The 406353-nt window shown below is 52.9% G+C and carries 362 protein-coding genes, 4 tRNA genes and 1 riboswitch; of the genes, 190 read left to right on the forward strand and 176 right to left on the reverse strand.

Going from position 1 to position 406353, the window contains the following annotated elements; all coding sequences use genetic code 11:
* Nucleotides 1–318: 318 nt before the first annotated feature.
* Nucleotides 319–645, reverse strand: coding sequence for a cupin domain-containing protein (locus ACFQ1Z_RS12380; RefSeq protein WP_379058024.1), 327 nt, complete (start codon nt 643–645; stop codon nt 319–321).
* Between the two features lie 116 nt (nt 646–761).
* Here ACFQ1Z_RS12380 and ACFQ1Z_RS12385 point away from each other — a divergent pair, with 116 nt between their 5' ends.
* On the forward strand, nt 762–1709 hold the full coding sequence (locus ACFQ1Z_RS12385) for an L-threonylcarbamoyladenylate synthase (RefSeq protein ID WP_379058027.1): 948 nt from the start codon (nt 762–764) through the stop codon (nt 1707–1709).
* Nucleotides 1710–1860: 151 nt separating this feature from the next.
* Entirely contained in the window at nt 1861–2148 is a 288-nt protein-coding gene (locus ACFQ1Z_RS12390; protein WP_379058030.1) for a hypothetical protein, read from the forward strand.
* 29 nt (nt 2149–2177) lie between these two features.
* On the opposite strand, the gene ACFQ1Z_RS12395 is transcribed toward ACFQ1Z_RS12390, so the two are convergent.
* The 3 genes from ACFQ1Z_RS12395 to ACFQ1Z_RS12405 all read right to left on the reverse strand — a co-directional run bounded on the left by ACFQ1Z_RS12395 (nt 2178) and on the right by ACFQ1Z_RS12405 (nt 4831).
* Nucleotides 2178–2822 (reverse strand): hypothetical protein, encoded by a 645-nt coding sequence (locus tag ACFQ1Z_RS12395; RefSeq protein ID WP_379058032.1) that lies wholly within the window; start codon nt 2820–2822, stop codon nt 2178–2180.
* Nucleotides 2823–2903: 81 nt separating this feature from the next.
* Nucleotides 2904–3425: a single-stranded DNA-binding protein gene (ssb, locus tag ACFQ1Z_RS12400; protein ID WP_379058035.1), complete on the reverse strand. Its 522-nt coding sequence runs from the start codon at nt 3423–3425 to the stop codon at nt 2904–2906.
* A gap of 5 nt (nt 3426–3430) precedes the next feature.
* On the reverse strand, nt 3431–4831 hold the full coding sequence (locus tag ACFQ1Z_RS12405; protein ID WP_379058037.1) for an MFS transporter: 1401 nt from the start codon (nt 4829–4831) through the stop codon (nt 3431–3433).
* Between the two features lie 99 nt (nt 4832–4930).
* On the opposite strand from ACFQ1Z_RS12405, the gene uvrA reads away from it, so the two are divergent.
* On the forward strand, nt 4931–7765 hold the full coding sequence (gene uvrA, locus ACFQ1Z_RS12410; RefSeq protein WP_379058039.1) for an excinuclease ABC subunit UvrA: 2835 nt from the start codon (nt 4931–4933) through the stop codon (nt 7763–7765).
* Nucleotides 7766–7913: 148 nt separating this feature from the next.
* Here the strand turns inward: uvrA and mtgA are convergent, their stop codons facing one another.
* Genes mtgA through ACFQ1Z_RS12425 form a run of 3 tightly spaced genes read right to left on the reverse strand, consistent with a single transcriptional unit; the run spans nt 7914 to nt 9931 of the window.
* The gene (gene mtgA, locus ACFQ1Z_RS12415) at nt 7914–8600 is read right to left on the reverse strand and encodes a monofunctional biosynthetic peptidoglycan transglycosylase (RefSeq protein WP_379058042.1); all 687 of its coding nucleotides are present in this window, start codon (nt 8598–8600) and stop codon (nt 7914–7916) included.
* 28 nt (nt 8601–8628) lie between these two features.
* Nucleotides 8629–9453, reverse strand: a complete 825-nt coding sequence (gene aroE / locus ACFQ1Z_RS12420) for a shikimate dehydrogenase (RefSeq protein ID WP_379058044.1) — start codon at nt 9451–9453, stop codon at nt 8629–8631.
* 28 nt (nt 9454–9481) lie between these two features.
* Complete coding sequence (locus ACFQ1Z_RS12425) at nt 9482–9931, reverse strand: rhodanese-like domain-containing protein (protein WP_379058046.1); 450 nt, start codon at nt 9929–9931, stop codon at nt 9482–9484.
* Nucleotides 9932–10277: 346 nt separating this feature from the next.
* On the opposite strand from ACFQ1Z_RS12425, the gene glnA reads away from it, so the two are divergent.
* The 4 genes from glnA (at nt 10278) to ntrC (ending at nt 15008) form a co-directional block, all read left to right on the forward strand.
* Nucleotides 10278–11687, forward strand: a complete 1410-nt coding sequence (gene glnA / locus ACFQ1Z_RS12430) for a type I glutamate--ammonia ligase (RefSeq protein ID WP_379058049.1) — start codon at nt 10278–10280, stop codon at nt 11685–11687.
* 139 nt (nt 11688–11826) lie between these two features.
* Complete coding sequence (locus tag ACFQ1Z_RS12435) at nt 11827–12318, forward strand: DUF4124 domain-containing protein (RefSeq protein WP_379058051.1); 492 nt, start codon at nt 11827–11829, stop codon at nt 12316–12318.
* 108 nt (nt 12319–12426) lie between these two features.
* Nucleotides 12427–13518 (forward strand): nitrogen regulation protein NR(II), encoded by a 1092-nt coding sequence (gene glnL / locus ACFQ1Z_RS12440; protein ID WP_379058054.1) that lies wholly within the window; start codon nt 12427–12429, stop codon nt 13516–13518.
* Nucleotides 13519–13616: 98 nt separating this feature from the next.
* Entirely contained in the window at nt 13617–15008 is a 1392-nt protein-coding gene (ntrC, locus tag ACFQ1Z_RS12445; RefSeq protein ID WP_379058057.1) for a nitrogen regulation protein NR(I), read from the forward strand.
* 3 nt (nt 15009–15011) lie between these two features.
* Here the strand turns inward: ntrC and ACFQ1Z_RS12450 are convergent, their stop codons facing one another.
* Both ACFQ1Z_RS12450 and ACFQ1Z_RS12455 read right to left on the reverse strand, forming a co-directional pair.
* Nucleotides 15012–15686 carry a DUF6445 family protein gene (locus ACFQ1Z_RS12450; RefSeq protein WP_379058059.1) on the reverse strand — a complete coding sequence of 225 codons (675 nt, stop codon included), beginning with the start codon at nt 15684–15686 and terminating at the stop codon, nt 15012–15014.
* 102 nt (nt 15687–15788) lie between these two features.
* A complete protein-coding gene (locus ACFQ1Z_RS12455; RefSeq protein ID WP_379058062.1) occupies nt 15789–17042 on the reverse strand; it encodes a porin in 1254 nt (417 codons plus the stop codon).
* Between the two features lie 372 nt (nt 17043–17414).
* Between ACFQ1Z_RS12455 and ACFQ1Z_RS12460 the strand changes: the two genes are divergently transcribed.
* Nucleotides 17415–17903 carry a hypothetical protein gene (locus ACFQ1Z_RS12460; protein ID WP_379058065.1) on the forward strand — a complete coding sequence of 163 codons (489 nt, stop codon included), beginning with the start codon at nt 17415–17417 and terminating at the stop codon, nt 17901–17903.
* Between the two features lie 13 nt (nt 17904–17916).
* On the opposite strand, the gene mutY is transcribed toward ACFQ1Z_RS12460, so the two are convergent.
* From mutY to ACFQ1Z_RS12485, 5 genes are all read right to left on the reverse strand, one after another.
* Nucleotides 17917–18960, reverse strand: coding sequence for an A/G-specific adenine glycosylase (mutY, locus tag ACFQ1Z_RS12465; protein WP_379058067.1), 1044 nt, complete (start codon nt 18958–18960; stop codon nt 17917–17919).
* Between the two features lies 1 nt (nt 18961).
* Nucleotides 18962–21718 (reverse strand): AsmA family protein, encoded by a 2757-nt coding sequence (locus ACFQ1Z_RS12470; protein WP_379058070.1) that lies wholly within the window; start codon nt 21716–21718, stop codon nt 18962–18964.
* 31 nt (nt 21719–21749) lie between these two features.
* A complete protein-coding gene (locus tag ACFQ1Z_RS12475; protein WP_379058072.1) occupies nt 21750–22553 on the reverse strand; it encodes an undecaprenyl-diphosphate phosphatase in 804 nt (267 codons plus the stop codon).
* 1100 nt (nt 22554–23653) lie between these two features.
* Nucleotides 23654–24664 (reverse strand): CDP-6-deoxy-delta-3,4-glucoseen reductase, encoded by a 1011-nt coding sequence (locus ACFQ1Z_RS12480; protein ID WP_379058074.1) that lies wholly within the window; start codon nt 24662–24664, stop codon nt 23654–23656.
* Between the two features lie 37 nt (nt 24665–24701).
* Nucleotides 24702–25166, reverse strand: coding sequence for an FxsA family protein (locus ACFQ1Z_RS12485; RefSeq protein ID WP_379058077.1), 465 nt, complete (start codon nt 25164–25166; stop codon nt 24702–24704).
* A 57-nt stretch (nt 25167–25223) separates the two neighbouring features.
* Between ACFQ1Z_RS12485 and cutA the strand changes: the two genes are divergently transcribed.
* From cutA to ACFQ1Z_RS12525, 8 genes are all read left to right on the forward strand, one after another.
* Nucleotides 25224–25526: a divalent-cation tolerance protein CutA gene (gene cutA, locus ACFQ1Z_RS12490; RefSeq protein ID WP_379058078.1), complete on the forward strand. Its 303-nt coding sequence runs from the start codon at nt 25224–25226 to the stop codon at nt 25524–25526.
* 30 nt (nt 25527–25556) lie between these two features.
* Complete coding sequence (dsbD, locus tag ACFQ1Z_RS12495) at nt 25557–27365, forward strand: protein-disulfide reductase DsbD (protein ID WP_449288892.1); 1809 nt, start codon at nt 25557–25559, stop codon at nt 27363–27365.
* Nucleotides 27358–27891 carry a TlpA family protein disulfide reductase gene (locus ACFQ1Z_RS12500; RefSeq protein WP_379058080.1) on the forward strand — a complete coding sequence of 178 codons (534 nt, stop codon included), beginning with the start codon at nt 27358–27360 and terminating at the stop codon, nt 27889–27891. The genes dsbD and ACFQ1Z_RS12500 overlap by 8 nt, the downstream gene beginning before the upstream one ends.
* A 194-nt stretch (nt 27892–28085) precedes the next feature.
* A complete protein-coding gene (gene aroQ / locus ACFQ1Z_RS12505) occupies nt 28086–28523 on the forward strand; it encodes a type II 3-dehydroquinate dehydratase (protein WP_379058083.1) in 438 nt (145 codons plus the stop codon).
* Between the two features lie 26 nt (nt 28524–28549).
* On the forward strand, nt 28550–29002 hold the full coding sequence (gene accB / locus ACFQ1Z_RS12510; RefSeq protein WP_379058086.1) for an acetyl-CoA carboxylase biotin carboxyl carrier protein: 453 nt from the start codon (nt 28550–28552) through the stop codon (nt 29000–29002).
* Nucleotides 29003–29127: 125 nt separating this feature from the next.
* Nucleotides 29128–30477, forward strand: a complete 1350-nt coding sequence (accC, locus tag ACFQ1Z_RS12515) for an acetyl-CoA carboxylase biotin carboxylase subunit (protein ID WP_379033769.1) — start codon at nt 29128–29130, stop codon at nt 30475–30477.
* 2 nt (nt 30478–30479) lie between these two features.
* Nucleotides 30480–31382, forward strand: a complete 903-nt coding sequence (prmA, locus tag ACFQ1Z_RS12520) for a 50S ribosomal protein L11 methyltransferase (RefSeq protein WP_379058089.1) — start codon at nt 30480–30482, stop codon at nt 31380–31382.
* Nucleotides 31373–32383: a DUF3426 domain-containing protein gene (locus ACFQ1Z_RS12525; RefSeq protein WP_379058092.1), complete on the forward strand. Its 1011-nt coding sequence runs from the start codon at nt 31373–31375 to the stop codon at nt 32381–32383. The genes prmA and ACFQ1Z_RS12525 overlap by 10 nt, the downstream gene beginning before the upstream one ends.
* Nucleotides 32384–32394: 11 nt before the next feature.
* On the opposite strand, the gene ACFQ1Z_RS12530 is transcribed toward ACFQ1Z_RS12525, so the two are convergent.
* Nucleotides 32395–33300, reverse strand: coding sequence for a hydrogen peroxide-inducible genes activator (locus tag ACFQ1Z_RS12530; protein ID WP_379058095.1), 906 nt, complete (start codon nt 33298–33300; stop codon nt 32395–32397).
* A 286-nt stretch (nt 33301–33586) separates the two neighbouring features.
* On the opposite strand from ACFQ1Z_RS12530, the gene katG reads away from it, so the two are divergent.
* Nucleotides 33587–35794 carry a catalase/peroxidase HPI gene (gene katG / locus ACFQ1Z_RS12535; protein ID WP_379058098.1) on the forward strand — a complete coding sequence of 736 codons (2208 nt, stop codon included), beginning with the start codon at nt 33587–33589 and terminating at the stop codon, nt 35792–35794.
* 103 nt (nt 35795–35897) lie between these two features.
* Here katG and ACFQ1Z_RS12540 read toward each other — a convergent pair whose 3' ends face one another.
* The 3 genes from ACFQ1Z_RS12540 to ACFQ1Z_RS12550 form a co-directional block, all read right to left on the reverse strand.
* Nucleotides 35898–37142: an AmpG family muropeptide MFS transporter gene (locus ACFQ1Z_RS12540; RefSeq protein WP_379058100.1), complete on the reverse strand. Its 1245-nt coding sequence runs from the start codon at nt 37140–37142 to the stop codon at nt 35898–35900.
* A gap of 107 nt (nt 37143–37249) precedes the next feature.
* Nucleotides 37250–37510 carry a c-type cytochrome gene (locus ACFQ1Z_RS12545; RefSeq protein WP_379058898.1) on the reverse strand — a complete coding sequence of 87 codons (261 nt, stop codon included), beginning with the start codon at nt 37508–37510 and terminating at the stop codon, nt 37250–37252.
* Between the two features lie 92 nt (nt 37511–37602).
* A complete protein-coding gene (locus ACFQ1Z_RS12550; RefSeq protein ID WP_379058102.1) occupies nt 37603–39471 on the reverse strand; it encodes a methanol/ethanol family PQQ-dependent dehydrogenase in 1869 nt (622 codons plus the stop codon).
* A 268-nt stretch (nt 39472–39739) separates the two neighbouring features.
* Between ACFQ1Z_RS12550 and ACFQ1Z_RS12555 the strand changes: the two genes are divergently transcribed.
* Entirely contained in the window at nt 39740–41635 is a 1896-nt protein-coding gene (locus ACFQ1Z_RS12555; protein ID WP_379058105.1) for a sigma-54-dependent Fis family transcriptional regulator, read from the forward strand.
* A 96-nt stretch (nt 41636–41731) separates the two neighbouring features.
* Here the strand turns inward: ACFQ1Z_RS12555 and ACFQ1Z_RS12560 are convergent, their stop codons facing one another.
* The 11 genes from ACFQ1Z_RS12560 to hemA form a co-directional block, all read right to left on the reverse strand.
* Complete coding sequence (locus ACFQ1Z_RS12560) at nt 41732–42418, reverse strand: PEP-CTERM sorting domain-containing protein (RefSeq protein WP_379058107.1); 687 nt, start codon at nt 42416–42418, stop codon at nt 41732–41734.
* A gap of 292 nt (nt 42419–42710) precedes the next feature.
* Nucleotides 42711–43319 (reverse strand): methionine biosynthesis protein MetW, encoded by a 609-nt coding sequence (metW, locus tag ACFQ1Z_RS12565; protein ID WP_379058109.1) that lies wholly within the window; start codon nt 43317–43319, stop codon nt 42711–42713.
* The gene (gene metX, locus ACFQ1Z_RS12570; RefSeq protein WP_379058112.1) at nt 43316–44443 is read right to left on the reverse strand and encodes a homoserine O-succinyltransferase MetX; all 1128 of its coding nucleotides are present in this window, start codon (nt 44441–44443) and stop codon (nt 43316–43318) included. Before metX ends, metW begins: the two co-directional genes overlap by 4 nt.
* A 54-nt stretch (nt 44444–44497) precedes the next feature.
* Nucleotides 44498–45295 (reverse strand): TIGR01458 family HAD-type hydrolase, encoded by a 798-nt coding sequence (locus ACFQ1Z_RS12575; protein WP_379058115.1) that lies wholly within the window; start codon nt 45293–45295, stop codon nt 44498–44500.
* 63 nt (nt 45296–45358) lie between these two features.
* On the reverse strand, nt 45359–46492 hold the full coding sequence (locus tag ACFQ1Z_RS12580; protein ID WP_379058118.1) for a sterol desaturase family protein: 1134 nt from the start codon (nt 46490–46492) through the stop codon (nt 45359–45361).
* A 36-nt stretch (nt 46493–46528) separates the two neighbouring features.
* Nucleotides 46529–47377 (reverse strand): peptide chain release factor N(5)-glutamine methyltransferase, encoded by an 849-nt coding sequence (gene prmC / locus ACFQ1Z_RS12585; RefSeq protein ID WP_379058120.1) that lies wholly within the window; start codon nt 47375–47377, stop codon nt 46529–46531.
* A 2-nt stretch (nt 47378–47379) separates the two neighbouring features.
* Nucleotides 47380–48228: a DNA alkylation repair protein gene (locus ACFQ1Z_RS12590; RefSeq protein ID WP_379058124.1), complete on the reverse strand. Its 849-nt coding sequence runs from the start codon at nt 48226–48228 to the stop codon at nt 47380–47382.
* Between the two features lie 20 nt (nt 48229–48248).
* Nucleotides 48249–48590: an HVO_A0114 family putative DNA-binding protein gene (locus tag ACFQ1Z_RS12595; protein ID WP_379058127.1), complete on the reverse strand. Its 342-nt coding sequence runs from the start codon at nt 48588–48590 to the stop codon at nt 48249–48251.
* On the reverse strand, nt 48587–48898 hold the full coding sequence (locus ACFQ1Z_RS12600; protein ID WP_379058129.1) for a toxin-antitoxin system TumE family protein: 312 nt from the start codon (nt 48896–48898) through the stop codon (nt 48587–48589). Before ACFQ1Z_RS12600 ends, ACFQ1Z_RS12595 begins: the two co-directional genes overlap by 4 nt.
* 58 nt (nt 48899–48956) lie before the next feature.
* A complete protein-coding gene (gene prfA, locus ACFQ1Z_RS12605) occupies nt 48957–50039 on the reverse strand; it encodes a peptide chain release factor 1 (RefSeq protein WP_379058132.1) in 1083 nt (360 codons plus the stop codon).
* A 113-nt stretch (nt 50040–50152) separates the two neighbouring features.
* Nucleotides 50153–51412: a glutamyl-tRNA reductase gene (hemA, locus tag ACFQ1Z_RS12610; RefSeq protein WP_379058135.1), complete on the reverse strand. Its 1260-nt coding sequence runs from the start codon at nt 51410–51412 to the stop codon at nt 50153–50155.
* Between the two features lie 234 nt (nt 51413–51646).
* Between hemA and rpe the strand changes: the two genes are divergently transcribed.
* The 9 genes from rpe (at nt 51647) to ACFQ1Z_RS12655 (ending at nt 60039) form a co-directional block, all read left to right on the forward strand.
* Nucleotides 51647–52354: a ribulose-phosphate 3-epimerase gene (gene rpe, locus ACFQ1Z_RS12615; RefSeq protein WP_379058138.1), complete on the forward strand. Its 708-nt coding sequence runs from the start codon at nt 51647–51649 to the stop codon at nt 52352–52354.
* A 126-nt stretch (nt 52355–52480) separates the two neighbouring features.
* On the forward strand, nt 52481–53194 hold the full coding sequence (locus ACFQ1Z_RS12620) for a phosphoglycolate phosphatase (RefSeq protein WP_379058141.1): 714 nt from the start codon (nt 52481–52483) through the stop codon (nt 53192–53194).
* Between the two features lie 169 nt (nt 53195–53363).
* On the forward strand, nt 53364–54872 hold the full coding sequence (gene trpE / locus ACFQ1Z_RS12625; protein ID WP_379058143.1) for an anthranilate synthase component I: 1509 nt from the start codon (nt 53364–53366) through the stop codon (nt 54870–54872).
* Nucleotide 54873: 1 nt separating this feature from the next.
* Nucleotides 54874–55440 carry an aminodeoxychorismate/anthranilate synthase component II gene (locus ACFQ1Z_RS12630; RefSeq protein ID WP_379058146.1) on the forward strand — a complete coding sequence of 189 codons (567 nt, stop codon included), beginning with the start codon at nt 54874–54876 and terminating at the stop codon, nt 55438–55440.
* Complete coding sequence (trpD, locus tag ACFQ1Z_RS12635) at nt 55440–56465, forward strand: anthranilate phosphoribosyltransferase (RefSeq protein ID WP_379058148.1); 1026 nt, start codon at nt 55440–55442, stop codon at nt 56463–56465. The genes ACFQ1Z_RS12630 and trpD overlap by 1 nt, the downstream gene beginning before the upstream one ends.
* Nucleotides 56466–56485: 20 nt before the next feature.
* Nucleotides 56486–56962, forward strand: coding sequence for a DUF3465 domain-containing protein (locus ACFQ1Z_RS12640; protein WP_379058151.1), 477 nt, complete (start codon nt 56486–56488; stop codon nt 56960–56962).
* Nucleotides 56955–57743 carry an indole-3-glycerol phosphate synthase TrpC gene (gene trpC / locus ACFQ1Z_RS12645; protein WP_379058154.1) on the forward strand — a complete coding sequence of 263 codons (789 nt, stop codon included), beginning with the start codon at nt 56955–56957 and terminating at the stop codon, nt 57741–57743. Before ACFQ1Z_RS12640 ends, trpC begins: the two co-directional genes overlap by 8 nt.
* A 54-nt stretch (nt 57744–57797) precedes the next feature.
* Entirely contained in the window at nt 57798–58793 is a 996-nt protein-coding gene (gene hemB, locus ACFQ1Z_RS12650) for a porphobilinogen synthase (protein WP_379058901.1), read from the forward strand.
* Between the two features lie 856 nt (nt 58794–59649).
* Entirely contained in the window at nt 59650–60039 is a 390-nt protein-coding gene (locus ACFQ1Z_RS12655) for a YidB family protein (protein ID WP_379058156.1), read from the forward strand.
* Between the two features lie 44 nt (nt 60040–60083).
* Here the strand turns inward: ACFQ1Z_RS12655 and pyrE are convergent, their stop codons facing one another.
* The gene (gene pyrE / locus ACFQ1Z_RS12660) at nt 60084–60731 is read right to left on the reverse strand and encodes an orotate phosphoribosyltransferase (protein ID WP_379058159.1); all 648 of its coding nucleotides are present in this window, start codon (nt 60729–60731) and stop codon (nt 60084–60086) included.
* A gap of 27 nt (nt 60732–60758) precedes the next feature.
* Here pyrE and ACFQ1Z_RS12665 point away from each other — a divergent pair, with 27 nt between their 5' ends.
* Nucleotides 60759–61532, forward strand: a complete 774-nt coding sequence (locus ACFQ1Z_RS12665) for an exodeoxyribonuclease III (protein WP_379058162.1) — start codon at nt 60759–60761, stop codon at nt 61530–61532.
* Between the two features lie 43 nt (nt 61533–61575).
* Complete coding sequence (locus tag ACFQ1Z_RS12670) at nt 61576–62772, forward strand: MFS transporter (protein WP_379058165.1); 1197 nt, start codon at nt 61576–61578, stop codon at nt 62770–62772.
* Between the two features lie 989 nt (nt 62773–63761).
* Here ACFQ1Z_RS12670 and ACFQ1Z_RS12675 read toward each other — a convergent pair.
* From ACFQ1Z_RS12675 to ACFQ1Z_RS12710, 8 genes are all read right to left on the reverse strand, one after another.
* On the reverse strand, nt 63762–64880 hold the full coding sequence (locus ACFQ1Z_RS12675; RefSeq protein ID WP_379058168.1) for a pseudouridine synthase: 1119 nt from the start codon (nt 64878–64880) through the stop codon (nt 63762–63764).
* Between the two features lie 44 nt (nt 64881–64924).
* Complete coding sequence (locus ACFQ1Z_RS12680; RefSeq protein ID WP_379058170.1) at nt 64925–66181, reverse strand: biosynthetic peptidoglycan transglycosylase; 1257 nt, start codon at nt 66179–66181, stop codon at nt 64925–64927.
* 9 nt (nt 66182–66190) lie between these two features.
* On the reverse strand, nt 66191–66505 hold the full coding sequence (locus ACFQ1Z_RS12685) for a (2Fe-2S) ferredoxin domain-containing protein (protein WP_379058172.1): 315 nt from the start codon (nt 66503–66505) through the stop codon (nt 66191–66193).
* Between the two features lie 84 nt (nt 66506–66589).
* A complete protein-coding gene (locus tag ACFQ1Z_RS12690; protein WP_379058174.1) occupies nt 66590–67534 on the reverse strand; it encodes an energy transducer TonB in 945 nt (314 codons plus the stop codon).
* Nucleotides 67535–67552: 18 nt separating this feature from the next.
* Nucleotides 67553–68923 (reverse strand): UDP-N-acetylmuramate:L-alanyl-gamma-D-glutamyl-meso-diaminopimelate ligase, encoded by a 1371-nt coding sequence (mpl, locus tag ACFQ1Z_RS12695; RefSeq protein WP_379058177.1) that lies wholly within the window; start codon nt 68921–68923, stop codon nt 67553–67555.
* A gap of 86 nt (nt 68924–69009) precedes the next feature.
* The gene (thiE, locus tag ACFQ1Z_RS12700; RefSeq protein WP_379058180.1) at nt 69010–69651 is read right to left on the reverse strand and encodes a thiamine phosphate synthase; all 642 of its coding nucleotides are present in this window, start codon (nt 69649–69651) and stop codon (nt 69010–69012) included.
* A complete protein-coding gene (gene thiD / locus ACFQ1Z_RS12705; RefSeq protein ID WP_379058183.1) occupies nt 69635–70495 on the reverse strand; it encodes a bifunctional hydroxymethylpyrimidine kinase/phosphomethylpyrimidine kinase in 861 nt (286 codons plus the stop codon). Before thiD ends, thiE begins: the two co-directional genes overlap by 17 nt.
* An 11-nt stretch (nt 70496–70506) precedes the next feature.
* Nucleotides 70507–70580 (reverse strand) — tRNA-Gly (locus ACFQ1Z_RS12710).
* A 403-nt stretch (nt 70581–70983) separates the two neighbouring features.
* Here ACFQ1Z_RS12710 and ACFQ1Z_RS12715 point away from each other — a divergent pair.
* A complete protein-coding gene (locus ACFQ1Z_RS12715) occupies nt 70984–71850 on the forward strand; it encodes a beta-1,6-N-acetylglucosaminyltransferase (protein WP_379058186.1) in 867 nt (288 codons plus the stop codon).
* Nucleotides 71851–71928: 78 nt separating this feature from the next.
* Here ACFQ1Z_RS12715 and ACFQ1Z_RS12720 read toward each other — a convergent pair whose 3' ends face one another.
* The 3 genes from ACFQ1Z_RS12720 to ACFQ1Z_RS12730 all read right to left on the reverse strand — a co-directional run bounded on the left by ACFQ1Z_RS12720 (nt 71929) and on the right by ACFQ1Z_RS12730 (nt 80680).
* Complete coding sequence (locus ACFQ1Z_RS12720) at nt 71929–76356, reverse strand: two-partner secretion domain-containing protein (protein ID WP_379058189.1); 4428 nt, start codon at nt 76354–76356, stop codon at nt 71929–71931.
* Nucleotides 76357–76546: 190 nt separating this feature from the next.
* Complete coding sequence (locus ACFQ1Z_RS12725; RefSeq protein WP_379058191.1) at nt 76547–78262, reverse strand: ShlB/FhaC/HecB family hemolysin secretion/activation protein; 1716 nt, start codon at nt 78260–78262, stop codon at nt 76547–76549.
* Nucleotides 78263–78406: 144 nt separating this feature from the next.
* Nucleotides 78407–80680 carry a primosomal protein N' gene (locus tag ACFQ1Z_RS12730; RefSeq protein ID WP_379058194.1) on the reverse strand — a complete coding sequence of 758 codons (2274 nt, stop codon included), beginning with the start codon at nt 80678–80680 and terminating at the stop codon, nt 78407–78409.
* Between the two features lie 59 nt (nt 80681–80739).
* On the opposite strand from ACFQ1Z_RS12730, the gene argS reads away from it, so the two are divergent.
* The 3 genes from argS (at nt 80740) to ACFQ1Z_RS12745 (ending at nt 83839) form a co-directional block, all read left to right on the forward strand.
* Nucleotides 80740–82398: an arginine--tRNA ligase gene (gene argS / locus ACFQ1Z_RS12735; RefSeq protein WP_379058197.1), complete on the forward strand. Its 1659-nt coding sequence runs from the start codon at nt 80740–80742 to the stop codon at nt 82396–82398.
* 82 nt (nt 82399–82480) lie between these two features.
* On the forward strand, nt 82481–83071 hold the full coding sequence (locus tag ACFQ1Z_RS12740; protein WP_379058200.1) for an SPOR domain-containing protein: 591 nt from the start codon (nt 82481–82483) through the stop codon (nt 83069–83071).
* Nucleotides 83072–83200: 129 nt separating this feature from the next.
* Nucleotides 83201–83839 carry a thiol:disulfide interchange protein DsbA/DsbL gene (locus tag ACFQ1Z_RS12745; protein ID WP_379058203.1) on the forward strand — a complete coding sequence of 213 codons (639 nt, stop codon included), beginning with the start codon at nt 83201–83203 and terminating at the stop codon, nt 83837–83839.
* A gap of 82 nt (nt 83840–83921) precedes the next feature.
* Here the strand turns inward: ACFQ1Z_RS12745 and ACFQ1Z_RS12750 are convergent, their stop codons facing one another.
* The 4 genes from ACFQ1Z_RS12750 to ACFQ1Z_RS12765 form a co-directional block, all read right to left on the reverse strand.
* Entirely contained in the window at nt 83922–84296 is a 375-nt protein-coding gene (locus ACFQ1Z_RS12750; protein WP_379058206.1) for a hypothetical protein, read from the reverse strand.
* Between the two features lie 17 nt (nt 84297–84313).
* On the reverse strand, nt 84314–84889 hold the full coding sequence (locus ACFQ1Z_RS12755) for a hypothetical protein (RefSeq protein WP_379058208.1): 576 nt from the start codon (nt 84887–84889) through the stop codon (nt 84314–84316).
* Nucleotides 84890–85042: 153 nt separating this feature from the next.
* Nucleotides 85043–86731 carry a potassium channel family protein gene (locus ACFQ1Z_RS12760; protein WP_379058211.1) on the reverse strand — a complete coding sequence of 563 codons (1689 nt, stop codon included), beginning with the start codon at nt 86729–86731 and terminating at the stop codon, nt 85043–85045.
* A gap of 13 nt (nt 86732–86744) precedes the next feature.
* A complete protein-coding gene (locus tag ACFQ1Z_RS12765) occupies nt 86745–87119 on the reverse strand; it encodes a DUF6394 family protein (protein WP_379058213.1) in 375 nt (124 codons plus the stop codon).
* A 60-nt stretch (nt 87120–87179) separates the two neighbouring features.
* Between ACFQ1Z_RS12765 and ACFQ1Z_RS12770 the strand changes: the two genes are divergently transcribed.
* Nucleotides 87180–88004, forward strand: a complete 825-nt coding sequence (locus tag ACFQ1Z_RS12770; protein ID WP_379058216.1) for an SDR family oxidoreductase — start codon at nt 87180–87182, stop codon at nt 88002–88004.
* Nucleotides 88005–88090: 86 nt separating this feature from the next.
* On the opposite strand, the gene ACFQ1Z_RS12775 is transcribed toward ACFQ1Z_RS12770, so the two are convergent.
* The 19 genes from ACFQ1Z_RS12775 to mnmG all read right to left on the reverse strand — a co-directional run bounded on the left by ACFQ1Z_RS12775 (nt 88091) and on the right by mnmG (nt 107632).
* On the reverse strand, nt 88091–88864 hold the full coding sequence (locus ACFQ1Z_RS12775) for an arylamine N-acetyltransferase family protein (protein ID WP_379058219.1): 774 nt from the start codon (nt 88862–88864) through the stop codon (nt 88091–88093).
* 168 nt (nt 88865–89032) lie between these two features.
* The gene (gene ettA / locus ACFQ1Z_RS12780; RefSeq protein ID WP_379058222.1) at nt 89033–90697 is read right to left on the reverse strand and encodes an energy-dependent translational throttle protein EttA; all 1665 of its coding nucleotides are present in this window, start codon (nt 90695–90697) and stop codon (nt 89033–89035) included.
* 155 nt (nt 90698–90852) lie between these two features.
* Nucleotides 90853–91317, reverse strand: a complete 465-nt coding sequence (locus tag ACFQ1Z_RS12785; protein WP_379058224.1) for an Hsp20 family protein — start codon at nt 91315–91317, stop codon at nt 90853–90855.
* Between the two features lie 121 nt (nt 91318–91438).
* Nucleotides 91439–92659 (reverse strand): EAL and HDOD domain-containing protein, encoded by a 1221-nt coding sequence (locus ACFQ1Z_RS12790; protein ID WP_379058227.1) that lies wholly within the window; start codon nt 92657–92659, stop codon nt 91439–91441.
* Between the two features lie 133 nt (nt 92660–92792).
* Nucleotides 92793–94628 carry a glutamine--fructose-6-phosphate transaminase (isomerizing) gene (glmS, locus tag ACFQ1Z_RS12795; RefSeq protein ID WP_379058229.1) on the reverse strand — a complete coding sequence of 612 codons (1836 nt, stop codon included), beginning with the start codon at nt 94626–94628 and terminating at the stop codon, nt 92793–92795.
* A gap of 4 nt (nt 94629–94632) precedes the next feature.
* Nucleotides 94633–96003 carry a bifunctional UDP-N-acetylglucosamine diphosphorylase/glucosamine-1-phosphate N-acetyltransferase GlmU gene (glmU, locus tag ACFQ1Z_RS12800; RefSeq protein ID WP_379058231.1) on the reverse strand — a complete coding sequence of 457 codons (1371 nt, stop codon included), beginning with the start codon at nt 96001–96003 and terminating at the stop codon, nt 94633–94635.
* A gap of 78 nt (nt 96004–96081) precedes the next feature.
* Nucleotides 96082–96507 carry a F0F1 ATP synthase subunit epsilon gene (locus ACFQ1Z_RS12805; protein WP_379058233.1) on the reverse strand — a complete coding sequence of 142 codons (426 nt, stop codon included), beginning with the start codon at nt 96505–96507 and terminating at the stop codon, nt 96082–96084.
* Nucleotides 96508–96579: 72 nt separating this feature from the next.
* A complete protein-coding gene (gene atpD, locus ACFQ1Z_RS12810; RefSeq protein WP_379058235.1) occupies nt 96580–98016 on the reverse strand; it encodes a F0F1 ATP synthase subunit beta in 1437 nt (478 codons plus the stop codon).
* A 66-nt stretch (nt 98017–98082) separates the two neighbouring features.
* On the reverse strand, nt 98083–98952 hold the full coding sequence (atpG, locus tag ACFQ1Z_RS12815) for a F0F1 ATP synthase subunit gamma (protein WP_379058238.1): 870 nt from the start codon (nt 98950–98952) through the stop codon (nt 98083–98085).
* A gap of 29 nt (nt 98953–98981) precedes the next feature.
* A complete protein-coding gene (gene atpA / locus ACFQ1Z_RS12820; RefSeq protein WP_055830703.1) occupies nt 98982–100523 on the reverse strand; it encodes a F0F1 ATP synthase subunit alpha in 1542 nt (513 codons plus the stop codon).
* Between the two features lie 16 nt (nt 100524–100539).
* Nucleotides 100540–101076, reverse strand: coding sequence for a F0F1 ATP synthase subunit delta (locus ACFQ1Z_RS12825; protein WP_379058241.1), 537 nt, complete (start codon nt 101074–101076; stop codon nt 100540–100542).
* Nucleotides 101077–101085: 9 nt separating this feature from the next.
* Complete coding sequence (locus tag ACFQ1Z_RS12830; RefSeq protein WP_379058244.1) at nt 101086–101556, reverse strand: F0F1 ATP synthase subunit B; 471 nt, start codon at nt 101554–101556, stop codon at nt 101086–101088.
* A gap of 65 nt (nt 101557–101621) precedes the next feature.
* On the reverse strand, nt 101622–101888 hold the full coding sequence (gene atpE, locus ACFQ1Z_RS12835) for a F0F1 ATP synthase subunit C (protein ID WP_055830697.1): 267 nt from the start codon (nt 101886–101888) through the stop codon (nt 101622–101624).
* A 60-nt stretch (nt 101889–101948) separates the two neighbouring features.
* Entirely contained in the window at nt 101949–102836 is an 888-nt protein-coding gene (gene atpB, locus ACFQ1Z_RS12840; protein ID WP_379058247.1) for a F0F1 ATP synthase subunit A, read from the reverse strand.
* A 28-nt stretch (nt 102837–102864) separates the two neighbouring features.
* Nucleotides 102865–103257: an ATP synthase subunit I gene (locus ACFQ1Z_RS12845; protein WP_379058250.1), complete on the reverse strand. Its 393-nt coding sequence runs from the start codon at nt 103255–103257 to the stop codon at nt 102865–102867.
* A gap of 159 nt (nt 103258–103416) precedes the next feature.
* A complete protein-coding gene (locus ACFQ1Z_RS12850; RefSeq protein WP_379058252.1) occupies nt 103417–104265 on the reverse strand; it encodes a ParB/RepB/Spo0J family partition protein in 849 nt (282 codons plus the stop codon).
* 48 nt (nt 104266–104313) lie between these two features.
* Nucleotides 104314–105072 carry a ParA family protein gene (locus tag ACFQ1Z_RS12855; RefSeq protein ID WP_379058254.1) on the reverse strand — a complete coding sequence of 253 codons (759 nt, stop codon included), beginning with the start codon at nt 105070–105072 and terminating at the stop codon, nt 104314–104316.
* A complete protein-coding gene (rsmG, locus tag ACFQ1Z_RS12860; RefSeq protein WP_379058256.1) occupies nt 105072–105698 on the reverse strand; it encodes a 16S rRNA (guanine(527)-N(7))-methyltransferase RsmG in 627 nt (208 codons plus the stop codon). Before rsmG ends, ACFQ1Z_RS12855 begins: the two co-directional genes overlap by 1 nt.
* A complete protein-coding gene (gene mnmG / locus ACFQ1Z_RS12865) occupies nt 105695–107632 on the reverse strand; it encodes a tRNA uridine-5-carboxymethylaminomethyl(34) synthesis enzyme MnmG (RefSeq protein WP_379058903.1) in 1938 nt (645 codons plus the stop codon). Before mnmG ends, rsmG begins: the two co-directional genes overlap by 4 nt.
* 212 nt (nt 107633–107844) lie before the next feature.
* Here mnmG and ACFQ1Z_RS12870 point away from each other — a divergent pair, with 212 nt between their 5' ends.
* Both ACFQ1Z_RS12870 and ACFQ1Z_RS12875 read left to right on the forward strand, forming a co-directional pair.
* Nucleotides 107845–108279 (forward strand): DUF1924 domain-containing protein, encoded by a 435-nt coding sequence (locus ACFQ1Z_RS12870; RefSeq protein ID WP_379058258.1) that lies wholly within the window; start codon nt 107845–107847, stop codon nt 108277–108279.
* Nucleotides 108280–108286: 7 nt separating this feature from the next.
* Entirely contained in the window at nt 108287–108874 is a 588-nt protein-coding gene (locus ACFQ1Z_RS12875) for a cytochrome b/b6 domain-containing protein (RefSeq protein ID WP_379058260.1), read from the forward strand.
* A 9-nt stretch (nt 108875–108883) separates the two neighbouring features.
* Here ACFQ1Z_RS12875 and mnmE read toward each other — a convergent pair whose 3' ends face one another.
* The 5 genes from mnmE to rpmH are packed head-to-tail and all read right to left on the reverse strand — an operon-like array spanning nt 108884 to nt 112647.
* Nucleotides 108884–110317: a tRNA uridine-5-carboxymethylaminomethyl(34) synthesis GTPase MnmE gene (gene mnmE / locus ACFQ1Z_RS12880; protein ID WP_379058262.1), complete on the reverse strand. Its 1434-nt coding sequence runs from the start codon at nt 110315–110317 to the stop codon at nt 108884–108886.
* Nucleotides 110280–111887, reverse strand: a complete 1608-nt coding sequence (yidC, locus tag ACFQ1Z_RS12885; RefSeq protein ID WP_379058264.1) for a membrane protein insertase YidC — start codon at nt 111885–111887, stop codon at nt 110280–110282. Before yidC ends, mnmE begins: the two co-directional genes overlap by 38 nt.
* Before the next feature lie 19 nt (nt 111888–111906).
* Complete coding sequence (yidD, locus tag ACFQ1Z_RS12890; RefSeq protein ID WP_379058266.1) at nt 111907–112116, reverse strand: membrane protein insertion efficiency factor YidD; 210 nt, start codon at nt 112114–112116, stop codon at nt 111907–111909.
* A gap of 5 nt (nt 112117–112121) precedes the next feature.
* Nucleotides 112122–112487, reverse strand: a complete 366-nt coding sequence (gene rnpA / locus ACFQ1Z_RS12895) for a ribonuclease P protein component (protein ID WP_379058268.1) — start codon at nt 112485–112487, stop codon at nt 112122–112124.
* Nucleotides 112488–112512: 25 nt separating this feature from the next.
* Nucleotides 112513–112647 (reverse strand): 50S ribosomal protein L34, encoded by a 135-nt coding sequence (gene rpmH / locus ACFQ1Z_RS12900; protein ID WP_018987191.1) that lies wholly within the window; start codon nt 112645–112647, stop codon nt 112513–112515.
* Between the two features lie 340 nt (nt 112648–112987).
* On the opposite strand from rpmH, the gene dnaA reads away from it, so the two are divergent.
* The 5 genes from dnaA (at nt 112988) to dapA (ending at nt 119759) form a co-directional block, all read left to right on the forward strand.
* Entirely contained in the window at nt 112988–114412 is a 1425-nt protein-coding gene (dnaA, locus tag ACFQ1Z_RS12905) for a chromosomal replication initiator protein DnaA (protein ID WP_379058270.1), read from the forward strand.
* A gap of 257 nt (nt 114413–114669) precedes the next feature.
* Nucleotides 114670–115773 carry a DNA polymerase III subunit beta gene (gene dnaN, locus ACFQ1Z_RS12910; protein WP_379058272.1) on the forward strand — a complete coding sequence of 368 codons (1104 nt, stop codon included), beginning with the start codon at nt 114670–114672 and terminating at the stop codon, nt 115771–115773.
* A gap of 81 nt (nt 115774–115854) precedes the next feature.
* Nucleotides 115855–118260, forward strand: a complete 2406-nt coding sequence (gene gyrB, locus ACFQ1Z_RS12915) for a DNA topoisomerase (ATP-hydrolyzing) subunit B (RefSeq protein WP_379058275.1) — start codon at nt 115855–115857, stop codon at nt 118258–118260.
* A 163-nt stretch (nt 118261–118423) separates the two neighbouring features.
* A complete protein-coding gene (locus tag ACFQ1Z_RS12920; protein ID WP_379058277.1) occupies nt 118424–118771 on the forward strand; it encodes a hypothetical protein in 348 nt (115 codons plus the stop codon).
* 1 nt (nt 118772) lies between these two features.
* Nucleotides 118773–119759, forward strand: coding sequence for a 4-hydroxy-tetrahydrodipicolinate synthase (gene dapA, locus ACFQ1Z_RS12925; protein WP_379058280.1), 987 nt, complete (start codon nt 118773–118775; stop codon nt 119757–119759).
* Here the strand turns inward: dapA and ACFQ1Z_RS12930 are convergent.
* From ACFQ1Z_RS12930 to ACFQ1Z_RS12970, 9 genes are all read right to left on the reverse strand, one after another.
* Nucleotides 119735–120436 carry a response regulator gene (locus tag ACFQ1Z_RS12930; RefSeq protein WP_379058283.1) on the reverse strand — a complete coding sequence of 234 codons (702 nt, stop codon included), beginning with the start codon at nt 120434–120436 and terminating at the stop codon, nt 119735–119737. The two genes, dapA and ACFQ1Z_RS12930, sit on opposite strands and share 25 nt — an antisense overlap.
* 103 nt (nt 120437–120539) lie before the next feature.
* A complete protein-coding gene (locus ACFQ1Z_RS12935; RefSeq protein WP_379058286.1) occupies nt 120540–123269 on the reverse strand; it encodes a DUF4118 domain-containing protein in 2730 nt (909 codons plus the stop codon).
* A 123-nt stretch (nt 123270–123392) separates the two neighbouring features.
* Nucleotides 123393–123974 (reverse strand): potassium-transporting ATPase subunit KdpC, encoded by a 582-nt coding sequence (gene kdpC, locus ACFQ1Z_RS12940; protein WP_379058288.1) that lies wholly within the window; start codon nt 123972–123974, stop codon nt 123393–123395.
* A gap of 19 nt (nt 123975–123993) precedes the next feature.
* On the reverse strand, nt 123994–126048 hold the full coding sequence (gene kdpB / locus ACFQ1Z_RS12945) for a potassium-transporting ATPase subunit KdpB (RefSeq protein WP_379058905.1): 2055 nt from the start codon (nt 126046–126048) through the stop codon (nt 123994–123996).
* A gap of 52 nt (nt 126049–126100) precedes the next feature.
* Nucleotides 126101–127909, reverse strand: a complete 1809-nt coding sequence (gene kdpA / locus ACFQ1Z_RS12950; RefSeq protein WP_379058290.1) for a potassium-transporting ATPase subunit KdpA — start codon at nt 127907–127909, stop codon at nt 126101–126103.
* 1 nt (nt 127910) lies between these two features.
* The gene (gene kdpF, locus ACFQ1Z_RS12955; protein ID WP_379058907.1) at nt 127911–127994 is read right to left on the reverse strand and encodes a K(+)-transporting ATPase subunit F; all 84 of its coding nucleotides are present in this window, start codon (nt 127992–127994) and stop codon (nt 127911–127913) included.
* A gap of 170 nt (nt 127995–128164) precedes the next feature.
* Complete coding sequence (locus tag ACFQ1Z_RS12960; RefSeq protein ID WP_379058293.1) at nt 128165–129262, reverse strand: porin; 1098 nt, start codon at nt 129260–129262, stop codon at nt 128165–128167.
* A 257-nt stretch (nt 129263–129519) separates the two neighbouring features.
* Nucleotides 129520–130398, reverse strand: coding sequence for an alpha/beta fold hydrolase (locus ACFQ1Z_RS12965; protein WP_379058295.1), 879 nt, complete (start codon nt 130396–130398; stop codon nt 129520–129522).
* Nucleotides 130399–130400: 2 nt separating this feature from the next.
* Nucleotides 130401–131021: a LexA family protein gene (locus ACFQ1Z_RS12970; RefSeq protein ID WP_379058298.1), complete on the reverse strand. Its 621-nt coding sequence runs from the start codon at nt 131019–131021 to the stop codon at nt 130401–130403.
* Nucleotides 131022–131195: 174 nt separating this feature from the next.
* Between ACFQ1Z_RS12970 and ACFQ1Z_RS12975 the strand changes: the two genes are divergently transcribed.
* On the forward strand, nt 131196–132452 hold the full coding sequence (locus ACFQ1Z_RS12975; RefSeq protein ID WP_379058300.1) for a putative DNA modification/repair radical SAM protein: 1257 nt from the start codon (nt 131196–131198) through the stop codon (nt 132450–132452).
* Nucleotides 132453–132454: 2 nt separating this feature from the next.
* Complete coding sequence (locus ACFQ1Z_RS12980) at nt 132455–133354, forward strand: TIGR03915 family putative DNA repair protein (protein ID WP_379058302.1); 900 nt, start codon at nt 132455–132457, stop codon at nt 133352–133354.
* A 44-nt stretch (nt 133355–133398) separates the two neighbouring features.
* On the opposite strand, the gene ACFQ1Z_RS12985 is transcribed toward ACFQ1Z_RS12980, so the two are convergent.
* Both ACFQ1Z_RS12985 and ACFQ1Z_RS12990 read right to left on the reverse strand, forming a co-directional pair.
* The gene (locus ACFQ1Z_RS12985) at nt 133399–133629 is read right to left on the reverse strand and encodes a hypothetical protein (RefSeq protein WP_379058304.1); all 231 of its coding nucleotides are present in this window, start codon (nt 133627–133629) and stop codon (nt 133399–133401) included.
* 176 nt (nt 133630–133805) lie between these two features.
* Nucleotides 133806–135572 (reverse strand): monovalent cation:proton antiporter-2 (CPA2) family protein, encoded by a 1767-nt coding sequence (locus ACFQ1Z_RS12990; RefSeq protein ID WP_379058307.1) that lies wholly within the window; start codon nt 135570–135572, stop codon nt 133806–133808.
* Between the two features lie 362 nt (nt 135573–135934).
* Here ACFQ1Z_RS12990 and ACFQ1Z_RS12995 point away from each other — a divergent pair, with 362 nt between their 5' ends.
* From ACFQ1Z_RS12995 to ACFQ1Z_RS13035, 9 genes are all read left to right on the forward strand, one after another.
* Nucleotides 135935–139399 carry a response regulator gene (locus ACFQ1Z_RS12995; RefSeq protein ID WP_379058310.1) on the forward strand — a complete coding sequence of 1155 codons (3465 nt, stop codon included), beginning with the start codon at nt 135935–135937 and terminating at the stop codon, nt 139397–139399.
* Between the two features lie 2 nt (nt 139400–139401).
* The gene (locus ACFQ1Z_RS13000; protein ID WP_379058312.1) at nt 139402–140220 is read left to right on the forward strand and encodes a CheR family methyltransferase; all 819 of its coding nucleotides are present in this window, start codon (nt 139402–139404) and stop codon (nt 140218–140220) included.
* On the forward strand, nt 140221–140832 hold the full coding sequence (locus ACFQ1Z_RS13005; RefSeq protein WP_379058315.1) for a chemotaxis protein CheB: 612 nt from the start codon (nt 140221–140223) through the stop codon (nt 140830–140832).
* Nucleotides 140819–142018: a hybrid sensor histidine kinase/response regulator gene (locus ACFQ1Z_RS13010; protein WP_379058318.1), complete on the forward strand. Its 1200-nt coding sequence runs from the start codon at nt 140819–140821 to the stop codon at nt 142016–142018. Before ACFQ1Z_RS13005 ends, ACFQ1Z_RS13010 begins: the two co-directional genes overlap by 14 nt.
* Complete coding sequence (locus ACFQ1Z_RS13015) at nt 142015–142371, forward strand: response regulator (protein ID WP_379058321.1); 357 nt, start codon at nt 142015–142017, stop codon at nt 142369–142371. Before ACFQ1Z_RS13010 ends, ACFQ1Z_RS13015 begins: the two co-directional genes overlap by 4 nt.
* Nucleotides 142368–142994 carry a hypothetical protein gene (locus ACFQ1Z_RS13020; RefSeq protein WP_379058323.1) on the forward strand — a complete coding sequence of 209 codons (627 nt, stop codon included), beginning with the start codon at nt 142368–142370 and terminating at the stop codon, nt 142992–142994. The genes ACFQ1Z_RS13015 and ACFQ1Z_RS13020 overlap by 4 nt, the downstream gene beginning before the upstream one ends.
* A gap of 27 nt (nt 142995–143021) precedes the next feature.
* Entirely contained in the window at nt 143022–143345 is a 324-nt protein-coding gene (locus tag ACFQ1Z_RS13025) for a thioredoxin family protein (RefSeq protein WP_379058325.1), read from the forward strand.
* Between the two features lie 157 nt (nt 143346–143502).
* Nucleotides 143503–143874, forward strand: a complete 372-nt coding sequence (locus tag ACFQ1Z_RS13030) for a hypothetical protein (protein ID WP_379058328.1) — start codon at nt 143503–143505, stop codon at nt 143872–143874.
* A gap of 82 nt (nt 143875–143956) precedes the next feature.
* Nucleotides 143957–144529: a hypothetical protein gene (locus ACFQ1Z_RS13035; protein ID WP_379058330.1), complete on the forward strand. Its 573-nt coding sequence runs from the start codon at nt 143957–143959 to the stop codon at nt 144527–144529.
* Nucleotides 144530–144558: 29 nt separating this feature from the next.
* Here the strand turns inward: ACFQ1Z_RS13035 and ACFQ1Z_RS13040 are convergent, their stop codons facing one another.
* Nucleotides 144559–145461 carry a DNA-3-methyladenine glycosylase family protein gene (locus ACFQ1Z_RS13040; protein ID WP_379058333.1) on the reverse strand — a complete coding sequence of 301 codons (903 nt, stop codon included), beginning with the start codon at nt 145459–145461 and terminating at the stop codon, nt 144559–144561.
* Between the two features lie 146 nt (nt 145462–145607).
* Between ACFQ1Z_RS13040 and ACFQ1Z_RS13045 the strand changes: the two genes are divergently transcribed.
* The 6 genes from ACFQ1Z_RS13045 (at nt 145608) to ACFQ1Z_RS13070 (ending at nt 152860) form a co-directional block, all read left to right on the forward strand.
* A complete protein-coding gene (locus ACFQ1Z_RS13045; RefSeq protein WP_379058335.1) occupies nt 145608–145796 on the forward strand; it encodes a hypothetical protein in 189 nt (62 codons plus the stop codon).
* A 97-nt stretch (nt 145797–145893) separates the two neighbouring features.
* Entirely contained in the window at nt 145894–146340 is a 447-nt protein-coding gene (locus tag ACFQ1Z_RS13050; protein WP_379058338.1) for a YiiD C-terminal domain-containing protein, read from the forward strand.
* 90 nt (nt 146341–146430) lie between these two features.
* Nucleotides 146431–149181 carry a class I SAM-dependent DNA methyltransferase gene (locus ACFQ1Z_RS13055; protein WP_379058341.1) on the forward strand — a complete coding sequence of 917 codons (2751 nt, stop codon included), beginning with the start codon at nt 146431–146433 and terminating at the stop codon, nt 149179–149181.
* Between the two features lie 14 nt (nt 149182–149195).
* Nucleotides 149196–149498: a BrnT family toxin gene (locus ACFQ1Z_RS13060; protein WP_379058344.1), complete on the forward strand. Its 303-nt coding sequence runs from the start codon at nt 149196–149198 to the stop codon at nt 149496–149498.
* A gap of 25 nt (nt 149499–149523) precedes the next feature.
* On the forward strand, nt 149524–151671 hold the full coding sequence (locus tag ACFQ1Z_RS13065) for a DEAD/DEAH box helicase (RefSeq protein ID WP_379058347.1): 2148 nt from the start codon (nt 149524–149526) through the stop codon (nt 151669–151671).
* Nucleotides 151664–152860 (forward strand): GIY-YIG nuclease family protein, encoded by a 1197-nt coding sequence (locus tag ACFQ1Z_RS13070; protein WP_379058350.1) that lies wholly within the window; start codon nt 151664–151666, stop codon nt 152858–152860. The genes ACFQ1Z_RS13065 and ACFQ1Z_RS13070 overlap by 8 nt, the downstream gene beginning before the upstream one ends.
* Nucleotides 152861–153208: 348 nt before the next feature.
* Here ACFQ1Z_RS13070 and ACFQ1Z_RS13075 read toward each other — a convergent pair whose 3' ends face one another.
* Nucleotides 153209–155242: a sensor domain-containing protein gene (locus tag ACFQ1Z_RS13075; RefSeq protein WP_379058353.1), complete on the reverse strand. Its 2034-nt coding sequence runs from the start codon at nt 155240–155242 to the stop codon at nt 153209–153211.
* Nucleotides 155243–155481: 239 nt separating this feature from the next.
* Here ACFQ1Z_RS13075 and ACFQ1Z_RS13080 point away from each other — a divergent pair, with 239 nt between their 5' ends.
* From ACFQ1Z_RS13080 to ACFQ1Z_RS13095, 4 genes are all read left to right on the forward strand, one after another.
* On the forward strand, nt 155482–156345 hold the full coding sequence (locus ACFQ1Z_RS13080) for a DUF3800 domain-containing protein (protein WP_379058356.1): 864 nt from the start codon (nt 155482–155484) through the stop codon (nt 156343–156345).
* 379 nt (nt 156346–156724) lie between these two features.
* Nucleotides 156725–159049 (forward strand): FdhF/YdeP family oxidoreductase, encoded by a 2325-nt coding sequence (locus ACFQ1Z_RS13085; protein WP_379058358.1) that lies wholly within the window; start codon nt 156725–156727, stop codon nt 159047–159049.
* Nucleotides 159039–159362 carry a hypothetical protein gene (locus ACFQ1Z_RS13090; protein ID WP_379058361.1) on the forward strand — a complete coding sequence of 108 codons (324 nt, stop codon included), beginning with the start codon at nt 159039–159041 and terminating at the stop codon, nt 159360–159362. The genes ACFQ1Z_RS13085 and ACFQ1Z_RS13090 overlap by 11 nt, the downstream gene beginning before the upstream one ends.
* Before the next feature lie 91 nt (nt 159363–159453).
* Nucleotides 159454–160887: an aminotransferase-like domain-containing protein gene (locus ACFQ1Z_RS13095; RefSeq protein ID WP_379058363.1), complete on the forward strand. Its 1434-nt coding sequence runs from the start codon at nt 159454–159456 to the stop codon at nt 160885–160887.
* A 44-nt stretch (nt 160888–160931) separates the two neighbouring features.
* Here the strand turns inward: ACFQ1Z_RS13095 and ACFQ1Z_RS13100 are convergent, their stop codons facing one another.
* The 3 genes from ACFQ1Z_RS13100 to pdxR all read right to left on the reverse strand — a co-directional run bounded on the left by ACFQ1Z_RS13100 (nt 160932) and on the right by pdxR (nt 163052).
* Nucleotides 160932–161222 (reverse strand): type II toxin-antitoxin system RelE/ParE family toxin, encoded by a 291-nt coding sequence (locus ACFQ1Z_RS13100; protein WP_379058365.1) that lies wholly within the window; start codon nt 161220–161222, stop codon nt 160932–160934.
* Nucleotides 161215–161460 carry a type II toxin-antitoxin system ParD family antitoxin gene (locus ACFQ1Z_RS13105; protein ID WP_379058367.1) on the reverse strand — a complete coding sequence of 82 codons (246 nt, stop codon included), beginning with the start codon at nt 161458–161460 and terminating at the stop codon, nt 161215–161217. The genes ACFQ1Z_RS13100 and ACFQ1Z_RS13105 overlap by 8 nt, the downstream gene beginning before the upstream one ends.
* A 113-nt stretch (nt 161461–161573) precedes the next feature.
* The gene (gene pdxR / locus ACFQ1Z_RS13110) at nt 161574–163052 is read right to left on the reverse strand and encodes a MocR-like pyridoxine biosynthesis transcription factor PdxR (protein WP_379058369.1); all 1479 of its coding nucleotides are present in this window, start codon (nt 163050–163052) and stop codon (nt 161574–161576) included.
* Between the two features lie 205 nt (nt 163053–163257).
* On the opposite strand from pdxR, the gene ACFQ1Z_RS13115 reads away from it, so the two are divergent.
* Genes ACFQ1Z_RS13115 through ACFQ1Z_RS13140 form a run of 6 tightly spaced genes read left to right on the forward strand, consistent with a single transcriptional unit; the run spans nt 163258 to nt 168750 of the window.
* A complete protein-coding gene (locus ACFQ1Z_RS13115) occupies nt 163258–164307 on the forward strand; it encodes an AAA family ATPase (RefSeq protein ID WP_379058371.1) in 1050 nt (349 codons plus the stop codon).
* Nucleotides 164308–164316: 9 nt separating this feature from the next.
* On the forward strand, nt 164317–165225 hold the full coding sequence (locus ACFQ1Z_RS13120; RefSeq protein ID WP_379058373.1) for a DUF58 domain-containing protein: 909 nt from the start codon (nt 164317–164319) through the stop codon (nt 165223–165225).
* A gap of 60 nt (nt 165226–165285) precedes the next feature.
* A complete protein-coding gene (locus tag ACFQ1Z_RS13125; protein WP_379058375.1) occupies nt 165286–166263 on the forward strand; it encodes a hypothetical protein in 978 nt (325 codons plus the stop codon).
* On the forward strand, nt 166260–167225 hold the full coding sequence (locus tag ACFQ1Z_RS13130; protein ID WP_379058377.1) for a vWA domain-containing protein: 966 nt from the start codon (nt 166260–166262) through the stop codon (nt 167223–167225). Before ACFQ1Z_RS13125 ends, ACFQ1Z_RS13130 begins: the two co-directional genes overlap by 4 nt.
* Nucleotides 167222–167785, forward strand: coding sequence for a hypothetical protein (locus tag ACFQ1Z_RS13135; RefSeq protein WP_379058379.1), 564 nt, complete (start codon nt 167222–167224; stop codon nt 167783–167785). Before ACFQ1Z_RS13130 ends, ACFQ1Z_RS13135 begins: the two co-directional genes overlap by 4 nt.
* Entirely contained in the window at nt 167782–168750 is a 969-nt protein-coding gene (locus ACFQ1Z_RS13140; protein ID WP_379058381.1) for a vWA domain-containing protein, read from the forward strand. The genes ACFQ1Z_RS13135 and ACFQ1Z_RS13140 overlap by 4 nt, the downstream gene beginning before the upstream one ends.
* 95 nt (nt 168751–168845) lie before the next feature.
* Here the strand turns inward: ACFQ1Z_RS13140 and ACFQ1Z_RS13145 are convergent, their stop codons facing one another.
* The 4 genes from ACFQ1Z_RS13145 to ACFQ1Z_RS13160 all read right to left on the reverse strand — a co-directional run bounded on the left by ACFQ1Z_RS13145 (nt 168846) and on the right by ACFQ1Z_RS13160 (nt 172252).
* Complete coding sequence (locus tag ACFQ1Z_RS13145) at nt 168846–169982, reverse strand: catalase family protein (protein ID WP_379058384.1); 1137 nt, start codon at nt 169980–169982, stop codon at nt 168846–168848.
* A gap of 178 nt (nt 169983–170160) precedes the next feature.
* Nucleotides 170161–170304 (reverse strand): hypothetical protein, encoded by a 144-nt coding sequence (locus ACFQ1Z_RS13150; RefSeq protein ID WP_379058387.1) that lies wholly within the window; start codon nt 170302–170304, stop codon nt 170161–170163.
* Between the two features lie 403 nt (nt 170305–170707).
* Nucleotides 170708–171334, reverse strand: a complete 627-nt coding sequence (gene ycaC / locus ACFQ1Z_RS13155) for an isochorismate family cysteine hydrolase YcaC (RefSeq protein ID WP_379058389.1) — start codon at nt 171332–171334, stop codon at nt 170708–170710.
* Nucleotides 171335–171391: 57 nt separating this feature from the next.
* Nucleotides 171392–172252, reverse strand: coding sequence for a pirin family protein (locus ACFQ1Z_RS13160; RefSeq protein ID WP_379058392.1), 861 nt, complete (start codon nt 172250–172252; stop codon nt 171392–171394).
* A gap of 113 nt (nt 172253–172365) precedes the next feature.
* On the opposite strand from ACFQ1Z_RS13160, the gene ACFQ1Z_RS13165 reads away from it, so the two are divergent.
* The 3 genes from ACFQ1Z_RS13165 to ACFQ1Z_RS13175 all read left to right on the forward strand — a co-directional run bounded on the left by ACFQ1Z_RS13165 (nt 172366) and on the right by ACFQ1Z_RS13175 (nt 176091).
* Complete coding sequence (locus tag ACFQ1Z_RS13165) at nt 172366–173262, forward strand: LysR family transcriptional regulator (protein ID WP_379058395.1); 897 nt, start codon at nt 172366–172368, stop codon at nt 173260–173262.
* Between the two features lie 93 nt (nt 173263–173355).
* On the forward strand, nt 173356–173931 hold the full coding sequence (locus ACFQ1Z_RS13170; RefSeq protein ID WP_379058397.1) for an antibiotic biosynthesis monooxygenase: 576 nt from the start codon (nt 173356–173358) through the stop codon (nt 173929–173931).
* Between the two features lie 222 nt (nt 173932–174153).
* Nucleotides 174154–176091 (forward strand): putative bifunctional diguanylate cyclase/phosphodiesterase, encoded by a 1938-nt coding sequence (locus tag ACFQ1Z_RS13175; protein ID WP_379058400.1) that lies wholly within the window; start codon nt 174154–174156, stop codon nt 176089–176091.
* Between the two features lie 80 nt (nt 176092–176171).
* Here ACFQ1Z_RS13175 and recG read toward each other — a convergent pair whose 3' ends face one another.
* The 10 genes from recG to ACFQ1Z_RS13225 form a co-directional block, all read right to left on the reverse strand.
* On the reverse strand, nt 176172–178223 hold the full coding sequence (gene recG / locus ACFQ1Z_RS13180) for an ATP-dependent DNA helicase RecG (protein ID WP_379058403.1): 2052 nt from the start codon (nt 178221–178223) through the stop codon (nt 176172–176174).
* A gap of 20 nt (nt 178224–178243) precedes the next feature.
* Entirely contained in the window at nt 178244–180460 is a 2217-nt protein-coding gene (locus ACFQ1Z_RS13185) for a RelA/SpoT family protein (protein ID WP_379058406.1), read from the reverse strand.
* Nucleotides 180461–180466: 6 nt separating this feature from the next.
* The gene (gene rpoZ / locus ACFQ1Z_RS13190; protein WP_055830603.1) at nt 180467–180682 is read right to left on the reverse strand and encodes a DNA-directed RNA polymerase subunit omega; all 216 of its coding nucleotides are present in this window, start codon (nt 180680–180682) and stop codon (nt 180467–180469) included.
* 48 nt (nt 180683–180730) lie between these two features.
* Entirely contained in the window at nt 180731–181342 is a 612-nt protein-coding gene (gene gmk / locus ACFQ1Z_RS13195; RefSeq protein ID WP_379058909.1) for a guanylate kinase, read from the reverse strand.
* Nucleotides 181342–182079, reverse strand: coding sequence for a peptidase (locus ACFQ1Z_RS13200; protein ID WP_379058409.1), 738 nt, complete (start codon nt 182077–182079; stop codon nt 181342–181344). Before ACFQ1Z_RS13200 ends, gmk begins: the two co-directional genes overlap by 1 nt.
* Before the next feature lie 83 nt (nt 182080–182162).
* Nucleotides 182163–183020 (reverse strand): transglutaminase family protein, encoded by an 858-nt coding sequence (locus tag ACFQ1Z_RS13205; RefSeq protein WP_379058411.1) that lies wholly within the window; start codon nt 183018–183020, stop codon nt 182163–182165.
* Between the two features lie 90 nt (nt 183021–183110).
* The gene (locus ACFQ1Z_RS13210) at nt 183111–184055 is read right to left on the reverse strand and encodes an alpha-E domain-containing protein (protein WP_379058414.1); all 945 of its coding nucleotides are present in this window, start codon (nt 184053–184055) and stop codon (nt 183111–183113) included.
* Complete coding sequence (locus tag ACFQ1Z_RS13215; protein ID WP_379058416.1) at nt 184049–185542, reverse strand: circularly permuted type 2 ATP-grasp protein; 1494 nt, start codon at nt 185540–185542, stop codon at nt 184049–184051. Before ACFQ1Z_RS13215 ends, ACFQ1Z_RS13210 begins: the two co-directional genes overlap by 7 nt.
* A 182-nt stretch (nt 185543–185724) precedes the next feature.
* Entirely contained in the window at nt 185725–186243 is a 519-nt protein-coding gene (locus tag ACFQ1Z_RS13220) for a hypothetical protein (RefSeq protein WP_379058419.1), read from the reverse strand.
* A gap of 107 nt (nt 186244–186350) precedes the next feature.
* On the reverse strand, nt 186351–187244 hold the full coding sequence (locus ACFQ1Z_RS13225; RefSeq protein WP_379058422.1) for a YicC/YloC family endoribonuclease: 894 nt from the start codon (nt 187242–187244) through the stop codon (nt 186351–186353).
* Nucleotides 187245–187514: 270 nt separating this feature from the next.
* Here ACFQ1Z_RS13225 and ACFQ1Z_RS13230 point away from each other — a divergent pair, with 270 nt between their 5' ends.
* The 9 genes from ACFQ1Z_RS13230 (at nt 187515) to ACFQ1Z_RS13270 (ending at nt 195574) form a co-directional block, all read left to right on the forward strand.
* Entirely contained in the window at nt 187515–188450 is a 936-nt protein-coding gene (locus ACFQ1Z_RS13230; protein ID WP_379058425.1) for a serine/threonine protein kinase, read from the forward strand.
* Nucleotides 188451–188475: 25 nt separating this feature from the next.
* The gene (locus ACFQ1Z_RS13235; RefSeq protein ID WP_379058428.1) at nt 188476–189405 is read left to right on the forward strand and encodes a PP2C family protein-serine/threonine phosphatase; all 930 of its coding nucleotides are present in this window, start codon (nt 188476–188478) and stop codon (nt 189403–189405) included.
* Between the two features lie 3 nt (nt 189406–189408).
* On the forward strand, nt 189409–190128 hold the full coding sequence (gene rph / locus ACFQ1Z_RS13240) for a ribonuclease PH (protein WP_379058431.1): 720 nt from the start codon (nt 189409–189411) through the stop codon (nt 190126–190128).
* A gap of 1 nt (nt 190129) precedes the next feature.
* Nucleotides 190130–190750, forward strand: a complete 621-nt coding sequence (gene rdgB, locus ACFQ1Z_RS13245) for an RdgB/HAM1 family non-canonical purine NTP pyrophosphatase (RefSeq protein ID WP_379058434.1) — start codon at nt 190130–190132, stop codon at nt 190748–190750.
* Between the two features lie 26 nt (nt 190751–190776).
* Nucleotides 190777–190992 carry a hypothetical protein gene (locus ACFQ1Z_RS13250; protein ID WP_379058436.1) on the forward strand — a complete coding sequence of 72 codons (216 nt, stop codon included), beginning with the start codon at nt 190777–190779 and terminating at the stop codon, nt 190990–190992.
* Between the two features lie 14 nt (nt 190993–191006).
* On the forward strand, nt 191007–192827 hold the full coding sequence (gene recQ, locus ACFQ1Z_RS13255; protein WP_379058439.1) for a DNA helicase RecQ: 1821 nt from the start codon (nt 191007–191009) through the stop codon (nt 192825–192827).
* Nucleotides 192828–192927: 100 nt separating this feature from the next.
* Nucleotides 192928–193401 carry a hypothetical protein gene (locus ACFQ1Z_RS13260; RefSeq protein ID WP_379058441.1) on the forward strand — a complete coding sequence of 158 codons (474 nt, stop codon included), beginning with the start codon at nt 192928–192930 and terminating at the stop codon, nt 193399–193401.
* A 40-nt stretch (nt 193402–193441) separates the two neighbouring features.
* Nucleotides 193442–193750 carry an XRE family transcriptional regulator gene (locus ACFQ1Z_RS13265; RefSeq protein ID WP_379058444.1) on the forward strand — a complete coding sequence of 103 codons (309 nt, stop codon included), beginning with the start codon at nt 193442–193444 and terminating at the stop codon, nt 193748–193750.
* Between the two features lie 165 nt (nt 193751–193915).
* The gene (locus tag ACFQ1Z_RS13270) at nt 193916–195574 is read left to right on the forward strand and encodes a rhomboid family intramembrane serine protease (RefSeq protein WP_379058447.1); all 1659 of its coding nucleotides are present in this window, start codon (nt 193916–193918) and stop codon (nt 195572–195574) included.
* A 7-nt stretch (nt 195575–195581) separates the two neighbouring features.
* On the opposite strand, the gene ACFQ1Z_RS13275 is transcribed toward ACFQ1Z_RS13270, so the two are convergent.
* Nucleotides 195582–196163 (reverse strand): arylesterase, encoded by a 582-nt coding sequence (locus ACFQ1Z_RS13275; protein WP_379058450.1) that lies wholly within the window; start codon nt 196161–196163, stop codon nt 195582–195584.
* A 65-nt stretch (nt 196164–196228) separates the two neighbouring features.
* Here ACFQ1Z_RS13275 and ACFQ1Z_RS13280 point away from each other — a divergent pair, with 65 nt between their 5' ends.
* From ACFQ1Z_RS13280 to hemW, 3 genes are read left to right on the forward strand one after another with little or no spacing between them, the layout of a single operon-like run.
* A complete protein-coding gene (locus ACFQ1Z_RS13280; protein WP_379058453.1) occupies nt 196229–196936 on the forward strand; it encodes an ABC transporter ATP-binding protein in 708 nt (235 codons plus the stop codon).
* Nucleotides 196936–199446 carry an ABC transporter permease gene (locus ACFQ1Z_RS13285; RefSeq protein WP_379058456.1) on the forward strand — a complete coding sequence of 837 codons (2511 nt, stop codon included), beginning with the start codon at nt 196936–196938 and terminating at the stop codon, nt 199444–199446. The genes ACFQ1Z_RS13280 and ACFQ1Z_RS13285 overlap by 1 nt, the downstream gene beginning before the upstream one ends.
* Nucleotides 199447–199484: 38 nt before the next feature.
* Nucleotides 199485–200696 (forward strand): radical SAM family heme chaperone HemW, encoded by a 1212-nt coding sequence (gene hemW / locus ACFQ1Z_RS13290; protein WP_379058459.1) that lies wholly within the window; start codon nt 199485–199487, stop codon nt 200694–200696.
* Nucleotides 200697–201547: 851 nt separating this feature from the next.
* Here the strand turns inward: hemW and ACFQ1Z_RS13295 are convergent.
* Together ACFQ1Z_RS13295 and argH are read right to left on the reverse strand one after the other, a co-directional pair.
* Nucleotides 201548–202261: a hypothetical protein gene (locus ACFQ1Z_RS13295; RefSeq protein WP_379058461.1), complete on the reverse strand. Its 714-nt coding sequence runs from the start codon at nt 202259–202261 to the stop codon at nt 201548–201550.
* Entirely contained in the window at nt 202261–203679 is a 1419-nt protein-coding gene (gene argH / locus ACFQ1Z_RS13300; RefSeq protein ID WP_379058463.1) for an argininosuccinate lyase, read from the reverse strand. Before argH ends, ACFQ1Z_RS13295 begins: the two co-directional genes overlap by 1 nt.
* A 267-nt stretch (nt 203680–203946) precedes the next feature.
* On the opposite strand from argH, the gene ACFQ1Z_RS13305 reads away from it, so the two are divergent.
* Both ACFQ1Z_RS13305 and ACFQ1Z_RS13310 read left to right on the forward strand, forming a co-directional pair.
* The gene (locus ACFQ1Z_RS13305; protein ID WP_379058465.1) at nt 203947–204966 is read left to right on the forward strand and encodes a sensor histidine kinase; all 1020 of its coding nucleotides are present in this window, start codon (nt 203947–203949) and stop codon (nt 204964–204966) included.
* On the forward strand, nt 204959–205774 hold the full coding sequence (locus ACFQ1Z_RS13310) for a LytR/AlgR family response regulator transcription factor (protein WP_379058467.1): 816 nt from the start codon (nt 204959–204961) through the stop codon (nt 205772–205774). The genes ACFQ1Z_RS13305 and ACFQ1Z_RS13310 overlap by 8 nt, the downstream gene beginning before the upstream one ends.
* 52 nt (nt 205775–205826) lie before the next feature.
* Here ACFQ1Z_RS13310 and ACFQ1Z_RS13315 read toward each other — a convergent pair whose 3' ends face one another.
* On the reverse strand, nt 205827–206501 hold the full coding sequence (locus tag ACFQ1Z_RS13315; RefSeq protein ID WP_379058470.1) for a mechanosensitive ion channel family protein: 675 nt from the start codon (nt 206499–206501) through the stop codon (nt 205827–205829).
* A 168-nt stretch (nt 206502–206669) separates the two neighbouring features.
* Here ACFQ1Z_RS13315 and hemC point away from each other — a divergent pair, with 168 nt between their 5' ends.
* The 9 genes from hemC (at nt 206670) to ACFQ1Z_RS13360 (ending at nt 215883) form a co-directional block, all read left to right on the forward strand.
* Nucleotides 206670–207614: a hydroxymethylbilane synthase gene (hemC, locus tag ACFQ1Z_RS13320; RefSeq protein ID WP_379058473.1), complete on the forward strand. Its 945-nt coding sequence runs from the start codon at nt 206670–206672 to the stop codon at nt 207612–207614.
* Complete coding sequence (locus tag ACFQ1Z_RS13325; RefSeq protein WP_379058476.1) at nt 207611–208375, forward strand: uroporphyrinogen-III synthase; 765 nt, start codon at nt 207611–207613, stop codon at nt 208373–208375. The genes hemC and ACFQ1Z_RS13325 overlap by 4 nt, the downstream gene beginning before the upstream one ends.
* A 75-nt stretch (nt 208376–208450) precedes the next feature.
* Nucleotides 208451–208756, forward strand: a complete 306-nt coding sequence (locus tag ACFQ1Z_RS13330) for an ArsR/SmtB family transcription factor (protein WP_379058478.1) — start codon at nt 208451–208453, stop codon at nt 208754–208756.
* Nucleotides 208757–208767: 11 nt separating this feature from the next.
* On the forward strand, nt 208768–210900 hold the full coding sequence (gene aas, locus ACFQ1Z_RS13335) for a bifunctional acyl-ACP--phospholipid O-acyltransferase/long-chain-fatty-acid--ACP ligase (RefSeq protein WP_379058481.1): 2133 nt from the start codon (nt 208768–208770) through the stop codon (nt 210898–210900).
* Nucleotides 210897–212120 (forward strand): amidohydrolase family protein, encoded by a 1224-nt coding sequence (locus ACFQ1Z_RS13340; RefSeq protein WP_379058482.1) that lies wholly within the window; start codon nt 210897–210899, stop codon nt 212118–212120. Before aas ends, ACFQ1Z_RS13340 begins: the two co-directional genes overlap by 4 nt.
* Before the next feature lie 5 nt (nt 212121–212125).
* Nucleotides 212126–213454: an MFS transporter gene (locus tag ACFQ1Z_RS13345; RefSeq protein ID WP_379058484.1), complete on the forward strand. Its 1329-nt coding sequence runs from the start codon at nt 212126–212128 to the stop codon at nt 213452–213454.
* A gap of 104 nt (nt 213455–213558) precedes the next feature.
* The gene (locus ACFQ1Z_RS13350) at nt 213559–215130 is read left to right on the forward strand and encodes a hypothetical protein (protein WP_379058486.1); all 1572 of its coding nucleotides are present in this window, start codon (nt 213559–213561) and stop codon (nt 215128–215130) included.
* A gap of 7 nt (nt 215131–215137) precedes the next feature.
* The gene (locus tag ACFQ1Z_RS13355; RefSeq protein WP_379058489.1) at nt 215138–215647 is read left to right on the forward strand and encodes a hypothetical protein; all 510 of its coding nucleotides are present in this window, start codon (nt 215138–215140) and stop codon (nt 215645–215647) included.
* Between the two features lie 77 nt (nt 215648–215724).
* Nucleotides 215725–215883, forward strand: coding sequence for an addiction module protein (locus ACFQ1Z_RS13360; RefSeq protein ID WP_379058912.1), 159 nt, complete (start codon nt 215725–215727; stop codon nt 215881–215883).
* A gap of 27 nt (nt 215884–215910) precedes the next feature.
* Here ACFQ1Z_RS13360 and ACFQ1Z_RS13365 read toward each other — a convergent pair whose 3' ends face one another.
* Together ACFQ1Z_RS13365 and ACFQ1Z_RS13370 are read right to left on the reverse strand one after the other, a co-directional pair.
* Nucleotides 215911–216303, reverse strand: coding sequence for a HigA family addiction module antitoxin (locus tag ACFQ1Z_RS13365; protein WP_379058491.1), 393 nt, complete (start codon nt 216301–216303; stop codon nt 215911–215913).
* The gene (locus ACFQ1Z_RS13370) at nt 216230–216508 is read right to left on the reverse strand and encodes a type II toxin-antitoxin system RelE/ParE family toxin (protein ID WP_379058494.1); all 279 of its coding nucleotides are present in this window, start codon (nt 216506–216508) and stop codon (nt 216230–216232) included. The genes ACFQ1Z_RS13365 and ACFQ1Z_RS13370 overlap by 74 nt, the downstream gene beginning before the upstream one ends.
* 225 nt (nt 216509–216733) lie before the next feature.
* Here ACFQ1Z_RS13370 and ACFQ1Z_RS13375 point away from each other — a divergent pair, with 225 nt between their 5' ends.
* The 4 genes from ACFQ1Z_RS13375 to pqqA all read left to right on the forward strand — a co-directional run bounded on the left by ACFQ1Z_RS13375 (nt 216734) and on the right by pqqA (nt 221695).
* Nucleotides 216734–217114 (forward strand): hypothetical protein, encoded by a 381-nt coding sequence (locus ACFQ1Z_RS13375; RefSeq protein WP_379058497.1) that lies wholly within the window; start codon nt 216734–216736, stop codon nt 217112–217114.
* 106 nt (nt 217115–217220) lie between these two features.
* The gene (locus ACFQ1Z_RS13380; protein ID WP_379058499.1) at nt 217221–219209 is read left to right on the forward strand and encodes an LTA synthase family protein; all 1989 of its coding nucleotides are present in this window, start codon (nt 217221–217223) and stop codon (nt 219207–219209) included.
* 3 nt (nt 219210–219212) lie between these two features.
* On the forward strand, nt 219213–221471 hold the full coding sequence (locus ACFQ1Z_RS13385; RefSeq protein ID WP_379058501.1) for a lipopolysaccharide kinase InaA family protein: 2259 nt from the start codon (nt 219213–219215) through the stop codon (nt 221469–221471).
* A gap of 152 nt (nt 221472–221623) precedes the next feature.
* Nucleotides 221624–221695, forward strand: a complete 72-nt coding sequence (gene pqqA / locus ACFQ1Z_RS13390; RefSeq protein ID WP_081624291.1) for a pyrroloquinoline quinone precursor peptide PqqA — start codon at nt 221624–221626, stop codon at nt 221693–221695.
* 73 nt (nt 221696–221768) lie between these two features.
* On the opposite strand, the gene ACFQ1Z_RS13395 is transcribed toward pqqA, so the two are convergent.
* A complete protein-coding gene (locus tag ACFQ1Z_RS13395) occupies nt 221769–222575 on the reverse strand; it encodes a DUF3034 family protein (protein ID WP_379058915.1) in 807 nt (268 codons plus the stop codon).
* Between the two features lie 224 nt (nt 222576–222799).
* On the opposite strand from ACFQ1Z_RS13395, the gene ACFQ1Z_RS13400 reads away from it, so the two are divergent.
* The 5 genes from ACFQ1Z_RS13400 (at nt 222800) to ACFQ1Z_RS13420 (ending at nt 228087) form a co-directional block, all read left to right on the forward strand.
* Nucleotides 222800–223222, forward strand: a complete 423-nt coding sequence (locus ACFQ1Z_RS13400) for a group I truncated hemoglobin (protein ID WP_379058503.1) — start codon at nt 222800–222802, stop codon at nt 223220–223222.
* Nucleotides 223223–223241: 19 nt separating this feature from the next.
* On the forward strand, nt 223242–223826 hold the full coding sequence (locus tag ACFQ1Z_RS13405) for a methylamine utilization protein (protein WP_379058505.1): 585 nt from the start codon (nt 223242–223244) through the stop codon (nt 223824–223826).
* A 12-nt stretch (nt 223827–223838) separates the two neighbouring features.
* Nucleotides 223839–226250, forward strand: a complete 2412-nt coding sequence (locus tag ACFQ1Z_RS13410; protein WP_379058508.1) for an EAL domain-containing protein — start codon at nt 223839–223841, stop codon at nt 226248–226250.
* Between the two features lie 252 nt (nt 226251–226502).
* Nucleotides 226503–226955 (forward strand): MarR family winged helix-turn-helix transcriptional regulator, encoded by a 453-nt coding sequence (locus tag ACFQ1Z_RS13415; protein WP_379058511.1) that lies wholly within the window; start codon nt 226503–226505, stop codon nt 226953–226955.
* Nucleotides 226956–227076: 121 nt separating this feature from the next.
* Complete coding sequence (locus tag ACFQ1Z_RS13420; RefSeq protein WP_379058514.1) at nt 227077–228087, forward strand: catalase family peroxidase; 1011 nt, start codon at nt 227077–227079, stop codon at nt 228085–228087.
* 157 nt (nt 228088–228244) lie between these two features.
* Here the strand turns inward: ACFQ1Z_RS13420 and msrB are convergent, their stop codons facing one another.
* Nucleotides 228245–228691 (reverse strand): peptide-methionine (R)-S-oxide reductase MsrB, encoded by a 447-nt coding sequence (gene msrB / locus ACFQ1Z_RS13425; protein WP_449288893.1) that lies wholly within the window; start codon nt 228689–228691, stop codon nt 228245–228247.
* Nucleotides 228692–228852: 161 nt separating this feature from the next.
* Between msrB and ACFQ1Z_RS13430 the strand changes: the two genes are divergently transcribed.
* Nucleotides 228853–229776 carry a bestrophin family protein gene (locus tag ACFQ1Z_RS13430; protein WP_379058519.1) on the forward strand — a complete coding sequence of 308 codons (924 nt, stop codon included), beginning with the start codon at nt 228853–228855 and terminating at the stop codon, nt 229774–229776.
* A gap of 427 nt (nt 229777–230203) precedes the next feature.
* Nucleotides 230204–231400 carry a M48 family metalloprotease gene (locus ACFQ1Z_RS13435; RefSeq protein WP_379058521.1) on the forward strand — a complete coding sequence of 399 codons (1197 nt, stop codon included), beginning with the start codon at nt 230204–230206 and terminating at the stop codon, nt 231398–231400.
* Between the two features lie 96 nt (nt 231401–231496).
* Here the strand turns inward: ACFQ1Z_RS13435 and ACFQ1Z_RS13440 are convergent, their stop codons facing one another.
* The 13 genes from ACFQ1Z_RS13440 to ACFQ1Z_RS13500 form a co-directional block, all read right to left on the reverse strand.
* Nucleotides 231497–232771: a D-amino acid dehydrogenase gene (locus ACFQ1Z_RS13440; protein ID WP_379058523.1), complete on the reverse strand. Its 1275-nt coding sequence runs from the start codon at nt 232769–232771 to the stop codon at nt 231497–231499.
* A gap of 245 nt (nt 232772–233016) precedes the next feature.
* A complete protein-coding gene (gshB, locus tag ACFQ1Z_RS13445; protein ID WP_379058526.1) occupies nt 233017–233967 on the reverse strand; it encodes a glutathione synthase in 951 nt (316 codons plus the stop codon).
* A gap of 18 nt (nt 233968–233985) precedes the next feature.
* A complete protein-coding gene (gene gshA, locus ACFQ1Z_RS13450) occupies nt 233986–235296 on the reverse strand; it encodes a glutamate--cysteine ligase (RefSeq protein ID WP_379058528.1) in 1311 nt (436 codons plus the stop codon).
* A 62-nt stretch (nt 235297–235358) separates the two neighbouring features.
* The gene (lipA, locus tag ACFQ1Z_RS13455; RefSeq protein WP_379058531.1) at nt 235359–236336 is read right to left on the reverse strand and encodes a lipoyl synthase; all 978 of its coding nucleotides are present in this window, start codon (nt 236334–236336) and stop codon (nt 235359–235361) included.
* On the reverse strand, nt 236326–236940 hold the full coding sequence (lipB, locus tag ACFQ1Z_RS13460) for a lipoyl(octanoyl) transferase LipB (RefSeq protein WP_379058533.1): 615 nt from the start codon (nt 236938–236940) through the stop codon (nt 236326–236328). The genes lipA and lipB overlap by 11 nt, the downstream gene beginning before the upstream one ends.
* A 17-nt stretch (nt 236941–236957) precedes the next feature.
* Nucleotides 236958–237260: an HP0495 family protein gene (locus ACFQ1Z_RS13465; protein WP_379058535.1), complete on the reverse strand. Its 303-nt coding sequence runs from the start codon at nt 237258–237260 to the stop codon at nt 236958–236960.
* A 23-nt stretch (nt 237261–237283) separates the two neighbouring features.
* Complete coding sequence (locus ACFQ1Z_RS13470; protein ID WP_379058917.1) at nt 237284–238381, reverse strand: D-alanyl-D-alanine carboxypeptidase family protein; 1098 nt, start codon at nt 238379–238381, stop codon at nt 237284–237286.
* Between the two features lie 150 nt (nt 238382–238531).
* Entirely contained in the window at nt 238532–239599 is a 1068-nt protein-coding gene (locus ACFQ1Z_RS13475; protein WP_379058538.1) for a septal ring lytic transglycosylase RlpA family protein, read from the reverse strand.
* Nucleotides 239600–239652: 53 nt separating this feature from the next.
* Nucleotides 239653–240750 (reverse strand): rod shape-determining protein RodA, encoded by a 1098-nt coding sequence (gene rodA / locus ACFQ1Z_RS13480; protein WP_379058540.1) that lies wholly within the window; start codon nt 240748–240750, stop codon nt 239653–239655.
* A complete protein-coding gene (mrdA, locus tag ACFQ1Z_RS13485; RefSeq protein WP_379058542.1) occupies nt 240743–242674 on the reverse strand; it encodes a penicillin-binding protein 2 in 1932 nt (643 codons plus the stop codon). Before mrdA ends, rodA begins: the two co-directional genes overlap by 8 nt.
* Nucleotides 242675–242678: 4 nt before the next feature.
* Nucleotides 242679–243155, reverse strand: a complete 477-nt coding sequence (mreD, locus tag ACFQ1Z_RS13490; protein ID WP_379058545.1) for a rod shape-determining protein MreD — start codon at nt 243153–243155, stop codon at nt 242679–242681.
* Entirely contained in the window at nt 243152–244276 is a 1125-nt protein-coding gene (gene mreC / locus ACFQ1Z_RS13495) for a rod shape-determining protein MreC (protein ID WP_379058548.1), read from the reverse strand. Before mreC ends, mreD begins: the two co-directional genes overlap by 4 nt.
* 29 nt (nt 244277–244305) lie before the next feature.
* Nucleotides 244306–245349, reverse strand: a complete 1044-nt coding sequence (locus ACFQ1Z_RS13500) for a rod shape-determining protein (protein WP_055830500.1) — start codon at nt 245347–245349, stop codon at nt 244306–244308.
* Between the two features lie 124 nt (nt 245350–245473).
* Here ACFQ1Z_RS13500 and gatC point away from each other — a divergent pair, with 124 nt between their 5' ends.
* Genes gatC through gatB form a run of 3 tightly spaced genes read left to right on the forward strand, consistent with a single transcriptional unit; the run spans nt 245474 to nt 248754 of the window.
* Nucleotides 245474–245761, forward strand: a complete 288-nt coding sequence (gene gatC, locus ACFQ1Z_RS13505; protein WP_379058550.1) for an Asp-tRNA(Asn)/Glu-tRNA(Gln) amidotransferase subunit GatC — start codon at nt 245474–245476, stop codon at nt 245759–245761.
* A gap of 56 nt (nt 245762–245817) precedes the next feature.
* A complete protein-coding gene (gene gatA, locus ACFQ1Z_RS13510; RefSeq protein WP_379058553.1) occupies nt 245818–247308 on the forward strand; it encodes an Asp-tRNA(Asn)/Glu-tRNA(Gln) amidotransferase subunit GatA in 1491 nt (496 codons plus the stop codon).
* Nucleotides 247309–248754 (forward strand): Asp-tRNA(Asn)/Glu-tRNA(Gln) amidotransferase subunit GatB, encoded by a 1446-nt coding sequence (gene gatB / locus ACFQ1Z_RS13515; protein WP_379058556.1) that lies wholly within the window; start codon nt 247309–247311, stop codon nt 248752–248754. It abuts the gene before it with no gap.
* Between the two features lie 72 nt (nt 248755–248826).
* Here gatB and ACFQ1Z_RS13520 read toward each other — a convergent pair whose 3' ends face one another.
* The 3 genes from ACFQ1Z_RS13520 to ACFQ1Z_RS13530 all read right to left on the reverse strand — a co-directional run bounded on the left by ACFQ1Z_RS13520 (nt 248827) and on the right by ACFQ1Z_RS13530 (nt 254139).
* Nucleotides 248827–249822: a response regulator gene (locus ACFQ1Z_RS13520; RefSeq protein ID WP_379058559.1), complete on the reverse strand. Its 996-nt coding sequence runs from the start codon at nt 249820–249822 to the stop codon at nt 248827–248829.
* Nucleotides 249819–253523 (reverse strand): PAS domain S-box protein, encoded by a 3705-nt coding sequence (locus ACFQ1Z_RS13525; protein ID WP_379058561.1) that lies wholly within the window; start codon nt 253521–253523, stop codon nt 249819–249821. Before ACFQ1Z_RS13525 ends, ACFQ1Z_RS13520 begins: the two co-directional genes overlap by 4 nt.
* A 208-nt stretch (nt 253524–253731) precedes the next feature.
* A complete protein-coding gene (locus ACFQ1Z_RS13530; RefSeq protein ID WP_379058563.1) occupies nt 253732–254139 on the reverse strand; it encodes a hypothetical protein in 408 nt (135 codons plus the stop codon).
* A 143-nt stretch (nt 254140–254282) separates the two neighbouring features.
* Nucleotides 254283–254393, forward strand: a riboswitch (TPP riboswitch).
* Nucleotides 254394–254420: 27 nt separating this feature from the next.
* Here ACFQ1Z_RS13530 and thiC point away from each other — a divergent pair.
* Nucleotides 254421–256331, forward strand: coding sequence for a phosphomethylpyrimidine synthase ThiC (thiC, locus tag ACFQ1Z_RS13535; RefSeq protein ID WP_379058566.1), 1911 nt, complete (start codon nt 254421–254423; stop codon nt 256329–256331).
* A gap of 153 nt (nt 256332–256484) precedes the next feature.
* On the forward strand, nt 256485–257000 hold the full coding sequence (locus ACFQ1Z_RS13540) for a hypothetical protein (protein ID WP_379058568.1): 516 nt from the start codon (nt 256485–256487) through the stop codon (nt 256998–257000).
* Between the two features lie 48 nt (nt 257001–257048).
* Here the strand turns inward: ACFQ1Z_RS13540 and ACFQ1Z_RS13545 are convergent, their stop codons facing one another.
* Nucleotides 257049–257588 (reverse strand): YaeQ family protein, encoded by a 540-nt coding sequence (locus ACFQ1Z_RS13545; RefSeq protein ID WP_379058571.1) that lies wholly within the window; start codon nt 257586–257588, stop codon nt 257049–257051.
* A gap of 205 nt (nt 257589–257793) precedes the next feature.
* Between ACFQ1Z_RS13545 and ACFQ1Z_RS13550 the strand changes: the two genes are divergently transcribed.
* The 4 genes from ACFQ1Z_RS13550 to ACFQ1Z_RS13565 are packed head-to-tail and all read left to right on the forward strand — an operon-like array spanning nt 257794 to nt 264156.
* The gene (locus tag ACFQ1Z_RS13550; RefSeq protein WP_379058574.1) at nt 257794–258456 is read left to right on the forward strand and encodes a TetR/AcrR family transcriptional regulator; all 663 of its coding nucleotides are present in this window, start codon (nt 257794–257796) and stop codon (nt 258454–258456) included.
* Nucleotides 258443–259915 carry an efflux transporter outer membrane subunit gene (locus tag ACFQ1Z_RS13555; RefSeq protein ID WP_379058577.1) on the forward strand — a complete coding sequence of 491 codons (1473 nt, stop codon included), beginning with the start codon at nt 258443–258445 and terminating at the stop codon, nt 259913–259915. Before ACFQ1Z_RS13550 ends, ACFQ1Z_RS13555 begins: the two co-directional genes overlap by 14 nt.
* A gap of 2 nt (nt 259916–259917) precedes the next feature.
* Nucleotides 259918–261081 (forward strand): efflux RND transporter periplasmic adaptor subunit, encoded by a 1164-nt coding sequence (locus tag ACFQ1Z_RS13560; protein WP_379058579.1) that lies wholly within the window; start codon nt 259918–259920, stop codon nt 261079–261081.
* Between the two features lie 3 nt (nt 261082–261084).
* Complete coding sequence (locus ACFQ1Z_RS13565) at nt 261085–264156, forward strand: efflux RND transporter permease subunit (protein WP_379058582.1); 3072 nt, start codon at nt 261085–261087, stop codon at nt 264154–264156.
* 999 nt (nt 264157–265155) lie between these two features.
* On the opposite strand, the gene ACFQ1Z_RS13570 is transcribed toward ACFQ1Z_RS13565, so the two are convergent.
* The 3 genes from ACFQ1Z_RS13570 to nudB form a co-directional block, all read right to left on the reverse strand.
* Nucleotides 265156–265584: an HIT family protein gene (locus tag ACFQ1Z_RS13570; RefSeq protein WP_379058584.1), complete on the reverse strand. Its 429-nt coding sequence runs from the start codon at nt 265582–265584 to the stop codon at nt 265156–265158.
* Nucleotides 265584–266681 (reverse strand): quinolinate synthase NadA, encoded by a 1098-nt coding sequence (gene nadA / locus ACFQ1Z_RS13575; protein ID WP_379058586.1) that lies wholly within the window; start codon nt 266679–266681, stop codon nt 265584–265586. The genes ACFQ1Z_RS13570 and nadA overlap by 1 nt, the downstream gene beginning before the upstream one ends.
* 100 nt (nt 266682–266781) lie before the next feature.
* Nucleotides 266782–267237 (reverse strand): dihydroneopterin triphosphate diphosphatase, encoded by a 456-nt coding sequence (nudB, locus tag ACFQ1Z_RS13580; protein ID WP_379058920.1) that lies wholly within the window; start codon nt 267235–267237, stop codon nt 266782–266784.
* A 201-nt stretch (nt 267238–267438) separates the two neighbouring features.
* On the opposite strand from nudB, the gene ACFQ1Z_RS13585 reads away from it, so the two are divergent.
* The 3 genes from ACFQ1Z_RS13585 to ACFQ1Z_RS13595 all read left to right on the forward strand — a co-directional run bounded on the left by ACFQ1Z_RS13585 (nt 267439) and on the right by ACFQ1Z_RS13595 (nt 273045).
* On the forward strand, nt 267439–268716 hold the full coding sequence (locus ACFQ1Z_RS13585; protein ID WP_379058588.1) for a TolC family protein: 1278 nt from the start codon (nt 267439–267441) through the stop codon (nt 268714–268716).
* Nucleotides 268713–269885 (forward strand): efflux RND transporter periplasmic adaptor subunit, encoded by a 1173-nt coding sequence (locus ACFQ1Z_RS13590; protein ID WP_379058590.1) that lies wholly within the window; start codon nt 268713–268715, stop codon nt 269883–269885. Before ACFQ1Z_RS13585 ends, ACFQ1Z_RS13590 begins: the two co-directional genes overlap by 4 nt.
* A 67-nt stretch (nt 269886–269952) precedes the next feature.
* Entirely contained in the window at nt 269953–273045 is a 3093-nt protein-coding gene (locus ACFQ1Z_RS13595; RefSeq protein ID WP_379058593.1) for an efflux RND transporter permease subunit, read from the forward strand.
* Between the two features lie 380 nt (nt 273046–273425).
* Here the strand turns inward: ACFQ1Z_RS13595 and ispH are convergent, their stop codons facing one another.
* On the reverse strand, nt 273426–274403 hold the full coding sequence (gene ispH, locus ACFQ1Z_RS13600; protein WP_379058596.1) for a 4-hydroxy-3-methylbut-2-enyl diphosphate reductase: 978 nt from the start codon (nt 274401–274403) through the stop codon (nt 273426–273428).
* Nucleotides 274404–274509: 106 nt separating this feature from the next.
* Here ispH and purU point away from each other — a divergent pair, with 106 nt between their 5' ends.
* Nucleotides 274510–275364, forward strand: a complete 855-nt coding sequence (purU, locus tag ACFQ1Z_RS13605; protein WP_379058599.1) for a formyltetrahydrofolate deformylase — start codon at nt 274510–274512, stop codon at nt 275362–275364.
* Between the two features lie 72 nt (nt 275365–275436).
* On the opposite strand, the gene lysA is transcribed toward purU, so the two are convergent.
* Nucleotides 275437–276681: a diaminopimelate decarboxylase gene (lysA, locus tag ACFQ1Z_RS13610; RefSeq protein ID WP_379058601.1), complete on the reverse strand. Its 1245-nt coding sequence runs from the start codon at nt 276679–276681 to the stop codon at nt 275437–275439.
* On the reverse strand, nt 276678–276812 hold the full coding sequence (lptM, locus tag ACFQ1Z_RS13615; protein WP_379058604.1) for an LPS translocon maturation chaperone LptM: 135 nt from the start codon (nt 276810–276812) through the stop codon (nt 276678–276680). The genes lysA and lptM overlap by 4 nt, the downstream gene beginning before the upstream one ends.
* A 167-nt stretch (nt 276813–276979) precedes the next feature.
* On the opposite strand from lptM, the gene ACFQ1Z_RS13620 reads away from it, so the two are divergent.
* From ACFQ1Z_RS13620 to ACFQ1Z_RS13645, 6 genes are read left to right on the forward strand one after another with little or no spacing between them, the layout of a single operon-like run.
* The gene (locus ACFQ1Z_RS13620; protein ID WP_379058606.1) at nt 276980–277393 is read left to right on the forward strand and encodes a type IV pilin protein; all 414 of its coding nucleotides are present in this window, start codon (nt 276980–276982) and stop codon (nt 277391–277393) included.
* A 2-nt stretch (nt 277394–277395) separates the two neighbouring features.
* On the forward strand, nt 277396–277905 hold the full coding sequence (locus tag ACFQ1Z_RS13625; protein ID WP_379058609.1) for a GspH/FimT family pseudopilin: 510 nt from the start codon (nt 277396–277398) through the stop codon (nt 277903–277905).
* Nucleotides 277899–278309 carry a type IV pilus modification PilV family protein gene (locus ACFQ1Z_RS13630; protein ID WP_379058612.1) on the forward strand — a complete coding sequence of 137 codons (411 nt, stop codon included), beginning with the start codon at nt 277899–277901 and terminating at the stop codon, nt 278307–278309. The genes ACFQ1Z_RS13625 and ACFQ1Z_RS13630 overlap by 7 nt, the downstream gene beginning before the upstream one ends.
* Nucleotides 278306–279445 (forward strand): PilW family protein, encoded by a 1140-nt coding sequence (locus ACFQ1Z_RS13635; protein WP_379058615.1) that lies wholly within the window; start codon nt 278306–278308, stop codon nt 279443–279445. Before ACFQ1Z_RS13630 ends, ACFQ1Z_RS13635 begins: the two co-directional genes overlap by 4 nt.
* Nucleotides 279435–280124 carry a hypothetical protein gene (locus ACFQ1Z_RS13640; RefSeq protein WP_379058618.1) on the forward strand — a complete coding sequence of 230 codons (690 nt, stop codon included), beginning with the start codon at nt 279435–279437 and terminating at the stop codon, nt 280122–280124. Before ACFQ1Z_RS13635 ends, ACFQ1Z_RS13640 begins: the two co-directional genes overlap by 11 nt.
* Before the next feature lie 12 nt (nt 280125–280136).
* Entirely contained in the window at nt 280137–284171 is a 4035-nt protein-coding gene (locus ACFQ1Z_RS13645; protein ID WP_379058621.1) for a pilus assembly protein, read from the forward strand.
* A gap of 450 nt (nt 284172–284621) precedes the next feature.
* Here the strand turns inward: ACFQ1Z_RS13645 and ACFQ1Z_RS13650 are convergent, their stop codons facing one another.
* Entirely contained in the window at nt 284622–284777 is a 156-nt protein-coding gene (locus tag ACFQ1Z_RS13650; protein ID WP_379058624.1) for a hypothetical protein, read from the reverse strand.
* Nucleotides 284778–285113: 336 nt separating this feature from the next.
* Here ACFQ1Z_RS13650 and ACFQ1Z_RS13655 point away from each other — a divergent pair, with 336 nt between their 5' ends.
* Complete coding sequence (locus ACFQ1Z_RS13655; protein ID WP_379058627.1) at nt 285114–285524, forward strand: hypothetical protein; 411 nt, start codon at nt 285114–285116, stop codon at nt 285522–285524.
* Nucleotides 285525–285528: 4 nt separating this feature from the next.
* Here the strand turns inward: ACFQ1Z_RS13655 and ACFQ1Z_RS13660 are convergent, their stop codons facing one another.
* Genes ACFQ1Z_RS13660 through ACFQ1Z_RS13670 form a run of 3 tightly spaced genes read right to left on the reverse strand, consistent with a single transcriptional unit; the run spans nt 285529 to nt 287881 of the window.
* Entirely contained in the window at nt 285529–286032 is a 504-nt protein-coding gene (locus ACFQ1Z_RS13660) for a DUF1993 domain-containing protein (protein ID WP_379058630.1), read from the reverse strand.
* A gap of 11 nt (nt 286033–286043) precedes the next feature.
* Nucleotides 286044–287543: a YifB family Mg chelatase-like AAA ATPase gene (locus ACFQ1Z_RS13665; protein WP_379058632.1), complete on the reverse strand. Its 1500-nt coding sequence runs from the start codon at nt 287541–287543 to the stop codon at nt 286044–286046.
* Between the two features lie 38 nt (nt 287544–287581).
* Nucleotides 287582–287881, reverse strand: a complete 300-nt coding sequence (locus ACFQ1Z_RS13670; RefSeq protein ID WP_379058634.1) for an accessory factor UbiK family protein — start codon at nt 287879–287881, stop codon at nt 287582–287584.
* 224 nt (nt 287882–288105) lie between these two features.
* On the opposite strand from ACFQ1Z_RS13670, the gene ACFQ1Z_RS13675 reads away from it, so the two are divergent.
* From ACFQ1Z_RS13675 to ACFQ1Z_RS13700, 6 genes are all read left to right on the forward strand, one after another.
* Nucleotides 288106–289077: a TorF family putative porin gene (locus ACFQ1Z_RS13675; RefSeq protein ID WP_379058636.1), complete on the forward strand. Its 972-nt coding sequence runs from the start codon at nt 288106–288108 to the stop codon at nt 289075–289077.
* A gap of 76 nt (nt 289078–289153) precedes the next feature.
* Nucleotides 289154–289492: a P-II family nitrogen regulator gene (gene glnK, locus ACFQ1Z_RS13680; RefSeq protein WP_018986930.1), complete on the forward strand. Its 339-nt coding sequence runs from the start codon at nt 289154–289156 to the stop codon at nt 289490–289492.
* A 15-nt stretch (nt 289493–289507) separates the two neighbouring features.
* Nucleotides 289508–290908, forward strand: a complete 1401-nt coding sequence (locus ACFQ1Z_RS13685) for an ammonium transporter (RefSeq protein WP_379058640.1) — start codon at nt 289508–289510, stop codon at nt 290906–290908.
* Nucleotides 290909–291036: 128 nt separating this feature from the next.
* Nucleotides 291037–292710, forward strand: a complete 1674-nt coding sequence (locus tag ACFQ1Z_RS13690) for a peptidase domain-containing ABC transporter (protein ID WP_379058643.1) — start codon at nt 291037–291039, stop codon at nt 292708–292710.
* Entirely contained in the window at nt 292703–294010 is a 1308-nt protein-coding gene (locus ACFQ1Z_RS13695) for an HlyD family secretion protein (RefSeq protein WP_379058646.1), read from the forward strand. The genes ACFQ1Z_RS13690 and ACFQ1Z_RS13695 overlap by 8 nt, the downstream gene beginning before the upstream one ends.
* Entirely contained in the window at nt 294007–295749 is a 1743-nt protein-coding gene (locus ACFQ1Z_RS13700; RefSeq protein WP_379058648.1) for a TolC family protein, read from the forward strand. Before ACFQ1Z_RS13695 ends, ACFQ1Z_RS13700 begins: the two co-directional genes overlap by 4 nt.
* A 56-nt stretch (nt 295750–295805) precedes the next feature.
* Here the strand turns inward: ACFQ1Z_RS13700 and ACFQ1Z_RS13705 are convergent, their stop codons facing one another.
* Nucleotides 295806–296450: a hypothetical protein gene (locus ACFQ1Z_RS13705; protein ID WP_379058650.1), complete on the reverse strand. Its 645-nt coding sequence runs from the start codon at nt 296448–296450 to the stop codon at nt 295806–295808.
* Nucleotides 296451–296471: 21 nt separating this feature from the next.
* Entirely contained in the window at nt 296472–298895 is a 2424-nt protein-coding gene (locus ACFQ1Z_RS13710; protein WP_379058653.1) for a penicillin-binding protein 1A, read from the reverse strand.
* Between the two features lie 210 nt (nt 298896–299105).
* Here ACFQ1Z_RS13710 and ACFQ1Z_RS13715 point away from each other — a divergent pair, with 210 nt between their 5' ends.
* The 8 genes from ACFQ1Z_RS13715 (at nt 299106) to ACFQ1Z_RS13750 (ending at nt 307014) form a co-directional block, all read left to right on the forward strand.
* Nucleotides 299106–300179, forward strand: a complete 1074-nt coding sequence (locus ACFQ1Z_RS13715) for a pilus assembly protein PilM (protein WP_379058656.1) — start codon at nt 299106–299108, stop codon at nt 300177–300179.
* Complete coding sequence (locus ACFQ1Z_RS13720; protein ID WP_379058658.1) at nt 300176–300769, forward strand: PilN domain-containing protein; 594 nt, start codon at nt 300176–300178, stop codon at nt 300767–300769. The genes ACFQ1Z_RS13715 and ACFQ1Z_RS13720 overlap by 4 nt, the downstream gene beginning before the upstream one ends.
* Before the next feature lie 8 nt (nt 300770–300777).
* Nucleotides 300778–301425: a type IV pilus inner membrane component PilO gene (gene pilO / locus ACFQ1Z_RS13725; RefSeq protein WP_379058661.1), complete on the forward strand. Its 648-nt coding sequence runs from the start codon at nt 300778–300780 to the stop codon at nt 301423–301425.
* Nucleotides 301422–301952: a pilus assembly protein PilP gene (locus tag ACFQ1Z_RS13730; RefSeq protein ID WP_379058664.1), complete on the forward strand. Its 531-nt coding sequence runs from the start codon at nt 301422–301424 to the stop codon at nt 301950–301952. Before pilO ends, ACFQ1Z_RS13730 begins: the two co-directional genes overlap by 4 nt.
* Entirely contained in the window at nt 301949–304183 is a 2235-nt protein-coding gene (gene pilQ, locus ACFQ1Z_RS13735; protein WP_379058666.1) for a type IV pilus secretin PilQ, read from the forward strand. The genes ACFQ1Z_RS13730 and pilQ overlap by 4 nt, the downstream gene beginning before the upstream one ends.
* 82 nt (nt 304184–304265) lie before the next feature.
* A complete protein-coding gene (locus ACFQ1Z_RS13740) occupies nt 304266–304808 on the forward strand; it encodes a shikimate kinase (RefSeq protein ID WP_379058669.1) in 543 nt (180 codons plus the stop codon).
* Nucleotides 304796–305875, forward strand: coding sequence for a 3-dehydroquinate synthase (gene aroB, locus ACFQ1Z_RS13745; protein ID WP_379058671.1), 1080 nt, complete (start codon nt 304796–304798; stop codon nt 305873–305875). Before ACFQ1Z_RS13740 ends, aroB begins: the two co-directional genes overlap by 13 nt.
* A 17-nt stretch (nt 305876–305892) precedes the next feature.
* Nucleotides 305893–307014 carry a deoxyguanosinetriphosphate triphosphohydrolase gene (locus ACFQ1Z_RS13750; protein WP_379058674.1) on the forward strand — a complete coding sequence of 374 codons (1122 nt, stop codon included), beginning with the start codon at nt 305893–305895 and terminating at the stop codon, nt 307012–307014.
* 157 nt (nt 307015–307171) lie between these two features.
* Here ACFQ1Z_RS13750 and dksA read toward each other — a convergent pair whose 3' ends face one another.
* Nucleotides 307172–307594, reverse strand: a complete 423-nt coding sequence (gene dksA / locus ACFQ1Z_RS13755) for an RNA polymerase-binding protein DksA (protein WP_379058677.1) — start codon at nt 307592–307594, stop codon at nt 307172–307174.
* Nucleotides 307595–307733: 139 nt separating this feature from the next.
* The gene (folD, locus tag ACFQ1Z_RS13760) at nt 307734–308591 is read right to left on the reverse strand and encodes a bifunctional methylenetetrahydrofolate dehydrogenase/methenyltetrahydrofolate cyclohydrolase FolD (protein WP_379058679.1); all 858 of its coding nucleotides are present in this window, start codon (nt 308589–308591) and stop codon (nt 307734–307736) included.
* Between the two features lie 82 nt (nt 308592–308673).
* On the opposite strand from folD, the gene ACFQ1Z_RS13765 reads away from it, so the two are divergent.
* From ACFQ1Z_RS13765 to ACFQ1Z_RS13825, 13 genes are all read left to right on the forward strand, one after another.
* A tRNA-Pro gene (locus ACFQ1Z_RS13765) sits at nt 308674–308750 on the forward strand.
* A 37-nt stretch (nt 308751–308787) separates the two neighbouring features.
* Nucleotides 308788–308864 (forward strand) — tRNA-Arg (locus tag ACFQ1Z_RS13770).
* 17 nt (nt 308865–308881) lie between these two features.
* Nucleotides 308882–308957, forward strand: a tRNA-His gene (locus ACFQ1Z_RS13775).
* Between the two features lie 143 nt (nt 308958–309100).
* Nucleotides 309101–310114, forward strand: a complete 1014-nt coding sequence (locus ACFQ1Z_RS13780) for a GGDEF domain-containing protein (RefSeq protein ID WP_379058681.1) — start codon at nt 309101–309103, stop codon at nt 310112–310114.
* Between the two features lie 124 nt (nt 310115–310238).
* Nucleotides 310239–312167: a hypothetical protein gene (locus ACFQ1Z_RS13785; protein WP_379058683.1), complete on the forward strand. Its 1929-nt coding sequence runs from the start codon at nt 310239–310241 to the stop codon at nt 312165–312167.
* A gap of 80 nt (nt 312168–312247) precedes the next feature.
* On the forward strand, nt 312248–312847 hold the full coding sequence (locus ACFQ1Z_RS13790) for a hypothetical protein (protein ID WP_379058686.1): 600 nt from the start codon (nt 312248–312250) through the stop codon (nt 312845–312847).
* 2 nt (nt 312848–312849) lie between these two features.
* On the forward strand, nt 312850–314568 hold the full coding sequence (locus tag ACFQ1Z_RS13795; protein WP_379058689.1) for a GspE/PulE family protein: 1719 nt from the start codon (nt 312850–312852) through the stop codon (nt 314566–314568).
* Nucleotides 314565–315761 (forward strand): type II secretion system F family protein, encoded by a 1197-nt coding sequence (locus ACFQ1Z_RS13800; protein ID WP_379058692.1) that lies wholly within the window; start codon nt 314565–314567, stop codon nt 315759–315761. Before ACFQ1Z_RS13795 ends, ACFQ1Z_RS13800 begins: the two co-directional genes overlap by 4 nt.
* Nucleotides 315762–315765: 4 nt before the next feature.
* Entirely contained in the window at nt 315766–317295 is a 1530-nt protein-coding gene (locus tag ACFQ1Z_RS13805) for a hypothetical protein (RefSeq protein WP_379058695.1), read from the forward strand.
* Nucleotides 317292–317918, forward strand: coding sequence for a hypothetical protein (locus tag ACFQ1Z_RS13810; RefSeq protein WP_379058697.1), 627 nt, complete (start codon nt 317292–317294; stop codon nt 317916–317918). The genes ACFQ1Z_RS13805 and ACFQ1Z_RS13810 overlap by 4 nt, the downstream gene beginning before the upstream one ends.
* On the forward strand, nt 317906–319081 hold the full coding sequence (locus ACFQ1Z_RS13815) for a hypothetical protein (protein ID WP_379058699.1): 1176 nt from the start codon (nt 317906–317908) through the stop codon (nt 319079–319081). The genes ACFQ1Z_RS13810 and ACFQ1Z_RS13815 overlap by 13 nt, the downstream gene beginning before the upstream one ends.
* Nucleotides 319078–319824, forward strand: coding sequence for a PilW family protein (locus ACFQ1Z_RS13820; RefSeq protein WP_379058700.1), 747 nt, complete (start codon nt 319078–319080; stop codon nt 319822–319824). Before ACFQ1Z_RS13815 ends, ACFQ1Z_RS13820 begins: the two co-directional genes overlap by 4 nt.
* Before the next feature lie 19 nt (nt 319825–319843).
* Nucleotides 319844–320596 carry a HesA/MoeB/ThiF family protein gene (locus ACFQ1Z_RS13825; RefSeq protein ID WP_379058702.1) on the forward strand — a complete coding sequence of 251 codons (753 nt, stop codon included), beginning with the start codon at nt 319844–319846 and terminating at the stop codon, nt 320594–320596.
* On the opposite strand, the gene ACFQ1Z_RS13830 is transcribed toward ACFQ1Z_RS13825, so the two are convergent.
* Nucleotides 320584–320817 (reverse strand): (2Fe-2S)-binding protein, encoded by a 234-nt coding sequence (locus ACFQ1Z_RS13830; RefSeq protein ID WP_379058705.1) that lies wholly within the window; start codon nt 320815–320817, stop codon nt 320584–320586. The genes ACFQ1Z_RS13825 and ACFQ1Z_RS13830 overlap by 13 nt on opposite strands.
* A 132-nt stretch (nt 320818–320949) precedes the next feature.
* Here ACFQ1Z_RS13830 and ACFQ1Z_RS13835 point away from each other — a divergent pair, with 132 nt between their 5' ends.
* Nucleotides 320950–321972 carry a serine endopeptidase gene (locus tag ACFQ1Z_RS13835; protein WP_379058708.1) on the forward strand — a complete coding sequence of 341 codons (1023 nt, stop codon included), beginning with the start codon at nt 320950–320952 and terminating at the stop codon, nt 321970–321972.
* 77 nt (nt 321973–322049) lie between these two features.
* Here ACFQ1Z_RS13835 and ACFQ1Z_RS13840 read toward each other — a convergent pair whose 3' ends face one another.
* On the reverse strand, nt 322050–324947 hold the full coding sequence (locus tag ACFQ1Z_RS13840; protein ID WP_379058711.1) for a valine--tRNA ligase: 2898 nt from the start codon (nt 324945–324947) through the stop codon (nt 322050–322052).
* Between the two features lie 141 nt (nt 324948–325088).
* On the opposite strand from ACFQ1Z_RS13840, the gene ACFQ1Z_RS13845 reads away from it, so the two are divergent.
* From ACFQ1Z_RS13845 to ACFQ1Z_RS13870, 6 genes are all read left to right on the forward strand, one after another.
* The gene (locus ACFQ1Z_RS13845; RefSeq protein ID WP_379058714.1) at nt 325089–325562 is read left to right on the forward strand and encodes an NfeD family protein; all 474 of its coding nucleotides are present in this window, start codon (nt 325089–325091) and stop codon (nt 325560–325562) included.
* A gap of 74 nt (nt 325563–325636) precedes the next feature.
* Entirely contained in the window at nt 325637–326476 is an 840-nt protein-coding gene (locus ACFQ1Z_RS13850; RefSeq protein WP_379058717.1) for an SPFH domain-containing protein, read from the forward strand.
* A 197-nt stretch (nt 326477–326673) separates the two neighbouring features.
* Nucleotides 326674–329961 carry a transglutaminase family protein gene (locus ACFQ1Z_RS13855; RefSeq protein ID WP_379058719.1) on the forward strand — a complete coding sequence of 1096 codons (3288 nt, stop codon included), beginning with the start codon at nt 326674–326676 and terminating at the stop codon, nt 329959–329961.
* 83 nt (nt 329962–330044) lie between these two features.
* Complete coding sequence (locus ACFQ1Z_RS13860) at nt 330045–332582, forward strand: circularly permuted type 2 ATP-grasp protein (RefSeq protein ID WP_379058722.1); 2538 nt, start codon at nt 330045–330047, stop codon at nt 332580–332582.
* 9 nt (nt 332583–332591) lie between these two features.
* Nucleotides 332592–333479, forward strand: a complete 888-nt coding sequence (locus ACFQ1Z_RS13865) for a transglutaminase family protein (protein ID WP_379058725.1) — start codon at nt 332592–332594, stop codon at nt 333477–333479.
* 186 nt (nt 333480–333665) lie between these two features.
* On the forward strand, nt 333666–334325 hold the full coding sequence (locus ACFQ1Z_RS13870; protein ID WP_379058728.1) for an HAD family hydrolase: 660 nt from the start codon (nt 333666–333668) through the stop codon (nt 334323–334325).
* Here the strand turns inward: ACFQ1Z_RS13870 and tmpT are convergent.
* The 3 genes from tmpT to ACFQ1Z_RS13885 form a co-directional block, all read right to left on the reverse strand.
* Nucleotides 334318–334992, reverse strand: coding sequence for a thiopurine S-methyltransferase (gene tmpT / locus ACFQ1Z_RS13875; protein WP_379058732.1), 675 nt, complete (start codon nt 334990–334992; stop codon nt 334318–334320). The genes ACFQ1Z_RS13870 and tmpT overlap by 8 nt on opposite strands.
* Nucleotides 334993–335066: 74 nt before the next feature.
* Entirely contained in the window at nt 335067–336329 is a 1263-nt protein-coding gene (locus ACFQ1Z_RS13880) for a hypothetical protein (RefSeq protein ID WP_379058736.1), read from the reverse strand.
* A gap of 204 nt (nt 336330–336533) precedes the next feature.
* Nucleotides 336534–336839 carry a hypothetical protein gene (locus tag ACFQ1Z_RS13885; protein ID WP_379058739.1) on the reverse strand — a complete coding sequence of 102 codons (306 nt, stop codon included), beginning with the start codon at nt 336837–336839 and terminating at the stop codon, nt 336534–336536.
* A gap of 120 nt (nt 336840–336959) precedes the next feature.
* Here ACFQ1Z_RS13885 and ACFQ1Z_RS13890 point away from each other — a divergent pair, with 120 nt between their 5' ends.
* Nucleotides 336960–337211: a type II toxin-antitoxin system Phd/YefM family antitoxin gene (locus ACFQ1Z_RS13890; protein ID WP_379058742.1), complete on the forward strand. Its 252-nt coding sequence runs from the start codon at nt 336960–336962 to the stop codon at nt 337209–337211.
* Nucleotides 337212–337218: 7 nt separating this feature from the next.
* Nucleotides 337219–337473: a Txe/YoeB family addiction module toxin gene (locus ACFQ1Z_RS13895; RefSeq protein ID WP_379058745.1), complete on the forward strand. Its 255-nt coding sequence runs from the start codon at nt 337219–337221 to the stop codon at nt 337471–337473.
* A gap of 152 nt (nt 337474–337625) precedes the next feature.
* On the opposite strand, the gene ACFQ1Z_RS13900 is transcribed toward ACFQ1Z_RS13895, so the two are convergent.
* From ACFQ1Z_RS13900 to hpf, 7 genes are all read right to left on the reverse strand, one after another.
* Nucleotides 337626–339656 (reverse strand): M3 family metallopeptidase, encoded by a 2031-nt coding sequence (locus tag ACFQ1Z_RS13900; protein WP_379058747.1) that lies wholly within the window; start codon nt 339654–339656, stop codon nt 337626–337628.
* A 141-nt stretch (nt 339657–339797) separates the two neighbouring features.
* A complete protein-coding gene (gene ptsP, locus ACFQ1Z_RS13905) occupies nt 339798–341549 on the reverse strand; it encodes a phosphoenolpyruvate--protein phosphotransferase (RefSeq protein ID WP_379058750.1) in 1752 nt (583 codons plus the stop codon).
* Nucleotides 341550–341819, reverse strand: coding sequence for an HPr family phosphocarrier protein (locus tag ACFQ1Z_RS13910; RefSeq protein ID WP_379058752.1), 270 nt, complete (start codon nt 341817–341819; stop codon nt 341550–341552). It abuts the gene before it with no gap.
* Between the two features lie 12 nt (nt 341820–341831).
* Entirely contained in the window at nt 341832–342239 is a 408-nt protein-coding gene (locus ACFQ1Z_RS13915) for a PTS sugar transporter subunit IIA (RefSeq protein ID WP_379033058.1), read from the reverse strand.
* 23 nt (nt 342240–342262) lie between these two features.
* The gene (gene rapZ / locus ACFQ1Z_RS13920; RefSeq protein WP_379058755.1) at nt 342263–343144 is read right to left on the reverse strand and encodes an RNase adapter RapZ; all 882 of its coding nucleotides are present in this window, start codon (nt 343142–343144) and stop codon (nt 342263–342265) included.
* A 19-nt stretch (nt 343145–343163) separates the two neighbouring features.
* On the reverse strand, nt 343164–344114 hold the full coding sequence (gene hprK, locus ACFQ1Z_RS13925) for an HPr(Ser) kinase/phosphatase (RefSeq protein WP_379058758.1): 951 nt from the start codon (nt 344112–344114) through the stop codon (nt 343164–343166).
* A gap of 138 nt (nt 344115–344252) precedes the next feature.
* Nucleotides 344253–344579: a ribosome hibernation-promoting factor, HPF/YfiA family gene (gene hpf, locus ACFQ1Z_RS13930; RefSeq protein WP_379058759.1), complete on the reverse strand. Its 327-nt coding sequence runs from the start codon at nt 344577–344579 to the stop codon at nt 344253–344255.
* A gap of 293 nt (nt 344580–344872) precedes the next feature.
* Here hpf and ACFQ1Z_RS13935 point away from each other — a divergent pair, with 293 nt between their 5' ends.
* Complete coding sequence (locus ACFQ1Z_RS13935; protein ID WP_379058762.1) at nt 344873–345502, forward strand: PEP-CTERM sorting domain-containing protein; 630 nt, start codon at nt 344873–344875, stop codon at nt 345500–345502.
* 109 nt (nt 345503–345611) lie between these two features.
* Here the strand turns inward: ACFQ1Z_RS13935 and alkB are convergent, their stop codons facing one another.
* The 6 genes from alkB to ACFQ1Z_RS13965 all read right to left on the reverse strand — a co-directional run bounded on the left by alkB (nt 345612) and on the right by ACFQ1Z_RS13965 (nt 349700).
* Nucleotides 345612–346247: a DNA oxidative demethylase AlkB gene (gene alkB / locus ACFQ1Z_RS13940; RefSeq protein WP_379058764.1), complete on the reverse strand. Its 636-nt coding sequence runs from the start codon at nt 346245–346247 to the stop codon at nt 345612–345614.
* Nucleotides 346248–346352: 105 nt separating this feature from the next.
* Complete coding sequence (locus ACFQ1Z_RS13945; RefSeq protein WP_379058766.1) at nt 346353–347264, reverse strand: hypothetical protein; 912 nt, start codon at nt 347262–347264, stop codon at nt 346353–346355.
* Nucleotides 347248–347607 carry a hypothetical protein gene (locus ACFQ1Z_RS13950; RefSeq protein ID WP_379058769.1) on the reverse strand — a complete coding sequence of 120 codons (360 nt, stop codon included), beginning with the start codon at nt 347605–347607 and terminating at the stop codon, nt 347248–347250. Before ACFQ1Z_RS13950 ends, ACFQ1Z_RS13945 begins: the two co-directional genes overlap by 17 nt.
* A gap of 153 nt (nt 347608–347760) precedes the next feature.
* Nucleotides 347761–348387 carry a hypothetical protein gene (locus ACFQ1Z_RS13955; RefSeq protein WP_379058772.1) on the reverse strand — a complete coding sequence of 209 codons (627 nt, stop codon included), beginning with the start codon at nt 348385–348387 and terminating at the stop codon, nt 347761–347763.
* Nucleotides 348388–348446: 59 nt separating this feature from the next.
* Complete coding sequence (locus tag ACFQ1Z_RS13960) at nt 348447–349043, reverse strand: hypothetical protein (protein WP_379058774.1); 597 nt, start codon at nt 349041–349043, stop codon at nt 348447–348449.
* A 279-nt stretch (nt 349044–349322) separates the two neighbouring features.
* A complete protein-coding gene (locus tag ACFQ1Z_RS13965; protein WP_379058777.1) occupies nt 349323–349700 on the reverse strand; it encodes a DUF6232 family protein in 378 nt (125 codons plus the stop codon).
* A 188-nt stretch (nt 349701–349888) separates the two neighbouring features.
* Between ACFQ1Z_RS13965 and ACFQ1Z_RS13970 the strand changes: the two genes are divergently transcribed.
* Complete coding sequence (locus ACFQ1Z_RS13970) at nt 349889–350044, forward strand: PEP-CTERM sorting domain-containing protein (RefSeq protein WP_379058780.1); 156 nt, start codon at nt 349889–349891, stop codon at nt 350042–350044.
* 26 nt (nt 350045–350070) lie between these two features.
* On the opposite strand, the gene ACFQ1Z_RS13975 is transcribed toward ACFQ1Z_RS13970, so the two are convergent.
* Nucleotides 350071–350205, reverse strand: a complete 135-nt coding sequence (locus tag ACFQ1Z_RS13975; RefSeq protein WP_379058783.1) for a hypothetical protein — start codon at nt 350203–350205, stop codon at nt 350071–350073.
* A 298-nt stretch (nt 350206–350503) separates the two neighbouring features.
* On the opposite strand from ACFQ1Z_RS13975, the gene ACFQ1Z_RS13980 reads away from it, so the two are divergent.
* The 6 genes from ACFQ1Z_RS13980 to ACFQ1Z_RS14005 all read left to right on the forward strand — a co-directional run bounded on the left by ACFQ1Z_RS13980 (nt 350504) and on the right by ACFQ1Z_RS14005 (nt 358775).
* Entirely contained in the window at nt 350504–351736 is a 1233-nt protein-coding gene (locus ACFQ1Z_RS13980; RefSeq protein WP_379058786.1) for an MFS transporter, read from the forward strand.
* 31 nt (nt 351737–351767) lie between these two features.
* The gene (locus ACFQ1Z_RS13985) at nt 351768–352124 is read left to right on the forward strand and encodes a DUF4186 domain-containing protein (protein ID WP_379058789.1); all 357 of its coding nucleotides are present in this window, start codon (nt 351768–351770) and stop codon (nt 352122–352124) included.
* A gap of 264 nt (nt 352125–352388) precedes the next feature.
* Nucleotides 352389–352724, forward strand: coding sequence for a hypothetical protein (locus ACFQ1Z_RS13990; RefSeq protein ID WP_379058792.1), 336 nt, complete (start codon nt 352389–352391; stop codon nt 352722–352724).
* A gap of 289 nt (nt 352725–353013) precedes the next feature.
* The gene (locus ACFQ1Z_RS13995) at nt 353014–354093 is read left to right on the forward strand and encodes an efflux RND transporter periplasmic adaptor subunit (protein WP_379058795.1); all 1080 of its coding nucleotides are present in this window, start codon (nt 353014–353016) and stop codon (nt 354091–354093) included.
* Nucleotides 354094–354115: 22 nt separating this feature from the next.
* Complete coding sequence (locus ACFQ1Z_RS14000) at nt 354116–357307, forward strand: efflux RND transporter permease subunit (RefSeq protein ID WP_379058797.1); 3192 nt, start codon at nt 354116–354118, stop codon at nt 357305–357307.
* Between the two features lie 61 nt (nt 357308–357368).
* The gene (locus ACFQ1Z_RS14005; RefSeq protein ID WP_379058922.1) at nt 357369–358775 is read left to right on the forward strand and encodes a TolC family protein; all 1407 of its coding nucleotides are present in this window, start codon (nt 357369–357371) and stop codon (nt 358773–358775) included.
* A 116-nt stretch (nt 358776–358891) separates the two neighbouring features.
* On the opposite strand, the gene waaA is transcribed toward ACFQ1Z_RS14005, so the two are convergent.
* Nucleotides 358892–360157 (reverse strand): lipid IV(A) 3-deoxy-D-manno-octulosonic acid transferase, encoded by a 1266-nt coding sequence (gene waaA, locus ACFQ1Z_RS14010; protein ID WP_379058800.1) that lies wholly within the window; start codon nt 360155–360157, stop codon nt 358892–358894.
* On the opposite strand from waaA, the gene ACFQ1Z_RS14015 reads away from it, so the two are divergent.
* The 4 genes from ACFQ1Z_RS14015 (at nt 360156) to ACFQ1Z_RS14030 (ending at nt 365544) form a co-directional block, all read left to right on the forward strand.
* Nucleotides 360156–360284, forward strand: coding sequence for a hypothetical protein (locus ACFQ1Z_RS14015; protein ID WP_379058803.1), 129 nt, complete (start codon nt 360156–360158; stop codon nt 360282–360284). The genes waaA and ACFQ1Z_RS14015 overlap by 2 nt on opposite strands.
* Nucleotides 360285–360552: 268 nt before the next feature.
* Entirely contained in the window at nt 360553–362721 is a 2169-nt protein-coding gene (locus tag ACFQ1Z_RS14020) for an adenosylcobalamin-dependent ribonucleoside-diphosphate reductase (protein ID WP_379058805.1), read from the forward strand.
* Nucleotides 362722–362913: 192 nt separating this feature from the next.
* Entirely contained in the window at nt 362914–363606 is a 693-nt protein-coding gene (locus tag ACFQ1Z_RS14025; protein ID WP_379058807.1) for a TSCPD domain-containing protein, read from the forward strand.
* Nucleotides 363607–363687: 81 nt separating this feature from the next.
* Nucleotides 363688–365544, forward strand: coding sequence for an ATP-dependent nuclease (locus ACFQ1Z_RS14030; protein ID WP_379058809.1), 1857 nt, complete (start codon nt 363688–363690; stop codon nt 365542–365544).
* A gap of 263 nt (nt 365545–365807) precedes the next feature.
* Here ACFQ1Z_RS14030 and ACFQ1Z_RS14035 read toward each other — a convergent pair whose 3' ends face one another.
* Nucleotides 365808–368117 carry a hybrid sensor histidine kinase/response regulator gene (locus tag ACFQ1Z_RS14035; protein WP_379058812.1) on the reverse strand — a complete coding sequence of 770 codons (2310 nt, stop codon included), beginning with the start codon at nt 368115–368117 and terminating at the stop codon, nt 365808–365810.
* Between the two features lie 240 nt (nt 368118–368357).
* On the opposite strand from ACFQ1Z_RS14035, the gene ACFQ1Z_RS14040 reads away from it, so the two are divergent.
* Entirely contained in the window at nt 368358–369002 is a 645-nt protein-coding gene (locus tag ACFQ1Z_RS14040; protein WP_379058814.1) for a hypothetical protein, read from the forward strand.
* A 56-nt stretch (nt 369003–369058) separates the two neighbouring features.
* Here the strand turns inward: ACFQ1Z_RS14040 and ACFQ1Z_RS14045 are convergent, their stop codons facing one another.
* The 4 genes from ACFQ1Z_RS14045 to ACFQ1Z_RS14060 all read right to left on the reverse strand — a co-directional run bounded on the left by ACFQ1Z_RS14045 (nt 369059) and on the right by ACFQ1Z_RS14060 (nt 372018).
* Entirely contained in the window at nt 369059–369460 is a 402-nt protein-coding gene (locus tag ACFQ1Z_RS14045) for a J domain-containing protein (protein WP_379058817.1), read from the reverse strand.
* Nucleotides 369457–370176 (reverse strand): hypothetical protein, encoded by a 720-nt coding sequence (locus ACFQ1Z_RS14050; protein ID WP_379058820.1) that lies wholly within the window; start codon nt 370174–370176, stop codon nt 369457–369459. Before ACFQ1Z_RS14050 ends, ACFQ1Z_RS14045 begins: the two co-directional genes overlap by 4 nt.
* Nucleotides 370176–371009, reverse strand: a complete 834-nt coding sequence (locus ACFQ1Z_RS14055; RefSeq protein WP_379058823.1) for a DUF2167 domain-containing protein — start codon at nt 371007–371009, stop codon at nt 370176–370178. Before ACFQ1Z_RS14055 ends, ACFQ1Z_RS14050 begins: the two co-directional genes overlap by 1 nt.
* Before the next feature lie 169 nt (nt 371010–371178).
* Nucleotides 371179–372018, reverse strand: a complete 840-nt coding sequence (locus ACFQ1Z_RS14060; RefSeq protein ID WP_379058826.1) for a hypothetical protein — start codon at nt 372016–372018, stop codon at nt 371179–371181.
* A 151-nt stretch (nt 372019–372169) separates the two neighbouring features.
* Here ACFQ1Z_RS14060 and ACFQ1Z_RS14065 point away from each other — a divergent pair, with 151 nt between their 5' ends.
* Nucleotides 372170–372592, forward strand: a complete 423-nt coding sequence (locus ACFQ1Z_RS14065) for an RDD family protein (protein WP_379058828.1) — start codon at nt 372170–372172, stop codon at nt 372590–372592.
* Nucleotides 372593–372667: 75 nt separating this feature from the next.
* Here the strand turns inward: ACFQ1Z_RS14065 and ACFQ1Z_RS14070 are convergent, their stop codons facing one another.
* Genes ACFQ1Z_RS14070 through ovoA form a run of 3 tightly spaced genes read right to left on the reverse strand, consistent with a single transcriptional unit; the run spans nt 372668 to nt 376724 of the window.
* Nucleotides 372668–373372, reverse strand: a complete 705-nt coding sequence (locus ACFQ1Z_RS14070; RefSeq protein WP_379058831.1) for a tetratricopeptide repeat protein — start codon at nt 373370–373372, stop codon at nt 372668–372670.
* A 53-nt stretch (nt 373373–373425) separates the two neighbouring features.
* Nucleotides 373426–374640 (reverse strand): MalY/PatB family protein, encoded by a 1215-nt coding sequence (locus ACFQ1Z_RS14075; protein WP_379058835.1) that lies wholly within the window; start codon nt 374638–374640, stop codon nt 373426–373428.
* Nucleotides 374622–376724, reverse strand: a complete 2103-nt coding sequence (ovoA, locus tag ACFQ1Z_RS14080) for a 5-histidylcysteine sulfoxide synthase (RefSeq protein ID WP_379058838.1) — start codon at nt 376722–376724, stop codon at nt 374622–374624. The genes ACFQ1Z_RS14075 and ovoA overlap by 19 nt, the downstream gene beginning before the upstream one ends.
* Before the next feature lie 333 nt (nt 376725–377057).
* Between ovoA and ACFQ1Z_RS14085 the strand changes: the two genes are divergently transcribed.
* Both ACFQ1Z_RS14085 and ACFQ1Z_RS14090 read left to right on the forward strand, forming a co-directional pair.
* The gene (locus ACFQ1Z_RS14085) at nt 377058–377210 is read left to right on the forward strand and encodes a hypothetical protein (RefSeq protein ID WP_379058841.1); all 153 of its coding nucleotides are present in this window, start codon (nt 377058–377060) and stop codon (nt 377208–377210) included.
* A 90-nt stretch (nt 377211–377300) separates the two neighbouring features.
* Nucleotides 377301–377504, forward strand: coding sequence for a hypothetical protein (locus ACFQ1Z_RS14090; RefSeq protein ID WP_379058844.1), 204 nt, complete (start codon nt 377301–377303; stop codon nt 377502–377504).
* Nucleotides 377505–377551: 47 nt separating this feature from the next.
* On the opposite strand, the gene ACFQ1Z_RS14095 is transcribed toward ACFQ1Z_RS14090, so the two are convergent.
* Nucleotides 377552–377788, reverse strand: coding sequence for a DUF2789 domain-containing protein (locus ACFQ1Z_RS14095; protein ID WP_379058847.1), 237 nt, complete (start codon nt 377786–377788; stop codon nt 377552–377554).
* 158 nt (nt 377789–377946) lie between these two features.
* Between ACFQ1Z_RS14095 and ACFQ1Z_RS14100 the strand changes: the two genes are divergently transcribed.
* The 5 genes from ACFQ1Z_RS14100 (at nt 377947) to ACFQ1Z_RS14120 (ending at nt 380094) form a co-directional block, all read left to right on the forward strand.
* Nucleotides 377947–378411, forward strand: a complete 465-nt coding sequence (locus ACFQ1Z_RS14100) for a PA2169 family four-helix-bundle protein (RefSeq protein WP_379058850.1) — start codon at nt 377947–377949, stop codon at nt 378409–378411.
* Between the two features lie 33 nt (nt 378412–378444).
* On the forward strand, nt 378445–378678 hold the full coding sequence (locus ACFQ1Z_RS14105; RefSeq protein ID WP_379058852.1) for a DUF2171 domain-containing protein: 234 nt from the start codon (nt 378445–378447) through the stop codon (nt 378676–378678).
* A 207-nt stretch (nt 378679–378885) separates the two neighbouring features.
* Entirely contained in the window at nt 378886–379350 is a 465-nt protein-coding gene (locus ACFQ1Z_RS14110; RefSeq protein ID WP_379058854.1) for a PA2169 family four-helix-bundle protein, read from the forward strand.
* A 72-nt stretch (nt 379351–379422) separates the two neighbouring features.
* Nucleotides 379423–379863: an OB-fold protein gene (locus ACFQ1Z_RS14115; protein ID WP_379058857.1), complete on the forward strand. Its 441-nt coding sequence runs from the start codon at nt 379423–379425 to the stop codon at nt 379861–379863.
* Nucleotides 379864–379926: 63 nt separating this feature from the next.
* A complete protein-coding gene (locus ACFQ1Z_RS14120) occupies nt 379927–380094 on the forward strand; it encodes a hypothetical protein (protein WP_379058859.1) in 168 nt (55 codons plus the stop codon).
* A 166-nt stretch (nt 380095–380260) separates the two neighbouring features.
* Here ACFQ1Z_RS14120 and ACFQ1Z_RS14125 read toward each other — a convergent pair whose 3' ends face one another.
* Nucleotides 380261–381124 (reverse strand): bestrophin family protein, encoded by an 864-nt coding sequence (locus tag ACFQ1Z_RS14125; RefSeq protein ID WP_379058860.1) that lies wholly within the window; start codon nt 381122–381124, stop codon nt 380261–380263.
* A gap of 222 nt (nt 381125–381346) precedes the next feature.
* Here ACFQ1Z_RS14125 and ACFQ1Z_RS14130 point away from each other — a divergent pair, with 222 nt between their 5' ends.
* On the forward strand, nt 381347–381874 hold the full coding sequence (locus ACFQ1Z_RS14130; protein WP_379058862.1) for a hypothetical protein: 528 nt from the start codon (nt 381347–381349) through the stop codon (nt 381872–381874).
* A 158-nt stretch (nt 381875–382032) separates the two neighbouring features.
* Here the strand turns inward: ACFQ1Z_RS14130 and ACFQ1Z_RS14135 are convergent, their stop codons facing one another.
* The gene (locus ACFQ1Z_RS14135; RefSeq protein ID WP_379058864.1) at nt 382033–382212 is read right to left on the reverse strand and encodes a hypothetical protein; all 180 of its coding nucleotides are present in this window, start codon (nt 382210–382212) and stop codon (nt 382033–382035) included.
* 220 nt (nt 382213–382432) lie between these two features.
* Between ACFQ1Z_RS14135 and ACFQ1Z_RS14140 the strand changes: the two genes are divergently transcribed.
* Nucleotides 382433–384205, forward strand: coding sequence for a hypothetical protein (locus tag ACFQ1Z_RS14140; RefSeq protein WP_379058866.1), 1773 nt, complete (start codon nt 382433–382435; stop codon nt 384203–384205).
* Nucleotides 384206–384331: 126 nt separating this feature from the next.
* Here the strand turns inward: ACFQ1Z_RS14140 and katE are convergent, their stop codons facing one another.
* Both katE and ACFQ1Z_RS14150 read right to left on the reverse strand, forming a co-directional pair.
* Nucleotides 384332–386470 carry a catalase HPII gene (katE, locus tag ACFQ1Z_RS14145; RefSeq protein ID WP_379058867.1) on the reverse strand — a complete coding sequence of 713 codons (2139 nt, stop codon included), beginning with the start codon at nt 386468–386470 and terminating at the stop codon, nt 384332–384334.
* Between the two features lie 135 nt (nt 386471–386605).
* The gene (locus ACFQ1Z_RS14150) at nt 386606–388420 is read right to left on the reverse strand and encodes an alpha-amylase family glycosyl hydrolase (protein ID WP_379058870.1); all 1815 of its coding nucleotides are present in this window, start codon (nt 388418–388420) and stop codon (nt 386606–386608) included.
* 243 nt (nt 388421–388663) lie between these two features.
* Between ACFQ1Z_RS14150 and ACFQ1Z_RS14155 the strand changes: the two genes are divergently transcribed.
* Nucleotides 388664–389038, forward strand: coding sequence for a hypothetical protein (locus ACFQ1Z_RS14155; protein WP_379058872.1), 375 nt, complete (start codon nt 388664–388666; stop codon nt 389036–389038).
* 96 nt (nt 389039–389134) lie between these two features.
* On the opposite strand, the gene ACFQ1Z_RS14160 is transcribed toward ACFQ1Z_RS14155, so the two are convergent.
* Entirely contained in the window at nt 389135–390301 is a 1167-nt protein-coding gene (locus ACFQ1Z_RS14160) for a catalase family protein (RefSeq protein WP_379058874.1), read from the reverse strand.
* A gap of 366 nt (nt 390302–390667) precedes the next feature.
* Here ACFQ1Z_RS14160 and ACFQ1Z_RS14165 point away from each other — a divergent pair, with 366 nt between their 5' ends.
* From ACFQ1Z_RS14165 to ACFQ1Z_RS14175, 3 genes are all read left to right on the forward strand, one after another.
* A complete protein-coding gene (locus ACFQ1Z_RS14165; RefSeq protein ID WP_379058875.1) occupies nt 390668–392629 on the forward strand; it encodes a putative bifunctional diguanylate cyclase/phosphodiesterase in 1962 nt (653 codons plus the stop codon).
* Between the two features lie 93 nt (nt 392630–392722).
* Nucleotides 392723–392980 carry a hypothetical protein gene (locus tag ACFQ1Z_RS14170; RefSeq protein ID WP_379058878.1) on the forward strand — a complete coding sequence of 86 codons (258 nt, stop codon included), beginning with the start codon at nt 392723–392725 and terminating at the stop codon, nt 392978–392980.
* A 59-nt stretch (nt 392981–393039) separates the two neighbouring features.
* Entirely contained in the window at nt 393040–393585 is a 546-nt protein-coding gene (locus ACFQ1Z_RS14175; protein ID WP_379058880.1) for a YgjP-like metallopeptidase domain-containing protein, read from the forward strand.
* Nucleotides 393586–393611: 26 nt separating this feature from the next.
* Here the strand turns inward: ACFQ1Z_RS14175 and ACFQ1Z_RS14180 are convergent, their stop codons facing one another.
* Nucleotides 393612–394613, reverse strand: a complete 1002-nt coding sequence (locus ACFQ1Z_RS14180; protein WP_379058882.1) for a methyltransferase — start codon at nt 394611–394613, stop codon at nt 393612–393614.
* A gap of 165 nt (nt 394614–394778) precedes the next feature.
* Here ACFQ1Z_RS14180 and ACFQ1Z_RS14185 point away from each other — a divergent pair, with 165 nt between their 5' ends.
* Entirely contained in the window at nt 394779–396248 is a 1470-nt protein-coding gene (locus ACFQ1Z_RS14185; protein ID WP_379058884.1) for an iron-containing redox enzyme family protein, read from the forward strand.
* Nucleotides 396249–396370: 122 nt separating this feature from the next.
* Here ACFQ1Z_RS14185 and ACFQ1Z_RS14190 read toward each other — a convergent pair whose 3' ends face one another.
* From ACFQ1Z_RS14190 to ACFQ1Z_RS14200, 3 genes are all read right to left on the reverse strand, one after another.
* Nucleotides 396371–396610, reverse strand: a complete 240-nt coding sequence (locus tag ACFQ1Z_RS14190) for a hypothetical protein (protein ID WP_379058885.1) — start codon at nt 396608–396610, stop codon at nt 396371–396373.
* Between the two features lie 143 nt (nt 396611–396753).
* Entirely contained in the window at nt 396754–398991 is a 2238-nt protein-coding gene (gene pbpC / locus ACFQ1Z_RS14195; protein WP_379058887.1) for a penicillin-binding protein 1C, read from the reverse strand.
* Entirely contained in the window at nt 398988–404975 is a 5988-nt protein-coding gene (locus ACFQ1Z_RS14200) for an alpha-2-macroglobulin family protein (protein WP_379058889.1), read from the reverse strand. The genes pbpC and ACFQ1Z_RS14200 overlap by 4 nt, the downstream gene beginning before the upstream one ends.
* 279 nt (nt 404976–405254) lie before the next feature.
* Here ACFQ1Z_RS14200 and ACFQ1Z_RS14205 point away from each other — a divergent pair.
* Nucleotides 405255–406353: AIDA repeat-containing protein (locus tag ACFQ1Z_RS14205; RefSeq protein WP_379058892.1), on the forward strand; the 1099-nt coding region annotated here is incomplete at its 3' end.

Below are 406353 nucleotides of genomic sequence, written 5' to 3' on the forward strand. Positions count from 1 at the left end.
TCGTTTCGCTTAATTCCTCAAATTCATTTCAAGGTATGTGTGTCTAAAACACTGTACATACTTGTCATAAATCTAAGTGTAAAGCATTTGTATTTTCTGAGGCTTCTACGCATCAAATGCGCTTCACTCAACTACAAACACCCACACTTATCAGTCATCCTAATTTTTAAAGAACAGTCAGCTTCTAAGCCGTTTCGTTAACGTTGTTTCGTAACGAGGTGCGCATTATATAGGGCTGAGCCTTGCGGTCAACCCTTATTTTTCCATTTTTACAATTTTGTTACAAATTACTAGAATCAGGCTTTAAAGTGCCTGCTATCAAGCCAGTTTCAATGCGGCTTTCAGACGCTTCCATGCCTGGGTCAGCGCATTGCCATCCAGGCGGTAATGTTTGTGCAGCGGCTGTTTGACTTCCCACTTCACTTTTAATCCGGCAGGGAATATGACGAAATCGCCTTTGCCAAAAGACACCGGGGTACCGCCTATGGGGGTCACTACGCATTCACCTTCTAATATATAAGCCTGCTCTTCTTCATGAAATACCCAGTCAAAGATGGAGACTTCTTTTTGCCAGGTGGGCCATTTGGAAACACCAAGGCTGTTTAATTGTGTTTCGGCAGGATTATGTTGAACTTGAATTTGCATGATGAAATCCCATGATTATGTATCGTTAGCGAAAACGCGCATTTTATAGGAAGCCGCTATGCAGCTGTGAAGTTGTTCAGTAGTAAAATAGCTTTTTTGTATTTTTAGAGTGTGTGATGCGCATATCCCTGGCCAAGGCGATTGAACTGTTAAAGCAGGGCGAAGTGGTCGCTATCCCGACCGAAACGGTCTATGGGCTGGCGGCGGACGCGCGCAATGCACAGGCGATCGCCAGCATCTATGCCACTAAAGAACGGCCTGCGAATAATCCACTGATCGTGCATATTGCCGACGCTGAGCAGGTGGCAGACTGGGCGAGTGAGTTTTCGCCTTTGGCGCAAAAGCTGGCACAGGCATTCTGGCCGGGGCCTTTTACTTTGGTGCTGCCTGCACTGGCAAATGTCAGCACGGCCGTGCGTGCAGGAGAGCCTACGGTAGCCTTGCGCGTGCCGGCTCACCCGCTGACACGGCAATTATTGCGTGAGAGCGGATTAGGGCTGGCCGCACCATCTGCCAATAAGTACACGCAATTGAGCCCGACCACGGCGGCGCATGTAGAGTCCGGACTGGGCAGTGACATTGCCGTCCTGGACGGCGGCGCTTGCCAGGTGGGCATAGAATCCACCATCGTTAGTGTCTCTGGTGATCGCTGGCAATTACTACGCCCCGGCATGATCTCTGCAGCGGACATTACATTAGTTGCAGGTTCACCGGCCAGCCAGGCAACGCCGGCAGAAACACCCAAGGCGCCAGGGCAGCATCTGTTACATTATTCACCGCGCACCCGCTGCCTGCTGTTCGATACCCGCCAGGCACTTTATGACTATGCAGCCAAGGCAGATGGTGCCGTAGCCTTATTGCTAGGCGACCAAGACCTGACTGGCATGCGCAATATCACCTTGCCAGCCGACCCGGCACTGGCCGCCGAACAGTTGTATGCCGCATTGCACACATTAGATGCATGGCAGGCGGCAGTCATACTGATCGAGTCGACCCCGGAAAGTGCGGACTGGGCTGCAGTGAAAGACAGGCTACAGCGCGCTGCCTACCAGCCCACGGCGTAAAAAGATTGAGTCTGCCAAACATGACTGGCACAATGCTAGCCATTCACCCTTTTCAATGACATCAGAACACCCATACATCATGAAGAACGCTTATCACTTTTTAATCCTGGCTGCAGTTTCAGCTTTATTGTTTGGCTGCAAAAGTTTTGAAATGCCACGCGTATTTGAAAAAGGCACCCGGGAAACGCCACGCTACGGCAAAGACGCCGTTCATTACCAATGCGAAAACTTTCAGTCGTTTGGCCTGAAGCTTTCGGAAAACAAGGAAGATGCCTGGGTGATGCTGCCTGACCACGAAGTAGGGCTGGTCAGGGACGCGAATGACAAGCAGCTATATCATTACGGCACCATGGATCTGCGCCTGAACGGCGACCAGACCACGCTGGATGATAGCGACCACTTACACCTGAAAGGCTGCAAGCCACCTGCTACAAACTAGCAGGCTTTTCATTTAAGCAGCTATAACGGTCAGCAGTTGAAGTTTGCAGATTGCTGACTCGCGTATTTGCCGCTGCTGCGCTGGATAATGGTTTGCAAGGTCTGCTGTATCAGCTGTTGTGAAGCTGCCTGATTGAATACCCCCGCCTGTGCTGCATCATCTTGCAGTCGCTTCTGCAAGCCTTGCATCTGACACACCGCTTGCGCCACTGCTTGCTCATCCATCTGCGCCGGAATCTCGTATTCATTTTTGCCGCCATAGGCATGAAACAACAAGGTTTCCAGCCCCACCACCAGCGCCAGAATATGATCGCCGGTATACTCCGGGTCGAAGATCAGTGCGATGGCCTGGTCTTGCTGGGTGCGCCGGATGGCATCGAATCTCCAGCCAGCTTTGCCATCAAACACCCATTCTGTCATTTCGCGCGCACCCACTTGAGTACTTTTGGCAAGCTCTTCAGGGTGTAACTCGTAGAGCGCCTGCATCAATGTGCGCAAATCATCCGTATGCTGGCTCATCACCTGTTTTGGCGTGTGCGGCTGGCTAAGCGGTGTGACTGCCTGCCCCCTCTTTGCAGGTTGCGCCTGCGCATGACTGACCAGCACAGCGCACATTACCAGCACACTTGCTGATAGCAACATCCCCCATTTATGCATGCCACGATTATGTTTCATACCCAGCCAGCCTCCAACATCAGTCAACAATAAAAAAGCCCGAAGATTCGGGCTTTAGATGCTAACGCGGAATTGACTTGATTAGAATGGGATATCGTCATCAAAATCGTCAAAATTGCCTGCCGGCTTGCTGGCTGCAGGTTGGCTAAAGGCATTACGGTTGCCGCCAGCGTTCGCGCCAGCTGCCGGTTGACGGGCAGGGGCCTGGTTGTAATTATCCGCGCCACTGCTTTGGTCCATGTCACCACCATCATAAGAGGTGCTGCCACCATCGCGGCCTGAGCCCAGCATTTGCATCTGGTCAGCGACGATTTCAGTGGTGTAGCGGGTGACGCCATCTTTTTCCCACTTGCGGGTTTGCAGGCGGCCTTCAATGTAGACCGGGCGGCCTTTTTTCAGGTATTCACCAGCGATCTCGGCCAGTTTGCGATATATCACAATGTTGTGCCATTCGGTTTTTTCCTGCTTGACGCCGGATTTGTCTTTCCAGTTTTCAGTCGTTGCGATACTGAAGTTGGCGACGGCTTCGCCATTCGGCATAAAGCGCACCTCGGGGTCGCGCCCCAGATTGCCCATCAAAATAACCTTGTTTACTGACGCCATAATGACTAGCTCCCTATCCTGTTCATGATTGCTTGCGACAATGTCGCCTGAAATTCTTTACTGCGCTGATTCTCTAACTTTACCATGAGCATGGTTTCAGATGGAATCGCCACCACTTCATAGACGCCTTCCATAGCACGCACATCGTGCGCCAACTGCGCGGCCTGCTCGTCATTATACCCTTGAATATTGAACATTTTGGTCTTCACACTTGGCGGTGGCTGCATGCCTAGCGCCAGGCCCAGCCAGACCAGCATGGCGATCGCGCAGATCAAAAACACGGCAGCGCCGGCGTTGCTGCCAAAATAATTGGATAAGCAGCCACCCATGGCGGCGCCGAGGAACATGCCGAACGATTGTGCAGTATTGTGTACGCCCATGGCTGTGCCTTTGGCGGCGACCGGGGCCATTTTCGAGATCAACGAGGGCAGGGTGGCTTCCAGGATATTGAACGCCAGGAAATAACTGAATAAGGCGAGAACGATGCCGGTCAGCGAATCCAGACTGAATATAAAAGCAATCTGCGTGAGCATCATCAGGCCAACCGCACTGACGAATACCGGTTTGAGCTTGGCTTTTTTTTCTGCGTAGATAATCACCGGCACCATGAGCAGAAAAGACACCAGCAACACCGGCAGGTAGATCTTCCAATGCAGGTTCTCATTGAGCCCGGTGCTGTGCTTGATGGCGAACGGCACCACCATGAACATGGCCATCTGCGCCCCGTGCAAACAGAAAGTACCAAAGTTCAGGCGTAACAATTGCGCGTCTTTCAGCACTTCCCGCATCCTGGCGGGCACGGCTTGCGCGTCGGAATGCACATGCACATTGACTGGTGGCGGCACGCCGAATTTCACCACGGCGATGGCGACTATCGACAACCCTGCCATCAGCCAGAACATGCCTGGCACACCGATATACTGGTTGAGCACCGGCCCCAGCACCAGCGAAACGGCAAAGGTCAGGCCTATGGTCGCGCCTATCATGGCCATGGCTTGCGTGCGGTGTTCTTCACGCGTGGAGTCAGCCACCAGCGCGGTAATGACGGCGGAGATCGCCCCGGCACCCTGGATGGCACGGCCAAAAATCACCATATAGATATCAGTGGCGGTGGCGGCGAACAGGCTGCCCATCGCAAATAGTATCAGGCCGACGTAAATCAGTTTTTTGCGGCCAAGACGGTCAGAGGCAATACCAAACGGCAATTGAAAGATCACCTGCATAAAACCATAGGCACCCAGCGCCAGGCCGATCAGGGTATGGTTGCTGCCGCCTTCGAGTTTTTCGGCGTAGATGGCAAAGATAGGCAGAATTAAAAACATGCCCAGCATGCGCAAGCCGTAGATGGAAGCGAGTGCGACGGTCGCACGTGTTTCCAGTCGGGTCATTTTTTCAGAGAACTGCATGGCTATAGTGATAAGAAACGTTGAGGCCGGAAGAAACTTTGGCTTAATTCAGAATAATTGCGTATATTATCAGGTTGGCTGTCTGTTCGTGAAAGTATCATGGAATTTATCAAAATTCGCGGGGCGCGCACCCACAATCTGAAGAACATCAATCTGGATATTCCACGCAACCAGTTAGTGGTTGTCACTGGCCTTTCTGGTTCAGGAAAATCCTCACTTGCCTTCGATACCCTGTATGCAGAAGGGCAGCGCCGTTACGTCGAAAGTTTATCTGCCTATGCCCGCCAGTTTCTGGCGCGCATGGACAAGCCGGATGTAGACTTGATCGAAGGCTTGTCGCCGGCGATCTCCATAGAACAAAAGTCCACTTCGCATAACCCGCGCTCTACCGTAGGCACCGTCACCGAAATCCATGATTATCTGCGCCTGTTGTTTGCGCGCGCCGGTGATCCGGAATGCCCTGACCACGGCATCAAACTGGAAGCGCAAACTGTCAGCCAGATGGTGGACAGTATCCTCAAATTGCCGGAAGACACCAAGCTGATGATACTGGCGCCTGTGGTTTCCAACCGCAAGGGCGAACAGCTGGATCTGTTTGATACGCTGAAGGCGCAAGGTTTTGTGCGCCTGCGCATAGATGGCAAAGTCTATGAGATGGATGAGTTGCCGCAGCTGGCCAAAACCACCAAACACAGTGTAGATGTGGTGGTTGACCGCCTGAAAGTGCGCGAAGACATGAAGCAGCGCATTGCCGAGTCACTGGAAACGGCTTTGCGACTGGCCGACGGCAAAGTCATTGCCCAGGAGATGGACGACGAAAAAGAACATTTATTCTCAGCCAAATTCTCCTGCCCGGTATGTGATTACTCGCTGGCAGAGCTGGAACCACGCCTGTTCAGCTTTAACAACCCTATGGGCGCCTGCCCCAAATGCGATGGCCTGGGTAACGTCACTTTTTTTGACCCCAAACGCGTCGTTGCTTTCCCGCACTTGTCTTTAGCCAGTGGCGCGATCAAAGGCTGGGATAAACGTAACCAATTTTATTTCCAGATGCTCGCCAGCCTGAGCCAGCATTATGCTTTTGACCTGGAAGCACCGTTTGAGAGTTTGACAGAAGAAGTGCAGCAGACCCTGTTATTCGGCTCTGGCCGCGAGCAGGTGACATTCAAATACCTGAATGAACGCGGCACTTTCTTTAGCAAATCGCATACTTTTGAAGGCATTATCAACAACCTGCAGCGCCGTTATCGCGAGAGCGATTCCAGCGCCGTGCGTGATGAGCTGGCTAAATACATCAATGCCACCACCTGCCCGGAATGTGCCGGCACGCGCTTGCGTAAAGAAGCGCGCCACGTCAAAGTAGGTGACAGGAATATCCACCAGATCTGTGAAGTACCGCTTAAACAGGCGCTCAACTTTTTTGAAAGCCTGCAGCTCAGCGGCCAGAAACTGGCGATTGCAGAGAAGATCGTCAAAGAGATCGAAAACCGCCTTAAATTCCTCACCAATGTCGGCCTGGATTACCTGTCACTGTCACGCTCGGCTGAAACCCTGTCTGGTGGTGAAGCGCAACGTATACGGCTGGCTTCGCAGATAGGCAGTGGCCTGACTGGCGTGATGTATGTGCTGGATGAACCCTCTATCGGCCTGCACCAGCGCGACAATGACCGCCTGCTGGAAACGCTGAAGCGCTTGCGTGACCTGGGCAATAGCGTGATCGTGGTTGAGCATGATCAGGACGCTATCCTGCTGGCAGATTTTATTGTAGATATCGGCCCCGGCGCCGGCGAACATGGCGGCAGGATAGTGTCGTCTGGCACCGCAGCCGAGATACAAGCCGACCCCAATTCATTGACCGGGCAATATATCAGCGGCAAAAAACAGATCACCTTCAAGTTGCCACGCACGCAGCCTGATCCTGCCCGTATGGTGAAGCTGCATGGCACCAGCGGTAATAACCTGAAAAATGTCAGTATCGAGATCCCGGTGGGCCTGCTCACCTGCGTGACCGGCGTTTCCGGTAGCGGTAAATCTACCCTGATCAACGATACGCTTTACCGTGCGGTCGCGGCCCATTTATATGGCAGCAGTACCGAACCCGCGCCTTATCAGGGCATTGAAGGCATGGAGTTCTTTGACAAAGTGGTGGATGTAGACCAGAGCCCTATCGGCCGTACGCCGCGCTCTAATCCGGCGACTTATACCGGCTTGTTCACGCCTATCCGTGATTTATTTGCCAGCGTGCCGGACAGCCGTGCGCGTGGCTATGGCCCGGGCCGTTATTCTTTCAACGTCAAGGGCGGCCGCTGCGAAGCCTGCCAGGGTGACGGCGTGCTGCGCGTAGAAATGCACTTTTTGCCGGATGTCTATGTGCCGTGCGATGTATGTAAAGGCCATCGTTACAACCGCGAGACACTGGAAATCCAGTTCAAGGGCAAAAATATCCGAGAAGTGCTGGAGATGACGGTAGAACAGGCGCACCAGTTCTTTAATGCGCAACCGGTGATAGAGCGCAAACTCAAAACCCTGCTCGATGTGGGCCTGGGTTATATCACCCTGGGCCAATCGGCGACCACGCTCTCCGGTGGTGAAGCACAGCGCGTAAAACTGTCACTCGAATTAAGCAAACGCGACACCGGCCGCACCCTGTATATTCTGGACGAACCCACCACCGGCCTGCACTTTGCTGATATTCAGCTGTTGCTGGACGTGATCCATAGACTGCGTGATGCGGGTAACACGGTGGTGATCATCGAGCATAACCTCGACGTGATCAAAACGGCAGACTGGCTGATAGACATGGGGCCGGAAGGCGGCGATGGTGGCGGTATGGTGGTCGGGGTAGGCACGCCTGAGACACTGGCAAAAAATACGGCCAGTTATACCGGCCGTTACCTTACACCCTTGTTAAAACATCTCGCTGTAAAGGGCTAAGGTCAACATGCAACCTTTCCCGCTTGTGCGTCGTTGCGTCTGATAAAGGGCGCAATCGGTGCAGCCTGCTTGTGGCCACATACAAAGATTCAGACCCCCATTGTAGGCACGCCCGCCTGGCGTTGATCGCTGGAACAAAGGCTTAAAATCAGGGTACTTTGACCAATCGCATGCGTGCTTGAATAGTAGCCGCATGCCGGTTTAAAAAGCGCGTGCTGCGGTGTTTGTCATAAAAGCGGGGGTTAGGGATCATGGCAGCCAGGCGCGCTGCCTCTGCTGGGCCAAGCGCGCGGGCCTTGCTATGAAAGTAATGCTTGGCCGCTGCCTCGGCACCAAACACGCCATCACCCCACTCGATCACGTTCAGGTAGATTTCCAGTATCCGGCGCTTGCTCATCATGCTTTCCAGCATAAAGGTGATAATCGCCTCCTGCACTTTACGCCACGGCGTGCGCTGCCCTGACAGAAACAGGTTCTTGGCCAGCTGCTGGCTGATGGTAGAACCACCGGCCACTATCCTGCCTTTTTTCAGGTTTTTTTCAAACGCATTTTCTATACCGTCCCAGTCAAAGCCACGGTGCTCTACAAATCTGCTGTCTTCGGCTGCAATGACTGCGCGCTTTAAATGTGGACTGATGCGCGCATAAGCTACCCACTGCTGCTGCAAGCTGGCGTCGGGCTTAGACTCCTGCATAGATTCCAGCCTGGCTTCCATAAACGCGCTTGCATCAGGGTTATGATCTATCCACCACAATATATGTAGCAATACCCAGACCTGGTAAAGGCATATCCACAACAACAGAAAGCCGAACAGCAGTTTGATGGTGCGTTTCATGAGCTGGATGCCGGGTCGTTGTAAGGGATCAGGATAGGCGTAACGACTGGATCACGGGTGCAGTCTCGGGGCGCACGCCATGCCACAGGTAAAAAGCTTCTGCCGCCTGCTCGACCAGCATGCCCAGGCCATCGGCCACTTGCGCACCGGCCGCATGTGCCTGCTGCATAAACAGTGTTTCACGCCCATACATCATGTCATAGGCCAGGCTGTGGGCATAAAAAATCGTGTCGCTGACAGGCAAGGCCTCAGCCTGCAAGCCGGCAGAAGTGGCGTTGATGACCACGTCATAACCTTCTGATAATTCATCAAAGGTTTGGACTGTTAAGCTGACCTGGTGCAACTGTGCATCTGCCTTAAAGCAATCAACCATCGCTTGTGCTTTGTCCAGGCTGCGATTTGCCACCGTCAGCACCGCGGGCTGTTGGGCCAATAGCGGCAATATCACGCCTTGTGCGGCACCGCCTGCGCCCAGCAATAATACTTTCTGGCCATCAATGGTGCGCTGCCAGTGCTTGAGGATATCATTGACCAGACCGCAGCCATCGGTGTTATCGCCGCTGATATGCCCGCCCTGAAAACTCAAGGTATTGACTGCACCAGCGGCAGTTGCGCGCTCTGAAAGCGTCTGGCTGACCTCAAATGCTTCAAATTTGAATGGCACGGTCACATTCACTCCCCGGTAGCCCTCTAGCTGCAACTGTTTAATCGTTGCGGCAAAGCCATCCAGCGGTGCCAGCAGCTTTTCGTAGGTCATTGTTTTGCCAAACTGCCGGGCAAATGCCTGATGTATCAAAGGCGATTTGCTGTGTTCGATTGGATGCCCAATCACTGCGAATTTTTCAGTGGTCATGTGCGGCTGTCAGTTGGCGAGTTGCCAGTTAATTAGTCCACGGCAATCCGGCGTGTTTCCAGCCGTTGATCAGCGTGCGCTGCTTGTGCTCGTTGGCGTCGCCTTCAAAGCCTTGCAGCATATTGTAAGCTTTGCCGTAGCCTAGCTGTTGTGCCAGCAGGGCAGCATTGTGGCTGCGGCCACCGGTACGGCACATGAACACGATGGTGCTCTGTTTATCGACCTGCGCTTGTAACTGCGCGGCAAAATCAGGGTTAGCCACCATGCCCGGGTAAAAGGCCCATTCGATATGTGTCGCTAGCGGCACCCGACCCACCAGTTCCAGTTCTGCACGCGAGCGTACATCCACCAGTACCACGGACTGACCTTCATTCACCAGTTGATAGGTTTCTTCTGGCGTGAGCGCTCCGGCGTAGGGCAGGTTATTTTGCGTGCCGCGTGCCTGGGCACTGCCTAAAATATTTTCTACATTACTCAATATGACACCTTTAGTATTGATCAGACTTGATAAAGTAGCGAGTATACCTTTGAATGCTAAGGCTAGCGTGAATGCACTATTTTTGTGCCTTATTTGTTGCAATGCACACAAATGGTGCTATCCGTTTTTACTATTTTATGCAGGTTACCTGTAAACCACGTAAAATGCATATTTTTGGGTGGCATGCTTCCTGCTAATATTACACTCTGAGATTTAGCGGGATTGAGTGTGAACCATAATCCCGAATCATTATTTGTATTTGCCCACGTTCCGGGACATCCGCAACATGTCCCGTTTTTTGTGTGTGCAACTTAAAATTTAGACCTTGCTCATTGAGGAGAATGTAATGTCCGTTGCAAACGTAATGAAATTGGTTGCCGAAAATGACATCAAATTTGTCGATTTCCGTTTTACCGACACCAGAGGTAAAGAGCAGCACGTGACTGTGCCAGTTTCTCACTTCGACGAAGATAAATTTACCGAAGGTCATGCATTTGACGGTTCCTCCATCGCAGGCTGGAAAGGCATTCAGGCATCTGACATGCAACTGATGCCTGATGCAAACACTGCTTTCATAGACCCGTTTTTTGACGAGCCGACACTGGTGCTGACTTGTGATGTGGTTGACCCTACCGATGGTAAAGGTTATGACCGCGACCCGCGCAGCCTGGCTAAACGTGCAGAAGCCTACCTGAAATCCAGCGGCCTGGGCGACACTGCCTACTTTGGCCCAGAGCCAGAGTTCTTCATTTTTGACAGCGTGCAATGGGATGCCACCATGGGTGGTAGTTTCGTTAAGATCAACTCCGAAGAAGCTGCCTGGTCATCAGGTGAAAAATTCGAAGGCGGCAATACCGGCCACCGTCCAGGCGTTAAAGGCGGTTATTTCCCGGTACCTCCAGTCGATTCATTGCACGACATCCGTTCTGCCATGGTATTGACCCTGGAAGAGCTGGGCGTGCCTGTTGAAGTGCACCACCATGAAGTGGCGACTGCTGGCCAATGTGAGATCGGTACCAAATTTGCAACCTTGACACAACGTGCTGACTGGACGCAGATCCTTAAGTACGTAGTGCACAACACTGCACATGCTTACGGCAAAACTGCAACGTTTATGCCTAAGCCTATGTTTGGCGATAACGGTTCTGGCATGCACGTACACCAATCAGTATGGAAAGATGGCAAGAACCTGTTTGCAGGTAACGGCTATGCTGGCCTGAGCGATTTCGCCCTTTACTACATCGGCGGCATCATCAAACATGCGCGCGCATTGAATGCGATCACCAACCCAGGCACCAACTCATACAAGCGCCTGGTACCGCATTACGAAGCACCAGTTAAACTGGCTTACTCTGCTAAAAACCGTTCTGCTGCTATCCGTATCCCGTTTGTGCATTCAGATAAAGCCCGCCGTGTTGAAGCGCGTTTCCCTGACCCTATCGCTAACCCATACCTGGCGTTTTCAGCCTTGCTGATGGCTGGCCTTGATGGTGTTCAGAACAAGATCCACCCAGGTGAGCCTGCGACTAAAGACTTGTACCATCTGCCACCAGAAGAAGATGCACTGATCCCAACTGTGTGTTCATCACTGGAACAGGCACTTGAGTATCTGGATAAAGACCGTGAGTTCCTGACACGCGGTGGAGTTTTCACTGACGACTGGATTGATTCTTACATTGCATTGAAAATGGAAGAAGTCACCAAATTGCGTCAGACACCTCATCCGGTTGAGTTTGGCTTGTACTACTCATGCTAATTTACTCCTGCTAACCGCAAGAGTGCGCACCAAAACAGGGCAGCTTCGGCTGCCCTGTTTTTTTATCGCCGTCGCCAGGGTCAACCATTTAGATTTTAGGCACGTTGATAAGCTTCACAATCTACTCTAAACTGTTGCCATGAAAAGACTTTTTTACTTTATTGCCACACTGCTGGCAGCTAGCCCAAGTCTTGCGGATATTTATAAATATACCGACAGCAATGGTGTCACCACTTATACCAACATCAGGCCAGATGGCAAACAGAAACCCGAATTGATCATCAGCGGACCCAGGGAAACCGAAGCGCCGCCCGCCGCGCGCGAAAAAAAGCCAAGCGCAAAAGCGCCTAGCCCCAGCAACTTCCCCAAAGTGGATAATCAGGTGCAGACGCAACGCGACAACAAACGGCGTGAAATACTGATGACTGAATTAGATCAAGAAAAACAAGCACTTGAGAACGCTCACCTGCTCTATGAAGAAGCAAAAAACACCCCTGAAGTCTACAGAGCTGCCAATGGGAAAACCTTCAGGAATGTGGCCAAATACGAAGAAAAACTACGCATTATTGAAGCTGAGATCCAGGCGCACGAACGTAATATCCAGCTGCTGAACAAAGAGTTAAATCACTAAATGCACCATTTTGGGAATTTTTAATTTGCAATGGGATAAATAATATAGAATTGGCTTGGCTTTTGCTTTAAAACAGGGCGTCATCACTTATTTTAACAAGCTAAGGATATGGTTCAGATTTCTCCCCAAGGGTTTAACGGTTTAGAGCATATTGCCACTGCGGTGATATTGCTGAATAACCAGCTCGAAGTCACCTATGCCAATTCGAGCGCTGAGATTTTATTCGCCTTTAGCGCCAACCAGATCCACGGCCTGCACATCCATGATGTGTTTGTGAATTGCGAGATCCTGCAAATGGCGGTGACCAATGCCATTCAAACCCAGGGGCCTTTCCGCGAACACGAATTCACATTGACCACCCAGCGCGGACATACCACCGCGGTCACTTGCACGGTAACGCCGATTTCAACCAGCTTTAACCAGACAGCTGAAGACATGCTGATTCTGGAGTTTGTACAAATGGATCAGCAATTGCGTATCGCCAGGGAAGAGCGCATGCTGATCCAGCAACAGGCCAATTCCGAGCTTTTACGCAACCTGGCACATGAGATCCGTAATCCTTTAGGCGGCCTGCGCGGCGCGGCGCAGTTACTTGAATTTGAATTGCCGCAACCCAGCCTCAAAGAATATACCCAGGTCATCATCAAAGAAGCTGACCGCCTGCATAGCCTGATGGACCGCTTGCTGGTGCCGCATCGCGTGCCCAAATACGAGCCGACCAATATTCACGAGGTGCTGGAGCGCGTGCGCAGCTTGCTGCTGGCGGAATCGCCCAACAATATCAGAGTGATACGCGACTATGACACCAGCCTGCCTGAGCTGATAGGTGACCGCGAAAAGCTGATACAGGCGGTGCTGAATATCGCCCGCAATGCGGCGCAAGCCATGCAGCAGAACCACACTAAAGATGCCAGCATCACCTTCCGCACACGTGCGGAACGTCAGATCACCCTGGCCAGAAAACGTTACCGGGTCGGCATCCATCTGGAAATCATAGATAACGGCCCCGGTATTCCGGCCGATATCAAAGAGCGCATTTTTTACCCGCTGGTTTCCGGCAGAGAAGGTGGCACCGGCCTGGGGCTGGCACTTGCCCAAACCTTTATCACCCAGCACCACGGCATGATCGATTGTGACTCACAGCCGGGTAAAACTATCTTTCATATTTTATTGCCTATTGAAAGCACCTTATTTAAATAAAAAAACATGAGGTTTTTGCCGGCAAAGTGGATACCACGCTTTTCAGCAGCTAACTCACATAATATTAATCAAACAGCAGCAATTCAAAGAGAAATGCCATGAAGCCAATCTGGATCTTAGATGACGACAAATCAATCCGCTGGGTATTTGAAAAAGCCCTTGCCCGCACCGATTTTGAGTTTAAAACCTTCTCCTCACCTGCAGAGGCACTCAACGCCCTCAACCGTGAACAACCACAGGTGATCGTCAGCGATATCCGCATGCCTAATGGCTCAGGGCTGGACTTTTTATCCGAAGTGAAACAGCGCTACCCTGAAATCCCGGTCATCATCATGACCGCATATTCAGACCTGGAAAGCGCGGTCGCAGCGTTCCAGGGCGGCGCATTCGAGTATTTGGCCAAGCCTTTTGATGTAGACCAGGCGATTGAAATTATCAAACGCGCTGTCGATGAAAGCATGCGGCAAGCAGTGGAGAAAGTGGAAGACAACGAACCCACGCCTGAAATTATCGGCCAGGCCCCCGCCATGCAGGAAGTATTCCGCGCCATTGGCCGCCTGAGCCGCTCACACTCTACCGTGTTGATTAACGGTGAGTCCGGCAGTGGTAAAGAGCTGGTGGCCAGTGCGCTGCACAGGCATAGCCCGCGTGCCGACAAACCCTTTATCGCCATCAATACCGCAGCCATCCCCAAAGACTTGCTGGAATCAGAACTGTTCGGCCATGAACGTGGCGCGTTTACCGGCGCTGCCGCCGCAAGGAGAGGGCGTTTTGAACAAGCTGATACCGGCACCCTGTTTCTGGACGAGATCGGCGATATGCCGGCAGACTTGCAAACCCGGCTGTTGCGCGTGCTTTCGGATGGCCAGTTTTACCGGGTTGGTGGCCACCAGCCGATCAAGGTCAATGTGCGCGTCATTGCCGCGACCCACCAGGACCTGGAAGAGCGTGTCAAACAAGGCTTGTTCCGCGAAGACCTGTTCCATAGGCTGAATGTCATACGCCTGCGTTTGCCACCTTTACGCGAGCGCAGGGAGGATATTCCTTTCCTGACCAAACACTTTTTGGTACACAGCGCGCAACAACTAGGCGTCGAGCCCAAACAACTTTCTCCTGCAGCCCTCAAGTACCTAATGTCGGTGAACTGGAGCGGCAACGTCCGCCAGCTTGAAAACGTCTGTCACTGGCTGACAGTGATGGCGCCCGGGCAGAACGTCGACGTGAATGATTTACCACCAGAATTAAAAGAAGACTCGAGCAAGCATAGCAGTGGCGGCTCCTGGCAAGAAGCACTGGCCCAGGAAGTCACCGACGCCCTCAACCGTGGCGAAACCAATATCCTGGACAGCAAGACCAAAGAGTTTGAGCGTATCTTGATCACGCGCGCCCTGGCACATACCGATGGCCGCCGTATCGAAGCAGCCAATCAGCTGGGCATGGGCCGCAATACGCTTACACGGAAGATACAGGAATTGGGGATTGATGATTAGCCATTAAATTTTGATCTGCTGGCTACGCCAGATAGGGAAAGAACTGTGCTTTTGTGCATCTATGCTGCTGACAAAAAATACTTGTGCCAACCTCGAATCTTTTAAGGTTTTGCCAAAGAAGTTGTTGGCAGCATGAAAATGCCGGCCTTCATATAAAATCAAAGTATTGTAGACGTTATTGATACGTACGATTTCATCAAACATTGAGTGATACCCAGTATCCATGGCAATAGTACCCGCTGCAAACCTTTTATCGTTTTCTTTTAGTGCCTTTTCATAAGCGGCCTGATCAAATTTTTTATTTTTTCTATATAAAGATGTTCCAGAGTCTAATGGAGCATCAGGACTAAGGTATAACACTGCAGCAAATACCGCATTTCCATCCGTATGAATAACACCTCTACCATAATCCTCACTCACACTTTGAAAGTTAGTCGAAACTCCCCATCGCATAAGTTCGTATTCGGAATTATGAAATAACGAAATAATTTTATTACTAACTTTTTCAAATAAAGGTTTATTAATCACGGACAAATCTTTAGTTCGTGCTCCAGGAAATACATACGGCACATCTTTTAATTGATGACGATACTGGTATTTCTGATTCAGTGCGAAAGTACGCACAGCATCTGGATCCTCATAAAAATTTTCTACTATTGTCACCGGATACAAATTCATAGCTTTATCACTAAATTAATTTAACAAATGTAGATAAAAAAACGGCAACCGAAGTTGCCGTTTTACTGAACTCTTAATTAAGCAGAATACTCTGCTATTAAATTAGAAGAACAGGATAGCACCTAAAGAAACAGTTTTCGCTTTGAAATCTGTATCAACAGCAGCACCACGGTTATCTGTATCATCTTTAGCTTGAGAGTATTCAGCAACCAGGTTCAAGTGCTTGGTCAATGGATGATAAGCACCAACTACCCACAGGCTTTGTTTCAGTTCATCCAACGCTTCACTGGAGTTACCTTCCAATGTAGAACGGCCATAAGAAGCAGCCAGTTTAGTACCTACACCTGGCAATACATATGAACCTTGAACATACCACTGATCAGAATCACGACGCTTACCAGTTGCATCAAAGCCATTCAATAATTGAACAGTTTGGCCAATGCCTTTACCTTGACCGTAGTAACCAACCAGACCGAAACCAGCCAAGTTTACGCTAGTACCGATATCCCATGCATTTGCACGGTCACTTGTACTTGTTACTGTGCTTGCAGCACCTGCAGTTACAGCGCCAGTAATTGGGTCAACTGTGAAACCAGTTGCACTTGTCAAACCTTCAACTTTTTGGCTAATTGCAGAAACCCATACTTTACCAGCAACATCACCAGTCCACTCGTAAGATGCTTTAGCTTCAAATGCTGGCTGTGAGCCTGAACGCTCTGTAGATCCAGCTGAACCAGCTGTTGCTAATGCATTCCAACCTTGTGTTACACCGGCTGTGAATTGGAAACCGTTCCAGTTTGGTGAAGTGTAAGCAACTTGTGATTTCCAGTCAGCATACATGAAACCACGACCGATACGGCCCAAAGTAGTTGTGTTACCAGCCAAGGAACCAGCAGCAGAACCAACGCCCAACAATGTTTGGTCGTTCAAGATAGCGTCAGAAGCGTAGATGCCCAGATCTTTACCCAGTTTGATAGAACCCCAAGAAGCATCACCGAATGTCAAGAATGCTTGACGGTTTTCTTGATGCGCACCTTGAATACCAGCGTTTTGTGTTGAAGCACCTGGGTTAATGCTGATTGTGAAACCAACATCCAGATCGTTCTGACGTGTTTTACCAGAAACGCTCAGGTAGTTTGGCAGCAGACCAGTAGTAATGTTGTTTACGCTGTCGCCGTTACCAAATTCACCTTCACCTGCGTCATCGCCGCTGAAGCTAGTGTGTGTGTAGTAAGCGTTAACCACGCCACCGATGTCCAGAGTCCAGTCACCAGCTGGGATAATGATACCAGCTTGAGCGCCAGTAGCTGCAGCGAACAGAGCTGCTGCAACTGCAACGTTTAATTTTGTATTCATACGAATCTCCAAAAATGTTGTTTTTACAACTTGTGTAAGGATATTGCTTTTGGCCGGATTATTTAAAAAACACCCTGACCTCCAGTAACTCCCTCGGAATCGCTATGCATTTCCAAGAAGGTCAGTGCAATTTTTGCAAAATGCGCCTGTGTGGCGCAAGTGAATACGTCAAATTGCTTAGTCCAACTTTAGATTGTTGTAGATTTGCAACATTTTCGCGTCATATGTTGAAGAGGATGCGTAGGCAGCATGCATTTGTTCACGTTTTTCACACTGCCTTTATTAGATAGTTTCTGCTAGCATAGCGGTGGCTTTCCTGATTCATTGCACTTCTAAGCCATATTCAATCATTATAAATATATAGAGGCCCTCATGATTTCCGATATTCAGTTATGTAGTCGATTTATAGATACATTAGACTGGATCTGCCAGGTGCTGGTCAGGCACGCCGATGACTTTAATATTGCGCTGGTAAAAATCGCCTATGGTGATGACAATAGCCTGGGAGAGGCTTACGGTGCGCCTGAGGCATTGCGCCAGCTTTCATCGTTGACGCATGACTTGCAGAATTCATTCAGGAAATCTGACCTGGTTGGACGCGAGGGCACGGATTTCTGGATTCTTTTTCCGTATACCCGCGTCACAGATAATGTTTACGATAAGTTGATGGATGTATTGCAAGGCTCTGCGCACAACAACCTGAACATTGTCGAACGTGAAATTGCGATTTTTGAATTACCTGTGATCTATCAAAAGGCCACAGTAAAGCCTGAGGATGGACTGGCATTATTGCATTACGCAAAAGCCAATCAGGCAGAATTAGCCAGCCATATTTTCCGCTTGGCCAATGCTGAGTCTTAAATAAGGCTGAATATCAATAACGGGTTTGCTGTAGTGTTTTAAGCAATGTCCGCACCGGGGTAGGCAGCGCTGCCGCCATGGCATCAGCCAGCGGCAACCATTGCAAATGCGCTGGCAACACAGGGCGTTCGCCCACCAGTTGTAGCGGCTGTGGTGTGATTTCCAGTTTAAAGTGAGTAAAGGTATGCCACAACACCGGCAAACCTTCCAGCGATTCGGCCTGCATGCCATACCGTTCTTGTGCCTGCTGCACCGAGATCTGGTCTGGCTGACATTCAGGAAAGCTCCACAAACCACCCCATATGCCTTTATCAGGCCGTTTTTCTAGCAGTATCTCTCCGCCATCCATAATCATCAGCATGGTGGTTTGTTTTTCGGGGATAGCCTTGCGCGGTTTGGAGACCGGCAGTTGCGCGACGCGCTGTTGCTGAAAAGCCTGGCACTCGGCCTGCATAGGGCAATCGTGGCAGCGCGGCTTGCTGCGGGTACATAATGTGGCACCGAAATCCATCAGCCCCTGGATATAGGCTGGCAGATTTTTTGCGGGCAGCAGGCTTTCTGCCAATGACCACAAGCGCTTTTCTATCACCGGCAGCCCGGGCCAGCCATCCACTGCATGCAACCGTGCCAGCACCCGTTTCACATTGCCATCCAGAATGGTATGCGGCTGCTGAAAAGAAAATACCGAGATCGCAGCGGCGGTAGAACGGCCTATGCCTTTGAGGGTTTGAATCTGGGTAAAGTCTTGCGGAAAGATACCGTCATGCTCACGCATAATGGTTTGTGCGGCGAGGTGCAGATTGCGGGCGCGGGAATAATAACCCAGGCCACTCCAGTGTTGCATCACCTCATCCTGGCTGGCCGCTGCCAGACTGGCAATGGTAGGGAAGCGCGCCATAAAGCGGCCGTAATAGCCTAGCACGGCACTCACCTGCGTTTGCTGCAACATGATCTCTGACACCCACACCGCATACGGGTCGCGTGTTTGCTGCCACGGCAGGTCATGCCTGCCATGCACTTGCTGCCAGGCGATCAGTTTTTCTGCAAAAACACTCACTTTAAAAATTGAGCAGCTTTTTCAAAGCCTTTTGCTTTAATTGATCTGCAGGCTTTTCTTCTGTGGGCTTGGCCTCTTCAGCACCTTTTTCAGCTTCGGATTTCGCGGCTTCGCCTTCTTTATTTTTTGTAGAAGACTTGCCATTCAACAGGCCCTTCAAAGCGTCAGCCTTGTTTTCACCATTGATTAAAGATTTCACCGCGCCGGCCTTATCGCCACCCAGCTTGTCGGTCAACGCATCCAGGGCGGCAGATTTGGCCAAGGCCTGGCCTAAGGCGGCCATATCTATGCCAAACTTGGGCGCAGCGAAGGTGCCGGTGACTTTGATCGGCACGCCGACGCCGGCAAGTTGCTCGGCGTCTTTACCGCCTTGCCCTTTCAGGGTGTTGACCAATGTCGGCTTGGCAAGATAGTTGATTTGTTCTTTGCCGATATCGATATCGCCCTTGCTCTCGCCTTTAGGCAGACGGAAGATAGGCGCTTTCATCGCCAGATCATCATTATGGGCAACGCCATTCTTAATATTGAAAGTAGCGGTCAGCTCACTGAAATCTGTTTTTTTAGTCTGGTCTGCTGCTGTGTTAGCCTGGCCTTTTAACAGACTGAGTTTAGCTTTGGCGTCACGGATAGTTCCCGCCAGATCAAAGCCCTTAACGGCGCCATCGGCCATGCGCAAATCAACCGAGCCGCCCAGTGACTTTTTTAGTGCTGTCACCGTATTACCCTGTGCAGTGACATCCAGTGTGACATTACCGGTGCCAGAAAGCATATCGTTATTAATGGTATCCACCAGCAATGGGCCAACCGCGATATTCTGCAGTGACTGTTTGATGGTGAAAGCCGGGTTAGCGCGCGCGTCTACTGTCACCGCACCTCGCACCGTCCCCTGGTAGACATCGACATTCAGTGGCTGCAGGCTCGCCAGCCCATCCTGCGCTTTTAGGCCGATATTGAGGTTTTTGGCTTCAGTCTTGCCATATTTCAACCAGCCGATGCGGATGTTACCTTGCGCATTCAGGGCTTTTAATGCGGACAAGTCTAATGGTTGCTCTTCAGCAGTCGCCACTTTCGCCACCGTTTTATTTTCCGTCGCCCCCGCCGGTTTTGGCTGCTCCGGTAAATAGCGGTTCAGATCCAGCTTGTCTATATTCAGATCAAACGTATACAGTGGCTTGTTAAACTGGCTGATGCCTACATTGCCATGAATCCGCGATTCATCCAGTTTGACATCCAGCCCCTGCAGCGCCAGCTTCTGCCCATCAGCCTTGATACCCACATTTAATCCGGTCAGCGTATACGGGCTATACAGTATCTTGCCGATATTGATACTGCCATCCAGGAACAAGGTTTTTAATGCGCTCAAATCAGCAGCTTTTGCCGGTTTTGTGTCAGCTTTGGCGGTGCTGTTAGCTGCAGGTGCGCTGCTTTTAGCCTTGCCAGTCCCCAGCAACGCGTTCAGGTTCAGGGTATCTGCATGGACTTTAAAGCCTATATGCGGCGTTTTAAAGCCAGCCACACTCACATCGCCGTTCAACCTGGTTTCTGCCAGATTCAGATCAAAACTGGTTTTCACTTTTTCCTGCTTGACGTCGGCATTGGCGGAGAGTTTGAACTGGCCTTGCATAGCGCCGTTAGGCAATGCCGGGTCTTTGATATCAAACTTGCCGGCCAGCGCTGGCACATCAAAAATCATATCCGCCAGGTTGGCTTTCACCGGCGATTCAAAGTGGCCATCTACCTTGCGTGCGCCGGCATTGACTTTCACATCGGCAGTGATGCCCTTGCTTTCAACTGCCTGCTGATTGCCTTTCAGTTCAGCCAGCACCACATCAAGGTTGAAATCACCTTGTGCATCCTGCTGTTTAAGTGCCAATATGACTTTTTCGCTGGCAATCTGCTTGGGGTTCACCGCCAAAGCCGGCGCCTGCAAACTGACATCACGCTTGGCACCATTAAACTCACCTTGCATGGCGAGTTTCAAACCGGAGACGTTGAGCGCCGTTTGTGCGGCATCGATATCCACCGCACCCAGTGCGGTCACATTCACGTCCTTGCCATCCAGCAATGCGCCTTTCAGGCTGGCATCCAGGCCTTTGACCACAAAGTGTTTGCCTTCCGGGTCTACCATCACATTAGCTTTGATCTTAGCCAAGGCATCCACCACCGGCTGATTCGCCACCAGATGAAAATCGGCCGCCAGGTCAAACGGTGTCTTCAGCGCCACTTGCCCGGTGGTCAGGTTAAACTGGTCTACGCTATATTTCGCGCCGCTGGCTTCGTTGATAAAACTGGCCTGGGTGTTGGTGATCTTGACGCCCTGCACATCAAAATTGATCTGCTGTGACTCTTCCTCTTCTTTGCTCAGCAGGTCATCAAAGTTAAAACTGCCATCGGCATGCTGTATCACATTGACCTGCGCACCATCCAGGTAAACAGTATCGACCACGATCTCTTTTCTCAGCAGCGGCAACACTGCCAACGCTACTTTTGCGCCCTTGATAGCGGCAAACTGTTTATCCGACTGGTGCTCAGACAAAGTGATCTCACCGAGGTCGGCGCCTATCTTGGGCCAGAAACTGAGCTTGATATCGCCCTTGATATCCAGCGTGCGCTGTTTTTTGTCTTTGACTAACTGGATCACGGTAGCCTTGTAATCGTTAGGGTCAAAAGTCACGGCCAGATAAACCACCAACAGCAAAACCAGACCAATGACGGCAGCCACTGCATAGAGGATCTTCTTCAGAAGTGTATTTTTCATTCATTACACCTTTAAGTGGACACTAAACAAGTTAATGCGCAAAAAACAACAGAATCAGGATGCCGAACACAATGCGATACCAGGCAAATACAGCGAAAGAATGCTGGCCGACAAATTTGATCAATGCACGTATGACCACCAGCGCAGACAAAAATGCCGTCACAAAGCCAATCAGAAAAATAAATGCATCATCCAGAGACAACAGATCACGCGCCTTGAGCAGGTCATAGCCTGTCGCCGCAAACATGATAGGCAAGGCCAGAAAGAAAGAAAACTCAGTAGCTGTTTGCCGGCCAAGGCCAAAACACATGCCGCCCAGAATCGTCGCGCCGGAACGCGACACACCAGGAATCAGCGCCAGTGACTGCGCAAAACCGATCTGCAAGGCCTGCTTGGCACTGATATGGTCGATATCCTGCACCTTGCCCGCCGGAACGAATTTCTCTATCAGCAAAATCAATATGCCGCCGACGATCAGCGCTATACCAACGGTGAAAGATGAAAACAGGAATTCTTTGATTTCGTGATGAAAAGCCAGGCCAAGGATAGCCGCAGGCAGAAAAGCGATAAACAGGTTACGCACCAGGTGTTGTGCATTAGGGTCGGTTTGAATACGTTGCACCGTGTGCACCAGCCGCTGCCTGAATTCAACGCAGACTGCCAGTACTGCGCCCAGCTGTATCATGATTTCAAACACATCACGTTTATCTTTATCCAGAAAATTCAGCCATTCACCTGCAATAATCAAATGTCCGGTACTGCTTACGGGTATAAATTCGGTCGCGCCTTCGACCAGGCCCATGATGACGGCCTTCAGCATTAAGTAAATATCCATGCTTGTATTCTAGCAGACACTGCAAAGCAGATTAGGGGGTGTTGGTAAAATTAGAGTAATCAGTTGCTGATCAGTACCTGGAATTGATGTGTGTGTGTAGAGTTACTTAATTTCTGTGGAGGCGGAATTTTTTTGAATGGTTCAGTGATCTGTTTGTGCTCTGATTCAGCATTTTCTTTCGCCTAGGCGAGTTACTCTTCAAACTGTCTAGAGTTATTGATGCATTGTGTGAAGTTGTAATTGGTATTTCTTTGGATGGTTTAGAGCTGCATTTGTGATTCATTTCACTATTTTCTTTCGCCTGTAGGCGAGTTACTTTTCTTTGCTTGCCCAAAGAAAACGTAACCAAAAGAAATGCACCCTAGCTTCCGCTTGTTTCCTGCGTTGCTCATCAAAATAAGCGGTCGCGAAACTCGCCCTAGCGGCCTGCACAGGACGCAGGCCACCGCGGAGCTCAGACAGTCGCTCCCTTCCTCCTTATTTTGACTCCGCTACTCGGCGCGTCAGATAGGGGCCCGAAGTCAACACCACCACGTTGAAACGATAGTTAAACAGTTGGGGATTGAGGGCGCTTAGCAATTGTGTAAAAGACCAACCCGCCAACTATCTTTCTGCTTTGCTTTTAATTTGCTTGGGTTATTTTGCGCTGGTCGAGCGGGATACGATTCGAGAAATACCCGCCTCATTCACCGCGTAGTGCTTTTCAGGGTCCCCTATCTGACGCGCCGAGTAGCGCAGGCAGCGTGGGAGGGGTCGGCCAGCGTCTGTTCGAGTTCCGCGGTGGCTTGCGGTTTGTGCAAGCCGCTAGGGCGAGTTTCGTTGGACGCCCACGTTGACGAGCAACGCAGGAAACAAGCGGATGCTAGGGTGCCCTTTCTTTTGGTGCCTTTTCTTTGGGCACTCAAAGAAAAGGCACTCGCCGAGGGGGGAAAAAGAACGCTGAAATAGAACACTGAACTATCCAAAGAAATACCTAATCACATCTTCCAGCAAGTACAGCACTCCCTCTGCACGAGACCGCCAGTTTGCAAAGTAACTCGCCTAGTGGCGAAGAAACAGTTCTTAGGGAAAAATCTTAATTCTTAGCAATTAAAAGCAACTTACTTCGGCGCAAACGTAAACGCATCACTATAAAACTCCTGCTCCGGCAAGCCCCGTGCAACAAAAGTTTCTTTCGCAATATCCACCATCCCCGGTGCGCCACACACATACACCTCAAAACCGCTTAGATCAGCATGGTCTTCAAGCACCGCCTGGTGCACCAGGCCACGACGTCCACTCCACTCATGCTGTGCCTGCTCCCCTGAAATCACCGGGATATAACTGATATCCGGCATAAACTCCGCCCAGCGCTGGCAAAGCTCATCCATATACAGGTCGCTTACCTGACGGGCACCACGGTATAGCAGCACTGGCCGCTGGATATTCTGGTAAATCATATGTTCCAGCATGCCCTTGATAGGCGCAAAACCGGTGCCGCCGGCGACCATGATGATAGGCTTGTCGTTTTGCTCGCGCAGGAAAAAGCTGCCCAGCGGTGCTTCTACCCGCAGTATGGTTTTCAAGGGCATCTCGTTGAACACTTGCTCGGTAAAGTGCCCACCTGCGATCTTGCGGATATGCAGTTCGATAAAACCAGTTTCATGCGGGGCGTTGGCGATTGAAAACGCGCGACGGCGGCCATCCTTAAGCAAGAATTCAATATATTGCCCGGCCATGAATATAAGTGGCTCTGTGCCTGGCAATTGCAGGTGCAGCACCATGACATCGTCACTGACCTGCTCTTTTTTCTGCACGCGCACCGGGAGTATGCGTGGCTTGATGCCTTGCACCATATCGATCTGGCGGCATTCGATCACCAGATCTTCCAGCGGTCTGGCGCAACAGAACAGTGCTTGCCCGCTGGCCAGTTCTGCATCGCTCATGGCACTGCCCTGATAATCGTCATGGTAGACCTTGCCGGTGAGTACTTTGCCCTTGCAGGCACCACAGGCGCCATTGCGACAGCCATAAGGCATGTTAATGCCAGCCTCTATCGCCGCTTCCAGCACGGTCTGGCTGGGGCGCACATCAAAAGTGTGGCCGCTGTTTTCTATCAATACACGGTTCATGGCTTCAGGGTCGGGGAATTGTCCACAGAGCGGGATTTTAATTAGACTGATCTTTGCCTGGCAGGTGCACTACCTTGTCGTTAGGCTTGGTTTCATTGACTTCAGTATATTCGCCTTCTATCACTTCGTCATTGGCACTGGCCCTATGATCAAAATTGGACTGGTTGGAAGCTTTGCCGGAAGTGGGGCTATTACTGGGGATCAACAGCAACACCACCGCGATCACATCACTGATGACGCCAGGGATCAGCAGCAATACCCCGGCGAACATATTGCGTGCCGTTGAGAACATGGCAGAGATAGGGTTACCGCCAGCGCCTAATTGCTGGAATATGCGCGCGGCGATCAGGTCTTTTTCACTGCGTATCAGCTGCAGACCAAGGTAGCCTATGATCAGCAGGTAAGCGAGCACCCACCAACCATAGCGCTGGCTGAGTTCGATCAAGATCGCTATCTCCAAAAACGGAAAAGCCAGTAAAATAGCAAAGATGATAAAACGCATGTCAGTGATCCTGTTGATGAGTCAGCGCGCATGACGCCGGAAAAGGAAATTATAATCGTGTTTACCCATGTGCCGGATATGGCGTGTGCAGAAAGCATGGCTCACACGCTGGTTAATGAACAGTTGGCGGCATGTGTGAATATTTCAAGCCCTGTGCGATCGGTTTATCGCTGGCAAGGGCAGGTAGAGACCGCGCATGAGATCGCGCTGAGCATCAAAACCCCGCGCCAGGGCTATGCCAGACTGGCTGAAAGAATACGCGCTTTGCATCCTTATGAACTTCCCGAGATTGTAGCTATCCATGTCAACGAGGGTTTGCCGGAATACCTGCGTTGGGTAGCGGCTGAAACGCTGGCATAAGACTGGTGGCTAGATAAAGGTGCAGCAAACATGATGACTAAGTGGATCAGAGCGTGGGTGACCTTGGCGGTGCTGCTGGCAACGGCGGTGCCGGTGCAGGCAGATTCAGGCTTCTCGCAGCTGTTCACCAATGATGACACGCAAGAGTTCTTGCCGGTGGATAAAGCGTTCAAGGTGGAAGCTGCGCTGGTGGACCAGACGCATGCGCAGGTCAGATTCGTGATTGCGCCCGGCCATTATTTATACCGGGAGCGCATACAGCTAATATCGCCTGCAGGTGAAACTGCGCAAATCACCTTGCCGCCTGGCGAAGCCAAGAACGACCCCAATTTCGGTCAGCAGCAAGTGTTTCACCATGACACCGCCGCTGACATTGCTTTTGCAGGTGCTGCACCTGCCGTGCTGCAGATCCGCTATCAGGGCTGCAGCGAAAAAGGCCTTTGTTACCCGCCGCAAACCAAATCACTGACGCTAGCCCCGCTAGCAGCCGCTGCCACGCCGGCAGCCCCGGGCAATGCAGTCACGCCGCCTGCGCTGGATGACGAGGACGGTGTTTCCGAGAAATTGCTGTCTTCCGGCCACTGGTGGCAGATCGTCGCCGGTTTCTTTGGCGCCGGCCTGCTGCTGGCTTTCACGCCGTGCGTATTCCCCATGATCCCTATCCTGTCAGGCATCATAGTCGGTAAAAACGCGCAATCTTCGCGTGCTAAAGCATTTACTTTATCGCTGGCCTATACCCTGGGCATGTGCCTGACTTACACCCTGGCCGGAGTGGCGGCCGGGCTATCCGGCCAGCTGTTGAGCAATGCCCTGCAAACGCCGCTGGCGTTAACGGCGGGCGCGCTGATCTTTGTCGCCTTGTCTTTTTCCATGTTTGGTTTTTATGAGCTGAAACTGCCAAGCGTGGTAGAAAATGCTTTTTTTAACTGGAGCCACCGTTTCAAGGGCGGGCATCTGCTCAGTGATTTCCTGATGGGCGCCATTTCCGCGCTGATCATCAGCCCCTGCGTAGCTGCGCCACTGGCGGGCGCCTTGCTCTATATCAGCCAGACACATGATGTGGTGCTGGGTGCTGTGGCGCTGTTTTCACTGTCGTTAGGCATGGGCGTGCCCTTATTATTGATCGGTGCCTCTGCCGGTTCTGTGTTGCCCAAAGCCGGTGAATGGATGAATAGCATACGCCGCTTGTTCGGGGTGTTGATGCTGGGTGTCGCCATCTGGGTCATCAGCCCCATATTGCCGGTGACATTACAATTGTTGTTGTGGGCGCTGCTGTGCATAGTGCCGGCGATTTATTTACGCGCCATAGACCCGCTACCCGCGACTGCTGGCACCGCACAAAGATTAAGCAAAGGCGCAGCGGTGTTTTTGCTGCTGTATGGCGTTGCCCTGCTGATAGGCGCATGGTCTGGCGCCAGTTCGCCGTTAAAGCCATTGCAGAATCTCGCCTCTGCCAGCCACACCAGCAGCCAGGCGCTACGTTTCCAGCGCGTGCATAGCGTGCAGGAGCTGGAGCAGGCAGTGCGGGCCGCGCAAGGCAAGCGGGTGATGCTGGATTTCTACGCAGACTGGTGTGTTTCCTGCAAGGAATACGAGCAGTTCGTTTTCAGCCAGCCCAAGGTGCAGGCCGAGTTGAATCAGACTGTGCTGTTGCAGGCAGATGTCACGGCTAATAATGCGCAGGATGCGGCATTACTGAAAAAATTCGATCTGTTCGGCCCGCCAGGCATCGTGTTTTTCAATGCGCAGGGCCAGCCCATGCAGCCTGTGATCAAAGGCTATCATGATGCTGACCGTTTCCTGAATATATTGCGCGCACTGGGAGCAGCCCATGCGTAACGTGGCCCGCGTGGTGATGACACTGTTGCTGGTGGTGGTGCTGGGCAGCGGTTTCCGCTGGTTCTATCTGAACCGGCACCAGTTTCTGGCTACAGACAGCTCCCTGCCGGATCAATCGGCAGTCGCCACGCTGTGGAACACCAGCTTGAGCGACCAAAAGGGCAAGGCTTATGCACTGTCACAATTTAAAGGCAAACCGCTGATCCTGAATTTCTGGGCGACCTGGTGCGAACCATGCCGTGATGAAATGCCGGAGATCTCTGAACTTGCCAGCGCAAACCCGCAGATCGCCGTGCTGGGGCTGGCGATAGATGAAGCGGCGGCCGTCCATGAGTTTGTAGCAAGCACGCCGGTTTCTTATCCGCTGTTGATCGCAGAGAACGAAGGCATGCCACTGGCAGAGGTTTTGGGTAACAATAAAGGTGTGTTGCCTTATACAGTGGTGGTTTCTGCGCAAGGTGAGATCACCCACGTTTTCTTTGGTCGCGTCACGCGCGACATGCTGCAAAAAGCGCTCAAGTTGTAGCCTATCGCCACCCTGTTTGCACAAAAGGCAGTGCTTTGATGGCTGCATGTTAGATGCAGAAATACCACACTTAACAGCAGAATTAGCGATTTTTCACTTTTGCCTTAAACAAGAATTCTACTGGACAAAATACAATAACTTCGGCAAACTTCGCGCCATGAAGGTTGTATCTTTCTCTTTAAAAGGCATGTGAAATGGGCACCAAATCTATCCTGGTGATTCATGGACCCAATCTCAATATGCTTGGCACACGTGAGCCGCAGCATTACGGCAACCAGACCCTGGCAGATATAGACCAGGGCTTGCATGCACTTGCTCGCGCCGATCAGGCGCGGCTTGAAACCTTTCAGAGCAATTCTGAAGCGGAGATTATTGAGAAGATACACGCATTGTCTGTTAACCGCGTCGATTACCTGATTATTAATCCTGCGGCTTTCACACATACTTCGGTGGCTATCCGTGATGCAATTTCAGCGGTCAAAGTGCCGTTTATTGAAGTACACCTTTCAAATGTACATGCACGGGAGCCATTTCGGCATCACTCCTATTTCAGCGATATTGCGACGGCCGTGATCTGCGGTTTGGGCGCAGAAGGCTATTACGCCGCTTATCGCCATATCCAACAACTATAATTAAAACATTCTAAATCGAGGTTTCTATGGATTTACGCAAACTCAAAAAATTGATTGATCTGGTCGAGGAATCGGGAATTTCCGAACTGGAACTGACCGAAGGTGAAGAAAAAGTACGTATCAGCCGCACCATTACTGGCGTTGCGCCAGTGACACAATATGTGGCTGCCCCGGCGCCGGTTGCAGCCCCTGCTGCAGCGCCTGCCGCCGCACCGGCTGCCAGTGCTCCAGCCCCTGAAGCAGAAGGTAAAATCGTGAAATCACCTATGGTGGGCACTTTCTACCGTGCTTCGTCGCCTGATGCGAAAGCGTTTGTAGACGTAGGCAGCAGCATCAGCGCCGGTGAGACCGTATGTATCATCGAGGCGATGAAACTGCTCAATGAAATTGAGAGTGAATACGCTGGTGTGGTTAAAAAGATTTTCGTTGAAAACGGTCAGCCTGTGGAATACGGCGAACCATTATTCCTGATTGGTTAAGCCGCCTATGTTTGAAAAAATTCTGATTGCCAACCGCGGAGACCAGCTACCGACAGGTAGCGCAGCAACGAAGTTAAATTGCCTGGTGGCTGCAAGCCACGGGACTATTGAGACGCGGAGTAAAAATGTTTGAGAAAATCCTTATCGCTAACCGCGGCGAAATAGCCCTGCGCGTGCAGCGTGCCTGCCGTGAATTGGGGATTAAAACCGTTGCCGTGCACTCCGAGGCTGATCGCGATGCCAAGTACGTCAAACTGGCTGATGAGTCTGTCTGTATCGGCCCGGCGCCTTCCGCTAAAAGTTACCTGAATATTCCGGCGGTGATCAGCGCTGCCGAAGTCACAGATGCACAGGCGATACACCCGGGTTATGGCTTCTTGTCCGAAAACGCCGATTTTGCCGAACGTGTGGAGCAAAGCGGGTTTGTATTTATCGGGCCGCGTGCTGACACTATCCGCCTGATGGGCGACAAAGTCTCAGCCAAGGATGCGATGAAAAAAGCCGGTGTGCCTTGTGTACCTGGTTCTGACGGCGCCTTGCCTGATGACCCGGCTGAAATCATCAGAACCGCCAAACGTGTGGGTTACCCGGTGATCATCAAAGCCGCTGGCGGTGGTGGTGGTCGTGGCATGCGCGTGGTGCATACTGAAGCGGCATTGTTGAATGCGGTCAATATGACTAAAGCCGAGGCGCAAAGTGCGTTTGGCAACCCGGTGGTTTACATGGAAAAATTCCTGGAAAACCCGCGCCATATCGAGATCCAGATCCTGGCCGATGAGCATGGCAATGCAGTTTTCCTGGGTGACCGCGACTGCTCCATGCAGCGTCGCCATCAGAAAATCATTGAAGAAGCGCCTTCGCCTTTATTGCCGGCAAGATTACGCGACAAGATAGGCGAACGTTGTGCCGAAGCCTGTCGCAAGATCAAATACCGTGGTGCCGGCACTTTCGAGTTCCTGTACGAGAACGGCGAGTTCTATTTTATTGAGATGAACACGCGTTTGCAGGTCGAGCATACCGTGACAGAAATGATCACCGGCATAGACCTGGTGCAACAGCAGATCTTTATTGCCGCTGGTGAAAAACTGCCGTTCCGTCAGCGTGACATCGTGCTGAATGGCCACGCCATTGAGTGCCGTATCAACGCAGAAGACCCGTATACCTTTGTGCCATCCCCTGGTTTCATTAACCGTTTCCATATGCCGGGCGGCCCTGGTGTGCGCATGGATACCCATGTGTATGGCGGTTATACCGTGCCTCCGCACTACGATTCCATGATAGGCAAGCTGATCACACATGGCGCAACGCGCGAGCAGGCGATCGCCAGGATGCGTGTGGCTTTGTCCGAAATGAATGTAGAAGGTATTAAGACCAATACTGCATTGCACTCTGACCTGATGGCTGACCTGGCCTTTCAACAGGGCGGCACCAGCATTCATTACCTGGAGCAGAAGCTGGGTATCAGCTCTAAGTAATCGTGCATTGGCTGTTACTTAAAATTCAGTCGACCGAGCCGCAGGCGGAGTCGCTCAGCGATGTGCTGATGGAGCATGGCGCATTATCGGTCAGTATTGAAGATGCGCATGCCGACACCATGGCCGAACAGGCTATTTTCGGCGAGCCGGGTGACCCGCCGCCCGGTATCTGGCAACAGAATATCGTGACTGCCATGCTGGATGATGAAGCCGACGTGCAGGCGCTATTGGCGACTGTGCAGGCAGAATTACAGCTGGACGGCCTGAAATATCAGCTGGAGCAGATCGAGGAGCAGGATTGGGTGCGTGCCACCCAGGCGCAATTCGACCCTATCCGGGTGACGGATGATCTGTGGATAGTGCCATCTTGGCACCAGGCACCGAATGCCGAGGCGATCAATATCGTGCTCGACCCCGGGCTGGCATTCGGCACCGGCAGCCACCCGACCACGCATTTGTGCCTGAGCTGGCTAGCGCAGTTACCCAAAAGCGAGTTACAACAGGCGAATGTACTGGATTACGGCTGCGGGTCAGGCATTCTCGCCATTGCTGCCAGCAAACTTGGCGCCGCCCAGGTGATAGGTGTGGATATCGATACGCAGGCAGTGATCGCCAGCCGTGACAATGCCGCCAACAACCAGGTCAGCGCGGTGTTTTATGATTCGGCCGATTACCTACACGAACCGTTTGACATTGTGGTCGCCAATATTCTCTCCAGTGCCTTGATGGTATTGGCACCGGTGATCGCTAAATCTTGCAAAAATGGCGGCAAAGTTGCATTATCCGGCATATTGGATAGCCAGCAGGAAATGTTGCTGACACGTTACTCAGAATGGTTTGAAATGGATGCCCCCATCCAGCAAGATGGATGGGTCTTGCTGACGGGAAGCAGAAAATGTCTCTAATCACCGAATGCCCTGCCTGCTTTACACAATTTGAAGTCAACGACGAGCAACTGCAAGCCTATGCCGGCAAAGTGCGTTGTGGCGAATGCAACCATGTGTTTGATGCGCGATCTGCACTGCTCGCAACGACTGAGCCAGACCAACCAGTGGCGGCAACCGTTGTAGAAGCCAGCCCTGCAGACGCCGAACCTATCGCGCCTGAAACTTTAGCATCTGACTCTTTTGAAACCCGGGCCGCAGAGACCGAAACCTCAGAAACCGGCATCGCAGACCAGAGCCACGCAGAATTCCAGCCAGCGCCTATAGCCACCCTGGATAGTCCCATCCTGGATAGTCCCACCCTGGACAGCCCCACGCAAGTATTGGAATCCGCCACTGCGGCAGAGCTGGACCAGCCTGAGATTACAGAACCAGCGCCGACCCTGGCCTGGAACATCGGTAATGAAACAGAAAACGATGCCGCCATCCCGGCATTTTTACGCAATATCCCTTTCGACCAGGATAGACAGCCGCTGCCAGAAAAAGCCACACTGCCCTGGGTTTACCCGCTGCTGTCTGGTCTGTTGCTAGTCGCCATTTTGCTGCAACTGGTGTATTTCACGCGTACCAGCCTGGCGGCCAATTACCCTTCCAGCAAACCCTGGTTGCAGGCAGCCTGCAAGGCGCTGCATTGTGTGGTGGCCCTACCTAGCGACATCACCCAGTTGACCATAGATGACGCCGATATTCAGGAGCACCGCGAGCGCGAAGGCGTATTGGTGTTTTCCAGCGTGTTGATCAATCACGGCGCGGTCGCGCAAGCTTATCCTATGATAGAGCTGACCCTGACCAATATGGCGGATGAGCCGGTATTGCGCAAAACACTTAAACCCGCTGAATATTTACCGGCCTCGGCTACAGCCGCCTCAGGCCTGGCCGCGCAACAGGAGCAAGCGGTGAAAACCACCCTGGGTATTGAAGAAAAAACCGTGACCGGCTTCCGTGTCGCAATCGCCTACTGATCACCCCTCAATCAGGCTGCGCTGCCCAGTTTTGCCTGCGCCCCTATGTCTGACATCACCTTGCCCAATACTTCTATCGCAGCGGTACGCACAAAGCTTTTACGCCAGGCCAGAGCGATACGGCGGCTGGGAACCGGCTTGGTGAAAGGGATCACCCGTATCAGCGGGTTCTGGTAACGCTCTACCGTGGCCATGGCCGGCAACACCGTGATGCCCAGGTTAGAAGCCACCATATTGCGTATGGTTTCCAGCGAATTACCTTGCAATACTTCGCCCTTGCGGCCCAGCTCAGGGCAGGCCTGCGTGACCTGGTTGCTAAAGCAATGGCCACTATTGAGCAGCAACACTTTCTCATTGCTGAGTTCATCCGGACTGACTGTTTTACGCTGCGCCCAGGGGTGATTGGCCGGCACTACGACATTGAAATCTTCGTCATAGAGCGGGGTGATCTCAATGCCAGGCACATTAAATGGCAAAGCCACCACCGCCGCATCGATCACGCCATTCCTTAACTGTTGCTCCAGCGTCGCGGTGATGTTTTCTTCTACTTCCAGCGGCATATTGGGCGCTGTTCTCACCAGCGGCGGAATCATCTCCGGCAGCAGATAAGGCCCGACCGAATGTATCATGCCCAGTTTGAACGGGCCATTGAGCGGGTCATTGCCGTGCTTGGCCATTTCCTTGATCTTGGCTGCCTGTTCCAGCACGATATTGGCCTGGTCTATGATCTGCTCGCCTATAGGCGTTGGCGTCACGTCGTTACGATTGCGCTCAAAGATCAGCAAGCCCAATTCTTCTTCCAGCTTTTTGATGCCCAGGCTCAAGGCCGGCTGCGTGACAAAACATTTTTCTGCTGCGCGGCGGAAGTTGCGTTCCTGCGCGACTGCCAGCACAAATTTCAATTCAATCAAGGTCATGACTGCTCCTAATCTTAGGGATAGCAGGAATTCTATATTGATTAATTTAACTAATCAATAAAATAAAAACTCACAATTATACAAATGATTATTAGTTGCCTAGAATGGTCGCTGTGCTAGGGGAAAACCCAGCGCAGAAAACTATATTCAAACACACGCGCCAAGCAAGCTCAGCCCGCAATGGCTGGCTGGCATGACAGATTTTACTGATGGTATATTTCAAATGTGGGCAGCTGGGGAAACAGGCCCACCACCCTTTGAAATATAAAAATATAAAGGAGCAATCATGGGTACTCAGAACACTACTACCAATACTCAGAACAATTCTGGCGGAAAATGTCCGTTTCATCATGGCGCGAATACCGCCAGCAGCAGTTCAAATACTGATTGGTGGCCGAATGCCCTCAATCTGGATATCCTGCATCAGCAGGACAGCAAAACCAACCCGCTGGGCGAGCAGTTTGATTACGCAGAGGCGTTCAAGCAACTGGATCTGCCCGCAGTAAAAGCCGATCTGCACGCGCTGATGACCGATAGCCAGGCGTGGTGGCCGGCCGACTGGGGCCATTATGGTGGTTTGATGATACGCCTGGCCTGGCATGCGGCCGGCACTTATCGCGTGGCGGATGGCCGTGGCGGTGCCGGCACCGGCAACCAGCGCTTCGCGCCACTGAACAGCTGGCCGGATAACGTCAACCTGGATAAAGCGCGCCGCCTGCTGTGGCCGATCAAGAAAAAATACGGCAACCGGCTATCGTGGGCTGACCTGATCGTGTTATCCGGCACCATCGCCTATGAATCCATGGGCTTGAAGATCTTTGGATTTGCCGGTGGCCGCGCCGATATCTGGCATCCGGAAAAAGATATTTACTGGGGCAATGAGAAAGAATGGCTGGCCAAGACCGGTGCCGAAGGCAGCCGTTATTCCGGTGAGCGTGAACTGGAAAACCCGCTGGCGGCGGTGATGATGGGGCTGATCTACGTCAACCCTGAAGGTGTGGATGGCAACCCCGACCCGTTACGCACGGCAAAAGATATCCGCGAGACATTTGCCCGCATGGCGATGAACGATGAAGAAACGGTGGCCTTGACCGCCGGTGGCCATACCGTGGGTAAAGCACATGGCAATGGCGCAGCGACTGATCTGGGGCCTAACCCGGAAGCAGCAGCTCTCGAAGAACAAGGCATGGGCTGGAATAACCATAGCAGCCGTGGCATAGGCAGGGACTCGGTCACCAGCGGTATCGAAGGTGCCTGGACCACGCACCCCACCCGTTGGGATAATGGCTACTTCAAGATGCTGTTTGAGCACGAATGGGCGCTGAGCAAGAGCCCGGCAGGGGCATGGCAATGGGAGCCGGTGAGCATCAGGGAGGAAGACAAACCGGTGGATGTGGAAGACCCCAGCATACGTTATAACCCTATCATGACCGATGCCGATATGGCGATGATCAAGGACCCGGTCTACCGCGAGATCTCCGAACGTTTTTACCGTGACCAGGCCTATTTCTCCGAAGTATTCGCGCGCGCCTGGTTCAAGCTGACGCACCGCGATCTGGGCCCTAAAGCACGTTACCTGGGGCCGGATGTACCGCAGGAAGACCTGATCTGGCAGGACCCGACACCCGCTGGCAATCGCAACCTGAGTGCGGCGGATATTGCGGCCCTGAAAGCACAGATCCTGGCGAGCGGCTTAAGCACAGCCGAACTGGTAGCCACCGCCTGGGACAGTGCCCGCACTTTCCGGGCGTCGGATTATCGCGGCGGTGCCAATGGTGCACGCATACGGCTAGCACCGCAAAAAGACTGGCAGGGCAACGAGCCAGCCAGGTTGCAGAAAGTACTGGCAGTACTTGCAGGCATACAGTCAGCGTTCGGCCAGACTGTCAGCCTGGCAGACCTGATCGTGCTGGGCGGTGGTGCTGCCATAGAGCAGGCAGCCAGCGCAGCAGGGGTGAGCATCACAGTGTCTTTCGCACCAGGCAGGGGCGATGCCACAGACGAGATGACCGATGCTGATTCTTTTGCGGTGCTGGAACCTGTGCATGATGGTTTCCGCAATTGGCAAAAGGCCGACTTTGTGCCTACGCCGGAAGAACTGCTGCTGGACCGCAGCCAGCTGATGGGACTGACCGCGCCAGAAATGACCGTGCTGATCGGCGGCATGCGCGTGCTGGATACCAATTATGGCGCCAGCAGACACGGCGTATTTACCGACAGGCCGGGAGTGCTCAGCAACGATTTCTTTGTCAATCTGACCGATATGCAATACAGCTGGAAACCGGTAGGCAACAACTTGTATGAAGTGCGCGACCGCACTAGCGGTGCACTGAAATGGACCGCGACCCGTGTCGATCTGGTGTTTGGTTCTAACTCTATTCTGCGCGCTTATGCAGAGCTGTATGCGCAGGATGATGCCAGAGAGAAATTCGTGCAGGACTTTGTGCAGGCCTGGACTAAGGTGATGAATGCAGACAGATTCGATCTGAAGTAAGCCTGATGTAGCGAAAGAGCAGTGTCGCAAGCGAAAGCGCCCTGAGTGATCAGGGCGCTTTTTTTATTCGGTTGCAGGGCCAAGCTTAAAAGGTCGGCAGCAATTAGCGCTGCCGCCATGGTGCGACCCTGAACAGCAGCAGCATGCCCGGGATAGCCAACAACGTACACACATAAAAAAACTGTTCCCAGCCCAGGCTCTCTACCATGCCACCGGTCAGCGCATTGAATATAGAGCGTGGCACCGCAGATAAGCTGGTAAATAATGCCAGTTGCGTCGCGGTATAAGCCGGGTTGGTCTCACGCGCCATATAGGCCACATAAGCAGCCGTGCCCAAGCCTATGCCAAAGGCCTCGGCGCCGATCACGATAGCCAGCATGCTGCGCTCAGCAGCACCTATCTCTATAAATGGGCCACTGTGCGCCAGCCAGGCAAAGCCGAGTATGGATAATGCCTGCACCACGCCAAATATCCACAAACCGCGGTTGATGCCCAGCTTGAGCATCCATAAGCCGCCGACAAAAGCGCCGGCGATCTGCATCACCAGACCACTGCCTTTGGCGATGGCGCCGATATCGGTCTTGCTAAAGCCCATGTCTATATAAAACGGCGTGGCCAGGGCGGTGGCCATGCTGTCGCCCAGTTTGTAAAGCAGGATAAACAGCAATACCCATAGCGCGTACTGCCAGCCATTGCGCTGCGTGAATTCTTTAAACGGTTCTACCACCGATGCCAGCAGGGTTTTCGGCATCAGGGTGGCGACAGGTTCTTGCGACCATAAGGTAAAGCCTATCCCTGGCAGCATGAATAAGCCGACGATCAGAAATACCTGCGACCAGGCCATATGATCAGCCAGTATCAGGGCCAGTGAGCCTGGCACCAGGCCGGCGATGCGGTAAGCGTTGACGTGTATGCTGTTGCCCAGGCCCAGCTCCTGGTCACTAAGGATCTCACGTCTATAGGCATCAATCACTATGTCCTGGCTGGCGGAGAACAAGGCCACCAGCGTAGCCAGCAGTGCCACGGTAGAAATATCCAGTTGCGGCTGGCACATGCCCAGGCCTATGATGCTGGCGAATAAAGCCAGTTGGGTGGCCAGTATCCAGCTACGCCTGCGGCCAAGGCGGGCGAGCAGGGTGTATCTGTCCATCAGCGGCGCCCACAAAAACTTCCAGGTATACGGCAGTTGCATAAAGGCAAAGGCGGCGATGGTTTTAAGATTGAGCCCCTCGCTGCGCAACCAGGCGGGTAATAATTGCAATAACAGATATAGCGGCAAGCCAGAACTGAAGCCCAGCGCCACACACATCAGCATGCGGCGGTTAAACAGAGTGTTTGTGATGGTCATGCCAGCATTGTAATCGCTTTTATTTGGCCGCCACGGGCCGGGCAAAAAAAAGCCAACCCTTGCGGGTTGGCACACTCGGAGATCAAACCGTGTCAATAACAGGGGTACTACAAACTTAAAATCCACTGGACCAGGGTTTTAATGTCCTCGTCCTTCACTTGCGGGCTATTCGGTGGCATGGGCATATCACCCCAGGCCCCGCTACCGCCAGCCTTCACTTTCTGGATCAGCCTGGCTTCAGCCGCTTTGTCGCCTTTGTATTTCGCAGCCACCTCTTTATAAGCAGGCCCCAGGATTTTTTTATCTACACTGTGGCACATCAAACAATTACTTTTTTGTGCCAGTGCTTCTGCGTTTGGCGCTGCCATGGCTGTGGTTGCTGCCACCAGTAAAGCGCCGGTGATTAAGATTTCTAATTTGGTCATAGAGGTTCCTTGATAATCTATGCTTGATGATCTATTTATAGGCTGAACACGTTCATGCCACCGCCACCAGGGGCCGCGTTGTACTTGGTCAGCTCCTTGTAGCCGCCGGCAGCCCCCAGGCCATCGGTTTCATTGGTCAGGCCGAGGTTCATGGCTACCCCTGCCCAGCCACCGATGCCAGACAATACCCCCACGTACTGTTTGCCTTTGTGGCCATAGGTGATCACGTTGCCTACCACGCCGGAACCTACCTGGAATTTCCACAGTTCTTTACCGGTTTTGGCGTCCAGTGCTTTTACCCAGCGGTCCAGCGTACCGTAGAACACCAGGTCAGACGCCGTCACCAGCGCACCGCCCCAGGCAGAGAATTTCTCTTTGTTGTACCACTGTGATTTGCCTTTTAACGCATCCCAAGCCATAAAACCGCCCATCACGCCGTCAGGCCCGGCAAACATGGTCAGGGTCGCCCCTACCCATGGCTGGCCCGCCACATATTTGGATTCGACCGGTTCATAAGTCATGCAAACGTGGTTGAGTGGCACATAGAACATCTTGTTCTTGGGTGAGTAAGCAGCTGGCTGCTCATCCTTCACACCCAATGCTGATGGGCAAATACCTTTAGCGTTGTAATCCTGGTGTGTGGAGTATCTGGCATCTTTAACCGGAATGCCGGTCTTCAGGTCTATCTTGCTGGCCCAGTTGACGAAAGGATGCATTTTTTCTGCCACCAGCAAGCTGCCGTTGGTACGGTCAAAGGTATAGCCAAAACCGTTGCGGTCAAAATGTGAGGCCAGTTGTTTGCCGTTGGCTTCCCAGAGGATGATTTCGTTCATACCGTCGTAATCCCACTCGTCATGCGGAGTCATCTGGTAGGCCCAACGCGCCATGCCGGTATCGAGGTCGCGCGCAAATATCGTCATCGCCCACTTGTTATCGCCGGGGCGCACGTCCGGGTTCCAGGTGCCGGGGTTGCCGGTGCCGTAGTACATCAGGTTGAGTTTAGGGTCATAGGAGTACCAGCCCCAGGTCGGGCCGCCGCCGTTCTGCCAGCCATCTTTTTGCTGTTGTGGTTTCAGCCAGGTTCGCACGCCGAGGTCAGCTTCAGGGTATTTCAGTTGCGATTTTTCCAGTGGCTTGAACGAACCGCCCTCTTTGTTACCGCCGTTCACATCCTGATAAACCGATAAAGCGCTGTAATGCGGGTTGTTCTTGTTAAAGTCTTTGCCTATCAGCATCTCGCTATCCGGTCCGGTGCTATAGGCTTTCCATAACAGGCTGCCGTCTTTAATGCTGTAAGCAGAGATATGGCAACGCACGCCGAATTCACCGCCTGAACAGCCGGTGATTACTTTGTCTTTAAATACGTGTGGCACATTGGTATTGGCCGCGCCGGTTTTCGGATCGTTGACTTTCACGTCCCATAATTTGGCCCCGGTTTTAGCATCCAGCGCCACCAGCACCCCGTTATTCTGCTGCAGGAAGATCTTGCCATCGCCATAACCCAGGCCTTTGTTGACGTTGTCACAACACAATACCGACTGCACATCCGGGTCCTGCTTGGGGAAATAAGACCACAGTATCTTCTGGTTGTCGTCCAGATTCAGCGCATACACATTGTTAGGAAAAGCAGTGTGGATAAACATGGTGTTGCCTATGACCAGTGGCGCACCCTCATGGCCACGGTTAACGCCGGTGGCGAACGACCAGGCCAGTTTGACGTTCTTGACATTGCTTTTGTTGATTTGTGACAGTTTGCTGTAACCCTGGTTGGCGTAATCTTTACGCGCCATGGCCCATTGGTTGTCATCTTTCATTAAAGCGTCCAGTTCGGCATTGGCCCATACACTGGTGCTGATACCGGCTAGCATCATTGCAGTGATGGCAAGCTTGATTTGGTGTTGCATACATACCTCCAAAATGGTGTGTTTGAAGCTGGAATAAGTGATTTGCACGCCAGTAGACAAAAGCTTCTTTTGCTACCTGCAGGGCAATGTTTGCAACGCCTGTGCCAACAATGTGTTTTATTTGGGTTTATGAAAAAAATGAATTAAAATCAAACGGTTATTTATTGGTATCAGTGCTGGCACTGGCCGTTGCCACAGTGAAAACTGTGCAAGGGTGTGTCAGATTGGTACAGTTGTTCAACCACGTGATACAGGTGTGCCAACGCTCATGTCCCAGCTTTCTCCAGCCTCAGCTCAAACAGCATTGCCAGCCATGCGCGACGATCAATTGGCGATTGCCGAAGCGATAGAACGCTCCTGGCGTCGCTGCATGGTCAAAGGCGTGGATGAGCAAGCGCCCGCGCACGACCAGATCATTACCGCACAAGAGTTGAGCCAGCGGCTGGAAAAAAACCGTTTATTGCTCACCCATGCCGAGCCAGAGATGCTGACCCTGAGCGGGCAGATCGCGCATACGCGCAGCCTGGTGATACTGACCGATAGCGATGGCGTGATCTTGCGCACCATGGGTGAAGGCGTAGAGCAGGGTGACATACGCGCCTCGCTGTTACCCGGTGCCTCATGGAGTGAGGAGCACCGGGGTACCAATGCCATAGGCACGGCTCTGGTGGAGCGGGCGCCTATCAGCGTGCAGGGTGCCGAACATTTTATGGCTTATCACCATTCGCTGAGTTGCTCGGCGGTGCCTATCTTTGCCGCGAATAACCAACTGGTGGCGACGCTGGATGTTTCCAATGACCTCAACCAGCCGCAGCAGCACACGCTGGCGCTGGTCAAAATGGCGGCGCAAATGGTGGAGAACCGCTTGTTCCACGCCACGGCACAAGGCGAGATCGGCGTGCATTTTCATGCGCGCGCCGAGTTCATCGGCACCTTGTGGGAAGGCCTGGCATTATTTGATGATGACGGCCAGTTGCGCGCCATCAACCGCAGCGGCCAGTTCCAGTTCGGCTTGCCGCTGGATGAGGACGTGCTGGCTAACCGCCGCGTGCCTTTTGCTGATGTGTTTGATGAATCGTGGGCCGCATTCAGGCAGCGCTGCCAGGGCAGTGACCTGCTTTTTCCTCTGCAACTGCGTAACGGTGCCCGCCTGTTTGCCCGCACATCGCTACAAAATACTGCACGTGCACGGCCGGTTGTAGTGCAAGCGCGTGAGTCAGCCGCCAGCCTGGAAATGCTGGATACCGGCGACCCGCAGCTGAAACTGGCCATCAGCCAGGTAAAACAGGTGCTGAATCGCGATATTCCGCTACTGGTGCTGGGCGACACCGGCGCCGGTAAAGAATTGTTCTCGCGTGCCATACACGATGCCAGCAACCGTCGTGAGCGGCCGTTTGTGGCAGTCAACTGCGCTGCGCTGCCCGAGGGCCTGATAGAAGCTGAATTATTCGGCTACGAAGAGGGTGCCTATACCGGCGCAAAACGCAAAGGCAACCACGGCAAGATCCAGCAGGCAGATGGCGGCACTTTGTTCCTGGATGAGATAGGCGATATGCCACTGTCTTTGCAGGCGCGCCTGTTACGCGTGCTGCAAGAACGCTGCGTGACGCCGCTAGGCTCCAGCAAGTCGATACCGGTTAATTTTATGCTGATCAGTGCCACCAACCAGAAACTGAAAGATAAGGTGGCGGCCGGTGAGTTCCGCAGCGATCTGTACTACCGTATCAATGGCCTGGCGCTGCAGTTACCTGCATTACGCCAGCGCCACGATCTGCAGCGCCTGATCAGTTTGATCCTGCAGGTAGAGCAGTCGCCGCACACCGAGATCAACAGCGAAGTGATGGCATTGTTTGCCCGCCACCCATGGCCAGGCAACGTCAGGCAGCTGCATAATGTATTGCGTACCGCCATTGCGCTGGCAGATGGCGGCGAGATCAGCTTGCTGCACCTGACGCAGGATTTTCTTGAAGAACTGCAGGCAGCAGGCCAAGCAGCAGGTAATGACCAGCCGCCGCGACCTGCATTGACTTTAAAAGCACAATCCGATGCCGCGATAACTGCGGCCATGCAGCAGCATGCAGGGAATGTTTCTGCGGTGGCGCGCCAGTTGGGTATGAGCAGGAATACGCTTTACCGGCGCTTGAAAGCACTGGCGCTGAGCTGAGCCACCAGCAAATAAAAAGCCCCGGTCAGGCCGGGGCTTTTTTTCATGGCTTTATTGAGTGCACATGGCTTTACTTAGAGCAATCGTGCCAGGCAATCACTTGCTGCGGCGGCGTGCTACAGCGCCCATCACGCCCAGACCCAGCAACATCATGGCATAGCTGTCAGCTTCAGGGACTGAAGAGACTGCTGCCACCTGATCTACCTGGAATGCCAGCGCCTGTGAGAAACCGGCGCTGAAATTCAAAGTGTAAGAAGTGATAGGAGTGGTCACACCGCTCAGATCCCAGGAATAACGGTAATAATCGTCCACCGTGTTGGTGCTGGTGAAGTTAAGCAATGAACCTGCGATCGCCTGGCTACCACCGTTGTAGCTAAGGGTAATGGTATATGCCTCGCCGCCGAATGAAGCATTGAAGTCATTCACTATGCCCTGGAATACCAGTGAGCCGATATTGCTGGCAACAGTATTGTCAGTGAAGGTCAGGTTGCCATCACCGTATAAACCAAAACCGGCCGGGTAGTAGCTGCCAGTCACCAGTTTCAATAATGCATCACCAGAGCCAGCAACGTTACCAGCGGTACCTGCAGCCAACTGTTCAGCAGTCAATGGATTAGGGACATTGTTGCTATCAACGCGGCTGCGGTTCAGCTGGTTCCAGCCGTCAAAAGAAACAGAGTTTGCAACATCTGCAAAACTGCTGTAAGTGGAGTTCGCTTGTGCCAGACCAGCGATTGCGAACAGGCTTGCACCGATAACGATGCTCAGATATTTAGCTTTCATTTTACTAACTTCCTTTGAGTAATTATTAATGACTGGCATCTTTAATAAGTGCCAGAATTTTTTAACTGGCCGCGTTACTCACAAACGTCTTTACCATGTATTCCCAGCACATATCGTAATGGGAATGATTATCATTATGAATAAATAAAAAAATATGTCAATGATTGCAGATATGCGCAAAGCTAAAACTGAGATAGAGATAGTGGCAGATGCTGGCCTGAAATAAGGCGCAGCCAGGCGGCAGGCTCAGGCATGCCCGAGCCTGAGGTGTTCGGGGTGGGGGGATTACAACTTAATTGCCGGCAGTCTTCAGGCGGTACATGGCCAGGTTACCCATCAGGTTAGGTAACACATGCACATCTTCACCATCGGTGATCACTTTGCGTTCTATCACCTGAATATGATGGTTGATGCAAAACTGGTCAAAATCATGAATGGTGCATAAGTGCACATTAGGGGTGTCGTACCACTGATAAGGCAGAGTTTTGGATACCGGCATATTGCCAGTGGCGATCTGCAGGCGATTGCGCCAGTAGCCAAAGTTGGGAAAAGTAACGATAGCCTCGCGGCCTACCCGCAACATTTCTTCTACTATGGTTTCGGTGTTGTGCATGGCCTGCAGGGTTTGCGACAAGATCACAGTATCGAACGACTGGTCTTCAAAGCCGGACAGGCCGTCTTCCAGGTTCATCTGGATCACATCTACGCCATTTTTCAGCGCTGCCAGCCAATTGGCATCATCTTTTTCCACGCCATAACCGGTGGTGTCCAGCGTCTCGTGCAAATGGGTAAGCAAGGTGCCATCACCGCAACCCAGATCCAAAACCTTGGTTTTTGCCCGCACCCAGTTTGTGATTAATGCAAAGTCTGGGCGAATATTTGTAATATTTGCATTTTTCATACTTTGACCTGCTCTAGATAGGCGCGCATGATGTCGTGGTAATGCGGGTCGGGCATCAGGAATGCGTCATGCCCATGTGCAGAGGTGACCTCGGCATATTTGACCGGCAAGGCGTTATCCAGCAATGCCTGCACGATCTCACGCGAACGGCTCGGCGAAAAACGCCAGTCGGTAGTGAAAGAGATGACGATGAACTTGGCGGTTGCCTTGCGCAGCGCCTGGCTTAAATCACCAGCATAGGCTTTGGCCGGGTCAAAATAATCCAGCGCGCGTGTCATGCGTAAATAGGTGTTGGCATCAAACTCACCGGCGAATTTATCGCCCTGGTAACGCAGGTAGGACTCCATCTCGAACTCAACATCAAAACCATATTTGAGTTCGCCATGGCGTAATTTGCGGCCGAATTTCTCACCCATCACATCATCAGACAGATAGGTGATATGACCCAGCATGCGCGCGATGCGCAACCCGCGGCGTGGCACGGTGCCGTGATTGTAATAATCGCCATCGTAAAATTCGGGGTCGGTGATGATCGCCTGACGCGCGACTTCATTAAAAGCCATATTCTGCGCCGTCAGATTGGGGGCGGATGCGATAACGAACGCATGCCGCACGCGCTCGGGGAAGGCGATATTCCATTGCAGGGCCTGCATGCCGCCCAGGCTGCCGCCTATGACGGCAGCTAACTGTTCTATGCCCAGGTAATCGAGCAGGCGCGCCTGCGATTCTACCCAGTCTTCGACTGTCACTACCGGAAATGTCGCGCTGTAGGGCCGGTCTGTGAGCGGGTCTACACTGGAGGGCCCGCTACTGCCATGACAGCCGCCCAGGTTGTTGAGTCCGATCACAAAAAACTTGTTGGTATCCAGCGGTCTGCCGGGGCCTATCAGGTTATCCCACCAGCCCGGGTATTTGTCGTCTTCAGCATAACGCCCGGCGACGTGGTGATTGCCGGACAAGGCGTGACAGATCAGCACCGCATTGGATTTGCTGGCATTGAGCTCGCCGTAGGTTTCGTAGGCAAGATGGTATTGTGGCAACACGGCGCCACTTTGCAGGGTGAGTGGCTTGTTGAAATGCGCCACCTGCGCTTTAACAATACCAACGGAATTCGATTCAGACATGCCGCGATTATACTATGTGGCATGGATAAACGGCGAGTGCAGGCTGTGCCGCTTTTATTGCGGTGCCACTGACAGGCATCCGAGCAGGGCTGGCAGGTCGGCCACCGAGTTGATCACCGCATCCGGGTCTACCGCCGAAAGCCGGGTGTAGGTTTCACGGTATTTGCCGGTTTTGACCAGAATGCCATGCAGGCCGGCATCCTGCGCGCCGCCGACATCGGCATCAATATCGTCGCCCACCATCAGCACTTGTGAAGGTTTCAGGCGCAAGGCATCGACCGCGATATTGAAAAAATGCCGTGAAGGTTTACCCATAAGCATGGCTTTGGTATTGCTGGCGTATTCCAGGCCGGTGACAAAGGCACCTATATCCATCTGCAGGCCGGTTTCGGTCTGCCAGAAACGGTTTTTATGGATAGCGATCAGTTGCGCGCCATTCACCAGGCAGTGGAACACCTCATTCAGCAACTGATACGACCACTGGTCACCTATATCGCCTATCACCACATAGTTGGCTGCGGTATCCGATTGGTCAAAAGCGGCGAAATCCTTCTTCACGTCTTCGGCCAGCAGCAGTTTGCACACCGGATTAGGCTGATTGTTCAAATGCTGTATGGTCGCTTGTGGTGCACTCATGATTTCTTCAGGCACCGTATTGAAGCCTAGCCGGTTGAGTTTTTGTTGCAATGAATCCAGCGACAGCGTGCTGGTGTTGGTGACAAAACGCACGGCGATACCGGCCTTGCGTAGCTGGGCGACCGCCGCCAGCGCCCCAGGGATCAGCTGGTTGCCTATATACAAGACCCCATCCAGGTCAAACAGCACGGCTTTGATCGCGTTGAAATTAAACATAAACAGCCTTTCTTGCTACAAACAGATAGACCTGTTGCAGCAAGAATCGTGCACAACCGGGAATTACTTTTTAAACGGATACAGCAATTGCTTCCAGTAACCATTAGGCACCGGGTGTCCGCCTATGCCATAGCCACTCGGCCACTGGTTCTTGGGCATGTAATAAGTGCCGAACAATTTATCGAACAGCGGAAAGTGGATGGCAAAATTCACATCTATCGCTTCTTTTTCTATGCCGTGGTGCCAGTGGTGAAAACGTGGCGTAACGATGAACGGTTTCAGCCATTCGACATTAAAGCGCACATTGGCATGCACAAAGGTGGCGTTGAGGTAGACCAGCAGAATATAGATATGCAAAGCCGCTTCGGCAAAGCCGAGCACATACATGGGGATCACGGTCATGCTGCGCAAACCTATGATCTCGACGATGTGCATGCGCGAACCAGCCAGCCAGTCCATCTTTTTGGCGGAATGATGCACGGCGTGAAAGCCCCACAAAAACGGCAGCTGGTGAAACGCGCGATGAAACCAGTATTGAACGAAATCGGTCAGGAACATGATCTCTATCACCTGCAGCCACAGCGGCTGACTGGCGACTGCCTCTCTGAAGGTTGCCCAGTCACCGGTGTAATGCAACACCGTCATCGCCGGCGCCAGGGTAAACAGCGTCAGCGTCTGCACAAACACACTGCTGATTAAAAAATAAAACAGATCCTCACGCCACTCATCCCTGAATAATGCCTGCTGGGTCAAACGGCCGAACAACTTTTCCAGCGGGATGAACAGGAAGCCGGTCAGCAGTATATTCAGTACGAACCAGTCCAGGCTGAGTGCCAGGCTGTTGCTACGCGCCGCCTGGGCCGCCAGTGTTTGTGCAATGGTCATGGTGAGCAGCACCAGCACGATAGCGCTAAAGCCGAGTATGCGGTTACGGCGCAGGATCAGGTTGGTGCAGGCCAGTAAAAAACTGCCGACTATCAAGCCCTGAATGATCAGCGTGAATTGCGGCAAGGCATACAGCGGTGCCAGCATCTGCGTAGAGAACACACCTTGCAGGCGTTCGCCCAGCAGCAGGCACAGGCTGGCAATGCCCAGCACCAGTGCGGCAACGCCACTTAACCAGCCCGAGCCAAAGCGCCTTGATTCTTCCGGTGCTTCCAGATCATTGCGTATCGCCAGCCGTAGTTTTTGTATCATGATTCCCCCTTTTTTATTGATTGTTTTTAGTATTTGCTAAGCTGCCAGCCACTGCGCCAAGGTGACTCTGGGATTGTCGCCTAAATCGCGTAAAGTTTGAATATGCGCAAAGCCGGCGGTTTGATAAAGGTTTTGCACAGCCTCTGCCTGGTTGTAGCCATGTTCCAGCATCAGCCAGCCGCCCTGATTCAAATAGCCAGGCGCCTGCGCTATGATCTGCCGTATATCCGCCAGGCCATCTTCGCCGGCAGCCAGCGCTGAGAGCGGCTCAAAACGCAGGTCGCCCTGACTTAAATGCTGATCGGCAGCTTCAATATACGGCGGATTGCTGACGATGAGGTCGAAGGTCTGCTGGGCGAGCGCAGTGTACCAGTGGCTATGCAGCAAGCTGACGTTGGCAAGCTGCAAGCTATGCCGGTTTGTTTCAGCCACCTTTAATGCCCGCTCTGAAGCGTCGACTGCTGTCACCTGCGATTGCGGCGCGTGGCTGGCAATCGCCAGGGCGATAGCGCCGGTGCCTGTCCCTAGATCCAGCACCCGCATGGGGCCGGCTATTTTTTGCAAGGCCGCTTCAACCAGGGTCTCGGTATCCGGGCGCGGGATCAGCGTGTCAGAAGTGACGGTGAGTTTAAGGCCAAAGAATTCGCGATAGCCGAGAATATAGGCGACCGGTTCACCCTGTAAACGGCGCTGCACTAAATGCGCGTAGTCCTGCACAGAGTTTTCAGGCATAAGGTCAGTGGCATGCGCCAGTAACCAGGCACGGTTCACACCCAGTATATGCATCAGTAATATCTGCGCTTCTATGGATGCTTCGCTGGTTGGAACCAGTTGCGCCAGTTGTTGCCGCGCGCTTTGCAATGATTGTTGCACCGTTTGTGACATGACTATCTGCCGCCGGCAGCTTTGCGCAAGGCGATCGCGGTTGCATTGCCCTGCCTGGCCGGGTGGCGCACCGCGTGGCGTATCACCCATTTCAGCTCTTTGTCGGCATGGCTCAGCCAGCGGTCACACAGGTCAAACGCAAGCTCAGGATGGTCTTTGGCGATGTCGCCGACATGGTTAGCCACACTGCGCCGCACATAAAGGCTAGGGTCGCTTTTCAGCGCATCGAGAATAGGCAGGGTAGGCGTAGGGTCTTTGATCAGTTGCGGGATACGTGCGCCCCAGGGCAAACGCGAGCGGGTACCTTCAGAACACAAACGCCGCACATGCGGATCGGGGTCGTCCAGCCACTGCATGAGCTGCTTGAGCGTGCGTTCAAAATCATGCATCAGGAAAGGGCGGATGGAAAATTCAGCGGTAAAGCGGCGCGTCAGTTCATATTGCGCGCGCATGGCGGCATCAAACGGATCTTCACCGGCGTTATGCTTATGGTCGCGGCCATATTCCGCCACAAAGCGGGTATGCGGCAAATAGAAAAACACGCCCAGTCCCAGGCGCTCGGTATGTGCATTCGGCGGCGTCAGCGTGTTGATCAGCACTTCGGTAGCGTCGGCAAATTTGGCCGGCAAGGTGGCCTTGAGTGCTGCGGCAATATGCGCTGACCTGTCCATAAAACCAAGGGCTGCAATGTCAGTAAGCGCCAACTGCCTGAAGGCCTGTACATCAAAAACGGGATGCACCAGCGCAATATTGTGCGCCAGACAATCTATGGCTTCGCTATCCAGAATAAACTTGATAGGCTGGTCTTTTTGCAGGCTGCGTGGGGCTGTAGGCAGGCGGAAAATGGTCATGCGTTTTCGGGTTTAAATATTCAGGCTGCCTGCAACATAAAATCCACATGCACGGCCTCATAGTCAAATAACAATTGTCCGGAAGCCGTTTTTTCCAGCACTCCGGTTTTGAGTAATAGTTGTACATCCGTGTGCACAGCTTTCACATCGCGTCCCAGGCGTCTGGCAATCTCGCGCAATGCCAGCGGGCCACTGCCAGCCATGGTTTTTAGTATAGCCATACGGTTAGGGGCAAGCACTTTCCACAACAAGTCCAGAGTGCTAAAACTGATATGGGCCTTTTGCGGAATAGCTTGCATTGCCTGTTTTGCACGCTCGGCTACGCTTGCGGGTGATTCAACTGACAATAAAACTGTTTTCATCGTGAAGACTCCATTTCATTTACCATCGCAAAAAAATCATCAATCAACTGGTCAGTACTCACAAAGTCGTAGTGAAACTCTTGCTGACCGCGATGGTAGTGGTTGCCCTTACCAACTTCATTGTCAAAACGCAGCACACATTCCGAGTCGACCACATATGCAAAGCGGAATTTGAAAGCGTGTACAGAGCCTGCGAGTGGTTCTGGCAACTGCCAGATCACCATCTCTACAAAGCTGGATTCAGATAAGATTAACTTTTGCTTGAGTAATAACTCTGCTCGCATGTTGTCAGTATAAACAACGAGCATGTGTTGTCAATAATTACAACAACACTGCTTTTACTATGCCTGCTTATGGCTAAAGATTTTAGTTTTCCTCACCCAGACTCGCCAGCAGATCCGCCTGGTACTCGTTGGAGAGGGCGCCTATCAACTCGTCCATATCGCCTTCGGTGATCGCTTCTATCTTGTACAAGGTCAGGTTGATGCGATGGTCGGTAATACGGCCTTGCGGGTAATTGTAGGTGCGTATGCGTTCTGAACGGTCACCCGAGCCTATCAGGTTGCGACGTTCCGAGGCGATCTTGCTCTGCTGCTCGTCGACTTGCTTGGCTTTGATACGTGCGGCCAGTACCTGCATGGCTTGTGCCTTGTTGGCGTGCTGGCTGCGGCCATCCTGGCACTCCACCACAATGCCGGTAGGTGCATGGGTGATGCGCACGGCAGAATCGGTTTTGTTGATGTGCTGACCACCGGCGCCACTGGCGCGGAAAGTATCTATGCGTATATCTGCCGGGTTGATCTCCACATCACCGACTTCTTCTACCTCAGGCAAAATCGCGACGGTACAGGCAGAGGTATGGATACGGCCCTGGGTTTCGGTATCCGGCACGCGCTGTACCCGGTGGCCACCAGACTCGAATTTGAGTTTTGAGTAAGCGCCGTAGCCATTGATCTTGGCGATGATCTCTTTGTAGCCGCCGACTTCACCTTCGTTGGCAGACACGATCTCGACTTTCCAGCCCTGGCGGTCAGCATAACGCGAATACATACGGAACAAGTCACCGGCAAACAGGCCGGATTCATCACCGCCGGTACCGGCACGCACTTCCAGAAAGATACTTTTATCGTCGTTGGGGTCTTTAGGCAGCAACAGTTTCTGCAATGCTAGCTCGACTTCTTCCAGACGCTGCTTGCCGCTGTCTATCTCTTCCTGGGCAAACTCTTTCATCTCCGGGTCTGAGAGCATGGCATGCGCTTCTTTCAGGTCAGACTCGGTTTGTACATAAATGTGATATTGCTCAACAATAGGTGTGATCTCGGTATGCTCCTGCATGATCTTGCGGTAATTATCCATATTGTCAGTCACGCCTTCACTGCTGAGCAGGCGGTTGATCTCTTCCAGGCGCTCGCTCAAATTGGCGAGCTTTTGCAACATACTTGGTTTCATTGGTTACCCTAAATGCTGGCGAAATCGTTCCGCCAATTTATTTCCTGCCACGCTTTTGCCGGCCTAGCTCGCTGCAGATGCAGCTTGGACTGTGCAAAGGTGATGTTAAAAACTTATTCTTTCAGCTGAAACAGCTGTTTTACCAGATGCTCCATATGCGCATGGGCATCGCCTTGAGCATTGTTGAGCACATGGCTGGGGCTATGTAAAAACTTATTGGTCAGCGCGTTACTTAAATGTTCTAGCGCTTTTTCAGGCGCTTCGCCTTTTTGCAGCAGCTTGAGCGCTTTTTCCAGCTCGGCCTGCCGCACGGCATCTATCTGGTCGCGCAGCGCTTTGATAGTGGGCACGGCTTCGCGCTGTTTGAGCCACTGCATAAAATGCTCAACCCTGGCGTTGACGATCAGTTCGGCATTCACGGCTGCTTCCTGGCGGTTGCCTATGCCTTCGGAGACCACTTGTGCCAGGTCATCCACCGTGTATAAAAACACATCGTCCAGCGCCGAGACTTCAGGCTCTATATCGCGCGGCACCGCCAGATCGACCATAAACATGGGCCGGTGTTTACGCAGCTTAATGGCGCGCTCCACCATCCCCAGACCCACCATGGGCAACTGGCTGGCTGTGCTGGTGATCACAATATCAAACTCATGAAAACGTTCAGGCAGGTCATTGAGCAAGATCGCCTGCATATTCAGGCCCTGGCTGCGTATCTTTTCTGCTAGTTGTTCGCCACGCTCCAGGGTGCGGTTGGCAACTGTGATTTTTTTCGGCTTTTGCGCGGCAAAGTGGTCGGCACACAGCTCTATCATTTCACCCGCGCCTATGAATAGCACGCTTTGCGCGCTCAGGTCGCCAAAGATACGCTGCGCCAGTTTGACAGCGGCAGCGGCCATAGAGATAGAGCTGCCGCCGATATCGGTATTGGTGCGTACTTCTTTCGCTACTTCAAAGGTGCGCTGGAACAATTTGTGCAACATGGTGCCCAAAGTACCGACATCCTGTGCGATTTTGACCGATTGTTTGAACTGGCCCAGTATCTGCGCTTCACCCAGCACCATGCTATCCAGCCCGCTGGCCACGCGGAAAGCATGCTTGACCGCCTCATGGCTGCTCAGGGTGTAGGTATAAGGCAGCAGCTTGTTGGCTTCAAGCTTGTGGTAATTGGCCAGCCAGTCGATCACGATCTCCGGCCGTATCGATTGCACATAGATCTCGGTACGGTTACAGGTGGAGAGTATGGCTACTTCGCTCACATTGTGGCGCGTCAGGTCTTCCAGCGCTTGCGGCAGATTTTCGTTGTTAAACGCAACGTTCTCGCGGATAGCGATAGGGGCGGTGGTGTGATTGACACCAATGGTAAACAGCTGCATGACGCTATTTTACCTTTGAGCTCAGGCAAAAGGATAAATTAACTAGCGCTTGCAAGTCGTTCATGGTGGATTTGAGTAGTGCCTGTAGCAAAGGTGCCGACATTTTCTTACATTAGTGCTCAGCAATCAAGAATACTGACAATTTGGTTCAGAATGGCAATTTGCAGCAGAATGGCGTTAAAATATTGGTTTTACAATAAAAAATTCATTGAACTTCAGATACGGAACACCAGCATGGACAAAACTTTTCGCATTGCCCCCAGTATTCTTTCTGCCAATTTTGCCAAATTAGGCCAGGAAATTGAAAACGTCATCAAATCCGGTACCGATATCGTCCACTTTGACGTGATGGACAACCACTATGTACCTAACCTGACCATAGGCCCTTTGGTATGCGACGCCATTCGCGACCTGTCACATAATGTGGGCGCGCTGATAGACGTGCACCTGATGGTAAAACCGGTAGACCGCATTATTCCCGACTTTGCCAAAGCCGGTGCCGATATCATCACTTTCCACCCGGAAGCGTCTGACCATATAGACCGTAGCCTTGCACTGGTGCGCGACAGCGGCTGTAAGTCTGGCCTGGTATTCAACCCGGCAACGCCTTTGCATTACCTGGACCATGTGATGGACAAAGTCGACATGATCTTGCTGATGTCGGTGAACCCGGGTTTTGGCGGCCAGAAATTCATTCCGGAAACATTGAATAAATTAAAAGCAGCGCGTGCACGTATTGACGCCTACTATGAAAAAACCGGCCGTCAGATCTGGCTGGAAGTCGATGGCGGCGTCAACGCGAACAACATCGCCGAGATCGCCAAAGCCGGTGCCGATACTTTTGTCGCCGGTAGCGCCATCTTTGGTGCACCTAACGAAGCAGACCCTAACCGTTACGACACCGTTGTAGCGGCCATGCGCGCTTCACTGGCGACTGTGTAAAAACATTCGTTGTTCACTATGCACGCGAGCTGCATAAAAATCCGGGGCTTGGGCTATGTTGAATAGGCCAAGCCCTGTTTTTTATGCAGGCCTAGCGATAAGATCATGTTGCTTTAAGGTGGATAGATGCGCTTTCAAGTCAAGCTGGTGATGTTCGACCTGGATGGCACCTTGCTGGATACTGCCCCGCAGATCGCAGAGGCCGCTAACCGTATGCTGGTGGCTTTGGGCAAACCCATGTTGCCGCAGGCGCAGATCAGCAGCTATATCGGCGAAGGCGTGCACAAGCTGATCAAGCGCTGCCTGACCGGCGATATGGAACAAGAACCCGAACTTGCTTTATTCGATAAGGCGCAGCCTTTGTATCATGACTTTTATGTCGCCCATGCCAATGACAGCCAGCCGTTTGCCGGCGTGGTGCCGGCATTGCAGCAATTAAAAAAGCAGGGTTATCTGCTGGCCTGTGTCACCAACAAGCCCGAGGCATTTACGCTACCGCTACTGCAAAAAGCCGGATTAGCCGGCTTTTTTGAGATGGTAGTCTCTGGCGATAGTTTGCCGAAAAAGAAACCAGACCCCATGCAACTGTTGCATATTTGCCAAAAACTAGCTGTGCTGCCTGCCGAAGCCATGCTGGTCGGTGACTCGGAAACCGATATTCAGGCCGCACATGCTGCAGGGTGCTTTGTCGTGACCGTGCCTTATGGGTATAATCAGGGGCGCGCCATTGATGTGGCAACCGTGGATGCCACGGTGCAGCAGTTGACCGAACTGGTCAGGCTGCTTGAGCCACCTGCTCTCTTAAAGCAGGGTTTAGAAAAAACTATTCAAATATCATGATGTTTTGTACTGATCATTCTTCCAGTTGGCCGGTTTTAAGCTGGCGTCGTTCGTGGCGGGGCTAACTCAGCCTGCAAGCGCGCTAGCGTAAAAAGTCGCATACGCGCACTGATCTGTCGTGCTGTATATCTGCGACACACTCAACGAATCAAACTGGAAAAAAAGCATCATGTTAAGCACATTAAGCAAGACTGAATTTGACGCGCTGGCGGCGCAAGGTTATAACCGTATCCCGCTGGTGCTTGAAACCTTTGCCGATCTGGATACGCCGCTGTCGCTGTATCTCAAGCTGGCTAACCAACCCTACTCATATCTGCTAGAAAGCGTACAAGGCGGCGAGCGCTTTGGCCGTTATTCCATCATAGGCCTGCCTGCCACCACCCGTATCGAGGTGCGCGACCAGCAGTTGCAGGTGATAGAAGACGGTGCCGTCATAGAGTCACACAACGACCAGAACCCTTTGGACTTTATCAAAGCCTACCAGGCGCGCTTTAAAACACCGCCTTACGAAGGCTTGCCACGTTTTACCGGTGGCCTGGCCGGTTATTTTGGCTACGAGACCATACAATATATCGAAAAACGTCTGGGCAAACAGAAAAAGCCGGATGCGATAGGCACCCCGGATATCCTGTTAATGGTTTCAGAGCAGATCGCCGTTATCGATAACCTGTCCGGCAAATTATATTTTATCGTCTATGCCGACCCGGCACAGGCGCATGCCTATGAAGCCGCGCGTGAGCGCATGCAGACACTGCTGGCAAAACTGCGTACGCAAGTTGAGATCCCCACCGCTTTAGCCACCAGCAAGACCACCGCCGTCTCAGAGTTTGGCGAAGACAATTTCAAGGCGGCAGTGCAAAAAGGCCAGCAATATATCCTCGAAGGCGACATCATGCAGGTGGTGCTCAGCCAGCGCCTGTCACAGGATTTTGAAGCCTCGCCATTAAGCCTCTACCGCGCCTTGCGTAGCCTCAACCCTTCACCCTATATGTTTTATTACGATATGGGTGACCACCATGTAGTGGGCGCGTCGCCAGAGATTCTGGTGCGGCTGGACAATACCACAGTGACTTCACGCCCTATCGCCGGCACCCGCCCGCGCGGCAAAAACCGCGACCATGACCTGGCGCTTGAAGCCGAGTTGCTGGCTGACCCCAAAGAGCGCGCCGAGCATGTGCAGCTGATGGATCTGGGCCGTAACGATGTGGGCCGCGTGGCGCTCACCGGCACCGTGAAAGTCACCGACAATATGACCATAGAACGTTATTCACACGTCATGCATATCGTCAGCAATGTAGAAGGCCAGCTCAAACCCGGCCTGGATGCCATTGATGTGCTGAAAGCGACGTTCACGGCGGGCACGGTTTCCGGCGCGCCTAAAGTCCGTGCCATGGAGATCATAGAAGAGCTGGAGCCTAGCAAACGCGGCATTTACGCGGGTGCGGTCGGCTACCTGGGCTTTAACGGCGATATGGATGTGGCGATCGCCATACGCACCGCCGTGATCAAAGACAAAAAACTGTATGTGCAGGCCGGTGCTGGCATAGTGGCAGATTCTATCCCACAGAATGAATGGGACGAGACGCAGAATAAAGCCAAAGCCGTGATCCGTGCTGCCGAACTGGTGCAGGCCGGGCTGGACAATGCCGCCCAATTAACCGCAGCAAAAGGAGCCTGATATGTTGTTAATGATAGATAACTACGACTCTTTTACCTACAACCTGGTGCAATACCTGGGCGAGCTGGGGCAAGACGTGCATGTGCACAGAAACGATGAGATCACGCTGCAACAGATCAAGGACATGCAGCCGGAAAAGATCGTGATCTCTCCCGGCCCGTGTACGCCGAATGAAGCCGGTATCTCGGTGCCGCTGATCCATGAATTCGCCGGCAAGATCCCGCTGCTGGGCGTGTGCCTGGGTCACCAGAGCATAGGCCAGGCCTTTGGCGGCAATATCATCAAGGCCAAAACGCTGATGCATGGCAAGACTTCGCTGATACACCATACCGATAGCGGCGTATTCAGAAACCTGCCTAACCCTTACACCGCCACGCGTTATCACTCGCTGGTGATAGAGCGTGCAACCCTGCCCGATTGCCTGGAGATCACCGCCTGGACGGATGATGGCGAGATCATGGGCGTCAAGCACAAGACCCTGGCGGTGGAAGGCGTGCAATTTCACCCGGAGTCTATCCTGACTGAACACGGGCATGCGTTGCTGGATAACTTCCTGAAGGGTTATTGATGAGCATCACGCCTAAAATCGCAATACAGCGGCTGATAGACCACACCGATTTCACGCATGAAGAAATGCTGGAGATCATGCGCCAGATCATGAGTGGCGAATTCACCCAGATCCAGATTGCAGGATTTTTATCTGCCTTGCGCGTCAAGGGCGAAACCGTGACCGAGATCGCCGCAGCGGCGCAAATGATGCGCGAGCTTTCCAGCAAGGTAGAAATAAGCGATACCCGGCATCTGATAGATACCTGTGGTACCGGCGGCGCCCCGAACAAGGCATTCAATGTTTCCACTGCATCTGCCTTTGTCGCTGCAGGCGCAGGCGCAAAGATCGCCAAGCATGGCGGCCGCGCGGCCTCTTCAAAAAGTGGTTCGGCTGATGTGCTGGAAGCGCTGGGTGTGAATATCACATTGACGCCTGAGCAAGTGGTGCGTTGCGTCAATGAAGCAGGCATAGGCTTTATGTTTGCACCAAATCATCATTCTGCGATGAAATATGCTGCACCGGTCCGTCGTGAACTGGGTGTGCGCACCATGTTTAATTTACTGGGCCCGATGACTAATCCGGCTGGTGCCAAGCGACAGGTGATGGGTGTGTTTCACCGCGATCTAGTCCCGTTGCTCGCTCAAACTTTGAAACAGTTAGGTAGCGAACATGTGATGGTGGTACATAGCGCCGATGAGATGGATGAGATCTCTTTTTCTGCCGACACTTATGTCGCTGAACTGAAAAATGGCAACATCACTGAATACACCGTGAACCCAGCCCAGTTCGGCATTCCATTGCATGACATCAACAGCATACGCGTCGAAAGCGCCCAGCATTCCAGCGAGATCATCCTTGGCCTGCTAGCTGGCGAAAAAGGCCCGGCGCGCGATATCGTATTGTTAAACGCAGGCGCTGCCATTTATGTCTCCGGCCTTGCCGATGATTTAACATCAGGAATCGCACAAGCGGCAGCATCGATTGATTCTGGTAACGCATTAAATAAATTGCAGCAGTTAAAGGCGTTGAGCCAGGTCGCATGAAGCACACTCGGCTGATTGCAATGTTATGTTTACTGGCAGCCTGCCAGCAAGCGTCACAGCAAACTGCGACCAACAATTCAGGCAATCAGGCGCAATCGACCGTAGAAGTCAGGTCGCAGAGCCAAACGCTTAACCTGCAATCGCTATCTTCCGGGCTGACAAGTGAAGAAAATGCCGGACTTAAGCAAGCCTTTGCAAAAAAGCAAAGCCATCTCTGGCTGCAAGGCAGTGGCGAGGTGAAAAAACTGCTGGCGGACGATACTAAAGGCGCAAGACATCAGCGCTTTCTGGTGACTATCTCGCCTGAACAGACATTGCTGTTTGCACATAATATCGATCTGGCACCACGCGTGGCTGACTTAAACCCAGGCGACCAGATTCAGTTTAAAGGTGAATATATTTACAACCCCAAGGGTGGCATCATGCATTGGACGCATCATGATCCACAGGGCCGCCAGGGTGGCTGGATAAAGGTAAACGGAAAAATCTATGAGTGATATTTTAAACAAGATCCTGGCCACCAAAGCCGAAGAAATCGCAGCCGCGCAAGCCAGGCTGCCGTTGGCCCAGGTGCAGGCGCTGGCCGCACAGCAGGCACCGGCCCGTGATTTTACCGCTGCCATCCGCAGCAAGATCGCTGCCGGCAAAGCCGCCGTGATTGCAGAGATCAAAAAAGCCAGCCCTTCCAAAGGGGTGATACGCGCAGATTTCAAACCGGCCGAAATCGCTGCCAGCTATGAGCAGGGTGGCGCAGCCTGCCTGTCAGTGTTAACCGACGAACAGTATTTCCAGGGCTCGGCCGATTACCTGAAGCAGGCGCGTGCCGCCTGCCAGCTGCCGGTGCTGCGTAAAGACTTTATGATAGATGCCTATCAGGTCTACGAAGCACGCGCCATGGGTGCAGATTGTATCTTGCTGATCGCCGCCGCACTGACGCTGGCGCAGATGCAACAACTAGAAAGCGTCGCTCATAGCCTGGGCATGGCGGTGCTGGTCGAAGTGCACAATGGTGAAGAGCTGGCGCAAGCGCTGCAGCTGAGCACGCCATTGCTGGGCATCAACAACCGCAACCTGCGTACCTTTGAAGTGACGCTGGATACCACCCTGGGTCTGCTAGGCAACATCGCCAGCGACAAGATCGTGGTCACCGAGAGCGGAATCTTCAGCGCTGACGATGTCAAACTGATGCGCGATCATGCGGTACACACCTTCCTGGTCGGTGAAGCATTTATGCGCCAGGAAAACCCAGGCGCCGAACTCGCAAAAGTATTTGCCTAAGCACTGCCTTTAACCCTTACTGCCTGTCACATCCGCCCAGGCAAACAGGAGATTATTTTGAGCCAATTTCTAGCTATCCGCCCCCGCCGCATGCGTAAGGACGACTTTTCACGCCGCCTGATGCGTGAGAACGTCGTCACCGTGAACGACCTGATCTACCCGGTATTCGTGCTGGAAGGCGAAGGCAAGGTCGAGGAGGTCAAGTCCATGCCCGGCGTGCAGCGCCAGAGCCTGGATCAACTGCTGAAAACCGCCAAAGAATGCGTGAAACTGGGCATTCCTGCCCTGGCGCTGTTCCCGGTCGTGCCACAATCAGACAAAAGCCTGGACGCCAAAGAAGCCTACAACCCGGAAGGCCTGGTACCGCGCACCGTCAGGGCACTGAAAAAAGCTTACCCTGAACTGGGCGTGATCACCGACGTCGCCCTAGACCCCTATACCACCCATGGCCAGGACGGCCTGATAGATGACAGCGGCTATGTGCTGAACGACGAAACAGTAGCAGTGCTGGTGAAACAGGCTTTATGTCATGCCGAAGCCGGTGCCGATGTCGTCGCCCCTTCCGACATGATGGATGGCCGTATCGGTGCCATCCGCGATGCACTTGAAGACAGTCGTTATATCTATACGCGCATCATGGCTTACTCGGCTAAATACGCCTCTGCCTTTTATGGCCCGTTCCGTGATGCGGTCGGCTCTGCCGGCAACCTGGGCAAAAGCAATAAATACAATTACCAGATGGACCCCGCCAACTCTGACGAGGCCTTGAAAGAAGTCGCGCTGGATATTGAAGAAGGCGCCGATATGGTGATGGTGAAACCAGGCATGCCCTACCTGGATATTGTGCGCCGCGTCAAAGACGAGTTTGGCGTCCCTACATATGCGTATCACGTGAGTGGTGAATATGCCATGCTCAAAGCCGCAGCGCAGAATGGCTGGCTGGATGAGAAAGCCTGTGTGCTGGAAGCGATGCTGGGTTTCAAACGCGCAGGGGCGGATGGGGTATTGACCTATTATGCGATGGATATCGCGAGATGGTTAAAAGAGTAACGACTCTTTAGCCTTAGACAGCAAATACTACTTATTGCGGTGTTATTTTTCTCGTGAAGGTGAGTAATTTGCTCTTCTGTTGGACAGATGCTTTTCGCCTTTAGGCGAGTGTCTTTTCTTTGCGTGCCCAAAGAAAAGACACCAAAAGAAAGGGCACCCTAGCATCCGCTTGTTTCCTGCGTTGCTCAGCTCAGGACTTTCGTCCGTTGCTTTGCCGGACTTAGGCATAAGCGGTCGTGAAACTCGCCCTGACAAGCCACACACACCGTGGCTTGTTGCGGAGCTCAGACAGTCGCTCCCTTGTTTCTTATTTTGACTGCGCTACTCGGCGCGTCAGATATGGGACCCGGAAAGACACTAAGCGGTAAGTTGAGTGGGTCTTTCTCGCATAGCATCCCGCTCTACCAGCGCAATAAAATCAAAGCAAAGCAAAAGCAAAAGCAAATCAGTAAGATGGTTGGCGGGTTGGTTTTAGATTACACAGGCGCTTAGCGCCCTCAGCCCGTTGAGTTCTACGCTTGTGTCATCGTGGTGGTTTTAAAACGGGCCCCTATCTGACGCGCCGAGTAGCGCAGTCAGCGTGGGAGGGGTCGGCCAGCGTCTGTTCGAGTTCCGCGGTGGCTTGCGTTTTTTGCAAGCCGCTAGGGCGAGTTTCGTTGGACGCCCACGTTGACGAGCAACGCAGGGAAAAAGCGGAAGCTAGGGTGCATTTCTTTTGGTTACGTTTTCTTTGGGCAAGCAAAGAAAAGTAACTCGCCGAGGGGCGAAAAAGGGCGTACCTTAAACCGCGCAGCGTCAACAAACAAAAGAAACTGCCGCCAGGCAAATAAGAGATTAATTAAAAATAGGAAACGAAATGGGATTATTCGACAATCTAGCCACTAGCATGATGAACAAGGTCATGGGCGATAAAGCCCCCATGGCAAAACTGGCCATGGAGTTATTTCAGCAATACGGCGGTTTACCCGGCATCCTGCAAACCCTTAAAGCTGGCGGTTTGAGCGAACAAGTCGATTCCTGGGTCGGTACTGGCGCTAATCTGGATGTCTCCCCGCAGCAGATAGGCGCGGCACTAGGTGCTAGTGTGCTGACCGGCATTGCCAGCAAGCTGGATATCAGCAGCGAAGAACTCACGGCGAAGATCGCGGAATACATCCCGGATGTGGTCGATCAACTGACGCCTAACGGCGCGGTGGAGAATAACCCGGCCTTGATCATGTCGCGCTTGATGGGCATGCTTAAATAAAAATAGCGCGTTAGATACGCGCTATTTTTAAACAGAATGCTTTTTTAAACGATGCAGTACTGGGCGCGATAGGCCTGAATAGCTGGGAAGTATTGCGCCAGGCTATCGTTGCCTTGCAAATAAGCAAATAGATCCGCCAGTTTGGCTATGCTCACCACCGGCATCTGGTTGGTTTGTTCTACTTCCTGCACTGCCGAAAGCTCACCCAGGCCTTTTTCCTGCCTGTCTAATGCGATACTCACACCACAAGGGATGGCACCGGCCTGGCGTATCATGTCTACCGATTCGCGGATAGAAGTGCCGGCAGAGATCACATCATCTATGATCAGCACGCGGCCCTTGAGTGGCGCACCGACCAGGGTGCCGCCTTCGCCGTGGTCTTTGGCTTCTTTGCGGTTATAGGCATAGGGCAGGTTTTGCCCCATGCGCGCAAAGGCGATGCTGATCGCCGACACCAGCGGAATACCTTTATAGGCCGGGCCAAACAGCATGTCGAATTGCAAGCCAGACTGTAGAATGCTGTGTGCGTAAAATTCGCCCAGTTTGAGCAGGCTTTCACCATCGTCAAACAGGCCGGCGTTAAAAAAATACGGGCTTAAACGCCCGGCTTTGGTTTTGAATTCGCCAAAACGTAACACCTGTTTCTGGATGGAAAAAGTAATAAAATCGGCACTGAGTGGTTTTGCAGTCATTTGAGAAAAACAGAAAGAATTTGAACAATGCGTATTATAACCTTGAACCTGAATGGCATACGGTCAGCCTGCAACAAAGGCTTTCTGCCCTGGCTGGCTGGCACTGGCGCCGATATCGTCTGCTTGCAGGAGCTGAAAGCCCAGGCGGCCGATATGCAGCCGGAAATGTTGCAACCGCCCGGCTATCACGGCTATTTTCACTATGCTGAAAAAAAGGGTTATAGCGGCGTCGGCATTTACAGCAAACAGCCTGCCGACAAAGTCATTATCGGCCTGGGGCATGCCGCTATCGACGCTGAGGGCCGTTACCTGGAATGCCAGTATGGCAACCTGAGCGTCGTGTCTTTATACCTGCCCAGCGGTTCCAGCGGTGAAGAACGTCAGCAATTCAAGTTTCAGGTACTGGCCTTGTTTCTGCCGCATCTTGAGCAACTGATCGCCGGTGGCCGTGAGGTGGTGATCTGTGGTGACTGGAATATCGCCCACCAGGAGATAGACCTTAAAAACTACAAAGGCAATCGCAAAAACTCCGGCTTTTTGCCTGAAGAGCGTGCCTGGATGACAGATATCCTCGGGCGGGTCGGCTGGGTCGATGTTTACCGCACCTTGCACCCGGAAACCACAGATGAATGCTATACCTGGTGGAGCAACCGAGGTCAGGCCTGGGCAAAGAATGTGGGCTGGCGCATAGATTACCAGCTTGCCACGCAGGCTTTGGCACAGCGGGCCACTGCGGTCAGTGTCTATAAAGCTGAGCGCTTTAGTGACCATGCGCCACTGATCGTGGATTACAGCGATTAACAAATCCTGTTCGCTTAGCGACCGCATATCAAGGAGCGCGCCTGTGCATAAACAGCAAAGCATGTGGACCATAGTCATCGCCGCAGCGGCCATCCTGGCGGTGACCATGGGTATACGCCAATCGCTGGGCCTGTTTGTGTCGCCGCTCAACACCAGCACCGGCCTGGGCATAGTCACCATCAGTTTTGCCATGGCCATCGCCCAGTTCGCCTGGGGCCTGGCGCAACCCTTGTTCGGCATGCTGGCTGACCGCGCCGGTTCCTTCAAGGTAATAGTGTTGGGCACCCTGCTGATGGCAGCCGGGCTGGCCATAACGCCGTTTGCCGACTCCGAGTTTGCGCTGGTGTTCTCTCTGGGCATCATGACCGCCATGGGCGCAGGTGCCGGGAGCTTTTCCATCCTGATCGGTGCCGTCGCCGCCCGCCTGCCCGCCGAACGGCGTTCTTTTGCGGCCGGGTTCATTAACGCCGGCGGTTCATTCGGGCAATTTATATTCGCACCGCTGGCACAAGCATTGATCCACTCTTTCAACTGGATCAATGCATTGCTGATGCTGGCGCTCACCTCATTAGGCAGTATTTTCCTGGCACTGCCCTTACGCGAAAACAAGGTTGCCCTCACCCAGAATGTGGCCCCAGCAGAGGAAACCCTGACCCTCAGGCAGCAGGTAGGCATCGCTTTTAAAGACCGCAGCTATCTTTGCCTGCATGCCGGGTTTTTCACCTGTGGTTTCCATATTGCCTTCCTGGTCACCCACCTGCCAGGCGAGGTCAATGTGTGTGGGTTGCCAGCAGTCGTGAGTGCTACCTCACTGGCAATCATAGGTCTGGCCAATGTGCTGGGTAGTTTATATGCTGGCTGGCTGGGCCAACACCAGCGCATGAAAATGATCCTGTTCTGGATGTATGCTTCGCGGGCAGTAGCGGTCGCCGTCTATCTGGCAGCGCCAAAAACCGAGCTCACCTTTTATATATTTGCGGCCGTACTTGGCTTCACCTGGCTTTCCACCGTGCCTCCCACGGCCGGGCTGGTGGGTAAATTGTTTGGTGCGCGATATCTGGCGACCCTGTTTGGCTTCACTTTGCTCAGCCACCAGATCGGGGGATTTTTCGGGGCATGGCTGGGTGGGCTGGTGTTTTATGCTAATGGCGATTATCAGTGGATGTGGCTGGGGGATATCGTGCTTGCCACATTGGCGGCGCTGGTGAATTTGCCGATCAGAGAGGCTAAACCTGAATAGGGTTGCGCGCAACAGCTATGTGCGGCGCTACTGCTGGCTTATGCAGAAGCCAATGCGCCATGCAAGGGAGAATCCAGGCAAGGTTAATGTTTTGCTTAGTTGCAATAGGGTACAGATATTGCGCTTGCTGGAGGTTTTAGTAGGTATTTCTTTGGATGGTTTTGTGTTCTGTTGCAGCGTTTTATTTCGCCTCTAGGCGAGTTACTTTTCGTTGCTTGCCCAAAGAAAACGTAACCAAAAGAAATGCACCCTAGCTTCCGCTTTTTCCCTGCGTTGCTCATCAAAATAAGCGGTCGCGAAACTCGCCCTAGCGGCCTGCAAACTACGCAGGCCACCGCGGAACTCAGACAGTCGCTCCCTTTCTCCTTATTTTGACTCCGCTACTCGGCGCGTCAGATAGGGGCCCAAAGTCAACACCACCACGATGTGACTTCTGTTAACTGCATTGGGCTGAGGGCGCTTAGCGCCTATGTAATCTAAAACCAACCCGCCAACCCTCTTGCTGTTTTACTTTTGCTTTGTTTTTGGTTTTATTGCGCTAGTCGAGCGGGATACGATGTGAGAACGACCTACCACACTAGCCGCGTAGTGCCTTTCAGGGTCCCCTATCTGACGCGCCGAGTAGCGCAGGCAGCGTGGGAGTTGTCGGCCAGCGTCTGTTCGAGTTCCGCGGTGGCTTGCGCTTTGTGCAAGCCGCTAGGGCGAGTTTCGTTGGACGCCCACGTTGACGAGCAACGCAGGGAAAAAGCGGATGCTAGGGTGCCCTTTCTTTTGGTGCCTTTTCTTTGGGCACGCAAAGAAAAGACACTCGCCTAGGGGCGAAAAAGAACGTTCCAATCATCCAAAGAAATACCAACTACAACTTCCAACAAATGCATCTCTCGCTCTGCGGGGTCCGCTAGTTTAAATAAGCAAAGAAAGGCGCATCGCGAGTAGCGAAATAAATTGCCGCACAAAACCCTCTACCGCGTCACCCGTTACATAAACCCTTAAAACTTCTCATTCGCCGCTAAATACCGCCACTGCCCCGCCGGTAATTTCCCCAAACTCACCCTGCCTATGCGTATCCGCTTCAAGCCCACCACCTTCAACCCCACCAGCTCACACATGCGGCGGATCTGCCGTTTGCGCCCTTCGCGCAATACAAAGCGCAACTGATCCTCGTTCTGCCACGAAACCTTGGCTGGCTTGAGCTGCACGCCATCCAGGCTCAAGCCATGATTCAATTTTGCCATGCCATTGGCACTCAACTCGCCCTCTACCCTCACCAGGTATTCTTTTTCTACGCTGGAATCATCGCCTATCAATACCCGCGCAATGCGCCCGTCCTGCGTCAGCACCAGCAAACCGGTGGAGTCGATATCCAGGCGTCCGGCCGGTGCCAGGCCGTGATAAATGCCGCGGTGGAAGGTTTTCTGTGTAGGGTCTTCTGACCACTGATTTTCGGGCTTGACCAGAACCACGGCCGGTTCATAGCCATCTTCTGCCTGACCGCTGACATAGCCGACTGGTTTGTGCAGCAGGATGGTGACATTTTCGGCCTGATATTCTTGGGCGTAGGTACTGATGATGATCTCGGCATCGGCGTCTATGCGGGTACCCAGGGTTTCTATGATCTCGCCATTGACCTTGACCCAGCCATTGACTATCCAGTCGTCGGCTTCACGGCGGGAACACAGGCCGCGGTCTGCCATCACTTTGGATAAACGCGGTTGCGCATCCGGGTCGGTGGGGGCGATCGCGCGTCTGGGTGCGGCGTCATCGCGACGCACAGGCCGGTCTGAGCTGTATGGCTTGCGGGTATCCTGCTGTGCGCCGTACCTGGAGTCGTTGCGTGACTCGCGGCGTGGTTCGTTGCGTGCATCTTTGCGCGCATAGGGTTTATCACCGGGTTTACCCTCATGCCGGCTGCGGTCCTGGCGCACTGGTTTTTCTGCCCTAGTGTTTTGCCTGTCAGCAGCGGCCGTTTTTTCAACGACTTTAGGCGCAGGTTTAGGTGGCGGTTGCGTGCGGTCACGCAGGGTGGATGAAACGCGACGCACCGGTTTGCTGCGCTTGGGCGCTTGCTCACTTTCGGCAGCGGGTTTATTCAGTTTGATTGTACTCAAAATACGGGTCCCGGCTTGGTTGGGAAATAAAGTGCTATTGTAAGTTATCCGGCGGCTTTCACCGGCCTAAAATTCAGATTGCCGGGTTCTTTACGTGCACTGCGCGGCATAAAATGCAGTATATCTTGCGCGCGCTTCAGGTCTGGCTGTTGCTGGATATACTGTTTTTTCCAGGCGCGGTGCGGATTGCTGATAATGCCAGCCAGCCACGCGGCTTGTATCGGGTTCAATTTATCCGGGGTCAGATCGAAATAATAGCGCGCGGCAGCATGTGCGCCGCAAAGACTAGGGCCCAGATCCACCGTGTTCAGGTAAAGCTCGAGGATATCAGTTTTGGTCAGTGCGGATTCCAGTTGCACGGCATAGAGCAATTCCTCTATTTTGCGCTTCCAGGTGCGCTCGCCGTTAGTGAACATGTATTTCGCCAATTGCTGGGTAATGGTACTGCCACCCACCTGTTTATCGGCGCTTTCCTTGCCTAGCAAATGTTGCATCTGTGCGATCACATAACCGGGGTGGTGCTTGAATTCGGCATCCTCGGCGATGATGGCCGCCACCGGCAGCCAGCGCCCCAGCTTGTCGTAGGCCACCCATTGCATGTTTTCCGGGTGCTTGTGTTCATCCAGCAGCGGGCAGTCATACTGTATAGGCAGCGTGGTTGCAGCGCTGATATTGAGGCCGGAAACCGCCATGGTATTCAGGTGCGGTTGCGCGCTCCATTCCTGCTTGGGCCAGCGCAGGGTGCCCGATGCATTCAGGGAGCCGGTCACCACAGCCTGGCGTATCACCGCAGAATGCGACTGCAAAGGTTTAAGCAACGCCTGCAGCGGCGTTTGCGGCAGTTGCCAGGTCAGCTTGAGGTTGCGCATGCTGACTTTGCCGGTGAAATCTATTTTAAACAGCGGCTGCGTTTCGCCCACTGCGAGGTAACCATGGATATGCTGCTGGTCCATTTGCAGCCACAGTTCTACCATGGGGATGACTATGGGCTGGTCGCTGATCGACTTTGCTTCTATCCAGCAATCCCGGCAGCGGGCACGCAAACCATCTTCGTCATAGAGCTGGATATCACCGTGGTGCAGATTAAAAGCCCGTCTGTCCAGCAGCCAGCGCCCGGGGGCGGAAGTCGCCAGCATCAACAGCGGCAGCACCCGCACTTGCACCCCGCCAGCCACCGGCAGCCTGACGCGCCAGGCCTGCTTGTCATAGGGTTGCCAGATCCAGCCGGCCAATGCCAGCAGCGTCAGCACGGTGACGGCCAGCAAGGTGAGCAGCAGCCTTTTAAACCACAGTAACAGCATGCGCTCGCCCTATACCAGCAGGCGCTCCACTACTTTGCCGTGCTGCAGATGGCTGGTGATGATCTCGTCGATATCGTCATTATCGACAAAGGTATACCACACCGCTTGCGGGTAAATGACCATCACCGGCCCTTCACTACAACGGTCCAGGCAACCGGCGCGGTTGATGCGGACTTTGCCGGCACCCGCCAGGCCATGTTTTTTGACGCTTTTTTTCATATAGTCAAAGGCCGCTTCTGCCCCCAGATTCATGCAGCAGTCCTCGCCTTTTTCGCGCTGGTTAAGACAGAAAAACACATGATATTGAAAGTGACTTTGATTCATAAGGTTGCTTTCCGGTGCCGCTTAAACAAAATGATCATGGAAAAATACCACAGAAAAACCCGTGCCAGAAAAAGATTGGACGCCTTATTCTGTTGAAAGTTGGTGTTCTTTGCTAAATGTCCAGGTGCGGGTGATGCTCAGCACATCGTGATCGCGGCGTATATCTTCAGGAAACGGCGGGAATGGCGCCGCCAGTTGCAGGATGCGGCGCGCAGATTCATCGAGCAGGCGCTTGCCCGAGCTTTGCACGATCTTGATGTTTTCTATGCTGCCATCGGCGCGTATAGACACCGTCAGCAGCAATTGTCCATACAGCTTTTGCGTGCGCGCCGCTTCAGGGTAATTGAGGTTACCCACTTGCTCTATCTTTTGCCGCCATTGATCCACATAGTTGGCAAAGCGGTATTCACGCGTGCGCGCGCCTATGAACTGACGCTTGGGACGCTTTTCATAAGCGTCCTGCTGCTTGGCGATCAGGGCTTCCAGCTTGGCCATCTCTTGCAGGGCCATGATCTCCTGCTGCGTTTGCACCGGCTGATTCAGCGCTTGCGGCGTCGGCTTTCTGGCAGCAGCCTGGGTTTGTGACAGCGGCGGGGCCTGCACGCTGCTCACTGTCTGGCTGGCTTTGAGTTGCGTCATCAGCGCCTGCGCTTCTTGCTCCAGTTGTGCCACGCGTTGTTGATGGCGCTGCAATTCTGCGTCCTGCGGGGTGGCTGGCACCGCAGGCTGCATGGTCGCTTCAGTCGCTTGCGGGGTAGTGGCAGGCATTTTCTGCACACTGGGCAGCGGGCTTTTCATCTGGCGTTTTTCGTCGGTGTTGCCGCCACGATCGAGGTTGGCTTGCGCCAGCGCATCGGCATCTTTAGGGGCTTGCTGGGTCTTGCTGTTCACCAGCATCACTTTCAGTGCCGGGATCTGGTCTTTGAGCGCTTTTAATTCAGGCTGGAAATGCAGCGTCAATAACACTGCATGCGCGATCAGCGAAAACCAGACAGCCCATACCAGTGGCGAACGTTCACGAAAGCGCATAGGGCATCTGCCGCCTGTTTAGCCCTGCAAAGCCTGTAATAATTGCTGGTGCACGCCGCCAAAACCGCCGTTACTCATCACCAGCACATGGTCGCCGGGTTGGGCCAGGCGGCTGACTGCTTGCACCAGCGCAGAGAGATCTTCAAACGTTTGCGCTTTGTCTTGCATGGGGGCGAGGGCAGCGGCTGCATCCCAGCCCAGGTTGTTGGCGTAGCAGAATACGGCGTCGGCATCGCGCAGGCTTGCCGGCAATGCGTCTTTCATCACGCCCAGCTTCATGGTGTTGGAGCGGGGCTCAAGCACCGCCAGGATGCGTGCTTGACCAACTTTGGCGCGCAGGCCTGCCACGGTGGTGGCGATGGCGGTAGGGTGGTGGGCAAAGTCATCGTACACGGTGATGTCGTTGACTACGCCTTTGACTTCCATGCGGCGTTTGACGTTTTTAAACTCGTTTAATGCTTCTATCGCGATACAGGGCGCGACACCGACATGGCGGGCAGCGGCGATCACCGCCAGCGCATTGCTGCGGTTATGCTCGCCCATCAACGCCCAGCTGACATTGCCCTGGCGCTCGCCGTTAAAGTACACATCGAAGCGGCCTTGCGCGTCTACATTCTGCACTTGCCAGCCGGCAGCACTGTCTATGCGCTCAACGCCACTCCAGCAGCCCCGGGCCAGCACGCGGTCCAGGCTTTGCTGCTGATTGGCGACCACCAGGCCTTGTTGCGGCACGGTGCGCACCAGGTGATGAAATTGTTTTTCTATCGCCGCCAGGTCTTCAAAGATATCGGCATGGTCAAATTCCAGGTTATTCAGCACGGCGGTGCGTGGACGGTAATGCACGAACTTGGAACGTTTGTCGAAAAAGGCGGTGTCGTATTCGTCGGCTTCGATCACAAAGAACGGCGAGATCGATTTGGGGTCTTGCCTGGGCGTTTGCGGCAAACGGGCAGACACACCGAAATTCTCCGGCACACCACCGATCAGGAAACCCGGCGCCAGGCCGGCATATTCCAGCACCCAGGCCAGCATGGAAGAAGTGCTGGTTTTACCATGGGTACCGGCAACCGCCAATACCCATTTACCTTGCAGCACATGCTCGGCCAGCCATTGCGGGCCAGAGATATACGGCAGGCCCTGGTTGAGGATCTCCTCCATCAGTGGATTGCCGCGGGTGACCACATTGCCTATCACATACATATCTGGCTTGAAAGCGGTCTGGCCAGGGTCAAAGCCTTCTATCAGTTCTATGCCTTGTGCCTGCAGCTGGGTACTCATGGGCGGGTAGACGTTATCATCACAGCCGGTGACACGGTGCCCGGCCGCTTTTGCCAGCACGGCGATACCGCCCATAAACGTGCCGCAGATACCAAGGATGTGAATGTGCATAGAATTTACCGTTTCAATTTAAGCTATGCATTTTACCAAACAAGTTTTGATAAAACGGTCGCCTGAAAACGCAATCGTAAGAAAACTCAATTTTTCGCAAACAATGGCAGATACTGGCGACAACGTGCCGAAATATCGCTGGCCTGGAAAATATCCGTGATCACCGCCAGCGCATCGGCACCGGCAGCGATCAGCGGCGGCGCATTATCCAGAGTGATCCCACCTATGCCGACCACCGGCACTGACAATGCTTGTTTGGCCTGGGTGAACAGGGCCGCATTTGCGCGTGGCGCATCTGGTTTGGTAGGCGAGGGGTAGCAGGCGCCGAATGCAATGTAATCTGCCCCTGCCGCTTGCGCCTGCTCTGCCAGCTCAAAACGGTTGTAACAGGAGGCACCTATGATTTTGCCTGGCCCCAGCAATGCTCTCGCCTGCGTGATGGCGGCATCGTGCTGGCCGACATGCACGCCATCGGCATCCAGCGTCTGCGCCAGGGTGATATGGTCGTTGATCAATAAAGGCACGGCGGCCTGACGGCAGATAGTTAACAGCGCAGCGGCCTGCTCCAGGCGCAATGCCGCACTGGCGGTTTTGTGGCGGTATTGCACCATGGCGACGCCGCCTTGCACGGCCTGTTTCACCTGCTGGCACAACAATGCGGTGTCATCGCAGTCTGGCGTGACCAGGTACAACCCATTAAGGTACAGCCCTTTAATGCTGTAGCTCACTGGCTTTTTCCTGCACCTCGGTTTCGCGCGCCCAGAAGAAACGGTCCGGGATAAACTGCCCCATGCCGGGACGGAAAGCGTGGCGCAGCGTCTGCCAGGTGAATTCCTGCGCTTCATGCACCGCTTCTTCTATGGTCAGCCCATGCGCCAGGCAGGCGGTGATCGCGCTGGTGAGGGTACAGCCAGAGCCATGATAGCTACCTGGCAGGCGTTCCCAGTGATAATCCTTGATCAGGCCAGGCATATTGCTCAGCTGCATGCCGTACAAGCTATTCACCACATCGATAGAGCGCTCATGCGTGCCGGTGATCATGACATATTCGCTGCCCATTTCCAGCAGGCGCAGCGCGCATTCTTCCAGTGAGCTGTGCTTGACCTCATCGCCCTCGTCGTAATAGGCCAGGCGGCGTGCTTCCAGGCTGTTAGGCGTGATCAGTGTCGCCTGCGGGAAAAGTAATTCACACATGGCAGCCTGCATTTCTTCATTGGAAAGCTCGTCACCCCGGCCTGAAGTGAGTATAGGGTCAATGATCAGCGGCACATCCGGGTAATCGGCCACGATCTCGGCGATGACGGCCACATTTTCCACGCTGCCCAGCAAACCCAGTTTGAAGGCGCTGACGGAAACATCTTCAAGTATGGTACGCGCCTGGTCATTGATCCAGTCGGCATCCAGCGGCATGACACTCTCTACACCCACCGTATCTTGTACCGTAATGCCAGTGATGACCGAAAGCGGGTAGCAGCCTATGCTGGCGAGCGCCATGATATCCGCCTGAACACCGGCCCCACTACTGGGGTCTGTTGCTGCAAATGTAAGAACGGTCGGGGGAGTGATAGCCATGAAAATTCCTTTGGAGCGGCTGACGGGAATCGAACCCGCGTATCAAGCTTGGGAAGCTGGCGTTCTACCATTGAACTACAGCCGCAATGTAACATATTGAATTGTATAGTGTTTTTTATTAACTAGTTTTCAATATTGTCATGAATAGCCGTCATTTTACCATTAAGTAGAGATGACATTATCAATCTGTATCCAGAAAAACGTGCACAGGGGCCTGGCTACTTCAGGCAAGCTAAACGATTGAATAAAAAGCAGGTTTTAAGGGTTGCTGGGCTGGGTATGCACGCCAAGTTGCGCCCTGAGAGTAACAATGGCCGATATTTATTTGCATCAGCCCTGCTATGTTCCAACTAAAAAAGCTCATTACCTTGCAATCCAGTCATTTAGCCCCATCTAAGGAAAGGCAAGAATGCGCCTTACCGATTCCCTTCAAACAATAAGAACTCAGGAGCGCAACAGTCATATCCTGTTTTAACCAAGGGACAAATATGATTGCGTACCTCATTCTGGTGCATAGATACCCAGAACAATTCAAGCGTATGTTCAAGGCAATTCACCATCCTCTCAACCATTATTTAATTCACGTAGATAAAACTTCAGATCCACAGATATTTAAGAACATTCAACTGTTTTTAAGTGATTATCCAAATGCAGAACTGCTTAAGCCGGAAAAAGCATTGTGGGGAGGCTATAGCCTGGTCAATATAGAGTTGCGAGGAATGGCCAGGCTGTTAGAAACGAATAAGGACTGGACGCATTTTATTAATCTTAGTGGGCAGGACTTCCCATTAAAAACGCAAAAATTCATTCGTAATTTCTTAACTGAAAATCCGAATAAAGAATATATCCGCGCGCTTGATCAGCTCGAACACCGTCCGGACACCATGCACAGGATATTAGATTTCTGTTATGAGTTTGGCAGCCATATTTTCAGGCCTAATATTTCACGAAAATTCTTAAAAGGCGTCACGCCTTATATCGGCACGCAATGGATGATAGTGAGCCGCAGATTTTGTGAATTTGCCGTCACTTCAAAAGAATCTGAGCGCTATAAAAGCTTTTATAAAAACAGTTTTATCGCAGACGAAGGGTTCTTTCAGACTGTCATGATGAATAACGACTGTCATGGGGAAGTGATCCAGGATGATTTGCGCTTTATAGATTGGATACCTGATGGAGACATCAAATTAAGGCCTCGCACCTTCACCCATGCTGATGCCAGACAATTAACATCCAGTCATCATCTATTTGCACGTAAATTTGATTCTACTGAGGATGATGCCGTATTAGATGCCATAGAACTTCATCTTGGCAGCACGCAGAATAAACTGAGTAATATTCCAGCTTATTCATAACAAAATCTGATGCAGCAAAAAAGAAAAAGCCGGGCGATCGCCCGGCTTTTTCTCAGCTGATTAAGCTTAAGCGCTATATTAGATACAATTAGAACTTACGCCATCCGGCAATTTCACGCCTGAATTCAGGATAGGCGTGCTACCCAGACTATCTTCGTTGACCGGACAAGCGACTGCGTCCAAATCTTCCTCATCACCCGCAGCAGGGTTCAGAGAAACGATGGTCATGGTGTTCAATGCCGGGTTATTAGGGATCAGACCACCTAGACCTGCGTCATCCCGCGGCGAGGCAAAGCCCAGCGCGGTTGCTGCGCCAGGCACAGCCAGTATGCTACCGGTTGCGGTTGAGTTGGTGACTACGGTGTAGCCATCAAATGAACCTGCGGTCGGGTTGAAGATCTGTTTGCCTTCATTGGTGGTGATGCTGACCACATTGTAGACACTGTTTATCGGTTTACCTGCGCCAACCGCTGCATTATCGTAAGTGGCAGCAGTGATAGGGCTAGGGCTGATGATGACTTTGTCGCCATCAAGCGCACCGCTGGTGGTGATGCTCAAACCACTCAGGTCAGTCACTACATTGGTACCATCAAACGCTTTGGTCGCGGTGCCATTCAGTGTGGCAGTCACAGTCGGGCTCACTGCATGGACAAAACCATTACCAGTGCCTAACAGCGCGCCGCCGAAGGTAGTGCCGTATTGCTTGTAATCATAATCAGCAAGCAGATTGCTACCTTTGACATCGCCGGTCGGGTCATTGCTGTAAACCGTCCAACGCCCAGTGGCACCGGTGGTGATGCTGGAATTGCTGTTATTGAGGAAATTACGGCCTGCGACCAACTGCACTGCAGTAGCAGCATTGCTATCACTGTCAATATTAGCATTCAGGATCAGATCACGGCCAGCCTGTGCCAGGATATCAGCGCTATTACCTACCGTACCTGCACCGTTTTTAGTACCAGCTTTCACAGTGACAGGGCCCAGCGCGATATCGCCAGCGGTGGTTTTCAAGGTGACAGCACCGGCATTACCACCAGACCTGTTGGCGCCAACACCATTGGCACCATTGGCGGTGATTGCCAGAGTGGTGATGCCGGTTCCGGCGTTGATGTCTACCTTGCCGGCGCTCTTGCCGTTGGTATTGTTATTGCCTGTACCGGCACTGGTGTCTATGTTGCCGGCATTCACCGCACCATTGGCAGCTGCCAGCAGCACATTAGCGCCTTTGGCGTTGACGCCGCCTTTGACATTGATATTGCCTACCGTCACATTGCCTGCATTGCTGGTCACGCTGACATCACCAGAGAAGGTTGAAATCGTTGTTCCGCTACCTGCACTGCCAGCGCCTGTGGTGATATTGCCTAGTTTGGCATCACCGGTAGTGGCAAGCACAGTGACTGCGCCGCCCTGACCACCTTCGCTACCGGCCACGCCAGCAGAGCCGGAAGTGTTGATAGTGCCAGTCATATCCACGCTACCGGCAGTGATATTGACTATGCCGCCATTGTAGCCAGCCCCAGTAGACGTGCCACCCTGGGCAGTGATGTTAGCCGTGCCCAGCGTTGCCAGACCGGCCACCGTGATACTCACGGCACCTGCATTACCTCCAGTCAGGTTGTTGCCGTTGGCATTGATATTACCAGCAGTACGGGTAAGGGTTGCGCCAGTCAGGACGACGTTACCAGGGCCAGTGATATTGGCACCTATGGCTAAATTACCAGCGCCACTGTTATCGTTATCCGCGTTCAGGGTCACGCTGCCTCTATTGGTAGACAGATTGCCGTTGACATTGATGTCATCGCCGGCCTGGGCCAGGATATTAGCGGCGTTGCCTACAGTGCCGGCACCTGTTTTAGTACCGGAATTCACTGTCACAGCACCCAGAGTGATGTCGCCGGCGGTGGTCTTCAATGTCACAGCACCGGCATTACCGCCAGATTTGTTAGACCCCACGCCGTTAGCACCATTGGCGACTATGGCTTGGGTGGTGATGCCGCTACCGGCAGTGATATCTACCTTGCCGGCGCTCTTGCCGTTGGTATTGTTACGGCCAGTGCCAGCACTGGCGTCGATATTACCTACAGTCACTTCGCCATTGGCCGCTGTCAGGGCCACGTTGGCGCCTTTGGCGTTAAAGCCACCTTTGACATTGACATTGCCTACATTCACATCACCAGCGCTGCTGGTCACACTGACCTCACCTGATGAGACTGAAAGGGTAGAGCCGCTGCTCGCACTGCCAGCGCCTGTGGTGATATTGCCAACCTTGGCATCGCCAGTGGTGGCAAGGATAGTGACTTTACCGCCCTGACCACCTTCGCCACCGAGCAAACCTGCAGCAGAGCCGGAAGTATTGATATTGCCAGTCATATCCAGGCTACCGGCTGTGATATTGACGTCGCCGCCATTCATGCCAGCGCCGAGCGCAGTGCCACCCTGGGCAGTGATATTGGCAGTGCCCAATGTTGCCACACCGGCAATATTGATAGTCACGCCACCCGCCTGGCCAAGGAAGCCATTTGAACTGATGTTACCAGCGGTGTGCGAAAGTGTAGCGCCAGTCAGCACTACGCCACTAGTACCAGTGATATCTGCACCCTGGGCGATATTACCCGCGCCACTGTTATCGTCATCGGCTTTGATAGTCACGCTGCCCAGGGCTGCGGTCACTGCAGAACCCACATTGACATTGTTATCGGCTGCCAGAGTCACATTGCCTGTGCCTGAGGTGACAAAAGAATTCACGTTGACATTGTTACCCGCGTCAAGATTGATGTTGCCTGTGCCCGCAGTGACCAGCGCATTCACGTTGACGTCGTTACCAGCGGTCAGATCGATGTTGCCGCCAATGGTAGTGGTCAGTGCAGCATTGATATTGATATTGTTATCAGCGACAAAACGCACGCTGCCACCTGTCATGGTCAGCGCACTGTCAACATTGATATTATTGGTAGCTTGCAGGTACAGCTCGCTATAACCAATCACATCAGAGATTTGCACTGTGGTGTCGCCCAGCGCATTGTCAGCAAAGGCGATATCCGGTGTGCCATTCGGGTTATCAGTCGGGGCAGGCTGAGGGCTGTTGTTAAGGAAGATATTTTGCGGATCAAGCAACAGGATACCGCCCACGCCATTGGCAGCGCTGACATTGACCTTGCCGTGAAAATCCAGATTCTGCTTGCCGGAAACCTCAACAAAGCCACCGTTACCGCGCAATGCAGCGGCCTGGGCCGAGATCGCACCGTAGTAACGCGTCAGATCATTCGCCCAAACGATGACTTTACCGCCGTTGCCTTCTTTGATGGCATCGGCTTTGATAGTCACACCCTGATCAACATAGGTTGTCCTGGCGTTATAGACATTGTCGCCCTTACCCTGGTAATCGCCACCAACCAGCACGGTACCGCCGCCTTTATCACCCGAAGCATCCAGTACAGCACCTTTTAGCAATGCGACCTGCTCGCCGGTCACGGCTATGGTGCCGCCTGTGGTATTTTCACCAGTGGCCAGCAATTGGCCTGAAACCTGTACCTTGGAGTTATCGCCACCTTCAAGGCGGATCACGCCTTCGCGCTCTACCAGCTGGTTGGCTTCTACGATACCGGTGATGTTAATTGCAGCTGAACGGGCATTGGTAGCTAATTGCACCAAACCGCCATTGGCCTGGATCAGGCCGCTGTTTTTAACGATACCTTCAACCGCTTGTGCAGTCAGGTTGGCTCTCACCAGCCCATTGCCATAAAAATCCAGCACTGCCTCTTTGGCTGCTGCCAGCACTACGCTACCGTTATTGGCAACCAGTTTGCCGGCGTTTTCTACTGATTTACCCAGCATGACGATATAGCCTTCGTCCTGGGCTTTGATCGCACCTTTGTTAATCACGCTGCCACTGATATCGCCACCAGAAAAATGGTAGCGGCCAGACAGGAAGTCGTCATTGGAGATATTCAGTGTAGAAGCCACGATATTGCCGACGTTGACTTGGGAATTCGGGCCAAACAGTATGCCGTTCTGGTTGATCAGAAACAGGCTGCCGTTAGAATTCAGTTTACCCATGATCTCAGAAGCGCTGTTGCCAAGCACACGGTAGAGTGCGCGGCCGGCATCTGGCATCACTACATCCAGCTGGTGGCCTTCGAGCACGCCGAACTTGTAGAAATTCACAATATTGACGTTGGCGGTATGGGTATATTGGGTATGCGTTGCACTGATATCTTTGATCGCCAGGTCACCCGCCACCACGCCAGCCACTACATTGGTATCGGCAAAGGCAGAGAATGGCAGCAAGGTCGCGGCGAACGCACTCGCGATCACAGCACGCCATTTGGTACCTGAGGTGAAAGCCGCGCGTAAAGCGCTGCGACTGCCAGACTCTTTAGAGTCATGCACCTGGCCATTCAAAGAAGATTTACCGCTGGTGCGCGTGCCTTCGGCTACGGCCACCCATGCTTGCTGGACCTTGCTCCAGATCAAACGATAAACGTGGTTTAGGGATGCTGCTTTCATGACATTCTCCTCTAAGGGGGTACACCGATCCTCCAAGATCGGTGGTCTTCCATAACTTCTTCTCAATTCCTGATAATCGCTAGTTTGATTCAGGAAGTTTTTTTTGTATGTAGCCCAGTATGACTAATGGGCTACTTTATATATTTATTATTTAGTGCTTTTTTATGACCTTGCCTTAGTTTGCAATGATCTAAAAGTTTTTACGCAGTTGTGCCCATAACTGATATTCAGTATCGCTGGCAGCACCATCCAGATCACGTTTTTGCTGTGAGTAGGTAGTGGTCAATATCCACTGCGCCGGGAACTGGATATCAGTACCGATACCGATATGATTTGAGCGCACATGGTTATTGCTGCCAGATGGGTCATGGTTCAGCTTGCCGCGGCCTGCGTCATAAAATGCAAACGGCGTCACCGATTGGATATAAGGCGTGACATCGGCTGCGGTGGAAACGAAAGTCCTGCGGATATCAGTGCCTACCATCCAGCCCTGGTCAGCCTGGCTAGGGATCTCGGAGTACTGGCGCCAGCGGTTGATGGCACCGATACCAAAGCGTTCGGCAATATCAAGGTTGCTGTCTGTGCCCTGATAATCGGCACGCACTATCCAGTTGATGCCATTTTCAAAGATCTGCGTGCGGCTGGAGGTCCAGTTCCACTTCAGGAAGCTACCCTGGGTATCTAACTGCGCCCTGTCATTGGCCTTGGCCACGTTGTCTTTGTAAGAAACACGCCCCTGGGTCGCCATCAGGCTCCACTGGTAAGCCACACTGCCGCTCTCGTCTATCCAGTCACCGACCAGACCCACCTCCAGGCTGGCGATATCCCTGCGGTTATTGATCAGGAAGAGATCCACATCATCATCCAGGATCTTGTAGTTGCTACCGACCTTGAAAGCGATGCCTTTTTTGGTTTCACGCAGCAATGGATGCTCCAGAGAACCATAGAAATAATGCGCATCACCGGAAGCATCGAATACCTTGAATTCTTTGCCCAGTTTGTAATCAACATAGCTGTAGGCGACGTTCAAAATGGTGCCGGCATCACCCACCGGGGTGAAGTACAAGCTGCTCAGCGAGCGCTGGCCGCCATCGTTGGAGAATTTACCCACCACCGCCAGCTGGTCACCGCGACCGTTGATGTTATTCACCGCCAGACCAAAACCCACCATCTCGCGATTGGTGAAACGGTTGCCGTAGTTGCTGGCGCTGATAAAACCGCTGTACTTGGTTCTCGGTTCTACAGACACTGCCACATCTGAACTACCGACTGCCTCACCCGGGTTAAGCTGCGAAGTCACCTGTATGCCAGGCAGACCGTTCATCACCATTAGGTTACGCACCAGGTTGCGCTCATTGAGCACTTCGCCCTTATCCAGGCCGTATTCAGAAAGCGACTGGAAATAAGGCTGGTTCAGCCCGGCACCGACTTCGGCCTTGACATCACCCAATGTGCCTTCAAGGATAGAAAGCTCGACCACTGAATCGGTTTCTGTGGTTTTTTGCAGATCCTGGGTAGGCAGATAGACTTGCGTCAGCAGAAAGCCGCGCTGACGGTAAAAATTACGGATAGTACCCACCGCTTCATTGAGCTCTTTCATACCGATCTCATGACCGGTCAGATGCTCGACCTGGGCGGCTAGCTCTTCACTGCTGAATTGTTTGTTGCCGGAGAATTTGAACGCTTTGACGACGATCTTGAGACCGGATTTTTTTTGCTTTTTCTCAGGCGCTGGCGTCTCTTCCGGCACTTGAATGATAGGCGTAGGCTGGGGCAGGATAGGTCTAGGTAAATTCTGCTGTATGTTTTGTACATCAGGTAGTTGCACACCGCCAGCGAACGCCTGCACTGTGTAACCTAGCGCCAGTAAATTAACTACACTCCAACGGGTTATTTGTTTTTTCAAGATTACTCCCTTATTGCACCCTTACATTTAAGCCCATATGATATAACACTAGCAATTTTCATTCCGGTCTTAACAGTCCAGGCTACAATGTTTTACAATCTTTAAAAGCCCAGCGGCCCGATTGTTGTAAAAAAACCTGCAAAATCAATATTCCAGCGCATCTACATCCACCACCCAGCGTATCTTGGCCTGCATGGGATGCTGCCTTGCCCAGGCGACTGCCGCCTGTAACAGTTGCTGCAATGCGCCGCGTTGCCCACATTGCAACATCACGTAGCCGCGCTCCATGCGGTTTAACCTGGCAATACCGGGACGCACCGGGTCATAAATCATGGGTTTTTCAGCGAAAGCATCTGCATGTTGCGCGACGAATTCGCGGGCAGATTGCGTCAGATCAGTTAAAAACTGCTCCACCAGCGCATAGTCAGCGGCTTCAGCTTTCATCACCGCAATATAGGCGGCCGGCGGGAACTGCAGCGTGATGCGTTCCTGCAGCAGGCTGTTGGCGAATTCGGCATAGTTCTGCTGTTGCAAGGCGGCGAATAAAGCATGCTGCGGAAACGCCGTCTGTATCAACACTTCACCCGGCTTGTCACCGCGTCCGGCGCGGCCCGCCACCTGCATCAGCTGAGCGAACAGGCGTTCACTGGCGCGGTAATCCGGGCTATGCAGCGCACTGTCGGTATCCAGCACCCCCACCAGTGTCAGATTGGCAAAGTCATGGCCTTTGGCCAGCATCTGCGTGCCGATCAGGATATCGACTTTGCCGGCATGCACGGCGGAGAGCAGCTCAGTGAGCGCATCCTTGCCCTGTATGGTATCCCTATCCACCCGCGCCACCCGTGCCTGCGGAAACAGTTGCTGCAAGGTTTCTTCCACGCGCTGGGTGGCCTGGCCCACCGGGCGCAAATCGGCATTGCCGCAGCTGGGGCATTGCAGGGGAACCGGCTGTTCGTCACCACAGTGGTGGCAGCGCAATAGCCGTTGCCGCAGGTGCAGCACCACTTTGGCAGAGCAGCGGCGGCAATCTGCCAGCCACTGGCAGGCGGAGCAATGCAATACCGGCGCATAACCGCGGCGATTGATAAACAGCAGACTCTGTTCGCCGCGTTGCAGGCGTAGTGTGAGCGCCTGTTTCAACTGTGGCGTCAATCCGGCTTCGGGTGGCGAGTGCGTGGTATCCACACAAAATATGCGTGGCAATTGCGCCTGTGCCGCGGCACGATTTTTCAGAGTCAGCAGGCGGTAACTTGGGTTTTTTTGGCTGGCCGCAGGGCCGGCTGCCTGCCCCAGCGCGTTGTACCAGCTTTCCAGCGAAGGCGTGGCACTGCCCAGCACCACCGGGATCCCGCATTGTTTGGCCCGCACCAGAGCCACATCGCGCGCGTGATAACGCATGCCATCCTGCTGCTTGTAGGAGCTGTCATGCTCTTCATCGAGTATCATCAGCTTGAGGTGCGGCATGGGGGTGAATACACTCAGGCGTGTGCCTATGACTATGCGTGCTTCACCAGACTGCGCCGCCTGCCAGTGTTGCAAGCGCTCACTTTCGCTTAAGTGGCTGTGCAGGGTGACCAGCGAAAACTGGCTCAGGCGGCTGCGAAAACGCCCTTCCAGCTGCGGCGTGAGGTTGATCTCAGGCACCATGATCAGCGCCTGTGACTGCGGCTCAGCGAGCACCGCCTGCAGCAGGCGGATATAGACTTCGGTTTTGCCGGAGCCGGTCACACCGAACAGCAGCCAGGGCTGAAACCGGCCAGCCTTATCCAGAATAGCTTTAACCGCGTGCGCCTGCTCATCGTTGAGCGTAGGTTCATGGTCTGAGGCCGCCAGCGAGGGACGTATCGCCACCACTTCACGCCGGCTCACCAGCCCGCTGTCGAGTAAGGGTTGTATGGTTTTACGCCAGCTGGATGACACGTCACCCAGCTGCGCCTCGCTGCATTCACTGTGCTGCTGCAACAGCGCCAGCAGTCTGGCCAGCACCAGCTGACGCTTGCCTGCCAGACCTTCCGGCACCACTTGCGCCAATGCATACATCCACATTTTGCGCGACACGGCCGGCTTGATCTGCCGCAGGCGCAACGGCAGGCTGGCGAGCACCGTCTGCCCGAACGGATAGTGATAATAATCTGCGCAAAAACGCAGCAGCTTGAGCGTGGTGTCATCAAACGGCACATCGTCAAACACCTGCAGCACCGCCTTCAACTTATTGGCCGGCACTTCACTTTCTTCTGGCAGCGCCATCACGATAGCGATCAGCTGGCGGCCGGCAAACGGCACGACCACCCGATTGCCCAGGCGTATATCCAGGCCGGGGTTCAGGTAATCGAACTGTCTGTCCAATGGCACATCCAGCACCACGCGGACTATGCCGGTAGTAGCGGTGGGCTGAGAGGAAAGGGCTGCTGAACACATGGGTGAAAGTGGTTTATTAGGTTAAAATGGCGGTTTGATTATTCAGCCCCATTTTAACCTTGAAACAAACGATCACAGAATTGATTCTGCAGGCGGTCACTCCGCTGGTTGCAGACACCTCCAGCCTGAATATCATTCTTGAGCGGCCCAAGTCTGCCGAGCATGGTGATTTTGCCAGCAATATCGCCATGCAACTGGCCAAACCGCTCAAGCAGAACCCGCGCGCGATCGCGCAGACCATCATTGATGGCTTGCCTGCCAATGAGGTGATCAGCAAGGTTGAGATCGCCGGTGCCGGCTTTATTAATTTCTTCCTCTCTGCACAAAGCAAGCAGGACATCGTCAAAAGCATTTTTGAGGCCGGTGACACCTTTGGCCGCAACGATTCCGGCCGCCATGAAAAAGTGCAGGTGGAGTTCGTCTCGGCCAACCCGACCGGCCCGCTGCATGTGGGCCACGGCCGTGGTGCAGCAGTAGGTGACTGTTTATGCCGTTTGCTGGATGCGAACGGATGGGATGTCACGCGCGAGTTTTACTATAACGACGCCGGCGCCCAGATCGACAACCTGAGCAAATCGGTGCATGCACGGGCGCAGGATATAGCGCCTGACGATGCGCGCTTTCCTGAAGATGGCTACCGCGGTGAATATATCGCCGATATCGCCCAGGCTTATCTGGCCAAAGAAACCGTGACCGCAGACGATATGGCGGTGACCGCCAGCGGCGATATCAATGACGCCGAAGCGATACGCAAATTTGCCGTGGCTTATCTGCGCCATGAGCAAGACCTGGATCTACAGGCTTTCCAGATCAAATTCGATGTGTTTTCACTGGAAAGCGCACTGTATACCGAAGGCAAGGTTGAGAACGCCGTGCAAGCCCTGATCAGCAGCGGCCATACCTACGAGCAGGATGATGCACTCTGGCTGCGCACCACCGACTTTGGCGACGATAAAGACCGCGTCATGCGCAAAAAAGAGGGCGGCTACACCTATTTTGTGCCCGATGTGGCCTACCACAGAGAAAAATGGAACCGCGGCTTTAAGCGCGTGATCAACGAGCAGGGCGCAGACCACCACAGCACCATCACCCGCGTGCGCGCTGGCTTGCAGGCCTTGAATACCGGCATTCCGCAAGGCTGGCCGGAATACGTGCTGCACCAGATGGTGACCGTGATGCGCGGTGGCGAAGAAGTCAAACTGTCTAAGCGGGCTGGCAGCTATGTCACCCTGCGCGACCTGATAGAAGAAGTCGGCTGCGACGCGACGCGTTATTTCCTGGCCGCGCGCAGTGCAGATTCACAACTGGTGTTTGACATAGACCTGGCCCGCGCGCAGACCAATGACAACCCGGTTTACTACATCCAGTACGCGCATGCGCGTATCTGCAGCGTGCTCAACCAATGGGGCGGTGATAGCAGCAGCCTGGCCACGGCTGACCTGTCACCGCTGTCATCAGCGGCAGAAACCGCCCTGATGCAGGCACTTAGCCAGTATCCGGAAGTAGTCAGCACCGCTTGCCAGGCATTGGCGCCACATATGGTGGCCAATTACCTGAAAGAACTAGCCAGTGCCTTGCATAGTTATTACAATGACACCAAATTTTTGGTGGATGACGCGCAGATCAAACAGGCCCGCCTGGCGCTGATCACCGCCACCCGGTCAGTACTACGCAACGGTTTGCATCTGCTAGGTGTGAGCGCACCGGAAAAAATGTAAGCGTATTTAAATGCGTTATCACTTGCGCTGTCGCATAACGAGTTAGAAATACCTCACAGAAATGAATGGTTGAACACTACACATGAGTCGCGATTACAAACCCTCGCAAACTAAAGCCAAAGCCAAAAGCAGTGGCAGCTCGTTTTTTAACGGCCTGCTGGTAGGACTTTTTTTGGGGGTCGCCCTGACAGTGGCCCTGATCATTTATATCAAAGGCGACCATAGCCCGTTCTCCAGCGCTTTCAAAAAAGATGAAGGCCAGCAGGAGCTACCGATTAAAAACACGGTGACTGAAGAAGAAGTCAAACCCGGCAGCGCGTCTATTGAGGACCCGAACAAGTTTGATTTCTACACTATCCTGCCCGATACCGAGAGCAAGATCAGTGAAGAGCAAGTGAAAAAGAACCCCACCATCAAGCAGGAAAGCTATTTTGTGCAGGTGGGTGCTTTCGCCAAAGAGGATGACGCCAATAACCTGAAAACCAGGCTGGCCCTGGTCGGTTTTGAGGCGTTCGTGCAAACAGCGGATATCCCCAACAAAGGCACCATGCACCGGGTACGCATAGGCCCGCTGCGCGACCTGGCCAAGATCAGCAAAATCAGCCACGACCTGGAAACCAATGGCTTCCAGGCCAATCTGATCAAGGTCAATGTTGAATCCTCTGCCCATTAAAGGCGTGGACTCAGACGGCTGTCATCGTGCTGTCACCCTGAGACGTTAAACCACGGGTACGTCACAGATGTATTAAAGATCATCAATACGTTTAATCATTACTTTCCACCGAACAAGGAAACAAACTCTATGAAAAAAATGTTGTTAAGCCTGATGCTGCTGGCCGGGCTCACCTCTACTGCGGCTTGGGCAGACCCACAAGCCGGTGTACAGTTTGACCAGGTCACGCAACAGATCAGCACCGACCAGCCGGCCAAGATCGAAGTCATGGAGATCTTCTGGTATGGCTGTCCGCATTGTTACCATATGGAACAGCCGCTGGACGCCTGGGTGAAAAAATTACCTGCCGACGTTTATTTCAAACGTGTGCCAGCCCTGCCAAATGCAGGCTGGGCACCGATGGCGAAAACCTTTTACGCCATGCAGGAGCTGGGCGTACTCGACAAATTGCACAGCCAGTTGTTTGACGCTATCCACAAAAGCAAGACCCTGAATCCGGCGGATGAAGCGGCAGCGATGGACTGGGTGGTCAAGCAGGGCGGCCTGGACAAAGTGAAAGTAGAAAAAGCCTTTAAATCTTTTGCCACCACCATGCAAATGAACAAAGCCATGCAAGTGTTCAAGGCTTCTGGCGCGACCGGTGTGCCCAGCCTGATCATAGATGGCAAATACATTACCGGTAGTTCTATGGCCGGTGGTAATGATGCGGCCCTGCAAACAGCCGATTTCATCATCAACAATGTACGCAAAGACAAAGCCAAGAAATAAGTTTTGCTCTGTAATAAGAAAGCCCTGCATTGCAGGGCTTTTTTTATTGCAGCCAGGTTTAAAGCAAGGCATCTCTACAGCATCATTTCTCTAGCTCTTTACCATCGGCGGGCTGGTCTTGCTCAGCCTGGTTTTTGTTCCAGCGCTTGCCGGTAAACACCCAGCCTGCCAAGAGCATTTCTATCACTACCCTGAACATCCTTGTGATAGAGCCGCTAGTGTCCGCTGGGTGTTGCTGCGGTTGCGGCTGGATAAAATCGCGCAATAACTCGCGCGCCAGCTCTAAAAACGCGCTAGGCACCATAAAGGTCTGCGTGTTGTAGTCCTTGATCTGCAGGCCGGGGTAGAGTCGGCTGAAAGCGGCGCCGCGTATGAAATAGGGTACTTCATATGCTTGCAGCATGGCTGAAATGACGGCGACTTCAGACTCACTCTGTGCGGTATAGATAGGAATCATCGCTAGGCCTTAAATCGTCATTTGAATAGTTGTTTAATAAAATGATCGCCATTTTTCTCTAATGGCGGCTTGGCAAAATGGTAGCCGACAAAGCCCAGGTTCTGCACCGGGATAAAATTAGCCACGCTGCTGACCAACTGCCTGGCGTCAGGATGCTCGGTTTCGACTTGCACCGACCAGAATTTTTTACCACCCTCGGGCATAAAGCTGGATAGATGCAGACTGCCCTGACCATCATTGGTGATCAGCTCGACTACATTCCTGCAGCCATGGCCTGATGAAATATAAGAGCGGATAGCGCCGAAATACATCACCGGATAACTCTGCTGTTGCCGGCTGCCAAAAAAAGTATAGCTGGTGACTTCTATCTGCTTGCTGGCTTTATTGATCAGGACCTGCCTTTTTGAAGCAATGTAATTGCGCCAGCCGGCATAAGCACTGAGCAGCACGGTCAGCCATAACAGGGCTAGCGTCAGCGCGTTGAGTCCTTTAGCAAGATAACTTGTAACAGTGGAACACAAAAATATGGCAAGCAATAAAACAGGTTTGGTTTTAAGCGTACCCTTGGCAGGGGTAATCAATAATTCGTTCATACAGCCTTAAAAAAATCTCAACAACAAAAGCTACCCGGTGCAAATGTGAACGCGTTACATTCGACCGAGTGGTAGTGCGATACGTGTTTTAGCACGCATAGGAAAGTGGCAAAAGTTTAACTCTGACAGCAGTTGCCCGCTGATAAATCCGCTTCACGATTTCAACCAGCGCCCTATCCAGGTTTCAGGCATTTCAGTGCCGGTGACTATGTAATGCAGGGTTTTAATGTCATGCATGACATAGCGCTGTATGGATTTTGCCTGATCCATGCCGCAGCACAAGATCTGATCGCCTATCTGCAACGGCGTAGAAAGCTCGGGCAGCATGGATTTTTGTTCGCCGCGCAGCAGCATCAAGGGCACCACCGGCATCTCGTGCCGGTTGCCGGCATAGCTGGTGACCAGATGTTTGAGCGTGGGTTGCAAGCCTTGCTCCAGCAGTGCACACACGGCAAAAGCCATTTCGCCATCGATGATGATATCCCAGGTATCCGGCACCTGCTCTCCCAGTTTGGACACCAGTTGCGCAATCACCGCATTGGCCCAGGCATTGCTCTGGTGCCTGGCGGTGGTCAGAAACTCCGCCAGCATGGGCGACACCATATACGCCAGACAGGTATGCGCGATCACATCGCTGGGCTGCATGGTGATATCTGCATTAAAGTGGTCGAACAGCGGATCGTTATGGCGCTTGTTTTTGCGTATGATCACAAACAGCTCTGGGTTCACCTCCAGCGCCGTCATCACGATAGACAGGTTGTTAATATCGTTATCAGTCCCTGCCACTATGCCGGTGGCTTGTTGTATACCGGCTTGCTGCAGTATATGTGACTCCACGCCGCTACCGACGATACAGTTTTCACACTGCGTGCCTTTGGGGTCTGCTTCTATGATGGTCACATCCATGGCGCCATTTTGCAGGCTGCTCACTACCGACTTGCCAAAGCGGCCAAAGCCACAGGCTATCCACTTGCCTTTGGGGATAGCCGCCGGTGGCGCGATCGCATCACCAGGTGCCCTGGTCAGCCATTCGTGCAACAGGTAAGTGCCCAGGGCATTGAGCCGCATGGCCAGATGTTCGCCAAAGATCTTGTACGGGTTGATGATATGGTCGGTGCCGAAGGAGGCCATATTGGCGGCCACCACATCATTTTCTACCCTGGCCAGCACCGGCAGTTGCGGTTTGATCAGTTTGATGGCGACTGAGATCGCCAGGTTGGCATGGTCATCATCGGTGAGCGCTGCCACGCCGCGGCACATGGGATTTTTAATGCCGGCAAACAACAATACTTCAGACAGCTTGGCATCGGCACACAAATGCGGCACATAAAACTGGTAATCGGTCATTTCCAGCTCGCTCACGCGTTCCGGCGAGATCTCCAGCACCACCACGCGCAATTCATTTTTATCCAGCGCCCGCACCAGTTCGCTACCGGTTTCTCCATAACCGCAGATCAGGTAAAACGGCTCCATCAGGTTACACACATCGCGCTTGAACCTGGCGGTTTTGATCGCCTGCTTGAGCGATGCCTCCTGAAACAGCGCAATGATCGCCCCTATGGCATAGAACCAGGCGATCACCGTGAAATAGATCGAGAAGGTCATCCACATGCGCTGATGGCCGGTGAACGGGTAGGGGATCTCGCCAAAGCCTATGGTGGTGGCGGTATAACTCAGGATATAAAAGGCGTCGAAAAAGCTCAGTCTATAAGCCTGGCCATGATCATCCACGCCGGGGATCAGCACAAAACCGATCAGCGCGATGGCATAGCTGATGATCACCATCAGCAACGGCGCGCGCATGCGCCGCAGAATCAGGAAGATGATCTGGTTGAGGTTCATTACTGCACTATCACTAGCGACGCAGGGTGACGGTTTCGTAAATCAGCAATATCACTGAAGTCACATTGGCCAGAAAGGCACCGCCAGACAGCGAGACGATACCCACTATCACTTCCGCCTCGGTAGATTGCGGGCCGGCGGCGGTCCAGATAATGGCGGCGGCGATCAACTGCAGGTCGGCGACCAGGCTGGTGGCCAGATGGATGGCACCTATCTGGGTGCGATCGCCAAATTTCAACACCGTGGCAATCAGATTGACCACGATCGCGGTATACAACTCATAATGCAAATGGTGTTTGGGATTATCAATCTGGCCGACAAAAAAGCCAAAATTGAGTGTCATGGCCAAAATAATAAAAAAGCCAAAGATCACTTTTTCCAGATTCATGATTGTTCCCTCGTGATGTTTTATGGCATTCTAACCCAACCATTTTCTCCTGTACCATTTATGCAACAAGCGACTCCCCCTCATCTACACATCGTCATCACCGGTGCCTCCAGCGGCATAGGCCAGGCATTGGCCCGGGCTTATGCCCGCCGCTATGGCGCGCATTGCACCCTGGGCCTGATAGGGCGCAAGCAGGCTGCGCTGCAAACCCTGCAAAGCGAAATCCGCACTGCCCATGGCAGCCAGGTGCATTGCTATACGGCTGATGTGCGCGATGCCGAGCGCATGCAGGCCATCGCGCAAACCTGGCTGGCCGAAGTCGGCACCCCGCATATCGTCATCGCCAACGCCGGGGTCAGCCGTGGCACGCTCACCGAATACCACGAGGATATCGCCGCCTTCCAGGCGGTGTTCGATACCAATGTCATGGGCCTGGTGCACACCTTCCAGCCCTTTATTACCGCCATGAAAACAGCCGCCGGCCAGGGCCAGCCCGCGCAACTGGTAGGTATCGCCAGTGTGGCCGGCATACGCGGCCTGCCTGGTTCTGCGGCTTACAGCGCCAGCAAGGCCGCCGCCATCACCTACCTGGAAAGCCTGCGCGTTGAGATGCAGTTGCATGCGATAGGCGTCACTACCATCTCGCCTGGCTATATACGCACGCCTATGACCGATATCAACACCTATACCATGCCATTCCTGATGGATGCAGACCTGTTCGCCGAAAAGGCAGTCAAGACCATCGCCAACGGCAGGCGCTATACCGTCATTCCCTGGCAGATGGCTATCGTGGCGCGTTTGCTACGCCTGCTCCCACCCATCTTGTGGGACACTATTATGAAAAAAGCCCCGCACAAGGCGAGGCTTTCCGATCACAATGAATAAAAACACCGGGTGAGTTTTACTTTACGGCAAACAAAACACCATTCGCCCAATCACAATCGCCCAGCCAATCAAATCAGTTCAGGCATTTACCCCTGGTCGACGGTCAGGCCAAATACTGTTTTAAGCGTAGCTGTGCACTGTTCGGCAGACAGAAATCGTTTTTCGACCACGCCATTGGTGATGGTTTTCAGGGTATTACCCAACAGGATATGCCTTCCGCTGGGAGTATGTAACACGACCAGCAGCTTCTGCACAAAAATCGCATCGGGATGCGTGGAGTTCATATAGTTGGCCGGATAAAAGTCTAAAAACTCCCACGGATTTAAATCAAACTCAAACTGCTGTTGCCAGTGTTGTTCTACCTTGGCCTGGAGTAAAAAAGTACCCGGGCCGTTTGCGCTCAACTTAAAGCAGTCGTTATCCTGTGTGACTTCCTGGTCCAGCAATTGCAGTGCCATCGGTGCACGTATGCCATAACTGCCAAACCCCAGGTCACACAACCAGGCTTGTTGCTCTGACTGCACCACAATCGCCATATGTGTTTTTGGCCGCCTGACCGGATAAAACATGGGCCGGGCGGCCACCAGTTGATATTCAAATCCCAACGCCTGCAAGGCCATGGCAAACAGGCCATTCACCTCGTAACAATAGCCGCCGCGCTGACGGTAAACCAGTTTCTCGACAATCTCCTCAGGCACCATGGAAACCACCTTTCCTGCCTGTACGTCGAGATTCTCAAACGGCACGCTAAATAACTGGCAGCGCATGATTGATTTCAGCGTCTCGGTATTGTTGCCAGGGTTGCCGCTATAGCCTATGCGCTTAAAGTAATCTTGCAGGTTGAAGTTAGTAGCTTGCATAAAATATATCCAGTCGGTATGCAACGGTATATAAGCCCAGGCGGATCACATGCAAAACGTCCCGGCAAAGCGAACATGGGCAAGGCGAGTGTTTAACAGCCCATCCATACGCATATGATCGAATGGATGGGCGAATTTAAAATAAAACCCTTTAAAAATGGTTTTATCTTAGCGTGCAATTGGCTTGTAACGGATACGCTTGGGTTTGGCGCCTTCTTCACCCAGGCGTTTTTTCTTGTCGGCTTCGTATTCCTGGTAGTTGCCGTTGAAGAATGTCCATTGCGACTCACCTTCTGCCGCCAGGATGTGTGTCGCGATACGATCGAGGAACCAGCGGTCATGCGAGGTCACCAGTACGCAGCCGGAGAACTCCAGCAAGGCGTCTTCCAGCGCGCGCAGGGTTTCCACGTCAAGGTCGTTTGAGGGTTCATCGAGCAGCAACACGTTGGCGCCGGAGATCAGGGTTTTCGCCAGGTGCAGGCGGCCACGCTCACCACCGGAGAGCTGACCGACTATCTTCTGCTGGTCACCTCCCTTAAAGTTAAAGCGGCCTATATAGGCACGGCTAGGCATTTCGAATTTGCCCACCGTCAAGATATCCAGGCCACCGGAGATAGCTTCGAATACCGTTTTGTCGTTATCCAGCCCCTCACGGCTCTGGTCGACGGCGGCCAGCTGCACGGTCGGGCCGGTGATGATCTCACCGCTATCAGGCTGTTCTTTGCCTTGCAGCATGCGGAACAGGGTCGATTTACCGGCACCGTTAGGGCCGATGACGCCTACGATCGCGCCGGGCGGGATGCTCAAGGACAAATTATCGATCAGCAGGCGGTCACCAAAGCCTTTGGAGACATTGTTGAATTCTATGACCTGGTTGCCCAGGCGCTCGCCTGGCGGAATAAAGATCTCCTGGGTTTCATTGCGGCGCTGGTATTCGACGCCGGACATTTCTTCATAGCGGGCCAGACGTGCCTTGCTCTTGGACTGGCGTGCTTTGGCGCCCTGGCGTACCCACTCCAGCTCTTGCTTCATGGCTTTGCGGTGGGCATCTTCCTGCTTGTGTTCCTGGGCCAGGCGTTCCTCTTTCTGTTCCAGCCAGTTGGAGTAATTGCCTTTCCATGGAATGCCTTCGCCGCGGTCCAGCTCCAGTATCCACTCGGCGGCATTATCCAGGAAGTATCTATCATGCGTAACGGCGACCACGGTGCCGGGGAAACGCACCAGGAACTGCTCTAGCCAATCGACAGACTCAGCATCCAGGTGGTTGGTCGGTTCGTCCAGCAACAGCATATCCGGCCTGGATAACAGCAATTTGCACAAGGCGACGCGGCGCTTCTCACCACCAGACAGCGGGCCTATCTTGGCATCCCACGGTGGCAGGCGCAGGGCATCGGCGGCGATCTCCAGCTGTTGCTCTACATCACTGCCGCTGGCAGTCAGGATATTTTCATATTTGGCCTGCTCTTCGGCCAGCTTGTCAAAATCGGCATCCGGCTCGGCATAGGCGGCGTAAATCTCTTCCAGTTTTTGCTTGGCTTCCATCACGGCGCCCAGGCCGGCTTCGACTTCCTGGCGCACGGTCTTTTCCGCATCCAGCTCTGGCTCCTGTGGCAGGTAGCCTATGGAGATATTCGGCTGCCACTGCACTTCGCCTTCGTAATCTTTATCGGCGCCGGCCATGATACGCAATACGGTCGATTTACCGGAACCGTTCAGGCCGAGCAAGCCTATCTTGGCCCCAGGGAAGAACGATAGCGAAATGTTTTTAATGATCTGCCGTTTGGGCGGGACGATTTTGCTCACGCGGAGCATGGACATGACATATTGGGCCATAGGATGGACTAGCCTTGAAAAATTCTAAAAACGTATTTTAATACGCATCACCCAACTGCGCTTGCTTAAACGCAAGCGAATCAGGCTATTCGGCAGGCAAGCATGCAAAAAGGGCCCAGCGGGCCCTTTCTGAAGCAGGTGACTTATCAAGTCAATTAGGCAGCTTTTTGTTCCAGCAAGCTAGAAACACTGGCTGCTGCCTGGCTGTTTATCTCTATCTTGCGCGGTTTAAGCGCTTCCGGGATCTCGCGCACCAGGGCGATACTCAGTAAACCGTTTTCCAGGTTGGCGCCGGTGACTTTCACGTGGTCGGCCAGCTGGAATTTATGTTCGAAATCGCGGTTGGCGATGCCACGGTGCAGAAAAGTGGTTTCCTGCTCTTTTTTGGCTTTGCGGCCTGTCACGCGCAAGGTCTGGTGTTCGGTCTCGATTTCCAGTTCGTTTAACTGGAAGCCGGCGATGGCCATGACGATCTTGTAGGCATTTTCATCGACCAGTTCGATGTTGTAAGGTGGGTAGCTGATCTCGTTTTCACTGCGCTGGCCGTCGTTGAGCATTTTTGCCAGACGATCAAAACCAATGGCGGTGCGGTAGAGTGGGGTTAAGTCATAAGTACGCATACGTTTATCCTTTTAAAAATTAAGCGATTAACATGATTCACAGACCTCAAACTGCAAGCATCTGTGATTTCAATATGGGAATGCGCCTGATTTTTTCAAGAGGATTAAAGTATGCGTGTGCTTAAACGCCCAGTTTTTCGGTCCAGGCCAACGCTTGCATATGGCACTCGTTGACCTTCTCCGGGTTGAGTTGCAACATTTCAGCCAGATGCAGGATCTGATCACTGTTGGCGTCTTCGCAGGCTTCAGTCAGCTTGAGGAAAGGGCCAAAAATACCCGAGCGCTGGGTCAGCGCATCGACTATGGGTTCTGGCAACTGCAGTTTTTCCAGGATATCTTCCATAGGCACTTTCAGCATCACATCCAGCAGCGAAAACACGCCGACCACAAACAGGTTGTCGCGGTCTTTTTTGTCAAAGAAAGGCTCACCCAGTAGCTCGGTCAGGCGGCCACGCGTGATAGAGGTTTTCATCAGGGCAGGCGAGGTGCTGTTATTGCCGGCGGTGACCATCAGCAGTGTCAGCCAGCGGTAGAGCTGGTTACGCCCGAGTATGGTGAGGGCATGCCCTATGGATTGCACCTCGCACGACAAGCCAAAGCCTACCGAGTTGATGTAACGCAGTAATTTGTAGCTCAGGGTGGTATCGCGCTTGAAACCGTTTTCAATGTCGCGGTTGTCTGCTTCCTGACTGACCAGATTTAATAAATTCAGTACCCCTTCAAAACTGGGGTTGATGACTTTGGCATTCAGGTTTTCTGGCCTGGCGTAGAAAAAACCCTGAAATTGCTGGTAGCCTGCCTCTTGCAGACTTTTGAACTGGGCGTTTTGCTCCACCTTTTCGGCGATCAGTCTGCAACCTGGTTTCTGGTACTTTTTCAGCCAGGCACTGGCGGTGGCAATATCGACTTCGCGCATATCCAGCTTGACGTAATCTGCTAGCGGCAGCAGGGCTTCCAGATGCGTATGCCGTTGCGGGTTGTCCAGTGCGATCCTGAATTTGGCAGCTTTCAGTGCCTGGCAACGCGCAATGATCTCTGGCGTGACATCGACCTGATGCACGATCTCCAGCACGGTTTTTTCGGCTGGCATCAGTTCCAGGAATTCGCTGTTGAGCATGACCTGATCGACATTGATGAAAGCCAGTTGCTGACCCAGCAGCCAGTTTTCATGCATTTCATCCATGGTGGTGGAAAGGATCCTGGCGCAGGTCTGTATATCTTCTGCAAACGGCGTATCACTGCCAGCGGATTCTTTTCTGAAAAAGAATTCGTAGCCTATGATCTCCTGCTTGTCATTAACGACAGGCTGGCGCCCGATAATACTCTGATGTGATGTGGTCATGACTACATTTTTCCCTAATTAGCTCCGGTTACGAGTGACCGGTGACTAGTGCTCAACCACTAGTATAGGTGAAAGCAATCTGCTTCTTAATGACAAAAAGGCGCTAATTGCCGGGGCATTTCCAGGTTTGTGCTTATTCTACGGTGACACTCTTGGCCAAGTTACGTGGTTTGTCGACATCGGTGCCTTTGAGCAGGGCGGCATGATAGGCGAGCAATTGCACCGGGATCACGTGCAGGATAGGGGAGAGCACACCTACATGCCTTGGGGTGCGGATGACATGCACACCTTCAGACGCATTAAAGTGGCTGTCAGCGTCGGCAAACACGAACAATTCACCGCCGCGTGCTTTCACTTCCTGCATATTCGATTTCACTTTTTCCAGCAGCGCATCGTTAGGGGCGATCACCACTACCGGCATATTGCTGTCTACCAGTGCCAGTGGGCCATGTTTCAGCTCACCGGCCGGGTAGGCTTCGGCATGGATATAGGAGATCTCCTTGAGCTTGAGTGCCCCTTCCATCGCGATAGGGAAATGCACGCCACGGCCCAGGAATAAGGCATGTTCTTTATCGCCGAAGCGGGCTGCCCATTCGCGGATCTGCGGTTCAAGATTGAGGGCGATCTGTACGCTGCTGGTGAGCTGGCGCAAGTCGGTCAGGTAAGCTTGTTCCTGCGCTGGCGCTAATAAGCCGCGCTCTTTTGCCAGTGTCACCGAGAGCACGAACAGTGCGATCAATTGCGTGGTGAAAGCCTTGGTGCTGGCAACACCGATCTCAGCCCCGGCGCGGGTGTAGAAGATCAGGGTAGAGGCACGCGGGATGGCGCTTTCCTGCACATTGCAGATCGCCAGGCTATAGCCATGGCCCAGTTTCTGCGCATGCTTGAGCGCTTCCATGGTATCCAGCGTTTCGCCAGATTGCGAGATAGTGACCACTAACTGTTTTGGATTAGGCACCGAATCCCGATAGCGGTATTCACTGGCTATTTCGACTGATGTAGGGATACGGGCGATGCTTTCCAGCCAGTATTTGGCGGTGAGGCCGGCATAATAGCTGGTGCCTGCCGCCAGGATAAGCACGCTATCGATCTGGCGGAAGATATCTGCGGCAGCGGTGCCGAACAGCTCGCTTCTAAACGCGCCATCATCTATCAGCGCTTCTATGGTGTCGCTGATGGCGCGTGGCTGTTCGTGTATCTCTTTTTGCATGAAGTGGCTGTAAGGGCCAAGCTCCAGCGAGGCCAGTGAAACATCACTCATATGCACTTTGCGTTGCACGGTTTCGCCTTGCCTGTCATAAATGACCACGGCATCGGTACTGAGTGTGGCGACATCGCCATCTTCCAGATAAATCACTTTGCGCGTGGCAGACAGCACTGCAGATACATCGGAAGCGACAAAGTTCTCGTGCTCGCCCAGGCCTATCAGCAATGGGCATCCAAGGCGGGCAACCACTAATTGTGCTGGATTATCCAGTGCCACCGCGCTGATGGCATAAGCGCCGGTCAGCTCAGAGATAGACTGTTGCACCGCTTGCAGCAGATCTTTGCTCTGCTGGTAATAATAGTGCACCAGATGGGCGATCACTTCGGTGTCAGTCTGAGAGTAGAACTGGTAGCCCAGGGCCGTCAGGCGCTCACGCTGTTGATCGTGGTTCTCTATGATACCGTTATGGACGACGGCGATCTGTGCATTATCCTGCGCTGGCGACACATGCGGGTGTGCATTCTGCTCGGTGACACCGCCATGGGTCGCCCAGCGGGTGTGGCCGATGCCGATATGGCTTTGCAGGCCTTGCGCCTTGTTCTCCAGCTCAGCCACACGGCCGACTGAACGCACGCGCTCTATCTGCTGGTTGAGCACGGCGATGCCGGCTGAGTCATAACCCCGGTACTCAAGGCGGCTCAGGCCCTCTATGAGTAATGGAACGATATTTCTGTTTGCTACCGCACCGACTATGCCACACATACGCTTATTTTCTCACCTTTTGCGGACGTTTCCATCCTTGAATTGAACGTTGCTCACGCGCCCTGCACAGGGTCAGTGAGTCAGCCGGGACATTTTTAGTAATGGTTGAGCCTGCCGCAATAGTAGCACCCTTGCCAACGGTGACCGGCGCCACCAGTTGCGTGTCAGAGCCGACAAACACATCATCTTCAATCATAGTCTTATGTTTGTTCGCACCATCATAATTGCAAGTGATGACGCCGGCACCGACATTCACATTGGCGCCTATGCTGGCATCGCCGACATAGCTCAAATGGTTGACCTTGCTGCCCACGCCTATGGTTGCATTCTTGATCTCGACAAAGTTACCGACATGCGTGTGCGCAGCCAGCTGTGTGCCGGGACGTAAACGCGCAAATGGGCCTACTTTACTATCTTCACCTATAGTTGCATCGTCTATATGCGTGAACGCCGCCAGCTTGGTGCCTTTGGCAATAGTTGCATTCTTGATGACACAGTTAGGGCCGATTTCAACGCCATCTTCCAAGGTAACCAAACCCTCGAAAACACAGTTCACATCAATGACAACATCACGACCACAGTTTAGTTTTCCACGAATATCAATGCGGCTAGCATCGAATAAAGTCACGCCCTGGGTCATCAAATCAATAGTCTGACGAGATTGATATTCGCGCTCTATTTGCTGTAGATCCAGTTTGGAATTAATGCCAGTGACTGACCATGCATCTGCTACCACCAGTGGCAACACCGCGCGGCCTTCTTTCACTGATAAGGCAATGATATCGGTTAAATAATATTCTTTTTGTGCATTGTGATTAGAGATTTGTGACAGCCAGTTTTTAAGTTGCGCATTCGGCATGGCCATAATGCCGGTATTCACTTCTTGGATAGCACGCTGCGCCTCACTGGCATCTTTGTGCTCAACAATCTCAAGCACTTGCTGCTCTGCATTGCGCACAATACGACCATAGCCGCTTGGATCATCCTTGATAAAGGTCTGTACCACAAGATGCTGGTCTGCCTGCTTCAGCATTTCTTTGCATGCTTGCACATCAACCAGTGGCACATCACCCAATAGAATCAATGTATAGCCATCATCTGTCAGCAAGGGTAGGGCTTGTTGTACTGCGTGGCCTGTTCCAAGCTGCTCTGCCTGCAATACCCAATGCAGATCATCGCCTGGCGTCTGTAGCTGAACCAGCTCACCACCAAAACCGTAGACGACAATCACTTTCTGCGGATCAAGTTGCCGAGCTGCAGCTATCACGTGATGCAAAATTGGTTTACCACCCACGGCATGCAGCACCTTGGGCAGGTCAGAGCGCATACGTGTGCCTTTGCCGGCTGCAAGGATAATAATGTTCAAGTCAGTCATAGCGCTATTTTATCTCAGAAACAAAAAAGGCGGCTCGAAAGCCACCTTGTTTTGTAATTTGCCTCTAGTACGCAATGTCTAGTGTACAGATTTGCGCAATTTCTGGATTGCCTGGATCTGTGCCACTGCTTCGGCCAGTTCAGCTTGCGCTGCCGCATAGTCGATCTCAGAAGAACGATTTTTCAAGGCTTCTTCTGCGGCTTCTTTTGCAGCAAGGGCTTTGGCTTCGTCCAGGTCCTGGCCGCGGATGGCAGTATCAGCCAACACAGTGATCACACCTGGTTGCACTTCCAGCATGCCGCCAGAAATGTAAATCAGGGTCTCATCTTTGTCAGCCGCCTGCTTGATACGCAAAGCACCTGGCTTGATGGTCGTGATCATAGGCGCATGGTTAGGGTAGATACCTACTTCACCGCCGCCTGCTGGTGCCACGACAAATTCAGCTTCGCCGGAGAAGATTGATTCTTCCGCGCTTACTACATCGATATGCACAGTATTTGCCATAATGTTCTCTTTTCTATTTCACTGAAAGAAACAAGCAGGGATAAACATCACCTGCTTGTATCCACAAACACATTAGTTCAGTGTTTTAGCTTTCTCAACTGCTTCTTCGATACCACCCACCATGTAGAACGCTTGCTCTGGCAAGTGATCGTATTCGCCGGCAACAATCGCTTTGAAGCCTTTGATGGTTTCTTTCAATGGTACGTATTTGCCTGGCGCGCCAGTAAATACTTCAGCCACGTGGAAAGGTTGTGACAGGAAACGCTGGATCTTACGTGCACGGCCTACAGACAGTTTGTCTTCTGGAGACAGTTCGTCCATACCCAGAATCGCGATGATGTCACGCAGCTCTTTGTAGCGTTGCAATGTAGACTGTACTGAACGCGCTACGTTGTAGTGCTCTTCGCCAACCACCAGTGGGTCCAGCTGACGTGAAGTTGAATCCAGTGGGTCAACCGCAGGGTAGATACCCAGAGATGCGATGTCACGTGACAACACAACTGTAGAATCCAAATGCTGGAAAGTCGTCGCTGGTGATGGGTCGGTCAAGTCATCCGCAGGCACGTAAACCGCTTGGATAGAAGTAATAGAACCCACTTTGGTAGAAGTAATACGCTCTTGCAAACGGCCCATTTCGTCAGCCAGGGTAGGTTGGTAACCTACCGCTGAAGGCATACGGCCCAGCAGCGCGGATACTTCAGTACCGGCCAGTGTGTAACGGTAGATGTTATCCACGAAGAACAATACGTCACGGCCTTCGTCACGGAATTTTTCAGCCATGGTCAAACCAGACAGCGCTACGCGCAGACGGTTGCCTGGAGGCTCGTTCATCTGACCGAACACCATGGCTACTTTTGATTCTTTCATGTTATCCAGTTTGATAACGCCAGCATCTGCCATCTCGTGGTAGAAGTCGTTACCTTCACGGGTACGCTCACCTACACCGGCAAACACGGATAAACCGGAGTGCTGTTTGGCGATGTTGTTGATCAGTTCCAGCATGTTCACGGTCTTACCTACACCAGCACCGCCGAACAGGCCAACTTTACCGCCTTTAGCGAACGGGCACACCAGGTCGATCACCTTGATGCCGGTTTCCAGCAGGTCCACTGAAGGAGACAGTTCTTCGAAAGCCGGGGCTTTCTGGTGGATAGAACGGAATTCTGTAGAGTCGATAGGGCCGACTTCGTCGATAGGGCGACCCAATACGTCCATGATACGGCCCAAAGTGCCTTCACCAACTGGCACAGAGATCGCTGAACCAGTATTCTTGAATGCGGTACCGCGTGCCAGACCGTCAGATGAACCCATGGCAATGGTACGTACCACGCCGTCACCCAGCTGTTGTTGCACTTCCAGTGTCAAACCGGCTTCTGCATTGGAGTTTTTGTCATCAATGATCAATGCATCGAATACTTTAGGCATTTGGTCACGTGGAAACTCCACGTCAACCACAGCGCCAATACACTGCACTACTTTACCTGTTACTACTTGATTTGCCTTTGCCATTTTCTTTTCCTAACTGTATGAGTCAGATCTAATTGAATTCTTTCACTTGCGCTTAAAGCGCGCGCCTTAGGACGAAACTGCCGCCGCACCGCCGACGATTTCTGAAATCTCTTTGGTGATCGCAGCCTGACGGGCTTTGTTGTACACCAGTTTCAGTTCGCCGATCACGCTCTTCGCGTTATCGGATGCAGACTTCATCGCCACCATACGTGCAGACTGTTCTGATGCCATGTTTTCGGCCACTGCGTTGTAGATCAGTGATTCGATATAACGCGTCATCAACTCATCCACCACTGGTTTAGCTTCAGGCTCATAGATGTAATCCCAATGGCCGTTAGGGCTGCCCAGTTGCTCGCCGGACAATGGCAGCAGTTGCTGCATGGTCGGCTCTTGCTTCATGGTATTGATGAATTTGGTATAGCAGATATAAAGCTGATCGATTTCACCGGCAATATAAGCATCCAGCATCACTTTGATGCTGCCTATCAGTTTTTCCAGATGCGGTGTATCGCCCAGGCCTGTGATATGTGATTTCACCTGTGCGCCTATGCGGTTCATAAAGCCATAGCCTTTGTTACCGATCGCGCTGACGCTGATGCCTTTGCCTTCAGCTTCCCAGGCTTTCATCTGGTTCAGCGACAAACGCAATACGTTGGTATTCAAACCACCGCACAAACCTTTGTCTGAGCTGACCACGATCAGGCCGATATTTTTCACCACATCACGCTTGATCAGAAACGGATGCCTGTACTCGGATTGTGCAAAGGAGAGGTGAGCAGCCACATTACGGATTTTTTCCGCATATGGGCGCGAAGCACGCATTCTGTCCTGCGCTTTGCGCATTTTAGAAGCGGCTACCATCTCCATCGCCTTGGTGATCTTGCGTGTATTTTCTACACTCTTGATCTTGGTTCTAATCTCTTTACTACCTGCCATATTAGGTTCCTAAGTCGAAGTGTCAGAGATTAATAAGCGTTAGTTGCTTTGAAATCTTGAATCGCAGCTTCCAATGCTTTCTCGTTGTCGCCACTCAGATCTTTACTGGAATCGATCGCGTCTATGATGTTCTTGTACTTGGAGTTCAAGAAACCATGCAATGCGTTTTCAAATGCCAGTACCTTGTTGGTCGGTACATCGTCAAAGTAACCTTTGTTTGCTGCAAACAGGCTCACGCCCATCGCGGCAACGCTCAGTGGTGAGTATTGCGCCTGTTTCATCAACTCGGTAAACATACGACCGCGGTCCAGCTGTTTACGGGTTGCTTCATCCAGGTCAGACGCAAACTGCGCAAACGCAGCCAGTTCACGATACTGCGCCAGTGCCAGACGCACACCGCCACCCAGTTTCTTGATGATCTTGGTTTGTGCAGCACCACCCACGCGCGATACGGAGATACCGGCGTTGATCGCTGGACGCACACCGGCGTTGAACAAGTCAGTTTCCAGGAAGATCTGGCCATCGGTGATCGAGATCACGTTGGTAGGCACGAATGCAGACACGTCACCGGCTTGTGTTTCAATCACTGGCAATGCTGTCAATGAACCTGTTTTGCCTTTGACTTTGCCTTCAGTGAATTTTTCCACGTACTCTTCGTTGACACGAGCAGCGCGCTCCAGCAAACGTGAGTGGATGTAGAACACGTCGCCCGGGTAAGCTTCACGGCCTGGTGGGCGGCGCAGCAACAGGGAGATCTGGCGGTAAGCAACCGCTTGTTTGGACAAGTCATCGTAAACGATCAGTGCATCTTCACCGCGGTCACGGAAGTATTCGCCCATGGTACAACCGGCATATGGTGCCAAGAATTGCAAGGCAGCAGAGTCAGATGCTGAAGCAGCCACGATGATGGTGTAAGCCATCGCGCCGTGCTCTTCCAGTTTACGTACCACGTTAGCAATGGTAGAAGCTTTCTGGCCGATCGCAACGTAGATACAGGTCATGTTCTGACCCTTCTGGTTGATGATCGCATCAACAGCAACAGCTGTTTTACCAGTCTGACGGTCACCAATGATCAATTCACGCTGGCCACGACCTACCGGCACCATGGAGTCGATAGACTTCAGGCCAGTTTGTACTGGTTGTGAAACTGATTTACGCGCAATCACGCCTGGTGCGATCTTTTCAATCTTGTCAGTCAGTTTGGTTTTAACCGGGCCTTTGCCGTCGATAGGCTGACCCAGTGAGTTCACTACACGGCCTATCAGTTCCGGGCCGACTGGCACTTCCAGAATACGACCGGTACATTTACATACGTCGCCTTCGGTGATGTGCTCGTAATCACCCAGCACCACCGCACCCACGGAGTCACGCTCCAGGTTCAGTGCCAGACCGAATGTGTTGCCTGGAAACTCAATCATCTCGCCAGCCATGACATTGGACAAACCGTGAATACGCACAATGCCGTCTGTCACAGAAATCACCGTACCTTGGGTACGCGCTTCAGCGGTAGTAGAGAAGTTTTCCAAACGGCTCTTGATGAGCTCGCTAATCTCTGATGTTGATAACTGCATTTAAATCTCCTATGCCTTATGCTGTTAGCGTATAGGCTAAATTTTGTAACTGACCTTGGACAGACGCGTCGATGACGGTGTCGCCAACAATAATTTTGATGCCGCCGATGATTTCCGGATCTACCGAAACGCTTGCTTCAATTTTCTTGCCGAACTTGGCTTCCAGACGTTTGACTAAATCTTTAGTCTGCGCCGCTGTCAGTTTTGCAGCAGCGATGATTTGAGCGTCCAGCGTGCCTTCATCTTGCGCTTTCAAAGCCTCAAAAGCTTCAGCAATGGCAGGCAATAAGGATAAACGGCCGTATTCAACCAAGATCTTGATTAAATTCTGCCCATGAGCATCCAGATTGTCGCTGCCCACTTTGAGGAAGGCCGCTTCAACATCAGCAGCATCCAGTTTCGGGCTATCAATCAGGGTTTTCATGTGCGCATCGGTAGCAACTGCCGCAGCAAATGCCAGCATTTCGGACCATTTTGCCAATGCCTTTTTTTCTTTGCCCAATTTGTAGGCGGCAACGGCATAAGGCCTTGCAATGGTTGAGAGTTCAGCCATGTTTTATCCTTATAGTTCCGCAGCAAGTTTAGACAACATCTCGCTATGTGCTTTGGCGTCGATCTCTTTACGCAGGATTTTTTCCGCACCGGCCACAGCCAGCGTAGAAACTTGAGCGCGCAGGCCTTCTTTAGCGCGGTTCACTTCCTGATCGATTTCGGCTTTGGCACCAGCAATAATGCGATCACCTTCAGCTTTGGCATTACCCTTAGCTTCATCGATGATTTGCGCAGCGCGTTTTTCAGCTTGCCCAATGATCTCACTTGCTTTTTGTTTTGCTTCATTCAGTGTCGCGTCAGATTTTTTAGCCGCTACTTCCAAGGCACTTCTACCTTCTTGTGCAGCAGCCAAACCATCGGCGATCTCCTTTTGACGCGTTTCTATCGCTTTTAACAGCGGCGGCCAAACGAATTTCACTGTGAACCAAATCAACACTGCAAATGCGATAGCTTGCGCGATGAGTGTGAAATTAATATTCATTTTTGATCCATCTTACTGGGTTGTTGAAAGGTTTAAGCCACTGCTTAAACCCTACCTGGCGTTAATTACTGTGCAACAACGCTCAACAATGGGTTTGCGAATGCAAACATCATGGCCAAACCAACACCGATAATGAAGGACGCGTCGATCAAACCCAACAGCAGGAATACTTTACCTTGCAAAGCTGGGATCATTTCTGGTTGACGTGCAGCACCTTCCAGGAAACTTGCACACATAATACCAATACCGATACAGGCACCTGCAGCACCCAAACCGATGATCAAACCGATGCCAATGCCTGTGTAGGCCTGAATCAATGCTAAAGCTTCCATTATGTATTACCCTCTCTTATGTAAAGAAATAAAAACAACTACAAACTAAAAAATTTAAAACTAGTGCGATTCATGCGCCATGGCCAGGTACACCACAGTCAGCATCATGAAAATAAAGGCTTGCAAGGCGACGATCAGAATGTGGAAGATAGACCAGCCAGCACCCAATACTGCACCTGCGATGGTGCCGGTGATGCCGGTGGCTGCCCACAGACCCAGCAACAAGAAGATCACTTCACCGGCATACATGTTGCCGAACAGACGCAATGAATGTGAAAGTGGTTTTGAAACATATTCGATAAGGTTAAAAGCGAAGTTTGCAACAAACAGCAAAGGGCTTAAAACGAGACCAACAAAGCCAAGCGCGCTTTTAGGTTTGAAGAATTTGGCAGAACCGAACGGGGCACAGAACAATTCGTGTATCCAGCCGCCCAGGCCTTTGGCCTTGATAGAGAAGAAAATCATCAGCAACCAGACTGCCAGCGCCAATGCGAATGTGGTGTTGATATCTGAGGTTGGTACTATGCGCCATTTAGCATGCTCACCACCAAAAAAGCTAACGATAGCGGCTACCCAGTCAACCGGCAAAAAGTCCATCGAGTTCATTGCCAGCACCCACATAAACACCGTTAAGGCTGTTGGGGCAATAAAACTATGCCTATCACCGTGGAAGATATTCTTGACTTGATCATCAATGAAACCGAACACTAACTCTACAAAAGCCTGGCGCTTGGTCGGTACACCGGCAGTAGCGCCACGTGCGACCCACCAGATCAGACCCATCACCAGCAAACCCAGCACCACCGAAGTCAACAAGGTATCGTAATGCAGCACCCAAAAACCCTCGGACGCCGTATTACCGTTAACACCCTGCGCATTAAAGCTCAAATGGTGGCCAATATAATCTGCAGGTGTGCGCTCTGCTTGCTGTACGTGTTCGGTTGTCATAATCTCAAACTATTTTAAATAAACGTGTCTACACAGGGGTTTGCGATTTTGCCAGGGCAGCACCCGAGAACAGGGCAGCGGCCGCCAGACCGGCAATCAGCGCAAACGGCACCAACGATTGATACAACTTGAATACCGCCAATAAAATGATCGCGATAATCAGAATTTTTACTGCTTCAGCCTTGAGCAGATTCAACAACACATCTGTTGCCTGCGTTTTTGACCTGCTTCGTGCTGCTATTCTTGCGGCGAACCATGCACCCACGATGACCGCTGTGCCACCTAACAAGGCTGAAACACCTGCGGGAAAGCCGGAGATCAGAGCCGCTGCCACGGTGACCACTGCTGTTGCCACCACTTGCCAGCGCAGCATGTTGCGATACATTTGTGCGTCGGAGAGGCTTGTTTCCAGTGTGGTCATGGGGTTTAACTGCAAAAAATCAAGGCAAATTGCTACAAAGACGCGAGATTTTGAATTATTCACCGTGTGAAGTCAAGCTTTCAACGCGACATAACTGCCTGAATGTGCTGGAAAAATCCTACCTCATGCCATTTTTTTGCATTTTGCCGGAACTTTTGCTTATTTGCCTGTGAGTTTTGCTATCCATTCATCCAGCTGGTCTAAATTGGCATAGCTCAGTTTCAACACGCCGGAACCATTGGTTTTTGCACTGATATTCACGCCCGCACCCAATTGCTCGCTCAATTGTGTCTGCAGGGAAGCAATATCCGGCTGCTCGATTTCCCTGGCTTTCTTTTTGCTACCGGGGGCCTGTTGCATCAGGCGCTCCACCTCTCGCACCGATAAGCCGTCCTGCACCACTTTATTAGCCAACAAAATTTGCTTCGCCGGCTCTACGCCTACCAATGCCCGGGCATGGCCCATATCGATCTGGTTATCCAGCAGCATATCCTGCACCATAGGCGTCAGCGTCAGCAGACGTAACAAGTTTGAGACCGCCACCCGTGAACGGCCTACGGCTTCGGCGGCTTTTTCATGCGTCATGTCGAATTCGTCTATCAGGCGCTTGATGCCCATGGCTTCTTCCAGCGGGTTGAGGTTCTCGCGCTGTATGTTCTCTATCAGGGCCATCGCCAGGGCGGCTTCATCGGCGATCTCGCGCACCAGCACCGGCACTTCGGTCAGGCCGGCTTTCTGCGACGCACGCCAGCGGCGTTCACCGGCGATGATCTCAAATTTGTCCTCTGCGATCTCGCGCACCAGGATAGGTTGCATGATGCCTTGCGCACGTATGGAATCGGCCAGTGTTTGCAGGGCCTCCTCATTCATATATGAACGCGGCTGATATTTGCCCGGCTGCAGCTGACTCACATGCAGCGTACGTAGCGTGTCCGATTGCGCGATGGTTTCCACATCACCGGATAACAATGCATCAAGTCCGCGTCCTAATCCTTTGAGCTTAACCATACTGCTGATTCCTTGTGTTGAATGTCTGTAAATAGTGGGTATGAAAGATCAGTTCTTTTGTATCAGTTCCTGCGCCAGCTCCAGGTATGCCTGCGCACCTTTGGAGGCACGGTCATATAGCAGCACCGGCATGCCATAGCTGGGCGCTTCCGCCAGCCGCACATTGCGCGGAATGATGGTCTGGTAGACCTTTTTGCCAAAATGGCTGACCAGTTGTGCCGACACCTGTTGCGCCAGCATATTGCGGTTATCAAACATGGTACGCAACAGGCCTTCGATCTCCAACACAGGATTTAAGTGAGCGCGCACTTTCTTGATGGTGTTGACCAGATCTGACAAACCTTCCAGCGCATAGTACTCGCACTGCATGGGGATCATCACCGAATCTGCGGCGGTCAGGGCATTCACCGTCACCAGGTTGAGCGAAGGCGGGCAGTCCAGCAATGCATAATCATAGCTGTCACCGAGTTTTAGAAGGGCATTTTTCAAACGTGTCTCACGCGCCATTTCGTTGACCAGCTCGACCTCAGCGCCGGCCAGGTCGCGATTGGATGGCGCGACATCGAATTTGGCCGCTTCCGCATGCACGATCACTTCCTGCAAGGTCTTATTACCTATCAGCACCTGATAGATACTATCCTTGAGATGGGCTTTATCTACGCCGCTACCGGTACTGGCATTGCCTTGCGGATCCAGATCGACCAACAACACTTTTTTCCCCTGCTCGGCCAGGCTGGCAGCCAGATTGACGCAGGTAGTGGTTTTGCCCACTCCGCCTTTTTGATTGGTGATCGCGATTATTTTCATTATGAATTCTCAAACACGATTAAATGTCTTTCCGCCTGCAGGCTAGGCACTTGCAAGCGAATAATTTCTGTAGGGATGACACTCGCCAGTTGCAATTCGTCCGCTGGCACCACACCTTTCATGGCCAGCCAACGGCCATGATCTATGATCAGATGCATGGTCAGACGCCTGAATAAAGCGATATCTGAAAATGCCCGGGAAATGACCTGGTCAAAAGGCGAGGGCGGCTGGTAGGCTTCGACCCGTCCGTGTACCACTTCAACATTACTCAAACCCAGTTCCGCTTTCACCTGGCGCATAAAAATGGTTTTTTTCTGCACCGTATCTATGGTGGTCACCTGCACATCGGGGCGGGTGATGGCGATGATCAGCCCCGGCAAGCCGCCGCCGCTGCCTACATCGAGCAAGCGGCCGGACTGTATATGCGGCAATACACTCAGGCTATCCAGTATATGCAGGCTCAGCATTTCCTGCGGGTCGCGCACCGCGGTCAGGTTGTATACCTTGTTCCATTTTTGCAGCAGGGCGATATACGCCAGGCATTTCTCCTGCATCTCTGCTGAAACGACTGCTGCCAAACCTAGTGCCTCAACACCGGCGGCTAATTGTGCTGCCAATCCCGTCATGCTGCTGCGATATCGCCCGAGTGACTTTGTTTTTTCTGTTTACGCTTGAGATACACCAGCAATAAAGAAATGGTGGCTGGCGTAATGCCCTGGATGCGACTGGCCTGGCCTATGGTCTCCGGTTGTTGCTGCAGCAGTTTCTGGCGCGCCTCATTACTCAGACCATGCACATCATTATAATCAATCAGAGCGCCGAGCTTGATATGCTCACTGTTTTTCTGGCGTGCGATCTCTTCATTCTGCCTGTCTATATAACCCTGGTATTTGGCTGCAATCTCCACCTGTTCTAGCGCATCATCAGCCAGCGTATCCGGTGAGGGGACTATCTCCAACAGTGACTGATAACTGATTTCCGGTCTACGCAATAATTCAAACAGGGAATACTCATGCTCCAGCGCTTTGCCAAAAACAGCCAGTTGTGTTTCACGTGAAACAATCTTGTTTTGACTACTGCTGTTCACTTGACCGCCCTCAGGCTGTAAATAGGTGCTCTTGAGCCTTGCCTGCTCGCGCGCGACCATTTCCTGCTTCTTGCTGAATGCTTCCCAACGGGCATCATCTACCAGGCCTAATTTACGGCCGATCTCGGTCAGCCGCATATCGGCATTGTCTTCACGCAACTGCAGGCGGTATTCGGCGCGGCTGGTAAACATACGGTAAGGCTCATTGACACCGGTGGTGATCAGGTCATCCACCAGCACCCCCAGATAGGCTTGTTCGCGGGAAGGGCACCAGCCTTCTTTATCCCGTGCATACAGAGCTGCATTTGCCCCTGCCAGCAGGCCTTGTGCAGCAGCTTCTTCGTAGCCGGTAGTGCCATTGATCTGCCCGGCAAAAAACAGCCCTTGCACGGCCTTGGTTTCCAGAGTCGACTTTAAGCCTCTGGGGTCATAGTAGTCATATTCTATGGCGTATCCGGGGCGCAAGATGTGTGCATTCTCCAGACCACGGATAGAACGCACCAGCGCCAGCTGGATATCAAAGGGTAGACTGGTTGAGATACCGTTGGGGTAGATCTCATGCGTGGTAAGGCCTTCAGGCTCTAGAAATACCTGGTGAGATTCTTTATCGGCAAAGCGGTGTATCTTGTCTTCAACCGACGGGCAGTAACGTGGGCCCACACCTTCAATTACGCCGGTATACATGGGTGAGCGATCCAGGCCGCTGCGTATGATGTCATGGGTTTGCTGGTTGGTATGCGTGATCCAGCAAGGCAGTTGTTGCGGATGTTGTGCCGCATTGCCCAAAAATGAGAATACCGGCACCGGTGTATCACCAGGCTGTACCGTCATCACACTGTAGTCTATGCTGCGGCCATCGATGCGAGGCGGAGTGCCGGTTTTAAGACGCCCGGCCGGGAGACCTATCTCACGCAATCTGGCAGCCAGTGAAATAGCTGGCGGGTCGCCGGCGCGCCCGGCACTATAATTCTGCAAACCCACATGCACCAGGCCACCGAGAAAAGTACCCGCAGTCAGCACGACAGACCTGGAGTAAAAGCGCAGCCCTATCTGGGTCACTACGCCAGTGGCTTTTTCACCTTCGAGGATGATATCGTCCACCGCTTGCTGGAACAGCCACAGATTGGCCTGGTTCTCCAGGCGATGGCGTATGGCAGCTTTATACAGAATACGATCAGCCTGGGCACGCGTCGCACGCACTGCCGGGCCCTTGCTTGAATTCAGGATACGAAACTGGATACCACCTTCATCGGTGGCTGCAGCCATGGCGCCACCGAGTGCATCCACCTCTTTCACCAGGTGACCCTTGCCTATGCCACCGATAGAAGGGTTACACGACATTTGCCCCAATGTTTCGATGTTATGGGTCAGCAACAGAGTTTTTTGCCCCATGCGCGCAGCCGCCAGCGCCGCTTCGGTACCGGCATGGCCGCCACCGACAACGATGACATCGAATTTATCAGGGAAATTCATCATAAAGTGATTGAACTGTTTGATTTTAAAAAGAGTTGTGATTTTAGCGTAAACTAGGCAGATGGTCATGCTTAATCACATTTTAGTTACACCTGAAGCGTGTTTTAATACAAATTGATAACGGTTTAATACAAATCAATTACACCAAGGCCATATTTATTTAACATAAAAATACTAAAATTTGACTCAATAATAACCAAGGAGCTCTTACCATGAGAATGAAAACAATGATTGCTGTATTCGGGGTACTTTTTTCTGCACACGTATTGGCAGACGTTACCAATGCTGAAAAACTGGTGTACAAATATACCAATATCGCCCAGTCAGTTAACCCATCTTTTAAAGCACCATCCATCACTGACGGCAAGATTTTCTTTAACCGCAAGTTTCAAACACCTAGCGGTAAAGAAGCGGCTTGCGCATCCTGCCACACCAACAACCCGGCTAACACTGGCAAGAACATCGTGACCAACAAGGAAATCCCACCGTTGGCACCGCGTGTGAATACCAAGCGCTTTACCGACCTGGATAAAGTAGAAGAAGAGTTCACCAAACACTGCAACGATATTTTGGGTGCTGATTGTGCACCTGCAGAAAAAGCTAACTTTATCGCCTATCTGTTAACCGAAACCAAGCCTAGCAAATAAGCACAGCATGCTGCGCTACGTTTGGGACCCGTTTATCAGGATCTTCCACTGGTCACTGGTGGCAGCATTCAGCTACGCTTTTTATACCCATAGTTCCATGTGGGACCGCCTGCACCATGCTTATGCAGGCTACATAGCGGGCACACTGATCGTAGCGCGCATCATCTGGGGCATAGTGGCAACCGGTTACGCCAATTTTCAGCGCTTTCCGTTAAACCCTATCTGGGCTTTCAAGTATTTTTTCAAACTACTGAAAGGTACGGCCAGGCATTATATAGGCCACAACCCGATAGGCTCACTGGCGATCTACGCCATGCTGGGTCTAGGCATTATCGCGGTAGGTTCAGGCTGCATTGTTTATAACAGCGGCTGGGGCTTTATTGATGCCGACATGAGCCAGGTCATACATCATTATGTGACCTGGGGATGGCTGGCGGTAGTGGTAGTGCATGTGCTAGGGGTGCTGTTTGAAAGTTTTATCCACCACGACAACCTGATCTGGGCCATGATCACCGGTAGCAAACGCGTGTGTAGCATTGATGAACGCTTCAGCCAACGCAACACACCTTTTCCCAGACGAAAAAAAGCCCGCTGATGCGGGTTTTTATTTGCCTATGCAAAAATGGCTGAAGATCTCGCCCAGTAAATCGTCTGGTGTGAACTCACCAGTGATAGAGGCCAGCGCCTCCTGAGCACTGCGTAACTCTTCGGCAATCAATTCGGCGGCATGCATCTGCATGGTAGCATTCTGCAAATGTGAGTCCACTTGTTGCAATGCCTGCAGGTGACGGGCTCGCGCCATAAAAACACCCTCGTTACCCGGCTGATAACCTACAATTTGCAGAAGCGTTTTTTGTAGGGCGTCTATACCTAGGCCTGTCTTGGCTGATAAAAACAGGTGTGTCTCTTTTTCGCGAATTTCGATACGCGATGTTTCACGTGAAACATCTATCTTGTTATGCACCCAGATTTTTTCTATCTGAGCCGGCAAATACTGCAGAATCCCTGTTTCATAAGGCCCTATGCCATGCTGGCTATCCACCAGCAATAAAGCCACCTGGGCGGTTTCTATGGCCTTCCAGGTACGTGCTATCCCGACTTGCTCAACCACATCGTCAGTCTCACGCAAACCAGCTGTATCAATAATATGTAGAGGCACACCTTCGATCTGAATCACGCTTTTAATGGTATCGCGGGTAGTGCCTGCAATCGGCGTCACGATAGCCACATCTTCACCTGACAGCGCATTCAGCAAACTGGATTTGCCGACATTGGGCTGGCCAATCAGAACGACATTCATACCCTCACGCAGCAGGGCTCCCTGTTTTGCGCGCTGGTAAATAGTCTGCAGCGTTTGCTGATTGGCTTGCAGCTTTTCCAGCACCCGACCCTGACTGATAAAATCAATGTCTTCTTCAGGAAAGTCCAGGCAGGCTTCCACATACATGCGCAAATCTATCAACTGCTGTAACAAAGTCTGGATAGCGTGGGAGAACTCGCCGGACAAGGATCTAACCGCACTGCGCGCAGCTTCAGCGGTAGAGGCATTAATCAGGTCAGCGACTGCTTCAGCCTGCGCCAGGTCCAGTTTATCGTTCAGGTAGGCACGTTGAGTGAACTCACCGGCGACTGCGTGGCGGGCGCCAGCTTCAATACAGCGCGCCAGCAGTATCTGCATCAGCGCCGTACCACCATGCGCCTGCAACTCAAGTACATCTTCCCCGGTATAAGAGTGCGGATTGGGAAAGTATATGGCGATGCCGGTATCTATCAGGCTGCCATCTGCCTGAAAGAAAGGCAGGTAAGCCGCGTGGCGTGGGGCAGGGCAGTGGCCTAGCAACTGCGCAGCGATCTGTGGCACTAGCGGGCCGGATACCCTGACTACACCTATGCCACCGGCACCAGGTGCGGTGGCGATCGCTGCTATGGTCTCAACAGGCACATGGCCAGTCGCTGCCTGACCATGTGCTGGATCAAACGGACTGACGCCGGATTGCTGATTATTTGCCATTCCCTTTTTTCGCGACAGTCTCGGCATGTATCATGCGGTTGATCGCCCATTGTTGCCAGATAGAAAGAATATTGTTCACCAGCCAGTACAGCACCAGACCAGCCGGGAAGAAGAAGAAGAACACACTGAACAGCACCGGCATGATCTTCATGACCTTGGCCTGAATCGGGTCGGTAGGCGGCGGATTCAAGGTGGTTTGAATGATCATGGTGGCGCCCATCAGGATAGGCAGAATAAAGTAAGGGTCTGTGGCAGACAAGTCCTGGATCCAGCCAAAGAATGGTGCGTGGCGCAGTTCAACTGAACCCAGCAACACCCAGTACAGGGAGATAAACACTGGGATCTGCACCAGTATAGGCAGGCAGCCGCCCATAGGGTTGATCTTCTCGGTACGGTACATCTCCATCATGGCTTGCTGAAGTTTTTGCTTGTCGTCGCCAAACTTGTCTTTCAGCGCTTGCATACGTGGTGCCATCTCGCGCAAATGCGCCATATTGCGGTAGCCGGAAGCAGACAGCTTGAAGAAAGCAGCCTTGATCAGTATGGTCAGCACAATGATCGCGATACCCCAGTTTTTCACCAGGTCATGGATATGCGTCAGCAACCACATCAACGGTTTAGCGATCACCGTCAAAATGCCATAATCCACCACCAGGTCCAGACCAGGCGCTGCGGCTTCCAGTTCGGCCGGGATCTGTGGGCCGCTGAATAATTTGGCATCTACAGTTTTAGTAGTACCAGGGGCAATCTCACCGACAGGCACCATGGTGCCTACCGAGAAATCCTGCTCGGTCAGTTTGGTGGTATAAAATTTACGCTCTGCATTACCTGCCGGAATCCAGGCACTGACAAAATAATGCTGCACCAGGCCTATCCAGCCGTCTTTAGAAGTGATGGATACATCTTTCTTCGCCATCTCATCAAATTTGATCTTGGTGAAATGGTCAGTCTCGTTGTAATAAGCGCCGCCGGTGAATGTCGGCATCATTTTAGAGCCTTGGTTAGACTCTTTATCATGAATGATCTGATAGTAGACAGAGGGAGAAATAGATTTGTCGCTATTGTTCTTAATCTCGTAGCGGACATCGATCACATACTGGCCACGGTGGAACACATAGACCTTATCTACGCTGAAACCTTTTTCCTCAGGCGCGGATAAACGCACTTCCAAAGTATCCTGTCCATCCTGCAATGCATAGCTGGTCTGTGTAGCGGTAAAGGTCTGGTAATGGTTAGGCAGGCCATCACCCTTAAGGCCAGTCTGCGCCACATACAGTTTATCTGCACTGGCATCGCTCATCAGCTCATACGGGCCTGAGCTATCGTCGGCTTTATGCTCCAGCAGGGATAACTGGCGCAGGTCGCCACCTATGGTATCGATAACAGCCGCATAGCGGTCTGTTTTGACAGAGATACGCTCACCTTTTTTCAGGCTGAAACCGTCGCTTTCCTGTGGCTTATCCGCAGGCGCGCCTGTTGTTGCAGGCGCAGTCTGCGCTACTGGCGTTTCAGGTGCATGTTCTTTTTGCCAGGCATCCCATAGCAACATGATGGAAAAAGAAAAAATGACGAACAGAATTAAACGGCGAGTATCCATAAGGTTTCGTTTTTACAAGTCAAGGAAGAGGATCCACACCACCAGGATGCCAGGGATGACAGCGGCCGATACGGGCCACAGCCAGCCACGAGCCTTTGATAGCGCCATAGCGCTGCAAAGCTTCGATCGCATAGTGTGAACAGGTAGGATGAAAACGGCATTGACGGCCCAGCCAGGGACTCAAGCCCCACTGGTAACACTTTATCAAAGTAATCAGTACCATTTTCATCAGCGTTAGGAAACTGTAGAGGTTTTTTTAAGCTTGCTCAGCAATAGCGATAAATCACGTTGTACTGCCTGAAAATCTGCCTGCTGAAAAGCCTTGCGAACCTGAAGCACAACATCATAACCGCTTGCGGTTGAAGATGGTTGATTTCTTAGCAATTCACGCAGTACACGCTTCATATAATTACGGCTGACCGCCAGTTTGGCGATTTTTTTGGGCACCACCAGACCATAACGATTGAGCGCTTGCTGGTTAGGTTTGATATTGGCAAGCAACCACTCGCCATATAAGCGTTTCCTGAAAGTAAAAACGGATGAAAATTCATCCGTTTTTCTAAGCTTATACAATGTCATGGCTGCTGCAATGTCATGCATAGACTCAAGCCATGCAGCACCGGGATTACAGACCCAGGCGTTTACGGCCTTTAGCGCGACGGGCAGCGATCACTGCACGGCCACCTTTGGTTTTCATACGAACAAGAAAGCCATGGGTACGCGCACGACGGGTTTTAGATGGTTGGTAGGTACGTTTCATTATTTAGCTCCTGCGCCAAGTAGGGAGTCAATCCCGACAATTAAAATCTGTTTCGGCACCGCTGATTTCGCAGCTGAAATTTGCCGATTTCAAAAACCCTTAATTAAACATGAATTCAGCCGGGTATGTCAATGATTTTTTTTATATTTTTATAGTCCAGGGCTGTGGATAACTCCGGTCAAAACGTTTAGAATGTCCCCAGTGAATCATTCTCAATAAACAGTTTTGATTCTCTCTTCTGCCACTCTTTCCTGGCACATAACGAATAAACAACAGCAAACGACTCTCAGGCGCATACGCCGGGCTAAGCTTTTTGCAAAAATTGAAAAACACTGGAGCAATGGAAAACTTTTGGGCGCATTGTCTGCTGAAGTTCGAACAGGAACTATCCGCACAACAATACAATACCTGGATCAAACCGCTGCGTGCACGCGTGAATGGTCAGGCTGTGCAAATCGTCGCGCCTAACAAGTTTGTCATGCAATGGGTAAAAAGCAAGTTTTTTAACCGTATTGAATCCATTGCTCATGAATTGTCCCACAGCGTAGTGGTCGAGCTGATCGTAGACAGCAGCATACTGCAAACAGAACCTGCTTTAGTGAATACTGCCCTGGCCAGCAATGGTGCCGCCGCAACCGCGGGTGAAGCGCCAGCGGCCAAGAGCCAGCCCAGGCAGATCGAAAAGCCAGCTGAAAAGAAACTTTTTACTAGCCGGGCGCCGGTTAAAAATATCAAAGCTGAAAAAAGCAGCGGTCTCAATAACAGTTTTCTTTTCGATAATTATGTCACTGGTCGCGCCAACCAGCTGGCGCGCGCTGCAGCGATACAGGTTGCCGGTAATCCCGGCCAGGCCTATAACCCTTTGTTTATCTATGGTGGCGTGGGGCTGGGCAAAACGCATCTGCTGCAGGCGATAGGCAATGAGCTGAAAAAAATCAAGCCGGAAGCCAATATCCGCTACCTGCATGCCGAACGTTATGTATCTGACGTGGTGAAAGCCTACGAGAACAAGGCGTTTGACGAGTTCAAACAGCAATACCACTCATTAGATCTGCTGTTGATCGATGATATTCAATTCTTTGCCAAGAAGACGCGTACCCAGGAAGAGTTCTTCTATGCTTTTAATACACTGATAGAAGAGAAAAAGCAGATCGTCATCACTTGCGATACCTATCCTAAAGAGATCGTGGATATGGATGAGCGCTTGCGTACGCGCTTTAGCTGGGGGCTGACGGTTGCCGTTGAGCCGCCGGAACTGGAGATGCGCGTCGCCATTCTGCGTAAAAAGGCCGAGACCCTGAAGATCAACCTGCATGAAGATGTGGCGTTTTTTGTTGCCAAGCAGATCCGTTCCAGTGTGCGCGAGCTTGAAGGCGCACTCAACCGTATCATCGCCATGGCCAACTTTACCGGCCATGCCATCGATGTGCATCTGGCCAAAGATGCCTTGCGTGACCTGATCGCCGTGCGCGGCCGCCAGATCACCATAGAGAATATCCAGAAAACCGTCGCTGATTATTACAAGATAAAAGTCAGCGATATGTTCAGTAAAAAGCGTTCACGCAATGTCGCCAGGCCGCGCCAGGTGGCGATGTCACTGGCCAGGGAATTAACCAATCACAGCTTTCCTGAGATAGGCGAAGCCTTTGGCGGACGTCACCATACCACCGTGATGCATGCCTGCGATGAAATCGAGCAGCTGCGCCTGAACGACCAGACACTGGCCCGCGATATTGGTTTTTTAACGCAGGTGATCAGAGATTAAGGCAACAGATTACAAAAACAAAAGCTGTGGATAAGGTGCGAATGAAGTGTGTTTAAATATTGCGTATAGACAGGATAAAATCGGTTTACAATATCAGCCACAAACTATGCATGTTTAAACCGCAATTTATACACAAGCTTAATTGGTAACAAGCTATTGAATTTAAATGGTTTTTAGAGTTACCCACAAATAAATGCAACATTACTATTAATCTTATCTTTTATATATTGAAATAAAGTTATTAATCAGGTCAGGCCATGCAAATCAAAATCAGTCGTGAAGTATTGCTTAAACCACTTAACAATGTCACCGGCATCGTAGAACGCAGACATACGTTACCTATTCTTTCCAATCTGTTGATAAACATCAGGCAGCAGGAAATGCATCTGACTGCTACCGATCTGGAAATGCAGATTTCGCTGAAAGTGAACAGTGGCGTAGAAGGTGAACTGAGCACGACGATTTCTGCCAAAAAGTTACTGGATATCTGTAGGTCATTGCCGGAAAACACGGCCATAGAAATGAACAACCAGGATAACCGGATCACGCTGAAAGCAGGTAAGAGCCGTTTCAACCTGCAAACTCTGCCGGCTGCCGATTACCCGTTAATGAGCAAAGCCAGCGGCCAGAATATCAGTTTCAGCCTGTCACAATCCGAGTTGAAACGCCTGCTGAAACAGGTTGAATTCGCCATGGCGCAACAGGATATCCGCTACTACCTGAATGGCCTGTTGCTGGAAGTACAAGGCAACCAGATGCACGTAGTTGGCACAGATGGCCACCGGTTGAGCTATACCAACACCACGCTGGATCAGGAGTTTGAAAAAACAGAGGTGATACTGCCACGCAAAACGGTGCTGGAATTGACCAAGTTGCTGGATGATCAGTCTGACTCACCGGTGGTGATAGATTTATTGAATGGCCAGATCAGTTTTGAATTCGGTGATATTCAGCTGATCAGCAAAGTGATAGATGGCAAATTCCCGGATTACAACCGCGTGATTCCAAACGGCCACCAGAATACGTTCGAAGTGAACCGCCAGCAGATACTGAGTGCATTGCAACGTGCTTCTATCTTATCCAACGAGAAATATCGCAGTATCCGCATGGTGATCACTGATGGTCAGCTCAAACTGATCAGTACCAATACCGAGCAGGAAGAAGCTGAAGAAGAACTGGATATCAATTACAGCAAAGCCGCGCTGGATATAGGCTTTAATGTCACCTACCTGATCGATGTACTCAATAACCTGGGCGATGAAAACATCCAGTTTGCTTTTGCCGATGCCAACAGTAGTTGCCTGATCACTACCGCCAGCGATATCAACTATAAATACGTTGTGATGCCAATGCGCATATAATGCAGGGTTACCGTGTTTCACGTGAAACACGGGCGCTGTTGGTTGCAATCGTCTTTTAATCTCATTAAAGAAACTTTCGTTATGGCACAGCCACAAGAATATAACTCAGACAGTATCAAGATTTTAGAAGGTTTGGACGCGGTTCGTAAGCGTCCAGGCATGTATATCGGTGACACGTCAGACGGTTCCGGCTTGCACCACATGGTGTTCGAAGTACTGGATAATGCGATCGACGAAGCGCTGGCAGGGCATTGTGATGACATTAAAGTGATCATCCACCCGGATAACTCCATCAGCATTTCCGATAACGGCCGCGGCATTCCTACCGATATCAAAGACGACGACAAACACGAGCCCAAGCGTTCAGCCGCTGAGATCGTGATGACAGAACTGCATGCCGGCGGCAAGTTCGATCAGAACTCCTACAAGGTGTCTGGCGGTCTGCATGGTGTGGGTGTGTCTGTGGTGAATGCCTTGTCTGACTGGTTGCGCCTGAAGATCTACCGTAAAGGCCAGGTACACCAGATGGAATTCCACCGTGGTGTACCACAAGCGCCGTTAGCGGTGACTGGCACCACGGATAAAAAGGGCACTGAAGTGCACTTCCTGGCTTCTGTGGACACTTTTGTGCTGGTTGAATACCACTTTGAACTGCTGGCCAAACGTATCCGTGAGCTGTCTTTCCTGAACAACGGCGTCAAGATCGAGTTGATAGACCAGCGCACCGGCAAATCTGAAAACTTTGCTTTCAGCGGTGGTATCAAAGGTTTTGTTGAATACATGAACCGCAGCAAAACCGTTCTGCACCCGAAAGTGTTTTACGCAGTCAGCGAAAAAGACAATATGACGGTCGAAGTCGCCATGCAATGGAACGACAGTTATTCAGAAACGGTACAGTGTTTCACCAACAATATCCCGCAACGTGATGGCGGTACGCATTTAACCGGTTTGCGCACGGCCATGACACGCACGCTTAACCAGTACATAGAACAGAACGAATTTGCCAAAAAAGCCAAAGTGGAAACCACAGGCGACGACATGCGCGAAGGCATCACCTGTGTATTGTCAGTCAAGGTGCCAGATCCAAAATTCTCTTCACAGACCAAAGACAAACTGGTTTCCAGTGAAGTACAACCAGTGGTGTCAGAGATAGTATCGGCAAAACTGGCCGAGTTTCTCGCTGAAAACCCGATAGACGCCAAAATCGTCTGTGGCAAGATCGTAGAAGCTGCGCGTGCGCGTGAAGCCGCCCGCAAGGCGCGTGAGATCACTCGTCGTAAAGGCGTGATGGACACCATGGGCCTGCCAGGCAAGCTGGCCGATTGCCAGGAAAAAGATCCGTCACTGTGTGAGATCTACCTGGTCGAGGGTGACTCCGCCGGCGGTTCAGCCAAACAGGGCCGTGACCGTAAAAACCAGGCTATCCTGCCGCTCAAAGGTAAGATCCTGAACGTGGAAAAAGCGCGTTTTGACAAACTGCTGGGCTCGCAGGAGATCGCCACCCTGATCACCGCACTGGGCACCGGCATAGGCAAAGCTGATTTCAACGTTGAGAAACTGCGTTATCACCGCATCATCATCATGACCGATGCTGACGTCGATGGCGCCCACATCCGGACTTTGCTGCTGACCTTCTTCTACCGCCAGATGCCTGAGCTGGTCGAACGTGGCCATATCTACATTGCGCAACCACCGCTGTACAAAGTCAAACAGGGCCGTGACGAGCGTTACCTGAAAGATGAGCACGAGCTGGATGAGTACTTGCTCAACTCTGCGCTGAAAGGTGCCGAGCTGCTCACCAGCGAGGGCGGAGAAACGCTGAAAGATGATGCCTTAACCAGCATCGCCAAACAAATGGTGCTGACTGAAGCAGTGATACGCCGTATCGCCAACCTGTATGACGAAAGCGTGTTGCGTGCGATCCAGGACCTGGGCGACCTAGACCTGAGCACAGAAGCCGCCGCCAACGAGGCAGCCGGAAAACTGCGTCCTATCCTGGGTGCCATAGGTTCTGAAGTGATAGTGGCGCAAGATACCGAAACCAGCGCCTATCGCCTGGAAGTGAATAAATACGTGCATGGCAACCTGCAAAGCTGCGTCATCGATGCCGAATTCCTCAGCAGCGGTGATTACCGCCAGATCAATCGCACTTCGCAGATGGTCAACAACCTGCTGGGCGCAGGCGCATTGATCAAACGCGGCGAAAAAGAACAAAAAGTCAGCACCTTTAAACAGGCGCTGGACTGGTTGTTGGGCGAAGCCAGACATAACCTGAACATTCAGCGTTACAAAGGCCTGGGCGAGATGAACCCGGAACAGTTGTGGGAAACCACCATGGACCCGACCGTGCGCCGCCTGCTGAAAGTGCAGATCGAAGACGCCATCGGTGCCGATGAGATCTTCACCACCCTGATGGGCGACAACGTAGAACCACGCCGCGCCTTTATTGAAAGCAATGCACTGAGTGTGAGTTCGCTGGATATTTAAACAGTGTGAGCTGAACACCAGCTTGCAATACTGCTTTGCTAAAACAGGGGCCCAGGCCCCTGTTTTTTTATATTGTTTTTATTCTGCAGACTATTGAATTTATGCGGTTTTAACAAGCATACAACTACACTTTGCCTATCTCAACAACACGAAAGAGTGGGGTATGCAGGCAACCATCATCGCCTTTGAACAAGGCTTGCGCAACACAGCTCCGGTATTACCAGTTAAACGAGCCGTCCCTTTCTCCCGCCAGTTCAGACAGCCGCCCAAACCGGTACTGTTTGAAAAAATACCTATCATCATTGAAGCAAACCTCATCAGTCAGCTTCGCTATTTAATTGCAACAAAGCTCTGTCGAATGGTGGATTCATATACCGTCAAACCGGTGGCTCACTCGAAACGACTAAAAGTGCATTTGAAGATACCGGTGGGGAAAAGTTTAAGCATCATGCAAGAGGTGATGAAAACACTTGATGCCGCCGAGTTTGGCCGTATAAAAAGGGAAAGCTGATATGCTGGATCATCCTGTTATGTTAGAAGCCAGTAGCGCTGTATCGCAGTTAGCAACATCATCATCCCCAGGACCACATGTAGAGGCAATCACGGCGGAGAAACAGCGGCTGCGCGGCATTTGGGTGCCAGTGGTGACACCGTTTAAAGACGGATCATTAGACGTAACAGCATTACGCCATCTGGCGCAGCAACTCGTCAACTCTGGCGTACATGGCTTGGTGGCCTGTAGTACCACCGGTGAATTCGGATCACTGAGCACCACTGAGAAATTAACCATCATTGAAGTGTTACTGGAAATCACAGATACGCAGATCCCCGTATTAATGGGCCTGAATGGTTTTGGCACAGCAGACCTCATTCAACAGGCAAACATGTTGCAGCAATACGATATATTCGGATTCCTGATGGCGCCGCCACCGTTTGTGAAACCATCGCAAACTGGATTGATCAGGCACTTCAATCTAGTTGCCGACTCGGTCAATAAACCTATCGTGCTGTATAACGTGCCTTCCCGGTGTGGTGTTGCACTCGAATTAGACACCTTGAAGGCGCTCGCAGGTCATCCGCACATTATCGGGCTGAAAGAATCCAGTGGCAGCCTGCACAATTTAGTGCAAGCCATTGCGCACACCCCTTTAAATGTCATGTGTGGCGACGACGCACTGCTACTCAGCGCTATGCAGTATGGTGCCAGTGGCGCTATTTCAGCCGCAGCCCATATCAACACCGATGTCTTTGTCAGCATTTATGAGTTAATGCATACCGGCCAGCTGGCCGCCGCAAAAAAGCATTTCACACCTTATGAGCAGCTGATCGCATTGCTTTTCAGGGAAACAAACCCGGCGCCGCTTAAAGCATTGCTGGCTCACCAGCGCCTGGTTGAGGCGGAATTGAGATTGCCACTAAGCAACGTTTCTGTTGCGCTTGAAAAAGAGCTAGTCAGCACGTTTGAACAGCTCGCTCAGGGTTCCAGCACTATGCGGTAGCCCACCGCGATCTCGGTGAGCAAGTGTCGCGGTTGCGCCGGGTCACGTTCCAGCTTGTTACGCAGGTGGCCCATATAAATGCGCAGGTAGTGCGCATGTTCGACGTAGGAGGGGCCCCACACTTCTTTGAGCAGGGTGCGTTGCGTGAGTACACAGCCGGCTGATCTCAATAGAGCAGTTAATAAACGGTATTCTATAGGCGTCAGTGACACCGGCACGTCATTACGCAACACCTGGCGTTTGATAAAGTCTACTTTGACTTCGCCGAAGCTGATCTGGCTTTGCTGCCCGTTAGGGTTGTTGTTGCGCCTTCTTAAATGCGCCCTTACCCTGGCTAGCAACTCGGCCGAGCCGAATGGTTTGGTGATGTAGTCATCCGCCCCGGCATCCAGCGCGCGCACTTTCTCCACCTCGTTAGTCCTGGCTGAAAGCACTATGATAGGCAGGCTGCCCCAGACGCGGATTTCCTGGATCAGCTCTACACCGTCCATATCTGGCAACCCCAGGTCTATGATGGCGATATCGGGCTTGCGCGTGCCGACCTCGATCAGGCCGCGCTTGCCAGTATCTGCGGTGTAGACGATAAAGTCCTCCGCTTCGAGGATCATGGAGATCAGCCGGCGTATCTGCTCCTCATCCTCCACCACTACGATACAGAATTTTGCGCTTTCACTCATGATCAGGTTTCCAGTTCATCTATTCCAGGTCTTCTATTCCAGGTCTTCTATTCCAGGTCTTCTATTCCAGCTCTACTATTCCAGTTCTACTATTCCAGTTCTACTATTCCAGGTCATCCAGCATTGGTTGTGGTTTGAGCGGCAGGCTAAACATAAAGGTGGCTCCTTGTTGCTGATTTTTCTCTGCCCATATCCTGCCGCCATGCGCCTCTATGATGGATTTGCAGATGGACAGGCCTAGGCCTACACCAGGGGTAGCCGATTCACTGCGCCCGCGCGTGAATTTCTGAAAAATACTGTCCTGCATGCCTGGCGGCAGGCCCTGGCCTTCATCGGCCACCGAGATAAACACCTGGCTGTTATCGCAATTGGCAGCAATCATGATTGTGCTGCCGGGCTCACTGTATTTACAGGCATTATCCAGCAAGTTACTGAACACACGTTCTATCAGCACTGCATCCACAAATAACAGCGGGATAGCTTCCATGGGCCTGACGATGATGTGGTGCTGCTGCAACGCTATGCGCAAGCCATTGATGGCAGAACCGACGATCTCTTCCAGCACATGCCAGTCGCTGTTGAGTTTGACCGTGCCGGACTGCAGCCTGGCCATATCCAACAGATTGAGCACCAGGCTCTGCATGCGGTAAGCCTGCTCATGTAAAGCGCTGACTAACGCATATTCATCAGAGCCAGGCTTGATGCCGTCTTTCAATTGTGAGGTGGTCCCTATGATACTGGTCAGTGGCGTCCTGAGGTCGTGAGAGATCGCACTGAGCAGGGAGTTTCTAAGATGTTCGGTCTCCATTGAAATCAATGCGTCTCTGGCCACCTCTACGTAATGTTTGCGTTCTAGTGCCAGTCCTATCTGCGCAGCAAAAGTATCCAGCAACTGCCGGTGTTCAGGCATGAAAATGTCTTGCACACTACCGGGCGAAATCGCCAATACCCCTCTGGTACGCATAGGCGCTTTCAAAGGGATATAAAGGATCTTGCTCGAAGGCAGGGTATCAGTGCCCAGCCCTGCCTGCTGCTGGTGGTCATAAGTCCATTGTGCAATCCCCAGATCCACCCCGTGCAGTTGTACCTGAGACAGATCCGGATATTTACGGGTGCCTGTCATATGCACCACTTGCAATTGTTCGTCAGCGCCTGGGGTGAGTATGGCGACACTTGAATTAAACATTCTGGAGACATGATGGATACTGACTTCCACGATATGCGAAGTGGTCATCGCCGAAGCTAACTCTTTACCGATCTCATATAAGGCAAAACTACGTTTTTCGCGATAATTGGCAATGATGGCCTGTTTTCTTAAGATAGAAGTCAGGTTGCTGATCACCAAAGCGACCGAAAGCATGATGGCAAACGTCATCAAGTACTGCGTATCTGTCACCGAGAATGAAAGTCTGGGCGGCACAAAAAAGAAATCAAAAGTAGAGACGCTGAGCAATGAAGCCACGATGCCCGGGCCTTTGCCATAACGCATGGAGATCAGCATGACACCCAGCAGATAGAGCATGATGATGTTGGCCAACTCAAAATAGGGCAGCAAGACACTGGCGACAGCTGAAGTGATGGCACTGATCACCAGCGCCCATAAATAGCCACGTTGCTTTTGCGGCGTGAAATGCGAAGAGAGCTCACTGGAAGTTAGTACTGACTTTTTTACCTTCTCGGTCCGGTATTGGCTTTTCATGACTATATGCACATCAATATCGCTTTTAGCCTTGGCGATCTGATCACTGACACTGGGTTTAAAAAACCTGGAAAGTAATGAGCGTGTGGGTTTTCCTATCACTATCCTTGAAACATTGTGGCTTAGCGCGTATTCAAGCAAGGTGTCAGTCACCGAGTCACCGTTCAGATTTGCAGTCACTGCCCCAAGGCTCTGCGCGAGTCGCAGCAGCTCGGTGATCTGCTTGCGTTCTTCTACGCCGATTTCATGAGCGGCAGCTGTGTCAATAAACACGGCAAGCCATTCGGCTTTCAAGCTATAGGCTAGCCTTGCTGCAGTGCGGATCAGATTCTCAGAATCTCTGCCAGGGCCTATGCCTACCAGTATCCTTTCATGGGCTTGCCAGACCTGATCAATAGATTGATTCTGCCTGTACTCCTGCATCTGCGCATCGACACGATCAGCGGTTCTTCTGAGGGCTAATTCCCTGAGCGCGATCAGATTGCCTTTACGGAAGAAATTCTTGGTCGCTTGTTTAGCTTGTTCCGCAATATAAATGCGACCTTCTTCCAGTCGTTGCAATAGTTCTTCCGGCGGCAGGTCTATCAGTAATACTTCGTCGGCCAGGTCAAACACGCGGTCGGGTATGGTTTCGTGTACTTTGATACCGGTGATCTGCGCCACGATATCGTTCAGGCTCTCTATGTGCTGCACGTTCACTGTGGTGTAAACGTCAATGCCGGAAGAAAGTAATTCTTCTACATCCTGCCAGCGTTTTTTGTGCCTGCAACCTTCCACATTGGAGTGCGCCAACTCATCCACCAGGATCACGCTAGGGTGTATGCGCAAGGCTGCATCAATATCGAATTCGGTGAGTGATTTATCCCGGTAGCTGATCTGTTTGAGCGGCAGCACCGGCAACCCTTGCAGCATGGACTCAGTATCAGATCTGCCATGTGTTTCTATCACACCTACCAGTACGTGTACATGTTCGCGCTTTAAAGCGTGTGCCGCCTGTAACATCGCATAGGTTTTGCCTACGCCGGCCGAGCTGCCAAAAAAGACTTTTAATTTACCCCTGAGGCTCTTTTTATCTTCCAGATGCAACTGCATAAGCAACTGATCAGGATTGGGGCGTTGAGTATTTTGACTCATTCAATGATCGATTCTGGTCACAAGAGACAATAAACGAAACTAATGTAGCTTATTAAGACCTTATAGACTGTTATTTGCAAGGGCAAGAATAATCTTCACCGTCACTCTATCTGCAACACTCGCTTATTTCTTGCTCGCTGCCATTTCATCCAATGCCAGATTCAAAGCCAACACATTCAATCTGGGCTCACCCAATATTCCGAATTGTCTGGGGATAGTGTTTTTAGCTATCAATGCTTTCAATTGATCGATATCCAACTGCCTGGCTTTCGCCACTCTATCGGCCTGGTATAAAGCTGCAGCTGGACTGATATCAGGGTCCAATCCGCTGGCCGAGGCGGTCAGTAATTCGACCGGAACCGGCTTTGCTGATGCGCCTGCTGACTGATATTGCTGATATCTGGCAGTTACCGCATCTGCCAAAGCCGGGTTTAACGGACCCTGATTTGAGCCCGCAGAGGCGGCAGCATTGTTAGGGTATGGGCTGGTCGCAGATGGCCTGCCCCAGAAATACTGCGGGCTATGAAAGTTTTGCCCTATCAATGCCGAACCTATGATCACGCCATCTTTTTTAATTAACGAACCCGCGACTTGTGTAGCAAAGAACGTCTCGCCTATGCCGGTGACCAGCAATGGATACAACACACCTGTCACCAATGTCAGGCTGGCAAACATCAATAATGAAGCTCTGAGAATCTGTTTCATATAGCCTTCTTTCATTACATTAAGCGACAGCAACTGCCACTAAAATCAAATCAATCGCCTTGATGCCTATAAACGGAACAATGATGCCGCCCAGGCCGTAAACCAGCATATTCCGTCTCAGCAAGGCAGCCGCGCCTATGGCGCGGTAGGCTACGCCTTTGAGCGCTAGCGGGATCAGCACAATGATGATCAGGGCATTAAAGATCACCGCTGACAGGATGGCTGATTGCGGCGTCGCCAGTTGCATGATGTTCAGGGCCGCCAGTGCCGGATAGGTGCTGGCGAACGCAGCCGGGATAATGGCGAAGTACTTGGCGATATCATTGGCTATGCTGAAGGTGGTCAGCGAGCCGCGTGTCATCAGCATCTGCTTGCCTATCTCGACGATCTCAATCAACTTGGTCGGGTTGGAGTCCAGGTCCACCATATTGCCGGCTTCTTTGGCGGCTTGCGTGCCGGTGTTCATGGCCACCGCCACATCGGCCTGCGCCAGGGCAGGGGCGTCGTTGGTGCCATCACCGGTCATGGCGACCAGTTTGCCTTCGGCCTGGTACGAGCGGATCAGGCTTAACTTGGCTTCGGGCGTGGCTTCTGCCAGAAAGTCATCCACCCCGGCTTCGGCAGCGATGGAGGCGGCAGTGAGCCGGTTGTCACCGGTGATCATGATGGTTTTGATGCCCATATTGCGTAACTCGGCAAAGCGCTCTTTGATGCCACCTTTGACGATGTCTTTGAGCTCGATAGCGCCCAGTACCTTTGCCTGATCCGCGACCACCAGCGGTGTGCTGCCACGCCTGGATATATCATCGACGATGCGATTGAGTTCTTCGGGGAAGAGACCGCCCAGGCTCTGTATATGTTGCTTGATGGCACTGGCAGCGCCTTTACGGATTACTCTGTCCTGCAAGTTGATACCACTCATTTTGCTGTGCGCCGAGAAAGGCACGAACACGGCACCCAGCGATTGCATATCGCGTTCACGGATAGAGAATCTGTTTTTTGCCAGCACCACTATGCTACGGCCTTCCGGCGTCTCATCCGCCAGTGAAGACAGTTGCGCCACATCTGCCAATGCCTCCTCGCTGATACCGGTGACCGGGTAGAAGGCGGAAGCCTGTCTATTACCGAGGGTGATGGTGCCGGTTTTATCCAGCAACAGCACATCTACATCGCCGGCGGCTTCTACCGCTCTGCCGGAAACCGCGATCACATTGGCCTGCATCATGCGGCTCATGCCAGCCACGCCTATGGCGGACAATAAGCCGGCAATGGTGGTGGGGATCAGGCACACCAGTAGCGCGACCAGCACCACTACCGAGACAGGCTCGCCTGCACCGCTGGCATTGACGCTGAATAGTGAGAAGGGCAGCAGGGTGACAGTGGCCAGCAAAAATACGATAGTCAGTGACACCAGCAATATGGTGAGCGCGATCTCGTTAGGCGTTTTCTGCCGTTTTGCACCTTCTACCATGGCGATCATGCGGTCCAGAAATGCTTCGCCCGGATTGACGCTGATGCGTACCACTATCCAGTCTGACAACACCTGGGTACCGCCGGTGACGGCACTGAAATCACCGCCAGACTCGCGGATCACAGGCGCGGATTCACCGGTGATGGCCGCCTCATTGACGGAGGCGATGCCTTCAATGACTTCACCATCTGCCGGGATCACATCGCTTGCTTCAACCAGCACAACATCGCCTTTGCGTAATGAAAGACTGTCTACAACACTTACGCTAGATGATTTGCTGGCTCCGTTTAACTTCTTTGCCGGCACATTCTTTTTAGAGCTGCGCAAACTGGCCGCCTGCGCCTTGCTCCTGCCTTCGGCCACCGCCTCGGAAAAGTTGGCAAAAACCACGGTAGACCACAGCCACAACGTGATCATGCCTATGAATTTGATGTGCTCTGCCCCTTGCGCAACACAGGCATAAGCAAATAATAGCGAGGTCAGTATGCTGCCCAGATACACCACAAACATCACCGGATTGCGCCATTGTGCCTGCGGTGCCAATCTCTTGATGGACTGGATAAAAGCTGCTTTAACCTGGTCAACCGGCAGTAAAGCAGCCATAGCTTTCTTAACCATAAATATACTCTCCAATAATCTTCTGTTTAGCCTGATATCAATGCGCTGCGGTCATGGTGAGCTGTTCAATACCAGGCCCCAGTGCTAATGCCGGTATGTAGGTCAATGCGCCAACCAGAATGACGGTGCCTATCAATAAGCCAACGAACAGCGGGCCATGGGTGGGTAAAGTCCCCAAGCCGGGCGTGATCCTCTTTTTGCTTGCCAGGGAGCCGGCAATGGCCAGGATAGGAATGATGATGCCGAAGCGACCGAACCACATGGCAGCGGATAGCATGTAGTTATAGAAAGGCGTGTTGGCGGATAAGCCGGCAAACGCACTACCGTTGTTGTTGGCTGCTGATGAATAGGCATACAAGATCTCGCTCAGGCCGTGCGCACCGGGGTTGGCGATACCCGCTAAGCCAGGCGTGACCAGCACTGAAATTGCGCTACCTGCCAGCACCAGTACCGGTGTCACCAGAATGATCAGTGCAGACATTTTCATTTCGAAGATCTCGATCTTTTTGCCCAGATATTCAGGCGTGCGGCCTATCATCAAACCGGCGACAAAAACGGCGATCACGGCGTAGACCAGCATGCTATATAAGCCAGTACCGACGCCACCGAACACTACTTCACCCAGTTGCATCAGCCACATCGCGATCATGCCGCCCACCGGAGTGAGCGAATCGTGCATGGCATTCACTGCGCCACATGAAGCTGCGGTGGTGATCGTAGCGAACAAGGCCGAGCTGTTGATACCAAAGCGCGTTTCCTTACCTTCCATATTGCCGCCAGCCTGCAAGGTGGATGCAGCAGTATCTGCCCCCAGCTGCGACAGCATGGGATTACCAGCCTGTTCTGCCCACATCACCACCGTAGCCAGCACGACAAACAGGATGGCCATTGCGCTGAATATGGCCCAGCCTTGCCTGCGGTCGCCCACCATTAAACCGAAGGCATAACAAAGTGCCGCCGGGATCAGGAAAATAGCCAGCATCTGCAAAAAGTTGGTGAACGGCGTGGGGTTTTCAAACGGATGGGCAGAGTTGGCATTAAAGAAACCACCGCCATTGGTGCCCAGCATTTTGATGGCTTCCTGCGATGCGACTGCACCCATCGCGATATGTTGTGTTTGTGTGGTCGCAGTGCTTAGTAAAGGCTGGCCTTGTTGATTAAGCTTTGCTAGACCTTGCTCATCTTTGACTGGCGCTGAATACTCGGTGCTCTCCAGCGTATGCGCATCTACATAAGGGTTTAAATTCTGGATCACGCCTTGTTGCATAAACAAAGTGGCAAAGATCAGTGACCCAGGGAGCAGCAGATACAAAGTGCTACGTGTCAGGTCCACCCAGAAATTACCCAGGCCAGTGCTGGAGTGACGGGCGAACCCACGGATCAACGCCATCACAACCGCAATACCGGTGGCTGCCGATACAAAGTTCTGCACCGACAAGCCCAGCATCTGGGTGAGGTAACTCATAGTGGATTCACCGGCATAGCCCTGCCAGTTAGTATTGGTTACAAAACTCACCGCGGTATTGAATGCGGAGTCAAAGCTGAGGTTAGAGAATTGTTCCGGGTTGAGTGGCAGCCACAATTGCAGCAGTTGCAATAGCAACAGAAAGAAAAAGCCGATCACATTAAAAGCCAATAATGCGATGGCATAGGCTTTCCAGCCCATTTCCTTTTTAGCGTCTACCCCAGATAAGCGGTAGATCAGCCGTTCAGGCGCGCCCAACCATTTACGCTGAGATAGCCAGTCGGTTTCCATCACTTTATAGATCAAGTAACCCACTGGTTTGGTCAGTAACACCAGGGCCAGCATATACAAACCTAATTGAATAAATCCATCTGCAGTCATGTTAAAAATGCTCCGGTCTGAAAAGGGCATACACCAGATATACAAACAGAAATGCTGCAATTGCTCCGCTGATCAAATAAATCATGTTCAGTGCCTCTGAAATGCCATAGAAAGTAAAAATGCGCCATACAACACACTTTTCACGAGCACTCAGCTTACGCCTGGAGAAATAAAGAAGTCGTAATGAAAAAAAGCTGACGTATAAAAAAGTTATAAATACGTCAGCTGCAAAACAGCGGGGGAGGGAAGGTTTGCCTAGAAACTGATAGCCAGGGCAGTGGTGGCCATCAGGCTACGGCTGGAAAAGTCATTATCATCTTTGAGAAAAATGCGGTCTTTGCTGATGAACTGGCGTAGCTCCGCCCGCAGCAGCACTGCAGGATGCAGCTGATAATCCATATTCACTGAATAGCCCTGGGTCTTAAAGCCATTAGGCGTCTCTGTGCTGACTATGACGCCTTGCTTGTCCTGGTAGTACTCGGCGCGGGCCGCAAAACTCACACTATCTGAATACCTATACCTGAAGATCAGATTAGGCGTATACCAGACATTGTAGCGGCCCCTGTCATCCAGTCTTTGTTCCGCGCCTACATCGAGGGCGGCCAGCATGGACCAGCGATCATCCAGTTGTAGTTGCGCATATAGATTATGAAAGTAACGCATCTGGCGGTCAGCATCTGATTTGTCATTACCTATGAATGAGCTGCTATTGAGAGTCAGCCTGTCATTGGGCTTATAAGTGATCTGATGCCCTAAGGAGGGCGTGCTATTGCCATCTGGCCTGTGTATCCGTTGCCAGCCATTCAGCAGCAGGCCGCTGACGTACCATTTGCCATCTGTACTGGTATATGAAAGCCTGGCACCGGTCTCAAAGTAGGGCGAGTTATCTGCCATCATGCTACGGGTCAGGGTCCAGTTTTCGGCACCGATAGCACTCTCAAAACCGATATGCGCAGGCATCACCCCTACATCCAGCCACAGATCATGCTGGTCTGAAAGTTTAATGCCTGCATTGGCTTCATACAGATGCTGCAAAGTGCGGTTCTCGGCCGCATAGTTAGCCTTCATATAAGTGCCGGAGGCGACACCCAGGTGTGCCCTGAAATGGCTGGAGCTGATGTCGGCCCTGATCAGCGCGAGGTTGATCTGCAGGCTGTCATCCTGGTTATAGCTATACATGAATGCCGGCCTTTTTTGCTGGCCAGGATCATTGAAGTCCTTGCTGTAATAAGACTCAAGATAGCCACTGAGCTTGAAGCTGGCGGCGCTCAAATCTTGCACCTCTTCTGCGTAGCCTTCACCCGCTAGCAATGGCAGGGCTAATACACAACAATGCAGCATGGATTTATTCACTCTATATCCTTAAACATATGAATCACTTTTTGAAGTGTGCATTGTTCAGGAAAAAAGGTAAATTTTTTGTATAGATTTAATCCGCCCTGTGTAAATGAAATATAAAAACGGGCCTATTGATAGCTTGTTTGGCGGGGCGAGCAGAGCAGGCTAGGCCTTGATATAGGCCAGCCAGCTTATTTAGCAAGATTCAGGCTGCTACTGACAGCGCAGCCTCTCTGGCAGCAGTTGCGCGCGCTGCCAGCTCAAGGTTTGCACTAATAGGAATAAGAAGCTGAAAAGCTGCTTACGTAGCGGCGGTTGCTGTAGCGTTGCGCAGACGACGCCACCGGCCGCAGAAAAGCATCCACAGCGGTAGCCAGGCGTGCCGGTTCATCATAGGGCAGCCCGTGGCCGGCATCGGGGATCAATTTATACTGCAGCTCGGGGTTGAGTTTATGTAAAGCCAGCGCGGTATCGGTAGAGACTATGCCTTCGCTGCCCAGCACCAGTAAGGTAGGTACATAGATATTGCGGATCAACTCATCAAACTCAGGGTTAGGCGGGATCAGCACATCAAACGCCTTGAGGCTGGTTTGTAGCCTTGCCTGTATGATATGTTCCAGCAGCTCGGACGAGCGATAACGATATTTGGCTTTGGCTTCTTTAAACAAGGCTTCCTTGGTCGAGCTCAAGATCTGCTGGTGTTGTTCAACCACACCACTTTCATACACACCCTCCTGCCATTCGGCGCTGATAAAGGTCGGGTCTGCCAGGATGATGCCGCTGATGGCGAAACCCAGACGGCTCGCCACCATGGCTGCAGTCATGCCACCCATGGAGTGCCCGAGCAGATAGGGCGATTTAATGCCCAGGGTACGTATCAGTTCGATCACATCATTGGCGTGGTCCTGATAGGTATAACCATGCGCTGGCGCGCTGGATAAGCCATGGCCCCTGGCGTCCGGCATGATGACGTCATAGTCTTTTTCCAGTGCGCGTGCCAGTTGTGACCAGCAGGCACCACTGCCTGCCAGGCCATGCAGGGCGATCAGCGGAGGCTTGTTGCCGCCTGTCCTCAGGTAGTTGATGTTGATATCGTTGGCCCGGCAAACGCCATTGGCCCAGCTGGTCGAGATGATGTTTTTACGTGTCATGATCAAAATTTCCTGAAAGAGCCTGTCACTACACCCCAGATCTGAAACTCCATCCTGCTCTGAATGAGGATGGGGCTGTATCTGCCGGAAGAGTTTGCAGGTAATAGTTTGGGCAGGCCGTTTGATTGTCTGGCCAGGGTTTTCACGGTGAATTCGCCATCTATCATGGCCAGCACGATATCGCCCAGCGCCGGCTGTTTGCGTTTTTGTACGATGGCTTTATCGCCTGGCATCAGGCCGACTTCTATCATGGACTCACCCTGTATGGTGATGAAAAAAGTGTCATCGGTATTGGCGATCAGGTATTGGTAGAGGTCCAGCTGCTCTTCGATATCACTGTCCGCAGGTGACGGTAAACCAGCCGGCACTTTGGACTCATACAAGGGCAGGCTGATGCTTTCAGCGGCTAATATAGGTTGGGCAAATGCATCCACCGCATCCAGATCATCTTTCAGCTCATGCAGGCGCTGTTTCCTGGCATAGGCTTCAAGAAAGTCGGCGATCACCGGTTTCTGGCTATTAGGCACGCGCATCACAGAGGTTTCCTCGCGGAAAGTACCTGAACCGGGTTTGCGTCCTGAACCTGGTTTTCTACCGGCTATTTTCAATTCGTCTTTTTTCATGATTTTTATTGTAACAAAAATAATAATTTTATTGTTACAATAAATAAATATTTTTTGAGATACTAAATTTAAGTGCTCTTAACTTATCAAGATTCAGGTTGAGACTATGTTCCAGCCTTTGCATAGGCGATAGGCCTGTGCAAGTTGTCCTTACCCTCTATATAAAGACACTACATGCAACTCAAGCAGAAACTCGAAATACTGGCTGATGCCGCCAAATATGATGCTTCATGTGCCTCCAGCGGTAGCGACCAGCGTACTTCCAAAGACGGCAAGGGCATAGGCTCGACCACCGGCATGGGCATATGCCACAGCTATGCGCCGGACGGGCGCTGTATCTCGCTGCTGAAGATACTACTGACCAATTTCTGCGTCTATGACTGCATTTATTGTGTCAACCGTGTCAGCAGCAATGTGGCGCGGGCACGCTTCAATGTGCAGGAGGTGGTCGACCTTACTTTGAGTTTTTACCGCCGCAATTATATTGAAGGGCTGTTCCTGAGCTCGGGCATCATACGCAACCCTGACTACACCATGGAGCAGGTGGTGGAAGTCGCGCGCGTGCTGCGCGAAGTGCACGATTTCCGTGGCTACATCCATCTCAAGACCATACCCGACGCCAGCCCGGAACTGATGGCGCGTGCCGGCCTGTATGCCGACCGCCTCAGTATCAATGTCGAGTTGCCAACCATAGCCAGCCTGCACACGCTGGCCCCGGAGAAGGACGGTCAGGCCATACGCCGTTCCATGGGCCATCTGCGGCTCAAAATAGACGAAAGCAAAGACAAGACGCTGACCGGCAAAAAGCCGCCGCGTTTTGCGCCTGGCGGCCAGAGCACGCAGATGATAGTGGGGGCCGATACCACCGATGACCGCGCCATTCTGGATACCAGCGCCAACCTCTACGGTGCTTACCGTTTGCGCCGCGTTTATTACTCTGCTTTCAGCCCTATCCCCGATGCCAGCAAGATGCTGCCACTGAAAGCGCCGCCGCTGGTGCGCGAGCACCGGCTATATCAGGCCGACTGGCTGTTGCGCTTTTACGGCTTTAACACCGAAGAGATAGTCACCGGGCAGGATGGCATGCTGGATCTAGACGTTGACCCTAAAATGGCCTGGGCGCTACAACACAGAGAGCAGTTTCCGGTGGACCTCAACCGTGCACCCAAAGCCATGTTGTTGCGGGTGCCGGGGCTGGGGGTGACCAGTGTGGCCCGTATACTTTCTGCGCGCCGGGTGCGCGCCATACGGCACGACGACCTGGCCCGCTTGCGTGTGTCGCTGAAAAAGATACTGCCGTTCGTAGTCCTGCCTGACTATCATCCCGGACATAGACTGGACCAGCACGATCTGCAACAGCAAATGCAGCAGGTGCAGAAAGTCCAGCAAGTGATGCCACCACAACAATTCGGCTTGTTTGAGCCGGTGTGACCATGTACACAGTCAGACTGGCGCATGAAATCGATTTTGAAGGCTGGCGCGGCGCGGCGCGGGCTTTGCTGATGCAAGGCGTCGCGCCTGAAAATCTGGCATGGCGGGTGGGCGAAGCAGGCAAGGACTTATTTGATCTGCCGGATTTTGTGCCAGCGCCGCCACAGAACCAGCTATCTGAGCAAGGCCAGGCGAAACCTGTAGCGTCCAAAGAGTTTAAGGTACCGCGCGATTTTATCGCGCTGTGCAGCAAGGCTATCCTGCATAGCGACCCGGCGCGGTTTGCTTTGTTGTACCGTCTGTTATGGCGCTTGCAACACACGCCTAAATTGCTGCAGCTCGCCTTCGATCCCGATGTGGCAAAAGCTCAAGCCCTGGTTAAAGCCGTCAGGCGTGACCTGCACAAAATGAAAGCATTCGTGCGCTTTCGCGAGATAGAAATGCAAAATGGGGACGCCGAATTCATAGCCTGGTTCGAGCCTGACCATCATATAGCCCAGGCTGCGGCACCATTTTTCAGCGCGCGTTTTACCAATATGCGCTGGTCCATACTGACACCAGCAATCTGCATGCACTGGGACGGCCAAACGTTGAGCTACAGTGCGGGTGCCAGCAAGGCGGATGCACCGACTGAGGATGCAGGTGAGGATTTATGGCGGTCCTATTACCGCAGCATTTTTAACCCGGCACGGCTCAAGGTCTCAGCCATGCTGGCGCAGATGCCGAAGAAATACTGGCGCAATCTGCCGGAGGCGCCGCTGATCGCCGGGCTGATCGCGGATTCGTCGCAGCGCATGCAGAGTATGATCAGTGCCCAGCCCACGACACCGAAACGCAAAATCGTGAAATATGTAGCGAACAAAACCAGCTCGGTATCGGACGCGGATATGGGCAAGGGATAGGGGATAGGTATGCGCAGTGCTTGCTCTACCCTGCTGCAGCAGGTTTAAGCAGCCAGCGCGCCACGATATTTATACATTTGTGACAATTCACCGCGCAAAAGCTTGCAGGCTTCGTCGTAAGCGATGCGGGAAAGCAGTATGCGGTCGCCCTCGGCTGGCACAAACAGAAACGATGCATTGTCTTCATCCGAAATAAATTCGCCTGCGTATACATTGTTAATATAGACAAGATCCAGGCTGGATTGCGCTTCTGATTTTTTGAATTCTATTTTCATGCTCAGACCTAACTTCGGGATAGCAGACAAAAGGGCTGGCTGCCACAGCAGCCACTGTTGTTTTGCGGCACACCAAAACCGGAACAGCAGTTTTGGCTATGCGCTATATACGAAGGTTAACGGCAATAAATGAATAAATTTATAGGGCGGATTCGATTTAATCTGTAGGAATATTCTTACGCATCGGGGTTGGGGCTTTCCAGCTCGAGCAAGGTTTTCAGGTCCTGGCGGCCCTGCTCCATCAAACTGGAGATGGCTTTGCGGTCGTGGCGTATCTTCAGCGTAGCTTCCAGTTGATCCAGATCGTGCTTTTCAAATTGCGCGATGATGTTGGCCGCCGAACTGGCGCTTTCACCTATGGCCAGCAATGACTGCCTGGCCGCTTCCAGTGAAGAATAAAAGGTTTCCCGTATCGGGTTCAGATCCAGCTCGCGCAAGTCAAAGGCATCGGTCCTGCTCCTGGCGCGTGCGACCATGGCCACGCCGGGCCAGCGTTCTTTGACCAGTTTTGCCATTTCCAGCGCGGCGGCGGAGTCATTGACGGCGATCACCAGCAGTTTGGCCTCGGCAATGCCGGCTTCTTCGAGCAGGTCCAGCCGTGACGCATCACCGTAATAACAACGCCAGCCAAACTCGCGCATGAGGTCGACCTGATTAGGGTCGTTATCGATTAGGGTAGGCGTGATGCCTTTGGCGATCAGCACCCGGCCAACGATCTGGCCAAAACGGCCAAAGCCGGCAATGATGACGGCATTATTTTCCGGGATGGCATCTTTGGGCCGTTCACTGCATTGCAGGCTCAGAAAACGGTCATACAGCAACAGCAGTACCGGCGTGGTCAGCATGGAGACAGCGACGATGGCGTTGAGGATATTGTAGGTTTCGCGCGAGATAGAGTCTTGCGCCAGCGCCAGGCCAAAGATGACAAAAGCGAATTCGCCTATCTGCGAGATAGCAACGCCGAATAACAGTTTGTCACGCAACGGGTATTTGAACAGCGAGCCCAGGCCCATCAGCACCCCGATCTTGATGGCGACGATCAGCAGGGCAAAGCCGAAGATCAGCAGCGGCTGGTTAGCGACCAGGTTCAGGTCTACCGTCATGCCGACGGCGATAAAAAACAGCCCCAATAACAGGCCTTTGACCGGCTCTATGTCCAGGCGCAATTCATAGCGGTATTCCGAATCGGCTAACAGTACGCCAGCGAGAAAAGTACCTAGTGCCATGGATAAACCCACAGCTTCCATGGCCAGCGAGATGCCTATCACCAGCAACAGTGAAAAAGCGACAAAGATCTCGCGCACGCCGGTCTGCGCGATCATGCGCATGATAGGCCGCAGTATGGTGCGGCTGGCCAGCACAATGGCAACGATCACGGCGACCGCCTCAGCCACAGCCAGCAGGTCAAAGCTGGAAGCGGAACGGTTGGGCGCCAGAAAAGCCAGCAGCATGAACAGCGGGATCACCGATAGGTCCTGGAACAGCAGGGTGGCGAATGCCGCCTGCCCGCCAGCAGTATGCAACTGCTTTTTCTCTATTAACGCGGTCAGGCCGATCGCGGTGGATGACATGGCGACACCCATGCCTATGATAATCGCCTCGCTCCAGCTGAAAGTCAGGGTGTGAGCGATCACTGTCATCAGCAGTATGGTCAGCGTTACCTGTGTGCCACCGAGGCCAAATAACAGCTTGCGTAACTCCCATACTTTTTGTGACTCCAGCTCCAGGCCAATCAGGAACAGCATCAGCACCACGCCAAACTCGGCAAAATGCAGCACATGCTCAGGGTCAGCGATCAGTTTTAAGGCTGAAGGGCCTATCAATATGCCGGCGATTAGGTAGCCCAGCACCGAACCCAGGCCCAGCCGCTTGAACAACGGCACCAGGATAATGGCGGCAGACAGGTAGATGGCGGCCTGGAAAAGAAAGTGCGAGGTGTTCATAAGGTCTTTATCTATAGATTTGTTAATCTTGGGTTTGTAAATCTGGGGTTACTTAATCTGTGGCTAGGTGCCTGGCTGCCGCTCACCCGCTGGCAGCCAGCAGCACTGTTGTATGGCAGCAGTGGCTAGGCGGAAATTACCATAGATAGCGTTGCCGTCAAAATCTTCAATCTATCGCCGCAAAAACGGCAAGCTTGCGTCGGCTGGTGTATCCGCTGTTTTGTAGGAGAATCTTACCATTCAACCCTTGCTTAACAGGCCACAAACCAATCTTTACCCGCCAAATGCTGGCTTAGTCTAGCCATCCCCGGTTATCTACGGTATCTTTATCAGGTTTAGCAGACAAATTTTCAGGGATAGTAATGACTGGCCAGCAGCAAGTAGATCAAATCGGTTTTCGCAGGATACTTACCCGTAACGTCACCTTACCCTTGGCACTGGGTGTGCTGAGCGCGCTGATCTTTGTGGCGTTGATCTACAACCTGCTGGCTGCGTTGAACTGGGTGGAACACACGCAGAAAGTCATAGGCAAGCTCAATGAATCGGCCAAGCTGTCTACCGATATGGAATCCGGCATGCGCGGCTACCTGCTCACTGGCGATGAGAGTTTTCTGACGCCCTACCAGGTAGCGCGGCCACTGGTTCAGGCGGAGCTGGATAGCCTGATCGCGCTGGTGGCGGATAATGATTACCAGGTCAATCGCATCCGCAAGGTCAAGAGCCAGATCACGCAATGGGACGAATATGCGCAAGCCATGATAGAGCTGCGCCAGCAGAACCAGGATTATTTATCGGTGGTCAGGTCGCAACGCGGCAAGATGCAGTTTGACGAATTAAGGAAAGAGCTGAGCCTGGCGCTGGAAGCCGAGCAACGCCTGCTCAAGGACAGGAACGACAACGCCATCAGCACCACGACCACCAGTGTGATCGCCTTCCTGGTGGTCAGCCTGCTGGTGAGTGCGATCTTGGCATTGCTGGGGCGCAGAGACCTGCTGGGGCTTTCCAGCAACTATAACGCTATCCTGAAAAAGCAGGAGGAGCACGGCAACTATCTGCAGGAACAGGCGCGCATGCGCGAAGGGCAGGCAGAGATCGTGCAAAGCGGACTCGGCCAGCTGGCCCTGCCTGAGCTGGGCAACGCTGCGCTGGCTATCTTGTCCAGATATGTGAATATGCAGGTCGGCGCCATTTACGAATACAAAGAAGATGGCACGCTGAGCCTGTTCGCCAGCTATGGCTATAAAGATCACCCCGATCACCCGCAGCGCCACCTTCCCAAGCACGAAGGCCTGGCCGGCCAGGCAGCACTGACCGGCAATATCATGCAGCTGGCCGACCTGCCGGAAACTTACCTAAGTATCAATTCTGCGCTCGGTTCGGCACGCGCCAACGGTGTGGTGATTATTCCGCTCAAGAGCGAAGGGCATGTCAACTCGGTGCTGGAACTGGGCTTTATCAACGCTATCCCGGCCAAAGACATGGCCTTGCTGGAGTTTATTGCCGGCAACCTGGGCTCGGCGATAGAAGCCACCATCGCCAAACAGAAACTGCAAAGTGCCTATGCCGAAGTGCAGCAACTCAACGAAGAGTTGCAGGTGCAGCAAGAAGAACTCAAAACCGCGAATGAGGAACTGGAAGAACAGTCCACCATACTCGAAGAATCGCACTCCATGCTGGAAAACCAGAAAGCCGAACTGGAGCAGACCAATGAGCAACTGGCGCATCAGGCGACGCTGATAGACCAGCGCAATGATTCGCTGATGCAGGCGCAGCTGGCACTGGAGAAAAAAGCGCAGGAGTTGCAGAAATCCAGCCAGTATAAATCCGAGTTCCTGGCCAATATGTCGCACGAGCTGCGCACGCCATTGAACAGCGCGCTCATACTTTCCAAGCTGCTGGCGGATAACGCGCAGGGTAACCTTGATCAGGAGCAGGTCTCGTTTGCCGAAACCATATATGCGTCCGGCAATGACCTGCTCAACCTGATCAACGATATCCTGGATATCTCCAAGGTCGAGGCAGGCAAGCTCGAGCTCAACCTGTTGCCGGTCAGTGTGCAGAGCATCGCTGACGCCATGAAAATGAGTTTTGACGCCCAGGCCAGGGAAAAGAAATTGCTGTTCAACATCGCCGTCAGCAAGCAGGCACCTGCGCATATCACCACCGATAAATTCAGGCTGGAGCAGATATTGAAAAACCTGCTTTCCAATGCTTTCAAATTCACCCAGGCGGGCGAGGTCGCGTTTACTATCAACGCCGCCGCCAACGGCCAGATCGCTTTCAGCGTGCAGGACAGCGGCATAGGCATAGACAGCGATCAGCTGGAAAACATCTTTGAAGCCTTCCACCAGGCCGATGGCTCCATCAGCCGCAAATACGGCGGTACCGGGCTGGGCCTGTCTATCTCGCGTGACCTGGCCAGGTTGCTGGGCGGTGAGCTGACAGTGGAAAGCACGCCAGGCAGCGGTAGCATATTCACCCTGACCTGCCCGCTGGAGGTCATTGCAGCGGTAGAAACTCAGCTGCCGATCGTCGACATCCAGCAAGCTGTCATGCCGGTGGCCGCGCCGACTAAACTGCCGGAACAGGAGCCTATGGCGACGCCGGCTTTTGCTGATGACAGGGACAATATCCAGCATGCCAACCGGCTGGTGCTTATCATAGAGGACGAGACCGATTTCGCCAGGATACTGTATGACATCTCGCATGAGATGCAATATAGCTGTCTGGTGGCGCATAGCGCCGCGCAGGGCTTGCGCCTGGCAAAAGCGTTCAAGCCACAGGCTATACTGCTGGATATCCGCCTGCCGGATGCCTCGGGGCTGACTGTGTTGCAGCAGCTCAAAGAAGACCCTGAAACCAGGCATATCCCCGTGCATGCGCTGTCGGCGACCGAGCAGCAGGATGCCGCGCTGCAACTCGGTGCCATAGGCTATGCAGTCAAACCGAAATCGCGCGAGGAGTTAAAAGAAGTCTTCCTCAAGCTGGAAGAAAAATATACCCAGCAGATCAAACGCGTGCTGGTGGTAGAAGATGATGCCAGACAGCGGCAGAGCGTGATCCAGTTGCTATCTGATGAAGATATAGAGATCGTCGCCGTCGAGCTCGGTGAACAGGCCTTGCAGCAACTGCACCAGCAGGTATTCGACTGCATGATCATAGACCTCAAGCTGCCGGACATGAAAGGCAACGAGCTGTTACAGCGCATGTCCAGCGAGAACATCCTTTCTTTCCCGCCTGTCATCGTTTACACCGGCCGCAACCTGACCCGCGAAGAAGAGATGGAGTTGCGCAAATATTCCAACTCCATCATCATCAAAGGTGCCAGGTCGCCGGAACGCCTGCTCGACGAAGTCACGCTGTTCCTGCACAAGGTCGAATCGCAACTGTCGGCCGAGCACCAGTCCATGCTCAAAACCATACGCAGCCGCGACCGCGTGTTTGAAGGCCGCAAGATACTGCTGGTGGATGATGATGTACGCAATATCTTTGCCCTGACCAAAGTGCTGGAACACAAAGGCCTTAATGTCGATATCGCGCGTAACGGCCGTGAAGCGATAGAAAAATTGCAGGCGCTGGATGATATAGACCTGGTACTGATGGATATCATGATGCCGGAAATGGATGGCTACGAAGCCATGCGCGAGATCAGGAAAGATGCCAGATTCACGCGTTTGCCTATCATCGCGCTCACCGCCAAAGCCATGAAAGACGACCAGGAACTGTGCATGAAAGCCGGCGCCAGTGACTACCTGGCCAAACCGGTGGATATAGACCGCCTGCAATCGCTGTTGCGCATCTGGATGCCTAACCTGGAGCGCCTGTAAACATGCAGTTGAAAGACGCCGACATAGAGATCAAGTTGCTGATAGATGCCATCTATCTCAAATACAACTACGATTTCAGGGATTATTCCAAGGCCTCGCAAAAACGCAGGATAGAGCAGGGCATCACCGCGCTCAAATGCCAGACTATTTCCGAGTTGCAGTCGCAGGTGCTGCATGACCCGGCCGTGTTCACCCAGTTGCTGCAATATCTCACTATCCCGGTCAGTGAAATGTTCCGTGACCCTTCCTACTTCCTGTCCGTACGCGAGCAGGTGGTGCCGGTGCTCAAGACTTATCCTTCGCTGAAAATCTGGGTGGCAGGCTGCAGCACCGGCGAAGAAGCCTATTCGCTGGCGATATTGCTGCACGAAGAAGGCCTGCTCGAGCGCAGTATTATTTACGCCACCGACATCAACCCGGTGTCACTGGAAAAAGCCAAAAAAGGCGTGTTCCCGCTGGAGCGCATGGCGCTGTACGCCGACAACTACCAGGCAGCAGGCGGTAAACTCTCGCTGGAACATTATTACACCGGCGCTTATGGTGGCGCGCTGTTCGATAAAGGCCTGGCCGAAAAGATTACCTTCTCCGACCACAGTCTGGCCACAGATTCGGTGTTTTCCGAAACGCATTTTATCTCCTGCCGCAATGTGGTGATCTATTTCAACAAGGCTTTGCAGGGTCGCGCCTACCACTTGTTCAACGAGTCTTTGTGCAGACGCGGTTTTCTCGGCCTGGGGCATAAGGAAAGCCTGGATTTTTCTACCTGTTCACACCTGTTTGAAGCAGTGGTGAAAAAAGACAGATTGTTCAGGAAACTGTGAATGATGAACCAGCCACTGGCAGATGCAAGGTTACAGGCTATCCAGGCCATAGTCGTGGGCGCCTCTGCCGGCGGCATAGAAGCCATGATGCAGATATTCTCCCCCTTGCCGCTCAACTACCCGTTACCTATTATTTCGGTGATCCATATGCCGGATAACCATGACAGCCACCTGGCAGAAGTGTTTCAGCAATGGACGCGCATCAAGGTGCAGGACGCCGAAGACAAAGCGGCCATACAGCAGGGCCGCCTGTATTTTGCCCCGGCCGGCTACCACCTGCTGGTTGAACAGGACGCGACGTTCTCGCTCAGTTGCGAGATGCCGGTCAACTACTCGCGGCCATCGATAGACCTGATGATGCAAACCGCCGCCCAGGCTTATGGCAGCGGCTTGCTCGGCATATTGCTGACCGGGGCCAACCTGGATGGTGCGCTGGGTATGCAAAGCATCAAGCAGCATGGCGGCGTCACCATAGTGCAAGCGCCGCTGGAAGCAAAATCGGGTACTATGCCGAAGGAAGCCATAAAATTACAAACGCCGGACTTGATTCAAGGATTGACCGAAATTAAGAACATGTTGCTGCGACTTGGGGATATGCATGCCGTACAGTAACGATAAGATCAAAGTGTTGATCGTTGATGACCTGAGCGAGAACCTGCGGGCGCTGGATGCCATCCTGCGCGCGCCGGACCGGGTGATCATACAGGCGCGCTCAGGCCTGGAGGCACTGGAACTGTTGCTGGAACATGACTTTGCCCTGGCGATGGTCGATGTCGAAATGCCGGAGATGGACGGCTTTCAGCTGGCAGAACTGATGCGCGGCACCGAAAAAACCAAGCATGTCCCCATCGTGTTTGTCACCGCGGCGGGCATGGAGCTCAACTACGCGTTCAAGGGCTATGGCGCTGGCGCGGTCGATGTCTTGTACAAACCTCTGGATATCAATGCGGTCAAAAGTAAGGCCAATGTGTTTGTCGAGCTGTTCCGCCATCGCACCGCATTTGAAAATCAGGTCAGGGCGCTGGAAGAAAGCCGCAAGGAGCAGGAATGCCTGCTACAGCAACTACAGGCGACGCAGGCAGAATTGCAACATTCACTGAATATGCGTGAGGAGTTTATGTCGCTGGTGGCGCACGAGATGAGGACACCCTTGAACACCCTGTTCCTCGAGGTGCAGGTCAGGCTGTCGCAGCTGGCCAAAAATAATCTTTCCATCTTTACTCCCGAGCATTTGCAAAAAATGCTGGACCGTAGCGAGCGCCAGCTCAAAAGCATGATGCGCCTGATAGAGGATATGCTGGATGTTTCGCGTATCAAGAATGGCAAACTTTCCATACAGCCGCAGGGTGCCAATCTGTCGCTGCTGGTCAGGCAGCTGGCTGAAGACCTGACGCCGTTAGCCAAAGAGTCTGAGGTGGAGTTCGTGCTGCAGATAGACAGCGAGATCGAAGGTCACTGGGATGCTTTCCGCATAGAACAGATCATCATCAACCTGCTCACCAACGCGGTGCGTTACGGCAAGGGCAAGCCTGTGCATGTCTCGCTGGCAATGGAAGGCGAGCATGCCGTGATCAAGGTAGCTGACCAGGGCGTAGGCATCGCCGAACATGAGCAGAAAAAAATATTCGAAGCCTTTGAACGCAGCGGCGACAACGAAGTGAAAGCCGGGTTGGGCCTGGGCCTGTATATTTCCAGAAAACTGGCCGAAGCACATGCCGGCGAGATCAGCGTCGTCAGCCAGAAAAACCATGGCAGCACTTTTATATTGCGCCTGCCGCTCAAGAGTGTCGCTGCATGAAGATCCTGGTGGTAGAAGATGATAGCGATACGCGCGAGATCCTCAGCGAAATGCTGCAGATGCACGGCCATGCCATCGTCACTGCCTGCGAGGCACAACAGGCGCTGGCGGCGATGCGCCAGCAAGCCGATATCGAGCTGCTGATCACCGATATCAGCCTGCCGGGCATGTCTGGCATTGAGCTGGCCCGCGCGGCCAATGCGGCGCATCCTGCCATCGCTATCCTCATTTGCTCCGGCTACGGCGAGCAACAGTTCGAAACCCTGCCTTTCGCTGTCACCTGGATACAAAAACCGCTGGAAATGGATGTTTTTTTGCAGGTGATCGAGCGCTTTTCCGGAGTGCAACTATGAGCGTGCCGGCGCACTCAGAGGCATTTGAAAAATTACGCGGCGAAGTGCTTAACCGCGTGATGCCTGGCCTGCGCCACAAGATGCTCGGAAAATTGCAGCCGGTGACTTTGCTGTCACAGGTGCTGAGCAGAAAGTTGTCTTTGGGCAGTGCCGATCAGGCCTATGTACAAACCCAGGTCGATGAGATCAAACTCAATGCCCGCCTGGTCACTGCCGCCACGCAAAACCTGTTTACCTGGGTGGCACTCGATGCACCGGTGCAACTGCCGGCGGATGAGCTGTTGAGCGAATGCGTAGACCTGCTCAAGATGGAGTGTTACAGCAATCATCTCATCATCAGCAACCATGTCACCTCAACGCAAGCACTGCCCGCGCTCGAAGCCAGGGTGCTGATCTGTGCCGGCATCATACTGCTGGCAGACAAACAGGCCGAGGAGAAAACGCTGGAGATCAGGGCCACCGGCAACCAGATCCAGTTCAAATGGAACAAAGCCTGCACCAGCGCCGCCTCTAATAATCCCGGCATGTTGAGCAACTGGGATTGGATCACGGATATTTCGCCGCTATGCCAGATAGCACAGATCACTTCCGGCATGCAGTTCAATTTCCAGACTGCCAGTTGAGTTTGGCGGGCATACGCGCACATTCCAATGACAGATATATCGCCCAGCGCAGAACCTACCCGTGCAGAAGTCGATAGCCTCGCAGGCGCAACTATGCTCGAGTTCGGTGCCAGCTGGTGCGGCCACTGCCAGGCAGCGCAAGCCACCATTACCTCTGCCATGCAGCAGTTCCCGCAAGTCCGCCATATTAAGATCGAAGACGGCAAAGGCCGCCTGCTGGGCAGGTCTTTCCAGGTCAAATTATGGCCAACCCTGATCTTCCTCAAAAACGGTGTCGAACTCAAACGCCTGGTCCGCCAGATCCAGACGCAAGAACTTAGCGATTGCTTGCAAGCAATCACCGCACCGTGAATTGCTAAGCGGCTTTGCCAAACTTTCTTGCCAGATTAATCTGACAAGAAAATCAGATTTTCGCCAGTATTCCACCTACATGTTTCACCCTAAACTGACGCCATTCTTACTCAGCGCCATTTTTACTCAGTGCATAATTAATAATAGGTTGAACGACATGCGTACCCCCAAAGAATTTGCAGAACAGATTTTTGAAGTATTGAGTTTCTCTATTAATCAAGCATGCCATGAGCAAGACTGGTTCAATGTTAAACGCGATGCGCTGGCGTATGGCTTCAAGCAGACCGATGTCTCCACCAATTCTGCCTACGGCCAGAGATTCGACCTGTTGATCGAGCCTGGTATCTATCTGTGCCTGAACTACCGCTCGTTCGATCCTTCGGGCCCGTTCCAGACTCTGCCTGTCATCAACCGCTTCGAGCTGACTTACTCGTTAGAAAACGATAAGATCAAGTCGCACCAGAATGGCTACGATGAACCGGTCGCCGCCAACGATAAATCTATCTGGCACGAGCTTTCATTTGCCTGATGTTTTAAAAAAGGCCTGACAGAAATGTCAGGCCTTTGCACGAGTACGCTGCTGATATTTCAACTGGCTAGGAGAAGACTGTATGTACCGCCCAAAAAACAACAACTTATGGTCCGGACTCCTGGTTGTGTACAGCGCCCTATATGCTGCCGCGGTGATCGGTGCCGAGCCGGCACAACTGTTTGAACCGATACGCTCGGTGCTGCAACATCCGCGTTGCCAGAACTGCCATATCCCCGGCGACCAGCCGCTGCAATATGACCAGGGCAAACCACATGCCATGCTGGTGCAACGCGGCATCGCCGGCAAAGGCATGCCAGCCATGGAATGCAGCTCCTGTCACCAGGAGAAGAACTCACCGCCGGTGATGGGCATGCACGCACCCCCTGGCGCGCCGCACTGGCAATTGCCGCCGCCAGAAAACAAAATGGTGTTTATCGGCCTCTCGCCCAAAGACCTGTGCATGGTGCTGAAAGACCCGGCCCGCAATGGTGGCCGCGACGGCCAAAAACTGATCAGTCACTTTGCCGACGACAAACTGGTCGCCTGGGGCTGGAATCCGGGTGGCAACCGCACTTTACCGCCACTCACCAAAGCGCAGACAGTCACCGCCGTCAAACAATGGGTAGACGCAGGTATGCCGTGCCCGGCCTAGCGCTTACTCCTAGCCCCTAGCCTCAGCATTTAACCATCCTGCTGCTGCGTAGATTGCCAGGCCCATAAATGCGCCGCCAGCAACGCGCGCCACGGTGTGAATGCCTGCAACCACTGTTGCGCTTCTTTCTCGCTCACCTGTTCAACCGCCATCAGCGATTTAATCACCCGCCTTACCGCCGCGTCGCCATGCAAAGAGCCATCCAGCCAGCCATAGCCGCGCAGCAAGGTATAACTGATGGTCCACGGCCCTATGCCTTTAATAGCAGCCAGTGCCGCTGCAATCACCTCAGTCTCCACCTGGTGCTGCAGCCAGTCATCCATAGGCAACTCGCCGGAAAGCACCAGTTCGCTCACCTTGAGCAGCGTATTAGCCTTGTTCAGTGACAGGCCGGCCTGGCGTAATGACTCTGCCGGTAATCGCAGTACCTGCGCTGGTGAGGGGTAACAATAAAAGCCGGAAGAATGCCGGATATCCGCCAGCTGAATGAATTTACGCCGCATAGAAATCGCCGCGCTCAGGCTGACCTGCTGGCCTATCACCGCCCAGGTCAGCGCCTCAAATGGGCTCATGCTCACCGGCACACGCAAACCTGCCTGCCGCGTGATCATCACGCCGAGCAAGGGGTGGTCGGCATAAGCCTGCTCAAAACCGGCGATCGCCTGCGTCAAACCCAGCATATGGTGCACGCTACGCATCAGCGCATCGTCACTCACAGCATGCTCACCGCCATCCACCGCCAGGCTATATTCAACCTCACCTTCAGCAAAAGTCAGCGTCAGCAGGGCAGGTTGACCTTGCCACACGATGGCCTTTTCCAACACATTAGCCGTGACTTTTTCAGCAACCGCCAGCTTGTCCCGGCCATGAAAAGTCAGAAAATCCTGCGGCCGGAAACCGGTAGGTAATGCAATAATTTGTTGAGTGCTCAAAACAGATTCACTTTCAAACAGCCGTTCAGCGTAATGCGCCAAACATGGCAGGGTTTTAATAGACTATACTTTCATTGAAACACATACGCTGCAGCATTGTCAGACTATCAGTAAACCAACTGTTTCAATATTTGATGGAGATACCCATGTCAGATGCATCTAAAAACAATGCAAACCCGCCTGCAACACCAGTCTATGACGAAACCTCACTGCTGCCACCCATACACCCGCACAGCAAAGACCAACCAGCCGGCTCACACTCGGCCGAGATCGCCGTAGAAGTTGAAGATGGTAAAGTTTCACCCGGCGAGTTAAGCAGCGAGAATGACATCTAACCCCTGAACTGCTTCTACGCTCAGACAAATTAAAAAGCTCCTGCGGGAGCTTTTTTTGTTAAGGTAACGCGTGATTATTTCTTTAAAGGCAAAACGCATGAGCCAGCTAGAACAAAACTTCCAGAACACCCTGTTCAAACTCATCCCGCAAACCAAAAACTTAGGGATAAAGATCACCAAAATCGATGAACACCAGATCACCGTACATGGCGATTATGCGCTGAACAAAAACCATCTGAATATCGTATTTGGCGGCAGCATCGCCGCAATTTCGATTACAACAGCCTGGTCACTAGTGCAGTCAAAAATTGAACAAGCAGGCTTGAAAGGTAACCTGGTGATCAAGCGCCAGGAGATTGATTACCTATTGCCGGTGAAAACAGACTTTGAATGTGTGGCGAGTTTTCACTCAGCGGATGATTGGGAGAGGTTTGAAAAGACTTATCAGGAAAAGGGCAGGGCAAAAATTGTAGTGACTGCCCAAATTATCAGCGAAGCCAGAGCGACATCAAAATTTCAGGGTGTGTTTGTGCTGTACCAATAAAATGGAATTAATTTAACTCTTTCGTTATTAGTTGCGAGACCATAAAATCACACCCTAAATAAATATTTAAAGATTTGCGGGATAAAAGTCTTGAACGCAGTTGAAATTGAAGAAGCCATCAGTAACCTTGCCGAGCAGCCGTTCGATGCAACGGATTTTCCATATGCTTTTTTAGAAGCTTTTGGTAACAAAGAAACTACTATTAAGCGCCTCAAAACAGGGGGTGAAAACAAATCAGATGTTTGTAGTGATTCAATTCTTGGAGTTCTCCAACGAAACAATATTCACATAGCGGTTTGTCGCACTGGTGAAACCAATGCCACATTACATAAGCTACGCGTCAGCCCTGCAACTGAGAAATTTAAATCTAAATTTATACTTGCTACCGATGGCAATGACTTTGAAGCGGAAGACCTTCTCACAGGAGAAACCGTTGCTTGTAGATATAGCGACTTCCCCAATCAATTTGGTTTTTTCCTTGCGCTGGCTGGTATTTCCACCGTCAAGCAAATCCGGGAAAGCTCATTTGATATACGCGCTACTAGCCGTTTGAATCGGCTGTACGTCGAGTTACTCAAAAACAATCCGGATTGGAGCACTGCCGAACGTCGCCACGACATGAACCATTTTATGGCACGATTAATTTTTTGCTTTTTTGCCGAAGATACAGATATTTTTAACGGTAACGATCTCTTTACCGCAACCATTGAGCAAATGAGTGCTAAAGATTCTTCGGATATTGATTGGGTGATTAGCGAGATCTTTAGGGCTATGGATACGCCTATTAAAGAACGTGCAAAAAGCAATTTTAGACCTTGGGCAGATGCCTTCCCATACGTAAATGGTGGATTGTTTGGTGGGAGTACCGAGACGCCAAAATTTACCAAAATTGCACGAAGTTATTTACTGCATGTTGGTAGTCTGGATTGGACGAAAATCAACCCTGATATTTTTGGCAGCATGATTCAAGCCATAACTGATGATGAGGAACGAGGTGCGCTTGGTATGCATTACACAAGCGTGCCAAACATTCTTAAAGTTCTTAATCCGCTTTTTTTGGATGACCTTCGCGATGAACTCGAAGCCGCAAATGATAATCCACGTAAACTCCTTAATCTGCGTAGGCGTATGTCGCATATACGTATATTCGATCCTGCTTGCGGTAGTGGCAACTTCCTGGTCATTGCTTACAAACAAATGCGGGAAATTGAGGCAGACATTAACAAGAGGCGTGGAGAGCAGCACCTTAAATCAGAAATTCCCCTTACTAATTTTAGAGGCATAGAACTCAGAGACTTTTCTGCAGAAATCGCCCGCTTGGCATTAATCATAGCTGAGTATCAATGCGATGTAATTTACATTGGGCAAAAAGAGGCGCTACAAGCATTTTTACCTTTGAATTCACAAAATTGGATAACCTCTGGCAACGCACTTAGATTGGATTGGCTCACAATTTGTCCTCCTACGGGTACAGGAGTAAAGTTGGTCGCAGATGATCTCTTTAGCATACCTCTCAACCAAGCTGAAATTGATTTTGAAAACGAAGGTGGAGAAACCTACATTTGTGGTAACCCTCCATATCTCGGAAGTAAAAGACAAGAACAACTTCAAAAATTAGATTTAGAAACAACTTTTCAAAAATATACATCTAGTTGGAAAGTGCTTGATTATGTTGCTGGCTGGTTTCTTAAAGCTGCTGAGTATGGTTCCAAAACCCCAACTAGAACTGCATTTGTAGCAACAAATTCTGTATGTCAAGGCCAGCAAGTCTCTGTTCTCTGGCCATTAATATTTGGTTTAAAACATCAAATTTCGTTTGCGCATACTTCTTTTAATTGGACAAATCTTGCAAGTAATAATGCGGGGGTAACAGTAGTTATTGTTGGAATCGCGGCCGAATCTGAACGCAAATCCATTTATTCTGAAGATGAAAATCGCAATACGATATTAAGGCAAGTTGATAATATAAATCCGTACTTGGTTCCAGGACCAAATATCATTGTGGAGGGTTCGCGTCACCAAATTAGTAAGTTACCAGAATTTGACCGGGGGAATTCCCCTACCGATGGTGGTCATCTTCTTTTAGAGAGTTTTGAAATTGATCAACTTAAACTTACTAAAGATCAGAGGGAAAAGTTTATAAGGCAATTTGTTGGTTCTTTAGAGCTCATTCGTGGTGAAAAAAGATACTGTATTTGGATTGAAGATAATTCTGTTGATGAAGCAATGCTTATCCCCAGCATTAGAAACAGGGTGGAACAAGTTAAGAATTTCCGCTTACAAAGCTCCAAAACTGCCACAGTGAAAGCTGCGAATTGGGCTTATAGATTTGATGAACGTAAACCTATACCAAGCGAATCAATAATTTGTGTCCCAGTTACTAGCTCGCAAAATAGACCCTATTTACCAGTTGGTCTATTAGAATCGGGTTCTGTGATTTCAAACTCTTCCTTTGGAATGTCCTGTAGAGAACTCTGGGTTCTGGCATTAATCGCTTCTAAATTAAGCTTGATTTGGGTTGCAACAGTTTGTTCACGAATGAGAACGGATTATAGGTTTACTAATACATTAGCCTGGAATACTTTTCCATTACCTAAGCTCACTGAAAAAAACAAAGTTGACTTAACACGTTGTGCTGAAGAGATATTACTTGCTAGAGAGAGTCATTTTCCAGCAAGTATTGCTGATCTCTACGAGTTGGGCAAAATGCCAGAAAATCTACATAGAGCCCACGAGCGCAATGACGAGGTACTAGAGCGGATTTATGTAGGAAGACGATTTAAAAACGATACCGAGCGGCTGGAGAAGCTTTTTGAGCTGTACACAAAAATGAAAAAATAATAAGGATATATTAAATGGTATCTGTAAATAAGTTTGACTGTGACAAAACAAAAGCCAGATCCAACTTTGCTAAACATGGTTTGCGATTTACAGAAGGTTGTAGAATTTTTGATGGCCTTACCTTAACTGCTGAAAGTAAGCATAATCAAGATATTAAAGAACGGCGATTTGTAACAATTGGTGCATTAGATGATCAAAGTGCTGCAGTCCTAGTATGGACAGAGCGTAAAGGAAATATACGCGTCATTAGTTTAAGGAAAGCCAGTCAAAAAGAAAGAGAAGCATATTATGTCCACATCAAAAAAACGATTAACTGAGATTAGGCGAATGAGTGGAATAGATATGTCTGATATTGATGAGCTTGGAGATGAGTTCTTTAAGAGCGCTATCCTCGGTAAACCAGGAGAGAATGTAGTTGCGTCAGTAAAAGGTATTTTCAGGGCAATTCCGTCTGTTTCCGTCAATTATTCTTCCAATGGAAAATCCACTAAAGCAAATGAGTTAGGTATGCGTGTCATGCAGGAGCGTGCGTACGAAAAACGTGGTGAGCAATATTTACTTATTAAGTCTCCTCCCGCCTCTGGTAAGAGCAGGGCATTAATGTTTATTGCGCTAGATAAATTAAATAATCAAGATATTAAAAAAGCCATTATCGTAGTCCCTGAAAAATCTATTGGGGCCAGTTTTAACGATGAGCTTTTAACAGAATATGGATTCTACTGGGATTGGGTGGTGGCGCCAAAATGGAATCTGTGTAATTCGCCAGGAGAAGATGGTGGCAAGGTCAACTCTGTAAAAGCGTTTTTAGAAAGTTACGATAAAACACTAGTGTGTACTCATGCAACATTTCGATTTGCAGTAGACAAATTTGGATTGGAATTATTTGATGATTGCTTAATTGCTGTGGATGAATTTCACCATGTAAGTGCAAACCCTGATAATAAACTTGGGCTGCATTTGGGCGAGTTTATTAAGCGAGATAAAGTTCATATTGTGGCAATGACAGGCTCATATTTTAGGGGTGATGCAGAGGCGGTGCTATCTCCGCATGATGAGGCAAAGTTTGAAACAGTTACTTACACGTACTATGAACAGCTAAATGGGTATGATTATCTTAAAACGCTGGATTTAGGGTATTACTTTTATTCGGGTTCGTATATTGATGAAATCAGCGAGGTATTGGACACGACGCTTAAGACGATCATTCATATACCTAGCGTGAACTCTCGTGAAAGTACTCAGCGTGGGAAAACTACCGAGGTGAGTGAAATTCTGGGTGCTATGGGAGAATGGAAAGGCAAAGACCCTGCTACGGGATTTGATATTGTAGTCACCGCAGATAATCGCACTTTAAAAGTAGCGGATTTAGTAGACGATGGCCCAGACAGGCATGCCAAAGTGCTCACAGCATTAAAAGATCCATCTCAAAAAAACAATCGTGACCATGTAGATGTGATTATTGCTTTAGGTATGGCAAAAGAAGGCTTTGACTGGATATGGTGCGAGCATGCATTAACAATTGGTTACCGCTCAAGCTTGACTGAAATTATTCAGATCATTGGTCGTGCAACACGCGATGCAAAAGGTAAAACACGCTCACGATTTACAAACCTTATTGCAGAACCGGATGCCTCACAAGATAAAGTAACGGACGCAGTTAACGATACTCTTAAAGCGATTGCTGCTAGTTTGCTGATGGAGCAGGTGCTGACTCCAAAATTTAATTTCACGCCAAAAAACCCACAAGCTGCGCCTATGGAAGGATTTGATTATGGTGAAAATGGTTATCAACCTGGCGGCAACAATGTTGGTTTTAATGAAAATACAGGCCAGTTCCATATCGAAATAAAAAGTTTAGTTGAACCAAAAAGCAAAGATGCAAAACGTATTTGCCAGGAAGATTTAAACGAGGTTATTACCGCATTTGTGCAAGACAAAACCAGTGTTGAACGTGGCTTGTTTGATGACGAAATGGTGCCTGAAGAGTTAACACAAATTCGCATGGGGAAAATTGTGCGTGACAGGTATCCTGAATTGGATGATGGTGATCAGGAAGCTGTTCGTCAACATGCGATTGCAGCTATGAATATGACTCAACAAGCTAAACAATTTATCAATGAACATCCTGATGTAATCGAAAATGAACGTGTTGGAAGTACGGCTTTTATTCAAGGGGTGAGAAAGTATGTGACGGATGTACGCGATTTGGATATTGATTTAATTGACCATATCAATCCATTTAGTGAGGCATATGCGATTTTATCCAAAGCAATGACCGAGGAAAGTTTGAAGCAGGTGCAGGCAATTATCACCGGAAAAAAATTGAGTATGTCACCGGCAGAGGCGCGTGATTTGGCAAAGCGTGCAGTTATCTTTAGAAATGAACATGGACGATTGCCCTCCCTGATGGCAGCTGATCCTTGGGAAAAGAAAATGGCCGAGGGGATCGCTTATCTTGCGCGAATGAAAGCAGAGGCAGGTCGTGGCTAAGTCTGATTTTACGGATGAAGATGACGCTTTACTGGCTGAACTGGGCGTTGAAGTAGAAATTAAAGTTACAAGCAGCTATACCCCGCGCGAAGAACGCATTATTGCTGGGTTCGAAGAGATTGAGCGCTTCATTGAGGCGAATGGTCGATTACCGCAACACGGTGAAGGTAATGATGTATTTGAGCGCTTGTATGCTGTTAGATTGGATCAGATTCGTGCATCGACTGAGTGCAAAAGTTTGTTAGAGAATAAAGATAAACATGGGCTACTTACTAATACTCCAAATATTACCAATGCAGATTTAGATGCCTTAGATGATGATGCTCTTCTTGCTGAGCTTGGTATTTCAGAACCCACTTCTGATGACATAAGACAGCTCAAACATGTGAAATCACGCGCTGAAAGAAAGGCTGCAGAGGACGTTGCTCAGCGCTTATTCTGTGAAGATTTTGAGAGTTTTAAGCCTTTGTTTGATCAAGTACAGGATGAGATCAAAGCGGGTGTGCGTAAAACAATGCGATTTAAAGAGGATGCTAGCATTAATCCAGGGGAATTTTTTATCCTGAATGGGCAATTAGCCTATGTCGCTGAAAGTGGAGAGCCTATTAAAGCACCGAATGGTGAGGCTGATGCTCGTATGCGCGTCATTTATGACAATCAAACTGAAAGTAATATTTTGCGCCGCTCCTTTCAACGAGCGTTGTACAAGGATGAAGCCGGCCGGAGAGTATCTGATCCAAACGCAGGTCCTTTATTTGATAGCATCGTTACTGATGATGATTTTGGGAGTGGAATCATTTATGTCCTTAGAAGTAAATCAGATCATCCTGAAATTTCGTCTCGCGTAAGCATTCTTCATAAAATTGGTGTAACGGGAGGGAATATTGGAACCCGTATTGCTAATGCCAAGTTAGATCCTACATTTTTAATGGCCGATGTTGAAGTTGTTGCCACATATGATTTATACAACATTAATAGAATTAAACTTGAAAACCTGATCCACCGCTTTTTACATTCAGCTAGGTTAGATATTCACATTAAAGATAGATTCGGAAATCCTATATATCCTCGCGAATGGTTTCTTGTGCCACTTTTTATAATTGATGAAATGGTGGAAAAAATAAAAAATGGGACTTTGACTAACTACGAATATAACGTGACAAAAGCGAAGTTAGAGTTATATTCCTAAGTTAGTTAAATTTGCTTTGTTTCTCCTGTAATTTAGATTGATTACCCAACCAAATTGAAAATTTCTAGAAAAGGATTATATTTTTTCTAGAAATGTAAATCGCCTTAATCTGTAAATTACATAAATTAATCAATATCTTAGTCTATATAAAATAATTGTAGGGATATGCTTCCTCTTCCATTGTTTGGACTCACATTTATTCATTACACTCGGTAACGCTCCTTGTTTTTAACCGCTAATCGAACGTCATAAAGAAATATTTCAAAAGATAAGATTTTGCTGAAATCTATACACATTTATTTTATATGTATAGAAAACTAAGATTTTTATACACATCTCCCTTTTGGCTTACATATCAATCTCATCAAACGGCTTAGGTTTACTAAAGTAAAACCCTTGCACCACTTTGCAGTCACAATCCAGTAAATACTTAGCCTGTTCCGCCGTCTCCACTCCTTCAGCCACCAACTCTTTCCCCAAGCTTTTAGCCATTGAAATAATGGCTTGTACGATCAGCCTGTGATCATTGTTATCGGCAATGCCTTGCACAAATGACTGGTCGATTTTGATTTCGCTGACGGGGAATTTGTTCAGGTAGCTGAGCGCGGAATAGCCGGTGCCGAAATCATCCAGCGAGATTCTGAAGCCCAGGCTATCCAGACTTTTCAGGGTTTTTCTGATGTGCAGGTTGTCGTTCAGCAGCAGGCTTTCGGTGATTTCCAGGGTGATCCAGGCCGGGTTGCAGTGAGTTTTCTTTAACAGGTGCTTGATGGAGTTGAGCAGGTTGTTGTGGATAAACTGGCGGCTGGATAGGTTGATGGCGACGCTGATCGGTTGTGCGCGGCCGGTGTTCCAGCGGACTGCGTCTTTAAACGCGGTTTGCATGATCCACTCGCCGATCTCGATGATGAAGCCGGAATCTTCGGCGATGCCGATAAAGCGGTTGGGTGGAATCATTTCGCTGTGGTTGCGGTTCCACCTGAGCAGGGCTTCTACGCCGACGATCTTTTCGGTTTTTAGATCGATTTGCGGCTGGTAGTGCAGCAGGAACTCGTCGTTTTGTAGGGCGGTGCGTAATGCCCGTTCTATGTCTATGCGCTCTATCGTGGTTTGTGACAGGTCGGATGAATAAAACTGGTAGTTGTTTCTGCCGTGTTTTTTAGCTTTATACATGGCGATATCTGAATACTTCACGATATCGCTGACATCGTTACTATGGTCAGGGCACACCACTATGCCTATGCTGGCCGAAATAAACAGTTCGGTGCCGCGTATCAGTATCGGTTGCTTGATCGCTTCAAGGATCTTTTTGGATACAGTGCCAGCATTTTTGGCATCTTGGACGCCGGTCAGCACAATGGCGAACTCGTCTCCGCCCAGACGGGCGACCGTGTCGGTAGGGCGCACTGAGCGTTCGATACGCCTGGCCATTTCATAGAGCAGCAAGTCGCCTTCGGCGTGCCCTAGCAGGTCATTCACCGCTTTAAAGCCATCCAGGTCCAGCATTAAAAACGCAAACGAAGAGTCTGACTGTTGCGATTGCTGTATGCAGCGCTCCAGTACTTCCAGCAATGAGATGCGATTGGGCAGCTTGGTGATGGAATCAAAATAGGCCAGGTTATTGATGCGGTCCAGGTTTTCATAAGCCTGCGTCATGTCCTGGCCGATGGCGATCACGGCTTTTACTTCGTGGATGGCATTGAATTCGGCGGTTAATACCGTATCCATGATCTTGTGCTTGCCGTTTTTTGTGGTCAGCCTGAAGGCGACATGCTGATTCTCGCCGCTTTCAAACACCTGGCGTATGCTTTCTTCCAGCGCCAGTGCGCTGACACCGCCGGGATATTGCGAGGGCGTTTTGCCTATCAGGCTGCTGGCAGGCACCTCATAAAATGAGGAGTTGGCATTATTGAGAAAGATACGCTGGCAGTCGCTATTGTATTTGGCGATGCAGTTAGACGAGTTTTCTACAATCGAGCGGTACTCATGCTCTTTCTGGATATTGGCCGTGACATCCCTGGCGTAACCCAGCGAGCCGGCCACTTTACCGTTGACCACCACGGCAGACTTATAAGACTCTATCCAGTAATACTCACCATCCGAATTTTTAATCGGCACGGTGACCGCGCTAGGTGAGGTGCTGAGCATGGCTTTTTTATCACCATCTACATACTCCTGCGCCAGGTCAGGCGGAAAAAAATCAAAATCAGTCTTGCCTATCAGCTCGGCACTTGAAGCGACCCCCACCATATTGGCATACGCCGAATTCGCCACCAGGATGCGGCTGTTCACATCTTTCAGCCAGACCATGAATGGGAAATTATCAATCAGTGTCTGGATGTATTGATTACTTTCGATATTTTGATTTTTAATATTTTTCATAAACTGAACGAATATTTCTAATCTGACGAATACCTATCTTCCCACAATAAATTAAGTTGACTGCTAATAAATTGTTTTCGGTAATATTTAATTTTTCTTCAATATCAATATGTTGCTTATTAGCATCGTCGACTTAGTTGCAATGGCAGCTAAATCGTAATCCTGCTTTTATTAAAAGCAAAAATCCGCCGTGCGGTTTATCATGGATGTTTAGACACACTTAAAATTTAATTTGGGTCATGCAAAAACCTCAGCATTCTCCACAACAATTTTCTCTTTTTGAGATGGAAGGATCTAACCCAGCTGAAGAGGTGATCTCGACTGAATCGCCTTTTAGTAACTACATTGTTTACGTTGATGAAAGCGGAGATCATGGCCTGCAAACAATCGATCCTAACTATCCTGTTTTTGTGCTGGCTTTCTGTATATTCCATAAGCGCTATTACAGTGAAAAGGTTGTCCCTGCGCTAGAAAAGTTTAAATTTAACCATTTTGGCCATGATCACGTGGTTTTACATGAAAACGAAATTCGCAAAGAAAAAGGATTCTTCACTTTTTTCAAAGATCGCGAACACAAATCAGCATTTCTGAACGAGCTGACTTCAATTATAGAAGAGAGCAATTTCATTCTCGTTAGCTGTGTCATTGATAAAGAAGCCTTGATAGCCAAGAACGGAGATGCTTCCAACCCTTATCATCTGGCATTGGGATTTTGTCTGGAGACACTCTTTGAGTTCCTAAAGGAAAAAAAGCAGGAGCAAAAATTGACACATGTTGTTGTGGAGTGCCGCGGCGATAAAGAGGATAAAGAGTTAGAACTGGAATTCAGGCGTATATGTGATGGTGAGAATCAGCCAGGTGCAACTTTGCCATTCAACATTGTTTTTGCAAAGAAACTCGTCAATTCAAGTGGCTTACAGCTAGCGGATTTAGTGGCTAGACCTATCGGGTTAAGCGTCATTCGGCCTGAGCAGGATAATAGAGCTTATGACATTTTAAAGCGTAAATTTTACTGTGAAGGAGGTAGAGATAGGGTAGGCGAGCAGTATGAAAACTGGGGGTTAAAGATTTATCCATCCCCAGAAAGCGAAAAGCCCCGATGATCTCACCGAGGCATAAACGCCGACCGGGCACTCCCAGTCCATTTAGGCCGAATCATAAGTTAGTGGTTACTTATCTGTCAACAAAATTTACAAACAGTCAATCCGGATTTATTAGTATGACGCATTTAGATGAGAAAAGTTTTGGAATAACAATGTCTTGATTATCTTAATTAAAATCTTTCACATATATTGCGATTTTGTTGCCTCCATTATCAGTCTCAACAAAAAAACTGCAATAACTGTACCCTAAAAATTCCGCGTTTCTGTATCTGGTTTGCTTGCGCTGGCAGGCTTACCATGGCTGCAATCCTCATTCCGTATTCATTCGCTGTTCTGCTTTAACCAGCCCCCAGCCTTTATTAGCCAGCAAGTAGGAAAAATGTCGCAACCAAAAGCTTCCATCAAGCCTTATCACCACCCTGCCGCCGGTTGGGGTGCGTTAAAGCAAGTGGCCGCGCAACTCGCGCTGCAGAAGATCCCTGTCAAGGGCATCATGACTTTGCTGGCACAGAATCAGCCGGATGGCTTTGATTGCCCGGGTTGTGCATGGCCGGACAAGGAACACACTTCTACGTTTGAGTTTTGTGAGAACGGCGTAAAAGCGGTAGCGGCTGAGGCGACTGCCAAGCGGGTGCCACCTGCATTTTTTGCCAGACACACGGTGACCGAGTTGATGGGCTGGAGTGATTTTGACCTGGAGAATGAAGGCAGGCTGACGCACCCTATGCGCTATAACGCGGCTACGGATAAGTATGAAGAAGTGTCATGGGATGGCGCTTTTGAGCTGCTGGCCAGCCACCTGAACGGCCTGGCTGACCCGAATGAAGCGATTTTTTATACCTCTGGCCGCGCGCCGAATGAGGCGGCTTTTCTCTACCAGTTATTCGTGCGTGAATTCGGCACCAATAATTTTCCCGATTGTTCCAATCTTTGCCATGAATCCACCAGTATGGCCTTACCGCCTACCGTGGGCATAGGCAAGGGCTCGGTGACTTTGCATGATTTTGAGCATGCCGACACCATTCTGATCTTTGGCCAGAACCCGGCCACCAACCACCCGCGCATGCTGGGCGAGTTGCGCGAAGCGGCCAAACGCGGCGCGCGCATCGTTGCTATCAACCCATTGAAAGAGCGTGGCCTTGAGCGCTTTGCCGACCCGCAAAGCCCGTTTGATATGTTGTCTTTCAAGGGCAGCAAGATCAGTGACCTGTTTATCCAGCCCAAGCTGGGGGGTGACCTGGCGCTGGTCAAAGGCATGATCAAGTTCGTGATCCAGTGGGATGACGAAGCGATCAAACAGGGCACAGAGCGTGTGGTAGACCTGGAATTCATCGCGCAGCACACAAACAACTTTGAAGCCATTGCGCAGGATGCGCGCGAGGAAAGCTGGGATCTGATCGTTGAAGAATCCGGCGTGCCTTTGGCGCAGATCGAGGAGATCGCCCGCGTTTATGCGACTGGTGACCGCGTGATCGCCACCTGGGGCATGGGGATCACCCAGCACAAGCATGGCGTGGCTACCATTAAAACGCTGGTCAACCTGATGTTGCTGCGTGGCAATATCGGCAAAGAGGGCGCAGGCCTGTGCCCGGTGCGCGGCCATAGCAATGTGCAGGGCAACCGCACGGTGGGGATCTATGAAAAGATGCCTATCGAGTTTCTCGAAAGCCTGGAGCGCGTGTTTGATATCAAGGTGCCAAAAACGCCGGGCTACGATGCGGTAGCGGCCATTCAGGCCATGATAGATGGTAAAGGTAAAGTATTCTTTGGCTTGGGCGGCAATTTTTCAATCGCCACGCCGGATACCGACCGCACCTGGGAAGGCATGCGTAAATGTGACCTGACCGCGCATGTGACCACCAAGCTGAATCGCAGCCATCTGGTGCATGGCAAGGATGCTTTGATACTGCCATGCCTGGGCCGCACCGAGATCGATACCCAGGAAACCGGCCCGCAAGGCGTGACGGTGGAAGACTCCATGAGCATGGTGCATGTCTCTTATGGTATCAACAAGCCGGCGTCACCCATGCTGCTCTCCGAGCCGGCGATCGTGGCGCGTTTGGCGCATGCCACGCTCAAGCACAGCAAAACACCGTGGCTGGAAGCGATCAAAGATTACAGCAAGATCCGCGACATGATAGAGCGCACCATGCCGGTGGCCTTCAGGGATTATAACGAGCGTATCAAGATACCAGGCGGCTTCCGCATGCCGGTGCCTTCCAGCGAGCGTATCTGGAACACGCCATCGGGCAAGGCCGAATTCACTGTGCAGGCCATCCCGGTCCAGTCGCCTATCCACCTGGCGCGTGAGCAATATGGCGACCGCTTGTTCGTGCTGATGACCACCCGCTCGCACGACCAGTACAACACCACTATTTATGGCATGGATGACCGCTACCGTGGCGTGTTCGGCCAGCGTCGCGTGGTGTTCATGAACCCGGTCGATATTGCGCGCCTGGGGCTGGCAGCGGGTGACTGGGTCAACCTGGTCAGTGTCTGGCAGGATGGCATCACGCGCCGGGCAGACAAGTTTCTGGTGGTGTCTTACGATATTCCGCAGGGTTGCCTGAGCGGCTATTACCCTGAAACCAACAACCTGGTGCCGCTGGAAAGCGTGGCCGACGGTTCGCGCACACCTACTTCCAAATCTATCCCGGTGATTCTGGAAAAAACCAGCGCACCTGAGGTCGCCCGTGCTGCTTGATCATAATTATCTGAATACGCAGGAAGACTCGGTAAAAGAAGATTTTGCCGCTGACTATGCGCCGCTGGACCGCAGCACAGTGCTGATGCTGAGCATGCTGGAACTATTGCATGCCGAGCATGCAGCAGGCCGCACGCAGGTATCGCTGGCCGTGATCTGCAAGCGGCTGGATATACGCATGAGCACGGTGCAACGCCTGATGACCGCACTCAACGAGCAGCAGCTGGTAGAAGTGTTCATGCAAAAGGACAGACTGGTGGCTGCACTCACCGCTGGCGGCGAGGAAATCTCGCGCGTGTTAATCACGGGCTAGACCTAAGACATTCCACTCACACAACGACAGCCAGGGCCAGGCTGACGTATAATGGAAAACACCTGAATTTTCCTCCCGCGCCTGGCCCACCATGAAGCTTTATGTCTCGTTTGCCGCCCGCATACGTGCAATGATAGATGAAGGCGTTTTGCGACCCGGAGACAGGATATTCTCGGTGCGGCAGTCCAGCCAGAAATACGGGCTCAGCATCAGCACCGTGTTGCGCAGCTACCTGCTGCTGGAACAGGAAGGCGTGATCAGCAGCCATCCGCAATCAGGCTACTACGTCACCCTGCGCAAACGCCTGCAGCAAAAACAAAGCTCACCAATTAAAGATATCAACCTGTCTGAAGTCGATGCCAGCCGGCTGGTGCTCACCACCCTTAAATCCATACGCGAATTCGGCACCGTGCCGCTAGGTTCGCCTTTCCCCGACCCGCAGCTGTTCCCGCTCAAACGTATCCACCAGTATGAAAAAGCCCTGACCGATGACCAGGGCGAGTGGGGCGTGCTGAGCGACCTGCCGCCCGGCAACGAAATGCTGCGCCAGCAGATCGCACGCCGCTACCTGGCCAATGGCATGGATGTATCGCCGGACGACATCGTCATCACCCACGGTGCCACCGAAGCCATCACCCTGTGTTTGCAGGCGGTAGCCAAAGCCGGCGATATCATTGCCATGGAGTCGCCAGGTTATTACGCCCTGGCGCATACGGTGGAGCGCCTGGGCATGAAAGTGGCTGAGGTGGCGACTGACCCTGAATCCGGCATAGACCTGGAAGCCCTGCGTGCCATGACCGGCCAGGTGCGTATCGCTGCGGTCATACTCACCAGCAATTTTCAGAACCCGCTTGGTTTTGTGATGCCGGATGCCAAGAAGCAGGCGTTGGTGGCGTTTCTGGCAGAGCAGGGTATCCCGCTGATTGAAGACGATGTTTATAGCGAACTGTATTTCAGCGACCAGCCGCCGCTGCCGGCCAAAGCCTATGATAAAACCGGCATGGTGTTGCATTGCTCGTCGTTCTCAAAGTCGCTGGCACCCGGTTATCGGGTCGGCTGGACCAGCGCCGGGCGCTATCGCCAGCAAGTGGAACAGCTGATGTTCCTCAACAGCCTGTCACTGACTTCTGCACCGCAGATCGCCATAGCCAAGTTCATGCAGCGCGACAGTTTTGAGCAGCATCTCAAACAATTGCGGCATACCCTGCGCTCAAACTATGTGCTGATGCGCAACGTGATCGCACAAAGCTTTCCGCCTGGCACGCAACTGTCTGAGCCCAAAGGCGGCTACGTCATCTGGGTCAAACTGCCCCCAGCGCTGGATGCCCTTACCCTGTACCGCGCTGCTATCGACAACGGCATCACCGTCGCCCCCGGCACTATCTTTTCCCTGAAAAAAGACCTTACCCACTATATCCGGCTGAATTTCAGCCATTTGTGGACATTAGCCATAGAACAGGCGGTGAGGGATGTGGGTGCGATTGCCTGCGAGATGCTGACGTTAGGAAAGACCGCTACAGATTAAGCCGGGATTAGGCCGCTATGGCGTTTGTGTAAGAGAATGTTTGTTTATAAGTGGCGCGGTGCATCCATGCGGCCATGCAAAATACGCATGACGGCGATTCCGTAGCTGGTGATACGAAAATAGATGACATGCTGCAGTACGCACTTACGGCGATAGCCGGTGCGAATATCATCACACGCTTGTGCCGTTTTCGGCGAATTAGCCAGTGTCTCAAACATCGCCGACATGATATCGATGTAGTGATGCGCCTGTTCAAGTCCCCACTGTGCCTGTGAATATAACCAAATTGATTCCAGGTCGCGCTCAGCAGCAGGGCTGAGGCGATATTCAGCCATGACGGCCTTGCATCCTTTGTTTAAATGCTGCCACATCAAATGGCCGCGGTTCGCCGCTGTTTTCACCGTCGATCAGCGCTTGCCTGATCACATCAATTTCTGCAAAACGCTCTTGCTCTTTGCGGATCAGATCTCGAATGTATTCGCTGTCATTGGTGTAATTGCCTGCTTCGATCTGCGACTTGATCCAGGCATCTTGCTGGTCTGTCACGGTAATTGTTTTACGCACAGTTGTCATGTTGATCTCCGTAACTCACTGACATAAAGTATGAATAAATCATACAATTAACGCATTGTAACGAAAAATGCTCATTTCAAGCATAGCCAATTTGAATCGCCTTTAGCGCTGTTTCAACCCAAGTCATTGCGATGTTGCTGGAATGCCGTTTTTAACGCCAATACGCCTTTCTCCAGTTCGCTAGTGGTCAAGCTACCAAACCCCAGCCTGATCGCGTGCACGCTATGGGCAGACTCAGAAAACAGGGTGCCAGGCAGGATGCGCACTTTGTGCATGACTGCCTGTGCCGCCACTTTCTCCACATCTATGCCTTCTTTCAAACGTAGCCAGATGGCGAGGCCACCATCGGGCGCGTCAAAGGTCACGTATTCTTTCAGCTCTGTTTTAATCAGCGCGATCAGCAGGTTTCTGCGTTCGTTATAGATCTTGAATGTCCGCCGGATATGGCGTTTGATCTCGCCGGAAACCATCAGCTCGGCTACCGCCAGCTCGGTGATAGAGTTGCCTTGGCGGTCTATCAGCATCACTTCTTTGGCGCAGCGGTCTATCAGTTCCGGGGTGGCCACCAGATAACCCACGCGTAAGCCGGGGGCGAGTACTTTAGAGAGGGAGCCGACATAGATCACGCGGCCACCATGGTTGGTGCTGGCCAGCGGAAACACCGGGTGGTGCGAGAAGTGGAACTCGTGATCGTAATCATCTTCCACTATCGTAAAGTCATATTGCTCGGCCAGCATCAGCAGCTTTAAACGTCGTTCGGCAGTCATGATCACCGTGGTAGGAAACTGGTGGTGCGGTGTGACATAAATGGCGCGTATAGGCTGTTGCTGGCAGAGTTTCTCCAGCGCGATGACATCAATGCCGTGTTTATCCTGGCCGACAGTCAATATATTGGCCCCGCAGGATCTGAATGCTTCTTTGGCCGCCGGATAACTGAGCTGCTCTACCACGATATTGTCACCTGGCCGGGTCAATACCCGCGCCGCCAGGAAGATGCCCATCTGGCTGCCGCGCGCGATACAGATCTGGTCGATAGCGACACTAAGGCCTCTTTCCATATTGAGCATGGTGACTATCGATTGCCTTAAGGCCAGGGTGCCGCGCGGGTCGCCATAACCCAGGCTTTTGCCTTTGCTGGAGCCTATCAGCGCATGGCGGAATGCACGCGACAGGATATTGAACGGGATCAGCCGCGCATCGGGGATGCCATCGTTAAAGTCGATCACGCCATCTACCGGCGATTGGTAACTCAGCAGCGGGTGTTCGGTGGCGGCTACCACGTTGGCCGGTTGTTTGCCGGTTTTGGCTGCCTGCGGTTGCGCGTTGAAATTGGGCAGGTTGGCAGAAACAAATGAGCCTCTGCGCTGTTCCGAAACCAGCCAGCCCTGGGCGATCAGCTCATCATAGGCCAGGATCACCGTTTTGCGGTTGACCTGCAGTTTTTCGGCTAACTCGCGCGTGCCCGGCATGGCGGTAGAAGGCGCTAAGCGGCCGCGCTGTATCTCCTCCATGATCTGCTGCGCGATCTGCAGATAGACCGGCAGGCCCGAGGTGTCGGTAATGGTTAATTTAAGACTCCACGAACGTAGCATTTTTCACCTCTCAGCTCACCTCTACCCACACGCTTGAAAATTCTAAACAACGGGAAAAATTCCCTTTTCTTTGCTGCCAATCTGGACTATGTAACCTTCACTATATCGCATATCTGACTGGACCAGCAAAGTTCTCGAAACTGGAGGATTGTGGACTAGTTACATTCTGTTACATTTTTGAAACATTCTATTAAAGGAAAGATTCATGTCCGCTCCATTAGATATTCAATTGGCAGATTGGCGTAACCATGCTCTCAACCTGGAGAAACAGGTCAACCAGGTAATCGTAGGGCAGAGCAAGGCCATTCGTTTAATGAACATTGCGATTTTTGCGCGCGGCCATGTGTTGCTCGATGGCGGCGTGGGTGTAGGCAAGACCACTTTGCTGCAGTCGATCGCGCGCGGCATAGGTGGCGCTTACGAGCGGATAGAAGGTACGGTGGACCTGATGCCTAATGACCTGATCTACCACACCTTTTTAGGCCCGGATGGCAGGCCGCAGATAGACGAAGGCCCTTTGCTGCGCGCCGGTGAGAACCTGTCGGTATTTTTCTTTAACGAGATCAACCGTGCCCGGCCACAGGTGCATGCCCTGATGTTGCGGGTGATGGCAGAACGCCATATCAGCGCGTTTAAAAAAGAATACCGCATGCCGCACATGATCGTGTTTGCCGACCGCAACCAGGTAGAAAAGAACGAGACCTTCGAGATCCCTTCTGCCGCGCGTGACCGCTTTATGATGGAGATCCCGATAGAGATCCCGTCTGACCGCGAGCTGAAAAAGTCACTGGTGTTCAATACCAAGTTTCAGCATGCCGAGAAACTGACGCAACAGGTAGAGAGCGATATCCTGAAATTCGACCAGTTGAATGCGTTTTCTGACCTGCTGCAAAACCACATCAAATCCAGCGATGTGCTGGAAGAGTACACCATGGATCTGTGGGATGCGACGCAAAGCCCGGAGAAATTCGGCGTGACTATGGATAGTGTGGATGTAGGCCGTGTGATCCAGACCGGTGCCAGCCCGCGCGGCATGGGCATGCTGATGAAAGCGGCACGCGTCAATGCCTGGCTGAATGGCCGCGACAGCCTGTACCCGGAAGATATCCATGCCGTGTTCCACGAAGTGATCTCGCACCGCCTGGTGTTTAACGCGGCCTATGAAAACCGCAGGACGGCGCTGGCGCGTGAACTGACCACCAATATCATACGCACGCTTGCCGTGCCTAGCCTGACCTTCAGCAAAGCAGCCTAAAGCCAGCCAATGATACGTTCATTCATTAAAAAAGCCGATAAGCAGGCGGCCACGGAGCACGACGATGCGAGCTATGCGCGGGCGTTCGAGTATGTGATCTCCTGGAAATCGGACAGCATACAACTGGGCGATCACGCTGGTACGCAGCGTGGCCTGGGCTCGGATTACCGTGGCACCGTCAACCTGGTCGATTACCCGGATGCGCGGCGCATGGATCTGCGCCAGACCATACGCGACCCGTTTGAACAGGTGCAGGTGCGGCAGTTCAACCAGGACAGCACCACGCCTATCTATGCCGTGTGTGATCTGTCCAGCTCCATGCAATTCAGCGGACGCAAGCGCAAGCTGGATACCGCGATCGAGATCGCAACCGCAGTGGCCAATTCGGCCTACAACGCGGGTGATCTGTTCGGGTTTATTGGTTATAACCAGCAGGTGATAGAAGATTTCACCTTGCCTTTAAGCCGCAATTTGCACCAGAGTAAAGCTGCCATTGCCTTATTAAACGACTATCGGCATTTGCGTATAGGCGTGGAGGGCGTGACCGATGTGCCCAACTTTCTCGGCCAGACGCGTGCGCTGGTGTTCTGGATATCAGACTTTCATATGCCACTGCAGCAAATAGAAAAAACCTTGCTGGCGATGTCAGCGCATAAGGTCATTCCTGTGGTGCTGTGGGACGACGAGGAATACAAAAAACTGCCCAAGTTTGGCTTTGGCACCATGATAGACCTAGAAACCGGCCTGAACCGCACCCTGTTTTTCCGCAGCGAAGTGAAAGCAAAATTCCTCGCTGCATTCAATGCGCGCAGGCATGCGCTGGAAGCCTTGTTTTTGCGGTTTGATAGCCCGGCGTTATTTATGCACGGTGACTACCGGCCAGAGCTGATGACGCATTATTTTGAACAAACCATGTGACCCCAGCAGTGTGAACCAGCAAATAGTGATAACCAGTTTAATCGAGCGAAATATAAAACTATGCTAAAACAGATTTCATACCAGACCAATCGCCAGGCGCTGCAACGCCTGCTGTTAGTCGCCAGCTTATTAGGCACCGCGACTAACGTGGTGGCAGATCAGGCCGCGCCAGCTGCCGGCACTGCGCTGACACCGGCACCCGTGGTGAAAGTGACTGATCCGCCTTCTACGTATGGCGTGCATATCGGCGATGTGCTGAGCAGAACGGTGGTGGTCGATGCGCCAACAGCGTATACACTGGCCGACAATGCCTTGCCTAAAAAAGGCAGCAAGCATGACGGCATTGAGTTGGTAGATGTGGCACTACAAAGCAAGCCGCAATCCGACCATACTCAATACACCCTGCAACTCAAATACCAGGTATTTGCAGTCAGCACTTACCCGAGTGTGATGCATTTACCCGCTGAAAAACTCACATTCACCGGTGCGCAGGCGGCTACGCTAGAAGTGCCGGCCTGGGGGTTCTGGTTTTCACCGTTGGTCACTGGCGGCACGGCCACAGCCAAGAAAAACCTGCTGCCTGAATTTAAAACGCCACTGATAGAAAGCCGGGCTGATCAACAACGCTTAGGGCTGTTTTTAACCGTGCTGGTCGCCAGCCTGGCGGCCTTGCTTTATATCAATGCCGATGGTCACTGGTTACCGTTTATGGGCGGCGCGTTTGCCCGTGCCCATCGCCAGCTCAAACGCCTGGCTAAGTCATCCACCCCGAAAACAGCGGTGGAAGAGAAAAAAGCGCTGGTGTATCTGCATCAGGCCTTTAACCAGCATTATGGTGCCAATATTTTTGCGCGCGATATAGAAGAATTCATGCGTTTGCGCCCTGGTTTTAAAGGTATGCAAAGCGAGATCACGCAATTCTTCGCAGCGTCCAATCAGTCTTTATATGACGTCAAAACGCGCGACAGCCAGCAGGTGATCGCACAACTGGTGCAACTCAGCAAACAGCTGCGTGATTGCGAGCGGGGCGTAGCATGATCATTCTGCACCCATGGGCATTCGCGCTGTTGCCGGTCGCGCTGCTGCCGTTCTGGTTAAAAGGCCATCAGGGCCAGCATTACAGCTGGCTGGATATCGTGCCCGAAGACGTTTTTTCTGACCGGCTCAACCTGGCAGTCAAAGTCATCATGTCTCTGCTGTTGCTGAGCATAGTGATTGCACTGGCCTCGCCCAGAGGGTCGGATGAGCAGGTGCCTAAGGTCGGCAAGGGTGCGCAAACGGTGATGGTGATAGACCGCAGTGTCAGTATGGACCACCCGTTTGCCGGTGACTCGTCCGGCCATGTGGCGGAGATCAAATCAGCCACTGCGCGGCGCATCATCACCCAGTTTATCGACTCACGGCCTAACGACATGATGGGCGTGGTCGGCTTTACCAACTCGGCCTTATACGGCATCAAGATCACCACCAACCGTGATGCTATCCATGCCGCGATCGTGGCGGCGACCAGCCCGTCGTTGAACCAGACAAATATCGGTGCCGGCCTGACTGAAGCGGTAGGCCTGTTCGATAATATCCAGAACTCCGGCTCACGCGCCATCATACTGCTGTCGGACGGCGCCGGTAAATTGAGCCCGCGCGTGAAGTTTCTGCTCAGTGAACGCCTGAAGAGCCGCAAGCTGAGTATCTACTGGATCATGCTGCGCGAACCCGGCGAGGCCAGTATCTTCTCCAAGGAAGAGTATGAAGAAGGCCGCACGCCTAACTCTATAGTGCTGCATAAGTACTTCCAGTCGCTGGGGCTGAAATACAAAGCCTATGAAGCCGACAATCCGGAAACCTTGCAATCAGCGATCAATGACATTGATACGCGTGAGAAAAAGGTCATTAAATATAACGAGACCATCGCCGGTTTTGATTATTCCAAAATATTTGTGATCAGTGCGCTGGTGTTGGTGTTGTTGATGCTGGGCATTAAAAATTTAAGGGTGTATGAATGAAAAACCAAATAGCGCGCAAAAACCAGGTATTGGGGCTGTTGTTGTTCGTCGGGCTGGTCGGCACTGTCTACGAAGGTTTGCAGGTGAATAAGATCGCCTCTGCCAACAGCATTCTGCAACGTGGCGAGGTGCTGGAAGATGAGCAGTTTGCATTCCATCGCAAATTTGCCGATGCTTACCAGCAAGGCAAAACCGGCAACTTCAAGCATGCCAGCCAGAATTTCGGCCAGTTGCTCGAAGCACCGAAAAAGCAGGATGAGCATGTGTTCGAGCCTGACCAGTTGCTGAAATCGCAGATTCATTTCAATATCGGCAATCACCTGTTCCGTTCCGGCTTGCAACGCCTGGTTGAGGCCGATGGTTCTATCCAGGAGCAAGCCAAGTTTGATTACCTGCAGGCGCGTGCTTCTTATGAGCAGGCGCTGAGACTAGACCCGCATAACCAGGCGGCCAAATTTAACCTGAGCCTGTTGCATGGCGTGATCCCCAAGCATATTAAAACCGTGCCGCAGGACCCTTCCGGCCTGGAAATCAGTAACCTGCCACAGGGGTTGCCATGAAACGCATTTTTTTACGATTAAAAGAAAATTATGAAACTGCCTTGCTGGTCGGGGCGCTGATTTTTCTGCTGCTGGCACTGCTGAAACCGGAGATACAGCTAAAACAGGAAGTGCATAACTACTTGTTGCTGGCCGATATCTCGCAAAGCATGAATGCCGAGGATATGAAGGTCGCCGATAAGCCTGTCACACGCCTGGCTTACACGCAACACCTGATGAAGCAGGTGGTGAAGACTTCGCCTTGCGGCACTTATGTCAGTGTAGGCGTGTTTGCGGCAGAGAATGTAGCGTTATTGTTTATGCCACTGGAAGTGTGCGCTAACTTTGATATCATCACCGATAGTATCAACCATCTGGAATGGCGTATGGCCTGGAGCGGCAACAGCCGCATGACTTTTGGCGTGAAAGCAGCCGAAGCCACTTTTGATTACCTGAATATTCCGGCGCAGATGCTGTTTTTCACCGATGGTGATGAAGCCCCAAAAGCCAATGGTATCAACAAGCTGGATATCAGCGATGTGCGCATAGGCAAGAATGTGATCTTTGTCGGCGTAGGCGGCACTCAACCCGCGCCTATCAAGCGCTTTAATGCCAATAACAAGTTTGTCGGTTACTGGGGCACCGATGCTGCGGCAGAAAGTGCCGGCGGCGGCGTCAATTACAATGACGCCAGCAAAGACGACCCGGACCCGCCGGTGGCGTATGCTGAATTTGATCGTTATTTATCCAGCCAGGATGTAGAGCACCTCAAAGAACTGGCCGCGGATATCAAAGGCCAGTATATAGAAGGCGTGGACCAGCCGGCGTTTTACCAGTTTGTGCAATCGCAGACCCCGGCCGCCAAATTTGTCACCAGTTATTCAGTGAAATGGTTATTCCTGACACTGGCGGCGCTGCTGGTGATCGCAACCTATATTCCGGATCTGCTGGCTTATAGACTGCACTATCGCAAGGCTGCCCGCTAGCTGGGCCAGGGCAACAGCCAGTATAACCAGCGCTATTGAAAACAGCAGGCACCAGCAGCAAAACGGCGACTATTACAGTCGCCGTTTTTTATGCTTCAGCACAAATCATCTAAATCCCTGGGTTCGGCGATGATGTTGCTATCAGCCATGGCATTCGCATGTTTGGCCATTTCATAGGTGATCTTGCGCAAGCGCATGACAGAGCCCAGCGGCCGGTGCGATTTGATGCCATGCCAGGGCGAAAACATCATGCCACTATCCACTACTTTTGAGCGGTAGTGACTCCAGGCGATCTGCGGTTTGGCAGTGATCTTAGCCACCGCTAGATACGGCGATACATCTTCAGACCAAACCACAGAAGAATCTTCTATCGGCATTTTATCGATGTCGGTGCAAAGCTGAACGCGTAATTCCCACTCCGCCGTGTGCGTGATAAAAAAATCGACCACCGATTTTTTCAGGCTATCAGAAGCAAAACTGACGTCTATAGGTTTATTCGTCAGCGCGATCAGCGAAGGTGCCACTGGCACCAACGCGACTTTGGCCATGTAATTGCCATACAGGATAGGGTCCTGGCTGAAATAGGTCTCGCCCAGGATATTGGTCTCCGGCTGGCCTTCGTTATTCATCAGCCGTTCGCGGCCACCGCTGAGTGACTGTATCAGTTTGGAGGTCGCCTGCAGTATCTGCGCGAGAAACTGCTTGAATTCCGGCGTGTTATCGGTGTTGGCCAGCAGCTTGAGGTTGGAGAGGAATTGCTGGACGCTGGAAGACAAAAAGCTGGAGCCATTCACAAACAGGAAATTTTGCGTGGTCGCCTGTTCGCTGCCGCTCAGTCTTTCACCTTCTACGCCCAGTATCTTGATCGCCAGGCTGCGCGGGGTGCACAGCTTGTCATTAAGGATATCGCCAGGCACGGTAGAAAAACGCATCACCAGCGGCAGTTTTTTGGCACTGGCAAACATGCCCTGCGCGAATTGTGCCGGCAGGTTATCGTAGATCTCCATTTCGGCATAGATCAGCCCATGGCTGCGGGTATGTACGCTGCGCGTGGAATAGGCAGACTGGCGGTTAGTGGTTTCGGATATCTTGCGCAGGGTAGATTGCAGGTTGTCTTTGTGCCTGGATCTGCTCTGGTCCAGGCCCTCGTCGGCCAGGCCAGTTTCATCCAGTATCTCGTAGGCAGGCTGATATTCCAGCGGTGAAATGTCACTGCTCACAGTCGGTTGCATATAAACCCCCACTTCCTAAACGCAAGTGTGTTTAATCGCCAAACAAACTTGTTATTAACCTACTCAATAAAACATAAAAGTCATTCATCAGAAGGTTGTGCCTGGTGGCTGAGAGTACGGCTATGTTGTTGCTATAGTTAGAAGCCAACACATCCGGTACAACCTGACTTAAGACTGTTTAGTTTCGCCAGCGTTTTTTCTGTTTATTGACTATCCTGGCAGCCACTTCTTCTTCGCGGCCAACATAGCGGTGTTCTTTTTTGAATTCAGTTTTCAAGGCCTGGTATTCACGTTCACGCTTGGGGCTAGCTCCTCTAGGCATTTGAATACTCCTCAATCAGATTCAGGTGAGTGCAAACGGCAGCCGCTGAGGCTGCCGTGTGTCTTGTTGTGAGCATGAATGCGAGATTCATTTTCAAACGCGACCATTGCAGCTTACGCCTCAGATTGTAAATATTTAATAAGGATTTTTCTTAATGTTTTGTAGGAATTTCTTTATCGTTTTGGAGTGGTTATAGATGTCTTGCACGGGAATCAGGCGATATGCTCATTCATAGTGTTTTGTTTAAGGTCTTGTGGCGACGGTATTGACTACATAGACCTGGCAGGCAAGGGCCAGGTTCATGGATATATGCAGGCCGGCTAATGGCAAAAAAGACAAAAGGCCCGTAGGCCTTTTGCATGGTAATACAGTTGATCACTTGGCTTAGATTACTTGGCTTCAATTACTTGGCTTGCAGAGTATTGTAGGCAGTCATCAGGTTGCGGTAATCGGGGATATGGTTGGCACATAAGGCACCCAGGCCTTCAATATCGCGGCGCCAGTCGCGGTGCAGTTCGCAGGCAACGCCAAACCAGGTCATCATTTGCGCACCGGCGGCTTCCATGCGGCGCCAGGCGGCATCGCGGGTCAGTTCGTTAAAGGTGCCGGAGGCATCGCCGACCACAAACACTTCAAAGCCTTCTTCAATTGCAGACAGGGCAGGGAAAGCCACGCATACTTCGGTCACCACCCCGGCAATGATCAATTGCTTTTTGCCGGTGGCTTTGATCGCCTTGACGAAGTCTTCGTTATCCCAGGCGTTGATCTGGCCTGGGCGGGCGATATAAGGCGCATCCGGGAACAAGGCTTTCAACTCCGGCATCAGCGGGCCGTTGGGGCCGGTCTCAAAGCTGGTGGTGAGTATGGTAGGCAGATTGAAGAACTTGGCCGCATCCGCCAGCGCCAGTACGTTGTTCTTGAAACGGTCAGGTTCAATGTCACGTACCAGCGATAATAATCCGGCTTGGTGGTCGACCAGCAATACCACTGCATTGTCACGGTCCAGGCGTACATAAGGTTTGTTGTTCATGATAAATCCTCTCAAAAGTATGGTGTTGTTATAAAAAATCAAATAAAGCGTTAAGGGTCAGGCAGTAGCAAAACGGCCCAGGTTGTAGTCATTGATGGCCTGGTCTATCTCTTCCCAGCTGTTCATCACAAATGGGCCATGACCTACCACCGGTTCATTCAGTGGTTCACCGTTCAATAACAGCAATACGGTGTCCTGCTGCGCCTGCAATACCAGTTCGGTACCTTCGCGCTGCATCACCGCCAACTCGGAAGGGCGTATGGTATGCACGCTGCCGGTCTTCACTGCCCCTTTAAGCACAAAGATCGCAGTGGTGTGGCCTTCCGGCAAAGTGAATACAGTACGGGTGCCGGCATTCAGGCGCACGTCCCACACATTCATGGCACTGAAGGTGCTGGCCGGGCCAGTGTGACCAGCATAGTCACCGGCGATCAGACGTACCTGGCCTGCTTCATCAGGCAAAGCCACTTCGGGAATCTGCTCCTTGGTGATGCCCTGGTAGCCAGGCGGGGTCAGTTTGTGTTTGGCTGGCAAATTCACCCACAGCTGTATCATTTCAAACGGGCCGCCGGTTCTGGCATAGTCGTCACCATGATATTCCTCGTGGATGATGCCTTTGCCCGCCGTCATCCATTGCACTTCACCAGGGCCTATGGTGCCGCCGGCGTTGGTGGAATCGTGATGAGAAACCTGGCCGTCATAGACTATGGTCACGGTTTCAAAGCCACGGTGCGGGTGCTGACCTACGCCACGGCGTTGGTCTGTCGCTTCAAAACGTGCCGGGCCGGCATAATCCATCAGCAGGAAAGGTGACATTTCTTCAGCGATATCGCGGTATGAGAAAATGCTTTGCACCGGAAATCCATCGCCTACCCAGTGATTGCCATTGCTGCGTTTGATAAAAGCCAGTTTTTTCATGATGCGCTCCTTGTGTTTTCATGTCGTGTTGCGATGGTTCACACTATAAACACATGACTTTTAGTGCACTAGATGGTTAAATATGAAATTACTTTTCATTTAAATGAACAATCATGGACTTTAACGAAGCGGCGGTATTCGTCAGGGTGGTACAGGCCGGCAGCTTCAGTGCCGCGGCGCGCCAGCTAGGCTTGCCGACTTCAACCATCAGTACCCGCGTGGCCAGGCTCGAAAAGCGGCTGGGCGTGACCTTGTTGCAACGCACGACACGGCGCTTGCATTTAACCGAAAGTGGCAGCTTGTACTACGAGCAGGCAGCGCTAGGGCTGGGGTATCTGCTCGAAGCCGAAGCGGCACTGGATGCCGCCAGGCAACAGCCACAAGGCACATTGAAAGTCACCGCACCTGCTGACTTGGGCGATGCCTTGCTGGCAGGCCTGGTCAGGCGTGTGCAAACTGAATTTCCTGAGCTGGTGGTAGAGATGTTATTGACCGACCGCTACATCGACCTGATCGCAGAGGGCGTGGATGTGGCTATCCGTACCGGTCAGTTGCGTGATTCCAGCCTGATCGCCAAATCGCTGGGCACCATACAGTGGGCATTGTTTGCCAGCCCGCACTATCTGCAGCAGGCACCCGTACTGGCGGCGCCACAACATCTGCATGCCCACCCCTGCCTGCAGTTCACCCCCATGGGGCGTGAACATTGGCTGCTGAGTAATGGCAGTAGCGAGATCAGCGTGCCCATGAGTGGCCGCACGCTGGTCAACAGCATAGGCGTGGTCAAAGCCATGGCAGAGAACGGGCAGGGCGTGGCCCTGCTGCCTACCTTTATCTGCCAGCCGGCACAACGCAGCCAGCAGCTGCAGCGCGTATTGCCGGCCTGGCTGGGGCAGGCAGATAATGTGCACCTGGTTTACCCGCAGCAACGCTTTATGCCGCCAAAACTAAGGGCGTTTATAGATCTGGCGCTGGCGGAATTAAAACCACAGTTTAAAGAATCCCCTTAAAATAGCAGCCACACCAAAAAATAGCAGACCACAGCAGGGCGCAATATGCTTGCCTGGGTATGTAACCATAAACAGAACAGGACTACCACGAATATGAGCCAGCAACCTACATCCGGCCAGCTACCACATGGCGCCAGCGCAGTGATCACACACCGCGTCAATGCCACGCAGCAACCTGCTTATGAGCAGTGGTTGCAGGAGATAAGCAGCGCGTGCAAGGCGTCAGCAGGCATGCTCGATTGGCATATGATACGGCCCATCGCCGGTTATACCGATACCTATACGGTGGTGATACGCTATGACAGCGAACAACACCTGAAACAATGGATGGCTTCCGATATCCGCCAGCAACTGATAGACAAAGTAGAGAACCTGTTGAGTGAAAAAGACAGTTACCAGATTAAAAGCGGGCTGGATTTCTGGTTTGTGGCAGAACCCGGCAAGGTGTCGTTGCCGGTGCGCTGGAAACAGTTCTTGTTGACCTGGTCAGCGATTTTTCCGTTGGTGAGCGGCGTGTCGCTGTTGCTGATCCCGTTAATGGATAGGGCAGGCCTGCCGCAAAACCATCTGTTGCACACCCTTTTAATCACTGGCGTAGTGGTCGCGCTGATGGTTTATGTCGTGATGCCGCGCTATACCAAATTGGTGCGTCACTGGCTGCATAGTTGATTTTGCCGTTAAAAGCGGTGATTTTTTAGGCATTAGCAGCGTAATTATTTAAATAAGCGGTAAAACCGATTTAAGAATAGTGTTTTTCCCTGTAATTGGTGCACACTTTAGTTAAAGTGTGGATGTGTAACCACCGATGTATATTGCATAAATACAATAGCAGGGGGTACGGCGTTGAACACAGCGGCGGAATCAACAGCATTGCACGCAGAAATCGTGGAAATGCTATATGCAAATAATCATAGATCACTGATGGCGGCCATCGTGGTCATGGCCGCGCTTTTGTTAACGCAGCGCCATTTGATAGACCCCAGCATACTCAGCGTCTGGAGTGCTATTTTTCTGTGTGCATATGGCAGCCGTGCTTACTTCGCTTTTTCCTATCACAAAGATCAGCGCCGTGCCTTGCATAGCCGGCGCTGGTTGCAATGGTTCCGTTTCACGACCGGATTCTGCGGTTTAGCCTGGGGCCTGGCTGGTATCTTGCTTTTTCCCGCAGCCGACCCTGCCCATCAGGCGTTTCTGATCTTTGCCCTGGTCGGCGTTTCAGGTGCCGGTATCGTCATTTATTCGGTGGATAGTATCACCACCAACCTGTTCACCGGCGGCATCCTGGTGTTTATGATCCCGCGTTTTCTCAGCCATGGCAGCTCGGTCTCTATCGCACTGGCGGTGCTGTTCATCGTTTATGTGCTGTATGTGACGGTCGCCGGGCATGCACTGGCGAAAAGCCTGCGTGAAAATATCTCCCTGCGTATCGCTTCCAATCTGGATAACAAAAAAGTCCACCAGCTGGCCTATTATGATTTTTTGACCAACCTGCCGAATCGCCGCCTGCTGTCTGACCGCTTGCAGCAGGCATTTTCGCGTTGTGCGCGCAATCAATGCTATGGCGCGGTGTTATCGCTGGACCTGAATAATTTCAAGGGCCTGAATGACAGCAAGGGTCACCAGGCCGGGGATGAGTTATTGCAGCAGGTGGCGGCAAGGCTGCAGCAATGCCTGCGCAAAAAAGACACCATTGCGCGTATGGGCGGTGATGAGTTTATCGCCGTGCTCGATGAGCTTGGCCAGGACAAAAGTGAGGCGATCAAGTCTGCGCAGGTGGCGGCCGAGAAAATGATGGCGGTGTTTTCGCAGGCTTTCCAGTTGCAGCAAAGCAAATACCGCACTACGCCCAGCATAGGCATCTGCCTGTTTAAGGGCGATGATCACAGTGAGGCCGAGGTATTGAGGCGCGCCGATATTGCCATGTACCAGGCAAAAAAATCCGATAACCTGAATAGCATAGAGATGTACGATGAAGTGTTGCATCCGGCGGTGAAGACACGCGCCACGCTGGAAACCGACCTCGCCTTTGCTTTGCAGGGCCAGCAACTGTTGCTGTATTTTCAGGTGCAGGTGGATGAAACGCACCAGCCCATAGGCGCCGAAGTATTGCTACGCTGGCAGCACCCGGCTTTGGGCATGATCCCGCCCGACCAGTTTATCCCTATTGCTGAAGAAAGCGGCGAGATAGTGCCTATAGGGCAGTGGGTGTTGCAGCAGGCATGCGAGCAACTCAGGCACTGGGCCAGTGCGCCGTTGACGCGCAGCCTCATGCTTTCGGTCAATGTCAGTGCCGTGCAGTTCAACCAGCCGGACTTTGTACAAATGGTGACCGATACCGTGCTGCAAAGTGGTTGTGACCCGCGCTTGCTACGGCTTGAGCTGACCGAAAGCCTGATCGTGCGTAATGTGGATGAGATCATAGGCAAGATCCAGGCCCTGAAAGCGCTGGGCATGACTTTTTCGCTGGATGATTTTGGCACCGGCCAGTCTTCATTATCGGTGCTCAAGCGGTTGCCGCTGGATGAACTCAAAATCGATAAAAGCTTTATCAAGGATATCCTGCACAACACCTACGATACTTTTATTGTAGAAACCATTATCAAGATGGCGAAAAACCTGGGGCAGACTGTGATTGCAGAAGGGGTGGAGATGCAGCCGCAAAAGACCCTGCTGCAGACCATGGGTTGTCACAGGTTTCAGGGTTATCTGTTCAGCAAGCCGCTGCCGTTAGAGCAGTTTGAAAGCAGTTTGCAAACTGAAATGGCCATGCTACAACCAGGCAATGAGATTGCTGTGGGTGTAGCCGCCGCCAAGGCTGCCGGTCACTAACCCCTAATCTATAGCGCCTAGCCCCTAAACCCTTAGCCCTTACCCCTAAACCCTAAACCCTAAACCCTAAACCCTAAACCCTAAACCTTCACCAGCTCGTCGCCGTGGCTGAGCCAGCGTTGCAGGTGCGCCGCCACAGCCTGCGGTGTCTTGCTTAACAGCTCATCTGCCATCTGTTTGGCCTGTTGCAATAACGCTATATCGCGCTCGAGGTCGGCGATCTTCAGCATGGGCACACCGCTCTGGCGGGTGCCCAGCAATTCTCCCGGGCCGCGCAGCTGCAGGTCGGCCTGGGCAATATGAAAGCCATCATTGCTTTCGTAGATCACTTTCAATCTGGCACGGCCTATCTGTGAGCATTGCTGTTTGCTGTAAAGCAATATGCAGGTACTTTTTGCCGAGCCGCGACCGACGCGGCCGCGCAACTGGTGCAATTGGCTCAAACCCATACGCTCGGCGTGTTCTATCACCATCAGGCTGGCATTCGGCACGTCCACGCCAACTTCAATCACCGTGGTCGCTACCAGCAGCTGGGTCTGATTGGCGGCAAACGCCTGCATCACCGCCTGTTTTTCTGCCGGCTTCATGCGGCCATGCACCAGCCCTACTTGTAATTCGGGAAAAGCCTGCTGCATATAAGCATAGGTGTCGTTGGCGGTTTGCAGTTGCAGGGTTTCCGATTCTTCAATCAAGGGGCACACCCAGTAAGCCTGGTGGCCCTGGGCGCAGGCGTCGCGTACCCGTTGCAAGATCTCATCCCGGCGGTCATCTGCCACCAGCTTGGTCGCCACCGGCGTGCGCCCGGGCGGTAGCGCATCAATCACCGACACATCGAGGTCAGCGTAATAGCTCATAGACAGCGTACGCGGGATAGGCGTCGCTGACATCATGAGCTGGTGTGGTTCCAGGCTGCTGTGCTGGCCTTTTTTGCGCAATGCCAGCCGCTGGTGCACGCCAAAACGGTGTTGTTCATCGACGATGGCCAGTCCCAGTTGCTTGAACTGCACCTCTTCCTGGAATAAGGCATGCGTGCCTATGGCGAGGATAGCTTCACCACTGGCGATACGTGCCAGCGACTGCTCACGCGTTTTCTTGTTCTGGCTGCCAGTGAGCCAGGCGATCTCTATGTCCAAAGGCTGTAGCCAGCCGCAGAGTTTTTTGTAATGCTGTTCTGCCAGGATCTCGGTCGGTGCCATGATAGCCACTTGCCAGCCCTGTTCTATCATTTGCAAGGCGGCCAGGCAGGCGACTATGGTCTTGCCACTGCCCACGTCGCCCAGCAACAGGCGCTGCATGGGGTGTGGCTGCGCCAGGTCATGGCTGATCTCGGCGACCACTTTCTGCTGCGCCATGGTCAGGGCGAATGGCAGGCTGGCCAGCAGTTGCGATACCAGCTGCCTGGATGGCGGCGCTGCCGGTGCTCTGCCTTGCTTGCGCCGCGCATAGTGCTGGCGCATGGATAATTGCTGTGCCAGCAATTCGTCATAGGCCAACCGTTGCCAGGCCGGATGGCTGTGGTTTTCAAGGGTGGCTAAAGCGATCTCAGGGCTGGGCTGGTGCAGTAGCCGCAGGCTGCTGGCAAAGTCGGGCAGCTGCAGCGGGCCATACACCCAGTCTGGCAGTGTTTCCTGCAAGTGCTCGTCGGTCAATACCAGGTTGACCGCCTTCCTGATGGTGTTCTGGCTCAGTCCGGCGGTGGTCGGGTATACCGGCGTCAGTGCGGTGTTGACCGGGGTGTCTTCCTTGACCTTACGTTGTTGCGGATGCACCATTTCATAACCGAAAAAGCCGGGGCGCACCTCGCCAAATGCGCGTATGCGCGTGCCGACCTGCAAGGCGGCGATCTGGCTGGGGTAAAAGTGGATAAAGCGTAAATTGATGATGCCGGAGTCGTCCTGCACCCGCACATTGAGCATTTTGCGTGGCTTGTAACTGACTTCGTTATGCACCACCTCGCCTTCGATCTGGGCTTGTTCGCCCAGCCGCAGGTCGCGTATGGCGGTGACATGCGTTTCGTCCAGATAGCGTAGCGGCAGATGCAGCAACAATGCCTGCGGTGTGTGTATGCCCAGTTTGGCCAGCTGGCTGCACACGGCAGGGGTGTAACCACGGATCTCGCTCAAGGAAGGCATGCTGGCCAGTCACCCGCCGTTTACTGGATACGTTGTTCCAGCTGGTTGCCCTTGACCCGGTTGATACGCACGACTTGCTGTATCTTGCGCAGGTTGCGGATCAGGGTCGCCAGATGCACGCGGTTATGCACCTGCACGGTGAAGTTCACATTAGAGTACTGGCTGCCATCACTGGATTCGACGCTGACGTTATCAATGTTGGCATCTGCATTGGCAATGGTGGCTGCGATCTTGGCCAGCATGCCGCGTTCATCCACCACCGAGATACGCAGGTTGACGCTGAACAGTTTTTTCGGGTCGGCATCCCATTCCACATCCAGCCACTTTTCCGGGTCTAGCTTGAATTTGCGTATGGCCTGGCAATCATGGGTATGAATGACCAGCCCTTTGTCCTTGTTGATAAAGCCCAGGATAGGGTCGCCAGGAATAGGGCGGCAGCACGGCGCAAATTGCACCGCCATGCCTTCTGAACCGCGTATGGTGATGGTGTCCAGCGTCTTGCCGGTTTTGTCTTCGGTGTCGGCCGGATGCGCCAGCAGCTGGTGCGCCACCATCAGGCTGTTGCGTTTGCCCAGGCCGATATCGGTGAGTATGATCTGCCGGGTCTTGGCACCATAGTCATTCATGACTTTTTGCCACTGCTTGTCAGAAATATCACCAGGCTGGATATGCATGGCGCGCAGGGCCACATTGAGCATACGCTCGCCCAGCTGCGCTGATTCTTCCACCTTGACCGTTTTCAGGTAATGGCGGATATGTGAACGCGCCTTGCCGGTGACTACATAATTCAGCCAGGCCGGGTTAGGCTTGGCCAGCGGCGCTGTGATGATCTCTACATGGTCGCCATTACGCATCTCGGTGCGCAATGGCGCCAGCTCGTTATTGATCTTGACTGCGACACAACTGTTACCTACATCCGAGTGCACCGCATAGGCAAAATCCACTGCGGTAGAACCGCGTGGTAAAGCCATAATGTTGCCTTTAGGCGTGAAAATGTAGACTTCGTCGGGGAAAAGGTCGACTTTGAAGTTTTCCAGGAACTCATGACTGTCGTCACTCTCGGTCTGGATCTCCACCAGGCGTTGCAACCACTGATGGGTCTGCTGTTGCAGTTTGGTCAGGTGCGCGTCTGTGGTTTTGTACAGCCAGTGCGCCGCCACGCCGGCATCGGCGATATTGTGCATCTCCTGGCTGCGTATCTGCACTTCTATAGGCGTGCCAAACGGGCCGAACAGCGTGGTGTGCAAAGACTGATAGCCATTGGCTTTGGGGATAGCGATATAGTCTTTGAAGCGGCCGGGGATAGGCTTGTATAAAGCGTGCAATGCACCCAGTGCCAGATAGCAAGCGGCAGTATCTTTGACAATGACGCGAAAACCGTAAATGTCGCCAATTTGCGACAATTTCATCGATTTTTCGCTCATTTTCTTATAAATGCTGTAAAGGTGCTTTTCTCTGCCCTGTACGTCAAATTCAAGATGGTAATGCGTTAGCTGGTTCTGTATCGCTTCCAGTATCTTGCTGATGACTTCCTTGCGGTTGCCGCGCGCGGTGCGTATGGCTTTATCGATCACCCGATAGCGATTGGGGTAGAGATACTTCAGGCTCAGGTCTTCCAGCTCGTGGAAGATAGGGTTGAGCCCCAGCCGGTTGGCGATAGGCGCATAGATATCCAGCGTTTCTCGCGCGATGCGTTTTTGCTTTTCCGGACGCATGGCGTCCATGGTCTGCATGTTGTGCAGGCGGTCGGCCAGTTTGACCAGGATCACACGTACATCCTGGCTCATGGCCAACAGCATTTTGCGGAAGTTTTCTGCCTGGGCCTGGGTGGCCGTTTGCAGCTCGACTTTGTCCAGTTTGGTCAGGCCATCGACCAGGTCGGCCACTTGCTTGCCAAATTTTTCGGCGATCTCGGCGCTGTTGACTTCGGTGTCTTCCACCACGTCATGCAATAAGGCAGCCAGCAGGGTGGGCAGATCCAGATGCAGCCTGGCCAGTATGCAGGCGACAGAGATAGGGTGGGTGATGTACGGTTCGCCGGTCTTGCGCGTTTGGCCGGCGTGGGCCTGCTCAGCGTACCTATACGCCTGCCAGACCAGTTGTACTTCTTCGTCGTTTAGATATTTGCGGATCAGCTGCGTGAGGGGCGAATCCTCACGGTCAGCTGGGAGTAAGTCTGCTTCTTCTAGCGGTGATTTAGACTTACGATAGGCATGGTCACCTTGGGTGTGCGGCATGAATGCTTAAGCCTGGCCTTTTTTTTCCAGTAATTCAACACCGATCTTACCGGCTGCGATCTCGCGCAGGGCGATCACGGTTGGTTTGTCTTTTTGTGCATAACCTGCCACCAGCGGGTCAGAGCCGTTAGCGATCTGTCTGGCGCGGTAAGCAGCCACCAGGGTTAATTGAAAACGATTTGGGATGTTGTCCAAGCAATCATCGACGGTAATACGAGCCATAAAAAACCTTTATATTGAATCACAGATCAGCGGCGGATTGCGCTGGCTTCAGGTGAGTAATTGAATCAGTGACGCGTGGCAGGCAACCTGGCGGTCAAGCTGCAAGCGCTTGGCACGCACGATAGCCATTAAATCCTGTAGCGCCACGTCAAAATTGTCATTAATTGTAACATAATCAAACTCATGCACGTGACGCATCTCCTCACGCGCCGCTGCCAGGCGGCGTGCGATCACCGCCTCGCTATCCTGGCCGCGGCTGTTGAGCCGGTGTGACAGCGCCTCTATAGAAGGCGGCAGGATAAAGATAGAAGTCGCTTGCGGAAACAGTCTGCGTATCTGCTGGGCGCCTTGCCAGTCGATTTCCAGGATCACATCGCGGCCTTCAGCCAGGGCGTTTTCGACTTCGCTTTGCGCGGTGCCATAGCGCGCACTGTGCACATGGGCACTTTCCAGAAAACCGCCACGGTCCAGGATCTCCAGAAATGTGCTTTCAGGCACAAAATGGTAATGAATGCCGTCTTCTTCGCCGGGTCTGGGGTCGCGCGTAGTGTGCGAAACCGATAGTTTGAGTAAGGGGTCTTGCGCCAGCATGGCGCGCACCAGGCTGGTTTTGCCGGCGCCGGAGGCAGCAGAGATCACAAATAAATGGCCATGGCTCATCATGCACCCCATTCTGGATTAGGCAGCGATGAAAACACTGTTTTCAGGCCTTCGCCCCAGCCTTTGTGTACGCTGGCGTAATACGGGTCGCGTTCGGTCAGGCGCTGGCGGCAATCCGCAGTCAGCGCGTCAGTGCGGTAAATCATTAAATCTATAGGCATGGCGACAGAAATATTGCTGCGTATGGTGGAATCGAATGAGATCAGCACGCATTTGACGGCTTCCATCATATCGGTCTGGTAGTTGATCACGCGGTCTATGATAGGTTTGCCGTATTTGGTTTCACCTATCTGCAGGTAGGGCGTGTCTGCAGTGGCTTCAATAAAATTGCCCGCCGCATAGACATTGAACAAACGCGGTTTCTCGCCCTTGATCTGCCCGGCCACCAGTATGCTGGCAGTGAAGTCTATGCCATGTTCCTTGAGTGAATCGCCGTCTCTATGGTAAATGCTGCGCATGGCGGCACCTACCGCGGTGGCGGCTTCAAACATGGAGTGCACGCTGTTGAGGTTGGCGGTGCCTGGCTCGGGTTCTTTGATCTGTTCACGCAGCAGATTGACCACCGATTGCGTGATCGCCAGATTGCCTGCGGTGAGCAGCACGATGACGCGCTCGCCAGGCTGGTCGAATACATGCGTTTTCGGGGCGATGGCTACCTGGTCAACACCCGCATTAGTACGTGTGTCAGACGCAAGCACCAGCCCTTGTTCCAGCAGGATGCCTACACAATATGTCATAACGGTATGGAAGAAACAGCGGAGTCGCTAAAGTGACATGATAGCACGGGCCGTCAGCACCACTCCACTGCCACAGCTGCGGTTTATTGCTGCGCGCTGACCGCCTGATGATACAGCTGTTCATGATGGCGCTGACGCTGTTCATGCGTCAGCGCTGTCTGGTTGACGCTGACTGCGCTGGCCATGCCTTCCAGGCCGCCGCCTATGCGGGTGCCAGTCACCGGGCTGGCACTGTGGTAATCCAGGCCTACCGCCAGCCGCACATGGCGCTCGTCAGTCAAACAGCCATTCGAGACATCCAGCCCCAGCCACTGCTGACCCTGCCAGACCTCTACCCAGGCATGGGTCTGCATCAGGCTGCCATCTGCGGTAAACAGATAACCGCTGACATAGCGCGCAGGTAACCCTAAGCTGCGGCAACAGCCGATAAAGGCATGTGCATGGTCCTGGCAGACACCTTTGCCCAGCCGGAAAGCTTCAGCCGCCGGTGTATGCACCTGGGTCGCGCCTTTGAGATAATCCATTTTGTCGCGTAAGGCATGCATCATGTCTGTCAGCGCGACCTTGGATAACTTGCTGGATAACTGGCCGGCGAACTGGCTGGCAAATGCTGTCATAGCGGCATCTGCCTGTGTCAGTAGTGATTCACGCAGATACAGTGCCAGCGGCAATCCTGGCGCACCGGGCTGGTTGGCAACGCCGGTTTCTACTTCGCCTGCCACCGAGATCAGCAGTTCATGATGCGGCTGGTCTATCACCAGCGTGTGTGTGAGGTTGCCGTAGGTGTCTTCAAACGCGTGGCACTGGCCGTTGACCTTGATCTGCCAGTGTCTCACCTGCTGGCCCATGCCGTCGCGCGGCGTCAGGCGCAGCTGCTGTATGCTGTATTGCGCCGCTGCGCTATAAATATATTGCGTGTGGTGCTCTATATTCAGCAGCATTGGGCTGGCTCAGCCTAAGTCCGTTTTTACAGTGAAAAACGCGGGCATATGCTTGATCACAGCTTTTTTGATCACAGCTTGTCAGTGCGGTCAGGTCGTTGCGCTTAAAAAGTTGCGCTGTATCTCTTCGCCCAGTTTGCGGTTGGCCAGGATGAATTCGTCCAGAAAATGGTGCACCCCTTCCTTGACGATATCCAGCATGCGGCCGTAATGCAGCCTGGCATGCATTTGCCCGGCCAGGCGCTCGGCTTCGGTCTGCCGGCTACCGGCCACCTGGCGCAAGATAGGCATGATCTCGGCATAGCAGGCGTGCAGTGAGCGCGGCATATCTTCGCGCAATATCAGCAACTCTGACACCTTGGTCGGCTCTATCGCGTCGCGGTAGACTTTCTGGTAAGCCTGGAAGGCAGCCACAGAACGCAGCACTGCGCTCCATTCGTAGTAATCCACTGCGCCTTCATTGGCTTCCTGCATGGGGATCAGAAACTCGTATTTCACATCCAGCAGGCGTGCGGTGTTGTCGGCACGTTCCATAAACGTGCCCAGCCGCACAAAGCTGAAAGCCTCGTCACGCAGCATGGTGCCAAAACACACGCCGCGGAACAGGTGCGAACGGCTTTTCACCCATTCGCAGAATTCGTTCAGGCCAGACTGGGTCAGGTCCTGCTTGATATACTGGCCAAACTCCAGCCATAAGGTGTTCATGTTTTCCCAGGTTTCCACCGTCATGGCTACGCGCACCGCGCGTGCATTCTCCCTGGCGCTGCGCAACGAGCTGTAAATGCTGGACGGGTTCTGGCTATCCATCACCAGGTGCTGTATCACATGCGTGGCACTGATCTCCTGGTAGGTGGCATCGTAAATATCGCGTACCCCGGCGATCTCGAGCACGGTGTCCCACAACTCCTGTTCGTTACTGGCATCGGTGGGCAGCAGCGACATGCTGTAAGTCACCTCCAGCACGCGCGCCACGTTTTCGGCACGCTCTATGTAGCGGGCCATCCAATATAAATGATCTGCGGTTCTGCTTAACATATCACGGCCTCCTGGCGTTGGAGTTGAGCAGCCATTTGCGACTGCGATTGAGCTATACAGATATCATCGCGTTCCAGCACCCAGGTGTCCTTGGTGCCGCCGCCTTGAGACGAATTGACCACCAGCGAGCCTTCCTTGAGTGCCACGCGCGATAATCCGCCCGGCACTACGCTGACGGTTTTGCCGGAAAGTACGAATGGGCGCAGGTCTACATGGCGCGGTGCGATGCCCTGGTCGACCAGCGTCGGGCAGGTAGAAAGCGCCAGCGTGGGCTGCGCAATATAATTGGCCGGCCGCGAAACGATGCGTAACCTGAATTCTTCTATCTCCTGTTTGCTGGCGGTGGGGCCGACCAGCATGCCGTAACCGCCTGAGCCTTGCACTTCCTTGACCACCAGCTCGGGCAGATGATCCAGCACATAGGCCAGATCATCTTCCTTGCTGAGTTGATACGTGGGCACGTTCTGCAGGATGGGAGACTCACCCAGGTAGAACTTGATCATCTCCGGCACATAAATATAGGTTGCCTTGTCATCAGCGACGCCGGTGCCCACGGCGTTGGCCAATGTGACGCCACCATTGCGGTAGACGGAGAGTAGACCCGGCACGCCCAACATGGAATCAGGCTTGAATACCAGGGGGTCTATGTAATCGTCGTCGATGCGGCGGTAAATCACGTCCACCCTTTGCGGGCCTTGCGTGGTGCGCATATAGACGGCGTTATTGCGGACAAACAGATCCTGGCCTTCCACCAACTCTATGCCCATTTGCTGGGCGAGGAAGGCATGTTCAAAGTAGGCACTGTTATAAGCACCTGGAGAAAGCAGTACCACGGTAGGGTCGGTGACCCCGGTCTGGGCGACAGAGCGCAGGTTGTTGAGCAGCACATGCGGATAATGTTCTACCGGCGCGATCGGATATTTCTTGAACAGGTCAGGAAACAGCCGCATCATCATTTTGCGGTCTTCCAGCATGTAAGAAACGCCAGACGGCGTGCGCAGATTATCTTCCAGCACATAGAACTGCGATTCGCTGGTGCGCACCAGGTCTATGCCGGCTACGTGGGCGTAAATCTGGTTAGGCACATCCACGCCCACCATTTCCGGCCGATATTGCGCATTGGTCAGAATGCTGTGCGGCACCAGGCCTGCCTTGATGATCTCCTGATCGTGGTAAATATCATGTAGGAACATATTCAGCGCACGCACCCGTTGCACCGCACCCTTGGACAGATGCGCCCATTCACTGGCAGAAATCATGCGCGGGATCACGTCGAACGGGATCAGGCGTTCGGCGCCGTCTTCCTCACCGTAAACGTTGAAAGTGATACCCACGCGGCGGAACAATACCTCGGCTTCAGCACGTTTGGCCGCCAATTGCTGGGTGGGTACATCAGCCAGCCAGCGGTCATACGCCAGATAGATACCACGTACATCGCCCCCATACCCCTGCATCTCATCAAAAAACTGTTTGGCCGTTTGCGTCATGGTCCTTGACCTTTGCGTCGCTTATAGAAATCAATTACATAAGAGCAAGCCGTGTGCCAGAGACCAATTGTGATTTAAATCAGTAGCTTATATAAATCCCGTTGAGCTTTAAATGCAAAACGCACCATAAAGGTGCGTTTGTTTATGCCGACTTTGGTGCAAACCAAGGTCTGTCAGTTTGCTTACTTGTAACTAAAGCTTTGCTCGAATTGCTCAAGCAGCTGTAGATCGGCCGGTTTTGGGTTGGAAACCGCCACATGCAGATTCGCCCACCTTAGCCGGTAGGCAAACAGATAGTAAACATGTTTTTGCCTGATGGCGGCGTCCTGGAAAGTGTTTTCAAAGTCATAGCTGAGCTTGCAGTAGCGGCTGTTGCAACTTTTTGCCACCGTGGCCTGCTTGATCAGCGGGTCTTTGCTGGCCTTGGGCCAAAAGCAGTTCAGCACATCTTCGTGCGACTCGCCGCCGTTGCAGCCGGGGGTATCTACATGCAGGGTGACCGCAAAGTTATTGGCATTGGCAGAATACATATAGTGGTCATTGGAGTCTGCCTCCCTGACCGGCCTCAGCGCAGGCGCATCAAACTTGATCCCCCAGTCCTGGTCAGGTATAGCCAGGGTGGTGATCTCAGCGAAGGAAGGCAGTGGTAGCAGGCTGGCGAAGGCCAGTAAACAACAAAACACATAGCGGAACAGATGCATGGTCCAGGCCCTGTGAGAGGATTGAGGTAACCTGACTATAGCACCATGCCTGCCATAAACCGCCGATTCACGCGCGTGAGGCCCGCAGATTTTGTGCCACTGTGGCGTTATTCAATATTCTGGATCTGTTCGCGCATCTGTTCTATCAGCACTTTCAGCTGCATGGAGACCTGGGTAGTTTCTATCGCCACTGATTTTGAGCCCAGCGTATTGGCTTCGCGATTCATTTCCTGCATCAGGAAATCCAGTTTTTTACCTACCGGGCCGCCCGCGGTCAGGATACGATCCATTTCAGTGATATGTGAGTTCAGGCGCGCCAGCTCTTCATCGACATCGGTACGCTGTGCATAAAGCACGATCTCCTGACGCACACGGTCATCATCGGCCTGCATGGCTTCGCGCAGTTTTGCGGTCAGTTTTTCCTGATATTGCTGTATCACCTGTGGCAGCAGTGGTTTGACGATGGCGATCTGCTCACGCACGCCTTGCAGGCGGTCCAGCAACACCTGCTTGAGTTTTTCACCTTCGCGCTGACGCGCTGCGATCAGCTCATCTATAGTCTGTGCCAGCCCGCTCTGCACACTGTGCCCCAGAGTCTCGCTATCCACTGCCTCGCTCTGCAACACGCCCGGCAGCTTGAGTATGTCCACCAGATTCACCGGCTGTGCTTCAGGAAAGTGCTGGTGCAGGTCTTGCAGGGTCTGCGCGATCTGCGTGACCATGGCCGGGTTCAATGCCAGTTTGTTGCTGCTGGCCGTATCGCTCTTCAGGCTCAGCCTGCACTCGACCTTGCCGCGGCCCAGCTTGCTTTGCAGCTGTTCACGCACTTGCGCTTCAAACTGGCGCAGGCTATCTTCGATTTTAACGTTGAGTTCCAGGTAGCGGTGGTTGACTGCGCGCAGTTCTATCAGCAGCAGGCCAGTCGCAAAGCGGGTCTCGCTGTTGGCAAAGCCGGTCATGCTCAGGATAGCTTGCTTTGGGGGATTGTTTTTTGTGCTCATGTTTTTCTTACCTTGCTTCTATGGGGCTTGCGGGTCTTAGGTTTGCATGTCCGAGGTTTGCATGTCCAGGCTAAGCGAATGATTGTATCAAATGCAGTATCGATATGCGAAAATAGCGTTATAACAAGTAAACACAGTTTAAGAGATTTTGCATAAGTCGTTAAGCGCGATAAAGAGGAGGGTAGCTTTACCCGCATAAATGCTTATCCCTTATCTCTTAATTTTGCTGTTTTCCTCAATTAAAGCCATGATCAGTACGTTATAAGTTTAGTGAAGCTCGCCAATAAAATAGATATCGCCCTGCCTGTGGGCACCGAACTGCATGACTACACCATTACGCGGGTGCTCAGTCTGGGGGGGTTCAGCTTCGTCTATCTGGCGCAGGACAAACAGAAAAATACCGTCGCTATCAAGGAGTATATGCCGGTCACGCTGGCCAAGCGTGATGGCCAGACGCATATCCGTTCTAATGGCAAAAACGAAGCCGCCTACAAACATGGCATGAAATGCTTTTTTGAAGAAGGCCTGGCGCTGGCAAATATAGAGCACAAGAATATCGTGCGCGTGAAAAACTTCTTCCGTGCCAATAACACAGTTTATATGGTCATGAAATACGAGCGTGGCAAATCGCTGCAGGATTACATCATGGCCATGTCGCAACCGGTGCCAGAAAATTTCATGATACGCATGTTTGTCGAGCTGCTGAATGGCCTGCGCGAAGTGCATACACGCAAGTTGCTGCACCTGGATATCAAGCCAGCCAATATTTATATCCGCCTGGATGGTTCGCCGGTGCTGCTGGACTTCGGATCGGCGCGCCAGGCTTTGTCCGAGGTGACGCTGGCGCCAACCTACACCCCGGGCTTCGCACCGCCGGAACAGTATATAGACCGCAAGCACCTGGGGCCATGGAGTGATATTTACAGCATAGGGGCCAGCATGTATGCCTGTCTGCAGCGCTCGTCACCGCTGGCTGCCAATATACGCCTGAATGAAGATACCCTGGTGCCGGCAGTAGAGCTCGGCAAGCAGGTCTATTCAGAAAAACTGCTGTCTATCATTGATGACTGTATGCAGATCGATTACCTGTTGCGGCCACAAAGTGTGTTCTCTTTACAGAAAAAAATGATAGAAGTGCACGTGGCAGATGACGCGCGTGGCTCGCTGGTTGATAAAATTATTAAAGTGCTCACCAAACCACTATGAAACATTTGCCTAAAGTCCTGATGCCATGAAGTTTTCTATCGCGCAAGGCAGCCGTCAGGGGCCGCGTCCGTATAATCAGGACCGGCTGGCCTATTCATACCACAGGCATGCCATCTTGATGGTGCTGGCCGATGGTATGGGCGGGCATCAACACGGCGATGTGGCGGCAGAGATTGCAGTCAAGACTATGGTAGAGGCTTTCCAGCGCGAATCCGGCCCCATGATCGCGCACCCGGCGCAGTTTTTGCGCGAGCAGATCGCCCAGGTGCATGACGTGATTGAAAATGTGCGCGTGCGTAAAAAGCTATCTGAATCGCCACGCACCACCATAGTAGTGGCATTGATTCAGCACAATAAACTGTTTTGTGCGCACGTAGGTGATTCGCGTCTGTATCTGTACCGCAACGGGCTGGAAGAATTCCAGACCCAAGACCACTCAGTGGTGCAGTCCTTATTGCGTGAAGGCCGCATCACTGCCGAGCAGATAGAGCGCCACCCGCATCGCAACAAAATCTATAATTGCCTGGGCGGGGACAAACCGCCACAGGTAGAACTGGCAGACCCAATGCCGCTCAGCGAGGGCGATGTCATTCTGTTATGTTCGGATGGCGTTTGGAATACTATGCCTGCCATCACCATGGCGCAGCATATGCTGGCTGCCAATATGCAGGATGGCGTCACGCGCCTGCTCGATGATGCCGATGCCGCCAGTATCACCGTGGGCGATAACATGAGCGCCATCGCCATGCAGTGGGGCGAACGCAACACCGCGCCGCTGGCCGTCTCCACCCTGGATCTGCCGGACGATGGGGCCACCACCATGCTCAACCAGGCCGGCGCCATGCCCAACCCGCATGCGCTGGATCTGACTGATGACGAAATTGAAAAGGCGATCGCCGATATACAGGACGCGCTGGGCAGAACCCGGCAACATATTAAAAAAGAGGAATTTTAAAGCATGACCAGACCGAGCGAACGTGCCAACGACCAGTTGCGCAATATTGAAATCATACGCAGCTACACCAAACATGCCGAAGGCTCGGTATTGGTGAAATTTGGCGATACCCACGTCATCTGCACCGCCAGCATTGAAGAAAAAGTACCTGGTTTTCTCAAAGGCAAAAACCAGGGCTGGGTGACTGCCGAATACGGCATGCTGCCGCGTTCTACCGGTTCGCGCATGGACAGGGAAGCCGCGCGCGGCAAGCAGACCGGGCGCACCCAGGAGATACAGCGCCTGATAGGCCGCAGCCTGCGCGCGGTGATCGATATGCAAAAGCTGGGCGAGCGTACCATCCATTTTGACTGTGACGTCATCCAGGCCGATGGCGGCACCCGCACGGCCAGCATCACCGGTGCCTATGTCGCCATGGTCGACGCCGTGAATACCCTGTTGCAAAAAGGCCTGCTCAGCGTCAGCCCGATCAAAGACTCGGTAGGCGCGATCTCAGTCGGTGTTTATCAGGGTGTGCCGGTGCTGGATCTGGATTATATTGAAGACTCCGACTGTGATACCGACATGAACGTAGTCATGACCGGTAGCGGTGGTTTTGTCGAGATCCAGGGCACTGCCGAAGGCGAGCCTTTCAGCCGTGACGCCATGAACCAGATGCTGGACCTGGCGGCCAAAGGCATTGCCGAGCTGTCCAAATTGCAACAGCAGGCATTAGCAAAATAACATGGCATCAGCGTTCAATAAACTGGTCATCGCCTCAGGCAACAAAGGCAAGATCCGCGAGATCGCGCATGTACTGGCGCCCTTGAATATAGAGATTGTGTCGCAATCTGAGTTCAATGTACCTGAGTGCCCGGAGCCGTTTCTAACCTTTGTTGAAAATGCACTGGCCAAAGCGCGGCATGCCAGCCAGCATACCGGTTTACCAGCGCTGGCGGATGATTCCGGTTTATGCGTGCATGCCTTGCAAGGCGCGCCTGGTGTGATTTCGGCGCGTTATGCGGGCCCCATCCCGGCTAACAGTCTGCTCACGCAAGATGAACGCAACAACGATAAATTACTCACAGTGATGTCACGCGAAAGTGACCGCCGTGCCTATTTTTACAGTGTGCTGGTGCTGGTGCGCTCGCCGCACGACCCGCAGCCTATCATCGCCGACGGCGTATGGCTGGGTGAGATCTTGCGCGAGTTCCGTGGCTCTGAAGGGTTTGGCTATGACCCATTGTTTATGGATCTGGAAACACGCAAGACCGTGGCTGAACTACCGCTGGAACTGAAAAGCAAAATGAGCCATAGAGGCCAGGCCTTGGTAAAATTGCTGCAAGCGTTACAAAACAGCCAGTGAAAAACAGCAGGTGAAAGAGCAAGCATATGACAAATGAGTGGCCCAAATGGGTGCGTGACGATGGTTCGGTGGTTTCGTGCACCGAAAAAGTCAAAGTCATGTCTGAAAACTTTGATGAACTCAAACAGATCGCCCAGGACGCCCTGGAAGATGGTTTGCTGATGGAAGTCAGCGAACAGCAGATGCGCGAAGCACTTCACCAGTTAGTTGAGCAGCTGATCAATCCCTACAACAAGATTTAGGCTAGCTATTTAAAATGGCAAGCCTCTCACCCCAGCAAATCCTCCACGACGTATTCGGTTACAACCAGTTTCGCCACCAGCAGCAAGCCATTGTTGAACATGTGATAGGCGGCCAGGATGCGCTGGTGCTGATGCCCACCGGCGGCGGCAAGTCGCTGTGTTATCAGATCCCCGCCCTGGCCCGCGATGGGCTGGCCATCGTGGTTTCACCGCTGATCGCCCTGATGCAGGACCAGGTGGAAGCCTTGCAACAGCTAGGCGTCAATGCCGCCTTTCTGAATTCCAGTTTAAGCGCCGAAGATAATGCGCGCATCACCCGCGAAGTCGTCAGTGGTGAAATCAAATTACTTTACGTCGCCCCCGAGCGCCTGATGGTAGGCAGCTTTTTAAGTCTGCTCGATGAAGTGCAGCAGCACACCGGCCTCGCCCTGTTTGCCATTGATGAAGCGCATTGCGTGTCGCAATGGGGGCATGATTTCCGGCCGGAATATCGCCAGCTCACCGTGCTGCACAACCGCTTTCCCGATGTGCCGCGCATCGCGCTCACCGCCACGGCCGATGCCCCGACGCGGGCCGAGATCATCAGCCAGCTCAACCTCGAAAACGCCCGCCAGTTCGTCTCCAGTTTTGACCGGCCTAATATCCGCTACCACGTTGGCATTAAAAACAACGCGCGCCAGCAACTGCAGGCATTTCTGGAGCGTGAACACGCTAACGATGCCGGCATCATTTACTGCCTGTCGCGCAAAAAAGTCGAAGAAACCGCAGCCTGGCTGGTCGAAAAGGGCTGGTCGGCCCTGCCTTATCATGCCGGTTTGCCCGCGCAATTACGCGAGGTGCACCAGCGCCGTTTTCTGCGCGAAGAAGGCATCATCATGGTGGCGACCATCGCTTTTGGCATGGGCATAGACAAACCCAACGTGCGCTTTGTCGCCCATTTAGACCTGCCAAAAAGTATGGAAGGCTATTACCAGGAAACCGGTCGCGCCGGCCGCGATGGCCTGCCAGCCAACGCCTGGATGGTATACGGCATGGGCGATGTCGTCTCCATGCGGCAGATGCTGGATAGCGGAGAAGCCTCAGAAGAACGCAAACGGCTGGAACGCCTGAAACTGGACGCCTTGCTAGGCTACTGCGAATCCACCGCCTGCCGCCATCAGAGCATATTGCGCTACTTCGGCGAAAGCCACCCCGGTGCCTGTGAGCAATGCGATAACTGCCTGCACCCGGTAGAAACCTGGCAAGCCACCCAGGTCGCGCAGATGGCACTTTCCTGCGTGTTCCGTACCGGGCAGAGATTCGGCGTCGGCCATCTGATCGATGTGCTCACCGGCAAAGTCACCGCGCAAGTCGAACGCTTTAATCACGATAAAGTCAGCACTTTCGGCATAGGCAAGACCCTTAATCAATCGCAGTGGAGCGGCGTCTATCGCCAGTTGATCGCTGCCGGATTGCTCGAAGCAGATATGGCGGCCTACGGCGGCTTAAAACTGACCGAAGCTGCCAGGCCAGTACTCAAAGGTGAGCAAGAAGTCTGGTTACGCCGCGACCCCGAACCGGAAAAACGCATGAGCAAAGCCGAACGCAGCTCACGTGCCAAAGAAGCATTCGCCGGTGCCAACGATGACCCGCTCTGGCAAGCACTTAAAGCTAAGCGGCTGGAACTGGCGAGAGAGCAGGGCGTACCACCGTATGTGATCTTTCACGATAGTACGCTACTGGAAATTCACAATCGCAAGCCGCAGACCCTGGATGAGATGGGGCAGATCAGCGGTATAGGACAGGCGAAACTGCAGAAATACGGGGATGCGTTTTTGTTAATACTTGAGAGATAATTTAAAATATTTCTTTATTCTGAGATGCTTACAAAAACAACAAAGAAATATTTTTAATGCAATAGAATTCATAATCACTAATTACAAGGTGAATGTCTATATGTCTTTATCTCCCGAAGAATCAGATATGCAGCCTCATACTCAAAAGGAGTATGAACAATATTTGCGAGCAATCAAAGGACCGCCAGTAATGGTCATTTTGAGAACGCATCTGCTTACCGAATATTATTTGGAGCGAGCTTTAAGAGCTGGTCTTAGGAGAGGGGATAAGTTGGTTGATTCAGCGACTCTTAGTTACTCTCAAAAGCTTGCAGTTGTCGAGGCGATTGATAAATTTCCTGACCATGTTATTTCCTCACTGCGAAATTTAAATAAAATAAGAAATCGATGTGCTCATGAATTCGAGCGACAAGTATCTGTTTCTGATATCGATTTAATAGGAGGTCCGTATGGTAAAGAATATACGGCTTTTAAAAAACGATTCCCAAAAAGTGTGAGGGCACTGTTAAATCATGTTGTGGGAACGATCACTGCAGCAATGAGTGGATGTGTTGAAGCACTTGAAGAGCAATAAGACTGATAGCTGTTTAATTTGCTTAATGAAGGATTGATCGATGGCAAAAAACTTTAATACGCTGAAAGCTTTGCTCACTCCCGAAGCACAAGAAAAAGTGGCTCAAATGGCAGAACAAATGTTGCAAGAAATGCCTTTGCTAGAACTACGTCAGGCACGGGGTCTTTCGCAAAAAATGATGGCGGATGCTTTAAATATTCAACAGCCGGCGGTGGCCAAAATCGAAAAGCGCACTGATATGTATTTATCAACTCTGCGTAACCATATTCAGGCTATGGGTGGTGAACTTGAGATTGTGGCAAGGTTTCCAGAGGGTTCGGTCAAGATTCAGAACTTTTCGGATCTGTAATTGATTGGAATGCCGTTCTGACCCAGCCAATTGCATGGCAGAGATGGTTAGAAGACGGTTTATGTAAGTACTTGTACTTTTTTGTAAGCAAAAGTGTGCGGCTGATGTGCAGCACATCGTTGTTTGGTGATATCGTATCGTGCAATTCACAGTCAAATAAAAACTATGCAAAACGAGACGCCAACACAAATAACAACGAGTCAGTTTTATGCTTCTGCTGATAGCCCATTAGCAAAATCACGTAAACAAATGCGCTGGGCTTTTCTTTTGCCATTCGCGCTGATTCTTATTCATCCAGACCTTACTACGCTAGTGATAGTGGTCTCTGTAGTCTTGCCAATATGGTTGTTCATCGAGTATTTCTTTAAACGCCCGCTGCGCATGGATATGCCAGTGTTGGGTATCTCCGAGCGTGATATTTATTCGCCTTTATTTCAGGGGGAGAAAAAAACTTACTCTTGGACAGAGATCAAAACGGTTTCCCAATCTTCCGCGCAAAACATGCCTATGCTGCAACTTGAACTTGCGGGCGAAGCCGGGCGGTGGCCATGGCAGAAGTCTGGCAAAAAAATCATATTGTCATTGGGTATGTTCACCGAAGCTGATCGCTTGCAGGTCATACAGTTATGTTTGCAACACCATGCGAAGGCGCTGGGTGTGACTAGCAACAGCTTACCTTTGAGTCAGGAGCTGGAATTAGACCAGACTTTCACCCAGGACTTTGACGCTCTGATGAAATACCCGTGGTTAACTTACAGCCTGATCGCCGCGAATGTATGCATTTGGCTAGCAATGGCTATAAAAAGTGGCAGCTTCATGGTTAGCGATGTAGAGCAGCTTTATCACTTGGGTGGATTGTCCACGGCGGCAGTCCAGCAAGGTGAATGGTGGCGGATGTTGGCGGCGACATTCTTGCATGGCGGTCTGATCCATCTGCTCATGAATATGGTTGGATTGTATTCCGCAGGTGTGATGGTTGAGCGGATTTATGGTCGCGGACAATTCGCTATCATTTATCTTGGTGCGGCTTTGACCGGTAGCGCCATGAGTATGCACTTCGCAGCACAAGAGGTGATTTCAGTAGGTGCTTCGGGAGCGATTTTTGGGGTAGCGGGTGCTTTCCTGGTTGCCGTATTACAACACCGCGACAAATTGCCGGCAAGCTTTAGCAAACAAACCATACATGGTGTCGGGTATTTTATTCTTTACGCGTTGGCGCAAGGTTTCGCTAAAGATGGCATCGATAATGGTGCGCACATTGGTGGCCTGATTGGCGGCATGGTCGCTGCATATGTGTTGCCGGAAAAGTTTGATCTGGAGCACTATCTGCGCTCGGTAAAACCGCTTGCCACAGTCACCATCTGCCTGATGCTGGCACTCACTACCATAACAGCTTACACAGCAAGAAATGCGGCGACAGACCCTGGCAAAATTATACTGAATGAACATCTATTGAAAGCAGCTTATATAAAATATTTTGACCAGATGCGTTTGCTGGATCAAGAATATAAGGCACAACAGGCTAATCAATTGACTGAGTTGGAAATCGACCAGCGCGGTCGTACAGTGCATGCACCGGTTTTTGAAAAAATCGCTGAAGATTTGGCAGAGATACATCTTAAAGAAAATGATAAGCGTGAGCCTTTGGTGCAGGATATTAAAACCTCGGCTGCGGTGATAGCCGAACTGTTGGCGATGGCGTCTACCCCGGATGCGCAGACTGGAAAACTCGAAGCAGCTGATCCAGTACGCGCTGCGCAACTGGAAGCTATATTCAAAGAAACCAACCAGCGCATCATGCTAAAGCTCACACAAAAGAAATAGCTGCTGTTTATCTCGGCTTGCTGTTGGCTAACAATGGCTGCACCGTCGGCCACACATTCTCCAGTATCTTGCGCTGCGCATTCACATTCGGGTGCAGCCCGTCTTCCAGCACCAGGTCACTATGACCGCTGATACCATCCAGAAAAAACGGTATGAATGGTGTTTTGTATTTTTCCGATAAATCCAGGTAAACCGCCTTAAAGCCATTGGTGTACTTGGGGCCATAATTAGGTGGAATGAACATACCTAATAAAACGACTTGCGCATTTACTTGCTGGCTGGCGAGTATCATTTTTTCGAGGTTATTCTTCATGGCGTCCAGCGGCAAGCCGCGCAGACCGTCGTTTGCGCCTAGTTCTATGACGACGATGCTGGGTTTAAACTGTTTGAGTGCTGCAGGTAATCTACTCAGTCCGCCGGCAGTTGTTTCACCACTGACGCTGGCGTTGGCAACTTCGTAGGGCAATTGCTTGTCTTTCACTCGTTGTGCCAGCAGACTGACCCAGCCTTGTGCCTGGGGAATACGGTAAGCGGCTGATAAGCTATCGCCAAAAACCAGTATGGTCGGTTTGGATGCAGACTCTGCCATGACTAAATTGTTAAACAATAAACCAGGTAACACGACTAATATTTTTAGAAATCGGAACGTCATTAATGCAAAGCCCTTATGCTGTTGAAGCGCTGTCTTTAAGTAAATCTGTTGTAAGCAATGATACAACAATCCCCATTTTGACCAATTTGAATCTTGCGGTAGCCAAGGGTGAGAGGCTGGCGATCATCGGGAGTTCCGGCTCTGGTAAATCTACTTTGCTAGGCCTGCTGGCGGGGTTGGATACCGCGAGTAGCGGAAAAGTGCTGATAGCCGGCCAGGATATCGGCCAGCTGGATGAAGATGGGCGCGCGGCAGTACGCGCGCAGCATATGGGGTTTGTATTCCAGTCGTTTCAATTGCTGGGTTCACTGACCGCGCTGGAGAATGTGATGCTGCCTTTGCAACTGGCAGGCCGTCGTGATGCACAGGCAGTGGCGGTAGCGGCGCTGGCAAGTGTAGGTCTGGCAGCACGCGCCACGCACTACCCAAAACAGTTGTCTGGCGGCGAGCAGCAGCGGGTGGCGATAGCCCGCGCATTTGCAGCCCAGCCTTCTATACTATTTGCTGATGAGCCTACCGGTAATCTGGATGTCGCCACCGGTGAATCTATCATTAAGTTGCTATTTGATTTAAACGCGCAGAGCGGCACTACGCTGGTGCTGGTCACGCATGATATGAACCTGGCCAGGCGCTGCCAGCGGGTGCTGAATCTGCAGAATGGCGTGCTCAGTGAGATCACGATTGCCGATTTCCAGGCAGGAGTACATTAATGCTGGCGCTATCTATTGCCTGGCGCCAGTTGCGCAGCCTGTGGTCTGCTGGCGAAATCAGGGTATTGCTGTTTGCGCTGATACTGGCGGTGACGGCGACTACCTCGGTCAGTTTTTTCACTGACCGTATCAAGGCCAGCATGCAGACCCAGGGCAATGTGCTGCTGGGGGCGGATCTGGTGGTGAACTCTGACCATGCCATCCCCGCAGATTATCTGGCAGAAGCACAACGCCGGGGCTACCAGACCACGCAGGCGTTGGAGTTTTCCAGCATGGTGCTGAAAGACGAGACCAGCGAGCTGGCCGAAATCAAGGCGGTAGCAGCCGGTTTTCCATTACGTGGTCATCTGACTATAAGCAAACAATCCGCGACCAGCGCCATAGCCGAGCCACAGTCTGCACAGATCCCGGCCAAAGGCACGGTGTGGATAGAGCCGCGCCTCGCACAAAAACTCGCGCTGCAGATAGGGGATGAAATCAGCCTGGGTGAAAGCCAGTTGCTGGTTGCAGCATTTGTATTGCAGGAGCCTTCGCGTGGTGGCGACATGTTCAGCATTGCGCCGCGGGTGTTGATGAATAGCAGCGATGTGGCTGCCACCGGCCTGCTGCAGTTTGGCAGCCGCGTGAAATACCAGTTGCTGGTCGCCAGCGACAACAATACACAAGCGCAGGCGTTAGAAAATTTTGCCGAATGGCTGCAACCGCAACTTGCACGCGGTGAACGCGTAGACGATATCCGCAGTGCCCGCCCTGAAATGCGCAATGCGCTGGATAAGGCGCAACAGTTCCTGGGTATCGCTTCTATGGTCGGCGTGATCCTGGCGATGGTGGCCATGTTGCTGGCGAGCATTCCCTATGTGCAGAAAAGCCTGGATGCGTATGCGCTGATGCGCTGTTTTGGCGCGAGCAAAAAACTGATCACGCAGATACTGCTCTACCAGACCTTGCTGCTGGCTTTGCTCGGTAGTGTGGTCGGTTGCGTGCTGGGTTTTGCCGCGCAATATGGCCTGGCTATTCTGGCCGGACGCCTGTTTCTGGAGACCCTGCCAGCCCCGGGCTGGATGCCGGTGTTTCTGGGCCTGGCGACCGGCTTTGCCACCCTGCTCACCGTGGTATGGCCGCAGCTGTTGCGCCTGCGCGCCGTGCCGGCATTACGCATCTTGCGCCAGGACCTAGAAGGTGATGTGCGTATGAATGTGTTGTTGTTTATCCCGGCATTTGTCGTGCTGGCCGGGCTGGTTTTCTGGCATGCCGGTGATATCAAGCTAGCCGCTATCGTATTCGCCGCACTGCTGGCATTGGTGGCGGTGGCGGGTCTGCTGGCGTGGGCCGGGTTGCGGGTGACGCAATCGTTCTCGGTGCAAAATTTCGGCATCATCAAACTTGGCCTGATGGGTTTAAGACGCCGTCCCATCCTGACCATCGCGCAGGTAGTGGGCCTGAGCATGGGTTTAATGGCGGTATTGCTGCTGGCGTTTGTGCGTAACGACCTGCTTAAAAGCTGGCAAAGCTCGTTACCGGCCGATGCGCCTAACCGGTTTGTGATCAATATCCAGGCAGACCAGATCCCCGCGATTAATGATTTACTGACCGCGCATGCCATCCAGCATGCCGATATTTTCCCCATGGTGCGTGCGCGGCTCCAAGCGGTGAATGGCAAGCCTATCAATAGCGATGATTACAAGGATGACCGCGCCAAGCGCCTGGCCGAGCGCGAATTTAATTTATCGTGGGCGGCGCAGATGCAGGCCGATAACGAGCTGGTCGCCGGCCAGTGGTGGCGTGATGACGATGCAGGTAAACCGTTGTTGTCTTTAGAGCAAGGCCTGGCAGAGACGCTTAATTTAAAAGTGGGTGATCAACTTGCCTACGATGTGGCCGGCAGCCAACTTAAGCTGACCATCACCAGCTTGCGCAAGGTGGATTGGAACAGCATGCACGTCAACTTTTTTGCAGTGACGCCGCCCAAAGTGCTGGATAACTACGCCGCCAATTACCTCACCAGCTTTCACCTGCCTGCCGGCAAAGATGCAGTGCTGAACCAGTTGGTTAGGCAGTTCCCCAATCTGACCATTATCAATGTGGCTGCGGTGATGGAGCAGCTACAAGGCCTGCTCAGCAAAATGAGCTACGCGATTGAGTTTGTGTTTGGCTTTAGCCTGCTGGCCGGGGTGGCCGTGCTGTATGCGGCATTGATGGCCACCCGCGAAGAACGCGTGCGTGAAAGCACCTTGATGCGCGTGCTGGGCGCTTCTAAAAAGCAAGTGCTGCTGTCCATGCTGGTCGAGTTCTTATGTATAGGCATACTCGCCAGTGTAGTCGCCAATATTTTTACTAATATCGCCGCCTATTACCTGGCCGGTTTCATACTCAATATCGAGTACCAGTTTAATGCCTGGTTCACGCTGCAGGCCTTGCTGGCAGCCATAGTGCTGGTGCCGTTTGCGGCATGGCTGGTTGCGCGCAAGCAGTTTGATCAGCCACCCAGGGTGCTGCTGCAAAGCATATAAGCGGGTGCTGCTTAACGGTTACGCGGTAAAATACACGCATGATCCCGATTTACCCTGCCAATACCCTGAGTGACGCGCCCTTGCAGGGCGACGTCACCCTGAGCGGCCTCACCAACCCGCCACCGCTTTCGCTGTATATCCATATCCCCTGGTGTGTGCGTAAATGCCCTTATTGCGACTTTAACTCCCACGAAGCCCGCCAGGAGATCCCGGAAGCCGCCTATGTAGATGCGCTGATCGCCGACCTGGAACTTGCCACGCCGCTGGTCTGGGGCCGCAAGATCCGCAGCGTGTTTTTTGGTGGCGGCACGCCCAGTATTTTTTCCGCCGAGGCGATCGATAAGATACTGAGCCATGTGCGCATGCTGACGCCGCTGGAATATGGCGCCGAAGTGACGCTGGAAGCCAACCCCGGCACCGTCGATACCGCCAACTTCAAGGGTTATCACGCCGCGGGGGTCAATCGGGTCTCGCTGGGCATACAGAGTTTTCAGCCGCAATACCTCAAAGCGCTGGGCCGTATCCATGACCGCGAACAGGCGCTGACGGCGGCCGAGCTGGCGCTGAATACCTTTGACAGAGTCAACCTGGATGTGATGTACGCACTGCCTGAGCAGAGCCTGGAACATGCCTTGCAAGATGCCGAAACCGCCTGTCTGTTAAAACCGGCGCACCTGTCGTTTTATCACCTGACGCTGGAACCCAACACCCCGTTTCATCGCACACCGCCCAGTCTGCCCGATGACGATACCAGCGCCACCATGCAAGAAGAGATAGAAAAGATACTGGCAACTAACGGATACCAGCATTACGAAACCTCAGCTTTCGCGCAACCCGGCCAGCAATGTCAGCACAACCTCAATTACTGGACCTTTGGCGATTATCTGGGCATAGGCGCAGGCGCGCATTCCAAGCTGAGTTTTCACGACAAGATCATACGCCAGAGCCGGCATAAGCATCCCAAGAAATACCTTGAAGCGATCAAGCAGGGCCAGGGGGTGGATAGTGAGTGGCAGATAGGGCGTGAGGACCTGGCGTTTGAATTTATGATGAATGCGTTAAGGTTGGTGGATGGTGTGGAAGCCAACTTGTTTCAGCAGCGGACGGGTTTGCCGTTGCGGGTGATCCAGGCGCAGATGGAAGAGGCGCAGCGAAAGGGATTGCTGGAGCAGGTGGGGGGAGTGATTAAACCTACATTGCTGGGGCAGAGGTTTTTGAATAGTTTGTTGGAGATGTTTTTACCGGAATAGGCGGGGAGGTTTAGTGGATGCATAATTGCATCTGCTGGAAGTTCTAATCGGTATTTCTTTGGATGATTTAACCGTTCTTTTTCGCCCCTAGGCGAGTGTCTTTTCTTTGCGTGCCCAAAGAAAAGACACCAAAAGAAAGGGCACCCTAGCATCCGCTTGTTTCCTGCGTTGCTCGTCAAAATAAGCGGTCGCGAAACTCGCCCTAGCGGCCTGCACAATACGCAGGCCACCGCGGAGCTCAGACAGTCGCTCCCTTTCTCCTTATTTTGCCTGCGCTACTCGGCGCGTCAGATAGGGGACCCGGAAAGACACTACGCGGTTATTTAGGTGGGACTTCTCATATCGTATCTCGCTCTACCAGCGCAATAAAAACCAAAGCAAAGCAAAAGCAAATCAGCAAGATGGTTGGCGGGTTGGTTTTAGATTACACAGGCGCTTAGCGCCCTCGGCCCATTGAGTTCTACGATTGTTTCATCGTGGTGGTTTTTAAACGGGCCCCTATCTGACGCGCCGAGTAGCGCAGTCAGCGTGGGAGGTGTCGGCCAGCGTCTGTTCGAGTTCCGCGGTGGCTTGCGTTTTGTGCAAGCCGCTAGGGCGAGTTTCGTTGGACGCCCACGTTGACGAGCAACGCAGGAAACAAGCGGAAGCTAGGGTGCATTTCTTTTGGTTACGTTTTCTTTGGGCAAGCAAAGAAAAGTAACTCGCCTAGAGGCGAAATAAAGCGCTAAAACAGAACACAGAACTATCCAAAGAAATACCGATTAGAACTTCACAGAAAGAGCGTACTTCATCACTGTCACCAATCAAACCTTGCGCCTAGCCCAGCTCGCTGCCCGCGCCAAATTAATGTATCAGCCAGTGGCTTCCCGTCTCTTCTGCAACCCCCAAACCACCAACAATACCAGCAACAACAATCCACTACTCACTATCATCACCAAATGCTGTTGTTGCAACCAATCTCGCACCGACAGATGCCGCATCGCCCTGATATTCGACTGCAGGTTAGCCTGCATCTGCGCAACCACGCCTAGCCGGTTTGTCGCAAAGGAAACATGATTCAATTTCATCCAAGCCGGTACTTGTATAGAAGGCCAACCCAGGCTGGAAAATATACTCCCCGATGACTCCACCTGGCGCATCTGCAAACTCATGACCAGGCCTTGCGTGGCAAACATCTGCGGATCTGCTTCATCGGCTTTTTTAATGCGGTGCGTCACCGTATGCAGCGCTTGCGCATTCGGCACTGCGATCAATTGTGCAGAAGCCACGCGCTGGTCGGCAGTCAGCAGTATGCCGCGGCTGCGGCTAAAGGTGAGTGATTGCTGTACAAAGCGTTGCTGCAACACCGGGCTTTGCGGGTACAGTTTGGCGGCCAGGCTGTTGATGCTTTCGCCGGGTAATAGCGGCCATAACATCGATTGTTCGTGCCTGGGGTTGGCGATGCCGAAGGCGGCTTGCGCCGGTTGCTGGGTTAGCGCGGCCAGCAGGCTGAGGCAAAGTAGTAATGCTGCCATCATCAGCCAATGTGATCTGTGATTCCACTGGTGATGATGCAGGCTGGCCATCAGCGCCCTAACTGTTCCCTGGCTTGTGCAACGGCACGGCGGACTTGTTCGGGGGCGGTGCCGCCGGTGTGGTTGCGGCTGGCGACTGAGCCTTCGAGAGTGAGGACTGCAAACACGTCTTCACCTATGGTGGCGCTGAATGCCTGTAATTCGGCCAGGCTGAATTCGGCCAGGTCACGGCCTGATTCCACGCCTGCTTTGACGGCATGGGCGACCACTTCGTGTGCATCACGGAACGGCATGCCTTTTTTCACCAGGTAATCGGCGAGGTCGGTGGCGGTGGCAAAGCCTTCCAGTGCGGCCTGGCGCATATTGTCGGCTTTAACGGTGATGCCGCGCAGCATGTCGGCGTAGATCTGCAAGGTCACCAGCAGGGTATCCGCCACGTCAAACAGTGGTTCTTTGTCTTCCTGGTTGTCTTTGTTATAGGCCAGCGGCTGGCCTTTCATCAGGGTCAGTAAGGCGATCAGGTGGCCGTAGACACGGCCGGTCTTGCCACGTACCAGCTCAGGCACATCGGGGTTTTTCTTTTGTGGCATGATAGAAGAGCCGGTACAGAAACGGTCGGCAATATCAATAAAGCCGAATCTCGGGCTCATCCATAAGATCAGTTCTTCGGAAAAACGCGACAGATGCATCATCAGCAACGAGGCGGCGGCATTGAATTCAATGGCAAAATCGCGGTCAGAGACGGCATCCAGCGAGTTCTGGCATACGCTATCAAAGCCCAGTAGTTCGGCGACCAGTTCGCGGTTGATCGGGTAGCTGGTGCCTGCCAGTGCCGCCGCGCCCAGCGGCAGACGGTTGATACGCTTGCGCGCATCGGCAAAGCGTTCGGCATCACGGTTTAGCATTTCAAAATACGCCATCAGGTGGTGGCCAAACGTCACCGGCTGCGCCACTTGCAGATGGGTGAAGCCAGGCATGATGGTGGCGGCATTCTGTTCGGCCAGGTCCAGCAGCGAGGTTTGCAGGGCGCGTATGCCGACTATGCTGTCATCGACTATGCTGCGCAACCACAGGCGTACATCGGTGGCGACCTGGTCGTTACGCGAGCGGCCGGTATGCAGGCGTTTGCCGGCATCGCCTATCTTCTCGGTCAGGCGTCTTTCAATGTTCAGATGCACATCTTCCAGGTCCAGCAACCATTCAAACTGGCCGGCTTCTATCTCGGCCAGGATCTCGCCCAGGCCGCGTTTGATATCTGCCACGTCTTGCGCGGAGATGATGCCTTGCGTACCCAGCATGGTGGCATGGGCGATGGAGCCCTGGATGTCAAATGCAGCCAGGCGCTTATCAAAGTCTACCGATGCGGTGTAGCGTTTCACCAGCTCGGCCACCGGCTCATTAAAACGGCCTGACCAGGCCTGGTCTTTTTGATGCAGCGAAGATTGTGGTTTGGATTGCGAAGTTGTCAAAGCAAAAATTCTTTCTGCCAGAAATTGGGCGTCTAGCGCATGCTTGCGCCACCGGCGCTTAATACTTATGATGCTGGCACGACATTATAAATGAAACGCGCGATTAAGTGATTGAGCGAGATGAAGTGCAAGGCGCAACTGGCGCAGCAAGCGAAATAGCATGCCTGATAGCGCGCAGTTCAGCACACTGCGCCATCGCCAGCACGATTTTCGGTAAACCGGTACGCGCAGATAGCTATTATATGTTTCAGCAACGGATTTCACGCCGTGCGTAAAGGCAACCGCATCCCTAACTTCCGCAATCTGGGCATACATTTGCGTGTGCTGTTATTGCACGTCTGTCTGCTGGGGTTGCTGACCATAGCCGACGGCCAGCCTGGCTGGAACATTACGCTGTGGGCTATGCAACTGACACAGCTGGCCGGGCAGTGGCTGCCACCGTTGTTGCTGACCATGGGCGGGCTGACCTTGTTGTATCCGCTGATAGGGCGTCTGCCTTACCGTAGCGGCCTGGCCGCCATTCTCGCGCTGGCGCTGTTGCTCACTGCGCTATGCAGTTATGGTTATCAGGTCTGGATCTCGCCACTTACTAGCGGTCAATATGTGCAGATCCTGTTGCTGTGCGCAGGCGATGTGGCTTTATGTCTTTATTACCTGGATCTGTTGCAGCGTGCTTATTCGCCGGCGATCGCTGAGGCCAGGTTGCAGGCCCTGCAGGCACGGATACGCCCGCATTTTCTTTTCAACAGCCTGAATGCGGTGTTGTCGCTGATACGCAGCCAGCCACAACGCGCGGAAACGGCGCTGGAAGACATGGCGGAGTTGTTTCGCGTGCTGATGGCGGATAACCGGGCGCTGGTGCCGCTGACGCAGGAGATCGCCTTGTGCCAGCAATACCTGAATATTGAAAAGCTGCGCCTGGACGAGCGTCTGCACTGCCAGTGGCAGGTTGCCGAGATACCGGCCAGCATCATGATCCCGCCGCTGATCTTGCAGCCGCTGGTTGAAAATGCGGTCTATCACGGCATTGAGCCGCTGGCACAAGGTGGCACGATAGTGATAGATATTCATACCCAGGCGCAGGATCTGTTGCTGCGTATCAGCAATCCGCTGCCGCCGCGCCAGGATAAATCCGGCGGCAATAAAATGGCGCTGAAAAATATACGCGAGCGCCTGCGTTTGCATTACGACCTCGAAGCGCGGCTAAAACAGTATGAGGCGCAAGGGCACTATGTAGTAGAGATCACTATCCCCACCCGACCGCTTTCAGAGGTGGTGCATGGCTAGCCAGCAATTGCTGATCCAATTGCTGATCGTGGATGACGAACCGCTGGCCAGACAGCGCCTGCGTGACCTGGTCGGCGATGTGGGTGGTTACAACATTGTGGGTGAAGCGGCGAATGGCGTGGAGGCGATGGCGTTATTGCAAAGCCAGCCTGTCGATATCATGCTGGTGGATATCCGCATGCCGGTGATGGATGGCATTGAGCTGGCGCAGCATATAGGCAAGCTGGCCACGCCGCCCAACCTGATCTTTACCACTGCCTATGATCACTATGCCTTGCAGGCGTTTGACCTGAATGCCATCGATTACCTGCTGAAACCTATACGGGCGGAAAGATTGGCTGCGGCCCTGGCCAAGGCGCGGCCTTTGCAAGCCAAGCAGTCGCAGGCCTTGCAGGCATTGCAGCAGCCCCCGCAGCATTTAAGCATACATGAGCGCGGCAAAGTGCTGCTGATCCCGCTGGCTGAAGTGCTGTATTTGCGTGCCGAGCTTAAATATGTGACGGTGCGTACCCTGGAGAAAAGCTATTTATTAGAAGCGTCACTGAATCAGCTGGAACATAGTTACGCCGAGCGCTTTGTGCGCGTGCACCGCAATGCACTGGTCGCCAGGGATGCGATCGCCGGTTACGCCAAACAGCGTGTGACTAAGACTGAGAAAACCGGAAGTGAGCAGGCCGGAAGTGAGCAAACCGGGGGTGAGCAAAGCGGGGCAGAAGCGGGAGAGTCAAGCTGGGTGGTGCTGATCAAAGGGCTAGACGAGACGCTGGTGGTCAGCCGACGTCATCAGCATGTGATCAGGGCCGTCTGAACGGCACCAGTATATGAGCAGGGCCGTCTAAACGGCCCTGGGTGGTGGTTGATTACATTTTCTTCTTCTGGTCGGCTTGCTCTATCACCTTGGCTGCCCAGTCTTTACCGCCCAGACCGAAAGCGATCGCCAGGGCCAGAAACACTGCGCCGAACACAATGATAAACAAGGCGTGTATCAGCTGCATGCCTATGCCCAATTGTTCCAGGCCGATGAAGATCGCCAGTATCTGTATGCAATATTCAGCCGAAGTACTGATGATGAGTGCCTGCTCAAATTTGATGCTATGCAACCAGGCGAATACCAGGCGGTTGATAAAGCGCGCAAACAAGGTACCAAAAATCACCACCAGGATAGCGACGATGATATGTGGCAGATAGCTGGCCAGTTCACGTAACAACATGGCGACTTCTGTCATGCCCAGCGAATTGGCGCAGGTGATCACAAACAGCAATATCACCAGCCAGTAGATCACCTGGCTGATAATGCCGCTCAGCGTGACATTGAAGTTGGCGCTACGCATAAAAGATTCCAGCCCGGAACGTTTGGCGAACGCGTCAAACTGGGTGATCTCAAGCAGGCGTTTTACCCCTATGCGTACCAGTTTGGCGACCAGCCAGCCAAAAAATAAAATCACCACAACGGCCAGTAATTTGGGTACAAAATTAACGAGTTCTACCCAAAACTGGTTGAGTGAAGAAAGAAAAATATCGATTTGATACTGCATGGCAGCCCTCCTTTTTTATCGTTGATACTTTAATTTTTAGCAGTGTTTCTGCTGAAAAGCCCTGTTAGCATAACTCAATCCGACCAGGCTGTGGCGTAAAAGGTTCTTGAAAAATACGCAGCAGGCGACGCAGCGCAGAGCGGCTATAGCCTATGTTAAAATGCCGGCATGACTACCGTTACCCCTCCCAAATCCCTGGTGATCGCCTCGCGTGAAAGCGCATTGGCGATGTGGCAGGCACAGCATATCCAGGCCAGGTTACAGGCACTTTACCCGCAATGCGAAGTGAGCATTTTAGGCATGACCACCACCGGTGACCAGATCCTGGATTCGCCGTTATCACGCATAGGTGGCAAAGGCCTGTTTGTCAAAGAGCTGGAAAGTGCACTGGCAGATGGCCGCGCCGATCTCGCCGTACACAGCCTGAAAGATGTGCCCATGCATCTGCCGCAAGGCTTCGCCCTGGCCGCTACCGGCGAGCGTGAAGATCCGCGCGATGCCTTTGTCTCCAATAGCTATACCAGTCTTGAGGCATTACCTGCCGGCAGCATAGTCGGTACTTCCAGCTTGCGTCGGCAGAGCCAGATCCAGGCGCGCTTTCCGCAGCTGAAGATAGAGTCATTACGCGGAAACGTGCAGACCCGCTTGCGCAAGCTGGACGAAGGCCAGTATGCCGCCATTATCCTGGCCGCCGCCGGCCTGATACGCCTGGGTCTGGGTGAGCGTATCAAAGGCTTTATCGATCCTGCACAGAGTATCCCGGCCGTAGGTCAGGGCGCGCTGGGCATTGAGATCAACGCCAGCCGTCAGGACCTGATAGCGATCCTGGCCCCGCTCAACCATGTGGATACGCAATTATGTGTAGAAGCCGAACGTGGTTTTAGCCGCGCGCTGGCAGGCAGTTGCACGGTGCCGCTGGGTGCCTATGCCACCAAGCAGCATGACAGCATCACCATCAACGGTTTTGTCGCCAGTGTGGACGGCCAGCAAATGCTCAAAGAAACCGTCACCGGCCCGGCGCAAGACGCTGAAAAGCTGGGGCAGCAGCTGGCACTGAAACTGATAGAGCGTGGCGCGGATAAGATACTGGCCGCCCTGGATGGCGTGAAATGACCCTGCCGCTGGCTGGCGTGCATATTGCCGTCACGCGGCCACCAGAACAGGCGACCAAACTGAATGCCGCCATCACCGCCGCGGGTGGGGCGGTGATCTCTTTCCCGTTGCTGGATATCGCCAGTCTGCCTGACCTGACCGCTTTTCACGCTGCCATCACACCGCTGAGCCAGTTTGACTGGGCGATCTTTATCAGTAGTAATGCCGTGCACTATGGCATGCCCTTGTTGCAGCAAGCCTCGCTTCCCGCCAGCTTGAAGTTCGCCGCCATAGGCCCGACCACCACCAGTGCCTTGCACGAATATGGTGTAGCCCAAGTATTGACGCCCAAGGACAGGTTCGATAGTGAGTCCTTGCTGGCCTTGCCTGAGCTGCAACAGATGCAAGGGGAGCGCGTGTTGATCGTGCGTGGCGTAGGCGGCCGTGAAGTGCTGGCCGACACGCTCAAGCAGCGTGGGGCCGAAGTGGTGTTTGGCGAATGTTACCGCCGCATCAATCCGCAGGCAGATGCAGCCTTGCTGGCGCAGTCGCACAGCGCGGGGCAGTTACAGGGGGTGATCATCACCAGTTCTGAAGCCCTGCGTTTTTTGCTGGATCTGGCTGCAGGTTCGGCATGGCTGCAAGCGACCACTGTGTTCGTCAATCATGACCGCATCGCCGAGCAGGCTGCGGCGCATGGGCTCAGTGTAGCCAGCGCCGGGCAGCCGGGTGACGCAGCCATGCTGCAATTACTCACCCGGCATTTCACACCCGCAACCTGAATAATTTATGCAATCAATCAGCACGTGCAAAAAAATTGTTGACATATATAACTAAATAACTAATTATGTAGTTATATGAAAGTGCTTACACATATTCCAGAGGCCTGGGCAGAGATTTCTGACCTGTTTGTTGCATTAGGTGATGCACACCGGCAACGAATTTTGTTATCGTTTGAAAAAAACGAACGCCTGACCATTTTGCAGATCGTCGACAGTTCTCAACTCAGCCGCACCGCTGTCACTCACCACCTGAAAGTGCTTGAACGCGGTGGCGCCTTGCGCAGTGAAAAGATAGGTCGCGAAGTGTATTTCTGGGTGAACAAAGACTGGATGCAGCAAGCGCTGCAAAATGTCATCAGCTATTTAAAAGAAGATATCTAAGGGGAAAGTGCATGCTTGCCAGCATATTGAGAGTGTTGTGTCGTTTGGTTTTCCGGGTCCGCGTGCTGGGGCTGGAAAATATCCCGGCGGAAGACAGGTTACTGATCATCGCCAACCATGAATCTTTGCTTGATGGCATGCTGATAGGCCTGTTTTTACCTAAACGCGCCACTTTTGTGGTGCATAGCGATGTGCTCAATAATCCCTTTTTCAGGGGCATACTCAGCCTGACGCCGCATGTGGCGGTCAACCCCAGCAGTCCGCTGGCGATGAAAAAAGTCATACAGCGCCTGAACGCAGGTGAAAACGTGGTGATCTTTCCGGAAGGGCGTATCACCTCTACCGGCGCCTTGATGAAGGTGTATGACGGCCCGGGTTTCGTTGCCGCTAAAACCGGCGTCAAAGTGCTGCCGGTGCGGGTAGAGGGGGCAGCGCAATCTTACTTTGGCCGCTTGTCAGCTGCGCACCCGCGTAAACTATTCCCCAGGGTGACGCTGACGGTATTGCCAGCCACTGAGATCAAGACCGATTCCGACGGTCAGCCACCACTGACCAGCAAACAGCGCCGCCGCATTGCTGGCGTTGCCATGCGCAACATCATGCAGAACCTGGTATTTCAAACCCAGAAAAGCAGCACCTTGTTTGAAACCTTGCTGGATGCGATTGCCAGGTCAGGCAGCAACACGCGCATCATAGAAGACCTCAACCTGGTAGAGGAAACCTACCGCGACCTGCTGAAGAAAAGCCTGGCGCTGGGCCGCCTGGCCAGCAAGATCAGCCAGCCTGGCGATGCGATAGGCGTATTGATGCCTAATGTCACCAATACTGCCGCCCTGATAATGGGCATGATGGCTTTCAGGCGTGTGCCGGCCATGCTCAATTACACTTCAGGCACTTCCGGCATGCAAAATGCCTGTATCGCGGCCAAAATCAATACCGTGATCACCTCTCGCAAGTTTCTGGAAACAGCCAAGCTGCAAGACGTGGTCGCGCAGTTGCAGGATATCAACATCGTCTACCTCGAAGACTTGCGCCCGCAGTTCAGCCTGTGGGATAAAGTCTGGTTGCTGGGCTATGCGCTGCATTTTCCGCGTGCCGTCATGCTGCCGGCAAAAACAGAAGACACTGCCGTCATCCTGTTCACCTCGGGCTCGGAAGGCAAACCCAAGGGCGTGGTGCATAGCCACAAAAGCATACTGGCCAATATCCACCAGATCATGGCCATGCTGGACTTTAATCCTAGCGATAAATTCATGATGGCATTGCCTATATTCCATGCCTTCGGTTTTACCGGGACCCTGCTGCCGTTGCTGAACGGTATCCGTATCATGCTGTTTCCGTCACCGCTGCAATACAAGGTGATCCCGGAAGTGATCTACGATAAAAACTGCACCGTGTTTTTCTCCACCAATACTTTTCTGGCTAACTATGCCAGGTTCGCCCACCCCTATGATTTCTACAAACTGCGCATAGTGGTGGCAGGTGCCGAGAAACTGAATGATGAAGTACGCAAGACTTATCACGAGAAGTTCGGTATCCGTATCCTGGAAGGTTACGGCACCACAGAATGCGCGCCTGTGCTTTCTGCCAATACACCGATGGCGAATAAAAATGGTACTGTGGGCCAGTTCTTCCCCGGCATCTCGCATAGGCTGGAGCCTATCCCCGGCATTGAGCAGGGTGGCCAGCTGCTGGTGAAAGGTGACAATATCATGCAGGGCTATTATCTGTATGACCAGCCCGGCAAACTCATTCCTCCGCCGGATGGCTGGTATGACACTGGCGATGTGGTGGAAGTGGACGCTGAAGGTTTTATCCATATCAAGGGCCGCGTCAAACGCTTTGCCAAAATAGCCGGTGAAATGGTCTCGCTGGAGCTGGTAGAAAAGATCGCTAATACCGCAGCGCCTGAGCACCAGCATGCAGCCACTACGCAAAGCAATGCCAATCGGGGTGAAAATATCGTGCTCTACACCACAGATGCCGCCTTAAAACGTGAAGATCTGCAACTGGTGGCCAAGAACCTGGGCGCGCCGGAGATCGCCATCGCCAGAAAGATAGTGCTGGTGGAAGCGATCCCGTTGTTGGGTACCGGCAAGACCGATTATGTGACATTGAAACAGATGGCAGCTGAGCAGTCATGAACCGGCGCCAGTTCCTGCTGGCAGCGGGCGGCTTAGCAGCTGCCGGTATCAGTCACGCTGCGTGGCGCTATTGGCCGGATGCTGGCCTGAGTAACCCTTGCCTGGCTGAAATACCGGACAGCGTGTTGCAACACCCGACCTATCAGCAGATCTGGCACGGTATCAGGCCAGACCAGGTGTGGGACTCACACGTGCACCTGGTGGGTGTGGGCGATGCCAGCAGTGAGACCTGGTTCAACCCGGATATGGATAGCTGGTCGCACCCGCAGTTAAAGCTGCAAAAAGCGTTTTACATGAATGGCACCTGTGCCGACCCGGCCAACATCGATCACTCTACCGTGGCGAAAATGACACAGCTGGTGACGGCCATGCCCGCTGGCGTCAAATTAATGCTGTTTGCGTTTGACTGGTACCGCGATGGTGGTGGGCAGGTGCTAAAAGAAAATTCTATCTTTCATGTGTCGAATAGTTACGCGGCACATATCGCCAGCCAGCAGCCAGACCGGTTCGAGTGGGTGGCCAGCATACACCCTTATCGCCCAGATGCGCTGGACGCCCTGGATCAGGCTTATGCCGATGGTGCGCGTGCGATCAAATGGTTGCCATCCGGCATGAATATAGACCCCGCCTCCAGCAAATGTAAGCCTTTCTATAAAAAACTGGCGGCCATGCAATTGCCCATCATTACGCATACCGGCAAAGAAAGCGCTGTGGCTGGCGGTGAGCAGACGTATGGTAATCCGCTACGCATGCGGCAGGCGCTGGATCAGGGGGTCAAAGTCGTGCTCGCGCATTGTGCCAGCGACGGCACCGATGAAGACCTGGACCATGGCGGCCGGGCGGTCAAAAGCTTTGATTTATTCACCCGCATGATGGATACCGCCGATTACCAGCCTTTGCTGTATGGCGATATCTCGGCCACCACCCTGATCAACCACGCCTGGGTATTGCCCACGCTGATCGCACGCCAGGACTGGCATGCCCGCCTGGTGAATGGTTCGGATTATCCCTTGCCCGGCATCATGCCGCTCACCAATATCAATACCCTGGTGGCCAACGGCTGGCTGGCTGCAGAACATCAGTCATTTTTAGTCAGTTTAAAACAGGCCAACCCTTTAATATACGATTTTGCACTCAAGCGTCTGCTCAGCATTAACGGGCAGACATTTTCAACTCAAGTTTTCGAAACCAGGCCACTTTTCGAACGCCATTCAAGCTGAACACTATGCATAATCCATTCTCTTTACTTACCCAGCCGCGCTTTCGCCCGTTTTTCTGGACTCAGGGCTTAGGCGCATTCAATGACAATGTCTTTAAAACCGCGTTAATCACGCAGGTGGCTTTCAATACAGCCAGCCTGACTACTCTGGATGGCGGCACCCTGGTCACCTTGCTGCCCGGGCTGTTTATCCTGCCATTTTTCCTGTTTTCGGCCTCCGCCGGGCAACTGGCAGACAAGTATGAAAAATCGCAGATCATACGCCTGGTCAAGTTGCTGGAGGTAGGCATCATGCTGTTAGCCGGTGCCGGTTTCCTGCTGCATAATCTGGTCATGCTCGCCCTGGCCCTGTTCCTGATGGGCTTGCATTCCACCGTGTTCGGGCCGGTGAAATATTCTTACCTGCCACAACATCTGCAGCCACATGAGTTGACTGCAGGCAACGGCCTGGTGGAGATGGGCAGCTTTGTCTCCATTTTGCTGGGGCAGGTGCTCGGTGCCTGGTTAGGCAGCTTGCCGCAACATGAATTCGTCACCAGTTTGAGCATACTGCTGATCGCCGTTTCCGGTTTTCATATCAGCCGCAGTATCCCGCTATCACCAGCGCCAGTGCCGGAGATGAAGATCAACTGGAACCCCATCAGCGAAACCGTCAACAATGTGCGTATCTTCTGGGCGCAACAAACTTTGTGGGTAGGCATTGTTGCCATTTCATGGTTCTGGTTTTTTGGTGCCACCTTGCTGGCGCAATTCCCCAATCTGGCAAAAGACGGCCTGCATGGCAGTGAGCGCGACTTTATTGCCTTGCTGTCGATTTTTTCGGTAGGCGTGGGCATAGGCTCGGTCTGGTGTGAAAAACTCTCCAAAGGCAAACAGGAGCTGGGCCTGGTCATGTTAGGCGCGGTGGGCATGTCAGTGTTTGCCTGGGATTTTGCCGCGACCGCAGGCAATATCCAGCAACAGTTTCTGGCACACCCTGGCTGGACATTACAAGCCATCAGCCAGCTGGATTACTGGCGCATGCTGCTGGATGTGGCATTGCTGGGCGTGAGCGGCGGCCTTTATATCGTGCCTTTATATGTACTACTGCAATCCCGGGTAGAGCCACGGTACCAATCGCGTGTCATCGCGGCCAACAACATTATGAATGCATTATTCATGGTGGTTTCTGCCGGCTTTTCGCTCATGTTGTTCGGTTATGGTTTAACGATCCCACAATTGTTTGCAGCGACCGCAGGCCTGAATCTGCTAGTGGCGGCCTATTTGTGCTGGCGGCAGCCAGAATACCTATCTAGTAGCGTGGCTTATGTCAAACGCTGGTTTGCCGCAGACTAGGTATGCACATGCGCTCATTTGGTTGGTGGTTACTGGGGTGCTCGCAGATGCTAATGCAGGCAGGAGACATAGTTCAGGCCGGAGAAATAGTGCAGGCGGGAGAAATGGGGGCACAGGCAGGTGAGATGGTGAAACAGCCGCTGGGTCTATATGCCAGCGAGCAGTTTGCGACAGTGCAAGCGCCTTGCCCTAATTGCCAGGGCCTGCCACAAGCGCTATGGTATTTCAAAGGCGAAACCGTCACAGTGCCGCAAGCCGGCCAGCCTGTCACCGGCTTTGATGCCGGTAAACGCGGGGCGGATGATGTCGCTGCTTTAAATGTGCGTGCCTTGCCAGGGCTGGTGTGGACCGGCGCCACCCGGCATTGGGCGAATACGCATTTATTAGCGGGCGCAGAGCGATTGCGTCTGGCAGATGGGACAGAAACCGCGTTTAAGATCGTGCCCAAGATCCCGACCAATCTTTCTTACTGGAACCAGGATAGCCAGGCTTTTTTCGCACAACGTACGCTGAGCATAGGTGGCGAACAGCACGGTGCCACCATAATTGCCCGTACCATCTGGCCTGAGGATTTCCGCCTGGACCTGCAGGCGCAGGCGCAACCATTGCAAGCCGGTGAATCACTCAAACAACTGGTGCAATTTGAGCATGGCGGCGCACGCAGCGCGCACCAGAGCCGTTTGCTGTGGCAGAAAACACCTGCCGCTCAGCCGTCACTGGCAGGTAAAGCGGTCTTAGGCGTGTTATTGAACGGCGCGCAAGGCGACGACGACGAAGCGCACGGCGGGCATTTTGCACTCGCCACCGGTGTTGTCGCTGCCGATGGTAGCTACCAGCACTGGCTGGTCAACAACTACTACAACCTGGCGACCAATAGCGAAAAAGGCATCATTGCCGCGGTGACGCCGTTTGATAAATACATGGCAGACCTCAACAGCGGGCAGGCTTTTTACCGGCCGTCGTATATGCTGGTGGCGGTATTCTCGCAGCCGACTATCCCGGCCACTATCCAGGCTGCCAGCAACCGCGTTTACCAGCATTTTTACCGCAATGATTTTGTCTATGACCATGCCACTAACAACTGCGCCGGCATCAGTGTCGATGTGTTGCATCATCTTGGCTGGAAAGTACCGCAGAGCGGTGGCGAAAGCTTACTCAAAGCCAGCGCCGCCTATTGGTATATCGCCGCGCAGGAGCGCAGCCTGACCAAAGGCCGTGCGATCTACGATTACCTAAATACCGAAATGACGCGCCTGTTTCCCGCGGTGGCGTTTGATGCGATAGGCAACGACCTGCTCAATATCGCCCACACCGGCACCACTGCGACCCTGAAAGGTGACATGCACAACATGGCAGAGCAACTGGAAGCGATTTATTTTGTGCGCATCCCGCAACTGCCTTCCAGCCGTGCTGACGGCCTGGCGCCGGTGTATAGCTTTGCGCAATATCAGCAACAGGCGCCGGCCGATCGCAGCCAGTGGAAAATCATTCCGGTCACGCCCAACCCGCTGCCTGAGCATTTAAAAGATGGCTGGGCGCTGAAACCGCAAACTGCGGCGCTGATGCCCTTGCCCGCGCTGTTGTTTTTAATCAGTGGTTTGGCGATAATCTGGTTTTTGTTGCGGGTTTCCGGCAAAGCCTTGCGCCGCTTATTCCGCAACAAGCCAACTGCTTGAACACCACATGATGAAAACACCGCACCCTTTTCTGGCCTTGCTGTTAGTCAGTTTTTTAAGCAGTGCTGTACATGCTGATGAGGGTTTGGCACTGGAGTCAGAATCCAGAAATGTCGCCTCTGCCTTTGTAGGGGCAGCCAATTTTGTGGTGGGCCGTATCGGTATAGAGTGCCTGGCACTGCTAGGCCGGCTGGAAACGCCCAGAGAGTATGTCAACATCTGGCAGGAGCGTAATAGCAAATACTACAGCGCCTCCACCAAATACATCGCGAAAAAAATGGAGGCCGCAGAAGCTTCAGGCGGCGCTATCGCCAGGGATGCGGTGCTCAGGGATTATTCCACTATCGTGCGCAAAGAAGGCGAAGGCATCATCAAGGACTGGATAGGCCAGGGCAATAAAAGGGAAGGGTGCCATCAGGCGGTGATGATGATAGATAAAGGCATACTGGATGTGAGCCCCGACGCTGCCGTTTATCAGGATATAGAAGCTCTGGCTGTGTGGTCTAAAATCAACTGATTGAAAAACGCGATGGGTAATCAACTCCAGTCACGGGAAGCCAAAATTTTGCAGCTACCTGCCAATGAGCGCGCTGTATTGGCTCAGCTTTTACTTGCCGCTTAGATGAGGAAGATGGGTTTGAGCAGGCCTGGGCGGTTGAGGCAGAGCGTAGGTTGAGAGAGATTGAAACTGGGGTCGTACAAACAATCTCACTTGCAGAGGCGCTAGCTCAGATACGTGTCATTTTGAGATAAAGCTTGCCATCGCTTCTGTTTCGCATATTACCGCTCAAACACTCTCACCCTAGGTGCAACTTGCGGCATTAACTCACGGGTTGCGATGCGCATATCGTATTCACTTTGCAGGTTAAGCCAGTAACGCGGTTCCATACCAAAAAATAGGCCAAGACGTAGTGCAGTGTCTGCGGTGATAGGTCGATTGCCATTAACAATATCGCTGATGCGGCTAGGCGGTACATCAATATCTGCAGAGAGTTGTCGCGCAGTAATGCCCATCGGTTTCATAAACTCTTCCAGCAGAATTTCGCCTGGATAGATTTCTTCAAGTAAGTCAGTCATTTCCATATCCTTTTTGTAGCAATTAGTGGTAATCCACAATCTCAACCGCGTACGCGCCATCTTCTTTCCAAATAAAACACAGACGCCATTGGTCATTGATGCGAATGCTATGTTGACCTAGGCGATTGCCTTTTAGTGCTTCGAGATGATTGCCGGGGGGTATTCGCAAACTATTGAGGCTAATCGCTGCGTGTAATTGCAATAGTTTTCGTCGGGCGATACGTTCTATGTTTTTAAAGCGACGAACGTTGACGCTGCGAAAGAGTGCCTCGGTATCCTCACATGCGAAAGTATGTATCATAAAAATAGGGTATTCCGCAATATAGAATCTGTCAATTAGATCCCTCGCTTTATTAAAAAATTCATCTGAATGCTTTATGGCTGGCAGATAATGAATTTATTGATTAATGATGATGTGTTAAACAACAAAGAGTTTACAAAAAATCTTATTGGGCGCAACTTATTCATTGGTTAATTATCTGTTTGAGTGTACTCACAGAAACCCGAATAATAAGAAAGGTCGTTTATGTCACTGTCAGTCAACCGAAAACTTGTCTTAACTGCTCTTATTTGTTTATTGCTGTACCAGGTCGGGACCTGGATCACTATCGTCGCTGGTGCGGTGTGGGGTGCTGGTGCGGCCGTGATTGTCGCCGTAGTTTCATATGTTTCCGCAAGATTGGCCAAACGCGGTGCGACCAGCACCATCTGGTTTCTGGTGCCGACCTTGTTATTTACCGTGATCCCGCTACTGGCCAAGTTGTGGAGCGCATTTACCAGCCAGACCGGTATTGCCGATATGCTGCTGGATCTGACGCCGTTGCTGGTAGGCTTTGTGATTCCGGTGATCTTGTTATCCATGGTCTATCTGGACCTGCGGAAAAAATCCCTTACAGATGGGATTTAATTAAGCAGCCAGGTAAACGGCTGGGCAGGTATCCGGCGCTTGGTAATAACATTGCACAATAACCCGTTATAATGTCACGCTTGAATCAATTCTGATTAAGCAAAACATGCGATCAAGTTATTTCGGTAAGCCTCCTTCACACTCCAAGCTCTGGGCCGTAGGTCACTGGTTTGGGCCTTATGCGCCGCTGATCGTGATGTTTTTAAGCGGGCTGGTGTTTCTCTCCCTGACCCGCCTGGGGCTGGTCGGCTGGAAATGGGAGCGCGTGCTCGCCACCGGCGAGTTATGCCAGATCTTGCTGCAGGGCGTGCGGGTAGACCTGATACAGCTAGGTTTGCTGGCTATCATTCCCATATTACTCGCGCCAGTGCTGGCAACGCGCAAACGCTTCCATATCTGGCGCGCATTCACTTTCTGCTGGGTATTGCTTTCACTGGTGCTGCTGGTGTTTCTCGAAGCAGCGACCCCAGGTTTTATACTCGAATACGATGTGCGCCCCAACCGTATCTTTGTTGAGTACCTCAAATATCCGCATGAAGTGTTCGGCATGCTATGGCAGGGCTTCAAGCTGGAACTGTTTTTTGGCCTGGGCATGGCTTTGCTAGCCCTGGTGCTGGTCTACAAACTGCTCAAACCCTGGCGTGAGGCAGAGGCAAAATGGTCTAACTGGGCAGTCTGGCTGGTGTGGCCTTTTATTCTGCTGCTGACAGCGTTTGCCATTCGCTCTACGCTCACGCACCGGCCGGCGAATCCGGCCCTGTTTGCCATCACCCAGGACAGCATGGTCAATAGCCTGATCCTGAACTCCACCTATTCGGTGTTTTATGCCGCTTATAGCTTGCAGCACGAGGCTAAATCGAGCGAGATGTATGGCAAGTTGCCACGCGAAAAAATATTTTCCCTCACCGGCGCCAAAGAGGGCGATATCCCCACCCTGACCACCCTGGTGCCTTCGGTGAAACGCGATAAACCATTAAACCTGGTCATCTTGCTGCAGGAGAGCCTGGGAGCCGGGTTTGTGGAATCACTGGGCGGCAAACCGGTGACGCCCAATCTGGAACAGCTCAAGTCCGAAGGTATCTGGTTCACACATTTGTTTGCCACCGGCACGCGCTCAGTGCGCGGCATTGAAGCAGTGGTGACGGGTTTTCAACCCACGCCTGCCGATAGTACGGTCAAGCTGGGTTTAAGCCAGAACAATTTTTTCACGCTGGCTACGCTGCTGGGCAAACAAGGCTATCACACCGAATTCATCTATGGCGGCGAGTCGCATTTTGACAATATGCGCAGCTTTTTCATGGGCAATGGTTTTCAGCAGATCACTGACCAGCCAGATTTTAAGCAGCCGGTATTCGTTGCCAGCTGGGGCGCTTCGGATGAAGACCTTCTGAATAAGACCCATGAGCAATTGCTGGCACACCATGCCAGCGGCAAGCCATTCTTCACCCTGGCATTCAGCTCTTCCAACCATGCGCCGTTTGAATTCCCCGATGGCCGTATCGACCTGTATGAACAACCGAAAGCAACCGACAATAATGCGGTGAAATATGCCGACTATGCCATAGGCGAGTTTTTCAAGAAAGCCAAGGCCAGCCCGTACTGGAATGACACCGTGTTCCTGATCGTGGCTGACCACGATATCCGGGTGCGTGGCGATACGCTGGTGCCTATAGAGCATTTCCATATCCCGGCGCTGATACTGGGTGGTGCGGTTGAGGCAAAAACCGTGGATGCCATTGCCAGCCAGATCGATCTGCCAGTCACCGTATTGTCATTGATGGGCATAGCCGCCCAGCACCCTATGACAGGCCATGATCTTTCTAATATCAGCGCCGATTACCGCGGCCGCGCCATGATGCAATACAACTCTAATTATGGCTGGATGCAGCAACTGGGCCCCACGATAGAGCAGAACGAGGTGGTCGTACTGCGCGAAGGCAAAGCACCGGCATTCGGCCATTACCAGCCGCAAAGCAAAAAGCTGCAGAATACCGCCGCGCCAGCGGACGGGCAGGCCCTGGCCGAGCAGGCTTTAGCCAACGCCTTGTTGCCGGCCCTGCTTTATAAAGAGCAGCGTTATCGCTTGCCGGAGTAAGCAGTGGCTGTAAAACGTTCTCCTTTGCCCAGTATGTTGACCCGGCAGGTCGTGCAAGATGGGCTGGCCTATATCTTCAAGGGCGGCCTGCGGCTTAAAAACAGCCATTTGCCGGTGGCAGATCATGCTATCCCCAACCATTTCATAGGTATTTGTGTCGCAACCAGCGAGCAGCCGGAAACCGATGATTATGTGCTGGCACAACTGGCCGCGCTGGGGCTGGGCCGTGTGCGGCTGGATATCGGCGATGATGAAATGTATGTGCACCAGGTCAGGTTGTTGCAGCGCCTGCTGGATGCCAGCCTGCTGGTAGATGTGCACCTGGTGCAGCCGTTTGCAACCGCCAGGCATATGCTGGATACACAAGTGCAGGCCAGGTGGCAGCAGTTCGTCGAACAGTTCTTGCAGCAATATGCCACGCAGATCGCCAGCCTTGAGATAGGCAATACCATCAACCGTAAACGCTGGTCAGGCTATCAGTGGCCGGGCTTTTTGCAGGCGTGGCAGATCGCCCATAGACTGGCCAGGCAATACGGTGTCAAAGTGGTCGGCCCGAATATCCAGGACTTTGAGCCGCTGTATAACATCAGCGCGTTCAAGAAACTGCAGGCAGAACACCTGCTGCCTGACGTGCACAGCAATAACCTGTTTGTAGAGCGCGTGATAGAGCCCGAGCAGCCAGACCACCGTATCTTCCAGTTCCGCTGGACCCGCTGTTTAAAATTCAACCTGATCAAGAAAGCGCGCCTGTTGCAAAAGATAGGCGCAGATTTTGGCGTCGCCAGCCTGGTTTCGCCGGTGGCATTCTGGGCCATTTACCGCATACAGCGCCATTTGCCGGATGGCGCACAAAAGCAGGCAGATTATGTCACGCGCTATTTCACCCTGCTGGCCGCTTCCGGTGCCTTGCAGCAGGCCAACTGGGGTGCCATGATCTGCCACCGTGAAGGCGTGATCAATGACGGCCTGGATGAGGCGCGCTACCCGGCACTAGAGCGGGTGGCCTATTACCAGTCAGCCGATGGCAACCTGCATGAATACCAGCGCAACCCGAGTTTCTCGGCCCTGAGGACAGTGGCGCGCTGGCTCAATGGCGCACACTATATAGGCGCATTGGCCACAGGCAATGGCCTGGAGATACACCAGCTGCGCAAGCATCAGAAACTGATCCATGTGGTGTGGGCCATCAATGGCCACTGCGCCATATTGAACCAGGTCTATGCTGAATCCAGTTTGCGCAAGGTGGAGTGCATCAATCGCAACGGTCAGTCTATTGCACAGCCGGCGCTGATCACCGAAACACCGGTCTACCTGATGTGGGATGCCAGCGACAGCGTGGCATTACATACCGATACCCCCAAACTGTCACAGACCATCATCCACGCCCATATCCAGGGCCTGCAATACTACCCGGTGCAAGAAGCCGACTGGCGCGGCATGATACTGGCTGAAAGCAGTGAGCAGGCGGCGCAGCTGTGGTATGCCTGGCACCCCGGCACCCTCAGGGCACCAGCCAAAGAGCAGGCCTTACGCCATGCGCGCAATGCGATCTGGCCTATCGCCGACCCACGCTCGGCCAATAAAAAAGTCACCGTCAAACAGCCAATCAGGATGCACTGGCACAAGACCGTGCTGGACCGCTTTAAGCCCAGCAAGGCCAAACGCAGCTGGAACGGCGCCATGGAGCTGTTGCGCCGTGGCGTGGGCACTGCCATGCCGCTGGCCTATTTCGAGCGCGTAGACGACAGCAGCCTCAAGCAGAATTACTTTATTTGTGAGTATGTCACGCACGACTTCACCATCGCCCAGGCCTTTATCGCTTTCAGTCAGGGCGAGCAAAGTTTTCAGGGTGTGGCTGCGCAAAGTCTGTACCAGGCGTTTGCGCTGTTTTGCCTGCATATGCATGCATCTGGCATTTATTTCAGGGATTTCTCCGGCGGCAATATCCTGGTCAGCCAACAGGATGAACGCCTGACATTCTCGCTGATAGATACCGCGCGCCTGCACGCGCATGCCACGGCGACGCCATATAGTGAAAGGATCGCTGATCTGACCCGAGCCATCCAGAAATTACACTGGGAAGGGCGCAAGCAGTTTCTGACGCTGTATCTGGGGCTGTCCGGGCATAGCCTGAATATAGGCACTTTGCTGCCGTTTTATTTATATGATTTCAAGGTGCATTTAAAGCGCAGCATAGGCCGTAAAGGCATGCGCAAGTTATTGCGCAAGATCAAAGAAATACGTGGTGGCAACGCCACTTAGACTAGTCTCATGAAAATCATGATGGCCTGTCGCGCAGTTTAAGCACGACAAGTTTATAGTGCAGTTTTAATATGGTCACACGTGATAGCAAATGCTAAAGCGCAATGAGTTACCAAAACTTTCTAACAAACTAGCTAAAAAGGAAATCAATCATGTGGACAAAACCAGCTGCTACCGAAATGCGTTTCGGCTTTGAAGTAACTATGTACGTAATGAACAAGTAATTGTTCCTTGCTACGAAAAACGGGCGCTATAAGCGCCCGTTGTCATTTGTGTGTAGCCGTTAGCGGAGAGAGATCAGTAATTGATCTGCCCGGATAAATACCAGCCGGTCTGGTTCTCTTTGGTGGCTATGGTGCCCAGGTCTATATAAGCGCCGGTCACTGAAACATTTTTATGCGCAAACCAGGTCAGAAATACATCCTGTGCCTTTTTCTCTTCGGCGCCTGAGAGGTTATCCGGTTTAAAACGCAACTCGGTGCCAACCAGAAAACTGTCAGACAACATCACCGCTGCCGAAACCGCAGGGTAGATACGGTAACTGTCGCGTCTGTCACCACCAAAACCCAGCAGGCCGAACTGGTTGGCTTTAGTGGCATGCAAGTTAGCATTCACTAGCAGGTTGTAGCCATTAGCCGCACCAAGAAACAATTTGCTGGCCGCCAGGTAGTAATCGACACCGCTACGGTCTTTGGCGCCCAGTGCTTTGGGGATAAAGTTAAAGTCTTCGTTATATTTGTATTGGGCACCTACCGAGAGCTGTGGCAGCCAGGTGTCCTGATCGTAAATCGCATCACCGATCAGGCGCAATTTCACACCCACGGTATTCAGGCGGATCTCTTCACCGCGCACCGTTTTGCCCAGACCGAATCGGGTTTGGGCGGCGCTGACTTCCACGCGATTCATAAAGCCTAATGAGATCCCGGCCGAATTCAGTTTGTAATCGGCTTTGGTTTCAGCATGCGTATAAAACGCAGAACCACCGACTTGCTGGTCTGTGCCGTAACCGCTGATCACAGCCCATGGCATCAATCCACCGCCAGCCGAGCCTTCAACCTGTGTCACTCCGCCGGTCGCCAGTAAACGATCGCCGGCATGCACCATTGAACATGGTGCAAACAATGGCAGCACCACGGATAACACAGTGGCAATAAGTTTTAGCTGATGCATAGAGACCTCGCTTGATTCGTTCATAGCGGCATTATCCAGCTGGCGCGATAAATATCATTGCGTGAAAAAACACAGGAATACGGTTTTTTTTGCCCTATGCATCACGCGGCGCAGTTGTATGATGCGATCATTGGTCTAAAGAGTGATGGAGAGTAGCGATGCGAAGTTTTGTGATTGCCATGCTGGTATGGGTATGTGCCGGATGTGCCCTGCAACCCAAGCCAGAAGCCAGCTTGTTCCAGCGTATAGGCGGCTTGCCCATCTTGAGCCGTCTCTCCAACCAGACTCTGGATATCGTCAGCAAAGACCCACGCACCAAGCGTTCGTTTGAAGATGTTAAGATGAAGACCTTGAAGGAAAGCCTGACAAATTTCCTCTGTATCAAAACCGGTGGTGATTGTGTTTACGAAGGCGAAACCATGAAAAAATCGCATGCAGATCTGCATATCACCACGGCAGAGTTCGAGATCATGGTCGAGGTGTTACGCGAGCGCATAGATGCGAATGGCATAGGCACCAGAGAAAAGAACGAGTTGCTGAAGATACTGGCACCGATGAAGCATGATGTTGTGACCAATTAGAGTGAGTAAAGGAAATATTATGCTGGCTGCAATCGTGCGTACAGTGTGGCTGGTGTTGGCAACCGCCATAGTGAGTGTGGCCTGGGCAGACACGGTGACGGTGATAGTGACCGATGCCGCGGGTAATGCGGTGACTGACGCCGTAGTGGCTTTTTATGATGGCAAGACCGCGGCCAGCAACCCGAATGCGACCGGCAAGATCGTACAAAAAAACAAGATGTTCAACCCCAAGATCACGGTGGTGCAGACCGGGACCAATATTAGTTTCCCTAACGAAGACTCATTCCGGCATCATGTGTACTCTTTTTCCCCAGCCAAGAAATTTGAATTAAAATTGTATTCGGGTGTACCTACCAACCCGCTGCCGTTCGAGCAGGCCGGTGTGGTGACCTTGGGGTGCAACATTCACGATTCTATGTTAGGGTACATCTACATAGTAGATACGCCATTTTTTGCTAAAACGGATGATAAAGGCCGCGCTGTGCTCAAACTGAGCGACGGACTATATTCTTATCAGGTATGGTCGCCGGGGGTGAACAAGCCGGCGACGGAGCAAAAGGTAAAAATTGATGGGGCTACTGAGGTTAAAGTGTCGATTCCATAAAAATAAGACTGCATGATCAAGTTCAAACATATTCGCTCTCGAATAGCGTTTACATTTCTCTCCGTTGTTGTCGCTATCCAGCTGGCTGGCCTCATACCGCTTAAATACGCGCTGGTTAAACATGCCAACGAACTCGCCCAGGACCAGATCAACGTCGGCGAACGCGTGTTCGTTAACCTGCTGCAACACAACACCCAAAGCCTGAAACAAGCCACACAAGTGCTGGCTGCTGACTTCGCTTTCCGCGATGCCGTCGCCAGTAACGATGCCGAAACCATCAAGTCTGCGCTGGAAAGTTACCAGGGCCGCATACACGCCCAGGTCGCTTATTACATCAGCAATAGCGAAGACCTGGTGATAGGTACCGCCGATAGCAAATTTGATCTAAACGCGCGACAGGCAATTTTGCAGAACCAGAACGGCACGCTCAAGTTTGATATTGTCGATGGCAAGCCGTATCAGCTGATCACCGTGCCGGTGAAAGCGCCCGATGTGATAGGCTGGATCGTCATGGGCTTTGCCGTGGATGGCCGGCTGGCAGACCAGATCAAACAGCTCACGCATCTGGATGTCACCTTTTTGCAAAAAACAGCGCAACAAGACTGGAAACTGATGAGTGGCACCGGCACCAGCCAGCTCTCCAATGTGCTGGTCAAAACCATCGCTGATATTTACAGACAGAAACTGTCACTGCACAAAGTCGATCTTCACGGCCAGACCTATCACCTCAAGATACGCTCGCTGCATGAAACCAAAGACGAAGTATTGCTGGTGGTGCTGCAGGGCTCGGTCGCGCCGTTCACGCGGGAGTTGAGCCAGCTTTTTCAAAGCATGGTGGTGCTCACCTTTATTGGCGTGCTGATCTTTGCCGCACTGATCTGGTATGTTTCGCGCAAAATCACCGAGCCTATCGCCGAGCTGGTGAAAAATGCCGACGAGATCGCCATGGGTGATTATGCAAAAGAGATAGATATCAATAGCAGCGATGAAGTCGGCTATCTGGGTAAAGCGCTTAACAGCATGCGTGAGGCGGTGTTGCAACGTACGCTACGTATACAGCGCCTGGCGTTCAATGATGAGTTGAGCGGGCTTTCCAACCGGCTGGCCTTTATGCAAGGCATGCAGCAGGCGATCACGCGGCATGCCGAGACGCAGCAGAAATTCAGTGTGCTGGTGATCAACATCCACCGCTTCAAACCTATCAATAAAACGCTGGGCCGCGATTTCGGTGATGACTTGTTGCGCCATGTCGGCCAGGTGTTAAAAGAAAATATCCTGTCTGAGCATGACGTAGTCGCCCGTTTGTCTGCCGACGAGTTTGCCATTTTGCTGCAATACGCAGACCAGGCCAAGGCGACGCAATACGCCGACAAGATCAATCGTATCTTCGATGCGCCTGTGCATGTGCAAGGGCAGGCGATAGATGTGCGCATAGGCATGGGCATCGCGCTGTATCCTGACCATGGCGTTAGTGAAGAAGCCTTGCTCAATCATGCCGAAACCGCCCTGCATGAATCCAAAGTCAAAAAAGCAGAATGGATAGTCTACAACACGGCGCTTGAGATAGACCAATCAGAAACACTGACCCTGATCTCCGATTTAAAACAAGCGATCGATAAGAATCAGCTATTACTGTACATACAGCCTAAGATAGATGTGAAAACCCGCAAGACGCTGGGTGGAGAGGCGCTGATCCGCTGGGTACACCCGGAAAAAGGCATGATCTTCCCTGACCAGTTTATCCCCTTTGCCGAGCAGACCGGCATCATCAGCGAGATCACCAACTGGATGCTGTTGCGTGCCTGCCAGGTGCTGGCTGATTACAAGAGCCAGGGTTTGCACATGAGCCTGGCGGTCAATCTGTCCACCCGCGATCTGAATAATATGGAACTGCCTGAGCAGATAGCCGAGCTGCTCAAGGCGCACCGGCTGGATGCAAAAGCCCTCAAGCTGGAAATCACCGAAGGCAGCCTGATGCAGGACCCGGAGCGGGCCGAAACCGTGGTCAGAAAACTGGCTGCCATGGGCTTGCACCTGGCGATTGATGACTTCGGCACCGGCTATTCCTCGCTGGCTTATTTGCGGCAACTGCCAGTGCAGGAGCTCAAGATCGATCGCTCGTTCGTCATGTTCATGGATAAAAATAGCGGTGATGCCAGCATAGTCAAATCAACCATAGACCTGGCGCACAACCTGGGCCTGAATGTCGTGGCTGAAGGCATAGAGAACGAAGATGTGCTTGGCCAGTTAGCCAAACTGGGCTGCGACGAAGGGCAGGGCTATTTCATAGGCAAGCCTATGCCGGAAAAAGATTTCGCTATCTGGCTGGAACGCTGGGAAGGCCAGAACGAGATCGATATCGATATCGGTGATGACCTGTCATTCTCCGTCAACCCGCTGGATGGTTTTATTCCGCCACGTTAAGGCCAGCCCCCAGCCCCCAGCCTTCAGTTTGCTGCTTCAATCAATTTCCCTTATCAGCATGATAAAAACATTCAACTTTATTCAATCATGCATTCGTTTTAACATGCGTCTCATGTTTAAAGGAGCGCAAAATGAGCAAACTCAGAATGCATAACAAAGGCAATTTTGTAGTGAGTGCCATCTTCAGATTGTTTAATCAGTAAGCGGATTATTTTTATTGCTATTAAATAGCGTGCTATATATAATCGCTGCATGACTGGCACCACCAACAGCAAGACCCCGATCTTGAATGAGCAATTATGTTTTGCCGTATATTCACTATCGCTGGCTATTAACAAGGCTTACCGGCCATTGCTGAAAAAATTGGGTTTAACTTACTCGCAGTACCTGGTGATGCTGGTATTGTGGGAAAGCGATCAGCGCAGCGTCAGTGATATAGGCGAGCAGCTGTTTCTTGATTCGGCCACTTTAACGCCATTGTTAAAACGGCTTGAAGCCGCCGAGTTGTTACAACGCGTGCGCTCCAGCAAAGATGAGCGGCAGGTCATCATCTGCCTGACAGATGCCGGGCGTGCTTTGCGGCTGCAGACATCCGATCTGATGGATGAGATGTTATGCGCCATGGGTTGCCCGGTTGAAGAACTGGTGTCATTGCGTGACCGTATGAAGGTATTACGCAACCATTTGATCCAGCATGCAGGATAAAAATGGTTGTATAAGTAGTTGGGGTTGTTTTTATATTTTTTATGTCATAAACATAGTGCACTATTTAATTTTGCAAGATCAATAAAGTTTTTTTACCTTAAAGATTGAAAGGGACATCATCATGAAAATAAAAATACTCATCAGCGCATTAGCCGCCGCTTCTTTTATCAGCGCTCATCCGGCGATGGCCGAAGATAAACCTGCAGAGCAGGCCAAGCCGGTCACCGAGCAGCTGGTCGATACCTTGACCACGCTTTCTGGCGGGCCGCACGCCGGCTTTCGTTCCAACCACGCCAAAGGCGTGATGCTGGAAGGCTCGTTTAAACCTTCTGCGCAAGCTGCAAGCATCAGCAAGGCGGCACATCTGCAGAAGGCAGAGAGCCCAGTGCTGGTCAGGTTTTCTGACGCCACTGGTGTGCCTAATATTCCGGATGCCAACGGCAATGCTTTCCCTAAAGGCATCGCCATCCGTTTTCAGCTGCAAGATGGCCTGAGCACCGATATAGTCAGCATCTCGATAAATAACTTTCCGGCGGCCACGCCTGAGGATTTTTTAGGCTTGCTCAATGCGGTGCGTGATTCACAGAACAGCACGGCCAAACCCAGCCCGGTGGAACAGTTTTTAGCGTCACACCCGGCAGCTTTGAAATTTGTGACCACGCCCAAGCCAGCGCCAGTCAGTTTTGCCACCCAGCCGTTTTTTGGCGTGAATGCGTTTAAATTCACCAATGCGGCGGGGCAGAGTGTCTACGGCCGTTACCAGATCATCCCGGTGGCCGGGGCGCAGTACCTGAGCAAAGAAGCGACCGATGCAGCAGCACCTGATTACCTGATGACCGATATCGCCGAACGGGTAAAAAAACAGAGCGTGCAATACAAGCTGTTACTGCAAATCGCCGAGCAGGGTGACGAAGTGAATAATGCCACCGTGCAGTGGCCAGAAACTCGCAAAACGGTGGAATTAGGCACATTGACCCTGAAAACTGTGGTGGCAGATAGCAAGGCCAAAGAAAAAACCCTGATGTTTAATCCGCTGCAATTAACCGAAGGCATAGAGGCCAGCCAGGACCCTATCCTGCTGGCGCGGCCTACGGCTTACGCAGTGAGCTTTGGCAGAAGGTTAGGCAAATAATAGTGGTAAATAAGTAAGCAGCAGATGTGAAATGCCCCCTGCGGACAGCAGTCCACCGGGGGCATTTTTTTATGACGGATAAAGCTTAAGCGCTGATAAACATAGTCGCTCAAGCGCTCACAAAAGGAGCCGCTCAAGCGCTCACAATAGGAGCCGCTTAAGCGCTGATAAACGTAGTCGCCTTGCCGTTGATGCAATAACGCAAGCCGCTTTCAGTTTTGCCATCGGGAAACACATGGCCCAGATGCGCATCACAGACATTACATTTCACTTCTATGCGCTGCATGCCATGGCTGCCATCTTCAATATAGGCGATCGCATCAGGCGTCAGTGGCTGGTCAAACGAAGGCCAGCCAGATGAAGATTCGAATTTTTGCCCGGAGTCGAACAATGGCTGCTCGCAACAGGCACAGGCATAACGGCCAGGCGTAAACGCCTCACACATTTCTGATGAAAACGGCCGTTCGGTGGCGCTCAGGCGTGTGATGGCAAACACGTCTTCATCAAGGATGTCACGCCATTCGCGTGGTGATTTAACTACTTTATGACTAGCCTCAGGATTGCCTTCTCTGGCAAATTTGAGCACATCTTTCCATTTCAACATCATCATTTACTCGCTGACGGTTATGAAGGTGACAGGTTATAAAAAGCGTTAAACCAGCCGATTTCCGTGTTTCTTTGGCAAATGCAAACAGATTGCTGGCAGATACACTTAAACCATCGAGTATACATCACAACAATAGTTCGATCCGCAGGAGAAACCATTTGATCGTCAGACCCAGACCGCATTTGCTAGAGCTGTTTTTTATCATTAAAGGTTCTATCGTGTTGCGTATCATGCCACTGCTGATATTCGTGGCTACGCTCTCCACCGTCATCGTCTCCATTTATACCTTTAAGCCAGGCTGGTTGCCCAAGTTTGATGGCGGCCCGTTTGCGTTACTAGGCATCACCTTATCCATCTTTCTGGCGTTCAGGAACAACGCCTGCTACGAGCGCTGGTGGGAGGCACGCAAGATCTGGGGCGAATTCGTGCTGACTGCACGCAGCCTGGCACGGTTGAGCAAGGTGCTGGAAAGTGACAAAGACGTGACGCAATCACCGCGCCGTATCCTGCTTGAATGTAATATCGCCTATGCCCAGGCGCTGTTGGTGCAGCTGCGGCCCAGCAACCCGCAACACAAGATACACGCTTATCTGCCAGAAGCGGTGTTTCATGAGTATTCAAGCAGCAAGAACCCGGCCGAAGCGATATTGCGCGCCATGGAATGTGTGTTGATACAGGCATTGCATAGCGATCGCATCGATAGCATACAGTTCAATATGCTGGATGAGCTGCTGCAGAAGCTGGCGCAGGTGCAGGCCTCTTGCGAACGCATACAGAATACGCCTATCCCGTTCGGCTATACCTTGCTGTTGCACCGCACCGCCTACACTTTCTGTTTTCTGCTGCCGTTTTGTTTTGCCAACACGCTGGGCTGGGCGACACCTTTTGTCACCGCGCTGGCTGCCTATACCTTCTTTGGCCTGGATGCGCTGGGTAACGAGCTGGAAGAGCCGTTTGCCATGGGCGCCAATGCCTTGCCTATCAGCGCGCTGGCGGATGTGATAGAGATTGAAACCAAGGAAGCATTAGGCGATACCGATATCCCCCCATTGCCGGTGCCCAAAGACTTTGTGCTGATGTAGTCACTACTGCTTTAGAGCGATTAAGAAACAGCAGCAGCCACGTCCTCTCTTGTTTGCTGAAAGGCGACTATCGCTGTTTGGTCGTCTTGCCTGCACACCGGTGCTCCCAAAGGAGTATCGGTCAACACGTCATTTAATTGCAGCTTAGTCCGCGCCCATCTGGCAAAAACCCGATAACTCGGTTAAATTCACATTTCTTGTTAAGCAAAGTCAAAGCTGGCAAATGCCATGCGATTTTGCTTACTTGAGCTCGCGTCCATGTGCAGCAAAAGCATGGGATTTAGTGATCATTACATCACACTTAAAAAGGACATCACTCACACACTCAGCCCATGATTGCAACAAGCGTGCTTATCCGTAGCATACGGAAATGTTAGTGCGCTGCTTAAATTTAAAATGTGATTCGTATATAAAAAGGAAAAAGAAAATGAACGAACTTGTTTACCCGCGCGAGCGCAGCTTGGGCGCTATCACCCTGGTGCTAGGCATTCTGATCTGGATCGCCTTGATCGTTGGCACCTTCGGGGGTGCATTAGTCATATTGTTACTCGGATACATTGCCTATTTATTTGCTCAGTCAGCATTGATCGCGCATATCAAAGGCAATGGTGTAGAGCTTACCGAGACCCAGTTTCCTGATCTGTATGCGCAATTCAACGATTGTTGTGCGCGTTTGCAACTCATCATCCGGCCGCAGGCAAACATACTCAATGGCAATGGCGGGCTCAATGCATTCGCTACCCAGTTTCTCGGTACCCAATATGTGGTGCTGATGTCTGATGTGGTCGATGCCATGGATCAGCATACTGATGGCGTGCGTTTTTATATAGGCCACGAACTTGGCCATTTGCGCATGAAACATCTGGCTTTCGGGCATCTGCTACGCTGGCCGGCGTTATGGCTGCCACTGCTAGGGGCGGCATATTCACGTGCGCGTGAAAGTACTTGTGACCGCCACGGCCTGGCATGCAGCAACTCGCCCGAAGCTGCGGCGCGCGCACTGGTGGTGCTTTCTGCCGGGGTTGAGCGTTGGCAGAAGCTGGATTTGAACGCCTATCTGCAACAGGCAAAACATGGCACCGGTTTCTGGATGTCTTTCCACGAGCTGATCGCCGGCTACCCGTGGCTGACCAAACGTGCAGCACGCATATTGAACCCTGACGAACAGGTGCCCAGACGCAATATTTTTGCCTATCTGCTCGCCGTGTTTATTCCATATGCCGGACGACTGGGTGGTGGTTTCGCGCTGCTGATGATGGTTTATGTAATAGGTTTGCTCGCTGCCATCGCCATTCCTGCCTATCATGATTACACGGTCACGGCCAAGCTGGAGCAGAGCGTATTGCAGTCGCAGGGCGCGCGGCAAAACCTGAGTGAGTATTACATTGCCAATCAGCAGACACCAGCTTCACTGGAAGCCGCAGGCATCGCATCGTCACAGGCAGATGGCAGTGTATTGCAACTGAACCCGACCAATATGGAGCTGACGGTCAGCAACAAGCACGGTGCTCTGGTGTTTATACCATCGCAGGATAAGCAGGGACATATCAGCTGGAGTTGCACCAACGGCGAAGGCGTAAAACCTGCGCAGCTGCCGCCGGCCTGCCGGAGGTTGAATCAGTAAGGCACTCGTTGTGGCAAGGGCAGGGGATGCTGATGCTATGTAATGGCTCAGCGACCCCTGTTGCACGCGGTGATAGTCCTGTGCAAAGCCTGGCCATTATTTTTGATAGCGCGAATATTGTAAGTCTTGCGTTTGGATTGCCGGTTTGTCACCGGCGATCAGGTCAGCCAATACCTGCCCTGAACCGCAAGCCATGGTCCAGCCCAGTGTGCCGTGGCCGGTGTTCAGCCATACATTAGGCAGGCGGCTGTCGGCCTGGCCTATGATAGGTGTGCCATCCGGCGTCATCGGCCGCAAACCGGTCCAGAAACTGGCCTGTGTCACATCACCCGCTTGCGGAAACAAGCCGGTGAACACTTTTTCCAGAGTTTCACGGCGGCGCGGGTTGAGCGTCAGGTCAAAACCTGCCAGTTCAGCCATGCCGCCTACCCGTATGCGCTGGTCAAAGCGGGTGATGGCGACTTTGTAGGTTTCATCCATCACGGTAGAAACCGGTGCGGCATCACTGTTGATAATAGGTACGGTCAGTGAATAACCTTTTACCGGGTAGACCGGCAGATTCAGGCCCAAGCCTTGCATCAGCTCGCGCGAGTAACTGCCGAGGGCGACCACATAATGGTCTGCAGCTACAGTCTCAATGCCATGGTCACTATTGATTTCCACAGCTTGTAATTGATCGTTTTGCCTGAGCAGGCGTGTGATGGTCACGCCCTGCCTGAATTGCACGCCCAGGGTTTGCGCCAGGGCAGCCAGGCGCGAGGTGAACAGCTGGCAATCGCCGGTCTCATCGTCCGGCAAATGCAGGCCACCCAGCAACTGGTCTTTCACCTGGCTTAAGGCCGGTTCAATGCGGGCGCAGCCATCCGCGTCCACATGCTGGAAAGGCACGCCCATATGGCTGAGCACCGCAATATCCTTGGCTTCTACATCGAGCTGCTTTTGCGTGCGGAAAACCTGCAAAGTGCCCAGCCTGCGCTCTTCATAGTGGATACCGGTATCGGCACGCAACTGGCGCAAGCAATCACGGCTATATTCGGCCAGGCGCACCATGCGCGATTTGTTCAGGGTGTAGCGTTCGCTGGAGCAGTTGCTGAGAAATTGCGCCATCCATTGCGCTTGCCAGTGGCTGAAATCAGGCCGCAGCCTGAGTGGCGCATGGCGCTGGAACAGCCATTTCAGCGCTTTGTAAGGCACGCCAGGGCCAGCCCAGGGGGCAGCATAGCCAGGGGAGATCTGGCCGGCATTGGCAAAACTGGTTTCCATACCAACCGCGGGCTGGCGGTCTATGACGGTGACAGCGTAGCCTTTCAACGCCAGGTAATAAGCGCTTGTCACCCCTATCACCCCAGAACCCAGCACTAGCACATGCATGCGACACTCCTGCAACAGCCAACCATGGATATCAGCGGTTTAATTAAACCGTTTAAACCATAGTAGCAAACTTGATCAATAAAACCTCAGTCAGTCGCGGGAATTTATGTTTAACGTTGCGCTTGAGTCGGTATTGCGGCCAGGTGGAACACACAATTGCTAGAGAAAAAAGTCTGGCGGCAGCGCCTTGCGGGCTGTAAAGCCGGGGTCACGCCAGGCGCAGCGGTGAGATAGGGTATGGCTGTTTAGTTTTTTAGCGATTTTTCCAGCGCTTCTACCATCACCTGTGCCGGATCACACGGGGCAGCCCAGTCACGCGATTGCGCGGCGATCTCTACCATGCCGGTCGGGCTGGTGACATTCACTTCGGTCAGGTAATCACCTATCACATCCAGCCCCACCAGAAACAGGCCGTGTTGCTTGAGGGTCTTGCCTACTGTTTGCGCAATTTCAAGGTCACGCTCGCTCAGCGGCTGGGCGACGCCTTTGCCGCCGGCAGCCAGGTTGCCGCGCGTTTCACCGGTTTTGGGGATGCGCGCGAGTGCATAAGGCAGCGGTTCGCCATTGATGATGAGTATGCGTTTATCGCCCTGGGTGATTTCAGGGATATAGCGTTGCACCATGATGGTCTGGGTTTCAAAGCGGGTCAGTGTTTCCAGGATGGAAAAAATATTCGGGTCATCTTTACGCAGGCGGAAAATACCGCTGCCGCCCATGCCATCCAGTGGTTTGACGATGATGTCGCCATGTTCGGCCAGAAAGGCCAGTATTTTTTCGCGCTGGCTGGTGACGATAAACGCTGGCGTGAATTGTCCAAAGCGGGTGACCGACAGTTTTTCATTCCAGCCCCTGATAGCGGCAGGGTCGTTGACTATGGTTGCGCCTTGTTGCTGCGCCAACTCCAGCAGGTAGGTGCTGTACAGGTATTCATTATCAAACGGCGGGTCTTTGCGCATGAGCACGGCGTCAAAAGCGGTAGGTTGATGTGTGGTTTTGTCACCCACCACCCATCTATCTTCATCAAATTTGAACGGCTGCGCATCGACCAGTGCAATTTCACGCTGCAGGTGCCAATCATGCTGTTCACAGACCCATAACTCATGCCCGCGTGCCTGCGCGGCACGCATAATGGCGAGGCTGGTATCTTTATAGGCGGTCAGTGTGTGCAGCGGGTCTAGTATAAACAGCAGTTTCATCATGCGCCTTGGAGTCGTTTATGCGTTCAGCGGGTCATTTTCCTGTAATTCCATGCCGGCGGCCAGCAATGCCAGGCGCGCTACCACGCCATAAGCGTAGAAACGGTTAGGCGGCGCATCCGGCTCGCCCGCACAGTCGGGCAGGGTACAGGGCTTTTCAAACGCCAGCGGCACAAATTGCATACCGGGCGCATTGAGGTTTTCATCCACGCCGCGGCTGGTGTGCACGCGGTAAAAACCGCCGATCACAAAGTGGTCCATCATATAGACCACCGGTTCGGCCACGGCGTCATTGATGTTCTCAAAGGTGTAGACGCCTTCTTGTATCATCACTTCAGAGACTTCTACCCCTTCTTTGATCACCGACATCTTGTTGCGGGTCTTGCGGTTGAGGTCACGCACTTCGTCGGCCGATTTTACGCTCATAATGCCCATGCCGTAGGTGCCGGCATCGGCTTTCACGATGACGAAAGGCGCGTGCTCTATGCCGTATTCGGCGTACTTGGCTGCGATCTTTTTCAGCATGGCATCGACTTTGTCAGCCAGCTGGTCTTCACCGACGCGGGCATGGAAATCAATGCCGCTGGCAGTATCAAAATACGGGTTCAGCAACCATGGGTCTATATCCAGTAGCGCAGCAAAACTGGCGACTACTTTGTCATAAGCGGCAAAGTGTTGCGATTTGCGGCGCACGAACCAGCCTGCGTGCAGTGGCGGGATCAGGTTCTGCTCCAGGTTTTGCAGCAGGTCGGGCACACCGCCAGACAAATCGTTATTGAGCAGGATGGCACAGCTGTCAAACGCCGGGTAATCCACACCTTCAAAAGTGACGGCGTTCAGTTTGAGGCGGTTCTTGTCCCGCACCAGCGGTTCCAGTATTAGTGGCAGGCCATCGTGGGTCTCCAGCCTGGTGACTTCGGTGATCTCGGGCGACAGGCTGCCTACGCGTACCTCCATGCCCGCTGCTTTGAGGATATGGCAAAGCTCGACCACGTTGCGCAGATAGTAGGTGTTGCGGGTATGGTTTTCCGGGATCAACAATAAACGGCGCGCGTCAGGACAGATCTTTTCTACCGCCACCTGGGCCGCCTGCACCGCCAGGCTGAGGAAATCCGGGTTGAGGTTATTAAAGCCACCGGGAAACAGATTGGTATCCACCGGTGCCAGTTTAAAGCCGGCATTGCGTAAATCGACACTGGCATAAAATGGCGCGGCGACCTCCTGCCACTGGCTGCGGAACCAGTGCTCTATATCCGGCATGGCTTCCAGCATGCGCTTTTCCAGGCTGACCAGGGGGCCGCTCAGGGCGGTGGTTAAATGGGGAACCATATATTGCTCCTATGCAAATCTTGGGCTGGCGTTTTCATCTATCAGTCCAGCGCTGCTATTCATTATGCTTGTTGCGCGATGACGCCGTGCGCCTGCTGGTCAGCATGGTAGCTGCTGCGCACCATGGGGCCGCTGGCTGCGTTATCAAAGCCCATGGCATCGGCCTGTTGTTTAAACCAGGCAAACGTTTCCGGCGTGACATAGCGTAGCACAGGCAGGTGATGCACACTGGGTTGCAGATATTGCCCGAGCGTCAGCATGCTGACATTGTGCGCACGCAGGTCGCGCATCACTTCTATGATTTCTTCGTCGGTTTCACCCAGGCCCAGCATCAGGCCGGATTTGGCCGGCACATGCGGGTACATTTCGCTGAATTGCTTGAGCAGGTTGAGGGAGTGCTGGTAATCAGAGCCCGGGCGCGCCTGTTTGTACAAGCGCGGTACGGTTTCCAGGTTGTGATTCATGACATCGGGCGGCGCTTCACGCAGGATCTTGAGCGAGATATCCAGGCGGCCACGGAAATCCGGCACCAGGATCTCGATCTTGATCGCGGGGGATTGGGCGCGGATAGCGCGTATGCAATCGACAAAATGCTGGGCACCGCCATCAGGCAGGTCGTCGCGGTCTACCGAGGTGACGACCACATAGCGCAATTTCATCTGCGCAATGGTGCGTGCCAGGTTTTCCGGCTCATTGGGGTCAGGCGGTAGCGGTTTGCCGTGCGCCACATCGCAAAATGGGCAGCGGCGGGTGCAGATATCACCCAGGATCATAAAGGTCGCGGTGCCGCCACTAAAGCATTCGCCTATATTAGGGCAGCTGGCTTCTTCGCACACGGTATGCAGGTTGTTATCGCGCAATACTTGCTTGATCTCCTGAAAGCGGGCCGAATCCGGCACTTTCATGCGTATCCATTCCGGCTTGCGCAACACCGGCATGGGCACGATCTTGATCGGGATGCGCGAGGTTTTCGCTGCGTCTATCTCTTTGACGCCGGCGACTTTTTTAGCCGGGCGTTCCGTTTGGCATTTATCTGACATACGCCAGTTTCTCTTTCAGTCTCTGGGTTAACTCAGCGGCTATGTCAGCCATGGTTAACGGAATATTCAATGCTGTGGTTTGCGTCATCTGCATGCCGGCATAACCACACGGGTCTATGTCGGCGAAAGGCTGCAGGTCCATCTCTATATTTAAACTTAAGCCATGATAACAGCACTGATTTTTAAGGCGTAAGCCTAATGAGGCGATTTTTTTACCGGCTACATACACGCCTGGCGCATCAGCGCGCGCTTCAGCAGCCACGCCCTGGCCTGCCAGGAATTCTATCAGGCTGTTTTCCAAGATGGTGACGAGTTGCCGTACATTCAAGTGATGGCGTGCCAGATCGAGCAAACAATAGATGACCAGCTGGCCGGGGCCGTGGTAGGTGATCTTGCCGCCACGGTCTACATGCACCAGTGGGATACCGTTATCTGGCAGGCGTACCCCGCGGCGGTTAAGGCCCAGGGTATATACCGGCGGATGTTCGGTTACCCATAGCTGGTCAGCAGAGCTGGCATCGCGCTGGGCGGTGTAAGCCTGCATCTCGGCCAGGGTGACTGCATAATCAGTCAGGCCCAGCTGGCGAATTTCCAGGGCAGGCATGCGCTGTACGCGGAGGACTACAGCACGACCTTGACCATAGGGTGCGAGGTCAGGCTGCGATAGATATCATCCAGTTGCGGTTTGGAGGTGACGTAGACCAGGCAGGTCAGGCTCAGGTATTTGCCATTGCTGCTGCCCCGGATCTCGATCAGGTGCGTATCAAACTCCGGCCAGTGGGCCTGGATCACACGCGTGACTTCAGCGCTAAAGTCGTCATGCGTCTCGCCCATCACCTTGATAGGAAAGTTGGTAGGAAACTCAATCAGGGTTTCCTCTGCGCCAGCGGGGGGTGCTGGCGGTATCTGATCTTGCTCACTCATAGGCTCACCTGTTGCAAAAGCGGTTACTGCAGATACAAACGCACTTGGTCTATCATGCGTGAAAAGATATTACTGGCTTCCACTGCCTGTATGGTCACCAGTGGCACGCTATGTACCACCTGGTTATTCATGGTGAATTCTATCTTGCCCACTGCCTGGTTTGCTTTCAATGGCGCTTCCAGCGGTTTGGCGATGCGTACATTGGCCTTCATATTGGCATATTCACCTTGCGGCAAAGTCAGGTAAACCGGCCTGGCCACGGTCAGATCGACCTCGCTGGCGGTGCCTTTCCAGACTTTCTGGCGGGTGATGGCTTTAGCGGCAGGGTAAATCAGCTTGGACTCAAAGAACTGGAAACCGAAGTTAAGCAGTTTCTGGCTTTCGGCCGCGCGCACATTATCTGAAGTAGTGCCCAATACCACCGAGATCAAGCGAAAATCATTACGCTTGGCCGACGAGATCAGGCAGTAGCCGGCAGATTCGGTATGGCCGGTTTTCATGCCATCTACGCTAGGGTCCAGAAACAGCAGGCGGTTACGGTTAGGCTGGGTGATCTTGTTATAGGTATAAGACTTTTGCGAATACAGGCGCGCATAGTCTTGCGGGAAATCGCGGATCAGGGCGTTGGCCAGGATAGACAGGTCGCGCGCCGTGGTGGTGTGGGTAGGGTCAGGCAAGCCGGTCGAGTTGATGAAATGGCTGTTCTTCATGCCCAGCGCCACTGCTTTTTTGTTCATCAGCGTGGCAAATAACTCTTCGCTGCCGGCAATACCTTCTGCCAGCGTGATGGCGGCATCATTGCCTGACTGTATGATCAGGCCATGCAACAGCTCGTCTACAGTGACCGTCATGGTGGTGTCTATAAACATTTTAGAGCCTTCGACCTTCCAGGCTTTATGACTGACCGGCAAAGTCTGCGTCAAGGACAGACGCTTTTGCTTGACCGCTTCAAACGCCAGGTAAGCGGTCATCACCTTGGTCAGTGAGGCTGGCTCCACCGGCATATCCGGGTTGCTGGCAGCGAGTAAGCCGCCGGTATTGGCATCACGCAGGACAAACGCTTTCGCGGCCAGCGTAGGCGACGGCACGTTCAGGGTGACGGTTTCAGCCGCCAGCGTGATGATAGGTAAAGAGAGTAGAAAAGCAATGCAAGAGCGCCACATGGTTAGTCACTTAACGAGATAAACAGTCAATGAGAAAAAACCCTAAACGGGAAACAAACTTCACGCAGAAAAACCTGGCGCGAAAAAAACAAATACCGGGATAAACAATTACCGGGAAAAGATCAGTGCAGGTAACTGCAGTTGGTCACGCATCTGGCTGGCAGCCTGTGCGGCCAATGCGTGATCTGGATACGGCCCCAGTACGACCTGGAACAGCTTGCCATTATACACTTTGTTGAGCAGGGTTTGTGTCTCGGGGATGCTGTTGGCGATGCGTTTCTGCAGGCGGTCGGCATTTTCCTCCTGGCCGAAGGCCCCCACCTGTATATAAATGCCATTGGCTTCCAGCCCGTTGGCGCTTGTGTTTGCTGCGGTGGCGGGGCTTGCAGCTGGTGGCGTGCCTGCAGGTGCAGCCGCGTTGGTTGACACAGGTGCGGTTGCGGATACAGACTGGACTATCTCCCTCGTTACCTGCACGGTCTCACTGGCTGCCGGCGGCGCTGCCGGTGCAGATTGTGTGGTGTCTATCAGTGAGACTTCTACCTGGCTGGAACCGTGGCGTATGATATCCAGCTGTTTGGCTGCCGCATACGATAAATCGATCACACGCGGCCGTCCGAAAGGGCCGCGGTCATTCACCCTGACGATCACCGATTTGCCGTTGCTGAGGTTGGTCACGCGCGCATAGCTGGGCAGTGGCAGGGTTTTGTGCGCGGCAGAAAGCTTGAACATATCGTAGACTTCGCCGCTGGCGGTCTTGCGGCCATGGAATTTCTTGCCATACCACGAGGCATGACCGGTCTGGCTGAACGGCGTGCTAATGGCAGTCATGGGCGAGATGGTCTCACCATTGACGATATAAGGTTTGGTGGTCGATTTAACGATAGGGTCCAGCCTGGGCGTGACTGTGGTTTCCAGCGGAATATTCGGGTCTATGCCATCGGTGGCATTGCCTTCGAATTCCGGTTTGGGGTCTATATTGATGATGCGCGGCCCGATGACAGTCGGTGCCGAAGGCGCAGCTGGCTGCGGTTTGGCGCTAGGCCGCTGGTCTGGCGTGGGTTTGCTGGCAGGGGGTTGTGCGGGGCTGGTCTGGCGTGGCGGCATACTGCTGCTACAGGCAGCCAGCAGGCTGGAGAGCAGCAGGAGTGCCGCCAGGTTTAAATTGAAAGACATTCTATCCTCACAAATGACAGCACTAGTTGGTCGCCACTAATCATCGGTCACCACTAATCTGTAGCCACCAGGCGTTTATGCGATTGCACACTCATTAACAGACCCAGGCTCAGGCCCAGTGTCAGCAGTGAGGTGCCGCCGTAGCTGACCAATGGTAGCGGAATGCCCACTACCGGCAAAATGCCGCTGACCATGCCCATATTCACAAAACAATAAGTGAAGAAAGTGGCAGCGATGCTACCCGCCAGCAGACGCGAAAAGGTATTTTTGGCTTGCGAGGCAATGATAAAAGCGCGGCCTATGATAATAATGAACAGCAGCAATAACAGGCAGCAGCCGACCAGGCCGAATTCTTCGGCAAATACGGCAAAAATAAAGTCTGTGGTGCGTTCCGGCACAAAGTCCAGTTGTGACTGGGTGCCGTTGAGCCAGCCTTTGCCGGTCATGCCGCCGGAGCCGATGGCGATGGTCGCCTGTATGATATGGTAACCGGCGCCCAGCGGGTCCTGGCTGGGGTCTATCAGGATCTCGACCCGGCGCCGCTGGTAATCATGCAACATGGACCACAGGATAGGCAGTGCCGCGCCAAACGCGATGGCGCTGCCAAAAATGAATTTCCAGCTCAGCCCGGCCAGAAAGATGACGAAAAAGCCGGAAGCGAACACCAGGGTGGCGGTGCCCAGGTCAGGCTGTTTGGCGATCAGTAATACCGGCACCAGCAATATCACACCGGCCACCAGATAGTCGGCAGTGCGCAACATGGTTTCGCGTTTGGAGAAATACCAGGCCAGCATGATAGGCACTGCCAGTTTCATGAGCTCTGAAGGCTGTATCTTGGTCACGCCCAGGTTGAGCCAGCGCCGTGCGCCGTGGCTGATATCGCCTATCAGCGCCACCGCCAGCAACAGCGTCAGGCCGAAGATATACACCGGAAACGCGATACGCTCTATCAATAGCGGCTGGGTGTTCGCCACCAGCAGCATCACCGCCATCATGATGATGATATTGATGATCTGCGCATTCACTTTGGTCAGCGACTGGCCCGATGCGCTGTACAGCACCATCAGCGCCACCACCAGCACCATAAGCACGGTGGCCAGCAGGATAGAGTCTATATGCCGTATAAAGCGTACGATCAATTGCCTAATCATGTGGCTCCTCTTCTACTTCTGGCGCATTCGGCACCGTGACTTCAGGCGTGGCCGCCGCGGCCGGGTCTACCGGCACTTTACCCAGCAGATAATAATCCATCACCTTGCGCGCGATCGGGCCGGCAGTCGAGCCGCCATGGCTGCCGTTTTCAACGATCACCGCCACCGCGATCTTGGGGTCGTCAGCAGGGGCATATGAAATAAACCAGGCATGGTCACGGTGGCGTTCGTTGATCAGCTTTTCGTTGTATTTCTCGTTCTGCTTGATGCCCACCACCTGCGCAGTACCGGTTTTGGCCGCGATCAGGTAGCCGGCATTGGCCCCTATCGCCGCTGCGGTACCGCCAGGTTGCGTCACATCCATCATGCCCAGTTTGACGATCTCCAGGTTGTTGGCGCTTAAATTCAGCTGGTCGGCGATCTCGTGTGGCAACAGGCTGACCTGGTTGGTCTTGGAGTTGACGATGGCATTCACCAGGTGCGGCCGTATCGATTTGCCGCTGTTTGCCAGCATGGCAGTCGCGCGCGCCAGCTGCATGGGGGTGACCAGGGTATAGCCCTGGCCGATACCGACGATCACGGTCTCACCCATATACCACGGTTGTTTAAAACGTTTTTTCTTCCACGCCGGGGTAGGCAGCAAGCCGGATAATTCACCCTGGATATCGATATTGGTTTTTTCGCCAAAGCCAAAATGCCTGACAAAGTCGGTCAGCCTGTCTATGCCCAGCTCCATCGCCAGGCCGTAAAAAAAGGTGTCGCAAGACACGGTGATCGCCTTGCGCATATCCACCGCGCCGTGGCCGGAAGGCTTCCAGTCGCGGTAACGGTGACGGCTGTTAGGCAGCATGAAATAGCCGGGGTCGCTGATGGCAAAAGGTGGCTGACGTTTGCCTGATTCTAGCCCGGCCAGGGCGACAAACGGTTTAAAAGTAGAACCTGGCGGATAAATGCCTTTCAGGCTACGGTTGATCAGTGGTTTATCCAGCGAATTATTCAGCAGGTTCCAGTTGTCGTAATCTATGCCATCGACAAACAGGTTGGCGTCAAATGAGGGCATGCTGGCCATGGCCAGCACCTCGCCGGTCTTAGGCTGGATAGCGACCAGGGCACCGCGCCTGCCGGCGAATTCGTGTTCGGCGATCTCCTGCAGCTTGGCGTCCATAGACAGCACGATGTTATTGCCCGAGGTCGGCGACGCACTGGAAAGCACGCGCACGGCACGGCCATCGGCATCGATCTCCACCTGCTGAAAACCGGTGATGCCATGCAACTGCTCTTCATAAGCTTGTTCCACGCCGGCTTTGCCTATGTGCTCGGTGCCTTTGTAATTCGACAGCTGGTTATTCTCTTTCAGTTGCCTGAGGTCGTTCTCGTTAATGCGGCTGATATAACCGATGGCATGCGTACCCAGCGTGCCGTAAGGGTAGTGGCGGAACAAACGTGACTTCAGCTCTACACCGGGAAAGCGGAAGCGGTTGACCGCGAACTTGGCAGCTTCGTACTCATTGAGGTGGGTACGGATAGGGATGCTTTCAAAGGTGTGGCTTTGCCCGCGCAGTTTTTTAAAGCGCTTTAGATCGGTAGGCGAGATCTCGACTAGCTGGCCCAGTTCTTCTATCGTGTCCTGCAGGTCATCGGTTTTGGAAGGCGTGATCTCCAGCGTGTAGACAAAAAAGTTATGCGCCAGGATGATGCCGTTGCGGTCAGAGATCAGGCCGCGGTTGGGCGTGATCGGCACGATAGAGATGCGGTTGTTTTCTGCCAGCGTCTGGTAGTAGTCGTAACGGTAGATCTGCAGAAAATAAAAACGCCCGGCCAGTGCCGAAAACGCGGCAATCACCACTAATACCAGAAAAACCAGGCGCACCCTGAACTTGTGCTGTTCGTTCTGATGGTTCTTGAGTTCGGTGCTGTACCCCATGCGCTTACAGCTTTTTCGGGCGTGACAGTTCGCCAAACCACATGATCATGATTTGCCAAAGGATAAGGTCGGAGATGATAGGCAGGCCATAAGTCCAGTCCGGCAACTCGCCGCCGGCAAACAGCTTGAGCAGCATGATGAGTAATCGCTGCATGCCAAACAGGAAGATCAGGTAAAGATACAGCTGCCAGCGGTTGAACAGCACCAGCCGGCGCTGATAGATCAGGCCGAGAAAAGCGGTGATAGAAAACGTCAGCGCGTGCTGGCCCAGCAGGCTGCCGGTGGCCAGGTCTACCAGTAGCCCGGCAAACCACACCCAGCCGATATTGCAGTGGTAAGGTGCCTGCAGCAGCCAGTAAAGCGCGATCACCAGCAGGAAATCAGGGCGGATAATGACGCCGGAGTTAGACCACGGATAAAGCTGGAACACCAGCCCGACCAGCAGCGTAAAAAAGAAAGTGCTGAATTTAACCGGCTTCATGGACGCTCCGGTGTGGTCTGGTTGCCTGGTGTAGTGGCTGGCGTGACTGGCGTGACTGGTGGCGTGCCAGCTGGCGGCGCTGCCAGAGGCGTGGCTGCAGTGTCGCTGTCTGTGGTTTCCAGGCTGGGGATCTCAGTCACCGGGTGCGGGTCCACCGCGGCATTGTTTTTTTGCAGCACATCGACCACCGATTGATCGAGGTGCTGCGCATTATTGCGCGGCAATACCGGTTTGTTGTCAGTCAGCGGGTTGATGGCCGGCGCTTCCGGGATCTTTAAAATCAATACGTGTTTATGGTTATTAACCCCGGCGATAGGGCGGCTGACGATCTTGGCAAACGGTGAATCCTGGCTTTGCTTGATCTGCGTCACTATGGCCACCGCCAGGCCGGCAGGGTAGACGCCGTCTATCCCTGAAGTCACCAGTTTATCGCCGACCTTGATATCGACGCTGGTCGGCAGGTAGGGGATATCCAGCGTGTTGCGTTTGCCCTCGCCAAAAGCGATCGCGCGCAACTGGTTGCGCTCGATCTGGATAGGGATGGATAACTTTTTATCAGTGATCAGCGTGACTTCGCTGGTGAACGGGTAAACGCGGGTGATCTGGCCGACCACCCCCTGTTCATCGACCACCGCCTGCCCGGGCGTGATGTCGTGACGGCTGCCGCGGTTAAGGGTGATGATATTGCTGAACGGGTCGCGCCCCATGTGCATGACTTCACCCAGGGTGGCTTTGGGGATGATAGGCGCATCACCTGCCAGCAATGTGCGCAGATGCACATTCTCGGCATCTACCGTGGCCAGCCGTTGCAGCGCGGCACTGTCGATCAGGCCTTGCTGTTTCAGTTTGAAGTTTTCCTGGATCAGCTGGTTGTGCGAGGTGAAATAGGTATTGATATTGCGTCCCCACTCATTCGGGGCGCTGGCGACGATCTCCAGCGGGTGCAGGGCGGCGCTGAACCATTGGCGCACCTGACTCAGGTACTCAAAGCGCGCGTCTATGGCCATCATGACCAGCGACAGCGCGCAAAAAAACATCAGGCGTGAAAAAGGCCGCGGCCCCTGGATAAAAAAGGCCGGGGATTCGTGCGGATCAAGCTGTTGGTGTATGCCTTTGAGCATAATGAGGGTAGCGCCAGCCGGACCTTTGCTTATTCACTGGCAAACACATTGCCCAGTTTGTCCATTTCTTCGAGCGCGCGGCCACAACCACGGGCCACGCAAGTGAGCGGGTCTTCAGCCACAATGACAGGCAAACCGGTTTCTTCAACCAGCAGACGGTCCAGGTCGCGCAGCAGTGCGCCGCCACCGGTCAGTACCATGCCTTTTTCAGCAATATCGGCACCCAGTTCTGGCGGGGTTTGTTCCAGAGCAGATTTTACTGCACCGACGATGGAATTCAGTGGTTCGGTCAGAGCTTCGAGGATCTCGTTGCTGGAAATAGTGAATTTACGTGGCAAGCCTTCGGCCAGGTTGCGGCCGGTGACTTCCATCTCCAGCACTTCAGAGCCAGGGAAAGCAGAGCCTATTCTTTTCTTGATCGCTTCCGCGGTCGGCTCAGAGATCTGCATGCCGTAGTTGCGGCGTATGTAATCTATGATGGCCTGGTCAAATTTGTCGCCACCTACGCGCTCGGATTTGGCATAAACGATACCGCCCAGCGAGATCACGCCCACTTCGGTAGTGCCACCACCGATATCCACCACCATAGAACCGGTAGCTTCTGCGACCGGCATGTCGGCGCCTATGGCAGCTGCCATAGGTTCTTCGATCAGGAACACCTGCTTGGCACCGGCGCGCTCGGCAGATTCCTTGATCGCACGGCGCTCAACCTGGGTAGAGCCTACCGGCACACAGATGATGATGCGTGGGCTAGGGGAGAACCAGCGGGATTCGTGTACTTTACGGATAAAAAACTTGAGCATCTGCTCGGTGATGGTGAAGTCGGCGATCACGCCATCCTTCATGGGGCGTATGGCCTGGATGTTCGCTGGCGCACGGCCTAGCATGCTTTTCGCATCAGAGCCCACCGCCAGCAATACCTTTTTCCCGTTAGGCCCGCCTTCGGTCCGAATCGCCACTACAGACGGTTCGTCCAGCACGACACCCTTGCCGCGCACATAAATCAGCGTGTTGGCTGTGCCAAGGTCAATGGCGAGATCATTGGAGAAGTAGCTGTTGAGTGCACCGAACATGTTTTATCCTGTAAAATTCCGACTTTTGAACTGTCAGCCGAGTGTGGCTTAAAATCAAGGTATAATAGCGCAAAACGCACATGAAATTAAGATGTGATTTCGAATTCTTGAAGACTTAACCTCTATGGCACTCAATCTTGAAGACATCAAACGTATAGCTCATCTGGCTCGCATCGAAGTCAGTGACAGTGAAGCGCAAGAAACTTTAAATAAACTTTCCGGTATTTTAGGTCTGATCGAGCAAATGCAGGCGGTAGATACCAGCGGTATCGCCCCCATGTCGCACTCGCAGGATGTGACACAGCGCCTGCGCGAGGACGTGGTCACGCAAACCAATCAGCGTGAATTATTCCAGTCTATCGCCCCGGCCACGCAAGATGGTTTATATCTTGTGCCCAAGGTCATTGAGTAAAACATCGGTCAGCACCGATCGAATAACCAGTCGCTCCCTCTCATACGGTTTTAATGATGATTAACAGTAGCCTCAAACAGCTGGGTCAACAATTGGCCAGCAAGCAAGTTTCCAGTGTAGAGCTCACGCAAGCCTATCTGCAACGCGTGACGCAGCTCAACCCGGCCATCAATGCCTTTATCACTCTGGACGAAGAAAAGACCCTGGCCCAGGCCAAAGCCGCTGATGCGCGTATCGCCGCTGGTGACTTCGGCCCGCTGACCGGTATCCCGCTGGCGCAGAAAGACATTTTTTGCGCCAAAGGCTGGCGCACCACCTGCAGCTCGAAAATGCTGGAGACTTTCATTGCGCCGTATGACGCTCATGTCATCAGCCAGTTCGACGCGGCCGGTGCGGTCAACCTGGGCAAGACCAATATGGACGAATTCGCCATGGGCTCCTCTAACGAGACCAGCTATTTTGGCGGCGTGAAAAACCCGTGGGATTTTGACCGCGTGCCTGGCGGCAGTTCGGGCGGTTCGGCGGCGGCAGTGGCCGCGCGTTTATGTGCTGCAGCCACCGGCACCGATACTGGCGGTTCCATACGCCAGCCTGCTTCATTGTGTGGCTTTACCGGCCTGAAACCGACGTATGGCCTGGTTTCGCGCTATGGCATGATCGCGTTCGCCTCGTCACTGGACCAGGCCGGCCCTATGGCCAAGTCTGCAGAAGACTGTGCGCTGATGCTTAACGTGATGGCCGGTTTTGATGAACGCGACTCCACCAGCGTCAACCGCGAAAAAGAAGATTACACGCGTGGCCTGGCCGCCATGACAGGCGAGCAACCGCTCAAAGGCTTGCGCATAGGCCTGCCTAAAGAATACTTTGCCGAAGGCCTGAGTGCCGAAGTCGCCAAAGTGATCGAAACCGCGATCGCCGAATACAAAAAACTGGGGGCGGTGATCGTTGATATCAGCCTGCCGAATAACAATCTGTCTATCCCGGTCTACTACGTGCTGGCTCCGGCCGAAGCTTCGAGTAACCTGTCGCGCTACGATGGCGTGCGCTACGGTCACCGCGCTGCCGAATACAATGACCTGCAGCAAATGTATATGAAATCGCGCGCCGAAGGGTTCGGTGCCGAGGTCAAGCGCCGTATCCTGATCGGCACCTATGTGCTGAGTGCCGGTTATTACGACGCCTATTACCTGAAAGCGCAGCAGATACGCCGCCTGATCGCGCAGGATTTCGTTGAAGCATTCAAACACTGTGATGTGATCATGGGCCCGGCTGCCCCTTCGACAGCCTTTAAGGCCGGGGAGAAGACCAGTGACCCGGTCGCCATGTACCTGGAAGACCTGTATACCATCGCCGTCAACCTGGCCGGTTTGCCAGGCATGAGTGTGCCGGCAGGCTTTACCCAGAGTGGCGATGGCAAACCGTTGCCGGTGGGCTTGCAGATCATAGGTAATTATTTCGATGAGGCGCGCATGCTGGATGTCGGCCATGCCTATCAACAAGTGACAGACTGGCATACACAAATGCCAGCCGCATTGGAGAATATCTAAATGCAGTGGGAAGTCGTGATCGGGTTGGAAACCCATGTGCAGTTACAGACAAACTCCAAACAGTTCAGTGGCGCTTCAACCACTTATGGCGCCGCGCCGAACACCCAGGCCTGTGAGGTGAGCATCGCCTTGCCTGGCGTGTTGCCGGTGCTGAATAAACAGGCGGTGGAATGTGCGATCAAATTCGGCCTGGCGATAGATGCCGAGATCGCCCCGCGCAGCATCTTCGCCCGCAAGAATTACTTTTATCCTGACCTGCCCAAAGGCTACCAGATCAGCCAGTTTGAATTACCGGTGGTCGGCAAAGGCAAGGTCAGCATACAGGTGCCGGCCGGCAAAAACACTGAAGCTTACGAAAAAGTCATCAACATCACGCGCGCCCATCTGGAAGAAGATGCCGGTAAATCGGTGCATGATGCGGTGGAGGGCATGTCTGGTATCGATCTGAACCGTGCCGGTACGCCATTGCTCGAGATTGTGACTGAGCCGGATATGCGCAGTGCGGCAGAAGCGGTCGCTTATGCCAAAAAACTGCATGAACTGGTGCAGTGGATAGGCATATGCGATGGCAATATGCAGGAAGGCTCTTTCCGCTGCGATGTCAACGTCTCGGTACGCCCTAAAGGCACTGAGAAATTAGGCACCCGCCGCGAAATCAAAAACCTCAACTCTTTCAAATTCATGTTGCAGGCGATCGAATACGAAACGCAGTGGCAGATCGAAACACTGGAAGATGGCGGCACTATCCAGCAGGCGACTATCCTGTTTAACCCGGATACCGGTGAGACCCGCGCCATGCGCTCCAAGGAAGAAGCCAACGATTACCGCTATTTCCCTGACCCTGACCTGTTGCCGCTGGAAGTGACTGAGGCGGACAAGGCCAGAGTGCGTGCGGATATGCCGGAATTGCCGCAAGCCTTGCAGGCACGTTTCACCAGTGAGTACCAACTCTCCAGCTATGACGCCAGCAACCTGACTGGTTCACGCGCAGTGGCCGATTATTTCATTGCTGTGGTGCATGCCGGTGGCGACGCCAAACAGGCCGCCAACTGGGTGATGGGTGCCTTGTCAGCCAAGCTGAATGCAGATGAAAAAAGCATAGACCAGAGCCCGGTTTCTGCAGCACAGCTGGCTGCTTTATTAAAACGCATCGCCGATAACACCATCTCTAACAACGCCGCCAAACAGGTGTTTGAAGGCTTATGGGCAGGTGAAGGTGAAGTCGATGCCATCATAGCAGCCAAAGGCCTCAAGCAGGTATCAGACAGCGGTGCGATAGCAGCCATTATCGATGAGGTACTGGCCGCCAACCAGGCTATGGTAGAAGAATACAAAGCCGGCAAGGAGAAGGCGTTTAATGCGCTGGTGGGTCAGTGCATGAAAGCTTCCAAAGGCAAGGCCAACCCGGCCCAGGTGAATGAGCTGCTAAAGTCTAAATTAGGTTGATAGCTGGCTGAAGCCCTGCGTAAGGGCTGGCCCAAGCAGGGCGTGGCTAACAAGAAAACAATGGCGTGAAGATCATTCTTCGCGCCATTTTGCATTAATGGCGATCAAAGCCGGCAGGCAGCTGAGCATGGCGGCAACCACCTGCGGGTCAAAATGGCGGTTGATCTGGGATTTGATCTCTTCCACCGCTTTTTCCACCGGCCAGGCTTCCTTGTACGGGCGTTTGCTCAACAGCGCATCAAAGACATCGGCAACCGCGACTATGCGCGCTTCTATCGGGATCTCCTCACCTTTCAGGCCGAACGGATAACCGCTGCCATCCCATTTTTCATGATGATACAGCGCCACGGTATGCGCCAGCCGTATCAGCTGGGAGTTTGATTTATCCAGGATCTCGGCGCCCAGTTGCGGATGGGTGCGCATGATCGCCAGTTCTTCTTCATCCAGTTTGCCGGGTTTGAGTAATACGTGGTCGGGGATGCCTATCTTGCCTATATCATGCATGGGCGCGGCGTGCACCAGTTGCTCGGCAAAGCCTGCATCCATGCCCATTTCCAGCGCTATCCTGCCCGAGACATGGCTCATGCGTATCACATGCATGCCGGTTTCATTATCTTTGAATTCTGCTGCGCGACCCAGGCGTTGTATCAGTTCCAGGTGCGTGTTTTTTAATTCGTCTATATGCACCAGTGACAGGTGCGTTTTCACCCGCGCTCTCACCAGTGCCGGTGAAATGGGCTTGTTAATATAATCGACGCCACCCGCATTAAAGCCTTCTGACTCATCGGCTTCATCGGCAAGCGCGGTTACAAAAATCACCGGGATGGTATGGGTGTCAGGGTCGCTTTTCAATTGCCTGCACACTTCAAAGCCGGTCATGCCCGGCATCATGACATCAAGCAGGATCAGCCCTGGCCTTTCTTTTTTGACCAGCTCCAGCGCATCCACGCCGTTCTTGGCAAAGCTCAGGCGATAGTCATCCTGCAACACTTGCTTGAGGACTTTGAGATTGAGCGGTTCATCGTCGACAATCAGGATCTTGGCTTGCTGGGTCATGTAATCGGTCATGAAGTCGTCCCTTGAGTCTGGGCCTCCAATAGGGCGTCGATATGGATCACCGCCTGTTCAAAATCAAAGTCATTCAGGCTTTGGGTAATGGCATGCAATGGCTGGCGCCAGTCAGTCGGCGCATGCTGCAGCAGTTTATTCGCCAGGCTATCATCCAGTTCTGCCATTGCTGCCAGCGAGCGCAGTGCTTGCAACCATGTCAGCAACTGGTCGGCAGCGATATGCGATGTGACCTCGTCAGATCGGGCAGCTGCGGGTGCAGCGGCTAGCAATGCACTGATGGTCTGTTGCAAGGCTTCGATCGTGGTTTTTAAAAGCGCAATCAATGCCGGGCATTCTTGCCAACGCTGTTCGGTAATGTGTTCCAGCGCGTCATAGATGGACTGCACTTTAGGCAACGCCAGATTGGCGCTCACCCCTTTATTGGCGTGTGCCATCATCCTGAATGCGGCATGATCTTTAGCCTCTATGGCCGCTTGCAATGCTTCTATATGGCGCGGAGCTTCCTGCAGATATTGATCGACTTCGATCAGGTAAGTTTGCTGGTCGCCCCATAGCATCACCCCTTTGTTGAGGTCGAATTCTTTTTGCGCCAGGCTGGGTTCAGCTTCCACTTCAGCTGGTGCTGGCACTGCGCCAGTCAATACCCGCTGCATTTCGGCCAGTAATAAAGGTAATTCGATAGGCTTGGAGCTGAAGCCATCCATATCGGCCTGTTTGGCCGCTAACCTGTCCTGTTCCAGCACGCTGGCAGTCAGGGCGATGATAGGTGTCCTGTCCCAGCCTGCTTCGCGCTCCATCTCACGGATGCGTAAACTGGCGGTCAGGCCATCGACCACCGGCATTTGTACATCCATCAAGATGATATCGAAGGGGCGGGTTTGCAGCGCATCTATGACTTCCTGGCCATTCGAGGCCAGGGTGACTCTATGCCCTTGTTTCTCCAGCATGATACTCAGCAATTTACGATTCTGTTCTATGTCATCAGCTGCAAGTATGTTGAGCGATGGCAACATGCTTTGCGCGATATCAACCGCCTGTTCTATGCGTATGCCTTCCGCTAATGGCAGTATCACGCTAAAGCAGCTCCCCTGGCCTATCTTGCTGCTTGCACGGATGCGTCCGCCCATCAGTTCAACCAGTTGTTTACTGATGGTGGTGCCTAACCCGGTGCCACCGAAACGGCGGCTCATGGTGGCATCTGCCTGGGTGAACGGGTCGAAGATGCTTTGCAGGCGGTCTGCGTCTATGCCTATGCCAGTGTCTATCATGTCAAACTGTATCTCGCCGCTCTCGGTCGGGTAGACCTTGAGCTCGACATGGCCGGTTTCGGTGAATTTTACGGCATTGCCCAATAGATTGGTTAATACCTGGCGGATACGGTGCTCAGCGCCTTTGAAATAGCCGGTGGCTTCCGGGGCGAGCGTGAGTTTGAGTTCCAGCTCCTTTTTGCGCGCCTGCAGCCATAGCGAAGAAATCACGCTATCGACCAGTTCACGCATGGAGAAATCCACTATCTCCAGTTCCAGCATGCCTTTTTCGAGCTTGGCACTATCCAGGATGTCATTCAGCAAATGCAGTAATGACTTCGCCGATTGGCTGATGGTGGATAAGTAATTGCGTTGTTCCTGCTGCATGGCGGTGTCCAGTAGCAATTCGCTAAAGCCTATGATGGAGTTCATCGGTGTGCGTATCTCATGGCTCATATTGGCCAGGAAAGTGCTCTTGGCGCTGGCCGCCTGTTCGGCTTTGTCCTTGGCCAGCAGCATCTCTTGTTCCATCTGCTTGCGCTCGCTGATATCTATCATGAACATCAGCACTTTGATGACCTTGCCATCCATATCGCGCATAGGGCTGTAAGAAGCATGGATCCAGATTTTTTTGCCATTTTTGCCATAACGCAAAAACTCGCCATGCACGAACTCACCGCTTCTGAGCGATACCCACTTTTGCTTGTACTGATCGGTGGTAATAAACTCAGGCGGGCAAAGGATGGAGTGATGGCGACCTAATATGTCTGTCAGTTCATAGCCGAGCAGGTCCAGAAATCTCTGGTTAGCAGTCAGCACGAAACCATCGATAGTGAACTCAGCCATGCAGGTAGAGTTGTTGATGGCGTTGGCAATGCCCTCAAACTCGGCATTTTTCTGCTTGGATTCAGTCACGTCCAGCATGACCCCGTCCAGCGCTTCGGCCATGCCGTCGTTGCCATAAATGGCAGAAGCGAATTCCGAGATCCATTTTTCATTGCCTTTGCGGTCGGTGATACGGTATTCGATCGCATAGTTGGTTCTATGGGCGACGGCAGCCTCGACTATCGGTTGTATACGCTGTGCATCGTCGGCATAAATCAGCTGCGAAAAATGAATGTGGCCGCTCAGAAAATCTTCTACTGTCCAGCCGGTCATTTCCAGCACCGCATCACTGATCAGGCGCATGCTCCAGTTATCGTCCAGGTTGCAGCGGAAAGTCACGCCCGGAATATTATTCATCATGGAGCGGATCTGCTGGTCTTTTTCGCGTATGGACTGTTCGATCGCCTTGCGCTGGGTAAGGTCGGTGATAAAGCCGACAAACAGTTTTTCGCCCGGCAGTTTCACCTCACCTATCGCCAGCCGTATCGGAAACTGGGTGCCATCCTTTTTGATCGCTTCCAGATCGCGGCTTTCGCCCAGTATCTGCGCCTGGCCACCGGTCTGGTAATTCTTCAGATAATACAAATGGTTGGAACGGTCTGGTTCCGGCATCAGCATGGAGATGTTGTTGCCTTCCATCTCATGTTTACGCCAACCAAATATGCGCTCTACCGCCTCATTGCAGGAGATGATTTGGCCGGTGGTGTTAATGGTGACTATGCCGTCCACCGCGGTGTTCAAAATGGTCGATAAGCGCGTTTCACTGACCTGTATGGCTGTCAGCGCCTGACGATAACTGATTAGCACATTGATCGCCGCTGCGATGATGCCTATCAGTATGGTGACCAGCGTGATGCCGAGCGCCAGCGAGATGGACTGGTTGTCTTCGGGGTTGAAGCCAGGTTGTGCCTGGCCGATAAAACGTGCCGAAGCCATGCCGGTGTAATGCATGGCGGTGATGGCACTGCCCATCAGCACGCCGCCCAGTACTATGCTGACTTTGGCCGGTAGCTTGCCTTTCTGGTTGAGGAATATCCCGGTCCATAAAGCCAGCGTCGCCAGGCTGACGACGACGATCACCGAGATCAATACCCACACCAGGTCGAATTTGAGCACCGGCTCCATTTTCATGGCCAGCATGCCGGTGTAGTGCATGGCGCCTATGCCGGTGCCTACCGAGAGCCCGCCTTTGATCAGTTTGCCGTAATCAAGCTGGTTTTCCGTCATCAGGTTGAGCGCGTAGTAAGACGCCAGTATGCCTGGCATCATGGAGATCATGGTCACTTCAGGGTTGTAGGTGACCTTGGTACAGATCTCGTAAGCCAGCATGCCGATAAAATGCATGGCCCAGATGCCTGCTCCCAGTGACGCCGAACTGGCAAGAATGGAAAATCTCTGCGAAACCAGTGAAGTCTGTTTTTGTGACAGGCGAGTGAGCTGCAAGGCCAGCACTGAGCTGCCGATAGCGACCAGCGCTGACAGGATCACCAGCCATGGATTATAAGTACCGAACAGCAAAGGGGTGGGCGAACCTTCCCGAAAAAAGAAAATACTGTACCAATCCATGCGCTACGTGCCTTGAAGAAAAAGAGTTGATTTGCAACGGCTAGTCTAGCGCGTGACTGCGGAAAATTATCTTTAGAATAATGCTGTTTTAAAAGGCTAATTCTGAGTTTAACTTGTTGACTTGATTGATATTTAAGTCACCCGGCAAATATAAAAAAACCCTGCGCAGGCAGGGTTTTTCACGGGCTGGTGCGTGCCGCCGTGCTGGTCAGTGGCACAGCACGTGACAGATCAGCTGGTAGCAGATAGTCATAAAACCTATGGTGGTCAGTACAAAACTGATGGCAGAAAACACTTTCCATTTCATTTTGCTCCAGAAGTCAGTGTCAAACGCGGCAATGGTGAAAATGGTTGGGTTGGTAAAGCCGCCTATGGCGACACAGACACAGGCAAAATGGTGCAGCTCTATACCGGCGGTTCTGGCTGTGGCAAAAAAACCCAGCTGAAACAACGCCATCAGGGCATAGTCAACGTGGGCACGTATCATGGTTTTGTAATCGATCAGAAATCCGCCATCTATCCCCGGTATGGGAAACCAGCGGGCGAATGTCATCAGCCATGCCGATAAAATTAAAGCGGTAGTACAGGCGACTGCGCCTATCAATAAGACTTCCATGTTTCTCTCCTGAGCGTTGGTTTAAGGGTGTCCCGTATTTTTAATTGTGTCGGGAAATGTGATTGTAGACAGATCTGTCTGTCAATATGCGCCACGGCAAATGCGGTGTCGCTTGCGTTATCTGTGGTTTTCACGCACAATCCGTTCCTTGCTAGGGGTCTGTAAATCCTTCGTTTTAAAGGTTTTGCAGTGAGAATTACCCTTCGAACCTGATGCGGTTGATACCGCCGTAGGGAATGCAAAGTCCCGCATCCTTACGTCTTTTCTTTTAAGGATGCCCAATGAACGCCATAGACAAAAATCTTCAGTCCCAGAGCCCGCCGTCTAAAAACACCAGATTCGTCAATGCGGATGCCAAAGTCGACGAAGCCACCAGCAAACCCTTTGCCAAGTCGCGCAAGATCTACGTTCAAGGCTCACGTGCTGATATCCAGGTGCCGTTCCGGGAGATCTCGCTCAGCGATACGCCTTCCAGCTTTGGCGGTGAAAGCAACCCGCCAGTCGTGGTGTATGACACTTCCGGCCCGTATACCGACCCGGCAGTGGATATCGATATCCGTAACGGTTTGCCAGCCTTGCGTGCGCAATGGATCATGGAACGTGGTGATGTAGAGCAGCTGGACGGCCCCAGCTCTGATTTCGGTCACCAGCGCCTGGTCGATCCTGAATTAGCCGACATGCGTTTCAACCTGCACCGCAACCCTTTGCGCGCCAAAGCCGGCCACAATGTCAGCCAGATGCACTATGCGCGCCAGGGCATCATCACGCCGGAGATGGAGTTTATCGCCATCCGCGAAAACCAGCGCCGTGAAAACATGAGCGAACTGCTGCAGACCCAGCATCCTGGCCAGCACTATGGCGCCAGCATCCCTAAAGTCATTACGCCTGAATTCGTGCGTGACGAAGTGGCGCGTGGCCGTGCCATCATCCCGGCCAACATCAATCACCCTGAAATCGAGCCCATGATCATAGGCCGTAATTTCCTGGTCAAGATAAACGCCAACATCGGCAACTCGGCACTAGGCTCCTCTATTTCTGAAGAAGTGGAAAAAATGGTGTGGGGCACGCGCTGGGGCGGCGATACCGTGATGGATCTGTCTACCGGTAAGAACATACACGAGACGCGCGAGTGGATCATACGCAACTCACCGGTGCCTATCGGTACCGTGCCTATCTACCAGGCGTTGGAAAAGGTCAATGGCAAGGCCGAAGACCTGACTTGGGAGATCTTCCGTGACACCTTGATAGAGCAGGCGGAGCAGGGCGTGGATTACTTCACCATACACGCTGGCGTACGGTTGGCGTATATCCCGATGACGGCCAAGCGCATGACCGGTATCGTCTCACGCGGTGGTTCCATCATGGCCAAATGGTGTCTGGCGCACCATAAAGAGTCTTTCCTGTATGAGCATTTTGAAGATATCTGCCAGATCATGAAGCAGTACGATGTGAGTTTCTCACTAGGTGATGGCTTGCGCCCTGGCTCTATCTACGACGCTAACGACCAGGCACAATTCGCCGAGCTGAAAACGCTGGGCGAGCTGACGCAGATCGCCTGGAAGCATGATGTGCAGTGCATGATAGAAGGCCCCGGCCATGTGCCCATGCACCTGATCAAAGAAAATATGGATCTGCAACTGGAGCACTGTGGCGAAGCCCCGTTCTACACCCTGGGACCGTTAACCACCGATATCGCGCCTGGTTATGACCATATCACCTCAGGCATAGGCGCTGCCATGATAGGCTGGTACGGCTGTGCCATGTTGTGTTACGTGACGCCTAAAGAGCACCTGGGCCTGCCGGATAAGGAAGACGTACGCGTAGGCATCATCACCTACAAGATCGCCGCCCATGCCGCTGACCTGGCCAAAGGCCACCCGGGCGCGCAGATCCGCGACAATGCTTTATCCAAGGCGCGTTTCGAGTTCCGCTGGGAAGACCAGTTCAACCTGGGCCTGGACCCGGAAAAAGCCAAGGAATTCCACGACGAGACCCTGCCGCAGGAAGGCGCCAAACAGGCGCATTTCTGTTCCATGTGCGGCCCGCACTTCTGCTCCATGAAGATCACGCAGGACGTACGTGATTACGCCGACAAAATGGGCGTAGATGAAAAAGAAGCGCTGCAAAAAGGCATGCAGGAAAAAGCCATCGAATTCGTGAAAAAAGGCAGTGAGGTTTACCAGAAGGTGTAACTTAGCCCGTAGCAGTAAGCCCAAGCCAGCAGCAATGCTGGCTTTTTTATGGCAGGTATCGCGCAGGCATGCGAGATGTAAATAATTGAATTTTAGGCAATAAATTGTTTCAAACTGTTCTCGTAGCTTTACAGTCACTACAAGGAGAATGCCATGAGACGCAGGCTCTATTTTGTTTTACCTGATATCAAAAGCGCGCATACGCTGATGGATGAGTTGCTGCTGCAAAGGATAGACGAGGATCACATCCATTTTCATGCCAACCAGCCACAATATTTAGGCAACCTGCCCAAGGTGCATGCCATGGAAAGGTCTGATGTGGTCTACAGCGCGATGGGCGGTTTTTTGTTCGGTGCCATATCCGGGCTGTTAGGCGGCATATTGGCTTATATGGTGCCGTGGTGGTTCGGCGAAGTGTCGCTGACGGTGATCCCCTACTGCATGGTGCTGGGCGCGATCGCTTGTGCGGCCTGGGCCGCGGCGGTGGCGAGTGCAGCGCCCAGTTTTCGCATCAAGTCGTATAAAAGTGCCATAGAGCAGGGCAATATACTGATGATAGTGTCGGTGCCATTGCGCAGGCTGAACGAGATAAGGTTAAGCCTGGTCAGCAAACACCCTGAAGCAAGCTATAGAGGTGTGTGGCCAGCCGAGCATAGCCTGTTCCCTTAACAAAAAGCCGGCGCTAGCCGGCTTTTTTGCGCTGCATGCTGGCCCAGGCTAGCCTATGTCTTTCAGGCGTATGGCGGCTATCTCAAAACTGCCACCCTCGTAACTCACCAGTATCTGTTCATCCTGTATGCTAAAACTGATGGAGAGCCCGCGTGCCGCGGCCGCGGCCAGCTGCTCGGTATCCGGCAGGTTGATCACAGTCACATTGTCCAGCTTGAGCATGGCTTTGCTGTTTTGCGCCCACCACATGTCAGCAGTGCGGCCACCATAAAGCACCTGCACTACGTGTTCAGCTCTGCCACAGGCTTTGCGTATCTCGCGCTCTTCCGGCAGGCCCACACATATCCAGCGCTGGATCGCGCCGGTCAGGTCTTTTTGCCACAGGTCAGGTTCGTCGTCATCGCTTAAGCCATTGCCAAACTGCAGGTGCTCATCCGCGTAGAGCACGAATGCCAGCAAACGGACCATCAAACGCTCGTCGGTTTCGGAAGGATGTTTGGCCAGCGTCAGATTGTGTTGCTGGTAATAATGCCTGTCCATATCCGCAATATTGAGGTCTATCTTATAAATGGTGGATTTGAGCGCCATGCGTGCATATGTCTTAACTATGAAAGTGTGGCGAGTATAGCAAACATGCAGCGCCGGCAGGTAGGCCATGCAAGCGGACAAGGAATCGGTGCTCTCGTAACGGCTCAGATACAAGAAATGACTTGCGTCTTTTATAGATTGGCATAAAATAAAAAAGAAACGTTTTATTTTTATTTTCAGGCAGACATTGATTTCTTTACCAAATATGGAAATTTCACCCCATAAAGTGAAAGCCGGGCGCCCCAAAGCCGGCACTGAGCAAGAGCGTCATGCGCTGCTGTTGGAGCAGGCGCTGGAGATCTTTATGCTGGAAGGCGTGTCGCAAACCAGCATAGGGCGCATCGCCGCAGCTTGCGGCGTGTCTACGCGCACGATTTATGAGCGCTATGAGAATAAATACGCCTTGCTGATCGCCGCCATCAAACACATGGTTGAGAAAGATGTCTCGGCCATGGTGCAGATTGATAATTTATCGCAACAGACGCTGCAGCAGGTGCTCACCGATATAGGCCGCTTTATGCTCAAGCGCGTGCTGGAGCCACGCATGTTGTCGTTCTTTAAGATAGGCGTGGCTGAAGCCTCGCATCTGCCGGAATTATCCCGTGCCATGAAAGCGGTAGGGCCGGAGCGCATACACCAGATGCTGGCGGATATTTTCAGTTTTTACGCGGCAAAAAACCAGTTGGCCGCACAAGATTACAAACGTGCGGCGGAGTCCTTTTGCGAGTTGCTGATCGCCGCGCCGCGCCTGAAGGCGCTATTCGGTGTACTGGAGCCGGACTGGGATGCAGAAGTGCACCTGGCTTTTGTGGTGAATTTATTTTTGCATGGATTGCAGGGAATGGAGCCAGGCTATGCAGTTGAGTAAACATAGTCTCTGGCTGCTGCTGACCTGGCTGCTGCTGATCTTGCCGCTGGCAAGTTGCTCGGTGATAGATGAGTACATACGCCCTAACCCGGTGACAGTAGAACAATGGCAGGCGCCATTGCCCCACGACGGCAATATGGTGGCATTGACCAACTGGTGGGCACAATTCAAAGACCCGGTGCTGGACCAGTTGCTGGCACAAGCGCAAAAAGAAAGCCCCACGCTGGAGACTGCGCTGGCCAATATCCGCACTGCGCGAGCCAATGTGCTGTCGGCAAGGGCGCAGGGTATCCCTGATTTAAGCAGCACCGGCAGCATGAACCGCAGCAAAGGTGGTGGCGGTGGCGGTGCTTTCCCGGCGACCACCATAGAGATCGATTCCATCTCGCTAGACGCAAGCTGGGAAGTCGATCTGTTCGGCAAGATCAAAGCCGCCAAGCAGGCTGCCAAAGCCCAGCTGGAAGCGAAAAAGATTGCCTGGCACGATGCCCGCCTGACGCTGGCGGCAGAAGTAGCCAATAACTATGTGAATTACCGTGCCTGCCAGGCTTCGGTGCAGGCCTTGCAGGGTGCTTTCAACTCGCGCAAGGAGACCGCGCGTTTGACAGGCATTTCAGCCAAGGCTGGCTTCACCGCCCCGTCTGACCTGGCGCTGGCAGAGGCAGCTACCCACGCCAGTGAGTCTACCCTGGATGGCCAGCAGGCCGAGTGCGATGGTCTGGTGAAAGCCATAGTCGAGCTGACCAACCTGCCGGAAGCAGAGTTGCGCAGTTTGCTGGCCAAGGGTAAAGGCATGCCGCAACCGGCCGTGTTCGAGGTGAATGCGCTACCGGCCAGCCTGCTGACGCGCAGGCCAGACCTGGCGATAGATGAGCGCAACCTGGCTGAAGCCAGCGCCAATGTTGGCGTAGCCAAGGCACAACTTTACCCCAGCCTGACACTGAGCGGATCTATAGGCTACCGCCGCACCAGTTTTGGTGGCGCGGTGACACGTACCGACTCCTGGTCTTATGGGCCTTCACTCAAATTGCCGATTTTTGATGGCGGAACCTTGCGCGCTGATCTGGCGGAATCGCGTGCCAATTTTGACCGCCTGATGGCGACTTATAAACAAGATGTGCGCAAGGCATTGAAAGAGGTGGAGCAGGCGCTGGTCAATCTGGACAGTGCCAACCGGCGTGCACAATCCGAACAGGCCAGTGCGCAACAATATGCGCGCTATTTCCAGGCCGCAGAGTTGAACTGGAAATCCGGCGGTATCGACCTGCTTTCGCTGGAAGATGCGCGCCGCCAGAAGATCAATGCCGAGCTCAATCTGGTCACCCAGCAAAAGAACCGGGTTTTACAGTGGATCGCACTGTATAAGGCTTTTGGTGGCGACTGGTATGAATCGCAGCAGCAGCCTAAGCAGGTACAACAGGCCGTGCCAGGCAATAAAACGACAGAAAAGGGTAAATAAACATGGCGAGAGGACTCTCAAAAAAAGCAAAATTCCTGATCATTGCCGCCGTGCTGGTAGCGGTGAGCGTATGGTTCATGCTACACCCGCTGCACCAGGCAGAGCTGGCTGAAAAACGCGGTAACCGTGCCGGTGCTAATGCCACGGCCCAGGCGGCTAAAGCCACCTTGAGCGTTGAAGCGACCAGCCCGGCCACAGTGCAATGGCCGATGACACTGGTGCTGAACGGCAGTATCTACCCCTGGCAGGAGGCGCAGGTCAGTGCCGAGATCTCCGGCCTGCGTATACAGCAGGTGCTGGTAGAGGTGGGCGCGCAGGTCAGCAAAGGCCAGCCTTTAGTGCTGCTGGCGGATGAAACAGTCAAAGCCGACTTGCAAAAGCAACTGGCGACCGTAGAAAAAGACAAAGCCGGCCTGGCCGAAGCCAAGAGCAATGCCGACCGTGCCAATGAGATCAAGGACAGTGGCGCATTATCCGCGCAGAAGATCAATGAATACGTGATCGCCCTGCAAACTGCCAGGGCCAATCTGGCCCTGTCCGAAGCCGAGCTGGAAAACCAGAGGATACGCATGCGTCAGACCAAAGTGGTGGCGCCGGATGATGGTGTGGTGTCTGAGCGCTCGGCCAACCTTGGCAATGTGGTTTCCTCAGGCACCGAACTGTTCAAATTGATACGCCAAGGCCGTATCGAATGGCGCGGCGAAGTGAATGCTGACCAGCAGGCAGCCTTGCACACCGGGCAAACCGTCAGTCTGACGCTGCCGGGCGGCAAAAGCGTCGCCGGAAAAGTGCGCCTGATCTCGCCGGTGGTGGATAACAACACGCGTAATGCGCTGGTGTATGTCGATATCCCTAAAAACAGCGCCAAACCCGGCATGTATGTGCAGGGCAAGATAGATATAGGCCAGCAGCGTGGCCTGTCTGTGCCGCTCAGTGCCGTCACTTACCGCGATGGTTTTGCCTATGTGTTTGTGCTGGGCGCCAGCAATGCAGAGGGCATGAGCCGCATCACCCAGCGCAAAGTGCAGACCGGCCGCACGTTTGAAGAGCAGATAGAACTGTTGAGTGGGGTTGAAGCCGGCACCCGGCTGGTGCTCAGCGGTGGCGCTTTCCTCAATGATGGCGATACCGTAAAAGTCATCACCACCGGCAAAAGCGGAGCTTAATTAATGAATTTTTCGGCCTGGTCCATCCGTAATCCGGTTCCGGCTATCCTGCTGTTTGTGGTGCTGACCTTTCTCGGGGTCCGGTCGCTCAACCAGTTAGGCAAGCAGAACTTCCCCGATATAGAACTGCCGGTGATCATGGTCAGCGCCACACTGGAAGGCGCGGCGCCACCGCAGCTGGAAACCGAGGTGGCACGCAAACTGGAAGACAAGATCGCCACCATAGGCGGCATTGAGCATATGTCCAGCGTTATCACCGATGGTGGCGTCAGCATCAGCGTGCAATTCACCATAGATACCAATAGTGAAGAAGCGCTCAACCTGGTGCGCAATGCGGTAGACAGCGCCCGTTCGGAGCTGCCGGCGGCAGTGACCACGCCTACCGTCTCCAAACTGACCACCACCGGCAGCGCCATTCTCACCTATGTGGTTTCGGCCGATAACATGGATGAGGGCGAGTTGTCATGGTTTGTAGACAACGAGATCAGCAAGGCCATGCTGTCGGTGACCGGCGTTGGCAAGATCAGCCGTACCGGCGGCGTAGACCGCGAAGTGCAGGTCAATCTTGACCCTACCCTGATGTCGGGGCTGGGGGTGAATGTCAGCGATGTGTCGGCCCAGCTCAAGCGCGTGCAGCAGGACGCCTCGGGTGGCCGCGGCGATATCGGTGACAATATCCAGTCAGTACGCACACTGGGCGCGCTGCATAGCGCGGATGAAGTCCGCAATATGGATATTCCTATCAGTGATGGCCGCCATATCAAGCTGTCACAAGTGGCCCAGGTGCTGGACACTTATGCCGAGCGCAGCACCTATGCCAGCTACGATGACAAAGAAGTCATACGCTTTGAAATCACGCGCAGCAAAGGCACCAGTGAAGTCACGGTCGCCAAACATGTGCGCGAGGCACTGGCCAAATTCGAGCAACTGCATCCGCAGGTCAAGATCGTCGAAGCCTTTAATATGGTCAAGCCGGTGGAGGATAACTACAAGGGCTCCATGCAACTGCTGTATGAAGGCGCGCTGTTGGCGGTGCTGGTGGTGTGGTGGTTTTTGCGCGACTGGCGCGCGACCATCATCGCCTCGGTGGCTTTGCCGCTGTCTATGATCCCCACCTTTGCCTTTATGCAGTATTTCGGCTTTTCGCTCAACCTGCTGACCCTGCTGGCGCTGGCGCTGGTGGTCGGTATACTGGTCGATGACGCCATCGTCGAGATAGAGAATATAGTGCGCCATCTGCGCATGGGCAAAACGCCGTACCAGGCGGCGATGGAAGCCGCCGACGAGATCGGTTTCGCCGTGATAGCCACTACATTTACGCTGGTGGCCATCTTTCTGCCGACTGCGTTTATGGGCGGCATACCCGGCAAGTTTTTCAAACAGTTCGGTATCACGGCTGCCATCGCCATCACCTGCTCACTGATAGTGGCGCGCTTGCTGACACCCATGATGTCGGCCTACCTGCTCAAACCGCATCCGGTCAAAGAAGAGCAGACTTCAACCACCATGCGCGTGTACCTGCGCTGGGTAGCCTGGTGCCTGGGGCACCGTAAAACCGTAGTGCTGGGCTTTGTACTGTTTATCGTCGGCTCCATGAGCCTGATGCCCCTGCTGCCCAAAGGCTTTGTGCCTTCATCCGACAGCAGCCAGACCAAGGTCAATATAGAGTTACAGCCAGGCACGCCATTGGCGCAAACGCGTAGACTGGTCGATGAGGCTGAACGTATCGTCAGGCAACACCCGGAAGTGAAAGCCGTGTTTAGCGCGGCAGGGGCAGCCAGCACTGGCGGTGGCGGCCCACACGCCGCCGAAAGTACGACCGATGTGCGCAAAGGCAGCCTGATCATCAGCCTGACCGAGCGTAGCGAGCGCAAACTGAAACAATCAGAGATAGAGGCAGATCTGCGCGAGCGTCTGAAAAGCCTGCCCGGCGCACGCGTCTCGGTCGGCTCCGGCGAGTCTGGTGAGCGCCTGCAAGTCACGCTGGCCAGCGATGACCCGGTGGCACTGCTAAGTGCCAGCCAGCAAGTGGCGCAGCAGTTGCGCACCATCAACGGCCTGGGCAATATCACCTCCAGCGCCAGCCTGCAACGGCCAGAAGTGCAGATCATCCCCGACGTGGATAAAGCGGCCGAACTGGGCGTCACTGTAGAAGCGATCGCGCAGGTGATACGCGTCGCCACCTCGGGCGATTTCTCCAACAGCATGCCCAAGCTCAACCTGCCGCAACGCCAGGTGCCCATACGTGTGCGCCTGGGCCCCAGCGTGCGCAGCAGCCTGCAGGAGATCGCACAGCTGCGGGTGCCTGCCCGCAACGGCAGCGTCAGCCTGGAAACCGTCGCCACCGTGCGCATGGGTAGCGGGCCGCAGCAGATAGACCGCATGGACCGCATGCGCAACGTCACCTTTGATATAGAGCTGAATAAACGCCAGATAGGCGAAGTCATGCGCGAAGTGCAACAGCTATCCGCCATGCAGAACTTGCCACCCAGCGTCAAGCAGCTGGAAGCCGGCGATGCCAAACGCATGAATGAACTGTTCAGCAGCTTTGGTGGCGCCATGGTCATAGGCATCATGTGCATCTATGTGGTGCTGGTGCTGTTGTTCGGCGACTTCCTGCAACCGGTGACTATCCTGGGCGCATTGCCGTTATCGCTGGGCGGCGCATTTTTTGCGTTGCTGGTGACGCATAACAGTTTCTCCATGCCTAGCGTGATCGGCCTGCTGATGCTAATGGGGGTAGTGACCAAAAACTCTATTCTGCTGGTGGAATACACCATCATGGCGCGTAAGCAATCCAAAATCAGCCGTTTTGACGCGATTATTGATGGTTGCCATAAACGCGCACGACCTATCGTGATGACCACCATCGCCATGGCGGCGGGCATGATGCCTATCGCCTTGGGCTGGAGTGCAGACCCGAGCTTTAGGGCACCTATGGCGATCACGGTGATAGGTGGCTTGATCACTTCAACGGTGTTGAGCCTGTTGGTGATTCCGGTGTTGTATACCTATGTGGATGATTTGTTGGGGTGGTTGCGGGGAGTGGGGAGATTGGCTAGGAGGCATGCCTAGGTGGGGTGTTGGGTTGGTAGGGCGCGGTAGGGTGTTTAAGTTTAGCGCGAATTAATGGAAGCGCTAATCGGTATTTCTTTGGATGATTGGAAGGCCGCTTTTCGTAGGTAGGGGGCTGCTAGTGCTTCTCTGTTGGACGGGTGCTTTTCGCCACTAGGCGAGTTACTTTTCTTTGCTTGCCCAAAGAAAATGTAACCAAAAGAAAGGGCACCCTAGCATCCGCTTTTTCCCTGCGTTGCTCGTCAGCGTGGGCGTCCAACGAAACTCGCCCTAGCGGCTTGCACACTGCGCAAGCCACCGCGGAACTCGAACAGACGCTGGCCGACCCCTCCCACGCTGACTGCGCTACTCGGCGCGTCAGATAGGGGACCCGGAAAGACACTACGCGGTTAGTGAGATGGGTATTTCTCGCATCGTTTCCCGCTCGACCAGCGCAAAATAACCAAAGAAAATCAAAAGCAAAGCAGAAAGATAGTTGGCGGGTTGGTCTTTTACACAATTGCTAAGCGCCCATAATCCGCAACTGTTTAACTAACGTTTTAACGTGGTGGTGTTGACTTTGGGCCCCTATCTGACGCGCCGAGTAGCGGAGTCAAAATAAGGAGGAAGGGAGCGACTGTCTGAGTTCCGCAACAAGCCACGGGGTGTGTGGCTTGTCAGGGCGAGTTTCGCGAGCGCTTATGCCTAAGTCCGGCAAAGCAACGGACGAAAGTCCTAAATTGAGCAACGCAGGAAACAAGCGGATGCTAGGGTGCATTTCTTTTGGTTACGTTTTCTTTGGGCAAGCAAAGAAAAGTAACTCGCCTAGAGGCGAAAGAAAACGCTAAAACAGAACACAGAACTTCCAAAGAAATATCGATTAGAACTTCACAGAAAATGCCTCACTCACTCTGCGGAATCAGCCAGTTTTAGCAAGCAAGAAAAGTAACGAGAAAAGGAGCACTATAAAAACGTGGTGAAAAAACGTAGATTACAGCAACGTAGATTGCAAAAATCTACCTAACCCTCAAGTGCACATTCCACCCGCTCCGCTACCACCCTCTGCAATTGATCCCTAAGATCCTTGCTCAGTGCCTGCACTTCGGAATCCCTTACTGGCGCTGCCCAGTGACTATCCGGAAAGTGCTTGTCACTCTCGAATCGTGGAATCACATGCCAATGCACATGTGGTGTCTTATTGCCTAAACTGGCCAGGTTGATCTTGTCCGGCTGTATGGTTTCCCGCAGTGCTGCCTCTACCGCAAACACCACGCGCATAGTGCGTGCGCGGTCTGCCGGGGGCAGGTCGGTCATTTCTTTGATATGCGCTGCTAATTCAACCCGGCAGTAGGCCGGGTAATCTGCATCATTGAGTAACACTACGCGGCAGAAGTCATCCTGCCACAGGATATCCTGTGGCGATGGCTCACACAGCGCACAGCTGGACATCAGGAGACCGCCAGCATTCTGTCCAGCGACAATTTAGCCAGTTTGGCTTCATGTTCCGGTACTTTGATCTGATTGACGACATTACCTTCTGCCAGATTTTCCAGGCACCAGGCCAGGTGTTGCGGGTCGATACGGGCCATGGTCGAGCATTCGCAGACGACGTGGCTCATGAACTGCACCAGTTTGTTCTGCGGTTTCATCTCTTCGGCCAGGCGGGTGACCAAATTGAGTTCGGTGCCGACCAGCCATTTAGTGCCGGGCTCGGCTTCGCTGACGGTGCGCAGTATATATTCGGTGGAGCCGACGTAGTCAGAGTTGATACACACTTCGAACGCGGTTTCAGGGTGTGAAATGACTTTGCCATCCGGGTGCTGGGCGCGGAATTGGTCGATATTCTGTTTGCGGAACATCTGGTGTACAGAGCAATGACCTTTCCACAGCAGGATCTTCGCATCCCTGATCTGCTGTTCAGTCAGGCCGCCCATCGGTAAATCAGGGTCCCACACCGGCATTTGCTCCAGCGGGATACCCATTTTGTAGCCACTCCAGCGACCCAGGTGCTGGTCGGGGAAGAACAGTATCTTTTCGCGCTGGCTAAAGCCCCATTCCAGGATCTTGGGTGCGTTGGTGCTGGTGCAGACGATGCCGCCATGCTCGCCGCAAAATGCTTTCAGGTCGGCAGCAGAGTTGATGTAGGTGACCGGGGTGATGGTCTGGTCAAAGTCCAGTACTTTGCTCAGCTCGCGGTAACTGCGTTCTACCTTGGCCAGGTTGGCCATATCCGCCATTGAACAACCGGCAGCCAGGTCGGGTAACACTACGATCTGCTCGGGGCGGCTCAGGATATCAGCCACTTCGGCCATAAAGTGCACGCCGAGGAAAACGATGTATTCGGCATCCAAGCTGTCGCAATATTTTGAGAGCTTGAGCGAGTCGCCCGAGAAATCGGCATGGCGGTACACGCTTTCATGCTGGTAGTGGTGGCCGAGTATCACCAGGCGCTTGCCCAGTTTTTTGCGTGCAGCCAGGATACGCGCCTGACAATCGTCGTCTTGCGCGGTTTGGAATTTCTCAAATTGTATGGTGGCAGTTTGCATGCTTTTCAGATGTCGGGCCCAGCCCGGCTTTCATAAAAATGGTATTTTACAGCCGATCACGATTTATCCCAATCGGATAAATCCGAATCATATAAGGTGTTTATAACACTAGATGGTGGCGCTCCCCCAGTTTTTTCAAGGCGTCTACGTTAGTCCAGCTAAATACTTTTTTGGCAGCTTGGCGCCAGTCCAGCCATTCATAACGCACATGTTCGTCCGCAGCCAGTGTCACCGCTAACCTAGTAGGCACGCATAAACCAAACAGATGCTCGGTATTTTCAACCACACCGGGCGCATAACGATGGCGCCAGTGCGGGTAGATCTGGTAAACATTGCTGGCCTGCCAGTCCTGGAAATCATAGGCCAGCGCATCTAGCCCGGTTTCTTCTCTTACTTCGCGCACGGCTGCTTGCGCCGGGGTCTCATCACCTTCTAGGCTGCCGGTGACAGATTGCCAGTAGCCGGCTTTATCGGCACGTTCCAGTAACAATATCTGCAGCTCAGGCGTGTGTATCAGGACTAGGGCGGAAACCGGGGTTTTGTAAGGCTGGGTCATGCGGACATTGTCCATGAAATGGGCGGTTATTGTCTATGCTTGTTGTCGTCACAATTGCCATGCGAAAGGCTGTTTTTTTGAAAGATTGTCGTAAGCGATAGGCGGTATTATGAACGCAAAATAACGGCTAGCTCATAAAGGGTCTCTTCAATGCTGTGGCGTCAATCAAGGTTTGTTTGCTGTGTGTTGCTAGCGGTGTGGATGCTACCTGTTTATGCAGAGAATGCCGCCGCCCCCGATTTACAAACTATCCCGCTAAATCATCTGACGCTGCCACAGGCCGAGCAGCTGTTTGCCGGCTATAGCCGCGAGTTGCTGGCCGCCAGACGCTCGCTGCAATCCGCCGAGGCAGATACCCTGATCGCCGGCCAGCGTCCCAACCCGGTGTTGTCTGTCGGTGTTTCCAGCCTTAACCTCAACCGTGGCCAGGGTAATAACAACCAGAATGGTAACAACGGCCTCTGGGACAAAACCTATAACTCCACGCTACAAGTCAGCCAGCTATACGAACGCGGCAATAAACGCGAGTTGCGCACTTCGGTCGCTGAGAGTGCGGTCAAAGCGTCTGAATTCGATTTGAAAGAGACGTATCGCAAGCAGGCGCTGGCCATGGCAACCGCTTATTATGACCTCAAGCTGGCGCAAGAGACGGTGGAGGTCCAGCAACTGAATGTAGACTTGTATGACAAGACCCTGCAGGCGGCCGAGTTTAGACTCAAGGCCGGCGATGTCGCTTCGGCTGATGTGGCGCGCATACGCGTAGATGCCTTGCGCGGCAAGAATGACTTGCGCCAGGCGCAGGCGGGCCTGCAGAAAGCCCAGGCGCTGCTGGCATATCTGATCGGTAGGGATCAGGATGCGGCCGCGCTGTATGTGGCCGACCCATGGCCTACGCCAGGTGCGGAATCCGCCGTGCATGAGGGCGACAGCTGGTTGACCGAGCGTTCAGATATCAGGGCGGCCGAGGTGCGCATGCAGCAGGCGCAGGAGGCCAGAAAGCTGGCCGAATCGCTCAAAACCAGAGATCTGACTTGGTCACTGGCTTACCAGCATTTCCCCGGGCAAGAGCCTGGGTCCGGGCCAGACACCGTAGGTGCCACGGTGAGTATCCCATTGTTTACCAACTACCAGTATGAAGGCGAAGCGGCACGTGCCGAAGTGGATTACAACGCCGCTAACGATGCCAGAGAGCAGGTCAAGGCAGCTGCACTGGCAGAAATGCGCAGCGCCAAAGCCGACCTGGAAGCGGCCATAGATAAAAACCGCCGCTTTGACCAGAATATCTTAACTGAGGCCCAAAAGGCCTCAGACGCCGCCGAGTTCGCCTATCAGCACGGTGCCATGAGCGTGATGGACCTGCTGGATGCCAGGCGTATCCTGCGCGCCCTGCAGCTGGAAGCAGCCAGTGTCAAAGCCGATTATGCCAAGTCTCTGTTTGCCTGGCTGGCCGCCACCCATCAAGTTTTTAATACACCATGACCATGAAAACCACCCTGACCCAGATGCGTTTACCCTTAATCCTGAATGCGACCAAGCATCAATTGGCTGGCGGGCTGGTGCTGCTGGCCGGCCTGGTGTTTTCAGTCCACGCCGCACATGCTGCCGAGAAAAATGCAGCGACCGCGCGCATGGCCAACGAGATCGTGCTCACTGCCGGCTCACCACAGGTCGCAAGTTTAAAGGTAGAAGCGGTGACCGAGATCCCGGTGCCGGTGACTGAGCCGCTCAATGGCAAGATAGTGCTCGACGAGAACCGTACTGCACGCGTTTTTTCACCGGTTGCCGGCCGTGCCATGGCGATCAAGGCGCAGGTGGGTGACCAGGTCAAAGCCGGGCAGGCCTTGCTGGTGATGGATTCGCCGGATGTGGGCGGTGCCGTGGCCGACGCGCGCAAGGCACAAGTCGATCTGCAGCGTAAACAACAGGTGCTGGACCGCAACCGCATGTTGATGGAAGGCGGCGTGCTCGCCAAAAAAGAAGTCGAGACCTCGCAAGCGGATTTTTCGCTGGCGCGTGCCGAATCAGACCGCGCGACAGCGCGGCTTAGAAACCTGGGTGTTTCCACTGCCGGCAATGATAATTATGCCTTACGCTCGCCTATCAGCGGCACGGTGGTAGACCGCAAGATCAACCCGGGTAGCGAGATCAGGCCGGATGCCGCTGACCCTTTGTTTATCGTGACTGACCCTACCAATCTGTGGGCCAGTATTGATTTGCCGGAACGCGATCTAAGCCGCATCAGCCAGGGGCAGAAAGTCAGTGTGCAGGTCGATGCCTACCCGGATGAGGTGTTCAGCGGCGAGGTGAAAACCATAGGCGTGATGGTGGATACCAGCACCAGGCGTATCCCGGTGCGCTGCGTGATCGAGAGTAAAGGCAAACTCAAGCCAGAAATGTATGCGCGTATCACGCCGCTGGATAACAGCCGGCATAAGGTCATACGCCTGCCCAATAGCGCGCTGATCACCGAAGGCCTGTATAGCTACGTGTTTGTTGAAGAGCGGCCGCTGCATTTCAGAAAGCGGGCGGTCACGCTGGATGTGCAGCGCCGGGAGTATGCCACGGTCAAGCAAGGCTTGCAGGCTGGCGAACGGGTAGTCACTGGCGGCGCCATCCTGCTGAACTCCGATCTTTCGGTCAATAAATAACGTTGCCAGTCACGCCATCTTCAACCAAAGTCCGGTGCGGCATGCGCCGGTGCATTGAAAGCCAGACATGTTAAAAGGGTTAATCACTTTCTCTCTGCAACAGCGCGTGTTTCTGCTGATAGGCGCAGTGGTGCTCATGATCTTCGGCTGGTTCGCGGTGCAGAACCTGCCGATTGAATCTTTCCCCGACGTGGAAGATGTACACGTGGTGATAGTGACGCAAGCGCCTGGCATGGCGCCAGAAGAGGTCGAGCGCGTAGTCTCGCTACCGATAGAACATGGCATGAGCGGTGTGCCGGGTCTGACGCAGATACGTTCGGTTTCTATCACCGGTTTGTCGGTGGTGACGCTGACCTTTGCCGAAAACACCGCCGATTATTTCGCCAGGCAGCAGGTGCTGGAGCGTTTGCAGGGTGTGAGCCTGCCTAACGACCTGCAACCGACCCTGGCGCCGCTGACCACCGCCGTAGGCGAGATCTACCGCTACCTGGTCGAAGCACCAAAAGACATGCCGCAGCGCGAGGTACGTGCTATTCAGGACTGGAAGATCATCCCGCAGCTGCGCATGGTGCCTGGCGTGGCCGATATCACCAGTTTCGGCGGCGCGGTCAAAGAGTACCAGATCAAGCTGGACCCGCATCTGCTCAAAAAATTCGCAGTCAGCATAGACCAGGTCAACCAGGCGGTCAGCCACAACAGCAGTAATGCCGGCGGCGGCCTCATGCACAGGGGCGACGAATCACTGGTGGTGCGCGGCATAGGGCTTTATCGCAATGTGGATGATATCGCGCAGTCTGTGGTCGATACCCGCGATGGCAAGCCTATCCTGATCGGCGATCTCGGTGAAGTCACCGTTGGCGACCGGCCGCGCTCCGGCATAGTGTCATTCAACCAGCAGGACGACATCATTGAAGGCATCATCCTGATGACCAAGGGCCAGAATGCGGCCAAAGTGATTGCCGCCCTGCGTGACAAGGTGGAACAGGTCAACCAGACCCTGCCAGCCGGGGTAAAGATAGTACCGTTTTATGACCGTACCGGGCTGGTGGACCACACTGTGCATACCGTTTCAGAAAACCTGATCGTAGGCGCGCTGCTGGTGGTCGCCATTTTGATCATCTTCTTGCGTAACTGGCGCGCGGCTCTGATCGTCGCTTCGGTGATCCCCTTATCGTTATTGTTTGCGTTTATCGTGATGGATATCCGCGGGGTGTCTGCCAACCTGATCTCGCTGGGCGCGGTCGATTTCGGCATCATCATAGACAGCGCGGTGGTGCTGGTAGAGGCGCTGATGGTGCGACTGGCGGTGGCAGAAACTGACAATAATCCGGCACATTCCGGCCTGGCATGGCGCATGCAGACCCTGAAAAATACCGCGATCGATATGGGTCACCCTATCTTGTTTTCCAAAGCCATCATCATCACCGCTTTCCTGCCTATCTTCACTTTCCAGCGTGTGGAAGGCAAGATCTTCTCACCCATGGCCTTTACCCTGAGCTTTGCCCTGCTCGGTGCTATTTTGCTGACCCTGACCCTGGTGCCCGCCTTGCTCTCCTACACCATGAAACGTGAGGACATGGCAGAAAAACATAGTGCCTGGATGCAGAATATCCAGGACGCCTACCGCAAAGTATTGCTCAAAAGCGCCAGCGCCAGAAAGCTGGTGGTGCTGCTGTCAGTGGCGGTACTGGTGCTGGCGATGTTGTGCGCGCCCATGCTGGGTTCAGAATTCTTGCCCAAACTCGATGAAGGCAATATCTGGCTGACGGTGGACCTACCTCCCTCTGCCAGTCTGGAAAAAACCAAGGAAGTCGAACGCCATATACGCCATATCCTCAACAGTTACCAGGAAGTCAGGCTGGTGGTGGCGCACGTCGGGCGCCCGGATGATGGCACCGACCCCAAAGGGCCATATCATATGGAGATCCTGGCCGACCTCAAGCCGCATAGCGAATGGCATTTCGCCGATAAAGAAAGCCTGATCAAGGATATTTCACGGCGTATCCATGAAATTCCCGGCGTTCCGACCAATTTCTCGCAGGTGATACAAGACAGTGTTGAAGAGGCCTTGTCCGGTGTTAAAGGCGAGATCGCGGTCAAGATCTTTGGCCGTGACCTGAGCATACTCGAGCAAAAGGCGGCAGAAGTAGTGGATGCCATCAATAGTGTGCGCGGTGCCACCGACGTGGCGGCGGTGAGGATCTCCGGTAACTCTGAGCTGGATATCACTTTAAACCGCAGTCAGCTGGCCCGCTATGGCCTGTTGGTCGATGATGTCAACAACACGGTACAGACCGCACTGGCCGGCAATGCCGCCAATACCTTTTATGATGGCGACCGCCATTTTGATGTCACCTTGCGCCTGGAAAGATCTTATCGCGACTCGGTGGATGATATTGATGAGCTGCCGATCGCGCTGCCAAATGGCGCCGGCAGCATACCGCTCAGCGAAGTGGCCGAAGTCACCATCAAGCAGGGCGCCTCGCGCGTCAGTCGCGAAGCAGGTTCGCGCATAGTGTCTATCAAGGCCAATATCACCGACCGCGACCAGGGCAGCTTTGTGCAGGAAGCCATGCAGACAGTCAAAGAGCGTGTCAAATTGCCGCCTGGTTACAGCATGACCTGGGGCGGACAATTTGAAAACCAGCAGCGCGCGATGAAGCGCCTGATGGTGATAGTGCCGCTGTCTGTGTTATTGATCTTTGTGCTGCTGTTCTGGGCATTCAAGTCGGTGAAAAACGCTTTGCTGGTGTTGCTGATGATCCCGTTCGCGCTGGTGGGTGGTTTGGCCGGGCTGGCGGTGGCCGGGCTTCATCTATCAGTTTCTGCCGCGGTAGGCTTTATCGCACTGGCCGGTATCTCGGTGCAGAACGGGGTGATCATGGTCGAGCAGATGAAGCATTTGATGCGCGAAGGCAAACCTGCCAGCGTAGCGGTGATAGAAGGCGCGGTGGCACGCTTGCGCCCTATCCTGATGACCGCACTGATGGCGGGCATAGGCCTGATGCCGGCTGCACTGTCGCATGGCATAGGGTCTGAAACGCAACGGCCATTCGCCGTCGTGATCGTCGGTGGCCTGATCACAGCCACGCTGTTCACGCTGTTACTGCTGCCTTTATTGTTCCCCATGTTCACTGACGAACGCCGCCGTAAAGCTTAAACAAGCCGCCGGTTTGGTTTTGTTAAACCAAACTGGTGGTTTAAAACAGCCGCTGCTTGGGCGCTGATTTTTTGATTCCCTGAATTTGTTATAAAAATCAATTGCTTGCGACTTTAGTCAGCCTGGCATGTTAAGTGCTATATGATTTATATATTATTTAATCGCAGGTTGATATCAGTGCCGTAGTCATCTCAAGAATAACGTTGTGATTGAGAAATTGCATAACAACAATGAGCAATGTTTACCCTAACTATCCTTTCCCGAGGATATTGCTTGAGCCCAGACCTTAGTGTTTGGGTTTTTTTTTGCCTGTCACGCTGAGAGTAGCGCACTGAAGCGCATCAAAACCTGGTGCAAGCGGTAGCAGCAGTTATGACTGCTTAAGGGCTGGTGGGGCTTTGCTGGCGTTTTTCAGCGTTGACCAGGTTCTTAGGCAGCTGGAACACCACATTCTCAACCACACCCTGCAGTTCTTCGACATGGGCTGCACCCATGGCATGCAAGGCCTGGATCACTTCCTTGACCAGCACCTCAGGCGCCGAAGCGCCGGCTGAGATCCCTATTTTTGTTTTGCCTGTTAACCATTCCGGCTGCAGCAGGCTGGCGTTATCCACCATATAGGCTTCCACGCCCTGGTTTTTGGCTACTTCACGCAAGCGGTTGGAGTTGGAGCTGTTAGGCGAGCCGACGATGATCACCAGGTCGCAATCCCTGGCCATGATCTTCACTGCATCCTGGCGGTTTTGCGTGGCATAGCAGATATCATCGCTTTTAGGCGCCTTGATATTCGGAAAACGGGTCTTTAATGCGTTGATCACTTGCGTGGCATCGTCAACCGATAGCGTGGTCTGGGTGACAAAAGCCAGTTTCTCCGGGTCAGCCACTTGCAGGGCGGTCACGTCTTCCGGCGTTTCTACCAGGTACATGCCGCCGGCTTCGGATTGACCCATGGTGCCTTCGACTTCCGGGTGGCCTTTATGGCCTATCATGATGATCTCCAGGCCTTCTTTACGCATTTTGGCGACTTCGATATGCACCTTGGTCACCAACGGGCAGGTCGCATCAAAAGCGGTCAGTCCACGTGACTCTGCCTCTGCGCGCACCGCTTTGGAAACGCCATGCGCACTGAAAATAACGATATTGCCTGCCGGAATCTTTTCCAGTTCATCGACAAAGATGGCGCCTTTTTCGCGCAGTTGGCCGACCACGAATTTGTTATGCACCACTTCGTTGCGCACATAGATAGGTGCGCCGAATTTTTCCAGCGCCTGTTCGACAATAATGATGGCGCGGTCTACCCCGGCGCAGAATCCGCGCGGGTTGGCGAGGACGATATTCGGTGAGTCATTTGTTTGCATAAATCAATTCCGTATAGGAGGTTGCTGCATTTGTGCCAGTGTATGCCAAGGTCTAGCATGCATCAGGTATAATCGGCGTTTTGTTGCCAGTTACCCGCCAAAAGTTATGAAAAACACTGCTACTTTGCTGATTACCTGCCCGGATACCAAAGGGATTGTGGCGGCGATTGCGCAATTTTTGTATGAGCACAATGCCAATATTTTACACGCAGACCAGCATCAGGATGCGGAAAATAATCTGTTTTTAATGCGCGTCGAGTGGGACCTCAGTGATTTTAACGTCGCGGTGGCTGATTTTGAGCAGGCATTTGGCCCGGTTGCGCAGCGCTTTGCCATGACCTGGCAATTGAAACTTTCCGAGCAAAAAACGCGTATGGCCATCATGGTCTCGCAATATGACCATTGCCTGGCAGACTTGCTGCACAGACATCATAGCGGTGAGCTGGCCTGTGAGATCCCGCTCATCATCAGTAATCACAGAGACACGGAAAAGCTGGCAGCGTTCTATGGCATAGATTTCCATTATCTGCCCATGACCAAGGAAACCAAGTCTGAGGTCGAAGCGCAACAATTCGCACTGTTCGATCGCTACCAGATCGATCTGATCGTGCTGGCGCGTTACATGCAGATATTGTCACCGGAGTTTGTGGCCAGGTACCCGCAAAGAATCATCAATATCCACCATTCTTTCCTGCCGGCATTCATAGGCGCGCGCCCATACCACAGGGCATTCGAGCGTGGCGTGAAACTGATAGGCGCCACCAGCCACTACGTCACCGAGGTGCTGGATGAAGGGCCTATCATTGAGCAGGACCTGGCGCGCATCTCGCACCGCGACCAGGTGGAAGACCTGATCCAGAAGGGGCGTGACCTGGAGCGTATCGTATTGTCTAAAGCGGTGCGCTGGCATATAGAGCACCGTATTTTGCTCTATGCGAACAAGACGGTGATCTTTGACTAGATAAGCATCTACCGGCAATAAAAAACCGAAGCTTCAGGCTTCGGTTTTTTATTGGGCATGCTAGCCGTAGTGCTAAGGTAGGGTGCGTTCCAGTTTAAACAGGTCGGCGATCTGCTCACGTTCGCGTATCACATGGACCTGGTCACCATCGACCAGCAGCTCTGCCGCGCGTGCACGCGTGTTGTAGTTGCTGGACATGCTCATGCCATAGGCCCCGGCGGAGTGTATCGCCAGATAGTCACCTTCGGCTATCGCCAGCTGGCGGTCATGGCCGAGAAAATCACCGCTTTCGCAGACCGGGCCTACCACTTCATAGATCTGTGCCTGGGCTGCAGAGGCGGCAATGGTGGTGATGTTGTGGTAGGCATCATAGAGCGCCGGGCGCATCAGGTCGTTCATGGCGGCATCGACAATGGCAAAATTCTTGCTCTCGCCAGGTTTTAAGTACTCAACTTTGGTCAGCAATATGCCGGCATTGCCAACCAGGGCGCGGCCAGGCTCGAACAGCACTTTCACGCCACGGCCTGCCAGTTTTTGCATGATGGCTGCGGTATAAGTAGCAAAATCGGGCGGGGTCTCGTCGCTGTAGGTGATGCCTACGCCGCCACCGACATCGATGTGCTGGATATGGATATTGCGTTGCGCCAGGGCATCCACCAGGCCCAGCACTTTATCCAGCGCATCTAGAAAAGGCGATAACTCGGTGATCTGCGAGCCTATGTGGCAATCGACGCCATGCACGGCGATATTCGGCATCTGGGCAGCTTGCTGGTACAGGTCCAGCGCATCTTCAAACGCGACACCGAATTTGTTGTTTTTGAGGCCGGTGGAAATATAGGGGTGGGTCTTGGCATCTACATTCGGGTTCACGCGCAATGAAACCGGGGCGATGCTGCCGGTTTCGGCGGCCACTTGCTGAATGCGGTGTAATTCGTTGATCGATTCCACGTTAAAGCAAAGGATGCCGGCTTGCAATGCAGCGCGGATCTCGCTGTGTGATTTGCCCACGCCGGAAAACACCACTTTTTTCGGGTCACCGCCGGCAGCGATCACGCGTGCCAGCTCTCCGCCGGAGACTATGTCAAAGCCGGCGCCCAGACGGGCGAACAGGTTGAGTATGGCCAGGCTGGGATTGGCTTTCACAGCAAAACAGATCAGGTGATCATGCCCCAGCAACCCGGCCTGAAAACGCTGGAATGTGTCGGTCAGCGCGCTTCTGGAGTAAACGTAGGTTGGGGTCTGGTGTTGTGCGGCGATATCACGCAAGGCTACATTTTCGGCATGTAGCAGGCCATGTTGGGTATTGAAAGCAGTCACTGGGCAGGGGTTTTTGGTTGAGGTTGAGGGTACTGGCGTTCGGGGATATATAAATCACCCTTGAGCCCGCACGCGCTTAATTGAGCCAGTAACAGGCTTAGCGCTAATAGTCGCGTCCAGAAGGAAAGCATAATCCACAGTCCGATTTAAACAGAGCTGTATTTTATCACTAAACCGCAGGCGCTTGATGGCGTGCGTGGCTGACCGCTTGTCGGCTGAATATTGCCGCTGGTCAGCCGGTGCTGGACATGCGTCTGTACAGTTCGCATGATGGGCGCATCGTAAAAAAGGTGTCTATATGATGCGCAGCTCAATGCAACACGGGTTCAGCCTGGTCGAAGTCATGGTAGTGGTCGCCATTTTGGGCATCTTGGCCAGCATTGCCGTCCCTGGCTATCAGGATTACATCAAAAATGGCAATTCGGTGGAAGCGCCGTCCAACCTGGCCAATTGCCGGGTACTGGCAGAGCAGTTTTACCAGGATAATTACACTTATGTCGGTTTTACCTGTAATCCGGCGGATACCAAATTCTTTGATTACTCGATAGACAACCAGACCGCGACCACCTATACCCTGAAAGCTACTGGGAAATCTGCCCAGAACATGGGAAATTTCGAGTTCACCGTCAATCAGGATAACGCCAAGACCTCAAAATACGATGGTACGACTGGCAGCTCGTGCTGGTTAACCACTTCTGGAGGTAGTTGCTAGCCATGCAGCAACGGGGATTCACTTTGATCGAACTGATAGTGACGGTGGTGGTCATGCTGTCGGTTTCAATGCTGGCTATCCCTGCCTTCCAGACCGCTATTGGCAACTCGCAGATCAGGGCGGTGGCCGAATCTATCAAGAATGGCCTGCAGCAAGCTAGGGCAGAAGCGATCAAGCGTAACGCCAATATCAGGTTCATCCTGCAGCGTGATTCCAGCTGGCAGTTTGGCTGCCAAACCGTGACCGCCACTTGCCCGGCGGTGATCAGCAAAAAAAGTGCGACTGAAGGTTCTTCTGCCAATATCAGCGTGGTGGCGGATAACAACACCGCTGTTTTTACCAGTTTTGGCACGCGCGACCCTGCAGTGCAGGACGGCTTGTCGCTGGTTAATATCAGTAATTCACAGGTGACTGACAACGAACGCCGGGCGTTGCGCATTTTGCTGGCGGCCGGCGGCTATAGCAAACTATGTGACCCCGCCGCGAAGGCAGGAGATGTGCGCGCATGCTGAGCCCGTTAAGCAGAAAACCTAGCGTGCGCCGCCAGCCAACACAGCGCGGTTCCGTGCTCATAGAATCACTGGTGGCCTTGGTGATTTTCAGTATGGGCGTGCTGGCACTGGTGGGCTTGCAAACGGCGATGATGAAAAACAGCAGTGATAATCGCTACCGTGCTGAGGCGCAGCTCATTGCGCAGACCCACCTGGCCAATATGATGGCCTTTGGCGGGGATGCAGCGTCTTATATCAGCCAGGTCAACCGCGAAACGATCAAAACCGAGTTGCCCAATGGCACGCTGACTTTTTCACCTATCACCAACAGCATGGTCAGTGTCACCGTAGGCTGGCAAGTGCCAGGCGGCGCGCCTCACCAGGTGAATGCTTCCAGTTATTTATTTGATGTGACTGCAGAATGACGCGCCTATCTCACAGCCACCCACAGCAGAAAAAACTGGCCAGGCCACAGGCAGGCCTGAGCCTGATCGAGTTGCTGATAGGCTTGCTGATCGGCCTAGTGGCCACGCTGGCTATCACCAACCTGTTCAGCGGGTTTGAAGCGCGCAAACGCGTGATCTCCGGCGGTGCCGATGCCCAGTCCAGTGGCGTGCTGGCGCTCTATTACCTGCAGCGCGACGCGCAGAATGCCGGCTTTGGCCTGCCCATGTATAACAGCTCAGATCCTTCACCTATGCGCTGCGCCCTCAATACCTCTATCAACCAGGCCGGGGTGCTGATCAATCTTTCACCGCTGGTCATCGTTGAGGGCGGTGCCAGCAATGATATCGTGCGTATACGCTACGGCAACCCGTCCAGTGGCGGTGCCTCGGTACGGGCGACCGGAAATATGACTAATCCGGCCCTGGTCGGCCAGCTGATAGGTTGCCAGGTGAATGACATTGTACTTTTCCATCAATCACAGGTCGCGCCCAACTGTAGCCTGGCCCGCATACAGAGATTGAATGCAGACCGCACTATCAATGCGCTGGTTGAGCTGAATACTGCGCCTACCGCCAACCCGGTGACCAATCTGAACGGGGTCGATTGGGTGAAGTTCTCGTGCCTGGGGGCGTGGAACCAGTATGAATACAGCGTGAATGACGCACAGGAACTGACCAGGACCGGTGGTACGGCGAGCTCTGCGCCTTTTCCCAACAGTGTTGCCGTGCCGGTCGCCAGCGATATCGTGTCGCTGCAGGCGCAATATGGTATCGCTACTACGCTGGACTCTGAGGGACTGCTGCTGAACCGGGTAGACCAGTGGACAGATGCAAGCGGTAACTATGGACCAGGTATCACCCTGGAAGCCCGCAACAGCATACGCGCCATCCGTATCGCCGTGGTGGCCAGGGATGGCAATCTGCAAAAGGCGGCGGTCAGCCAGCAGTGTACCGGCAACGCGCCCGGCCTGAATAAAGTGTGCATCTGGAAAACCGATGCCACACCCGCCAATGTCAATTTAAACCAGATAGCTAACTGGGATCGTTACCGCTACCGTACTTATGAAATCACCGTCCCGCTCAGAAACCTGCTATGGAACCGCGATGCCTTATAAGTCATTAAGCTCAGCCTGCGCACGCCTGCAGACCCGGCAACAGGGGCTGGTGTTGTTTTTTGCCTTGCTGGCGCTGGCCGTCATGTCTATCGCATCGGTCGCCCTGATACGCAGTGTAGATACCAATGCCTTGTTATCCGGCAATATGGTGTTCCGTCAAACCGCAAGCGCCACTTCTAATGTAGCGCTGGAAGGCATCACCGAAAACATCTCGAAAAAAGTGTCGCTGGTCAACAGTATCAATCATTATCCGCAGCTAGGTTATTACGCTACTTGCAGCCAGTTCGATACGCAGCCGAATGCGCTGATCTGTGATGGTAACCGGCTCACCACCATGGCCTGGGACAATAGCAACAGTAGCCTGGTGCCTAGCCAGACCGATGGTAACGACGAGATACGCAATGGGATAGACCGCCAGGGTAATGAGATACGCTATGTGGTTGAGCGCATGTGCAGTTACAGCAATGCTGAAGTGAATGCCGGCTCGGCCAAGCTGGACGTCAGCCGCTGCCTGATGGCCAGTGCCAGCGGCTGTAACGATGGTTCATATAACGATGTCAACATGTCAAAAATGAAGGATTGCCCGGATAAATCCAGCTCACCGCTGTATCGCCTGACCTTGCGCATCGCCGGGCCTAAAAATACCTTAACTTTCATGCAGTCGTTTATCTCCAATTAAAGAGGCGCAATGATGAAAAGCACATTTTGGATACAAAGGCTGCTATGGGTGTGCCTGCTGTTGTCAGGCATCGCCAGGGCTGAGTTCCTCGATCTGGCGACCATGCCGTTGCAGACTTCCGGTAGTTCGGATGTCAAGCCTAACCTGATGTTCGTGCTGGATAACTCTGGCAGTATGGGCTGGGACTATTCGCCGGACTGGGCCAACTCATCTTCTGACTGGCTCAGGGATAACGCTGATTACAACACCCAGTACTATGACCCGGAAGTGATTTATAGCCCGCCGCTGACCTACCAGGGCGTGAGCATGAACAACCAGACCAATTTCAGTGCCGTCGCCAATGAGGTGGATGAGCAGGGCAGAACCAAGAATGGTACTTCGGATCTGCGCAACAATGCTTTTTATTATGCTTTTGTACCCGGCGAATATTGTTCTACCCCCAACCTCACCAGCTGCGTGATTTCCAAAGTGCCTACCGGTGTTTATACCTACCCGGCCGATATCCGCTGGTGCAACAGCAGTACTGCCGCCGCCAGGCGCACATTGTCCGGTTCACAGCGCTGCCAGAAGATACGCAACGCCAGTGCGACAGTGAATGACAGTAATACCTACACCTCATTGCGCCAGCCGATCGCGACTTACACACTGACCCTGACCAGGACAGCGTCTGTCGCCACCGTGCAAAGCATCAAGATCAATAATGTGGAGATACTGTCGCAAACCGTCTCCAGCAACGGCAATAACAACACGCTGGCCTCAGATGTGATGAGCAGGATATGCCAGAGCAGTTACACCGGTAACTGTAATGTGAGTGGTAATAAGGTCACTCGCAGCAGCAATGTATTGACCATAGACACCCCGGCCGGCGACCCGATAAATCCCGCCGCGCCTATCCAGGTCACCATGACCGGCGGCACGTTCAGCGCGCAATTAACCATAGACCAGACCAATGATATCCCTGGCAGCATGGTGTATGTAGGCATCAGCAGTGGTGCAAACTATGCCGCGCCGGGTAAAACAGTCAAGGGCAGCGACCGCTCCGATTGTGCCGGCACCACCTGCACCTATAACGAAGAGATGATCAATTACGCCAACTGGTGGGCCTATTACCGCACCCGCATGCAATCCATGAAAACCGCGGCCAGCCAGGCATTCAAGTCGCTGGACGCGCGTTATCGGGTCGGCCTGGTGACCATCAACAGCCCGGGCTCCAACTATCTGGCGATCGCGCCTTTTAACAGCACGCAAAAGCAATTATGGTATGACAAGCTGTTTGCAGTGGTCGCTAGCGGCGGCACGCCGTTACGCACGGCTTTATCCAGCGTAGGCAGGCATTTTGCTGGCAAAAAGACGTTGGGCAATGATGACCCCATGCAATATGCGTGTCAGTCCAACTTTACTTTGCTGACCACCGATGGTTACTGGAACGATAGCGCCAACCCGGTGCGTATCAATGGCTCGACCACCATAGGTAACCTCGATGGCGGCAGTACGCCCAGGCCGCAACTGGACAGCAGCGGCAAGTCAAATACGCTGGCCGATGTCACCAAGTATTTTTACGACACCGATATCCGCGACTCCACCCTGTCGAATTGTAACGGTGCGCTGGGCTCTTCGGTGTGTGGTACCAACGACGATTACCCCAAGCAGAATATGGTGACCATGACGCTGGGCCTGGGCATAGACGGTACCCTGGTCTACACCGACGATTACAAGAATCAGGCAATGGGTGATTTCAAGGATATCAGTTCTGGCGCTAAAAACTGGCCCGACCCGACTGCCAACGAAGATGGCACGCGTATCGATGATCTGTGGCATGCGGCGGTCAACGCCAACGGCACCTATTACAGTGCGAGTAACCCCAAACTGCTGCGTGAGTCGCTAGCCAAAGGCTTGTCTGAGATCAAATCGGTGCAAGGCGCGAGTGCCGCAGCCGCAGCCAGTAGCCTGGCACCTACCGATGGCGATAACTTTCAATATGTGGCGAGCTACCAGACGGTCAAGTGGACCGGTAACCTGGAGTCGCGTACGGTGAACATCAACTCACTGGTCACCTCTGAAACCGCAGGCTGGTGCGTGGAGAGTGTGGCTTCGACCGCGTGTGCCGTGCCCTCGGTTGAAACCAGGATCACCGGTAATGGCAGTACCGCCATTTATTGCAAGGCCACCAACTCTGACCAGTCCAAATGCGACAGCGCCGGCGGCATATTGGGCGCAGTGCTGGGCACCAGCGAATCTTCATCCTGCTATGTGGAGATCTCCGGCAGTTGTACCGGCCGCCTGCAATCCCAGGTCGCCGGCAACAGCCGCAAGATCTACTTCAATTCGAATAATGCGCTGGTGACTTTTACTGCCGATAACTTATCCACAACGCAAAAAACCGCACTCAACAATGGGTATCTGGCACTGAGCCAGATGCAAGGTTTGCCTGCCTCTGACCCCAAGATCGCCGACGCTGCCAAGGTCAACAAACTGGTAGATTACCTGCGCGGCAATAAAACCTATGAGGATAACAGTGGTAACACGGTGGCGGCCAATCGACTGTTCCGCGAACGGCAAGCCACCCTGGGTGATATCTCCCAATCGGCCCCGGTATATTCCAGGGTGCTCAACGCCACCTATCTGGATGCCAACCATAAAGCCTATAAAAATTCTATGGAAACGCGCTTGCCCGCAGTATTCGTAGGCGCGAATGACGGCATGCTGCATGCTTTCAATGCCAATACCGGCGATGAGCTGTGGGCATTTATTCCTACGCCTGCCATTGCCAACCTGGCCAACCTGGCCGATAAGGAATATGGCGCGAATTACCATACCAACTATGTGAACGGCAGCCCGGTGGTGAGGGATGTCTGTATCTCTGGCTGCAACGGCAGTGGCGCAGTCTGGCGTACCATTCTGGTCTCAGGTCTCAATGGTGGCGGGCGTGGTTATTTCGCGCTCGATGTGACTAACCCTACATCCCCCACCTTGCTATGGGAGATGCATACCCAGAACGGCTTTAACAGCAACCTGGGCTATAGCTTTGGTAACCCTGTGGTGACCAAGATGCAGGATGGGCGCTGGGTAGTGCTGGTGACTTCCGGCTACAACAATGGCACTTATGCGCGCAAACTCAATGACGGTACTTTCGTCAATAATAGCCCTATGGGCGATGGTGGCGGTTATCTGTACGTGCTGGATGCCTATACCGGCACACAGCTGAAAACGCTTTCTACCGGAGAGGGCAGTGCGTCCAACCCTAGCGGGCTGGCCAAAATATCCAATTTTGTGGAACGCATGTTTGAGAACAATACTTCGGTAAAAATCTATGGCGGTGATCTGAACGGCAATATATGGCGCTTTGATATCAATACCAATGCGGTCACCAAGATCGCCACCCTGCGTGACGGCGGGGGTAATCCGCAAAAGATCACTACCAACCCCGAGTTGGGCAAAGTCGATAAAAACGTAGTCATCATGGTCGGTACCGGCAAGTTTCTCGAACCCGCCGACTTGACCAATACGCCGCAAAACTCGGTATATGGCTTTAAGGATGCCGGGCAGTCCACAGCCATAGCACGCAGCCAGTTAGTGGCACAAGCGATGACCAGTGACCGTAAGGTGCTTTCTGCCAACAAGGTGAACTTTGATACCGGCTTTGGCTGGTTGCTGGATTTCCCAGCCGGCGAGCGCGTGAATCTGGACCCGCTATTGATCAATGGTGTACTGCTGATGCCTTCACTGGTGCCTACCAGTGAAGCCTGTAGCGGTGCCGGTTATGGCTGGTTCAATTATTTCAACTACAAGACCGGCGGCTCGGTACTGCCTAGCGGTATCGTTTCCGAGCGTCTGACAGCGCCTGCGGTAGGCTTTAACATTGTTTATGACAGCAAGGGCGTGCCGCATGTTATGGCGACTTTGAGCGACTCGCCTACACCGAGCGAGACCAAGATGGGTGGCCAGGTGCTAGGTAGAACTGACCCGGGCAACGTCAACGAGATATTCAGGCAAAGAAAGAATCTCAGCTATGGCACCAAACAAAGCTGGCGTGAGCTTATCCCTTAGACGATAAAAAGCCCCTGATGAACTGCCTGCAGCGGGTCAGACACCAGGTCTGTGAGCAAGCAGCTCATTGAGGGGCTTTTTACAGTGCGGTGTTACTTCACATTTTTGGCGAACACATACAAAATCGCACAAATCACTACAACAATACCAATCAGCGCATAAATACCGATAGCTCCTGGAAACATGATTGCCTCCTGTCGTGATAGTTGAGGGAAAGTTTATTCTAGGCAAACATAAGACGGCTGTCTATGCGTATATCTCCTACAAAAGGATGTTTGAACGCTGTGATTGGAAAGCTGTGTTTGGGAAGCTGTGATCGTAAGCCGTGATTTAAAAGCTTTGATCAAAAAAGTCACCAGGAGCTGGCGACTGGGCGGGGTTGCTGATAGATTCAGTTATCAGCACAAGATGGCACAGGATGCGATCTGTGCCTGGTAAAGCGAATGCTGCTTAAACCACTTCCAGCGACAGCTCTGCAGGTTTGTAGATCGCCAGTATATTATTGTCAGCCACGATGTCTTCCGCCAGGTACATAATGTCCTGCGCTGTCATCAGTTCCGGCATGCTAGCCGTGTAGGTCAGGGGTTCTTCCAGCCATTGATTCATGATTGTTTCCTTTATAGCGCATCTGTATAAGTCTAGTAACGTCATTTCGGATAAACTCTTGATGGCAAAGCCGCGTAATTCACGCTTATTTACATCTGCTATTCATCCTGTTAATCAACAGCTTACAGCGCGTGTATGAAGATTTAATGAAGTAAATGTGCAAGACATGTGTCACAGGCTGGCCTGCCGGGGTAAACGCAAAAGTTGGTAAACGCAAAAATTGGTGAAAACGCAAAAATTGGTGAAAACGCAAAAATGCGCGCAGAATGGGCAGCCTGTCCCTGGCTAATTATGAAGACCTCACCATGAAGGCCTCACTATGAAAGTATTTCTAAAATGAAAACTATTCGGCTTGTAGGGATTGTTGCTTTGCTGGCTATCATTGCTGCCGCTGTGCTCTACTGGCAAAACCTGACCGAAGACAGTGGCGACATGCCGCTCAGCGCACTGGCGCAGACAATTAACCAATGTGATTTGATCGCCGGCAAGGCTGCGGCCGGTCTGCCAGAGGCGCTAGCTTTTCAGAAACTGGAAAAAATGGCCAGGCAATCGCGGGTGCTGGACAGATGCATGCAGGACCGGGGCTACCAGCAAGACCCGGCCTGGGTAGACAGGGCCAATGCACGCGCGGCTGAGATCGCCCAGGCGCAGAATATTTCACACAATGAAGCCTTTGAAACCCTGCGCCGGCAGGCCATGCTCAAAGATGAACCCGCAGGCGGTGGTTACTGGCGCGCACACAAGTGAACGCTTAGCGTTTTTGCCCCAGGTAATCGGTTTTGCCTAAAGGCACGCCTAGGTGGCGCAAGATGTTATAGGCGGTGGTGCTGTGAAAATAGACATTGGGCATCACCCATTTCTCCAGGTAATCAAGCCCGGTAAAGCTAAGCTCGGCTTTGCGTATGGTGAGTACCACCTGTTTGCTTTCAGCACCGGCTAATTGTTCTGGCTGGATCTGCGCTAGAAAATCCACGGTTTTATCTATGCGTGCATACAGCATCGCAAAGCTGGTTTCATCATCTGCATACTGCGGGATCGCTAGCCCGGCCAACCTGGCACCGGCACCCTTGCTCATATCGCTGACCAGCTGCACCTGATTGGTCAGTGGATACATATCGACAGACAGCCGGCTGTTGAGCAGCACCTCTGGCGCCACTTTCTTTTGCTCTGCATACAGTTCACCTTGTTGCAGTATGTGTTTCAGGTTTTGCAGGTTGCGCAGCAGCGGCGCGATACTCACATCATATAAATGCATGGCTCATATTCTCAATATTCATAACGACGATATTGTAACGCTTCCGCGATATGAGCATCACTGATGGTTGGGCTGGCCGCCAGATCAGCGATGGTGCGCGCCAGTTTGAGGATGCGGTGATAGCTGCGTGCCGAGAGCGAGAATTTCCTCATCGCTGCCTGCAACAGGGTATGGCTTTTGTCATCCAGCTGGCAATGCCTGTCGATTTCCAGCGGCCCCAGCGCGGCATTTGGCTTGTTCTGGCGCAGCATCTGCCGCTGCCTGGCCAGAATGACGCGCTCGCGGATAACGGCACTGTCTTCGCCAGCCTGGCTATGGCTCAGCTCTTCCGGCTTGAGTGCCGGCACTTCTATATTCATATCGATGCGGTCCAGCAACGGCCCGGAAAGTTTGTTCTTGTAACGTGCGATCTGCTCCGGCGTACAGCGGCAGCGCTGGTTATAGTGGCCGTAATAGCCGCATGGGCAAGGGTTCATTGCCGCGATCAGCTGAAACTGTGCCGGAAAGGTCGCCTGCCTGGCCGCACGCGAAATCGTAATGCTGCCGCTTTCCAGCGGCTCGCGCAGCACTTCCAGCACTTTTCGGTCGAATTCCGGCAACTCATCCAGAAATAACACGCCGTGGTGGGCAAGGCTGATCTCACCCGGGCGCGGCACACTGCCGCCACCTACCAATGCCACCGCAGAAGCCGTATGGTGCGGCGCGCGAAACGAACGCAGTTTCCAGCTGGTCGCAGGAAACTGGCTGTTCAACGACAATATCGCAGCACTCTCCAGCGCCTCCTGCGTGGACATGGCGGGCAATATGCTGGTAAAGCGATGCGCCAGCATACTTTTGCCGGTGCCGGGCGGGCCGCTCATCAATACACTGTGCTGTCCGGCGGCTGCCAGTTCCAGCGCGCGCTTGGCACGCAGCTGGCCTTTCACTTCGCGGTAATCTGCCAGCATGGGTGTTTCACTGTGGGTCTGCGCTGCTTGCTGCGGCAACGCCTGTTTGCCGGACAAATGCGCGCACACGGCAAGCAGGCTATCCGCTGCATAAATAGTCGCACCTTCGACCAGGCTGGCCTCGTATGCACTCTCTTGGGGCAGAATCGCGGCGCGGATATTGAGGCTGTCCTGGCGCAGCTGGTAAGTCATGGCCAGCGCGCCGCGTATAGGCCGTAGGGCGCCGGTGAGCGCCAGTTCACCGGCAATCACATAACTGGCTAAATGTTTTTTTGGCAGCTGGCCGGAAGCAGCCAGTATGCCCAGCGCGATCGGCAGATCATAGCGGCCACCTTCTTTGGGCAGGTCGGCAGGGGCAAGGTTGACAGTGATACGCCTGGCGGGGAATTCGAATTGCGCGGTTAGGATAGCGGCGCGCACGCGGTCTTTGCTCTCTTTGACCTCGGTTTCAGGCAAACCGACGATGGTAAAGCTGGGCAGGCCATTGGCGAGATGTACCTCTACCACGACTTCAGGTGCTTGCATGCCGCTCAGGGCGCGACTGTATAAAACGGCCAGACTCATGTTGCACTCCTGCTTAACGGAATGCTAACAATTGTAAATTATTTTTTACTTTCTGTTGCTTGTGCTTGTGTTTGTGCCTGTTCCAGGGCGCTGATCTTTTGTTCCAGGTCACGTAATTGTTGCTGGGTGCGGGCCAGCAAAGCCGACTGTATATCAAATTCCTCACGCGAAACAAGTTCCATTTTGGTGAGCACGCCCTGAATTAGTGCGTGAATATTAGCTTCAAGCTCTGAAATTGGGCTTGATTCTATTAATTGTTTGATTTTAAAAGATAATTCTTTGATTCTCTCGTTTGAAAACAGCATGGCACAGTGCTCCTTTTTGTTGGATTCTAGCATGTCTGGCCGCTGAATAGCCAGGTTTTAACCGCCATTTATTTGTATAAATCAATAAAAATCAATCACTTAAATAAGTATTGGTAGTTATATTTTAAAATAAATAATGTAACTATATGATTTTAAACAATTATATAGATTGGCACATGCTTTGCTTAGTCGTCAATGTTGTTTCATTCTCGTTTACAACAATTCGATCAAGACTTTTATAGAGAGAGGACTCATAGATGCGTCAATCTATTTTACTTACAGCAGTATTAGGCACCTTGTCACTGGCACAAGTTTCTTATGCAGCTGAAGCTGAAGAAAAAGCGCCAGCGGCTGTAGAAGCTAAATCGCCTTGGGCAGCGACAGCCAACATCGGCTTCGTGTCTGATTACTACGCGCGCGGTATTTCACAAAACTGGCACAAACCTTCTGTACAAGGTGGCCTGGACATTACGCACGACAGCGGCTTTTATGTCGGTGCCTGGGGTTCTAACGTCACACCTAACACTTTTCCTGATGCAACGGCTGAAGTCGATGTGTACGGTGGTTATAATGGTGCCGTACCTGGCGTCGAAGGTTTAGGCTACAGTGTCGGTTTGATCGGTTACCTGTATCCAGGTGGCTCATGGAAAAAATACAGAGGTTCTGCTTCTGTTGGACCAGATGGTGCAAACACAGTGTTAACACCACGTGGTGGCCGCTGGGATACCGCTGAAGTCAACTTTGGCCTGGCTTATGGCTGGGTAAGCGCCAAGTTGTCTGTGACCCTGACTGACTGGTTCGGTGCCGAGCGCGCGACCGGCTGGGATGGCAGCACCAAAGGCAGTACCTATTTTGAAGTGAACGCGAACTATCCATTGCCATGGTGGGACCTGACACTGGTTGGTCACGTTGGTCAATTGAATGTAAATGGTAAACTGGATACAACATTCTCCAGTGACGGCGGCACAAACTTGCCAAGCTCAAGTTTCTCAGGCGCTTCCAGCCCTGACTACACTGACTACAAGATCGGTTTGAGCAAAGCATTCAAGATCGGTGCTTCTGAAGGCTGGAACGGCGGTATCTACTACGTAGGCGCCAGCAATAAGCAGTACTGGGGCGAAAATGGTTACGGCGGTACCAGCTTTAACGGTAAAGGCGATAGCGTACGTGCACAAAGTAAAGATCTGAACGAAGGTCGTTTGGTGTTGACACTGACCCGCACTTTCTAAGTCGGCTGTAAACACAAGTGCTGTAAACACATCTGGCGGGCACGGTGCCTGCCAGAGTTAACAACAGGAGAAGCAAATGAAATTTGTGTCCGCAATAATCAAGCCGTTCAAGCTTGATGAGGTGCGTGAAGCTTTGTCCAACATTGGGGTACAAGGCATCACCGTCACTGAAGTAAAGGGGTTTGGACGCCAAAAGGGGCATACCGAGTTATATCGTGGCGCCGAATATGTCGTAGACTTTTTGCCAAAAGTAAAACTCGAAGTGGCTATTAAAGATGACATGCTGGACCAGGTGGTAGATGCCATCGAGAAAGCAGCAGCGACCGGCAAGATTGGCGATGGCAAAGTATTTGTCTTCGATTTGGAACAAGTTTATCGTATCCGCACCGGTGAGACCGGTCCGGATGCGTTATAGGAGAGGGCTTCAGCTATGAAGAAAATTCTTTCTGTATTCTCGCTGGTCGCCCTGATGGGTCTGGCAGCGATTCCGCTCAGCTATGCTGAAGAAACTGTGACAGAGACTGTGACAGTGACGGAAACCGTGACGCCTGATGCTGCCCCTGCAGCCGAAGCGCCAGCAGCAGAAGCTGCTTCTGCAGAAGCCGCAGCTGCGCCAGCAACCCTAGATGTAGGTAACACTGCATTTATGATCGTGGCGACCGTGCTGGTGATCCTGATGACTATCCCTGGTCTGGCACTGTTCTACGGTGGCCTGGTCCGCCAGAAAAACATGCTCTCGGTATTGATGCAGATCTTTGTGGTGTTCTCGCTGATCTCTGTGCTGTGGGCGGCCTATGGTTACAGCCTGGCATTCAGCGAAGGCAATATGATAGTCGGTGGTTTAAGCAAGGCCTTCCTGTCTGGTATCACGACTGAAAGCCTGACCGGCACGATTCCTGAATATGTTTTCCTCACCTTCCAGATGATTTTTGCCGCGCTGACGCCTGGCCTGATCGTCGGTGGTTTTGCCGAGCGTATCAAGTTCTCTGCCGTGTTGCTGTTTACCGTTTTGTGGGTGACATTTGCTTATATCCCTATCGCACACATGGTGTGGGGTGGCGGTTACCTGGCTGAACTGGGTGCCAAAGACTTTGCTGGCGGTACTGTAGTGCACATCAACGCTGGTTTGGCTGCATTGATAGGCGCAGTGATGTTGGGCAAACGTATCGGTTACGGTAAAGAAGCCATGCCTCCGCATAACCTGGTGATGACCATGATAGGTGCTTCATTGCTGTGGGTGGGTTGGTTCGGCTTTAACGTAGGTAGCGAACTGGCTGCGGATGCGACTGCAGGTATGGTGCTGGTGAATACACAACTGGCAACAGCGGCAGCGGTATTGGGCTGGATCTTTGCTGAATGGTTGTTCAGAGGCAAGCCTAGCATGCTGGGTGCTGCTTCAGGTGCGGTTGCCGGCCTGGTTGCGATCACCCCTGCATGTGGTTTCATCGGCCCTATGGGTTCTATCATCCTCGGTTTCACCGCCAGCTTTATCAGCCTGTGGGGCGTGACCAAGCTGAAAGGCGCACTGGGTTACGACGACTCTCTGGATGTATTCGGCGTGCACGGTCTGGCTGGTATCTGGGGTGCGGTTGGCACTGGCGTGCTGATGGCTCCTGGCCTGGGCGGTGTTGGTTACGCTGAAGGCGTGACCATGGGCGGCCAGGTGACTACGCAGATCATCGCGGTAGTGGTGACCCTGATCTGGACTGGTGTAGTGAGCGTGATCCTGTACAAAATCGTTGATGTGGTGGTTGGTCTGCGTGTCAGCGAAGAGTACGAGCGTGAAGGTCTGGATACAACTGAGCATGGTGAACGTGCATACAGCTTGTAATCATCAGAATTAGCCGCCTGTGACCGCAGGCTGGCTAGAAAAAACGGCTCTTTCAGAGCCGTTTTTTTTTGAACTTAATGCAGTGCAGGGTTACCAATGCAGTGGGCCTGAATTACAATAACTTTATTATGGCAAAAGCACAGTCGGAATTAACGCCTCTTCAACGAGTTTCCCAATTAATCAGTTTTGAAAAGCAGGACATCCTGCTATTGGTTTACCTCACCATGGGCTACGGCCTGTTGGGCATCGCGACACCGGTGGCGGTGCAAACCATGGTCAATCTCGTCACCATGGGCGGCGTATTGCAGCCGCTATATGTGGTCGGCTTTATCCTGTTTTGCCTGCTGGCGCTCTCCGGTGCCATTTATGCGATTGAAAGTTTTCTGGTTGAACTAATACAGCGGCGTATCTTTATACGCGGTAGCTTGATGATCGCGCAGAATACCCAGCAGATCCATGTCTCTGTCTATGACAAAAATAACCCGGTAGAGCTGGTCAACCGCTATTTCGATATCCAGACGGTGCAGAAATCGGTGGCGACCCTGCTCACCATAGGCCTGACTGCCTTGTTGCAAGGTCTGATAGGCAGCATAGTGCTGCTTTTTTACAGCCTGTATTTCGGCATCCTGGTCATCATCATGCTGGTGGTGCTGTGGGCGGTGATCTTCTGGCTGGGCAAGCAGGCTGAGCTGACTGCAGTGCAGGAATCCAAGGCCAAATATACGATGGCGGCTTGGCTGGAAAGTATAGCGCGTAACAAATGGCTATCCAAATTCTACGGCGCCAGGCAACGCACGCGCGACAGGACCGAGCACCTGGCTGAGTATTACCTGGACGCCAGAAGTGCACACTTTAAAGTATTGATGACGCAGCTTATCAGCGCAGTGAGCATGTATGCGGTGATAGGCACCGCCATGCTGGTGCTGGGCGGTACGCTGGTGATCAAGGGGCAGATCAACCTGGGCCAGTTTGTGGCGGCCGAGCTGATCATTTTTGGCGTGCTGTCGGCTTTTGTGCGCTTTATCACCAAGCTGGAATATTTTTACGACCTGCTGGCGGCGGTGGATAAGCTGGGCGTACTCGAGACATTGCCGGTGGAAGCCTCAGGCCAGCATCAATCGAATAGCGATGGCTATCACCAGTTGCAGGCGATAGACCTGAGCTTTAATCATCACCACCAGACCGCGCTGGTCAACCAGCTCAACTTTACGCTGCAGCGCGGGCAAAGCCTGGCGGTGCTCGGCGCACTGGGCACCGGTAAAAGCACGCTGCTGGAACTGATCGCCGGTTTGCGCCAGCCTGAGCAAGGGCATCTGACCTATAACGGTATCGATCTGCGGCAACTGGATCTCAACCACCTGCGCGACCGCATAGGCGTGGCGAACAAGATGGAGTGGCAGCAGGGCAGCATACTGGAAAACCTGCGCCTGACCAGGACCGAGGTAGAGATAGACGAGATCATAGAAGTGCTGCAACTGCTGGGCTTGTGGGATGACATCAGTAAACTGGAGCGCGGCATAGACACTGAACTGACTGATTATGGTGCACCCATGTCATACACCCAGCTGCAACGGCTGATGCTGGCGCGCGCCATGATAGGCGCGCCTGATTTGATGATCATAGACGGCCTGCTGGATGGCCTGGCTCAGCATGAGCTGGAGCAGGTGCTGACTGTGCTCAAGCGCTACGAAGCCAACTGGATGCTGATCGTGACCACGCGCTTCAAGCATATTGCGCAGCAGTTTCAGCAGGTGGTGACGCTGGATGCGAGCAATGGCAAGTCAGGGGCTGGCCATGCATAATTTATTGCAGACCTCGCTGATGCGCGATGTGGAAACGCCAGACCGGTTGCGGCTGTGGATCAGGCGTATGGCCTGGCTGTTGCTGGTGCTGCCGACGCTGTTTATGTTTTTGCCCTGGCAGCAAAACGTGACTGCGCTGGGCAAAGTCACTGCCTATTCGCCTTCAGAGCGCGTGCAGACCATAGATGCACCGGTCAGTGGGCTGATCAATCGCTGGCATGTGCAAGAAGGCACGCAAGTCAAAGAAGGCGACCTGCTACTCGAGATCAGCGATACCGACCCTAATTTCAAGCAGCGCCTGGAAGCGCAGCGCGATAATCTGCAAAGCAAATTCACGGCAAAGCAGGATGAATTAAGTGCCTACGAGCTACAAAAGCAAAGCCTGACTTCAGCGCGTGACGCCAAGATCGCCGCCGCGCAATACAAACTCGATGTCGCCAACCAGAAGATACGCAGCAGCCAGGAGGCGGTCAATTCTGCCCAGGCGACCCTGGACGCAGCCAGCTTGCAGGTGGCGCGTCTGCAACGTTTGTTTGGTGACGGGCTGGTTTCCAAACGTGACCTGGAAGTAGCCGAGCGCGACCATATCATTGCCAGCCGTAACCTGAGTGCGGCGCAGGCACAATGGCAATCGGCCAAAGCCGAAACCAGCTCTGCCGGTGCCGATATCCAGCAGATACGCTCGGATACCCAGGCCTACCTGGATTCGACTTCGGCGACCATCAACAAGATCAAGGGCGAAATGGCAGATAGTGAAAACAGCCTACATAGCTCAGAGATCTCGCTGGCACGACAAAACATGCAAAAGATAGTCGCCCCGCGTGACGGCACTATTTTCCGCCTGCCGGTGAACTCGCAATCGCAAATCATCAAACAGGGCGACCCTTTACTGGTGATCGTGCCGCACACCTCGCAACGTGCGGTCGAACTATGGGTAGATGGCCGCGATGCACCTCTGATCACGCAAAAAAGCGTAGTCAGGCTGGAGTTTGAAGGCTGGCCGGCCATACAGGTGCCGGGCTGGGCGCAAGTCGGCGTAGGCACCTTTGAAGGCGAGATCTCATTTGTTGACCCTACCGATAATGGCAGCGGGCATTTCCGTATCATGGTGGTGCACAAACCCGGCTCACCAGAATGGCCTTCACCACGCTTCCTGCGGCAGGGCATCAGTGCCAAGGGCTGGGTGTTGCTGGAACGCGTGACCATAGGCTACGAGATCTGGCGCTTGCTGAACGGTTTCCCGCCGCGTATCCCGCAAGAGCCGTCACCGTTGACCACCGGCGCAGGCAAACCGGCATGAGGCGTAAAGGCTGCATCAGGCAGTGGTCACTCCCTGCCAGCCTGTGCCTGCTGCTCAGCATAGGCAATATGGCCGGCGCTGACGAAGTCAGTGACACACGCACCCGGCAGCGCTTGCAGAAACCGGAAGGCCGCGCACTGGAAAACTACAGCCAGCAACCGGGCCAGCCGCTGCACGACGCCATCAAGCAGCAGCAACGCAGACCTGCTGTCGCTGTTGACCTCAAACGCGCGCTGCAACCGTTTGATAACCCCGAAGACGACAGCATGCTGCCCGAAGCAAGCGGCCAGCAGGTCACCATCACTGATATCCGCCAGCGTGCACTGCAGAATAACCTGCAGGTCAAAGTCGCACGCATGGACCCGGAACTGGCCAGACAGTCATTGCGTGAAGAACAGGCCAAGTTCGACCAGGTGATTTTTGCCTATGCCAAATACGCCGAAAAAGATACCCCGGCCATGTCAGGTGACAAAGTGATCATCAAATCTGACAATCCACTGCTCGATGGCGAGCTGGCAAAACTGAACCTGGATGCGCAGAAAAAAGAATACTGGGATGTAGAGGCCGGTATCAAAGTACCGTTGCGTACCGGCGGCACCGTGACGCTGAGTGCGCCGCTGGAAAACCGGCAAAGCCTGGGCAAGTTCGCCAGTGACCAATACCGTAGTGCCTTGCGCTTTTCATTCAGCCAGCCTTTGTTACGCAACGCCGGGCGCGATGTCAATGAAGCCAGCATACGCATCGCCGAGCTGGATAGGGATGGCGTGCAGTTACGCACGCGTTTGCAGACCATACGCATAGTGGCGATGGTGGATAAGGCGTATTGGGAGTTGTACGAAGCCTGGGCGGCGCTGGACGTGAGAAAGAACCAGTTCGAGTATGCCAGCCAGAATCTGTCCATGGTGAAACGCCGGGTGCAGGAAGGCCTCACCGCAAAGGTGGAGATCAATCGCGCCGAGATAGGCGTGGCTGACCGCATGGAAGCGCTTATCGTGGCAGAAACCAACCTCAAGCTCGCTCACCGGCAGTTACAGTTTTTGTTGAATGATCTGCCCGACGACCAGGAAAAACAATCGCCTTGGGTGCCGGCTACCCCGCCTAACCTGGTCAGGTTCGAGTTTGACCGCGCGCACCTGATCCGTGATGCGCTGGATAGCCGTATCGAGTTGCTGGACCAGGAGCTCAAGCTCAGTGCAGACCTGATACAGATCGATTATCTGCAGAACCAGACCTTGCCCATGTTTTCGCTCGATTACCAGTATGGCGCACTGTCAGGCTCAGGCGAGCGCTTCAGCGATATCGGCCAGGACTTGTTCCAAGGCCGTTACCGCGACTGGTCAGTGGGTCTGAAATTCGAAATGCCGGTCAGCAACGAGGCGCGCAAAGCCAAGCTGGACCGGGCGGTTGCGCAGCGCATGCAGCGCCTGACCACCAAGACCCTGCAGACGCTGACGGTGAAACGCGAGATCCATGATGCGCTGGATAAGATAGACCAGAACTGGCAGCGTATCATCGCCGCGCGCCAGCAGGTACTGGTCGCCGGCATCAACTACGAAGCCGAGCTCAAGCAGTTTAATGAAGGCTTGCGCACCATGACAGAAGTGCTGGAAACCCTGACCCGCCTGGGTGAAGCACAACTGAAGGAGATACGCGCCATCAGTGATTACCAGATTTCACTGGTCGATGTGGCTTTTGCCACCGGCACCGTTTTAGGCCACGGCCAGATCAGTTTGCAATAGGGTGCTTGCCGCCGGGATGGCGAGGGCGCGGCCACGTCTGCCGCAAGGGTGCCTGCTCAGGTCGGCTCTGCCGGCGGTTGCGCCCGCACCATCTCGCTAAGCTGCGCCAGATTCATACGATGTATGCCTGACTTCTCGCCGTTCTTGCGTGGCGCCGAGCGTATATCATCGGCCTCGAAAATGCTGATGCGCTGCGTACCAAAGCGTGTCTCCACCAGCAATACCGGCACCCGTTTGCGCACCAGTTCATGCTTCTGCTTGCCGGGCCGGTCCGACATGCGGTAGTGCTGTTCATCACCATGGTAGGGGATATTCTGGTTGAGCAGATAGATCTCCAGTTCTTTAGCGCTTTCGGCAAACACATGGATATCGGTATCGGCATAAGGCCCGGCGGTGCCATCCAGCACCGGGCCAGTCAGGTGCGGGTTGAATTTCTGTAATAATTGCATGGTCAGCAGCGCCGCCTGGCGCAGGTCCAGCAAGTGGGCAGCGTCTGCCTCATCGGCATACAGCGCATGATATTCACGCAGGGCAGAATCTATCTCGGCATTGGTCGGCAATGGCGCATCCTGCTGTATGCCCAGCAGTTTCACCGCCTTGCGCTTGGCACGCGCATAGTCGCTGATGCCTTCTTCAAACATCAGCCTGGCTGCCGATTGCGCTATTTCCTGGCGCAGATCACTTGGAAAGTCATCAAACATAAGCGCTGTACCATCAATAATCTAGTTAGGGCTCAATAGTTTTGCCGCCGGGTTGGCCGGTACTTTTCTGTCCTCATCACCGCCGGAATGTTCCCCGATCAAACGCTCCAGAAACGAGGGTTCATCCTGTTCAGGCCCCTGCTCGCTGGAGGGGTCGAATAATCCCGGCAGGTTTTCCGGCTGCGATTGCGGCAAATGCTCTTCATAGAAATATTCATAGATGCCCTGGTCATCTTCGCCAACCTGCGCGCCGGTGTAAGTATCCACTTTCAGTTGCAGTATGCCCTCGGGCACTTTGTACTGGTAGATAGGCACGCCTTTCAGCGTGGCCTGCATGTATTTGATCCAGATCGGCAACGCGGCGCGACCACCGGTTTCGCCACGGCCCAGGTTACGCGGGCTGTCATAACCGACCCAGGCCACTGCGACTTCTTTCGGGTGATAACCGGCGAACCAGGCATCGTACTGGTCGTTGGTGGTGCCGGTCTTACCGGCGATGTCCGGGCGTCGCAGCGACAAGGCGGCGCGTGCCGTACCGTCGCGCACCACGTCCTGCAGCATGGTGGTGATGATAAAGGCATTGCGCTGGTCTATGACCCGCTCTTGCGAGATATGCTTGCCTGGCTGCACTGCCATCACCACCTTGTCACGGCTATCGGTGATCTTCTCTATCAGGTAAGGGTGCACCTGGTAGCCGCTGTTGGCAAAGGTGGCATAAGCGGCCGCCAACTGCCACGAGGTGGTTGAACCGGCGCCCAGGGCGGTCGATAGGTACGGCGGGTGGTCTTTAGGGTTAAAGCCGAATTTACGCAGGTAGTTTTGCGCATAGCGCGCCCCTATGGCATTCATCAGGCGGATAGAAATAGTGTTCTTCGATTGTGCCAGTGCCTCGCGCAAACGCATGGGGCCTGCGTATTTTTCATCGTAGTTACGTGGCTCCCAGTTGCTGTTGCTGCCAGTTTCGGTAGAGGCAAAGCTGATAGGCGCATCTTCAAATACGCTGGCTGGTGAATAGCCTTTTTCCAGCGCAGCCGAGTAAATAAATGGTTTGAAGCTGGAGCCGGGCTGGCGACGGCCCTGCGTCACATGGTTATATTTGTTGCGCTGAAAGCTGAAACCGCCTATCAGTGCATTGACCTGGCCGGTTTCCGGGTTGAGCGCAATAAAACCACTTTCCACCTCAGGCAATTGCACCACCATCCAGTTGTCGTTTTGCTGGTAAACACGGATCACCGCACCGGCCACCAGTGAAGTCGGGGTCCGTTTGGCTGGCGGCATATGATTCTTCACCAGCAACAGCGATTTATCCTGCAACTTGAGCACAGTGCCACGCTGAGTGACCAAAGTGAGCAGGTTGGGTTCGACCTTGGTGACCAAGGCGGGCACAAACTGGTTATAAGTGACAAAATCACGCAGTAATTCCCTGGCTTCCGAAGCGCGGATTTTGCCGGATGGCAAAGAAATGACTTTTTCCGGCCCACGGAAACCATGGCGTAATTCAAAGTTGATGATGCCCTGGATCACCGCGGCATTGGCCGCTTCCTGGTGCTGCTTGTGTATGGTGGTATAAACCTTAAAACCGCTGCTATAGACTTTTTCGCCATAGCGTTTATACAGGCTGGTGCGGACTATCTCTGCCACATATTCGGCCCCCAGGGCGTGCACCATGCGCTTGGATGACTGGAACTTGAGCGGCGCATTCATGGCAGTCTCAAATTCGCTTTGCGAAATCATTTTGTAGCGGTGCATATCGCGCAGCACTTCATGCTGACGCCTGATCGCAAAATCCGGGTGTATATAAGGGTCGTATTTGCTGGGTGCTTTTGGCAGGCCGGCCAGCAGCGCGGCTTCGGCCAGGTTGAGCTGGCGCAGGTCTTTGTCAAAATAGGTGCGGGAAGCGGCGGCAAAGCCATAGGCGCGTTCGCCCAGGTAGATCTGGTTCAGGTAGAGCTCGAGTATCTTATCTTTGCTGATGGCGTTTTCAATCTTGATCGCCAGCAGCGCCTCTTTGATCTTGGTCCACATATTGCGTGGCGTGGTCGGGCTGCTGAAAAAATTCTTTGCCACCTGCATGGTGATGGTGCTGGCGCCTTCGTGGCCGCGCCCGGTCAGGTTGTTGCGTATAGCGCGCAGTATGCCGGTGGTATCTATGCCGTTGTGCTGGTAAAAGCGCCTGTCTTCAATCGCCAGAATGGCGTCTTTCATGACTTTGGGCGTTTGTTCTATAGGCACAAAGGCGCGTCTTTCCTGGCCGAATTCACCGATCAGGTTGCTTTCGGCATCGTAAATGCGCAGCGGGAGTTTAGGGTGGTAATCGGTCAGTGCTTCTAGTGATGGCAGCGAGGGGTAGAGGATGCTAATCATCAATACCAGTAGTGCTGCGACGATCAAACTGCCGATGAGGGTGATAAAAAGAAAAGACTGTAACCAGCGTTTTGAATTCATGCCTAGTGTTGCCATCGTGAGAATTACCCCTGAATTGTAATCTTTTTTTGCTGATTCATTGGCAGTTAATTATGGAATCATGCAAATAGTCGGAGATAGTCCGCAGCTGGGGCGATCGCAGTATTTGCATATAAGCAGTTAAAAGGTTTGGGGTTGGCACGTTTGATGCATACCCCTTTGGGAATTTAATACAATCTAAGGGCGATTCAGTTGAGTCTGGGCTTTTTACAAAGAAAAAAAACCAGTTTTATCGGTGTGGATGTCAGTGCGACCGCTATCAAGATGGTGGAGTTGTCGGCAATAGGCAAACATCAGTTCCGACTGGATGGTTACGCCAGCGTCGCCTTGCCTAAGGGCGTGATCAGCGACGGCAATATCAATGACCTGACCCAGGTGGCAGACACCATACGTTCGGCCTGGCGATTGCTGGGCTCGCGTGCGCGCCAGGTGGTCATGGCTTTGCCTGCTTCTGCTGTTATTTCAAAACGCGTGATCATGCCGGCCGGGCTCAGTGATGAAGACCTCGAGTTGCAGGTTGAAGCCGAGGCCAACCAGTACATTCCGTTTCCGCTCGAAGAAATGAACCTCGATTTTCAGGTGCTGGGGCCTATAGGTAAAAACACCGATGAAGTTGAAGTGCTGATCGCGGCCGCCAAAAAAGAAAAGATTGATGACCGGGTCGCCATCGCCGAAGAGGCTGGCCTGAAAGTCAGCATCATGGATGTGGATGCCTATGCCACTGAAACCGCCTACCGCCAGATTTTCAAACAGTTACCCGAGCACACCAAAAAGACCGTGACCATGATTCTCGATATCGGTGCCCATGTCACCCATATCAGCGTGATGGTCGGCCTGCATTCGGTGTATGCGCGTGAGCAGGCTTTTGGCGGCGCCATGCTGTCACAGGAGATCCAGCGCCGGTTCGGGCTTTCTCCGGAAGAAAGCGAGATCGCCAAACGCCAGGGTGGCTTGCCGGATTCTTACGAACAGGAAGTGCTGCAACCGTTTTTGCAGACGCTGGCCGGTGAAGCGGCGCGTGCCGTGTCTTTCTTCACCAATTCTACCCAGTACAACAAGGTGGATCATCTGCTATTGGCAGGTGGCGTGGCGGCGACTACAGGCCTGGCGGCGCTGATACAGCAAAAAACCGAGATACACACGCTGGTAGCCAACCCGTTTCATGGCATGACACTGGTGAACAAGATCAAGGCTAATCAGCTGGGAACCGATGCGCCGGCGCTGATGATCGCCTGTGGCCTGGCATTGCGCGGGGTGGACGCATGATTAAAGTCAACCTGCTACCACATAGACAGATACGCCGTGCTGAACGCCAGCGTGAATTCGGCCTGATGGCCTCGCTGGTCGCCATTGCTTCTGCTGCCATTCTGTTTGTCAGCTGGAGTTATGTAGGCGCACAGATCCGTAGCCAGCAGGAGCGTAACCAGCGCCTGCAGGATGAGATGGTGCGTCTGGATAAAGAGATCGCGGTGATAGTGACGCTCAAGGACCAGATCAAGCACGTGCTTGAACGCAAGCAGATCGTTGAAGGCCTGCAGAGTGATCGTAACCAGGCGGTGCAGATCCTCGACGAACTGGCCAGGCTGTTGCCGGAAGGCGTGTCGCTGAAAAGCATCAAGCAGGTAGAAGACGAGATAGAGCTGAAAGGTGTCGCCGACACCAATGCCAGGGTCGCCTCGCTGGTGCACAACCTGAGCGACTCGGCCATTATCCATAACCCTAATCTGGTGGAGATCAAGGCGAGCACTAATCAGCAAGACATCAAGCAATATGAGTTCGTACTCCGGATCATGCTCAAGCCGGAGCAAACGGATGCCAGCCAGGCCCAGCAAAAGCCTGCGGCAGCAAAAAGTTAAGGCGCATCATGCAACTTTCGGATTTTAACAATATTGATTTAAAAAACGCCGGCAACCTGCCAGTGCCCATGAAAGTCGTGTTGCTGAGCATATTGGCAGTCGTGCTGCTGGTGTTGGGCTATGTGTTCCTGCTCAACCCTAACCTCAAGGCACTAAACACCGAAAAAGAAAAAGAGCAGGGCTTGCGCGATGAATACCTCGCCAAAAAGATGCAGGCGCTGCGCGTGCCAGCCTATGAACAGCAAGTGCTGGAGATACAGCGTACCTTTGGTGTGTTGCTCAAGCAATTGCCGGATAAATCCGAGATGGATGGCCTGCTGACCGACATCAACCAGGCCGGTTTGAGCCAGGGTCTATCGTTTGAGGCCTTTGTGCCGCAGCCGGAAGTGTTTGCCGAGTTTTATGCCGAAAAGCCTATCAGCATCAAAGTGCTGGGGCGTTATCACGAACTGGGTGCTTTCGTCACCGAAGTGGCCAAGTTGTCGCGCATAGTCACTTTGCACAATCTGCAAGTGCAGCCGTTGGCCAAAGACGAGAAACAGCCGCATAAAGACATTCTGGTCATGGAAGCGGTGGCCAAGACTTACCGCTATCTGGACGCGGAAGAAGTCGCGGCACGCAAGGCACAAGAAGACGCCAAGGCAGGTAAAAAATGATGCGTATCCCCACCCTGACCATGATCGGCCTGAGCCTGTTGCTGGCAGCATGCGGCGCCGCTAAAGAGGATGATCTGACGCAGTTTATGAATGAAGCCAACCAGACACCGGTAGCGCCTATAGAGCCATTGCCGCAGGTGCAGGGTTTTTCACCCAAGCAATATAACGCCGATGGTGTGTTGCATGACCCGTTCCTGCCACGCAAGGCGGCGGTGCAAAACACGTTTCAGCCTGACCTCAAACGCCACAAAGAACCGCTGGAAGCTTATCCGCTGGAAAGCCTGAAGTTTGTCGGCGTGATGAGTAAAAAGAGCAAGACCTTTGCCACCATACAAACGCCGGACAACATGGTTTACCAGGTCAAGCCCGGCAATTATATGGGCGAGAAGCTGGGGCTGATCACCGCGCTGGCAGAAAACCGGCAGACATTGAAGTATGAATTAAAAGTTAAAGAGACCATTCAGGACACGGTTACTGGTGAATGGGCCGAGCAAATGACGACATTGGAATTGCAGGAACATCAATGATGAAAACACTGATATCTTTTGCTACGCAGCTAGCATTATTTTTTGTTGGCATGACCACGCACGCGGCACTGGCCGCCGACATGCCGGCTGGCAATAACCAGCTGCAGGCAGTGGAGGTGACCACACTACCCGGTGGGCGGCTGAACGTGCAGCTGCAACTGGCGCAGCCTTTGTCTGCAGCGCCGGCCAGCTTTACTCTGACCAATCCGCCCAGAGTGGTGTTTGATATCCCGCGCACCAGTAATGCCACCGGCAAGAATGTGGTGACTATCAATCAGGGGGCGTTGAAATCGGTACAGGTCGCGCAGGCGAATGACCGCAGCCGCATCGTGCTCAATCTTTCCAAGCCGGTACAGCATCAGTTGCAATTGCAACAAAATAATCTGCTGATCGCGCTGGCGCAGGACAGCAGCGAGCTGGCCCCTGCCGCGGCGGCAGTCAGACGCTATGCCGAACCGGCCGCGGTCGCGAATCACCGCATCCAGAATATTGATTTTGTGCGTGGCAAGAATGGTGAAGGCCGTATCATGGTCGACCTGTCTGACAGCCGCGTGGGCGTGAATGTGCGCAATGCCGGTAAGACCGTGGTCATCGATTTCAGCAACACCGAGTTGCCTGAGTCGCTGCAACGCCGCCTCAATGTGATCAATTTCAACACGCCGGTGCTGTATGTAGATGCTTTGCGCCATAACAACCAGGCACAGATCGTGATCGAACCGCAGGGTGACTGGGAGCAGTCGGCTTATCAGGCTGACCGCAAACTGGTGGTGGATATACGGCCAGTGGTCAGGGACCCGAATAAATTGATCCAGGGCTCCAAGCAGGGCTATGCCGGTGAAAAGCTATCACTTAACTTTCAGCGTGTGGATGTCAGGGATGTATTGAAAGTGATCGCTGACTTCACTGGTAAAAACATCGTTGTCAGTGACTCTGTCTCCGGCAGCGTCACCATAGGCCTGAAAGATGTGCCATGGGACCAGGCGCTGGATGTGATCATGCAAAGCAAAGGTCTGGATATGCGTGTGAATGGCAGTGTCATCTCCATCGCCCCGGCCGAGGAATTCGCAGCCAAGGAGAAAGCGCAATTAACCGCAGACGCAGAGCGTGAAACGCTGGAAACCTTGCGCACCGAAGTATTCTCCCTCAAATACCAGAAAGCAGCCGATTTCAGGAATATGTTATTGGGTGGCGGGCCCAGCATGACCGGCGGCGGCGCTTCAGCCGGTGCTGCAGTGGGCGGTACCAGTGGTTCTGGCGCAGGGCGTATGAACCGCATCCTGTCACAACGCGGTAGCGTCACCTTTGATGTGCGTACCAATACCATCTTTGTGCAGGATACGCCCAAGAAGCTGGATGAGATCCAGGCCATCATCAATAAGGTCGATGTGCCGGTAAAGCAGGTGATGATAGAGTCACGCATGGTGATCGCTTCGAATACTTTTTCCAAGGCTTTGGGTGCGCGTTTCGGCATCACGCAAACCGGTACGCCGGGCAGCAACACCAATATGACAGTCAGCGGCTCTTTGGGTAACCGGTTTACTGAAGTCTCCGCCACCGGTGTCGCTACCCAGGGCACGCATAACGGCAGCATACAAACCGCCAGCAACAATGGCAGCACCTTGACCAGTTCTGACGGCTTGCCTGACCTGATGTCCAACCTGCCAGTCAGCAACGCTTACGGCGGTATCGCCCTCAGCCTGCTTAAACTGTCAGCCAATTTGCTGTTGAACCTTGAATTGTCAGCGCTGGAGGCAGACTCACGCGGTAAAGTGATCTCCAGTCCACGCGTGACCACGGCCAACCAGCAAAAAGCACGTATCGCGCAAGGGGTGGAGATCCCTTATCAGACGGCTACCAGTAGCGGTGCCACTGCGGTCAGCTTTAAAAAGGCTGAACTCAGCCTGGAAGTGACGCCGCAGATCACGCCGGACCAGAAGATCATCATGGACCTCGATGTGCGTAAAGACAGCCGTGGCGAGAACTTGCCTGGCGGGGTGGCGATCAATACGCAGAACGTGCAGACGCAAGTGCTGGTCGGCAATGGCGAAACCGTTGTTCTGGGCGGTATTTACGAGCAGGTGTCACGTAAAAGTACCGATAAAGTGCCATTCTTTGGTGACTTGCCGGTGGTTGGCTATGCGTTTAAACGCAACACCAAGCAAGAGGACAAGACTGAACTGTTGATCTTTATCACGCCTAAAGTGATGGATGAAACGCTGGCTTTGAACTAAATTGCCGCTGGCAAGCCCGGCTGTTACTGACAGCGGGCGTGCTTTGCCTTAAAATGCCCAACTGGATCGGTTGGGCTTTTTTATGAGCGGGCGTATACCAAATAATATTTTTTTAATCGGTTTGATGGGTGCAGGCAAAACCACGGTTGGCAAATTGATCGCCAAAAACCTGGGCAAAACCTTCTATGATACCGATCACGTGATAGAGCAGCGCACCGGCGTCAAGATCCCTACCATCTTTGAACTGGAAGGTGAGGAGGGCTTTCGCAAGCGCGAGACCGCCATGCTCGAAGAGCTGGGGCAGCAGGATAATATCGTGCTGGCCACCGGCGGCGGCGCCATCATCGCCCCTGAAAACCGGGTGCTACTCAAACAGTATGGCTATGTGATTTATCTGCGCGCCAATGTCAATGAGCTGTACCTGCGTACCCGCAATGATAAAAATCGCCCCTTGCTGCAAAATGTAGACGTCAAGGCCAAGCTGGAGCAGCTGTTTCACGCCCGCAACCCCCTGTATACCGAAACTGCCGATCTGATCGTGGATACCGGACATCAGCCGGTGGCTGTCATCATCCAAAAAATTGAAAGCGCGTTGCAAGCGCTGGAGTCCACATGCAAACCTTAACTGTTAGCCTGGCTGACCGTAGCTACCCTATCCATATCGGCAATGGCCTGCTGAGCCAGGCCGAACTGATACTGCCGCACCTCAAGCGCAAACAGGTCGCCATCGTCAGCAATACCACGGTTGCGCCCTTGTATATGCAAGCGCTGGCCCAGCCTTTGCGCGACGCCGGTATCAGTGTCATTGAGATCATCCTGCCGGATGGTGAGGCTTACAAGAACAACGAAACGCTGCAAACCATTTATGACCATTTGCTGCAAAACCGCTGTGAGCGTAACACTACCCTGATCGCATTGGGGGGTGGCGTGATCGGTGACCTGACCGGCTATGCGGCAGCCACCTATTTGCGCGGCGTGCCGTTTATCCAGGTCCCTACCACTTTGCTGTCGCAGGTAGATTCCAGCGTGGGCGGCAAAACCGGCATCAACCACCCGCTGGGCAAAAACATGATAGGCGCGTTTTACCAGCCTAAGCTGGTGCTGGCTGATATAGATACCCTGAAAACCTTGCCGCAGCGTGAATTATCCGCAGGCGTGGCCGAAGTGATCAAATATGGCCTGATACGCGATGCCGATTTTTTTGACTGGCTGGAAACCAATATGTCTGCGCTGATGGCGTTGGATACTGCCGTGGCCAGCTATGCGATATATCGTTCTTGCCAGAACAAGGCCGAAGTGGTGGCGGTGGACGAGCACGAGCAGGGCGAGCGCGCGTTGCTGAACCTGGGCCATACCTTTGGTCATGCCATAGAAAACGCCATGGGTTATGGCGTGTGGCTGCATGGCGAAGCCGTGGCCACCGGTACCATCATGGCGGCTGACCTGTCACAGCGCATGGGCTGGCTCAATGCGGCCGAAGTGCAGCGCATCAAAGACATCATGCTGGCGGCCAAATTGCCGATAGAGGCACCTGACTTTGGCGCCGAAGAATACCTGCGGCTCATGCAACTGGATAAAAAAGTTTCTGATGGCCGCATACGCCTGATCTTGCAGCAGGCGATAGGCAAGGCGGTGATCACCGCTGATTATGATGCCGATAAACTACAGCAGACGCTCTCGCTAGCTGCTTGATCATATAAAGACCAACAATGACCTTAGCCAGCTTTGCCGCTCATCCCGAACAAACGCGTGGCCGCAAGGTTGTTGAGCAGGAATCGCCCACGCGCAATGTGTTTCAGCGCGACCGCGACCGCATCATTCACTCTACTGCTTTCCGTCGCCTGGAATATAAGACCCAGGTGTTCGTCAACCATGAAGGCGACTTGTTCCGCACCCGCCTGACCCACAGTATAGAAGTCGCACAGCTGACGCGCGGTATTGCGCGTACGCTAGGGTTGCATGAAGACCTGGCCGAAGCGATCGCGCTGGCGCATGACCTGGGCCATACGCCATTTGGCCACGCCGGGCAAGATGCGCTCAACCATTGCATGCGCGATTTTGGCGGCTTTGAGCATAACCTGCAGTCCCTGCGTGTGGTCGATCTGCTGGAAAACCGTTATGCCAGCTTTGACGGCCTGAACCTGAGCTTTGAAGTACGTGAAGGCATACTCAAACATTGTTCGCGCAAAAATGCCGAGCAGTTAGGCGATGTAGGCGAACGCTTCCTGCGCAAGCAGTCGCCCAGTCTGGAGGCACAGATCACCAATTTCGCCGATGAGATCGCCTATAACAACCACGATGTGGATGATGGCTTGCGCTCCGGCCTGATCACCATACAGCAGCTATCCGGCATACAGCTGTTTGCCGAGAATATGGCAGAAGTCAAACGCGTGTATGGCGAGATAGAAGAGAAACGCCTGATCCATGAAACCATACGCCGCATGATCAATGTGCTGGTGGTCGATCTATGTGAACAGAGCCAGCAAGCCATAGCCGCACTCAATCCGGCGGATATTGAGGATGTGCGTAAAGCAGCGTATCTGGTCGGCTTCAGCCAGCAAATTGCTGATAAAAACCACGAACTGAAACAATTCTTGCGCGAGCATCTATACCGGCATTACAAAGTCAATCGCATGAGTGCTAAAGCCGGCCGCATCATTGAAGAGTTATTCACTGCCTTTATGCAGTCACCCAAATTAATGCCGGATGAGCATCAACTGGCTGCCAGACAAGACCAGGCGCGTGCAGTCGCCGACTATATTGCCGGCATGACAGACCGCTACGCCATCCGTGAGCATAAGCGGCTTTTTTCGGTAGAAGAAAACTGGTAAAACACTAAGGCCGCTGCTGTGGCTGTGAATGAGGGTTGAGGCACCCAGGTTGGGTGACGTGAGATTGCCAGGTGGCTGGCAGGGCGGGTTAAGCGTATTACGGCAATAAAAAAAGCGAGTGGCGTTTATGCGCACTCGCTTTTTTTCTGGCAGTCAGCTATTTAGCGACTTGCCTTTCACGCATTTCATCCAGCGTTTTGCAATCAATGCAAAGTGTGGCCGTTGGGCGTGCTTCCAGGCGTTTGAGACCGATTTCAATGCCGCAGCCTTCGCAATAGCCATAATCGCCGCCATCAATGTTGCGCAATGTCTCGTCTATCTTCTTGATCAGCTTGCGCTCACGGTCACGGTTGCGTAATTCCAGCGCCATGTCTGATTCCTGGCTGGCGCGGTCGTTCGGGTCGGCAAAGCTGGTCACTTCGTCCTGCATGGTGTGCACCGTACGGTCAATATCGTGACTGAGTTCAGCTTTCCAGTTATTGAGGATATTTTTGAAATGATCCTGCTGTTTTTTGTTCATGTACTCCTCACCGGCCGCTGGCTGGTAAGGGATAAAAGATTTGTTAACGGTGTCTGCCATGATGGTTCCAAAGGACGAAACTACTTGTTATTACTGCCTTTACGGCGCTTTTTACTGCATTACGTTAATCAATAATCGCGCGAGTTTACACCGATTTTATGGGCTTGCAAAGCATCTTTGTCAGGCGGCGGCCTGGCGCTTAAGCCTGCTCTCTGAGTTCCAGCGCCTTCAGGGTATTTTCCATCAGGGTCGCCACTGTCATCGGCCCCACGCCACCGGGTACCGGGGTGATATAAGCGGCGCGTGACTTTGCCAGCTCGAATTCAACATCACCGGCCAATTTGCCATCCGGCAGGCGGTTGATGCCGATATCCACCACAATAGCACCAGGTTTGATCCATTCCCCTTTGATCAACCCTGGTTTGCCTGCTGCAGCCACTACCAGGTCGGCGCGCTGCACATGCGCAGCCAGGTCCTTAGTGTGGCGGTGGCAACTGGTCACCGTGCAGCCCGCCAGTAATAACTCCAGCCCCATAGGGCGACCCACATGGTTGGAAACCCCGACCACCACCGCGTCCAGCCCTTTCAGGTTGATGCCGCTGGCTTGCAGCATTTTTATCACCCCGTAAGGCGTGCAGGAGCGCAATTGCGGCTGGCGTACCGCCAATAAACCAATATTGTAAGGGTGAAAGCCATCTACATCCTTGGCCGGGTCTATCAGGGCCAGAATGGCGGTTTCATCAATATGATGCGGCAGCGGTGATTGCACCAGTATGCCGTCGGTTTCCGGGTCCTGATTCAAGCTCTGGATCAGGCTGAACAAGTCATTTTGTGAAATGGTGGAAGGTAATCTATGGGCTTGCGAGACTATGCCCACTTTCTCGCAGGCCAGCTGTTTATTGCGTACATAAATGGCAGAAGCCGGGTCATCCCCGACCAGTACCACCGCTAGACAGGGAGCACGTTTGCCAGCCTGCAGGCGTTGATCAATGTTATTTTTAATATCGTCTAACAGTTGATTGGCAATTTGCTTGCCATCAATAATGTGTGCGCTCATGAGCAAAAAATCATCGTTAAAAATAGAATTTTATCACATCAGGATTGACACGATTTCGGAAAATCGGTTATATTCCTGCTTTCGGCGTGTAGCGTAGTCTGGTAGCGCGCCTGCTTTGGGAGCAGGATGTCGGGAGTTCGAATCTCTCCACGCCGACCAGTTTCTCTGGTTTGCCCAATCGTCATGTAACACCTATCTGCTCGTAGCTCAACTGGATAGAGCACCAACCTTCTAAGTTGGGGGTTACAGGTTCGATTCCTGTCGGGCAGGCCAATGTAAAAGTCTCTATGGTGGCTGTAGCTCAGTTGGTAGAGTCCAGGATTGTGATTCCTGTTGTCGTGGGTTCGAGCCCCATCAGCCACCCCATTATCTTCCTCTAGTTTTCCTCCGGTTTAAACAGGTTCAAGACTAGCTTAAATTCAAAGATTAGTCGTAAATACTGGTTCTGATCGCAAATAAGTCATCAGCTTGCCTCTGTTAAAGTGTTCAAAAATCCTTATGTCGAACACATGACTACTCAATTGAATCTGAGCGAATTTATGCAGACGCTGACTGACCTTACCAAGGTCAGGGAGAGTCTTGCGCTGGATCCAGCCTTGCTTTCGCTCATGCAGCACTGGTTAAGTATTTTCGCGGCGCAACCACAGCCTATCAGGATGCAGGTATTATCGAGGCGGCAGCTGGTTTCGGTCATCTCCACACTGGGCAGCGGTGAGGTCACCCACGCGGCGTTTGATGGCTGGATGCCGGAAAATTACGCGTTGTTGCTCAACTATATGGACAAAGGCTCGCATCAGTATGAGTGCCTGGAAACAAATAGCGGCAAACTGCATATATTCCCTCTGCAACAGAGTATTGCGCACAAGCATGCCATTTTGCTTATTCAGCATGAAACGCTGGATGAGGATGCGATCAGCCTGATCAAGCAGTGTCTGGACATGTTTCATCACTATGCCAGCCTGATCATTGAGAATGAGCGTGATGCATTGACCGGCTTGCTTAACCGCAAAACCTTTGATCATTGCGTGAGCAAGATCCTGCTCAATGATTACACGCCAGAATTCAAGTTTCCACTGCACCATTTCCTGGCGATCTTTGATATCGATTTTTTCAAGAAGATCAACGATACCTACGGCCACCTGATCGGTGACGAAGTCCTTATCCTGCTTTCGCGGCTGATGCAGGAGACTTTTCGCGAAGGCGACCTGCTGTTCCGCTTTGGCGGGGAGGAGTTTGTCGGTGTTTTTTCTTGCGCTGATGAAAACGACATCACGGTTTTGCTGGAAAGATTTAAAGCCACTTTAAATGCCCATGTCTTTCCACAGGTCGGGCATGTTTCCATGAGTGTGGGCTGTTCGCGTATGGCGCTGAATGTGTTGCCAAACACAGTGCTGGAACGCGCGGATGAGGCTTTATACTATGCCAAGGATCATGGCCGCAACCAGATCTGTTTCTATGAAGAGCTGGTAGAAAATGGCCTGCTCAGTGACAGTACCATACAAGGTGAAGTCGAGCTGTTCTAAGTTTTCCCCTGGTTTTCCTCACAAAAACTGGCTGTACCCAACTGCCATTAGCCTGATGATTTGACATTTGTCGTTAACTATTATTAATATATGTTAACAATAATCAAATGGTCAGGGGGAGCGGATGCGTTTTACGGCCATACTACTTGCATGTTTATGGCTGACTGCATGCATCCCCCAGGCCGTTAATAACGGTGATCGTGCTGCCACTTTACACCTGCCTGAACTCACTTCTGAAGCTGCACTTGCAACACCGCTAGCCCCTAATCCTGAAGTCGAGACCTATGATGTAGAGTCTGGCCTGGTGCCCAACCCGCCTTTAAAGTCGGCGACACCCACGCTGTTAGTCAATCTTGTCGTGCATGAGGCGCCGGTGCAGGAAGTGTTGCAGGCACTGGCCAGGGAAGGCCAGCTCAATATGGATATCCATCCTGGCCTGAGAGGCAAAGTTTCCTTACATGCCGTGCAGCAATCTATCCCGGCGATCTTGTCACGCATTGCCAGGCAGGTGGATATGTATTACGAGTGGGGCAACGGTATCTGGTCGGTTGCGCCGGACATGCCGGTGTTGCGCAGTTATAGAGTCAATTATGTGAATATGACGCGCGATACCACTGGTTTTATCGGTGTTGCCAGCGAGATCAACAGTACCGGCAGGCCTGCGATCGGCTCCGGCCAAAATAATAATAGTGCCATGGCACAAGCGCAGCCAACCGTAACCGGCAATAGTAACAGTTCCCGAACGGCAGTCGCCACCCAATCCCGCTACCATTTATGGGAAAGCGTGGTGCAGAATATCCAGGCCTTGCTGGAAGAGACGGATAAGGCCAGCATCGCCAGGGATGAGGTGGTGGAAAGTGCCGCCTTAACACCTGGCCTAGCGCTGCCTGCCACTGAAACAACAGATGGCGCGGAATCGTCACGCACTACAATTGAAAAGACCATAGCGTCTGCGCAGACTGCTGTGCAGGCGGAAAAGGCACAGCAAGCACATGTACGCTGGCGCGCTTCACGCTTGATCGCTAACCCCGAGACCGGCATATTGACGGTGCGCGCGTCGCATAGCCAGCAGGCCCAGGTGAAATCTTATCTTGAATCCGTCATGCAGGTGGCAGCCAGGCAGGTGCTGATCGAGGCGACCATCGTTGAGGTCGAGTTAAGCAAAAGCTTTCAGATGGGCATAGACTGGAGTCGCTTGTCTTCTTCAGCCAGGCAAAGCGGCTGGCAATTGTCGCAATCGCTAGGCAGCGAAGCCGCCCACTTCAATCGCGATACCCGTAGCTGGGAAACCAATAACAGTAAAAATGCACTCGGCCAGAATAATGGCAACGTGGCGTTTATGCTGGGTTACCTGAATCCCTCCAGCCGCTTTGGCAATCTGAGTGCCAGCGTCACCTTGCTGGAGCAGTTTGGCAAGACGCGGGTGCTTTCCAGCCCTAAATTGATGGTGTTGAACAACCAGACCGCCATTCTGAAAGTAGTGGATAACCTGGTGTATTTCACCATTCAATCGCAGATATCGCAAAGCAGCAGCAATAACGCTGCCAACCTGCAGTCGGTGACCACCACGGCCAATACCGTGCCGGTAGGCTTGGTAATGGCGGTGACGGCGCAGATCAATGGCCAGAAGCGTGTCAATTTGAATGTTAGACCGACTGTCTCAAAAGTGTTGCGTTACATTGAGGACCCCAACCCGCAATTAGGCAGTGGCAGCACGCGCATCGTCAGTAGCATCCCCGAGATACAGGTGCGTGAAATGGAATCTGTACTCAATATTGCCAGTGGCAATGTGGCGGTACTGGGCGGGCTGATGCAGGAGGATCAACGGGATTTCAAGGATAAAGTGCCGGGGCTGGCGAGTATCCCTATCATAGGTTACGTGTTTCAAGGCATCAATCAGGCGGCCAGAAAAACCGAGCTGGTGGTGTTCTTGCGGCCAACCGTGATCGGCCTGGCAGATGTAAAAACCGGTGACCTGCAGCCTTTTGAGCCATTGTTGCCGGAATCATTGCCTGCCGATGAGTTTGATTTGAAGATAGGCCAGCCGCTGTGAATGCCTACGCTTTGATCAGGCAGCAAATGCTACGTGCCAAAAGCTATCTGGCGTACCGGCGCATTTATCGTGGGTCATGCATGCATAGCGTATATGCCAGAAGTGACAGAAGCTTGCTGGCAGTGCTTGCGGGCGGGTTGCTGCTGATGATATTGCCAGCACTGCAGCATGTTTTCTGGGCTGCGCAGACACAGGTGCTGGATCAGCCGGCACCACATTTCACCAGCAATATAGCTGCCATGCTGTCGCTGCCAGCAATAAATATGCAGGCAAAAAACGCTGACACATTGTTTAAGCCCGCTAAGCAGCAACCCCCCTCACCACAACAACAGGCGCAGACTGAATATATTCCAGCTAAAGCTGCCGTAGCTTATACACGGCCCTGGCAATTGCAGATTCTGCGTCCGCCGCTAGCCGCGCTTATGCGTGGTAAAATTGCCGACGGCTACCAGCACTTGCGATCCGGGCAGTTGGCTTTAGCCAGGCAGGCCTTTCTGACTGCCTTGACCCGCGATACTCATAGTGTAGAGGCGATGCAAGGCATGCTATTGCTGGCCAGGCAAGCGGGCGATAGCCAAAGCGAGGCTGATTACCTGGAAAGATTGCGGCTGGAGATTCCATACTATGAGCATGACCCTGAGTCTGCTAGCCAGGCTGATTCAGACCAGGGACAGAGCTAGCTATGTTGAGCGCAGCAGACAAGAACGCACTGGGTGAGTGGATGCTGGCTAAGGGCATGATCACCGCAGACCAGCTGGATATCGCCCTCATAGAGCAGCGTAAAAGCCAGCTGTCACTTGGCCAGCAACTGGTGCGCCTGCACTTTGTCACCGACGCCATGGTCAGGGATGTGCTGGCCCAGCAGCATGCGCAGGAAAGCATGGATTTGTCCCAGGTGATCCCTGACCCTGAAGTGCTGGCCATGGTGCCTGAAGCATTTGCCAAGCAACATCGCCTGCTGCCGCTGGATCTCTCTGCTGACAAAAAAGTGTTGCGGGTGGCGATGGCGGCCATGAACCAGATCGCGGTGCTGGACCAGTTACGCTATTTAGTGGGCGGTGGGCTACAGCTCAAATCAGTACTGGCGACTGAGGCACAGATAGAACAGGCACTGGACAAATACTACGGGCACCATCTGTCACTGGATGATATCCTGCACGAGATAGAACAGGAGGTTGCGTCCAGCCCGCCAGCGTCACAACCAGACGTGCGGCCGGTCATCCGCCTGATCAATGCCATATTGGTCGATGCCGCCAAACAAGGTGCATCAGATATTCATTTTGAACCAGAGCAGGCGTTTCTCAGGATACGCTACCGCATAGATGGCGTGTTGTGGCAGATCCGCAGCCTGCATGACCACTACTGGCCTGCCATGTGCGTGCGGCTCAAGATACTGGCCGGCATGGATATCGCAGAACAGCGTACCCCGCAGGACGGCCGCGTCAACCTGTTTTTATGCGGTAGCCAGATCGACTTCAGGGTTTCCAGCCATCCCACCCTGCATGGTGAAAATATCGTGCTACGTGTGCTGGACAGGGAAAAATCCATTATTCCTCTAGCTGCGATGGGTTTGCGCCTGCCGCAATTACAGTTGCTTAAACACATGCTGGAAAAGCCGGAAGGGCTGTTGATCCTGACCGGCCCCACCGGCAGCGGCAAAACCACCACGCTGTACTCCATGCTGGCCCACCTCAACCACCAGCATGTCAATATCATGACGCTGGAAGACCCGGTGGAGTATCCACACATGCTGATGCGGCAGACCTCTGTCAATGAGGCGAACAAGGTGGATTTCGTCAACGGTATCCGCTCCATATTAAGGCAAGACCCCGACATTATCCTGGTGGGCGAAATACGCGATGAGCCTACCGCCGCCATGGCGATACGCGCGGCCATGACCGGGCATCTGGTCATGACCACCTTGCACACCAACAATGCAATCGCAGCATTCGCGCGGTTACAGGACTTTGGTATCAGCCCGCAGATGATGGCGGGTAGTCTGGTCGGTGTGGTTGCACAACGCCTGCTCAGGCGCTTGTGCACACATTGCAAAATACAGGTGCTGCCCGATGCCATCACCCAGGCATGTTTGCAACGCTTGCCCGGTAGCCATGTGCCAGACAACACGCCTATCTATCAAGCCGGTGGCTGCAGCCAGTGCCGCATGAGCGGCTACCGCGGGCGCCTGGCCATTATGGAGATCCTGCCTATGCATGCTGCGCTGGATGAGATGTTGGCCAGGCAATCTGCAGCGACTGAATTACAGCAGCAGGCAAGTCTATATGGCTATACCACCCTGGCCGAAGAGGGCTTGCAGCGCGTGCTGGCAGGCGAAACCAGCCTGGAAGAATTGCGCCGGGTAGTGGATATCAGTGCCTATCTGCAGTGGCCTGCGCCATGAGCAGTTACCGCTACAAGGCCGTAGACAGCCGCGGACGCCAGCAACGCGGCACCTTGCACGCTGCAAGTGAACAGGCGCTGGAACAATCCCTGCAACAGCAAGGGCTGCTGTTGCTGACAGCCAGCATTGCGCAGCATCCGGCCTGGTTGCAACCGCGTATCCAGGCGCAGCAGCTGATACTGTTCTGCGTGCAAATGGAGCAATTGCTGCATGCGGGTATACCGCTGCTGCAGGCATTGGAAGAACTGGCCGGGCAATACGAACATCGCTCGCTGGCTGAGGCCATACGCGCCCTTCAGCAAGAGCTGGAAGCCGGAAAATTGCTTTCGCAGGCCATGCAGGCACAGGCGCAAGTGTTCCCTGCCTTGATCTGCCATTTAGTCGCCGCCGGCGAGCACACCGGTCAGCTGCCAGAAATCTTCGGCCATCTGGCGCAGACACTGCAATGGCAGGCAGACCTCATCGCGCAAACGCGGCGCGGGCTGACGTACCCTGCCTTGTTATGCGTGATGGTCTGTGTAGCCGCCGTGGTCATGCTGACCTCTCTGGTGCCGCAGATGGTGGGTTTTCTGCACAGCCTGGGCCAGGAGTTGCCGTGGTCCACCCGCCTGCTGCTGGGCCTGTCAGACTGGGTGGTGGCTTATGGTGGTGTCATGCTGCTGGTGTTGCTGATGCTGGTGGCAGGCTTGCGGTTCACTATCCGGCGTTCGCCTGCCTGCGCACTTTATTACGATCAGCAGTTGTTGCGCCTGCCGGTGATAGGCCGCTTGTGGCAACAGCTGGTGTTAAGCAGGCTTTGTCGCTTTCTGGGCTTGATGTACCACACCGGTATCCCGCTGCTGCAGGCGCTGGAATGGTGCCAGCCACTGTTGCATAACCGCGCCATGGCGCAAGCGCTCAACCAGGTGCATCAGCGCGTGCAGGCCGGTGAGGGGCTGGCGGGTAGCTTCGCTGCCACAGGCTGGTTCCCGTCACTCTTGGTGCGCATGATACGGGTAGGGGAAACCACCGGCGCTCTGGACCGGATGCTGGCACAGCAAGCCGCTTTCTATGACAGGGAGGTGCAGGCGCAGATGCAGTGGTTGCTACGCTTGCTGGAACCGGTGCTGACCATGGTGCTAGGTCTTATGCTGTTGTTTCTGATGGCGGCAGTCATGCTGCCAGTCTATGATAGCTTTGCGAACTTGCGGTGAAGCCATGGCGCGATACCAACTTGTAATACTGGTGGGGCAGGCTGAGTGGCGGGTGGTTCATTTCAGCGGCTGGCGGTATCAGGCCTTATATGTATTTACCGCGGATGCGGACATGCAGCGATTGCTGCTGGATCATCTGCAACGATACGCCAGTGCCAGGCTGTATTTCCTGACCGATATAGCCGAGGAAAACTACCATATAGAGCTCTGTCCGCCTGTGCGTGGCACGGGCAGAAAACAGTTGCTGGCGCGCCGGCTTGCAGCGTGGCCATATGCACAAGGCCTGCATGCAGTGCACAGATTAGGCGGCACACCAGGTCTGCCTCAGGCAGACCGCTACCTGTTTGCCGCCATACACTACCCGCCATTGAGTCAGTTGTTACAGTCACAGCCACTTCGCGTGCACGGTGTGCATACCCAGGCTTTATGTAGCCCTTGCTGGGTGTCATCTCTGCCATCCGCGCATACGCATTGCCTGATAGGCTACGTTGAAAAACAGCAACTCTGCCTGCGTTACTTGTATAGGTCGCAGCTGGTGTTCAGCCGCTTGCTTGCGCTAGTGCCAGATGCATCGCTGAACTTGCCTATCAGCAGTGAGATCGCCCAGACCAGGCTGTATCTGCTGAGCCAGCAATGGCTGCAGGAGGGCGAGCCATTGCATCTGCTGTGGTTGAGCGAAGATGGCCATGACCAGGATTTATCACCACAACAGTTACCGGCTGTCATTCAGTCAACCACTATGTCTTATGCAGCATTGCTGCGCCAGTCAGGCTGGCGTTCTGTGCCGCCTGGCTTGAGCGTGATGGACTGGCTGGCTATGCAGGTGCTGCTACATAGCCGGCAACTGCCGAATCTTGCAGCGCAAGCAGCGTTGCTGAGTGTGCATGTGATGCGGGCCAAACGCATGCTGGTAGCCGCCTGCAGCTGCATGATTCTTTTATTGCTGGCCGCCAACTACCTGAGTCTGCAGGCCATGCAAAAAACCCAGTCCGATATCCGGCACACCAGCGCCCAGATACGGCTGTGGCAGTCAGCGCAACCTGCCTGGGGCATCGCAGATGCCGATCTGCCGCGCCTGCAGACATTCTCACAGGCGGTGCAAGATCTGCAAGCTGCAGCACGCTACCCTGATCGCCTATTGATGATAGTGCAGCAGGTGATGGCCGGGCAGCAGGTGTGGCAAGTGAATACTATAGACTGGGTTTACGCAGCAACACCTGCGGCTACTACTGCCTCAGGACAGGTTGAGCCGCAAAGTGCAGAAACAGCCACTATCCGGTTTAGCAGGCAAACAGGCGTGAGCGCTGCCGATGCGCAGCAAGAGTGGCAGTTGCTGCTGCAGAGGCTAAGGCAACACCCGCATATACTTGCGCTAAAAGAAATGCGGGGTGCAAACACAACAGTCAGTCAGCCACAGCAAGGAGATACGCGGCTATCCGGGGCGCCTGAGGATCAAGCTGCACTCAGCTTCAGTTTGTGGCCTTTAGATAGGCTTAGCAAAGAAAGTCACGCTAAAGAAAGTCACACCAAATGATCAAGCGCGAGTATTGGTGGCACTTGCGCTGGTTTTTGGCGGCCTGGTTACTGCTGGTTGCGCTGGGCTTGGCCTTGCTGGGTTTTAATCTTTTTCGCCACTCAGCAAGCATAGACGAATTAAACAGGCTGCAACAGCAACTGCACGCAACGCGCGCGCAAATGCAGCGAAACAGCAGCTATCAGGCACCTGTAGACTTCTATCTCACCCATCATACGCGCTGGCAGCAGCAGGGCTGGCACCGGTCAGCAGACCCGCAGCAATGGGCTGCTGCCTGGCTAGGGTTACAACAGCAATGGCAGTTGCCACATATGCAATATGAGATTCAGCCAGCCATCCACTGTGTAGCGGCGGCCTGTGATGCATACTGGCCAGGCACGCCTGTGAGCGGATTGGCGCTGACTGTGACTACTGTGCAGATGCGCTGGTCAGTCAGCCATGAGGCAGAAGTGCTGGATTGGTTGCAGCGATTGCAGCATATGTATGACGGCATGCTGCTAGTGCGTGGCTGTCGCTGGGCGTTAGCGGAAGCCACTGATCTGATCGCATCACAATGCGAATTGCAGTTGTTTGACTTTGCCAGTATGTGGCCTGTTGCAGCGGAGGCCACATGTTGCGAGTAAAGCAATGTCAGGCTGGCATCACTGCCTGGGTCATGCTGTTATTACTTTCAGCCATGGCTGGGCTGCTGTTGCAGGGCTCATTTCAGTATGTGCCCAGGCAAGCGGCCATGCACAAAACCATGGCATCACTGGCGCTGGCCCAGCAGGCCTTGCTGGCCTATGCCTATCAGCCGCTGTTAGCGACCAGGCCATGCGGAAAGAACTGCCGGCGGCCTGGCGATCTGCCTTGCCCGGACCGGAATAATGACGGCATTGCAGAAGGCAACTGCAGTAAAAGCTCTCGCCTGGGGCGCTTGCCCTGGAGAACCTTAGGCCTGGGTGATATTCGCGATGGCAGTGGCGAGCGCTTATGGTATGCCGTGTCTGATTATTACAAAAACAATACGCGCGTCTTGCCGTTGAATACGGATACCCCAGGCAGCTGGACTGTGCGCGCCCACAACGGCATGCTGTGGGATGCGACGCAGGGTAGTGGCGTGGTCGCCGTGATTATTGCCCCCATGCAACCATTGCTACGCAAAGATGGCTGGCTGCAGCAGCGCGATGCGCCCGGCAGTGAGGAGGCCAGGCATTATCTTGATGTTTCCGAGCTGGGGGACAATGCCAGCGCAGAAGAATCTTCGGCCCGGGGGTTTGTGCAGGCTCCTGCTGCGGTCTCCTTTAACGATGTGGTCTGGCCAGTCAGCGCCAGCCTGATGCATAGGCGCATGCAGCAGCAGGTGCTGTCAGAATTAAAGCGTGCATTTCGCTGTAGTGATCAGGTCTGCGCTGGTTTGCCACTGTCTGCGGCCATTACTGACCGCAGCTGCCTGGGCGAGTTGTCTGTAAGCGCCGGCCTGTGTTTGCCAGCCACTTCCGGCCTGGGCAGGTTGCCGGTCGCTGCTGACGCACATTGGCCGCTGGCCTTGCAGCAGATACTGGATGGCGATCTCATGCATCGTTGGTTTCAGCAGAATGGCTGGCGTGAACAGGTGTTTTATCAGCCAGGGCCGCAGCGGGCGACCCTGGTCGTCGCCGGCGAAAAGCTGCCGCCACAAATGCGCATCACTGAAACTGACAAAAGCAGTTTTGCCGCCTATCTGGAGGCGAGTACTTTGCAAAAGCTACATATCACCGATGCATATGCACTGGACATCCCCACTAACGACAGTATGGAACCATGAGCCAAGTGCCTAAGTATAAAGCTGCCAGCAAGCCGCGTCGCCAGGGTTGCAAACCGCCCGCACCAGGCTTTAGTTTGCTGGAGCTGGCGATCGCCATGGTGGTACTCAGCCTGATGATGGGCTGGCTGATGACGCCATTGCGGGTACAAAACAGCCTGCAACACTACCAGCAGACAGAACAACGGCTACAGATGGCGCAACAGGCTTTGCTGGGGCACGCCATTATTTATCATTACCTGCCATGCCCGGATACCGATAACCCGCCCGATGGCTGGGAGAATCTGCGCCCCGACCTAAGCTGTGACGATGAGGAAGGCCTGCTGCCGTGGATGCAGCTAGGTCTGGTGGCCACCGATGCCTGGGGGCGTTATTTCCGCTATCGCGCAGACAATACATTCAGCGAGCATAAGCAGTGGTTTTCAGTGAATGCCGCCGAAGGTAACAGCAAGATCGAGGTGGTAGGCGATAGCGGCGCGGCGAGCAGCAGCCCCAGTCACCCGGCGGCCATCGTGCTTTCGCATGGCGAAAACGGGCTGGGTGGCATACAATCCCTGTCTGGCGGCGTGAGCCACGCCATGGCCGCGCCTGTTCATGCGGATGAGCAGGAGAATGCAGATGGCGACCGCGTGTTTGTGGATAAAGCCATACAACAAAGCGCTGATGCAGTGTTTGATGACAGGTTGATCATGCTGTCACCCAAAGTGCTGATCCAGCAAATGGTGCAGGCACAGCGCCTGCCCTGAGGAAAGCGATATATAAAGTATGCAAGACGATTTATTGCTGCGCTACAGCCGGCACATCATGCTGCCGCAGATCGAATATGCGGGCCAGCAGGCACTGACACAAAGCCACGCGCTGATCATAGGGGCTGGCGGGCTGGGTGCGCCGGTCGCCATGTACCTGGCGGCGGCGGGGGTAGGTACGCTGACCATCTGTGATTTTGACCAGGTGGATATGACCAATCTGCAACGCCAGATCATACATACCACAGCCGCCGTGGGGCATAATAAAGCGTTATCCGCACAAGCGACGATCGCACAGTTGAATCCGGAAATCACCGTCAATACCGTGTTGACGCGCATGACAGAACAACAAGCCTCTGAACGTATTTCTGCCGCCGATGTAGTGATCGACTGCTCAGATAATTTCGCCACCCGCTACCTGCTCAATCAATTATGCTTTACCACTAAAACGCCACTGGTGTCGGGCGCTGCCATCCGTTTTGAAGGGCAACTCAGCGTGTTCGATTTCCGCCATGCGGAATCGCCTTGCTACCATTGCCTGTACCCAGACGTGGGTGATGACCAGGAATTACGTTGTGCCGATAATGGCGTATTTGCACCGCTGGTGGGTATGATAGGCTCGGCACAGGCGGCGGAAGCGATCAAGGTCTTGCTCAACATAGGCCACACCATGCAGGGCAGGTTGCTGTTGCTGGATGCCTTGAGCGCCGAATGGCGCAGCATCAAGTTAAAAAAAGACCCGGCATGCAAGGTCTGCGGTCACTCAGGCTGATCAAGTGCTGGCGGCGTTGTAGCCGGCAGTGCTGCCGTTAATGCCTTCACCAGTTCGCCTATATCCCACTCACAGCCACCACAGCCGCTCAGCGCGCCGGAATAACGCGAAATGCCGTCCAGGTCCTTGCCTTGCCTGACCAGTTCCTCAATCATGCCGCGCGTGGTGCCGCTGCAACTGCACAGCACTTCATCGGGGGAATCTTGTTTGAGTTCAGCCATTGTCAGCCAGGGGATTAAAACTTCATTTTACCGCCTGTGTCCCCCGCAGACCAGCGCAGTAGCATGACTAGCGCTTGCCGCAAACGTAAAAGCCCGTTAGCATCGATAGCTATCCCTGTTTAAGGCAATGTCATGAACAAAGGCGTACGCTTATCCGAAAAATGGTTTAACCGTGCTTTATGGATGGTGGCGATCATTTTTGCCATGTTTCTTACCGGGCTGGGCAAAAACATTATTGGTGATCTGCCCCGTGTAGAAACCAGTTATACCACTGAGCATTTCGTCAATCACCGGGAAATAGATCCGTTACGCGCTGAGCTCAAGGCGCTTTCCCGCCAGCATCAAACGCTTGCCGATCAGCTTGAGCAAGTCAATTTACAGCTGATCATCCGGCAGAAAGATTACCAGGCAGCCCGCACCACGTTTGATAACTGGGTGTCCGCCAGGGATGTCACCGATGAGGTGGACGATCTGGTCGGCCGCACACGCACATTAGACACACTCAAAAAACTGGAGCGCGATGCTGAGCGGGCGATTGAGGATATCCAGCAGAAACAGACCGATATTTCACAGCGGGAAAATCAGTTGCTGGCACAGGTCAGTGCACTTGAAGGGCTGGCGCGGCAGCAATTTGACGATGAATATGAAGATAAGGAAATGCGCGTATTCTTATACCGCCTGTTGCTGACTTTGCCGTTGCTGGCGCTGGCTGCATGGTTGTTCGTGCAGCAAAGAAAATCCCAGTACTGGCCGTTTGTCTGGGGGTTTATCATCTTTGCCTTGCTGGCCTTTTTTGTCGAGCTGGTACCTTATTTGCCGGATTATGGCGGCTATGTACGCTATATCGTTGGCATTTTGCTCACGGTCGTTGGGGGTAAATATGCCATCACTGCGTTGCAGAACTATCTTGAACAGCAGAAGCTGGCCGAATCGCAGCCAGAGTTTCAACGGCGGGAGAAATTGGGCTATGACACTGCGCTTGCCAGGCTAGCCAAGAGTGTTTGCCCGGGTTGCGAGCGCAATGTCGACCTGAAAAACGAAAGCAATGATTTTTGTACCCATTGCGGAATTTGCCTGCATAACTATTGCAGCGCCTGCCATACACGCAAGAACGCGTTTGCCAAGTTTTGCCATAAGTGCGGCGCCGTGGCCTGAACTGCCCCTCAAAAAAATACCGTGACCTGAATCTCAGGCCACGGTATTTTTAGTTTAATAACGTTTTAATCAACAAACTACTTCAGTTTTGCCAGTTGCGCCTGTAACTTTTCCAGATTGGCGCTGAACTCGGCCAGCCTGGCTTTTTCCTGATCTACCACTGCAGCCGGTGCGCGCGCGACAAAACTCTCGTTGCCCAGTTTGCTATTGGCTTTGGTGATCTCGCCTTGCAGTCTTGTGATCTCTTTGCCCAGACGCTCCTTCTCGGCGGCCACATCGATCTCTACTTTCAGCATCAGGCGGAAATCAGCGGCCAGCATGACCGGCGCATCTGCCTCTGGTAATTCAGCGACAATGGCGACATCTTCAAGCTTGGCCAGCGACTTGAGGTAAGGCGCGAATGCCGCCAGTTGCGCGGCATCACCGGCCGCGATCAACGGCACTTTGGCCGCCGGCGAAATACTCATCTCGCCACGCAGGCTACGGCAGGCTTCCACCGCCGTTTTCAGTGTTGCCACCCAGGCTTCGGCTGCTTCATCGATTTTATCCAGATCAGCTTTAGGGTAAGCCTGCAACATGATGCTTTGCGTACCGCGTGACTTGTCTTTCAATTCTGTCATCGGCGCGATCGTCTGCCAGATCTCCTCAGTCACAAACGGGATGATAGGGTGGGCCAGGCGCAAAATGGTTTCCAGCACGCGCAGCAGGGTGCGGCGGGTAGCGCGCTGCTCGGCTTCGCTGCCACCCTGGATCTGCACCTTGGCGATTTCCAGGTACCAGTCGCAATACTGGTCCCAGACAAATTCGTAGATCGCCTTGGCCGCCAGGTCAAAGCGGTAATCGTTGAACGCGCGCTCCACTTCACTTTCGGTGCGCTGTAACAGGCTGACTATCCAGCGGTCGGCCTGGCTGAATTTGCGGCCGCCATCGTCACAACTTTCCACGCCAAAACCATTGTCCTGGCCTTCGGTATTCATCAGCACAAAGCGCGTCGCGTTCCACAGCTTGTTGCAGAAATTGCGATAACCTTCGCAGCGTTGCAGGTCGAATTTGATATCGCGTCCTGGTGAAGCCAGGCTGGCAAAGGTAAAGCGGAGTGCATCGGTGCCATAGGCGGCAATGCCCTCGGGGAACTCCTTGCGCGTGCGTTTCTCTATCTTTTCCGCATCTTTGGGGTTCATCAGGCCGGTGGTGCGTTTGCTTACCAGCGTTTCCAGGTCTATGCCGTCTATCAGGTCTATAGGGTCCAGCACATTGCCCTTGGACTTGGACATCTTCTGGCCTTCGGCATCGCGGATCAGGCCGTGTACATAAACATGCTTGAACGGGATCTTGCCGGTGATGTGTTTGGTCATCATCACCATGCGCGCCACCCAGAAGAAAATAATATCAAAACCGGTCACCAGCACTGAAGATGGCAAAAACTGCTGCAAAGCCTGATTCTGTGCATCGATAGCCTCATCGCCGGTCCAGTCCAGGGTAGAGAATGGCCACAGGGCAGATGAATACCAGGTATCCAGCACATCATTGTCGCGGGTCAGTGCGCCGCTGTAACCGGCTTTTGCTGCCTGTGACCTGGCTTCCGCTTCATCATGGGCGACATAGACTTTGCCGTCATCGCCATACCAGGCCGGGATCTGGTGACCCCACCATAACTGGCGCGAGATACACCAGTCCTGGATATTGTTCAGCCACTGGTTATAAGTGTTCACCCAGTTTTCCGGGTAAAACTTGATCTCGCCATCGGCCACCACTTGCAGTGCTTTTTCAGTGATGCTCTTGCCATCTGCACCAGGCTTGCTCATCGCCACAAACCACTGGTCGGTCAGCATGGGTTCTATCACCACGTTGGTGCGGTCACCACGCGGTACTTTCAATTTGTGTTTTTCAACTTTGACCAGCAAGCCAGCAGCTTCAAGGTCAGCCACCACCTGTTTGCGGGCAGCAAAGCGCTCCAGGCCTGCCAGGTTGGCAGGCAGGCTGATCGCAGCTTTGCTGCTGCCATCGGCGGCATACACTTCAGCCGCTGCCGGCACAAAACCTTGCAGGTTGAGGATGACTATCTTGTCCAGGCCCTGGCGCTGGCCGACCATATTGTCGTTAAAGTCATGCGCCGGCGTCACTTTCACTACCCCGGTACCGAATTCTTTATCCACATAGTCATCGGCGATCACCGGGATCTCACGGTCACACAGCGGCAAGGCCACGGTTTTGCCTATCAGGTGTGCATAACGCTCATCTTCGGGGTGCACCATCACCGCCACGTCACCCAGCATCGTTTCCGGACGCGTGGTTGCGACAGTCAGCTGGCCGGAGCCATCCGCCAGCGGATAATTGATATGCCACATGGAGCCGTCTTCTTCTTCCTGCACCACTTCCAGGTCAGACACCGCCGTACCCAGCTTCACATCCCAGTTGACCAGGCGCTTGCCGCGGTAGATCAGGCCTTCGTTAAACAGGCGCACAAAGGTTTCGGTCACCACTTTATTGAGTCCGGCGTCCATGGTGAAACGCTCGCGGCTCCAGTCTGGCGAAGTGCCCAGACGGCGCATCTGCTTGGTGATGGTGCCGCCGGAATATTCTTTCCACTCCCAGACTTTTTCCAGGAATTTTTCGCGCCCCAGGTCATGGCGGCTGACGCCCTGTGCATCCAGCTGGCGCTCCACCACTATCTGGGTGGCGATACCAGCGTGGTCTGTCCCTGGTTGCCACAGGGTGTTGTCGCCACGCATACGGTGATAACGGGTCAGTGCATCCATGATGGTCTGGTTGAAACCATGGCCCATGTGCAGCGTGCCGGTGACGTTAGGCGGTGGCAGCAATATGCAGAAGTTGTCTTTGACTTCTGGGTTCATGCCTGCGGCATAAAAGCCTTTGCTTTCCCAGAAGGCATACCATTGGCTTTCTATGGTTTTTGGGTCAAAGGATTTGGCGAGTTCGCGTGTAGGATTGGAGTTTTGTGTTGGGGTAGTCATGCGCCTGATTTTACCATAGGCCGGTGTGCGCTTTGTTGTCTGTGCCGGCCTTTGCCGCAGATTCTATCGCTCAAACTATGTAAAGCAGTTGGCGGCTGTCATATCTGCAACTGGCAGACAATGCTAATATGCAACACTGTATTGTTAACCTGGGTGCATGTAGTGGGGGTATTTGACATGGAGATGATGTGGATCTGGTGTGGCCTGGGCCTGATTTTACTGTGCCTGGAGATGTTATCCGGCACTATGTACCTGTTGTGGCCAGGCATGGCTGCGCTGGCAATGGCCTTGCTGGCCTGGTTGTTACCTGCATTCAGTCCGGCGTGGCAGATTTTTATTTATGCGATCTTTTCGGTGCTGGCAGTCGCCATCTGGCGCAAGCGCGAAAAAACGCAGCCAACGCCACGCGTAGGGCAGGCGCAGGGTGAAGAGATAGGCCGCCAGGGCACTATAGTGCAGGCCGTCAGTCCTGCGCAGCCCGGGCTTATCCGTTTCAGCCAGGGCGTGATGGGCAGCAAGGAATGGTCAGCCGTGGCCGATGTTGAGATCGCGGTCGATCAAGCCGCCAGGATAGTGGCGGTTGAAGGCAACAGCGTACGCGTGGCACCGCTTTAACTTGCGCGCCACAAGTTTTTTCACGAGCTGCCTAGTCATATGCAGCGCAAACATTGTTAATTGAAGGAGTACACATGGAAATCAGCATCATCGTATTGATACTGGTCATTATTGCCATCGTCAAAGGTGTTCGTATCGTGCCGCAAGGTGAGGAGTGGGTGGTTGAGCGCCTGGGTAAATTTGCCGGCATCATCAGCCCCGGTTTACATGTGATCAATCCGGTATTGAGCAGGATCAGCTACAAAGTCACTACCAAGGACATTATCCTGGATATCCCCGAACAGGAAGTGATCACCCGCGATAATGCGGTGATCCTCGCTAATGCGGTGGCTTTTATCAAGGTTTCCAATATCGAACGTGCGGTGTATGGCATTGAAAACTTCAGGGAAGCGATGCGTAATATGGTGCAGACCAATCTGCGCTCTATCATAGGCGGCATGGATCTGAATCATGCCCTCACCTCGCGCGACCGCATCAAGACTGAACTGAAGATCGCCATTGCCGACGAAGCCCTCGATTGGGGCCTGACGGTGAAGAGTGTAGAGATACAGGATATCAAGCCTTCAGCCAATATGCAGCACGCCATGGAACAGCAGGCCAGTGCCGAGCGTGAGCGTGTGGCAGTGGTCACCCGTGCCGAAGGCGAGAAGCAATCGCTGATCCTGAATGCAGAAGCACGCCTGGAAGCAGCGCGTAAAGATGCAGAAGCGCAGATGGTGGCAGCCAATGCCTCAGCAGAATCGATCAAAATGATTTCGGAAGTGGTCAAAGAAAACAATACTTCAGCGACCTTTTTGCTGGGCGACCGCTATATTCAGGCCCTGCAAAAAATCAGTGGTTCTAACAACAGCAAGATCGTGGTGCTGCCTGGTGATGTGGTCAGCGCGGTGAAAAACCTTATCGGCAGCAAATAACCAGCAACTAACCACAAACTAAGCAGTCACCTGTTTAGTAGTTAGTCTGAGCGAGTGCGCGGCAAATTTTAATCAGTTTGCCGCGTTTTTTATTTCTATTGCCACCGCCCACTGCTGACGGTTGTCGCATCGCCAGCCACAACTGGCATATTTCCTGCATCTCACTGCTTAAAACAATCATTACTAGAGGGGTCGCAGTGGCAATTCGCGTGGCGCTACATCACCGCACCAGTTATACCTTTGACCGCCTGGTCAATCTTTCTCCTCACGAAGTCCGCCTGAAACCAGCCGCGCATGCGCGCACGCCAGTACTGGCCTATTCACTGACGGTGACACCAGAGCAACACTTTATCAACTGGCAGCAAGACCCTTACGGTAACTATATCGCGCGCTGTGTATTCCCCGAAATGGTGCGTGAACTCGATTTTACGGTCGATTTGGTGGCGGATATGACTGTCATCAATCCGTTTGATTTTTTTGTCGAGAAATATGCCGAGCAATATCCATTCAATTACACCGAGCAGCAGGCATTTGAACTGACTGCCTACTTGCAGCCGGATGCGCCTGGTCTGTTACTGCAAAACTGGATAGAAAAGATACGCAGCCAGGTGATTCGGCCGGGCATGGGCGTCGTTGATTTTCTGATGGATGTGAACCAGTGCCTGCAAAACGGCATAGGCTACACGGTACGCCTGGAGCCCGGTATACAAACGCCGGAAGAGACACTGCAAAAGCTGACAGGCTCCTGCCGTGATACGGCCTGGTTGCTGGTGCAGATCATGCGCCATCTGGGTCTGGCGGCACGCTTTGTGTCCGGCTACCTGATACAGCTGAAAGCCGATGTCGCCGCGCTGGATGGCCCTAGCGGCACGGATAAGGATTTCACCGATCTGCATGCCTGGACTGAGGTCTTTATACCGGGGGCGGGCTGGGTAGGGCTGGACCCGACTTCAGGCCTGATGGCGGGCGAGGGCCATATCCCGCTGGCCTGTACTGCGCTGCCGTCATCCGCCGCGCCGGTGGTGGGCTACACCGATGTGGCTGAGGTCACTTTCAAGCATGAAATGACAGTGACGCGCATCCATGAAGACCCGCGCGTGACCAAGCCTTATAGCGAGCCAGACTGGCAGGCCATACTCAAACTCGGTGACGAGGTCGACGAGCATCTGCTGGCGATGGATGTGCGGCTGACGCATGGTGGTGAGCCCACCTTTGTTTCTATTGATGATATGGATGGCGCGCAGTGGAACACGCTGGCGCTGGGCGAGCATAAACGTGAGCTGGCCGGCAAGCTGGCATTGCGCTTGAAATCGCAGCTGGCCACGAACGGCTTTTTGCATTACGGCCAGGGCAAGTGGTATCCCGGCGAGGCCTTGCCACGCTGGGCTATTAATATCTACTGGCGCCCGGATGGCAAACCGGTCTGGCACGATGCCAGCCTGTTTTCTGCTGAAGGTGTAGATGATGGCTACACGCTGGTGCAGGCACACGCATTTACCCACCACCTGGCGGATATGCTGGGTTTTCCGCAAGCCTGTGTGATCCCGGCGTATGAAGATGCGCTGGCGCTCACCCTGCAAGAGCAGCAGTTACCCGACAACCTAGACCCGCTAAAGGTGGATCTGACTGACAGCGCCGAGCGCAAGCGCCTGGCACAAGCGTTGAACCAGGGCCTGGGTACAGTGGTCGGTTTTATCATGCCGCTCAAGCCGGACGAAAAGCGCAAGGCCGGCGCCTGGCTGACCAGTAAATGGCCGTTACGCCGCGAGCGCCTCTACCTGCTGGCGGGGGATTCACCCATGGGCCTGCGCCTGCCGCTGGCATCGCTGCCGTGGCAACTGCCTGCCGATATAGAACCCGAATTTGCGCTGGACCCGTTTGCGCCAACTGCTGCCCTGGGCGAAAGCGCCGCGCCTGTCGTGCGTCTCAAACATCAGACGGCACAGCCCTCGGCGCGGGATGTGATACACACCGCCTTGTGTGTGCAGGTGCGCAAGGGCAGGTTATATGTGTTTATGCCGCCGGTCACCCGCCTGGATGACTACCTGGATCTGTTGAATGCCCTGGAGCAGACCGCCAGCGACCTGAAACTCAAATTGTGGCTGGAAGGCTACACGCCGCCACGCGATAGCCGGCTCAGGCTGCTGAGTGTGACGCCGGACCCGGGTGTGATAGAAGTGAATATCCATCCTTCGCGCAGCTGGCAGGAGCTGGTGAGCAATGTCAGCATGTTGTATGAACAGGCACGGCTATGCCGGCTGGGCACCGAGAAATTCATGCTGGATGGTCGCCACACCGGCACCGGCGGCGGCAATCATGTCACCCTGGGTGGCGAGACCGCAGCCGACAGCCCGCTGTTACGCCGTCCCGATGTGCTGCGCAGCCTGATCACCTACTGGCAGCATCATCCGGCGCTGTCCTATTTGTTCTCCGGCACTTTTATCGGCCCTACCAGCCAGGCCCCGCGCGTGGATGAGGCGCGCGACGATAACCTGTATGAACTGGCGATCGCCTTTCAGCAAATGGAGAAAGTGCTGACGCCGGGCAAGGAAAGCAAGCAGCCCTGGCTGGTGGACAGGTTGTTGCGGCACCTGCTGGTCGATCTGACCGGCAATACCCACCGCGCCGAGTTCTCCATTGATAAACTGTATTCACCCGATGGCCCGACCGGGCGGCTGGGGCTGGTAGAGTTCCGCGCGTTTGAAATGCCGCCCCATGCCAGGATGAGCCTGTTGCAAAGCCTGCTGCTGCGTGCGCTGGTGGCACGTTTCTGGAAGCAGCCTTACAGCGGCAAGCTGGTGCATTGGGGCACAGAGTTACATGACCGCTGGATGCTCCCGCAATTTATCGCGCAGGATATGGGCGATGTGGTGAATGACCTGCGTGCCGCCGGTTATGCCTTCGAGCAGCACTGGTTCGAGCCGTTTATCGAGTTCCGCTTTCCGCGCTATGGCACGGTGGCTTATCACGGCATTGAAATGGAGTTGCGGCAAGCGATAGAACCGTGGAACGTATTAGGTGAAGAAGTCTCTGCCGGGGGCACGGCGCGCTATGTGGATTCTTCGGTCGAGCGTATGCAGTTACGCGTGCGCGGCCTGACAGAGGGCCGGTATGCGGTCACCTGCAATGGCCGCCCCTTGCCGCTGCAAGCCACCGGCGTGGCAGGCGAATATGTCGCCGGGGTTCGCTTCCGCGCCTGGCACCCCTGGTCTGCCTTGCACCCCACCATAGAGGTGCAGGCGCCGCTGGTGTTCGACCTGGTCGACACCTGGAACCAGCAGTCGCTCGGTGGCTGCACCTATCATGTCGCGCACCCCGGCGGGCGCAATTACGATAGTTTCCCGGTCAATGCCAATGAAGCCGAGGCACGGCGTTTTGCGCGCTTCTGGGCGCACGGGCATACGCCTGGCAAGATAGAAGTGGTCAAGGAAGCAGCTAACCCGCGCTTTCCGTTTACGCTGGACCTGCGCTGGCAGGCCAGTTAGGAACCTAGTATGCGACAATGCCCTCTATCATTAGCAATTGAGTCTCACACTTTATAAACGGATTTTTTATATAGATCACCCGCATGCAAACAGTGCTTAACCAGCTGTATTTTTCTGACCGCTACAACGAGTTGCTGGATAGCAATGGTCAGTTGCGTCCGCACTGGCAGGCGCTGGTGGCGCAGCTGGAGTCAGAAGCGCCTAGCGCGATGCGCCAGCGGCAGGAGGCGGTGCAACGCCAGGTGCGTGACAATGGCGTGACTTATAACGTATATGCCGATACCCACGGCGTGCAGAGACCGTGGGACCTGGATGTGCTGCCGCTGATCATTGCACAGGATGAATGGCAGCATATCGCCGCTGCGGTCGCGCAACGTGCCACCCTGCTGAATAAAGTATTGCTCGATGTCTATGGCGAGCAGCACCTGCTGGCAAGCGGGCAACTGCCACCGGCGCTGGTTTACGGCCACAGTGGTTTTTTACCGACCTGTGTCGGTATCCCGCATTACGACAACATCGCCCTGCATAGTTATGCCGCCGATATTGCGCGGGCGCCCAACGGCCAGTGGTGGGTAGTGGCTGACCGCACCCAGGCCCCCACCGGTGCCGGCTACGCGCTGGAGAACCGCACCATTATCTCCGGCGCTTTCCCTGAACTGTTCCGCGACCTGAATATAGAGCGCCTGAGCGGCTTTTTTGCCAGCATGCGTGACAGCCTGGCCTACTGGGGGCATAGAGTGGCCGAGAACCAGGCGCTCACCGTGCCCGAGATCACGCCTTTGGGCGCCGGAGAGCCGCCGCTAGTGGTGATACTGACACCAGGGCCATACAACGAGACCTACCACGAACAGTCATTTCTGGCCGGTTACCTGGGTTATCCGCTGGTGCAAGGCAGCGACCTCACCGTGCGTAATGGCGTGGTCTGGTTAAAAACAGTGGCCGGGCTCAAGCCTATACATGCCATCTGGCGCCGCATTGATGACGATTATTGTGACCCGTTGGAACTGAATGCCGAATCGTTGCTGGGCGTGGCCGGTCTGGCGCAGGTGGCGCGGCTGGGCAATGTCATGATCGCCAATGCCCTGGGCTCCAATCTGCTGCAATCCGGTGCTTTGCTCGGGTTTTTACCCAAACTGTGCCAATCGCTATTGAGCGAAGAGTTACGCATGCCTTCGGTGGCTACCTGGTGGTGCGGCGAGCCAGCGGCGCTGGAATACGTGATCAATAACCTGCAATACCTGGTCATACACCCGGCTTATCCGCAGGTGCAATCGTCACCGCTGTTTGGTGAAGATTTAAGCCCTGAACAAAAACAGTCATTGATCGCCAGGTTGCGCGCGCAACCTGACCACTATATCGCGCAGGAACAACTGGATATTTCGCACGCGCCGGTGCTGGTCGACCACCAGCAAGCGCAGATCAGCTCACTGGCAGTGAGTTTAAGGGTATACGCATTTGCCACACCCAACGGTTATGCCATCATGCCTGGCGGCCTGGCACGCGTGGCCAGCGGTAAAGATGCGCGTGAAGTCACCATGCAGCGCGGCGGCACCAGTAAAGATACCTGGGTGCTGTCGCACCACAACCAGCCACCGGTCAGCTTGTTGCGTAAAACCAATTCCAGCCGTGACCTGGTGCGCGAGAACACCTATCTTTCCAGCCGCATGGCAGAAAACCTGTTCTGGTATGGCCGCTACTGTGTACGCAACCTGCAAAAAGCCATCATGCTGCGGGCGACCATACGCGCCCTGGTGGAATACACGCCTGACACCCGCGCCGGTGAGTGGGCCACCATGCAAGGCTTGTGTCAGTGGTTCGATCTGTTGCCCACCGCTAAAGACGAACAGGCGCTGGCCGCGTGGCAGGCATGGACAGATGACGATATAGCCCCTTTGCTGATAGAAGCAGTGTTCTCGCAGCAATCTGCCAGCCTGGCCACCAGCGTGCAACAGTTGTTCCAGCAGGCGTTCAATCTGCGCGAGCGTATCTCCAACGATCACTGGCGCACGGTGAATACGCTGTCGCGCCAGTTTATCACCCGTCACCCGCAGCCCAGCCTGCAGGATGCCATGGCTGCGATAGAGCTGGCGATCAATCATTTTGTCACCCTGACCGGCTTTGCCATGGACTGGATGACGCGCGACCTGGGCTGGCGTTTCATGTCGCTGGGCCGCCGCATAGAGCGTTTGCAATTCATGTGCGTGCTGCTCAGCCGCGCCTTGAACATGCCCGAGCAGAGCAACCTGGAGTGGTTGCTGCAGGTGACCAATAACCTGGTGACTTACCGCGCCCGTTACGCGGCACAGCCGGAGTGGTTGCCGGTGCTGGATCTGTTGCTGATGGATGAAAACAACCCTAACGCCATCGTGTTCCAGATCAAGGGACTGCTGAAATACCTAGAAGAAATGGACGCCCGGGACAATGCCGGCGGCATTGCCGTTGAGCTGCGCGATTGCTGGCAAGCCTTGGTGCAGCTGGATGCTGACCAGTGTTTTCATGCGGCTGACCCCACGCTGGCCGACTGGCTCAATCGCACCTATCAAGTCACGCAGTCGTTGTCAGACCGGTTGAATCTGCGCTTTTTCAGCTATACCAGTCCGCATGCGACGCCGGGCTATTAAGAGGCAAACATGCGCTATCAAGTCGAACACCGCACCATTTATAGCTATGATATCCCGGTGATACAGTCACAACAGCTGCTGCATATGATGCCGCGCGAAACGCCTTATCAGCAAAGTGTTTCTTACACCCTGGTGTGTGAGCCGCAACCGGCCGAGCAATCCCGCCGGCTGGATTTTTTTGGTAACCATAACGATTACGTGACGCTACTGACCCCGCACCAGTCATTGCAAGTCACCTCGCGTTTTCAGGTGGATGTGCTGCCACGCCCGACCATGATGGCATTCACGCAAAGCCCGTCCTGGGAACAAGTGCAGGCGACCTTGCAGTCGCAAAGCAGCCAGCATATAGAGGCCATGCGCTATCTCTATTCCACCGTCAAAGTCAAAGGCAGCGAGGCGCTGGCCGACTTTGCGCGGCACAGTTTCACTGCACAACGGCCACTGCTTGAGGCGGCCATGGCACTGACGCAGCAGATCTACCAGGAGTTTGAATTCGACCCGCAAGCCACTGATGTCGCCACGCCGCTGGATGAGGTGCTCAAAGGCAAGCGCGGTGTCTGCCAGGATTTCGCCCACCTTATGATAGGCGCCATGCGTTCACTGGGGCTGGCTTGCCGCTATGTGAGTGGTTACATACTGACGCATCCGCCCGCAGGCCAGCCACGCCTGGTGGGTGCCGATGCTTCGCATGCCTGGGTGTCGGTGTACTGCCCGGTGTATGGCTGGGTCGATTTTGACCCGACCAATAACTGCCTGGTGCAGCACGAACATATCACCGTGGCCTGGGGCCGCGACTTTGGCGATGTTTCGCCCATGCGCGGCGTGGTGCTGGGTGGCGGGCAGCAGCAGCTCGACGTCAGCGTCACCGTCACGCCGCTGGAATATGCACTGACCTGAGTGCCGGCAGTCGCATGCTGCATCGATCAGCCAAGCTTGTTTGACGCAGCTAGCTTGCGGCTATTTTTTGTGGCGGTACCAAGCAAGTGTTTGTTATTTAGTCTGTTTTTTAGTGCTACTGCATAGCCAGGCAGGCAATCGCGTTAAAATGGCGGTCTCTCTTTTTTGACCTGCCGAGAAGTTGAAGTGATTAAAGCAGCTATTTTTGATATGGACGGTCTTTTGATCGACTCCGAACGCATCATCATGCAAGGCTGCATACAGGCTGCCGCCACCATAGGCATCACCTACACGCAGGCGGAATATGTAGAGCTGGTCGGGCGGGTGTGGGCGGATTCCACGCGCCTGATGACCCAGCAACTGGGCAGCGAAGAAAACTTTCAGCATGTGATGCAGGGGCTGAACACCTATCTGGATGCCTGCAATCATGTGTTTCCGCTCAAACCGGGCGCACACAAGTTACTGCAGTTTTATCAGTCGCAGGGCATCATCTGCAGTGTGGCTTCGTCATCGCCTATCCCGCATATCACGCATCGCTTAAGCCACACCGGCGTGCTGGATTATTTTAGCCATGTCACCAGCGGGCAGGAGGTCAGTCGCGGCAAGCCCAACCCGGATATTTACCTGCTGGCCTTGCAAAAGCTGGGTCTGCAGGCGCATGAATGTATCGCTTTCGAGGATAGCGAGCTCGGTGCGCAGGCGGCGATCGCCGCCGGTTTGCGCGTGGTGGTGGTGCCCGATCTAAGGCAGCCTAGCGACCTGGTACGCAGCCAGTCGCATCAGGTGGTGGAAAGTCTGGAGCACTGGCTGCAAAACCATGCTGCGCTGGCCGGCTGCATCATTTAGGCGCGGCTGACAGCGGCGTTAACAGCCAGCACTTTTCCTGCGCCGGGTATTTCCCTTTTAAACCGGTGGGCATGATTTCTTCTGCCAGCAATGCGATGTCATACGCCTGGGCGTAATGCAGCTTGATCTCATCCGCGCTGACATTGAAAGGTGGCCCCGAGATCAATGACTGGTCGTAATGAAAGCTGATCAATAATTGCGCTGCGCCATGGGTGATATCTAGCAGATGTGCGCTATAAGTGGCGCGCAACTCTGCTGGCAACGCGATCAATGCGGCCCTGTCGTAAGTGGCATCTACCCGGCCCAGCAATGCCGCATCCAGCGCAAAAAAGTCGCCCTGAAAAATATCAATGGTCTGCGCCTGCTGGGTCACCGCGTGATAATGCCGCAGTGTGCCAGCCTGGGTGATGGTGGGCTGCAAGCCCAGTTCGGCAAATAATGCATCCACCGCCAGCTGGTTCAACTCGGCGCCGACCACGTGTACGCCTTGCGACAACAGCCAGTGTATATCCAGCGTTTTGCCGCATAAGGGGATAAAGATACGTTGACCAGCCTTTAGTGCCAGCGCCTGAAAATGCGCGGCTAACAGCGGGTTGACTGACTGCAGGTGAAAGCCGATCTGCTGGTTTTGCCAGCGCTGGTGCCAGAAATTGTGCTCAGATTGCATTGCCATCGCGCCTGGTTTGAGTGGCGATAGTATAAAGCAGCCGCCACCCGCCAGGCGGCAGTTTATTTTTAAGTTTATTTATGTCTGGCGTGGCTCAGTTTGGCCTGTGCCTCCAGCACACCTTCTTCAACGCCGGCCGCTTCGGTCAGTTTGGCAACATTGTCACGCGTGAAAAAACCGTTAAAGCCATTGTAGCGTTGCACGTACTCAATGATCAGCGACGAGTGTTCAGACGCATTGGAGAATATCTGCTTGAGGCCTTCTTCCTTGGAGCCTATCACGTCCAGCAAAAAGCCTTTGCCTTCACTGGCGATGGCATTGACCACGAATTCGATATTTTCCAGGCCATCGCGCGAACCGTCTTTCACCGATAACGCCACATGATGCAAACGCGGCCCGTAGTTGCGCACAAAGGTTTCGGTGGGCGAAGGCAGCTTTTCCAGATGGTTGACGAAGTAGGGCGTATTGTTGGCGGTGAACACTTTGGCCGGGCTTTTGGTTTCGGAAAAGCCATGCACGCTCTTGGTCACATTGGTAGAAGAGTTCTGGTCCCAGATATTGTAAGCCCCCCAGAAGTAATAGCTGGACCAGGACAGATACTCGAGGATGGCGACTTCGCGGTTCTGGCTATACACCCGGGTAGCCAGGTGGTCTACCGGCAGGATCAGATCATCTATACGCAATTTGGCCTGCAGCTTCTTGGCTAGCTCGTAAGCGGCGTGCACATCGGCACGTATGGTGCTAATGCCCAGCGCATACACACGCAGCTCATCCGGCTCGCGTTTCATGTAACCAATGATGTTATGGGTATAAGGCGACGGTTTGCTGATGGCGACATTGCCTGGCAGTTCCAGCTTGCGCACTTCATCCTGGGTGAAGAAACGGAACTCGCGCTCCTCCTGCAATTTGACCACCTCATGCATATTGGTCACGCGTATGATCTCCCCCATGTAACGGCTATTGGGTTTGCGCGCACCTACCGGGTAGATCTCATTCAGCGAGCGGAAAATACCGCGAAAATTAGGGTCTTTTACTTCACGCACCAGCAGATCCGGTGAATTGAGGTCTATGCGCATCACATGCGTCCAGTGCTGTTCACTCTCCAGGGTGACCAGGTAGTGATACGAAGTCATCAGCGACAATTCCGCGATATATTGAATCGAATGGTCGGGGTCTACCGTGATCATCATGGCATCGATCTCCTGAATCATATCGGTCAAACCAAGTTGATCACGTTCCTCCAGCAATTTTTGCAGATATTCCTCAAAAAAAGCCGAGTTCTGTTTATCGCCATGACGGGCAAATTGGAAGGAATTAAGCGTAGAAGGCGTATTCATAGGCGTTTCACCAAGTTATGCATAACGTTATTAAGCAAAGCTTGTACCTATGACTAAATATAGGCTGGATAGTGCAAAAAAGCCATTTTTGCGGCTGAATTTGCAGCGATCAAGCAAAGTCTTGCCAGGAAAAACCAACAGGGCACTGTAAAGTGCCCTGTTTTAGTGCCAGCTGACGCCACAAGCTGGCGCGCAGTGATGGCATCAACGGGGTTTCAACGAACCACGACGCAGGATAGGGTCGTCAAACGCAATGCAGCGCCCCACGCCTAAAAAGCTAGGCCGCATGCCTAAGGGGCAACCATTGCTACGCTCAAACTGTTCCACTTTCACCTTGGCCACTTCGGCCTTTTTGGCATCTTTAAACTCCCAGTAACCATTGGCGTGCAATACCACCTCGTCACCTTCGGCAGTTTTGGCGTGGATATCATCCGCCTCTTCTTTGGCGGCAAATGCCATGGTGGTTGTTAGCAACAGGGTCAAGCATAGAATATGGCTACGAAAATGCATGGGAATTCCTTTTATTTATACTTCTAAAAGACTAAGTCAAACCAAGAGAAAAGTATAGGCCGAAGTTGGACGGTCAAAAATAAATGGTGTACAATTTTCTGTACATATAGGAGGTGTCAAATGGATGCAATTACTTATTCAAAGGCGAGAGCTAACCTTGCCAGCACCATGGACAAAGTTTGCCAGGAACATGCGCCACTCATTATTACCCGCAATGGCGAGCAATCAGTGGTGATGTTGTCACTGGAAGACTTTAAATCGCTTGAAGAAACCGCGTATTTACTTCGCAGTCCAGCTAACACTAAACGCTTGATGAATGCTATCGAGCAACTGGAAACCGGCCAAGGCCAGATCCGCACACTCGTTGAGTAGCACACCCATGAAACTGATTTTTGCCAACGATGCCTGGGATGATTATTTATTCTGGCAACAGCAAGATCGAAAAATGGTGGAGCGGATCAACAAGCTGATTAAGGAAATCCAGCGCGAACCATTTAGCGGCATTGGTAAGCCTGAACCACTCAAGCATGCGCTGAGTGGTTATTGGTCACGGCGCATCACCGATGAACATCGCATCGTGTATAAAATCGAGCAGGATGCGCTTTGGATTGTGCAGTTGAGGTACCACTATTAGATTTTCTATTCCGTTGCTGAGACTAGTATCCATACTTAGGCTGAATATCCGAACGCAATAAACTGCAATAGGGTAGGCCGTTAGTATTGAGTGTGAAGACCAACAATCAGGCCATAAAAAAAACCAAGTTTTTGAACTTGGTTTTTTTATTATTAGCTCGCCATGCCATTATGCCTGAGCAAGGCATCCAGGCTGGGCTCGCGGCCGCGGAAGGCGACGAAAGACTCCATCGCCGGGCGCGAACCGCCTTGCGCCAGTACTTCGTTCTTGAAGCGGCTGCCGGCTTCGGCCGACAATACGCCCAGTTCTTCAAACAGGCTATAGGCATCGGCAGACAGCACTTCGGCCCATTTGTAGCTGTAATAACCAGCCGAGTAACCGCCGGCAAAAATATGGCTGAAACTGTTAGGGAAACGGTTCCATGCCGGTGGGCGTATTACCGCTACTTCGTCACGCACCTGCTCCAGGATATCCAGTGCCGTTTGTTTGCTATCCGGGTCAAAACTGCTGTGCAGACGCATATCAAACAGTGAGAATTCAATCTGGCGTACGGTTTGCATGCCGGCCTGGAAGTTTTTGGCCGCCACCATTTTGTCGAACAGCGCGCGCGGCAATTGCTCGCCGCTATCGACGTGCGCAGTCATATGGCGCAATACATCCCATTCCCAGCAGAAGTTCTCCATAAACTGGCTGGGCAATTCCACTGCATCCCATTCCACGCCTTTGATGCCGGAGACACTGTATTCATCCACTTGCGTCAGCATGTGGTGCAGGCCGTGGCCAAACTCATGGAACAAGGTGATCACTTCATCATGCGTGAACAGGGCAGGTTTGCCAGACACCGGCGCCGAGAAGTTGCAGGTCAGGTAAGCCACTGGCAGTTCAATGCCGCTGGCGGTTTTGCGGCGGGTGATGCATTCGTCCATCCAGGCACCGCCGCGTTTGCCATTGCGTGCGTACAAGTCCAGGTAAAAGTAAGCGATAGGCTGGCGTTGCTGGTCGCTGATCTCATAAAAGCTGGCGTCTTTGTGCCACAGCGGTGCATCGGTCTGCCGCACTTGTACGCCAAAAATGGTTTCGACCACTTTAAACAGGCCGGCTTTTACTTTGTCTTCGGGGAAATACTGTTTCACCTCCTGGTCGGAGAACGCGTATTTCTCCTGGCGCAGTTTTTCGCTGACATAGCCTACATCCCAGGCTTGCATTTCGCTAAAGCCGAGCTTGCTGGCATAGGCCTTCAGCTCGGCCACGTCTTTTTCGGCATAGGGCCGGGCGCGTTTTGCCAGCGTATCCAGAAAGTCGGTGACCTGCTGTGGCGCATCGGCCATTTTGGTGGCCAGTGACAGCTCGGCATAATTGTTAAAGCCCAGCAGCTGCGCTTCTTCGCGCTTGAGTTTCAGCAGGTCGGCGATCAGTGGCGTGTTATCCCATTCTGCTTTGCTGAATTCTGAAGCACGCGTGGCGTAGGCGCGGTACAGCGTTTCGCGCAGCGCACGGTTGTCGCAATATTGCATCACCGGCATATAAGAGGGGAAATGCAGGCTGAACAGATAACCGCTCTTGCCTTCGGCTTTGGCGGCTTCGGCCGCCGCTTGCAAGGCGTCTTCGGGCAAGCCGTTCAGCTCGGCGGCATTTTCGACTATGTGTTTGAAATCGTTTGTGTTGTCGAGGATGTTTTCTTCAAACTTGCTGCCGGATTTGGACAGTTGTTCGGCGATCTCCTTAAAGCGTGCTTTTTCGGCGGCCGGCAATTCGGCACCGCCGAGTTTGAAACCACGCACTTCGTTCTCTATGATCTTTTTTTGCGCAGCACTCAACTGCGCGAATTCGCCACTGGCCTGTATGGCTTTATATTTGTTATACAGGCGTTCATCCTGGGATAAGTCGCTATAGAAATCAGTCAGCTTGGCCAGGTTGTCGTTATAGGCGGCACGCAGTTCAGGTGTATTCACCACTGCATTCATATGGCCGACTGGCCCCCAGCTGCGCGATAGTTTTTCAGAGAAATCTTCTATGGGCTGCACAAAATTTTGCCAGCTGGCCTGCTCGGCTGAAGTCGCCAATTGCTCCACCAGGGCGCGGCCTTCGCTGATCAGCTGCTCTATCGCCGGCGATACGTGTTCTGGTTGTATCTGGTTGAATTTTGGCAGGCCGCTAAAACTGAGTAATGGGTTGGTGCTCACAACATGTCCTTTGCTGAAATGCGATATCGCTAATGGTCAGATGGCTGTTTGGCCCTAATGTTCGCGGTTTGTTGATTGTATATTCTGATGATGGTGATGAGTTTTGTTAAATCAAGCCATGTGCTGATGCCTGCAGCCTGCTCAGGCAAACTCACCATTGAATTTTCTGACCAGCGGTTCTATTTTCTCGAGGTCGCTCTGGGACAGTATCTTTTTCGCCTGTCTGGATAGTATCGCTTCTTCACATTGCAGTATCTGCGATTTCACGCTCAGTATCTGCGAGGGGTGCATGGATAATTGCCGCATCCCCAGGCCCACCAGCAAGCGTGTCAGCTTGATATCTCCCGCCATTTCGCCGCATACCGAAACCGGTTTGCCATACTTTTCTGCTGCCTGTATGGTCAGCTGGATCAGCTTTAATACCGCCGGATGCAAGGGGTTGTACAAATGCGCCACCGTGTCATCGGCACGGTCTATCGCCAGTGTGTACTGGATCAGGTCATTGGTGCCTATGGACATGAAATCCAGTTCCTGCGCGAACGCCTCGGCGTTGATCGCGGCGGCCGGGATCTCTATCATGCCACCCAGGCTGATCTGCTCATCAAACGGGATATTCTGCTGGCTCAATGAATCTTTGGCGCGCTGCAACAGCAGCTTGGTCTGCCGCAGTTCGGCCAGGGTGGAGAGCATGGGGATCAGTATCTTGACCTTGCCGTAATGCGAAGCCCGCAACAAGGCCCTGAACTGGGTATGAAAGATATGCGGTTCAGACAGGCAATAGCGCACGGCGCGCAAGCCCAGTGCCGGGTTGGTCGCGGTGACGATCTCGTCGGAATGCAATTGTTTATCGGCGCCTATATCCAGGGTGCGGATAGTGACCGGATAGCCTTTCATAGCTTCGGCCACGTGTTTGTAGGCTTCAAACTGTTCCTGCTCGCCCGGCATCTCGCTACGGTTCATAAACAGGAACTCGGTACGATACAAGCCTACGCCCACGGCCCCTGAAGCCTTGGCGCTGACCACATCTTCCGGCACCTCGATATTGGCCAGCAGGTCTATGGCTATGCCATCCACCGTCACCGCTTTGGTGGTTTTAATGCGTTGCAGCTTTTGCTGCGCCAGTTGCCACTGGTTTTGCTTGAGCTGGTATTCAGAAAGCACTTCAGGGTCGGGGTTGACGATCACCACGCCCTGGGTGCCATCGACTATCATCAGCTCGCCATCGTTGATCAGGTCACGCGCACGCTGCAAGGCGACGATAGACGGGATATTCAGGCTGCGCGCCAGGATGGCAGTGTGCGAAGTGATGCCGCCTACATCGGTGATAAACGCCGCAAACTGGTGATGCTTGAACTGGATGGCATCGGCCGGCGACACATCATGCGCGACCAGTATCATGGCTCGCTCCTGTCTGGCCTGCTGTTTCTTCTCGCTGGCGTCGAGCTGGTCGCGGCCCAGCAACACTTTGATCACGCGCTCTACCACCTGCACCACATCGTGTTTGCGCTCACGCAGGTAGGGGTCTTCTATCGCCTCGAACTGGGCGACGATATCGTCCATTTGTTGCTTGAGCGCCCACTCCGCATTACATCGCTCATTCTGGATGATGGCTTTTGGCGCCTCGGAAAGCGCCTTGTCACTGAGCATGGCCAGGTGGGTGTTGATAAATGCGCTCAGCTCTGCCGGTGCGCTGGCCGGCAATTGTTCTCTGATCTGCTCCAGGTTTTTCTTGACGATGGCGATCGCGCTTTCAAAACGTGCGATCTCTACCGGTATCGCCGCCGCCGGTACTTTAAAATGGACCACTTCCAGTAAGGCGTGGGAGATCAGGTGGGCATGCCCGATAGCAATGCCGCTGGAAACCCCGACACCGTGCATGCTGAAACTGGTCAATTATTCACCCTCGCCGAAATAATTGTTGATCAGGGTCTGCAAGGCAGCGATCGCCTGTTCTTCATCTGCGCCTGTGGCTTCGATCTCGACGATGCTGCCTTTGGCGGCAGCCAGCATCATCACGCCCATGATGCTTTTGGCATTGACGCGACGGCCGTTTTTTTCTATCCAGACTTCGCTTTTAAATTGGCTGGCAGTCTGTGTCAGTTTGGTAGAAGCGCGCGCATGCAGGCCGAGCTTGTTGATGATTTCTAGTGAAATTTTGGCCATGGAATGTTGGAGTTATTGTGTGTGATGACAAGTTGTTTTAGTAAAGTGGACCACCCCTTCGCGGCCACCGCTCAAGGCTTTGTCTATGCAGGCATGCAGGCCTTCATGACGGTAATTGAGCACGCGCACCAGCATGGGCAGGTTGACGCCGGCCACGCCTTCGGTCGCATCGGGCGTCAGCAGCCGGGTGACGATATTGCACGGGGTCGCGCCATAAATATCCGATAACACCAGTACGCCCTGGCCGCTATCCAGTGTTTTCACCAGTGCTTCGGCTTTGGGCAATATCAGGGCCGGGTCATCGTGATTGGATATTTCCAGGTAATCCAACTGGGCCGGGCGATTTCCCATGACATGGGTTGCGCAATCAATCAGGCTCTGGCCGAAACTGCCATGCGCAATAATCAAAACACCAATCATAGTCTACTTTCAGAGTTCGTTATTTAAGGGGATACCACCACAGCCACATCCTGTAATTCCCGGTGACGGATCATTACCTGGTGCAGTTGCTTGAAATATGCCCCCAATTGTTCCACCAGAAAGACGGAACGGTGTTGCCCCCCTGTGCAGCCTATGCCAACCGTGACATAACTGCGATGGTCGTGATAAAAGCTTGGTAGCCATTTTTCTATATAGTGCTGAATATCATGCTGCATTTCAAGCACCATGGGTTCATTTTGCAGAAATTGCTGTATCGGCGCCTGTTTGCCATTATAAGGGCGCAAGATCAGGTCGTAATGCGGGTTGGGCAGGCTGCGCACATCAAATACGAAGTCGGCATCGAGCGGGATACCGTGTTTAAAGCCAAACGAAATAAACGACAGCACCAGGTTGTGCGGACGCACTTGCTGAAAGCCCTGTTCTATCTGCAGCATCCAGTCGCGGGTGTGGTTGCGTAAGGCATTGGATGACAGGTTGCTGGTATCGACATGGTGGCCTATGTTACTCAGGCCAGAAAGCAGGTCGCGCTCGTGCGTGATACTTTCTGCCAGCGCCTGGCTGGGCGTGCTCAGCGGGTGCTTGCGCCGGGTCTCGGAAAAGCGTTTGACCAGGGTTTCATTGTTGGCATCCAGATACAGCAAGTGAAATTCTATGCCCTGCGTTTTCAGCGTTTGCAGGATATCCGGTAGCGACTCGATGGCGATGCTGCGGCTATCGATGCTGACCGCCACTTTGGACGAGTTCTGGTCAGCCACATGGTTCTGGATATGAGGTAGCAGGGTAGCCGGCAAATTATCGATACAGTAATAGCCGCTGTCTTCAAACACCCGCAGCGCAATGGTTTTACCCGAGCCGGATAAGCCAGTCACAATCACCAGTTGCATCAGCGTGACCACCAGTTTGTCATCGTAATTTGCTCTCTCTCAGCATGATTTGCTTTTGCCGTTGCGTCAGTTGTTTGGTCGCATTGACGCCACGCAATAACAACATATGGTTACGCACCGCGGCTTCTACAAGTACCGCGATGTTGCGTCCGGCGGCGATAGGGATGATGACTTTGCTGATCTCAACATCCAGCAGGCGTTCGGTGTGGCGGTTGGCGCTCAGTCTGTCCAGTTCCAGCGGGTTCATTTCATCGGCCAGTTCCAGCTGTATCATCATATCCAGCGGCTTGGTCGGTTTGACCGCATTATCACCATAGAGTGCGCGTATGTTCAGAATCCCCAGGCCACGAACTTCGAGGAAATCCTGCAATAACTCAGGGCAGCGGCCCTCTACGCGCTCGGGGGATATACGGTAAAAATCGACGATATCATCGGCGACCAGGCGGTGGCCGCGCGAGATCAGTTCCAGCGCCAGCTCGCTTTTACCGATGGCGGCACTGCCGGTGATCAGCACGCCAAACCCTTGCACCTCCATGAAAACGCCATGCAGGCTGGTGGTTTCTGCCGTTGCTACCGCCAGATAATGGCTGAGCAGCTCCATCAGCTGTGGGCTGATCATAGGGGTCGTGAATAAAGGCACCTGGTTTTGCTGCGCGGCTTCCAGCATGGTAGGCGGCACCTGCTCGCCATTGGCGACCACCACCATGGCCAGGTCGGTAGAAAACAGGTTGGTCACTGCCTGTTGCAGTGCCAGTATGCTCAGGCCGCCCAGGTAATCCATTTCTGCACAGCCCAGCACCTGTACCCGGTTGGGGTGTACAAAATTCAAATGGCCAACCAGCGCCAGTGAAGGTTTGGTGACGGTGCCGGAGTTGAGGATTTTTTTGCCGCCTGATTCGCCTGCCACCCATTTCAATTTGAGTTTTCCGCGAATTTGCTTGTACAAGTCGGCCACTGAGATTTGTGCCATGTATGGTCCTGAACCAATTGCAACAAAGAGACTAGGCTTATTTTACAACTGAAAGTTGTTGCTGGGGAGTGAAACGAGGTAAAAGTGAACCGGGGGGGTGAATTCTCTACCCGGTGGGTAGAGAAGTAGAAACAGAAGTTAAGCGCTCAACTGGTGCTTCACAGCACCGCCAGATTTATGATGGTCGCCATGTTTTTCCTTGTGTTTCAATACCTGACGGTCAAGTTTGTCAGTAAGCATGTCTATGGCGCTGTACATATTCTCATCGGTGCAGGCAGCGTGCAAATCGTTACCTGGAACATGTAGCGTGGCTTCAACCTTTTGGGCGAGCTTTTCAACAGACATGGTGACTTTGACATCAATCACGTGGTCGAAGTGATTGCTGATGCGCGAAAACTTGGATAAAACATACTCGCGCAAAGCCGGAGTGATTTCTAAATGATGTCCTGTAAGTTGTAGATTCATGAAAACTCCTTTGATTTAAAGATCCCATCCTGTTCTCAATTGCCTTATCAATTGGGCGGCTGGGACAAGTTCAGTGTACTCCTTTGAAATACAGATGCAACCCGGAATAGCGCCGGATTGTTGATCTTGATCAGCAAAATCACTGCTTTTTCTGCGCTAACTGTTGTGATTCCACCCGCCCTGCAAACTAATTTAAACTAAAGCCCTGATTACCTGAACGGGCTAATGACAAGCGCCCGATCAGCGGAGTAGAGTGGCTGTTCGGTATAAAAAATATTTTAAGGGGATCGATAATGCGTAAAGTTTCAGTAGCCAGTTTTCTAGTACTGGCCTTTGCTGCTGTAAATGCTCAGGCCGCAGCCGTAACCTTGATCAATGATGGATTTGAAGCTTCATGGACTGCCACCACTTTAGTGGGTTCAGATGGTAATTGGACGTTTAACTATGAACCTACTGGCCCTAACGTAGGCTGGAACTTTGGCATAGGCACTGGTGTTGCCACCTCTAGCCTGGTGACGGCGCAGGAAGGCAGTCAATATGCTTTCTTGCAAACGACTACCGGCTTGCTGAGCCAAACCTTTAACGTGGCCCAGGCTGGTAATGCCGATCTTTCTTTCTTTTATGGCTTGCGTCCTAACTATGCGGCCGGGCAAGAGCTGGAAGTTTATGTGAATGGTAATTTTTTGACTAAACTGACGACGCAAACCGGCTGGACCAATAGCGTTCTGTCCTTAGGCTTTCTGAGTGCAGGTAGCAATAGCATTGCTTTTAAAGGCACGGGTGGTGTTGGTGGTGATACCACTGTGTTCCTGGACAGAGTGGCAGTGAGTGTCAGCAACGTGCCTGAGCCGACCTCAGCGTTGATGCTGTCTTTGGGTCTGGGTGGTTTGCTGTTGGCGCGTCGTCGCATCACTAACGCTTAATACTCGCTGTTAAGTCATAAAAAACACCTGAGTGGGATTTCCTGCTCAGGTGTTTTCGTTTTATATAGCTAGTTTTTGGCAGCTATCTGCTAATGCCTGCTCGAGTCAGTTACTTTGCTTTTCTTAATGTCAGGTTGATGCGTTTGCTGCCCAGCAGTGGGTGGCTGTCTGCTTTCACCGGCGCCACACCATGATAAAAGCGGCGGCTGACACCGCCCCACACCACCACGTCGCCGTGCTGCAGCGGTATTTTTACCGGCTTATCGGTACGCCTGGCTCCGCCAAATAAAAAAATAGCCGGGATACCCAGTGATAAGGAGACGATAGGCTGCGAAAAATCCATCTCGTCTTTGTCCTGGTGCAGGCCCATTTTGCTGCCGGCTTCATAGACATTGATCAGGCAGCTATCAGGCACAAAATCAGGGTATCCCGCCTTGCGTGCCGCTGCTGCTGCCAGTTCTAATATCACCGGCGGGATAGCCGGCCATGGCAGCTGTGTGTCTGGCTGCGTTGCGCTATAAGCATAACCATGTGCATTGCCCACCCAGCCCCAATCGCCCATGCTGCTGGTGCGCACAGACATCAGGCCCATAGGCGTCATCATCTGTTGCGGCGGGTGCTGGCATAAATGCTGCTGCAAGGCTGGCCACAGCGTATCCATCACCGGCAAGGCAAAGCCGGGTAACCAGCAGGCGCCGGTGGCTAGCGGCACGAATTCAGGCTGTTGTTCGGCAAATAAGTCCATAAGATCACATTTAGATAAGGTGCATGAAGCTGACACAGCAGGTGTCTGGCCTGATCAGTATATAGACTGGATCAGTATGTAGACCTGATCAGAGCATGGAATGGTTCAGTGCATCCATTCGATACGCAGGTTTTTTTCGCGCGCCAGTTTTTCCATGCGTGGAATGGCACGCTCAAGCCGGATCAGGTAGTCTGCGGCTGTTTCCTGATGAAAGCCCAGCACCATGACCGGATGGTGAGCATTGGCCAGCTGCTCGAATAACTGCACCAGCTCCTTGGTGTTGGTGTAGTCGGCCAGTGCGGCGTTGTCCGGGTATTCGATCAGATTCATGCTCAGCGCAAATGGCTGCTGCAGCGGTGTGCTGTGCGGATGCAGTTTCTTCAGCAAACGTATCATGCTGCTATCCTGGTGCCAGCGCCCGCTGAGCAGGCTGGCAGGGATATGCGAGCTATCCCAGACAAAACGGTTCGCTTCCAGCGCTGCCTGTAATTTTGGCCCGAACTGCCAGGCACCGGCGCGAAAGTGGCGTGGCCGCTGAAAGCCATTGCTGGCCAGCAAGTCACTGCTGCATGCCACCAGTTTGCTTAATTCCTGCTGGCTGTAAGCATATTCCAGGCTGACCGAATAACCACAGCTGGTATGGGCGCAATCCTCTTGCGCATCTGCGATAGACGGCGTGGACTGAAAGGTGACGCCACAGTATTCCACCAGTGAGCGCATGGCATGCACATGCAGGCCTACCGTGTCATGCGCCAGAAATGTGCTGCGGATATGGCTGCCTATCTGCGCGCGGTTGACGTCCGGCTGTATGAAATAGGCCGGATTGATGAGGTGCAACAGGGGAATATAGGGAAATTTTTCGCGGAAAGCGCGCATGCTTTGCAGATTGTCTTCTTCCAGCGACAGCCCTTCCCAGTCTACCGTCACCCATAGCTGCATGGTGTCTGCCGGCATGCCTGGCAAAGGCTGCAGCAACACCAGCAGCAACAGCCATATCCGGCTAAGGCGCTGCAGCATAATCACTCTGGTCAGGCTGGTTCAGCGCCCGGTTGTGCCTGACGCCTATCCACCAGAACATAATGCCGCCCAGCAAGGCAGTCGCCACGATAAACAGACCCTGTGATTGAACCTGCCGCAACCTTTCTTGGGCGTCCAGCGGGCTGAGCATAAATATGAATGCGATAGACGCACAGATCAGCGCAGCCAGCAGGCAGGCTTTAAGTCCCAGCCATTGTTTACTGTAGAGCAGCCAGAATAAAGGCAGGCCTATGGCCAGCACAAAAGGGTAGGTAAGGTAGGCGATCATCAGGCTGACCACTAATGCATCTTTATATGGCTGGCCACCAAATAAAACACACATGCAAGTGATTGCCAGTGCTGGCGCAATCAGGAAAGCGGCGATCACTCTCACTATGTTTGCCTCCTATCGCGTGGCAGGCTACTGCACTCGCTGCAACAAACTCAGCCGGCCATCAAGTTCATACTCAGGCCGCCAGATAGTTCACCGGCCAGGCTAATCCTGGGGACATTTTATCGTGTGATTGACCATTTTGCCATCCACCAGCTGTATGGTCTCTTCGCCCAAACGGCATTTTTTGTCGGGGTCCATTTTCCACGAGTTCTTGTAGATCTCAGTGTAGTTGACCCTGTCCCATGACCATATCGATTCACTGCCATGTGCCTCGTCGGTGTAGGCTTCCTTGATCTTTCTGTAACCGTTCAATTTCTTGTCCAGCACTTCAACCACACTGGTGGCCGGCATATGCCACAGCAGTTTTGCAGTACTGCCTTTGGCCTGCAACAACCAGACCGGGCAGGTCACCGCGGTGCACAGGCAGCTGCGGGCAGGTTTCACCAGATAGGCCTTGGTCGATTGATTCAGGCTGATGGTCTCAGCTTCAAACAGCTCATGCGGTTTAGCTTCCTGGCAACTTGCGATCGCCTCGCGATTGGACTGTTTGTTCAGGTAGTGAAGGATATGCGTGGGGATCTTGGCCGGATTCTTGAAACGTTCTTTAGTGTCAAAAGTATCATCTGCCTGGGCCATGCCCGAACCAAACATCAGTAAACCCAGCAACAGTAAACCCAGCAGTAAACCCCGGGTGGCGAGGTAAGAAAATGATTTTAAGCTTGCTAACATCTGTAGGTATGCCTTTTTTGTTTGATACGCCGCTTATACAAAGCGCTAATCAATAAGAATTAAATTTTAAGACATTCATTCGATGTCTTGATCCACTTGCCGTCTTTCAGTTCTTCGATTTCTGCTTCGTTACATTCGCGCTCCGCATTCCACACCCAGACCTGATTGTAGATCTCCTGGTATTCCGCGCCATCCCACACATAACGCACCTCATAACCATGGCTGAGCAGGCCGCCTGATACCTTGATGTCGGGATAGCCCCTGGTTTTCCTGTCCGAGAAGCTGAGCAGGCCTGCCATGGGCGATTCGAAAATCAGTTTCGCCACCTTAGGATCAGGGGCGGGTGCAGCCGCAAACACCCACATCGGGCAGGCGTCGCTGCTGCAAAAACATCTTGAGCGTGGTTTTACGACCAATGCTTGCACCGATGAGTTCAAATCCACTATTTTTGCTTCAAACGCCAGCCTGATATCTGCCGCCTGTGCTTTGCACTCGGCAAAGCCGCTAGCTATCTCCTTGGCCAGATAAGCTTGAACTGGCGCAGGGATCACCGCCGGTTGCTTGATCGCCTGGTCTGCGCTGACATAGTCGCCGGCGAACGTGAGTGATGAGAGCGTAAGCAGCATAGTGATGCTGGCAAATAACAATAGGCGCATGCTGATGACTTTGAATTGCAGTATGGTTTGCGGCAACTTTTCAGTTGCTACCGCCAGGCAAGGCTGCTGATAAAAACGCTTATTATAAATGCTGTAGCGTAACGGTTCTCTATTATCTCTGCCATGGTGTGTCATCCCTCAGTAATAGGCTGCAAAGCTGCACTGCAGGGGGGCGCCGCTAGTCTTGCCTGCACACAAGCAAAAAAAACCTCCAGTCTAAGCCAGAGGTGAGGAGAAGGGGGTGTTCGGGAATGCGGTTGAGTTTTGCCGGGGGTAGTGTTATTCTTGCGCCCCTCTCAGGGCGATAGCCACATTTAACGCGGTCAGAACATTCTCAACGTCCAGGATATTCTCACCGATAAAGGCCTGTATATCTCCGGCCACGGTATGTATCACCACTGCATATTTAGGCGTTGTCAGCAGCCAGGCCATGCCGGCGTAAACCATGGAAAGTAAACCTATGTAGGGCAGGTTGCCATTGCCAAACAGCAGTGCCAGACCACCGAGCAAACACACTCTGGCAAAGGTGAGCCTGGGTTTAAGCGTTTTGGATTCCACCGTGGTGACGTTCTTGATCGCGATATGCGTGCCGTTCACGATAAAGCGGGTATTGCTGACGCTGATGCCCTTTTGGCTAAAGTAAATGGATTCTTCCATAAGTCACTCCAGTGTTGTCATCCAGATGTGTTAACATTATATTACTATAAATTAACTAATCATAACAACCTCTAAAAAGTAGCTCGTCTAGTGCTTTAGTCTTAGCCAAAGCGGGTCATTGTTGTAGCTTTGCGCTCCTCATAGAATATCCCTGGCCTTCCCTCTAACAATAACAAGAGAATAATAATATGTTGCAAAAACTGATTTTACTGATCACCTTGATCACTTCTATGGCTGCGAATGCGGCTGCATCTTCCAGTTCACCGGTGCCGGAGCCTGAGAGCATGAGCCTGATGTTGCTCGGGTTGGGGCTTATCGGCGTGATCGTATTCAGGCAGAAATAGGCCGGGCGGCTAGCTATGCTTACTGCTTATTCAGAAGATGTGAGTATGGCTATCACCGCCAGCAGTAAGGCAGAGGTGATAGGAAATACCTTGATCAATAAATAGGTCTGCCATAGCAGCCTGAGAATGATCACTAGCCCTGACCAATACAAGAAACGCATGATTATTTTTATATAATTATTCATGAATAGCCTATCCAGTGCGAAAGGCATTTCCCCTTGCCTATGGCTGCTGGTTTTATTGCAAATTATCTGATTAAAAAAAGAGGGCGGGTGCGCCCCATCTATATCGGCAGAGTCGCACGAGGTCAACGACGGCTCATCAGCGAATAGACTTCGCATACTGCCTTATTCACCGCACCCGCACGCTATTGTAGGATAATCCGCGCCGCTACCATAGCGCTGTCTGGCAAAGCACCCTCTATGAAGGGCGCCAGGGCGGATAGCGTATAATGAGCGCATGTCTTTATCCGTACGTCAGATCCTGGCCCATCAGGGCTTTGCCTTCCCCAAGTTGCTCGCTTTTCGTATCATGATGGTGCTTTCTTACCAGATGATGATGGTTGCCATAGGCTGGCATATTTACGAACTGACGCACGACCCGTGGTCACTCGGGCTGATAGGCTTGGCCGAGGTCATCCCCTACATGAGCAGTGCCTTGTTTCTCGGCCATGCGGTCGATCACTATTTTTCACGGCGCGGCTTTGCTACCGTGTCGGCGCTGTTTCTGGCCTTGAATGCCGCTATGCTGGTGGTCATCACCCAGCATCAGCCTACGCATACTGTGCTGTGGATCTATGGCACAGTCGCGCTAACCGGCTTTGCCCGCGCGCTGATCTCGCCCAGTTATAACACCCTGTTTGCCCTGATCATCCCGCGCGCTTCTATCGCCAGGGCATCCGGCATAGGCAGTTCCATGTTCCAGATCGGCCTTATCGTCGGCCCGGCCATAGGTGGCTTGCTGGTGGGTTTTGCCAATAAATATGTGGCCTATGAGATATCCGCCTTGCTGGCGCTGGGTGCTGCAGTGGCGGCGATGACTTTGCGCGTGCAGGAGCATCGCAGCCATGCTCCTATGAAAGTGTTTGCCAGCATCGCCGAAGGTTTGCGCTTTGTCCGGCGTACCCAGGTAGTGCTGGCGGCGCAGTTGCTGGATATGTTCGCCGTGCTGTTTGGCGGCACTGTGGCCATGCTGCCAGCCTTTGTGCATGACGTCTACCAGATGGGCCCGGAAGGCCTGGGTGTGTTGCGCGCTGCACCGGCGGTGGGTGCCATAGTCACTGGTATCTGGCTGGCCAAAAAGCCTATACACCAGCATAGTGGCCGCTGGTTGCTGCTGGCGGTGGCCGGGTTTGGCCTGTGCATGATCGCTTTTGGCTTAACCAGCACCTATTGGCTGGCGATAGTGATACTGGCGGTTTCCGGCAGCATGGATGCGGTGTCGGTGATCTTGCGGCAAACGATTTTGCAACTGGCGACTCCGGATGGCATGCGCGGACGGGTGTCTGCTATCAATGGGATCTTTATTGGCTCATCCAATGAGCTGGGCGCGTTTGAATCCGGCCTCACGGCCAGGCTGATGGAGCTGGTGCCGTCGGTGATCTTTGGCGGCTGCATGACCATTGCCGTGGTCGGGGTCACCGCTGTCAAAGCACCAAAACTGCGCGATCTGCACCTGTCAGAACTACATTAGCCAGCGGCCATAGATTAGAAAACGGCAGCCTATGCGCGATCTGGACCAGTTGTTTCAAACCTTGCAACGTTCCACATTTCGCACCAGCTTTAAGCTGAATGCCAGGGATATGCAATATCTGCGGCAAAAAGGCATGGCAGTGGTGCTCGATCATGCCGAGGCTTTTATTGCAGACAGGCTTGCACCGGCCGTGATCGCTAATGAGGGGCAGCAAACGCCCATGCGCGGGCATCCGGTATTTGTGGCGCAACATGCGACGGCGACCTGCTGTCGCGGATGTTTACTCAAATGGCATAAGATCCCGCAGGGCAGGGCGCTCAGTCTGGATGAGCAGGCTTATATCGTGGTGGTGCTAGAGCGCTGGCTGCTGCCTTTGCTTGCAGATTAAAGCACTGGTCACACACATTCACCATGAAACGCCTGCACAACGCACCACAAAGTGCAATAAATGCCGCGAAGCTGACAGTCAGCTTACAAACGGCCAATTTGTGCGAACTTGGCGCGCTGGCGGCTTGTCATTTGCCATGTAAAAGCGTTTAATGTAAGTATTGTAAAGCCCGAAAACTACATTTTGAAACCGGCTTTTTTTGTGCTGATCCATCATTGAAAACTCTCATTACAGAAACTTGATTCTTTTCCGTTAACTGACTTAATGCATAAACATTTGAATACAGCCGCAACGCAACTCAGACTGTGGGTAGTCACAGTGCTGCTGACTGTACTCGGCTTTGCATTGGTCGCTGAATTCTCCGACCATTCCAGCTACAGCGATGACACCGTCAGGGTGCGCGTGGCCGAGATCGTTGAATATACCGGTGATGGCGAATCGCCTCTCACCACGCCGCTTTATCTAATCCCTCCTGCCGCAAGCATGACCATTGCCTGCGTGCTTCCTATTGCGTTGCTGTGTCTCTCTCGCCGTCGCGTGGCCCCACGCCCGGTGGTTGTCCGTCACCTGCATTCGCGCGCACCGCCTGCTTTAAACTAAGGTGTCACCCGCGTTTGCGCCTGGTATGGCGCGCGCTAAACCTGCACACCCGCCCAGCTGACCCGCCACTACAGGTAAGCACTTGCTTGCGTACTCAACAAGCAAACCAGCCAGCAACATCACCTTCACGATACGGGTCACGCACCATGCGGATCCGGCCGACCTGGCTGGATATGTAAGCAGACAGGTTTATCGCTCATGCCAGCGCCAGCTTAGGGGCCACCTGTGCGTTGCCTTACCCTTTCTTCATTATCTGATACACACAAACACTATGATTAAACAGCACTCAATGATTAGGCACCTGGTTGTTTTAGGCTTTATTGGCACTGTGCTCAGCGCTTGCCACCAAGAGGAAGAACACAAGGAGGCGCCGCCAAAACTGGAAGTGACTACGCCGCTGCGCAAGGACACCAGCATCACCAAGGAATATGTCGCCCAGATCCATGCCATCCAGCATATTGAATTGCGCGCGCTTGAGCGTGGCTACCTGCAGGATATCTTTGTCGATGAAGGGCAAGTGGTCAAACAGGGCCAGCCCATGTTCAAGATCATGCCTAACGTCTATCAGGTGGAGTTGCTGAAAGCCGAAGCCGAGACCAAGACCGTGCAGATCGAATACGAGAACACGCGTGCACTGGCCGAGAAAAACATAGTCTCGCCCAATGAGCTGGCACTGGCTAAAGCCAAATTGGATAAAGCCAATGCCGAAGTCAAACTGGCGCAGACGCATTTGAACTTTACCGATATCAAGGCGCCTTTTACCGGCGTCATGGACCACCTGGCCGCACGTAGAGGCAGCCTGATGGACGAAGGCGACCTGCTGACTACGCTGTCTGATAACAGCAAGATGTGGGTGTATTTCAACGTGCCGGAAGCCGAGTACCTGGATTACATGGCGATACAGGGCCGCGATGAACACCGCAAGGTCAAACTGAAAATGGCTAACGCGCAAGTGTTTAACCAGGAAGGCACCATAGAAACCATAGAAGGTGATTTTGACAATAAAACCGGCAATATCGAATTCCGTGCCGTGTTCAACAACCCTGACCGCGTGCTCAGGCATGGCGAGACCGGCAACATCTTAATGAATGTGCCTTTCCCCAATGCATTGCTGATCCCGCAAAAAGCCACCTTTGAAGTGCTGGATAAGACCTATGTCTACGTGGTGAGCAAAGCCAACAAGCTGGAACAGCGCCTGATCACCATCGCTGCCGAACAGCCACATCTGTTTATCGTGAAATCTGGCCTCAAGGAAGATGATCGCGTGTTGATCGAAGGCCTGCGCCGCGTGCAAAACGGGCAAACCATCGCAGTGAATTTACAGACCCCTGAGCATGTGTACTCCCATTTAGACCTTTACGCCGAATAGTCAGCCAGAAAGCGAATCCAAAATGCTAAGTATTTTTATCAAAAGACCGGTCATGGCGATCATTTTGTCGCTATTGATCGTGTTTTTAGGCTTTCTTTCCATCAAGTCGCTGCCGACCTCGCAGTTTCCTGATATTGCGCCGCCGCGCGTGATCGTCTCGCTGGCTTATCCGGGCGCGAGTGCCGACGTGCTGGTGCAATCGTCACTGATCACCATAGAACGCGCCATTAACGGTGTGCCGGGCATGAAGTACATCGTGTCAGATGCGACCAGTGCCGGTGAAGCCACCATACAGGTGATCTTTGCCCTGGGCACCGACCCTAACCAGGCCATGATCAACGTCAAGACGCGTATCGACCAGGTGATGAGCCGTTTGCCTGAGCTGGTGCAACTCGAAGGTGTAGTGGTGGAGCGTGTGCAGCCTAGCATGCTGATGTACATCAACCTGTTCAGCAAGGATAAGAACGCTGACGAGAAGTTTTTGTATAACTACGCCAACGTCAACGTCATCCCCGAGATCCAGCGTGTCAATGGTATCGCCAGCGCCAAGATCCTCGGTAGCCGCCAGTATGCGATGCGTATCTGGCTCAACCCTGACCGCATGCGCGCTTACAAGGTATCTATCGAAGACGTCATGAAAGCGATCAGCGAGCAAAGCATCATAGGCCGCCCTGGTCGTTTGGGGCAGAGCTCGGGCATTTCGGCGCAATCCAAAGAGTATGTGCTGGTTTACAAGGGCAGGTACAACAAGCCGGAAGAGTATGGCGACATCATCATCCGCGCCGATTCTGAAGGCGAGATACTCAAACTGAAAGACCTGGCCAAGATAGAACTGGGCAGCGAGTTCTTCGATATTTATTCCAACAAGGATGGCTTCCCTTCTTCTGCCATCGTGCTCAAGCAAAATTATGGCAGTAACGCCAGTGAGGTGATTGAGAACGTGAAGAAGCGCATGGAAGAACTGAAACCCAACTTCCCGGCTGGCATGGCCTACGAGATCGATTACGACGTATCCAAGTTCCTCGATGCATCTATCGAGAAAGTGCTGCACACACTGGTTGAAGCTTTCTTCCTGGTTGCGCTGGTGGTGTATGTGTTCCTGGGCGACTGGCGCTCTACGCTGATCCCTATCCTGGCGGTGCCGGTGTCGTTGATAGGCGCGTTCTTCTGCATGCAACTGTTCGGCGTCACCATCAACCTGATCACCCTGTTCGCGCTGGTGCTGGCGATCGGTATCGTGGTCGATAATGCCATCGTGGTGGTAGAAGCGGTGCACGCCAAGTTTGAAGAAGATGCCCACATCACGCCCTATAGAGCCACGCAAAAAGTGCTGGGCGAGATCGGTGGCGCCATTGTCGCCATCACCCTGGTGATGACGGCAGTGTTTATCCCGGTGGCCTTTATGTCAGGCCCGGTAGGGGTGTTTTACCGCCAGTTCTCCATCACCATGGCTTCAGCTATCGTGATCTCCGGTATCGTCGCGCTGTCGCTGACGCCGGTACTGTGCGCCATTTTGCTGAAAAACCATCACGGCCAGCCTAAACGCAAAACGCCTATTAGCTGGTTGCTCGATAAATTCAACCGCTGGTTTGACCGCCTGACCGGGCATTACACCAAACTGCTGAGCAAGATAGTGACTGTGCGTACCCTTTCGGTACTGGCACTGGCGGCTTTTGCTTTCGGCACCTTTGTGCTCAACAAAACCCTGCCGGCCGGGTTTATTCCCGGTGAAGACCAGGGCCAGATCTACGCCATTATCCAGACTCCGCCTGGCTCTACGCTGGAAGCGACCAACAAGGTCGCCCGCTTGCTGCAAAAAGAAGCGCAGAGTATAGATGGCATTGAATCGGTTTCTTCGCTGGCGGGTTACGAGATCCTCACCGAAGGCCGTGGTTCTAACGCCGGTACCTGCCTGATCAACCTAAAAGACTGGTCCAAACGCAGTAAATCGGTACACCAGATCATTGAAGAGCTGGAAGAAAAGACCAAGAACTTCGGTGCGGTGATCGAGTATTTTGAACCGCCGGCAGTGCCTGGTTATGGTGCGGCTTCCGGCCTGGCCTTGCGCTTGCTGGATAAGACCAACGGCACTGATTACCATGTGTTCGACAAGATCAACCAGGAGTTCATGGCTGCCCTAGGCAAGCGCAAAGAGTTGTCCGGTCTGTTCACCTTTTATGCGGCTAACTATCCGCAATATGAGCTGGAGATAGACAACAAGGCTGCCATGCAAAAAGGCGTGTCTATCGGTAAGGCGATGGATAACCTGAACATCCTGATCGGCAGTACCTACGAACAGGGCTTTATCCGTTTCAACAACTTCTTCAAGGTTTACACCCAGGCCAGCCCTGAATTCAGGCGCTACCCGAGTGACATCCTCAACTACTACGTGAAAAACGAAGATGGTGAGATGGTGCCGTATTCCGCCTTTATGAAAATGAAGAAAATGCAGGGCCCTAACGAGATCACCCGTTACAACCTGTATAACTCAGCCACCATCCGTGCCGCACCGGCACCTGGCTATACCAGTGACGACGCGATCAAAGCGGTGAAAGAAGTCGCCAAAGCCACGCTGCCCCACGGCTATGACATAGGCTGGGAAGGCCTTTCATTCGACGAAGCGCAACGCGGCAACGAAGCGGTGCTGATCTTTGCGGTGGTGCTGATCTTTGTTTACATGGTGCTGGCTGCCCAGTACGAGAGTTTTGTATTGCCACTGGCGGTGATACTGTCATTGCCGGCCGGCGTGTTCGGTACTTTCTTCCTGCTGAAATCGCTGGGGCTGGCCAATGATATCTATGCACAGGTCGGGCTGGTGATGCTGGTGGGCCTGCTCGGTAAGAACGCGGTGCTGATCGTGGAATTTGCCGTGCAGAAACACAACCAGGGCATGTCACTGCGCGATGCGGCGATAGAGGGCGCCAAGGCGCGGTTCCGGCCTATCCTGATGACCTCGTTCGCCTTTCTGGCTGGCCTGATCCCATTGGTGATGGCGACCGGCGCCGGTGCTGTAGGCAACCGCACCATAGGTACCTCGGCGTTTGGCGGCATGCTGTTCGGCACCGTGTTCGGCGTCATCCTTATCCCCGGCCTGTATTACATGTTCGCCAAAATGACCGATGGTAAGACCCTGATCAGGCACGAGGAGCAAGAGCCTCTGACTGAAATTTATCACTATAGCAATGGCTTGGAAAATGATGATGAAGAAGCTTAACCTTAACGCAAGTAAATCCACGTTGTGGCTGCTGGGGTCGCGTAAAACCGCGGCCTGGCTGATGGCGGGCAGTACCGCCATGCTGCTGCAATCCTGCGCCATTCCCGGCATCACCACCAAGCAGGCGGATACCAGTCTGCCTACCCACTTTCAGGAGTCGGTAGAGCCGGCCGGCAATAGCGCGAGCGTCAACTGGAAAGACTTTTTTGAAGATCAGCACCTGATCGCGCTGATCGATATCGCGGTGGCGAACAACAAAGAAGTCAACATGATGGCGCAGCGCATCAGCGTCGCCCAGAACGAGATCCAGGCCAGGCGCGGTGAGTACCTGCCATTTGTGGGCATAGGCGCCAGTGCCGATAAGGCAAAGGTCGGTAAATACACGCGCGACGGCGCGGTGGAAGAAAACCTGGATATCAAGCAGGGCCGTTCTAACCCACGTTTTCTGGGTAACTACCAGTTTGGCCTGACCGCGTCGTGGGAGCTGGATGTGTGGAACAAATTGCGTAACGCCACCAAGGTGGCGGTGACGGAATACATGGCCTCTATCGAGGGCAAGCACTTTCTGGTGACCAACCTGGTAGCTGAGGTCGCCAACTCATATTATGAGCTGGTTGCGCTGGATAACGAGCTGCAGACACTGGACCAGAACATCGCCATCCAGCAAAACGCCTTTGAAGTGGTGAAACAGCTGCAGCAATACGCGCGTGCCAACTCACTGGCCGTGAAACGGTTTGAGGCCGAGGTGAAAAAGAACCAGAGCCGCCAGTTTGTGTTGAAACAGCAGATCGTAGAAACCGAAAACCGTATCAACTTTTTGCTGGGCAGGACCTCGCAACCGGTGGTGCGTTCATCGGCACACTTTATGGAAATGCAACCGAAACTGGTACAGGCAGGCGTGCCATCAGAGCTGCTGGCTAACCGCCCGGATATCCGCCAGGCCGAACTTGAGCTGTCAGCGGCCAAACTGAATATAGCCGTGGCCAAAGCCAATTTCTATCCTTCGTTCTCTATCCGCGCCGGGCTGGGCTTTCAGGCATTTGACCCTAAATACCTGCTGAAAACGCCGCAGTCCATCATGGCGTCGCTGGGGGGTGACCTGATGGCGCCGCTGGTCAATCGTAACGCGATCGAAGCGCAATACAAAAGCGCCAGTGCCATGCAGGTGCAGGCCGCTTATGATTACGAGCAAAAGATCATCAACGCCTATATGGAAGTCGCCAACCAGGTTTCAAACATAGATAACCTGGATAAGAACTACCAGCTGAAAAACAAGCAGGTAGAGGCATTGACGCAATCTATCGATGTCGCCAACCAGCTGTTTAAAGCCGCGCGCGCCGACTATATGGAAGTGCTGTTGACCCAGCGCGATGCACTGGATGCGAAAATGGAACTGATAGAGACCAAGCAACAACAGGTTTCTGCCGTGGTTAACCTGTACCGCTCCCTGGGTGGTGGCTGGCAGTGACCCTAGCATCAGCCCTGCTCCAGCCTGCTGGGGCAGGGCTTTTGTTCGTCAAAGCCACAGCTAAAGCGTAGTTGTCTTTAACCTGCCCTTGTCTGGCGCAACCAGTAACGCCTAACTCAGCTTTTAAATAAGCCTGCGATCGCCACTATCAGTCTTTGCGTTGTTCCCCTGTGCTGCAGCGTAAATGCCTGCGCTGCTGCCGACATTTCCTGCAGTTTCACCTTGTCTCTGGCCAGGCTCTCTATCGTGTGTTTCAGCGCTGCCACATCCACCAGTTGCACCGCTGCCTGCGCCGCCACCGCGGCTGTGCTCACCTGCGCAAAATTAAACATATGCGGCCCCAAAATGGTAGGCACGCCCATAGTCGCCGCTTCAATCAGGTTCTGCCCGCCCAGGGGCTGCAGGCTGCCGCCCATCACGGCAAAATCACTTGCCGCATAATAGGTGTACATCTCACCCATGCTGTTGCCAAGCACGACTTGTACATCTGCGTTCAGGGGCTGTAGTAGCTCAGTACGCAACACATAGCGCAGGCCGCGTGCTTTTAACAGTGCTTCAACTTCGGCGAAACGTTGCGGGTGGCGCGGCACTAACAGCAGCAAAACCTCGCTGCCTTGCAGTGCATCCAGGATCAGCGGCTCTTCGCCTTCACGCGTACTGGCCGCCATCAGCACCGTGCGCTGTTTACCCAGCAATTCGCGCAATGCCCCGCCTAGTGCTGCGCTGTTCGGCGGTGGTGACACATCAAACTTCAGGTTGCCGCACACCATGACATTGTTTGCGCCTAACGCTTGCAGCCGCCCGGCATCTGCTGCAGTCTGCGCCGCTACCAGCGCCAGTTGTTGCAAACCATGGCGGGTAAGGGCGCCCAGCCTGGCATAACCGCGTGCCGATCTTTCTGATAAACGCGCACTCAGCAACGCGACCGGGATCCCCCTGTGTGCGGCCTGGTCTATCAGGTGAAACCACAACTCGGTTTCCATCAGCAAGCCGATCACCGGGTTGAAATGGTTTAAAAAACGTTTGGCCGCAGCGGGCGTATCTACCGGCAAATAAGCTTGCAGCACGCGGCCACTGGCGATCTCGTCACGCAATACCTGCTGGCCGGTGTCGCGGCCAGTGGGGGTGCCGTGTGTCATCAGTATCTGGTGTTGCGGATATTCTTTAAGTAGTGCCTGTATCAGTGGCTGGGTGGCGCGGGTCTCACCGACAGAGACGCAGTGCACCCAGATCACAGGTGCGTTGATCTTTTGCCTGAAAAAACCATAGCGTTCAGCCCAGTGCAGTCGATATTGCGGCTGTTTCAGGCCGCGCCAGAGCAGCTTGAGTGGCAGCAACAACGCCACCAGATAGATGAGTGCGGTATACACGAATTTTGGCATGGCGCTATTCTCGCATACAAAAGGTGCGGCTACCGATACCCGCAGCACGCAAATGGGCACGGGCGGCACAGCTAAACAGCGGCAAAAGCAGGTGAGTGATGACTCACCTATGCCTGAGACCTTGTAGCTAAAGTGATTGCAAAAACACAAGCCGGGCGCACCAAAATAATGCATAAAAAATGGGTTGACGCCAACAAAATATAGGCATAAATTACAGTTAATAACACAACATATTGTGTTTGGTTGTTCAGCGCATCCCCTGCCTTGGGGTTGTGCTTTTTTGCTAGCCAGGGTGCAGGCTGGCTGTTGCAAAGCGAGGTCAGTCGCTCAAGCCTTGGTGCTTAAAGGCTGATGTTTCAAATCAATAATAATCACCAAGGTGTGGGAGAAATACAATGCTGAAAGCCGTTGAAACAAACAAGAAAGCCCATGCAGACGATGCCGAGATCGAGATCCCGGTGCAGCCCGTCTCGCTCGATATCTGGGATAAAAAATACCGCCTGAAAACCAAGACCGGTGAACATGTCGATCTTGATATGGACGACTCCTACAGCCGCGTTGCGCGTGCGCTGGCCGATGTGGAAACCACAGACGAGAAAAAAGCCGAGTGGCACGAGAAATTCCTGTGGGCCTTACGTCGCGGTGCTATCCCTGCCGGGCGTATCACTTCTAATGCCGGTGCGCTGGAGCACAAACCTGCCACCTCTACCATCAACTGCACCGTTTCCGGCGTGGTGGAAGACAGCATGGACAATATACTGGGCAAAGTGCACGAAGCCGGCCTGACCTTGAAAGCCGGTTGCGGCATAGGTTACGAGTTCTCCACCCTGCGTCCCAAAGGCGCGTTTGTCGCTGGTGCCGGTGCCTATACTTCCGGCCCGCTGTCGTTTATGGATATCTACGACAAAATGTGTTTCACCGTGTCTTCTGCCGGTGGCCGCCGTGGCGCACAAATGGCAACCTTTGATATCAGCCATCCGGACGTGACTGACTTTATCAAGGCCAAACGCGAGAATGGCCGTTTGCGCCAGTTCAACCTGAGCTGCCTAATCACCAAAGAATTCATGGAAGCAGTCAAAGCCGATGACGAATGGCGTCTGGCTTTCCCGGTCACCGAGAAAGAAGCCATCATCGATGGCCTCAACGTCAATGACGAGTCGCAAGTCGTGTGGCGTGACTGGCCGATCAAGCAAAAATACCTGAGCAAGCCCGATGGCCCGGATGCCGGCAAAGTCGCCTGCCGCATCTACAAGACCATCAAGGCACGCCGCCTGTGGGACGTGATCATGTCTTCTACCTACGATTTTGCCGAGCCGGGCTTTATCCTGATAGACCGCGTCAACGAAATGAACAACAACTGGTTCTGTGAAAATATACGCGCCACCAACCCTTGCGGCGAGCAGCCATTGCCACCTTATGGTGCCTGCCTGCTGGGTTCGGTCAACCTGACCAGGTTTGTGCGCCAGCCATTCACCGAGCAAGCGCATTTCGACTGGGACGAATACCGCGAAGTGGTAGGCGTATTCACGCGCATGCTTGATAACGTGGTTGAGATCAACGGCCTGCCTTTAGAGCAGCAACGCCAGGAGATCGCGCGCAAACGCCGTCACGGCATGGGCTATCTGGGCCTGGGTTCTACCCTCACCATGCTGAAAATGAAATACGGTGAAGAAGACTCGGTGAAATTCACCGAAGAAGTCACGCGTATCATGGCCGAAGTCGGCTGGGAGGTCGGCGTGCAACTGGCCGAAGAAAAAGGTGCTGCGCCTATCATGGACGAAAAGTTTGAAGTGACGGCCGACATGCTGCGCCTGCGCCCGGAAATGGCCGCCGATGGCATCAAGGTAGGCCAGAAACTGGCCGGTAAAGTGTTGCTGGGCAAATACAGCCGCTACATGCAGCAGTTCCCCGAAGGCCTGCGTAACCAGATCGCCAGCAAAGGCGTGCGCTTTACTCACCATAGCTCCATCGCACCGACCGGCACCATCTCACTGAGCCTGGCCAACAACGCCAGCAACGGCATCGAGCCCAGCTTTGCCCACCACTATGCCCGTAACGTAATCCGTGAAGGCAAAAAGTCCAAAGAAAAAGTCGATGTATTCAGCTACGAACTGCTGGCCTACCGCGAACTGGTCAATGCCAACGCCATGCCATTCAGTGACAAAGCAGAAGAACAGCTGCCGGATTATTTCCTCGATTCATCCACCATACTGGCCAAAGCGCACGTCGACATCCAGGCCGCGGCGCAAAAATGGATAGACAGCTCTATCTCCAAAACCATCAACGTGCCCACCGATTATGACTTTGAGGATTTCAAGGACATCTACCTCTACGCCTATGACAAAGGCCTGAAAGGCTGCACCACCTTCCGCTTTAACCCGGAAGCGTTCCAGGGCGTATTGGTGACTGAGAAAGACCTGGAAAGCACCACCTACAAGTTCACGCTGGAAGATGGCACCGAGATAGAAGCCAAAGGTAACGAAGAGATTGAATATGACGGTGAGATACACACTGCGGCGAATCTTTTCGATGCCTTCAAAGAAGGCTACTACGGAAAATTTTAGTGTTTGCCTGCTGCGCTCGCCATTGCGGCGTTAAAAAGCAGTTTTAAATCCTCATGTACTATTTGTACACTCCGGTTTAAAACCGCTTTTCGCCTGGCACTGGCTTCGCTCGCGACGGCAACCATCTAAAATTTAGATCATTTTAAGAGATGGAATTTATAAAGAACTGATTACTCCAATAGGGAGAACAACATGGCAATCAAAATCGACAAAAAAATCACCGCCTACAAACTGGTGACCGATGAAGACAAAAAAGCAAGCGAAGCCGCAGCCGCCGCTGCTACCAATGTTATCCAGATGGGCGAACCTCTGAGCCGCCCGGATATGCTGGTGGGCAACACCTACAAGATCAAAACCCCGGTGACCGAGCACGCCCTCTACATCACCATCAACGACGTCATCATGAACGAAGGCACCCCGCAAGAACACCGCCGCCCGTTCGAGATCTTCATCAACTCCAAAAACATGGAACACTTCCAGTGGATAGTCGCACTCACCCGCGTCATGTCCGCCGTGTTCCGCAAAGGTGGCGATGTCACCTTTCTGGTAGAAGAGCTGAAAAGCGTATTTGAACCGTCAGGCGGCTATTTTAAAAAAGGCGGCAAATTCGTACCTAGCCTGGTGGCCGAGATAGGCGAAGTGGTAGAGACCCACCTGCAAGAAATCGGCATGCTGAAAAAGCCAGGCCTGGATGAGCACCAGCAAAAACTGGTCGAAGAGAAAAAAGCCGAATACCTGGAAAAACACGCCAAGTCAGGCGAAGAAGCAAACGACGAAGGCTTCCCCAAAGGTGCCCAGCTGTGTAAAAAGTGCAATACCAAAGCCAGCATACTGATGGATGGATGCATGACTTGTTTGAACTGCGGTGATAGCAAGTGCGGTTAATCAAGTGATAGAACAAAAAAGGAGCTTCGGCTCCTTTTTGCATAAGAATGTATTCAAAAAAACCAAAAATAGGGAGATAACATGAGGCTTACTAAGATAAAAATTGAAAATTTCAAGTCTATCCAAGAGATTGAATTTGAGATTAAAAAATATGGATCAAGTTATACCACTATGTTTTTAGGTGTGAACGAGTCAGGAAAAAGTAATATTTTAGAGGCTATGTCATTCTTAGAAATTCCAGGTGGTAAGTTTGAGTATCAGGATTATCACAACCAAAAAGATGAGAGTGATAGTTATGTTGATTTATGGTTTTCTTTGGATCTGGAGAATAATAGTTTTTATATAAAACAGATGAAGTCAGAAATTGAGAGTGGGGCTGAACTACTCAATTTTGAAATTATTAATGTAGAAAAGAATGTGTTTTTAAGTTCAAGTGGAGATGAGTTTAGGCATGTTTACAATTTTGATATAGAGAATCTCACCCCTGGATTATTTATTAAAGTAGGTACAAAAAATGTAACAAACCCAACTAATAGCCAAGTGAGTACCACAAATACATACTCAATTAGCAAAACTGCGATAAATGAAGAGTATCAGCCTCTAAGTGAAGAGACTTTTATAGAATTGTTTAAGGGACGGATCGCTACCATTATTCGTAGATATGAACCATCGGTGACGTTTTGGGAGCCTTCTGATGACTTTCTTATTTCTACAGAAGACTTAGTCAGTTTTTCTGATAAACCTTATTCAAAACCGGCGCTAAAAAATATCTTTTTACTTGCTGGATACGAAGCGAAGGATAGTATAAAAGAGGTAGTGGCGCGAATTTCTAATGGTCAACAGAGAAGCAAATTGCAAAGTAAGCTTCAGGAGTCTTTGAATGACTATATAAAAAATGTCTGGAACCACAATATTGAAATTGTGATTGACATAACAGAGACAGGACAATTCACGCTTTCAATAAGGGATACAGGCGAAAAAAATAAGCATGACAGGTTTCCAATTAATGGCAGAAGCCAAGGTGCTCGTCATTTCTTATCTCTAATCCTATCTTTGTCTATAGAAAGCAAGCATGACAAGCTTACTAATCAGTTAATTCTAATTGATGAGCCAGAGGTTCATTTACATCCATCAGGGATAAGGGATTTGCGAGATGAGCTCTTAAAAATTGGAGAAAAGAATTTTCTATTTGTCTCAACACACTCACCATTTTTAGTAGATAAAACACACAAGGAAAGAAATATCATTATTAAGAAAAATAGTGATGCCAAAACGGAAAAGAAACTAATTCAGAATTATGCTGATAGCTTGGACGACGAGGTTTTATATGAGGCTTTTGGTCTAGATGTTTATAAAGACTTACTAAATCCGCATAGTATTTTAGTTGAGGGAGCCTCGGATAAAGTTATTATTCAAAAGGCTTTAGCGGTAAAAATCAAACCTGTATACGGAATCACTAACGGGCATGGTAGCAACATCGTTACATTAGCTGCAAAACTAAATGACACCGTAAAATCGGTTTTGGTTGTTCTTGACGATGATAAGGATGGAAGGGCTCATAAAAATAGAATTATAAAATTAGGAAGCTCTTATACTGAGAAAAATGTAGTTACTCTAAAGGAGCTTGTTGGTTCCATTCCAGAGGGATGCACAATAGAGGATTCGTTAGGAAAGACTTATGTTGAAACTGCTTTTCATAAGTTCTATAACGAGTGTAATAAAGGAGCTCCGTGCGATTTGGTACTGGCTGATACAGAGCCTTTCATCAAACAAGTAAAAGCTTACCTCTATATAAAAGGTATAAAAGATAATGAAAACCTTGTCGAGTCCTTTAAGGGTAGATTGGCTAATTCTTTCAAACCGGCAAGAAGCTCATTTGAAAAGAACTTTCCTTTATTGGATAAACTAGTAGCAGAGATTGCAAAGAAGCTTCCCTAGTCTGGATTACGCGGTTATTTCAATTTCTAAGTAAGAGGGGGCAGAATATGATTCCAAATTCATTGTTTCAGTTTGAGGTTTTAATTGCCCTAGCAGCCACTATCATTTTCAAATCGACTTGGTTTAAAAGATTAGTGGGTGAGAACATGGTAAAGCTTATTGCCACGTTTTACTTTAATGTGTAAATCTATAAAGCAATACACCATGTAACTATTGAAACAAAAAATGGTACGTGACTTGGGAGGATGCGATTCCTGGTCAGTTCAATTTATAACACGTTCACTGCCATTTATCGCCGACTCAAGTTTGTCAATGTCGACCGGCTTGACCAAATGCTCGTCAAACCCGGCATCGAGCGCACGTTGTTTGTCTTCAGCCTGCCCATACCCGGTCAGCGCGATCTTTCTGACGCCTTGTGCCGACGGCAGTTTAGCCAGTTGCTGTACTAATGCGTAACCATCGATCTCAGGCAGGCCTATATCGATCAGCATGATATCTGGCTTGAAATTATCCATACTGGATAGTGCTTCTCGTGCGCTATGCACAGCCATAGAGTCATGTCCTAGGATGCCCATGATCATGATGAGCGTATCGGCTGCATCGATATTGTCGTCGACGATCAAAATGCGCAAAGGCGCTGATTTGGTGATGCTGGCCTGAGGATCAGGCGTGGCTGCAGAGATGATGCGCGGCAGGCGTATTTCGAATGTGGAACCTTGCCCCTCACCCATGCTGAACGCGCTGACGCTGCCGCCATGCATGGTGATCAGGCGCTTGACGATCGCCAGGCCTATGCCCAGCCCTCCCTGCGACCTGTCCAGCGTGACCTGGCTCTGCACAAACAGCTCGAAAATCTGCGGCAGCATCTCAGGCGCAATGCCGCTACCGGTATCTGCCACTTCAATAATCACCTCCGCATCTTCACTGCGGACATTGATCTTGATCTCTGTCTCGGTTTCGGAATATTTGATGGCGTTGGTCAGTATGTTTGCCACGCATTGCACCAGCCGTGCCATGTCGCCTTCTACAAACAGTGCAGCAGGGCAGGTGGTGGTCAGGTGCTGTTGCTTGGCCTGTAGTTGCGGCGCGCACATTTCAATCGCCTGCGCCAGCACTTCATTGATATCGATCACTTCTTTTTGCAGGTGGATATGGCCTTGCGTGACTCGGGAGACATCAAGCAGGTCATCAATCAGCCGCGTCATATGCTTGGCTTGCCGGCGGATGATGGCGGCGGGCGTAGCCACCGATTCATTGGTCTTGGAAATGTGCCAGAGAATCTCGCCTGCCGTCACAATCGGCGCCAGCGGGTTACGCAGCTCATGGGCCAACATGGCAAGAAACTCATCCTTGCGCTTGTCGGACTCTTTCAGCGCTTCAATCAGTTTGATTCTTCTGGTGATGTCGCGGAAAAGCACAGCCACGCCATCGCCAACCTTAAAAGCACGTGCCTCAAACCAGAATGCCCGGCCATCCGGGAACACATAATAATGTTCGAGGAATTGAGGCTGTCCATCCGCCTGGACTTGCCGGTACATTCGGCCAATGTCAGATTCGTATGTTTCCGGGAAAAGCTGCCATTGGTTAGCACCCAGCAATTGCGCGCGCGGAAGGCCGACAAACTTGCAAGTGGCCTCATTCACTTCAATCAGGTTAAAGTCCTGGTCAAACAGGGCAAACGCTTCATCCATATTGGTGATCACGCCACGGTGGCGGGCTTCACTTTCTGCAACGCGCATTTCAACCAGTTTTTGCGCCGTCACGTCCACGGTGATACCGTCAAAATGGATAGGGCTCCCGTCGGCATCGTAATCGGTGCCGCCTAGCGCCCTTATCCACTTTACATCACCCGTGGTGGGGTGCACGGTGCGGTAAATGATGTCGTAGGCATCGCGGCTGCTGATAGACTCATCAATCGCCTGCCGGGTGAGCTCCCTGTCATCCGGATGAATCCTGTCGTAAAAGAGTTCGATCGTCACCTCTGCACTGGGCTCGACAAAGAAATGATTTTTTACGCGCTCGTCCCACTCGAGCACGTCAAAAGGCAGGTCGCAATACCAGAAACCCACATGCGAGAGGCGGCTTGCGTATTCAAGGCGTCCGCGATTGAGCTTGAGCTCTTTATCTAAAGTGTCGCGGGCGATGCGCTCACTGGAAAACACCTGGTTAAAGTAATCCACAGACTCGGCAATTGCCTGATCGAGCGCCTGGTTAAAGCGCGTGACATCTTCTATGGCAGAGGCATCGGCCAAGGTCGTATTATTCAAGGTCCACAACCGCATCACTGTGGCACGCAGGGCGCGATATTCGCTTACGATCTGGGTGATCGAAAAGCCGTGTTCGGCACGTATCCTGCCATGTAATTCAGCGCCGGTTTCCGCTGCGGGTGCTGCGGAATTGGTTGCTCCAGATTGTGGCTGACGCAATGCTTCGGCAATCGCCAACAGAATTTCACGACGATGGTCACGTTCCGCCAATGGGGTTATGTGTGTGATATATGAGAATTGCGACGCGACGAATGCATCCCACTCTTTAACAATCTCGTCCAAATGTGAATCGATTACATCAGCCATCCGCATGGATGCTTCCCCTTCATCGCAGCAATGTTTAATGACACTTAAGGCAATTTTATAGCGTTACTTACAACCTTTCCCAGTTTTGTGATCTGGTGGATAGTCTTTACAGCGCCATTCAAACCTGAGTTCATGATTGGAGTTATTATATTAAAGACAGTTGCAGCTGATGCGTTAACCTGCATTTCTTTTGTCCGTCACAAATACGTTTTGCCCAAATAATAAAAAAGGGAGAGAGCCATGAGTGAAGAACCAAAAAAGGTAGCAGCCTTATTCTATTTAAAAGAATTCTCATCCCTGGCTAGAGATATCCTGATCACACTCTTGATCGCCATATGCTTTTTCCAGCCCAGCTATATCAAGTCATTCCTTAAAGAAAGCGGCCTGAGCAAATTCGGCGGCTGGGGCTTCACGGTTGAAGTCGCGGAAGAAAAAGAAATCATCGCCAAAGCCCAAGAGAAAATCACCGCCCAAGTGGTTGCCTCCACCAGCAGCAACGCAGATGAAGCGCCAGTAGAAGCATCCAATAAACCCGTCGATCAAACCTTTAAAGAAGCCATCCTAAAAGCCGAGCGCGTCGCCCCACAAATACTGCCATCCGCCGGCTGGGTTTTCCTTGGTCGCGTGGATAAAAACAAAACCCAATGGCAAGACGGCGGCTCACCCACCACTACCGCCACATGGCCAATCAAACCCGATGATGTGCTGACGGTAAAAGACGATACCTATATTCGCGCAGTCACTAATGATAAATGGCACTCTCAAGCACCAGTGACTACTGTTACTAAGATAGGGGATAAGTTGAAAGTGGTGGAGCTGGATTATTCTTCAGCGAAAGCAGGTGGGTTTTTTGTTTGGGGTAAGGTTGTGCTTCAATCAAACTAAGTCACCTTAGATTAAGTAAAAATAAACCATTAGAAATGAGATTGCGGTGACAAATTTTATGGGGCTTTTATGCTTTTTGCATATTCGTAAGCGGAATTAATTTCTTTTGATTTGAACTCTGCTAGATCTCTTATTTCTTTGCCTAATGATGCAACTTTGTCAGGATGGTATTCACGAATTTTACGTTTGTATTGAAGACTTATTTCTTCAAGTGATGCTGATTCTGGAATATCTAAGGTTTGAAACCAATTATCTTCAATGAATTCCTTTTTGTTCTCAGATTGATTGGTTGAGTTTCGATGGTTCTGATGTCTTTTATCATTTTCGGAAGAGTTAGATTCTGTACCTAATTTTTCCGCCTTTTGAGCATGAAATTCATTTTTATTCATCAGCGAGTTTACAATTTTGTAGCCTAGCAAAAGACCGCCAATTATTACGACTATCTCTTCTGTATTCATAGAATCATACTCATTATTTTTTTTCTGTAATTCATTATTTGAGTGTTAGTTTCGTGATCAATTTCGTACTCCATTTTTTCTGATAGTTTTTTATCAAGCTCCTCAGCGAAGTTTTTAAAGTCTTGAGGCTCAAGAACTTTAAAAGCAAATTCAAGCGGGCAACTTGCGATACTTCGTTTTATTGTTATTTTTCGAATTAAGTTAATTGCGAAAGGAGGGCACGAAGTAGCTTCAAATGCGAGGGATAAAACTTGTCTTTTACTTAAACCTAGTTTTTCTCTTTTAGTATAGATATAAAAAAGCATTGCTATTACGAGTAAATAAACTAGCATCAAAGTAATTAATGCTGGCGTGCCTATACCCAATTTAAATATTACTAAAGGTAAAACAAAAATAAGCAAAAGCATAAGCGGCACTACAGCTAAACGTAGATATCGTATTGCTGAAATTAATTCGAATGTGTCTTTTGAATCTTTCGCATAAAAACTCGCCGTCGCGGACCAAGGTACAATGAACATCGAATAGTTTGGTTTTAAAGGGTTAGGGAAAAAGAGCCTTTTTCCCACTACTCTCCATCGATCAGTAGGAAGCGCAACGAACCAGCGTCCTTTAGTTTCAAAAAAAACTATCTCATTGGAAAACACCAAAGCAGCCGAGTCATATAAGTAAAAACCGATTAGGCCCAGTGTTATCCAAATTTCAAAAGAAAACCCCATTAACTCTTCTTGCTAAATAATGATTTGATCCATCCTAGCGCAAGTGCAAAAGGAATAAGTAAAATCTTCCAAGCACCTGCTAAAAATGCCATCAGTACCGCAAAAAAGCCTTTTTTAGAGGCTACAGCAGCTGCGCCACCAAGTATCAATGCAGCTAAACCATACTCAGCCACTTTGTCTCCTTCTTTGAATTCGCTGTATTTTTCGCCTTGATTAAATTCAAATCCATTCAGCTTTTCCTTAAAGTCAGTTATTGCCGAACCCATATTTTCAGGGGTTGAAACCAAGGTAACTGAAATAGCACCAGTTCTACCCAGAACTTTTGTATAGTAATTTACTACCGGCTTTTGAGTTCCTGAGTCTTTAAGCAGGAAAGCCCATTCAAGAAGTTTTTTCTCCTTATCGTATTGAGGTTTAAAGAACCAACCTTCAACATCCAAGGAATTCCAGCCTTTCTCTCTACGATACTCATTGCCTTTTTTGACAGCTTCTGTGTACTGATTTAGCAGTTCATCAGGGTCAATCTTTTCGTTATCTTTAACATAACCAATCGGATCAAAGTTAAGATACGCTTCCCAAGTTTCACCATTAGTTAATAAAGATTCCTCCCCCGAGCTTGGATTATGATTTAACTCAGAATACTTCTTGGTTTCGTCTTGATCTAAATACAAATAGTTTTCAGGTATAACTAGCACTCCTTTGCCATCGATTGACTGTGTGCTAGGTCCTGTTTGCCATTTGAGATTTGCAAAAGGATTATTTTCAGTGGCTGCTTTTGCAAAGAGCGGTGCTGTTAAGATTGATATCGCTAGCAGTAAATTAATTATTCTCATATTGTCTCCCTGTATTGTCATTTTTTTTGAGAAAGTAAATAGTACAACAATTTACAAAATCAAGTGGATCCGACCTTTTGGAGCTATGGTTACCACACGGTTTGGTAGCTGTACTAACTGTAATATACTCGAGCGAGCGCGTAGTCTGGTTAATTTAAGCCATATCCTGCTATTGCGTTGCACCACGTTTTGAAGCCGTTACTGCTTGCTGATAGGTAGCGCTTACTGGAAGCTTGTTAGCAAGCTGGTGCAAGGAGAGATAGCCAGGGTCTAACCGGTAATCCTTTTCCCGAAATATGCTGTGTTCTTTGGCATAGCTTTCCGCCAGCGCCCTGAGCAATTCAGCTAGCGGTTTGTTCGGATCGCTGGGAGTAAAGTCACCAACCAGCCACAGGTGCACATCTTCCTCTTCTGTATACCCAGTTTTAGGGTCCGCTAACTTAAACGCATGGTCTATCCTGGCCTGGTTTTCTACCTCTTTCGGGTCACCATAGGCCACTTCGTAATATTTCACTTTAGCCGTTAGCAGCGAGGTCGGGCCATCAATGGGTACGTTGCCAACTGCGTAGTAGCCGGCAATCGCACGCAGGCTTTTTAAGTGATGTTCTTTGCCAACAAAGTGGATGATTTCTCCGCGTGCTTGTAGCTCTTTGATGCCGGCAGCCATATCTTTAGTGGCAGCATAGATAAGCGAGGCGTAGTTTTCAGAATCTTTTCGGGCCAGGCTGTAGTTGATCATGGCGGTGCCATTGCGATAAAGCTCCATTGCGCTGGTGGCGGCCACTTTGCCTTGTGCATCCAGCACTACCGAGACTGCCATTTTGGTGCCGTTTTGATTGCCGCCAGCCAGAGCTGCAAGCCAGTTTTGCAATTGCTCGGCAGGCCATTCGGGGTACTGCTCTCTGGCAAGCGCAAACACTTGCGGCAGCAGCCTGGTTTGTTCGGCCACGTTTAAGTTTTGTAGTCGGACAGTGGCATATGTGTGCGGTAGTGTGAAGTCGTAGGTCATTAGATCATCTCAGATACTCAAATAAGCGCTTTATTATGGCTATTGTTCGATCCCAGTCAGCATTGTAAATCTATGTATAATCCTCGGCGCAGTTATACAAGTTTAAATATATAGATCAAGCTTTACGAGCCTAATGATAAGGGGGAAACGCATGTTAGATAATGTTGAGTATGTTGGATTCTGGCCACGCTTTTTTGCAACCATAGTAGATACGGTCATTTTGTTGATCATTGCTTACTTACTGCTCTGGACATACCAGTTGACCGGCTTTAACGATAAGAATATTTACTTTGCGCCTGTTTCAAATTTAATCTCCTGGTTTGTTTATCCTGCGCTTGTCATTTTGCTATGGATTAAAAAGCGAGGCACTCCAGGGAAAATGGCTGTATTTGCTGAAATTGTAGACGCAGAAACTGGAGGTAATATTTCTGTGGCACAAGGTATTGGACGATATGTCGGATATTACCTTTCGTTCTTTGCCTTGGGTTTGGGCGTGATCTGGATTGCCTTTGATAGACGTAAACAAGGATGGCATGACAAATTAGCCGGTACTGTGGTCATCCGTCGCCAATAAATGGCTGCTCACAAGGCTAAACCCTGTACGCCTCAGTTAGCCTGTTTATTCGCTCAAGCTTTTCTATATCGCTTTCTAGCAACCTTTGAGTTGCCTGCTTTTGCACTGCGCGGCCAATTGCGTCGCATTCGCGACCTGCTCTGGTGTCAGTTGTGCCAGTGTGTGATTCAGCATTTTGGTGTGGCGGTCAGCCAGGTGCTTGTCTTCATTCTGGGTGGCCAGCATCAGCCACATGGCGGCTTTCACCGTATCTTTTTCTACGCCGATTCCCTGCATATAGACATTGGCCATATAGCCCTGAGCTTCGCTATTGTTGTTGCTGGCAGCCAGGCTTAACCACCTGAATGATGCAGCCAGATCTTGCGGCACCACATCGTCACGCATATACAGCATGCCCAAATTAAGCTGCGACCTTACATGCCCTTGCTCGGCGGCTTGCTGATAATACTGCGCTGCTCTCTCATAACTGATGCTGTGTATCTCACGCCTGAATACCAGCGAGGCCAACATATACTGCGCCTGTACATAATTCAGCTCGGCCGATTTTGTATACCATTTCACGGCTTCGTCCATGTCCTGCTTTACACCGTCGCCATCGTGGTACATCAGGCCCAGGTTGTAGCAGGCCTTGGCATCGTTCTGATTGGCAAGCGATAAATAAATGGCATGTGCTGCCGCGAAATCTTTTTGCGCTAGCTTTTGTTTGGCTTCTTCAAGCGTGTGGGCATGTGCCACACCACAGAGCAACATCCCGACTATGAATAATCTAATTTGCAGCATATAAGCCTCTAGTTGTTGAATGTTGATGGGTTTGCCGGCTAGGTGGCAACGCGCTAACTACGCTTTGCCAAGGCTGCCTGCAAGCGCGTGAGCGCCGCCAGCACATTGGCTTTAGTGGTGCCTATGTTCATGCGCATAAAACCTTGGCCACCGCGGCCAAACATGGCGCCGGGGGATAAGCCCAGCTTTGCTTCTGCAATAAAAAAACGGTTTAGCGCGGCATCATCCAGTTGTAACTGACGGCAATCCAGCCATAGCAGATAGGTGGCTTGCGGCTGAATCACGCGGATGGCGGGTAGATGCTGGTTGATAAATGCGATGGCTTCATCACGCGTTTGCTGCAGATAGGCGATCAACGCATTTCGCCACTCACCACCTTCGCGATAGGCTGCTTCAAACGCGGCAAGATTAAATGGGTTAGTGACTGACACGCCCATGTGTTGCAGATGGGTCTGGATGGCGCACCTGTGCGCCTGGTTGGGGATGATGAGGGCAGACAGCCCCAGGCCCGGGATATTAAAGGTTTTGCTGGGCGACACGGCGGTGATGATGCGGTGCGATGCTGCTGCGTCTGACTCGGTTTCCAAGCTCAAGCGGCTTAAAGGCGTGTGTTGTGCGTCGCTGTAAACCAGATCGGCATGGATCTCGTCGCTTAAAATGGTCAGGTCGTGTTTTTCAGCGATCGCCAGCAAGGCGTGCAGTTCGACTTTGTGCCAGACGCGGCCTACCGGATTATGCGGCGAGCACAGCAGCAACAGCTCGGCATCTTTGGCACATTCCTCCAGCTGGTCCAAATCCATCTGGTAGCTGAGGTCGCCATCGTTTGTTAAGCGCAGCGGGTTTTCGAGCAAACGACGATTTTGATTGGTGACGGCAGAAAAAAACGGGAAATACACCGGCGGTTGCACGATCACGCCGGCCTGTTCGGTAGTCAGCGCAGCCACCACCAGGTTGAGTGAGGGCACCACGCCTGGCGTCAGCACTATCCACTCGCGTTGCACTTGCCAGTCATGGGTGTTCTGCAACCACTCTATCAGCGCCTGGTACAGGCTTTCTGGCGCCAGCGAATAACCAAACACCGGGTGACTGGCACGGGTTTGCAACGCGTTGCTGATGGCTTGCGGCACCGCAAAGTCCATATCGGCGACCCACATGGGCAGCACGTCATCGGTGCCAAAGGTGGCGGTTCTGCCGTCATACTTGAGTGACTGGCTATGCTCGCGTGCAACGGGCTGATCGAACAAGCTGGTCAACTGATGCGTTGCCATAGCGTCACTTCCGAAAGGGTATGCTGGAATTTGTGATTGGTTTCCCTGATCACAAACGGGATCTCGACCGGCGGCTGCATCAGGCTAAAGTGCTGGCCCAAGATGGCTTTCAGGCCGTCCAGCGTGGTCACGTTTTCACCATCCTTTTTATAGCCGCCTATCCATTCTTCGCGGGGCGTGTGTTCTTCCTGCCAGGTATATGGCGAGGTGAGCATGAGCACGCCACCCATATTCAGGCGCTCATGAATGCTACTCAGGAACTGACGCGGGCTGTATAGCCTGTCTATCAAATTGGCCGCGAGAATAAAATCATAGCCGGTAAATTGCGGCTTGAGGTTGCAGGCATCCCCTTGCCAGAACGCGACCTTATCCACCACCTGGTCCAACCCAAGTGCGGCCAGCTGACGTTCCTGGTAGCTGATCAGGTCACCTTCGGTGGCCATGGTATAACGCAACACACCTTGCTGTGCCAGCTTGAGCGCCAGGCCGATAAACCGCGCAGAAAAATCAATGCCGGTGACGTGATCAAAATGCCTGGCCAACTCGAAGGTGGCGCGTCCTGTGGCACAGCCCAGGTCCAGTGCCTTTGCGGCTGGCCTGGATTGCAAATGCTCAATCGCGTATTCGCTCAATGCCTGGCAAAAGTTAGGCACGCCAAAATAGCTATCGCCATAATGAAACTCGGCATATTCCGACAGCAGTTTATCGGACTCATAGTGCGAGGCATTTTCTTCAAGCGGGGTGTCAGTCACGATATAGCGGAATCCTGCATGTTGGAAAAAATGGCGCCTGAACGCATAACGTGCACTTTTAAGCGCCTCGTTGCCGGTTGAGATCCAGGAGCCGCCTTTGATCAGGTTATGGCGGCCATCAAAGGTCGGGGTGGTGAAATCATCGTATAAAGGATGCACCTGAAAACCATCAAACGGGAAGATAGGCGTTTCGGTCCACTGCCAGACATTGCCGACCACATCAAACAACTCGCCGTGTGCAAACTGGTTAACCGGGCAGGATGAGGCGAAATGGTCGAGAAACAGGTTGGCATTCATGCTATCCGCTATCTTTTCATCTGACAAGCCGGCATGCTCATAGAGACTATACCACTCATGCTCGCCAGGCATGCGTACCGGTTTGCCCAGCTGCGCAGCTAGCCAGTGACAGTAGGCCTTTGCTTCGTGGTAATTGACTTCAACCGGCCAGCTCCACGGCATGTCGACCTCTGCTGTCATTAAGCGCAGTTTCCAGCCATCTGCCTGTTTTACCCAGAAGGTCGGATGTTCGGCTTGCGCAAACCGCCGCCAGGCCAGGCCTTCTTCTAGCCAGTATTCATCTTTCTGGTAGCCACCGGCTTCTACAAAACTCAGGAACTCAGCATTCGAGGTCAGGTATTTTGCGGCGGCAAAAGCGGGGCTATGCTTGTTGAACTGGCCGTACTCGTTATCCCAGCCGTAATGGTCGCTGGATTTTGCGAGTTGTATATCCTTTGCCGCGATCTCTATCAGGCTATTTTGTGGGGCAGGCACATCCAGCGTACAGGGCGCCCAGTCCGGGTGTGGTTGCACATATTGCAAGGCATGTTGCCGTATCAGTACCGAGCTGGTTTCCAGATGAATGCGCTCATGCTCTATGCCCATCAGTATCGGCCACCACGGGCTTTCCCAGGTGATAGGCAAATCAAACGGCAGGGTAATGATCAGCTCATCGACCACCTGGCGCACGCTGGCCCTGTAGGCCTTGACCTCGGCCGGCGTCGGCCAACTGTAGTTCATCTCGTTGACATCATCCCAGCCCATTTCATCGACGCCTACTGCAAACATGGACTCAAATTGCGGATTGACACGTTGAGAGATCAACCCCGCCAGCACCAGTTTATTGATCAGGAAAGTATTGGTATGGCCGTAATAAAAAATCAGGGGATGCCGTAACGGATTGGGTTTGACGTAATAAGCCTGGTCGCTGGTCAACACCTCAAACAATGATTCATACACATCCGCAGTTTCATGAAAATAAGCGCGTATATCCTCGCGGGTGAGCGTTGTATTTTTGTTATGTATAGGGATAGTTCTATGAGGATGCTTGTTCATGTTTTTCTATGGCATGTTTGGCTATTGTGAGTGTTTATGGCTAATTCTGATGCGAGGATAATGCAGTTAGCGAAAATATACTAAAACATGTTTTTAATACAAAGGTGTGGCAGGTGAGCAGAACGATGGGACACCTTGCATCAGAGGCTCTTCTTTGTTTGGTTTTTAAGCCGTTTAGTTCATTTGCCAGCTGTTAAAAATGATCAGCATACATGTCTGCTGCAAGCTAAGGTTAGCGAGGTGTGAAAACTCCGACAACATAATCAGCCGCTTGCTGATAAATATTGCGGCATATGTTCGCTAATGTTGCTATTCGGCTAAAAGGAGATGGCAATGGCTAGAGACCCGAATGAGATCCCTGACCGTGAATCAGACATTGATCAGGAAGACGACACTGTGATTGATCCTGATCTGGAGCCTTACGACGAGACAGTGGAAAAGCCGCTTAAGGATAGCGAAAATTTTATTCCACCTGAAGAGCTCTAACCCTATGATTAGTAGAGCTTTAAACCCAATGTTCAGCAGAGCTCTAGCGTAGTGATCATATTAAACACCTAACTCGAATTGGAGATGATGATGGCATTTGATTCAGCAGTGCCTGTTGAAGGCGTGGAGGAAAAATCTACTGTGGTTAAGCCTATAGATAAAGACACCAGGCAGCAGTCAGATGTGAAGGATAACCTGGGCAATCTGGCTAAAGAGCCTGCCTTGAATCGTAAACCGCCAGCCGATGTCGAGCCGGGGAAATTGCCTGAAACTGACAAGTTTTCTCAACCATAGCTTGAGTCATGGTTAACTTAAATGGCCCCACGCGGGCCATTTGTCTTTTATTTTTTGTGCAGCCTGGCATTAAGCTGGTCTATCACTTCTGCCCAGTCGGCGTCTTTCAAAATCTCTTCCCGTAAAAAGGCAGCCTGTGCTGGTGTCCAGTAACTGGCATCAGCCAGCGAAATATAACTCGCTAACTGGCTGTGTGTCTGGATAAAGCTTTCTATCTCTGCATCACTTGATGGCAAGCCCAGCTGGGCGAACAGGTTGTTGAGCGTGTGTAGTGTGGCTTCCATGTCGTTTCCTCGTTATTTATCAGTTATTCAGCACTTGACCATTCTGACATATAAACCGCAAAGAGAATTCCTACACTGTTTTAAGCTAACGCTGATGGAGCTCATATGGGCCAGCGCCCATACTGACATCTCACAGTAAACGATGCAGGAGATGAAATATGGTGGATAACAATGATGTGATTGCCATTTTGAATGACTTGATCGAAACCTCGAAAGATGGCGAAGAAGGTTTCCGCAGCTCGGCTGAGCATGTGGATGATGCGCGCTTGCGGGATTTTTTCTTGCGCCGTTCTAAAGAAGTCGGTGAAAGCGTGCGTGAACTGCAGGGGCTGGTGAGCGCACTGGGCGGTGTGCCGGTCAACGCAACATCCATAGGCGGCACTTTGCACAGACGCTGGATAGACCTGAAAACTGCGTTGACTGCCAATGACAACCTGGCCGTGCTCAATGAAACTGAACGTGGCGAAGATGTGGCGTTGGCGGCTTATCGCGATGCGCTGGAAATCGATCTGCCGCAGGAGATCAGGGCGGTGGTCATACGCCAGTTAGAAGGCGTAAAACGCAATCACGGCCTGGTGAAACAGTTACGCGATGTTTTTGATGCCGAAGCAACCATGAACTAGCAATGTTTTTAAATGTTTTTAAAGGAGAAAGAAATGAATACCAATCAAATTATTCCAGAAATGCCAGTCGTCTGTTCACAGGGTGGCCAGTTCGCCACCGTGGACCATATGGAAGGTAGCGATTCCATCAAACTGAAAAAAGATGAGCAGGGCCAACACCACTACATCCCTACCAGCTGGGTGACCGAAATCAAGGATGGCAAGGTAGTGGTCGACCGGCCGGGTGACGAAGCCATGCAGGACTGGACTGAAGCACCAAGACACTAACTATGCTGCTGTAGTCTTATAACAGCCGCTTCTTGCAAAAGACTCAAAGTTCACGCTTTGGGTCTTTTTGCTTTTTAAAACTGGCTTTAAACACGCAACGTGCGCAGGTGAAATCTTACAGCTTTTTAAGATATGTCCTATGCAAGCACTGGTGCGTCCTTGCCATACTGAGTCTACTGATAATTCTAATTGAATCCGGAGACTGAAATGATCGCTCAAGACGATGTCATTGCCATTTTGAATGACCTGATCGAAACATCTAAAGATGGCGAAGAAGGCTTTCGCAGCTCGGCCAAAAATGCGGCTGACGCGCGCTTAAAGGATTTCTTCTTACGTCGCTCAAAAGAGGTGAGTGTCAGTGTGCTTGAATTGCAGGAGCAGGTGCGCGCCTTGGGCGGCGAACCGGTTGATAGCACTTCCTTAGGCGGCATTCTGCACAGACGTTGGATAGATATCAAAACCGCGCTGAGCAGTAACGATAACCTGGCCGTATTGAACGAGACCGAGCGCGGCGAAGATGCTGCGCTGGCGGCTTATCGACACGCATTAGAGCAAGACTTGCCTGCAGATGTACGGGCCCTGATCTTGCGCCAGGTAGAAGGCGTGAAACGCAACCACAACCTGGTAAAACATATGCGCAATATTTATGAGGCTGAAGCTGCAGTTCATTAAGCCATCATGCCCTAAAGCGGCAGCGCAAGGGCCGTACTTTAACCGGCCAGGCGTTTAATCACGGAGAAAATTATGAATACATCACAAAAATGGTTTTATGGCATGGCGACAGGGTTGCTGGCAATGAGTCTGATCGGCTGTGAGCGGCCGCCGGAACAGGAAACTTCTTCGGACAATAAAGTCATAGAAGAGAAAGCACCTTTGGAGACCACCGCCAGTGAGATCGCCAAAGAATACGCCGATAACTCGGCGGCTGCGGATAACAAATTCAAAGACACTACTTTTAATGTCAGCGGCACCATAGTCGATGTGCAGAAGAACTCCATCAACGAGCCATATGTCAGCCTCAAAGGTGGCGTAGACCCGACCAAGGAACCGCAATTTGCCTTTATTGTGGCCGACCGCGAAAAAGCCTTTGAGTTGAAACCGGGCCAGAACGTCAAGCTGCAATGTAAAGGCCTGGGCGACCTGGCTGATGCGCCTATGGCCGGCGAATGCAAGATTTTGGAGTAAGCGCTCACCTGACGGTGAAAGCCTGTCAAAGCGCAGAAAATCAATATTAAAAAGGAAATAACAATGGCAACAGATTCAAAAAACCTGGTTGAAGAAATCATTGATAACGCGATAGACCCATCTACCCATTTAGTGCCTGAAGATGAAGGCGCCGGTGAGACAGAGATCACTAAGCGCATCCCTCATGACCCTCTAAATGAGAACTTGGTGCCTGACCCTGACCAACCCTAATTGTGAAGCCCTGGTTGGAAAGCCCTGGTTGGTCAATATTTGGTCAGGGATTCAGTTGTTTCACAGAAGGCCAATTCTGACTTAGAGTGATAAAAAAGCCGCAATCAGCGGCTTTTTTGTCAATGTTGAGTGCTTGTCTGTTGAGTGCTTCTCTTTGAATGTTTCTCTAGAGTAATTCTTCAACATGTTTTTTGATATTGGCCGCTATTTTTGGCGTGGGCAGGTCATTCATATCACTGCCGAATGGGTCTTCAATCTCTTCGGCGATCAGTTCCAGGCTGGCAAGCACATAAAAAATAAATACCACCACTGGCACCACGTAGTAGCCTAGGTTAAACACAAAACCAAACGGCAGCGTCATCACATAAAAAAAGATGAATTTCTTGATGAACGCGCTATATGAATAGGGGATAGGCGTGTTCTTGATGCGTTCGCAGGCCCCGCAGATATCGGTGAATGATTTCAGTTCTTCGTTAATGATAAAAAACTGGTCGCCACTGATGGTCCCCGCGCGGTAAAGCTCATTGGCTTTTTGAAAGATCTTTTGTGCGATCTGGTTGGGGTGGTGCTCATGGTGGTCTATCTCCAGGTCCAGCCCTTCAAACAGCATTTTGCTGACTTCTTCATTCATCAGGTGCTTGGAAAGCACAGAGGCATAAGTGGGGATGATCTTCCTGAAGAAATCCAGGTCGTTCTCATCAGATAAATAAGCTGACAGCTTGATCGCCAGGTTACGGCTGTTGTTCACCAGTGAGCCCCAAAATTTTCTGCCCTCCCACCAGCGGTCATAGGCGGTGTTGGTGCGGTATGCCAGCAATAATGACAACACAAAGCCGACCGTGGTGTGTATCAGCGACAGGTTTTTGACGTGACTGCTGTCGGCCAGTTTCCAGTACTCCAGCTCCAGGTAGGCGACGCCGCCCGCGTACAACCCTATCAACAGCATCATAGGCGTCAGCTTGCGGAAAGTATCCGACTCATGAAAGCGGAAGATAAAGATAATCCAGTCTTTGGGGTTGTATTGAATCATTATTTATTCTTTGAGTGAGGGCCAGCGGCGAGTTTAGCACGGCTGCTGTGATCGTATCAGTGCCGGGATGCACGCAGCCCTGATCTGTGGCTGGGCCGCACAACATAGTCTTATGAGCAACAGGTGCTGTAAGCAAATGTAACTTAAATCTATATATAATCCGCCACGCTGTGAGTCAGCCGACCACACAGTTTGATCAATCTATTACTGTAAGGAGATCGCATGTTTAAAACAACTAGATCAGTACTTGCATTCGTCGTTGTAGCAGTATTAAGCGGCTGTGCCGCCGCCCCGGCCAACAAACAGGCGATGATCGCCCGCCCCAGTGCTGCGATCAGCGAAAATCAAAAGGGTAAATTTGTGGTCAATGTAGTGTCCGGCGGCAAGGTCACCAATCCATTCTGGACCTCGCAGGTGAGCAACGAAAACTTTGAAGCTGCTTTGAAAGAATCGCTGGCATTGTCAGGGTTATCGGCGGCGGATGCTGCAGCCGGTAAATATAAGATAGATGCCGAACTGGTGTCACTGAAACAGCCGGTGTTAGGCCTGACCTTTGAAGTGGTTTCTACGGTGAATTACAAGGTGTATGGGGCAGGCAGCGAAAAAGTCTTCCCTATCGTTGCCACTGGCACTGCGACCACGTCTGATACGTTGTTCGCCATCACCCGCCTGAAGATCGCCAACGAAAAATCCATACAGGAAAATATCAAAGCGTTTATCGAGCAACTCTCGGCCAGTGGTTTGCAATAAGCCATTGGTTTGCATTAGGTAAGCGGTTTGCATTCATTAGTGGCTAGCAGTGAGCCTCACTGGGCATCTCTGAACGCTTACTTACGCAGTAGCCATAGCACTATATATCACTATGGCTACTGCTCAGTTTGCTATTGCCGCTCATAGGCAAGCCAGCATCAGGGGATGCCTATGATCTTGAGGTATTCTTCCAGCGTCAGCGTCAGTTGCTGCAATGAGTTATTCACCTCATCCAGGTGCTGGTTGCCATTCAGGTGCAATTTTTCAAGTAGCGCTTTATGCTGCTCCACCGCATCCAGATGTGCTTCGAGTTTGGCTGCTTTTAATTCTGTGGTCATGCTGATTTCTCCTTGTGGCTGCGCGTTGTGCGTCTAGTTTGTAGTTGGCGAGGTCAGTAACTCTGACCTGATAACTTGGAGTCATAGACGCGGCCAAAGTTTGGGGTGCCGGTATTTTGTTTTATAACTTCATGTATATTAACGACTGTCTAGCTGTTCTAAATGCTTGGTTGCGCATGCCATCAGTCAAAGAAAAAACAAAAAATTCAGGGAGAGATTTATGAGTAGATTCATAGTGACAGCGCGTCAGAGCATGCTGATCGCCGGGTTGATCCAGGGCTTTGTCATGTTAGGCCTGCATGAGTGGATCAAGAGCAAAGGTTTTGATGTGTCTGACCTGCTATACCTGGCTCCCTTGTATACACTGGCTGTGCTGGGGCCGTTGACGTTTAATTTTCTACGTGCCGAATTTTCAGGCCGGCAAAGTTTTATTTATGCCAGCCTCATCTCGGGCGTACTGGCGCTCACTGCCGCATGGTTTGGCTGGAGTTGTGAAACGCAGACAGCGCCCCAGTTATACCAAAGTGCGAATTACATTGCCGGGTTGTGGATCTTCAGCTTTGTCAGTGCCGTCATCTGGTTTCATATTCTGCCTTTTGCCCAAAGCCGCTTACGTCGTAGCGAACCGGTTTTTTCCTATAGCGGGCTATTTGAAGATGCCTGGCGCAATCTGTTGCTACTGGCCAACTGTTTTGTTTTTAGCGGTATCTTTTGGGCCTTGCTCGGGTTATGGGCAGGCCTGTTCGAGGTACTGAAAATCGAATTTTTCAGTGATTTATTCACCACCAGATATTTTGTTTATCTCGCCACAGCCATGTCAGTCAGTGTAGCTGTTTCGCTGGAAGATAAAGAAGCCTCTGCGCTGGTGACCATACGGCGCTATTTGTTAGCGGTGCAGGCACGTCTGTTGCCGTTAGCTGCTTTTATAGTGCTGCTATTTCTGGCGACGCTGCCTTTTAGCGGCTTACAGCGGTTGTGGGATACCGGTTCTGCCACTGCACTGATGCTGGGGCTGCAATACGCGGTGATCATATTGACTAACGCCGTATGGCAGGACGGAAAACAACCATTACCTTTCTCAAGCTTGACGCGATCATTTATCCGTATCGCCCTGATAGCGCTGCCGGTACTTGCGCTGTTATGTGTATGGGCGCTAAATCTACGCATAGGCCAATACGGCTGGACCATAGACCGCGTCTGGGCCGCCATACTGGTTGCGTTTATCAGTTTGTATGCGGCAGCCTACTGCGCGGCGGCAGTGCGTAGTGGCTGGTTGCAATCGCTAGGCAGGCTGAATACTGCCATCGCATTACTGGTGATAGCTACGCTCCTTGCGGTACATACGCCGCTACTGGATCCGCAGCGTATCTCTGCCTCCAGCCAGATCTCCCGCTTATTGACGGGGAAGGTGGCAGCCAGTGATTTTGACTATGAGTATCTGCGGTTTAATCTGGGCAGGGCGGGTGTAACAGCGTTACGCGAGCTTGAAAAGATCGAGCATCAGGCTGAAGCAGAAACCATCAGATCAAAAGCAACTGCGGCATTGAACATGCAATCACAAAGTGGAATGCAGGCGTTGCAGCACGTGCCTAGCCAGCAGGAGATCACGGCTAGAATCAACTTGTATCCTAAAGGCACCGCGATCGATCTGGCATTTGTTGAAGCGGTCCATCAGCGCATGCAGGATGGCAATTATGATTATTACTCACGTGCCCTGAGGGATGGCAAGGAGCCGGTGGCGGTATTAGCAGTCGACCTTAACAAAGACGGTGCGCCGGAATATATTGTTTTAAAAGAGCCGTTCGCGGTGTTTAGCAAGCAAGGCCAGCAATGGCGCCTGATCGGCAATATAGGGTTCAATCACAATGATACTACGCACGGCAAAGCGCTGGAGCAAGCAACTGCCAACGCTGATTTCGCTGTTGTGCCCCGCCAATGGAGTGACCTGCGCATAGGCGGTTTTGAAGGAAAGCTGCAGCTGGAAAATCAATAATAGCGCGGAGTATTTTCTTATCTCGCTATCATGCGAATACATTTTGCGCATGGCACGCTATGAGCTGCAAAACAAAACCCGTCCTGGCAATCGCCATGGACGGGTTTTTGAGTGCCAGACCAGTGCTTAGGCCGGGATACTCTCTGCCACAGCCTCTCTGTCCCAGACGCGATGCGCTTTTAATGCAGCCAGCAATTCAGTTTCCACTGCATTGAATGAGGAGTTGCTGATCAGACCAGCATCCTGTTTCAGCGGCAAGCTGTCCAGTAATTTTGCGGCATCACCAGTCAGTACTATGGCTTTCAAGTGCTTGTAAGCCTCATACAGATAATGCACTGCCGCGCCATTTTTAAGGATGCTGCCGCTTACATCATCACCGTCGAGCACGATCACCGCGTCAAATGTCACTGAGGGTTCGCCTTTGATAGTGCCATCCACAGCGATAGATTTTTGCTTGCGCGTATTGACCGGCGCTGAGGTTTCACCGAGCAACATGACAGTGATCTCATGTTTTTCAGCAAACGCTTTCGCCGCTTGCAACTGCTCATCCGCAATGCCGGCAAAGGCGAGGATGGCGATTTTTTTGCCCTTGGCACTGTCTGGCAAAAGATTTTGCTGGCTAAGCGCGGGCGAAGATTTCAGTTTGATCTCCGGCACCGCCACGCTTTGTTTGGTCGGCGGTGTAATGCCCAGATTGGTCGCCACTTTTGCGGCGAGATCGAGATCGATGTTGGACAGGATCTCGTTCACCACCCGCTCGCGGATAAATGTGCGCTGCACTTTGCCTAGCTCAAAGCTATAAGCATTCACGACATGGGTCTGCTCGTGCTCGCTCAGGCTGTTGTAGAACAGGCGCGGTTGCGAAAAGTGGTCGCTGAAGGAATCTGACCGCTCTCTGATCTTATGCGCATCTATGCGTTCGTAATAGCTTTCAAAACCACCATCTTTTGCCGCAGGCGGGGTTTCTTTTGGCCAGCCGCCATCAATTGAATTAGGCTCATAGGCAGCCTGGCCTTTATTGATGGTGGTGCGGTGTATGCCGTCACGCTGATTATTGTGGAAAGGGCATACCGGTTTATTGATCGGGATCTCGTGAAAATTAGGCCCGCCCAGGCGGCTTAACTGTGTATCGGTATACGAGAACAAGCGGCCTTGCAGCAAAGGGTCATTACTGAAATCGATACCTGGCACGATATGGCCGGGGCAAAAAGCCACTTGTTCGGTTTCGGCAAAGAAATTTTCCGGGTTGCGATTCAGCACCAGCTTGCCTAAGGGCGTGATGGGCACCAGTTCTTCGGGGATGATCTTGGTCGGGTCCAGAATGTCAAAATCAAAGCTGTGTTCGTCTTTTTCATCTATGATCTGCACGCCAAACTCCCACTCGGGGTAGTTGCCTTGTTCAATGGCATTGCCCAGATCGCGGCGGTGGAAATCAGGGTCTTTACCAGCCAGTTTCTGCGCTTCATCCCACACCAGCGAAAGCACACCTTGTTTGGGGGTCCAGATGAATTTGACGAATTTAGACACGCCTTCATCATTGATCAGCCTGAAAGTATGCACGCCAAAGCCTTGCATGGTACGCAGACTTTTGGGGATGGCCCTATCTGACATGGCCCAGATCACGGCATGCGAAGCTTCGGATTGCAGCGAGACAAAGTCCCAGAACGTATCATGCGCCGAGCCGCCTGTGGGCACCTCGTTGTGCGGTTCAGGTTTTACCGCGTGCACAAAGTCCGGGAATTTGATGGCATCCTGGATAAAAAATACCGGGATATTATTGCCGACCAGGTCAAAGTTGCCTTCGTCGGTATAAAACTTGATGGCAAAACCGCGCACATCGCGCACGGTATCGGCAGACCCTCTGGGCCCCTGTACGGTAGAGAACCTGACAAATACCGGCGTCTGCTTGCCTTTTTCACCGAGGAAACCAGCTTTGGAAAGCTTGGCATGGTTGGCATAAGACTCAAAATAACCATGCGCTGCTACACCCCTGGCATGCACGATACGCTCAGGGATACGCTCATGGTCAAAATGGGTGATCTTTTCGCGTAGTAAAAAATCTTCGAGCAGGCTGGGGCCGCGCGCCCCGGCTCTGAGCGAATTCTTGTCATCGGAGACCTTGACTCCCTGGTTAGAGCGCAGGGCCTGGCCAGTGGCGTCGGATCTGTATTGTTCGAGGTCTTCAGTTTTTGCCGTAGTGTTTTGTTTATCTGCCGCATCTGCACCCGCAGCACTACTTTTCTTTGTATCCGTATTCACCGCCATTTTGTATCTCCTAACCTAGTTTTTTAGTGCATTGATAATAGGAGATTCGCGGACTGACCATTATAGGTAAGTCACGGATAACCATGTAGGAATAACCATCAGTAGCCGCAGATAGCTCGCCTGCGACTGTTTAACTTATATATGTTTTTCTTGCGTATAAATCAGGCAGGCATAAGCACCTATGGTCAGCGGCGCTGAAAAGCCATAACCATCCAGAGCTTGCTCATTGGCGCTGATGTCGCCAGAAAGTGTTTCATCCATTTCCTCGTTGTAAAGCGTGGTGTCGCTGTTAAAGCGCAGCTTCCACTCACCCCCTTGCGGCAGGCCGATCACATAGTTCTCTTTGCGGCCTTCGGCAAAGTTGAACACCACCACCACATCATCACCGGCACCGCCTTCTTTCCAGCGGTGCATGGCGATGAGTTTGTCGTTGTCGTTGACATGGTAGACCGCGGTATGTTGCCCGCTCAGGCCTGCGGAATGGCCAGCCCGGTTCAAACGTAAATTGATCAGGTCACGGTACATGCCGGTGATATCGGCATATTCTTCTGCACGCTGCCAGTCTATAGGTCTGTCATCGCGGAACCACTGGTCGCGCAGAAACTCCTGGCCCTGGAACAGCATGGGGATGCCAGGGGCGGTGAGCACCAGTGCCGCGCCCAGGCTGGAGCGCTTGATGGCATAGCGGTTGGGGTGCTCGCTGGGGTCTATCTCTGACACCAGGCGCTGTTTGCCATTGGCGACTTCGTCATGTGATTCGGTGTAGACCACGCGCTGGAAAGCATCCTGGTTGTAAAGGTTGAGCAGGGCATCCCTGACGCTGGCCATAGAGCGATTGGCGTCGTCGGGTTCTATCAGCACCTGGCGGATAGGATGCACAAAGCCTGCGTCCCACTGGCTGCTGAAATTAGCGCCGCCGTGCTCTTTGGCCTGGGTGAGTTCAGGGCTGTTCTGCAGGTCTTCGGCGATGGTGATCTTGCCAGGGTGGCGGATCTGCACTTCGTGATTGATCCACTGCAACAGACTGAAGCCTTCAGCAATCAGGTCCTGCGCATCGGCTTCTACACTGCGTATATACAGGGTCATGTCATAGCGCAGGCCATCGGCGTGATAGTCGCCCAGCCACATCATGGCGTTATCGAAAATATACTGGCGCACTTCGCCGCGGCCATAATCCGGGCGGGTGTCTCCCCACGGTGTGGTTGAACGCCAGTCGTTGTAAAAATAGATACCGCCTTTGTTGTCTTCGCTCCAGCCATCAAACTGCCACAGGCTGATATCAGAAGGACCAAAGTGGTTGTACACCACGTCGACAATGATGGCGATGCCTGCTTCATGTGCGGCAGCTAAAAAGCGCTTGAAGCCTTCGGCGCCGCCATAAGCGCTTTCTATCGCATAGGGGTGGGCAGGGTTGTAACCCCATGAATAATCGCCGGCAAACTCGGCGATAGGCATGATCTCAATCGCGTTAATGCCTAAGGATTTAAGGTGCGGCAGACGCTCAATAGCGGTATCAAAATTGCCGACCTGGCCATCCTTGGCGTGAAAAGTACCTATATGCATCTCGTAGATCACCAGCTCATTCCAGGCCGGCATCTCGAACTGGCTGTGCGGCGGCTCGAAAAGATCCAGCGGCGGGATCACACCGCTACCTACCGAGTTGGTGACTATCTTGGCATAAGGGTCTATGCGCTGCAGTTGCTGCTCGCCGTTGATGATATGAAATTTATATTCATCGCCCGGCTTGGCGTGCGAGAGGTCGGCATACCAGTAGCCATTTTCTTCATGCACACAGGCATCTGCGGCGGCCTGCCAGTCATTAAACGAGCCTATGACTGACACCTGGTCTGCATGTGGCGCCCACACGCGGAATGCCACCCCATGCGCATGTGGGATAGCACCCATGCCGGGTATAGGCTCAAAATTGGTTTGCAAACTGGCTGATGACATGATGATAGACTCCGGCATATGGTTAACGGTTAGCGCCTGTATAGGCAGGCTGGGCAATGTAGGAGAATCTAACTAATCGCCAAACCGGAAAACAGACGACGCATTCTGATAATGCTGTCAGCGCTATCTGTCAGAAAAGTCTTACCCCAGAATCAGCATTTTTCCTGCAATCAAAAACCGGCCCCGGCCCTAGAATAGCTAAAAATTAATCAAACTAAATGCTATCGGACAGGTTGAATCATCATGCTGACATCTATTGAATTTGCAGACGAGATTTTTGAAGAGTTAAAGCTTTCAATAGATCAGGCTTGTAAAGAACGTTACTGGTTTACCGCTTGCCGCAATGCAAGAACCCTGGGCTTCAGGCAATCTGATGTCAGCTTTGCCTCGACTTATGGTCAGCGCTATGAGTTGCATATAGAGCCGGATATCACTCTATGCCTGACTTATCAATCCATGGAAGCGTGTGACACCCTGACGCCTACCGATGTCGCGAGGTTTGAATTGCAGCTTAAACACGCTGAGGTGCTGGTCAAGTCATACCAGAACGAGTTTGAAGAAACGCCGATATCACTGGTGAGAGGCGTGCGTTATGGCGCGTTTTCTGCCAGCCTTTAAGCGATAAACCATTTCAGTCAACATCAAGGATTTAGTCAATATCAGGAGCCACACTTTTGTGTGGCTTTTTTTGCATTTCTAGCTGCTGGCCAAGCCTTACAGCTGCTCGGTAGATTGCGGCTCGTGCATGGGGCAACCGTTCATTTGCCGGCGGAAATTGCTGGAATGCTGGTAAGTCAGTTTGCGTGCACGCATCACCGATCCAAGAGGCCTGTGCGCTGCGATGCCGTTCCACGGGCTGAACGCCAGCTTGTCTTCGATCGGCGGCGTGAGTTTGTCATCCCAGGCCTTTTGCGGTGCAACATCTATGGTCGCTACTTTCAGGTAAGGGCTTTCATGTTCTGGCCATACCACTGCCGCATCTTCGATCGGCATGGTGTCCAGGTTTCTGCATAGCTGCACCAATACCTCCCACTGACCGGCATGCGTGGCAAAAAAAGCATTCACTGCCTGCCGCAATGCATCTGGGTTATCCCTGGTATTTAAGCCATTGCTGTTCAAATGTTTGCCGGCCAGGGCCAGCAAGCCAGGGCTAGCGGGCCGTACTGACAGTTTTGCCATATAAGGCCCGTACAGCACCGGCACCTGGGTAAAAAACTGCTCTCCCAGAATATGGGTCTCGGGGTAGCCGCCCATGGCTTTGAGCGTTGCACTCTCAATACCCAGGCTTGCCAGCAGCCGGGTTAAGCCGCGCAACACGCTAGAGATCACTTTTTTGAATTCGGGGAATCTGTTGGTGGTTTTGGCCAGTAACTTCAGGCCGGATAAAAAACTTTTCGCATCTTTATTCACAAACGACTGGCCGCTCACCAGCAGAAAATCCTGGGTCTGAGCTGCGGCGTCACCTTGCAATCGCTCGCCCTGCACACCTATCACTTTCAGGGCCAAGCCTCTGGGCGTGGATACGCTGTCTGCCAGAAAGTCGCCCGGGCTGGTAGAAAGCCTGATCACCGTTTCGTACACCTGTTCGTCGGCGAAGATGCCTTGCTTCAACTCGGGCGGCAGGCCGGGTGCCACCGTCAGCTTGCCCCTGAGCAAGCCATGACTTTTGATATGTACACTGCGGTAACCATGGCCAGAATCCCTGGCCGTGACATCACTGATGCTTTGCAGCGTGCTGACCAGCGCTTGTATGGTCTGCTGCTCATCCGGCTCGGCTATTTCGTAGGCGGGGTCATAGGTGACAGGCTGGGCTAATTGTTTGCTAGTGCCAAGTGTAGTGCTGATGCCAGGTGTAGTGCTACTACCAGGTGCTGTGCTCATGGTGAGGGCCTTGGGTGATGCCTGTGGGCTATCCCTGTAATCGAACGGGGTCTTCCGGCAGGGCGGTTATTGTTATTGTCCATGCAGATACACAGAGATATGTATAGGCCGCTTTATTTAATAACGATTTGCTTATCCGCTCCATCAGTAAGCTGCGCATCATCTTGTAGGACAGGCTTACCGCAAAGCTGACGCCAGCCTGGTAAAGTTTGCAGGAAAATCTGCCCGCGGCATGGCTGAGCGCGTATGATTCAGGCGCTTGAGCAATAAACCGGCTGAGAATAGAGCTGATAATCTGCCTGTCACCGGGAGATTAGATTAAATTGCCGCTAATTAATATTGGGCAACCAGAAATGAATTTAAAAAATGCCTTTTTCTAAAACAACAAGTCCCGAACTGCTGCTCGCCAGGTATCGTAGCCTGATGGCCGATGTGCCTGTGGTGATCTTCGCCGGGTTGAGTGCGACGGCTATCCAGGTGGTCGCCCTGCAGGATGGCATAGACTGGCGGGTGTCGGTGGCGATGCCACTGGTGCGTATGACCCTGGCGGCCATGCTGTTCATCTACTGGTTCTGGCACCGCGAGGATAATCCGGGCATAGAAAAAGTGCGCTGGCGATTGCGCGCTGCTTCCATCGTCTTAGTGTTTTCCGGCGTAGTGACTTTTTTCCGCAGTTTATACCTGTTCAACCACACCGATAGTTTCGGCCATTACTTCCTCATTATTTACATCACTTTATTCGGGCTGTGCTTTGCTTTCATCCTGAGCAAGATAGGCGTCGCGGCATTTATCTATAATTGCCTGCTGATCTCTGCCGCCCTGGTATGCATTTTTATGGGCGATTTTGAGCAGCCTTATGTGCTGGCTGGCCTAGTACTGGTGTTTGAAGCCGGCATGCTATTCGCCATGCGCGCCAGCAGCAATGTGTTTGACCGGCTGGTGAATGCCACTCACGAGACGCATAGCCTGCTGGAGGAAAACCAGCGCCTGGCTAACCTCGATGCCCTGACCCAGCTGCCTAACCGCCGCCAGTTCTTCGTGCATGTGGAACAGCAACTCGCCCGCGCCAAAAAAACCGCAGACCGCTTTGCCGTGGGCATTGTCGATCTGGACAATTTCAAGCCGGTGAATGATGTGTATGGCCACCATATCGGTGACCTGGTGCTGACCGAAATGGGCGCGCGCCTGGCGCGTATCAAAATCGCCGGCGTGCAGTTTTATCGCCTGGGCGGCGATGAGTTCGCCTTCCAGATGGTGACAGATCCCCAGCATATGATACTCAGGCAGATAGGCAAGGAAGTGAATCGCGTCATCTCGCAACCTATCATCGCCGACGGCATACTCATCAGCATCAAGGCCTCTATCGGTGCCTGCGTGTACGCTAACAGCAAAGATACCGCGCAGGAGCTGTACGAGCATGCAGATTTTGCGCTTTACCACGTCAAGCGCACTGGCCGCGGCAACATGGAGATCTATTCGCAGACACTGGAAGAAGAGCGCCAGCACCTGCATAAAGTCGACCAGGCCTTGCGTGCTGCCGATCTTGAAGCAGAGTTGTTCCCGGTGTTTCAGCCTATCATCAATGTCAACACTGGCACTATCAGCTCTTTTGAAAGCCTGGCCCGCTGGAACAGCCCCAGCATAGGCATAGTGCCGCCGGCGGTGTTTATCGGCGTGGCAGAGAGCCTGGGCATCATTTCAGACCTGACGCGGCTGATGTTCCAGAAATCCATTATCGTCATGGGCAGCTGGCCGGCGCACATCCGGCTGTCGTTCAATCTTTCTGCCTATGATGTGACCAACAAGGCGGTGATAGAAGAACTGATCTACATGGTGGCGCAGAGCCGTATCCACCCCTCACGCTTTGTGTTTGAAGTGACCGAAACCGCCTTGCTGCAAGACTTTACCACTGCCAAGGATAATATTGAGCTGCTACGCCAGTCTGGCGCACGCATCGCCCTGGATGATTTTGGTACCGGTTATTCCAGCCTCAGCCATGTGCAAAACCTGCCGCTGGATAAGCTCAAGATAGACCGCAGTTTTATCAAGGACATAGAAACCAACCCCACCAGCCAGACCATAGTGCGTTCCATACTGGCACTGTGCCAGGGCATGCAGGTGGAGTGCGTGGCCGAAGGTGCCGAAACCGCAAGCCAGGTGCAGTTTCTGCAGCAGATGGGTTGCCAGCTGATCCAGGGTTATTTCTATTCCAAACCGATGGCAGAAGAGCATATACAGCACTACCTGGACCAGCCTGGCGTGACCGCAAATATGGTAACGGCTGGCCTGGCAGCAGCCGAGATCAGGTTGCCAGGCAAGGTTGCCTGACCGTTAAAACGCGGTCAGCAATGAATCTTTCCTATTGTTGTGCGCATGGTAGTCGCTTAAGCTGAGAGCTTATTTTTCAGGCTTGGGGCAGTGGTGAAAAAAACTATCGTGGGCATGTTGTTGATGCTGTTGCTGGCGGTGCATAGTCACGCCGCTGAGTCAGCAACCAGTATTTCAACCAGTGATGGACGCACTTTTGACAGCCTGAGCGCGGATGATATTCAGCGCCTGAGTGCGCCAGACCTGGCGGCTTATCAGACCTGGCAAGCCGCACACCCCGAGGAAACCTCCACCTACCAGCCATCCGCAGGCCCTAACACCATGGATCTATCGTCTGATTTCTCTATGTAAAGCAGCTATTTTTTTCAGCTTTGTTTTATTAAGCGTGGCCGCTGGCCTAAAATAGCGGCATGTCTTTGCTGCTCATTCAACAATACTTCCCCGCATACCCCGCCCATATGCATGCGCAGATACTGCAATTGCACACGCAGGACAAACTGCAGCATTACATCAGCCAGCGCTACCCGCAAGCGCATACCATTCAAAGCGATAAAGCGCTGTATGACTTTTGCAGCGAGCTCAAGCAGCGCTACCTGAAAAATGCGCCACTGCTGGATAAAGTCTATTTCGATAACCAGCTGACGGTGGAAAAGCAGACCCTGGGTTTGAATACCGCCATCTCACGCGTGCAGGGCGGCAAACTCAAAGCCAAAAAAGAGATACGCATTTCAGCATTTTTCAAAGCCACACCGGCGGAGTTTTTGACCATGATAGTGGTACATGAACTCGCCCATCTTAAAGAGCGCGATCACGACAAAGCCTTTTACCAGCTATGCCAGCATATGGAACCCAACTATATGCAGTATGAGTTTGATTGTCGCCTTTATCTGTTAGCGCTGGCGCTGAAACGTCTGCCTGTTATCCCTGGTGTTGAAAAAGACAGGCTGGATGATTAAAACAGCCTGTCTTGTATACACTGTCTTTACGGCTCTGCCACCGTGCTGATCAGCTGCAATAAGGTATCTGCTTCTAGCGTGGGCCTGCTCACCTGCAACCACACCGCCGCTATCCTGTCTGCCCGGGCATAGGCTGCCGTAGACAGTTCTTCACTGAAAATATCCGGGTCCAGCTCTTTGTACTGATAGGTGCAGCCCGCGTCTTTGGTCATCTGTTTCACTGCTTCCACAAACGGGTCATGACCGTCAACGATGGCGACGCCGGTGTACAGCATCAGGCTGCCGCCGGGGGCCAATCGGGTCAGGGCCGCTTGCACGATATCCAGCGAAAGTTGTGCACCCAATGGGCCGCTACCATGACGGTAAGCTCTGGCGGAGGGGTCGACCAGGTAGGGCGGGTTGGCAATGATCAGATCAAACTCGCCTTGCAGGTCGTGCAGCAGGTTGCTGTACTGAAAATGCACGTTGGTGATCGCGCTGGCTTTGGAATTGGTTTCAGCAAAAGACAATGCTTTTTCATTGATATCCACACCCCAGATGGCAGCGTAAGGCAGTGCTTCTGCGAGCAGGATAGCGCCTACACCCGAGCCTGTGCCTATATCGACACAACGCTGCACTTTGCCCGGCAGGGTCGCCAGCGCGCCGTACATGGCATTGATAAAACGGTAGGTGTCCGGCCCAAAAAACACTGCGTCCTGCGACTCGGTGGGAAATCCGGAATGCACAAACAATTTGTCGGCCACGCTGGAAACGCGCACCAGCGACTGCCAGCCCTGGTCTACAGCACGTAACGCACCGGCGGCTTGCAGCAGTTCTAAAATCTCCTCGCCTACGATGTCTTTGCTGAACGGGCGGTTCCAGCCAAACACATCATGCAGGTTACTGGCACTGGCATTCTCGGCCCGCTGATTGACCAGCGCGTGAGTAGTGGGGGTGACCGTGACAAACTGGTAGCCGCGCGCATACAAAATGGCTAACAGTTTTTCTAACGGTGCACTGGCGATTGAATCTTGGACTTGCGCTGTCACGGTGAAAATCCTTTGGCAATAGCAAGAAGTAATGACATATCAGCTTAACAGAAGTCTGCCATTGTTTTAATAAGCGCATTCCTACATGTTTCTCCTTGATTGTCTGATATGGAATTCAGCGCTAACTGCGTAACTTACTGACTTGATCAATCAAAGGCGTTCGCTATGTCTGGTGTGCATATAGAAATCGGAAGACCGCAGCAAGCAGTCAGGCAGTGGTCTGCAAAATCGATTTACTTCTCATTGTTAGAATCTGAGCTATCCGCCAGAACCAAAGCGGAGAGTGCTGCTTTTCTGGCCAGACAACTGAGCGAGACGCACAGCCATGCCACCAGCATGCCGGCCACCCTGGCCGAGTTAGAAACCTGGCTGGCAGAGCACAATGAGCTGGTCGGCCACCAGTATCACGAATATCTGGCCGGCCGCAAAGCCGGTCAACCGAGAAGGTATTTCCGCAGCAAATCACATGCACTTTTTTTCCTGCGCGCAGTGGCACCGACCAAACTGGTGGATGGTTCATGGCTATATGGCTTGATGAAACACTGGCAAGACCCCAGGCTGGTTTCGTTGATCAAGATCTACCTGGAAGAGCTGGGCGATGGCGTAGAAGCCATGAATCACGTCGTGCTTTACCGCAAACTGTTAAAGCTGAATGCGTGCGAAGACTGGAAAAACCTCGATGAAAAATTCTTCACCCAGGGCGCGATCCAGCTGGCGTTAGCCACACACACTGACAGTCACTTGCCTGAAGTCATCGGTTTTAACCTCGGTTACGAGCAGCTGCCGCTGCATCTGCTGATCACGGCTTATGAGCTCAAAGAGCTCAATATAGACCCCTATTATTTCACCCTGCACACCACCATTGATAACGCCCAGTCTGGCCATGCGCGTGGCGCGATAGATGCGGTGCGTGAGGCCATGCCGGTGTTCGCTGATGCAAGCGACTATATGCAGCGCGTGATCAATGGCGTGAAATTGAATGATGTCGGTCTGAGCACGCTGGATATCATCCAGCAGTTCGATATGCAGGCCGAAGTGGTGCGCATACTGCAGAGCAAAGCCAATATCGGCCAGTTCATGCATTCAGATCGCTGCGTGATTGGTGGCAGAACAGTCAATGACTGGCTGAAAGAGCAGGACCAGGTGGCCCTGTTTTTACAAGAGATGGAAAAAACTGGCTGGGTGAAACGTCACCACAACCCAGAAGAAAGCCCGTTCTGGAAAGTGATCGCTGGCGACAAAGCGCCCATGTTCGGCGTATTCACCGGTTATGAACAGCAAGTGATCTATGACTGGATCGCCGGTGAGGCGCTAGAGTCACAGCTGATGCTCGCACGCCTGGGCAAGCCATGGCGCATGGTAGAAAAACAGGCCATCGCCCACGATGAAGCGCTGCACAAAAAATATGGCAATGTCTACGACTTCAGGTCCGGCCATAAACTCACACAGCAGATGCGCCAGGCTAACGATTTCAACCAGGACCAGCTCGCCTTCGAGCGCCATGTGCATGGCATAGATGACGAGCAGATACTGATGGACTTTCTGGTCGAGTGGATGTCACCGGCCAAACACTACACTCCGCTAGGCTTGTCTGCGACCCGCTATTTCAAATCGCATATGGATTCACTATTTTAGTCAGCTGACCTGTTTTAGTCAGCTGACTATGGACCAGTCAATATACAAACAATGACCAGTCAATAAAAAAAGCCGCATTGCTATGCGGCTTTTTTGCTGGCTGACGATCAGCGGCCAGAGTGCTAGTGACAACCACCCGAGCTGCAGCCACAAGATTTGCCGCCGGGCTTGAGGGTCTTTTTCTGCCATGCCTGTTCAAATGCCTGCTTGCTCATGGGTTTGAGGTTTAACGACTGCTGCAACTCATCATCCACCGCCTGGCGCTGGTAGCGGTTGAAATGGGCCAGGTATCTGGCGTAGGCGCGGTCAGTGCCTAACAGTTTTTGCCATTGTGTCCATAACCATTTTTTCAGTTTAAACATGCGTACTCCTTGCTGACTGCTGGTTTGATAACGCATTGTACAGAATGGTTCTGGCTGCGGCACATTTAAAACCGCACATTTAAAACCGTGTATCTAAATCTGCGATGGTTGCTACAGGGGGATGCAAGGTTTGCCCCTGGTGCTTATTTAGCTTTGCCAGGCATATGCAGCCCGCGCACCTCAAAAGTATGCGTGTCCAGCAGCTTGCCGTGCGCATCTGTCAGCGTCAGCTTGTGTTTGCCTAGTAACGGGAGTGGCACCAAAACTTTGCTTTTTCCGCACGCGGCTACCGCCTTGTCATCCAGTAGCAGACAGGATTTACCGCTGCCGCCAGACTGCAATAACAAGGCTTGCCGCTGCTGGGGAATATCCGGGTCGGGCGCAATGATCGCCGAATCCGGCGGTGCGATCAGGGTGGCGGATGACGGCGTGACATTGACGACTATAGTTTGGCTTTCGGTCTGGTTTGCGGTCTGGTTTGCGGTCTGGTTTGCGGTCTGGTTTGCGGCTGTCTGCGCTGCCTGCCTGGGCAGTATCACCCAATCCTGCCTGGGGGATTCTATGGCGGGCTGGTAGCGTACTTGCTGCTGCAGCAGCCCGGCTGGTGCGGCGGGTTGCTGGCTATGGCGCGATTGGTGCAGGTGTTCAATGATGTCACGCCAGACCGGGGCGGCGCCGGTGATGCCGGAGACATCCCACATCGGTGCCCCGGAAAAATTACCTACCCACACGCCTACTGTATAGCGGTCTGTGTAACCTATTGCCCAGTTATCCCGCATGGCCTTACTGGTGCCGGTTTTCACCGCCGCCCAGGTGCGGGTGGAAAGCGGGCTGGAAAGGCCGAAAGTGATGGTGCGTGCACCCGCGTCGGCGAGGATGTCGCTGATGATAAAACTGGCTTGCGCGCTGAATAGCTGTGTTTTGCTGGTGTCGGCGCCAGCCACCTGGCCGGCCGGGCTAAAACTGACCGGTTGCCAGACGCCGCCGTTGGCCAGTACGCGATAGGCATTGCTCAGTTGCAGCAGGCTGGCTTCTGCGCCACCCAGTGCCAGGCCAAACCCATAATGCTCGGCATCGCGCGTCAGGCTGTTCAGGCCCAGGCCTCTGAGGGTGTCAAGAAAAGGGTCTAGCCCGACCAGCGTCAGCGTGCGTATGGCCGGCACATTCAGTGATGCCCCCAGCGCCGTGCGCACGCTGACTGCGCCCTGAAAGTGCCTGTCGTAATCCTGCGGGATATACAGGCCGCTGGGCGTGGTCAACGCCAGTGGTGAGTCGTCTAGCACCGAGCTGGCATTCAGCCAGCCCTGGTCTATCGCCAGCGCATACAAAAACGGTTTCAGGGTAGAGCCAGGCTGGCGCAGGGCCGACACGCCATCGACTTCTGCCGCGCCGGAGAGGTCACCGCTGGAACCGACATAGGCCAGCACTTCGCCGCTGTGGTTATCCAGCACCACCACTGCGCCGTCTTCCACGTTCTGCTCTGCCAGCTGTGCCAGGTGGGTGCGCAGGGTGTCGCGGGCAAAACGCTGCAGACTGGCATCTATGCTGGTTTGCAGTCGTTGGCCATGTTGAGTGAGCAAGCGCCGCGCCAAATGCGGTGCGTCGTCTATGCCAGGCATGGGGAAAGGGCGCGACGGCAGCAGCGCGGTGCGCAGGGTCACCTCAAGGCAGGGCTGTTTTTTTGACTGGCGGTTGAGGCTGGCTGGCATGGCCTGCAAGGTGGCGCAGGCACGTTTGGCCAGCCGGCTGCGTGCAGCGCCGGGTGATCTGATCAGCGACGCCAGGATGGCGGCATCTATGCTATCCAGCCCATTCGGGCCTTTTGCCAGCAGCCCTCTGGCGGCGGCATCAATACCGACCAGCTCACCGCGAAAGGTCACGCGGTTGAGGTAGGCTTCGAGTATCTGCGCTTTGCTCCAGTGCAGCTCCAGCGCCAGCGCCATGCGTATCTGGCCGAGTTTGGCGGCCCAGCTATTTTGTCCTGAATCAGCAGCGCCCTGGTTGAGCAGTTTGGCCAGTTGCATGGTGATAGTGCTGGCACCGCGGGCGCGCGTACGCCGCAGGTTATCCAGCCCGGCAGAGCCGGCAGCCAGCAAATCTACCCCGGCATGCTGGTAAAAACGTTTGTCTTCGGCCACCAGTACCGCCTGCTGCAAGCTGGGCGAAATGTCCGCTAAGGCTATCCACTCCAGCATGCGGCGCTGTTTATCCAGGCGCAGCCGTTGCAGCACTACACCATGGCGGTCCAGCAGCACGGCTTCTGAACTGCGGGTGGCAGACCTGACTTGCTCAAAACTGGGGGTAGGCGTGATAAACACCCAGCCACTGGCAACAATGACGGCTAGGGTCAGTGCTGCCAGCAGCGTTTGTTTGCGCGTCACCTGGCGGGTGTCCCTGGTTTAACTTCCATAGGTTTAACTTCCGTGGCTTTAACCTCCATGGCAGGCACCGGCGTCTCGGCAAATATCTCCGGCGCATACATGGCCTCGACGCGGCTGGCTGGCATGGCAAAACGGCCGGCATTGTTCAGGCGCACTGTGTATTCAATGCTGAATTTGCCTTTGGGTACATAAGCGTAATAAGCACGGAAACCATCAAACGCGCGTTCTTCAAATGCCGGGCGCTGCCAGCCGGCTTGTTTTTCGCCGGCAGCCAGCTGGCTGGAATCGCCGCCCAGGCCGCTACCCAGAATGGTGGCACCGGCCGGCACCGGGTCATTCACCACCACCCAGGTCATATCGCTTTGCGCGTCTATCTCCAGCTGCACCTGGTAGGTGTCACCGCGTTGCCACTGGCCACGGGTCTTCTGCTCTATGGCAGTGACACTGCGCTTGAGTTTATAGCCGGCAAACAGCGGTTTCTCCAGCGGCAAGGCAGCCCTGGAGGTGACGAATGCCCATGGCTTGCCTGCACCCAGATGCTGTATGGAAAGCGGGGTGGCGGTTTTGGGCCAGGCAAAATGGGTGGCCAGGCCAGCGCCCATAGGTGTGCCTTTTGTCGGGTCTACATGATGATTGTCCAGTTGCGCAGCTGTTCTGGCATCTGCCCAGTTGAGAGAGACTGCCTGCTCACCCAGCTTGACCTGGGTAGTGCCTGCCACCGGTATTTTCTCGAAATGTGTTTGGAAATAACGCAGGGCGACCGCTCCCCAGGCATTGGCGACAGTGGTGCTCCAGTGGCCGTTGCTCTGGCGGGCCAGCGCACCACGGGCCAGGCGGCCTATATCGGCTGCTTCCATGTCCGGGTCTTCTGCCAGCAGGCGTAATGCCCGCACCGCATTCAGGTCAGGCGACACCATCAGCCACCACAGGTAATCCTGCTTTTCGGTGGAGAAATTCATGGTGGTGCCTGAGAACATCAGCCGTGATTGCAGGATCTGACGCGCCTGTTTCAGCTGCTCGTCATGCCCGGCGATCTCCGGCAAGCGTTGCAATACCGATATCCAGTCTATCACCCCCGAGCTAGGCCACAGGTTAGGGTTGATCTCCAGCGAGTCCAGCATGGCCGGACGCGCCCGCTCATACCTTGCCAGCGCGTCTATCGCCGCCAGTTTGCGCAGGGTGAGGTCGGCCGTTTGCAGGCTGCCATAACGGTGTATACGGCCGGCGACAAAATCTTCCAGCCCTTTCAGCATGCGCTCGCGCGGCCCTTCCGGGATGCTGAACTGCGCCTCATCGGCGATACGCAGCAAATAACTGGTCAGCGTATCGTCGCCGCGCAACCAGTCTATGGCGAAGTACATGGCCAGGCCATCCGCGTCCAGGTGCGCAGGCAGGCTATTCATCACTTGGTTCCACCTGTCCTGGTTATCCAGGGTGATGGCGACCGAAGCGCGCTGCTCCAGGCAGACATAAGGGTAGCTGGCCATCCATTCACGCAGGCCGTCCTGGTTGCCCGCCAGTGAGCGGTTCAACTGGATATCCACGCCACCGCGTCTGGCGATAGCGCCTGCCGGTTGCTGCACCGAAAACGCCCATGGCGCATCCGGTTGCGGTTCGGCATTCAGTTGCTGCAAGGTCTGCTGGTAAACGCGTACCGGCACGGCAACCCCCACCTGCTGTGCCACCTTGAGCGTATCCTGCGCCAGTTTTTGCTGCTTGCCGCTGCTGACTTCTTTAGCAGTGATAGTCCAGCCCAGTTTATCTATATTCAGCGGCACGTTGATAGGGAAAGCCAGGCTGGCACCCAGGCCAGGTTTCAGGCTGATACGCTGTAATTTCGGTGTTTTGCTGACGTCATCGGTCAGGGCCACATCCAGTGTCAGATCGCGCTCAGCGCCGTTACGCACCGTGACCATGGCATTGAACTGGTCGCCTTCGCGCACAAACGGCGGCAAGCCGGAGAACAGCATCACTTCCTGTCCACTGCGGATCAAGGTAGAGGCAGAGCCAAACCGCATGCTGCCAGCGTGGGCGATCGCCGCAATGCGGAACGAAGTCAAAGAATCATTCAACGGCACATCGACCACCGCCTGGCCGCGCGCATCCAGTTTCAGGCTGGGTTTCCACAACAGCAGGGTATCAAACAGCTCGCGCGCATTGGCGCCCTGGCCACCACCGCCGCCAGGCGCAACCGCTTTCTTGCCAAAATGGCGCTTGCCTATCACCTGTGACTGCGCGGTCGAGGTGCGCACTTCCAGCGCGCGCCGCTCCATCATGGTTTCCAGCAGATTCCACGATTGCGGTTTTGCCAGTTGCAACAGGCCTTCATCCACCGCTGCCAGCGCTACCTCGGCATTGGCCGCCGGTTTGCCTGACGGGTCGGTCACGGTCAGTTTCACGCGTGCCTTGTCGCGCACATGGTAAGCCTGGCGGTCAGGCTCTACCTTTACTTTCAGGCTATACGCCTGCCAGCCGACACGGATCTGCGTCATGCCCAGCTTGAACGCCGGCTTGGTCAGGTCCACCAGCGCCGTCGGCCGCGTATCGATCTCAACCGGCATTTTCTTGACCAGGCCAAAGAACATGCCCACGCGGTACATCATGCGTTTCAACCACGAAAACTGGCCGGATACTTCGGGGTCTATACGGCCGCGCACCACCATCACCGAGACATAAGCATTCGGGCCGTAATTGCCGGCGATAGGCACTTTAACAAACGGCGAACTGGCGCTGACCGGCACCACGAATGAATCCAGTATGCCTTCACGCTCGACCGTGACCAGGGCAGTGGCTTTGCGGAAAGGCATGCGCACTTCAAATCGCGCGGTCTCGCCCGGCTCATAACTACGCTTGTCAGCCAAAATGTCGATACGGTCACTTTGCGAGGCGTCAAACCAGCTGTTATCGTCGGCCACATAGACTTCGCTGCTGGCAACGGCGATATTGCCCTGCTTATCCTGGGCGGTGGCCACCAGTATGATCTCGCCGGATTCAGGTGCCGCACCATCGCACACCAGTATGCCGCGCTTGTCGGTAGTGCCGCTGCAGACATTGCCGGCTTTTTTCACTTCTGCCGTTTGTTCATAGGCGTAAAATCCGCCCAGCATGCGTTTGCGGTAGGCGTAGGTCTTGCGTGTATAAGCCTCTATATTCACTTTGCGGTCTGCCCAGGCGTGACCGGCCGCATCGACTGCCAGCACCTTGAAAGCCAGCCGCTCTTTGGTGGCAAAAAAACCTTCTATCTTGATCCCCAGCGACAAGGCCGCAGGCAACACCATGGCCTGGGTGGCGGTATTCAATATCTGGCCGTTAGGGTCTGTGTATTCCATTTCAACTTCAAGCGCATGTGATTCCTGCACTCTGGGCAGCTTGTCAAAGGTCACCCTGGCGCCGCCATTGCCATCCAGCGACACACTCACCGTTTTTGCCGGATAGCCGCTCACTTGCGCAGAGGCATCTTCGCTCACAGTTTCGCCGTCGTATTCCATTTCCGGGTCATAAGAATAAGGTTGTACCGCTTCTATGCCTTCTTTAGGCACGCGCCCGCCAAAACTGAAATCCTCAAACTCGCTGTATTGCAGCGGGTAGCGCACCAGGCGGCTACGGAACTTGACCGGCGCGCCAGCGGCAGCACCGCCTGCCAGGTAATTCAGTTGCGCATCTATCGCCAGCTGGGTGCCATTCACCAGTGGCTGCGCCGGCGCTTTCAGCACCGCTTTCATCAGCGGCACCCGGTATTGCTCAACGCGGAAAGTGCCTGATGAAAACATCTGTTGCCCTACCATCATAGAAACGACATAAGTACCCAGTTTGGCTTCTTTGGGGATAGCCCAGGTCGATAGACCGGCCGTGCCTGACCAGGCCACATCTACATCGTATTTTTCGCCACTGCCGCCATGCACTATGCTGATGCTGTCCGGCTGTTGCTCTGCCAGCTCAAAGCCTTTACCGGTGCGCACGCGGATAAAGTGCTTCATAGAAACTTTTTCGCCAGCGCGGAACAGCGGGCGGTCAAACACCGTGTGCGCGATCAGCGGTGTGCCGCCGGCGCCGCCACCCAGGTTGAATTGCCAGGGGCTGATGCCATCATCCCACGAGGAGAACACAAACGACAGGTCGTCACCCTTGCGTGCCGTTGCCAGCAAACCATAGCACTGGTTGTAATAGCCCTCGGCCAGTGGCTCTGCGATATGCGCCATGCCTTTGCTATCGGTGTTGCCTTCCCATAGCGTGCGGCCTTCACAGGTAGAAACGCGCACCGCAGCATTGCTCACCGGCTGCGCGTTATCCAGCCGTGTCACCCACACCAGTGATGATTCGCGGCCCTGTTTCAGGTGCACCGCCATATTGGTGACCAGCGCGCTGGAAGAAACGTAATAAGGCTTCTGCTCGCCATGCAAGGTTGCACCCAGGCGGTCACTGGCGAATTCAACCACGTAAAAACCGGGTTTTTTCAGCGGCACGCCTATCAGTTCAAAGGTCTTGTCACCGTGGGCGCGTGGCAGTTGTAACGGGCTGGTTTTAAAACCGCTATTGTTGGCCGTATCCATCAGCAACGGGATCTCGCCTTCGCGCGGATAGCGCTTGTGCTCCCGCTCAAACTGCCGGTCCAGCTCGTTATCAGGGTGGCGTGTCACGCGGAAAAACCATTGCGCCAGCGTCGCGTCATCGTCCAGTGCCAGCCTGCCCAGCATGCCGCGACTGGTCTTTGCCTTCATGTCAGCCTTCTGGTCAGACGGGGTGGCGGATTGCAGTTGTACGCCGGCCAGCGTGGCCTCTACATTGCGCACACTCACCGGCAGCGCAGGCTGCGCATGTTGTTCCAGTATGCCAAAGCGTGAAGGAAACTTGATCAGCGGCGGGTCTTCATCTATGTTCAGTTTCACCGGGAAAGCAGCGGCATTCACCGCGCTACGGTCGGCGTCATCTTCAAACCCATACGGCAGCGAAATGCTGACGCTGGTTTTTTCAGTGAAAGGCCCGCTAAAAGTCACTGACTCCACCGTTTTGCCGGTGTCATCCTTGGCGATCACCGGCGCTATCTGCTTGCCATCGGCAGTCTTGAGCAACAATTTGCTGGCCAGCTCACGCGCCACTGGCGCGGTAAACGACACCCTGATAGGCAGCACCGGCACGCAGCCGGCTTTCGGGTTGGTGCGCGTGCAATTCACACTCACCTTAAAAGCTTCGCGCACGGTAAATTGCAATGATTGCGCACGCGTGCTGGCAATGCCCGAGGTGGAGGTGATCCCTTTGTCCCACCACAAGGTCAGCTGGCTACCGGCCGGTAATTTGCGGTCACACTGGGCAACGATGACATTGGCATTTTTCAGGCGCTTGTCTTTGACTTCCACTATGCCCACGCGCGCATTTTTAGTCAGCACCTGAAAGAAATTGCTGGCACGGCCAGCCTGTTCGGCCAGGATCTTGTCGCGCTGGCTGCCTTCTATGATCTTGAGCGGAATACGGTCACCCACGCCCTTGATACTGCAAGCCGCGTGTTTTTTCACTGAGTCCATATCCACAGGCGCATCCAGCCCCAGTAAAAACACCTGCTCTTCATCAATCGCCCCATAACCCTCATAAGGGTGTGAGATCTGTATCGCCGGGCCACCGGTGTTAAAGCTGAATGACTTAGCCTCCAGCGCAACGCCATTCAGGCTTTTAAAGGCAGGCTTGGGCGTGAAAGTGCATTTAAGCCCGGCGGGCAGGTCATCATCAAAATCATATAGCCAGTTGCGGCCATCGGCCCAATGCCCGTGACCAGTGGCCGGGCAGGTGATGTCAAAAGGCGCTTCCAGCCTGGGGTCACCAAACGCCACCATGGCTTCAGAAAAGCGAGCACTCACCTGGCGCACCGCCTTGATCTCACCTTGCGGCGAGAATGATTGCACAGTGACCGCAGCGCTGGCAGGTGCAGGTGCGGCTTGCACACCATTGGTTAGCCACAGCATGCTTAACAATATGATCTTCAACGCGCTCATGAATATCCTCTGACTTTTTTAGCTTTTTTACTTTTTATGTGGCGGGCGGGTGGTTTGTAAATGGCCGGCCAGCTGTTTGCAACATGGTGAACAGGGGCGCTCACCATGGCCAGTATGGTTCAAGTGTAACCAGCTTTGCTGACTCTTGCCATAGCCGCTTGTCAGCCAGCCGTCGTTAACAGGTGATAGTTTTTGTCAGCTTTATAGCTGCCAGATGTTTGAGAATGCCGCACTACCTGCATTTTTATTCTTAAGCTTTCATCTGGAAAGGCCAGCGGCATGCCAAAAAACACACAACAACCCCTGAAATCTCCACCCTGTTTATCCGCGCATTCTTCTTTTAAAAACCCAGGTCAGCACTGTGTTGGCCCTGGTTCGCTGAGCGGTGCTTTCAAACCCACCAGCCTGCTGTTAGCTTTGTTATGCCTGGCTGGCTATCAAGCCCAGGCTGCCGAGATTGAAGTGAAAAAAGGGGAGACGTCCAATGGTGCTGTGATTCAGAATGGTGATACGCAAGTGGTTAATGGCACGGCAGAAAAGACCTCATTGCAAAACCGCGGTATTCAGTTTGTACAGTCAGGCGGTACTGCGAAGAATACTACTGTGGAGTCGTCTGGGAAGGTGTATGTTTTCAAAAATGGGACGATTGAAAACCTCACTGTCAAATCCGGTGGCGATGCTTACCTTGAGACTGGCTCAATATGGCAAGGCTATATCCGGTACGAGCCAGGCAGCAACAGCCCTGGTGGAGCCACACTATCAACCACCTGGAAAATGACCGACGATTCTGCCTTTAATTTCCTGTATGTTGAGCCCTCCGGCCATATCGACTTTGAGGCCCCCGGTGGCAAGTTCGCCGCCAAAACACTGAGCATAGATAAGCTCATAGGTAGAGGTGGCCTGATCACGCTCAACCAGGTGCTGGACGAGGGTAGTATGCCGGGTGACAAGATCATCATCCGCGATAAGGGTAGTGTCACCGGCAGCACTTTTCTCGCCATCCGCAACCATGGCGGCCTGGGTGGCAAGACTACGGGTGACGGCATGTTAGTGGTCGAAGCACAAGGCAGTGCCGTCACCACCGCACAAAGCAGCAAAGATGGTTTCAAGCTCAAGCAGCCGGTGTATGCAGGTGCCTACGAATACCGGTTGCGCGCTGGTGATGCTAACGGCAATGGGCAGAACTGGTATCTGAGCAGCCAGTTAGGTAGTCCGTCAAATGGTCAATTGAATGGACAGACGGCCTACCGCCCCGCCAGCGCCGCCTTGCCCGCCCTCATGGACCTCTCAGGCCGTATGGCCTTGCATGCACTGCTGAATGGCCCGCAAAGCGTAGGCAGCAGTATGGATACCAGCACCGACCCCAACGCCAAACACC

Origin of the sequence: Methylophilus luteus (assembly GCF_042676265.1) — a bacterium.
Lineage (GTDB): Bacteria > Pseudomonadota > Gammaproteobacteria > Burkholderiales > Methylophilaceae > Methylophilus > Methylophilus luteus.

What these genes read in the sequence shown, in the direction of transcription:
- ACFQ1Z_RS13895 (WP_379058745.1), top strand. Translation starts at nt 337,219, where the DNA reads ATGAAACTGATTTTTGCCAACGATGCCTGGGATGATTATTTATTCTGG.
- ACFQ1Z_RS13665 (WP_379058632.1), bottom strand. Translation starts at nt 287,543, where the DNA reads ATGAGTCTGGCCGTTTTATACAGTCGCGCCCTGAGCGGCATGCAAGCA.
- dapA (WP_379058280.1), top strand. Translation starts at nt 118,773, where the DNA reads ATGCTGGATCATCCTGTTATGTTAGAAGCCAGTAGCGCTGTATCGCAG.
- atpB (WP_379058247.1), bottom strand. Translation starts at nt 102,836, where the DNA reads ATGACAACCGAACACGTACAGCAAGCAGAGCGCACACCTGCAGATTAT.
- ACFQ1Z_RS12870 (WP_379058258.1), top strand. Translation starts at nt 107,845, where the DNA reads ATGAGAATGAAAACAATGATTGCTGTATTCGGGGTACTTTTTTCTGCA.
- ACFQ1Z_RS13590 (WP_379058590.1), top strand. Translation starts at nt 268,713, where the DNA reads ATGACCATGAAAACCACCCTGACCCAGATGCGTTTACCCTTAATCCTG.
- rsmG (WP_379058256.1), bottom strand. Translation starts at nt 105,698, where the DNA reads ATGACGGGATTGGCAGCACAATTAGCCGCCGGTGTTGAGGCACTAGGT.
- ACFQ1Z_RS12680 (WP_379058170.1), bottom strand. Translation starts at nt 66,181, where the DNA reads ATGCTGTTACTGTGGTTTAAAAGGCTGCTGCTCACCTTGCTGGCCGTC.
- rph (WP_379058431.1), top strand. Translation starts at nt 189,409, where the DNA reads ATGACCAGACCGAGCGAACGTGCCAACGACCAGTTGCGCAATATTGAA.
- ACFQ1Z_RS14115 (WP_379058857.1), top strand. Translation starts at nt 379,423, where the DNA reads ATGAATACATCACAAAAATGGTTTTATGGCATGGCGACAGGGTTGCTG.
- ACFQ1Z_RS13980 (WP_379058786.1), top strand. Translation starts at nt 350,504, where the DNA reads ATGTCTTTATCCGTACGTCAGATCCTGGCCCATCAGGGCTTTGCCTTC.
- ACFQ1Z_RS13650 (WP_379058624.1), bottom strand. Translation starts at nt 284,777, where the DNA reads ATGAATCAATGGCTGGAAGAACCCCTGACCTACACGGCTAGCATGCCG.
- ACFQ1Z_RS14190 (WP_379058885.1), bottom strand. Translation starts at nt 396,610, where the DNA reads ATGTTTAAACTGAAAAAATGGTTATGGACACAATGGCAAAAACTGTTA.
- ACFQ1Z_RS13295 (WP_379058461.1), bottom strand. Translation starts at nt 202,261, where the DNA reads ATGGCCAGCCTGCATCATCACCAGTGGAATCACAGATCACATTGGCTG.
- atpE (WP_055830697.1), bottom strand. Translation starts at nt 101,888, where the DNA reads ATGGAAGCTTTAGCATTGATTCAGGCCTACACAGGCATTGGCATCGGT.
- ACFQ1Z_RS14155 (WP_379058872.1), top strand. Translation starts at nt 388,664, where the DNA reads ATGCTGACATCTATTGAATTTGCAGACGAGATTTTTGAAGAGTTAAAG.
- ACFQ1Z_RS12985 (WP_379058304.1), bottom strand. Translation starts at nt 133,629, where the DNA reads ATGAAAATAGAATTCAAAAAATCAGAAGCGCAATCCAGCCTGGATCTT.
- glmS (WP_379058229.1), bottom strand. Translation starts at nt 94,628, where the DNA reads ATGTGTGGCATAGTCGGTGCGGTAGCAAACAGAAATATCGTTCCATTA.
- ACFQ1Z_RS13750 (WP_379058674.1), top strand. Translation starts at nt 305,893, where the DNA reads ATGACCTTAGCCAGCTTTGCCGCTCATCCCGAACAAACGCGTGGCCGC.
- ACFQ1Z_RS12825 (WP_379058241.1), bottom strand. Translation starts at nt 101,076, where the DNA reads ATGGCTGAACTCTCAACCATTGCAAGGCCTTATGCCGTTGCCGCCTAC.
- ACFQ1Z_RS13010 (WP_379058318.1), top strand. Translation starts at nt 140,819, where the DNA reads ATGCCGTACAGTAACGATAAGATCAAAGTGTTGATCGTTGATGACCTG.
- ACFQ1Z_RS12380 (WP_379058024.1), bottom strand. Translation starts at nt 645, where the DNA reads ATGCAAATTCAAGTTCAACATAATCCTGCCGAAACACAATTAAACAGC.
- ACFQ1Z_RS14105 (WP_379058852.1), top strand. Translation starts at nt 378,445, where the DNA reads ATGAATACCAATCAAATTATTCCAGAAATGCCAGTCGTCTGTTCACAG.
- ACFQ1Z_RS12500 (WP_379058080.1), top strand. Translation starts at nt 27,358, where the DNA reads ATGCGTAACGTGGCCCGCGTGGTGATGACACTGTTGCTGGTGGTGGTG.
- ACFQ1Z_RS14090 (WP_379058844.1), top strand. Translation starts at nt 377,301, where the DNA reads ATGGCATTTGATTCAGCAGTGCCTGTTGAAGGCGTGGAGGAAAAATCT.
- ACFQ1Z_RS14165 (WP_379058875.1), top strand. Translation starts at nt 390,668, where the DNA reads ATGCCTTTTTCTAAAACAACAAGTCCCGAACTGCTGCTCGCCAGGTAT.
- ACFQ1Z_RS12920 (WP_379058277.1), top strand. Translation starts at nt 118,424, where the DNA reads ATGCAGGCAACCATCATCGCCTTTGAACAAGGCTTGCGCAACACAGCT.
- ACFQ1Z_RS12805 (WP_379058233.1), bottom strand. Translation starts at nt 96,507, where the DNA reads ATGGCAAATACTGTGCATATCGATGTAGTAAGCGCGGAAGAATCAATC.
- ACFQ1Z_RS12730 (WP_379058194.1), bottom strand. Translation starts at nt 80,680, where the DNA reads ATGTGTTCAGCAGCCCTTTCCTCTCAGCCCACCGCTACTACCGGCATA.
- pdxR (WP_379058369.1), bottom strand. Translation starts at nt 163,052, where the DNA reads ATGCTACGTTCGTGGAGTCTTAAATTAACCATTACCGACACCTCGGGC.
- ACFQ1Z_RS13685 (WP_379058640.1), top strand. Translation starts at nt 289,508, where the DNA reads ATGAAGAAAATTCTTTCTGTATTCTCGCTGGTCGCCCTGATGGGTCTG.
- ACFQ1Z_RS12630 (WP_379058146.1), top strand. Translation starts at nt 54,874, where the DNA reads ATGTTGTTAATGATAGATAACTACGACTCTTTTACCTACAACCTGGTG.
- ACFQ1Z_RS13405 (WP_379058505.1), top strand. Translation starts at nt 223,242, where the DNA reads ATGCTGGCTGCAATCGTGCGTACAGTGTGGCTGGTGTTGGCAACCGCC.
- aroQ (WP_379058083.1), top strand. Translation starts at nt 28,086, where the DNA reads ATGGGCACCAAATCTATCCTGGTGATTCATGGACCCAATCTCAATATG.
- ACFQ1Z_RS13525 (WP_379058561.1), bottom strand. Translation starts at nt 253,523, where the DNA reads ATGGATTGGTACAGTATTTTCTTTTTTCGGGAAGGTTCGCCCACCCCT.
- atpA (WP_055830703.1), bottom strand. Translation starts at nt 100,523, where the DNA reads ATGCAGTTATCAACATCAGAGATTAGCGAGCTCATCAAGAGCCGTTTG.
- ACFQ1Z_RS13025 (WP_379058325.1), top strand. Translation starts at nt 143,022, where the DNA reads ATGACAGATATATCGCCCAGCGCAGAACCTACCCGTGCAGAAGTCGAT.
- ACFQ1Z_RS12385 (WP_379058027.1), top strand. Translation starts at nt 762, where the DNA reads ATGCGCATATCCCTGGCCAAGGCGATTGAACTGTTAAAGCAGGGCGAA.
- ACFQ1Z_RS13805 (WP_379058695.1), top strand. Translation starts at nt 315,766, where the DNA reads ATGGCGCGATACCAACTTGTAATACTGGTGGGGCAGGCTGAGTGGCGG.
- ACFQ1Z_RS13640 (WP_379058618.1), top strand. Translation starts at nt 279,435, where the DNA reads ATGCCTTATAAGTCATTAAGCTCAGCCTGCGCACGCCTGCAGACCCGG.
- ACFQ1Z_RS12850 (WP_379058252.1), bottom strand. Translation starts at nt 104,265, where the DNA reads ATGGTTAAGCTCAAAGGATTAGGACGCGGACTTGATGCATTGTTATCC.
- ACFQ1Z_RS14095 (WP_379058847.1), bottom strand. Translation starts at nt 377,788, where the DNA reads ATGGAAGCCACACTACACACGCTCAACAACCTGTTCGCCCAGCTGGGC.
- prmC (WP_379058120.1), bottom strand. Translation starts at nt 47,377, where the DNA reads ATGTCACAAACGGTGCAACAATCATTGCAAAGCGCGCGGCAACAACTG.
- ACFQ1Z_RS12475 (WP_379058072.1), bottom strand. Translation starts at nt 22,553, where the DNA reads ATGGATATTTACTTAATGCTGAAGGCCGTCATCATGGGCCTGGTCGAA.
- ACFQ1Z_RS13045 (WP_379058335.1), top strand. Translation starts at nt 145,608, where the DNA reads ATGTCAGATGCATCTAAAAACAATGCAAACCCGCCTGCAACACCAGTC.
- ACFQ1Z_RS13105 (WP_379058367.1), bottom strand. Translation starts at nt 161,460, where the DNA reads ATGACAACTGTGCGTAAAACAATTACCGTGACAGACCAGCAAGATGCC.
- ACFQ1Z_RS12540 (WP_379058100.1), bottom strand. Translation starts at nt 37,142, where the DNA reads ATGACCATCACAAACACTCTGTTTAACCGCCGCATGCTGATGTGTGTG.
- lptM (WP_379058604.1), bottom strand. Translation starts at nt 276,812, where the DNA reads ATGCTTTCCTTCTGGACGCGACTATTAGCGCTAAGCCTGTTACTGGCT.
- mpl (WP_379058177.1), bottom strand. Translation starts at nt 68,923, where the DNA reads ATGCACATTCACATCCTTGGTATCTGCGGCACGTTTATGGGCGGTATC.
- ACFQ1Z_RS12460 (WP_379058065.1), top strand. Translation starts at nt 17,415, where the DNA reads ATGATTTCCGATATTCAGTTATGTAGTCGATTTATAGATACATTAGAC.
- ACFQ1Z_RS12785 (WP_379058224.1), bottom strand. Translation starts at nt 91,317, where the DNA reads ATGCGTACTTATGACTTAACCCCACTCTACCGCACCGCCATTGGTTTT.
- ACFQ1Z_RS13285 (WP_379058456.1), top strand. Translation starts at nt 196,936, where the DNA reads ATGCTGGCGCTATCTATTGCCTGGCGCCAGTTGCGCAGCCTGTGGTCT.
- ACFQ1Z_RS14175 (WP_379058880.1), top strand. Translation starts at nt 393,040, where the DNA reads ATGTCTTTGCTGCTCATTCAACAATACTTCCCCGCATACCCCGCCCAT.
- ACFQ1Z_RS12845 (WP_379058250.1), bottom strand. Translation starts at nt 103,257, where the DNA reads ATGACCACACTGGAAACAAGCCTCTCCGACGCACAAATGTATCGCAAC.
- gyrB (WP_379058275.1), top strand. Translation starts at nt 115,855, where the DNA reads ATGGCACAGCCACAAGAATATAACTCAGACAGTATCAAGATTTTAGAA.
- ACFQ1Z_RS13530 (WP_379058563.1), bottom strand. Translation starts at nt 254,139, where the DNA reads ATGGAAGTCTTATTGATAGGCGCAGTCGCCTGTACTACCGCTTTAATT.
- ACFQ1Z_RS14160 (WP_379058874.1), bottom strand. Translation starts at nt 390,301, where the DNA reads ATGAGCACAGCACCTGGTAGTAGCACTACACCTGGCATCAGCACTACA.
- ACFQ1Z_RS14125 (WP_379058860.1), bottom strand. Translation starts at nt 381,124, where the DNA reads ATGATTCAATACAACCCCAAAGACTGGATTATCTTTATCTTCCGCTTT.
- ACFQ1Z_RS13220 (WP_379058419.1), bottom strand. Translation starts at nt 186,243, where the DNA reads ATGCATCTGTTCCGCTATGTGTTTTGTTGTTTACTGGCCTTCGCCAGC.
- ACFQ1Z_RS13595 (WP_379058593.1), top strand. Translation starts at nt 269,953, where the DNA reads ATGTTAAAAGGGTTAATCACTTTCTCTCTGCAACAGCGCGTGTTTCTG.
- ACFQ1Z_RS13670 (WP_379058634.1), bottom strand. Translation starts at nt 287,881, where the DNA reads ATGCTAGAATCCAACAAAAAGGAGCACTGTGCCATGCTGTTTTCAAAC.
- pyrE (WP_379058159.1), bottom strand. Translation starts at nt 60,731, where the DNA reads ATGACTGCAAAACCACTCAGTGCCGATTTTATTACTTTTTCCATCCAG.
- ACFQ1Z_RS13345 (WP_379058484.1), top strand. Translation starts at nt 212,126, where the DNA reads ATGCATAATCCATTCTCTTTACTTACCCAGCCGCGCTTTCGCCCGTTT.
- ACFQ1Z_RS13955 (WP_379058772.1), bottom strand. Translation starts at nt 348,387, where the DNA reads ATGTTAGCAAGCTTAAAATCATTTTCTTACCTCGCCACCCGGGGTTTA.
- ACFQ1Z_RS13115 (WP_379058371.1), top strand. Translation starts at nt 163,258, where the DNA reads ATGTCCGCTCCATTAGATATTCAATTGGCAGATTGGCGTAACCATGCT.
- ACFQ1Z_RS13885 (WP_379058739.1), bottom strand. Translation starts at nt 336,839, where the DNA reads ATGCATTTTCGTAGCCATATTCTATGCTTGACCCTGTTGCTAACAACC.
- glnL (WP_379058054.1), top strand. Translation starts at nt 12,427, where the DNA reads ATGGTTCAGATTTCTCCCCAAGGGTTTAACGGTTTAGAGCATATTGCC.
- ACFQ1Z_RS12745 (WP_379058203.1), top strand. Translation starts at nt 83,201, where the DNA reads ATGAAAAAAATGTTGTTAAGCCTGATGCTGCTGGCCGGGCTCACCTCT.
- ACFQ1Z_RS13465 (WP_379058535.1), bottom strand. Translation starts at nt 237,260, where the DNA reads ATGAGTGAGCAAGATCAGATACCGCCAGCACCCCCCGCTGGCGCAGAG.
- ACFQ1Z_RS13990 (WP_379058792.1), top strand. Translation starts at nt 352,389, where the DNA reads ATGCATAAACATTTGAATACAGCCGCAACGCAACTCAGACTGTGGGTA.
- dnaN (WP_379058272.1), top strand. Translation starts at nt 114,670, where the DNA reads ATGCAAATCAAAATCAGTCGTGAAGTATTGCTTAAACCACTTAACAAT.
- ACFQ1Z_RS13215 (WP_379058416.1), bottom strand. Translation starts at nt 185,542, where the DNA reads ATGACGCAAACGGCCAAACAGTTTTTTGATGAGATGCAGGGGTATGGG.
- ACFQ1Z_RS13860 (WP_379058722.1), top strand. Translation starts at nt 330,045, where the DNA reads ATGCAAACAGTGCTTAACCAGCTGTATTTTTCTGACCGCTACAACGAG.
- ACFQ1Z_RS13330 (WP_379058478.1), top strand. Translation starts at nt 208,451, where the DNA reads ATGAAAGTGCTTACACATATTCCAGAGGCCTGGGCAGAGATTTCTGAC.
- ACFQ1Z_RS12590 (WP_379058124.1), bottom strand. Translation starts at nt 48,228, where the DNA reads ATGACCATTTTCCGCCTGCCTACAGCCCCACGCAGCCTGCAAAAAGAC.
- ACFQ1Z_RS14030 (WP_379058809.1), top strand. Translation starts at nt 363,688, where the DNA reads ATGAGGCTTACTAAGATAAAAATTGAAAATTTCAAGTCTATCCAAGAG.
- ACFQ1Z_RS12405 (WP_379058037.1), bottom strand. Translation starts at nt 4,831, where the DNA reads ATGCAGTTCTCTGAAAAAATGACCCGACTGGAAACACGTGCGACCGTC.
- ACFQ1Z_RS14110 (WP_379058854.1), top strand. Translation starts at nt 378,886, where the DNA reads ATGATCGCTCAAGACGATGTCATTGCCATTTTGAATGACCTGATCGAA.
- ACFQ1Z_RS13890 (WP_379058742.1), top strand. Translation starts at nt 336,960, where the DNA reads ATGGATGCAATTACTTATTCAAAGGCGAGAGCTAACCTTGCCAGCACC.
- glnK (WP_018986930.1), top strand. Translation starts at nt 289,154, where the DNA reads ATGAAATTTGTGTCCGCAATAATCAAGCCGTTCAAGCTTGATGAGGTG.
- ACFQ1Z_RS13020 (WP_379058323.1), top strand. Translation starts at nt 142,368, where the DNA reads ATGAGCGTGCCGGCGCACTCAGAGGCATTTGAAAAATTACGCGGCGAA.
- ACFQ1Z_RS14150 (WP_379058870.1), bottom strand. Translation starts at nt 388,420, where the DNA reads ATGTCATCAGCCAGTTTGCAAACCAATTTTGAGCCTATACCCGGCATG.
- recG (WP_379058403.1), bottom strand. Translation starts at nt 178,223, where the DNA reads ATGCCTTCCTTGAGCGAGATCCGTGGTTACACCCCTGCCGTGTGCAGC.
- ACFQ1Z_RS13500 (WP_055830500.1), bottom strand. Translation starts at nt 245,349, where the DNA reads ATGTTCGGTGCACTCAACAGCTACTTCTCCAATGATCTCGCCATTGAC.
- ACFQ1Z_RS13975 (WP_379058783.1), bottom strand. Translation starts at nt 350,205, where the DNA reads ATGCGTTTCTTGTATTGGTCAGGGCTAGTGATCATTCTCAGGCTGCTA.
- ACFQ1Z_RS13225 (WP_379058422.1), bottom strand. Translation starts at nt 187,244, where the DNA reads ATGAGCACAAAAAACAATCCCCCAAAGCAAGCTATCCTGAGCATGACC.
- hemC (WP_379058473.1), top strand. Translation starts at nt 206,670, where the DNA reads ATGACTACCGTTACCCCTCCCAAATCCCTGGTGATCGCCTCGCGTGAA.
- accB (WP_379058086.1), top strand. Translation starts at nt 28,550, where the DNA reads ATGGATTTACGCAAACTCAAAAAATTGATTGATCTGGTCGAGGAATCG.
- nadA (WP_379058586.1), bottom strand. Translation starts at nt 266,681, where the DNA reads ATGCAAACTGCCACCATACAATTTGAGAAATTCCAAACCGCGCAAGAC.
- katG (WP_379058098.1), top strand. Translation starts at nt 33,587, where the DNA reads ATGGGTACTCAGAACACTACTACCAATACTCAGAACAATTCTGGCGGA.
- ACFQ1Z_RS12930 (WP_379058283.1), bottom strand. Translation starts at nt 120,436, where the DNA reads ATGAGTGAAAGCGCAAAATTCTGTATCGTAGTGGTGGAGGATGAGGAG.
- ACFQ1Z_RS13310 (WP_379058467.1), top strand. Translation starts at nt 204,959, where the DNA reads ATGGCTAGCCAGCAATTGCTGATCCAATTGCTGATCGTGGATGACGAA.
- prfA (WP_379058132.1), bottom strand. Translation starts at nt 50,039, where the DNA reads ATGAAACCAAGTATGTTGCAAAAGCTCGCCAATTTGAGCGAGCGCCTG.
- ACFQ1Z_RS12720 (WP_379058189.1), bottom strand. Translation starts at nt 76,356, where the DNA reads ATGAAAGCAGCATCCCTAAACCACGTTTATCGTTTGATCTGGAGCAAG.
- rnpA (WP_379058268.1), bottom strand. Translation starts at nt 112,487, where the DNA reads ATGCATGACATTGCAGCAGCCATGACATTGTATAAGCTTAGAAAAACG.
- ACFQ1Z_RS13690 (WP_379058643.1), top strand. Translation starts at nt 291,037, where the DNA reads ATGGCAAAAGCACAGTCGGAATTAACGCCTCTTCAACGAGTTTCCCAA.
- ACFQ1Z_RS13850 (WP_379058717.1), top strand. Translation starts at nt 325,637, where the DNA reads ATGGAAATCAGCATCATCGTATTGATACTGGTCATTATTGCCATCGTC.
- ACFQ1Z_RS14070 (WP_379058831.1), bottom strand. Translation starts at nt 373,372, where the DNA reads ATGCTGCAAATTAGATTATTCATAGTCGGGATGTTGCTCTGTGGTGTG.
- ACFQ1Z_RS12990 (WP_379058307.1), bottom strand. Translation starts at nt 135,572, where the DNA reads ATGAACACCTCGCACTTTCTTTTCCAGGCCGCCATCTACCTGTCTGCC.
- ACFQ1Z_RS13825 (WP_379058702.1), top strand. Translation starts at nt 319,844, where the DNA reads ATGCAAGACGATTTATTGCTGCGCTACAGCCGGCACATCATGCTGCCG.
- kdpA (WP_379058290.1), bottom strand. Translation starts at nt 127,909, where the DNA reads ATGACTGCAGATGGATTTATTCAATTAGGTTTGTATATGCTGGCCCTG.
- ACFQ1Z_RS13380 (WP_379058499.1), top strand. Translation starts at nt 217,221, where the DNA reads ATGCGATCAAGTTATTTCGGTAAGCCTCCTTCACACTCCAAGCTCTGG.
- lipA (WP_379058531.1), bottom strand. Translation starts at nt 236,336, where the DNA reads ATGTCAGATAAATGCCAAACGGAACGCCCGGCTAAAAAAGTCGCCGGC.
- ACFQ1Z_RS12750 (WP_379058206.1), bottom strand. Translation starts at nt 84,296, where the DNA reads ATGATTCCTATCTATACCGCACAGAGTGAGTCTGAAGTCGCCGTCATT.
- ACFQ1Z_RS12575 (WP_379058115.1), bottom strand. Translation starts at nt 45,295, where the DNA reads ATGTTTAATTTCAACGCGATCAAAGCCGTGCTGTTTGACCTGGATGGG.
- ACFQ1Z_RS14075 (WP_379058835.1), bottom strand. Translation starts at nt 374,640, where the DNA reads ATGGCAACGCATCAGTTGACCAGCTTGTTCGATCAGCCCGTTGCACGC.
- gshA (WP_379058528.1), bottom strand. Translation starts at nt 235,296, where the DNA reads ATGGTTCCCCATTTAACCACCGCCCTGAGCGGCCCCCTGGTCAGCCTG.
- ACFQ1Z_RS13550 (WP_379058574.1), top strand. Translation starts at nt 257,794, where the DNA reads ATGGAAATTTCACCCCATAAAGTGAAAGCCGGGCGCCCCAAAGCCGGC.
- ACFQ1Z_RS13740 (WP_379058669.1), top strand. Translation starts at nt 304,266, where the DNA reads ATGAGCGGGCGTATACCAAATAATATTTTTTTAATCGGTTTGATGGGT.
- ACFQ1Z_RS13540 (WP_379058568.1), top strand. Translation starts at nt 256,485, where the DNA reads ATGAGACGCAGGCTCTATTTTGTTTTACCTGATATCAAAAGCGCGCAT.
- metW (WP_379058109.1), bottom strand. Translation starts at nt 43,319, where the DNA reads ATGAAAAATGCAAATATTACAAATATTCGCCCAGACTTTGCATTAATC.
- ACFQ1Z_RS13545 (WP_379058571.1), bottom strand. Translation starts at nt 257,588, where the DNA reads ATGGCGCTCAAATCCACCATTTATAAGATAGACCTCAATATTGCGGAT.
- ycaC (WP_379058389.1), bottom strand. Translation starts at nt 171,334, where the DNA reads ATGAACAACAAACCTTATGTACGCCTGGACCGTGACAATGCAGTGGTA.
- hemW (WP_379058459.1), top strand. Translation starts at nt 199,485, where the DNA reads ATGATCCCGATTTACCCTGCCAATACCCTGAGTGACGCGCCCTTGCAG.
- yidD (WP_379058266.1), bottom strand. Translation starts at nt 112,116, where the DNA reads ATGAAAATGGTACTGATTACTTTGATAAAGTGTTACCAGTGGGGCTTG.
- ACFQ1Z_RS13620 (WP_379058606.1), top strand. Translation starts at nt 276,980, where the DNA reads ATGATGCGCAGCTCAATGCAACACGGGTTCAGCCTGGTCGAAGTCATG.
- ACFQ1Z_RS13135 (WP_379058379.1), top strand. Translation starts at nt 167,222, where the DNA reads ATGAAAAACCAAATAGCGCGCAAAAACCAGGTATTGGGGCTGTTGTTG.
- ACFQ1Z_RS12765 (WP_379058213.1), bottom strand. Translation starts at nt 87,119, where the DNA reads ATGAATCTGGAAAAAGTGATCTTTGGCTTTTTTATTATTTTGGCCATG.
- accC (WP_379033769.1), top strand. Translation starts at nt 29,128, where the DNA reads ATGTTTGAGAAAATCCTTATCGCTAACCGCGGCGAAATAGCCCTGCGC.
- dnaA (WP_379058270.1), top strand. Translation starts at nt 112,988, where the DNA reads ATGGAAAACTTTTGGGCGCATTGTCTGCTGAAGTTCGAACAGGAACTA.
- ACFQ1Z_RS13440 (WP_379058523.1), bottom strand. Translation starts at nt 232,771, where the DNA reads ATGCATGTGCTAGTGCTGGGTTCTGGGGTGATAGGGGTGACAAGCGCT.
- atpG (WP_379058238.1), bottom strand. Translation starts at nt 98,952, where the DNA reads ATGGCAGGTAGTAAAGAGATTAGAACCAAGATCAAGAGTGTAGAAAAT.
- ACFQ1Z_RS12770 (WP_379058216.1), top strand. Translation starts at nt 87,180, where the DNA reads ATGCAACAAGCGACTCCCCCTCATCTACACATCGTCATCACCGGTGCC.
- ACFQ1Z_RS13100 (WP_379058365.1), bottom strand. Translation starts at nt 161,222, where the DNA reads ATGGCTGAATATCGCCTCAGCCCTGCTGCTGAGCGCGACCTGGAATCA.
- pilO (WP_379058661.1), top strand. Translation starts at nt 300,778, where the DNA reads ATGCAACTTTCGGATTTTAACAATATTGATTTAAAAAACGCCGGCAAC.
- ACFQ1Z_RS13910 (WP_379058752.1), bottom strand. Translation starts at nt 341,819, where the DNA reads ATGGCCAAAATTTCACTAGAAATCATCAACAAGCTCGGCCTGCATGCG.
- ACFQ1Z_RS13730 (WP_379058664.1), top strand. Translation starts at nt 301,422, where the DNA reads ATGATGCGTATCCCCACCCTGACCATGATCGGCCTGAGCCTGTTGCTG.
- rpoZ (WP_055830603.1), bottom strand. Translation starts at nt 180,682, where the DNA reads ATGGCTCGTATTACCGTCGATGATTGCTTGGACAACATCCCAAATCGT.
- ACFQ1Z_RS14135 (WP_379058864.1), bottom strand. Translation starts at nt 382,212, where the DNA reads ATGACCACAGAATTAAAAGCAGCCAAACTCGAAGCACATCTGGATGCG.
- ACFQ1Z_RS13400 (WP_379058503.1), top strand. Translation starts at nt 222,800, where the DNA reads ATGCGAAGTTTTGTGATTGCCATGCTGGTATGGGTATGTGCCGGATGT.
- ACFQ1Z_RS12965 (WP_379058295.1), bottom strand. Translation starts at nt 130,398, where the DNA reads ATGACACGTAAAAACATCATCTCGACCAGCTGGGCCAATGGCGTTTGC.
- ACFQ1Z_RS13950 (WP_379058769.1), bottom strand. Translation starts at nt 347,607, where the DNA reads ATGTGTGTTTTATTTGGTGGCCAGCCATATAAAGATGCATTAGTGGTC.
- rpmH (WP_018987191.1), bottom strand. Translation starts at nt 112,647, where the DNA reads ATGAAACGTACCTACCAACCATCTAAAACCCGTCGTGCGCGTACCCAT.
- ACFQ1Z_RS14140 (WP_379058866.1), top strand. Translation starts at nt 382,433, where the DNA reads ATGAGTAGATTCATAGTGACAGCGCGTCAGAGCATGCTGATCGCCGGG.
- ACFQ1Z_RS13880 (WP_379058736.1), bottom strand. Translation starts at nt 336,329, where the DNA reads ATGAATACGCCTTCTACGCTTAATTCCTTCCAATTTGCCCGTCATGGC.
- ACFQ1Z_RS12600 (WP_379058129.1), bottom strand. Translation starts at nt 48,898, where the DNA reads ATGCTCGTTGTTTATACTGACAACATGCGAGCAGAGTTATTACTCAAG.
- ACFQ1Z_RS13170 (WP_379058397.1), top strand. Translation starts at nt 173,356, where the DNA reads ATGAGCCAGCAACCTACATCCGGCCAGCTACCACATGGCGCCAGCGCA.
- katE (WP_379058867.1), bottom strand. Translation starts at nt 386,470, where the DNA reads ATGGCGGTGAATACGGATACAAAGAAAAGTAGTGCTGCGGGTGCAGAT.
- ACFQ1Z_RS12665 (WP_379058162.1), top strand. Translation starts at nt 60,759, where the DNA reads ATGCGTATTATAACCTTGAACCTGAATGGCATACGGTCAGCCTGCAAC.
- ACFQ1Z_RS13200 (WP_379058409.1), bottom strand. Translation starts at nt 182,079, where the DNA reads ATGACATATTGTGTAGGCATCCTGCTGGAACAAGGGCTGGTGCTTGCG.
- ovoA (WP_379058838.1), bottom strand. Translation starts at nt 376,724, where the DNA reads ATGAACAAGCATCCTCATAGAACTATCCCTATACATAACAAAAATACA.
- ACFQ1Z_RS12655 (WP_379058156.1), top strand. Translation starts at nt 59,650, where the DNA reads ATGGGATTATTCGACAATCTAGCCACTAGCATGATGAACAAGGTCATG.
- ACFQ1Z_RS12640 (WP_379058151.1), top strand. Translation starts at nt 56,486, where the DNA reads ATGTTATGTTTACTGGCAGCCTGCCAGCAAGCGTCACAGCAAACTGCG.
- ACFQ1Z_RS12935 (WP_379058286.1), bottom strand. Translation starts at nt 123,269, where the DNA reads ATGAGTCAAAATACTCAACGCCCCAATCCTGATCAGTTGCTTATGCAG.
- ACFQ1Z_RS13315 (WP_379058470.1), bottom strand. Translation starts at nt 206,501, where the DNA reads ATGCAGTATCAAATCGATATTTTTCTTTCTTCACTCAACCAGTTTTGG.
- ACFQ1Z_RS13720 (WP_379058658.1), top strand. Translation starts at nt 300,176, where the DNA reads ATGATTAAAGTCAACCTGCTACCACATAGACAGATACGCCGTGCTGAA.
- alkB (WP_379058764.1), bottom strand. Translation starts at nt 346,247, where the DNA reads ATGGACTTATTTGCCGAACAACAGCCTGAATTCGTGCCGCTAGCCACC.
- rpe (WP_379058138.1), top strand. Translation starts at nt 51,647, where the DNA reads ATGGACAAAACTTTTCGCATTGCCCCCAGTATTCTTTCTGCCAATTTT.
- ACFQ1Z_RS13830 (WP_379058705.1), bottom strand. Translation starts at nt 320,817, where the DNA reads ATGGCTGAACTCAAACAAGATTCCCCCGATGAAGTGCTGTGCAGTTGC.
- ACFQ1Z_RS12685 (WP_379058172.1), bottom strand. Translation starts at nt 66,505, where the DNA reads ATGAATCAAAGTCACTTTCAATATCATGTGTTTTTCTGTCTTAACCAG.
- trpD (WP_379058148.1), top strand. Translation starts at nt 55,440, where the DNA reads ATGAGCATCACGCCTAAAATCGCAATACAGCGGCTGATAGACCACACC.
- hemA (WP_379058135.1), bottom strand. Translation starts at nt 51,412, where the DNA reads ATGCAGCTGTTTACCATTGGTGTCAATCACACCACCGCCCCTATCGCT.
- ACFQ1Z_RS12530 (WP_379058095.1), bottom strand. Translation starts at nt 33,300, where the DNA reads ATGACCTTGATTGAATTGAAATTTGTGCTGGCAGTCGCGCAGGAACGC.
- ACFQ1Z_RS13160 (WP_379058392.1), bottom strand. Translation starts at nt 172,252, where the DNA reads ATGAAAAAACTGGCTTTTATCAAACGCAGCAATGGCAATCACTGGGTA.
- ACFQ1Z_RS12455 (WP_379058062.1), bottom strand. Translation starts at nt 17,042, where the DNA reads ATGAATACAAAATTAAACGTTGCAGTTGCAGCAGCTCTGTTCGCTGCA.
- ACFQ1Z_RS13165 (WP_379058395.1), top strand. Translation starts at nt 172,366, where the DNA reads ATGGACTTTAACGAAGCGGCGGTATTCGTCAGGGTGGTACAGGCCGGC.
- ACFQ1Z_RS13015 (WP_379058321.1), top strand. Translation starts at nt 142,015, where the DNA reads ATGAAGATCCTGGTGGTAGAAGATGATAGCGATACGCGCGAGATCCTC.
- ACFQ1Z_RS13420 (WP_379058514.1), top strand. Translation starts at nt 227,077, where the DNA reads ATGAAAATAAAAATACTCATCAGCGCATTAGCCGCCGCTTCTTTTATC.
- ACFQ1Z_RS14065 (WP_379058828.1), top strand. Translation starts at nt 372,170, where the DNA reads ATGTTAGATAATGTTGAGTATGTTGGATTCTGGCCACGCTTTTTTGCA.
- ntrC (WP_379058057.1), top strand. Translation starts at nt 13,617, where the DNA reads ATGAAGCCAATCTGGATCTTAGATGACGACAAATCAATCCGCTGGGTA.
- ACFQ1Z_RS13365 (WP_379058491.1), bottom strand. Translation starts at nt 216,303, where the DNA reads ATGACCAATGGCGTCTGTGTTTTATTTGGAAAGAAGATGGCGCGTACG.
- ACFQ1Z_RS12485 (WP_379058077.1), bottom strand. Translation starts at nt 25,166, where the DNA reads ATGCGTTTTATCATCTTTGCTATTTTACTGGCTTTTCCGTTTTTGGAG.
- ACFQ1Z_RS13865 (WP_379058725.1), top strand. Translation starts at nt 332,592, where the DNA reads ATGCGCTATCAAGTCGAACACCGCACCATTTATAGCTATGATATCCCG.
- ACFQ1Z_RS14200 (WP_379058889.1), bottom strand. Translation starts at nt 404,975, where the DNA reads ATGAGCGCGTTGAAGATCATATTGTTAAGCATGCTGTGGCTAACCAAT.
- thiD (WP_379058183.1), bottom strand. Translation starts at nt 70,495, where the DNA reads ATGGCTATCACTCCCCCGACCGTTCTTACATTTGCAGCAACAGACCCC.
- kdpF (WP_379058907.1), bottom strand. Translation starts at nt 127,994, where the DNA reads ATGATTTATTTGATCAGCGGAGCAATTGCAGCATTTCTGTTTGTATAT.
- glnA (WP_379058049.1), top strand. Translation starts at nt 10,278, where the DNA reads ATGTCCGTTGCAAACGTAATGAAATTGGTTGCCGAAAATGACATCAAA.
- ACFQ1Z_RS13520 (WP_379058559.1), bottom strand. Translation starts at nt 249,822, where the DNA reads ATGACCGATTACATGACCCAGCAAGCCAAGATCCTGATTGTCGACGAT.
- ACFQ1Z_RS12390 (WP_379058030.1), top strand. Translation starts at nt 1,861, where the DNA reads ATGCCACGCGTATTTGAAAAAGGCACCCGGGAAACGCCACGCTACGGC.
- ACFQ1Z_RS13130 (WP_379058377.1), top strand. Translation starts at nt 166,260, where the DNA reads ATGATCATTCTGCACCCATGGGCATTCGCGCTGTTGCCGGTCGCGCTG.
- ACFQ1Z_RS13095 (WP_379058363.1), top strand. Translation starts at nt 159,454, where the DNA reads ATGAAGCTTTATGTCTCGTTTGCCGCCCGCATACGTGCAATGATAGAT.
- ACFQ1Z_RS13340 (WP_379058482.1), top strand. Translation starts at nt 210,897, where the DNA reads ATGAACCGGCGCCAGTTCCTGCTGGCAGCGGGCGGCTTAGCAGCTGCC.
- ACFQ1Z_RS14035 (WP_379058812.1), bottom strand. Translation starts at nt 368,117, where the DNA reads ATGGCTGATGTAATCGATTCACATTTGGACGAGATTGTTAAAGAGTGG.
- ACFQ1Z_RS13660 (WP_379058630.1), bottom strand. Translation starts at nt 286,032, where the DNA reads ATGCATTTATATGATGTGAGTATCGCGCCGCTGCTGCGCAACCTGCAA.
- ACFQ1Z_RS14130 (WP_379058862.1), top strand. Translation starts at nt 381,347, where the DNA reads ATGTTTAAAACAACTAGATCAGTACTTGCATTCGTCGTTGTAGCAGTA.
- metX (WP_379058112.1), bottom strand. Translation starts at nt 44,443, where the DNA reads ATGTCTGAATCGAATTCCGTTGGTATTGTTAAAGCGCAGGTGGCGCAT.
- ACFQ1Z_RS13250 (WP_379058436.1), top strand. Translation starts at nt 190,777, where the DNA reads ATGACAAATGAGTGGCCCAAATGGGTGCGTGACGATGGTTCGGTGGTT.
- ACFQ1Z_RS13560 (WP_379058579.1), top strand. Translation starts at nt 259,918, where the DNA reads ATGGCGAGAGGACTCTCAAAAAAAGCAAAATTCCTGATCATTGCCGCC.
- ACFQ1Z_RS13635 (WP_379058615.1), top strand. Translation starts at nt 278,306, where the DNA reads ATGACGCGCCTATCTCACAGCCACCCACAGCAGAAAAAACTGGCCAGG.
- pilQ (WP_379058666.1), top strand. Translation starts at nt 301,949, where the DNA reads ATGATGAAAACACTGATATCTTTTGCTACGCAGCTAGCATTATTTTTT.
- ACFQ1Z_RS13705 (WP_379058650.1), bottom strand. Translation starts at nt 296,450, where the DNA reads ATGTTTGATGACTTTCCAAGTGATCTGCGCCAGGAAATAGCGCAATCG.
- ACFQ1Z_RS13585 (WP_379058588.1), top strand. Translation starts at nt 267,439, where the DNA reads ATGCTACCTGTTTATGCAGAGAATGCCGCCGCCCCCGATTTACAAACT.
- mrdA (WP_379058542.1), bottom strand. Translation starts at nt 242,674, where the DNA reads ATGGGGTACAGCACCGAACTCAAGAACCATCAGAACGAACAGCACAAG.
- ACFQ1Z_RS13325 (WP_379058476.1), top strand. Translation starts at nt 207,611, where the DNA reads ATGACCCTGCCGCTGGCTGGCGTGCATATTGCCGTCACGCGGCCACCA.
- kdpC (WP_379058288.1), bottom strand. Translation starts at nt 123,974, where the DNA reads ATGAAACAGATTCTCAGAGCTTCATTATTGATGTTTGCCAGCCTGACA.
- ACFQ1Z_RS14025 (WP_379058807.1), top strand. Translation starts at nt 362,914, where the DNA reads ATGGCAATCAAAATCGACAAAAAAATCACCGCCTACAAACTGGTGACC.
- ACFQ1Z_RS13035 (WP_379058330.1), top strand. Translation starts at nt 143,957, where the DNA reads ATGTACCGCCCAAAAAACAACAACTTATGGTCCGGACTCCTGGTTGTG.
- ACFQ1Z_RS14060 (WP_379058826.1), bottom strand. Translation starts at nt 372,018, where the DNA reads ATGACCTACGACTTCACACTACCGCACACATATGCCACTGTCCGACTA.
- ACFQ1Z_RS13075 (WP_379058353.1), bottom strand. Translation starts at nt 155,242, where the DNA reads ATGAAAAATATTAAAAATCAAAATATCGAAAGTAATCAATACATCCAG.
- ACFQ1Z_RS13205 (WP_379058411.1), bottom strand. Translation starts at nt 183,020, where the DNA reads ATGCTGCTGAATATAGAGCACCACACGCAATATATTTATAGCGCAGCG.
- ACFQ1Z_RS13355 (WP_379058489.1), top strand. Translation starts at nt 215,138, where the DNA reads ATGATGAAAACACCGCACCCTTTTCTGGCCTTGCTGTTAGTCAGTTTT.
- glmU (WP_379058231.1), bottom strand. Translation starts at nt 96,003, where the DNA reads ATGACTGACTTGAACATTATTATCCTTGCAGCCGGCAAAGGCACACGT.
- ACFQ1Z_RS14185 (WP_379058884.1), top strand. Translation starts at nt 394,779, where the DNA reads ATGTCTGGTGTGCATATAGAAATCGGAAGACCGCAGCAAGCAGTCAGG.
- gatA (WP_379058553.1), top strand. Translation starts at nt 245,818, where the DNA reads ATGATTAACAGTAGCCTCAAACAGCTGGGTCAACAATTGGCCAGCAAG.
- ACFQ1Z_RS13700 (WP_379058648.1), top strand. Translation starts at nt 294,007, where the DNA reads ATGAGGCGTAAAGGCTGCATCAGGCAGTGGTCACTCCCTGCCAGCCTG.
- rdgB (WP_379058434.1), top strand. Translation starts at nt 190,130, where the DNA reads ATGGCATCAGCGTTCAATAAACTGGTCATCGCCTCAGGCAACAAAGGC.
- ACFQ1Z_RS12525 (WP_379058092.1), top strand. Translation starts at nt 31,373, where the DNA reads ATGTCTCTAATCACCGAATGCCCTGCCTGCTTTACACAATTTGAAGTC.
- ACFQ1Z_RS12555 (WP_379058105.1), top strand. Translation starts at nt 39,740, where the DNA reads ATGTCCCAGCTTTCTCCAGCCTCAGCTCAAACAGCATTGCCAGCCATG.
- ACFQ1Z_RS12470 (WP_379058070.1), bottom strand. Translation starts at nt 21,718, where the DNA reads ATGAAAAATACACTTCTGAAGAAGATCCTCTATGCAGTGGCTGCCGTC.
- ACFQ1Z_RS12560 (WP_379058107.1), bottom strand. Translation starts at nt 42,418, where the DNA reads ATGAAAGCTAAATATCTGAGCATCGTTATCGGTGCAAGCCTGTTCGCA.
- ACFQ1Z_RS12435 (WP_379058051.1), top strand. Translation starts at nt 11,827, where the DNA reads ATGAAAAGACTTTTTTACTTTATTGCCACACTGCTGGCAGCTAGCCCA.
- ACFQ1Z_RS13415 (WP_379058511.1), top strand. Translation starts at nt 226,503, where the DNA reads ATGACTGGCACCACCAACAGCAAGACCCCGATCTTGAATGAGCAATTA.
- ACFQ1Z_RS12450 (WP_379058059.1), bottom strand. Translation starts at nt 15,686, where the DNA reads ATGAATTTGTATCCGGTGACAATAGTAGAAAATTTTTATGAGGATCCA.
- ACFQ1Z_RS13965 (WP_379058777.1), bottom strand. Translation starts at nt 349,700, where the DNA reads ATGGAAGAATCCATTTACTTTAGCCAAAAGGGCATCAGCGTCAGCAAT.
- ACFQ1Z_RS13030 (WP_379058328.1), top strand. Translation starts at nt 143,503, where the DNA reads ATGCGTACCCCCAAAGAATTTGCAGAACAGATTTTTGAAGTATTGAGT.
- yidC (WP_379058264.1), bottom strand. Translation starts at nt 111,887, where the DNA reads ATGGATACTCGCCGTTTAATTCTGTTCGTCATTTTTTCTTTTTCCATC.
- ACFQ1Z_RS12970 (WP_379058298.1), bottom strand. Translation starts at nt 131,021, where the DNA reads ATGAAAAAAGACGAATTGAAAATAGCCGGTAGAAAACCAGGTTCAGGA.
- atpD (WP_379058235.1), bottom strand. Translation starts at nt 98,016, where the DNA reads ATGGCAAAGGCAAATCAAGTAGTAACAGGTAAAGTAGTGCAGTGTATT.
- ACFQ1Z_RS13630 (WP_379058612.1), top strand. Translation starts at nt 277,899, where the DNA reads ATGCTGAGCCCGTTAAGCAGAAAACCTAGCGTGCGCCGCCAGCCAACA.
- ACFQ1Z_RS14045 (WP_379058817.1), bottom strand. Translation starts at nt 369,460, where the DNA reads ATGAATACAGAAGAGATAGTCGTAATAATTGGCGGTCTTTTGCTAGGC.
- ACFQ1Z_RS13555 (WP_379058577.1), top strand. Translation starts at nt 258,443, where the DNA reads ATGCAGTTGAGTAAACATAGTCTCTGGCTGCTGCTGACCTGGCTGCTG.
- ACFQ1Z_RS13275 (WP_379058450.1), bottom strand. Translation starts at nt 196,163, where the DNA reads ATGGCAGAGTCTGCATCCAAACCGACCATACTGGTTTTTGGCGATAGC.
- ACFQ1Z_RS13985 (WP_379058789.1), top strand. Translation starts at nt 351,768, where the DNA reads ATGCGCGATCTGGACCAGTTGTTTCAAACCTTGCAACGTTCCACATTT.
- ACFQ1Z_RS13120 (WP_379058373.1), top strand. Translation starts at nt 164,317, where the DNA reads ATGATACGTTCATTCATTAAAAAAGCCGATAAGCAGGCGGCCACGGAG.
- gatC (WP_379058550.1), top strand. Translation starts at nt 245,474, where the DNA reads ATGGCACTCAATCTTGAAGACATCAAACGTATAGCTCATCTGGCTCGC.
- ACFQ1Z_RS13265 (WP_379058444.1), top strand. Translation starts at nt 193,442, where the DNA reads ATGGCAAAAAACTTTAATACGCTGAAAGCTTTGCTCACTCCCGAAGCA.
- ssb (WP_379058035.1), bottom strand. Translation starts at nt 3,425, where the DNA reads ATGGCGTCAGTAAACAAGGTTATTTTGATGGGCAATCTGGGGCGCGAC.
- aroE (WP_379058044.1), bottom strand. Translation starts at nt 9,453, where the DNA reads ATGACCACTGAAAAATTCGCAGTGATTGGGCATCCAATCGAACACAGC.
- ACFQ1Z_RS12980 (WP_379058302.1), top strand. Translation starts at nt 132,455, where the DNA reads ATGTACACAGTCAGACTGGCGCATGAAATCGATTTTGAAGGCTGGCGC.
- ACFQ1Z_RS13675 (WP_379058636.1), top strand. Translation starts at nt 288,106, where the DNA reads ATGCGTCAATCTATTTTACTTACAGCAGTATTAGGCACCTTGTCACTG.
- dksA (WP_379058677.1), bottom strand. Translation starts at nt 307,594, where the DNA reads ATGGCAGACACCGTTAACAAATCTTTTATCCCTTACCAGCCAGCGGCC.
- ACFQ1Z_RS12595 (WP_379058127.1), bottom strand. Translation starts at nt 48,590, where the DNA reads ATGAAAACAGTTTTATTGTCAGTTGAATCACCCGCAAGCGTAGCCGAG.
- ACFQ1Z_RS13625 (WP_379058609.1), top strand. Translation starts at nt 277,396, where the DNA reads ATGCAGCAACGGGGATTCACTTTGATCGAACTGATAGTGACGGTGGTG.
- rapZ (WP_379058755.1), bottom strand. Translation starts at nt 343,144, where the DNA reads ATGCAACTGGTGATTGTGACTGGCTTATCCGGCTCGGGTAAAACCATT.
- ACFQ1Z_RS13410 (WP_379058508.1), top strand. Translation starts at nt 223,839, where the DNA reads ATGATCAAGTTCAAACATATTCGCTCTCGAATAGCGTTTACATTTCTC.
- recQ (WP_379058439.1), top strand. Translation starts at nt 191,007, where the DNA reads ATGGCAAGCCTCTCACCCCAGCAAATCCTCCACGACGTATTCGGTTAC.
- ACFQ1Z_RS13800 (WP_379058692.1), top strand. Translation starts at nt 314,565, where the DNA reads ATGAGCAGTTACCGCTACAAGGCCGTAGACAGCCGCGGACGCCAGCAA.
- ACFQ1Z_RS13970 (WP_379058780.1), top strand. Translation starts at nt 349,889, where the DNA reads ATGTTGCAAAAACTGATTTTACTGATCACCTTGATCACTTCTATGGCT.
- ACFQ1Z_RS12480 (WP_379058074.1), bottom strand. Translation starts at nt 24,664, where the DNA reads ATGAACCGTGTATTGATAGAAAACAGCGGCCACACTTTTGATGTGCGC.
- mreC (WP_379058548.1), bottom strand. Translation starts at nt 244,276, where the DNA reads ATGCTCAAAGGCATACACCAACAGCTTGATCCGCACGAATCCCCGGCC.
- ACFQ1Z_RS12975 (WP_379058300.1), top strand. Translation starts at nt 131,196, where the DNA reads ATGCAACTCAAGCAGAAACTCGAAATACTGGCTGATGCCGCCAAATAT.
- ACFQ1Z_RS12715 (WP_379058186.1), top strand. Translation starts at nt 70,984, where the DNA reads ATGATTGCGTACCTCATTCTGGTGCATAGATACCCAGAACAATTCAAG.
- gshB (WP_379058526.1), bottom strand. Translation starts at nt 233,967, where the DNA reads ATGAAACTGCTGTTTATACTAGACCCGCTGCACACACTGACCGCCTAT.
- trpE (WP_379058143.1), top strand. Translation starts at nt 53,364, where the DNA reads ATGTTAAGCACATTAAGCAAGACTGAATTTGACGCGCTGGCGGCGCAA.
- hprK (WP_379058758.1), bottom strand. Translation starts at nt 344,114, where the DNA reads ATGGCACAAATCTCAGTGGCCGACTTGTACAAGCAAATTCGCGGAAAA.
- ACFQ1Z_RS13395 (WP_379058915.1), bottom strand. Translation starts at nt 222,575, where the DNA reads ATGGTGCATGCCGGCGATCGTTTACTGGCGACCGGCGGAGTGACACAG.
- ACFQ1Z_RS13710 (WP_379058653.1), bottom strand. Translation starts at nt 298,895, where the DNA reads ATGAATTCAAAACGCTGGTTACAGTCTTTTCTTTTTATCACCCTCATC.
- ACFQ1Z_RS12580 (WP_379058118.1), bottom strand. Translation starts at nt 46,492, where the DNA reads ATGATACAAAAACTACGGCTGGCGATACGCAATGATCTGGAAGCACCG.
- ACFQ1Z_RS12775 (WP_379058219.1), bottom strand. Translation starts at nt 88,864, where the DNA reads ATGCAAGCTACTAACTTCAACCTGCAAGATTACTTTAAGCGCATAGGC.
- aroB (WP_379058671.1), top strand. Translation starts at nt 304,796, where the DNA reads ATGCAAACCTTAACTGTTAGCCTGGCTGACCGTAGCTACCCTATCCAT.
- purU (WP_379058599.1), top strand. Translation starts at nt 274,510, where the DNA reads ATGAAAAACACTGCTACTTTGCTGATTACCTGCCCGGATACCAAAGGG.
- ACFQ1Z_RS14050 (WP_379058820.1), bottom strand. Translation starts at nt 370,176, where the DNA reads ATGGGGTTTTCTTTTGAAATTTGGATAACACTGGGCCTAATCGGTTTT.
- folD (WP_379058679.1), bottom strand. Translation starts at nt 308,591, where the DNA reads ATGAGCGCACACATTATTGATGGCAAGCAAATTGCCAATCAACTGTTA.
- ACFQ1Z_RS13065 (WP_379058347.1), top strand. Translation starts at nt 149,524, where the DNA reads ATGTCTGATATTGATGAGCTTGGAGATGAGTTCTTTAAGAGCGCTATC.
- ACFQ1Z_RS14020 (WP_379058805.1), top strand. Translation starts at nt 360,553, where the DNA reads ATGCTGAAAGCCGTTGAAACAAACAAGAAAGCCCATGCAGACGATGCC.
- trpC (WP_379058154.1), top strand. Translation starts at nt 56,955, where the DNA reads ATGAGTGATATTTTAAACAAGATCCTGGCCACCAAAGCCGAAGAAATC.
- ACFQ1Z_RS12550 (WP_379058102.1), bottom strand. Translation starts at nt 39,471, where the DNA reads ATGCAACACCAAATCAAGCTTGCCATCACTGCAATGATGCTAGCCGGT.
- ACFQ1Z_RS13050 (WP_379058338.1), top strand. Translation starts at nt 145,894, where the DNA reads ATGAGCCAGCTAGAACAAAACTTCCAGAACACCCTGTTCAAACTCATC.
- ACFQ1Z_RS13000 (WP_379058312.1), top strand. Translation starts at nt 139,402, where the DNA reads ATGCAGTTGAAAGACGCCGACATAGAGATCAAGTTGCTGATAGATGCC.
- ACFQ1Z_RS13280 (WP_379058453.1), top strand. Translation starts at nt 196,229, where the DNA reads ATGCAAAGCCCTTATGCTGTTGAAGCGCTGTCTTTAAGTAAATCTGTT.
- ACFQ1Z_RS14085 (WP_379058841.1), top strand. Translation starts at nt 377,058, where the DNA reads ATGGCTAGAGACCCGAATGAGATCCCTGACCGTGAATCAGACATTGAT.
- ACFQ1Z_RS13915 (WP_379033058.1), bottom strand. Translation starts at nt 342,239, where the DNA reads ATGATTGGTGTTTTGATTATTGCGCATGGCAGTTTCGGCCAGAGCCTG.
- ACFQ1Z_RS13350 (WP_379058486.1), top strand. Translation starts at nt 213,559, where the DNA reads ATGGGGGCACAGGCAGGTGAGATGGTGAAACAGCCGCTGGGTCTATAT.
- ACFQ1Z_RS13370 (WP_379058494.1), bottom strand. Translation starts at nt 216,508, where the DNA reads ATGATACATACTTTCGCATGTGAGGATACCGAGGCACTCTTTCGCAGC.
- dsbD (WP_449288892.1), top strand. Translation starts at nt 25,557, where the DNA reads ATGATGACTAAGTGGATCAGAGCGTGGGTGACCTTGGCGGTGCTGCTG.
- ACFQ1Z_RS13270 (WP_379058447.1), top strand. Translation starts at nt 193,916, where the DNA reads ATGCAAAACGAGACGCCAACACAAATAACAACGAGTCAGTTTTATGCT.
- mtgA (WP_379058042.1), bottom strand. Translation starts at nt 8,600, where the DNA reads ATGAAACGCACCATCAAACTGCTGTTCGGCTTTCTGTTGTTGTGGATA.
- ACFQ1Z_RS12760 (WP_379058211.1), bottom strand. Translation starts at nt 86,731, where the DNA reads ATGAACCTCAACCAGATCATCTTCCTGATTCTGCGGCGCATGCGCGCG.
- ACFQ1Z_RS13935 (WP_379058762.1), top strand. Translation starts at nt 344,873, where the DNA reads ATGCGTAAAGTTTCAGTAGCCAGTTTTCTAGTACTGGCCTTTGCTGCT.
- ACFQ1Z_RS13960 (WP_379058774.1), bottom strand. Translation starts at nt 349,043, where the DNA reads ATGCGCCTATTGTTATTTGCCAGCATCACTATGCTGCTTACGCTCTCA.
- gatB (WP_379058556.1), top strand. Translation starts at nt 247,309, where the DNA reads ATGCAGTGGGAAGTCGTGATCGGGTTGGAAACCCATGTGCAGTTACAG.
- ACFQ1Z_RS13185 (WP_379058406.1), bottom strand. Translation starts at nt 180,460, where the DNA reads ATGCCGCACACCCAAGGTGACCATGCCTATCGTAAGTCTAAATCACCG.
- ACFQ1Z_RS14120 (WP_379058859.1), top strand. Translation starts at nt 379,927, where the DNA reads ATGGCAACAGATTCAAAAAACCTGGTTGAAGAAATCATTGATAACGCG.
- ettA (WP_379058222.1), bottom strand. Translation starts at nt 90,697, where the DNA reads ATGGCCCAATATGTCATGTCCATGCTCCGCGTGAGCAAAATCGTCCCG.
- ACFQ1Z_RS13140 (WP_379058381.1), top strand. Translation starts at nt 167,782, where the DNA reads ATGAAACGCATTTTTTTACGATTAAAAGAAAATTATGAAACTGCCTTG.
- ACFQ1Z_RS13125 (WP_379058375.1), top strand. Translation starts at nt 165,286, where the DNA reads ATGCTAAAACAGATTTCATACCAGACCAATCGCCAGGCGCTGCAACGC.
- ACFQ1Z_RS13655 (WP_379058627.1), top strand. Translation starts at nt 285,114, where the DNA reads ATGAAAACTATTCGGCTTGTAGGGATTGTTGCTTTGCTGGCTATCATT.
- ACFQ1Z_RS13145 (WP_379058384.1), bottom strand. Translation starts at nt 169,982, where the DNA reads ATGCAACCGACTGTGAGCAGTGACATTTCACCGCTGGAATATCAGCCT.
- ACFQ1Z_RS13795 (WP_379058689.1), top strand. Translation starts at nt 312,850, where the DNA reads ATGTTGAGCGCAGCAGACAAGAACGCACTGGGTGAGTGGATGCTGGCT.
- ACFQ1Z_RS14100 (WP_379058850.1), top strand. Translation starts at nt 377,947, where the DNA reads ATGGTGGATAACAATGATGTGATTGCCATTTTGAATGACTTGATCGAA.
- ACFQ1Z_RS12395 (WP_379058032.1), bottom strand. Translation starts at nt 2,822, where the DNA reads ATGAAACATAATCGTGGCATGCATAAATGGGGGATGTTGCTATCAGCA.
- ACFQ1Z_RS13060 (WP_379058344.1), top strand. Translation starts at nt 149,196, where the DNA reads ATGGTATCTGTAAATAAGTTTGACTGTGACAAAACAAAAGCCAGATCC.
- mreD (WP_379058545.1), bottom strand. Translation starts at nt 243,155, where the DNA reads ATGAAGCCGGTTAAATTCAGCACTTTCTTTTTTACGCTGCTGGTCGGG.
- ACFQ1Z_RS12755 (WP_379058208.1), bottom strand. Translation starts at nt 84,889, where the DNA reads ATGAACGAATTATTGATTACCCCTGCCAAGGGTACGCTTAAAACCAAA.
- ACFQ1Z_RS13375 (WP_379058497.1), top strand. Translation starts at nt 216,734, where the DNA reads ATGTCACTGTCAGTCAACCGAAAACTTGTCTTAACTGCTCTTATTTGT.
- ACFQ1Z_RS12740 (WP_379058200.1), top strand. Translation starts at nt 82,481, where the DNA reads ATGAGTCGCGATTACAAACCCTCGCAAACTAAAGCCAAAGCCAAAAGC.
- ACFQ1Z_RS12995 (WP_379058310.1), top strand. Translation starts at nt 135,935, where the DNA reads ATGACTGGCCAGCAGCAAGTAGATCAAATCGGTTTTCGCAGGATACTT.
- ACFQ1Z_RS13435 (WP_379058521.1), top strand. Translation starts at nt 230,204, where the DNA reads ATGAACGAACTTGTTTACCCGCGCGAGCGCAGCTTGGGCGCTATCACC.
- ACFQ1Z_RS12830 (WP_379058244.1), bottom strand. Translation starts at nt 101,556, where the DNA reads ATGAATATTAATTTCACACTCATCGCGCAAGCTATCGCATTTGCAGTG.
- uvrA (WP_379058039.1), top strand. Translation starts at nt 4,931, where the DNA reads ATGGAATTTATCAAAATTCGCGGGGCGCGCACCCACAATCTGAAGAAC.
- mnmE (WP_379058262.1), bottom strand. Translation starts at nt 110,317, where the DNA reads ATGCCGAGACTGTCGCGAAAAAAGGGAATGGCAAATAATCAGCAATCC.
- ACFQ1Z_RS12545 (WP_379058898.1), bottom strand. Translation starts at nt 37,510, where the DNA reads ATGGCAGCGCCAAACGCAGAAGCACTGGCACAAAAAAGTAATTGTTTG.
- ACFQ1Z_RS14015 (WP_379058803.1), top strand. Translation starts at nt 360,156, where the DNA reads ATGGCGCTATTCTCGCATACAAAAGGTGCGGCTACCGATACCCGCAGC.
- ACFQ1Z_RS12620 (WP_379058141.1), top strand. Translation starts at nt 52,481, where the DNA reads ATGCGCTTTCAAGTCAAGCTGGTGATGTTCGACCTGGATGGCACCTTG.
- nudB (WP_379058920.1), bottom strand. Translation starts at nt 267,237, where the DNA reads ATGACCCAGCCTTACAAAACCCCGGTTTCCGCCCTAGTCCTGATACAC.
- rodA (WP_379058540.1), bottom strand. Translation starts at nt 240,750, where the DNA reads ATGATTAGGCAATTGATCGTACGCTTTATACGGCATATAGACTCTATC.
- ACFQ1Z_RS13080 (WP_379058356.1), top strand. Translation starts at nt 155,482, where the DNA reads ATGCAAAAACCTCAGCATTCTCCACAACAATTTTCTCTTTTTGAGATG.
- ACFQ1Z_RS13565 (WP_379058582.1), top strand. Translation starts at nt 261,085, where the DNA reads ATGAATTTTTCGGCCTGGTCCATCCGTAATCCGGTTCCGGCTATCCTG.
- ACFQ1Z_RS12855 (WP_379058254.1), bottom strand. Translation starts at nt 105,072, where the DNA reads ATGAAAATAATCGCGATCACCAATCAAAAAGGCGGAGTGGGCAAAACC.
- thiC (WP_379058566.1), top strand. Translation starts at nt 254,421, where the DNA reads ATGAACGCCATAGACAAAAATCTTCAGTCCCAGAGCCCGCCGTCTAAA.
- ACFQ1Z_RS13570 (WP_379058584.1), bottom strand. Translation starts at nt 265,584, where the DNA reads ATGTCCAGCTGTGCGCTGTGTGAGCCATCGCCACAGGATATCCTGTGG.
- msrB (WP_449288893.1), bottom strand. Translation starts at nt 228,691, where the DNA reads ATGTTGAAATGGAAAGATGTGCTCAAATTTGCCAGAGAAGGCAATCCT.
- tmpT (WP_379058732.1), bottom strand. Translation starts at nt 334,992, where the DNA reads ATGCAATCTGAGCACAATTTCTGGCACCAGCGCTGGCAAAACCAGCAG.
- ACFQ1Z_RS14005 (WP_379058922.1), top strand. Translation starts at nt 357,369, where the DNA reads ATGGCGGGCAGTACCGCCATGCTGCTGCAATCCTGCGCCATTCCCGGC.
- ACFQ1Z_RS13945 (WP_379058766.1), bottom strand. Translation starts at nt 347,264, where the DNA reads ATGCTGCAGCGCCTTAGCCGGATATGGCTGTTGCTGCTGGTGTTGCTG.
- ACFQ1Z_RS13785 (WP_379058683.1), top strand. Translation starts at nt 310,239, where the DNA reads ATGCGTTTTACGGCCATACTACTTGCATGTTTATGGCTGACTGCATGC.
- ACFQ1Z_RS13790 (WP_379058686.1), top strand. Translation starts at nt 312,248, where the DNA reads ATGCATAGCGTATATGCCAGAAGTGACAGAAGCTTGCTGGCAGTGCTT.
- mnmG (WP_379058903.1), bottom strand. Translation starts at nt 107,632, where the DNA reads ATGAATTTCCCTGATAAATTCGATGTCATCGTTGTCGGTGGCGGCCAT.
- ACFQ1Z_RS13475 (WP_379058538.1), bottom strand. Translation starts at nt 239,599, where the DNA reads ATGTCTTTCAATTTAAACCTGGCGGCACTCCTGCTGCTCTCCAGCCTG.
- ACFQ1Z_RS13175 (WP_379058400.1), top strand. Translation starts at nt 174,154, where the DNA reads ATGCTATATGCAAATAATCATAGATCACTGATGGCGGCCATCGTGGTC.
- ACFQ1Z_RS12790 (WP_379058227.1), bottom strand. Translation starts at nt 92,659, where the DNA reads ATGACCACATCACATCAGAGTATTATCGGGCGCCAGCCTGTCGTTAAT.
- ACFQ1Z_RS12875 (WP_379058260.1), top strand. Translation starts at nt 108,287, where the DNA reads ATGCTGCGCTACGTTTGGGACCCGTTTATCAGGATCTTCCACTGGTCA.
- waaA (WP_379058800.1), bottom strand. Translation starts at nt 360,157, where the DNA reads ATGCCAAAATTCGTGTATACCGCACTCATCTATCTGGTGGCGTTGTTG.
- ACFQ1Z_RS13810 (WP_379058697.1), top strand. Translation starts at nt 317,292, where the DNA reads ATGATCAAGCGCGAGTATTGGTGGCACTTGCGCTGGTTTTTGGCGGCC.
- ACFQ1Z_RS13210 (WP_379058414.1), bottom strand. Translation starts at nt 184,055, where the DNA reads ATGTTAAGCAGAACCGCAGATCATTTATATTGGATGGCCCGCTACATA.
- lipB (WP_379058533.1), bottom strand. Translation starts at nt 236,940, where the DNA reads ATGCCTGCCCTGGAAATTCGCCAGCTGGGCCTGACTGATTATGCAGTC.
- ACFQ1Z_RS13820 (WP_379058700.1), top strand. Translation starts at nt 319,078, where the DNA reads ATGAGCCAAGTGCCTAAGTATAAAGCTGCCAGCAAGCCGCGTCGCCAG.
- hpf (WP_379058759.1), bottom strand. Translation starts at nt 344,579, where the DNA reads ATGAATCTACAACTTACAGGACATCATTTAGAAATCACTCCGGCTTTG.
- gmk (WP_379058909.1), bottom strand. Translation starts at nt 181,342, where the DNA reads ATGAGCCATGGCCATTTATTTGTGATCTCTGCTGCCTCCGGCGCCGGC.
- ACFQ1Z_RS13840 (WP_379058711.1), bottom strand. Translation starts at nt 324,947, where the DNA reads ATGACTACCCCAACACAAAACTCCAATCCTACACGCGAACTCGCCAAA.
- ACFQ1Z_RS14040 (WP_379058814.1), top strand. Translation starts at nt 368,358, where the DNA reads ATGAGTGAAGAACCAAAAAAGGTAGCAGCCTTATTCTATTTAAAAGAA.
- ACFQ1Z_RS13815 (WP_379058699.1), top strand. Translation starts at nt 317,906, where the DNA reads ATGTTGCGAGTAAAGCAATGTCAGGCTGGCATCACTGCCTGGGTCATG.
- ACFQ1Z_RS14055 (WP_379058823.1), bottom strand. Translation starts at nt 371,009, where the DNA reads ATGAGAATAATTAATTTACTGCTAGCGATATCAATCTTAACAGCACCG.
- ACFQ1Z_RS13150 (WP_379058387.1), bottom strand. Translation starts at nt 170,304, where the DNA reads ATGCCTAGAGGAGCTAGCCCCAAGCGTGAACGTGAATACCAGGCCTTG.
- ACFQ1Z_RS13085 (WP_379058358.1), top strand. Translation starts at nt 156,725, where the DNA reads ATGTCGCAACCAAAAGCTTCCATCAAGCCTTATCACCACCCTGCCGCC.
- ACFQ1Z_RS13645 (WP_379058621.1), top strand. Translation starts at nt 280,137, where the DNA reads ATGAAAAGCACATTTTGGATACAAAGGCTGCTATGGGTGTGCCTGCTG.
- ACFQ1Z_RS13995 (WP_379058795.1), top strand. Translation starts at nt 353,014, where the DNA reads ATGATTAGGCACCTGGTTGTTTTAGGCTTTATTGGCACTGTGCTCAGC.
- ACFQ1Z_RS13695 (WP_379058646.1), top strand. Translation starts at nt 292,703, where the DNA reads ATGCATAATTTATTGCAGACCTCGCTGATGCGCGATGTGGAAACGCCA.
- ACFQ1Z_RS14000 (WP_379058797.1), top strand. Translation starts at nt 354,116, where the DNA reads ATGCTAAGTATTTTTATCAAAAGACCGGTCATGGCGATCATTTTGTCG.
- aas (WP_379058481.1), top strand. Translation starts at nt 208,768, where the DNA reads ATGCTTGCCAGCATATTGAGAGTGTTGTGTCGTTTGGTTTTCCGGGTC.
- ACFQ1Z_RS13835 (WP_379058708.1), top strand. Translation starts at nt 320,950, where the DNA reads ATGAACAAAGGCGTACGCTTATCCGAAAAATGGTTTAACCGTGCTTTA.
- ispH (WP_379058596.1), bottom strand. Translation starts at nt 274,403, where the DNA reads ATGCAAACAAATGACTCACCGAATATCGTCCTCGCCAACCCGCGCGGA.
- ACFQ1Z_RS12690 (WP_379058174.1), bottom strand. Translation starts at nt 67,534, where the DNA reads ATGCGCTTTCGTGAACGTTCGCCACTGGTATGGGCTGTCTGGTTTTCG.
- ACFQ1Z_RS13235 (WP_379058428.1), top strand. Translation starts at nt 188,476, where the DNA reads ATGAAGTTTTCTATCGCGCAAGGCAGCCGTCAGGGGCCGCGTCCGTAT.
- kdpB (WP_379058905.1), bottom strand. Translation starts at nt 126,048, where the DNA reads ATGGCTGCTTTACTGCCGGTTGACCAGGTTAAAGCAGCTTTTATCCAG.
- ACFQ1Z_RS13780 (WP_379058681.1), top strand. Translation starts at nt 309,101, where the DNA reads ATGACTACTCAATTGAATCTGAGCGAATTTATGCAGACGCTGACTGAC.
- ACFQ1Z_RS13260 (WP_379058441.1), top strand. Translation starts at nt 192,928, where the DNA reads ATGTCTTTATCTCCCGAAGAATCAGATATGCAGCCTCATACTCAAAAG.
- ACFQ1Z_RS13005 (WP_379058315.1), top strand. Translation starts at nt 140,221, where the DNA reads ATGATGAACCAGCCACTGGCAGATGCAAGGTTACAGGCTATCCAGGCC.